This is a genomic window from Bradyrhizobium sp. LTSP857, assembly GCF_000938285.1.
Taxonomy (GTDB): Bacteria; Pseudomonadota; Alphaproteobacteria; order Rhizobiales; family Xanthobacteraceae; genus Bradyrhizobium.
On the sequence record NZ_JYMS01000049.1, the window covers coordinates 272,028 to 723,574 of the forward strand.

The window sequence follows — 451,547 nt, forward strand, 5'->3', positions numbered from 1 at the left end:
GGCATCTCGACCTTCGTGATCGACGGCTTTACCGGCCGCGGCCTGACGGTGGTGGGGCCGAACCAGGCCCTGCTCGGCCGGCTCAATCTGATCGTCGACATCTACCGCTCGCTGGACATTTTGGCGAAACATCCCCGCGTCGACCCTGATCACATCGTGCTGATGGGCTTTTCACGCGGCGGACAGGCGGCGCTCTATGCGAGCCTCGACCGCTTCAACAAGCTCTGGAACAAGTCCGGCGTCCAGTTCGCCGCTTACATCCCGTTCTATCCGGACTGCTCGACGACGTATCAGACCGACACCGAGGTCGCGGCGCGTCCGATCCGGATCTTCCACGGCACGCCTGACGACTACAATCCGGTGAAGAGTTGCAAGGCTTTCGTCGAGCGGCTCAAGGCGGCCGGGCGCGACGTGGTGCTGACCGAATATCCCGACAGCGCACACGGGTTCGACAGCGGCCTGCTCGGCGTTAACACCGTGACCGTCTCCACCGGAGCCCAGACCGCGCGCAACTGCCACATCCGCGAAAGTGACGGCGGTGTGTTGATGAATGCCGACACGCAGGCGCCCTTCACCTACAAGGATTCCTGCATCGAGCTCGACCCGCACGTTGGCGGCAATCCCGCGACCGCCGCCGAGTCGCGCAAGGCCGTGGTGGATTTCCTCCAGGCGCTGTTCAAGCTGGGTTGAGACTGCGTGACTTGCACCGATGCCGTAGGGTGGGCAAAGCGAAGCGTGCCCACCAAATTGCAGAGCCACGGTGTCGAGAGATGGTGGGCACGGCGCTGCGCGCCTTTGCCCACCCTACAGTATCGCAATTTGTCGCAGGCTCCTCGCAATGACGAGTCCTACGGCTCGCCGGGCTTGAACGGCTCCTGCTTATCCGGCGGAGTAGTCTCCTCGGCCATGGCGAGCAGCATCGCGACCATCACGTAATTGCCGGCGACCGCGCTGAGATCGACGATCTGCTGATCGTTGAACACCTTCTTCGCCCGCGCGTAGGTCTGGTCGGAGACCTTTTTCGTCGTGGTGAGCTCGGTGACGAAGTCGTAGACCACCGCCTCGTCCTCGGCCATGGCCGACGGCCGCTTGTTGGCCTTCAGCTCGGCGATGATGTCGGGCGACAGGCCCGCCTTCGCCGCCAGGGGCGCATGGGCGAACCACTCCACCTGCGAGCGCCACTGCCGGCCGATGATCAGAATCGCAAACTCGTTGAGCTTGGTCGGGACCGAGGTTTCCCAACGTAGATAGTAGAACAGGTCGAACAGGCGTTGGCCGAGCACGGGACTGCGGATCATCGGATTGTAGGGGCCGCCGATGCCGACGCTCGAGACCTTCATGATCTGCTCGCCGAGCGGCTTCTGCTTCTCGTTGAGCTGATCCATGGTGAGCTGCGGAAAGCGCGGCTCCTTGCTGGTGGCAGGTGCTGTAAACATCGTCGCGGCAAGCCAGCCGCCCGCGGCGGCAAGCGTGAGCGACGACAGCCAGAGCGGCGTTGACTTCATCGTTTCCTCCGACCCTTTTTCTTGCTTGGTCGGGACGATGCTAGTCGAGCAGCGCAATGGGCGCCAGCGTGGTGGGATCAGATCGCGCCGATATCGGCAAGGCAGGCTTGCGTCAGCGGCATGCGCTCGCCGACGAGGCGCGGCTCGCCGCAATCCATGTTGAGCGCGAACACGGTTTGCGCCTCGCCCTTCTCGGCCCAGCCGACCATCCAGCCGAGCGACGGCGCGCCGCGCTCGGCGCCAAGCAGTCCGGACTTGGCGCGAATGATGCTATCACCGACCTTGGTCACCGGCAGGATATCGGCCACGAGGTCCTGGCTGCGTTTGGAAATCGGCAGCGCGCGACGGCGCAGCCGGTCGACGAAATCGATCTGCTCGATCGGATCGATGCGCAGGGCGCCAGTGAGCCAGAACTGGTCGATGCCGCCGCCGATGTCGCGATTGCCGTAGTCGAACAGATCAACATACTTCTGCATGCGCTCTTGCCCGATCCGCCGCGCGATCTCCTGATAGACCGGCACCGCACTCACGAGAATCGCACTGCGCAGCGTGTGATCCTTGTTCCAGGCCTCAATGGGGCGCTTCACACCGTCCCAGGGAAACACGTCCTTGTCGGGATCGGCGACAACGCCGGTCTCCAGCGCAATCAGCGAGTTCGGGATCTTGAAGGTCGAGGCCGGCAGCTTGGCTTCGCCGGAGCGTTCCTTGTCGCTGGCGATGATCAAATAGTCGTCGACCTTGTAGCCGACGAAGGTGCCGGCTGTGCCGAGGTCAGTGAAGCGTTTTGCCAGGCTGTCGCGGATCTCGTTGCGCGGCGGCGCGACATGGGCGAGCGCGCGCGACGGCACAATAGCGGCTGCGGCAAGAAGCCCGAGGGTGGAACGGCGGGTGAGCAAGAGCGGTATCCGTTGATCGATGAGGGCGCCGCGACCATGCAGCCGCCATCGTGGTGAAACGATGACAGCACGCTATCGCCCTCGCCCCGACAGCCGCAGAATGAACACGAGCACTTCGGCGACAGCCTTGTAGAGATCCGGCGGGATTTCCTCGCCGAGTTCGACCTTGGAGAGCGCGCCGGCCAAAACCTCGTTCTCCTCGATCGGGATGTCGTGGGCCTTGGCGATCTCGACGATTTTTGCGCCGATCGTGCCCCTGCCCTTGGCGACCACGACGGGCGCGCCGCTGCCCTTCTCGTAGTGCAGCGCGATTGCGAGTTTGGATGCGTCGCTCATGTGGCGCGATCCAGGAAGTGCCCGGCGCGGGCCGGCGCCGGCTGTGGCGGCGTGCCGTCGCGGACCACGATGTCGCCGGGCTTGAGCTCGGCCTTCGTCATCGCCTGGCTGAGCTCGCCGATGCCGGCGCGGAGTTGCTGCGCGGTCGCCGGCCGCTCCGCCCACATCCGTACAAAGGTCTTGTCGCCGTTGAGCGTGATCAGCGCATGCACCGGGCCGGTCGGCTCGACATTGAGCGAGAAGCGCGCGCGCCAGGCGCGCTTGGCGGGATCGGCAGACTCATTGCCGCCGTCGCGCGAGATCTCGAACTGCGCCATCGCCGTGCCCTGCGGGGTCGCGAAGGGAATTTCGAAATTCCACTGCGGCACGCTTGGGTCGATGCGATGGCCGCTGGCGTCGACACGGTCGGGGAGCGAGGCGACCTGGAGCAGCGTCTGCCGCGCGATCGCGGCATCGGTGTCGTCGAGCAGGCGGTGCATGGTCGCAGCCAGCGGCGTATCCGGCGTGAGCGACGGCGAGGCAACAGATTGCGGCGATGGCAGCGCGCCGCGGATCGGCGGTGGCGTGGTGGCGCGCGCGGCCGCCTCGAAGATGTGGCCGTCCGGTACGGCCTTGTTGGAGCCCGGCACATTGCCGATCATGCGGGGCAGGTTTTGCGTGACCTCTTGCAGCAGGCTTGCGGCAAGACCAGCGGACATGGTCCGCGGGATCGCCGCCTGCGGGAGCCCGGCAGCCATGTCAGCCAACACGGCGGCCGCGAGATTGGCGCCGCGCGGCGTTTGCAGCGATTGGGCCATCTCTGCGTCAAGTGGCGGCGACATCACCTGCGCGGCCTCGCCTGCAATCTGAGCGGGCGAAGTTGCGACCTGCGGCGCGGCGACGGAGTTCGCGGCAAGCGCGGCGCCTTGCGTCGCCGCCTGCGGCACGCTGCTCTCGAGCGCACCGGAGGTCGCAGCCAGCGTCTGGCGCAGCACCAGCAGCGCCGCCTTCAAGTCCGGCACCGCGCCCGAGGATGGCGTCGTGCCCGCAGCGAGCGAGGCCTCGAGCAACAGCCCGGATTTCTGGAAGGCGGATTGGATATCGGCCCCGTCGAGGCCGGTGTTGAGCGGCGTCTGCTGCGCCAGCACGTCCAGCACCGCCTGCTTCAGTCCGGCCGGCAAATCGCTGCCGATGACGATTGAGGCCAGATTGGCAAACAACGGCGCCTGGCTGCCCTGCTTGGTCGCGGCCTCGGCCGAAGCCAAGGTGACGGCGACCTGCTCGGATGGTGTCAGAGGGTTGCGGGCCGTGGTCGCCGACGGCGCAAGCGACGGGCTATCGACCAGCGAGGCTGCGCCCGGCGTCAGCGTGATCTGATCCGCCGTTGCCCCGCCTGCGCCATCAACGATGGCGAGCCGGATGGTGCCGTCGTTCTGCGACACCGCGAGCTGAAGATTCTGCCCCGGTGTCAGCGCCACTTCCGACATCACGTCCATCGAGAGATTGGCGATCGCGATCCGCACCAGATTGTCGGCGAGCACGCTGATCACTTTTGCGTCGACGACGCTGCCGGCTTGAAGGGCAAGCTCGGGCGTCGCCGCATCAGCAACAGAGCTGGCAGCACTGACGGGAACGATCGAGCTTATCGGCGTCGGCATCTCGGGGGCCCAGGAAGCGCGGGCCACCCTAACCCCTGCGTCGTAAACCTCTCGTTAAGGACCTTTGGCCTCGGCTGGCTTCACGGCCGCCAGCACCGTCACGGCAGCCCCAAAGTCCCTCAGGCGCGCGGCGCGGCGGGCGGCCGCCTCCTCGTCCACGCCCCATTTGCCGGCATTCCAGTCCTCATCGACATAGGCTGCCGCCCAGACCTGGTCGGCATCGCGGGCGCCATGGCACAGCGCCAAGGCCAGCAGCGCCGAGCCGGTCAGGGTCGTGATCACGTGGAGGGCTGCGACGGACCAGGGATCATCCGGAAGTGCTGCGCGCGCGGCCTGAATGGCCTCGTCCGGCTGCGTCACATGCACGATGCCCTCGGACAGGATGAAATGCGCGCCCAAGGTCTCGGCGGCCCAGAACAGCACGGGGTCCCAATGCGCGGCCTCGCTAGCGACCAGTCCGTCGGGATAGCCGGCGCGATAAAACAGCATGTCGGACTGGAAGTATTTTGCAAGGTCATCCGTGACGAGATCGATGCGATCGATGACGCCCTCGACCACGCTGTTGGCAATCCGCGTCAGCGGCATGCTCAGGGGCTTGATCGTCTCCTCCTGCGCCGCCCACTCCGCGGCCACCGCATCGGCGAGCTTCCGCGACGGGATCACCACCTGGCGGCCGGAGGGCGTGCGAATCGGCTTGCCGTCGAGTGTGATGGCAAAACCGCCCTCGGCCTCTGCCACGCCCGCCTCCTTGTAGAAGCGCTTGCGCAGCGGCACGCGGGTCGCTTGGCGGACCGCCTCCTGCGGATCGAGCGGGGATCGCCCCGCCATCTCGTCGAACAATTCGCGCATCTTGAGTTTTAGGTCTCCGCCGCTGAATATTAGGCTTTTAAGCTAAGACCGGCAGCCGATAAAGCGAGCGGCAGGAATGAGGGAACTTGCGGGCATTGTGGCCCTGTTCGCCGGGCTTTGGCTGGCCGCGGCGGAGGCCGGCTTCCGGACCCCAGAATCGCTGGTGCGCAACGTCTATGCCTATTACGGTCAAGGCGCCCCCGAATTGTCCAAAGGCCTGCCGCGGGATGCCGCAACCGCCCGGCAGTTCTTCGACCCCTCCTTACGCAAGGTGTGGTCCGCGCCGCGGGCTGAGCCCTATGATTTCCTGGTCCAGAGCCCGACCTGGAAGCTCGGCCCGGTCTCGGTCGCAATCCTGCGCAAGCAATACGACAAGACCTATGTCGCGGCGAATTTCGACAATCACGGCCGGCGGGTGACGCTGAATTTCATTCTGGTCAACGGGCCCGAGGGATGGCTGATCACGGATGTCGAGAGCCCGCATGACAGCTTGCGGATGTTTCTGGAGCAGTTTCGGAATTGAGTGGTGTGTGAGTGGGGAGCGCAACCACGGGTGTCGTCCCGGCGAAGGCCGGGACCCATACTTCGCAGCAGAACTTTGGCGAAGGCCAGCAGTTGGAATTCGTTCGTCGGTACGAAGACCGCACGCCACAGATAGATTCCGCGGTATGGGTCCCGGCCTTCGCCGGGACGACGCCGGAGAAACACCGCGCTCCACAGCGCCCTTACTCCTCAGGCGCGTTCTCGATCGGATCAAATCTGCTCGCGTCCAACCCGAGCAGATTCCACGACTGCTGCATGTGCTGCGGCAGCGGCGCGGTGGCGTCGATCACGCCGCCGCGCGGATGCGGGATCACGATGCGGCGCGCCAGAAGATGCAGCCGGTTTTGCAGGCCGCCCGGCAATTGCCAATTCTCGATGTTGAAATATTTGGGATCGCCGACGATGGGATGGCCGATATGCTCCATGTGGGCACGAAGCTGGTGGGTACGGCCGGTGACCGGCTTCAGCGATACCCAGGTCAGCTTGTTGCCGGCAGTCTCGACCACCGCGTAGTAAGTGATCGCGTGGCTCGCGCCCTCGTCGCCATGCTGGGCGATGCGCATGATGGTGTCGTCCTCGCTTTCCTCTTTTGCGAGGAAGGTCGAGATGCGACCCTGCTTCGGCTTCGGCAGACCCGGCACCAGCGCCCAATAGGTTTTCCGCGCTGACCGGGAGCGGAAGGCACCGGTCAGATGCGAGGCGGCAAAGCGCGTCTTGGCGATGAGAAGACAGCCGGCCGTGTCCTTGTCGATCCGGTGCACAAGCCGCGGCTTCTGGCCCTTGGAGTCGCGCATCACCTCCAGCATCTGATCGATGTGCCGCGTCGTGCCGGAGCCGCCCTGCACCGCAAGCCCGAACGGCTTGTTCAGCACGAGAACGTCGTCGTCCTCGTAGATCGTCATCTCCTTCAGCGCGGCGAGCGTCTTTTGCGCGGCTTCCGACAGCGAGCCGGGCGCCGCCTTCGGTGCGTCGAGCTTCAACGGCGGAATGCGAACGCTCTGCCCCTCCTCCAGCCGGTCCTTGCTGTCGACGCGTTTGCCATCGACGCGCAGCTCGCCTTTGCGGACGACACGCTGGATGTGGGAGAACGACAGGCCGGGAAAGCGCGCTTCCAGGAAGCGATCGACCCGCATGTTGTTCTCGTCGGCCGTGACGGTGACGGTCTGCACCTTGGTCGGCAACAGCACCTCGACGGGCTCTGCCGCGGCCGGCGTCTCCAGCGCAGCCTTCTTTTCCAACGCAGCCTTGGGCGCGCGCCGCTCGGTGCGTTCGGCCGCAAAGCGCGGCGGTTTCCCGCCCGGCTTAGCCCCGGGCCGCGGCCCGGCCTTTTTCGCGCTGCGCGCCTTGAACGGACGTGAATCGTCACGCTCGTCACGCGAACGGGGCTTTGGGTTCATTCTCTTGATGCGGCGGCTCATGGCTGCCTGCCTAGCTCAAAAGCGGCCTCACGTCACGGCGAAATGGCGATTTTGGCTTTAGCCGCCCCGCTCCTTCCGCAGCTTGGCCCAGTAATCCAGCCGCTTCCGGATCTCCCGCTCGAAACCGCGCTCGGGCGGGTCGTAGAAGGTCTGACGTCCGAGGGCCTCCGGAAAGTAATCCTGGCCGGAGAAGGCGTCGGGCGTGTCGTGGTCGTATTCGTAAGCTGCGCCGTAGCCTTCCGACTTCATCAGCTTGGTCGGGGAATTGAGGATGTGTTTTGGCGGCAGCAGCGAGCCGGCCTGCTTGGCGGTCTGCATGGCCGCGCCGAAGGCGGTGTAGACCGCGTTCGATTTCGGCGCGGTCGCGAGATAAACCACGGCTTGCGCGATGGCGAGCTCGCCCTCGGGAGACCCGAGAAAATCGAAGGCATCCTTCGCCGCATTGGCGATGACGAGGGCCTGCGGATCGGCGAGCCCGATGTCCTCGACCGCCATGCGCACGACGCGGCGAGCCAGGAACAGCGGATCCTCGCCGGCATCGAGCATGCGCGCCAAATAATACAGCGCCGCATCGGGATCGGAGCCACGCACCGACTTATGCAGGGCCGAGATCAAATTGTAATGGCCGTCGGCGGACTTGTCGTAGATCGGCGCGCGGCGCTGCAAAATGTCCTGCAACTGCGCGGCGTCGAACATCTCGTCCTTGCGGGCAGCGCGCCAGACCTCTTCGACGAGCGTGAGCGAGGCGCGGCCATCGCCGTCGGCCATGCGCACGAGCACCGCGCGTGCCTCGGCATCCAGCGGCAGCTTGCGGCCCTCGACGTCCTCGGCATGCACGAACAGCTTTTCGATCGCAGCCGCGTCGAGCGAATGAAACACCAGCACGCGTGCGCGCGACAGAAGCGCCGCGTTGAGCTCGAAGGACGGGTTCTCGGTGGTGGCGCCGACCATCACCACCGTGCCGTCTTCCATCACAGGCAGAAACGAATCCTGCTGGGCGCGGTTGAAGCGATGCACCTCGTCGACGAACAAGAGCGTGCCCTTGCCCATCTCGCGGCGGGCACGCGCGGCCTCAAAGGCTTTCTTGAGGTCGGCGACGCCGGAGAACACCGCGGAGATCTGCTCGAAATGCAGGTCGGTCGCATCCGCCAGCAGCCGCGCCACCGTGGTCTTGCCGGTGCCGGGCGGGCCCCAGAACACCAGCGAGCCCAGCGTGCGCGTCGCCAGCATGCGCGTCAGCGCGCCGTCGGGGCCGAGGATGTGATCCTGGCCGACCACCTCCGACAGCGCACGCGGCCGCAGGCGATCCGGCAGCGGATGCGGGGCTTCGTGATCGAGCCCCGCCGCGGCAAAGAGAGTTGGCGTCTCCTGTGGTCGCTTCGGACTCATCCGCCCAGCGTGACGTTGATCTGCTGGCCGCCGCGCACCAGCGTGATGCGCCAGAGCCGCTGGCTTGCCCCCGCCGCCTTCTCGAGGTCGTCGGTCTTGCCGATCTTCTGATTGTTGACGGCGAGGATGATGTCGCCCTTCTGGAAGCCGACACTGGCCGCAGGCGAATCGCCGCCGAGCTCCGTGATGACGACACCTTCGGTGTCGGCATCGAGATGCAGCTCGTCGGCAACTGCCGGCGTGATGGTCGAGACCTTCGCGCCCTGGAACGGCGAGCGCGCGGTGATGACGAGCTCGTTGCGACCCGAATCCGGCGCGGTCTCCAGTGCCACCGTCAGCTTCGTCGGCTTGCCGGCGCGCTGCACGTCGATCTGCGCCGTGCCGCCGAGCGGCCGGGTGGCAAAGCGATAGTCGAAGGCGTTGGGATCATCCACGGCCTGGCCGTCGATGCCGGTGATGAGGTCGGAGGATTTCAGGCCGGCCTTCGCTGCCGGGCCGTTCGGCACGACGCTTGCGACCAGCGCACCGGTCGGCGAGCGCAGGCCGAGACTTTCGGCGATCTCGGGCGTCACCGCCTGCAATTTTGCACCGAGCCATGGCCGCTTCACCGCCTTGCCGCCGCCCTTGGCGGAGGCCACGACAACGCGCACCATGTTGGAAGGAATCGCGAAGCCGATGCCCTGCGAGCCACCTGAGCGCGAATAGATCGCGGTGTTGATGCCGGCGAGCCTGCCATTCATATCGACCAGCGCGCCGCCGGAATTGCCGGGATTGATCGCCGCGTCGGTCTGGATGAAGAACTGGTAGTCGGTGATGCCGACTTGCGTGCGCGCAAGCGCCGAGATGATGCCGTGGGTCACGGTCTGGCCGACGCCGAAGGGATTGCCGATCGCGAGCACGACGTCGCCGACCATCAGCTCATCCGAATTGGTGAAGTCGAGAGCCGGAAACTTCTCTTTGGTATCCTTCAGGCGCAGCACCGCGAGATCGCTGCGGGGATCCTTGAGCACGATCTCGGCCTCGAACTCGCGCTTGTCCGACAACGACACCTTCACCTGGTCGGCGCCTTCGATGACATGGACGTTGGTGACGACGAGCCCGGACGCATCGACGATCACGCCCGAACCGAGCGAGCGCTGCACCTGCTCCTGTTGCTGGCCCGGCACGCCGAAGAAGCGGCGGAAGATCGGGTCGTCCAGCAACGGATTGCGGTTCTGCACCACCTTGGCGGCATAGACGTTGACGACCGCCGGTTGTACCCGCTGCACGATCGGCGCATAGGACAGCCGCAGTTCGGCCGGTGACGACGGGACGCGACGGTCCTGCGCGGAGGCCGGATTGAGACTGGCCGAAAAAGCTATGCACGATGCCGTGACGACGGCGGTCAAGATCGCTCGAAACATTCCTACCTCTTGGAAAAGACGCCGGAATATAGGCGCGTTCGCCCCCCAATAGAAGGGCGCCTGGCGGCAATATTCAGCCCCCTTCCGGTGTGGCCGACACGCAAGCACTGCGTGCAAAATGACAATTGGACTGACGCCGCGGATTGGCATGACGCCCATCATCTTGCATGCTGGCCGGTGGCGGATTCGGCTGCGGCGAATTTGCATCAGGCGGAACCATTGCAGCCGTGGCGCGCCGTCGCGGGACAGTCATCGATCGTTCTTAGGCTCTCCCGTTGCGACTTGGGGAAGTTGGTCTAACCGATGGAGTGGTGACGTGAGCAGGACAAGAATTGCAGCCGCAGCGATTGGTCTCGCCGGCGCGCTGGCGGCCTCGCAGGCCCAGGCACAATCAGCAAGCAACAGCGAGCAGGAGATCGCGCTGCTGAAGCAGCAATTGAAGATGCTGGAGCAGAAGCTCGACAAGCTGCAAAGTCAGACCGCCGCGAACACGGCGGCCACGGCGAAGACCAAGGCCGAAGCGAAGGCCGAGGCCAAGGCCGAAGCGCGCTCGGAGGCGAAAGCGGTCGTCGCCAATGCCAATGCGGCGATCCCGCTCAAGGGACCGGCGCCCGCGTCCGGTGTCGTGGTGACGATGCCAAACAACCGGCCGACCATCTGCACGGCCGACGGAGCGAACTGCGTCGCGATCACGAGCCGCGTGCACTGGGACGTCGGCGGCTATGACTATCGTCCCAATACGGCAGGCACCGTGCCGCAGAAACTCGACAGCGGCGAGAACGTCCGTCGCGCACGCATCGGTGTCGTCGGCAAATTCCTCGAAGACTGGAATTTTGCGCTGGTCTACGACTTCGGCGGTTCGGCTGACGGCTTCGGCGGCACGGGCGCCGCCGGCGCTACCCCTGTCGGCTTCCTGCCCGGCGGCGGCACATCCGGCATCGAGAACGCGTATTTGAGCTACACGGGGCTGAAGCCTTTTGGCGGCAAGATGGCGATTGAAGCCGGCGTCATGGACATTGCCTGGACCCTCGATGAGGCCTCGAGCTCCAACGACATTCCCTTCATGGAACGCGCCTCTGTCGGCGTGATCGCGCAAAACATCGCCGCCGGCGATTTCCGGTCTGCCGTCGGCGCGCGCTGGTACAACGACGTGTTCTGGGCCGGCGCTTACGTGACTGGCCCGACCACGGGTGCCATTCACTCAGCGTCGAGCGCCTCACCTCCTGGCACCAGCGAGCAATACGGCGCGACCGCCCGCGTTGCAGGCCAGCTCGTCAGTGGCAAGGATTATTCGCTGCATCTCGGCGGCGACGCACAGTGGCTGATCCAGCCGCCGCGCAATCTGGTCGCCAACACGCAAACACTCACGCTCAGCGATCGTCCCGAGCTGCGAATTGACCCCACAACGCTGATCTCGACCGGTGCGATTGCCAACGTTTCGGGCGCGCAGGTCTATGGTGTGGAAGCCGCGGGGAACTATGGTCCGCTCTTTTTCCAGGGCGAATACTACTGGTTCAACATCGATCGCAGTGCGAATACCGCCGTGCCGCCGATCGGCGCCTCGAGCCTGAAATTCCAGGGCGGCTACGCAGAAGCGGCCTATGTCCTGACTGGTGAAACCCGCAGGTACAATGCAGCCAATGCCTCCTATGCCGGCATCAAGCCGGAGCATCCGTTCTCGATCGAAGGTGGTGGCTGGGGTGCCTGGGAAGTCGCGGGCCGTGTGAGCCAGATGGATCTCAACAATCAGCTGGCGACCGCCGCGGGCATCGCCGGCGGACGGCAGACCGTCTACACGCTGGCGCTCAACTGGTACGTCAACGGCAACGTTCGCTTCATGCTCGACTACCTGCATGGCAATATCTCCAAGCAGGCTTCGCCGGTCTCGACGGCGGATGTCGGCGCGAAGTTCGACGCGGTGGCGATGCGCACGCAGTTCGCGTTCTGATGCGATCACGTCCGGGAGCGGCACAGTCCGCTCCCGGATCTTCAAGCTGCGCGCTTCGCCTTCTTGACCGGCTCCGCCTCGGGCGCCGGCGCACAGGACAGCCGCTGCTGATGGCCCTCGCCCCAGACCTTGAGAATGTCGATCACCGGCCGCAAGCTCTCGCCGAGCTCGGACAGGCAATACTCGACCCGCGGCGGCACCTCGGCATAGACCTTGCGAATGATGAGCTTGTCCTCCTCCAGCGCGCGCAGCTGCTTGGTCAGCATGCGCTGGGTGATGCCGGGCATCCGGCGGCGCAGCTCGCCGAAACGCTGGGTGCCGCCTTGCAGATGGTAGAGGATCACGCCCTTCCATTTGCCGTCGATCAGGTCCAGCGTCGCCTCGACCGCGCAGCCCGGACGCCAGCTAAAATCTCGCCGTTTCATGCCTGTTTTCCCAATAGTATCCAAACAGAGACTATATCCCCAAATTTACAGTACTTGCAAAATGGGAGCTATCCCGACAGTTAACAGGCCGGGCGCACATAATGATCTGTGCGCCATCTGATGGAGACAAGCCATGAAGGCCGTCGGCTACAAAAAATCGCTTCCGATCGAGGATGCGGATTCACTGATCGATTTCGAGACCGCAAAACCCGAGCCAAAGGGGCGCGACATCCGCGTTGCCGTGAAGGCGATCTCGGCCAATCCGGTCGACTACAAGATGCGCAAGCGCGCCGCCCCGGCCGAGGGCGAAGTGAAGATCCTGGGCTATGACGCGGCCGGCGTGGTCGACGCGGTCGGCCCCGAGGTGACGCTGTTCAAGCCGGGCGACGAGGTGTTTTACGCGGGCTCGATCCAGCGCCCGGGCACCAACTCCGAATTCCATCTGGTCGACGAGCGCATCGTCGGCAACAAGCCGAAGTCGCTCTCGTTTGCGCAGGCCGCTGCTCTCCCCCTTACCTCCATCACTGCGTGGGAATTGCTGTTCGACCGGCTAGGCGCCGTGCCGGGCAAGAGCGTCGATCCGCGCACGCTGCTGATCACCGGCGGCGCCGGCGGCGTCGGCTCGATCCTGATTCAGCTTGCCCGCCGCCTCACCGGGCTGACGGTGCTCGCCACCGCGACGCGACCGGAATCGCAAAAATGGTGCTTCGATCTCGGCGCGCATGCGGTGATCGACCACGGCAAGCCGATCAAGGAGCAGATCGAGAAGCTCAAGCTGCCGCCGGTCGCGCTGGTGGCGAGCCTCACCTTCACCGAGCAGCACTACAAGGCGATCGCCGATGTCATGGCGCCGCAGGGTAGGTTCGGCCTGATCGACGATCCGCCGGAGTTCACCGTGAGCGCGTTCAAGGGCAAGGCGATCTCGGTGCACTGGGAATCGATGTTCACGCGTTCCTCGTTCCAGACGCCGGACATGATCGCGCAGCATCATTTGCTCAATGACGTTGCCGACCTCATCGACAAGGGTGTGCTGCGCACTACGCTCGACCAGACCTTTGGCACGATCAACGCGGCCAACCTCAAGCGCGCGCACGCGCTGCTCGAGAGCGGCAAGTCGCGCGGGAAGATCGTGCTGGAGGGGTGGTAGCAGCCACAACGCCGATGCGTAGGGTGGGCAAAGGCGCATCCGCGCCGTGCCCACCTGTCGCTATCTCAATATCCGCGACAAGGCCGACAACAGCCGGTCGATCTGTTCATCCGTGCCGACGGTGATCCGCAGATAATCCGAGATACGGGGAGCGGTGAAGTGCCGGACGATCACCGCCTGCTCCCGCAGCGCCGCCGCAAGCGCGGCGCCTTGATGCGCGGGATGGCGCGCGAAGACGAAGTTGGCCAAGGACGGCAGCACCTCGAAACCAGCTCCCTCAAGTCCGCTGGTCAGCCGCTCCCTGCCCTCGATCACGCGAGCGCGGCTCTCCTGAAAATAGGTTTCGTCCTCCAGTGAGGCGATGGCGCCGGCCTGGGCCGGTCGGCCCAGCGGATAGGAATTGAAGCTGTCCTTCACACGGGTCAGCGCTTCGATCAGATCGGCGTCACCGATGGCATAACCGATCCGCAGCCCGGCCAGGGCGCGGGACTTGGACATGGTCTGGACGACCAGCAGATTTCGATGGGAAGCAACCAGCGGGATCGCGGTCTCTGCGCCGAAATCAACATAGGCCTCGTCGATCACCACCGGCGCGTCCGGGTGGTCCTCCAATAGCGCAACGATCTCGCGGCGAGACAGCGCGATCCCCGTCGGCGCGTTCGGGTTCGGTACGATCAGGGCACCGGCCGGCCGACGATAATCAGCGACGCGGATTCGCATGGATTGATCGAGCGGCACAGCATCGTAGGCGATGCCGAACAGACGGCAGTAGACCGGATAGAAGCTGTAGGTGATGTCGGGAAAGAGCAACGGGGCATCGTGCTTCAGCAGAGCGGCGAAGGCATGCGCCAGCACTTCGTCAGAGCCGTTGCCGACAAACACCTGTTCAGGCTGCACCCGATGGTAGGCGGCCAGGGCCACCCGCAACGCGGTGGCTTGTGGGTCCGGATAAAGACGCAGCGTGTCGGCCGCTTCGCCCCGGATCGCTTCCAGGGCGCGCGGAGAAGGACCAAGCGGGTTTTCATTGGTGTTCAGCTTGACCAAATCCGCGATGCGGGGCTGTTCGCCCGGCACGTAGGGCTTCAGATCATGCGTCAAGCTGCTCCAGAAACGGCTCATTTTTCTGTCCGGATCCCTTTGATCTACGTCGGCGCTAAGCTGCCTCGACGAATGTCAGCTTTGCAGGGCGGGCAAAGGCGCATTTGCGCCACGCCCACCATCTTCTCAATACACGCAATCAAAGTGGTGGGCACGCTTCCGCCTTCGCTCTACGAGCTACGGCGGACAAGTCGCTTGGCCGACCCTACCATTCCTCGTGCTAGGCAATCGTATTGACGATGCCGCCCTCTGCCCTCAACGCCGCGCCGTTGGTCGCGGATGCTTCCTTGGACGCAACATAGATCACCATGTTGGCGATCTCCTCGACGCTGGCGAAGCGCTGGATCAGCGAGCTCGGGCGGTGTTGTTTGACGAAATTGGCCGCGGCTTCGTCCACTGACTGGCCGTTCTGCTTGGCGAGATCCTTCACGAAGGTCTCGACGCCCTCGGACATGGTCGGGCCCGGCAGCACGGAATTGACGGTGACGCCGGTGCCGCGGGTGAGCTGCGCCAAGCCACGCGCGACCGAGAGCTGGGCCGTCTTGCTCATGCCGTAGTGGATCATCTCGACGGGGATATTGAGTCCGGATTCCGAGGAGATGAAGACGATGCGGCCCCAATTGCGTTTCAGCATGCCGTTCAGATAGGCGCGCGAGAGCCGCACGCCGCTCATCACATTGACCTCGAAGAAGCGTGTCCAGTCTTCATCCGGGATGTCGAAAAAGTCCTTTGGCTCGAAGATGCCGGCATTGTTGATGAGGATGTCGACCTCGGGCAGCGCCGCGACAAGCGCCTTGCAACCCGCCGCAGTCGAGACGTCGGCGGCGATGCCGCGCACCTTGCCGCCCGCCGCTTCCAGCTTGCGCACGGCCGCATCGACCTTGTCCTGGCCGCGGCCGTTGATCACGACACTGGCGCCCGAGCCGGCAAGGCCCTTGGCGATGGCGTGGCCGATACCGGCGGTCGAGCCGGTCACGAGTGCGGTCTTTCCGGAAAGGTCGATGTTCATGCGATATCTCCATTGATGTCGGTGGAGATATCGTGCGGTACACAAGCCGCTTCAATCACCCCTCACCGACGCGTGAGCTTGCACGGCGCGCGAAGAGCGCGCGTTTGCCTACCCTACGGCGCTATTGGCGCGCCGGCAGCATCCGGACAAACGCGACGATGGCGTCGAGGTCCTGCGGCGTCATCGTCGCGTAGCCAGCATAGGCCATTGGCGGCTTGAGCTTGTGGCCATCGCGCGCGATGCCTTGCGTAATCGCACGTTTTATTTCGTCATCACTCCAGCCGCCCAGGCCGACCGCGGGATCCGCGGTGATGTTGGCGGAGACGGATTCGCCCCACGGCCCCTTGAACGTCCGGCCGCCCTTGCCGCTGGCGGCCGCGAAATCGTGCACCACGGACGGGCCCTCCGGCGTGTGACATTCGAGGCAATGGGCGATGGTCAGGAGATAGCGGCCGCGCGCGAGCTTGTCGGCCAATTCGGGCTCGCTCGCCTGCTTGCCGGCATAGGTCGGCGTTTCCGGCTTCAGCGCGATCTTGTATTCCGGCGCGGGCGTTTCGTGATGTATGGCCGGCACCGAGCGCAAGTAAGCGGTGAGCGCATCGAGATCGCGGACCGTGAGCACGGTGTAGAATTCGGTCGGCATGATCGGCGCGACCGCCGTCCCGTTCGGCTTGATGCCGCTGACCAAAAATCGCTTCAGCTCTGCATCGGTCCAATTGCCGATGCCGGTGTCCCTGTCCGGTGTGATGTTGGAGCCGGTGACCTTGAAGGCCGGCTCGTCAAAGGTCTGTCCGCCGGAAAGCGCGCGCGTGAGATCGAGGCCCTGAGGGCCCCGCGGGGTGTGGCAGTTGTGGCAGACCATTACGCTGTTGACGAGATAGGCGCCGCGCTCGACCAGCGTCTCGCCGAAGGCCGGCGTCATCGAGAGCGCCAGCGCAATCCCAAACACAATCCTCATCATAGCCCCCCGGCCAGAATCGCGTTCACCAAGACGATCATGCGCGGCATGAGATATCGCCGCTTCACACAAAAAAGCGGCGCCCAGGGGCGCCGCTTTCTCAAAACTCAGTACCGGTCGGCTTACGCCGCCTCGGCTTCCTTCGCCAGCACCGGACCGGAGTCCTTGCCCTTGGCATCGACGTCGCGGTCGACGAACTCGATCACGGCCATCGGCGCGTTGTCGCCGTAGCGGAAGCCAGCCTTGATGATGCGGGTGTAGCCGCCCTGACGATCCTTGTAGCGGGCCGCGATCGTGTCGAAGAGCTTCCTGACCTGATCCTTGTCGCGCATCTCGGAGATGGCCTGGCGGCGCAGGGCCAGTCCGCCCTTCTTGCCGAGGGTGACGAGCTTCTCCACGATCGGGCGCAATTCCTTCGCCTTCGGGAGCGTGGTGACGATCTGCTCATGCTTGATCAGCGCGGCGCACATGTTCGCAAACATCGCCTTGCGATGCTCGGCGGTGCGGTTGAGCTTCCGATGAACCTTGCCGTGACGCATATGTCTATTCCTTACGTAAAAAACTGCCGCGACGGTTCGTCGGACGTTTTGCTCAGGTGGGCTGCCTGCGTTCGCCCGCTAAAGCGCGATGAATTCGCGCTTTAGCCTGTCGTGAGTTCGGATCAGTAATGATCCTCGAAGCGCTTGGCGAGCTCGTCGATGTTTTCCGGCGGCCAGCCCGGCACTTCCATGCCGAGGTGCAGACCCATCTGAGCCAGCACTTCCTTGATCTCGTTCAGCGACTTGCGGCCGAAGTTCGGGGTACGGAGCATTTCCGCTTCCGACTTCTGCACGAGGTCGCCGATGTAGACGATGTTGTCGTTCTTCAGACAGTTGGCCGAACGCACCGACAGCTCGAGCTCGTCCACCTTCTTGAGGAAGGCAGGGTTGAAGGCGAGGTCCGGGATGATCTCCTGGGCGACTTCCTTGCGCGGCTCTTCGAAGTTGACGAACACGTTGAGCTGGTCCTGGAGGATACGCGCGGCATAGGCCACGGAATCATCCGGCGTCAGCGCGCCGTTGGTCTCGATCGTCATGGTCAGCTTGTCGTAGTCGAGGATCTGGCCCTCGCGGGTGTTCTCGACCTTGTAGGAGACCTTGCGGACCGGCGAGTACAGGCTGTCGACCGGAATCAGGCCGATCGGCGCGTCCTCGGGACGGTTGCGTTCGGCCGGCACATAGCCCTTGCCGGTCGCGACCGTGAACTCCATACGGATCTCGGCGCCCTCGTCGAGTGTGCAGATCTGGAGGTCCGGGTTGAGCACGACGACGTCGCCCACCGTCTGGATGTCACCGGCGGTGACGACGCCCGGGCCCTGCTTCTTCACGACCATGCGCTTGGGGCCTTCGCCCTGCATCTTGATCGCGATGTCCTTGATGTTGAGCACGATGTCGGTGACGTCCTCACGGACGCCAGCGATCGAGGAGAACTCGTGCAGCACGCCGTCGATGTGCACCGACTGCACCGCCGCGCCCTGGAGCGAGGAGAGCAGGATGCGGCGCAGCGCGTTGCCGAGGGTCTGACCGAAGCCGCGCTCGAGCGGCTCGGCGACGATGGTCGCAAAGCGGATCGGATCGCTGCCAGGCTGGACCTGGAGCTTGTTCGGCCGAATCAGTTCTTGCCAATTTTTCTGGATCGTCACTGTTTCACCCATACAGGCCAGTCAAACTGCTGTTGCAGACACTGGCGTTGGAGAAAGGCCGCGGATCATTCCCGCGGCTTTGCAAAAAGTCATCGCGGGCGACGATGCGCCCGCAACTTCGTATCAGACGCGCCGACGCTTGCGCGGACGGCAGCCGTTGTGCGGGATCGTGGTCACGTCGCGAATCGAGGTGACGGTGAAGCCCGCGGCCTGGAGCGCGCGCAGCGCCGATTCGCGGCCCGAACCGGGACCGGCGACTTCGACTTCCAGCGTGCGCATGCCATGTTCCTGCGCCTTCTTGGACACGTCTTCAGCTGCGACCTGCGCGGCATACGGGGTCGACTTGCGCGAGCCCTTGAAGCCCATCGTGCCGGCCGAGGACCAGGCAATCGTGTTGCCCTGCGCGTCGGTAATGGTGATGGTCGTGTTATTGAACGACGAGTTCACGTGCGCAACGCCGGAGGCGATGTTCTTGCGCTCACGACGACGAACGCGGGTGGCTTCCTTGCCCATAGAGTACCTTTCCTGAAGATCTCAAACGCCGCCGTAATGCCAGCGGCTACACCTGTGGAACGAAAGACGCGTGGCGAACGGGCTACCCCTGTTCGCCACACGCCGCGATCGGATTCGAAAAACTTACTTCTTCTTGCCGGCGATGGCCTTGGCCGGACCCTTGCGCGTGCGCGCATTGGTGTGGGTACGCTGACCGCGCACCGGCAGACCGCGACGATGACGCAGGCCGCGATAGCAGCCGAGGTCCATCAGACGCTTGATGTTGATACCGACCTCACGACGCAGATCGCCCTCGACGAGATAGTCGCGGTCGATGACTTCGCGGATCTGAAGCACTTCGGCATCGCTGAGCTGATTGACGCGACGATCCGCGGGGATCTTCACCTTCTCGATGATCTCGCCGGCGATCTTCTCGCCGATGCCATGGATGTACTGGAGCGCGATCAGCACGCGCTTGTTGGTGGGGATGTTCACGCCGGCAATACGGGCCAAGGCCTTCTCTCCTGTCGCCGATCCCTCGTCAGGAATCGCGCTTTAAGTGCTTGTTTTCTCGGGCAGGTGTTCACAAACGCGAACACGACGCCCACCCCCGGTCTTCCTGGGGCCCGGCATCGTCTGAAACTATCCGACTTGGATGCGGGGCTTATTAAGGGATTCAGGGGGCTTTCGTCAACCGCTGCTAGCGCTTAGCTCGCTTTTTCGTGACCTTTTTTGCGGCCTTTTTGGCACCCTTTTTGACAGCCCTCTTGGGGGCCGTTTTGGGCGCCTTCTTCACGGCCTTCTTGGCCGTCTTTTTGGCCGATTTAGCGGATTTTTCGGCCTTTTTGGCTGTTTTCGCCGGCTTTTTGGCCGCCTTGGCTTTCTTGGCCACCGTTTTGGCGGGGGCTGATTTTGCCGCGCTCCGGTTGTGGCTCTTGGGTTCGATCGCCCCCAGCGCCAGCAACAGGCGGTGGATAGCGCGGGTTACCTCGTCGATGGCCATCATGCCATCGATGGTCGAGAGCTTCCGCCGCTCGGAATAGTAGTGAATCAGGGGTTCCGTCAGGCTGCGGTAGCTGGCTAACCGCTTGGTCAGGACCTCCGGGGTGTCGTCGACCCGGACCTCCTCGCCGCGCTCCCGCATCTGGGCCACACGGGTCTCGACGCGACTCAAAAGCGCACTCTCGTTGACGCGAAGCTCGATCACCGCATCGAGCTTCATGTGCTTGTGCTTGAGCAGCTCGTCCAGCGCCTCGGCCTGCGGCACGGTGCGCGGGAAACCGTCGAGAATGAAACCGTGCCTTGCGTCCGGCTGATCGATCCGATCGGAGATGATTCCAACCACGACCTCGTCGGGCACGAGCCCGCCGCCGGCCATGATTTCCTTGGCCTTCAGCCCGACCGGCGTTCCGGCCGCGACGGCTGCGCGCAGCATCTCGCCGGTCGAGAGCTGGACGATGCCATAGCGCTGCAACAGCAGCTGCGCCTGGGTCCCCTTGCCCGACCCCGGCGGCCCCAGAAGTATAATTCTCATCGGCGTACGCCCCCCGGATTGGTGAGCGATATGTCGCGCACCTGTGTTTGAAGTTCGATAAACAGTGCAAACCATAATCGGCGCCGCACCGCTACCCATATCATAGGGGAGCGGATGCCCGGACGCCAAGAAGGCCTTTGAAATCAGTGATTGCGTCGCAGGGAGAGCAGCTCTGCCGATGCGACCGAACGGTCGGTCCTGCACCTCAAAGAAGCCGCGCACCTGCGCGCGCGGCGAATCGGCGATGTTAGTCCAAAGAGGACGCCGGGCCTTAGCGGCGACGGCCCCGCAGCTTCGACTTCCGGATCAGCCCTTCATACTGATGGGCGAGCAGATAGCCCTGCACCTGCGCCACCGTGTCCATGGTGACACTGACGACGATCAGCAGCGAGGTGCCGCCGAAGTAGAACGGCACCGAGGCGTAGGAGATCAGGATCTCCGGGATCAAGCAGACGATCGCCAGGTAAATCGCGCCGAGCACGGTGACGCGCGACAGCACGTAGTCGATATATTCCGCAGTGCGCTCGCCAGGACGGATGCCCGGGATGAAGCCGCCGTGCTTCTTCAGATTGTCCGCGGTCTCGGTCGGGTTGAACACGATCGCGGTATAGAAGAAGGCGAAGAACACGATCAGCGCCAGATAGAGGATCAGGAACAGCGGGCGGCCGTGGCCGAGCTGGGTAGTGATCCACTGGAACCATTCCGGCCCGCTGCCCGCATTGAAGTTCGCAACCGTGGTCGGCAGCAACAGCAGCGAGGACGCGAAGATCGGCGGGATCACGCCCGAGGTGTTGAGCTTGAGCGGCAGATGCGAGGACTGGCCCTCGAACATCTTGTTGCCGACCTGGCGCTTCGGATACTGGATCAGGAGCCGGCGCTGCGCGCGCTCCATGAACACGATGAAGGCGATCACGGCGACCGCCATCACGATCACGACCAAGATGAGGCCGGTCGACATCGCGCCCTGACGACCGAGTTCGAGCATGTTGGCGAGCGCCGCCGGCAGCTCGGCGACGATGCCGGAGAGAATGATCAGCGAGATGCCGTTGCCGATGCCGCGCGAGGTGATCTGCTCGCCCAGCCACATCAGGAACATGGTGCCGCCGGTCAGCGTGATCGCCGTGGAGATCCGGAAGAACATGCCGGGGTCGCTGACGACGTTGCCGGCGCCCTCGAGACCGACCGCGATGCCATAGGACTGGAACGCGGCCAGGATCACGGTGAGATAGCGGGTGTACTGGTTCAGCAGCTTGCGGCCGGACTCACCTTCCTTCTTCAGCGCCTCGAGCTGTGGCGAGACGGTGGTCAGGAGCTGGATGATGATCGAGGCCGAAATGTACGGCATGATGTTCAGCGCGAAGATAGCCATGCGGTGGATGCCACCGCCGGCGAACATGTTGAACATGCCGAGGATACCGCCCGCCTGGGAGCGGAACACCTGCTCCCAGATGTTGGGATCGATGCCGGGCAGCGGTATGTAGGTGCCGAGCCGGTAAACCAGCAGCGCGCCCAGGGTGAACCAGATGCGCTTCTTCAGCTCGTCGGCCTTGGCGAACGCGCCGAAATTGAGGTTGGCTGCCAGTTGTTCCGCTGCTGAGGCCATATTGGACTTTCTCCCGCCGCCGTTTACGCCGTCATGCCCGCAGCCGGGCAACTCGGCGGACGCCGGACATTATCTGGTGCTCGGCTTCGATAAGTCCATCGTCCCGCATGCGTAAAGGCCCGCGAGGCGCGGGCCAATGACGCAGTTGTTACGCCGCCTCGCCTTCTTCCTTGGCAGGGGCGAGGATCTTCACCGAGCCGCCGGCCTTCTCGACCGCCGCGATCGCGGTCTTCGTGGCGCCGTGCACTTCGATGTTGAGCTTGGCCTTGAGCTCGCCACGGCCGAGCAACCGCAGGCCGGCCTTGGCGCGGCGCAGCACGCCGGCCTTCACCAAAGCCTCGACATTCACGACGCTGCCGGCGTCGATCTTCTTGGCATCGACCGCTTCCTGGAGTCGGTCGAGATTGATCTCGCCGAACTCGACGCGGAAGATGTTGGTGAAGCCGCGCTTCGGCAGGCGCCGATGCAGCGGCATCTGGCCGCCTTCGAAACCCTTGATGCGCACGCCCGAACGCGCGGTCTGGCCCTTGCCACCGCGGCCAGCCTGCTTGCCCTTACCTGAACCGATGCCGCGGCCGACGCGCATACGCTTCTTGCGCGAGCCGGCGTTGTCGGCGATATCGCTGAGCTTCATCGCCCTGCTCCTTGTTTCTTGCGCATGATCTCGCCCGAAAACCGGTACCCGGTTTGCGGGATCACGCGCCTTGCTTACTTCTCGTCGACGACGCGGACGAGATGGTGAACTTTTTCGATCATGCCGCGGATCGCCGGAGTGTCCGGCAGTTCGCTGACACGGCCGATCTTGTTGAGCTTGAGCCCGATCAGCGTCGAACGCTGCGAGTGATGGCGGCGGATCGCGCTGCCGGTCTGCTCAAGCTTGATCGTCTTTGCGGCCTTGGCCATCATGGTCTACTCCGAAAAGCTTCCGTTATTCGGCAACCACCTCGGCATCGCCACCAATGCGACGGGCCTGGAGGGTGGATACCTTGATGTTGCGGCGGGCTGCGACCGAGCGCGGCGAATCTTGATGCTTCAGCGCGTCGAAGGTCGCGCGCACCATGTTGTACGGGTTCGACGAGCCGATCGACTTCGCCACCACGTCCTGGACGCCGAGCGTCTCGAACACGGCGCGCATCGGGCCGCCGGCGATGATGCCGGTACCGGCCGGAGCGGCACGCAGATAAACACGGCCCGCGCCATGACGGCCTGCGATGTCGTGATGCAGCGTGCGGCCCTCGCGCAACGACACGCGGGTCAGGTTGCGCTTGGCGGATTCGGTGGCCTTGCGGATCGCCTCAGGCACTTCGCGCGCCTTGCCGTGACCGAAGCCGGCGCGGCCCTTCTGGTCGCCGATCACGACCAGCGCAGCGAAACCGAAGCGCTTGCCGCCCTTGACGACCTTGGCCACGCGGTTGATGTGGACGAGCTTGTCGACGAACTCGCTGTCACGCTCTTCGCGCTGCTGGCGGTCACGTCCGCCGCGTTGATCGCGTCCACCACGTTGTTCGCGTTCTGCCATTTTTCCAATCCTTCAGAGGCTTACGCCTCAATCCTCAAATTCTGTTAGAAGCTCAGCCCACTCTCACGCGCCGCGTCGGCAAGAGCCTTGACGCGCCCGTGGTAGAGATAGCTGCCGCGATCGAACACGACTTCCTTGACGCCCTTCTCGGCGGCGCGCTCGGCCAGCAGCTTGCCGACCGCCTTCGCCGCATCGATGTCGGCTCCGGTCTTGCCGCCGTCGCGCATCGACTTCTCGAGCGACGAGGCAGAGGCCAACGTCTCGCCCTTCAGGTCGTCGATGACCTGGGCGTAGATGTGCTTGGACGACCGGAATACGGACAGACGCGGACGGCCGGCACCGGAGCGGCGCAGCTTCAGCCGCACACTCCGCTTGCGCCGGGCATTCGTAACCTTGGCTTTCGACATGACCGGCTCCGTTACTTCTTCTTGCCTTCCTTGCGGAAGATGAATTCGCCAACATACTTCACGCCCTTGCCCTTGTAGGGCTCCGGCGGACGATAGGAGCGAATCTCGGCGGCGACCTGGCCGACGCGCTGAATGTCGCTGCCCGTCACCGTGATTTCGGTCGGCTTCGGCACGGTGATCGTGATCCCTTCCGGGATCGCATAGACCACGTCGTGGCTGTAACCGAGCGCGAGCTGGAGGTTCTTGCCCTGCAGCGCGGCGCGGTAACCGACGCCGGTGATTTCGAGCTTCTTCTCGAAGCCCTTGGTAACGCCTTCGACCAGATTCGCGACCTGGGCGCGAGCGGTGCCGTACAGCGCCCGCGCGCGATTGGTCTCGACCCGCGGGTTCACCTTGACCTGGCCGCTATCAAGCTTCACCTCGACGTCGTCATGGACGACGAATTGAAGCTGGCCCTTCGGCCCCTTCATCTTGACGGTCTGCCCGTCGACGGTCGCGGTCACACCCGACGGCACCGCAACCGGCCTTTTGCCAACACGTGACATGGATCAAAAATCCTTCTCAGAACACCGTGAAGAGAACTTCGCCGCCCACGTTCGCTTCACGCGCACTGTGGTCAGCCATGATTCCCTTCGGCGTCGACAACACCGAAATGCCGAGTCCGTTATTGACCCGCGGCAGGTTCTTCACCGAGGCATAAACGCGACGCCCGGGCTTGGAGACACGCTCGATCTCGCGGATGACGGGCTCGCCGTCGAAATACTTCAGCTCGATCTCGATCTCGCTGCGGCCCGAGGAATGCTCGAGCGTGGCGTAACCGCGGATGTAGCCCTCGCTCTTCAGCACTTCGAGGACGTTTTCGCGCATCTTCGAACCAGGCGTGGAGACCTTGTTCTTGGCACGCATCTGCGCGTTGCGGATACGGGTGATCAGATCGCTGATTGGATCGTGCGTAGACATCTAAACGACCCTCCTTACCAGCTCGACTTCACGAGGCCCGGGACCATGCCCTTGGAGCCAAGGTCGCGCAGCGCGATGCGGGACAGCTTGTTCAAGCGGTAGACCGAACGCGGACGGCCCGACAGCTCGCAACGCAAGCGGATGCGGGTCGCCGACGAATTGCGCGGCATTTCCGCAAGCTTCAGGGTCGCGGCAAACCGCTCTTCCATCGGCAGCGTCTTGTCGGCGATGATCGCCTTCAACCGTTCGCGCTTCGGGGCGGCGTTCTTCGTCATCCGCTTGCGCCGGTTGTTCTTCTCGATTGAACTCTTCTTTGCCATGCTTGGCTCCTGGGTATCCGCGTTTGAGAGGCTTTAGGTCAGCGTCTCACTGCCGGAACGGGAAATTGAAAGCGGTCAACAAGGCCCTCGCCTCGTCGTCGGTCTTGGCCGTGGTGCAGACGGTGATGTCCATACCGCGGGCCTCGGTGACCTTGTCGAAGTCGATCTCGGGGAAAATGATATGTTCCTTGATGCCGAGCGAATAGTTGCCGCGGCCGTCGAAGCTCTTCGGGTTCAGGCCGCGGAAGTCGCGGACGCGCGGCAGCGCGACCGTCACCAGGCGATCGATGAATTCGTACATACGGGCCTTGCGCAGCGTGACCTTGCAGCCGATCGGCTGATTCTCACGCAGCTTGAAGGTCGCGATCGCGATACGCGAATAGGTCACGATCGCCTTCTGGCCGGCGATCAGGGTCAGTTCGGCGGCGGCGTTCTCGGCCTTCTTGCGGTCGTTGACGGAATCGCCAACGCCCATGTTCAGCACGATCTTGTCCAGACGCGGAACCTGCATGACGTTCTCATAACCGAACTTCTCGGTCATTTCCGTCCGGATCTTCGCGTCGTATTCCGCGCGCAGGCGCGGCGTGTAAGCGGCCTCAGCCATCGATCTCAGCTCCCGAACGCTTGGCGACGCGGACCTTCTTGCCGTCCGCCAAAATCTTGAATCCGACGCGCGTCGGCTTTCCGTCCTTGCCGAGATACGCGATGTTGGACAGTTGGACCGGCGCCTCTTTCGAGATGATGCCGCCCTCCTGGGCCTGCGTCTGCTTCTGGTGGCGCTTGACCATGTTGATGCCGCGCACGAGCGCCGTGCCGGCGTCCGGACGCACTTCGAACACTTCGCCGCTGCGACCCTTGTCGCGGCCGTTCAGCACGATGACCTTGTCACCCTTGCGGATCTTCGCTGCCATCACAGCACCTCCGGCGCGAGCGAGATGATCTTCATGTGGTTCTTGGCACGCAGCTCGCGCGGCACGGGCCCGAAGATACGGGTACCGACCGGCTCGGCCTGATTGTTGATCAGGACGGCGGCGTTGCGGTCGAAGCGGATGACCGAACCGTCAGCGCGGCGGATGTCCTTGCGGACACGCACCACGACGGCCTTCATCACGTCGCCCTTCTTCACCTTGCCACGCGGAATCGCTTCCTTGATCGAGACGACAATGATGTCGCCGATCGTGGCGTAGCGGCGCTTGGAGCCCCCGAGCACCTTGATACACATGACACGGCGTGCGCCAGAATTATCGGCCACGTCGAGGTTGGTCTGCATCTGAATCATTGATGCACCTCGTCCTCTTCTCTTTGCGCCAGCCTAGCCGGCGCTCAACATTTACCTGAAGTCAGTCGGCCAAAGCCAACAGATCAGGCGCTTTTCTTGTGTTCGCCCCGGATCACGATCCAGCGCTTCAACTTCGAAATCGGCTTCGATTCCTCGATCCACACCACATCGCCCGGCTTGTACTCGTTGCCTTCGTCGTGCGCGTGGTAGTTCTTCGAACGGCGGATCGTCTTCTTGTAGATCGGGTGCGTGAAGCGGCGATCGACGCGCACCACGACGGTCTTGGCTGTCTTGTCGCTGACGACCACGCCTTGCAAAGTACGTTTTGGCATCTTCGTAAGCCTCTTACTTCTTCTTCGCGCGCTGCTGCGCGGCGACAGTCTTGATCCGGGCGATGTCACGGCGAGCCTCGCGCAGGCGCGAGGTATTCTCGAGCTGCCCGGTGGCGCGCTGGAAGCGCAGGTTGAAGCGCTCCTTCTTCAAATTCAGGACGGCGTCATCCTGCTGGTCGGGGCTCAGCGCGCGGATGTCTTCGATCTTCATCTGGGCCATGGCCATTACTCCGCAATACGTTCGACGAAGCGCGTCTTGATCGGCAGCTTGGCGGCCGCCAGCGTCAGCGCTTCCTTCGCGGTCTGCACCGTGACGCCGTCGATCTCGAAAAGCACCCGACCCGGCTTGACGCGCGCGACCCACAGTTCCGGCGCACCCTTGCCGGAGCCCATTCGGACTTCGGCCGGCTTCTTCGACACCGGAACGTCGGGAAACACGCGGATCCAGACGCGGCCGGCGCGCTTCATGTGGCGCGTCAGAGCGCGGCGGGCGGCTTCGATCTGGCGCGCGGTGACGCGCTCAGGCTCGGTCGCCTTGAGGCCGAACTGGCCGAACGCCAACGTCGCGCCCGAAGTCGCCACGCCGTGGATACGGCCCTTATGCGCCTTCCGGAACTTCGTTTTCTTAGGTTGCATCATGGCTTCAAGCCCTCAAATTCTCTGTGCTGGCGTCAGGCCGCAGCGTTGTCACGGCGCTGTCGGCCGCCGCCACCACCGCCACCCGTCTCGCCTTCGGCCATTCTCTTGTCCTGGGCCATCGGATCGTGCTCGAGGATCTCACCCTTGAAGATCCAGACCTTGACGCCGCAGGTGCCGAAGGTCGTGAACGCGGTCGCGACGCCGTAGTCGATGTCGGCGCGCAGCGTGTGCAGCGGCACGCGACCTTCGCGGTACCACTCCATGCGCGCGATTTCCGCACCGCCCAGACGACCCGAGCAGTTGATGCGGATGCCTTCCGCGCCGAGACGCATCGCCGACTGCACGGCGCGCTTCATGGCGCGGCGGAACGCCACGCGGCGCTCGAGCTGCTGCGCGATCGACTCGGCCACCAGCGTCGAATCGAGCTCCGGCTTGCGGATCTCGACGATGTTGATGACGACGTCGGACGACGTGATGTCCGCGACCTTCTTGCGCAGCTTGTCGATGTCGGCGCCCTTCTTGCCGATTACCACGCCCGGACGGGCGGAGTGGATCGTGACGCGGCACTTCTTGTGCGGACGCTCAATGATGATGCGGGCGACGGCCGCCTGCTTGAGCTCCTTATGCAGGATCTCGCGGATCTTGACGTCCTCGTGCAAGAGCTTGCCGTATTCCTGCTTGCCGGCGAACCAGCGGGAATCCCAGGTCCGGTTGATGCCCAGACGCAGACCGATCGGATTGATCTTTTGACCCATCGTTTTCTCCTGCGTCCCTTAAGCCGCTGCTGCTTCGGCTTCGACCTGACGCACAATGATCGTCAGCTGCGAAAATGGTTTGTAGACACGGCCCGAGCGACCGCGGCCGCGCGCTGCAAAGCGCTTCATCACGAGGCCGTTGCCGACGAAAGCCTGGGTCACGACGAGATCGTCGACGTCCAGGTCGTGGTTGTTCTCGGCATTCGCGATCGCCGATTCCAGGCACTTCTTCACGTCGACCGCGATCCGCTTGCGCGAAAACTGCAGGTCGGCGAGTGCCGCAGACGCCTTCCGGCCGCGAATGAGCTGGGCGACCAGGTTGAGCTTCTGCGGGCTCACCCGCAGCATCCGGGCGACCGCCTTGGCCTCGTTCTCGGCGAGGCTCCGTTCGCGCTTAGGTTTGCTCATCGTTTAATCCTCAAGCCTTCTTGGCTTTCTTGTCACCGGAGTGGCCATGGAAGGTCCGGGTCGGCGAGAACTCGCCGAACTTGTGACCGACCATTTCCTCGTTGACCGCTACCGGAACGTGCTTCTGACCGTTGTAGACGCCAAAGGTCAGACCGACGAACTGCGGCAGGATGGTCGAGCGACGGCTCCAGATCTTGATGACGTCGTGACGGCCGGACGCGCGCGCGGCATCTGCCTTCTTGAGCAGAGAACCCTCGACGAACGGGCCTTTCCAGACTGAACGAACCATGTCCGGCGTTCCTTACTTCTTCCGCTTGTGGCGGCTTAGGAGAATGAATTTGTTGGTCGACTTGTTGCTGCGGGTCTTCTTGCCCTTGGTCGGCTTGCCCCACGGGGTGACCGGGTGGCGACCGCCCGAGGTACGACCTTCACCACCGCCGTGCGGATGGTCGATCGGGTTCATCGAAACGCCGCGGTTATGCGGCTTACGGCCCAGCCAACGGTTGCGGCCGGCCTTGCCGATCGATGTGTTCATGTGATCGGGGTTCGACACCGCGCCGATCGTGGCGCGGCAACGGCCGTGCACCAGGCGCTGCTCGCCCGAATTCAGGCGGATGATTACGTAGTCATGATCGCGACCGACGAGCTGGGCATAGGTGCCCGCGGAACGGGCGAACTGGCCGCCCTTCCCGATCTTGGTCTCGATGTTGTGGATGATCGTGCCGACGGGCATGTTGCCGAGCGGCATGACGTTACCCGGCTTCACGTCGACATAGTTGCCGGCGATGATGGTGTCACCCACGGCCAGGCGCTGCGGCGCCAGGATGTAGGCCTGCTCGCCGTCCTCGTATTTGATCAGCGCAATGAAGCCGCTACGGTTCGGATCGTACTCGAGCCGCTCGACGGTCGCGGGAACGTCGATCTTGTCGCGCTTGAAGTCGACGGTGCGCAGCGTCCTCTTGTGGCCGCCGCCGCGGAAACGCACGGTGATGCGGCCCGTGTTGTTGCGGCCGCCATTGGAGTGCTTGCCTTCGGTGAGCGCCTTGACCGGCTTGCCCTTGTAGAGCGCCGAACGATCGACCAAGACCAGCTGGCGCTGGCCCGGCGTCGTGGGATTGAATGTCTTCAGTGCCATCGTCGTACGACCTTACAGACCGGTGGTGACGTCGATCCGGTGGCCCTCTTCGAGGGTCACGATCGCGCGCTTGGTGTTCGACTGCGAGCCGAGATTGCCGCGGAAGATCTTGGTCTTGCCCTTGCGGATCAGCGTGTTGACGCTCTTGACCTTGACGTCAAACAGCTTCTCGATCGCTTCCTTGATCTGCGGCTTGGTCGCCTTCGCGGCCACCTTGAACAGGACCTTGTTGTGCTCGGACGCCAGCGTCGCCTTTTCGGTGACGACCGGGGCGACGATCACGTCGTAATGGCGGGGCTCGATGTTCTTCGTCATTTGAAGCGCGCCTCCAGCGCATCGATGGCGGCCTTGGTCAGAACCAGCTTCCGGCGGCGCAGGATGTCATAGACGTTGATGCCCTGGATCGGCAGCACGTCCATGTTCGGAATGTTGCGAGCCGCAGCGGCAAAGCCGTTGTTGAGCTCGGCACCGTCGATGATCAGCGCGTTGGTCAAGCCCAGACCAGAGAAGTGACCGATCAGCGCCTTGGTTTTGGCGGCTTCCAGCGCGGCCTTGTCGATCACCAGGAGATCGCCGTCCTTGGCCTTGGCCGACAGCGCATGCTTGAGAGCAAGCGCTCGGACCTTCTTCGGCAGGCCGGTTTCGTGCGAACGCACCACCGGACCGAAGGCACGACCGCCGCCGCGGAACTGCGGCACGCGGGCCGAGCCGTGACGAGCACCGCCGGTGCCCTTCTGCTTGTACATCTTCTTGCCGGTGCGCCAGATCTCGGCGCGGCCCTTGGCTTTGTGGGTGCCGGCCTGACGCTTGTTGAGCTGCCACTGCACGCAACGTGCAAGGATGTCCTGGCGCGGCTCAAGGCCGAAAATGGTGTCGGAAAGCTGGACCGAGCCGGCTTCCTTGCCCTCGAGGGTGGTGACCTTCAATTCCATCTCACGCACCCTCTTGCTGGACCGAGGCTTCCGCTTCGCCGCCCGCAACCTTGAACTTGCCGGGCTTCGGAGCTTCCTTCGGCAGCGGCTTCTTGACGGCGTCGCGCACGCGGATCCAACCACCCTTGGAGCCGGGAACGGCGCCTTCGACGAGGATCAGGCCGCGCTCGACATCGGTCTGGACGACGCGAAGATTGAGCGTGGTGATGCGATCGACACCCATGTGGCCGGGCATCTTCTTGTTCTTCCAGGTCTTGCCCGGGTCCTGACGGCCACCGGTCGAACCGATCGAGCGGTGCGAAACCGACACGCCGTGGGTGGCGCGCAGACCGCCGAAGTTCCAGCGCTTCATACCGCCGGCAAACCCCTTACCGACAGAGGTGCCGGTGACATCGACGAACTGGCCGACGACGAAGTGGTCGGCGAGGATCTCGGCGCCAACCGGGATCATGGCATCCGCGGAGACGCGGAATTCCTCGACCTGCCGCTTCGGCTCGACCTTGGCGACCGCGAACTGGCCGCGCTCTGCCTTGGGCAGATACACGGTCTTGCGGCTGCCCGACCCGAGCTGGAGCGCGACGTAGCCATTCTTCTCTTCAGTGCGGTGGGCTACGACCTGGCAATTGCCGAGCTTCAGCACGGTCACGGGGATATGTTCGCCGGCCTCTGTAAAGACCCGCGTCATCCCGACCTTTTGTGCGATCACTCCGGAGCGCATCGGCGTGCTTCCTGTTCTTTCTGTCCGCAAGTCGCGAACGTGATCCAAAAATCTTAGAGCTTGATCTCGACGTCGACACCGGCGGCCAGGTCGAGCTTCATCAAAGCATCGACGGTCTGCGGGGTCGGATCGACGATGTCGAGCAGGCGCTTGTGAGTGCGCATCTCGAACTGCTCGCGGCTCTTCTTGTCGACGTGCGGCGAACGGTTGACGGTGAACTTCTCGATGCGGGTCGGCAGCGGAATGGGTCCGCGAACCTGCGCACCGGTGCGCTTCGCCGTGTTCACGATCTCGCGGGTCGACGTATCGAGGATACGATGGTCGAACGCCTTGAGACGGATACGAATATTTTGGCCGTTCATTGCCGTGTCTTTCTTAGTGAGTGGCGAGTAGCGAACAGCGAATGGATTTCATCCACTCGCCACTCGCCATTCCCTATTTGCGTAGTTACTCGATGATCGAGGCGACGACGCCGGCGCCGACGGTACGGCCACCTTCGCGGATCGCGAAGCGGAGCTTCTCTTCCATCGCGATCGGCACGATCAGGTGCACTTCCATCGCGATGTTGTCGCCCGGCATCACCATCTCGGTACCTTCCGGCAGATGCACGACACCGGTCACGTCGGTGGTGCGGAAGTAGAACTGCGGACGGTAGTTGGTGAAGAACGGGGTGTGGCGACCGCCCTCTTCCTTGGTGAGGATGTAGGCCTCAGCCTTGAACTTGGTGTGCGGCTTGACCGAACCCGGCTTGCAGAGCACCTGGCCGCGCTCGACGTCCTCGCGCTTGGTACCGCGGAGCAGCGCACCGATGTTGTCGCCGGCCTGGCCCTGATCGAGCAGCTTGCGGAACATTTCGACGCCGGTGACCGTGGTCTTCTGGGTCGCACGCAGACCGACGATCTCGATTTCCTCGCCGACCTTGACGATGCCGCGCTCAACACGGCCGGTCACCACGGTGCCGCGGCCCGAGATCGAGAACACGTCTTCCACCGGCATCAGGAACGGCTGGTCGATCGGACGCTCCGGCTGCGGAATGTATTCGTCGACCTTCGCCATCAACTCGAGAATGGCGTCATGGCCGAGCGTCTTGTCCTTGTCTTCGAGGGCGGCCAGAGCCGACCCCTTGACGATCGGGATGGTGTCGCCGGGAAAATCGTACTTCGAAAGCAGCTCGCGAACTTCGAGCTCGACCAGCTCGAGCAGTTCCGGATCGTCGACCATGTCGCACTTGTTGAGGAACACGACGAGCGCGGGCACGCCGACCTGGCGGGCGAGCAGGATGTGCTCGCGGGTCTGCGGCATCGGGCCGTCAGCAGCCGACACGACCAGAATCGCGCCGTCCATCTGGGCAGCGCCGGTGATCATGTTCTTCACATAGTCAGCGTGGCCGGGGCAGTCGACGTGGGCGTAGTGGCGGTTCTTGGTCTCGTACTCGACGTGAGCGGTCGAGATGGTGATGCCGCGCGCCTTCTCTTCCGGCGCCTTGTCGATCTGGTCGTACGCCGTGAACGTCGCACCGCCGGTCTCGGCGAGGATCTTGGTGATCGCAGCCGTCAACGACGTCTTGCCATGGTCGACGTGACCGATGGTGCCGATGTTGCAGTGCGGTTTGTTACGTTCAAACTTTGCTTTGGCCATTTGACTCTCCGTTCAATCGTCAGCTCGAGACGACGATAATCAGGCAAACTTCTTTTGGACTTCTGCCGACACGTTCGCCGGCGCTTCTGCGTAGTGGTCGAATTGCATCGTGAAGGTTGCGCGACCCTGGCTCATCGAGCGCAGGTTATTCACGTAACCGAACATGTTCATGAGCGGCACCATCGCGTTGATGACGTTGGCGTTGCCGCGCATGTCTTGACCCTGGATCTGACCGCGCCGGGAATTCAGGTCGCCGATGACCGAGCCGGTGTAGTCTTCCGGGGTCACCACTTCGACCTTCATGATCGGCTCGAGCAGGACGGACTTGCCCTTCTGCAAGGCTTCGCGGAATGCCGCGCGCGATGCGATTTCGAAGGCGAGCGCCGACGAGTCGACGTCGTGATACTTGCCGTCGACGAGCTGAACCTTGACGTCGACCACGGGGAAGCCCGCGACGACACCAGAGCCCATCACGCTGTTGAGGCCCTTTTCGACGCCGGGGATATATTCCTTCGGCACCGCGCCGCCGACGATCTTCGACTCGAACTCGTAGCCCTTGCCGGGCTCGTTCGGCTCGACGACGATCGACACTTCGGCGAACTGACCGGTACCGCCGGTCTGCTTCTTGTGGGTGTACTTGACCTCGGCCCTCTTGGTCACGCGCTCACGGAACGCCACCTGCGGTGCGCCGATGTTCGCATCGACCTTGTAGGTGCGGCGGAGGATGTCGACCTTGATGTCGAGATGGAGTTCGCCCATGCCCTTGAGGATGGTCTGGCCGGACTCCTGGTCGGTCGACACGCGGAAGGACGGATCCTCCGCGGCGAGCTTCGCCAGCGCCACGCCCAGCTTTTCCTGGTCGGCTTTGGACTTCGGCTCGATCGCGATCTCGATGACCGGCTCGGGGAATTCCATCTTTTCGAGGATCACCGCCTTGTCGGGATCGCACAGCGTGTCACCGGTGCGCGCTTCCTTCAGGCCTGCCAGCGCGACGATGTCGCCGGCATAGGCTTCCTTGATGTCTTCGCGGTTGTTCGCATGCATCAGCAACATGCGGCCGATGCGCTCCTTGCGGTCGCGCGTCGAATTGATGACACCGGTACCCGACAGCAGCGTGCCGGAATAGATACGGCAGAAGGTGATGGTGCCGACGAACGGGTCGTCCATGATCTTGAACGCCAACAGAGCCAGCGGCTCCTTGTCGTCCGGCAGACGAACGACCTCGTTACCGTCTTCATCGACACCCTTGATTGCGGGCACGTCGACCGGCGAAGGCAGATAATCCACGACCGCGTCGAGCAAGGGCTGCACACCCTTGTTCTTGAACGCCGAGCCGCACAATACCGGGAAGAACGCGCCAGTCAGCACGGCCTTGCGGATCAAGCGCTTCAACGTCGCCTCATCGGGCTCGTTGCCGTCGAGGTAAGCGGCAAGAACTTCGTCGTCGAGCTCGACGGCGGCTTCCAACAGCTTCTCGCGATATTCCTTGGCCTTCTCGACCATGTCCTCGGGAATATCGATGTCGACGAACTTGGCGTCGAGCTTCTCTTCTTCCCAGACCACGCCCTTCATACGGACGAGATCGACCAGACCCTTGAAGTTGTTCTCGGAGCCGATCGGAAGCTGGATCGCGATCGGCTTTGCACCGAGGCGATCGATAATATCCTGCATGCACTTGTAGAAGTCGGCGCCGGTCTTATCCATCTTGTTGGCGAAGACGATGCGCGGAACCCTGTACTTGTCGCCCTGGCGCCAGACGGTCTCGGTCTGAGGCTCGACGCCCTGGTTGGAGTCGAGCACGCACACGGCGCCGTCGAGCACGCGCAAGCTGCGCTCGACCTCGATGGTGAAGTCGACGTGGCCGGGAGTGTCGATGATGTTGAGACGCTTGCCTTCCCAGAACGCGGTGGTCGCGGCCGACGTAATCGTAATGCCGCGCTCCTGCTCCTGCTCCATCCAGTCCATCGTCGCGGCACCTTCGTGCACTTCGCCGATCTTGTGGCTCTTGCCGGTGTAATAGAGGATGCGCTCGGTGGTCGTGGTCTTGCCGGCATCGATATGCGCCATGATACCGAAGTTGCGGTAATTCTCTATGGCATGAACGCGGGGCATGGAGTGTTCCTTAGATTCCGTGTGTCGCCGTTACCAGCGATAGTGCGAGAAGGCACGGTTGGCTTCCGCCATCCGGTGCACGTCTTCGCGCTTCTTGACGGCGTTACCCCGGCTGTTCGATGCGTCCAGAAGCTCGGCCGAAAGCCGCTCGGTCATCGTCTTCTCGTTGCGCTCGCGCGCAGCCGAAATCAGCCAGCGAATGCCCAGCGCCTGCCGGCGCACCGAGCGAACCTCGACCGGAACCTGATAGGTCGCGCCGCCGACGCGGCGGGAGCGCACTTCGATCGTCGGCATGACGTTCTCGAGTGCCTGCTCGAACACGCCGAGCGGGTTCTGCTTGGTCTTGGATTCGATGAGGCCGAGCGCACCGTAGACGATGCCTTCGGCAACCGACTTCTTGCCGGCATACATCACCGAGTTCATGAACTTGGTGATGATGATGTTCCCGAACTTGGGATCCGGCAGAACTTCGCGCTTTTCCGCTGAGTGACGACGAGACATGGACCTGGTTCCCGCTTACTTCGGACGCTTGGCGCCGTACTTCGAACGGCGCTGCTTACGGTTCTTGACGCCCTGGGTATCCAGAACGCCGCGGAGGATGTGGTAGCGCACGCCGGGCAAGTCCTTGACGCGACCGCCGCGGATCATGACCACCGAGTGCTCCTGGAGGTTATGGCCCTCGCCGGGGATGTAGCCGATCACCTCGAAGCCGTTGGTCAGGCGCACCTTGGCGACCTTACGAAGCGCCGAGTTCGGCTTCTTCGGGGTCGTGGTGTAGACGCGCGTGCAAACGCCGCGCTTCTGCGGCGACTGCTGCAGCGCCGGCACCTTCTTGCGCGACTTCTGCACTTCCCGCGGTTGTGCGATCAGCTGGTTGATCGTCGGCATTCTGGCCTTCACCCTTTTTCTGCCGCGGCCCGTGACCGGGTCCGCAAATTCTTCTCAAGCAACCCGCCCGACGGGGCCGCCACGCACGGAACATCCGCACAAAGCGAAATCGCGCCAACCGCTCATCACTGAGTGGAAAGCGCTTCGACGCCACAGAGGACCGCAGTCTTGGGCCGACCAGCAAATGCTGCGGCCCACGCACCGAGGTCATGCATCCGAGTTCGATCTCAAGAGAACGTGCTCAAGAGAACTAAAATCGCCTGGCATTGCCTAGCTATAATCGACAGCGTTTGAGCGGCATTCGTCGAGGTTGGTGCCTGCCGAGCGATCCCAAAGGGATCAGGCAGGTGCTCCGTACCGACGTTGGCGATGCTCACCGCCTGTCGTTAAGTGAGGGGGTTCTATAAGTGGGAATCGATCAAGTCAAGGCGAAACGACAGTCACGAAGCGCTGGTTGCGCCTGTCAAAATCGCCGCTTAGCCGCCCTCACCCCGCTTTCTGCATATGGGATCGAAGCGCCCGTTCTGCCACCCAAAGAATAATTATATCCGGGTAAAATATACTTTTATAACCAGTGCTAAGGCTTTTTTTCCTCTTCGTGCGTCAATCTGCCCCCTTCGGCAGAGACAGGCGTCATGCGGTACACCGACATTGCCATCATCGGCGGGGGACTTGCCGGCTCGACCGCCGCCGCAATGCTCGGCCGAACCGGCATTTCGACCGTGCTGATCGATCCGCATGCGACCTATCCGGCCGATTTTCGCGTCGAAAAACTCAGCGGTCACACCCAGGTCGAGCGATTCCTGCGGACCGGAATCGCCGACTCAGTGCTGCGCCGCGCGACTTTTGCCGGCGAAAACTGGATCGCGCGATTCGGTCATCTCCTCGACAAGGCGCCGAGCCGGCAGTTCAACATCCTCTACGATTCCCTGGTCAACGCGGTCCGCGACGAGATCCCCGAGAATGTCGAGCGCGTCTGGGCCAAGGCGGTGTCGATCGAAACGAGCCCGGAGCGGCAGAGAATCACGCTCGCCAACGACACGACGGTCTCGGCCCGCCTCATCGTGCTCGCCAACGGATTGAACGTCGGCCTGCGCCACCAGCTCGGCATCACACGCAAGGTCATCAGCGCCTGCCATTCGATCTCGATCGGGTTCGACATCGTGCCGGCCGGACGGACCTCGTTCGATTTTCCGGCACTGACCTATTTCTCGGAGCGGCCGAGCGACCGCATCCCCTACATCACGCTGTTTCCTATCGGCACGCGGATGCGTGCTAACCTCTTCGTCTACCGCGGCTTCGACGATCCCTGGCTGCGTGAGCTGCGCCGCGCACCTAGCGAGACGCTGGACGCCGCTCTGCCGCGGCTGAAGCGCATCACCGGCCCCTTCGACATCGCCAGCGAGATGAAGATCCGCCCGGTCGATCTCTATGTGAACGACGCCAGCCATCAGCCTGGCCTGGTGCTGGTGGGCGACGCCTTCTCGACCTCCTGCCCGGTCGCCGGCACCGGCTGCGACAAGGTGTTCACCGACGTCGAGCGGCTCTGCAACGTCTACGTCCCGCAGTGGCTGGCTTCCGACGGGATGGACGCGGACAAGCTCGCCGCCTTCTACGCCGATCCGGTCAAGCGGGCTTGCGATGAATGGTCGGCGGCAAAGGCGTTCGACTTCCGCTCCGTTTCGGTCGCGACGAGCCCGTACTGGACGGCGCAACGCTGGGCGCGCTTCTTCGCATGGTCGACCCAGGGACTATTGCGGCGGCTTGGCGGCGTGGTCCATCTGGAGCCGAACTTCCTCGGTCACTCCTCCTCGTCGTCCTCGTCCTCATCATCCGCGTCGAGATCGTCCTCGTCGTCATCATCGTCGCTGTCGTCGTCGGCGTGAGCCGTAGCGCCGTGGGGCTGGTGGATCTGATCGTTCCACAGCTGGCGATAGGTACCGTTCTTGGCGAGCAGTTCGGCGTGCGAGCCGCGCTCGATCGCCCTGCCCCCTGAAATCACGATGATCTCGTCCATCTCGACCACCGAGGTCAGGCGGTGGGTCGACCAGATCATGGTGCGGCCCTTGGCGACCTTCAGTAGCGTGCGGTTGATCGCGGCCTCCGTGGTCTGGTCCAGCGCCGAGGTCGCCTCATCCAGCAGCAGCACGGAGGGATTGCGGATGACCGCGCGCGCGATCGCGATGCGCTGGCGCTGGCCGCCCGACAAGGTATCGCCGCGCTCGCCGACCGGCGTGTCGTAGCGCTGCGGCAGGCTCATGATGTAGCGGTGGATCTCGGCCTTCTTGGCCGCCTCCGCCACCTCCTCGTCGGTCGCGCCCTCCTTGCCGAGGCGGATGTTCTCGCGGATCGACATGTTGAACAGCATGTTCTCCTGGAACACGACCGCCATGCTCCGGCGCAGCGAATCCAGCGTCACCTTGCGGACATCGACGCCGTCGATGGTGACGCGCCCCTCGTCCGGCACATAGAGCCGCAGGATCAGATTGAGCAGCGTGCTCTTGCCGGAGCCTGAGGGGCCGACGATGGCGATGCGCTTGCCGACGTTGAGCTTGAGGCTGAGATTGTCCAGCACCGGCGTCTGGCTGCCCTCGTACTGGAACGTCACATGGTCGAAGGTGATGTCATGGGTGATGCGCGGCAGATCGGGCGCGCCGGCGCGATCGGCGCCGCGTGTCGGTTCGTCCAGGAGTTCCTGGATGTGGCGGACCGCGGCGGCCGAGGAGATCGACACCGGGATGAAATGCATGACATGGGCGATGTTGTAGGACACCTCCCAGAACGCGCTCTCGAAGGTGACGAAGGTGCCGATGGTGATCTGGCCCTTGGTCGCCAGATAGGCGCCGATCGCGAGCACCACGAGGTGCAGCAGCAGCACCGAGATGGTGACCGTCCGCTCCACCATGGTCGACAGGAACGCCGCCGACGCCATCCTGTTGCGGGTCTCGTCGTTGCGGAAGCTGAAGAAGCCGAACATCCTGCGTTGCAGGCTGAACGCCTTGATCACGGCCTGTGCCGCCACGTTCTCCTGCACCATGCCGAGCAGCGCGGATTCATTGAGCTTCTGCTCGTAATTCGCCTGCACCGCCTTCGGCGTCAGCATGCGCGGGCCGATCAGCGTGATCGGAAACACCAAGAGCGCGACCACCGCAAGCTGCCAGTTGAGGAAGAACATCAGGATGATGCCGGCGATCAACTCCAGGAACGGCAACGCCGCACTGTTGGCGAAGGTCTTGACCGAGCCTTCGAAGGCAGCGAGGTCGACGGAAAAGCGCGACAGGATTTCGCCGCGCTTGGTACGGCCGAAATAGGCCGCCGGGAGGTCCTGGACGTGCTCGAACAGCCGTTTGCGGACATCGGCGATGATGCAGGCAGCTAACCGCGCGTCCCAGCGCTCGTACCAGACCGCCACGATCGAAGTGAAGATGCCGGCGACCGCGAGCACACCGAGGATCTTGTACAGCGCCTGGAAGTCTTCCTCGCCGAGCGCGTCGTCGATCAGGAATTTCAGGCTGAGCGGCATGATGACGTTGAACAGCGTCTCGACCATGACGCCGAACGCTACATACGCCAATGTCCGCTTGTAGTTGGAGAGATGGGGTTTGACGAAACCCCAGATGGTTGCGAGCGCGCCGGCGGCTTCGCGGGCGGTAAAGACGACGAGGTCCTCGTCCTCATCGTCGTCGTCGAGCTCAAGCTCGTCGTCCTCGTCTTCGTCGTCCTCGTCTTCTTCAAGCTCGGGCTTGTCTGCGGCCACGAGTTTGTCTTCCAGCTCCGTCGCCTCTTGCGCAGCGAGCTTCTGTTTGTCGGGAGAGAGAGGCCTGGACGCCATGAAACCAACCGATGCTGACGGCCGGCATGACCGCAGAGAAAGCAGAGAAATAGCGGACGGCCGCTATTGCACCGATTCTATGCGATCAGGACGAATTCGGCAAAGCAATTGGCGAGTTCATCCGATCCCAAGGGCTAGTCGTCGCCTTCGTCCTCGACCTTGTCGAAGAACGAATAGCGCAAGCTGTCGGCGTCGGCATACCATTGACCCGGGCCCTTGTTGGCGGCGAGCGTCGCCTCCCAGAGCGCGTCGGTGCAGTCCTTGCGGTGCATCGCAAGATCGAAGCCGTTGCCGAAGAACAGCTCGGACCATTCCCACCAGGTGCCGAGCTTCTTGACGCCGCGCAACAAATCGTAGCGATCGATCAGCGCAGGCGCCATGTCCGAAGTCACCGAGCCGAATACGACGCCGGTCCTGACCACGCGGTTCAGCTCCTTGATCGCACGGACCACCTGCTTCGGGGAAATATGGCAGAGGCTGGTCTCGAACACGAAGTCGAACGCGCCGTCCTTGAACGGCATGTCGGTGATCGAGCCGAGCTTGTTGTACTTCTTGAGCGCCTTCGGCGTCCTGGCGTGGACGGCGCGGTTGTTCTCGATGCCGTAGGCATCGATGCCGCGCTCGCGCAGCGCGCCAACCAGCTCGCCGCTCGCGGAGCCCGCGACCAGCAGCTTGGCACCCTTCGCCTTGCCCCAGACGATGCCGATCAGTTTTGTCAGATAGTCGGGATCCGTGAACTGCTGCCACGCTTCGCCGTAAGGGCCCTGGCCGCGATAGTTCTCGAAATAGTCGCGGTCGATCTTGTTCGACAGCGGCTTCGCATCCTGGCTGCGCGCGCGGCGCAGGCGCATCATCTCGGTCAGGATGATGTCGGTTGCCGCATCCGAAGAGTCGAGCAGACCGTTCAGCGTCGAGTCGAACAGATAGTCGCCGACCACCACGATGCCGGGATGCTCCTTCGGCTCGGGCCGGTGATTGGTCATGACGTCGCGCACGGGCAGACCACCCGGAATAGCGTTCACCGACGACAGCCAGCGGTGGATCTTGCCTTCCATAAAATGCGCGCGCGCATTGCCGAGCGAAGCCGGCAGCGATTTCAGCGCGGCCTCGATCAGCTCCTGGTCCGACAAATTGGCGAAGGCCAGCGCGTCGGAGCCGGGAATCAGCCAGTTCAGCACGCCGTGCTTGCCGACGTCGTGGCGCGCGCCCTCGTTGTAGACGCAGCAGCCGCCGAAGGCTTCCGACATGAACCAGGCGCCGGAAATCTTGTCGCCCCAGAACGGCGTATCGAACAGGACCGAGACGCGCAAATAATGCGCCGGCCGATCGAAATAGGAGACGTGCTTGACCATCGACTTGCGGAGCTGCTCGCCTTCCCAGCCCATGGTCGCAAGCCAGGAATGCGGCAGGCAGACCAGCACGAGATCGAAGTCGCGCGTCTCCGGTCCCTTGCCGTTCATCATCTTGAGCTGATAGCGCCCGGTCGACGCCTTGCCGACGGCGAGCACACGGTGATTGAGCTGGATGTCGGCATTGACTTCCAACTGAAGGCACTCGACGATCTGCTCGTTGCCGTTCTGGATGGAGTAGAGGCCGATATAGCCGTCGACATCCATCAAATAGTTCTTGAGCGCGTTGAGCCCGTTGGTGTTGTGGCTCTCGGTGGCGAGGTCGGAGCGCGCCATCACCTTGAAGAAACGCTTTGCGGTCTCGTCCTCGACTTCTTCATCGAGCACCTGCTCGGCGGTCTTGTAGGCCCAGGGATTCTCGTTGTCGTGTGCGCCGACGCCTTCGTAATATTCGATCGGCGACATCTTGTCGGCGCAACGCTTGCGGAACGCCTCGATTGCGGCCGCGGTCTTCGCACCGTATTTGCGGCGCATGCCGGCGACGTCGTTGAGGAGCTCGCCGCCGAACTGCACCTGCTCGGCGTCCATCGGAATGGTCTGCAAGCCAAAATGCTGGATCAGCTCGCGCAGCGGGTCGGGCCCGGTCATCGAGTAGTCGTAGATCTCGGCGACGCCGGCCTCGTACATCGCGGGCGCGGAATCGAATTTGCGCGTGACGATCTTGCCGCCGAGCCGGTCCGAGGCCTCATAGATGGTGATGCGGCAGAGGTCGCCAAGCTTACGCTTCAGGTACCAGGCGCTCATCAGCCCGCCGGGGCCGCCGCCAACGATTGCGAGATCAAGCATGTCAGTTCCGTGGTCTCCGGCCGTGCCCCCGTCACGGGACCACCGGTCTAAGCTCCCTTAGCAGAAGCTCTTTTCCGCCTGAAGGAAAGATGAACAAAGGTTGGTCCTGCACCGCAGCAAGCAAACAAAGCAGCAAAAAGGCCGGCTTGCGCCGGCCTTTTCATTGTCCTCGGTATTCTTACGGATGAACCGTCATTCCGCGGGCGGCAGCGCCATGGGCTCTACTTCCGGCGCCGGCGGCACGACAGCCGCCTGCTTCTCGCGCTCGTCGAGGATCATCTTGTCGCGCTTCACGGCGACTTCGCGGATCTTGGCCATAGAGGCGCCGGTGCCTGCCGGGATCAGCCGGCCGACAATGACGTTCTCCTTGAGACCCTCGAGCGGATCGACCTTGCCGTTGACCGCCGCTTCCGTGAGGACGCGGGTGGTCTCCTGGAACGAGGCCGCCGAGAAGAAGGAGCGGGTCTGGAGGCTCGCCTTGGTGATGCCGAGCAGAACCGGCGTCCCCGTGGCGATCTTCTTGCCCTCTTCCTTGGCCTTCTCGTTGATCTGGTCGAACTCGATCTTGTCGATCTGCTCGCCCGAGATCATGTCCGTGTCGCCCTGGTCGGTGACTTCCACCTTCTGGAGCATCTGACGGACAATCACCTCGATGTGCTTGTCGTTGATGAGCACGCCCTGGAGCCGGTAGACCTCCTGGATCTCGTTGACCAGATAGGCCGCGAGCTCCTCGATGCCCTTGACCGCCAGAATGTCGTGCGGTGCCGGGTTGCCTTCCACGATGAAGTCGCCCTTTTCGACGACGTCGCCGTCCTGAAGGTGGATGTGCTTGCCCTTCGGGATCAGGTACTCGCGTGCCTCGTCGGTCTTGTCCATCGGCTCGATCGAGATGCGACGCTTGTTCTTGTAGTCGCGCCCGAACCGGATGGTGCCCGCGATTTCGGCGATGATCGCCGCATCCTTCGGACGCCGTGCCTCGAACAATTCCGCCACCCGCGGCAGACCGCCGGTGATGTCGCGCGTCTTGGCGCTTTCGGTCGAGACACGGGCGAGGATGTCGCCCGCCTGGACCTTGGCTCCGACGTCGACCGACAGAATGCCGTCGACCGACAGCATGTAGCGGGCATCGCCGCCACGGGCGAGCTTAAGGACCTTGCCGTCCTTGCCCTTGACCACGATGGCCGGACGCAAGTCCGCGCCGCCGCGCTGCGAGCGCCAGTCGATGACCACGCGCTTGGCGATACCGGTGGCTTCGTCCAGCGTTTCCGTGATCGACTGCCCCTCGACCAGATCCTCGAAGCCGATGGTGCCTTCGACCTCGGTGAGAAGCGGACGGCTGTAGGGATCCCACTCCGCGATACGCTGGCCGCGCTTGACGGAGTCGCCCTCGTCGACATGCAGGCGCGAACCGTACTGGATACGGTGCGTCGCACGCTCGGTGCCTTCGGCATCGACGATCGCCACCACCATGTTGCGCACCATCGCGACCAGATGGCCTTCGCTGTTACGGGCGATGGCCTTGTTCCGGATCACGATCTTGCCGTCGAAATTGGATTCGACGAACGATTGCTCATTGAGCTGCGCCGCACCGCCGATGTGGAAGGTGCGCATGGTGAGCTGGGTGCCCGGCTCGCCGATCGACTGCGCCGCGATGACGCCGACCGCTTCGCCGTGGTTGACCGGCGTGCCGCGGGCGAGGTCGCGGCCGTAGCACTTGCCGCAGATGCCGTTGACGAGCTCGCAGGTCAGTGCCGAGCGGATCTTCACCTCCTGGACGCCACCCTGATGGATGGCATCGAGATGGCTTTCTTCCATCAAGACACCGCGCTTGATGATCACCTTGCCCGAGCTGTCACGCACGTCTTCGCAGGCCGTGCGTCCGAGGATGCGCGAGCCGAGCGAAGCGACCACGGTGCCGGCATCGATGATGGCGCGCATCTTGATGCCGAGCTTGGTGCCGCAATCGTCCTGCGTGATGATGCAGTCCTGCGCCACGTCGACCAGACGCCGCGTCAGGTAGCCGGAGTTCGCGGTCTTCAACGCGGTGTCCGCGAGGCCCTTACGGGCGCCGTGGGTCGAGTTGAAGTACTCGAGCACCGAGAGGCCTTCCTTGAAGTTCGAGATGATCGGCGTCTCGATGATCTCGCCCGACGGCTTGGCCATCAGGCCGCGCATGCCGGCGAGCTGGCGCATCTGCGCCGGCGAACCACGCGCACCGGAGTGCGCCATCATGTAGATCGAGTTGATGTCGGCATCCGCTCCGCTCGCCGTCTTCTTGGTCGAGGAGATCTCCTTCATCATCGCCTTGGCGATTTCCTCGGTCGCCTTCGACCAGGCGTCGACGACCTTGTTGTACTTCTCGCCATGGGTGATCAGACCGTCGTTGTACTGCTGCTCGAAATCCTTCGCCAGCGTACGGGTGGCATCGACGATCTTCCACTTGGAGTGCGGCACGACCATGTCGTCCTTGCCGAACGAGATGCCGGCCTTGAACGCGTTGTAGAAGCCGAGTGCCATGATGCGGTCGCAGAAGATCACCGTCTCCTTCTGACCGCAGTGGCGGTAGACTTGGTCGATCACGCCGGAGATTTCACGCTTGGTCATCAGCTTGTTGATGATCTCGTACGAAATCCGCGGGTTCTTCGGCAGCAGATTGCCGAGCATGACGCGACCCGCAGTGGTCTCGATCCAGCGCGTCGAGACCTTGCCGGTCTCATCCATGCCCTGCCACCGATACTTGATCTTGGTGTGGAGGTGGATGACCTTCGCGTGCAGGGCATGCTCGAGCTCGGCCATGTCGCCGAACCGCTTGCCTTCGCCGGGCAGGCCTTCCCGCATGACCGAGACGTAATAGAGACCGAGCACGATGTCCTGCGACGGCACGATGATCGGCTGACCGTTTGCCGGATGCAGGATGTTGTTGGTCGACATCATCAGGACGCGCGCTTCCAGCTGCGCTTCGAGCGACAGCGGAACGTGCACGGCCATCTGGTCGCCGTCGAAGTCGGCGTTGAACGCGGCGCAAACCAGCGGATGAAGCTGGATCGCCTTACCCTCGATCAGCACCGGCTCGAACGCCTGGATGCCCAGGCGATGCAGCGTCGGCGCGCGGTTCAAGAGCACCGGATGCTCGCGGATCACCTCGTCCAGGATGTCCCAGACCTCGGGCCGCTCCTTCTCGACGAGCTTCTTCGCCTGCTTGACGGTGGTGGACAGACCCTTGGCGTCAAGCCGCGAATAGATGAACGGCTTGAACAGCTCGAGCGCCATCTTCTTCGGCAGGCCGCACTGATGCAGGCGCAGCTCGGGACCGACCACGATCACCGAACGGCCCGAATAGTCGACGCGCTTGCCGAGCAGGTTCTGGCGGAAGCGGCCCTGCTTGCCCTTGAGCATGTCGGCGAGCGACTTCAGCGGACGCTTGTTGGCACCGGTGATGACGCGACCGCGGCGGCCGTTGTCGAACAACGCGTCGACGGCCTCCTGAAGCATGCGCTTCTCGTTGCGGATGATGATGTCCGGCGCGCGCAGCTCCATCAGCCGCTTCAAGCGGTTGTTGCGGTTGATGACGCGGCGGTAGAGGTCGTTGAGGTCCGAGGTCGCGAAGCGGCCGCCGTCCAGCGGCACCAGCGGACGCAGGTCCGGCGGGATCACCGGAACCACGGTCAGGATCATCCATTCCGGCTTGTTGCCGGAGTGGCGGAACGCTTCGACGATCTTCAGGCGCTTGGCGAGCTTCTTGTGCTTGATGTCGGAGTCGGTCTCCTGCATCTCCGCGCGCAAGGTCAGCTCGAGCTTCTCGAGGTCCATGCCCTTGAGCAGCTCGCGGATCGCTTCCGCGCCGATCATGGCAGTGAAGGAATCCTGGCCGTACTCGTCCTGCGCCTTCAGATACTCGTCTTCCGACAGCAGCTGACGGTCCTTCAGCGCGGTGAGGCCCGGCTCGAGAACGACGTAATATTCGAAGTAGAGGATCCGCTCGAGATCCTTCAGCGTCATGTCCAGCAGAAGGCCGATGCGCGAGGGCAGCGACTTCAGGAACCAGATGTGGGCAACGGGCGCCGCGAGCTCGATATGGCCCATGCGCTCGCGTCGGACGCGCGACAGCGTGACCTCGACCGAGCACTTCTCGCAGATGATGCCCTTGTACTTCATGCGCTTGTACTTGCCGCACAAGCACTCGTAATCCTTGATCGGCCCGAAGATGCGCGCGCAGAACAGGCCGTCGCGCTCGGGCTTGAAGGTACGGTAGTTGATGGTCTCCGGCTTCTTGATCTCGCCGTACGACCAGGACAGAATCTTCTCGGGGCTCGCGATCGAAATCCGGATCTGGTCGAAGACCTGAGCCGGCGTCGTCGGGTTAAAGAGATTCATAATTTCTTGGTTCATCGTCTTCTCCTCGCGTGCCGGTCGCCTCCGGCAGCAAATTCGAAAATCACTATGCGGGGCGCCCTTCCCTCAAGGCCTTGGGAGGGGCGCCGATGCCCGGCCGAGGCGGCCGGGCATGATAGATTGCGTTACTCGGCCGCTTCCGCAGTCCCCGGCCCGACCTTGGAATTGTGCAGGTCGACGTTGAGGCCGAGCGAGCGCATTTCCTTGACCAGCACGTTGAACGATTCCGGAATACCGGCCTCGAAGGTGTCGTCGCCACGCACGATCGCCTCGTACACCTTGGTACGGCCGGCGACGTCGTCCGACTTCACGGTCAGCATCTCCTGGAGCGTGTAGGCCGCGCCGTAAGCTTCGAGCGCCCACACTTCCATTTCACCGAAGCGCTGGCCGCCGAACTGCGCCTTACCACCCAGCGGCTGCTGGGTGACGAGCGAGTACGGACCGATCGAACGCGCGTGGATCTTGTCGTCGACGAGATGGTGCAGCTTGAGCATGTAGATGTAGCCCACGGTCACCTTGCGATCGAAGGCATCGCCGGTGCGGCCGTCATAGACGGTCGACTGGCCCGAAGCATCGAGACCTGCGAGCTTCAGCATCTCCTCGATGTCGGCTTCCTTGGCACCATCGAACACCGGCGTCGCGATCGGCACGCCGTGGCTCAGATTGCGGCCGAGCTCGATCAGTTCGCCGTCGTTGAGCGACTTGATCGTCTCGTCCTCGCCGTAGACCTTCTTCAAGGTTTCCTTCAGCGGCCTGATGTCCTGCTTCGCCAGATACGCATCGACCGTCTGGCCGATGCGCTTGCCGAGGCCGGCGCAAGCCCAGCCGAGATGCGTCTCGAGGATCTGTCCGACGTTCATGCGCGAGGGCACGCCGAGCGGATTGAGCACGATGTCGGCATGCGTACCGTCTTCCAGGAACGGCATGTCCTCGATCGGCACGATCTTCGACACCACGCCCTTGTTGCCGTGGCGGCCGGCCATCTTGTCGCCGGGCTGGATCTTGCGCTTCACCGCGACGAAGACCTTGACCATCTTCATCACGCCGGGCGGCAATTCGTCACCGCGCTGAAGCTTCTCGACCTTGTCGAGGAAGCGCTGCTCGAGCCCCTTCTTCGACTCGTCGTACTGCTTCCGCATGGCCTCGATCTCGGCCATCAGCTTGTCGTTCGGCGAAGCGAACAGCCACCACTGCGACTTCGGGTACTCCTCGAGCACCGCACGGGTGATCTTGGTGTCCTTCTTGAAGCCCTTCGGACCGGCAATGCCCTGCCGTCCCTCGAGAAGCTCGGCAAGACGGTTGTAGACGTTGCGGTCCAGGATCGCCTGCTCGTCGTCGCGGTCCTTGGCCAGACGCTCGATCTCTTCCCGTTCGATCGCCAGCGCACGCTCGTCCTTGTCGACGCCGTGCCGGTTGAACACGCGCACTTCGACGATGGTGCCCTGCACGCCCGGAGGAACGCGCAGCGAGGTGTCGCGAACGTCGGAAGCCTTCTCGCCGAAGATGGCGCGCAGAAGCTTCTCTTCCGGCGTCATCGGGCTTTCGCCCTTCGGCGTGATCTTGCCGACCAGGATGTCGCCGGCGCGGACTTCCGCGCCGATGTACACGATGCCGGCTTCGTCGAGGTTCTTCAGCGCTTCTTCCGAGACGTTCGGAATGTCGCGGGTGATTTCCTCAGGCCCGAGCTTGGTGTCGCGGGCCATCACCTCGAACTCCTCGATGTGGATCGAGGTGAAGACGTCTTCCTTCACGATCCGCTCGGAGAGCAGGATCGAGTCTTCGAAGTTGTAGCCGTTCCACGGCATGAACGCGACCAGCACGTTACGGCCGAGCGCGAGCTCGCCGAGATCGGTCGACGGACCGTCGGCGATGATGTCGCCCTTCTTGACGATATCACCGACCTTCACCAGCGGACGCTGGTTGATGCAGGTCGACTGGTTGGAGCGCTGGTACTTCATCAGCCGGTAGATATCGACGCCCGACTTGGTCGGATCGAGATCTTCGGTCGCACGGATGACGATGCGGGTCGCGTCGATCTGGTCGATCACGCCCGAACGGCGTGCCGCGATCGCAGCACCCGAGTCACGCGCAACCACGCCTTCCATGCCGGTGCCGACGAACGGCGCCTCGGCGCGAACCAGCGGCACCGCCTGGCGCTGCATGTTCGAGCCCATCAGCGCGCGGTTGGCGTCGTCGTTCTCGAGGAACGGGATCAGCGCGGCTGCGACCGAAACGAGCTGCTTCGGCGACACGTCCATGTAATCGACCTTGTCCGGCGTGACCGGCAAGACTTCGCCGGCGTGACGGCAGACCACGGTATCTTCGGTGAAGCGGCCCTTCGGGTCGAGCGGCACGTTGGCCTGCGCGACCGTGTAGCGGCCCTCTTCCATCGCCGAGAGGTACACGACCTCGTCGGTGACCCGGCCGTCCTTGACCTTGCGATAAGGCGTCTCGACGAAGCCGTATTTGTTCACGCGCGCGAAGGTCGCGAGCGAGTTGATCAGGCCGATGTTCGGACCTTCCGGCGTCTCGATCGGGCAGATGCGGCCGTAATGCGTCGGATGCACGTCGCGCACCTCGAAGCCGGCACGTTCGCGGGTCAGACCGCCCGGTCCAAGCGCCGAGAGACGGCGCTTGTGGGTGATCTCCGACAGCGGGTTGGTCTGGTCCATGAACTGCGAGAGCTGCGAGGAGCCGAAGAACTCGCGCACGGCGGCAGCCGCCGGCTTGGCGTTGATCAGGTCCTGCGGCATGACCGTGTCGATGTCGACCGAGGACATGCGCTCCTTGATGGCACGCTCCATGCGGAGAAGGCCGATGCGGTATTGGTTCTCCATGAGCTCGCCGACCGAACGCACACGGCGGTTGCCGAGATGGTCGATGTCGTCGATCTCGCCCTTGCCGTCGCGCAAATCCACCAGCGTCTTGATGACGGAGAGGATGTCTTCCTTGCGGAGCGTACGCTGGGTGTCGGGCGCATCGAGGTCGAGGCGCATGTTCATCTTGACGCGGCCGACCGCGGAGAGGTCGTAACGCTCGGCGTCGAAGAACAGCGACTGGAACATCGCCTGCGCCGAATCCAGCGTCGGCGGCTCGCCCGGACGCATCACGCGGTAGATGTCGAACAGCGCGTCCTCGCGCGTCATGTTCTTGTCGGCCGAGAGCGTGTTGCGGATGTAGGCGCCGACATTGACGTGGTCGATGTCGAGCAGCGGCAGCTCCTTGTAGCCCTGCTCGTTGAGGGCCTTCATGGACTTGTCGGTGATCTCTTCACCGGCTTCCGCGTGGATTTCGCCGGTCTTGGGATTGACGAGGTCCTCGGCGATGTAGTTGCCGACGAGTTCCGCATCCGAGAGGCGCAGCGCCTTGAGCCCCTTTTCCTGCATCTGACGCGCACCGCGCACGGTGAGCTTCTTGCCGGCCTCGAGCACGACCTTGCCGGTGTCGGCGTCGATCAAATCGTTGATGGTCGAGTAGCCGCGGAAACGATTGGCGTCGAACGGAACGCGCCAGCCTTCCTTGATCCGCTTGTATTGGATCTTCTTGTAGAAGGTGCTGAGGATCGCCTCGCCGTCGAGGCCGAGCGCGAACATCAGCGACGTCACCGGAAGCTTGCGGCGACGGTCGATACGCGCATAGACGATGTCCTTGGCGTCGAACTCGATGTCGAGCCAGGAGCCGCGATACGGGATCACGCGGGCGGCGAACAAGAGCTTGCCCGAGGAATGGGTCTTGCCCTTGTCGTGATCGAAGAACACGCCGGGCGAACGGTGCATCTGCGAGACGATGACGCGCTCGGTGCCGTTGACGATGAAGGTGCCGTTCATCGTCATGAGCGGAATGTCGCCCATGTAGACGTCCTGCTCCTTGATGTCCTTCACCGACTTCGCGCCGGTTTCCTCGTCGATATCGAACACGATGAGGCGCAGCGTCACCTTGAGGGGTGCCGCGAAGGTCATGCCGCGCTGGCGGCACTCGTCGACATCGTACTTCGGCGGCTCGAACTCGTAGCGGACGAATTCCAGCATCGAGGTGCCGGAGAAGTCCGAGATCGGGAACACCGAGCGGAACACCGCCTGCAAGCCCTCGTCCGACCGCCCGCCCTGGGGTTCGTCGACCATCAGGAACTGGTCATAGGACGCCTTCTGAACCTCGATGAGGTTCGGCATCTCGGCGACTTCCTTGATGTGTCCGAAGAACTTGCGAACGCGTTTGCGACCGGTGAATGTCTGCTGCGCCATCGTGGCCTCTCATTTCGTCGCCCGCTTTGGGCGCGCCGTCCGGAACGCAGCTGCCGCCGCTCCCCGGGTTGAATTTTTCGAACCCGTTTTGGGGACCAGAAGTCCAGTTTCAGGCCGTCATGTCCTGAATCTGTTCTTCAGACCTTCAAAACGCAAAACGACGCGCGGGGCGCATAGGCACGCCCGCCCGTCACAACGATCGTTTTCACGGACTGCAAAAGCCCGAAATAGCTTGCTCTCCCAACGGCTTACAGGGAAATCCCGCATCCCTGCCCACCGCGCTTTCGTGCTGTCGACCCGATATGGGGCGACAATAGTGGAGATTCGAGGGGTAAACCCTCAAATCCCCACACTTTTTCGTGTTCAGCCTGCGTCGGGACGTTCCGTCGCACGCCTTTTGCATCAGACCCGCCGCTCCAAGGCCGGAAACAGCCACCGAATTTGCGGGTCGGGATCCCGGGTCGCGCTGACGCTTGCCCGGGATCTCGCTCAAGTAAGCTGCGCTTACTTGAGCTCGACCTTCGCGCCAGCCTTCTCGAGCTGGGCCTTGAGCTTCTCGGCTTCGTCCTTGTTCACGCCTTCCTTGACAGGCTTCGGCGCGCCCTCGACGAGATCCTTTGCTTCCTTCAGGCCCAGGCCGGTGATGGCGCGGACTTCCTTGATGACTTCGATCTTCTTCTCGCCAGCGGCGGCGAGAACGACCGTGAACTCGGTCTTCTCTTCAGCCGGAGCGGCGGCAGCGGCGGCGGGACCGGCAACGGCCACTGCCGCAGCGGCGGACACGCCCCACTTTTCTTCGAGGAGCTTGGCGAGTTCGGCGGCTTCGAGCACGGTGAGGCTCGAGAGGTCGTCAACGATTTTCTGCAAGTCAGCCATTGTTCTGGTTCCTTAAACTAGTCTGGTTCGGGTTTGAGTTTTGCGAAGGGCGTCAGGCCGCTTCGCTCTTCGAGGCATAAGCCTGGATGACGCGCGCGAGCTTGCCCGCGGGCGCGTTTGCGAGCTGAGCGAGCTTGGTCGCCGGGGCCACGAGGAGGCCGACGATCTTGGCGCGCAGTTCGTCAAGCGACGGCAGCGAGGCAAGAGCCTTCACGCCGTCGACATTCAGGACGGTCGTTCCCATCGACCCGCCAATGATGACGAACTTTTCGTTCGTCTTGGCGAATTCGACGGCGACCTTTGGCGCCGCTACCGGATCGTTCGAAGTGGCGATCACGGTCGGTCCCTTCAGCATGGGACCGATGGCAACGACGTCAGTGCCCTCAAGAGCAATTTTGGCGAGACGGTTCTTCGAGACCTTCACCGAGGCACCAGCCTGCTTCATCTGCGTGCGCAGCTTCTGCATCTGGGCAACGGTCAGGCCGGAATATTGGGCGACGACCGCGACGCTCGTGGTCTTGAAGACCCCATTGAGCTGTTCGACCGCTTCCTTTTTTGCCGCTCGTTCCACAGCAAGCTCTTTCCGGTTGGCGGTCATCGCAAAAGCGGGACCGCCGGGTTGCACCCATCGTCCCGCCCAAACCTAACCTCAGGGTCAAAACCCATCGGACACGCCGGGCAAGACGACAATTCAAAGCCTGCCCTCCGGGAACCCGCTAAGGCCCACGGCGTGTCGAGGTCCGAACCAAACCCATTCCGCAACCACCTTAAGGTGGGAGGCGAAGTGAAATCCGGTCTTCACCCGTCTATGCAGGCCATGCGATTAAGCCGTTGAGAAATCGAAATTTCCCGCGGGCGCCTGCAGTCTTGGACAGGACAAGGCCAGCCGGCGAACCGTCTGACCTCTGCCCGCATCCCACCAACCGATGGTTTTCCTTCCTTTTCCGGCAAATCCTTACGGACGTCCTGAAAAGGAATGATCTCCTATCGTATTGGGTTTTCGGAATGCGTGCACGAACGCACCAGCCAAGGCCGGTCCGTCCGGAAGCGGTTCTTTAACCGCTCTCTGCCTGCTTGCCAAGAGCAAAATTCACACCAGTTCCAATCGATTGTCGGCGGGGCTTGATCCGGGCCGATAAGGATCGAATTCAGGCCGTTTCGACCGCATATGGCAGCCCTTGGCCGGCGAAAAATCCAGTCAGGTTCGCCAGTACGCAGTTCTGCATCGCCACGTGCGATTCGAGGGTGTGGCCGCCGATATGCGGGGCCAGCACCACATTGGGCAGCGCCGTCAGGGCGTCAGGGGCGTGCGGTTCCCTCTCGTAGACGTCGAGGCCGGCACCGGCGATGGTCTTGTCGGAGAGCGCTGTGACCAGCGCCTTCTCGTCGATCACCGAACCGCGGGAGATGTTGACGACATAGCCGTCCTCGCCGAGGCGCTTGAGGATATTGGCGTTGACGGCGTGCTGGGTCTCGGCGCCGGCGCGGACTGCGATCATCAGCACGCTGCACCAGTCGGCGAGCGCCTCCAGCGACGGGAAATATTGATACGGCAGATCGTACTTGCTGCGGCTGAAATAGCCGACTTCGCTCTCGAAGGCGGCACAGCGCGCCGCGATCTTGCGGCCGATCTCGCCCATGCCATAGACGCCGATGCGGCGGCCGGGCATCCCGGCCTGCGGGCGCATCATCGGCGACTGCTTTGCGCCAGCCCAATCACCGCTGCGGACATATTGGTCGGCAGCCAGGATCCGCCGCGTAGTCGCGAGCATCAGGGTCATCGCGATGTCGGCAACCGAAGCCGCATTGGCCCCGGGGCTGTGGCCGACCGCGATGTTGCGCGCGGCGGCCGCTTTCAGGTCGATGCCGTCATAGCCGGTGCCGTAGCAGACGATCGCGCCCAGCTTCGGAAACAGGTCCATCGCCTCCGCATCGAGCGGCGTGCCGCCCGCGGTGAGCATCGCGCGGATGCCGCCGAGTTCGTCCGCCGAAAACACCTCCCGCGGCGGCTTACCGCCGGTGTCGAGCAGGTCGAACCGCTCGGCGAAGCGCGCCATCATCGTCTTGGGAAAGCGCGAGTAAATCAGGACCTTGTCAGCCATTGTTCTTGTTTCCAGTGAACGCCGTCACAAACGACGAGGGGCGGAATCGGTTGACCGATTCCGCCCCTCGCCTCATGCAATTTCCGAACCTTAGCCGAGCAAACCTTAGCCGAGAATGGTGCCCGGCTCGACCTTCACGCCCGGGCCCATGGTCGAGGACACCGCAACGCGCTGGATGTAGGTGCCCTTGGAGCCGGCCGGCTTGGCCTTGGCGACCGCGTCCGTCAGCGCCTTGATGTTTTCGACCAGCTTCTCCTCGGAGAACGAGGCCTTGCCGACGCCGGCCTGCAAGATGCCGGCCTTCTCGACACGGAACTCGACCGAGCCGCCCTTGGCACCCTTCACCGCACCGGTGACGTCCATGGTCACGGTGCCGATCTTCGGGTTCGGCATCAGGCCGCGCGGGCCGAGCACCTTACCGAGACGGCCGACCAGCGGCATCATGTCGGGAGTGGCGATGCAGCGGTCGAACTCGATCGTACCGTTCTGCACCTTCTCGACCAGGTCTTCGGCGCCGACGACGTCGGCACCTGCAGCCTTGGCCTCATCGGCCTTGGCGCCGCGGGCGAACACGCCGACGCGGAGCGTACGGCCGGTGCCGTTCGGCAGGGTCACGACGCCACGGACCATCTGGTCGGCGTGACGCGGATCGACGCCGAGATTGATCGCGACCTCGATGGTCTCGTCGAACTTCGCTTTCGCGCGTTCCTTGACCATCTTGATGGCGTCCGCGAGCGGATAAAGCTTTTCGCGGTCAACACCTTCGCGGGCTTTGTTCAAACGCTTTCCGATTGCCATGACCGCTTACCCCGCCACTTCAAGACCCATCGAACGGGCAGAGCCCTCGACCATCTTCATGGCCGATTCGATGGTGTCGCAATTGAGATCCTTCATCTTCTTCTCGGCGATCTCGCGCACCTGCGCTTTGGTCACCGCGCCGGCCTTGTCTCGGCCCGGCGCTTTCGAGCCGGACTGGATCTTGGCGGCCTGCTTGAGGAAGAAGGACATCGGCGGCGTCTTCATCTCGAACGTGAACGAACGATCGGCGTAGATCGTGATCACGACGGGAATCGGGGTGTTCTTCTCTTCCTTCTGGGTCTGGGCGTTGAACGCCTTGCAGAACTCCATGATGTTGAGACCGCGCTGACCGAGCGCGGGACCGATCGGGGGCGAAGGATTCGCCGCTCCGGCCGGGACCTGAAGCTTCAGGTATCCGGTCACTTTCTTTGCCATGTATCACTCCTGTTGTGCCGGCCTAAGCCGGCGGTTTCAGGTTCGTGGTCTGGGTCGGATGCGGCTGGCAACCGCCCTCTCCCTCCCACGGCCTCTTGCTAGCGTGAGACCGAAGCCTCACGCCTACCCGATCAGACCTTCTCGACCTGACCGAATTCCAGTTCGACCGGCGTGGCGCGGCCGAAGATCGACACTGCGACCTTCACGCGCGAGCGCGCCTCGTCGATTTCCTCGACCACCCCCGAGAACGAGGCGAACGGGCCATCGGCCACGCGCACGTTCTCGCCAATCTCGAACGACACCGACGCCTTCGGCCGTTCCACGCCCTCCTGCACCTGGTGCAGGATACGCATGGCCTCGGATTCCGAGATCGGCATCGGCTTGTTTTCAGCGCCGAGGAAGCCGGTCACCTTCGGCGTGTTCTTGATGAGATGAAACGCCTCGTCGGTCAGTTTCATCTTCACCAGCACGTAGCCCGGGAAGAACTTGCGCTCGGCGTCGATCTTGCGGCCGCGGCGCACTTCCGTGACCTTTTCGGTCGGCACCAGCACCAGCTCGAACAGCTCCTCGAGCCCACGCTGCTTGGCCTGCTCGCGGATCGATTCGGCGACCTTCTTCTCGAAGTTCGAATAAGCGTGGACGATGTACCAGCGCTTGTCGGAAGATTGGGTTGCGGCGGCTGTTGCCATCAGTGAATGCCCAAAAGGAAGGTGATGAGGTAACGGATGACCTGGTCGGCGGCGAAGAAGAAGATCGACGCCACCGCAACCATGACGAACACCATGATGGTGGTGATCGTGGTCTCGCGGCGGGTCGGCCAGGTGACCTTGGCGGTCTCCGAGCGCACTTCCTGCAAGAATTTGAACGGGCTGACTGCCATCGTTTGAGACGCCATTAAGGATTTCAGGGATCCGAACAGCCGCCGTTGGCCCAGCCCTCTGTCTCGAAGGATGAGCCGGAAAACCGGGCTCGATTGTTCGGGGATTTCAAAGCCGCGCCGGAAATCCGCGTCTAACGGGCCGGCTGCGAGTGCGGCGTAGATACTGCGGATGCGGCCAAAGGTCAAGGTGTGAGCCGGCTGGCCGGCTCGTGGCCACGCCTACCGGACCTGATCCGGATCAAGGGCTTACCCCGCCCTGATGAACCGCGGCACGAGCTTCCGGGTGTTTCTGATCTCAGGCGTCGGGGGTTAGCTGGCAGGAGTGGCAGGGCTCGAACCTGCGACCCCCGGTTTTGGAGACCGGTGCTCTACCAATTGAGCTACACTCCTACGGACCCTGCGTCGCCTTAGGATCAGGGCCGCTTTGAAGCACAGGGGGGCGCCGGATTGCAAGGGTGAAGCGCGCTGGCTTCGCTTGTTTGTACTGCTGCTTCTGGGCCAGAGTTCATCCCCGAGAATAAAGAGCCCCCGGGAGTGAACATGACCGCCACAGCCGCCCCACACGCCGCGATCGCGCCGAAAACCCCATCCTTGCCCGAGGCCAAGCCGGAAACGCTGGGCCTGTCGCGGCCCCGGCTCCAGGCGATGTCGGATGCATTCAAGCGCGAGATCGACAAGGGAACCGTGCCCGGGGTTACCGTGCTGGTGGCCCGCCGCGGCCAGGTCGGCTGGTTCGAGGCGATCGGCAAGCAGAGCCCGGCCGGCTCCGCGCCGATGGCGCATGATTCGATCTTCCGCATCTTCTCGATGACCAAGCCGATCGTGTCCGTCGGCATCATGACGCTGGTCGAGGATGGCCACCTCCTCCTCAGCGACCCCGTCGCGAAATTCATTCCGGAATTCGCCGACCAAAAGGTTGGAATCGTCAGCGGCGGCAAGCTGGAACTCGTTCCCCCTAAGCGGCCGATGACGGTGCAGGACCTGCTCCGCCACACCTCCGGTCTCACTTATGAGCACCAGGGCGACGGCCCCGTGCACAAGATCTACCAGGACTCCCGCGTACGCAGCCGCAAGATCACCAATGCCGAGCACGCCGCGCTGGTGGCGAGCTTCCCCCTCGTCTGCCATCCCGGCGACGAGTTCAACTACAGCCGTTCCACCGACATTCTCGGCCGCATCATCGAGGTCGTCAGCGGCAAATCGCTCGGCGCATACCTCACCGAGCGTGTCCTCGCTCCGCTTCAGATGGCCGAGACCGGCTTCTCGACCTCTGAGGCTAATGCCGGCCGTCTTGCCGAGCCTTTCGCGGCCGATCCCTGGACCGGCGACAAGGTCGCGCTGTTCAGCATGCTGGAGCAGCCGGTGATGGAGTCCGGCGGCGGCGGTCTGGTGTCGACCACGATGGATTATGCCCGCTTCGCGCTGATGCTGCGCAATAGCGGCACGCTCGATGGCAACCGGATCATCGGCCGCAAGACGCTGGAGCTGATGGCGTCCGATCACCTCGGACCTCACGTCGTGACCAACGGCACGCTGCTATCGCCCGGCCACGGTTTTGGCCTCGGCTTCGCCGTGCGCCGCGAGGCCGGCATCGCGCCGTTCCCCGGCAGCGTCGGCCAGTACTTCTGGAGCGGCATTGCCGGGACGTTCTTCTGGATCGACCCGAAGGAGGATCTGTTCGTCGTGTTCATGAGCCAGGGTCCGGGCCAGCGCGACTACACGCGCACGCTGGTGCGGGATTTGGTCTACGCGGCGGTGGATTGAGCCGACGCTGCTTCTACATATTCGCTGTCATGCCCCGCAAAGCAGGCGGGGCATCCAGTACGCCGCAGCGCCTCGCTTCAATCACAAATGTCACGGAGTACTGGATCGCCCGCCTTCGCGGGCGATGACAGCTCGTGTGGCCTCAACTAATCGTCGCGCCGCCGTCGATCACCATGGTCTGGCCGGTCATGAAGTCGCCGGCCTTGGAACCCAGGAACACCGCGGCGCCCGCGATCTCGTCGGGGATGCCGATGCGCAGCAGCGGCGAGCGCGCGGTCGAGGCCTTCAAATTCTCCGGATTGTCCCACAGCGCTTTCGCAAAATCGGTCTTGATCAAACCGGGCGCGATGCAGTTCACGCGGATATTGTCCTTGCCGTATTCGCAAGCAAGGTTGCGCGCAAGCTGCATGTCGGCCGCCTTCGAGATCGCGTAGGCGCCGAGGATGGTCGAGCCTTTGAGACCGCCGATCGAGGAGACGATGATGATCGAGCCATCCTTGCGCTCGATCATCTGCGGCACCACCATCGAGATCAGCCAGTTGTTGGCGACGATATTGTTGTCCAGGATCTTTCGGAATTGATCGTCGGAGATGCCGGCGAGCGGACCGTAATAGGGGTTTGACGCCGCGTTGCAGACCAGCACGTCGATCTTGCCGAAGGCGCGGTTGCTCTCGTCGATGAGGTTTTGCAGATTTTCCTTCGACGAAATGTTCGCGGCAATCGCAACCGCGGTGCCCTTGCCGAACTTGTCGTTGATCCCCTTCGCCACCTGGTCGCAGACGTCAGCCTTGCGCGAGGAGATCACCACCTTGGCGCCGTGCTCGGCCATGCGCTCGGCGATCGCAAGCCCAATGCCGCGCGTCGAACCGGTGATGACGGCAACTTTGCCCTTCATGTCGAACAAGGTCATGTTTCTCTCCCAGTGTGATTTTGAGTTGGCCTGAAGCTTACGCCGCGGTCGAGCGCCCGGACAATGGCTCAGGCGAGCTTCTTGACTTCCGGTCCCGCCAGCTGATGCATCTCCGCGTGCGCATCGTCCGCAATCCAGGGCTGCTGGTTCACCATCGGCAGCCGCCAGACCGAACGCTCGGGACTTGCGAAATAATCCAGCCGCGTGATCGAGCAATTGTCGATGTCGAACGACAATGCCTTCTCCACCTGGCCGTCGAGCGCCAGCCCCAGCGCCGCCTTGATGGTGCCGCCATGGGCGACCGCGATCACGTCCCGACCGGCCGCATCATTGTTGACCCGCTCGATGATGCGGCGCGCGCGGTTGTAGAGATCCATGAAACTTTCGCCGCCGGGGGCGGGCTCGTTGATATCAGCGAACCAGCTCGACCCCACGGGGCGGCTCGCGATGAAGGCGGCGCGGTTCATGCCCTGCCAACTGCCGAGATTCTGTTCGGCGAGGTCGGCTTCCCATGTCATCGTCGCCGGCTTGGGGAAACCAGCCGCCCAGATCGCCTCCGCGGTCTGATGCGTGCGCATCAGATTGCTCGAATACCAGACGGCGTTTCGTGGCAGCACCTTGGCAACAGCATTGAACACGTAGGTGTCGCTGGTGTCGCAGGGGAGATCGGTCTGGCCGTAGATGTTGCCGCCGTCATTGCGCACCGGCGCGTGACGGACCCACCACCACCGTGTCGTGACCACCTTCGGCTTGTCTGCGGCTGCCATCGAAACCCTTCCATCCCGTGTGATGTCGCTGTACGTCAGTGACGAACGTGTCTCAAGACACTTTACCGTTTGAAATCTTGTTTGAAATTCCGTCGCGCGGCAAGCGTCGCGCGAGAAACACGAGGGAGAAACGCATGGGCCGCCTGCAAGGCAAATCCGTCATCATCACCGGCGCCGGCAGCGGCATCGGTCGCGCGGCTGCGCTGCTGTTCACCAGAGAAGGCGCAAAGCTGATCGCAGTCGATCGCACCGAGGCGGTGAAGGAGACCGTCGACGAGGTGAAGAAAGCCGGCGGTGTCGCCGAAGCCATGATCGCGGATGCCGGCTCCGAGAACGACGTCATCGCCGTCATCGACAAGGCGGTGAAGACGCACGGCCGGCTCGACGTGATCTGGGCCAATGCCGGCGTCTCCGGCGGGCTCGTTCCGCTCGCCGAGCAGACCGTGGAGCACTGGCAGGAAATTCTGCGCATCAATTTGATCGGACCGTTCGTCGCGGTGAAGCATGCGATGCCGCACATGGTGAAGCAGCAGTCCGGTGCGATCGTGCTGACGGCGTCGGTGGCGGGCCTCAAGGCCGGCGCGAGCGGGCATCCCTATGCGGCGAGCAAGGCCGGCGTAATCAGCCTGGTGCAGACCACCGCCTACTCGCTCACCGGCACCGGCGTGCGCATCAACGCAGTCTGCCCCGGCCTGATCGAAACCGGCATGACAAAACCGATCTTCGACCGCGCCAAGGAGCGCGGCACCGCCGACAAGATCGGCCAGCTCAATCCGCTGAAGCGTCCCGGTCAACCGCATGAGCTCGCGGCGATGGGACTGTTCCTGGCGAGCGACGAAGCGTCGTATGTCAATGGGCAGGCGTTCCCGGTGGATGGCGGGCTGACGGCATCGATGCCGTATGCGGGGAAGCCGGTTTGACGGCGCCCAAGTCAACCCGTCATCCTGAGGTGCGAGACTTGTGATGCGGATGCATCGCAAGTCGAGCCTCGAAGGATGTACGGCCGAGATGCAGCCGGGCCGTCGCCCTTCGAGGCTCGCCGAAGAGGCGAGCACCTCAGGGTGACGGGGATAGATTGGCGCTCGCGACAACATTGGTTATTCGATCTCAGAGCAACAGACACACCTTCGCATCCTCGCGGCTTGTTTCGCCCGAGCTTTGCTTCGTCGCATCCCTCATGAAAGAGGGCGCAGGGAAGACCGGGAGCCGGCTCGCTCCCATTGACCGCTATGCCATGAGTAGATTGCGCTACACTGCACAGCGGGAAACAGGGCAACCGGGACATCCCGGCCTTCCCTGCGCGATGGTTGGAACGGCTTATGTCGCGCTCTCCCCGGGGAGCGATGCACTATTGCCCCCGTCGCCTTGCGGATGACTGATGCGCGCGCCCGGTCGGGCAGTACACATCACCGCAAGACTTGGCGCACAGACTCCGGGCGCCAGGACCACACGATTTGGCCGTACGCGAGCTACACCGGTCGTGCGTGCGACGCCATCGCTCACGGCTCTCCGCCCTGCGATCACCTTCGCACCAGTGTGGCCCACGTCCACCGCCGCCCGGCCCGCGTTCGTGACGATCGCGATACGCCCCTCTTCCTTGGGCCGGAGTGAGGCGACACATAAGCCGCTTCCGAATTTCGGTAAAGTAGAATATTTTTGACGACTGGTATCGACCGATAGATGGCCTGTTTTGCCCGTCGGGCAACGCGATATCTTGTAGCCCGGATGGAGCGCAGCGTAATCCGGGGTTCGCGCCGGCGGATACAGCGGTCCCGGATTGCGCTGCGCTCCATCCGGGCTACAGGACCGCCATGAACGAGGCGCCCTAGGACAGCACCTCGCCGGTCCGGTCCTTCAGCGTCAGCACCGTCATCAGGCTGATCAGCGCCGCAGCCGTCAGGTAGAACGCCACTGCGATCGGCCGTCCGGTCCAGCTGATCAGCGCGGTGATGATCGCGGGCGCGAAGCCGCCAAAGATGGCGACGCCAAGGCTGTAGGTCAGCGAGATGCCGGTGGCGCGCACCTTGGTCGGGAACATCTCAGCGAGCACGGCGGAGGCCGGCGCCGTGTAGATCAGCATGAAGACCGCGACACCGATCTGACTCAAGACCAGCCGCTCCGGCGTCGGCGATGCGATCAGATAGGCGAACGCCGGATAGGCGACGATCGCGAGGCCCGCGGCGCCGACGAGCATCACGCGCTGGCGGCGGAAGCGATCGGCTAGCGCGCCGATCAGCGGGCAGAACAAGAGAACCGTGCCGACCGTCACGGGGCCGAGATAAGACTGCGACAGCGACATCTTCAACTCGCGCGCCGCAAAGGTCGGAAAATAGTTCGCGATATATTGCGCGACCGTCCACAGCATCACGACCAGCATGCCTGATAGCACCGTGCGCCAATGGTCGCGCAGGACGGTGCGGATCGGTGCTTCGCTCGCATGATCCGAAGCCTTGAACAGCGGCGCGTCCTCGAGCTCGCGGCGAATGTAGAGACCGACCGGCGCGATCAACAGGCCGACGACGAAGGCGAGACGCCAGCCCCATTCGGTGACCGCTGCGGCCGGCAGCGCCAGCGAGATGGTGAGCGCGACGAGTCCCGACAGCATGGTCGAGCCGCCCTGCGACATCTGCTGGAACGAGGCATAGAAGCCGCGGCGCGCAGGCGGCGCATGCTCGACCAGTGTCGACACCGCGCCGCCGATCTCGCCGCCCGCCGAAAAGCCCTGGATGATACGCGCGAGCAGGATGATGATCGGCGCGGCGATCCCGATGCGATCGTAACCGGGGCACAACGCGATGATGCCGGTGCCGAGCGCCATCAACAGGATCGTCAGGCTCAGCGCATCACGGCGGCCACGCCGGTCAGCGAAGCTGCCGAGCACGACCGCGCCAAAGGGACGCGCGACAAAGCCGATGCCGAAGGTGACGAAGCCCAGGAGCAGAGACACCACTTCGCTGTCGGCCGGAAAGAACGCTTTCGAGATCGGCACCGCGAACGCCGCATAGATCGTGAAGTCGTACCATTCGAGCATGTTGCCGACGGTCGCGGCCACGGCCGCACGGCCGACCGACTGGCGTTCATTCGTCATCCCACGTTCCGCAATTGCGCTCACCTTGTCCCCCGTTTCGCTTGCTTGGTTTGTCGTGAGGCAAAAAGCTTGCACGCAGGATCAGGCTATGCAAATATTTATTTCCATTTCAAATTTCTATGCGATTTATGAATAGAAAAACCAACACGGTGGATGTGGCTGACGGCGGCAAGCTTCGTCCCTCGCTGCGCGAGATCGAGGCGCTGCGGGCGATGATCGCGACGGGAAAGACAACGCAAGCTGCGCGCCAACTCGGCACGTCGCAGCCGTCGGTGTCGCGCGCGATTGCGAGCCTGGAGGCGCGGCTGGGACAACCGTTGTTCGCGCGCCGCAACGGCCGCCTCGCGCCGACGGCGGAAGCACTGGCGCTGGAGGCGCGCGCCGCAATCGTGTTCGACCTGCTCGATCAACTTGCTGCGCCCCGCAGTGATGGCGCGACCACGATCCGGGTCGCAGCGCCGCCGACGCTTGCCAATTTCTTCCTCGCGCCGCTCTTGGCACGCTTCATCGCGCGCGAGCCAGGCATGCGCGTTCACATCGAGATCGGCAAATCGACCGACTGCCTCGGCGCCGTTGCCGACGGCAGCGCCGATCTTGGTCTGGTCGACCAGGCCGCCACGCACGATGGCGTGCGGCTGGAGATTTTTCGGCAGGCGCGCCCGCACGTGTTGCTGCCGAAACGGCACCCTTTGGCTGCGCGCTCCGAGCTTGCGATCGGCGATCTCGCCGGTGAACGCATGATCGCGCTGAGCCGACGCTTTCCCTTGCGCAACAAGCTCGACGCCGCATTTGCCGCGGTCCGGGCCGAACCCTTGGTCGTCGCCGAAGCCTCGACCTCGACCTTCGTGGTCGAGATGGTCCGCGCCGGCCTCGGGATCGCAATCCTCAACCCCTTCCCGCTCGAGCTGCGTCCCGAGAAGTCCATGGTGTTCCGCCCGCTGGATCTCAAGATGACGCTCGAAACCGCCGTCGTCGTTCCCGCGCGCGGATCGCTGACGCCGGCCGCGCGTTCACTCGCCAACTTCATCCAGACCGAACAGCCGGAAAGCCCGTTCTCCAAACCCAACGAGTAGACTGACAATGCCCAACCCGATATTCCCAAGCACAAGACCTGACCGCATCCGCAACGCCCTTGCCGACCTCGTCGGCTTCGACACGATCAGCGATCGCACCAACCTGCCCCTGATTGCCCATATCGAGAGCTATCTCGCCTTCCTCGGCATCAAGGGCGAGCGCATCACCGACGAGACCGGCAAGAAGGCCTCGCTCTGGGTCACGATCGGGCCGGAGGATCGGCCGGGCTTCGTGCTCTCGGGGCACACCGACGTGGTGCCGGTCGTCGGCCAGGACTGGAGCCATGATCCGTTCAAGCTGGTCGAGCGTGACGGCAAGCTCTACGGCCGCGGCACCACCGACATGAAAGGATTTGTCGCGGTGTGCCTCGCGATGGTGCCGGAGATGCTGGAGGCCAAGCTCGCAACGCCGATCCATCTCGCGTTCTCCTATGACGAGGAGATGGGCTGCGTCGGCGTGCGGTCGATGCTTGGCGAGGTCGCCAAGAAGAAGGTCAAGCCGCTCGGCGCCTTCATCGGGGAGCCGACGCAGATGCAGGTCATCATCGGCCACAAGGGCAAGCACGGCGTGCGCGCGACCTTCCGCGGGCTCGCGCGCCACTCCTCGATCGCGCCTGACGGCGTCAATGCGATCGAATATGCCGCCGAGCTGATCACCGAGATCCGACGTCGCGCCGTAAAGCTCGCAAGCGACGGCGCACGCGACAATCTCTATGACGTACCACATACCACGCTGCTCACCAGCATCGTGCATGGCGGCGCCGCGCTCAACATCGTGCCGGATCACTGCGCGGTCGAGTTCGAGTGCCGCGGCATCGGTATCACCGAGTCCAGGCAGGTGACAGACGCGATCGTCGCCTGGGCAAAGGCAGAGATCGAGCCCGCCATGAAGGCGAAAAACCCCGCGTGCGGCATCGAATTCGAGGAGATCCTCGACTATCCCGCGCTCGACACGGGGCCCAATGATGCCATCATCACGCTGGCAAAACAGCTCGCGGGCCGCAACGACCACGCCAAGGTCGCGTTCGGCACGGAGGCCGGCCTGTTCGTCAGCATGGCCGATATCCCGTCAGTGGTGATCGGCCCCGGCTCGATCGCGCAGGCGCACACGCCGGATGAATTCGTGGAGATGTCGGAGCTGGAGAAGTGCGCAGGATTTGTGGAGAAGCTGATCGCGCATTGTGTGAAAGGGGCCTCTTAGTTCTCGTCATTGCGAGGAGCGAAGCGACGAAGCAATCCAGACTATAGCTGCGGACATAGCCTGGATTGCTTCGCTTCGCTAGCAATGACGGGAGTCTATGGAGACAGTGCGTAGCCCGCATGAGCGTAGCGATATGCGGGACCACCTTCCCCGGATGTCGCTTCGCTCATCCGGGCTACGACATTCCAAGCAAAAGGCGCGGCCATCAGCCGCGCCTTTGCATCTCCTAAACCGCGCCCGCCTTCTGTGCGTATTCCCATGAGGCTTTCGACAGCGGCACGGTGCGCTTGGCGGATTCGAGCGCCTTGGCGTTGGCGGCGGTGCCGTCGCGGATGCGGCCGGCAATTCCCTGCGTGATGCCGGCGAGGCGGAAGAGGTTGTACGAAAAATACCAGTTGAGATCCGGCACACTCATCTTGGTGACGTTGCAATAGATCTGCGCGGCCTCTTCGACGCTCGGGATATTCAGCGCCTTGAGATCGACGCCCTGCAATCCCGGCATGACCCATTGCATCAACAGATAGGTGAAGTCAGCCATGGGATCGCCGAGCGTCGACAGTTCCCAATCCAGCACGGCCTGCACGCGCGGTTCCGTCGCGTGGAAAATCATATTGTCGAGACGATAGTCGCCGTGGACGATGGAGACGCGCGCCTGCTCGGGCACGGTCTTCGGCAACCATTCGGCGACCTTCTCGAACTCCGGAATGGTCTGGGTCTCGGACGCCCGATACTGCTTGGTCCAGCGGTCGATCTGGCGCGCGAAATAATTGCCGGGCTTGCCGAAGTCACCAAGCCCGATCGCGGTCGGATCGAACATGTGGAGCTTGGCCAGCGTCTCGATCTTGCTGGTGAAGATCTTTCGGCGATCCTCCGGCGTCTGGCTCGGCAGCGACGGATCCCAGAACACGCGGCCCTCCTCCATCGACATGATGTAGAAGGCCGCACCGATGATGCTGTCGTCCTGGCACAGCGCATAGGCGTGCGCGACCGGAAAGCCCTGTTTTCCAAGGGCCGCGATCACACGATACTCGCGATCGACCGCATGCGCCGACGGCAGCAATTTGCCGAACGGCTTGCGCCGCATCACGTAGGAGCGCTTCGGCGTGTTGAGCCGATAGGTCGGGTTGGACTGGCCGCCCTTGAACTGGAGGACGACCAGCGGTCCCTCATAGCCGTCGACGTTGTCGCGCAGCCAGGCCTCGAGCCGCATCTCGTCGATACGATGACGCTCCTCGACCGGCTTGGTGCCCGAGAACTCTTCGTCTTTCCTGACGCCGTCAGCCACGATGACGCTCCCTCTTCAGTCCTGACCATTTCAGGTCGAGCATGATCCTAATCGGTAACCGCTGACGCACTTGCGTCAAGCGGTCATCGAAGCGGATCATGCCCTGTCGTTTCTTCAGATCGGGAGCGCCGACAGGCTCTCCCTCTTAATGACTGGGAGAGTTCTGATACTTCCGAACTTCAAGTCTGGCAATGGCGCGATTATGCACCTCGTCCGGACCGTCGGCGAGCCGCAGCGTGCGGATGCCGGCATAGTCCTTGGCAAGACCCGCCTCGTCGGACACGCCGGCGCCGCCAAAGGCCTGGATCGCCTCGTCGATGATCTTCAGCGCCATGTTGGGCGCGGCAACCTTGATCATGGCGATCTCGGCCTGCGCGGTCTTGTTGCCGACCTTGTCCATCATGTCGGCGGCCTTGAGGCACAGAAGACGCGTCATCTCGATGTTGGTGCGAGCATCGCCGATGCGCTGCTCCCACACCGAATGCTCGACGATCTTCTTGCCGAAGGCGGAGCGCGACATCAGCCGCTTCACCATCTTCTCAAGCGCCTCCTCGGCCTTGCCGATGGTGCGCATGCAGTGATGGATGCGGCCCGGACCGAGGCGGCCCTGCGCGATCTCGAAGCCGCGGCCTTCACCGAGCAGGATGTTTTCCTTCGGCACCCGCACGTTCTCGAGCAGCACCTGGGCGTGGCCGTGCGGCGCATCGTCGTAGCCGAACACGGGGAGCATCTTCTCGACCTTGATGCCGGGGGTATCGAGCGGAACCAGGATCTGCGACTGCTGCTGGTGCTTGGCCGCCTTGAAATCGGTCTTGCCCATCAGGATCGCGATCTTGCAGCGGGGATCGCCGACGCCGGACGACCACCATTTACGGCCATTGATGACGTAGTGATCGCCGTCGCGCGCGATGCTGGTCTCGATGTTGGTGGCGTCAGACGAGGCCACCGCCGGTTCCGTCATCAGGAAGGCGGAGCGGATTTCACCGTCCATCAGCGGGCGCAGCCATTTGCGCTTCTGCTCCTTGGAGCCGTAGCGCATGAACACTTCCATGTTGCCGGTGTCGGGCGCGGAACAGTTGAAGACTTCCGACGCCCAGGAGATGTGGCCCATCTGCTCCGACAGCAGCGCGTATTCCAGATTGGTCAATCCCGCGCCGCGGAATTCGTCGTCCTCATGCTCGTTCGGCGGCATGAACATGTTCCAGAGGCCTTCGGCCTTCGCCTTTTTCTTGAGGTCTTCCAGCACCGGAATCACCTTCCAGCGCTCACCGCTCTTGTCCTGCTCGTTGTAGATCGGCACCGCCGGACGCACGTGCTTGGTCATGAACGACTGCACGCGGTCGAGCCATTCCTTCTGCTTGGGGGACAGATCGAAATCCATGGGACGCTCCTCGGTCTCTCTTTGCGAACCTGTTTTGCGCCGGACTGTCCTCCCGCAATGCGCGGCCCGCAAGCGCCATTCCGGCTGCTTGCGAACGCGAGAGGGAACCCTCACCGCTGGGTGCGGCGCAATTCCATCATGCGGATTGACTTTTCCCGGCCTTCAAACGATAGTTTCATACAACTGTTTGAATTGCAACTCCCTCCCTGAGGGGTCCCATGGCCAGCGATCACACCCGGACATCCATTCTCGCTGCCGCCGAACGGCTTTATGCCGATCGCGGTTTCGGCGACGTGACGCTGCGCGACATCGTCGCGGCGGCCAATGTCAATCTGGCTGCGGTGAACTATCATTTCGGCTCGAAGGACGAGTTGATCGCAGAACTGTTCGTCACCCGCTCGATCGCGACCAACCGCGAGCGCCTGCACGAACTGAAAATGGCGGAAGAGCAAGGCGGCGGTCGCGCGCCAATCGAGGTGATCTTGCGCGCGCTGGTTGGACCGACCTTGCGCGGCTGCCTGGGACCTGAGAACCAGCGTTCCACCGCGGCGCGCTTCATGATCCGCGCCTCAATCGAATCCGTGCCGCCGATCCGCCGCATCAAGAACCGCGAGATCGATCATTTGCGGAAATTCGTAGGCGCCATGCGCCGCTCCCTGCCCGACCGCAGCGATGTCGAGATCTATTGGGGCCTCAACTTCGCGCTCGCGATGGCGCACCACACCATCCGCGAGAGCGAGCGACTGACGAAATTGTCGGAAGGCAAATGCGACCTCGACGACGTCGAGGACGTGGTTGCACGCGTCGTCAGCGTCGCGACGATGGCGCTGACGATGGGCAAGACCGAGACGAAAGCGCGCGCGCTGGCGAGAGACGCGCGCTAGTCCCTCACATCATCGCGATGCAGTCGATCTCGACGTCGAAGGGGCCGAACCATTCCGGCGTGCAGACGAAGATCCGCGCCGGCGGATCAACCGGGAAGTAGCGGGCATAGACCGCATTGAACGCGGCGAAATGTTTCACGGAGGTGCAGTAGACGTTGCACTTCATGACGTTGTCGAGCGAGGCGCCGGCCGTCTCCAGGCACAGCTTCATCTGCTCCATGATGATCTCGCTCTGCCGCTCGATCTGCATCCCCCCGATCGCGCCCGTCTCCGGATCGAACGGCGGCAGGCCAGCAACAAAGATCATGTTGCCGGCGCGCGTCACCGGCGAGGTCGGCGCCTTCACGCTGTCGAGAAAAGACGAGATCGGTTCGACGCGGAGTGCTTCGCGTTTCATGGGCGGCCACCTTCGGTTCGAGCGAGACTGGTACCTGACTACATTATTCTGCAGCCGGCATGTTTCGCTTCTGATCGAAGTGTGATCGCGGGGCTAAAGCGCGATGAGATCGCGCTTTAGCTTATTATTTTGAGCACGATCTTTTCGGAAAACCGCTGCACACTTTTCCGGATCATGCTCTACGCCCGCTGCGGCATCTCCTCGGCCTCTTCCTTGGCGAGCAGCAGCAGCATCTCGATGCCCATGTCGCCTTCCTGTGGCGAGCGGATGAATTTGATCTCTTCGGCGCTTTGCCGCAGCGCGGCAATGATGGCGACGGCCTGATTGGCCGTGGCCGCCTCGGTTGCCAGAATTGCCTTCTGGTTCTTCGCTTGAAACCCGATCGTATAGGACATGCACTTCCCTCCCGGACCCAGTGGAGAGATCGAATCTGAGTCGCGGGCGAAGCGGAAGCCTGTGTGTTTACGGACCGGGTTTATCTGGGGATTGCGCGCAAGCCTCACGCAAGTCCGAGCATCGACCTTGCTTCCGCCGCAGTCGCAATGCTCGCGCCTAAGCTCTTGAGGATGCCGGCGGCATGCGCGACCAGCTCGGCGTTGGTCTTGGCCAGCACGCCCTTGGACATATAGAGATTGTCCTCCATGCCGACGCGGACGTGGCCGCCGAGCAGCCAGGCCTGCGCGACCATCGGGAACTCGGCGCGCCCGATGCCGAAGCCGGACCAGATCGCACCCGGCGGCAACAGGCTGCGCGCATAGAACATCGTCTCCGGTGTGGCGGAGAAGCCGTACTTCACCCCTAACACCAGCGAGAACAGGCCCGGCCCCTTCAGCGTGCCGTCGGCGAACAGGTCGCGGGCCAGATGGCAGTCGCCGGAATCGAACAGCTCGATCTCCGGCAGCACGCCGGCCGCCGTCATCCGCTCGGCCATGATGCGGACGTTACGCGGGGTGTTGATCACGACCTCGCCGCCGGAATTCATGGTGTTGAGGTCGAGCGTGCAGATGTCGGGCTTGAGCAGCTCGATATGCTCGACGCGTTTTTCGGGTTGCAACAGCGTGGTGCCGGGACCGGCGATGCGGGGGTCGTCGTGCGAGGGAACAAAACGCCCACCCGGACCGGTGGTCAGGTTGATGACCAGGCTCTTGTTACGGGCGCGAATGAGCTCCACCACCTCGCGGTAGAGGTCGATCGACATCGAGGGCCGCCCCGTCGCGGGATCGCGTACATGGATGTGGGCGATGGCGGCGCCGGCTTCGGCCGCCTCCAGGGCGGACGTCGCGATCTGTTCGGGCGTTATGGGGAGATACGGCGACTGCTCCGGTTTTGTGAGGTTGCCGGTGATCGCGCAGGTGATGATGGTTTTACCGGTCATGAATCAGATGATACCCTGCTTCTTCAGCGTCTCGATCTTGCCGGCATCATAGCCGAGCTTGCCGCGGAGCACTTCCTGCGTGTGCTCGCCGAGCAGCGGCGGCGCGCGATAGGTCTCGATGGGGGTCTCCGAGAAGGTCAGCGCGTTGCGGATCAGCGACAGCTCCGGCTCGAACTTGTGCTCGGTCTTCACCCGCATGCCGCGCGACTGGACGTGCGGATCGCTGAACACCTGCTCGAAATTGTTGATCGGACCTGACGGCACGCCAGCCTCCTCCAGCCTGTCCAGCCAATAGGCCACCGGCTTTTTGAGGAACAGGCCGGCGAAGATCGCCATGATCTCCTTGCCGTGCACGACGCGGTCGTTGTTCTTGAGGAAGCGCTTGTCGTTGGCGAGCTCGGGCTCGCCAAGCACGGCGCAGGTGCGCTGGAACTGGCCGTCATTGCCGACCACCAGCATCAATTCGCCGTCGGTGCAGCGGAACACGCCGGCCGGCATGCCGCCATTGCCCCAGGTGCCGCGGCGCGGCGGTGTCTTGCCGTTGACGAGGTAGATCTGGAGCCAGTGACTGAGCGAAGCAATTACGGTGTCGAACAGGCAGACGTCGAGATGCTGCCCTACACCCCCATTGGCGTCGCGATTATAGAGCGCCGAGAGAATCCCGATCGAGCTATTCATGCCGGTCATGTAGTCGACGATGGAGGGACCGACCTTCATGGGGCCCTCGCCCGGCTCGCCGTCGATATGGCCGGTGACGCTCATCAGGCCGCCCATCGCCTGGAGGATGGCGTCATAGCCCGCGCGCGGCGCATACGGGCCGGTCTGGCCGAAGCCGGTCACCGAGCAATAGATGATGCGGGGGTTGATCGCCTTGATCGTCTCGTAGTCGAGGCCGTAACGCTTGAGATCGCCGACCTTATAGTTCTCCATGAAGACGTCGACGTCCTTGGCAAGCTCGCGGACGATCGCCTGTCCCTCGGGCTTGGCGATGTTGACCGTGACCGACTTCTTGTTGCGGTTGGCGCAGAGGTAGAAGGAATTGTTGTTGTTCGCCTTGCCCTCGGGATCGCTCAGATAAGGCGGGCCAAAGGCGCGCGCGTCGTCGCCGGTGCCGGGCCGCTCGATCTTGATCACCTCCGCGCCGAGGTCGCCCAGCATCTGGGCCGACAAGGGCCCGGCGAGCACGCGCGTGAGATCAAGAATCTTGATGCCTGAGAGCGGCAAGGCCGACATGTCGATTTCCTCCGGGGAACTGGATCTTGGCGCGGCGGCGAGACCGCGGGCCGCGCTCCCTGCGGATACACTATTTTGGCGCCTTGAGCACTGCACTGGCGGCATGCCGCCATCCCCCACCCTGGCGGTGGCGATAGCCACAGCGGCGAATTCCGCGCCGCGAATAACGCCTCAGATCGCTCCGGCCGCGGCGATTTGCGGGCGCCTCCGGCCGAGCAGGACCAGGATCAGCACCGCCGCGCAGGAGCAGACGAAGGTGAGGCCGAGCGCGCCGCGGCCGCCGAACTGGGTGAGCAGGCCGGCCAGGAGCGGCGGCGAGATGGCGGATGCCAGATTGAGCGGCAGCGCGATCATCGACATCGTCTTGGCGAACGCGGCCTGGTCGTAGAACACGAGCGGGATCGTCGCCCGCGCCACCGCCATCGCGCCGCTGCCGGCACCGTAGACCAGGATGAAGACCGCGACCGCCCAGGTCGCCCCCTCGCTCATCATCAGGAGCAGCATGGAAACGGGAAGCGCCGTGCCAGCGACGAGCCCGGTCGTGATCCCGTCCCATCGGCCGCCGCCGAGGAAATCGAGGCCGCGGGCGCTGACCTGGATCACGCCGAGCATCGAGCCGAACGCGATCGCCTGCGCCGGCGCCAGCCCCTCGGCCCGCAACAGCTCGATCAGAACGGCGCTCAGGCCGAAAGTGACGAAGGCATTGAGCGTGATCGCGCAGACGACGAGATTGAACGTGCTTCTCGGAATGGCCGGCGCAGCGGAAGGCTTCGCGGCCGCGCCGTCGTGCTCCTTCACCACATTCCGGCGCGGCGCGCCGAATGCGTAAAGCGGCAACGAGACCAGGATCAGCATGGCCGCGTAGACCAGGCAGGTGACGCGCCAGCCGAGATGGCTGCTGAGAAACGAGGTGGTCGGCCAGAAGATGCTGCTGGAGAGGCCCGTCACCAGCATCAGCGCGCCGATCGCGCTCTTGGCCTGCCGCCCTGCAACTTCGTTGAGCATGATATAGGCGCCGGTCGAGAGCGTGGCGCTGCCGCCCATGCCGAGAATGACCCAGGCCGCAAAATAGAGCATCGGCTCGCGCGCGAAATACAGAACGACGTAGCCCGGCACCGCAACAACCGTGCCCACCATCATCACTTTGCGTGCACCGTGCCGCGCAAAAGCCTTGGCGAGCCACGGCGCGCATAGCCCCATGGTGACATAAAGCGTCGATGTGCCCGCGAACACCATTGGCAGGCTCATGCCGAGATCGGCAGCAAGATCGCGGCCGACCACGGCCGGAAGGCCAATCGTACCCCATCCAATGAGTTGGGTGATTGCCAGCACCAACAGGACCCCGATGAGCCTGCTGTCAGATTTCAAAAACCGCATTCCAAACGTCGCCTGCCCGGCAGGCGCGGATCGCGCCAGCAGGCCTGTCTTAGCTGGAGACTGGGGAGTCGAGGAATGTTGGTTCCGAATGGCATGGGGGCGCCCTCCGCAGAGCGATCGCACCCATTCTTGACTTAGACTAGTTTCTAGTCCATTTTGTTAAAAACCTAGCGAGGACAATGAGATGCGGATCTCCGTGACCGCTGCCAAGGGCCAATTGACCGAGCTCGTACGCCGCGCTGAAGCCGGGGACGAGGTGATCCTGACACGGCATGGACACGCAGCGGTTCGTCTCGTTCCGATCAAGCTCCCGCCAGACCGAGCAACACGTCGATCGCTGCTCGAAGCGGCACGCAACAGCGGTGCGGCCAAGGCAACTCCAGGACCAGGCGCGGCGCGCAGTCAGGACTTTCTCTTTGGTGACGATGGCCTGCCCGAATGATCGCGGTCGACACCTCGGCGCTCATGGCGATCATTCTCGACGAACCGCAAGCCGATGCCTGCATTGCGGCGCTGGAGGCCGCCGACGAGATTCTGATTTCAGCTGGCACCGTTGCCGAAAGCTTGATCGTCGCAGCACGGCGTGGCGTCGGCGATGAGATGAAAAGTCTGATCAACGACCTCGGCTTGAACGTGATCCCGCTGACACAAGCATCCACCGAACGAATAGCGCAGGTCTATTCGCGTCGGGGCAAAGGCCTTCATCCTGCCGGCCTCAATCTCGGTGACTGCTTCGCCTACGACGTGGCCCGAGAACACGGCTGCGCGTTGCTCTATGTCGGCGACGACTTTGCGAAGACGGATATTGGAAGGGCGACCTAATTGGCCTTCTAGCGATACGGGCCGAGCTAGCCTCCGAGCGCGGTCTCCCCCGCTTCGCGGCCGGGCACGCTGACATGAACCTCATGTCCCTGGCGAAGCGCCAGTGAGGCGGCGGCCACCGCGGATTCGAATGCCGATTCCTTGGTGGCATATTTGCCGTTGACGTTGCCGTCATGCAGCACGCCCCACTCGTCCCGGAACGGCACGATCGCATATTGAGCAAGGCCCATCATCCAACTCCTATCTCTGCGTCACCTGCGGATGCGCCGCGCTCACCCGCCACACCATGTTGCCGCTATCATCGGCGATCAGCAGCGCGCCGGTCTTGTCGAGGGCAACGCCGACAGGACGGCCGCGGGCCTGGTTGTCGCTGTTGAGGAAGCCGGTGACGACGTCCTGCGCCGGCCCGCTCGGCTTTCCGTCGCTGAAGGGCACAAACACGACCTTGTAGCCGTTGAGTACCTGCCTGTTCCAACTGCCATGCTCGCCGACAAAGGCGCCGCTGCGATAAGCGCTCGGCAGGCTGCTGCCGGTGGCAAACGCCATTCCGAGCGGCGCAACATGCGAGCTCAGCGCATAATCCGGCACGATCGCCTTGGCGACGAGGTCGGGCCGCTGCGGCTTGACACGGGGATCGACGTGCTGGCCGTAATAGCTGTAGGGCCAGCCGTAGAAAGCGCCATCCTTCACCGATGTCATGTAGTCCGGCACGAGATCGGGGCCGAGCTCGTCGCGCTCATTCACCACCGTCCACAGCGCGCCGCTCTGCGGCTCGAAGCTCAAGCCGTTCGGATTGCGCAACCCGCTGGCAAAAATGCGCCAACGCCCGCTGGCACGATCGACTTCGAGGATGTCAGCGCGATTGTGCTCGGCCTCCATGCCATTCTCGGTGATGTTGCTGTTGGAGCCGACGCCGGCATAAAGCTTCGAACCATCGGGGCTCGCGACCAGGCTCTTGGTCCAGTGATGATCGATCGGCCCGCCCGGCAGCGGCGTCAGCACCGTGCCGGGCGCGGTGATCTTGGTATCGCCTTCCGTATAGGGATATCTGACGATCGCGTCGGTGTTGGCGACATAGAGATCGTTGCCGACCAGCGCGACGCCGAATGGCGAGTTGAGATGATCGAGGAAGACGCTCTGCGTATCCGGCACGCCGTCGCCGTTGCTGTCGCGCAACAGCGTGATGCGGTTGCTCGCGCCGGTATCGCCGCCCGAGGTCGCCCAGGATTCGACAAAACCCATCACGATCTCCTTGGGCCGCTTGATCGCGGCGGCCTTCGGCGCCTTGGCTTCCACCACCAGCACGTCGCCATTGGGCAGCACGTAGAGCGAGCGCGGATGCTGCAAGCCTGTCGCGAACGCTTTGGCCTGCAAGCCCTGCGCGACCGTCGGCGTCTCGTCCTTCTTCCAGCCGACGATACGCGCGATGTGCATCGGCGGCAGAAAATATTGCTGGATGTCGGGAAGTACCGGATTGGCGCCGATTTGCGCCTTGGGATCGCCGCTGCCGTCATTGCAACCGGCGAGACACAAGAGCGAGGAGCAGAGCAGCGCACGGGTAAATTGGGACCTCATCGCTCAACTCCCACACCGTGGCGGTACACCATCGCCCAGCCGAGCCAGCCGGTGACAGGCAGGATCAGCACGGTGAGCACCGAAAGAACGAGACCCAACGGCCACACCGAGGTCCAGGCATCGCGCGTGTGGATCAACGCGTTGAAGAACGCCAGGATCAACGCCACCGCGTTGCCGATCAGGTGCGGCCAGGCCGGCGCCTGCTCCCGCACAAGCCGATTACTGAGAAAATCAATCAGGCCCGCAATGGCGGCCAGCACGCCGAAGATGACGCCGACGACCAGAAGCCACGCAGAGAAATTCGCCCACATGATTTCGGCGGTGACGGTATAGACGATGTCAGTCAGCAAAGCGCCGGCGAAGCACGCGATCGGTATCGGCACCAGCATCGGATGAATCGGATGACCTTCGATTTGCGCGGTGGAGCGCACGCGCACAGCTTCTTGCACGGTTGGCCTCGTGTGACATGTCGCCCTGCCCGATCGGCCAACTCGTGCTTGCGATGAAGGTTCCTATGGAAGGGTTTCGGCCTGCTCGCGGGCCGCGCTCGCACTGCGAGCGATCACAGGATTATTGCGCAGGGACCTGCGCCGCGGCCTGATACGCCGCATATGCGCGCTTCAGGCCCTCATGAAGCGAGGTCTCCGAGCGCCAGCCGAGCTTTGCGAGACGGCTGACGTCGAGCAGCTTGCGCGGCGTGCCGTCGGGGCGCGAAGTGTCGAAACTGATTTCGCCGGTATAGCCGACGACTTCGGCGACCACGCGGGCGAACTCGGCGATGGTGATGTCCTCGCCGGTACCGATATTGATCAGCTCCGTGCTCGAATAGGTCTTCATCAGGTGCACGCAGGCATCCGCCATGTCGTCGACATAGAGGAACTCGCGCCGCGGCGTCCCGGTGCCCCACACGACGACGCTCTTGGCGCCCGCAACCTTCGCCTCGTGAAAGCGCCGGATCAGGGCGGCGACCACATGGCTCAGCTCGGGGTGATAATTGTCACCGGGGCCGTAGAGATTGGTCGGCATCACGCTGATGAAGTCGCTGCCGTACTGGCTGCGATAGGCTTCCGCCATCTTGATGCCGGCGATCTTGGCAATCGCATAGGGCTCGTTGGTCGGCTCCAGCGGGCCAGTCAGCACGGTGTCCTCGCGCAAAGGCTGGGCGGCTAGCTTCGGATAGATGCAGGAGGAGCCGAGGAACATCAGCTTCTCGGCACCGTTTTGATGCGCGGCATGGATCACATTGGCCGCGATCGCGATGTTGTCGTAAATGAACTCGGCGCGCAGCGTGGCGTTGGCGACGATGCCGCCGACTTTTGCAGCGGCAAGGAACACGACCTGCGGCCGCGTCCTCGAAAACCAGTCGAACACGGCGGCCTGGTTGCAGAGATCGACCTCGCGCCGGTCTACCGTGACGAGCTGGACGTGCTCGCGGGCGAGCCGGCGCACGAGTGCGCTGCCGACCATGCCGCGATGGCCGGCGACGTAGACGCTCTTGCCTGTCAGCTCAAACGGTGCGTTTGCCACCGGCTACATCCCGTTTTGCCTCAGCCAGATCGCTCGCCACCATCTCCGCGACGAGTTCCGCAAAACTCCGCTTCGGTGTCCAGCCGAGCACCTCGCGCGCTTTGCTGGCATCGCCGACAAGGAGATCGACCTCGGTGGGGCGGAAATAGGTCGGGTCGATCTTCACGACCGTCTTGCCGCTCTTGGTATCGATGCCGGTCTCGTCGACGCCTTGGCCCCGCCATTCGATGCGGCGGCCAATTTGCGCAAACGACAGCTCGACCATCTCCCGCACCGAGCGCGTCTCACCGGTGGCGAGCACGAAATCGTCGGGCTTATCCGCTTGCAGGATCTTGTGCATGCCTTCGACATAGTCTTTGGCATGGCCCCAGTCGCGCTTGGCCGAGAGATTGCCGAGATAGAGCGTCTGCTCGAGCCCAACCTCGATGCGGGCGACGCCGCGGGTGATCTTGCGGGTCACAAACGTCTCGCCGCGGATCGGGCTCTCATGGTTGAACAGGATGCCGTTGGACGCGAACATGCCGTAGGCTTCGCGGTAGTTCACCGTGATCCAGTAGCCGTAGAGTTTTGCCACGCCGTAAGGCGAACGCGGATAGAACGGCGTGGTCTCCTTCTGCGGGACCTCCTGCACCAGGCCATAGAGCTCGGAGGTCGAGGCCTGGTAGAACCGCGTCTCCTTCTCCATGCCGAGGATGCGGATCGCTTCCAGGAGCCGCAACACGCCGATGCCGTCGGCATTGGCAGTGTATTCCGGGCTTTCGAAGCTGACGGCGACGTGGCTTTGGGCCGCCAGGTTGTAGATCTCGGTCGGCCGGATCTGCTGCACCAGGCGGATCAGATTGGTCGAGTCCGTCATGTCGCCGTAATGCATCAGGAACGGCACGTTGCCGACATGCGGATCCTGGTAGAGATGGTCGACACGCGCGGTGTTGAACGAGGACGAGCGCCGCTTGATGCCGTGCACGACATAGCCGAGCGACAGCAGATATTCGGCGAGATAGGCGCCGTCCTGCCCCGTCACACCGGTGATGAGAGCGACCCGCTCAGCCATATCCGCAAATGCTCCAAATAGCGCCCGTGGGCGCACCCATTCGGTCGACCCACCGTCAAAACTCCCCCCTTCTTTGACATATCGGTCGCTGGGGTCAACCTCACAGGCGCGCCCGGGCAAGTTTCCCGGGACGCCACTCTCGAATTGGGCCGCAGCCCGCCAAAGCTGTGGTGCGCGTTACTGCGAACGGTCCGAGGTCCAGCCCTTGTAGTCGGCGACATTGTCCCGGGTTACGAGCTTCGACGGCAGCAGCTCGACGGTCGAGGCGGGCTTCTGGCCGTTGAGAATGCCGACACCGACCTGCACGGCGCGCCGCGCCATGAAGAACGGGTCCTGCGAAGCCGACGCCTGGACCTGCTGCGCCGCCGGATCCTTGAGCGCGGCCTCGATATCGGGCGCGCCATCGACCGCGGTGATGATGATGCCGCTGCGGTTTTGCTGGCGTGCTGCGAGGTCGGTGCCGATCGCCTGCGGATCGTTGATGGCGAAGATGGCGTCGATCTTGGTGAAGCGCGTCAGATAGCCCTGCGCGACGGTGAGGCCGCCTTCGCGCGAGCCCTTCGCGTCCTGGTCGCTGGACAGCACCTTGATGCCGGGATTTTTCGAGAGCACGTTCTTGCAGCCGACGACGCGGTCGATCACGGCGGAGACTTGCGGTCCGTTCTCGATGATGACGTCGCCCTTGCCGCCCAGCTTGTCGACGATGTACTGGCACGAGATCTCGCCCGCCTGAACGTTGTTCGTGGTCACGGTGGCATCGGCGCCATCGGCCGCGGTGTCGACCGCGACGACGACGATGCCTGCCGCCTGCGCCTTCTTGATCGCCGGCCCGATCGCCTTGGGATCGCCGGGGTTCAACAGAATCAGGTCGACGCCGGCGGCGATGAAATTGTCGATCTGGGTGACCTGCTTGCCCAGGTCGTATTCGAAGCCGACGGTGGTGATCTTCACATTGGGATTGGTCTTCCTGGCCTCGAACTCGGTGCCCTTCGACAGCGCGACGAAGAACGGGTTGCCCATCGAGCCCAGCGAGACGCCGATCGACTTGAGCTCCTTGGCAAAGGACGGCGCGATGGTCAGGGTGAGCGCCATCGCGGCGCCGCCGAGCGTGGTCATCTTCAACATTGGCTTCCTCCCTGGTCTGTCTTTGTCCCCGGCACGGCAGACCAGTTGCCGTAACGGAATCTCGCATCACGCACGCGGGTGCGCGCCGAGCCTTTTCAGGTTCTGGCGGAGCCTTGCAGCCGATACCGATCCAGCGCCACGGCGCCGATGATCACCAGACCCTTGATCACATATTGCCAGATGTCGGAGACGCCGGTGAGGATCAGGCCATTCGAGAGAACGGCGATGATCAGCGCGCCGACCAGCGTCCCCCAGATCGAGCCGATGCCGCCGACGAAAGAGGTGCCGCCGAGGATCACCGCGGTGATGGCATCGAGCTCGTAGCTTTGTCCGAGCTGCAAGCCGTTGGCTGCATAGAGCCGCGCCGCCTGCATGGCACCGCCAAGTCCGGCCAACAGTCCCGACACGCCATAGACGAAGATCAGCACGGCCCAGACCTTGATGCCAGCAAGCCGCGCCGCGCTCTCATTGCCGCCGACCGCATATATGTGCACGCCGAGCACGGTTCGGCGCAGCACCAGCCACGACACGAGGATGACGAGCAGAGCGATCACCGACAGCCACGGGATCGATGCGACGCCGGGAATGAGCGTCAGCGAGCCATTGCCGATGAAGGCGTAGGGAATGGACGGATTGAACACCGTTGTGTCGGCGCCGAGCAGCCGCGCCAGACCGCGCACGGCGGTGAGCGAGCCCAGCGTGACGATGAAGGGCGGCAGCCGCAACAGCGCGATCAGCGCGCCATTGACGATTCCGAAGCCGAGACCGGTGAGAACGGCGGCCGGCAGCCACAACGCCCCGAGCTCGGGCAGTTTCGACATCGTCAGGCCAGCCATCGCGGCCGCCGCTAGGATCGAGCCGACCGAGAGATCGATGCCGCCGGTGAGGATGACGAAGGTCATGCCCGCGGCGAGCACGGTGTTGACGGCGGCCTGCTGCAAGACGATGCCGAGATTCTGTCCGGTGAAGAAACGGCCGTCCGACATATAATGAAAGCCGGCGCAGAGCAGCAGCAACACCGGCAGCATGCCGGCCGCGCGGATCAGGAGCCTGATGCGCTGGCGCTTCGTCGCCTGGGCGGCGGCAAGGCCGTTTGCCGTGGCAACTTTCGCCTGCGTTGATCCGTTATCAGGCATCGAGATGCTCCATCCCCGTCGCAAAGGCCATGATGTCCTCCTGATTCAGCGGCGCCGTCTCGGTTCGCCTGACTTCGCCTGCAACGAGTCCCGACCGCATCACGATGACGCGGTCGCAGATGCCGATGATCTCGGGCAGGTCGGACGAGATGACGAGGATCGCGGTGCCGGCCTTCGCAAGATTGTCGATGATCGAATAGATCTCCGACTTGGCGCCGACGTCGACGCCGCGCGTCGGCTCGTCGAGGATCAAGACCTTTGGCACAATGGCGAGAAGCCGCGACAGGAGCACCTTCTGCTGGTTGCCGCCGGACAGGCCACCGGCCGGGACGCCGACATTGGCGGCGCGGATGCTCAGTCCCACGAAAGCCCTGTCGGCGCGTTCGCGCGCCTTGTCGCGATCCAGGAACCAGCCAAGCTTCGCATCGCGCCCGAGCACCGCGAGATTGATGTTGTCCAGACATGACATGTCGAGGAACAGGCCGAGCGCCTTTCTGTCCTCCGTCAGATAGGCGATGCCGGCCTCGAGTGCCTCGCCGGGGGTACGGATGTCGATCGGGCGGCCTTCAAGTTCGAGACAGCCCGAAATTCTCGGCGCCGCGCCGATGATGAGATGCGCAAGCTCGGTGCGGCCGGCGCCGATCAGGCCGGCAAGCCCTACCACTTCGCCCGCATGCACGGTGAGCGAGCAGCCCTTGACGCGCTGCCCGTCGGCCATGTCGATTGCGGTGAGCACGGGGTGCCCCTTCCCGGCCTCGGGATCGTGATCCTTCTTGTAGAAGGAGGAGACGTCGCGGCCGACCATCAGGCGGACGATGGTGTCGGCGCGGATATCCTGCTTGTCGAGCGAGCCGACCAGACGGCCGTCGCGCAGCACGGTGACGCGGTCACCGAGCGCATAGACCTCGTCCATGCGGTGCGAGATGTAGATGATGGCGAGCCCCTCGGCGCGGAGCTGACGGATCAGCGCAAACAGCCGCTCGCTCTCGCCGGCCGACAGCGCGGTGGTCGGCTCGTCCATGATCAGGATCTTTGAACGCACGTGCAGCGCACGCGCGATCTCGACGAGCTGGCGCTGCCCCATGGAGAGATGCGCCACCAACGTCGACGGCAAGAAGTCCGCGCCCAGCCGCTCCAGGATCGGGCCAACGCCGACCCGCATGGCGCCGCGCGCCAAAAATCCTGAACGAGAGACCTCGCGGCCGAGATAAATATTCTCCGCAACGCTCAGATTGGGAGCCAAAGACAGTTCCTGATAGATGATCGAGATGCCGGCGGCGCGGCCGCCGAGCGGGCCTTCGATGCGCACCGGCTTGCCCTCGATGCGGATCTCCCCGCCGGGGTCCGGCCTGTAGGCGCCAGACAAAATTTTCATCAGGGTTGATTTGCCGGCGCCGTTCTCACCCATCAGCGCATGGATTTCACCGGCATAGACGGTGAGATCGACGGTCCGCAGCGCCTTGATGCCGAAGAAGGATTTTGAGACCCCACGCATCTCGAGGATCGGATCGTTCATCGTGCCTCCCGGCGCACAACGCGTTTCCTACCCGCGTCTCGTTTCTTGCCAGCGCGGTTCGCGCATTAAACAAAAGGCCGCGGCGCACGGCAATACCGAACAGAGGGGAATGCGAAATCGAAGCGATGCTAGTGGCGCGGCCGATACAGCTCGCGCCACGCGGGAAGCCGCTCGGCATAGGCATCGACGAGCACGCGATCAGGTTCGAATGTCTCGATGCGTTGCGGCCGCGTGCAGACGGCGTCGATTGCCTCGCTCGTGACAGCAAGCCGCCCCAATCTCGCCGCACCGAACGCCGCACCGGTTTCGCCTTCGGCAAAGCGATGGATCGGAACATTGAGAACGTTGGCCAGCACCGACAGCCAGAACCGGGACCGTGAACCGCCGCCGATCACATCGGCTTCCGCGACCGCAATGCCGGCATCGGCGAGCGCATCGCGGCAATCCGCGAGCGCGAAGGCGACGCCCTCGAGCACGGCCTGCACGATCGCTCCGCGGTCAGTGCTATGGCTCAAACCATCGAGCATGCCGCGCACGACGGGGTCGTCGTGCGGCGTCCGCTCACCCGCAAGATAAGGCAGGAAGCTCACGGGAGACGGCGCCTGCGGGCGCGATCCCAGCGGCGCCAGCAATTCGGCCTCGGCAACTCCGAACAGGCGCGCAACCCAGGCGAGGCAAGAGGCCGCCGAGAGGATCGCGCCGGCTTGAATCCACATTGCAGGGATCGCGTGACAGAAGGTGTGGACGACGCGATCCGGGTTGGCGGCAATGTGGCTTGTCGGCGCCAGCAGGGCACCCGAGGTTCCCAGCGAAATAAACGCGGTTCCAGGCCTGATCGCGCCGATGCCGATGGCGCCCGCTGGATTGTCACCGGCGCCGCCCGCGATCATCGGCCGCCTGATCATGCCCCAGCGCTGCGCGAGTTCGCTGCGCAATGTGGCCGAGGGCGCGCAACCCTCGACCAGACGCGGCATGTGCGCGCGCGACAGGCCGGTCGCGGCCAGTGCCGCATCCGACCAGTCCCGGCGCGCTGCGTCGAGCCACAGCGATCCCGATGCGTCCGAGACATCCTCGATCGCTTCGCCCGTCAAGACCAGGCGCAGATACGCCTTCGGAAGCAGGACGCGTTTCGTGGCCGCAAAAATCTCAGGCTCGTGCGTCGCGATCCAGAGCAGCTTGGGCGCCGTGAATCCGGGCATCGCCTTGTTGCCCGTCGTCGCACGCAAGGCGGGCCAGCGTTGCTCCAGGACACGGCACTCCGCGGCGGACCGTCCGTCGTTCCAGAGGATGCAAGGCCGCAACGGCGTGTCGCTCGCGTCGAGCAGCGTGGCGCCATGCATCTGGCCCGACAGTCCGATGCCTTCGACCGCCGCCAACTCCCTGGCATGCGTCGCCTTCAAGGCGTCCAGCGTGGCAAACGTCGCATCGATCCACTGCGCGGGATCCTGCTCGAAATAGCCTGATAGCGGCGAGGCGATCGTCAACGCCCGGCTCTCGCTTGCAATCACGCGCTGGGCGCCATCGACGAGCACAGTCTTGACCGCCGAGGTGCCGAGATCGATGCCGAGATACATGACGGATGAAACTTCCAATGTTGTGCCACCACAACGGACGCAACGCGGATCGCGTTCAATCAACGAGCGCTCAATTCTGGATCAAGCACTAGCACAGGAAGCGAATGAAATGCCGAGCGCAGAGTTCAACGAATTTCGGGAAATAAGCAACTTTGCTGCGAGAAGAAATCTTGCTCCGACGGACAAGCAACCCAATCCTCACGCCCGTAGCTCGCCGGTCAGAATCACGAGGGCGACAAACCGCAGCTGACAGTAGAAGACAATTTCCGCAAAGAAAGCGCTTGCGCAAGCGCTTCGATGAAATTACCATTCGTGTGCCAGGCGGGGTTGCGAGTTTCAGCTCAAAAAGAAACCGCTGCGCCCTGGCTCACGCTTCCGCAGGTCATGCGGACACGAAATGGAGGAAGACGTTCACGCCTCGCACCGCTCGACCAGGGATCCGCCCGGGCCGAGAGACGGGATGGCGTGTCTAGGAGGACGAGAAAATCATGTCGTTCAATCAGCCCCTGAACCGCCGCATGCTTCTCGCGGCGACCTTTGCAGCGAGTGCCATCTCTGCGATTTGTGCCGCCTGCGCGCCAGCCTCGGCCGCCCCGATCGAACTTCGTTACTTCTATCGCGCGCCATGGCCATCGTCGGAAATCTACGCGAACTATCTGATCGATGAGTGGAACAAGAAGAATGGCGCGCGGGTCCACGTGACCGGCGCCAGCGTCGACGGCGAGACCTACAAGACCAAGCAGACGATCGAGATCGCCTCCAGCAATCCGCCCGATATCTTCTATTCCTGGGAAGGTGGTCGCGCCGCGGAGGTCATCAAGAACGGCTTTGCGGCGGACTTGACCCCCTACTACCAGAAGTACGGCTGGGAGAAGGTGCTGGTCCCGGCCGGTGTGTCACTCGCCACTTTCGGCGACAAGAAATACTTCGTTCCGACCGAGGTCGGCGCGTCGGTCGTGTGGTATCGCAAGGACCTCTACGAGAAGCTCGGTCTAAAGGTCCCGAAGACCTGGGACGAACTGATGGCCAACGCCGAAGCCGGCAAGAAGGCAGGCCTGTGGCCATTCATGCTGGCGAACCAGAAGAAGTGGCCATCACAGTTCATGTGGTCCGCAATCCTGGTCAACAAGTTCGGTCTCGACACCTATGACGGCCTGGTCAGCAACAAGATTCCATGGACTGATCCGCGCGCTGTCGAAACCACCCAGATCATGGCCGACCTCTCCAAGAAGGGCTATTTCGAGCCGTCGTTCAATTCGATCGACGTCGGCCCGGCGATGGTCCCGTGGAGCCAAGGCAAGGCTTTGCACTGGTACCAGGGTTCGTTCAATCTCGGCCGCTTCCGTGGCGAGAACGCGAAATGCTGCGTCGTCCCGATGGACTACTTTCCAATGCCGCCCTTCGACGGACACAAGCCGGTCATGTCGGTGTTTGCGGAAGACACGATCATGATCCACGCCAAGAGCCAGCATAAGGACGAGGCGGCGGAGTTCGTCGACTGGATGATCTCCAAGCAGGCCATGACGGAGAAACTCGTGATCGACAAGCCGTTCCCGTCTTCGACCGAAGCGGATCTGTCGGGCCTTAGCGAGATGGAGCAGCGGCTCGGCAAAGACATGGCCAATGCCGGCTCCTTCACCTTCATGCATGTCGACCATGCGACCCCGCCTGCGATCTCCGACAGGTTCCTCGATGCGGTTCAGGGCGTCCTCGCCGGTGCGGTCACGCCTGAGGAGGCGATGAAGACCACGGAACAGGAAGCCATCCGTACGCGGGGAAAAATCTGATCCTGCCTTTCTGATCCTCTCTTGGCGGCGAGCGTCCCTGGCCGGCACCGCCGCCTTGGACGCCGCGAGGAAACTCTCTCTCCTCGCGGCGTCCTCCTTCAAAGCACCATCGCCGACTTGCCACCATCTCTGATCGAGGTTGCCCCAACAATGTCCGAGCTCTTGCAAGGGAAGCAGCCGAGCCTGTTCGAATTCGCTCGCGCCCACGTGCTTGCGACGATCTTCGGCATCGTGATGCCGCTCGCGGTCTTCGCGGTCTTCGTCGGCTATCCGATCGTCTACACCGTCGTTCTCAGCCTTTATGAATGGAACGGCATGACGCCGACCAAGACATTCGTCGGCCTCGCAAACTACGAGTACATGCTGCAGGACCGCTACTTCTATACGGCCCTGTTCAACAATCTGAAGTGGCTCGCGGTGACGCTGGTGTTTCCCGTCTGCCTCGGCCTCGTCATCGCTTACAGTCTCCGCGCCCGCATCCTGCCGTTTCCGACGCTGGTTCGCACCGTGATGTTCTTCCCGGTCACCATGTCGTTGATATCGGTCGGCCTGATGTTCCTGCTCATCCTCAATCCGCTGTTCGGCGCCTTCGATACGCTGCTGCAGTCGATCGGCCTCGGCGGACTGGTCATGGAGTGGTTCGGCGACTACCGCGTCGCGCTCTATACGCTGACCGTGGTTTCCGGCTGGGCCTTCACGGGCATGCCGATGATCTTCTATTTTGCCGGTCTCGGCGATGTCCCAAAGGACACGTTCGACGCCGCCCGGATCGAGGGTGCCGGTCACCCGCGCATGCTGGTCCAGATCGCGCTACCCCAGCTTCGACCGGTCACTGCGGTCGTCGTCATGCTGACGATCTTCGAATCGCTCCGTGCCTTCGACCTCATTGCCGTGATGACCAAGGGCGCCCCGTTCGGCACCACCAACGTGCTGGGCTACCTCGTCTATCTCGAAAGCTTCTGGAACGGCCGGTTCGGCTACGGCGCAGCACTGTCGGTCGCCATTCTGGCCGTCTCGGTCGGCCTTGCTGCCGTCGTGACCCGCACCCTGATGAGGGGAGCCTTCGATGTCTGACGCCATCTTCAATTTCGCCGACAGCCGCCGGGCGCTGCTGGGCTTCACCGGACGCCTCATCGGCTTCACGCTGCTGGCGACGCTGATGCTGATCTGGCTCGGCCCGGTGCTGCTCGTCGTGCTGACCTCAGTCAAGTCGAACAATGACTTCCTCGCCGGTCCGTTCGCGCTGCCGTCCCACCTGACCTTCGAGCCCTATCTCAAGGTCTGGTTCGCACTCGGCTTCGGACCGCTGATGGCAAACTCGTTTCTCTATGCGACGGCCGGCTCCGCACTCGCCGTGATCCTGGCGCTCGTCCCTGCCTTCACCCTGTCGCGGCTTGACGTCCCCGGCAAGAAGCTGATCTTCGGCATCATCCTGACGGGCCTGATGCTACCGCAGCAGACCGTGATCATTCCGCTCTACGACACGCTGCGCTCGCTCAATCTTCTCGACACGCGTCTGGGCTTGATCGTGGTCCACGCAGCCTACGGCATGCCGGCGCAGATCCTGATCCTGCGCGGCTTCATGACAACGATCCCGCGCGACATCGAAAAGGCCGCTTATCTCGAAGGCGCGTCCGACTTCCAGGTGTTTTGGCGGATCATTCTGCCGCTTTCGGTGCCAGGAATCCTGGTCGGGTTTACCCTCAACTTCATCGCGATCTGGAAAGAGTTCGTGTTCGGCCTCGTCCTGCTCAATTCCGAGGCGAATTTCCCGGTTACCGTCGGCATGCTCAAGCTGAACTCCGACCGCTACATGTCGGTATTTAATCTGCCGGCGGCCGGCCTCGTGATTTCGCAGATCCCGATCGTGATCCTTTTCATACTGACTTATCGCAAGATCTCCGAGGGCAACTTCGCTGGCGCCACCAAAGGCTAGTCCCGCATTCCTCCGAAAGCCGAAGGCTGTTCATCGATGGCTCACGTATCGCTCGCAAACATCGTCAAGCGCTATGGCGCGCATGTCGTCGTGCCGAATCTCGATCTCGAGATCGCTGACGGAGAGTTCATCGTTCTGGTCGGGCCGTCCGGTTGCGGAAAGACGACGACTTTGCAGATGATCGCCGGTCTGGAGTCGATCTCCGACGGCACGCTTCGTATCGGCGGCCGCGACGTGACGCACCTGCCTGCCAAGGATCGCGACATCGCGATGGTGTTCCAGTCCTACGCGCTGTTTCCGCACATGACGGTCCGCGACAACGTCAATTTTGGGCTCCGCATCCGCCGCACACCGGCGCAAAAGATGGAACACATCGTTGCCGACGTTGCCGAACGGTTGCAGATCTCGGCCTACCTCGACCGCCTGCCGCGCGCGCTGTCCGGCGGTCAACGCCAGCGCGTCGCCCTGGCGCGCGCGCTGGTGCGCCGTCCGGGCGTGTTCCTGATGGACGAACCGCTCTCCAATCTCGACGCCAAGCTGCGCGTCGAGGCGCGATCCTTCCTGACCAAGATGCATCACGAGCTCGGCATCACCACCATCTACGTCACCCACGATCAGTCCGAAGCCATGACCATGGGCACGCGCATTGTCGTGATGAAGGATGGCATCATCCAGCAGGCTGCGCCGCCGCTCGATGTGTATCGCCGGCCGGCAAACAAATTCGTCGCGGGCTTCATTGGCTCGCCGTCGATGAACTTCCTGGAATTCGTGTTCGACGGCGCCGCGCTTGTTCGTCCGGACACCGCAATCCGTCTCGAGCTTCCTGAGGCCCAGCGATGCACGCTTCGAGCCGCGGGGCAGAACCGGATCACCCTCGGCGTCCGGCCGGAGCACCTCATACTCCAACCGCGCGACGCACCCGAGCCTGGAACAATTGCCTTTCGAATCGACGTGAGCCAACACCTCGGCAACGAGACACTTCTCGATCTCGCTGAGGGCAGCTTCCGCGCCATCGCCCGGGTTCATCCCGAAGAGGACGCGCATGCGGGAGAATCTCGTCGATTCCGGATCGATATGGACCGCGCTCACTTCTTTGACGTCAACACCGGAGTAAACTTGAGCCTGGTGTCACAACACAGTGGAATCACGTGAAATCGGATCAATGACCAGATCTCTTTGTCCGAGCACGATCTTTCCTGAAAGCCGCTGCGGGCTTTCTCGGATCATGTTCTCGCACCGCAAATATTAACGGGCCTCGTCCCTGGTTGGACGTTTCAAGGTTGTTTTAAAATGGCCACTATCGCCGATGTCGCCCGGATCGCCGGTGTCTCGCTTTCCACCGTCAGTCACGTCCTGAACGGGACACGCTTTGTTCGGCCGGAAACCGAAAAGGCGGTGCGCGATGCGATCGCGGCAACGGGCTACACACCCAATTCGCTCGCCCGCTCGCTCGCCCGCGCCTCGACCAATAGCGTTGGCATCGCCATCTCAACCGTATCGAACCCCTATTTCAGCGACATTATCCGGGCCGTCGAATCCGAATGCGCGGCACTCGACATGACGATCTTCCTTGCCGACACCCACGACATCCCGGAACGGGAACTGCAAGTCGTGCAGGCCCTGCATCAACACCGAGTCGACGGCATCATCCTCGCACCGTCGACGACGTCCAGCGAGCGCGCCGTCACCTATCTCCGGGAAAACAAGATACCGGCGGTGCTCGTCGACCGTCTCGTGTCTCAGGAATTCGATCAGGTCGGCGTATACAATGCGGAATCGGTCGAGCGGCTCGTCGACCATCTCGTCGGTTTGGGGCACCGGCGGATTGGAATGGTGCCGGGCCAACCGGGCTTCGCAACGACCCTCGAACGAATAGCCGGCTACCGTTCGGCGGTCATCCGGCACGGAATCGACGCCGACGATGATCTGATCGCGCCCGGCTCGATCGACATCGACTCGGCTGCGGACTCAACCGATGGTCTGATGCAGCTAGGGCAACCGCCGACGGCCATTCTCGCAGGCAATAACCTCGCGACCATCGGGGTGATGCGGGGCCTGCGTCGCGGCGGGTTCGCGGTGCCGCGCGACGTCGCGCTCGTCGGATTCGACGATTTCGATTGGGCCGACAGCTTCGAGCCGCGGCTGACGGTCATTGCGCAGCCCTGCCTTGATATCGGTAGGGTCGCGGCCAATTTGCTGCTCGAGCGCATCAAGGATCCGGACAAGCCGCCGACCACAACGCGGCTTCAGACCTCGCTCATTGTCAGGGACTCCTGCGGAGCTCACATGCGGCGTCCCTAAACCATTCACACCTTGTCGCGAAGACCCGTTCTAGATCACGAGGCAAAGTCCCGAAAACAGCAACAAGCCCAGGATGATCCGTTTGAAGGCGGCTTCGTTGATCCGCCCGAACAGGACGATCCCTACAGCCGTTCCGGCAGCCAAAGCGGGCAGCGAAATACCAAAGTCGATCAGGACCTTTAATGACAGGCTGTGGTGCGAAAGCATGAGCGCGAGGGCGAAAAGCTGCATGACCCCGATGTAGGGCTGAACCAGGCCGCGCTGCTGGGTTTTCGGGAGACCATGGATATCGCACCAGATCGCGGGAAGCGCGCCGGGCATCGCGGTCAAGCCGCCGACGAGCCCGCCGCCAAACCCCACCAGCGCGTTGCTGCTCCGGCTGTCCATCTGACGCAAATAGGCAGCCGTTGGCCGCAACAAGGCATAAGCCGCGTACAGCGATACGAGAATTCCAAACCCCAGCCTGAAGATCCCGATATCCACATTCTGGAGGAGATAGATCGCGATCGGAATGCCCAATAGTCCACCAGCGATGAAAACGAGGCTGGTCTTCCATTGCATGCTTTTGCGTAGCGCGAACAGATTGGCCGCTTGTACGGTGATACTGCAAGCCATCATCAATGGCACAGCTTCCATGGGCGGAAAAACGTGTAGCAGGATAGCACCGGCGACCGCCGAGAACGCAAAGCCGGAAAGGCCGGACACGAACGCGCCTGCAAAAACCGCCACGCTCAGCACCAAGTACACCGCTATGTCTGACATGGTATCGCTTCCTGGAGAATGGTGATGGTCCGCAATAGCCGGACAGCGCAGGGCCATCCGAACTCACTCAAGTGACAGCAGAGCCAATCCACCTAGTCGCCGTCGGTCGCCATCGTTGCTGTTTCGATGGGTCGGATACTCGGCGCGTGATGGAGCATGTATCCACCGACGATATGCAAAATGCCGAAGCCAGCCAGGACAGCGAATGTCCACGCCTTGAGAGGCGACGATGGTTGCCGGGCGCGGGAGCTATCGAAAATTGCCATATCAAATGGACCTTCTTGTATACGTTCGAAAATTCGACCGTCCTCACAAACAATTCGCAGACGCTCACCACTGGTATCGCGCAACACCTTTGCCAGCGTAAGAGCGCGTCACGTTGGAGAACTCACCCTCGAAGGTCGCCGCGGTGGACCAGCCATTGAGCCATTTCATCTCGGCCGCACCGGTCACAAGCGCCGAGTTGGATGCCTGCGCGGCGCCGTTGACGACGAAGCTTGCGCCGGGCAGCGTCTGGAAGGTTGCGCCGATGCTGCGGTCCGGATTGAAATCATGCGCCCCGGCGGCGCGGCCACGCAGGGTCAGCACGCCGTCTCGTAGCGCGAAGGATTTGTCGGCGCGCAGGCCGAGCTCGCTGCGGGTATCGGTGATGCTCTTCGAATTGTAGGCCAGCGCAAAGATGTTGCTGCCGGCGATGGCCGCCTCGGCGTAGGCCGGCAGATCGAAGGTCGTGAACTGGCCGGCGGCATAAGGCGTAAGGCCAAATCCGTGGCTGACGAAACGATAACCACCCTCGAGCCGGCCTGACCAGGCATTGGCCTTGAACTCGGCGCGCAGGCGGTCGGCGCCGGCGACCGTGACCGTGCGATCGGTGGTGATGTCCTGCCAGCCATATGCCAGCGCAGCGGTGAGATACGCCGCGCCAGCATTGTGACGCATGAACGCGCCGGCCTGGAACAGGTCCGAGCGACCGCCGCTGAGGTTATTTGCGACCGTGAAGTTGGTGCCGCCACCGGCGAGCGCAAAACCGACAAGCGTATCCGGCGAGACGCGATAGTCGGCGCCGACCGCCGTGCCGTAGATGCTGCTCGTGGTGTTGCTCGAGCCGAGAGCCGCATTGCCGTCGGTGGTCTGCGATCCGCCAAAGCCAGCCGCCCACACGCTCCAGCGCTGCTGGAAACCCGGCGCGACCGGCGGCGCCTTGGCATAGATCGCAGCCAATGCGTCGCTCGGCCGGCGCTTTCGCGCGTAGGCCAGCGCTTCCTCATCGGTGTAACCGGCAGCCGTGCCGCCAGCCGAGACCCTGTCGTCGCGTCCAGCGACGAACGGATCGGTCATCACGCCCATGAACTGGTTCATCGCATTGAACGTGGTCTGCTGCGATCCGGTGCCGGCTTCGCCGGAAAGCTGCGTCAGCCCTGCCGGCGTCAGCGCGCCGAACACGATCGGGATGCCGCCGGTGCTGTTGAAGAAGTTGACGATGGCATTGCCGACGTTCTGCTGGTTGGTGTTGAGACCCGTGCCCGGCAGTGGAACGACGCCGAACGCGAGATTGAGATACACGTCGGCGGCGGCGGCGTCGTAGCTGAGACTTGCCGTGAAGCCCGACGGCAGATCGGTGCTGACCAGCGACGAAAATGTGCCATGCACCCCGCCGCCCGCATTAACGATGGTGTATCGCTTCGCGACATAGGTGCCCGGCGCAAAGCTCGCAATCACCGTCGCGTCGCCAAGCGTCGCCGCACCCGTGACGTTGGTGCGGTCGGCACTGACAGGCGAAACTTGCACCATGTAGCTCGCAGCCGCGGTGAAGGTGAGGTTGCCTTGCACGGTGAGCAGGCCGATCGAATTGCCGGGCGCCAACACGCCGCCATTGATGGTGGTGTTGCCGACGGTGCCGTTGCCGCCGAGCGTTCCGCCGGCGTTCACGGTCACATCACTGACAATCGAACCGTTGACCGACAACAAGCCGCCATTCACGGTGGTGAGACCGGTATAGGTATTGATGCCGGTCACCGTGGTGGTGCCGCTATTCGCGGTCAGGTTCATGGCCCCGCCGATGCCGGCGATCGTGCCGCCGGTCGAGGTCACCGCGCCGGTCAACAAGCCACTCTCAAGCGTCCCGCCTGCCAGCGCCACGGCGTTGATGGTCTGCGCGGTGCCGCCGAGATTGACGATGCCGCCGGTGTTGATCGTCGTCGCACTGGCGGCGCTGAACGAATTGTCGAAGACGCTGAACAGGGTGGCGCCGTTATTGACCGTGGTGACGCCGGTATAGGTGTTGCCGGAAAAGAATACAGTGGTACCGCCATTTGCGGTCAGGTTCATGCTGCCGCCAACGCTGGCGATCGTGCCGCCGGTCGAGGTCACCGCACCGGTCAGCGCACCGTTGGTCAACAGGCCGCCCGCCAGCGCCATATTGTTGACGGTTTGTGCGAAGCCGCCGAGATCGACCGTGCCGCCGGCGTTGATCGTCGTCGCGCTGGCGGCGCTGAACCCGTCGGCGATACCGCCGAGCAAGATGGCGCCGTTGTTGACCGTGGTCGCACCGGTATAGCCGCTGCTGAAGCCGCCCACGGTGGTGGTGCCGCCGTTCGCGGTCAGGCTCATACTGCCGAACATGTTGATCAGCGTGCCGCCGGTCGAGGTGACCGCGCCTGTCAATATGCCCTCCTCCAGCGATCCGCCTGCCAGTGCTACCGTGTTGATGGTCTGAATGGAGCCGCTGAGAAGGAAAGTGCCACCGCTGTTGATCGTCACCGCGCTGGCCGCGCTGAACGCATTGTCGATGGGAGTGAACAGGAGGGCACCGTTGTTGACGGTGGTCGCGCCAGTATAGGTATTGGGGCCAGTCACGGTGGTGGTGCCGCCATTCGCGACCAGGCTCATGCCGCCGCCAAGACCGCCGATCCCGCCGCCAGTCGAGGTGACTGTGCCGGTCAGGGAACCGTTCCTCAGCGCGCCGCCCGCCAGCGCCAAATTGTTGATGGTCTGCGCAAAGCCGCCGAGGTCGACGGTGCCGCCATTGATCGTCATCGCGCTGGTGGCGCTGAACGCGCCGGCATTGCCGGCCAGCAGCGTCCCACCACTGACGACCGTCGTGCCGCTGAAGGCGTTCGTACCGGTCAGCGTCCAGGTGCTGCTGCCGGATTTCGCGAAAATGCCGAAGCCGCGATACTGGGCTGCCGCGCCCATCGTGGACACGTCAAACGTCGCATCCGTGCTGCCGCCGAGCCGGAGCGTATCGGCACTGCTGAACGCCACCACGTTGCCGGAGATGGTCGATCCCGCCTGCAGCACCAGCGTATTGGTGCCGCCAGTGAAGGCGATGGCAAGGCCGCCGCCGGAGCCGCCGGTGATCGTCCCGCTATTGACGACCGTGATGTTCGCGCCCGAGACTCCGGCTCCGCCGACACCACTGACGCCATTGGCACCATTGACGAGCCCCGTTCCGCCAGATCCGCCTGCGCCGGCCGCACCGCCGGTGATCGTGCCGGCGTTGGTCAGGGTGCCGCCATTGACCATCAGCACGCCCGTACCGCCGTTGCCGCCATCGCCGCCCTTGCCGGCAACGTCGTTGATGGAGAAGCCGGCGGCGCCGCCGGCACCGCCGTCGCCGCCCTGAACACTTGCCCCCGCATTATTGATGAAGTTCGCACCACCGGTGAGCGCCACGCCCATGCCGCCGGCGCCGCCGCTGCCGGCCGAACCCGAGGCAAACAAACTGTTGCCGGTATCGCCGCCGTCGCCGCCATTGCCTCCGGCAATGGTCGAGGCGTTCGAACTCGCGGCGAGTCCGGTAAACAGGACGCCGCCACCGCCTTCGCCGCCACCGCCACCGCCGCTACCGCTACCTGTAGCACTGCTCCCGCCGGTGCCGCCGACCGTTCCGGACACTGAAGTCCCGTTCGGCGCGGATGTTATGACCAGGCCGAAATTGCCGCCGCTGCCACCATCGCCGCCGGACGTCGAGCCGCTACCAGACTGGACGGTGCCGCCGGTGCCGCCGGCGCCGCCGGCACCCGTGCTGAGGCTGACGCCGCCGCCGCCACCACCGCCGCTGCCAAATACGGTTATGAGGTCCTCATCGCTCCCATGACCGCCGGTTGGAGCTGTCGCGGTGCCGCCGGCACCGCCGAAACCGCCGACCGCTGGAGCGCCGCCTTGGCCACCATCTGCAAACGCGGGCGTTATCGCGAGAAGGGCCGCGACGAATGTGCCGGTGAGGGTCAGCCCCGCCACCCCGGCGCGCACGATGGCCGTGCTCGCCAACGCTGCCTTGATTGAAAATGTGCGCTTTCTTTGCCTCAAGGCATAGTGGCACAAGCGGGGCGCGCGTATCAGCTCATTCATCGGGGCGAAAGATATCGCCGCGGTGAATCCCGAGCGATACGGCAGATGTCGTATTTCGTCGTCGGTAAGGAGGCCAAAAGGCCCGGCGCCGCCGCAGGGCGGTGGCACCATGAGATCAGCGCCGGGATACAATCTCAACCGTAGCCGGATTCCCAATCCTGAGGCAGCTGCACATCCTTTTAGCGGTCGCTCTTGATTGATTCCTCGCCGTCAACACAGGCTGCAACGATCGCTTCGTACAATTCCTCGCCAGTGATCGGCTTGTGCAGAATATGAAGTCCGCTAGCGGTGGCGTCCTTGATGCGCGACGGCGAGGTATCGCCGGTCACGATAACAGCAGGGACCGAACGGCCGATATGGGCGCAGAGAGCCTCGATTGCCTCCAGGCCGGTAGCGCCATCTCCGAGGCGGTAGTCGGCAATGATCAGATCGACCGGTGCATCGCCAGCCGTCATCGCCTCTGCATGGATCTGTTGCACCTCGGCGGCAGAGCGGCCGGCATAAACGCGATGCCCCTGGAGCGTCAGCAACTGAACCATGACATCGAGAACATCCCTCTCGTCTTCCACGACCATGATGCTGACGGCGATGCCCGCGGGTGATGGCTTGTTGTCGGGCAAGGGAAGTGCCACCGTACTGGCTTGCGGAACCGTCACGGAAAACATCGAGCCGCGCCCGGTGACGGAGATCAGCTTCAGAGGGTGTTGCAGCAATGCGGCGGTGCGGCGAACGATGGCAAGGCCGAGGCCAAGACCTTGCGTGCGGTCCCTCGCCGGGTTCTGCAACTGCACGAATTCCTCAAAGATCATGGCTTGCTGATCTGTGGGGATACCCGGGCCCGTATCCCATATCTGGATTTCCACCGCAGCACCGCGCCTGCGGCAGCCGAGCAGAACGCCGCCGGATTCCGTGTATCGAAAGGCGTTCGACAGTAGATTGCCCAACACCCGTTTCAGCATCATGGGATCGCTGTCCGCCTGGAGTCGGCTTTCAACAACACGCCAATCAAGGCTGCGATCCTTCGCCACCGAAGCGAACTCGTTGCTGAGCTGGTTGAAGAGTTGGGACAGATTCACCGTCTCCCTCGCGACTGTAACCACGCCGGCATCAAGTCGGGAGATGTCGAGCAGTCCATTCAGAAGGGCGCTGAGGTTGCCGACAATGGATTTTGCCTTGCCGGCCAGATCGCGTGCATCGACAGATTGGACAGCGCCGCGGTGACCCAGCACGGCGAGCGTGGAGATCAGCAGGCTCAAGGCATGGATCGGCTGGCGCAGGTCATGACTGGCGGCCGCAAGGAAGCGCGTTTTCGCACGATCGGCGGCTTGTGCGCGGTCGCGTTCTTGCTCCAGATGGCTGACCAGCTCGACATTTTCCAAACGCAACCTGATGGTCTCACGCAGCATCTGGTAGGTGGTGCGGCAGTAATAGAGATTGATCGCCACGAGCCCCGCCAGCAAGGCGAGATACGCGCCGGCGATATCACCTCCATTGGTGATCGATCGCACCGTGATCGGCAGCACCGTAGCGATGATCGAGCCGACGAGAGCAGGTGGAAAGGCCGAGAGCGACGGAACCGTGCCGCAGATCAGACCGGTCAAGACAATGACCGTGAATGAAAAAAGAACAGGCTCCTGAGGCAGGAATCCAACCCAGCCGAGCGCTCCCCATAGCAGGCCCGACACGCAGGAAAACGCCGCCGCAAGCCAGGCCCATCGCGACGCGGACGCAGGCTCTCTCTCTCGGCTGAAGAACCGGCGCGCCGCCAGGACGCGAATAGCAGTGAGTAGATACACCGCGCCGAGCCATCCGATCAACCAGCTCGCCGATACCGTGGTCCTCAGGACGTAAGCTGCCGCCAGCGAGATGAGAATGTTGGCGACCACTACGCCATAGGAATTGCGATACAACAGCTCGACGAGCGCCGCGCGTATCCTGTCTTCCTGCATCGAAACCTCTCCGCGCGCCGGTCGGAGCGGCGGCTTCGTTCGCGAGTTGCCGTTGCTAGCCCGATGGAAGGCCGAGACGAATTGCGTAGGCTGTCAATTCGGCCCCACTGTGCAGATCAAGCTTCCGCATGAGATTCTCGCGATGTTTCCGGGCGGTAAGCGGGCTAATGCCGAGGCGGTTGGCGATGTCGCGGCTGGTGGCGCCGTGAGGGATCATTCCCAGGATTTGCCGCTCACGCCTTGTGAGCGTGACCGGAGATATGATCGCGGCCGTGGGCTCCGGGGCTTCGTTCAGACCGTCATGCTGGTTCACCGCAAAGCGAACCTCCTCGGCCACATAGAGGTTGCCTTTTCTGATGGCATCGATTGCGGCGATGAGTTCGGCCGGATCGCCGCTCTTGGTCAGATAGCCGTTCGCGCCTGCTGAAAAGGCTGCCCGAACGGAACGTGGCTCAACATTGGCGGTGAGGACGAGAACGCGCAGCTCCGGCCATTCGGTTTTCAGGTTGGCGATGAACTGAAATCCGCTCACACCCGGCATGCCGAGATCGAGGATGAGAAAATCGGCGGCACCTTCGTTCAGCAGCCGGTGAACGGCTTCACCGTCCGCGGCTTCTCCACTGATTGTAAGCTGGTCCACCGTCGACAGAAGCTGTTTCAGACCTTCCCGAACGACGGCGTGATCGTCAGCAATGATCGCCTTCACCAGCCCACCCACCTGCATCGCTTCCGCCGAACGGTATTATGGTATCAATCAACTCCAATCAAGGATTTGGATCCACAAATCCATTTTCCTGTTTGGTCAAGCTGGTCATTTTGCAGTGATTGTCTGAATGCTCCGCAGCCGATGGCGTTCGCAGCCGAATAAGCGCCAACTATCCGAAATGCTCGATCAGCAATTCAGTGAGGACGCGGACTTTTCGCGCGGGGTGCTGTCCCGGCGGCCGGACAACAAACAATCCGGCTGTCGGGGCAGGATAGCGTGTCATCACAGGAATAAGGGCGCCTGAAGCGAGATGGTCCCCGACGAGGCAATGCGGAAGCCAGGCGATGCCGAGCCCCGCCACGGCGGCGACCGCGAGAGCAGTGCCGTTGTCCGCCTTGAACCGCCCCTGCGGATGAACGGAAATTGTTCTCTCGCCATCAACGAATTGCCAGGTTTCCGTACCCTGCATGAGCGCCTGATGCGTGAGGAGTTCGTCCGGCGTCTCGGGCGCTCCATGCTCCCTGATATAATCCGGGCTTGCGACGAGCGCACCATGGATTGGCCCGACGCGCCGCGCCATCAGGTTTGAATCGGTGAGATAGCCAACGCGTACCGCACAGTCGAAGCCGTCGCCGACAATATCCACGAAGCGATCATTGTAGCTCGCGTGCACGTGAAGCAGCGGGTGGCGCCGCGCCAGCTCCGCGAAGACCGGCGCCAACAGCGTCGGGCCGAAGGTCAGCGGCGCTGCGATCCGCAAGCGCCCACGCAGCTCGCCGGCAGGCAGGATCGTCTCCCGCGCGACATCGATCTCGGCGCAGACCCGGGCGGCGTGGTCACGGAACGTGACGCCCGCCTCGGTCAGCGCGGAGCCGCGGGTTGTCCGCGCAAGGAGCTGGACGCCCAGTTCAGCTTCCAGCCGGAGCAGCCGTCGGCTGACGATCGACTTCGCGACGCCGAGCCGGCGCGCGGCCGGCGATACGCCGCCCGCATCGGCCACTTCGACGAAGGTCCGCAGGTCTTCGATATCCATGATCGGCGTTCCGCTTTCGGCGACACAGCTGGGCAGATCGCGAGGCTACCGCATCGCAGCTCGGAACGACAACATCAACCCGGTCAGAGCGGACAACGCCGCGCGCATTCAACGCGCACGCCGCCTGCCCAAACGGAGACCTCAAATGCCGAGCCCTTCTGAACACGCGCGTCGCTCCGCCGCAGTCACTGGCGCCGGCGGCGGCCTCGGCCGCGATATCGCGCTCGGATTGGCCGCCAAAGGCTACGTTGTTTTCGGCACGGCCATGTCCGCCACGGAGGTCCAGGACCTAAAGGACGCTTCCGGCGGACGCGTCAGCCTGACCGTCTGCGACATGACCAGGGAGCAGGCTGTGAAAGCCTGGGTGGGCGGCGTGTCCGACGCGCTCGGCGATGCCGGGCTTGATCTCCTGATCAACAACGCGGGCATCCTGACCCCGGGTCCGATTGAGGTTCTGCCGCTTGACGCCATCCGTCGGGAATTCGACGTCAACGTGTTCGGGGCCCTGTCGGTCATGAACGCTTTCCTGCCGGCGCTGAGGAAGGCGCGCGGCCGCATCGTCCAGGTCAGCACCTGGACGGCGAGCGTTCCGCTTCCCTTCAACGGGCCGTCTGGCGCGTCGAAGGCGGCTATGGACGTGCTTGCAGCCGTTTACCGCGCCGAACTGAAATCCTTTGGAGTCGACGTCGTCGTGGCGGTTGCGGGCAACATGAGAACCGGCGGCCCCGCCAAAACGGCAGCGGCTCTCGCGCGTATCGCCGACACCATGACGGCCGAACAACGTGGACTGTACGGACAATCCTTCAACACGTTCGCAACCACGCTCAACAGCATGCAGAGCAGCGGGCTCGACTCCGTCTCGGCGGCCAGGCGTGTGATCGAGCTGGCCGAGCAGGTGCCCGCACCAAGTCGCGCGCCGGTCGGTACGGACGCCGATGAAATGCTCCGGGCCGCGCGCGAAAAATCCGACGCTGAACTGGATGCGCTCCGCCTCCAGATTGTCGGCCTCGGCTAGGGACGTCCGGCAAATTCACATTTCGCATGAGGAGTTACGCATGATCGAGCTGTTTGACCCCAACGACAGCCGCGCCGCTCGCAACAAGGCCAACATCCTTGGCTTCTATGATCTGGTGATCAACCAGAAGAAGTCGGAGGAGTTCGTCGCCAAATTCATCAGCCCGGCATACGTCCAGCACAACCCGCTCATTGCGGACGGTCCGGACGCGCTGGGGAAGTTCTTCGGCCAGATCACCCGGGAACGCGCCCAGGCGCGCGTCGTCGTCCACAAGATCATCGCGGTCGACGACTATGTGTGGGCTCACGTGAATTTTCTGAATCTGTTCAACGACGATCCGAATGATACGGGGATCGCCGGCGTCGACATCTACAGGATGGACGCCGACGGAAAAGCCGTTGAGCATTGGGACACCTTGCAGCTCGTCGGCGACCCGAAAAACTCGGCTCCATGGCTCGCGCCGAACGCGCCGCGCGCCAACCCCAACGGCATGTTCTGAACAGGGAATCTTCGAGCACGGAAAAATTCGGGCGCTTCACACCTTTCTCGACAGGCCTGCGAGCGATTGAACCGTGGCACCTGCTTTTGAACATTGCGCGCGCATCTTGAAGAACTTTGCTTGTGCACGCTTCTAATTCGCAGCTTTTGCGCGCGGATGTTACATCAACGCAACGGTTGACGGTTGCCAGTTGTAGTTGATTGGACCACAGTCCTCGGAAGTGAACGCCGTCTGTTGCGCTTGCGAGGGACGGGCCAGGTTCCATTCCGCGCCGGAGCAGCCATGCAGCGATCCAGGGCAGTCTTTATCACGGGTCTCATCTACACCTTGATCGGCCTCGTCCTCGCGAGCGGCGGCATTTGGCTCGCCGCCTTGGGTGGATCCATCTTCTACATCATCCTCGGTATCGGCATTCTCGCCACGGGCGCGTTGTTGCTGGCACAGCGCCGTTCAGCGCTCTGGCTGTTTGCGATCGTGCTGGTCGTCACGCTGGCGTGGGCCGTCTACGAGGTGCAATTCGATTGGTGGCCGCTCGCGGCGCGCGGCGACATCATCTTCCCCATGGCGCTCTGGCTTCTCACGCCGGTGATCGTTCGCGGGCTGGTGCGAAACGAGCCGGTGTCCTACCGAAGCGCGACGGCGCCACTCTGGGCCGGCGTCGCCGTGGCTTCGGTCGTCCTCGTCATCGGGCTTCTGTCCAGCTATCACAACATCAACGGCACGATCGCCGAGTCCGGCTCCGCGGTGCAGCAAAGCGAAGCCGACCCGCAACCCGATGCCGATTGGCGGGCGTATGGACGCACGCAATTCGGACAACGCTATTCGCCGCTGAAGCAGATCACGCCTGACAATGCCGGCAACCTCAAGGTCGCCTGGACCTTCCGCACCGGCGACATGCCGACACCAGAGGATTCCGGCGAGACGACCTTCGAGGTCACCCCGATCAAGGTGCGCGATACGCTCTATCTCTGCTCACAGCACCAGGTCCTGTTTGCGCTCGACGCCAAGAGCGGCAAGGAGCGCTGGCGGTACGATCCGAAGCTGACGTTCAACAAGACGTTCCAGCACATGACCTGCCGCGGAGTTTCCTACCACGAGGCCGCGGCGGGCGCCGTCGACAGCAGCGGCAGTCCCGCGCCCGCCGAATGCCCGCGGCGGATCTTCCTGCCTGTCAATGATGGGCGCATGATCGCACTCGATGCCGACAGCGGCAAGCTCTGCGATGGTTTCGGCGATCACGGCTCCCTCGACCTCCAGCAAGGGATGGGGATCAAGACGGTGGGCTTCTTCGAGCCGACGTCCCCGCCGGTCGTCAGTGACAAGATCCTGGTCGTCGCCGCCGCGGTGATCGACAATTATGCGGTCGAAGTACCCTCGGGCGTGATCCGCGGCTTCGACGTCTACACCGGCAAACTGGTTTGGGCCTGGGACTCCGGCGCGGCGAACGAGAACGAGCTGCCCTCGCCGACGCGTCATTACACCAACGGTTCGCCGAATTCATGGATTACGGCGTCGTTCGATCCGAAATTGAACCTCGTCTACATCCCCACCGGCAACAACGGACCTGACATCTGGGGCGGCAATCGCAATGCGCTCGTCGAGCGCTATTCCAGCTCCATCGTTGCGCTCGACATCAATACCGGCAAGCGCGCCTGGTCGTACCAGACCGTGCATCATGACCTCTGGGACATGGACGTTCCCTCGCAGCCGAGCCTGGTCGATGTGACGACGGCCAAGGGCGTCGTTCCCGCGATCATCCAGCCGACCAAGGTGGGTAATCTGTTCGTGCTCGACCGCAGGACCGGCGAGTTGATCGTGCCGGCGCCAGAGCGTCCGGTCCCGCAGGGGCCCGCGCCCGGCGACCGCACCGCGCCGACGCAGCCGTTTTCCGAACTGACATTCCGCCCGGAGGCGAAACTCACCGGCGCGGACATGTGGGGCGGCACGATCTTCGACCAGCTCCTGTGCCGGATCATGTTCCACCGATTGCGTTACGAGGGCACGTTCACGCCGCCGTCGTTGCAGGGCACGCTGGTCTTCCCGGGCAACCTCGGCATATTCGAATGGGGCGGCATCGCGGTCGATCCTGTGAGACAGATCGCGATCGCCAACCCGATGTGGTTGCCCTTCGTGTCGAGGCTAATTCCGCGCGGGCCCCAGAATCCGCCGGCGCCGACAGCCGAGAAGCCGGTCGGCAGCGAGGTCGGGACGCAGCCGATGTATGGCACGCCGTTCGGCGTCGAGATCCAGAGCTTCCTCTCACCTCTCTCCGTGCCGTGCTACCGGCCGCCCTGGGGCTCGATGGCCGCGATCGATCTGAAGACGATGAAGGTCGTCTGGCAGCATCCCAACGGCACGATCAGGGACACCACACCGCTGCCCCTTCCCTTCAAGATGGGCGTTCCGATGCTGGGTGGGCCGATCACGACCGCCGGCGGGGTCGCCTTCTACACCGGGACCTATGAGTACACGATCCGGGCTTACGACGTGCGTAATGGCAAGGTGGTTTGGGAAGATCGCCTGCCGGCCGGCGCCCAATCGACGCCCATGAGTTACGAGGTCGACGGCAAGCAATATGTCGTCACCGCGGCCGGAGGTCATGGCTCGTTCGGCACCAAGCGCGGTGATTACATCATCGCCTATTCATTGAAGGATTGAATCCGGGAGCATCGCCATGATTGCGTCATCCGGTGACCGAGCGAAGCATCCAACGGCGCTCTGCCTTTGGCTGGGTTTCGCGGCGATGTCAGCCTGTGCGGGCAGCCACGCAGCATATGCCGCCGACCTGGTGATTCCCGGCGGTGCGGCCAACCCGGCTGTGGCACCGGTGCCCTGGCTGTTCGGCGACTGGAACGGCGCGAGAACCCGGCTGTTGGATGCGGGCATCGATTTCCAGTTCGGCTACACCAGCGAGATCGCCGGCAATGCAACGGGCGGCGACCGGCGCCAGGCAGCGTACACCGATCAATGGACCTTTGGCACGACGTTCGATCTGACCAAGCTGGGTGTCGTGCCCGGCGGCACGATTCAGGTCACATGGACGGACCGCAACGGCAGCAATTTGAGCGATGACGCGCGGCTCGGCACACTCCAGCAGGTGCAGGAGGTGTTCGGGCGCGGCCAGACGCTGCGGCTCACGCAATTCTGGTACGATCAGAAGTTCATCGACGGCGCGGTCGACTGGAAGATCGGGCGGATCACCTTCGGCGAGGATTTTGCAGCGTTCTCGTGCGATTTCCAGAACCTGACCTTCTGCGGCGCGCAGCCCGGCAACCTCGTCGGCAATTACATCTACAATTGGCCGGTCAGCCAATGGGCCACGAGACTGAAGTTCAACTTGCAGGGCTTCGGCTATTTTCAGTTCGGTGTGTTCGACGCCAATCCCAATTACCTGAAGGTACAGCAATCAGCTCTTCCGGTGTTCTATTCGGGATCCACGGGCCTTCTCATTCCGGCGGAGCTCGGATGGTTGCCGAAGTTCGGCAACCTCCAAGGCAGCTACAAGTTCGGCGGCTGGTATGACACATCGACCGCCCCCGATGTGGTCACCGACATCAACGGCAACCCGGCGATCCTCTCGGGACAGCCGCTGCTCCAGAGCCGCGGGCGTTACGGCATCTACGTCAATTTCCTTCAGCAGGTGATACGCCCGTCGCAAGTCAATTCCGCGGGGACGCTAAGCCTGTTCTTGAACGCGACGATGGCCGACCGCCGGACGTCGACCACCGATTATCAAATCGCAGGCGGTCTGACCTACACCGGCCCATTCCAGTCCCGGCCCGAGGATGACATCGGATTCGCGGTCGGCACGACCCACGTCAACAGCCGCGTCGCCTGGTCGGAAGAGCTGCAAAATCTGGCTGGCCTCGGTCCAGTCGCGGTCCAGAGCAACGAATACAGCCTGGAGTTCTACTACACCTACCGGCCGCTCGCCGGCCTCCAGGTACGGCCGAACATCCAATACGTGATCAATCCCGGCGGCACCACCACCAATCCCAACGCATTGGTGTTCGGGTTGAAGACGGTTGCGAATTTCTGACGCTTCAGACGAAGGCGCTCAGTCCGGTAATGGACTTGCCGACGATCAGCGTGTTCATCTCCCTGGTTCCTTCGTAGGAATAGATCGCTTCGGCGTCGGCCACGAATCTCCCGATGTGGTTCTCCAGCAGGATGCCGTTGCCGCCGAGCAGCTCGCGTGCGTAGCCGACGGTCTCGCGGCACTTGACGGTGCAGAACGCCTTGGCCAGCGACGCATGCTCGTCCTGCATCACGCCTTCGTCCTGAAGCTGGGCGAGCCGCAGCATCATTGCCTGGGTCGCAGTGACGTTGCCGAGCATGCGCACCAGCAGGTCCTGCACGAGCTGGAAGCCGCCGATCGGCTTGCCGAATTGCTTCCGCTGCGTCGCGTAACGCAGCGCGTGCTCGTAGGCTCCCATCTGGCAGCCCACGGCGAACCACGCCACTCCGGTGCGGGTCATCCGCAGCACCTTGGCGGTGTCCTTGAACGTGTTGGCATTCTGGAGGCGATCGGCCTCCGGCACGCGGCAGTCCGTCAAGGTGATCAGCCCATTCTGCACGACGCGGAGCGCCATCTTGGTCTTGATCTTCTCGACCGCGAATCCGGGATTGTCCTTCTCGACGACGAAACCCTTGACCTGGTTCGTGTCCTCCTCGCGCGCCCAGATCACATTGATGTCGGCGAAGGTGGCGTTGCCGATCCACTTCTTCTGGCCATTGAGGATCCAGACATCGCCCTCGCGCCGGCAAATCGTCGTCATCCCTCCCGATGTTGCGGAGCCGACGAGCGGCTCGGTCAGGCCGAACGAGCCGATCTTCTCGAAACGCATCATGGACGGCAGCCAGCGCTGCTTCTGCGTCTCGTCGCCGCACAGATAGATCGAGCCTGCCGACAGCCCGGTATGCACGCCCCAGAACGTCGCAACCGACGCATCGACGCGCGCGAGCTCCATCGAGACAAGGCCGTTCAGCAGCCAGCTGCCGCCGGCGGCGCCGTATCCCTGATAGCCCACCCCTCCGATACCGACGTCCGCCATCTTCGGGATGATCTCGAAGGGAAATGCATCGCGGCTCCAATAATCCTCGATCACCGGTGCGATCACGCCTTCCGTAAACTCGCGAACGCGTTTGAGCAACGCCCGCTCGCTGTCGTTCAGTACGGCAGCGATCCGGTAGAAATCACCTTCGACCGGCGGCGGCGCATAGTCCGGCCTTCCAGCCCGTGTCGCCTGCGGATTCGCCATGGTGTCCTCCCTCCGCTCTCGTCGTCACTTGCCCGGCAGCGATATCAGACCGATTTGTTCGGACCAACGCTGGCGCGAATCTCCTCGAGGCTTTCCTTGACGCGATCGTGGATGATCTTCACCGCGTCCGTGGTCGACTGTCTCGCGGTCGATGCGCTCTCCTGCGCGCCCTGCACCGTGATCTCGAACACCTTCCTCGCGAATTCCGTCTGCAACGCGATGTTCTCGTAAACCTTGCCGAGCGGCTTGTATTCGCGCGCGAGCCTCTCCGCCTCCTGCAATCCCGCTTCCAGCACCTCGCGCTGCTTCTGCGCCACCGACTGTGCGCCTTGCGCCGCCACCTTCGCACTTTCACTGAGGGCGTCGATGTTCCTCTTCTGGGTCTGGAGCAACTCGTCGACGTTCAGCTTCGGCAGGCCGAGATCGCTGCCGAACTTCCTCAGCATGTCGATGTATGAGGTCGCGTCCGTCATGATATCCTCCCTTGTGGTTATGCTTAGGATTGGCGGCGTCCACCCTCGGACGTCGGAACGAGATTCTTGACGTAACTGGCCGTCCGCGACAGCAGGGATGACGGCTCGGCCTGCCTGCTCTCATCGGCCAGGAATGCCTCGATCAGAGCTGCCGTTTCCGCAGGCCGCGTCACCAGGAACAGGTGCCCATCATCGATCATGTGGAGCTCGGCGTTCGGGATCAGGCCTGCGAGGATGTGACCATTGATCGGACGCACAAGAGGATCGTCGCTGCCCATCAGCACGAGCGTCGGCTGCGGCAGCGACCACAGCCATGGCAGGCTGGTCCAGCCGGCCATGGCGAGAAGCTGATACAGATAACCCAGATTGCGCGTGCCATGCATCGCGGCCGCATGCCGGCCGATCAATGACGGGTCGTCGCGAAACGCGCCACCGTAGATGTCCGCCGCAATCCTGTTCATGTAGTCCTTGTCAGTGTAGCGGCGTGGCGTCGCCATCTTCCACAACACCGAGGGGCTTGCCGGCACCATGGTAAAACCGGGCGCCGTCGCGGCGAGCACGAGCCGCCGGCACAGTGTTGGGTACTGATGGGCGAATTGCTGCGCGATTCCGCCGCCCCAGGACACACCGGCGACGTCGACCTCCGCATAGCCCAGCTCCGCAACGAGCCCCGCCGCGAGCCGCGCCAGCGTCGACGGGCGATATGGCAACAGCGGCCTTGGCGAACCGCCGACACCGGGCACGTCAAAGATGACTGTGGTCGTGCTCGTAAGCGCTTCGAGGAACGGCCGCGCTAATTCCCAATTGGCGCCGATCCCGTTGAACAGCAACAGTGGCGGCCCGTGGCCGCTTCCATGCCTGACCGCGACCTGAAGCAGTTGACCGTCGATCGTGATCTGCCGGACCTCGATCGTCCCCGGCGTCGCGACGACAACCGGGTCGGTCCTTTTTCCGCTGGTGAGATTATCATTCAAAGACGTAGGTCCCCGGAGCCGCGCCAAGGGTTGGGTGACGCACACTGCCTGGCGAAGCAGGCGCCGCCACCTCCTCGCCCGAGCGGACATGCAGCCAGTCGCGCCAGTCGAGCCACCAACTTCCCTTCCGCTTCTCGGCCGAAGCCTGGAACGCGTCGGGGGTACCGGCGCCGACCGGCCCGATCATGAAGGACGCCTTTGGATTGGTGGGCGGATTGAGCAGGCTTTGCAGATGTCCGCTGTTCGACAGCACGAAGGTGGTGCCCTCGCCCATGATCTGAGCCGTCTTGTACACCCCCTTCCACGGCGTGATGTGGTCGGTGACGCCGGCGACGATATAGCTGTCGGCCTTCACCTTGCTCATGTCGACGGTCTTGTCGTTGAGCGTGAGCTTTCCCGCGTTCACGAACGGGTTGGTGAAATACAGGTCGAGATAGTCGCCATGCAGCGCCGCCGGCAGCCGCGTCGTATCGGCATTCCAGTAGAGGATGTCGAAGGCCGGCGGCTGGTTGCCGAGCAGATAATTGTTCACCCAATAGTTCCAGATCAGATCGTTGGGCCGCATCCAGGCGAACATCCGCGCCAGGTCGTGGCCGTCGACGAAGCCGCGCAGCCGTGACATCTCCTTGGCTGCGCGCATGGTTTCCGGCGTCACCAGGCAGCCGAAGGCGCCCTCCTCGGCCGAGTTCGGGTCGAGCAGGCAAACCGCCAGCACCAGGTTCTTGATCTTCTTCTCGGCCGCGCTGCCCAGCGTCGCAAAATAGGCCGTCGACGTGATGCCGCCGGAGCAGGACCCCATCATGGTGATGTCTTCACTGCCGGAGATCTCGCGCGCCGCATCGACGGCCTCGTCGACCGCCGCGACATAGGTGTCCAGGCCCCAGTCGCGATGCGCCTCCGTCGGATTACGCCAACTGATGGCGAAGGTCTGGATCCCGCTCTCGAGCAGGAAGCGGATCATGCTCTTGTCCGGGGAGAGATCGAGCGCGTAGTACTTGTTGATCTGCGGCGGGGTCACAAGCAGCGGTCGCTTCCGGACGGTCGCCGTCATCGGCGTGTACTGGATCAGCTCGAGCAGTTCGTTGCGCAGCACGACCGCACCAGGCGTGACCGCAAGATTCTCGCCGACCTTGAACGCGCTCGTGTCGACCATCGACGGCATGCCGCGATTATGGGTCAGATCGTCGACGTAGTTCCTCAATCCGTGCCAGAGACTTTGTCCACCGCTGTCGACGAACTTGCGGACTGCGGCCGGATTGGTGAGCATCGCGTTGGTCGGCGCGACGGCATCGATCAGGATCTCGGTGACCAGGTGCGCGCGCGCCTTGTCGATAGCGCCGAGGCTGGTCTTGTCGACAAGGCCATTGACGGCCTCGCCCCACGCCAGATAGGCCTTGAGCAGGCCGCTGTGCAGCGAGCTCTCCTTCCATGTCGGGTCCGCAAACCGCTTGTCGCCGGCCTTCGGCGCACGCTCGGACTTGCCGGAAACGATGGAGCTGAGCTCACCGACGAAGGCGAGCCACTGTTCCGTTGCGACTTTCGGCTCGTTGATGACCGCCTTGAACAGGATGCCGGCGCTGTCGAGCAGATCCTGGCCCTGGATGGCGACGAGGGGATTAAGCGCCAGCGTATTCCTGGATGCCTCCTCGGAGATTTCTACGCGCGACGATGTCGGGCCGGGATTTTCCGTGCTCATGATCGTCTCGCTTCCGTCGCAGGAATCAGCAGGGCCAACGTCTCGGCGATCAGGGCAGGCTTCTCGGATCCCTCCACTTCCAGCGTGTTCTGGGTCTTCATGACCACCTGCCCGCGCTCCTTCGGCTCGACACCGGCAAGAACGACACGCAGCCTGACCCGCGCGCCCGCCGGCACCGGCGCGAGAAAACGCACCTTGTCGATGCCGTAGTTCAGGCCGGCTGCCGCGTCGACGGGGATGACGCCGACCTGCATCGACAGCGGCGCCACCATTGCCAGCGCCAGATAGCCGTGTGCGACCGGACTGCGGAAGGGACTCTCACGGCGCGCCCGTTCGACGTCGACATGAATCCACTGATGGTCGCCGGTGCAGGAGGCGAACGCATCGATGCGCGCTTGATCGATCACGGCCCATTCGGACAGGCCAAGCTCCGTTCCAACTCGCTCGCTCAAACCGGCAAGGGTGAGGTTGCTCACATTTTCCTCCTTCGATATTTCATCGCCAACCGCGATCGAACGGCTACACGTCGCCGTAGAGCTTGCGCAGCTCCTTCTTGTTGATCTTGCCAACGCTGGTCTTGGGGATGCTGTCGATGAAGAGGATCTTCCCGGGGATTCCGTATCGCGAGATGACGCCCTTGTCGGCGAACACCTTGAGATGATCTTTCACGATCGTGTCGGTGACATCATTCGTCTCCGCCGGTTTCTTGACGACGAGCGCAAGCGGTCGCTCGCCCCAGCGGTCATCCTTGACGCCGATGACGGCCGCTTCCCCCACGCCCGGGCATTGCGTGATCAGGTCTTCGATCTGCAACGAGGACACCCACTCACCACCGGTCTTGATGACGTCCTTGAGGCGATCGGTGATATGGACGTAGCCGCCCGGGCTCACCACCGCGATGTCGTTGGTGTGCAGGTAGCCGCCGGCCCACAGCTCCTCCGAGCCCTCGGGATTGTTGTAGTAGCCCTGCGTCAGCCAGGGCGAGCGCAGCACGATCTCTCCGGACGACTTGCCGTCATGGGGGACATCGTTCATGTCCTCATCGACGATGCGCAGGTCGACCAGCGGAGCCGCCATGCCCGCCTTGGTCCGGAACTCCACCTCCTGGTCGTGATCCCCGCTCAGGTCCCGCGACATGACATGGGCCACCGCGGCGATCGGGCCAGTCTCCGACATGCCGTAGCCGGCAAAGATGTCGATGCCTGCGGCGAGCGCCTGCTTTGCCAGCGCCTTCGGCAACGCCGAGCCGCCGATCACCATCTTCAGGCCAGCGAGGTCTGTCTTCGCCGCCGCGGCGGCGTTCAGCAGCATTTGCAGGATCGTCGGGACGCCATGGGTGAACGTGACCCCCTCGCTCTTGATCAGCTTGACGAGCATCGCCGGGTCGTAGCGTCCGGGGTAAACCTGCTTGACGCCGGCCAACGTTGCAGCCCAGGGAAAGCCCCAGGCGTGCACATGGAACATGGGCGTGATCGGCATATAGACGTCGTCGCGCGAGAACCGGCCCTGCTGGCTCGCGATTCCGAAGAATGCCAGCTCGCCTAGCGAATGCAGCACCAACTGCCGGTGACTGTAATAGACCCCCTTGGGCAAGCCGGTCGTTCCGGTGGTGTAGAAGGTCGTCGCCTGCGTATCTTCGTCGAAATCCGGGAAATCATAGGTGGCCGACGCTTCAGCGAGCAGGCTCTCGTACTCGCCCTCAAACGGCAGGCTTCCGGTCTCGGGACGAGGACGATCCGACATCACGACGAGTGTCTTGACCTTCGTGAGCTGCGGCTTGATGCCTTCCAGCAAGCCGACGAACTCGTCGTTGACGAGCAGAGTGGATGCCCCGGCGTGATTGATCGTATAGGCGACCTGGTCGGGCGAGAGCCGCACGTTGACCGTCTGCAACACCGCACCCATCATCGGGATCGCAAAGAAGGCCTCAAGAAACCTGTTACTGTCCCAGTCGAGGACGCCGACCGTGTCGCCGGGCTCGACACCGAGCCTCTTCAGCGCGGAAGCGAGACGGGCGATGCGCTCTCCGAGCTGGCGATAGGTGAAACGCGTTCGATCGCGATAGACGATCTCCTGCTCGGGCGATTGCAACAGCGGGGTATGCCACAACTGCTTGAGGATCAGAGGATATCGATAGGCGGATTTGGCGGTCTGGATCAGCCTTCCCACCATGGCGGCCTCCCTCGAAACGTTGCCTCTCCCCCGGCTCCTCGCGACGTCCGCAATTATGACCTGCGGATCGCCTCGGCCGGTCGTCTCTCACACGACGATTTCATCACCCGACGTGGACACCGACCGTCGCTCGACGCGTGGTATTTGTGAAGGTCCGAAACGGACATCAACGGGGTCCAGAACGGACAGGTTAAGACCACTCCGGCATTCGTTCTTGAATAAAGCTGCTCATTTCGCGATTTGCGGCGACGCCGCATCCAGCTGACGCGTCGCGAATCCGGCCTTGCTTCTGATGATCCAAAAAGCTGCTATCGTTGCCGAGGCCACGGCCTGGAGGGTGAACGGAAGCGCGCGCATCTCGGATGCCCGTTACAAAGGCGGATCTGATTGCAAAACATTCGGCAGCATCATTCTTCTCCGTCGCCACCACCGCACTCGGGCGGAGCAAAGGGATCGCCGATCGTTGGCTTAAGCGAACGCATCTACGAGACGACCAAGCTTGCCGCGCTGTTCGACATGATGTTGAGCCAGGGCCACCCGGCCAGCGAGATATTGAAGAACGTCAATCTGCCGGCGAAGGAGGTGTATTCCTCGAAAGCCCGGATCTCGCTCAAGCAATTGCTGACAGCCTGCAAAAATGCCGTCCGGCTCTCGAGGGATCCGCACCTCGCCTATCGGATCGGCGCATCCATTCATATCTCGACCTACGGGATGTACGGTTTTGCCATCCTGTGCTGTCCCGACTTTCGCCGGACGATGCAGTTCGCGATGCGATACCACATGCTTGCCGCGCCCTTGGCTGCGATCAGCTTCAGCGAGGAGAACGGATCCGCCATCTGGTCCATCGAACCCCATCTGCACGCCACGACGGACCTCGCGCTGTACCGCTTCATTACCGAGATGCAGATCGGAATACACATCTCGCTGATGCGCGATGTCATGGGTCCCGCGTTCACTCCGGACGAGATCTGCCTCGCCTACCCGAATGTTGGAGACGGCGGCTTTCCGAAAGACGAACTGCGATGTCGCATTGGCTTCGCGAAGACTGTGAACAAGATCGTTTTCCGCTCTGCATGGCTGGAGCAGCAGGCAAGTCTCGGCAACAAGACCACCTATCCGTCGATCGTCGCGCTATGCGACGGCCTGCTCGACGATTTGACGTTGCGAATCGGCATCGCCGGAAAGATTCGCGAACTTCTGCTGGCAGATATTGCCAACCCGCCAACTTCCTCGGCGGCGGCGAGGCTTCTCGGCATGAACGACCGCTCCCTGCGTCGCAAGCTTCGCCAGCAAGGTCTTTCCTATCGCGGCCTGCTGGACGAGCTCCGCACCCAGATTGCGGTGAAGTATCTCCGAACGACCAGGCTTTCAAACGATGACATCGCCTTGGCGCTCGGGTTCAGCGATGCCGCCAATTTCCGTCGCGCGTTCCATCGCTGGACGAACAAGGCGCCAAGCGACATCAGGGCAGAATAGGCACCCGGCGATCCCTCAGATCTCAGCCTGCCACTGCGACGACAGGCTTGGCTTTCGATGCTTTGTCAGCGTTCTTCGACCAGGATCGGTAGTATGCCAGCGCGGTCATCATCAGGATGCCGGCAATGCTGACCACAATCTGCATCCAGATGGCGCCGGAGAAATCGACCAACACGACATGTGCGGCGAACGAAAGGAATATTCCGGCGCAAAACACTTCAAGCGATTGCTGACCGCATTTGATTGCTGGCCGAAAGATCGCCCATTCCAGCCCAGGCCAATCGCGTGGCAGCAGACGAACGACAAAGAACGCGAACACCACGAAGTGCAGCAAGCGATAAGGCGCGAGGTTGGTCTTATCGTTCGGATTGAAGGCGCTGTAGATCTCCGGCGGGATCAGTGACCGCAGTTCGTCGAACCGGGCGGCCATTGTCATCACCAGAGCGAACAGAAGGTAGGCGGTGCCGAGCACCAACGCGGTACGCGACCGGATGAACGGCATTGCCTGCGCCGATCCACCGAGCGCAAACCAGGCCCCGAACGTGAACAGAAATTGCCATGCGAATGGATTGAAGTACCAGAGGCCAGTTGGATAGGCCGAAAGATTCCAGCCGAAGCGCCTAGCTGCCAAATAGAGCACCCCCGAAGCGGCCAGGGTCATGTTGGGCCTGCGCAGCATCAGCCAGAGCATCGGCGGGAAGACGCCCATCAGCACGATGTAAAGCGGCAGCACATCCATGTTCACCGGCTTGAAGCGCAGTATCAGCCCCTCGAACAGGTACTGCGCAGGATTTGCCAGGAAGCCCCGAATGTTGAAGTCATCGGTGAAACCGGAGTTACCGGACCTCTGTGCGACATATCCGATTTCAGCGAGATAGAGCACGAAAAGGAAAACGTGGGCGACGTAGATCTGCCAGACCCGCTTCAGAAGCCTCGTCGCGCCGATGATAAACCCGCGTTCGAGCATCATCCGTGCAAAGACAAAGGAGACCGTGTAGCCGGAGATAAAGATGAAGAGATCCGCCGCATCGCTGAAGCCGTAGTTCCGCGTCGTCAGCCAGTTCACGATGTTGTTGGGGATATGATCGAGGAAGATTCCCCAATTTGCCACACCTCGGAACAGGTCCAACCGGAAATCCCGGCCCTTCGTCGGGAGCGTCGCGAGAATCTTCATCGTCAATGCACCGAAGCTTTGCCCATCTCTTCCGCCGACGATTTGCCCGCGCAACGTCTCGGTTTACGGCGTCTGGAGCCTGCCCCGGCATTTCGACGTGATCGCCCGAGCATAACTGCCCATGCCTGCTCGTATTGTACAAACGTGCGCATGTTGGATGGAAGTTCAGCAGAAGAACGACGAGAGCGCCGCCGACAACGGCAAAATACCTTGCCATGGGCAAGGCCGATGGCTCCGGGAATTTTGGCAATCTCGATCGACCCATGACGGCAATGCTTGGCCACTCTCGTGCAGTGTGGCGTGCCACACTGCCGCTGAGGGACAGCGACCTCGACTAGAGGAAATTCTCCTTCACCATCTCCCAGACGTCTCCACCACGGCCGTGCAGGACGGCACGCGCGGAATAAAGCGCCATCCCGATTGCAGGTTCGACCTGCATGAATGGCGGCATGACGAGCTGCATCGGGTTGACATGCACGTGCAGAAGTGCGGGCCCCGGTTGCGCCAGCCAGTCCTTGACCGCGGTCTCGAGCTGGTCCGCGTGCGAAACGGTCTGGCCCCACAGACCCAGCGTACGCGCAACGCCGGCGAAATTCGGGTTCTTCAGCTTCGTAAAAGTATCGAGCATGCCCTCCGCCTTCTGCTCGATCTCCACAAAGCCAAGCTTGCCGTTGTCATAGACGGCAATCTTGATGGGCAACTCCTGTTGGACGACCGTCATCAGGTCGCCGAACAGCATCGAGATCCCGCCGTCGCCTGCCATGCACACGACTTGCCGGCCGGGTTCCGCCTTCTGGAGCCCAATCGACGACGGCATGCCGTTGGCCATCGTTCCATGGAGCAGACTGGCGAAAATGCGACGCTGACCGTTTGCCTCGATATGGCGATAGGCCCAGGCGGCCGGGGTGCCGTCGTCGGCCGTGAACAACGCATCCTTTGCCGCATGGCGGTTGATCACCTGCGTCAGATAGCTTCCGGGAATAGTGCCATCGTGACCCGCAGCCACCTTGGCCTGCTCCGCTTCCCGATACTTCGCGTAGCGCTTCACATACGCGCTTCGGAACGAGGCGTCGGTGCGCTCATTGAGCTTCGGTAGCAACGCCTCCAGCGTCGCCTTCACATCGCCGACAACGCCCTTCGTGATCGGATGACGTCGACCCAGATGGGTCGGGTCGATATCGACCTGCACGATCTTTGCTTTGTCCGGATAAAATTGCCGCCAGGCAAAGTCTGCGCCCAGCATCAACAGCGCGTCGCAGTCCAGCAGGGCGTGGTAGCCGGCCTCGTTGCCGAGCATCCCGGTCATTCCAATGTTGTAGGGATTGTCAAATTCGAGGAAGTCTTTTGCCCGCGACGTATGCGCGATCGGCGCCTTCAGCCTGTTGGCGACCGCGAGAATCTCCTGATGCGCCCCCTGGCAACCCGAACCACCGTACAGGACGACGTTTTCGCTGCTGTTGAGGATGTCTGCGATCTCATCAAGATCCGCATCGTTCGGCCGGGTGACGGGCCTGGCGACGTGCACGGCATAAGGGATGTTGTCATCCACAACCGAGGCAGAGATATCCGCCGGCACGATCAGAACGGCAACACCACGTTTCGCCAGAGCCGTTTGGCAGGCGATCACGGTCTTCCGGCGCGCCTGTTCCGGGGTATGGATCATGTCGCAGAAGACGCTGCAATCTCTGTAGACCTGCTTGAAGTCGACCTCCTGGATGAAGTCGAAGCCCAATTCGTCGCGAATGATCTGACTTGCGATCAGGATGACGGGCGCACGGTTGCGATTGGCCTCGAAAATTCCGTTAATGAAATGCAGGCTTCCGGGGCCACAGCTGCCGGCGACCGCCGTCAGGCGATCTGCGACCTGCGCCTCCGCCTGCGCGGCGAACGCTCCCGCCTCCTCGTGCCTCATCGATATCCACTCGATCTCGCTTTTCTCGAGCGAGCGGGCGATCAGATTGAGAGTGTCGCCGACGATGCCATAACAATGTTTGACGCCCGCACTTTGCAGGGTTTCGACAATGATATCCGCGACCAGCTTGCCCATGACATTCAACCCTGGCTGTGACCTTTTCTGCCCACAGCGTGCACCCAACTGCACTGTCGGGGCTTGGATCTGAATGCGAGGACTTGAACCCGCCTGCGCAGACAGCGCACGGCTGCGGGATGGCGCACCTTTCAGCCGACGCCGTCGGTTCCGGATTGGAGTTGGCCGAGCATGTGCAGGGCACGGCCGCGAGCAGGAAATGAAATTCCCGCCGGCATTCGATCAAGGCTCGCGCTGAGATATTCGTAAGCTTCCGGCACGCGATCCTGTTTCAGCAACAGCCCGGCCAGGTCCGTCGCAGCTGTCAATTCGAACAGGGTGGCTGACTGCCGTTTCGCCCAGTCGATTGCCGACAGCAGGCTCTCTTCGGCCTCGACATGATCCTCCGCAGATCGGGACGCCAGGATGAGCCCTTTCATCCTGAACAGGGCCGGCATGTGCAACAATTTGCCGGCGCGCAGCTGTTGCGCGATTGCATGCATCGCGAGGGTCAGCGCTTCGTCATGCTCACCGAGGTCCAGGAGAGCCGCGGCCAGATCGCAGGTGAAATCCATATTCAGCATCTCGTGACGCTGGACGTGAAGCTCTTCCAGGGCTCGCCTCAGCAACTGAATCGCTTCGATACGATTGCCTTGAAGGAGCAACAACTGACCCTTCAGGCCTGTCGCTATGGCGCGATACGGCATCAGGGAATGCGCGGCGGAGAGTTCACTCAGTTCACTTATGTATTGGTCCGATTGCCTCAGGTCGGCCATGGCCAGAAACACTGGAAGGACCAAAGCCACGGATCGGCAAAAGGTGGCGGGGTTGGCTGACCTCTTGCCTTCCTCTCTGGCGCGCCTTGCATAGTCCAGCGATTGGTCGAGCAAGCCCCTGTACAGGAGACAACGTGCCATACCGACGAGCAGGAAGCTCGTATAATGAAAAAGATAAAGTTCCGTTCGAGAACGTGGTCCGGACGCCAGATGCCGGAGGCCCGATTCGCAATGCAGTTGTGCGGCGAGGTGATTTCCCGACAGATGTTCGGAGGCCGCCAGCATTGCTTCCGCCAGCGCCATGTCGTCGTGATCCCCCGTCCTCAACGCCAGTTTCTTGCTCCGGACGGCGATGTCGGTCGCACCCCGAATGTCCATGGTCCAGTGCGAATACGTGAACAGTCCGCTCAAAATCCTCAGCTCGTAGCGGAGATCTCCCTGCCCGATCGCAATCTCCAGCGCCTTCACAAAGGCGGTCCTGACGCGTTGATCGTTACCTTCCGTGTGCATCATGGCCAGCGGTATCGATGCAGAAATTTCCATCGCGCGGCGGGAGTCTCGATGCGGATTTCCCAGGCTTGCCATCGCGCGTTCCGCCCATGCCTGGCATTCGATCAGCAGTGACAGCTCCAAAAACACCTGCGTGGAAGCGGCGGCCAGTCGCGTTGCTGTCTCGGCATCGCCGTTCGGCCCAAAGCTCCATTCGAGCGCCGCACGGACGTTGCTCAATTGGTCAGAATAGGCCGCACCTCTTTCAGCGCCTGGCAGGTCTGATAGAGCCTCCCTCAGCGATTCGAGGTGTCCTGCCAGGTATTCTGCATGACGGTGGAAGACAATATCGACTTCGGCGTGCTCCTCCAGTTTTGCGAGTGCGTACGCCCGGGTCGTGTTCGGCAGCCGATATTGTGCCTGCGCGGTATCGATCCGGGTTGCTATCAACGACTTCTCGACCAGGCCCGCGACCGCGTCGAAGATTTCCTCGGCTCCCATGCTTGGTTCGCCAGCGACAGACCGCGTGCCGTCCAGGCTGAAATGGCCGACGAAAGGAGCGATGCGTCGAAAGACAATCCTCTCTGCGTCCGACAGCAGATCGTAGCTCCAATCCAACGTCGCCTTGAGCGTTCGATGTCTGGCAATTGTCGTCCGATGGCTTAGTTTCAGCAATTCCAGCCGGGACACCAGGAGGTCGACCGTGCTCTTGAGGCCAAGGGCGGCGACCTGCCCCGCTGCCAATTCGATTGCCAACGGAATCCCATCCAGCTTTCGACACATTTCCGCGACGAATGGCACCTCCTTGTCGGTGAGAAGGACGCTACCTGCTCTCGCGGCCACACGCCGTACGAACAGCTGCACCGCCGGATATCGCAGCACCGCATTTGCAGTTTGCTCCGAGCCTTCTGGTGGAAAATCAAGTGGGAGAACCCGGCAGCAATGCTCACCCTCGACCTTCAATAATTCCCGGCTCGTGGTCAGAATGTGGATCTCTTCCGTTTGCTGGTAGAGTTGCTCGGCAAGCGAGGCGACCGCCTCGATCACATGCTCGCAGCTATCGAGTATGATAAGAAGTTTCCGCGACCGGATGAGGTCGACCAGCTCCAGGCCGGGATCTTTCGATTTGAGTGCAAGTCCCAGGGAAGTCGCGACCGCCGCAGCAACATGGTGCGGATCGGTGAGGCTTTCCAGATCGACAAAATAGATCTCGCTGCCAAACCTCTCGGCGACGGCGCGGCCGACGGCCAAGGCAATGGTCGTCTTGCCGATGCCACCGGGGCCGAGCAGCGTTACGAACCGGTCATTTCGAAGCTTGTCGCTGACCTCCGTGACGACCGTCTCGCGTCCGATCATCATGATCGGTCGCACCGGAAGCCTGCCTTGGTGCCAGGACCTGGCGTTCCCGCTTTCCGCGTCACCTCCGGGCGGGACCACCGCACCGACGAACGAGTAGCCACGTCCCTTGATGTTTGCGATGTAGCGGCTGCCGAACTGGCCGTCACCAAGCGCCTTGCGGATGGCGGCCACGTGAACCCGGATGCTCCCGCCCTCGACCGTCACGTCCGGCCAGACGTGATCGATCAACTCCTGCATTGCGACCACCTGCCCCGGACGCTCGACAAGGTAGATCAGGATGTCGAGGGCCTTGCTGCCGAGAGACAGCGCCACGCCATCGCGCCGAAGTACCCTCTCCCCACTCGAAAGTTCAAAGGGACCAAACAGCAGATTTCCACGAAGCTGATTGTCAGCCATAGCTCTTGGCACGGGCTTGGGGTGTTTTTCCTGGATGTTCAATGATTCGCGCGAAACCCAAGCGTGCGTTCTTGATGGACATTGGCTTGCTTTCGGCTCCACGCGCGGACCTGAAGGGATCAGCACGCGGCGACCGGCATGCGAGCTGCATACAACCGACGATGTCCGGCGCTTCCCTCTCGCTAACAGAGATCGTACACTTCCATCATTGTTTGCATCCCCCGAATGGGGGGAGGACCGACGTTGATAGGGGGAGCCGTTGATCCAGCCGCACTCCAGCCATTTGACAGATGGAACGGGCATCCTGCTCGGGGGAGGACAGCTGCCATTCCTCGCAACCAAGATCTTGCCGGCACGATTCGGCGGCCTGGTCGCACGTCCCCGGCTGCTCGCCATCATGTCCGAATTCCCGGCCAAACGACTTGCCGTCATCAAGGCGCCGGCGGGCTTCGGCAAAAGCTCACTGGCATCCACTTGGGTCGAGACGCTCGAGCAAGACGGTAATGCCGTTGCGTGGCTGACAGTCGATTCGGACGATGACGAGGCCACACGGTTTCTGTTCTACGTCTCGCAAGCCCTGCACCAGGCCTGTCCGGACGTCGGCGCCGGCGCGATTGGGCTGATCCTCGAGAACAATTTGATCGACCCGACAGCGATCCTGTCGAGCCTGATCAACGATCTGGCGGAGATCGAGGATGACGTTTATCTGTTTCTCGAGGACTATCACTGGATCAGCGCCTCTCGCATCCATCAGACCGTCGCGTATTTTCTCAAGCACGCACCATCCCACTGCCATGTGGTGCTGACGACGCGGATCGAGCCTCCCCTGCCGCTCGCAACCTTGCGCGCCCAGAACCAGCTGATCGAGATCGATGCCGAAGCCCTGCGGTTCGATATGCAGGAGACAAAGGCGTTTCTGGACAGCACCAAACCCGGGGCTCTGGAATTCCCCGACGTCCAACTCTTGCAGCGCAAGACCGAAGGGTGGCCCGCCGCGCTGCGAATTATCTCATCCATGCCTTCGCAGTCCGGATCCGGGCTGAAGGAGTATGTTCACAATCTCTCGGGTTCGCAGCGTCCAATTGCCGCCTACCTGACCGAGATGCTGGATGGGCTTCCGGTCGAATTGGTCGACTTCATGCTGCGAACAGCCATTCTGGATCGGCTCTCTGGTCCTCTCTGCGAGGCCGTAACAGGTTTGAGCGCGAGCCGCACGATCCTGGCATCGCTTGCCCAGCGCCAAATGCTGCTCACGCCGCTCGACAGCGATGGTGTCTGGTTTCGCTATCACCCGCTGCTTGCTGAATATCTGAGACAGCGGCTGGAGGCGGACCGCGGCATCGAAGTTCCTGAACTGCACGGGCGTGCGGCCCTTTGGTACGCGTCCCACGAATTGTGGACCGAGGCAGTCCAGCACGCGATTGCAGCCGGCGCTTCCGATCGTGCAATCGGCTGGATCAACAATTGCGCGATGGCCTTGATCAAGAGAGGCGATCTCTTCACGTTGCTGGAATGGCAGCGCCAGTTTCCCGACGAACTCATGCGAGGCCAGTGCGAGGTCCGATTGGCGATCGCCTGGGGATTGGCGCTCGCGCTTCGTTTTGATGAGGCCCTGAAGCTCGCAGCCGACATAGAAGGCGATATCGCTGCAACGCCTCTGCCGGACGGCAATTTGCTGTGCGAATGCCAGGCGATCCGCTCAGTTGCCATCGCGCTGAAGGATGACAGCGAAAGCGCGCTACCTCTGGCACAGGATTGCGTGAACCGCTCATCCGATCCCTGGACCGCGAACGTTGCCTCAAACGTCGTGCGCTTCAGCCATATGAAGGCGGGCAACCTCAAGCAATTCCATGCGACGCCATGGATTCCCTATTCGGTCGAGGAGGATCGCAGGAACGTATTCGCCTCGGTGTATCGACACTGCCTGACCGGGCTTACAGAGGAACGGCAGATACGTCTGGCAGCGGCAGATCAGCACTACCGCGAGGGCTTTCGGATCGCCGAGCAGGATGTCGGGCCGAATTCGGTTGCGGCAGCCTTGCCCGCAAGCCTGATCGCGCGAATGAAGTACGAGCAAGGCCAGCTCGACGAGGCGGAGGCCTGGGTCATCGATCGCGTCCCGCTGATCAACTCGGGGACGATGCTCGACTGCGTGTGGAGCACTTATTTCGTGATCTCCCGGGTCGCCGCTGCGCGGATGAACTTCGAGCGGGCCCGCACTCTGTTGGAGCGCGCTGAAAATCTCGGCGTCGCGCGGGATTGGGGAAGGCTCACGGCCGGAGTGATCGCAGAACAGGCACGGCTCTACCTGAACGACGGCCGGCTGGATGAAGCCGCCGCATGCGTCGATCGCCTGGAAAGCCTTGCGCGGAAATTCCCCGCACCGAAGCCTAGCGCCTGGTCGGAGATTGGATGGTACCACAGATTGACCCGCGCTCATCTGCTGGGCCAGCAAGCTCGCCCGGATGAGGCCATATCAATCCTGCAACAATTGCAGCACGAAGCAGAAGCAATGGAGCACCGCCAGTTCCTGATCTGCATTGCGATCCGCCAGTCGGCAGTTCAGCTCGGTGCGGGCAAGGCCGCGGAGGCTGTGAGCCGCTTCCGCCGCGTGCTTGCCGCATGTTCGGCGGCCGGTCTTTATCAGACCGTCCTGGATGAGGGGCCAGTCGTTTCCGAGCTTCTCCGGGCGACCCGCGAGGGCGGACACGTCAACGCGGATCTGATCTCCTACGTCGACCGGCTCACGGCCGGCCTACAGCGAGCACGACAACATCGTTCGACGCCGGGCTCGAGTGCGCGGATTCTCAGCGCATTGAGCCGGCGCGAGACTGACATTCTCACGCTGATCGCGGATGGATTATCCAACAAGGAAATCGCCCGAAACCTCGATATCGGTCCTGAAACCGTGAAGTCGCACCTCAAGAGCGTTTTCACCAAGCTCGGCGTGGAGAAGCGCGCACAGGCCGTATCACGCGCACAGACCCTGGGCATCGTCACCACGCAGTGAAGCTTCGCCGCGTCATCCGGTTTGTCGCGTACGAACGCTCGTCTGCTTGAGGATCTGCCTCGCCGACAGGAGATCTGGCGTTCCAAAACCCTCCGTGAAACGGCCGTAAATGGGTCCGATGAGATCATGGGCTCGTTGGACTTGCCCCCGATCAATCCAGAGCCGCGCAAGCTCCAATCCTGCCCGCAGCTCGAACGAACGCGCAGATTGCTGCGCTGCCAGGGTCATCGCCTCCTCGAAACATTCCACAGCCAGATCACACTGCTGGGATTCCCCGCACACAAGGGCCACGCCTTTCGCCAGGAACAGCGCCGGAAGGTGAAGAGGCCTCTTCGATCCGAGCTGCGTGGCGATCGAATCGTCGATGAGAGCCATCGCCTCCGCTTGCTCGTTCCGTTTTGCGAGACCGACTGCCAATTCGGAGACAAAATCCGTAACAAGCATCTCGTATCGCAGGATCCGCAGCTTTTCCAAGCTGTCCCGCAGATGACACATGCCATCCTCCGTCCGGCCGACACGGACCAGATAGCGCCCTCTAAGTCCCATGGCGACAGCGCGAAATGGCTCCAACGAATACTTCTCGGCGGTGAGCTCGAGCGCAGAGAGGTTCCGTTCGACCCGTCCCAAGTTGCCGATCCAGAAATAGAGAGGCATCGTCAAAATCAGGGCTCGACACAGCGCGATCGGATGGTCCGATCTCTCTGCCTCCTCGATGGCTCTTTTGGCATGACTGGCGGCCCTATCCAGATTGCCGGCGAACCAGTGCGATCGGGTCAGGTTGAATAGTGACGTCGTGCGCAGATCAAACAGATATTGAGTTGCGTTGAACCGTCGCGAAGCCGGCGCCCCACGCAGCGCCCGTTCGAGGTATTTTGGCGCGCGGACGTGGTCTGCAAGCATGTAATACGCAGCTCCGAGCATCGAATCCGCAAGCGCCGCATCTTCCGGACTTCCGGTCTTGTTCGCGACTGACTCCGCACGCAGCGCAACTTCAAGACTGCCGGTCGCATCGATCGTACGATGCAGATACATCGACAGCCCGCTGAGAAGACGTAGTTGCTGGTAGGCATCCTCGCGCCGCTCCGCGAACGTCAACGCCGTATTGAAGGCATCGCGAACCCTTTCACTGTTGCCGGCGGTGAACATCAGCGACAAGGCGAGCGAAGCGTGGATTTCCATCTGATCCCGCGGGTCGTCGTCCGCAGCAATCCGATCGATCGCTTTCTCCATCCAATCCCGGCACTCGATGAAAAGCGACTTGGCCAGAAGCAATTGCGAGGCGGCGGCCGCCATTCGTGTGGCCGCGCCATCGTTTCCATCGGGACCAAAGCTCCATTCGAGCGCAGCACGGATATCTCCAAGATTGTGCTGTGTCGCGTCTGCCAGGGATTGTCCGGGCTCTAGGTCGAAGAGATTCCCGCGGCTGTCTTGCAACGATCGGCTCAAATGGCTCGCGTGGCGCGCCGCCATGGAATGATGTTCACCGCTCTCAGCCAATTTCTCCCAGGCATAGGAGCGCGTGGTGTCGAGCAATCGGTAAAGCATCCGCCGGTAGCTGGGCCACGCCACGATCAGCGATTTGTTGACAAGGTTTTCGACCGCCCCCTCGATCTCGGACCGGTCGATTCCTTCCTGCTCTGCAACCGCACACGCCGCTTCCAATGAAAAGTGCCCGATGAAGATCGCGACACGCCGCAGCACAATTCGTTCGACTTCTGACAGGTGATCGTGGCTCCAGTCCAGCGTTGCCTTGAGCGTCTGATGCCGCGGATTCGCCGTTCGGCGGCCGAACTTCAGAAGATCGAGGCGCGAACCCAACCTTGCCACAGTATTCCCGACGCCGAAGACGGCGGCTCTTCCGGCGGCGAGCTCGATGGCGAGCGCAATGCCGTCGAGCTTCCGGCAAATCTCGGCAACCAGGGGAGCTTCGTCGTCACTCAGCGAAAAGCTGCCGCGGCGGGCACTGACGCGCTCGGCGAACAACCGTGCTGCCGGATAGGCAAGCACCTCAGACGCGGTTGGCCGCGGCTGCTCTGGCGGGCAGTCCAGTGGACAAAGACGAAGTACGCTTTCGCCGGGAACGCGCAAGGTTTCCCTGCTGGTCGCCAGTATGTGGATTTCCGGGGCATTCCGGAAGATATAGTTGACGATCTCCGCGGCTCTCTCGATGACATGCTCGCAACTATCGAGAATGACAAGCGCCCTGCGCGCGCGCAAAAAATTGAGCAACGCCTCCTTTGGATCGACCAGCTGCGGGGCGAGCCCGACCGCGGACGCGACCGCGCCGACGACCTGTTCATTGTCGCTTGCCGTTGAAAGATCGACGAAGAATACCGCCCCGGAGAAATCGGCCAGCGCCCCGTGCCCGACTGACAGAGCAACCGTCGTCTTGCCTATGCCCCCGGCACCCAAAATTGTAATCAGACGCTGTTCCGTCTGGAGCAGACGCTGAATCTCAGCGACGACCTTGCTGCGGCCAACCATACGGCCCAGTGCCGGCGGCAGGTTGGACAATCCCGAAGATGCGCTACCCCTGTCGCGGTCGGCTGGAAGTCGCGTGACCGGCGCAATGAAGCTATAGCCGCGGCCCTGGACATTCGCGATGTACTTGTCACCGAACTGACCATCACCCAGTGCCTTGCGCAGCGCCGATAGATGGACGCGAAGACTCCCTTCCTCGACCGTTACGTCGGGCCATGCCTTGGCGATCAGTTCGGACTTGGGGACAACCTCGCCAGCGTTTTCGAGCAGGCCGATCAGGATGTCGTAGGCTCTGCCACCAAGTGGAAGGATCTGGTTCGCCTTGCTGAGAGAGCGCTCGGCGACATTCAGCTCGAATGGGCCAAACCGAAGCCGGATTGCACTCGATGAGCCAATTGGTTGGACCGACATGAATCATTCCGCCAAGACCGTCGACGATCTGGTTGCTGCACCATTCGCCGTCAGTCTCGTGCAAACGCACCCCACCCAATTAAGTGTTAGCCGAAACCTCCATCAGCAACAAGCCTCACGGCATCGAGCTGGCGGCGCCATCGTGCGAATGTGAAACGGCCAATACCTGCTTGGCCAGCCGTAGATCGCAGGTCTCAAAATCCTCGCGAAACTTCGCGCAAGTGGCTTGCAAGATCCGCCACGCGGCCTCCTTTCGCCCGGCCGACTTTTCGGCAATGGCGAGGCTGGTCGCGGCCCTAAGCGCCCACGACAGGCTCGCTTGCCTATTTGCAAGCTCGAACGCCCGCTGAAAGTATTGCCTGCCAACCGCCAATCCTTCGCCGCTGCTCAGAGCCAGTTCGCCCCTGATGCGGTGCAGCTCCGGGCCATACCATCAGCTTTCGTCGAGATCGATCTTCGCACGCTCGAACACGTCAAGCCCTTCCCTCGGCCGGCCCACGAGAGCCATGCACATCGCAAACTCCGCCTGCAAGAACCAATCGAAAATTCCGTAGCGTGCTGCGGACAGCTTCTCGAGACCCGCATAGAGCATTGCGGAGGCTGCACTGATTTGCGCTCCTCGCCTGATTTCGTAGATCGCCTGCATGCCGAGACCAAGGCCCTGGTAGTTGTGCAGAGCGTATTTCCCGGCACGGCTGCCGAGTTCGTCCACGAGTGCCTCGGCTTCGCCGTCATCCGGATTTGTGAAATATGCGATGAGGCCCGCAAAGGTCAGCGCACCGCAAAGGTTCACGGTCCGATTGGATTGGCGCGCCTCGGCGACGGCCATCTGATTGAACCTGCGGGCTTGATCCGGAGAGCCACGCAACCACGCCAGGGTCGCAAGACCGGCCAAATTGTCGACCTTGCGATCATAGCCAAACCGCTTGATCAGCAATTGTCGCGCAGCCTCGTCATCACGATGCAGCGACAATTCCAGCAGGCCCTGAGCCTCCGTAATCCGCCCGGCGTGGTAGTAGGTTATACCCCGCATATAATTGGCCGTTGCGATGGCGCCGATACGACCCGTTCCTTCCGAAACCTCGCCGCCGCGGTCCGCCAGCCTGATCGCTTCCGCATAGTTGGGAACGCGCAACTCGTGAGCCCACAGCACAAGCACGGCATCCATCTGATAGTCGATATCGTTGAGACCCTCGGCGAGAAGCAGCGCCTTGGCCCACGTCGCATATGATTTTTCCGTCATGCCACCCGTGAACATCACGCAACTGGCGAGGGCTGACTGAAGGACCATCTCCTGCCGTGTGCCCGAATTCATGTCGTCGAGATGGCTTATGGCCTTTCTCATCCATTCCACGCATTCGGTGAGCAGCGCCATGCCCATCCAGGCGCTGGCCGATGCCGCAGCGAGCTCAACGCCGATTTTCGCATCGCCCGTGGCAGAAAACGCCCAATTCAGGGCAGTTCTGAGATTATCGACCTCGATCCCGAGCGCCCTGGACCAGCCCGATATGTCCATCGCGGCGCCCTGCCTGAACAGGTCGGTAAAATAGAGGGCGTGCCGACGGCGAAAAAAGTCCTGCTCATCGCTCCTGGCCAGTCGCTGCAAGGCAAACGCGCGCGTGGGGTCGAGCAAGCGCAGCCGGCCGTCCTGTCCCTGAACCGCAATCATCGACTTTGAACGAAGCTCCCAGACGCAATCCGATACGCTTGCTTCATCCACCGTCTCATCGGCGACAATGGCGACCGCCGCCTCGAACGTAAATCCGCCGGAGAATACGCTGAGCCGATTCAATATGCGCTTTTCGGCTTCCCCGAGCAGGTCGTAGCTCCACTCCAACGTGGCGTTCAACGTCTGGTGCCTCGACGGGGCGGTTCTGCGCCCCACCCATGACAGGTTCAGTCGTTCGTCGAGCAGGCTTGCCGTCTTGCCAAGGCCAAATATATCGACCCTGCTGGCTGCGAGCTCGACCGCCAAGGGAATACCATCAAGCCGACGGCAGATTCCCGCGGCAATCGGCGCATCCGCATCCGTCAGCTCGAAGTCGCTTCGCACGGCCCGCACGCGGTCGGCCAACAACTGAACCGACGGGTATTGCAAGGCGATCCGCGCTGACAGATCGCTATCTTCCGGAGGGCATTCAAGCCCATCGAGTTCGTAGACATGCTCGCCCTCAACGCGCATGGCCTCCCGGCTGGTCGCGAGCAAATGCAATGTCGGGACACGGCGAATCAGTTCTTCTGCAACGGCCGACGCTCCATCGATCAGATGCTCGCAACAGTCGAGAATGACGAGCGTTGGCCTTTCCTGCAAACGATCGATCAGGGCAGGTACGACATTGTCTGTTTGCACCGACATGCCGAGTGACGTGGCGATGGCTGGCGCGACGAGTGAAGCGTCGCCGAGCGCACTCAGGTCGATGAAAAGAACCTGACCGTCGAAAGCTGCGCCCATTTCATGGGCAACTGCGACCGCCACCGTGGTCTTGCCGACGCCGCCAGGCCCGATGATCGTGACAAACTTCTGCCCGGCCAGCTTCACCAGGATCTCAGCCACGGCGTCTCCGCGCCCAAGCATTCGCATCAAGCGCGCAGGCACTCGGGGCCTCGGAGGCGCCTTGGGATTCTCCGACCCCTGCGAGGCACGCGAGGTGACTGGTACGACGAAGCTGTACCCCCGGCCGGGTATGTTCGCGATATATCGCCTGCCGGGGTCGCTCTGATCAAGAGCCTTCCGGAGCGCTGAAATATGAACGCGCAGGCTGACCTGTTCGGCTCCTCTCGCGGGCCAAACGCGTTCGATCAGGGTTCTCCTGCCGACGACCTTGTTTGCCTGCTCCACCAGGACGATGAGGAGATCCATGGCGCGCGCGCCGAGCGGCACGACTTTCGCGTCGTTTGTCAGAAGCCGGTTTGCGATCGACAGTTCGAAGGGGCCGAAGCTGAGGACAGCCCCCTGCTGACCGCTCATGGAATATGCTCGTCCATGTCGCCTCTCGGGGTGAGCTCGCAGGGGATTCCGAGCTCGCGTCGCCAGTTGGCCGGGCTTTGACCAAAGGCGTGCCTGAAGAGCCGGCATAGGTGTGCTTGATCGGAGAAGCCCACACTCAAGGCTATCTCGCTCAGTGACGCCGCGCTGGTCATCATCAGGTGGCAGGCTCGCTCCAGTCGCCTTCTCACCACGTAAGCATGCGGCGACTCCCCGATAGCCAGTTTGAACTTTCGGGAAAAGTGCGCCGGGCTTCGACGTGCGACCGTACTGAGATCCCGAATGTGAATGGTGCGGTGCAGATTGCTGTCGATATAAGCTCGCACGCGCAGAATCTGCCAGGCCGCCAGACCACCCCTTGTGGCGCCGTTGGCGCCCGAGCAGCGCTCGATCTCCGCTTGCAGGATGTGGGATGCGGTCGCCAGCGACACTCTGGCCGCATCTCGATCACGTTCCAGCTCCCGCCTTGCCGTTTCAAGCAGCGTGGCCAGGCTGTTCGCAACCAGGTTGAACTGTTGGTCGGATGCCAAGGACGATTCTGGTGCGGTAGCCGGAAGTCCTGCCATTATCATTCCCTCGACGATCAGTCCGACAGCCCGGCGAGAGAGTGCAGCAAGGGGAGCGTCTTGGCTTGTTAAGTAGTGTTCTGAACAGTTAAATGCGGGCAAATGCTCCGTTGCTGGGCAAACATTCGAAAATCGGGAAAAGTCTTTTATTTCCAAATAGATCGCTTACGAGCCAGGGTCTTCCAGGACCTTCAGATCGCTGATCGAGTAGGAAAGCGAGTAGCGGAATCCCGACTCGATCCGCCTCGGCGCGAGCGCATGGAGTTCTTCGCCATTCGTTTCCGGAAAATTGAGCTCGCCCGTCCCGATCCATGCGCCGGCGACGGTGAGATTGTCGGTGACCGACATCGCAAGCTCGTCGACCGCAGGCTTGTCCTGGCATCCGGGCACCAGTCTCGGAAAGTATCGCAGCAAGACCGTGGGGCGGGTGAGCAGCGACAATCCGTCTTCGACCGGCTTGCGCAAGGTGACGCAGGCCTCCGCAAGACGCTGGCCATGAGCCGAAAGGCTGGCGCCAAATCGGCTGCCGGGCGCGATGGGCGCCGCGGCAAGCCCTGAGGCCACAAAGGAGCGTGTCTGAAAGATGCTGCCCATCTTCTTCGGAAATCCCTGCGTCCAACCGCGCGCCAGCGCGGCGTCGTTGTCGACATAGATGTACGGACACCACATGACCGGCACGTCGCGATACATCGCGTCGACCAGGACAAACGCCTCGCGATATTGATAACGAGCCGGCTCAAGATATTCGTCGTCCTGGGCGGTGAATTGCCAATCCAGGAACATCATCACCGCGTGACCGTTCGACTCCGGATCCGGGGAAAGACCGCTCGGCAATGTGGCAGCTGTCGCCTCGGGGTCGGTCCAGAACTCAATACCGACAGCATCGCCAGCGTAGTGCCAGGGTGGCGGCGGCGTTAGAGCGGCCTGGCCGAATGGCGACTTCGGAACTGTAAAGCCCTTGAGCATTCCCGTGTCCTAAGTGCATCGCTTTCGGCACAGAGGCTAGCGGAACCTGCCTCGCTGGATTTGATTGAAATGCGTCGATTTGTTGATTCCTGCCGCAATCCGGAACACACCTGTCGACATCGGTCGATTGCTAGGCGGTCAGGTCTGCCAAAACCTCAATATCGGTGACGGAATAGGAAAACGAGAACCGGTATCCGCGCCCTACTTTGAGCGGCCCGAGCATTTCCAGCTCCTCGCCATAGGCTTCCGGAAAATTGAGCTCGCCCTCTCCGATCCAGACGTTCGTGATCAGGGGGTGGGCCGAAACGCATCGAACGAGCTCATCCACCGCGGGCTTGTCGTGCAGGCCCGCGGAGAGCCGCGGAAAATACCGCCGTCCGACAATCCGCCGATCGAGCAAGCCGCCAAGATGCTCGGCCCTCTCGCGCAAGGTAACGCCGGCCTGCACCAGCAAACGGCCGTGAGCGGACATGCAGGCAGAAAATCTCCCATCATGCACCAGCGGCGCCGAAGCCAGGCTCGCAGCGGCAAAAGTCCGCGTCTGGTGCACAGTGCCGAGCTTTCTCGGATATCCCTGAATCCAGCCTCTCATTAGTGCGGCGTCGTTGTCGACATAACAGTACGGACACCACGCTATTGGTGTCCCCTTCCAAATCGCGTCGAGGAGAACGCTGAATCCGCGACACTGATATCTGGCCGGGTCCAGATGCTCATCGTTCTGCGCAGTGAACTGATAGTCCGTGAAAACTGCAACCGAATGGCCGCGACATTGCTCATCAAGCTCCACACCCGCCGGAAGGATATGGGCCGATATATCGGGATCATTCCAGAATTCCACCGCAAGCACGTCACCCGCGAAGTGCCAGGGTGGCGACGGGACCAATGCCGCAATACCCTTGGGCGACCGAGGAGCGGTGAATCCTTTCAGCATCTCTCGTTCCCACCGCCAGCAGTCCGTATCAGGCACATCATTCCGACCTAGAACATTAGCGCTGGTATCAACCTCAACGCTTGGAAAAACGAGTAATGACGTGGTGGTTTCTGCGTACCCGGCGTTGGCACAAACCGGTTCAACCGAACTACCTCTGCATCCCTGCGACGCCCTTCAATGCTGCATCCTCATGCTCATCGGCGCGCCCGACGGCATCATCATGTTGGTGTTCATATCTGCCACGATCCACATCGTGCCAGCGATCACGACGACTACGATGAGAACGCCAAAGGCGAGCGCCAGCACGTTGTTGGTGCTTTCCGGCCCGCTGCTGATGTGCAGGAAAAACACCAGGTGAATGCCCATTTGGGCAATGGCGAGGACAGCGAGCCCGAGGAATACGCCACCCGGCCAGAGCAGTGACGTGTTTGCGGTCCAGAACGATGTGGCAGTGAGAAGAAGCGCCACAAACAGGCCGATCGTGTAGACGAGAAACTCGGATGGAGCCGATGCGTCCATCTCGCGGCTCGGCCTGTCTCCGGGTGCACGTTCGTGTCGGGCTTCGGTCATGAACTCACTCCCATCAGATAGACCACCGTGAATACCCCGACCCAAACGATGTCGAGTGCGTGCCAGAACAAAGAGAAGCAGAGCAGGCGATGCTGCACCCTCGCGGCGAATCCGAATACCGCCACCTGCACCATCATCACGACCAGCCAGATCAGTCCGAGCGCGACGTGCAGCCCGTGGCATCCGACAAGTGTGAAGAATGCGGACAGAAACGCGCTCCGCTGCGGCGCAGCACCGATGGCGATCATGCCCAGGAACTCGCGGATCTCAAGACTAAGAAACGTGGCTCCGAGTGCGAAGGTGATCAAAGCTCCTAAATAGGTCCTGAGGTAACGGCGCGAATTGACGGCCAAGGACATCATTCCGCAGGTGTAGCTCGAAACGAGAAGGCAAACAGTTTCGATCGCGACCGTCTTCTGATTGAATAGCTGGGCGCCGGTCGGCCCGCCGGCCGTCGAACGCACGAGGACCGCGTAGCTCGCGAACAGCGCGGCAAACATGATGATGTCACTGAGCAGGAAGATCCAGAAGCCATAGGCGACCACGATCCTCTTTGGAGCAGGTCCCGCCTCGCTCGCACTTGGCAGTGCGTCTTGCGGAATCTGATCAATTGCGACGGCGATATTCATGCTGCAACTCCTGCCTGGTGGGCCCGTACGAACCGGGCGATCTCCTCGGCTGGCACCTCGATTTCGTTGTGCCGGCGGAATGAGAAGGCAAGCAACGTCATGAATGCGCCGAACACTCCGACACCGGCCAGCCACCAAATGTGCCAGATCATTGCAAAGCCGATGACGACTGCGAAGAAGGCGGTAACAAAGCCCGTGGCGCTATTCTTCGGCATTTCGACGGGCTCGTATTTGCGCGTCGGCGTCGGCTCGCCCTTTGTCGCTTGCGCCCGGTCTTTGCTGCTCCAGAACGCGTCCAGTCCGGCGACCTTGGGTTGGAACGCAAAGTTCCATGCCGGCGGCGGCGACGCTGTCGCCCATTCGAGCGTGCGGCCGTTCCACGGATCACCGGTCACGTCGCGCAGCTCCTCGCGATTGCGGATCGACACAACGAGTTGCACGATCTGGCAAACGACGCCGACCAGGATGATAGCGGTGCCGAATGCGGCTGCTATCAGCCACGGCTGCCAGGACAAATTGTCGTAGTGTTGCATGCGCCGGGTCATGCCCATCAGACCCAGCACGTAGAGCGGCATGAAGGCGACATAGAAGCCGACGAGCCAGCACCAGAACGAGGCTTTGCCCCAGCGTTCGTCGAGCTTGAACCCGAATGCCTTGGGGAACCAATAATTGTACCCCGCCATCACGCCGAATACGACGCCGCCAATGGCGACGTTGTGGAAGTGCGCGACCAGGAACACGCTGTTGTGCAGCTGGAAGTCGGCCGGGGGCACCGCCATGAGCACGCCGGTCATACCGCCGATGACGAAAGTCACGATGAAGCCAATCGACCACAGCACCGGCACCGAGAACCGAACCCGGCCGCCGTACATCGTGAACAGCCAGTTGAAGACTTTCGCGCCCGTCGGCAACGCGATGATCATGCTCATGACGCCGAAGAAGCCGTTGACGTTTGCACTGGCACCCATTGTGAAAAAGTGGTGCAGCCAGACAAGGAAGGAGAGGACGCAGATGGCCATCGTCGCGGCTACCATCGAGCGATAGCCGAACAACGGCTTGCCGGAGAAGGTCGCCATCACTTCCGAGAATACGCCGAACGCGGGCAGGATCAGGATGTAGACTTCGGGGTGCCCCCATACCCAGAACAGGTTGGAGTACAGCATCTGATTACCCTGGCCTTCGAGCGAGAAGAAGTGAAAGCCGAGATAGCGATCGAGCGCCAGCATCGCGAGCGTCGCGGTCAGGACCGGAAAGGCCGCGACAATGAGCAGGTTAGCGGCAAGCGCGGTCCAGCAGAAGACGGGCATCCGCATATAGCTCATCCCCGGCGCCCGCAGTTTGAGGATTGTTGTGACGAAGTTGATACCCGCCAGCAAGGTGCCGATACCGGAGATTTGCAACGACCAAAGATAGTAGTCGACGCCGACGCCGGGCGAATATTGCATTTCGCTCAGGGGAGGATAACCCCACCAGGTGGCTTTTGAGAACTCGCCGACGGCCAGCGAAATGTTGACCAACAACGCGCCCGAGGCCGTCAGCCAGAAGCTGACGGAGTTGAGCGTAGGGAATGCGACATCGCGAACACCAAGTTGCAAGGGCACCGCGAAGTTCATGAGCCCTACCACGAACGGCATTGCCATGAACAAAATCATGATCGTGCCGTGTGCCGAGAAAATCTGATTGAAATGCTCGGGCGGCAGATAACCTTGGGCACCGCCGGCTGCGATCGCCTGCTGCGTGCGAATCATGATCGCATCGCTGAAGCCGCGCAACATCATGATGAGCGCCAGTATGCAATACATGGCACCTATCCGCTTGTGGTCGACCGAGGTGAGCCATTCGCGCCACAGATAGAGCCAGGCTCCCTTCGCCGTGACGAATCCGAGGACAACCACCACGACCAGGACCATGAAGCCCGTTGCACCCATGATGATCGGCTCATGGAGGGGAATCGCGCTCCAATCGAGCTTGCCAAGGAGATTCATCGCTCTGCCCTCTGCGACGTTGAACAAATTGATAGAGAGGATTCTTGGGCACCCATGGCAGCGCTTACGATGCTGCTGAACAGCTCGGGGGCGACGCCACGATAGGTGAACGGCGCGACCGCCTTGCTCGGCTTGACCAGGTCAGCGTAAGTCTGCTTATCGAGCACCGAACCGGTTTCGCGGGTCTGGCGAACCCATTGCGCAAATCCGTCGTCTGTCACTGCATCGACCGTGAAGTGCATGTCTGGAAAGCCGTCACCGCTGAACATGGCGGATATCCCTGGATAGGTTCCGACATGGTCCGCCTGCAGGTGGAGGCGCGTCGCCATTCCTGACATGGTGTAGATCTGGCTCCCGAGCTGAGGCACGAAGAAGCTGTTCATGACGCTCGATGAGGTCAGCTCGAAGCTGATCGGCGTACCAACCGGCACGACCAGCTTGTTGACGCTCGCGATCCCCTGCTCTGGATAGATGAACAGCCATTTCCAGTCGAGTGAGACGACCTGAACGTTGACAGGCTTGACCGTTGAGTTAATCGGCCTGCCCGGATCAAGGTCGTGTGCGCCGATCCATGCGACGCCGCCGACCAGGAGCACCGTCATCCCGGGGATGGACCAGACCAGCAACTCAAGACGTCCGGAATATGTGAAATCTGGCCGATAGCGCGCACGCTCATTGGATGCTCGAAACCAGAAAGCAAAGCCAAGTGTCGCAAGGATCACCGGGATCACGATCGCCAGCATGATGCCAAGTGCGTTGAACAAAATTTGCCGCTCGGCCAGCGCAATCGGCCCTTTGGGATCGAGCACGCCTTCGCAGCCGCCGAGGGTCGCGGCACCGATCATGACGATTGCAAGTAAACCATAGCGCATGTCAGGCCTCGCTGAAGTTGACGGCGCCATTCTGCGACGCGCGCATGAATGACAATTGTTCACCTCGATGGTCGGTCAGGAGAGCCGCGAACAGCACGAACAAATAGGCGATGGAGAATACAAACAGTCGTTGGGCGGCGCGGCGATCGGTCTCGACACTTCGGTTCAGGCGGGCCGCGAGCAGAAGGAAGATCGCCCCGCCGATGGCGGCGATCACGCTATACATCGTGCCTGCAAACCCTATCGCCCAGGGCAGCTCCGAGGCGAGAGCCAGAAGGCCGCTGTAGATCAGGATCTGACGCGTTGTTGCGGCGCGTCCTGCGACAACCGGCAGCATCGGCACGCCTGCACGCGCGTAGTCGTCGGTGCGATTGAGCGCCAGCGCCCAGAAATGCGGCGGCGTCCAAAGAAAGATAATGAGGAACAGTGCAAGCGGCTCGAACCCGATTGCTCCGGTCGCCGCGGCCCATCCGATCATTGGTGGAAGCGCGCCTGCGGCGCCGCCGATGACGATGTTCTGTGGCGTCGTTCGCTTCAGCCAAGCCGTGTACACGACGGTATAAAAAAGGATCGTGCCGGCCAACAACGCGGCTGCTGTCAAGTTCGTCGCCAACGCGAGACCCGCCACCGCGAGCACGCCCAGAACGAGACCAAAGACAAGCGCTGCGAACCGGGAGACATTTCCCCTTGGAATTGGCCGCATCGCGGTGCGGGTCATGACGGCATCGATATCGGCGTCGTACCACATGTTGAGGACGCCGGCGGCCCTGCCCCGACGGCGATGGCAAAGACCGCGGCAAGCGTGGCCGTCACATCAGGTCGAACCGGAGCGATGCTCATTCCGACGAGCGCGGTGAAGACGGCAAGACTCATGACGCGTGGCTTTGTCAGCGCGACGAAGTCGGACACGCTCCATTCACCGGCCAGCGAGCAAGCGGAGTGCGATAATGGTAGGGAGCGGTATCGCCTTTCCCGAAGCGAGCCAGCAATGGATTTGACGTTCATTTCGCTGCTCCGGATTCTCTCAACAGAGTTGCCTCGCATGTTCTGCTCGAACGACTGTCAATGCGTGCAGGCAATATGCATTCGCGCCCTCGGCGGCGATTGAACGCGGCTGCTCGATTGGGGCCAATCATGCTCAAAATTGCCTGCGGGTGAATTCCAGCCTGACAACACACGTTGCGATCGCACGATTCAGGACAATTTGAGCACGTTTCAACAAGCGCCCTGCGCCGGCTTTTTTCTAATGCAGATCATCGTTCGGATACCCGCAACGCGGCTTGGAGGACCTATCGATGAAGACGTCGTCGCTCTCGATGATCGCAACCGCCTGTTTCATGGCCGCGGCACCGGCCGCGCAGGCGCGATCCGCCTATGATGGTTCCTGGGATCTCGTCTTCGTGACGCAAAGGGGCGCGTGCGATCCCAGCTACAACTTCACCGTCAATATTTCCGACGGCATCGTGACCCACCCCAATCTGGTGAAATTCAGAGGCTATGTTGCGAGATCCGGTTCGGTTCGAGCGTCAGTGACGGTTCACGAGAAATTCGCGTCCGGCACGGGCAGGCTTACGGCGACCACGGGCGGCGGCAGATGGAGCGGTCACACGGGAAGTGAGCGATGCTCTGGCTACTGGACCGCACAGCGCAATTGACCGTTCTTAAAACATGATGAGGCACGGCCGTTCAATGCGCCGCAGCGCCATCCAAGAATGGCCCACAGCTCCGCTGTATCTATCCTGACGGGTCGGCTGGCCCTCAAGAGTCGGTACACCCCATGACGACAGTTCTCACCAAATCGTTCCCGCAGGAAAGGCAGTCGTCGACACAGGCGGCGCCGGGCAAAAAACATGTCTTGATTGTCGGCGGTGGCTTTGCCGGGATTGCGGCGGCGCGGGCGCTGAAGCGGGCCGACGTCGACATCACGCTGGTCGACCGGCGCAATCATCATATCTTTCAGCCGCTGCTTTACCAGGTCGCCACCGCTGTCCTGGCCCCATCCGAGATAGCGGCGCCGATCCGGCAGCTTGAGGCGAAACAGAAAAACCTCAGTGTCTTGCTGGCGGAGGTCAAGGCCATCAACATGGGAGCTCGCACGCTCGATGCCGTTTGCCCGAAGGCTGGCAGTCGAAAGCTCGCGTACGATTTCCTGGTCATCGCAACCGGAATGCGTCCGAGTTATTTCGGTCACGACGAGTTCGCGCAGTTCGCACCGGGCCTCAAGAGCCTCAGCGACGCCGAAACGATCCGGACCAGGATCCTGAGTGCGTTCGAATTGGCGGAAGCGACCGATGACGAGAAGGAACGCACTCGCCAAATGACTTTCGTTTTGGTGGGCGCCGGCCCGACCGGCGTCGAGCTTGCCGCCTCGATCGCTCAACTGGTCTCGGTGACCCTGCGCAACAATTTCCGCAAGATAGATCCGGCCAAGAGCCGAATTGTTCTGGTGGATGGCGGCACTCGTATTCTGCCGACCTTCGCAGAGCCGCTGTCGCAAAAGGCGGCCAAGAGGCTTGCGAAACTCGGCGTTGAGGTGTCGACGGGCGTCAAGGTCGAGAAGGTCGACGACCAGGGCGTGATTGCGGCCGGCGTCCGCATTCCCAGCGCCACCGTGCTTTGGACGGCAGGCGTCAGCGCCTCGCCCGTCGTGAAACTGCTCGGGACGCAGACAGACCGCGCCGGGCGTGCGTTCGTCGGCGCCTTTCTGGACATACCCGAGGCGCCCAACGTCTTTGTAGCGGGAGATGCCGCCTCGATGACCCAGGATGGCCACCCCGTTCCCGGAGTGGCGCAGGCAGCCATTCAGCAGGGACGATTTGTCGGGCATGTCATCGCCAACCGTGTCCGGGGGCACGAGGACGGTCGCCCGTTTCGGTACCGCAACAAGGGCAACATGGCGGTGGTCGGCAAGAACTTCGCCATCCTCGAGTCCGGCCGTTTGCGCAGCAGCGGCTTTGTGACCTGGCTGATATGGGCCGCGCTGCACGTGCTGGCGCTGCCGCAACTTCAGAACAGGTTTCGAGTCCAGACGCAGTGGCTCTGGTCGTATCTGTCGGGGCAACGGAGCTCACGGCTGATTTCCGAAGGGCCGCGGTCGCCCGCGTCATAGCCGTGCTTGGGACCGGTCGTCATCATTTCCGGCAATTGGTTGAGGACTGTATCTGTGGACGCCTCCATCATCTCCGCGCTCGCCGCCCTCACCGGGGCGGCCGTCGGCGGCTTGACGAGCGGAATTGCGAATTGGCGGAGCCAACGAAGCCAGGTCCGCGCCCAGTGGATTCTCCACGAGGAGACCAACCGGCAGACTCTTTACAGGGAATTCATCGAAGACGCCGCCAAATGTTACATTGATGCGCTCCAGCACGACAAGGCCGACATTCCGAACCTGGTCAGCCTTTATGCCAAATTGAGCGCAATGCGGGCGGTATCTTCAAATCTGGTGGTTCGGCAAGCCGAAGACGTCGCCCGAAAAATCCTGGATACCTATCTGGAGCCGGACAAAAGCTTCGTCCAACTGCGCGAAATGGCCATCGATGGCACGATCGATCTGTTGCTTGGCTTCAGCCACGCGTGTCGTGACGAATTCGAGCAGATGCGACCAGTCCATTTTTGACAGTCCATTTTTGAGCGTCACGCTGCGACTTCAGCGCGCTCCTGCCGCAAGGCGATCGGATCGTCTCCGCTTTTCCATGGTCATGCAGTCGCTTGGGACTTGATGTTTCGCGTGAAGTCGGGCTTGCGCTTCTCCACGAACGCCGTGAACGCCTCTCTTGCGTCGTCTGAGCGGACCTGCGCGCTGAACTCTTCGTTCTCGGCCTTCATCGCGGCCTTGATCTGCTCGCGAAATGGCTGCTTCATAAGCCTCTTGCTGGCCTGGAGTGCTGCGGCCGGCTTCGCTGCCAATTTCCGAGCCGTGTCAGTTGCTTTCGCCCGGAGATCGTTATCGGGGACGACTTCGGTCGCCAGACCCAACTCGACCGCGCGCTTGGCATCAAACGGAGTTCCCAACAAGATCAGCTCGGCGGCGCGGATGTGACCGATCCGCGCCGGCACGGAGCAGCTCGATCCGAACTCCGGCACGACGGCCAGATTGATGAAGGGCATCTGGAATTTTGTGCTCTCGCCCGCGTAGATGAAATCGCAATGCGTCAGCATGGTGGTGCCGCCGCCGATGGCGGCGCCGTGGACTGCGGCAATCAACGGCTTGTCGAAGTTGATCAGCGCGTCCATCAGCCGGGCCTGTGGCGATTCTCCCGGCCCCGGCGGATTCTTCAGAAAATCCTCGATATCGTTGCCGGCGCAGAACGAATCTCCCGCGCCATGCCAGAGGACGACACGTGTGCTCTCGTCATTCGCCGCCGCGTTGAATATCTCTGCGAGAGCCACGTACATGGCCAACGTCATCGCGTTCCGCTTTGTCGGACGGTTCAACTGGATGCGCAGGATGCCTCCGGCACTTTCGGTCACGATCTCATCCATTGTCGAACTCCTGGTCCCTTTGGAGAGTTTCACTGCACGCGCAGGATCGCGGCGGCCTGCGCCGCCCCGACCGCGTCGTTGCGCTAGGCCGCGTGTTCCTTTGTCTTCGGAATGGTACCGCTCGCACGCAAGCCATCGATTTCGGCCCCGCTAAATCCCAGCTGCCGAAGGACCTCGTCGTTGTGTTCTCCGATCTTCGGCGCGCGTTTTGCGGGCACCTTGACGACACCATGCACCTGAAGCGGGCTGGAGATCGTGGACGTCAGCTTGCCGCCGGCACCCTCGAGCGGAACGATGATGTCGTTTGCCCGGAGCTGTGGGTCGTTGATCACCTCCTGCGGCCCGCGCACCGCTCCGAACGTCACGTGGACACCGCTGAACACCTCGTACCAATGTGACATCGGCTCGGAACAGAAGGTCTGATCCAGAATTGCCGTGAGCTCGGTCATGTTCGCCATCAGCTTGGCCGGGTCGGAGAAACGCGGATCGGTCAAAAGATCGGGCCGGCCGATCGCTTTCGCCACAGCCTCCACTTTGTCCTGAGTGATGATGAGGACGAACCAGGTATCATCCTTGGCGCGATACACGTTCATGGCCGCATTTGCGGGGTGCATACGATCATGCAGCCCGAAGAATTTCGCATCGCAAAGTGCTGCCTGGATCGAGACGCTGGCGGACCACACGCCCTCGGCGAGCAGCGAGGTCGTGACATGCGCGCCCTCCCCCGTGCGCTCGCGACGATACAGGGCGGTGACGATCGCTGAATAGAGCCCGACCGCGGTCGCGTTGTCGCCGCTGCCCGCCACCGGCCAGGTCGGCGGCGCACCCGCATCGCGCGTCATCGACAGCAACCCACTGCGGGCCCAATACGACGTGATGTCGAAGCCGGGGAGATTTGCATCCGGTCCCTTGTCGCCGAAGCCGGTGAGGTCCGCGTAGATCAGCCGCGGGTTCCACCCCACCACATCTTCATATTCGAGCTTCAATTTCTTGCGTGCCGGATGCGGCGTATTGACGATGAGAACGTCGGCCCATTTGACGAGCTTCTCGAGAACCTGATGCGCGTCTGGAGATTTCAGATCAAGCGCCATGCCACGCTTGTTGCGATTGGCCAGATGCCAGGGATAAGCATCGTCAGCGACCGGCTGCGGCGGGAGATGGTTCGCATGTCGCCACAGCTCGCCGCTCGGCGGCTCGACCTTGATCACGTCGGCGCCGAAATCGGACAAGATCACGGCGGCGCTGGGGCCAGCGATGAAGCTCGCGAGGTCCACCACCTTCAGTCCGGAGAAAATGTTGTCGTTTGCCATGGGTGTCCTTTCCAGATCCCTCGTAGAGGGCGGCCTTGCTTCAGCGTCCGCGAAACTGCGGCGTACGTTTCTCGAGGAAGGCGGCAGTGCCTTCCTTCTTGTCTTCGGTGGCGGCGCAGATACCGAAGTAGGAGGCTTCCAGCGCAAGGCCTTCGCCTTGGCTCGTCTCCATCCCCTTGTTGGCGGCTTCCAGTGAGAACTTCACGGCGATCGGCGCGTTGGCCGCGATCTGCTTCAGGATCGCCTCGGCTCGCTCAATCAGGCTAGCCGCAGCAACGACCTCGTTGACGAGGCCGATGCGATAGGCTTCCTGGGCAGAAATCGTCTCGCCCGTAAGGATCAGCTGCAACGCCCGGCCCTTTCCCACCAGGCGCGGCAGGCGCTGCGTTCCGCCACCGCCGGGCAACAGGCCCAGCTTGACCTCGGGTTGACCGAATTTGGCGTGCTCCACGGCGATTCTGATGGTGCAGGCCATCGCGGTCTCGCAGCCGCCGCCGAGCGCGAAGCCGTTGATCGCCGCGATCACCGGCTTGCCGAGATTTTCGACGAGGTCCAGCACCCCCTGCCCGAACCGGCTGGATTCCTCGGCGTCGTAGGCGTCGACATGCGCGAGTTCACTGATATCGGCGCCGGCGATGAACGCCTTGTCGCCCGCGCCGGTGAGGATCACACCGCGCACGGACGCGTCCGCCTTTGCGTCCTCGAATGCGGCGTGCAGATCGGTCCAGGTCGGCGTATTGAGCGCGTTGAGCACCTTGGGCCGATTGACCGTGACGTAGGCGATCGCCCCCTTCTTCTCGTACTGGACGTTCGCAAGGGCCAGCGCCGCTCTGGGGGCGGAGCTTGGTGCCGTTGCAGGCGAAGGAGTGAACGGTGCAGTTCCTGAAACCATAGTCATGTCTCCTGGATAGGCAGCCGGCGCTGGAGCGCCGGCGCCGCTAAGAGGTCAGAGGAAAGCGCCGTGGCCGGTGATGGCCTTGCCCACGATCAGATTCTGCATCTGATAGGTGCCTTCGTAGGAGTACAACGCCTCAGCATCGGCGAAGAAACGCGCGACGTTGTAGTCGGCGACGATGCCGTTGCCACCCAGCACCTCGCGGCCCCATGACACCGTCTCGCGTGATTTCGAGGTGCAGAACGCCTTCGCCAGCGCCGCGTGATGGTCGCCAAGCTTGCCTTCGTCATCGAGCTGCGCGAGGCGGAGCATCAGGCACTGACACGCGGTCAGATTGCCAAGCATCTTCGCGAGCAGATCCTGAATTAGCTGGAACGAAGCAATTGGCTTGCCGAATTGCTGGCGCTCCTGGGCATATTTAAGCGTTGCTTCGTACGCGCCCATCTGGATGCCGGTCGACGCCCAGCCCACCATGTACCGCGTCATCCGCAGCACACGGGCGGTATCGCGGAACGAATTGCCGCTCTGGAGGCGGTTCGCTTCGGGCACCCGCACGTCCTTCAGCGTGATCTGGCCATTCTGGACCACCTTGAGTGCAATCTTGTGCTCGATCTTCTCGACGCTGAAACCGGGCGTCGACTTGTTCTCGACGATGAATCCCTTGACCTGATTGTCGGCAAGGTCGCGCGCCCAGATGATGGAGATGTCGCACCATGGCGCATTGCCGATCCACCGCTTCTGTCCATTGATAATCCAGGTATCGCCTTCCCGCTTGGCGGTCGTTGTCAGACCGCCGCTCGTTCCGGAACCGACCAGCGGCTCGGTGAGGCCGAAACAGCCGATCTTTTCCCAGCGCGCCATCGCCGGCAGCCATTTCTGCTTCTGCTCCTCGGAGCCATCGAGATAGATCGAGCCCATGGCGAGGCCGCTATGCACGCCGAAGAACGTGCAGAACGATGCGTCGGTGCGTGCGAGCTCCATGGCGACGAAGCCGAACAGCTTCTGGCTGCCGCCCGCGCAGCCGTAACCTTCGAAGCCGAGCCCCCCGAGGCCGAGCTCCTTGAACGACGGCAGCAGCTCGAACGGAAACGCGTCATCGGACCAGTACTTGTTGATGACCGGCTGGACCTTGGTCTCCATGTAGGTCCGCACCTTCTTGACCAACGCTCTCTCGTCAGCAGTGAGAAGGTCGACCAGCTGATAGAAGTCGCCGTTGGGTGCGGGCGCCGGCTTCGGCGCGGCAGTCTTGCCTGCTGGGGTTGCGGTGGGCATTTGCGATCTCTCCTCGCTACGGCTCGGAAGCCGGAAAAGTGAAGGACGGTTTGAACCAGTGATTGATCTCGTCGGCGCCGCCGACTACGTCAGCTCAGCTTGGCAGCTTTCTTGCGTAGCTCGATCAAGCCGAGCAGAACTTCGTCGCGCTCCGCCTCCAACTCCTCGATGGTGCGTGATCCGGCCTCGGCATGTACGCTGTCGATGAGCTTTTTTTGCACGTCCGGCGTCAGCACCGGCGAGCCGAGGGTCTTCCACCAGGCCGTCATCGGGCCGGTGAACTGCTGGAAGAAGTGCTCGATGCCGCCCGGACCGCCGCCGAGGTGGTTCAGCATCAGGCTGCCCATGACGCCCCAGCGCAGGCCCGGCCCCCAGCTCAGGGCGGTGTCGACGTCGGCGGCGCTCACGACACCCTCGGCGACAAGATAATAGACCTCGCGGCTCAGCGCCGCCTGGAGACGGTTGGCGACATGGCCCGGCATTTCCTTGTTGAGGCGCACCGTCCGTTGCCCGATCGACGTGTAGAATTCTGCGGCGCGCCGGATCGTGGCTTCCGAGGTCTTTGCCCCGCCGACGATCTCCGTCAGCGGAATCAAGTGGGGCGGATTGAACGGATGGGCGATGACGCAGCGCTCGGGATGGGACGCGGCCCCCTTCTGGATCTCGCTCATGGTGAGTCCCGACGAGCTCGATGCGATGATCACGTCGGGCGGCAACAGCTCGTCGAGCTGGCCATAGAGCTTCTGCTTGAATTCGATCCGCTCGGGCCCGTTTTCCTGGACGAGGTCGGCGCCGGCGAGTGCCTGCGCGATGTCGGGCGTGAACTTGAGATTCGACTGCGACGCTCCGGGCGAGAGGCCCAGTCGCTCGAGCGCAGGCCAGGCTGTCTCGACGAACTTCCTCAGCGCGGCTTCTGCGTTCGGCGCGATATCGGTCGCGACGACCTGAAGTCCCTTGGCGAGAAACAGCGAGCTCCAGCTCGCGCCGATCACGCCGGTGCCGATGATGGCGATGCGGCGAATGGGCTTGGTGTCGGTCATGTCATTTCTCCGATGCGTCTGTTAGATCTCGGCGTAGGCGATGCCGGTGAGATTGCCCTGGGCGAAGAGGAAATTTCGTTCGCCGGATCCATCGAGCCGTGCGGAGTAGATCGAGCCGGCAAAATCCGTCACGAACATGCGATCGTTCGGGACGTCGAGCGCGATACCGATCCCCTCCATGAGGTGAGTCACTACGATCTCGGACTCGGCGGGCTTGTTGTCGATCGAAGCCCGGTTGACCGTGTTGCCGCGCGGGGGGTCGCCTCGGTCGGTCCAGTAAAGAATCCGATTCTTGTGATCGATCTCCAGATCGATCGGCTCCGGCAGACCGTCATAGAAGATCTCGATGTCGGATCTGGTGGCTGCGGTCTGGCCGGCGGGTATTTCGACATTGGCGCGAAAGATGCGGCCGAGCCCGGCATTGTCGGGGCCCTTTTGCGTCCAGTAGATGCGTCCGAATTTCTGGTCGATCGCCAGCCCGACGCACCATCGCGTCTGGTCCTTGCTGTCGGCATCGCCGTGCCCCGACTCGATCAGCGTCTCCAGCCGCGATCCGTCGAGGTTACAGCGCATGAGGCGCATGCCTTCGCGATCGCACCAGTAGAGCTTGCTCCCCTTCTTATCGAGGATGATCTGTTTCGGTGTGTGGGTGTGTCCCTGTGGCACGATTGTCTTGCGGTTCTTGCCGTCGATGTCGGCGCGCTCGATGGACCCGTCGTCCAGGCTCGGGATGCCCATGTTGGTCCAATAGATGTGGCCAGCTTCGACATCCACAACGATGCCGTCCGGAAGGTGGCAGCCGGTCACAATGGTCGTGCGTTCGGCGCCATCCGTGTTCATGGCGTGAATGCAGCCCGCATTCAGTTCGAGGACGAACAGACGAGGAACTTTGAGATTTGATTTCGTGACGGCTTCTGGCATGTCGCACCTGTATCCTGGCCCGACCGCGAACCGGGTCAGGTGACGCGACTATGACGAGATCGCCGCCATTCATCTTGGACAGGAATGTCACCGCTGGAATGGGTCTGCTGCTTGATTCCTTGCGCCCCCTCCGTGGGCATCGGGACAACGAGCGATGCGAGAGCAGCAGCTTTCAACAAGTCGGGCAGCAAACCTTCAAGCGCGGGCGATGGACAGGCCACATCGTCGGTGTCGCGGCTCGAAAAAATCAGCACATCGCGATTGGACAGGGCCTGGCAACCAAATATAGTCAATGACTATCCGGCCAAGAGAAAGGGAGTCAGGCATGGACGTGCCGAGCTCTGACAAGGACATTCAAAGCACGCCCGACGCACCGGGTGACGGACAGGCGAAAGTCGTGCGCAACTCGACACGGACGCCTTCCATTATCGTCGGTGTCGTTGCGGCTGTCGTCGTCGGGCTTTCCGTCTTCTATCTGTTGCGGCCGGAACCGCTGCTCGTCCAGGGCGAGGTCGATGCAACGCGGCTCGATATCGCGGCGCGCGTGGATGGACGGGTCGGCAAGATTCCTGTCGAACGCGGTCAGAACGTCGCCGCGGGCGCGGTGCTCGTCCAGATCGACAATCCCGAAACGCTGGCCAAGCACGAGCAGATGAAGGCGGCCAAGGCCGTTGCGGACGCGCAGCTCGCCAACGTGCTGGTCGGAACGCGCGCGGAGGTCATCGCCGCACGCAAGGCGGAAATGGAGCGGGCACAGGCGGCTTTGGTCCTGGCGCAAAAGACATTTGACCGCACGCATACCCTGACTGATCAAGGCAACGCGCCGCAGGCCCGCCTCGACCAGGCGACGGACGCGCTGCACGAAAGCGAGCGCGCGGTCGATCAGGCCAAATCGGCCTATGAGCAGGCGGTCAACGGCTACACCAAGGAAGAGCATGCCATTGCCGGGACCAACGTCGAAAAGGCCAGTGCCGACATCCAGAGCGTCCAATCGATCATCGATCAGCTCGTGGTCTATGCGCCTGTCGCCTCGCAGGTCTACCAGCGCAACGTGGAGCCTGGCGAATACGTATCGCCGGGCGTCCCACTCGTCACCTTGATCAATCTGGCCGACCTCTGGGTTCATTTCGATCTTCGCGAGGATCTCGTCAAAGGCCTGAAGGTCGGCGATCGCTTCGATGTCCGCATTCCGGCACTCGGCGACCGCTCCGTCACGGTCGAGGTCAAGCTCATCGCAACCAAGGGCGAATATGCGAGCTGGCGGGCCACGCGTGCCTCCGGCGATTTCGATCTGCGGACGTTCTCGATCCGCGCTTATCCGGTGCAGCCGGTGCCCGAGCTGCGACCGGGAATGAGCGCCTATCTCGATTGGCGGTCACGGCAATGAAGCCGGCAAAGCCCGGATTTTGGCTGGTCGTACGGCGCGAGTGCCGCTGGCTGCTTCATGATCGTGTGGCGCTGCTCCTGATCTTCGGGGTGCCGCTGTTTGCGTTCGTGGTGCTCACCACGGTCTTCAGCCATCCGGTCATCCGCGGGCTCGGCGTGACTGTTGTCGACGAGGACAAATCGGACGCCTCGCGTGCGCTGGTGGAATACGTCGCGGCATCGCCGAGCCTCAGAATCGTCGACCGCTCCGGGACGTTGTCCACGGCGGTGCAGGACATACGCTCGGGCAAGGCGATCTCGGCCATTCACATTCCGCCGGACTTCGAGCGCGACCTGAAGGCGCAACGCCGCCCGCAGGTCGTCGGCTTCTATAATCAGCAGTTTTTGACGGCGGCCGGCATCGTGTCCTCAGGTCTAAGCGACGGGCTTTCTGCCGCGGCGGCCGTGGCCGCCCCTGCGAGGCGCGCTCCGGCTGCAGCCGCATCGATCGGAACGTTCTCCACGGAGACCATCGCGCTGGTCAATCCGCAGAAAAACTATGCGCAGTTCCTGCTGCGCGCGCTGCTGCCGACTATCATCCATGTGGTGATCACGCTCGCCGCGGGCTATTCGGTCGGCTCCGAGTTCCGCCGTCGCGACGCGCGGGCCTGGCTCGCAAGCGCCGGAGGCGATCCGGTCACAGCGCTTGTGGGCAAGCTCGCGCCGCTGTTTTGCATCTTCCTCCTGATCATGCTGGCCGAGCCGCTGGTCCTGGAGGGTGTGCTGGAGGTTCCCTTCAAGGGAGACCTGCCGTTGATGGTCGCCGCCGGCTCCCTCCTGATCATCGCCTATCTATCGCTGGGCGCCCTGTTCCAGCTTCTGGTTCGCGACCTCGCGACCGGACTCGGGCTTGCCGGCCTCGTTGCATCCCCCGCCTTCGGCTATGCGGGCGTCGGCTTTCCCACGATCGGCATGAACACGTTTGCGCAAGCCTGGGGCGCGATCCTGCCGCTCCGCTGGTACATGGCCGTTTTGCTCGGACAAGCTGCGCGCGGGCTGCCAGTCTCGGACTCCGCCATTCCCTTCGCCGCGCTCGCGGGACTGGCCCTGCTGTTTGCAGCTCTCGCTTTGCTGCGCATGGCGAGCCTCACGCGCAAGGGCTGGTTCGAGTCGGTGCGGCCCGACGATCAGCCAGTGGCCGGGCCGGCACCGCACGGCATCGGCGGCGCCTTCACCGCAGAGTGGCGGCGCGTGCTCGGAACGCGGAGCGCTTTCAGCGTGCTGTTCCTGGCGCCGCTGGTTTACGGCATCTACTATCCGCAACCCTACCTGAACCAGATCCTTCGCAAGCTGCCCATCGCGGTCGTCGACAATGATCTCAGCGATCTCAGCCGCCGGGTCGTCGAGACGCTGGATGCGAGCGGCGCATTGAGCGTTGTGGTTCGCGCGCGCACGCTCGCGGACGCGCGCGACGCCGTCAATCGCGGGCACGCCTTTGCCGCCGTCGAGATCCCGGCCGGCACCGAGCGCGACGTGCTCAAGGGTATTACCGCACACATCCCGGTCTACGCCGACGCTGCCTACCTGTTCATGTTCAGGTCGACCGCAAGCGGCGTGGCCACCGCCGTCGGAGCCCTGACGTCGGAGCTCGTGTCGCGCGGCGGACGCTCGGACGGGAGCCTGGTCAAGGCGAAGCTCGCGAGCTCGAGCCCCGCCGACGTTCTGCTGCAACCGATCTTCAACCCGGTCGGCGGCTATGCGAGCTATGTCGTTCCGGCGGCGTTCGTGCTGATCCTCCAGCAAACTCTGTTGATCGGCGCGGCGATGCTGACCGGCTCTGCGCTGGCGGGCGGCGGCGGCGCGTTCGCCGGGGTGCTCGGCCGCGGCGTCGCGCATCTGACCATCTACCTGCCGGCGGTCGCGCTGTATCTCATCGTGCTGCCGCGGATCTACGGCTTCTCGACGCTCGGCCATCTGCCGCAGATCTTTGCGCTCGCGACCATCTTCCTGCTGGCGACGAGTTTTATGGGACAGGCCGTCGGGGCCTGGTTCACGCGACCGGAGAACGCGACCATCCTTCTGCTGGCGACCAGCCTGCCACAGTTCTTCATGGCCGGCTTTGCATGGCCGCGTGAAGCGATCCCCGACGTGGCCCTTGCGTTCGGTCGGATATTCCCCGCCGATTCCGCAATCGACGGCCTCGTCCGCGTCAATCAGCTCGGCGCCGGCATCTGGGAGGTTGCGCATGACTGGCTCGGCCTCTGGTGTCTGGCGCTGGTCTATTTCGCGCTCGCGGTGATCTCGGCATTTGTCGTCAAGAGAGGACAGCGACATGCACAAGGCTAGGTTTGCCGCCATAGTGGCGGTCCCGCTCGTGCTCATTGCCGGAGCCCTGACCTATTCTGCGCGTCGTTCCGCTTCGCCGCCCGCAATCGTCGGTGTCGTACGCACGACCGAAGTCAGGGTGGAGCCGGAGGTGGCCGGCCAACTCCAGTCGATCGCGGTCGAAAAAGGCGCCCACGTGCACGCGGGCGATATTCTGGCACGGCTCTCCGCGGTGGAGTTGACGGCACAGGCCGACCAGGCGCGGGCGGCGCTCGCATCCGTGACCGCCAACCGCAACAATGTCTATGCCGGCGTTCGCCGCGAGCAGGTCGACTCGCTGAAAGCCGCCATCGCCAAGGCCACCTCCCGCCTCGACTATGTGCAGGCCCAGCTCACCAGAACCAGCACGCTGGCGCGCCAGAGCTTTGAATCGCAGCAGTCGCTCGACCAGGCCGAAAACGACGTCGCAAGCGCACGTGCCGACGTCGCGGAGGCCCAGGCGAACTACGATGCGGCCGTGGCGGGACCGACCCGGGAGGAGCGCGCGATCGCCGACGCGCAGGTGCAGGCCGCGGCCGCCGCGGTCGCCGTGCTCGAGCGCCGCCTCGACAAGATGGTGTTGCGCGCGCCGGCCGACGGCGTGGTCAGCGTCATCGCCGCCGAGATCGGCGAAAACGTTCGCGCGGGTCAGCCGATCCTGATGGTCGAGGCGGCGGGCGGGCAATGGCTCTCGTTCAATGTGCGCGAGGACCATCTCAGGGGTCTCGCGATCGGAGAAACGGCGAACGTGATGCGGAACGGCAGCGACAGCACGAACAGGGCCGTCATCACCGAGTTGCGGCCGCTGGGAGTCTTTGCCACCTGGCAGGCCGAGCGGGTCATCGGCGATCATGACCGCAACACACTTCGTCTGCGCCTCGACCCAAAGGGAGACCTGGCAGGGGTTGAACCTGGCATGACCGTTTGGATCGAGAACTAACGAAAGCCGGCATTTGCAACGCGGTGTTCGCAACCAGAATTATGTCTTCCGCTACTACAGACCCGACCTGCCTGTATTCAGCGCTTGCGCGCTTCGCCGCCCGAAACATTTCGCCCGCCCGGATTCGTTCCGAAGACCGTTTCGTCCACCAGGCGCCAATACGCTTCCACAACCTTCGCGTCCTCGGCAGATCGTCCGCTTGTCGCCTGCATTTCAGGGCCAAAGCCCGATAGCGTCGTGGTGAGACTGACCATCATATAGTGGAAAAGAACGGGATCGACCGCGGGAAGGAGCCCCTGCTTCTGGGCTGCAACGATCTGCGGAATCAATCGCCCGAGAAGCGGCGCGAGCACCGTTTCCGCTACCCACTTCAGCCGTGGGTTGTTCGAAAGCGATTCCTGGCGCATGAACCGATGAAACTCGGGAAATGCGACCGTGTAGCGAAAGAGGGTGGCGTATTCCTCGCGCAATCGGGCAAGCGGCGGCAGATCGGAGTTTTCCGGCGCCGAACTATCCCACCCTGCCCTGATTTGCGCGAAGGCATGCTCGGCCGCGGCCCGCCAGAGGATATCCTTGCTGCGATAGTGGTAGGTGATGAGCGGATGTTGCAGGCCGAGACGATCTGCAATCGCGCGAATGCTCGCTCCTTCAAATCCGCGTGCCGCAAATTCGGCAATGGCGGCGTCCAGAATCGAGGTTCGCGTCTCGAGCGAGCGTTGTTGTTCGGCCCTCTTGCGCGGGCGTTCTCGCCGGACAGCCTGCTTTGCCATTTTGCCTTCGATTCACATAGTTCCCAACCGAACGACACGCAAAGCATTGATCCGCTCTTTGTCAACCCGGCCGAGCCGGCCGCGCAATCGATTCCCTGTCAGCTTTGGTCGCGGGCCAATTCCTGCACCATCGCTTCACGCATCGCGAACTTCTGGACCTTGCCGGTCACAGTGGACGGAAAGCTCTCGACGAACCGGATATGGCGGGGGATCTTGTAGTGCGAGATGCGATCCTGGCAAAACTTGCGGACAGCCTCCTCGTCGAGGGTGACGCCGGCCTTTGCAATGATCCACGCACAGATCTCTTCGCCGTATTTCGTGTCCGGAACGCCGAACACCTGGACGTCCTGGATATCCGGGTGCTGATATAGATATTCCTCAACTTCACGCGGATAGATGTTCTCGCCGCCGCGGATGACCATGTCCTTGATCCTTCCGACGATGCGGCAATATCCGTCTTCATCGATCGTCGCCAGGTCGCCCGTATGCATCCAGCCGGCCGAATCGATGGCATCTTTCGTCCGTGCCTCATCGTTCCAGTAACCCAGCATGACTGAGTAGCCTCTCGTGCAAAGCTCCCCGACTTCACCGCGCGGAACGACCTGGCCCTGTCGATTCACGATCTTGACTTCGAGATGCGGCTGTATCCTGCCGACCGTGGAGACGCGCAGCTCGAGCGGATCCTCGCGGCTGCTCTGGAAGCTGACGGGACTGGTTTCGGTCATGCCATAGGCGATCGTGATTTCGCTCATATGCATGGTCGAAGCAACTTCCTTCATGACCTCGATAGGACACGGAGCTCCCGCCATGATGCCCCGCCGAAGCGAGCTCAAATCGAACCGTGCGAATTCAGGGTGATTGAGTTGGGCGATGAACATCGTGGGTACGCCGTAGAGCACGTCGCAACGTTCTGCCTCGACTGCCTCCAGCGTCCTCAATGGATCAAAGGACTCGGATGGATAGACCATCGTTGCCGCATGGGTCACGCAACCGAGGTTGCCCATCACCATGCCAAAACAATGATACAACGGCACCGGAATGCACACGCGCGAACCGGACTCGATCCCGGTCGCTTCTCCCACGAAGAAGGCATTGTTGATCAAATTGTGGTGCGAAAGCGTGGCGCCTTTCGGCAGGCCCGTGGTGCCGCTGGTGAACTGGATATTGACGGCATCGTCCATCTGAACATTCGACGATACCGCGTCGAGCCGACCGTTACCGACCTGCTTGCCTCTCTCCGAGACCCAGTCGAACGCGAGGCAACCATCGTGTTTACCCGCGATGGAAATAACGTAGCGCAGCTCCGGCAGCCGTGTACTCATCAGTTCACCGCTTCCGTCCTTCAATTCCGGGACCAGCTCGCGAATCATCGCGATATAGTCGCTTGTCTTGAATCGGGTCGCGGTTATCAGTGCGCGACATCCCACCGCGCGCAGGGCGTGTTCCAGTTCGCCCAGGCGATAGGCAGGATTGATGTTGACCAGGATCAGGCCGGCCTTCGCCGTCGCAAACTGCGCGACGGTCCATTCGGCGCAGTTTGGGGCCCAAATGCCGACCCGGTCCCCCGGCTCGAGGCCAAGCGCCAGGAGCCCGGACGCGAATGCGTCAGAGCGCGCCTTGAGCTCCGAATAGGTCCAGCGGATTTTCTGGTGCGCGACGACCAGCGCCTCCCGCGACCCGTCAATCGCAGCCACCTCGTCCAGAAGCGCGCCGATCGTCTTCCCGATCAACGGCGCACCGCTGTTGCCATGCACATAACTTTCCCGCTGCACGACCACCTCCAACCAACCTCTGTCCAGATTATCAGGCCTGCATGCACTGTGCTACGGGCCGTCGATTTTACTTCCCTTCGAATATCAGCGCCGGAGGTTCGATGTCCTTGTCGAACGCTGCGGCCGTATTTGCAAATCCGCGCTGCGCATCCGCACCGCCGTAGAGCTCCATGGCCACGTCGAGCATCATGAGGTCGGCGGCAGCTACCCCTCCGCTCGACCACGCCTTGAGCAGGGTTCGCGTCGCGGCATACGATCGGGTTGGCCCGGTCGCAAGCTGCCGCGTCAACTCAGTCGCGGTCGCTGAAAGTTGGTCTTCAGGCACCACGTGCGTCGCGATTCCGAGCGTTCCTGCTTCATGACCCGATATCGGCTCGCCGAGCATCGCAAATCGCGATGCACGGGCCCGGCCGGCGCGCTCCGCGATTCGCTGAAGGGCGCCGGCGATCGGGAGCATCGCTGTCGTGACTTCCACGCAGCGGAAGATCGCATTATCGGCCGCAACGAGAAAATCGCACGCCAAGGCAAGCTCAAAGCCGCCTCCGAAGGCTACTCCCTGCACGATTGCGACGGTCGGAACCTTCAGCATTTCAATCGCGCGATAAGAAACGTTTACGTCCGCGACGAACGTTCTGAACCAGTTGACGTCCTTCCCCGGCCATTCGCGCACCTCGCCGCCGAAGCTGAAGTGCGGCCCCTCCGAACGGATCACGAGCACGCGAATGTCGCTTTGACTCGCTTCAAGCACCGCCGCTCGCAGGTTTTCCGCGAAGCGTAAGTCGAGGCGATTGAAGGGCGGATTGGCCAGGACAATATGTCCGATGGCGCCGTTTCGTTCAAATCGGATCGTCTTCATGGTCGCGATTCCTCCTATGTGCCAGGCGTCAGGCCGAATGCCCATCGGCGGGTTCAGGAACGATCGGCAGCAGCAGATGAGAAGGCCGCTCCGCGTCCCGGTAGACTTTGTGGGTGACGGTCTTGCTGCTGCAAATGTGGTACGGAATGTACTCGACGTTGGTCATGGCTCCGGTGCCGGTCGGGACATCCATGGACGTGATGTCGAGGCAGATGCGGTGACCTGCCTTGAACTGGTTTGCGGTCGCGAGGATCTGTATCTTGTACTCGACCACCTCTCCCGGCGTCACCGGCGCGATCGCATCCTGCGTGAGCTTGTGGAACGGCTCCCATGGCTTTGAACGCTTCTCATCGAGGGCCCGGTGGGACGCCTTCAGCCAGCCGCGCGTGAGCTCGCGCTCAGGCAGTGTTGAGGGAACATCGCGCTCGCCCTCGCGTGCGGTCCGAACCGAGACGTCCGGGCCAACGTCCTTGAGCGCGATGATCCAGTTGGTGTCGTCCTGATCGATCGATGCGTACAGCGTCAACGTGATCGGGCCTGCGACGGTGACGTCATGCGGCAAGGGATCCGTCATGTAGCGCAGGCGCTCGACCTTTGTGGTCCGCGTCACCGGCATTTGGGTGAAGACGTCAGGCTCGCGTGCCGCCGCGCCAAGTTGCGAGGCAGGTCGCGGCGGCTCGGTCGACAGGGTCTCCCAGTGGGACAGATAGTACTTCGTCCATTGGGTCTCCGGCAGCGGCCAATCCGTTCCGGTTCGCCACCCGTTGGCTCCCATAAGCCAGTAGCGCACCGGCGGCTCGTCCATGATGCCGGTATCCAGACCCTTCAGCCAGTGATCGTACCAGCGGATGATCTCGTCGTGATATTGATGGAATGGCCGCTCGAGGTGGGCGGGGCCGGTGAAGAGCAGTTTCTTTGGCGCGTCGACGTTCTGGAAATAGTGCTGCGCACCGAGCCAATGGAGCTTGTAGGTGTAGGCATAGGCGCCCGAGCCCGTGTAGAACGGTATCTTGATTTTCTTGAAAAGCTGTTCCGAACGCTCGACCGTTCCGTCCATCTCCCAGGGATGCGTCATCATGAGATACATGATGAAGGTGCGCTGTCCCTTCTGGGTCAGGATGTTGAAGAGGTTGATATATTGTTTGTAGTCCGGGTTCTGCATGGCCCGGCGCCAGAGGTCTTCTTCCGCGGCGGGAAGTTCCGCGGGCCGGTCGCGCGACTCATGCACCGTGCTGAAGACGTCGAGCAAATAAGGAAAAGCGTGCAGGACGCCACCGGGATTGAAGTCGCGGAATCCGAACATGCCGCCATACGCGCTACAAGCATCGTAGGGAAAGATCGCTTTCAGCGCCGGATGTCCCTGCGCGGCGGCGCGCCATTGTTCGCCGGCATAGCCGGAGATGCCGACCATTCCGACTTTGCCGTTTGACCAGGGCTGCTGCGTGATCCATTCGATCAGATCGTAATGGTCCGTGTCCTCGTGGCCGTAGTGCCCTTCCGATTTGGCCGAGCCTCTCGGCTGCGCGATCACATGAACATAGCCGTTGGCGATGAAACGCCGCGTATCGCCCGCCTCGATCGGACCGAACCAGAGCGGCGCGTGAGCCGGCTGGGGCGGCAATATATCCGCGATGTCGGGGCCCTGAATGTCCTTGTTGTGCAGCGCCGACGCGTACAGCACCGGGTACCGGCCTGCCGCATCGGGGCGATAGACATCGACAGCAAGCCGCACGCCGTCGCGCATGGCGACAATAATGTCCCGTTCCTCGATCATCGTTTCATCCCGGTCTTTTTGCGACGCTTTCGGTCGGCGTCTGACGACATCGGGAAGGTGAGAAGCGCAACCCACCCAACTGAACGGACCATGCCATTTTACTTTACGATCGTAAAGTATAAATTTCTGCCGTTCTGAACCGCTCGTAGGACAGCCTGTCCTACTGGTAGGACAATTGGCGCTGGCGGGGTCTTCGAACCGTGGGGGTGGTTAGGCGCGTGCGGCTTTCACGCGCTCGGGCGCCATTGGCAGCTCACATACGCGACGTCCGGTCGCGCGCGAAAAGCGTTGGCTAGAGCTGCTGACGGATTCTGAGTGTCTTGCAGGGCAGCCAGCAGGCGGGATTTGCGCAGCGAGCTCCATCGGCCTGGAGTGCCCGCTAACTCTAGGCCAATCGACCGTACCCGTGGCTTGGCACGACAGCTTCGACGGTCAGATCTTGACCAGGTTGATGGCGGCAAGCGACCCGAATGGCAGCGAGGCCAGAGGTCCGCCGACATCGAGCACGCCGAGGTCGACCGGAAAACAGCCCGTCTGTTCGATGATCTTGCGAACCTCAGCCTTCGCGTCGGTGTCATCGCCCGAATAGAACAGCGTGCGCTGTCCGCCTAATTCGGGCGGCTTTGACAGGACGTTGGCATCGAGATGGTTGAATGCCTTGACCACGCGCGCGCCAGGAACGAATCCGCGGAATACCTCGCTGGAATGCCTGCCGCCGAGTTCGATCGCCTTGATACCATAGGCAGCCAGCGGGTTGTTCGGGTCCTTCGCGTCGGGGGAGTCCGGCTCGAGGAATGCGACGGGATTGGTGCCATCGATGACGATACGTCCGTTCCAGGCGGGCAGACTGCCCAGCGCTTTTTCGAGATCAACCCAACGTAGAGCCACCAGCACGATATCGGCGCTCGCGGCTTCCCTCGCCGTGCCAGCCTTGATCGAAGGGCCAAGCTCCCCGACGAGCGCCGCTAACGATTCCGGACCTCGGCTATTTGCGATCGTCGCTGAAATCCGACTCCTTGCCAGCAGTCGGGCCACGTTGGACCCGATGGCGCCCGCTCCGATAATGCCAATGCTCATTGTGTCTTTTCCTGTTGATGGGGCCGAGTTGCCATGGAACGGCAGCGCCCCAATGCTGCCCATCCCGTTACGTTCTGCATGGAAGCGGAACGATATATCTGTGTGTCGTTGACATGATGACATTTAGCTTCAAAAAAGGGGTTCACCACACCAGCGGTATGCTGAACTTTCCGAGACGCGCAACCTCGGCTGCAACAGCGGCGATCGTGACCTTTGCCAATTCGTTCTCAAGCGCCTTGCGCGCCCGCGTCAATGTCGGTTGCATCGCTTCCAGGATGTTGCCCCCGACTGCACAGCTCTCGCAAGGCGGAGTCCGGTGTAGCGAGAACAGCTCGACATCCTCGACGGCCTCGTAAACGTCCAGCAGTCGGATTTTGGCCGCAGGTCGCGCCAGGAGCGACCCGCCGCCCGTGCCGAGCTGGGACCGGGTCAGGCCCGCATCGCTCAGGCGCGACAGCAGCCCCCGGATCACGACCGGGCTGGTGTTGACGGAATAGGCCAGATCCTCCGACCGCATCGGCTTGCCGTCGCTCACCGCGAGGGCGGTAAGCGTGTGAACTGCGACGGCGAAACGCGTGCTCGTTGGCATGGGGTATCCAAAAGTGTGTCACCGTCATTATTACATATGTTCGAACCTGTCAATGCACCCCTCGTGAAGTTCGCCGCTCCCCTGCGGAAATCCCAGAAGGGAATACGCCGGATCGGAATCCGCGTGATGTTCGAACACACCTTCGAAATCGGCTCCAATCGCGACGTTCTGTAGTGGATCGCCTAGCAGATTGCCCACCATACGTACGCCGCCGACCTGCGGAATCTCGACAAGTATGGCGAGGCGAGACAATCAGCCGTTGGTTGCCTTCAGCATCGATGCGGGATAACGCTCGCCGGAGACCACGTCGGGCGGGAACGTAGCGTCGATTTCGTCCATCTCAGCTCGGCTGAGAGCCACTTCCACTGCTCCCGCATTGTCCTCTAGATACTTGCGCCGGCGCGTTCCAGGTACGGGCACGACGTGCGGCCCTTTCGCGAGAACCCAAGCCAGTGCCAGTTGGGATGGCGTGACACCTTTCTTCGTTGCGAGCTCTTTGACTTTGTCGACCAATCTCAGATTCGCTTCGAAGTTCGCACCCTGAAAACGCGGATAGTGGCGTCGGCGATCTCCTGGATCAAAGTCATCAGGACTGCGGATCTCGCCAGTGAGGAACCCTCTCCCGAGCGGGCTGAATGGCACAAAGGCTGCGCCTATGCGCTCACAGACCGCCATGAGCTCCCTTTCGGGATCACGCGTCCAGAGGGAGTACTCGCTTTCTACTGCCGTAATGGGATGAACGCGATGCCCTCGTTCAAGCGTAGCAGGGGCGACCTCGGATAGTCCGATGTACCGGACTTTTCCCTGTTTGATCAGATCGGCCAAGACACCAACGGAATCTTCGATGGGCACCGTTGGATCCACACGGTGCAGATAATAGAGATCGATGTAATCGGTCCGGAGCCGTCGCAGACTGGCTTCGACTGCCGAGCGGGCATATGCCGGGCTGCCATTGATCGTTGGCTCTCCGCTGCCTCGAACCACTCCAAACTTGGTGGCAAGGAAAACTCTGTCGCGTCGCCCCGTCAGCGCTTCACCCAGCAGCTCCTCGTTGTGATGTGGACCATAGCTGTCAGCCGTATCGACCAAATTTATGCCCAATTCGATCGCGCGATGGAGTGTTGCGATCGCTTCGCCTCTATCTTCCTTTTGTCCATAGACCGGACTCATGCTCATACAGCCCAGCCCGATGGCTGAAACGGCGGGTCCACTCGGACCGAGATTGCGGGTTTTCATGTACTTCCTCCGATTGAAACGCGAGGCTGGATCGGATCGATCGACCGCTCTGCAGGCATTCTTGATGCTGATGGCTTAAACGCCCTCGACTGCCCACAGATCGAGGTCTGCAGCACCGAGCCGAAGGTCCTTGATTGAAGCGTATTCCGGAGACTCCCAGAATGCGTGTATCGCCTCGATGGAGGGAAACTCATGGATGGTCACGCTGCGACCGTCATGTTGCCCCTCCAACACCTCGACTTTGCCGCGACGTACGATGTATCGCCCTTCGAACTTAGCTATCAGCGGAACGACAGCCGCTCTGTACGCCTGCATACGTTCGGGATCCTTCACGGTACCCTGGGAAATCAAATACGCAGACATATTGGCCTCCTGTGTCACGGCGTCATCGCCAGCGCATCGAGACGTCGATCTGCCGCATCGAGGCCCCGTCCCGCGGCCTCGCGAGCGCTGTTGAGTCAAGGATGCTGCTGAGCCGATAACGGCGCCAACAGCCCGAGACGCGATGAGAGGAACTTCCAGCGCGCCACCTTCTAACTACTGACTGATCGATCAGTCAATACAAAAGTTGACGTCGCTGTTCGTGCGGCGGATTTGAAAGTCGAATGAGGATCGTCAGAGATAGTTCGCGCTGCTACCGCCGAGCCTTGTCTAGCGCCGAGCCTTGGCTATCGCTTTGATTCCGGCAGCAGCGTACGTCACGAGGATCTCATATTGCTTGCGACCACTCGCCTTATGTGAACCAAGGCGGACAGCGCGATCGACGGAAGCATGGGCCTGCATGCGGCCTCCGATTGCGAACAGATAGCTCCAAATCGCTTCATCCATCGAAAGTTCAGGATAGACTTTGCGGATTGCCTCGATGAAAAGTTCGGCCGAGGGGTCGTAGTGGCGTTTTACTATTTCGATCGATCGTTTATTGCTCGACAGCGTTACGTCGCCGACCATATGAACGTAATTCCGCAACTCGAACTCTTTGAGCTCCAGGAGTTCTTCAAGCGAGATGAAAAGTATTTCGAGCACCTCTTCAAGGTGCACCTTGCCAGCGCGCCTGAAAAGCGCGTCCAGGCGAGCCTGACGCTTGTCCCGAATTTGAGTTGCGCGCCGCTCGAAAACCGCCTCGTAAAGAAGATCCTTGGTCTTGTAATGATAGTGGAGCAGTGACTGCGCTACTCCCGCAAGCTGGGCGATCCGACTCATGCTCCCGCCGTCGAAGCCATGAGAGCCGAACGTTTGTTCGGCAGCGTCCAAAATCGCGTCTCGCCCCGAAGCGACCGCGGGAATTTTGAGGCTCTTTTTAGCTGTTCCCATGCAATCACATACACTTGCCGCTTGGGGCCTCGCAAGAGCTGACTGATCGAACAGTATGTATCAAGAATGCGCGCTGCTCTTTGCTGCCACGATGCGCCTGATCAACTTCCCCGACGAGACGCTGCCCACTTCTTCGTCCAGCAATGTCCGCGTCGTCTCCAACGCACGAAGCACGCGCTCCGGATCAAAAGCGGCGTAAAGGCGCCCGCGCTCGTCCCGCCTGTCGGCCCCCGCGGTCACTCGCCAGCTTAGATAGAGCACGCCGCCCGGGACAAGGATGGCCAGAAGCCTCGCGACCGCTGGCGCAATGGCTTCGGGCTCGAGATGCATGATGACGGTCTCGCAGAGAACGTTGGTGAAGCTTGCCTCCGGAATCCCATCAAGAGCCGGAAGGACTGCCCGTTTGAACTCGATCTGCGGATGGCGGCTTCGCGCTTCGGCCAGAAGTCCTTCAGACGCATCGAAGCCCACGGTCGGATAGCCTCGAGCTCCGAGCCAGGCGGCGTCACGACCGCTGCCGCAACCGACATCCGCAGTAGGACCGGGGATGAAAAACCGATCCACCACGTTGTGCATATCGATCGGTGCCGGCTGGGCGGCCCAATCGTCCGCGAAAGCCTTGGCATCCCGATTATAGGCGCTCAGCGTCGTGTCGTCCATTTTGGCGGTCTCCTTCGTCGCCGACCGTCGAACCTCACCTCGACTCGCCACCGGCGTTTGCCGGCACATCAAGCAACCTTCGCAGTAGATCAGTACACAGCAGCAGGTCCTCCTCGCTCCAGGATTCTACCCTCGTCCGGAACGCAGCGCCCTTGGCCTGCGTCGCGAGTTCCATCCGCCGACGGCCATCGGCGGTCAACGACAGGACGATGCTTCTACGATCGGAGGGGTCGGTCAACGTCGCAACCAACCCCAAGCGCACCAACTCGCGAGTGAGGCGGCTTGCCGCGCTGCGGTCCATGCCCATTGCCTCCGCTACGGCACTCGGCTTGGCCGGGCCGTACGACTTGAGCCAGAGCGCGATATGGAACGCGGCCGGTTGCAGCCCGGTGGAAAATGTTTCCGACGCCTGTGCCGTCAGAGCACGGGACTGGCTTACCAGCGCGTTCAATACGGCACCCAGCCCCCGAATGCGCGCTTCTCGCCTGCCTCCATCCCGCGGTGCTTTGCTCGAATGCGAAATCATGATTCCACGCCTGCCTATGGTTTCTCTAACCATTACCAGATTAGTTGACAAATAGCCACTATCTTGCATAGTAGATATATATCCACTAAAATAGGAACGCCCATGTCGCCGCCTCGTCTCACCGTCGTGCTGACCGGCGGAACCAGCGGCATCGGCCAACGCACCGCGGTTGCGCTTGCGCAGAAAGGCGCAGATCTTGTTCTCACTGCCCGCAGCAAAACCAGGGCCGACTCCACAATAGAGATCATCGAACGCGCCGCCCCCGGAACAAAGGTCGATATACACTACGGTGATTTCCGCGATCTGGCCTCGGTTGCCGCACTCGGACGCGAGATCGCCTCACGCCACAGCCGGATCGATGTGCTGATCAACAATGCCGGGATTCATGCGTTCAAATCCCGCGTCACCAAGGACGGCTATCCGGAGATGGTCGCGGTCAATTATCTGGGGCCCTGGCTTTTCACGAATATCCTGCTTGAGACAGTTGTCAGGTCAGCGCCCTCACGCATCGTGACAGTCGCATCGCAAGCCTCCCGGCAAGGCGCCGGCTTTGACCCACTCGCCGCCATCGTCGACAAACGCCAGTTCTCCGCTCGAGGCTCCTCGGTGATCTACGGTCAGACTAAGTTGTTGAATATCATGTTCTCGATGGAACTGGCGCGCAGGCTGACGGGGACCGGAGTGGCGGTAAACTGCCTCTGTCCCGGATTCAACGTGACGGGTCTCGGGCGCGAACTTTGGTTCGCAGCACCGCTCGAACGCTTGTTGACTTGGCTGAAGGTCGGCAATCCCGAACGCGGCGCGGGCATCATCGTCAGCCTCGCCAGCGATCCCGCCTTCGCCGGTGTGACGGGCGGCTACTTTTCCGTCAGTGACGCGTCACGGCTCGCCCCTGTGGCGCCAGGCGACGATCCCCAGGCGCTGCAAGCACTTTGGCAGGCAACAGCGGAACGAGTTGCAGCGTTCTACCGGGACGAGGTCGTCTAGAGACGCTCCCTTCATTCCAATGAATGAGATGCCCGGATAGAGCGCAAAACGTCGATTCAACGAACGGCGCGATAGTCGGCACGCTGATGGCGGGTCTCAGCGGCAACACGAAAGGCTAATGGGCAGCAACCACACGCGCGTTCAGTACCTCTTCTCCAAACCAAGACGTTCGGTTTTGATGAGCTCGCGCCCCAGTCGGTCCAGAGCAGTGCGGGGAATACGACAGCGTACCAAAAGACACGCGAAGCAGGCGATCGGAAAGCGTGCATCAGAACATGCAACGCAGCCCACTTGTCAGAATGAAATCCGACCCTCTCGCTAAGTCTATGAAAAGGCTGGAGCGGGTGAAGGGAATCGAACCCTCGTATTCAGCTTGGAAGGCTGCTGCTCTACCATTGAGCTACACCCGCGTTACCGGCTCCTAACACGGCCGGGCGGCGGTCTCAACTGCCCAGGATGCGGCTTTTGGGCGGCTTTCCGGCCTTGCTAACAGGCCAGGTTCCGACCGGCCGGCCTCCCCTTAACAGCGGCGGCCTTTCCGCCTATATTGAACTCTTCCGAAACCAACGAAAGGAGGTGATCCAGTGTCTTTTACCAAGCGCTGTCACCTCGCTGGGATCGCCCGCTAAGCTTTGAAAAAGGCTTGGCATCGGGGCGCTCTCAGCCCTGGACCAGCGAGCAAGAAATCGGGCGCGACGGGGCTCTCCCCGCCGCGCCTTTTTTGTTGGCGACCGTCTTTGGCGGTCAGGCTGGCGACTCGCTTGGGAGCATCTCGCGGATCTTCTGCGACAGGTCCGCCTTCCTGTAGGGCTTCCTGAGCAGCGCCACGCCGGGATCGAGATGTCCCTCGTGGACGATGGTGTTGTCGGTGTAGCCGGAGGTGTAGAGCACCCTCACCCCCGGCCGGCGCAACCGGACGGCTTCGGCCAATTCCCGCCCGTTCATGCCCCCGGGCATGATGATGTCGGTGAACAGGAGATCAAAGCTGGCACCCTGGTCGACCAGCGCGAGAGCGGCGGCGCCGTCGCTGGCGGTGAGCGTGCGATAGCCGAGGCTGCCGAGCTGGGCGATGACATAGCCCTGCACCAGCGGATCATCCTCGACCACGAAAATCCTCTCGTGCCCGCGGGCCGCCACGGGCGCCTGCACCGGCGCGGTCCTGGCCAGCGCCTCGCCCGCCGATCGCGGCAGGAACAGCCAAATGGCGACACCCCGCCCCGAGCTGCCGGTCGCAGCCTCGAGCAATTCGACGGTTGAGATTCTTCCTCAGCACGATGCGCGCAGCTACACGAGCGCCATCGCGATCTCGTGCCGAAGGTTGGAGAGGTGATCGAGCAGATGGCGAGCGGCGAGTTGGCAACGCTGCGCGAGGCCCTCGTCAAGCAGGTCTTGAGCGCGCCGTAACGCGGCCTGATCAGATCGCGCGAAGCCGCTCGCGTAGCGCTACCGCAGCGATCAGCACGCCGATGCACCAGGCCATGACGGCCCGGTGAGGCTCGCCGCCCAGCAGCACGGTGAAGATGCTCGTGAGCAGGCACGGGGCGATCGCGTTGCTGTTCCGGCTCGCCAGCGAGAGCAGGAACGGAAGTGCGGCGATCACGATTTGCAGGACGCTCATGGGCGCGCGCCGTTTCGCTAGGCGAGGCTCAGAAGCCGAAGACGCTGAGCGCAGACGGGCGTTTTCCACGGCGGCTCTCGACGATGCGCTCCCCGCCGTTCTCGACGGAGCTGCCGTAATAGCGGTGATGGCCCGCCTGGTCGTGCAAATCGGCAGGCTCAGACTTCCCGGCCCGCCGTGCGTCGCAGATGATCTTGATGGTCTGACCCGACATTGCCGCCTCCGATTGCCTTTTGCGTATTCTTCGTGGCCATCAGTCGCCGCGGCTTTGGGCGGCGTTCACCCCGCAGGGCGGCAATCGGGTTTCAGGATGGTTTCGTCGCAATCTTGACGACGCAATATTATAGTGTCCGGGACTGTCGGGTCCGGCCGCGGTGATACGTCCTTCGGACCGCGAGCTCCAAAACCAACGAGGTGACGATGCTTTACGCCATCCTGGCCTACCACGTGGAAGACGAGATTTTGTCTTGGGCGCCGGAGGAAGACACCGCGGTCGTGGCCCGAGTCCTGGAGGTTCAGGCGCCCTTGAGGGCAAGCGGGCACCTTGGGCCAGCCGCCCGTCTGGATGAGACCCGAACGGCCCGCACCTTGCGCGGTCCCGGCGCGGGTATCGTGCTGGACGGCCCGTTTGCCGAGACCAAGGAGCAGCTTCTCGGCTTCCACCTCGTCAACTACGACACTGATGATGAGGCGATCGCGGCGGCGCGGTTGCTGCGCCAGGTCAATCCGAGCGCAGTCTACGAAATCCGCCCGGTCAAGCTTTACGTGCCGGCCGATGGGTTCGGCGCGACACCTGGGAAGGGATGATCGAGGCTACGCGTCCGATGACGGCCGGTTGGCCAGCCGCTGGATCAGCAGCCCGCCGAACGCGACGAACCAGACATAGGCCGCGTATTGCGGCGCGACCGACGCCACGATGGTGCCTGGGATGAACACGAGGAGCGGAAACAGCGAAGCCATGATCTCATGGCCCCAGCCGCGCAAGATGGTCCACCACAGCCAGGCATTGAGCCCGGCGATCGCGGTCAGATGCAGGCCGTAGATCACGGCGACCGCGTTGCTCATGGGATAGTTGGTGTAAAGGCCGTTGGTCACCGGCAACAGCACGATCGACAGCAGAAAGAACAGATTGAGGATCACCGCCCCGCGGCTGCCCACGCCCTGGCGCGCGAGCCGGCGGTGATGGCTGATCCAGAACACGCCGGCGATGATGAAGCTCAGCGCGAAGCCGGCCAGCTTGCCAGAATAAACGTGGGCGAGATCGCTCCAGCTGGGTGCGCTGGTGAAGACCGCAGCCTTGGGCAAGTCGTAGGCCAATAGCGTCATGGCGACGCCGAAGATGGTGTTACTGAGCGACTCCAGCCGCCGCATCTCAAACTGTTCGGGCTGGAGCTCGGTCATGCCGGGACGATGCTCTTCGATCCAGGGAGGACCCAAGCGAACGACCACCATCGGATCATCGCTTTTTCACACACAGACACGCAATCGGGTCCTTGCATATTATGGATTGTATTGTAGCATTCACGCGACTTAATATTGCAATTTCGTTTTGATCATAACACCGATTGCAGCGGGTATTTCCAGTGGCGTCAGATGCCGCCAGGATCAACCTCTTTCTTTTGCCCGAGAAGCAAGGCGGGGCGCTTCCGGTCGCCGCCAACGACTACTCACTCGCTTACGGGCCGGACATCCTGGACGAAGATCTCAAGGGGTTGATCGACAAACGCGACCAACTCGAAAAGAGTCTGACCGACGATGCCGACCGTCCGACCGTCGCGGAGCTCAAGGCATTCGGCGTCGTCCTCGGCAAGACGCTGTTTTCAGGCTCGGTCAACGAACTCTTCTATGCGGCGAGCCGGCGCCACATCCAGATCACGCTCTGCACATCCGACACGCGCCTCAAACAAGTCCCGTGGGAATACATCGTATGGCCTGACGTCAACGAGGGGCCTCACGCCAGACGGACGTTCGCACGAAGCGTTCCAGTGTCCAACGGCGAGGAACGCAAGGCGAAGTCGATCAGCAATTCCCTGATCGCCGTGCTCGTCATCGGTGCGGACGTCCTCGGACGCGAACGAATTCCCTGGAACGAAACCAAGGAAAACCTCGAGCGCATCATCGGCGCGAGAATGCAGGGACTGAGCACGGCACGGATCACCATGGAACTCGTCGAAGGGGCCACTCGGAAAACCGTCCGCGACGCACTCGAGCAGAAGCCCTACGACATCGTTCACTTCATCGGCCACGGCCGGCCAGACGGCATCTTCCTGCGCGGTGAAGGTCAGCAACGCGGCGTGGTGCTTCCGACAGACGCGTTCTCGAAAATGATCTCTGACGCCGAACCCGCCCTGGTGATCCTGAGCGCCTGCGATACCGCGCTGATCAAGGACGTGCAGCCGCTCGGAACCATCGCCGAGACCCTGGTGCGCTCCGGAGTTCCGGCGGTTGTCGCCAACCAGCTGCCCATTTCGGTCAGTTCGATCGCCGACTTCACCGGCGCGCTGTACCGCTCGCTCCTGACCGACGGCAACATCGACGTCGCGGTCAACAAGGGGCGGATCGCACTGGTCAAGGAAATGGAAGGGCTGAGATCCGCCCCTATCGAGTGGGGAATCCCAGTCCTGTACCGGCGGCCTGGTTGCAGCCAGCTATTCACCCCATGAAGGGGACACGATGTTCAAGAAACAGAAGCCACGCGTTTTGTTCGGGCCGCGTCGCTCTCGTCGCGCACCCCGGCCAGCAGGACACCGAAAGCCGGCAAGAATCTTGCCGGCAAGACATCTGCGGGCAAGACATCTGCGGGCAAGACAACTTCCAGCAAGACAACCGCGGCAAAGTCGACGGCCACGCCCCGGTTGAAAAGTGATCGAGCCACGAAGACCCGCGACGTGGCGATCTGGGACATCGACGTTCATTCGGGCTTCGTCAATCGCGTCCTCGACGCGATCAATCAGAAGCAGAAGCTTTTCAAATTCACTCGGATCGAAGCGACCGTGCCGATGGGATTGACGATGTCTGGTCAGCGCACGCGTGAAATCGTGCGGAAGCTTTACGGATCCGATCTGGATGATCCGACGATCGAACGAAGCGTGTGGGCTCAGGATATCTACCGCGCTGCCCGACCTATTTTGAAAGCGATCGAGACCGATCTGCTGGTTTGCCTGGTGGCGCCTTCCCTCATGGATCAGGTGGGACCTCCACGGTTTAAGGAAGAGGGCTTTGCATGGGAAATCCTGGCACTTTCGAACAAGCGTGTCGCGCTGATTTCCGCTTTCAACCTGCGAAACTATGCGAAGAAAGCTAGCCGCTCCTTCGAAGCGTGTCTTGCTGCCCTGATCTTCTCGCAAGTCCTCGTCGAGTGCTTCGGTCTCGAAGAGCATGATCCCGGGCATGGCTGCATCATGGACCTCGTCACCAAGCCCGACGACCTGATCCAATTGCTTCGCAGAATGGAAATCTGTCAGGACAGTATCGCCAGCCTACCCTCACACGCGCGCGAAGGTGCGGCCAAGATCGTCGAGACGATCCGGGAGTATACGCCATGACCAAGGTGCTGCTGTTCGTTCCGGGATTGCTCGGCTCGGAACTTCTGGATGACGAGGGAATGGTCTGGCCGGGCTCGTTGTACAATGGAATCGTGGGGTTCGACGAGGCGCGGTTTCAGCGCCTGCTCAATCCGAAGCTCACCCTCGGCGAGGTTATCGGAAAGGTCGGATACGTCGTCGATATCTATGCGCAATGGCTCAAGGCGTTCTCGCGGCTGCGTAACAAGAAGAACCGCCAGGCGATGTTTTCCGATGCGGACAAGACCCTTTACACCGCGCCTTACGATTGGCGGATCGATCTGACGAAATCCGCAGAGGAGCGATTGGCTCCCAAGATCAGGGAGATTGACGCGGATTGGAACGGCAAGGCGGAGATTCACATCGTCGCCCACAGCATGGGTGGGCTAGTCACCAGGTACTATCTGCAAAGCGGGAAGTTTGCGAACGAGCCGGGCTTTGCCGCCATTCGTTCGCTGACGACATTCGGCACCCCCCATAACGGCGCGCCCGTTGCACTGGCCGGCGCATTGGGGCTGCACGCGGCAGATTTTCTCAGCGCCGAGCAATCGAAACGATTGGCCAATGACTCCCGCTACGCTGCCCTCTACCAGACCTTTCCGCTTCAGCACGAACCCATCATCTGGAAGCGGGAGGATGAAGGCGGCCTGGAGCCGATCTCGCTCAGCGATCGGGCGTTTGCCGTCAATCAACTCAAACTGGATGCTGCAACCCTCGATCTCGCCCAGGCCTTTCGCGAGGCCATCGACATCGTGAAGATGCCGATTCCTGCGCATGTCCGCACCTTTTTGATGATCGGAACGCGGTTCAGCACGATCACACACTTCGTCTGGAACGGTGGGATCGTCGACAAGATCGAGACCGATTCAGCCGGCGATGGCACGGTGTCGCTGCAAGGCGCTTTCCTGCCGGGACATCAAATTCAGTTCACGGACAAGTCTCATGTCGGTCTGATCACGGCCTACGAGGCAAGGCTTGCCTTCCAGGAACTGTTCGACGCCGATGGCCTGCTGGCAGCGGAAGACGAGCGCTTCGACATCACCGTCCAGGACGTGGTTGTCGCGATCCAAGCGCCCTTTGAGGCGCTGATCCAATCAAGTTCCCCCGCGACGTCGTTACAGGGAGAACTCTCCTGGGAACGCGCTGTCCAGCAGCCGGGCAAGGCGGAACTCGACGAAAGTGATTTCAAGCCAGCCGCTCCCCCGGCTCCCAAGCCGATCCGCTACACGGGACCGCCAATGGGAGGGACGGTTCTGCGCCTCACGGCACCGGCGACAACTGGGATCTATCGTCTCGTCCTTACGATTGCCGGGCAGTCCGACTCCAGGAGCATGCCGTTCATGGTGCGACCTAGCTGAATTGCGGCAGCCACGTATGCCTTGCGGATGGCCGCCGGATTGTCGACTCTCTCGGTTTCACCGGGGCGATTCGTGGCAACATATCTGGACACGCTCAATGCGGAGCAGCGCCGCGCTGTGGAGCATGGCGTGGCCGATGGCTTGACCGTGGGCGGCCCCCTGCTCGTCATTGCGGGTGCAGGCTCCGGCAAGACCAACACGCTGGCCCACCGTGTCGCGCATCTGATCGTTGCAGGCAGCGATCCGCGCCGCATCTTGCTGATGACGTTTTCCCGCCGCGCGGCGGCCGAGATGGCCGGTCGCGTGGAACGCATTGCGCGAAAGGTGCTCGGCGAGAACAATGCCGCGATCATGCGCGATGCGCTGAGCTGGGCCGGCACCTTCCACGGCATCGGCGCGCGGCTGTTGCGCGAATATGCCGAGCGGATCGGCGTCGATCCCGCCTTCACCATCCACGACCGCGAGGATTCCGCCGACCTGATGAATCTGGTGCGGCACGAGCGCGGCCTGTCGAAGACCGAGAGCCGCTTTCCGGCCAAGGGCACGTGTCTCGCGATCTACTCGCGCTGCGTCAATGCCGAGATGGAGATCGAGAAGGTGCTCGGCCAGCATTATCCCTGGTGCGCCGGCTGGGCGGCCGAGCTGAAAGGCCTGTTCGCGGCTTACGTCGAGGCCAAGCAGGCCCAGCACGTGCTCGATTACGACGACCTGCTGCTCTACTGGTCGCAGATGATGAGCGATGCGCTGATCGCCGAAGAAATCGGCGGCCGCTTCGATCACGTTCTGGTCGACGAGTACCAGGACACCAACCGCCTGCAATCCTCCGTCCTGCTGGCGCTGAAGCCGGACGGCCGCGGCCTCACCGTCGTCGGCGACGACGCGCAGTCGATCTATTCGTTCCGCGCCGCCACCGTGCGCAACATCCTCGACTTCCCGCAGAGCTTCTCGCCCCGTGCGGACATGATCACGCTCGACCGCAATTACCGATCGACGCAACCGGTGCTGGCGGCTGCCAACGGCGTCATTGGGCTGGCCCGCGAGCGCTTTACCAAGAATCTCTGGACCGACCGTACCTCCGCGCAAAAACCGCAGCTCGTGACCGTGCATGACGAGGCCAACCAGGCGCGCTACATCGTTGAGCAGGTGCTGGCCAACCGCGAGCAAGGCGCGCTGTTGAAGCATCAGGCTGTGCTGTTCCGGACGGCCTCGCATTCAGGCCCGCTGGAGATCGAGCTGACCCGCCGCAATATCCCCTTCGTGAAATTCGGTGGGCTGAAATTCCTCGACGCAGCTCACGTCAAGGACGTCCTGGCGCTGCTGCGCTTCGCCGAAAACCCGCGCGACCGCGTCGCAGGTTTTCGCATCCTGCATCTCTTGCCCGGCATCGGCCCCGCAACCGCGCAGCGTGTGCTCGACCAGATGGCGGAGAGCACCGATCCCCTGCGCGCGCTCGGCGAGCTTCCGGTGCCGCCGCGCACCGGTGCCGATTGGATCGACTTCGTCCGCACGGTCGAAAATCTGCGCTATTCGGAGTGGCCGGCCGATCTCGAACGCGTGCGGCTCTGGTACGCGCCGCATCTTGATCGCATTCACGAGGATTCCGAGACGCGACGCGCCGATCTGATGCAGCTCGAGCAGATCGCGAGCGGCTACGCTTCGCGCGAGAAATTTTTGACCGAGCTCACGCTCGATCCACCGGATGCGACCAGCGACAAATCCGGACCTCCCTTGCGCGACGAGGACTATTTGATCCTCTCCACCATCCACTCGGCCAAGGGGCAAGAGTGGAAGTCAGTGTTCGTGCTCAACGTCGTCGATGGCTGCATGCCGTCCGACCTCGGCGCCGGCACCAGTGCCGAGCTCGAGGAGGAGCGCCGCCTGCTCTATGTCGCGATGACGCGCGCCAAGGACGACCTCCATCTCGTCGTGCCGCAGCGCTTCTTCACCCACGGCCAAGCCACCAAGGGCGACCGTCACGTCTACGCCTCGCGCACCCGCTTCATCCCGGAGCAGCTGGTCTATCTGTTCGAGCGCACGGCATGGCCGAAGGCCGCCGCCGGCGCGGCCCGCACCGGAGCGCAAGGCCCGAAAGTCGATATCGGCGCGCGGATGCGCGGGATGTGGCGGTAGACCGAAAGGCCCGAGCTCAGAAATTGTAGTTCAGCCCGGCCCGAACCAGATCGATCGTGGTACTGGAATGGGCATTGAGAAAGCTCGGCGCGAACGGCGTGCCGGCATTGAGGCTGCCGACCACGGGATAGCTGGTGCTACCGAGATCGACGTGGAGATACTCGACCTTCAAGCTAATGTTCTGCGTAAAGCGTTTTTCACCGCCGATGCCGGCCGCCCAGCCGGTCGCGATACGCGACGAGCTGCCGGCGAAGCACGATGCAAATCCATAGAACGGACCGCACGCGAAGGCGTAGCCGAAATTGCCGATCGAATTCGACACGCCCGGCGGCAGTGACACGCTGGCCGATTCACCCACGCGGCCATACGCGAAGCCGCCGGTGGCAAAGAGCAGGAGATCCGGCGAGGCCAAAAACCCGATGCGTCCGCGAACCGTGCCGAACCAGTCGATGTTTCGGCTGACATCGAATGTCGCGGGCTGCGTCCCGAACAACGTGGTTGGCACCGACGCGCTGGATTTCAGGCTCGCTGCGGCGATATCGGCCTCGACGCCGACCACACCGCGGCCGGCGAACTGCCAGTCATAGCCGACCTGCCCGCCGCCGAGCCCGCCATCGGCGTTGAGAGAGGCCGAGACGGGCGAAACGACTGGCCGCCCGAACAATAGGCTTTGCGTGAGCGTATCTCCGGGAAGTGCGGTAACGCCGCCCCGTGCCCAGCCATAGCCTCCATTGAGCCCGACATGGAATCCCGTCCAGTTGATCTCGCCAGCCTCCGCAGAAACGCATCCGCCGAGAACCAATAGCACCGCCGCAAGGGCCTTCTTCATACCGCGTCCTGTCGATGTCGCATCAGCCCGCGAGCAGGCGCGCGCGGCCAATCCGGGGATTCGAGGGCAATCCTAGAAGATGCCGCACGGAGGTCTCGGCGCTCCGTGCAGCCGGCACTGCAATTCCCGCAACAGCGCGGAAATGTTGCCCCTGTTGCGGACGCGTCACACGGACCGGAGCGCCGCGCCTTGTCTGCGCGGCGTCAGTTCGAACCGGGTTCGCGAGGCGCGCGACAAAGCTTCGGATTCCAGCGGGGATGATCCGTTTGACGACCGAACGCGCGACGCGTTTCCTGTTCAGCACCGACGATCTGCCACCCGACGACAGGCTTGCGATCTGGCTCGATGATTTCGGAAGCCACAACATGCGGCTCGAGATCGAATCCCGCGCACATGAATTGCTCAGGGATGGCAACAGCGGTTTGGCGTTCAGTTGGTTCAGGCAATCCGGCTATCGCATTCTTGGCGAAGATGGAGCAACGCCGCCGGACGCAGGCGACGGCATCCTGCTGCTGTACGCCGCAACGGGCTCGTTCGCGATCGAGGGCTGCACCCGGCTCACCAATATCCGGCTGGATGGCGCGCTGGTTCGCAGCAAGATTCCTAATATCGACGCGCTGCTGCTGCGACAATTGCCTTCGGACGGCGTCGCGCTTCGCCTGCTCCAGGCCTATGTCGATGCACTTCTCGCAACCGGCATTCCAGCCGACCCCCTGCTCGCTCACGGCATCAATCACCATATCGTCGATCTGATCGCGGCCTCCTTGCGACCGGGCGACGACAATTCCGAGCGCGCCGAGGCAGGCGGGATTTCGGCGGCGCGCCTTGCCGCCGCGAAGGCCGACATCCGCGCCCGTCTCGCCGATCCAACATTGTCGGCAAAACACGTCGCACAGCGGCTGGGCCTGTCGGAACGATCGATCTACCTGCTGTTCGAGCGCAACGGCCTGAGCTTCGCCGCCTTTGTCACGGAAGAGCGGCTCCAGCGCGCCGTGACCATGCTTGTGAACCCCGGCGACAGGCAGCTTCGCATCGGCGACATCGCCTTTGCCGCGGGATTCGGCGACCTCTCGACATTCAACCGAAGCTTCCGTCGCCGCTATGGGCGAACGCCGTCCAGCCTGCGCCGCCTTCGGTCCGGTCCACACGAGCCAGGTTGAAAACGGAAACCGAGCATTTCCGTGCGTGCCCTTGTGACACAGCAACCATCACTTAAGTCTCCCGCATTCTCCCACAGAGACCTGATCGATGACCGCACCGCTCGAATTCGGACTGGATACCTTTGGCGACGTCACCAAAGACGCGACCGGCGCGCTGCTCCCGCACGCGCAGGTGATCCGCAACGTCGTCGACGAGGCCGTGCTGGCCGATGAGCTGGGTCTCGACTTCATTGGCCTCGGCGAACACCACCGCGCCGATTTCGCGATCTCATCGCCTGAAACAGTACTGGCCGCGATCGCAGCGCGCACCAAGCGCATCCATCTCGGCTCGGCCGTGACAGTGCTAAGCTCCGACGATCCGATCCGCGTGTTCCAGCGCTTTGCCACGCTCGATGCGCTGTCAAACGGCCGCGCCGAGGTGATCCTCGGCCGCGGCTCCTTCACCGAGTCCTTTCCGTTGTTCGGCTTCGATTTGCGGGCGTACGAGGCGCTGTTCGAGGAGAAGCTCGACCTGTTCACCGCACTCTTGTCGCAGAAGCCGGTGACCTGGGAAGGCAAGCTGCGTCCGCCGTTGAAAGACCAGCTCGTCTATCCCCCTGTCGAGAACGGCCAGCTCAAGACCTGGATCGGCGTCGGCGGCAGCCCGCAATCGGTGGTGCGCGCCGCGCATTACGACCTGCCCTTGATGCTTGCGATCATCGGCGGCGATCCCACGCGCTTTGCGCCTTACGTCGATCTCTATCACCGCGCCTTCAAGGAATTCGGCCGGCCCGCAAAGCCTATCGGTGTGCACTCGCCCGGCTACGTCGCCGAGACCGACGAACAGGCGCGCGAAGAACTGTGGCCCGACTACAAGGCCATGCGCGACCGCATCGGCAAGGAACGCGGCTGGCCGCCGATGGGCCGCGACGAATTCGTCAGCGAAGCCGAGCACGGTTCACTCTATGTCGGCTCACCGGAGACGGTGGCGCGCAAGATCGCCGCGACAGCAAAGGCGCTAGGGATTGCGCGGTTTCAGTTGAAGTATTCGGCGGGACCGTTGCCGCACGAGAAGCTGATGCGCAGCATCGAGCTTTATGGGCGCAAGGTGGTGCCGATGGTGCGGGAGATGATGGGGTAGCGCGCTGAGACAGCCCGCCTACGCCCTGCGGGCTACGGCGCGGCAGCCTTCGCTAGCTTCGCGCCACGACCAGCTGTGTCGGCTTNNNGAGCCGTAGCTCGCGAAGCGAGCGAAGGCTGGTGGGGGAGGCAGGACTCGAACCTGCGAAGCCATAAGGCGGCTGATTTACAGTCAGCTCCCTTTGCCACTCGGGACACTCCCCCGCTCGACGGCAGCACAATCGGGCCGGACCTTGCCGGCGGACCGAAGACGGCCATGGAACGTGAAGGCCGCGACAGCCCGGATGGGGGCGCGACCGGGCGCGGTTATCGGCGAAGCCGTGGGGTAAAGTCAACCGAGGCGAACAGCTAAAATGGCCCTCGAAGGCACCCAAATTGCCATATTCCGGGACCCGTGACACAAGCGAGCCCATGAAGGATCGAAAATTCATCCCCAGGGGACCCCGCGGCGGGGCTAAGCCCTTCAAGAAACCGGGAAAATCGGCGGGCCGGCCGGCCTGGCGCGACCGCGATTCGCAGGTTGACGGGCCCGTCATCCTCTATGGCTGGCACACCGTCACCATGGCGCTCGCCAACCCGCAGCGGCAGATCCGCAAGCTGACGCTGACCGAGAATGCCGCCCGGCGCCTGGCGGACGAAAATATCGAGACCCGTATCGCGCCGGAGATCGTCCGGCCGCAGGAGATCGACCGGCTGCTGTCGCCCGACGCTGTGCACCAGGGCCTGCTCGCGGAAGCCGATCCTCTGCCCTCGCCTGACATCGAGACGTTGGCGCAGGAAGGCATGGTGCTGGTGCTCGATCAGATCACCGATCCGCACAATGTCGGGGCGATCCTGCGCTCGGCCGCGGCGTTTGCGGTGAAGGCGATCGTCACCACTGCGCGCCATAGCCCGGAAGCGACCGGCGTGCTGGCGAAGGCCGCCTCCGGCGCGCTTGAGCTCGTGCCGATGATCACCGTGCAAAACCTCGCACGCGCGCTGAACGAGCTGAACGACAGCGGCTTCCAGACCGTTGGTCTGGACAGTGAAGGCAGCGAGGACCTCAGTGACGTCGTGCTGCGCGAACCGCTCGCGCTGGTGCTGGGCGCGGAAGGCAAGGGCCTGCGGCAATTGACGCGCGACACATGCAGCGTCGTGGCGCGGCTCGACATGCCCGGCGAGATCAAGAGCCTCAACGTGTCGAACGCCGCCGTGCTCTCGCTCTATGTCGGCGCGAGTCGTCTCGGGCTGATGAAGCGGTAGAGCGTTTTCGAGCGGAGTCGATACCGTTCCGATTTCATCGGAGCGGGCTCCAGCAAAACAAAACACCCGTCCGCATCAGGCGGACGGGTGTCTCGTTAGTTCAGCCGATCAAGCGATCAGTAGTAGCGGCGCAGCACGCGGTGGCCACCATAGTACGGCATGTGGCGGGGAGCGTAGCCATAGCGCGGACCGTAGCCGTAATGCGGGCGCGGCAAATAGCTGTAGCGCGGGCCGTAGCCATAGCGATGCGGACGATAGTACGACCGACGATAGGGATAGGCAGCCGGCTCTTCGACCGCAGCAGCGGCGCGATAGCCGTAACCGTAGCCGCGGCCATAACCGTACTCGGCGGGCGCAACGACCGCGTCCTCACGATAGGTCGGGTGCGGCGCGAAGGCGCCTGGGCCGGTGTAGGTCGGGCCCTGGTTGACGTAATAATACTGCGAGGTCGGCTCGGCGAGGCGCTCATAGCCATAGCCAACGCCATAGCCGCCGCAGCCGGTGTTGCAGCCGGAATAGACCGGTGCAACCGGCTGGCACGGGTTGAAGCCGCAGGCCATGGCGGGCGCGGCCCCTGCAATCATCACGGCAGCTGCCGCGACCAGTCCTGAAATCATCTGACGCATTACTCTCTCCTGTTGATTTCCGTTTCGTTGGATTTTGACGTTTTTTAACCGGGTGGCTTGGCGAGCCCCTCGGCACGTGGTCGCCGCCGATGGTGCTGCGGATCGGCATTGATTTGGGGTGCAAGGATCACCGGCGGCGGATTGACGGGAACGTCCATCTGCGGCGGCAGCGGCGCGGATCGCGCGCTCCAGCTCTCGTGATAGCTCTCTGCGGGCTTCGGCAGCTTGCGGTTCGCGGGCGGCTCGATCTCGAGGCGGCCGTAACCCGGCTGCAGCCCCGAGCTCGGATAATAGTGCCCGACATCGGTGGGCTGCCGCTCCGCAACGTAGCTCCCGCCATAGATCGTGGGCTGCACCTGGACGTTCTTGCCCAGGCCCCAGACACCTTCGACGACCGTGTAGGATGCGTCGATATTGTTGATGATGATGGGAACGCCGGGGCGGCCGGGAACGACGATATCGAAGCCGCCGCCGGCAAAAGCCGTCGCGGGCAGTCCGATCAGAAAGGCTGCAAGCGCCAAAGCGCGCATGGAAGGATCCCGGTTGTCCAGAACACAACCTATCCGATTGCGACGGACAGAGGGTTAAGGCCTCCTCTCCAAATGCCGGTAAGCCTAACGCACATGGGGCGATAGCAGCTCAAATGCCGCGAGGTGCACTAGCGAAGCGTTAACGAGACGCAAACCCATCGCACGGCCGCAGCGCACGCGGTTGCGCGGCACAGACTGCACATCCTGAACGCGCTCACGTCGATGTGACCCCGCATGCGAGAAACCGCGGAACGACGACCGAATGTCGCACTTAGCACAGGTCTCAACAACATGGAGGAAATGCCATGACGAGCCTGAAGCTTCTCGGCTTGGCCGCAATCGTTGCGTCCACGCTTGCCACACCTGCCTTCGCGCAAACCATGACCGACAATTCTGGCCACTGCACGGGACTCTTCCAGGATCCCAATTGCCAGAATCTCGGCGCCGCCAATCCCACCACCGACCGTGGCTATCGCCGCCGGCACATGGCCCATCGGCAAGTGAACCAGGATGATGGAACACAATCCGGATTCTGGCCGCTCGACACAGCTGGCGCGGTTGCCGGCGCTGCTGTCGGCACCGCGGCAACGGTCGCAGCCGCACCGTTCCAGGGCTGGGGCAATTCCTACGCGAGCTATGATCGCAGCGGCCCCGGCTGGTACGGCAACTGGGACGCCTATGCCGCCCGCAACGGCATCGTGTGCAGGCCCGGCACCTGGTTCAAGGGCGAAGACGGCCGGCAGCACCTCTGCCAGTAGGCCCGCAGTCAGGTAAAATGGTTCAGGCGGTCCAACGGGCCGCCTGATTCATGCCTGAGAAACGGCCTGCCAGGTTCTGGCACTTTCTAAACAAGTCTGGTATTGCGACGCGCGGGCGCAGACAGCTCCGGCGCACGGCCGGCCCTGCCCCTTTCCAGCGTCGCCGGCTTAGCTCAGCGGTAGAGCAGCGGTTTTGTAAACCGAAGGTCGGGGGTTCAATCCCCTCAGCCGGCACCAGCGCTCGACGCGCCGCGCTCAATCTGAAGTCTTGCGCGCGCTGCCGTGTTGAAGATGCTCGACGCCAGCGCCGCTGACCTCGACCCAGGCATGTTTCGACTGTTCGAAAACCGACTTGATCGGAGCCGGGAAATCCGGGTCCGCGATAGCGCCGACGGCAACGCCGATCATCGCGGGCAGATTGTCCGCCTTCCAATAGACTGTCGAGCCACAGTCGGGACAAAAATAAAAGCGGACCTTGCCGCCGCTCTCGGCGGCACGAACGTATTCCTTCGGCGTCCCTAAGATCGAGACGACATCAGCCGGGTAGAAGGCACCGACGCCGAACGGCGCGCCGGTCCGGCGCTGGCACGCGATGCAGTGACAGGCCGCAACCCGGTTGGTTGGCCCCGGAAGCGAAAGCGCAATGGCGCCGCAGTTGCATCTGGCAGATATCATTGGCGTCTCCCACCCGTATCTCTCAAGCGTGGTGCCGCTACCGCGGCAAAAGTAGAAACACGCAAACGCAAAAGCATTCCCTACCTCGCATCATACTCAACTCGTCATTCAGGGGCGCGCGAAGCGCGAGCTATGATGCGCAATTGCGCATCATAGCTGATGCCCAGAATCCTAATCCATTCCCGTCACCCTGAGGTGCGCGCTCCGCGGCGCGACAACGCCGCAGAGCAAGCCTCGAAGGGCGACGGCCCGGCTGCATCGGGGCCGTGCATCCTTCGAGGCTCGCAGCGCGGTGCTTACGCACTGCGCCGCTCTCACCTCAAGATGACGGGGCTAGCGTTGTCGTCATTGCGAGCGCAGCGAAGCAATCCAGACTGTCGCCGCGGAAAGATTCTGGATTGCTTCGCTGCGCTCGCAATGACGGCACTGAGCAGTTTCGCGCAAATGTCCCCCATTGGACTCGCGTCAAGATTCCGTCGCAAGCGCGCTATACAGGCAAGGCATTGCGTCCGAAATCTCTCTCCAGCGAGTTTGCCGATGATCACCCGACGAACGGCGTTGACCGGCCTCGCCGCGCTGCTGTCACCCGTCATCGCACGCAGCGCACCAGGCGAGCAGTTCAACGTCGCCTCCGGCCATGACAGCCTGCCTGTGTCGCGTTATGCGGCGGCTGCGCCCGGAAAGCGCCCTGCCGTGATCGTGCTGCACGGCTCCCGCGGTATCGAGCTCAGGGCCCGAGCCTATGAGCGATATGCCGATGCGCTGTCCACGAGGGGCATCGACGCCTATTTTCTCCGCTACATGACGCCGGTCGATACGGCGACGCTGGCGGCGAAGTCCAGCACGCGCGAGAGCCGCGAAGCCTACGAGACGACGCGGTACGACGGTTGGGCCGATACAGTCTCCGCTACCGTGACGGCTCTCCTCGACCGGTCCGACAGTTCGGGGCGCGTCGGCCTGCTCGGCTTCTCGCTGGGCGGTTACATCGCTGCCGACGCCGCCGCGCGCGACACGCGTATCGCAGCGCTCGCGGTGCTCTATGGTGGCATGCCGGAAGCCATGGCTGCCAAGGTGAAGCACCTGCCCCCGCTGATCGCGTTGCATGGCGAGGCCGACAGGAACGTGCCGATCGCAGAAGGCCGCCAACTGGTGAAGCTCGGCAAGTCGGTCGGCGCCGAGACCGAATTCGTACCCTATCCGGGCAAAGCCCACGGCTTTGATTTCTCCGACACCCGCCCGACGACATCAGATGCGATCGATCGCGTCACGAAATTCTTCCAGGCGAAGCTCGCCACCTGACCGCGCCAGCTCATGGGGACGGGGACTGACCACAGATTGGATCGGAGTCCAACATGAGGTAGAGTGTACCTCGCATGGAGCCCCATACCAGCCGCGAGAGCGCGAAGATCATCGCCGGTACCGTCGCAGCCGTTGTCGCGACGGTCTTCCTTTTCGCGGTCGCGATGGCTCTCTTGCTGCCGCAATAGGATCTGCGGCTCCCCGGCGGCGCAAGGCCGCCGGAGCTTGTGCGTCGCCCGGCTCAGGCCGCGCGCACCGTCCGGAGGAATTTTCCGACTTCGTCTTTGAGCCGGTTGCTGTCGGTCGCCAGCATCTTTGCGGTCGAGAGCACCTGCGAGGACGCCGAGCCGGTCTCGGCTGCGCCACGCTGCACGTCGGTGATGTTGGTGGAGACCTGCTGGGTGCCATGGGCCGCCTGCTGCACGTTGCGGGCGATCTCCTGGGTCGCAGCACCCTGCTCCTCGACGGCGGCTGCGATGGTCGAGGATACCTCGGACAACCGCTCGATGGTCGCCGAGATGTCGCGGATCGCGTTGACGGATTCCTGCGTCGCGGTCTGGATGCCGGAAATCTGCTGGCTGATCTCGCCGGTCGCTTTCGCGGTCTGCTCGGCCAGCGTCTTCACTTCAGAAGCGACGACCGCGAAGCCGCGGCCGGCTTCGCCTGCCCGCGCAGCCTCAATGGTCGCGTTCAGCGCCAAAAGATTGGTCTGGCCTGCAATGGTGTTGATCAGCTCGACGACGTCGCCGATCCGCGTCGCCGCGACCGAGAGCTCGCTGACCCGTTCGGTGGTGGTGCGGGCCTGGTTGACGGCTTCGCTCGCCATACGCGCGGATTCCTGCACCTGTCGGCTGATCTCGTTGACCGAGGAAGACAGCTCCTCCGTGGCCGTGGCGACCGACTGGACATTGCCGGTGGCCTCGCCCGAAGCGGTGACGACGACCGAGGTCAGCTCCTGCGCGCGCTGCGCGGTGGTCGCCAGTGTCGAGGACGATGCCTCGAGCTCGGTGGATGCGGATCCGACCGTTTCGATGATCTCGCCCACCGCCCGCTCAAAGCCGTCGGCCAGGTTGACCATGTCGCGGCGCCGCTGCTCGGCGGCCTGCCGCTCGATGTCGGCCTGCGCCGCCTTGAGCCGCTCGACCTCGAGCGCGTTGGTCTTGAAGACTTCGACCGTCTTGGCCATGTCGCCGATCTCGTCGCGGCGGTCCTTTTCGGGCACCTCGGTCTTGAGATCATTGCGGGCGAGGCCTTCCATCGCGAGCTTGAGCCGGGCGATCGGCTGCGACATCGCCTTCAGGCCGATGAACAGCGCGATCGCGATGCCGAGCACGAGGCCACCGGCGCTGACGCTCATCACGGTCCAGGTCGCGGATTTGGCGTCGCTATTGATGGCCTCCTTGCGCTTGGCAACCACCTGCGCCGTCTCGGTCGTGAACTTGGCGATGCGCTCCAGCGCCGCGTCGATCAGCGGATCGCACTCCTTGTGCGCACGATCTGCGGCCTTGGCGTTCTCTTCCGTGCTGTTTGCGGCAGCTCCAGCCTGGAGCACCGGTTCGCAGCCATTAAACACGGCCTTCAACTGGTCACCGATGCTCTTGAGCTCACTTGCACGCGACGGGTCGTCCTGCACGGCCGCATCAAGATACTGGCTAATTTCATTGCGGTTCTGGTTCGCGATCTTCAGACGATTGGCGTTGCCCGCTTCGGTCGTCTCGGTGAACACCGCATAGAGCGCCGCGTGATAGGTCTCGGCGCGACGCTGGGCACGCGTCAGGTTGAGCAATGCCGATTGCGCGGCGGCGAGTTCGCCAAACCCGTCGACGGTCGCGGAGAGTTCACGCGTGCCGAAGGCGGCGACGGCGACCATCGCGCATCCCATCACGGCTACAATCAGCGCAACCTTCAACACGATCTTCAAATTGTTCAAAAAGCTCATCCCTGCCTTCCAATGATTTTCGGCCTACGCGACCGAAGCGGCCCCAGCCGCGCCATTGGAACCGGCGGACGTTAAAATTTAATACTAAATGACAGGGGTAAACTTACTAAAAAATAACTTTCCGGTGCTCGTCCGTAAGCTTCGCGTAAGCTTGGGGTCCGTCTTAAGGGGTATCTGGTGCCGCCCGGCCGGCCCGGAACCATTCGTCACGTCCGGGGAAACCTGCTCAAATGGGGGAAATCTCCTGGCCCTCCTCGGGCCGGGCATGGACGCGCACGAGATCCTCGACGAACGCCAACACCTCCGCCCGTCTGTCGGGCGGCAGTGACAGAAAGGCGCGTACGAGCCGCAAGCCCTGCGCTTCGTCCGACGGGTCGTCCCTGGATTCCATCCGGCCAGTGTCGGGCGCTCGGGAAAAATATGCAATCCCTTGCAGGTCGCCTGCTTGATTCGGCGCTCCCACTTTGGTGGAATAGCTCTAACAAAGGTGGACCATGAAGTGGATCAGGGAACGCGACGCGCTGATTGCGCAGACACTGGCCTTCGTCCAATCGGTAACCGGCAAGACGGATGACCTCCATCCGCCGGCGCCCCCCGCGGCTGCGTTCGCAGTGACCACGGAGATCGTCACCGTGCGGGCCCTCGCGGTCGAAGCCGAGCCGCCACCGGCTCGCCCACCGCCCGCCCCTGTCCCCCCGCCGCTGTCGACGGGCGATTTTCGCAGCGAGATGCAGGCCCGCATCGCGAGCTTCAAGAAGCATCAGGAGCGCTTCGAGCGCGAGCGGGAGGAATATTGTGCGGCGACGCTGACCAGGCTTCGCGCCGCCATCCGCGATCCTTCCACCCGCCCGCCGGCGGACAAGTGAGGGCAGACTTAGCCTCTCACAGCCAGGACCACACCAGCCAGAGATTGGCCGCACAGGCACCCACCAGTGCCAGCGTCAGGGGCAGCAGCATGTGCCCGCAGGAGGTTTTCAGGTCGGTCGTCATGGCCAGAAACATCCGCTGATTCCGGCTGGGGAGTCCCAAGGATTCTTTTTTTGGGGATTCAGGACTCGTTTACGACTCAGGGCCCGCCACCTCGATCACGGCTCCGTGATCTAATCCCCGTGTCGGAACCCCTCCCCGCGGCAGGTCGTTAATGCGGTTTCCGGGAGCGGGAAGCATGCCCTACGCCCTGTTCTGCAACGACGCCCAGATCAGCAAGGCCTATCCGAGCGAGGCCGACGTCTGGAAGCTCGCGCAACGGAGCGGCCTGGTCGTGGACGTCGGCACCAACGAAGAGCGGCCGGGGCCGCGCCGGGTGCTCGACAACGACTATGAGATCAAGTCCTGCCGGGCAGCCCAAGGCGAGGACCCCGCCAAGAACAAGGCGGATGCCGAGCGGGAGTCCCGGATGGAGCTTCAATTGAGTTCGTGAGGCCCGACCGCAGGCAGCATTGCCTTAGGGCGTCGCGGTCGCCAACGAGGCCTGCTCACCGGCAAGGGCCACACAGGCCTTCCGGCGGTGCAGCCCGCGGATCGCACCGGTCACCTTCAGGACCTTGCCGGACGGACAAGACGCGTCCTTGACGAAAGCCACCTCATAAGGTGCCAGCATCAGAGGCTCGGATTTGAGGATTGTTTGGGCAGAGCACGGCAGGGCGACGAAGCACGAGAACACCACCACCGACGCCAAGATACGCATGTTCGTTGTCCCACCAGCCCGGCAATTCGATAATAACGCGTTCCGGAGCACGAGTTCCGTAAGTCGCAAAAATTATTTTTGCTTTACCCGAGCCCCGTGACACGCGTGAGAAGGCGCGCGCCCGAACGTTTGCTTGCAAATGACGCGCCAGATGGTTCACGCAATGCCAACAAGGGGCTGGGCCAACAAGGGGCTGGCAAACGAAAGGCCGGCGGGAAGCCGGCCTTTGTCAGATCTTGGTCGCTGCCCGCGGTCAGTAGCGCGAGGCTGCCGGACCGCCCCAGCCGAAGCGGTAGTTCACACCGACCTTGACGGTATGCTCATCCTCCCGGCCACGGACGCCGACAACGTCGGCCGGACCGGAGGTGATCGTCGTGCTGCCGAAATTGTAATACTGGTATTCGGCCTTGGCCGACCAGTTCGGCGCGAACATGTATTCGAGACCGGCACCGACGGTGTAGCCGTCCTTGCTGTTGCCGGTCGTGGTGAAGGCTTGCGGCACGCCGGCGATGTTGACGCCGAGGCCGCCGTTCCGCCAGGCGTAACCACCCTTGGCGTAGACCAGCGCCGGGCCCCAAGTGTAGCCGATGCGGCCGGTCACCGACCCGAGCTGGTCGGTATTCGACGTCACCTGCGTCCCCAGCGGGAACGTGGCACCGTTATTGTTGGTCGGCAGCCAGGAATACTGGGCCTCGACACCCACCACCCAATTGGGCGCGAACTGGTAGTCGAAGCCGCCCTGCACACCACCCAGGAAGCGGGCGTCGCTCGACTGGAAGCTGCTGTCGCCAGCGAAGGCGCCACCGACATGGCCGCCGATGTAGAAACCGGTCCAGTTGTAGATCAGCTGCGGTGGCGTATAGGCCGGAGCCTTGGTGTAGGTGCGCGGCTGCATGTCGGCTGCTGCCGCCGGTGCGGCCAGCGCAAGCAGAGCGGTTGCGCCCAGCAAAATCGTCTTCATGATCATCCCCGTTCTTTCAAATTCGACACTCTGGAAACAACGTGGCGTGAATTAGGTTGCTTCGCGGCGATGCCGGAACGTTGATCGTTCGTAACTGTGACGGGGTGGCAACAACGGCATTTTGTTCCGTCACGTGCGCTTGCACGACCGATTTTGTCGTCCGCGCAAGGCCAGCCGTAACGATTTGTCGCAAGGTAAAACCACCCCGTTCAAAGCTCGCCAAAATGTGATCCAGCGGCTCCGGCGGCTCTTGTCCTAGCACCGCCCGATGAAGGTGGGCTTTGCGCTATCGCGTCATCTTTTCCAGTTCCGGAAAGGGTGTGTAAACCGCGCCGGCGCAGAACTCGTTGGTGCGCTCAGTGACACGGTCGCCCCGCCCGTTGACGAAGACCGCGGCCCGCTCGCGCATGGTCTTGTAGCTGCCGTCAGGCTCGCGGGGCGTGAAGTGCAGGCAGCTGACATAGAATTGCCGGCCGCCGATCTCGCGCAGCACCGGCTCGGCGATGCTGGCATCGCGCACGCCGACCGGATTGTTCAGATAGGCGCGCATCAAGGCCAGCGTGTCGCTGCGGAAATTGTCGGGGAACGGCTGCGGGCCTCCGGCCTGGGTCCCCTCCATCAGGGATGGACGGTCGCCATCGCTGCCGAAACATCCCGCAAGCAACAGCGGCAGTACAAGGATCGCCGCACGTTTCGCCAATCGCCCCAAGGGTCACGCTCGCCGCTCAATCAGACCCGGAGACGTTTAGCCCCAAGGTTGCGATGATGCATCTCTAGAGGTGTTTTGCCCGACGAGTCAAACAGATTCGTAAAATCCGTAGAGCAACCGATCGTCAAACCATTGATATATCTATCACCGGCTACTGTGCATGGGGTTGTTTTCAAGATTCTTGCTTGTGGTCGTGTATCGAAGGGAATTCGCCTGCAGGCACCGGCCCGCCGCCAGCACCTCGAGCTTTCGCACAAGGCATGACGAACGAGCCGGACCTGAACTCCGCGCGAGGCGGCGGGGCAATGCTATGGATGCCGCCTCACGGGATCAGTCGTTAGCTGCGCTTCTCGGTCGTCACCGGCTTGGTGACGTCGGGCTGCGCCTTGAGCGACTTCCTGGCCGACAGATGCTTGTGGTGGTGGCGATGCGTCCGCACGGTCTTGTGCTCGTCGGGCGTGATCGCGGCATTGGCGTTCATGGCCTTTGCCTTGGCATCCGCCTTGACGCCGGCGGTCTTCGCGTCGGCCTTGACGGTAGCATCGGGTTTCGCCGCGGTGTTCGACGCCTTGGTCTGGGTCTGGTCCGCCTTGATCACCGGCGCGGTCGTCGTGGTGGTCTTGCCGGCCTCGGCTGCGAAGGCCGGGGCTGCGATCACGGAAGCTGCGAGCAAGGCTGCGGAAATGGTCTTCAACATGGTTGTCTCCTCTTTGAAGGATCTTGAGGCGGCGCCCACTCGCCAACCCTTCGATCGTAGGTGGAGCCTAGGGGGAGCGCGCTGAACCCAGTCTGAAGCCGATTGCAGGCTTCCGTTCATCTGGATGACAAGTTTGTCATCTCGCAGGCGGACGGCGGCCGGGAATGTTTTTGCATGCGGGGTGTTCCGGTCTTCAGGCAATCGTGTAGGATCGCCACGTTCCATTCGGGAGAACTTGAGATGCGCAAACTTTCCATGCTTCTGGTACCGGGACTTGTCTCGATGGCGCTGGCGGCCGGACCGGTGCTGACGAGCGCCTATGCCGCCGGTAGCGATGATCCGTCGCCGCCGAAGTCGGATACCTCGACCAAGAAAGAGAAGAAGAAGAAGAGCTCTTCCATCAGCGATCCCAAATTCCTCGCGGCCTATCGCACCGCCTACACCACGATCTACGACAGCCACGACTATACGAGCGCGATCGGCCAGTTGAAGTCGCTCAAGCGTGACGACGTCGCCGACGTCGCCAATTTGATCGGCTACTCCTATCGCAAGATCGGCGACTACCAGTCGTCGAAGGTCTATTACGAGCTGGCGCTGAAGGACGATCCGAACCACGTCCGCACCTGGCAGTATTACGGCCTCTGGCAGCTCGAGCAGGGCAACCGCGAACAGGCGCAGTATCATCTGAACAAGATCGCCTCGCTCGCCGGCACCGACAGCTCCGAATATCGCTCGCTCGCCGCAGCGCTCGACAAGCCGACCGGCGCGACGCTCGTCTACTGAGACCCGCCTATTTGAACCGAGCGAACGGGCACACCCTCGGGGTTGTGCCCGTTCCGCTTTCTCGGCTAGCCTCTTGCACCTCTCTCCCCGCAATTGGTGCGCAATGGACAATTGGCTGCGATCCGCGATCGACTACATCGGCTCCTGGATCGAATTCCAACAGACGACATTCCAACAGCCGGGCGTCCTCGTCGCGTTCGTCCATCGCGGCGAAGTCGTCGCCGAACATGCGTTCGGCCTCGCCAATCTCGACACCGGCGAGAAGCTCACCCCGCGCCATCGCTTCCGCATCGCCTCGCATTCGAAGAGCTTTACCTCCGCCGGCATCATGAAGCTGCGCGAGCAGCGCAAGATCCGGCTCGACGACACGATCGGCCAATATGTCAGTGGCCTGCATCCGCACGTTGCCGAGACGACGATTGCGCAGGTGCTCTCCCACAGCGCTGGCCTGACGCGCGACGGCGCCGATTCCGGCCAGTTCATCGACAGCCGTCCCTATCTTGACGAGAAGGAGCTGCGCGCGGAGTTGAAGCTACCCACCGCAATCGAGCCCGGTACACGCTTCAAATATTCCAATCACGGTTTTGGCCTGATCGGCCTCGTCATCGAGGCGGTGACGAAGGAGCCCTACCCTGTCTGGATCAAGCGCGAGATCATCGAACCAGCGGGCTTGCGTGAGACCGAGCCGAACGCCCCGATCGCCAAGGGAACACCGTTTGCACGCGGTCATACCCGAAAGCTGCCGCTGGGCGAGCGATGCGTGATCCCCGGCGACAATCCCGCCCACGCGATGGCATCCGCCGCGGGCTTCGTCGCCACGGCGGCCGACACGGCCCGCTTCTTCGCGCAGCTCGCACCCAACGCCAGGAAGAGCGTGCTGTCCGTCGCAAGCCGCCGCGAGATGACGCGGCATCATTGGCGCGTCCCGCAAAGTTTCGAGGCCTATTACGGCCTCGGCGTCAACGCCGGCAAGACCGACGGCTGGGATTGGTTCGGCCATGGCGGCGGCTTCCAGGGCTACATCTCCCGGACCTGCTCCATCCCGGGCTGCGAGCTCGCGATCAGCATCCTCAGCAATTCCATCGATGGCGCGGCGCCATTCTGGATGGACGGCGCGATGCAGATTCTGCGTGTTTTCCAGACGCGCGGCGCCCCAGACAGGCGCGTCCGCGACTGGACCGGCCGCTGGTGGACGATCTGGGGCGCGACAGACTTCGTGCCGGTGGGCAATCGCGTGCTGATCGCCAATCCGCAGTTCAACAATCCCTTTATGGATGCCGCCGAGATCGAGGTGACCGGCCGCGACACCGGCAATCTCGCATGGGCCGCCGGCTACTCCAGCCATGGCGAGCCGGTGCGCCGCGTCCGCGACAAGCGCGGCAAGGTCAGCGACATCTGGATCGCCGGCGCCAACGTCAAGCCTGCGAGCGTCGTCGCGCGCGAGATTGCGCGCAGATACAAGCCGCGGAAACGGCGGCCTACTCCCGAATGAGCGCCTCGACTTCGCCGCGCAACGCCTGTCGCGAGCCGTCGCGGGAATAGAACATGTGGCCGCCGGGATAGACGACGAATTTGATCCGCTGCGTCGCGAAGGCCGGCAATTGGTCGAGCGCCCGCTTCGATCCGAAATAGGGCGTGGCGAGATCGAACAGGCCGTGCGCGACCAGCACGTTCAGCTTCGCATCGGTTGCGAGGATCTGGCGCAACTCCGACACCGATTGCGGCGGGTTGATGCCGCCTCCGAAATCCCAATTGCGCTCGACGGCGCCGTTCAAAACCTCGTAGGAGCCGTCCGGCCGCCAGTTGAGCTTGTGTGTGAGAACATCGACCGCGGCACTCGTCAGCGGCGCCTGAAGCGCGTCGCCTGAGGGATCGCCGAACCGTGAGCTGCTCGAATCCGGATAGGGATCGAAGCCGCGCACGGAGGCGTCGTAGCGTCCCGTCACCATGCCGTTCTTGCGATCGAATTCACGGCGGAATTCGCCGACATCGAACCGGCCGGCGAGCCTGCGGCTCACCGCTTGATCGAGGCCGGTCAGCTCCGCGACCTTGTCGGCAAGACGATTGGTGGCCTCCTTGTCCGCCTCGCCCTTGACGAGATCGGCCAAAAATTCTCCGCGTGCGTAAGCCTCCACATCGGCGAGAGCGGCGCGCGTGACCGGCCCCTTGGTCGATTCCTTGGCTTCGCGCGCCACCGCCACATAGCTTGGTAGCGTCGCGACATATTGCAGGAGGCTCGTGCCCGTGAACTCGCGGAAATCCAGCAGCGGCGACACCAGGATCAATCCCCTGACACCGACGCCATGCTGGAGCTGCAACTGGCGCACCACCTTCGGGCCGCGAATGCCGCCATAGCTCTCGCCCGCGACGTATTTCGGCGAGACCAGCCGGTTGTGCTTCTCGAGCCAGCGACGGATGACGAGCGCAATCGAATTGACGTCGCCCTCGACCGAATAGAACCGCTTTCGCGCGTCGTCTCCACTCGCGATGAAACGGCTGTAGCCGGTGCCGACGGGATCGATGAAGACGAGATCGGTGAAGTCGAGCCAAGTCTCGGCGTTCGGCTTCACCTCGGGCGAGGCCGACGGCGAAAGCCCCTCGCCGTCGAGCGGCAGCCGCCATGGTCCGGCATTGCCGAACTGGAGCCACGCCGAGGATGCGCCGGGTCCGCCATTGAACAGGAAGGTGACCGGACGCGTGGCACGGTCGGCGCCGTCGAGCTCATAGGACGTGGTCGCTATATCGGCCAGCGGTTCGCCCTTGTCGTCGAACACGCGGATCGAACCGGCGGTCGCGGCGAAGTTGAGCGTTCGGCCCGGCAGATCGAGCGTCTGCTTCGTGGTTGAGTCCGGAGGCAAACGATGCTGCTCGGCGGCCAACGGTGAAGTCTGGGTTGCATTTTGCTGCGCGTTGCCGCCGCGCACGCCTTTCTGTCCCGAAGGCGCCGCGGCCTCATTGCGCGGCGGCACTGGATCATCCGCGCGCGCCAAACCCGCGAGCGCGAATGTAGACACCGCCAGCACCAGCCCCGCGCGGCGCAGCATCGGCAAACCCATGTCCATGACCCAATCTCCCTGCCCTGCCGCGCTCGCACGTCGTCCGGTCGCTGGCGAGCGATCACCGAAATTCTAGCTTCCAATTGCGACGGTTTGGGGGATCGGAGGCCGGAGGCTGGCTTTCCGGCCCGATCGGCCCGGCTTTTGCCCTGAACCGAGACTGGCGACCGTCCGACCGGGCGCCCATTTGCTTTAAGAAGCGGTCATCCTCGACAATGCAGGCCCAGGTCGTATAGACGACCTCGGCGGACCTTTCTCGAGCCAGCAGCACCTGCCTGGAAGCCATGACCAAGCCATTGCGGTACGACCGGATCGCCTTCGTCGCCAGCTCGAGCAGCGAAGCGCAGGCCGCCTTCGGCCAGCTCACCAGGGACTACGGCAATTGCGACCCGAACGAGGCCGACATCGTTGTCGCACTCGGCGGCGACGGGCTCATGCTCCAGACACTGCACCAGCAGATGCACTCGGGAAAGCCGATCTACGGCATGCATCGCGGCACGGTCGGCTTCCTGATGAACGAGTACTCGACGGTCGATCTGCGTGCCCGCCTGGAAGCTGCGCATGAATCCGAGATCAACCCGCTGCTGATGCGCGCGACCGACGTCAACGACCGCGTCCATCTTCACCACGCCATCAACGAGGTCGCGCTGTTCCGGCAGACCTACCAGGCGGCGCGACTTCGGATCCTGATCGACGAGCGCGAGCGCATGCCCGAGCTGATCGCCGACGGCATCATGGTGGCGACGCCGGCCGGATCGACCGCCTACAATCTGTCCGCCCAGGGGCCGATCCTGCCGATCAACGCCGCATTGCTGGCACTGACACCGATCAGTGCCTTCCGCCCCCGCCGCTGGCGCGGCGCGCTGCTGCCCAACACGGCTTACGTCGTGATCGAAGCGCTGGAAGGCGACAAGCGCCCCGTAGCGGCGGTCGCCGACCACGACGAGGTGCGCGATGTCCGCCGCGTCGAGGTGCTCACCGACAAAACCATCTCGATGCGGATGCTGTTCGATCCAGGCCACAGCCTGGAAGAACGCATCCTGCGCGAGCAGTTCGGCTCCTGAGCCGCCTGCCCGGCAGCTTGGCGGACGCCTGATCGCAACGCTTCGTTAACCCTCGGCACGATATGGTTAATGAAAGTTGACCCTTTGGCCTGGGCGTCATGTTCCGCATCGACTTCAACAAACTCCGTTTCCTCATCTGCGACGACAATCCGCATATGCGCCGCATCCTGCGGACGCTGTTGCATTCGTTCGGCGCGCGCGAAGTCTATGAGGCCGAGGACGGCGCCACTGCGCTGGAAATGTACAGCCATTACGTGCCCGACATTGTCATCACCGACTGGGCGATGCCGATCTTCGACGGGCTCGAGCTCGCGCAGATGATCCGGCAGCCGGAATCCAAGGGCAACCCCTACGCGCCGATCATCATGCTGACCGGCCATTCCGAGAAGCGCCGCGTCACAGTCGCGCGCGATGCCGGTGTCACCGAATTCCTGGCCAAACCGATCTCGGCCAAGGGGCTCTATCAGCGCATCCTCAACGTGGTTGCCAGTCCCCGGCCCTTCATCAAGACCAAGGCCTATTTCGGCCCGGACCGTCGCCGCAACACCAATTCCGCCTATATGGGCCCCGAGCGCCGTGTCGGCGAAAAGCACGAGGTGCTCCAGCAGCCCTCGCTGCTCGACAAGGCCCGGTCCTCCATCTAGCGCAACGTCTTCAGCGACGAGGCAGGCATCATGGCGAAGAACAGCGCAAGAGACATAGAGGTCAAGGCCTTCGCCACGCATCAAGTGATCACGCAGCCCAATCCGCTGCGGAAAGTCCTGCGCCGGGTCGAGGAAAAGGACATGGACGATCCGGTCGGCCGCGCCGAGCAGGCGCTGGCAGGCTTGTCCAGCGAGTTCAAGGACTGGATGACGACCGAGATCAACCGGCTGTCGGCCGCCTACGTTGCCATCCGCAACGAGGGCTTCACCAAGGACAGGCGCGACGAGCTGTTCCTCGCCGCGCACGACATCAAGGGCGACGCCGCAACGTTCGGCTTTCCGGCGGCCGCGGGAATCGCCGAGAGCCTGTGCCGTGTCATCGAGCACGCACCCGATCTCGAGAGGGTTCCGGCCGAGCTGTTCACGCACCACATCAACGCCATCCTGGCTATCGTGCATGACAACACACGGCTCGACAGCCTCACTGTCTCCGCCGAGCTCAACCGTCGCCTGCGCAAGGTTGCCGACGAATATCTCGCCCACGTCAACCGCGACCGCCCCGAGCATCTCGAGGCGATCCTGGCGCCGAGCATCGTGCCGGCGGAGTAGCGCGAGCTATTTTCTGAAATCGGGTGGGCAAAGCGAAGCGTGCCCACCAATCAACTCTGATTGTACGGATGCATGGTGGGCACGGCGCAAGAGCGCCTTTGCCCACCCCTGTACCTTCGTTACGCCGCGATCAGATCGTCATAGACCGGCGCGATCGCCTCGTCTGCGACCAGCTCGTCGCAGAACAGCCTCGCCTCTTCGCGCGCGGACTCGGTGGCAAAGCGGCGCAACAGGACCATCAGCGGCTCGGTGGCGCCGCGATCGGTCTCGCAATGGGTGAGCACGCGCTCGACCATGCGCCGGCGCAGCCGGGCCGCACTGTCGTCGGTATCGACAAAACCTTGCTCGTGGCAGGCATCGAGCGCGACCTGGAACGCTGCGAACGTTGCCTCGGGAAGCCCGGCGCGGCGCAGCAGCGCGTGCAGGCTGTTGCCGCCGCGGTCGTGCAGCAGCGCGGAGACGCGCGCCAGCGGCAGATCGGCCAATTCGGCGAGTGCGGCGTCGAACAGTTCGAGATTGCTCGACAGCAGTGCGCGCAGGATCAGGCCCGCGGTGAGCTGGCCCGTGATACGGAGATGCCGCACCAGACCCTGCATGTCATCGCCGCGCGAGCGCGCCGCGATGTTCATGGTGGAGCGGTCGCGCGCCTCGGTCGTCATGCGGTCGGCGCGGTCGGCGCTCAGCCAGTTCCGCGCCACGACGAACTGCGCCAACGTCTCGGAGAGCTTTGCCACCAGCGCGGCGCGCGTTGCGGCCGGCAGATCCTCCAGCACCAGCATCGCCTCGCGGATCGCGGCGAGATGGCCGTGACGCTCGACAATGCGGTCCCAGGAAAACGGTGCGAGCTCGGCGTGGGGATTTTCGATCAGCTCCAGCGCGGCCGCCGCGCAGCCGACCTCGGCAATGGCGGCGCAGACCGATACCGGCAGCGCGACGCGCCGGGCGACGGCGCACTGAACCACGTCATTGCCGGTCGCGACGATATCGACGAGGTCCGCATCGATCAGGAGCGGTGAATGTTCGAGCACGGAAAGAGCCACGGACGGCTGGTCTGCCGACAGCGCTCGCACGATCGCCGCGGGCGCATCGGTGCTGCGTGCAAAAGCCTCTGCCATCGCCTGCCGCACCAGAGGCGACGGATCGTCGAGCAGCATCAGCAGCGCGCCTTCGGCGGCGACGCGGTCGTCATGGGAAAGGTCTGAGATCAGCCAGGCCCGGGCCAATGCCCGTGTTGCCTCGGCCCGCTCACCGGCGGACGCTGTCCTGATCCAATTGATGAACTGCCGAACAATCATGGTGCTTCCGGCTTACGCAACGAAGACGAAGCGGTGACGGCTTGTCACCTGCAACACAAAATAAACCACGACGCTTAACAAAGCGTTCACCATAACTGGCTGGTTTTATTGACGTTTTGTTAAGGGAATAAAGCCGCCTGACTCACATGCCCGGACGCAGCGCAGCAGCGCTGCGCGTCCGGGACACGAGAGTTCGAAATTTAGCTGCTGAACGTGCCGCTGCGATCGCTGAAGAGATCGAGCGGCTGCGGCGGCCGCACATCGGGCGTTGTCGATGCGGCCGAGGTCGCTGACGCGACCGAGGTCAGCGAGGCGTTGCTGCCCCACAATTTCTGCACCGTCGTCGAGACCGGCTGCGTGGCGTCGGCGGGCTGATAGATCGAGCGAAACACCGGCGTGCTCGGTGCATTGTCGGCTACCGTCGTCGACGATGTCGCACTGACCGGCGTCACCGAGCGCGTATCGGGGAAGGTCTGGAGATAGGCGGCGCTATTGATCATGGGCGCGGTGGGCTGCACGCCGTTTGCGCTCGCGACCTGCGTGGTCGAGGGCGTATCACCGTACATCGCCATCGCGCTGCGCGTCGATTTCGCGTTCGAGGCGCTGGCGTAGCGTGCGTTCAACACCGAATAGACCTCGGAGACGCTGCGCGCGCGGCCGTCCTTGGCGTAGAAGATCGAGCGGTTCGCGGACGCCGCATTCGGAAACAGCCGCGCGCCGACCGCTTGCGGATTGTCCTCGGCATTGGCGATCAGTTTCGCGGCACCACCGACGCCCATGAAATGCGCCATGTAGAGCTCGCTGTCGCTCGGCCTGCGGCCGAGCAGACCGGTGAGCTTGAAGCTGTTGGACTGCGTCAGCGCGGCCGCCATGCTCGAGGCGGCTTCCGGATCGTCACGCAGCTTCATGATCGACCGCTTCATCATGGGATCATCGACGGTGTAGGTGCCGGACGACGTCTTGCTGATGGCGTCGGAATAGCTGCCATAGCCGAGCTGGGTGCCCGCCTCCTTCACCGTGCCGAGCCAGGTCTGGTCGATGAACTGGTAGAGCCCGTGGGCGGACGAGGTGCTGGCACCGGCGGTGGCATCAAAGTCCGATTCCATCTTGGCGGTGGTCAGCATGTATTCGAAGCTGACGCCGGTCCGGCTCGAGGCCTGCTTGATGGCGCCCGCGACGCGCGGCGAGCCGTCGGTCGCGGCAGTCTGCGGGGCACTGGAATTGTCGACCGACATAATGGAGTGCCCGCCCCGCGCGGCGTTAAACGGCGCCGGCAATTCGGACGCCCTGTCGTCCCACCGTGGGACAGGCATGGTTAATGCGGGGTTAATTCGGCTGTCCCGGTCATTCCGGGGCGCGCGAAAACTACTTCCTCTACTTCTTATAGACGTCGCCGGGATCGAACAGCCGCTCGGCATCGATGAAGACGAGCTTGGCGCCGCCGTCCTCGGCCTCGACCTTGCGATAGAAGCAGGAGCGGCGGCCGGTATGGCAGGCCGCGCCGATCTGCTCGACGCGGAGCCAGACCGCGTCCTGGTCGCAATCGGTGCGGATCTCGACCACGCGCTGGGTCTGACCCGAAGTCTCACCTTTTCGCCACAAGGCATTGCGCGAACGGCTGAAGTACCAGGCTTCGCCGGTCGCAATGGTCTTACGGAGCGCTTCGTCGTTCATGTGTGCGACCATGAGCACGTCACCGGTGGCGACGTCGGTGGCCACGCAGGTCACGAGGCCGTTCGCGTCGAAGCGCGGCTGGAAGGAAAGACCTTCCTCGATCTCATGGGAGTGAGCGGACACGACGACCTCGCTAGAGCATGATCCGGAAAAGTGTGCAGCGGTTTTCCCTCGCGACAAACGCAAAATGCGTTTGCGCGGAGATCATGCTCAAACAATAGATCTTTGCGAGGTCAGCGAAGACCTCGCACCAGAGACAGGAAGCGGGCCTGCTCCGCCGGATTGTCGCGGAACATGCCGGTGAAGCGGCTGGTGAACGTGGAGGCGCCATGCTTGGCGACACCGCGTACCGACATGCAGGTATGCTCGGCCTCGATCAGGACAGCAACGCCGCGGGGCTTCAGGATCTCGTCGATGGCGGCGGCGATCTGCGCCGTCAAATGCTCCTGGGTCTGGAGCCGGCGGGCGAAGATGTCGGTCAGGCGCGCAAGCTTGGACAGACCGACGACGCGCTCCACCGGCGTATAGGCGATGTGCGCCTTGCCGTAGAACGGCATCATGTGATGCTCGCACTGCGAGGTGAACTCGATGTCGCGCACCAGCACGAAATCGTCATAGCCGGCGGTCTCGCCAAAGGTGCGGTCGAGCACCTCGGCCGGGCACTGGTGGTAGCCCTGATAGAGCTCGTCGAAGGCCTCGACCACGCGGCGCGGCGTGTCGAGCAGGCCCTCGCGCTCGGTGTTCTCGCCGATATAGGCGAGCAGCGTCTTCACCGCCGCTTCCGCCTCGGCGCGCGCGGGGCGCGGCTGGTCGGCGCGGACGGCGGCTGCGAGGAATTCGGCAGGATCAAGCTCGGCCGGGCGGCTCTCGGGTTGCCTGTCGGAGGGCTTGCTGGGGCGGATGGATTTGATTGCAGCGTCCATGTCTACTCCGTTCGACGGCCTTGTGGCCGGAGTGTCACCGGCAGACGGGGCGGCATGCCGCCGGACGCCTGAAGAGAACAGTTTTGGCGAAAAGGGTCTTCGGCTAGAACGCCGGTCGCGCGGTTCTGAATCAGCACCGGCAGACCGTCGGACTGTTTTTCCGCCAGTTCCGACCCTATATAAGGCCGTGGACGGCGCCCGCCAAGGCCGATCCAGCCCGGAAGTGTTGGACTCCATCACATGCTGAACGACATCTACAACAAGCGGATCATCGAACTGGCCGGCAATATTCCGCGCCTCGGGCGGCTATCCGACCCGCATGCCAGTGCCACCGCCCACTCCAAATTGTGCGGCTCGACCGTCAAGATCGACCTCAAGATGGATGGCGACACCGTCACCGACTTCGCCCATGACGTGAAGGCCTGCGCGCTGGGGCAGGCCTCTTCATCCATTATGGCAAGTCACGTCGTCGGCTCGACTGCGAGCGAACTCCGTGAGTTACGCGAAACCGTTCGCAAGATGCTGAAGGAGAATGGCGCGCCTCCCGAGGGCAAATGGGACGAGATAAAATTCCTCGAGCCGGTCCGAGATTACAAGGCGCGCCACGCCTCGACGCTTTTGACCTTCGATGCCGTGGTCGACGCGATCGGGCAGATCGAGGCGAAGGCCAAGCAGCCGGTCACTGCGCAGGGCTGAAGCTTTTACTTCTGCGACGCAGCCGCCGCACCCGTCGGCACCAGGGCTTCGGCCGTCTTGGTCGACTTGGCAGGCTGCGGCTGCTCCGGTTCCTCGCCGAACCTTGCCTGCGTCTTCGGCGCAAGCTCCGCCATCGCGGGCGCAGAGACGTCCACATGCGGCAGCACGTCAGCCACGAGATCGGTCGTCACCAGATTGGTAAGCTTCAGCTCGCCAGCGTCCAGCTCGTGCAGATCTTCCCAGGGCGGCACGTTGAGCGCGAGCGACAGGAGATCGCCGGCTCCGCCCATATCAAATGTGTATTTGGCAAGCCGGCCGATGTCGCGTTCCACGATCATCAGGTCCTGGGCGCTGTAGCTCGCGGCCCTCGCATCGTCGGCGCGGTCGCCCATCCAGATCTGGTGGACGCGAACATGGGCCGCCTCCGGCACGTAGCGCTTCTTGCCGGCGAGCAGCAGGAACACACACATGGATTCGCAATAGGCTTCCGAGGCGACCGCCGGACGGGCACTCTGCCCATCGCGGTTCTGCTGCGTGATGCCGACCGTGGTCAAAAGGCCGAGATTGCGGAAGCGCCGGCCGAGCGTGATCGCGTCGTTGACGGAACCTCCGCTGGAGTCGAGCACCACGGTGGCGCCGCCAAGCTGGCGCCCGCGGGCGAAGTCGTCGAAATCCTTGGGCGTATCAGCGGTGATGATGCCGACCGCGCTGACCCAGCCGCGACAGTTGGGATCGCAGGCGACCCAGCCAAACTTCATCGGCAGCTTGCGCTCTTCGAGGGAGCCGCCGGCACGGGCCGACGACCCGAAGGTCGCCACGGCACCCGCCAACATGACGCCGCAAGCGGCGGTTCCCACCAGCAACCAGCCGCGTAGATTGAGCGACTTCAGAAGTTTCAAACTGGTCCCTTCCCAAGCCCCAAGAGCGTTCAGGCAAGCCCCGTTTCGACGTTCCAATGAGTCTCACATGGACGTCACAAAAATGGTATCCGGGGGAATACAGATCGTCCATAGGTACTTGCTGCACTGCTCCCAGAAAGCAGGCAAAGTATGGCGTGCGCACAACAGCTCGCTGTTCCCTGCGTTGGAACTGCGCATCAAGGCGCACAGGATGTCGGCACAGCGCACATGAAGCACTCAACTTGCGAGCACTGTTCCGGCCCCGTGACTGAGACGCTGCGGCTGCCGCGCAGATTCGGCCGCGCGCTGATCTGGTTGTACCGACACACGCTGTCGCCGCTGGTTGGCTATAATTGCCGGCACCTGCCGACCTGCTCCGTCTATGGCGACGAGTCGATCGAGCGCTTTGGACTCTGGGCTGGCGGCTGGATGACGCTCGCGCGCGTGTTGCGCTGCAACCCCTTCGGAACGTCCGGCATCGACAATGTGCCCCTCACCACGCCGCCGGCCGCGCGCTGGTATCTGCCGTGGCGCTACGGCCGCTGGCGCGGCGTCAACGCGTCGTAGGCAAATAGCTGCGGTAAGTATGCTGCGGTGCTTTGCGCATCGCTGCTCTGAGCGGAACCGGAACTTTTCCATGTCGTTGTTGTGATGCTCCCCGGGGAGGAAACAACAATGCGCTGGAAAATCAGCCCTCATTTTCACTTCAGGCTTGGTCCGCATCCCAAGTTTAATCCAAGGGATCACGATCCCCGAACCATCGACATGATCGCGATCGTGGTCCTGCTCACGCTCGTCCTCGGCTCTGGCTGGTATCTGGCGACAAGCTTCGCCACGCAGCCGAGTACGACAGCGTTCATTGTGCCGAGCCAGAGCGTGCACTGGTAGTTCAGAGGTCCAGCACCAAGCGCTCCGCGTCTGACCCGGCGACGCAAACCATGAGATAGCGTTCGCGCTCATACGGCGACAGAATGCGGTCGCGGTGGATGGGCTTGCCCTCGATCCATCCGACCTTGCAGGCGCCGCAGATGCCGCCGCAGCATGAGGTCGCGATGTCGACGCCCCCTTCCTGCAATGCGGCAATCATGGTCTGGCCGGCGCGAACCTGGATTTCGGTCCCCGTGCGCGCCAGCGATACCGTGAATGGCTTGGCGTCGGGATCGATGACCGGCGCCGGGGCGACAAAGCGCTCAATGTGAACATGGGCCGCGGGCCACGCTGCGGTCACACGCTCGAAATCGTCGATCATGCTTTCTGGGCCGCAGCAAGCGACCAGTGTTTCCGGTCCGGCGCCGCCGACCAGCTCCGCGAGATCCGGACGCCCAGTCCGGGACGTACGATGCACGACGACGCGGCCCTCATCGATCAGCGACGCGAGCTGCGCGGCCAGCGGCATCTCCGCGCGCACGATCAGATGCAGCGTGAAGTCGGCGCCACCCGTTCTCGCGAGGTGCCGCGCCATCGACAGGAACGGCGTCACGCCGATGCCGCCTGCGACGAACACGTAGCGCGTGATCGAAGTCTCCGACTTCAGCCCACCGCGCGGCAGCGAGACGCCGATGACATCGCCAATCCCGATCTCGTCGTGCAGTGCGCGCGAGCCGCCGCGTCCGTCCGCCTCGCGCTTGACCGCGATGACATAGCGCGTGTTGTCGGCGGGCTCGTTGCACAGCGAATAGGTGCGGACGAGCCCGTTCGGCAGATGCAGATCGATATGCGCGCCGGGTTTGAACGGCGGCAGCTCCCATTGGTCGAGATCGGCCAGCGTGAACAGTTTTATGCCTGCACAGCCCTGCTCGATCCCGGCAACGACCGTCTTGATCGTCGTGATCGGACGCGCCTTCATGCCGCGTTCCGCACGGTGTCGCCGACCCTGACCATACCGCCTTGCAGGATCTTGCAGTTGAGGCCCGAGCGATTGATCAGGGGATCGAAGATCGCCTTGCCGGTAATCTCCTCGATATGCCGACACGGTATCGACAAGCGGGTTGCCTCCAGCAGGGTCTCCCCCAACCAGAAGCGGCGGCCGACCAGATGGTTCAACGGCACGCCCTCGACGGTCACGTTACGCCGATGCTCTTCGGGACCGAGCTCGATGCCGGCGTCGCGCTTGAGCGCGATCAGTGTCTCGAGCTCGAACAAGGTGACCTGCCGGCCCTCTTCGGGCTTGTGCGAATAAAAACCCTCTTCATTGCCGATCAGGTAGCGATCGCCTTCGATCCCCCTGCCGGCGATGAGGGTGATCGATTCCATCGCGCGCATCGGCAGGAACGCACGCGGGGTGAGATGAAGGAAGCGCACTACGCCGGTCCAGGCGAGGCGTGCTGCGCTCTGCGCCGAACCGGCGCTGATGGTGTCGAGCATGACAGAATCCTTGTGAGACGATCCTTGCGAGAAGCTATGGCGCGCCGCAAGCAGCGGCGAGCCGGGGGATCAGGTCAGTTCCTTGTTCGCCATTTCCGGCGCGAACGTGGTCGCGATCGCCGTGACGGCGGCGCAGGCGATCAGCAGCAGCGACACCGGCCAGGTGGCGCCTCCGCTCCAGGCCATCAGCGAGGCCGCGATCAGCGGTGTCAATCCGCCGCTGATCGCCGCGCCGACCTGGAATCCGAGCGAAGCCCCGCTATAACGCAAGCGTGCGGAAAACAGCTCGGAGTACCAGGGCGCACCGATGCCGAACATCACCATCTGGCCGAAGGTGATCGCGACCACGATGGTGCAGATGACGATGGTGGGATCGCGGGTGTTCAGCAGCCAGAACAGCGGGAAGGCAAACAGCGCCGAGAACACGCAACTTGCATAGAACATCCTCTTGCGGCCGACGATGTCGGACAGCCAGCCGAACAAGGGGATGGCGAACAGCGCGACCAGCGATGCCGCGAACGCGCCGTTCAACACCACCGTACGCGACAGTCCGAGATTGGCCGTGGCGTACGACATCACGAACACGCCGCCGATGCTGGCATAGGCGATCTCGGAGATCTTCAGCCCGACCGCGGTGAAGAACGGCTTGCGGTGGTGCTTGAAGATCTCGACGATCGGAAGGCTTGCCACTTCTTTCTTTGCCTGAACCTGACGGAAAGCCGCGGTCTCTTCCATGTTGAGGCGGATGTAGAGGCCAACACCGACCAGGACGATCGAGATCAGGAACGGACTCCGCCAACCATAGGTCATGAAGTCGCTTTCCGGCAGGCTCGCCACCAGCGCAAACATGCCGATCGCCGCGAGATTGCCGATGGGATTGCCGACTTGCACCATGCTGCCGAGCAAGCCGCGGCGGTGCGTCGGACAGTTCTCGACCACCATCAGCACCGCGCCGCCCCATTCACCACCGAGGCCGATGCCCTGGAGAAAGCGTAAGGCGATCAGCAGCACCGGCGCGGCGATGCCGATTTGCTGGTAGGTGGGAAGCAGACCAATCAGGAAGGTGCCAATGCCCATCACCATGATCGTGATCGCAAGCATCGCCTTGCGGCCGACCCGGTCGCCGTAGTGACCGAAGATCGCAGCGCCAAGCGGGCGCGCCAGAAATCCGACCGCGTAAGTACCGAAGGCCGCGATCGTAGCAAGCGTGGGGTTGCCGGCGGCGAAGAACACCTTGTTGAAGACCAGCGCGGTCGCCGTGCCGTAAATCAGGAAGTCGTACCATTCGACCGCGGTGCCGATCACGCTCGACCACACGATCCGTCGCAAGCTCGCCGCCTCGTCCGGCGCTACGTTCAGGGCTATGTCGTCTGCTACGGTCATCGATCTCTCCAAAAGGTACCGGCGCCAGGGAAAAGCAGTTGGTTCTGGCCGTGGAGCCCATCGGCAGCCACGACGCGAAAAATCGACCATGTTTACTGACAGAAATCAATGACGCGGAAGCCGGCAAATGCTGCGCGGATCGGCACAATGCCTCTATTGCCCTATTTTTTAGCTACATTTCCTGGGATACCAACGAATCTGCTCACAATATCTGCGGGTCTGCTTGAAATTTCCGCGCATAAGTTTTCTGTTGGGATACACTTGGTGCGGGCTGAGCGAGCCCCCGCGGAGCGCCGGGCTGGCGGTTGAGGCATATCTATTGCAAAAGGTGGAGCAACAACTCGGTCGTTACCTGGAGACACATGCGTGCTTGACGTCAGCAAGGCGGCAGCCGTCGGGGCAAATATCCGCCAGGCGCGGATCGCCAAGGGCCTGACGCTGGATCAGCTCGCCAGGCAGAGCGATCTCACGCGCGGCTACATCTCGCTGGTCGAGCGCAATCTGAAGATCCCTTCGCTCGCAGCCCTGCTCCGGATGGCCGCGGCGCTTGAGGTCAATGTCGCGAACTTCTTCGACCCGAACGCCGAGCCCGCACCGCGCTACACGCTGTTCCGCCGCGAGAACGGCAATGTGCCGCTGTTCCAGGACACGTTTGGTGTGGTCCCGCTCGTCACCGGCCGCACCCGCAAGATGATGGAGCCGTTCCTGCTGAGCCCGCCGCACAAATCGGCAACGCGCGCGTCGCATGCGGGCGAGGAGCTGCTGTTCGTCATCAACGGCAAGATCGCGATCAAGCTCGACGGCGAAGAGCTGGTCCTCGGCAAGGGCGACTGTCTGTATTTTTCAGGTGAGACACCACACGAGGTCAGGAGCCTCGGCCGGCAGAAGGCGGAGGTTCTTGTCGTCGTTGCGCAGAGCCCGGCGGCCTGACGCAGGCCTCAGCAGCAGGCTAGCGGAACCAGAAGAAGCGTCCGGGGGGCGGCGGAACCGGCTCGGGCGGACGCGGCCGCTTCGGGCGTGGCGGCTTCGGCGGCGGCTCGGCGGACGAGGTGGTCTCCGCGGCAGGCGCAGTCTCGCTCCCCGGTGTCTTCACCGACAGCAGCAAATTCGACTCATGCATCCGCCAGCGATAGCCGACGCCAAAATCGATCGGCTGCGCGCGCGTGAACAATTCGGCGTAGCGCTCCTGATAGCGGCCGGGGAATTCACTGATCGGTCCGAGATAGCGGCCGAACGGGAAGAACCGCCATTGCCGCGAATTGTAATTGGCAAGCGGAATGCCGGAATCGTCCTGGATGATGGTGGAGCTGTTGGCGAGCAGCCAGTCGCGAGCAACCGTGAAGTTGCCGGCGTGCAGCAGATAGGACGCACTCTTGATCAAACTGTTGCCAGGCCCGAGTGTCTCGCAGAACTTCAGGAATCCGGCCGCGCGCGCGCCGGAATTGGAGAGATCGGTCGAGAAATAATACAGCGTGCGCGCCTCACCGTCGCTGCCGGCAAAGGTGATGCGGACGCCACGCGTCGCGTTCGGCCCGGGATTGTCGTTGCCGGTATGCACCCCTCCCTTGTCGTCGAGTGCGATCATCTCGACGTTGCGGATGGTCTTGCCTGAGCGCGCGAGGAAGACATAGAGGATCGGCAAGGTGCCGTTGACCTGGTTGGTGTGCAGGTCGACCTTCATCTGCTTGGTGATGAAGAAGGAGAAGCTCAGGATCGAGCCGAGCGAGCGCTCGACATTGTAGAGCGCCCCACCGACCGACCCGCGCGGCAGCTTCGACAGGTCAGGGACCGCACCGACCGGCTCCAGCGCGCCGAGCACATAGGTGCTGGCCTTGGAATAGAACGCGTTGGCGTAGAGGAAATCCGGGCCGCTGAACAGGTAGAACATGGTCGGCCGGGGCGCGGCCAGATTGACGTCGGACCAACTCCGGATCTTCGACAATTGCCGCTGCTCGAGCTGGGCGAAGGCGCCGTCGAAGAATTTTGCGTGATGCGGCCAGGACGGGTCCTTGGTGAGCGCCACCAGCGGCGAGTCCGCCGAAGGCTGCATGCCGGCAAGAAAGCGCGCAGTGTCGTCGAAGGTGACCTCGGCAGCACGCGCCGACGAGATGGCCGCAGCCAGCAGGGCGAGAGCGACGGCCGCAATTCTCATGGGTCGAAACATGTCTATTCGCGATGTGATGAAGTGGCAGCGGCGACCGGCCGCCTGCGGAAAACAGCATAAATCAACAGGCCAGCAAGCATAACCAGCATCCCAGCGAGCGACTGCACCGGCCGCTCGGTCAAAAGGTAGTACATCATGAAGGCGGTCACGAGCAGGAAAACGAGAGGCGTGAACGGGTATCCCCAGGCGCGATAGGGCCGCGGCAGGTCGGGATCGGTAATACGCAGCTTGATGACGCCGGCCACCGTGAAGAACGAGCAGAACAAGAGCGCAAACTGGATGAAGTCGAGCACCGCCTCGAAGCTGCGCGTGAACAGCAGCAAGTTCGAGACCGCGAGCTGAAACAGGATGGCATAGGCCGGCGCACCGCTCGTCGACTTGCGCGAGAACACACGAAGCGCCGGAATGTCCTCCCCCATCGTCATCATCACGCGCGGGCCGATCCACATCATCGCGCTGATCGAGGAGATCAGGCCGACGCAGATCATCGCGCCGACGATCCGCCCGCCGATCCCGCCGAAGATGGCGCTGCCGGCAACGCTCGCGACATCAAGCTGACCGGCGAGCGCGCTGATTGGCGTGGAGTACAAAAACACCGCATTCAGTGCGACGTACAGCACCAGCACGATCAGCGTGCCCCCGAGCAACGCCCGCGGCAGGCTCTGCTGCGGCGTCTTCATCTCGCCGATGATGTAGGTCGCGGCGTTCCACCCCGAGAACGAGTACATCACGAAGACGAGCCCGATCGCGAAGGGCGCGCTGACGATGTGGGCCAGATCGCTCGCTTGCGGCGCAAAGGAGATCGGTTGCGGCACACCGACAACAAAGCCGGCGACCAGGAAGGCCACGATCAGCACGACCTTCAGGATGGTCGAGATCAGCTGGAAGGTCGAGGAGTGCCTGACGCCGGTCAATTGCACGAGCGAGACCAGCCATACCACGCCGATCGCGAGCGGGATCGGCGGCACACCAGGGACGACGGACTTGGCGTATTCGCCGAACGCCATGGCGGCGAGCGCGACCGGTGCTGCGAAGCCGACCGTCGCCGAGACCCAGCCGGCGAGAAAGCCGAAGGCGGGATGATAGGCGCGGCCGAGAAAATTGTACTCGCCGCTCGAGCGCGGAAACATCGCGCCGAGCTCGCTGTAGGAGAATACGCCGCACAGCGCGACGATGCCGCCGATGGTCCACAGCGAGAGGATCGAAAAGCCGGAGGGGATGTCCTTGACCTGGAAGCCGAGGCTGGTGAAGACACCGACGCCGATCATGTCGGCAACGACGATGGCGGTTGCGACCAGACCGGAAACCCCGGAGCCGCCTCCGGTCAGCCGGCCGGTCCAGGCCGCCGTTCCCGCATCTGATGCCGTCATCGGGGTCCTTAACCTCAGGCGTCGCGCCTCGTGGGAAGCATCGTGCAGATTGGTCCAGTCAATTCAAGCAGGGTTAACAAGGGCTAAATGAGGCGGCCAAAATAGGTATTTAAACACCTTCTATGCACGCTTTTGGGCGATAACCCCGTAGTCGACTGCCGAAAACCACGCTCCTCCCCCACAATCGCGACACGATTGCGTGGTCTTTTTTGATCGTTCCGGATGTGGGGAAGTTTGTCCGGACACTTAACGTCGCCTAAACGCCAGTCGGCTCAATTGGCTTAAACATAGCCGCTGGACTCGGGGTCATGGGTGGATGGTCGGGGTCGTTCCGAAAGTGAAAGCAGACATTCGTGCTGACTGGACGACCAAGGCGTCCGGCGCGCGCGGTCGTGCGCTCCGGATCGTCCTGATCTCAGCCTTGGTGCCGCTGTCGCTGACGCTGGTTCAATGCGGCAAGGCGCCCAATCCGGCGGCGCTCGCGGCGAACTCGCAGGCCAATGTCCAAGTCGTCAATCAGACCGTCGCCAAGACCAATCCGCAAGTTGCAAGCAGCGACACATTCGAAGATCGCTTCCCCGCCCCGCAGTTCAGGGAACGCTTCCCCTCGGCGAGCGAGAGTCTCCTGCAACGGCAGATGTCGGACTTCTCGCCCAAGCGCGCCGTACAGCAGCAGCCGGAACAGGCGCCCTACAGGGTGGCCTCGCTCACGCCGCAGGTCCCCTATCAGCGTCCACCGCGCGAAGACCTGACGACCCTCGTCAGCATGAAATCGTCCGCGTTCCCCTATTTCGGCAACAATCCGGCCTCCGACACGCCCTTCCTCAACATCTCCAAGGGCGACCGCCGCGGCCACCGCAGCTATTCCGGTCGCGTGTTGTGGCAGGACGAGACCTACAACGACAGCCGCGTGCTGGTGCACGTCCCTGAGCATTTCGACGTGCGCAAGCCGGGTGTGATCGTGGTGTTCTTCCACGGCAATGGCGCGACGCTGGAGCGTGACGTGCGCGACCGGCAACTGGTGCCGCAGCAGATCACTGATTCCGGCGCCAACGCCATCCTGCTCGCCCCGCAGATGGCGGTCGACGCTGCCGATTCCAGCGCCGGCAAGTTCTGGCAGCCTGGCGGTCTCAAGCGCTTCATGGAGGAATCGGCCAGCCACCTCGCCCGCATGACCGGCGATCCCAACAGCGCACGCGCCTTCGCCAACATGCCGATCGTGATCGTCGGCTATAGCGGCGGCTTCCTGCCGACGGCATGGAGCCTCGAGGTCGGCGGCATCAGCGACCGCGTCCGTGGCGTTGTCCTGCTTGATGCGGTCTACGGCGAAATGGACAAGTTCGCATCCTGGATCGAGAGCCACCGCTCCGGCTTCTTCGTCAGCTCCTACACCCACTACACCGCACGGCGCGATCGCGAGCTGATGAGCATGCTGCGGCAGAAGGGCATCGGCGTTTCCGAGGACATGGACGGCCCCTTGCGCCCCGGCAGCGTGGTGTTCGTCGAAACCGGCGACGGCATCACCCATCGCGACTACGTCAACCGCGCGTGGACGCAATATCCGCTCAAGGACGTGCTGGTGAAGATGTCGGCGACGCCGGCGCTGGCGCTGACGCGTGTTGCGGCCACCACGGGCTCCTCCGCATCAGGCCGATAGCCTGGATATTGCGCGGGCCGGGATTTGGCCGCGCTTGCCCGCAATTCTTTCAGGCTTTGATCAAAATGTGATGTTGATGGCCCGCATCCCCGGGAGCCAACGGATTGCTTCCGCTGGCCACGATCATAATTTGCCGGCCAAGTAGCAGTTGGAATTTTGCGGGAACAGGTAGTGCGTCAGGGACTATATAAGGTCGACTTCCACACGGTTCATGGAACCGGCTGCGGCGTCGTCTATGTGACGGATGGCAAGATGCGCGGCGGCAATTCGGCCTTCGCCTTCATCGGCTCTTACACGGGCGAAGGCGACAGCATCAAGGTCAAGATCTCGACCGAGCGCTACAATGACGACCCGTCATTCAAGGCGCTGTTCGGGCTCGACCGGATCACGCTGACGCTCAGCGGTCGCGAAGACGGCGATATGGCCGAATTCGAAGGCACCGCGCTGCAAGTGCCGGGCGTTGCCTTCAGGGCCGTGCTGAGCCGGCTCAGCGATTAGCCGTCCAGCTCCCAGGCCTCAGCTTTTCGGCAGCTTCGGAATGCTCTCGGCAAAGCCGTTGAAGCAGGCCAGTCGCTCGTCCTCCTCCTTGAAGAAGCGGCAATCGGCGTAACCCTTGGCCTTCGCCGGCTTCGGCTTCGGCGTTGGCGGAATAATGGCATCGTAGCAGTTGAGCCGGTCCTTGGTGCCATCGTCGGTCTCGAGGCAGGCCTGGAGCCGCGCCGCGATCGATTGCGGCTTGCCCTTCGGCGCTGCGGCCGGCTTGGCCGCTGCCTCTTTGGTCCCCGCCTTCGTCCCCTTGGGCTTGACCTGCACCAGCGGCTTGTCCCCCACCATCGGTGGCTTGTCGGTTTGCGCAAACGCGGAGGCTGAATAGAGCACCGCGGCAACCGCCAGAATCATCCTCATTTCAGTCAACTCTCTTTGGTCCCCATAACTGGCCTTCTAGCGCTCTCCCCCTCGGTTTGCCAAGCGCCTTGCGACCAGGAAACGCTGGCCTCAGGCCGGAGCAGCAGCAGCAGCCGGCCGCGGCCGGGTCAGGACTACCAACATCAGCGCCAGGACGACGAAGCCGACCGCCACGAAGCCGATCGTGTGCAGGAGCTCTCCGGCAAACAACATCCCGCCGACCGCGGAGCCGATGGCCTGGCCGATATAGAGGACCGACGTATTGAGTGCGACGGTGGCCGATGCCAGCGGTGGCGCTGCCGCGACCAGCCGCACCTGCTGCATCGAATTGGTCGAGGCAAAGCCCAATCCCCAGATCGCGACCGCAATCGCCATCCACACAATAGTGCCGGCACTCAGCGCCCACCCCGTGATGCCCACAAGCACCAGGCATGTGAACAGCAGTGAGGTCCGATAGGGTCCCCAGGTGTCCACGATGCGGGTCGCGATCGCGACACCAAGAAAGCCGCTGACGCCGTAGAGAGCGAACACCATGCCGATCGCATCCGGGCTCGCTTCGGTCAGCTTCTTGAGCAGCGGGCCCATGAAGGTGAACACCGCGAACTGTCCGGACATTTGCAGCATCGTGATCGCCAGCAGCAGCAGGATCGTCCTGCTGCGGCCGACCTCGCGCCAGGTCTTCAGGTCGACGGGCGTCCCCTTCAAGCCGGCAGGCAGGCGCACCAGCAGCAACAGGAAGCTGATGCAGCCGAGCACACCGATCCCGCCATAGGCGGCGCGCCAACCATAGCGGCTGGCGATGAAAGTGATCAGCGGGAGGCCGACGGCGGCGGCGAGCGACCAGCCGAGGAAAATATAAGCGATCGTGCTGCCCCGCCGTTCGGCCGGCACCAGCAGCGCTGCCGTGCCGGCAGCTTGCGGCGTATAGAGCGCGCCGACGGCGAGCATCACCAGACGGATGACGAGAAGGGTCGTGTAGTCGGGTGCGAAGGCCGAGGCGAGATTGCCGGCTGCAAGCACTGCGAGTGTGGTCGTAAGCAACGTCCGCCGCTCGATGCGGCTGGTCAGCCAGGCCGTCAGCGGCGAGCCGATGCACAGCGTGATCGCACCAAACGTGATCAGGAGCCCCGCCGCGTGGATGCTGATCCCAAGCCCCGCCGACAATTCCGGCAGCATGCCCGCCGGCGCCAGCACCGAGCTGCCGGTGACGATATTACCAAGCATCAGGGCGGTTGGCGCGAAACGGCCGGCGCGGAGATTTTCCATGCAAATGCATGTAGACCAGAGCCATGGCCAATTAAAGGGCCTCCTCGAAATAGTTGATGCAGGCACCACCTTTACGCGCCCATTTTCTTGGAAATGCCGGATTGCACAGGCCGAATCGCCTGATATATCGCTCGTTCCCGCTTACCTGCGCTCGTTCGCAGGAGTGAGCCTCAGGAGAAAAGCAATGACCGATGACCGCAAGTCCGAATCCGGCTTCCAATACAGCCTCAGCAATTTGAGACCCGTGACCCCGCCGGAAAAAATCACCCTCGCCTTCCCCGACGGCGCTCGACGCGAATACGCCAAGAGCACGACCGGCATGGAGATCGCCAAGGGCATCTCGCCATCGCTGGCCAAGCGCACGGTTGCGATGGCGCTCGACGGCGAACTCGCCGACCTCAACGATCCGATCGAGGCCGATGCGAAGATCGAGCTCGTGAACCGCGACGATCCCCGCGCGCTCGAGCTGATCCGCCACGACTGCGCGCATGTGCTCGCCGAAGCCGTGCAATCGCTGTGGCCGGGCACCCAGGTCACCATCGGCCCCGTGATCGAGAACGGCTTCTATTACGACTTCTTCCGCAACGAGCCGTTCACGCCGGAAGACTTCGCCGCGATCGAGAAGAAGATGCGCGAACTCATCGCGCGCGACAAACCCTTTACGAAAGAGGTTTGGGATCGCGAAAAGACCAAGCAGGTGTTCCGCGACAAGGGCGAGGCCTTCAAGGTCGAGCTGGTCGACGCCATTCCCGGCAACGAGCCGATCAATATCTATTACCAGGGCGACTGGTTCGATCTCTGCCGCGGCCCGCACATGACCTCGACCGGCAAGGTCGGCAACGCCTTCAAATTGATGAAGGTGGCCGGCGCCTATTGGCGCGGCGACTCGAACAACCCGATGCTGACCCGCATCTACGGCACGGCGTTTGCGAAGCAGGAAGACCTCGACGCTTACCTCAAGCAGATCGAGGAAGCCGAAAAGCGCGACCATCGCAAGCTCGGCCGCGAGCTCGACCTCTTCCACTTCCAGGAGGAAGGTCCGGGCGTCGTGTTCTGGCACGCCAAGGGCTGGACGATCTTCCAGCAGCTGATCGCCTATATGCGGCGACGCCTGACCGGTGATTACAGCGAGGTCAACGCGCCGCAGATCCTCGACAAGTCGTTGTGGGAGACCTCCGGCCATTGGGGCTGGTATCGCGAAAACATGTTCGCGGCGCAGTCGGCCGGCGACGAGGCCGAGGACAAGCGCTGGTTCGCACTGAAGCCGATGAACTGTCCGGGGCACGTCCAGATCTTCAAGCACGGCCTGAAGAGCTATCGCGACCTGCCGTTGCGGCTTGCAGAGTTCGGCGTGGTGCATCGCTACGAGCCGTCCGGCGCCATGCACGGCTTGATGCGCGTGCGCGGCTTCACCCAGGACGATGCGCATGTCTTCTGCACCGAGGATCAGCTCGCCGACGAGTGCCTGAAGATCAACGACCTCATCCTGTCGACTTATGCCGATTTCGGCTTCACCGGGGATCTCACCGTCAAGCTCTCGACCCGGCCGGACAAGCGCGTCGGCACCGACGAGATGTGGGATCATGCCGAGCGCGTGATGGCCACGGTGCTGCGCGAGATCCAGTCGCAGAACAATCACATCAAGACCGAGATCAATCCGGGCGAAGGCGCCTTTTACGGGCCGAAGTTCGAGTATGTGCTGCGCGACGCCATCGGCCGCGACTGGCAATGCGGCACCACGCAGGTCGACTTCAACCTGCCGGAGCGGTTCGGTGCGTTCTACATCGACCATGACGGCGGCAAGAAACCGCCGGTGATGGTGCACCGGGCGATCTGCGGCTCGATGGAGCGCTACATCGGCATCCTGATCGAGCACTATGCCGGCAACTTCCCGCTCTGGCTCTCGCCGGTGCAGGCGGTGGTCACCACCATCACCTCGGAAGGCGACGAATACGCCAAGCAGGTCCTGGAGCAGGCGCGGCGCGCAGGGCTTCGGGTCGAGATCGACCTGCGCAATGAGAAGATCAACTACAAGGTCCGCGAGCACTCGCTGGCCAAGATCCCCGCGTTGCTCGTGGTCGGCAAGAAGGAAGCCGAGAGCCACTCGGTCTCGGTCCGCCGGCTCGGCAGCGACGGCCAGAAGGTGATGCCGACGGCCGAGGCGATCGCCGCGCTGGTCGATGAGGCGACCCCGCCGGATGTCCGGCGGATGCGCGACACGGCCTGATTCCTGAAATCGATCTAAACTCGCTTTCGGTTGCGGGCGTGCGTTCCTATGTGGGGACTGCACGCCCGATGACCAGCCGAAGAGGAAACCGCAGTGCCTGACGCCCTTGAACTCTTGAAGACCCGCCGCTCGGTCAAGCCGCGCGAAATGACTGGCCCCGGCCCCTCGCCGGCCGAGCTCGAGACCATCTTGACCATCGGCGCGCGGGTGCCCGACCACGGCAAGCTGGCGCCCTGGCGCTTCATCATTTTCGAGGGCGATGCAAGGACGCGCGCCGGCGAGGTGATCGCAAAGGTCTTTGCCCGGAAAAATCCCGGCGCCCCTAGCGCCGATATCGAGACCGAGCGCAAGCGCCTCACCGATGCGCCGCTGGTGATCGGCATAGTCAGCTTCACCAAGCCGCATCCGAAGGTACCGGCATGGGAGCAAGAATTGTCCGCGGGCGCCAGCGTCATGAACATCGTCACGGCTGCGACCGCGCTCGGCTACGGCGCCTGCTGGCTGACCGGCTGGTTCTCCTTCGATCGCGACGTGCTGGACGGGCTTGGCCTCAAGGCGGACGAAAAGCTCGCCGGCCTCGTCCACATCGGCACGCCGATCAAGCCGAGCGAAGACCGCCCGCGACCGGTCCTTTCCGACATCGTGACGCGTTTTTAATCGAAGTCTTGTTGACGCCTCGAACATCTTGCGGCTTTGATCCCGTCGAGGGAGGAAGCCCGGATGAAACGCCGTGAATTTCTGGTCGGGGCCGCGATGCTGGCCGGCACCATGGCGCGAAGCCGTGCTGCCGACATCCCCGCCCCTGCGCCGGACAAGCTGCAACGCATCACCGCGTTCTTCGAGAACGAGGTCACGGCCGGCAGATTGCCGGGGGTCATCGTGCTGATCCAGCAGCACGGCAAGCCGGTCTATTTCAAGATGTTCGGCGTGCGCGACGTCCGAACCCGGCTCTCCATGACGCCGGACACGATCTTCGCGATCCATTCCATGACCAAGCCGGTCACCAGCGTCGCGGCGATGATGCTGATCGATGAGGGCAAGCTTGCGCTTACCGACCCCGTGTCGAAATACATTCCGTCGTTCGCCGGCACGAAGGTGGGACTGGAGGTCACCAAGCCCGATGGTTCGCTGACGCTCGAGCTGGTGCCGCCGATCCATCCCGTGACCATCAGGGATCTGATGCGGCACACCTCCGGCATCAGCTACGACTATATCGGCGGTAAATGGGTCGAGCTCGCCTACAAGGAAGCCGACATCTTCGCGGAACAGTTCGACAACAAGGTATTCGCCGAGCGCGTCGCCAAGCTGCCGCTGGCGCGCCAGCCCGGAACGCTGTGGCGCTACGGTCATTCCACCGACGTGCTTGGCAGCGTCATTGAGATCATCACCGGACAGACGCTGTACGACGCGCTGAAGCAACGCATTTTCGATCCGCTCGGCATGACCAGCACCAAGTTCGTGCTGACGACATCCGATGAACTCGAGCGGATGGCGCGACCGCTGCCGAGCGACCAGATCCTGCTCGATGCCGAGCGCGAGCGCCTTGCCCATCCGGAATGGCAGTCCGGCGGCGGCGGGCTGCTCTCGACCATCACCGACTATCAACGCTTTTCGCAAATGCTGCTCAACGGTGGCGAGTTCGACGGTAAACGCTACCTCAGTCCGGCTGCCTTCAAGGACATGACGACCGATCAGATCGGGCCGGGCTCGGGCGTCGCGCGCGACTATTTCTATTTCCCGGGCGACGGCTTCGGCTATGGCTACGGCCTCGCGGTGCGCACCGACCCCGGCAACGCAAAGCCGCCGCCGCCGGGATCGCTCGGCGAGCTGAAATGGGATTCCGGGAGCGGCACCTATTTCGGCATCGATCCCAAGCTCGACATGGTCTACATCCTGATGCAGCAGACCCAGAACGAGCGTGGCCGTATCACGCCGGCGTTCAAGGAATTGGTCTACGACACCTTTCCACCCGAGCTACGCCGCCCGTGAGGCGCGCTGGCCGAAATCGGCGAGCAGCTTTGCGATCTCGGCAGCGGGCCGCGCCGCACTGAACAGAAAACCCTGCACTTCGTTGCAGCCTTCGGCGCGCAGCCAGTCGAGCTGATCCTCGGTCTCGACGCCTTCCGCAGTCGTCGTAATGTTGAGGCTGCGGCCGAGGCCGGAGATCGCGCGCACGATCGCGACGCAATCGGGTCGCTGCGCGAGATCCTTGACGAATGAGCGGTCGATCTTGATCTTATCGAAGGGGAAGCTGCGCAAATAGCTCAGGCTGGAATAGCCGGTGCCGAAATCATCCATGGAGATGCCGACACCAAGCTCGCGCAACTGATGCAATATTGCGAGATTGGCGTCGGTTTCGGCCAGGAAGATCGACTCGGTGATCTCGAGTTCGAGCCGCTTCGGCGACAGGCCGGATTGCGCGAGCGCCGAGATCACGACCTGAACCAGATTGCGGCTGCGGAATTGCACTGGCGATAGATTCACCGCGACCTTGATGTCCGTGGGCCATTTCACCGCTTCGGCGCAGGCTTCGCGCAACACCCACCCGCCGAGCGGTGAGATCAGGCCGATGTCTTCGGCAACCGGAATGAATTCCGCCGGCGAGATCATGCCCTTGTCGGGGTGACGCCAGCGTAATAGCGACTCGAAGCCGGAAATGCGGTCGGATGCGATCGACACCAGCGGCTGGTAGTGCAGCTCGAACTCGCCATTGGCGAAGGCCCGGCGCAGATCAAGCTCCATGTCGCGGCGCTTCTGCGCCTGGAGGTCCATCTCGCGCTCGAAGAAATGGTGCACGCCGCCGCCGTCGGACTTCGCCCGGTACAGCGCCATATCGGCGTTGCGCATCAACTCTTCGGACGTCACGCCATCGCCCGGCGACAGCGCGATGCCAATGCTGGCGCCGATCACCATCTCCTGGCCATCGAGCTCATAGGGCGCCTTCAGCAGGTCGATCAGCAAGGTCGCGCAGGCGCTGGCCTCGTTCGGCGAAACATCGGCGGCGAGAATCACAGCGAATTCGTCACCGCCAAGACGCGCCGCGAGATTGACGCCACGGACTGCGGTGGTCAGGCGTTCAGCAACCTGCTTCAGCAGGCGGTCGCCCGCCGGATGCCCGAAGGAATCATTGATGTTCTTGAACAGGTCGAGATCGATATAGAGCACGCCGACCCGTTTTCCCGCGCCCTGGTCGAGCGCCTGCTTCAATCGCTCCTGGAAATATTCGCGGTTCGGCAGATCGGTGAGTCCATCATGATGCGCCATGTGGGCGATCCGCGCCTCGGCCTTGCGCCGCTCGGTGATGTCGACCACCGCGACCAGATAGCCGTCACGATCGTCGAAGGCGACGCGGCGGCCGAAGGTCAGCACCTCGATCTCGCTGCCGTCGGCGCATAGATGACGCCAGTTGCGCGAGGAATGATAGGTGTCGCCGATGCGCTCCAGCGCCTCGGCGTGGCTGTCCCACTCGTCCTGCGGCCAGATCTCCGGCAGTGTCATGCGCAAGAACACGTCGCGGCTATAGCCGTAGTGCTGGACCGCGGCGTCGTTGACGCTGAGGAACTCCTTGGTGTCAGCGTCGAACACCCACATCGGCATCGGGTTGTTGTCGAACAGCAGGCGGAACGAGGCGTCGCGCCGCTTCAAGGCGGTGACGTCCGAGATCGTCAGCGACACCAAATCGGCGAAGGCGGTGGCGCTCAGCCGGAGATAACGGCCATCGTGCTCGATCTCGAGCTGTTCGCCGCGGCCGCCGGAGACGGCTTTGAGCAGAAACTTGATGATGTCGGGCGAGGCCAAGAGCGTGCTGCTTTCGCCGATCCGTCGCCACAGCAAGCTTCCGCTCGCGACCCTCAGCAGCGCTCCGGCGCTCTTGTTGTGATGCACGACCTGAAGATCGAACGGTTTTCCGCTCGCGTCGCGCAACGTCGCGAGCGAAATGACCGCGTCATCGGTCGACGAAAAAATCGCGTCGAGCAGATTATATTGCGCGCCGCGCTCGTTGATATAGGCGCCGACCAGCGTGGCGCCCCAGCGCGACGCAGTCGGCAGCGCCAGCACATCGTAGGTCCTGACCATGCCGTCGCGGACGCAATGCGCGCTCGCCTGGTGTGGCTGGCCGTTCTTGAGCGCACTCGTCACCGCTTCCGACAGCGCCGTGGCACAATCCGGCGACAGCTCCGCGACCGGAATGTCCCAGCGCTCCTCTCCGAGCCATTTCTGCACGTAACGTCCGCTGCGCGACAGTTCGAGCGCGCCGTCACCCTTGAGCAGCGCAATGTGATCGGCGAGCCGTCCGAGGCTGCCGAGCATCACGTCCTCGTATCGCGGCAACCGTTCACCCGGCTTCAAAGCGGCACGCCATTTGCGCTGAAGCACCGGGATGTCGTCGAACATTTCGGTGGCCGGTTTTCCCGGCATCTTCTTCGCGGCACTCATGGCAGTTCCCCAACGCACTTTCCCGCCGCATCCAAAGCACCCCCGCTTAATGCCTTGTAAAAAGCGTGCGGCCGCGGGTTCCGTTCGGCGATTATGACAGTTTTAAGTCGGGTGTTGGTTAGTGGGCGTTAGAGACTGTGACGGTTTTGTTGTGTGTGGTGGGTCCGGGGCACGAGATCGCCGTTTTGGCGCACACCTGCTTCAACTCCGTCATTGCGAGCGCAGCGAAGCAATCCAGAATCCCACCGCGGAAAGACTCTGGATTGCTTCGCTGCGCTCGCAATGACGGAGTGTGGGTGACGGCATCGCTCTCTCAATTCGCATTTCAAATCGCAGACGTACTTCCGCATCCTCGCGGCGCATTTCGCCCGAGCTTTGCTTCGTCGCCTTGCCCCCATGAAAGAGGGCGCAGGGAAGACCGGGAGCCGGTTGGCTCCCATTGACCGCTATGCCATGAGTAGATTGCGCTACACTGCACAGCGGGTAACAGGGCAACCGGGACATCCCGGCCTTCCCTGCGCAATGGTTGGAACGGCTTATGTCGTGCTCTCCCCGGGGAGCGATGCACTATTGCCCCCGTCGCCTTGCGGATGACTGATGTGCGTGCCCGGTCGGGCCGCCCACATCACCGCAAGACTTGGCGCACAGACCCCGGGCGCCAGGACCACACGATTTGGCCGTACGTGAGCACCACCGGTCGTGCGTGCGACGCCATCGCTCACGGCTCTCCGCCCTGCGATCACCTTCGCACCAGTGTGGCCCACGTCCACCGCCATCCGGCCCGCGTGTCGTGACGATCGCGATACGCCCCTCTTCCTTGGGCCGGAGTGCGCGCAATATCCGCCAATTCCGAATTTCGGTAAAGTGGAATATTTTCGCAGGCCGGCATTGACCTGGCGCTGGGCTGTTTTGCCCGTCGGCAACGCAAGGGATTGTCGGCGGATCACCCCGCCAACCTTTCAATCACGAGATCAAGCAGCGCACGCAGGCGGGCCAAACGTCTGAGATCCCGATGATAGCCGACATACGTGTCGCGGCCAGGCGGCGTCGCACCGATGTCGAGCGCGACCAGGCGGCGATCGCGGTCGCCGAGCGGGCGCGGCAGCACGACCAAGCCGCCGCCGGCGGCGCAGAGCTCGGCCTGCGCCTGCCTGTTGTTGCTGCGCGAGGCGACTTCCGCATTCGGCAGCGTACGCTTCAGCCAGACGGCGTCCGGCATGTCGGCGAATTCGGCGTTCATCGTCACGACGCGGACACCGCTTCCGTCGCCGGCGCGCGGCGGCTTGCTGCCTTTCTTGCCGTAGAGCGCATAGGGAATGTGGAGCAGTTTTCTGGAAATCACCTCGGGCTCGTTAAACGGCTTGATCCGAAAGACCAGATCGGCTTCGCGACGCGGCAGACTGTAGAGCCGCGCATCGGTCAGGAGTTCGACGGTCACCTTGGGATGGCGTTTGCCGAACGCGGCAATCACTGGCGACAGCATCAGCGTTCCGAACCAATCCGACGACGACAGGCGCAAGGGGCCGTCGAGCTGCGTCTCCGCGCCGGTCACGTGCCGTTGCAGCGCAATCGTCTCTTCCTCGATCCGCTCGGCGTGGCGCAGGATGGCGGTGCCCTCGTCGGTCAGCACAAAGCCGTCGGCGGTGCGCTGGAACAGCGTCTGCCCCAGCGATTGTTCGAGCGCGCGCAGCCGTCGTCCCATGGTCGGCTGGGTCTGGCCGATCTTTCGGGCGGCAGCGCCGAGTGTGCCTTCACGCGCAATCGCCAGAAAGATGCGCAGATCGCTCCAGTCCATCGAAATCCCCGCGAAGAACTTTCCATACAAAAATGCACGACAATCGTACATCCTTGTTGCTTCCCATGCAAAAATTCATGGGCATATTGGTGGCCGACAACGGAGCAAGACGATCATGACCAGGCAGTCGACCATGCGCGCGGCCATTCTCGAGACCCACAACGCCCCGCTGCGTATTTCAACGATCTCCACGCCCGAGATCGGTCCACGCGAGGTGCGGGTGCGAGTGCGCGCGAGCGGGGTCAATCCGCTCGACACCAAGATCCACGCAGGCTCCGCGGCGCATGCGCGCCATCCGCTGCCCGCCATCCCCGGGATTGACCTCGCCGGCGTGGTCGAACAGACAGGGCGCGAGGTGACGCGGTTCAAGCCGGGCGACGAGGTCTATGGCATGACCGGCGGCGTCGGTGGCGTACAGGGATCACTGGCCGAATTCGCCGCCGTCGATGCCGACCTGCTGGCGTTGAAGCCCGCCAATCTCAGCCTGCGCGAGGCAGCCGCGCTGCCCCTCATCTTCATCACGGCATGGGAAGGCCTGATCGACCGCGCGGGATTGAAGGCCAGCCAGAAGGTGTTGATCCACGGGGGCGCCGGCGGCGTCGGCCATGTCGCGATCCAGATCGCGCACGCACGCGGCGCAAATGTGTTCGCCACCGGCTCGACAGCACAGCGCGCGGCCATCGAAGGCTTTGGCGCTGTTTTCGTCGACCGCGACATTGCCGTTGAGGCCTATGTTGCAGAGCACACGGGCGGCCGTGGCTTCGACATCGTCTATGACACCGCCGGCGGCAAGGTGCTCGATGCTTCATTCGAAGCGGTACGCCGTTTCGGACACGTGGTGAGCGCGCTCGGCTGGGGCACGCACGCGCTTGCGCCACTGTCGTTCCGTGCCGCCAGCTATTCAGGCGTCTTCACGCTGTTGCCGCTGCTGACCGGCGAAGGCCGCGCGCATCACGGAGAGATCATGGCGGAAGCCACGCGCCTAGCCGAGGCCGGCAAGCTCGTGCCGCTGCTCGATCCCAGGCACTTCACGCTGGAGAATATTGGCGAGACCTATGCGCTGATCCATGATCACGCGGCCAAGGGCAAGCTGGTCGTCGATATCTAAGCTCGCACTCGTAGCCCGGATGGAGCGAAGCGTAATCCGGGATTGACGCAAGCGGCACGAAGGTCCCGGATTGCGCTGCGCTCCATCCGGGCTACGGAAGCCGTGCTGATCGACGCCGCTAATCCTCGCTGGATGCCGCGGACCGGTTGCGCAGATGGGCCTGCGACAACAGGAAGAATAATGCGCGCTCGCCAAAGTATTTGGCCGACGGCCGGGTGCGCTCGAAACCATCGGCAAATACCTTGCCGGACTGGTCGCACACCTGCCATCGCCAGCCAAAGCGCTTACGCCTGGTGAGGATCACTTCGAACATGCCGACGGGCTTGGTCCCCTGCTCCTTGCCGGTCTCGCAGGCCTGCAAGCCCGCGCCGGCATCCCCCATTGGACGGATGCCCGACATATAACGCAGCAGGAGGTAAAGAGAATTAAATTGATTATCGGAAATACGTATCTTGCACAGGCTGTGACCAAGTCGCGACGCTGCTGGAATAAGCCACTGCTGCCGGTGTATCGCGAGACCTCTCGGAGCGGCGTGGTAGCGCTTACACAAGGCGCGAACGTCCGGTAAGCGAACACTCACCGGACGCTGATGCGCGATGTTAACGGCCGACTCGCGCCTAGAGATGCGCAGGATAGCGGTCGCCCTGCACTGCGACCTTGGCCAGCACCTCTGCAATGGCCGCAAGATCCGCTTTCGATAGCGTCACACTGGCCGCGCCGAGATTCTCCTCGAGCCGGTGCAGCTTGGTGGTGCCGGGAATCGGCACGATCCAAGGCTTTTGCGCGAGCAGCCAGGCCAGCGCGATCTGCGCCGCCTTCACCTTCTTCGCCGTGGCGATCTCGCCGAGCAGATCGACCAGCGCCTGATTGGCTTTTCGTGCACTCGATGAGAAGCGCAGTACGATGTTCCGGAAATCACTGCTGTCGAGCGTCGTGCTCTCGTGGATCGCACCGGTCAGGCGGCCGCGCCATGAAGGTGCGCGTCGACGGCCAGCTCGTGCTCAACACCGGCCTGTTGCGGATGAATGCGGTGCTGGCCGGTCTTGGCCTGGCTTACATCCCGGAGGACCTCGTGAAGCGCGAGATCGCCGACGGCCGGCTGATCCGCGTGCTCGGAAGTGAGGATCAGCGCGCGACGACTTCGACTTCGCCGTCGACGCCGTTGACGACGTTGAAGCCGCGCTCGAAGACCTTGCCCTCGTTCTTGGCGATGGCGCGGTATTCGCCTTCGGCGAGCACGACGCGCGGGAAGGCGCCGATCGATTCCTTGATGACGTCGCCGCCCGGTGTCAGCACCGACCAGGCGGTGTTGGCGAGCGCCTCGCCGCCCTTGTCGCTGACGAGCTTGAGCGTGATCACGGCAGCACGGTGGGTGACGATGACGTCGGTGAGCTTGCCGGCCTGGACACGGATGTCCGAACGCACCACCGAGTTCGCCAGGCTAGCCGGATCGCCATAGTTGGAGATGATGTAGTAGGTGCCTTCCGGCAGCAGCACGACGTCGCCGGCCGCGACGTTGGGCACCAGCGAGGCGCGCTCGCCGGATTCGAACTGGCTGCCCTTGTAGATCGCGAACGAGATCTGGTTCAGCGGAATGCGGCTGGTGCCGACGCGGCCCTCGATGCGCAGGCCGCCCGCCGGCAGCACGAAGGATTCGCGGTCGGTCTCAGCCTTCAGGCTGACGGTGCGCACCGCACTGACGAGGCCGAAGGCGACGTGCACGACGTAATTGCCGGGCGGCAACACGATGTTGGGCGTGGCGTTGCGGTCCTCGCGGATCAGCTTGAAGGTGCCGTTCTCGTCGGGCCGGTCGGCAAACACCCGCCAGACCAGGCCGCTGGTGATCGGAGGGGTGTCCTTGCCGTATTTGGCGGTCAGCGACAGCACGGCCTGTCCGGGCGCGGCCGCGCTGAGCGGCGGGGCCGACGGCACGGTCGAGACCGCGGGCGGAATGATGGGGGACGCCGGCTGGGTCAGGGCCGGCGGCAGGCTCGGAGGGGCTGCGCCCGGGCCGGACGGCGGCGCCAGGCTGACGGCTCCGCCGGGGTCAGGCACCGAGGCCGGCGGCACCGGCGGGGGACGATCGGAGAAAAGCTGGGCCTGGGCGACACCAAGACCGAAAATAGCCTCGCCGAGAACCAGGCACGCAGCAAGGATTGCCGGCAGCAGCAATGCGCTGCGCCGCCATCCGATGATGCCGTCACCCCCGAGAGTCATGCCCTCTGCTTTTCACCGAAAACGCGGCAAATTCAAGCCTCTGAAATCCCATGAAATACGGCGTGATGGAACCCGGATGACGCCTGCGTGATTAGTCCCGCGCCACCCGGCCCTCGCCACACTCCCGCCCCCTGCTTCCCGAACGGTATAAACCATGCTTCGCGCTCGTTCTGGCGAAGCGGACGTGCGGTGCCTAGTCTGGTGATAAGGCTGGCCCCGGGGTAGGAGAGTTTCGGTGCTGGATATGTTGAGAGGTCGGAGCGTGAATGGCTCCAACGGCGAGAAAGTCGGGCTCGGCAGCATTCGCCGGCCGGTGATCGGCCTCGCACTCGGCGGCGGCGCGGCGCGCGGCTTTGCCCATATCGGGATCCTGAGAACCCTGATTGCCAACGGCATCGTACCCGACGTCGTGGTCGGCACCTCGATCGGGGCCGTGGTCGGCGGCGCCTATGCAGCGGGCCAGCTCGATGCGCTCGAAGAGTGGGGGCGCAGCCTGCAAGGGATGCGCAACATCCTCGGTTATCTCGACATCCGCCTCACCGGCTCCGGTCTGCTCGGCGGCGAGAAGCTCGCAACCCGGCTTGAGGAGGCGGTCGGCCAGACCCTGATCGAGGACCTTCCGATCAAGTTCGCCACCGTCGCGACCGAGGTCCGCACCGGCCACGAGATCTGGCTGACGCGCGGCCGCGTGGTCGATGCGATGCGCGCTTCCTATGCGCTGCCCGGCATCTTCTCGCCGGTGCTGATCGGCGATCGCTGGCTGGTCGACGGTGCGCTGGTGAACCCCGTGCCGGTCTCGGCCGCGCGGGCGCTCGGCGCCGAAATCGTCATCGCCGCAAATCTTTCCAGCGACATCTTCACCCATTCCACGACGATCTATTCGCACGGCGCGATGCCCACGCCGGTCGCGGCCGTGCCCGAGGAGACCACAGCCAAGCGGCGCTTTCCGCGCTTGTTCTCGGCGGAGAAGACCATGAAGCGCGAGTTCTTCGGCAGCGCTGGTCGGCCCGGCATCTCCTCGGTGATGGTCGATGCCTTCAACATCATGCAGGACCGCATCACCCGCGCCCGCCTCGCCGGCGATCCGCCGGACCTGTTGATCTCGCCGCGGGTCGGCCATTTCGGCTGGTTCGACTTCCACCGCGGCGAGGATCTGATCGCACACGGAGTGCGCGCTGCCGAGCGCGCGCTGGAGTCGATCCAGGAGGCGATCGAGGTGCTCGCGCCGGCGCCCGCAGGCAGCCCGCCCAAAGTGGACGAGTAAAAAGTCCGCTCAGGCCGTCTTGATGTAGTCGCGCAGGGCTTCCTGCTCGGACTCGTATTCCTGGACGCGGCGCTTGACGATGTCGCCGATCGAGATCAGGCCGACCACCTTGCCGTTGTCGGTCACAGGCAGATGGCGGAACTTGCCGGTGGTCATCATCTCCATCAGCTCGGCGACCGTGTCGGTCTCCTTGCAGGTCACGACCTTGCGGGTCATGACGCCAGAGACCGGCTCCTCCAGCGCGCCGGCGCCGCGCTCGCCGATCACGCGCACGATGTCGCGCTCGGACAGGATGCCTTCGAGCCGGCTCTGATTCATCACCAGCACCGCGCCGATCTTCTTCTCACCGAGCAGCTTGACTGCGACCGCCAGCTTCGCGTCGGGCTCGACGCTCATGATCTGGTGGCCCTTGGTATTGAGAATTGAACGTACCGTCATTGTCGCCTCCCTGAATCGGATCCGTCCGCGTTTCGCGGTCCGGACTTGTTCGTGAGTCTTCAACTAACAGTTTCGGCGCCGGTTTCACGCTCAGGCGCTTTGCGAAGCAAAGCCGCTACCGGCCTGTCGCTTCGGAACATTCTTGTTCTTCGCAAGGATGATGAATGAAATCGGGCCGCGCCGCAAGCGCCGCCTCAAATACCGTCTGAAACGTCCTGTGATGACGCATCTGCAGCATCGCTTCGCACACGCGGTACGGGATCGAACAGCGCGAACAGCAACAGCCCTGCGAAGAAGCCGCCGATATGCGCCTCCCAGGCCACGCCCGCGCTTTCGCTGTCGACGCCGATCGCACCGACGCCGAAGATGATGTTCAGCGCGAACCACACCACGAGGAAGCCGACGATCCGCTTGTCGCGCAACGCCCGCAGCAGCGGCAGCGCCGGAACCCTGGCGGCGGTATCGGCATCCGAACGGCTGAACGACAGGAAGCTGCCGCGCACGAAGGCAAACCGGATCGCCGCCGCCATCGCGCCCGACACCGAGGCCGAGGCGCCGATCATCGGCACCACCGCATGCTCATGGGTGACGAGATGGGCGAGCGCGCCAGCCGCGGCCGTCACCGCCAGGAACAGGAAGAACCGCACCGCGCCGAACCGCCGCGCCAGCGCGCTGCCGAACGGCAGCAGCCACAGCACGTTGAAGGCGAGATGGGTGAGATTGGCGTGCAGCAGCGAATAGGTGACGAAGGTCCAGACCTTGGCACCAGCGCCGCCGGGGATCTGCAAATTGGCCAGCGAGGAATCGTAGCGCTTCGGGATGAAGCCGAAGACGTCGATGGTCCAGTTCTCCAGTTCCGGCGGCAGCAGCACCCGCAGATGGATCAGCGCGAGCAGTACGACATAGGCCGTCAGCGCCAGCGGTAGCGTCAGGATCGGCTCGCGCGGAGCCGTCTCGATGACGGCCGGTTCGTCCGATGGAGGTTGTGGCGGGGAATCCAAGAGCTTCGCTTTCAGGCGCGATCGGAGCAACAGCTTGGAGATAGTCGCCTTTACCCACCCGGTGCAAGAGCACAAAAGGAAAAGGCAGGGCCCTGGGAAAGCCCTGCCTGTCCATGTCGGCCTTTCCGGCATAACAGAGGAATAAGGAGTATCCCCACGCCTCCCCGCGGCCAGTGACCAAACTGTTTGACGCCCGTGTACAGGCTTCGCCGAGAACCTGGATGAAAGCGGCGAGGCTTGCGACCGCGATCACCATAGCAGGCGTCGAGCGAGCGCAAAGCGCATAGTTAATTTAACGTTAACGACGCAAAGGTGCTGGTCCCAGGGGCGAAAACGCCCCCGCGGCATAGACGCTGCAAATCCCCTCCTGCACAACAACACAGGGATCTCAGGTGCACTGAAGCGGGACAGCTCTGTCCCACATAGTGCGGCCCCGGGGTAAACGTTCAGTCATGAAACATCCGTCGAGCCGCGCGTTCTTCGCGTATTGGGACAAGAAGCGCGGCGCTGCGCGGGCACCTGACAGGTCCGATATCGATCCGGCCGCCGTTCGTGAGCTGCTTGGCGACATCTTCGTCCTGTCCTGTGAGCCCAAGCTCGGCTTTCCGTTCCGCGTCGCCGGCACCCGCGTCTGCGCGCTTGCCGGCTGCGATCTCAAGGACCAAAGCTTCGCGGCACTGTTCGCTGACGCCAGCCGCCGCGAGATCGAGGAAATCGCCACCATCGTCGCCGACGAGACGCTCGGCGCCATCGCCGGCATCACCGCCACGCGCGAGGACGGCAGCAAGGCGCATCTCGAACTGCTGCTGCTGCCCTTCAACGCCCGCCCGCACACGCCTGTCAGCGTCACCGGTGTGCTCGCGCCGTTCGACGATGAATGCGGCGCGCTTGGCCCGTTCACCGTCACCTCCTGGCGCTATCTGCACCAGCCGGAGAAATTGTTGCCACGCGCCATCCGCAAATTGCAGATCGCACGCGGGCTGATGGTGTATGAGGGGCTGCGGTAGTTTTCGTTTCGACGTGGGCGAGCGCCGCGATCTCGATGCAGCCTCTCACGCGGACGAAACAGTCATGCCCGACATCATCAATTTCGGTACGCTTCAGCTCCGCTTCCTGCACAGCAAAGATGACACCGGCGGCAGCGTCGACATCTTCGAAATGACGCTACAGCCGAATGCGCGGATGCCGATCCCGCACTATCACGACCGCTGGGACGAAACGATCTACGGGCTGTCCGGCGTCTCGTCCTGGACGATCGACGGCAAGCAGAGCGATCTTGGCCCCGGACAATCGGCCTTCATCAAGCGCGGCATCGTGCACGGCTTCACCAACCGTTCGACGGGGCCGGCGACATGCCTGTGCATCCTCAGCCCCGGAGTGCTGGGCCCGCAATATTTCACGGAGATGGCCGCGCTCCTGTCGGCCGGCGCGCCACCCGATCCCGCCAAGATGAAAGAGACGATGCTGCGTCACGGACTGGTGCCGGCGCCGGCTGCGTGAACCAAGCTCGCCGCGCCGCCTTTATTGTCCCGCCAAGAGCCGCGTACCGGCGGCGGTGAGCTCGAGCTCGCCGAGCCGTCTGATCGCGTAGCCGAGATCCACGAGACGCTCCCAGTGCAATTGGGGGATCTCGCTTTGGCGCTCAGTCGAGCCGACCTTGCGCAAGGAGTCGAGTTCGTCGCTGCTGAGCGGGGGATGACTGGCCATTATGCGATCTCGTCGGTCCAGACCTTGAAGCTGACCAGCTCGTTCGGGCCAAAGGTCTGCGTGATCGGAACGTCGCAGGCATCGCGCCCCTGTGCGATCAGGATGCGCCCCTGCCGCGGCTCGTTGTTGCGTGGATCGAAGGTGTGCCAGCGTCCGCCGATAAAGGCCTCGAACCAGCCGGCGAAATCGCCCGCCGCCCACGGCTGCGGCGTGCCGACGTCGCTCAGATACCCGGTGCAATAGCGCGCGGGAATGTTCATGCAGCGGCAGAATGCAATGGCAAGATGGGCATAGTCGCGGCAAACGCCTTTGCCTTCCTGATACGCCTCCCACGCCGTCTTGGTGGCGCGCGCATGCTCGTAGCCGAAGGCGATGTGGCGATGAACGAAATCGCAGATCGCCTGCACCCGCGCCCAACCCAGAGGCGTCTTTTCGAACAGCTTCCAGGCGATCTCCGAAAGTCGGTCGGTCTCGCAGTAGCGGCTGCCGAGCAGATAGACCAACGTATCAGCAGGCAGCTCTTCGATCCTGTGCTGAACGGCTGAGGCAAACACGGGGTCCGGCAGACCGCTGTCGCGAACGACGCCGTCGGCGGCAAGGCGCATCCGACCGGCCGGCGCGACCATGCGGCTGCACCAATTGCCGAACACGTCCCGATAGGGTGTGATCTCGACCGCAGGCGCGGTGGTCAGGAAGTCCGGCACGATGACATCCGATGCGCGGCTGAAATGCGTCCCCAGCACCATGATCATCGGCGTTGGCTGCGGAAAATCGTAGAGCATTTCGAATCCGACACGGAACTTCATCGAAACGCCTTTCCGGCTGCTGCCCGCTCGAAATGGCTACGAAACCATCGAATACAAGGCAGTCAGCCGGAATTCTCGCGTTCCGCGCGTTTATCGCGCCTCGCACGGCCGATCACACGCGCCGTCCTCGCCCTTCAGGCAACGACGAGCCGCGTTCAATCATGGCATCGCAAGATGCCAGGCGCCGTTGAGAAAACCGTCGCCAGTGACGTCGCCGGGCTTCGTGTCCTTGGCGAAGGTGTAGAGCGGCTTGCCCTTGTAGGCCCACTGCTTCGAGCCATCGTCGCGCGCGATGACGGTGTAGCCGTCACCAGCGGCGTCGCTGGCCTCGGCCTTCAGCCCCGGCCAGTTTGTCGCACACGGACCGTTGCAAGCCGACTTGCCGTCCATATCCTTGTCAAAGGTATAGAGCGACATGCCCTTGGCGTCGGTGAGCACGTTGCCCTTGTCGGTCTTGCCGGTCTTGGTCGGAGGTGCTGCGAACACGGCCGGGATGATCGCGAGCGATGCGGCGAGCGTGAGCGCGAAGCGGATCGAGGATGTCGTCATGGTCTCTCCTGTCATGCAATTGGTTTGCAAAATTGGCCTGCATGGGTAGGACGCCGCACGGCGCGTCGTATTCCTCGAAACGCCGCAAAGAAATTTTTCGCTGCGCGCATCATCGCAACGGAATAAATTGCGGTGATTGATACGGAACAATCCAGATGAGCAAACCGCATTGGCGCCCTGCGCGCGCCTCCGACCTGCCGGCGATCAGTGCGCTCGCGGCGCGGATTCATCCCGGTCTGCCTGAAAGCCCCGAAGTGTTCGCAGAGAAGATGCGGCTTTACCCGGATGGCTGCCGCGTGCTCGCCGCGGAGAATGAGACCGTCGGCTACGGCCTCTCGCATCCCTGGATGCAGCATCAGATTCCGCCGCTCGACGGCTTCCTTGAAAAATTGCCTCACGATGCGGACTGCCTCTATGTGCACGACGTCGCCGTGCTTCCCGACTTCCGCGGCGGCGTGACGCGCGCTTATGTCGCGGCGATCGAAGGGCTGGCGCGATCATCGGGCATCGCGGCGCTCGCGCTGGTCTCGGTCTACGGCACGCGCGTACTGTGGGAGCGTCTCGGCTTCCGGCCCGTCACACCGGATGCGGCGCTGCGCGCCAAGCTCACGTCCTATGGCGCAAGCGCGACCTACATGCTGCGCGAACTCGCCAAATAGCCACCCTTCCCGTCACGCGGGCGTGAGGCCAAGAGCCTCGAACCGGTTTCGATCAGCCCTCGTCCAAGGACTGTGCGAGCCGTTCCGGTCTCGCCGAATTGAGGCTGGAGAATTTCCATGAAACTCACATTGCCGAAAGTTGCATTGATTGCATTCGTTGCGACGACCGCGTTCACCGCAACCAGTGCCAACGCGGTGCAGTTGCGGGGCTATGGCTGCGACGTCGCGTTCTTTGAGGGCTGCACCGGCTTCGTCGATCTACAACCACCGGGCGGAGCGCGCGTCGTTCGTATCGACCGCGACACTTCGCCGATCTACATGAAGCAGAGCGACCCTCGCTACAACTCCGCCATGCGTGACGCCGGCGGTGGTGGCGGCGGAGATGGAGGAGGCGGTGGTGGTGGCCGGTAGATTTACCCGAGTTTACCCGGCATGATGCCGCCGGCAGCGCGATGAATCTGCCCGGCGGCGCTTTGGACCACTAATTCAGGGGCTTGAGATAGTTCTGCAAAACATGCTCCCCGATCTTGCGCCCCATCTCCACGCCGACTTCGCCGGATGCGCGGTAGTGCACACCGTCGTAGATTCGCGCGTTGATGATTTCCGCCGTGTAGTCGGACAACCGGTCGAACTTGCGTGTCACGCCAGGCGCGGTCGGGCTGGTCATGATGATGGTGATCGGCATCGCATCACCGAAAGCACTCTTCAATACAGCTGCCGCTGATGATTGCGCGATGCAGTGCGCGCATGGATACTCGGGATGCATGGGCGTCGTGATAAATGGCATCCACGCCGCGTCCAGCTCGGTCGCAGCGTTGCCGTCGGTATCGGCGTTGCGAATGGCCGTGAGCGGCCGCCAGAAATTGTAAGTGTACTTGGCGTCAAAGATGGCGATGAACGCATCAGCTGTCGCAAGATAAGCGAGCGCGTACAAACGCGCATTATCCAGGATCCCGAGTTTCTTTGCCGCCGCAATTTGTTCGACCATTTGGTTGAAGGAGCCAGCTCCAGTCTGCTCCCAGAACTTCGCAATGTCGGTTTGTTCGTCCGTGCGCCCGGAGCCAATCTTCGCACCCATCGTCTTGACTTCGTTAAGATCCTTTGCCCATTCGGCACTGGCAAGCGCGTAGGGAGCATCAGGCCGGAACTGATGTCCCGACTTCATCGCGAAAGGCTTCACCAAGCCCCAATTCCAGCTGGCCGTCAGCACAGTCGGCACATACGCCCCGGCTGCTCCGTGAGGACGATAGGTATCGGGGACGGCGCTGCCATCGGTCTTCCGCTCCTCCAGCATGGCGGCCGCAATCTCTTCACCGAGCCGCACGCCCTGCGCCTTGTCCGGCCCCTCCGGCACGAGCGCTATGGACTCTTTCAGCGCCGCGTCGGCGTCCTTTGCTTGTGCAGCGTAGAGGCGCACAACCAAATAGTGCGCAGCGACGGATGCAGCGACCTCGCGGGACGTGGTTTTGGGCACATTCGATTGCATGCGATAGGGCGTGTATCGCGGCTCTATGGAATTCAGCGCATCGAACATCGCAAGATGTACCATGGCGAGGTTTCTTGCCTGCTGCGCAGGTGTCTGTCCCACCGGAGTTTGCCGCGCAGCCGTCCCAGCGTTCAACGCGATTGTATTCCATTCGGTCACGGTGTCTGCATGTGCCGGCGATAACAGGCCCACGACAAGAAGCGTCGCCGGCACACTGATTTTGAAGAACAACATGGCGGAACTCCCATCGAACATCGGAGACGACCGACGCGACAATGCTCCCTCGGTCGAAGGTGGCGTCGCGAGAAGCTTCATTTCCAAGAACGTCTTGCCAAGAACCTAATCGGGATCTTGCAAACGGGCGGGAGCACGCGGCTCTCTCAGCCGGCAAAGCCAAAGGCTACCTATCGCCGATCAAAAATCGTATCACGCGCCGCTTGCAGCACCTAGGTAATTCGCCGCGGCGGCACATGATGCACGAGTTTGTCTGGAGCCGGCGAGCAGCGGCGCAGCCAGCGCAGACAAACCAACCCGTTGGCTCACCCTGGCGTCAGCCTCACCGAGCCGCCGGTCCTCTTGCGGCGCCGATCAGCCGCGATTTTTCTTCTTTGCCTTCTTGCCGGATGAGGCTTTCGCAGACCACTCGGTTGCCTGAGCGGGCTTGTCCCGATGCTTGTGGTTCTTTGCGAAAGCCGGCAGGACGCCGAATTTCGCGCCGCTCTTGCCGTGAGGCTTGCCGTGCTGCTTCGGTCCTGTCGCGGCGCGCGAATGATCGCTTCGATGCGCACCGTCATCGCTGCGACGGACGCCATCATCCGTCTCGCGGGCCTCGCGCCGAGGCGCGTGCGGCCGCTTCTCCGAAGCCACCTGCCCCTGCGGCGCATCCGCCATCGGCTCGAGCCGGATATTGTCTTCCTTGTCCGGACGCTTGATCTTGGCAGCGAAGGATTCCGCAACCCGCTCGGAAATTTCGAACTCGGTCGTGGTATCCATGACCCGGATGGAGCCGATGTCGCCCTTGTCGATGCCGCCACGACGGCAAATCATCGGCAACAGCCAGCGCGCTTCCGCATTCTTTTTTCGTCCGATGTTGGCCCGGAACCAGACGCTGCCATCCGCCATGCCGTGTCTCGACGACGATTTTCCCGATTTGGGTCGAGGCCTTTCAGGGCGATCATCGCCGCGCGAGGCGCGGGCATCGTCGCGCGGGGCGCGAACATCGTTGCGGCCACGATCGTCACGCGGCCGGCCGCTTCGCTCACCGGGATCGATGATGTCTTCGGGCGACGGCAGTCGCGCGCGATAAAGCCGTGCGAGCGCTGCGGCGATATCCTCGGCCGATCGCTCAGCCAGCAATGCCTGCGCCAGAACCAGATCGTCGGCGGTCGTCTCCTCGGAGAACAGCGCATCCTTCAGCATGCGCTCGTGATCGAGCTTACGAATCTCATCCGCCTGCGGCGCCGTCTCCCAGACGGCATCGATGCCGGACAGATTGAGCAGTACCTCCGCGCGCCGCCGTCGTACCGGCGGCACCAGCAGGACGCTGACGCCCTTCCGGCCCGCGCGGCCGGTGCGGCCCGAGCGATGCTGCATGACTTCCGCGTCATTCGGCAGGTCGGCGTGAATGACGAGATCGAGGCTCGGCAGATCGATTCCGCGCGCTGCCACGTCGGTCGCCACGCAGACGCGAGACCGCCCGTCCCGTAGCGACTGGAGCGCCTGGGTGCGCTCGTTCTGGGTCAATTCGCCGGAGAGCGCGACCACGGAAAAACCGCGCTCCAGCAACGCTGACTGCAAATGCCTGACGGCATCGCGCGTGTTGCAAAACACCAGCGCGCTCGGCGACTCGAAGAACCGCAGGACATTGACGACTGCATGCTCGACGTCACCGGGAGCGACCCGGATGGCACGGTACTCGATGTCGGCGTGACCGCCCTCGTCGCCCGCGACCTCGATGCGGAACGCCTGTTGCTGATACTGCTTGGCCAGCGCCACGATGCCGCGCGGAAATGTCGCCGAGAACATTAGCGTCCGGCGCGTGTCCGGCGTGGTCTTGAGGATGAATTCCATGTCCTCGCGAAAGCCGAGATTGAGCATCTCATCGGCCTCGTCGAGGACGACGACCTTCAATTCCGAGATATCGAGACGGTTGCGGCGCAAATGATCGCACAATCGGCCGGGCGTTCCGACAACGATGTGAGCGCCCGCGGCAAGCTCGCGCTGCTCGCGGCGCGGGTCCATGCCGCCGACGCAGGAGACGACGCGTCCGTTCGCATGCTCATACAACCAGGCGAGTTCGCGATGAACCTGCAAGGCGAGCTCGCGGGTCGGTGCGACGATCAGGGCGAGCGGTGCGCCTGCTCTTTCAAATCGCTCCGCGTCGCCGAGCAGATCCTTGGCCATGGCCAGCCCGTAGGCGAGGGTCTTGCCCGAGCCGGTCTGGGCCGAAACCAGGAGGTCGCGGTCAGCGGCTTCGTCCGCGAGCACGGCGAGCTGAACGGGGGTCGGACGGTCGTAGTTGCGCTCGGCCAAAGCTCGGGCGAGCGGCGGACTCATGGTCGGAAAAGACACGGGATAAACCTTGGTTGGTCCAGGCGCGGAACGTCGAGCCGCGCGACCTGAAACTGCATGCGCGGCAAATGGTCCAGCCGCACGCGTGGTGATTTGATTTGGTGCTCTTTACGCCAATAGCGGGCAAATCACCATGCCTATGACGCATGGCTCTGGCGATACCGAGAATAAGCTTACTGGCCGGCCTGACCCACTACATCCAGCGTTTTCGAGCCGTTTTGCTGGATATAGCGAGATTTTGCACCAAAGCAGGTCGGAGGGCCGCGTCGCCGGGCAAGATTGCCCGATTGGCTGGCTACAAGTCTTGTCGCATCCGCAATTTGATCCCAGATCGAGCGTCACGAGAGAGCAAGATATGGGTGAACCATGGCCGACGGGATATCGCTTACCGACAAACTCGCGACCTTTGGTGATTTCTGGTCTCCGCGGACGATCACGACCTTCAACGATTGCGACGTGATGGTGGTGAAGGTGAAAGGAGAGTTCACCTGGCACAGCCACGAGGACACCGACGATTTCTTTCTCGTCCTGAAAGGCAATTTGGACATCGAATTGCGGGATCGCACGGTGACGCTCGGTCCCGGCGAACTCTACGTCGTGCCCAGAGGAGTCGAGCATCGCCCCGTGACGCGTGAGGAGGTCCATCTTCTGCTCATCGAGCCGACCGGCACGCCGAACACCGGCGACACGGCAACCGCCGCAGCGCGCAAGCTCGCATAGAGGAGAGTTTGCCTAGTCTAATCCCTGGAAGTCACCAGCCTGCTGAAGCCACCGGCGAGTCTTGCTATTGCCCGCGCAACGTAGTCTCTCGCCGCGTGGCTCAGGGCGCGGACGGTGCGCCAGGCTTCGGTTGCTTGGAGCCATGCCCTCACCTCTGTGAACTTCCCGTAGACACAGACGAACGCCGGAATCCTCATCAGCTTGTCACGCGTGAGATGAAACAGGCGCTCGACGAGTACGAGCTTGAGCAGCTCACCGATGATGAAAGCCGCCGCGCCGCTCAGGACCTGACCGGTTGCGGCGAGGTAGGCTGCCAAGGGCTTGATCGGCTCCAGAATGATCACAGGCACGGAAAACAAAGCGAGCGAGGGATAAGGCGGCAGCGATCTGATCCAGGCCCGCAACCGCTTGAACTCGAGATGCCGTCCAAGCCAGCGCGATATTGGCCTCGCCAAGGCCATGAAGACCGCATCCAACAGGAAGTAGATCGCGGCCAAGATATAAGTGACGGGTTTCAGGATTCGCTTCACGGTAAACTCTCCCGTGAACTGAAAGCCGGAACTGGGGCCTAAGTTTCACCGCAGCGTGAATAAGTCAGGGATTCCCGATGGAACTTTTTGGGCATCTCAGATCTCCGCGTAGACCTCAAGCAGATTGCCGTCCGGATCGCGGAAGAACAGCGTCCGATGCCCGAAGGACTGGTTCGTCGGCGGCGACAGCAGCGCCACGCCCTGGCGCACGAGTTCGTCGGCGCATTGATCCACCTCGGCCGCGGACACCTTGAAGGCCAGTTGCAGCGAAGCGCTGCCGGCAGGCGTCGGCGCATCGGCCGCAGTCCGGCTTGGTCGTGCCAGCGTCAGTGTATTGTTGCCCAAGCCGTATTCGATCCAGTTCGGCGAAAGCTCGCGCAGCAGCGGAAAGCCGAGGACAACTCCATAGAAGCGGCGCATCGCGGCCATGTCGCGGGCGAAAATAACTGTGTAGTCGATCGCGCGAATGGCTCGAAACGGCGAGCCGTCGCGCGGGTTTGGTTTGCGTGTTCGTTCGTCCATTGACTGGTCCTCGCGTTCCGGCCTCTATGGGCAGCGATACCAAGGCTAGGCGCATTAGTATGCAGCCGCGTTCGGATCGATGCGAGATTGACAGTCAGATTATCGGTACCCGACCCGACGGATTGATCGCCGCAGTCGGCAGCGTGCGCATCGCCGACCTTTATGCCGAGCCATGAGGGCGCTCACCCGGACGGGTGATGACGCGGAGCCCGCGGCGGGTTCAATGGAATCACCGAGGCCTGCCATGTGGTCGGTGGACGTGGTCGGTGGACTTGGCCGGGTATGTCACGGACTTCGGAAGGCGGATCATGAGGAAGCTTGCTGCGGCGCTGGCGATTTTATGCACGTGTTTCGCCGCGGCTCGCGCGGAAGAACCGACGCCTGCGTGGGCGTATCCGATCAATCCGCCGGATTTCAAACCATCTCCTGACGACGATCAGCCCCGGCAAGTTCCGGGCAGCTCTCTCACCTATCGCACGGCTCAAACACGCGACTTGTTCTTTTCGCCTGACTGGCACCCCGACGATCATCCCGAGATGCCTGAAGTCGTGGTGCGTGGGCGAAAGCCCGATGTCTTCGCCTGCGGTTTCTGCCACCGCGCGGACGGAGCCGGCGGCCCCGAAAACGCAGGCCTTGCCGGGCTTCCGGCGGCCTACATCATTCAGCAAATGGCTGACTTCAAGAATGGGGCGCGAAAGACGGCCGGTCCTGACCGCGTTCCCATGCGATTGATGGTCAAGGCCGCCATAGCTGCTTCGGACGAAGAGATCCGCGCCGCCGCGGCCTATTTCTCCGCCTTGACGCCGAAATCCTTCATCAGGATCGTCGAAACAGACACCGTGCCGGAAACCCGCGTCACCGCGTGGTTTCTGGCCGATGCAAACTCCGGAAAGAAAGAACCTGTCGGCAACCGGATCATCGAAGTCCCGGAGGACCTGGTGCAGTTCGAGAACCGCGACGCGCGGGCCCGCTTCATCGCCTATGCACCGATCGGCAGCATTAAAAAAGGTGAAGCGCTAGCCACGCAAGGCGTCGGGGCCGCCGCCGCTCCGTGTGCAACTTGCCACGGCGCCGGGCTGAACGGAATGAATGACGTTCCCAGGCTCGCCGGCCGGTCGCCCAGCTACATTGTTCGGCAGCTCCACGATTTCAAGCACGGCGCACGAAGTGGGAGCGGCAGCGAACTGATGAAACCGGTGGCCGAGGCGCTCACACTTGACGACATGATAAATCTTGCCGTCTATGCGGCGTCGCTGCCGGCGGAGGCGGCCTCGCCGAGATAGTATTTTTCGGTCACTCCACCAATTCCGGCCACGGCACGATGGTCGACTTCACCGTCTTCATGGCCACCGCATCCTGCACCGCCTGCGCGACGCCCTCTTCCGTGAAGGGATAGATCGTCTGCATCTTCAGCCACGGATATTTGTCGCGGGTGCGGTAGAGCATGTCGACGCCGAGCGGCAAATCGTTGGCGGTAAAGCCCCAGGAGCCGAGCACATTGAGGTCCTTGGTGCAGATGCGGTGCCATGAGGTCTCGATTGAGCCGGCGTCGGTGAACTGGCCCATCTCGACATAGGTGCCGCCATCACGCAACATCTCGATGCCTTCGGGGCCGGCGGTCGGATGGCCCGAGCAATCCATCACGAGATCAGCACCAAAACCGCCGACGATCTCACGCACGCGCGCGATGCGATCTTGCGGTGTCTTGAGCTCCTCGATGTTCACCGTCGCCTCGGCGCCGAATTCGCGCGCGAGTCTCAGCCGCGGCTCCTCCGGCGCGCCAACGCAGATCACCCGCCCTGCGCCCATCTCCAGCGCGGCGGCGACCGCGAGAATGCCGATCGGGCCCGAGCCCTGGATCACCACGGTGCCGCCCCAGCTGAAACCGCCGGCGCGGCTCGCGCGGTTGAAGGCGCGGATGCAGGACGTCAGCGGCTCCGACAGCGCGCCCAGCCGCAGCGACATGTCGTCGGGCAATTTGTAGATCTTGGTGCCCGGCAGTATGTCGAGATCGACATAGACATATTCGGCCCAGCCGCCCCACATGTGAGGTGGTTTGTCGAAGCCGAGATAGCGGCCGTAATAGACCGGCGTCAGGCACTTGTTGGCGGTCTGCGGATAATGGATGCAGTAATAGCAGCGGCCGCACGGCATCAGCGGCGGGATCATCACTTTTGAGCCGACCTCGAGCTGCTTGCTCATGAAGTCCTCGGTGAATTCCTCGCCGCATTCGACGATGATTCCGCCGAGCTCGTGGCCGAGCGTGAACGGCCAGGGCAGCGGCTTCGGCCAATGTCCCTTGAGGATGTGCAAATCGGTGCCGCAGACGCCGCACGCGCCGATCTTGATCAGCGCAGCCTTCCGGCCGACCTTCGGCCACGGCACGGTGCGGATGACGGGCTCGCTGCCCGGCCCTGCATGGGTGCAGACGCGGATGTGGTCCATGGCTGTTTCCTCGATGCCCGTCTGTTGTGATTGATTGGTGCGGGCTGAGGCGAAGCGTATGTGAGATGTGTGACTGTGCCAAGCCGCGGTCCTTGTAGTCCGCATGAAGCGAAGCGTAATGCGGGGGCGGCGTTCCCGGATTTCGCTGCGCTCCATCCGGGCTACAGCGCCTGTCACAAGCTCAACCGTCATCCTGAGGTGCGCACCTTGCGATGCATTTGCATCGCAAGGGGAAGCCTCGAAGGATGGCCACAGGCGCTTGCGGCTCATCCTTCGAGGCGCACAAGAGCGCGCACCTCCAGCGACAACCGCTTCGCGGTTGCGCGGGGATGACGGTGGTGAGTGTGGCAGCAGCGCATGGCAGATGTCCAAGCGCACCCAAGTGTCTTGAGCCCTCACCGGCGACCGTGTAGGGACGGCTCAAGTCCCACCCAGGTGATCGATTGAACCCCCTCCCCCAAAATCCCGTGGTCGCGTCCGGCTCGTTCGCGGCCATGAAGTCGGTGCCGTACCGCCTCCAGTTCATCGCCTATGTGCTGGCGATGATGGCCGACAATATCGAGCACGTGATCAGCTATTGGGTGGTGTTCCAGAAATTCCATTCGCCGGCGCTGGCAGGCTTTGCCGTGCTGTCGCACTGGCTGCCGTTCCTCTTGTTCTCCGTCGCCGTCGGCGGGCTCGCCGACCGGTTCGACCCGCGCCGCATCATCCAGTGCGGAATGCTGCTGTTCATCGTGGCCTCCAGCGGCTGGGGCTTCTTCTTCATCACCGACACGATCCAGATGTGGCACGCGATGCTGCTGCTGGTGATCCATGGCTGTGCCGGGGTGCTGTGGCAGACGCCGAACCAGCTGCTGCTCTACGACCTCGTCGGCCCCGCCGATCTTCCGAGCGCGGTACGCCTGAATGCGATGGCGCGCTATCTCGGCATTCTGGTTGGCCCTGCGGTGGGTGGCGTCATCATGCTGACGCTCGGCACTTCGCACGGCATCATCTTCAACACGCTGTTTTATCTGCCGATGCTGCTGTGGTTGTTCTGGGCTCCGGTGCGCGACAGAAGCGTCGCTGTGCGGCGCTTCGCAGTCCGCGGCTTTGCCGACATCGTCGACACCATGCGCGCCATCGGCACGCAGCCGGTGCTGACGGCGATGACTTGGCTCGCCGGCCTCACCTCCTTCATGGTCGGCAACGCCTACCACGCGCAGATGCCGGGCTTTGCCGGCGATCTCGGCCACGGCGATCCCGGCGTGTCCTACAGCGTGCTGCTTGCCGCCGACGCGGCCGGCGCGCTGCTTGCGGGCATCGCGCTGGAATCCTGGGGGCGCCTCAAGGGCACGCCGCGCACCGCGATCCTACTGGCGATGCTGTGGAGCGTGGCGCTGCTTGGCTTCGCCGCGGTGCGGATCTATCCGGTTGCAATCGTGCTGCTGTTTTTCGCAGGCTTCTTCGAGTTGTCGTTCAACACCATGGCGCAGGCGCTGGTGCAGTTGAACGCGCCGCCCGACATCCGCGGCCGTGTCGTCGGCCTCTACAACATGGCCGGGCTCGGGATGCGGGCCTTCAGCGGCATCACCGTCGGCCTCTTTGGCGCGGCGATCGGCACTCACTGGTCGCTGGGACTGTCGGCCGCCGTGCTGCTCGCACTGCTGTTTCTCCTCAATCAGCGCGCGGCAAAGAAGGCGTAGCCCCTCGCGAAGCTGCCCGTTGACAGCAACGTCTCGCCACCGCAGGTTTGTCACGACGGCTGGGGAGATGAAGCGTTGCGCAATCGCTGGGGCATTCTTGCGATCCTGTTCTTTGTGCGCCTCACCATTGCGTTCCAGTTCCAGAGCGTGGCCGCGGTCGCGCCGCTGCTCGAGAAGACGTTCGGCGTTGGGCTCGCCGATATCGGCATCCTGATCGGGCTCTATTTCACCCCTGGCGTGGTGCTGGCGCTGCCGGGCGGCGCGATCGGACGAAGGTTTGGCGACAAGCCAACGACGATCGCGGCGCTGCTGTTGATGACAACGGGCAGCCTCGTGATGGCGTTGGCTGAAGCCTGGGGTTGGCAGATGGCGGGCCGGCTCGCCTCCGGCGCCGGCGGCGTGTTGCTGACGGTGCAGCTCACCAAGATGGGCACCGACTGGTTTGCCGGCAAGGAAATCGCCACCGCCATGGCGATCTTCGTCAATTCCTGGCCGGCCGGCGTCGCGATCTCGCTGCTGGTACTGCCGGCCATCGGTATCGCGCATGGTGCCGGTGCCGTCTTCCTGGCGGCCGGCGCGCTGACCGCAGCCGGGATCGTGCTGATCGCGTTCTATCAGCCGCCGCCGACGACAGGCGCGACAGCGGCCACCTCGGCGCGGCTCGATCCGCTGGCGCTGCTGGCGGTGATCGTCGCCGGCGCGATCTGGGGCCTCTTTAATGTCGGCTTCGCCATGATCTTCTCATTCGGCCCCTCGCTGCTGGTCGAGCGAGGCTGGAGCATTGCGGCGGCAGGCTCTGCGATCAGCCTCGTGCTGTGGCTGTCGGTGATCTCGGTCCCGGCCGGCGGTTTTATCGCCGATCGGACCGGGCGGCCGATGACGCTGGCGGTCACGGCGTGTCTCGTGGTTGCTGTGCTGCTGGCCTGGCTGCCCCGGTCCGACGCGGTGATCACGATCATCGTCCTGATCGGCCTGATCAGCGGCCATCCGGCCGGACCGATCGTGAGCCTGCCGGCCCGCGTCCTCGCGCCCGAGACCAGGGCGATCGGGATGGGCGTGTTCTACACTCTCTTCTATGCCGCGATGATGCTGGGACCGGCGGTGGCAGGAAGGCTCGCCAAATCGGCCGGGACTGCCGCGGTCGCGCTCGACCTCGGCGCGCTGGCCGTGCTCGCCTGCCCGCCGCTGATGTGGCTTTTTGAACGGATTGTGTCTGTCCGTGATCGCCGCGCCAAATCATAACGCGGCATTAACCCTATGCACCTTAGGGTCGTCTCGGACTCCGCCAGGCGGGGGGTCGGGTTGTGAAAATGGCGTTGGCGAACAAAAAATTTCTTCCGGCCGCCGAGGAACGTCGGCGTTTCCAGCGGGTGAAAGTTCACCTGCTCGGCCGCTACATGCTGCCGGACCGCCGTGAATTCCCCTGCCAGGTGATCAACATGTCGCCCGGCGGGCTTGCGCTGCTGGCGCCGGGTATCGGCAATGTCGGCGACCGCGTGGTCGCCTATCTCGACCATATCGGCCGGGTCGAGGGCAAGATCACCCGCATCATCGACAACGGCTTCGCCATGACGGTCGGGGCGACGCCCCGCAAGCGGGACAAGCTCGCGGCACAGCTGACCTGGCTCGCCAACCGCGACATTCTCAACCTGCCGGAGGACCGCCGCCACGACCGTATCGTGCCGCGCAACCCGATCGCGGTGCTGACGTGTGAGGACGGCACCAAGATGACCTGCCGCATCATCGACCTCTCGCTGTCCGGCGCGGCGATTGCCGCAGAGAACCGGCCGCCGCTGAAATCAACGGTTTTGCTCGGCCGGGTCCAGGGTCGCGTGGTCCGAAATCTCGAAGACGGCTTCGCGCTCGAGTTCCTGCACTCGCAGCCGATCGAGACTCTCGAAGAGAGCGTTACCGCGCGGTAAAGCGCGACGACGCCAAAACACCGTTTTTTTAGCCTCAAGGCGGCCTCCGCGATGCGGACGCCGCCTTTTTCGTGCGTCGTCACGGGCCTCACGCGGGTTAACGCGCGGCCTGTTCGCATGCGAAACAGCAGTTCCGCCAGTGTTCCCGCGTTAATCCTTACAATTTGAATCAATTGCAGTCATATCAAATTTTATTCGAATAATATTCAAGTATAGATCGAATTCGCCGCTCGTTTTACTTGTATTCGTCTCGACTTGACTTGACGGACTTAGCGGCAACGCAAAAGCTCCATGCGCAATGTGGTCCCAACAAGAAACGGGGGCCGCAATGTTGGACTTCAGGGGACAGGGGAAGGGTTTGGCGCTTGCCGCCATGCTCTTCGGGATCGGCGCGACAGCGCAGGCCGGCGAAAGCCGACTGCTCTACGCGAGCCTCGGCGACACCACGCGTGCGCCGATCGGCTGGGTCGAGTTCTGTTCGGAGAATACCGCTCAGTGTCAGGGCGGGCCGACGCAGCCGCGCGACATCGTGATGTCGCAGACCGCGTGGCGCGACCTGACCAAGGTCAATCGCTGGGTCAACGAGACCATCAAGCCTTTGACCGACCAGGAGCACTGGGGCGTGATCGAGAAGTGGTCGCTGCCGACCGATGGTTACGGCGACTGTGAAGACTACGTGTTGTTGAAGCGCAAGATGCTGATCGATGCCGGATGGCCGCGCGAGGCCCTGCTGATCACCGTCGTGCGCGACAAGAAGGGCGAAGGACACGCGGTGCTGACGGTGAAGACCGACAAGGGCGAGTACGTTCTCGACAATCAGAACGAGAACGTCATTGCCTGGACGGAAACCGGCTACCGCTTCGTCAAGCGCCAGTCGCAGAGCGATCCCAATGTCTGGGTCTCGCTCGGAGATACCAAGCCGGCGGTCTCCACCGCCAGCGCAAGAGATCAGTAGTTCGATCCGTAGGAACGAGACAACGAGTTACGCGACCCGGTCACATCCCCACCCCTCCCCGTCCCAGACCGGTTCGCGCGCGGCCAGCCATCCCCCAATGGCTGGCCGCAACTTTTTTTGAGGCATGATCGACGCCTGCCTTCGTCAGCGCGCTAGGATATTCTTGTAGACCTTGCCGCTCTTCATGATCACCACAAAATTCTTCGCGGGATCTTCGACGAGGGCGATGTTGTCGAGCGGATTGCCGTCGACCAGCAAGAGATCGGCGAGCGCGCCCTCCTCGACCGCGCCGAGCTTGCCGGGATAGGGATTGCGCAGGCCCGACAGGCTCAGGAGTTCGGCATTGGTCGACGTCGCCATGGCCAGCGCTTCGGCCGGCGTGTACCAGCGCGTCAGCGCGGCCAGCATTGAGCCTTGCTTCTCCGCCAGCGCCTGCGAGAACAGGACATCGGTGCCGAACGCAGTCTTGAGGTGATACTTCTTGGCCAGCGCATAGACACGATCGGTGCCGGCGACCACCTGCCGCAGCTTGTCCTGCTCCGCCGGCCCGAGCCCGGCACCCATCGACATATCCAGGAACGGCTGCGTGCTCAGCCAGATCCCCTTCTCCGCCATCAGCTTTGCGCTCGCCTCGTCCATGAGATGGCCATGCTCGATACATCTTACGCCGGCGGCGATCGAGCGCTGGATCGCGACCGGCGTATAGGCGTGCGTGGCAACATAAGTGCCCCAATTGTCGGCGGCCTCGACGGCGGCGCGCAGCTCGGGCTCGGTGAAGGTCGAGACGTCCAATGGACTGAACGGCGAGGCCACGCCGCCGCCCGCGGTGAGCTTCACCTGGGAAGCACCCTGCATCAGCTGCTCGCGGGCGCGCACGCGCACCTCGTCGGGACTGTCGGCAACCATGCTGCCGCCGATCCGCTCCATCCGGCTGAGCATGCCGCCGATGGTTCGCGGCAGGTCGGAGAGTTGGCGGAAGTCGCCGTGACCACTGGTGATGGTGATGATGGCGCCGGACGGATAGATGCGCGGACCGACGACGAGGTCCTCGTCGATGGCCTGCTTGAGGCCGAAACTCGGCCCACCCATGTCGCGTATGGTGGTAAAGCCGCGCATCAGCGTCGCGGTCGCTTCGCTGGCGGCGAGCAGATTGTTGTAGCCGATATCGCCTGCCATTGCGGCCATCGGCGTCGGGCGCACCAGCATCGCATGCCAATGCGCGTCGATCAGCCCCGGCATCAGCACGCGGCCGCCGCCGTCGATCACTTGGCCGGCGGCCGCGATATCCGCGGTCGAGATCTTCTCGATCTTCCCATTCCTGACGAGGACATTCGACGCGGCCGAGAGCGCGCCGTTCTTTCCGTCGAAGATTTTGACGTTGCGGAACAGGATGGCAGAGTCCTGTTGGGCCGGCGCAGGCAGCGCGCTGCAGAGAAGCACTGCAAGCAGCACTGCGAGTCCGGCCCGCACCTTCAATCCCAACATATTCAGTCTCCGCGCCAATACGCTGTTACGTGGCTGCGGCCACAGGCCGCCAAGCAAAGGTCAGCCACCCGATGCCGTGCGACAACAGGTCGATGCCGAGCAGCATTCCCAACACCCAGAGCCCGGTCGTCGGAAAGCCCGTGAGGATGATGAGACCCGCAAGCACGCCGAACAGGCCTGACGCGAGCATAATCCCGCCGCCCTGCTGCCAGCGGCCGATGCCGATCAGCATGCGGACGACACCGGAGACGAGGAGCGCGAGGCCGAGCACGTAGGTGAGCAGCAGCGCGCCGGTCAGCGGCTGGCTGACGAGAATGATGCCGAAGGCGATATAGAGAATTCCGAGCACCACCTGCCAGACGAAGCCGCCCCAGCCCTTGGTCCAGAACGCGTGGAAGATCTCGAAGGCGCCAGCGGCGATCGCCATCCAGCCGATGAACAGCGCGCTGACCACGGTGAAGAACGCAACGTCGCCCAGCACCATCAGTCCCGTGAACACCATAAAGAGACCCAACAGCACACAGACCCAGCGGGGTGGTTGCGGCAGGCCGGTTGCGCCCATCGGCGCGCTATGGTCGTAAGTCGTCATGACATCCTCCCTCGGTTAATGCCAACGCCAGCCGCAATGGCGACGGCCCCCGTGCAAGCGCCGGATAGAGCTGCGAATTTTCTCCATCGCGATTTGATCTGAATCGTCGCTGCGCGTCGTCCGCAAGCGCCTGCACCACTTCGGAGCCTGGCAAATGGCCGGTCAAAACATACGCCGGCTTCCGCTCATCGACGACCGAACGCGACGCCATTGCACCACTCCACAGGACGGCTTCGCCTGGTGTCGGCTCCGTTCCAGAACTCAATGCGCGAGGGTAAGTTGATGCCGACGCCCGACGCGAGTCAATTTGCAACCACAGGGCGCTTCTGCAATTCAGCCATACGACTGAATGAGAGATACATGGGCACGTGTCGTCGGAACGAAATTTCCTGAAAGATGCGTCAGTGCGGCTGTCTCACTTGCATCGAACTCTCATCAAAAGACGGACATCGCGTTCGACCCCCGATCAACGCAAGATTGCCGCTCTCATTGAAAACAGGCCGCGATATCGCGGTTCGCTTACGCGCCCAGCACGTCCGCCAGCCGCAGCTCGTCGGCGGCGGGATCCTTCAAGAACAGCTCGGCCTCGATCTCGCGAAGATGCGACAGCATCTGCGCGCGTGCGACGGCCTTGTCACGCTTGCGGATCGCAGTGACGATCTCGGCGTGATGATCGGTGCCGCAGGCCGGCGTGTCATGACGGCGATAGAGCAGGATGATCAGCGAGGAGCGCGCGATCAGCTCTTTCAGGAAGCCGAGATAGATGCTGTGGCCGGACATCTCGGCAATCAGCCGGTGAAATTCGCCGGAGAGCCTGACCGAGGCACGCGCGTCGCCGCGCAGCTCCGCCTCGCGCTCTTCAGCGAGATGCCCCTGGAGGCGATTGATCCAGGCCGGCGAGACCGCTGCACAGGCGTGGTCGACGATGGTGGGCTCGATCAGCCGCCGCGCCTCGAACACTTCGCGGGCATCCGCAGGTGTGGGACGCGCCACGAAGGCACCGCGGTTCTTCTCGATGTTGACGATACCCTCATGCGCAAGCTGTTGCAGCGCGGTGCGGACCAGGGTGCGGCTGGCGCCATAGATCTCGCCGATCTCGTCTTCGCCAAGTTTCGTGCCCGGCAGCAGGCGATGCTCGAGGATCGCCGCGGTCACGCCTTCCCTGATCCGGCTGACGCGATCGCTCACGTCTGGCGCATCGGACTTTTGGCGGGTTTTGGCGGCCATCAGTTCAAGGGTTGGGTTTGAGGGCTCGATCGGCGAAGTTCGGCCTTGAATGTTAGTCGACGAGCTGTATCCAATTACAGGCGAAACTTTATACAATCTTCGCCCATTTTGTGTGCACATTTCTGCCCGCCCGGCGCGCCGCGTGGTTGCGCCGAATTCGATCTAACGGCCTGACTCCGCTGCACAGTTTTGGAATTCGGCAATCCCGGGGCTGTTGGCACGGACCTCGCAGAGAAAGCCGAAGCATCGCCCTCCTTTCGGACAAGCCATGGCCACTCCCGCCGCCCTCGAACTGGTCGCCGTCACCAAGCGCTACGACACGACGCTCGCCGTCGACAACGTCAACCTGAAGATCCCGGCCGGCACCTATTGCTGCCTGCTCGGCCCATCCGGCTGCGGCAAAACCTCGACTTTGCGCATGGTTGCGGGCCACGAGGCGGTCAGCGAGGGCGACATCATTCTGGGGCCGCAGAACGTCACCGACCTCGAGCCCGCCAAGCGCGGCACGGCAATGATGTTCCAGTCCTATGCGCTGTTTCCGCACCTGACCGTGCTCGACAACGTCGCATTTGCCCTGAAAATGCGCGGCATCGACCGCGCGACTCGGCACAAGCGCGCCGGTGAGTTGCTTGAGCTGGTGGCCATGAGCCAATATGCGGCGCGGCTCCCGGCGCAGCTCTCTGGCGGCCAGCAGCAGCGCGTCGCGCTCGCCCGTGCGCTGATCACCGAGCCGCAGATCCTGCTGCTCGACGAGCCGCTGTCCGCGCTCGATCCGTTCCTGCGGGTGAGGATGCGGGGCGAACTGAAGCGGCTCCAGCGCGAGCTCGGCATCAGCTTCATCCAGGTCACCCATGGCCAGGAAGAAGCGATGGCGCTCGCCGACCACATCGTGGTGATGAATCACGGCAAGATCGAGCAGCAGGGCTCCGCCCGCGATATCTTCCACCATCCCCGCACCGAATTCGTGGCCCGCTTCATCGGCGGCCACAACGTCCTCAGCGACGCTGGCAAACTCATCGCCGTGCGCGCCGATCAGCTCGGCATCGTGCCGTTCACTGACGGCGTGTTCGGCGCGCCGGCGCTGCTGACCCAGACCGAGTACCAGGGCTCCTATGTCGCCGTCTCGCTTACGCTGGACGACGGCACCGCCCTGTTCTCACACGTTTCCGAGGCCGCCTTCGACGTTCACCCGTTCCGTCCGGGCGATCGCGTGCTGGCCACCTGGGATCCCGCCAAGGCGCAACGCCTGCAATAACGATTTCACTTAGAAAATGCGCAACAGAGGAGTGACTGATATGACCGAGACGACCAGAAAGACAGGTGTCAGCCGCCGCACGCTATTGAAGAGCACCGCAGGGCTCGCCGGCCTTGCCGCCGGCTCCGGCGCCATCACCGGCTTTCCCTATGTGATGTCGGCCGAGCCGAAAGTGCTGCGCTATCTCGGCACCGCCGTGAACGAGGGCGACGACATCTCGAAGCAGTGCCTCAAGGACACCGGCATCAAGATCGAATACATCACCGCGACCACCGACGACGTCACCAAGCGCGTGATGACCCAGCCGAATTCCTTCGACGTGCTGGACACCGAATATTTCTCGCTGAAGAAGCTGGTGCCATCGGGCAACATCCTTGCCCTCGACTCCAAGAAGATCAAGGAATTCGACAACATCACGCCGGTCTTCACCAAGGGCGAGACGCCCGGCGGCAAGAAGATCGGCAATCAGGGCACCGCGCCCTGGAAGGTGCTCTATCTCGAAGGCAAGGACTCCAAGACCTTCTCCAAGACGGCGACCGAGTTCGTCACGCTGATCCCGACCGTCTACAACGCCGACACGCTCGGCATCCGTCCCGACATCATCAAGCGCCCGATCAGCTCCTGGGCCGAGTTGCTCAACCCCGAGTTCAAGGGCAAGGCCTCGATCCTCAACATCCCCTCGATCGGCATCATGGACGCCGCGATGGTCGTCGAAGCCACCGGCAAGTACAAATATGCCGACAAGGGCAACATGACCAAGGAAGAGATCGATCTCACCATGAAGGTGATGACCGAGGCGAAGAAGGCCGGCCAGTTCCGCGCGTTCTGGAAGGACTTCAACGAGAGCGTCAATCTGATGGCCTCGGGAGAGACCGTCATCCAGTCGATGTGGTCGCCGGCGGTGACGAAAGTGCGCTCGATGGGGATTGCCTGCACCTTCCAGCCGCTGAAGGAAGGCTATCGGTCCTGGGCCTCGGGATTCTGCGTCTCCAAGGGCGTGTCGGGTGCGAAGCTCGATTGGGCTTATGAGTTCGTCAACTGGTTCCTGTCCGGCTATGCCGGCGCCTATCTCAACCGCCAGGGTTACTACTCGGCTGTGCTCTCGACCGCGAAGGCGAACATGGAGCCCTACGAGTGGGCCTACTGGATGGAAGGCAAGCCGGCCGAGAAGGACATCAAGGCGCCCGACGGCTCGCTGCTGGAGAAGGCCGGCGCGGTGCGTGACGGCGGCTCCTACGAGGACCGCATGGGCGGCGTTGCGTGCTGGAATGCCGTGATGGACGAGAACGACTACATGGTCCGCAAGTGGAACGAGTTCATCGCTGCGTGATGGATACGTCGGAAGACATCCTGCAACAGTCATCCCCGGACCTGGTCCGGGGACCCGACACGACGCGCGCCGCGAAAGCGGCGCGCCTGTCGCCATCCTTCATCTCCTGGCTCCAGGCCGGGCCGATGATGCTGGTGTTTCTCGCCTTCTTCCTGATCCCGCTGGTGTTCGTCGTCATCGTCTCGTTCTGGGACTATAACGAATATCAGTTGCTGCCGGCCTTCTCGGGCCGCGGCTACACCGACACGTTCGAAGGCTGCATCGCGCAGCTGCCTGATCTCTGTACGATCGGGCGAACCTATGTGAAGACGCTGAAGCTCTGCGTGATGGTGTGGGCGATCACGCTTTTCATCGGCTTCTGGGTCGCCTACTTCCTCGCCTTCCACGTCAAGTCCAAGACCTGGCAGATGGGGTTGTCGCTGCTCTGCACGATCCCGTTCTGGACCTCCAACGTGATCCGCATGATCGCCTGGATCCCGCTGCTCGGCCGCAACGGCCTGGTGAACTCCGGCCTGGTCAAGAGCGGGCTGATCAACCAGCCGCTGGAATGGCTGCTGTTCTCCGAATTCTCCGTGGTCCTGGCGCTGGTGCACCTTTTCACGTTCTTCATGGTGGTGCCGATCTTCAATTCGATGGTGCGCATCGACAAGTCGCTGATCGAGGCGGCCTACGACGCCGGCGCAACCGGCTTCCAGACGCTCGTCAACGTCATCATTCCCCTGGCCAAACCCGGCATCGTGATCGGCTCGATCTTCGTCATCACCATCGTGATGGGCGACTTCATCACTATCGGCGTGATGGGTGGCCAGCAGATCGCCTCTGCCGGCAAGATCATCGAGACACGGGTGAACGCGCTGCAATTCCCGGCCGCGGCCGCGAATGCCGTGATCCTGCTTATCATCACCTTCCTGATCATCACCATGATGTCCCGCATCGTCGACATCAAGAAGGAGCTGTAGGCGATGACGGAAGGACGCCCGCGCAGCTTCTATGTTCTCGCGATCTTCTTCGCGGCTTATGTGCTGTTTCTCTACGGACCGATGATCGCGATCTACGTGCTGTCGTTCCAGGGACCACAGGGCGGCCTCACCTTCCCGATGAATGGCGTGTCGACCTTCTGGCTCCAAAAGTTATTCCAGGGCACCGGCATCGTCGATCTCGGCGCGGCCTTCCGCCGCTCGCTGCTGCTTGGCATCATCGTGATGGCTGTCACCGTCGTGCTGTCGGTCGCCGCCGGCATGGCCTTCCGCAGGAAGTTCAAGGCGCAGAGCATTTTGTTCTACTCGGCGATCGCGAGCCTCATCGTGCCCTCGATCATCACCTCGCTCGGGATCTCGCTTGAATTCCGCATCATCGACGATCTGATCAAGGCGCATTGGAACGAGAACTTCGAGACCTCGATGGGTCTGCTCACCTCCGGCCTCGGCGCGCATCTGACCTGGACGCTGCCGTTCGGCCTGCTCATCATGTTCGCGATCTTCAACCGCTTTGATCCGAGGCTCGAGGAAGCCGCGCGCGATCTCGGTGCGACGCCGTGGCAGGCCTTCCGCCATGTCGTGCTGCCGATCATCTTGCCTTCGGTGATCGGCATTGGACTGTTCGGCTTCACGCTGTCCTGGGACGAGCTCGCGCGCTCCAGCCAGGCGATCGGGGCGGTGAATACATTGCCGCTCGATCTCCAGGGCCTCACCACCACGGTGACGAACCCGGACATCTATGCGCTCGGCACCATCATCTCCGCAGTCTCCTTCGCGGTGATCACGCTTGCACTCGGCACCATCCACATGCTCAACAAGCGGCAGGCGGCCAAGGGCTCGGACGCCGGCAAAGGGCTTGTCTGACAAGGGGCCTGTCTGATCGCGATGCGACTTCACGTCGTCAATCCCAACACTACGGCGTCGATGACGGCGAAGATCGCCGCTGCGGCGCGCGCGATCGCGCTGCCCGACACCGTGATCGATGCGCGCCAGCCAACGATGGGCCCGGTCTCGATCGAGGGCTTTTACGACGAGGCCTTCGCCGTCCCCGGCATGCTCGGCTGCATCCGCGACGCCGACCGCGACGGCGCGGACGCCCACATCATCGCCTGCTTCGACGACACCGGTCTCGATGCTGCGCGCGCGGCCGCAAAGGCGCCGGTGATCGGCATTGGCGAGGCCGGCTTCCACATCGCGAGCCTGATCGCGGCGCGCTTCGCGGTGGTGACGACGCTCGGTGTCTCGATCGTGCCGATCGAACATAATCTGAGAAAGTACGGCCTCGCCGAGCGCTGCGCCCGCGTCCGCGCCGCCGAGGTCCCCGTGCTTGCGCTCGAGGAGCGCAACGCCGAGGCGCTCGCGAAAATCTCCACCGAGATCACGGCCGCGATCCGTGATGATCGCGCCGAGGCCATCGTGCTCGGCTGCGCCGGCATGGCGGATCTCGCGGCGGAGCTGGCCGACAAGCATGGCCTGCCCGTGGTCGATGGCGTGGCTGCAGCGGTGACGCTTGCCGAGGGGCTGGTCCGACTCGGGCTGATGACGTCACGGCTCGGCCCATATGCCGCGCCGCGTTCAAAAACCTATTCCGGCCCATTTTCGCCGTTTCAGCCCTGATTCCGTCCCCCGGCTTGGGGCGTTCAGAGGGCCAAAGGCCGGCCGATTACTGTTTTTTCGCCCGCAGCCTCTTTTTTGTCCCAATTGTTGCTGAAGGGTAACACTTTCGGGACGTCCCGGCCGCCTTGTTCTGCGTTCTCTGCGTTTCTTGGGCTGCCGGTCTTCGCCACTCACCAAGTTTCAATTTGGGTTTTGTCAGCGATGATCGATCTCGCCGAGGACGCACCGTCCAATCCCCTCCTTCGTCTTGGCGCCCAGCCGATCGCGCTGACCGCCGCGGCCCTTCTGCTCCTGATCGCCGGCGTCACCTCTATCGCGATCTGGCGCGCCTATACCGGCGCCGCACCAGAGACCGACCGGGTGGTCGCGTCACGGCAACTCCAGGCCCGCACGGCGCAGGCTTCCGAGCAACTCGTCGAAAAGACCAAGGGAATAGAGGCGACCCAGCAGGAATCGATCGACCAGCTCCAGGTCGTGCAGGACCAGCTTTTGACGATGAAGCGGCTGCTCGCGTCCCAACAGGCCGACACCAAGCGCCTGTCGGAGCAGGTCGCGACCCTGAACGAATCCATCGACGGGCTGCGGCAGTCCTTTGCCAGCGTCCGGGCCACCGAGGCCGATACGCCGTCGGTTACCCGGAGGAAACCGGCGCGCCACCATGCCAGCGTGCGTAAACGCGGCAAATCGCGCGGCTGATCGGCGGCGGCGCCTCCGCCTTTTATTTTCGCCACTTGTGAACTGGATCACACTCGTCCGTATGATTCCGCGCGATGCTCGCCGGTACCGGATGGCGTGAGCCGATTTCAATGTCCGGGGCTGGCAAGGTCGTTGACGGTATATTGCGTCAACGGCCTTGTTTTTTAATGGGTCCAGCTGGGCTTCAAAGCTACTCGCAGACCCCTTTACTCACAGACCTGAGCACGGCGGATGCGCCAGCCCCATTGGGTCATGACGCGCTTCCGCACGAGGTAGCACTGGGAGCCATAGCCGCCATCGTCATAGCCGGCGCCGTAGTAATAGGGGTCGCCATAGTAGGGGTAGCCGTAACCATAATAGCCCGCGCCCGCGATGCCGGCGCCGATCGCGATGCCAGGCCAGAAGCCGCCGCCGTGCCAGCCATGGCCCCAACCGCCACCGCCGCCCCAATGGCCGCCGCCCATATGGCCGCCTCCGCCGAAACCGCCCCGCGCCTGCGCCGCCTGGGGCGCTGCGAGAACGACTGCCGCGACGGCCAGTGCGGCCATGATCGTCTTGCGTAACATCACTCAACCCTCCGTGCGGACACGCTCCACACTTCACTACCGGATCAACCTAATGTCGTTGAGGCCTTCATGACAGGCGTGCTGGCTCACTTCCGCGAGAGCGTCAGCAGCCGCGGCAAATGCTCTTCATCTTCTTGTCGAGCAGGTGGTTTTCGGCATTGACGGTGGCATCGGCGTCGGGGTTCGTGCCCGAGCCGGCGCCGGTGGTGACACCGGGCGCGGTATTCGCCCCGGACGATTGGGCGGTGCCCAGGCTGTTGGTACCAGGCGCTGGCGCCGGCGCATTGGCAACGCCGCCGGTTGATCCGGTCGAGCCGGTCGAGCCGCCAGTCGTCTGCGCGAATGAAATGGCCGGCGTCGCGGCGAGAGCGAAGACCACGGTCAAGGTCTTGATCGAGGCAGTTGCGGACGATTTGGTCATCGGAAATTCTCCTTGCCCCATCAACGGCTGCGGCAAAGACAGGTTCCGGAACAAATCCCGTCACATCAGCTTGAAACAAGGAGGTAGCCACGATCATGCGCAAACTGATCGCGTTCGACGAGGATACGTTCGACAAGTTGAAGCAACTGGGGCGCGACCGGATGGCAACGTTTCAAGAGCTCGCGGATGAAGCCTTCGCCGACCTCCTGAAGAAGCACGGCATTCCCATCGACCTCAGAGACGCCTTGCGTAAGAGCGCGAGAGTCGACGGCGTGGCGGACAAAGCAGCGGCGCGCCCCAAAACCCGAAAGGCGAAATCACGATGACCGACCGCGATCCCTTTGCAGAGGGCGAACGCGCCGCGCGCGAAAACATTCCGGCAGAGGGCAATCCGTATCAGGATGGCAGCGCCGAGCACGCGCTGTGGGCGGCCGGTCATGAGAAGGTCGCGGGTACAATCGAAGCTCGCGAGTCCGAGGGGAGCTGAGCTCACCCGATCCGCTTCAGGCCTTTCTTGAAGCGCGGGCCGTTGGCGACATAGAACCTCGCCGCACTTCCCATCTTCTGCACCTGGGCGTCGTCAAGCGCGCGGATCACGCGCGCGGGCGAGCCGATGATCAGGGAGCGTTCGGGAAACTCCTTGCCCTCGGTGATGACGGAACCGGCGCCGACGATGCTGTTACGGCCGATCTTCGCGCCGTTCATCACGATCGAGCCCATGCCGACGAGTGCGCCTTCCTCGATGGTGCAGCCGTGCAGGATGACGTTGTGGCCGACCGTGCAGTTCTTCCCGATCACGAGCGGAAAGCCGAGATCGGTATGGCAGGTCGAGCCGTCCTGGACGTTGGCGCCCTCGCCGATCTCGATCCACTCATTGTCGCCACGCAGCACCGCGCCGAACCAGACGCTGGCGCCCGGCTTCAGGCGCACGCGGCCGATGACTGTGGCTGTCTCCGCGATGAAATAATTGCCGTCAGCGGGAAGGTCGGGCGCCTGCCCGTCGAGCTCGTAGATCGCCATGGAGGTCTCCTGTCAGGTGGACCCAGCCATAGCGAAACGGAGCAGAAGAGGCAAAGGGCCGCCTCACCTGGCAGCCCTGCAATGAGCGTCAGGCCAGGACGCCGGCCGCGCGCAGCGTCATCATGAAGAAGGTGCCGCTCATCATGCTCCAGAAGCCGGCGATGACGGTCGCCATCAGCACGAATTCGAAGCGTCGGCTCTCCACCCGCATCCCGCGCAGCGTGTTGCGCATGATGATGAAGGGCGCCGCGAACACCAGGAACGGCACCGCCGCAAATGTCTTCGGGGCCACGCCCTCCTGCAACAGCCCGAAACCGGCAGGCCGTTGCGACATCGCCTGGTATCCATTTGCGAGCGCGCCCGCGAGCGCGAAGCCGATGCAGATCGCGAACAAAGTATTGAGAGCTTCAGGTGTCATTGGAACAGTCCGCCCTTACGCAACGCCGGTATCTTGCTGTGACAAAAAGTGCCGGTTAACGCTACATTATCCTTAAGCGAAGGTTAACGGCGCCACCCGGCCCGCGCAGGGCCCTCTCCCGTTCCCGGTAGCCGGGAACCTTCCGCCAAATCGCCGCCGCATGGCATATTCGCCGTTGATTCGTCGGCCATCGGCCGACTCCGGGCTCATTTGCGCAACGTCATGACGGTGTTTTCAGCAGCCTCCTCCCCTCGCTCCTCCAGGACGCGCACCCGTGCGCACCTGGTCCCGTTCGTGCTCGTCGGCGTGTTCGCGGCAGGCGCAATCGCGCTGGTCGCCTATCTGCTGTGGCCGACCTGGAGCACGGGCGGCGCCAACGCCCCGGACAAGCTGCCGGTAAGCGTCGGCGGCACGCTGTTCAATCTGCCGACATCGGCGATCCGGATGAAGATCCAGCGGCACTCCGGACCGCAGGAGCGCATCGACGTCGATTTCCTTTATCCCTCGCTGGAGCCGCCGGGCACCCCGAAGCACGTCAGCGCCGACAGCGTCGACGCAGCGATGCAGCCGATCGACCGCATCTTCCTGTCGATCGCGGCGCATCACGATGCGCTCTCGCCCGAACAGCGAACAGCCACGATCTATCCGCGCTATCTCGACCAGGCTGCGACGACGCCGGAAGACGGTCTGACGATGCGGATGTTCCGCACTGACACGCCCTATGGCAACGAGGATCTGTATTCCGGGACGAGCCCCGCGCTCGCCGCGCGGTGCACGCGCGATGCGGCGACGCCCGGCATGTGCCTGTCCGAGCGCCGCGTCGACGGCGCCGACCTGACCTTCCGCTTTCCGCGGAGCTGGCTATCGCAGTGGCGCGACGTCGCGGAGGCGATGGACAAGCTGACGGTGCAGTTGCGCGGGCCAAGGGGGTGACGCGCAGCCCCTACGCCCCGTCGCGAGATCAGCTTGCCGGGACGGGCTGAAGCCTCCGAATAAAAAATGTCGAAAACAACCCCATGCACAGTAGCCAAGCATCGGCATCATCGATGCTTTCGTATTTTTCGAAAACCGGTTGCCCCGTCGGGCAAAACAGGGGCAAGATGGCATCATTGCAAGATCCCGTCAGCTGCCTCCCCCACCTCATAATCGTCGACGTTCAGGCGGCCGCGCCTGCGCGGGCCGGCAAAGCGCCGCGCTCGGCAAGTATCCGTGCGAACCGGTCGACATCCTCGGCGATGTTGAAAAGGCCGAAAGAAACGCGGATGCCGTCGCGCTCCGGAGACACGCGCACCTGCCGGCTGGCCAGATAATCGGCCCACTCGTCCGCCGGCAAATCCAGCACGTAGATGTGCGGCGAGCGATCGGCGCGGTCGCGCGGCCCCACGAGACGGATACCGAGATCATCCATGCGCTCGATCAGGTGGTCGCCGAGATCATAGAGGTGAGCTTCGATGGCGGATACACCGACGCTTTCGATGAGCGTCAGCGAAGCATCCAGCGCATGGATATCGGGCAGATTAAGGTTGCCGATCTCAAACCGCCCGGCGTCCGCCTTTGGCGTCATGTTGTCTGCGCGCGCAATGTAGTCGCCGGGCGGATGAGCGAGGCTGGACATGGCAAGATACGCCGGCTGGAGCTCGTCGAGCCCCTGCCGGCAATAGAGGATGCCGAGGCCCTGCGGCACCAGCAGCCCCTTGTGGCAGCCCGCCCCAATCAGACTTGCTCCGCTCGTCGCAGTATCAAGCGGAACGACACCGATCGACTGCATCGCGTCGATGACGAAATAGAGCCCGTTCTGCGCGCAGAACGCACCGATGCCGTCGATGTCGAAACGGTGCCCCGCGTGAAAGGTCACGTGCGAGAGCGAGATTGCACGCGTGCGGGCATCGATGTGGGGCGCGAACATCTCGGCGCGCGCTGTCTCACCCGTCATCGGCACAAAGCGCACCTCGACTCCCTTGCGTCGCAGATTAAGAAAGGCATAGGCGTTGTTGGGATGGTCCCCTTCGACCAGGAGCACATTGTCGCCCGCCGCCAGCGGCAATGCGTTGGCGGCAATGTTCATGCCCTCGGACGTGTTCTTGGTGAAGGCGATCTCGGCCGGCGCGGCATTGAGGAGCTTCGCGACCCGGGCACGAACCTGCTCGACCCGGTCGAGCCAGACCGGCTTCGGGCCCGCCATTTCACTGCCTTCCCGATAAAACCCGAGCAACGCCTCGCGAACGCTGGTGGCGAGCGGCGTCTGGTGAGCGGAATCGAGATAGAGCAAGCGCTCGGTCACGGGAAACTGGCTGCGGACCGCAGCAACGTCGTAGTGGCGACTCATGGTGAACGGCTCCGCGTGCGGGATCAATCGACGAAGGACGGAATGGGGTGGGCGTCGGCCAGATCTTTCAGCCTGCGCAGCCGCGCGCGATCGACGGAGGCGCTTGGGCCGGCTCGTAAGATCTCCGCAACTTCACGACCGAGTGTCCTCGCCTCGGCGATATCGAAGCCGCGGATCGTCAGCGCAACGCTGCCGAACCGGAACGCGGTACGTGGTTCGCCGGCTTGCCCCGGCGCACGCATGGCGTTGCCGATAACACCATACCCACCGAGCCCCGCGACCAATTCCGGCTGCGTCCAACTCTCGCCGGTGTAAGCCATGATCATGTGCGAGTCCGTGCCTCCGGTGTAGAGCTCGATGCCGCCCTCCTCCAGGCCCGCACCGAAAGCCTTTGCATTCGCGACGACGTCGCGCATGAGCTGCGCAAAGGCCGGGCGGGTAATCATCTCCATCTGCACGGCCCGCGCCGCGATCATGTTCGAGGCTGCCGGCCCTTGCAGGCCGGGATAGATGGCGGCGTCGATGGCGGCGCCGAAGCGCTCTTTGGCGAAAACAAACGCGCCATTGCGTGGTCCGCACAATGTCTTCTGCGTCGAGGTCGTGGAAACGTCGGAGAACGGAACGGGGTTGGCATGGAGGCCGGCCGCGATCAGCCCTGCAACATGTGCAATGTCGGAGAAAAGGAGCGCGCCGACCTCGTCGGCGATATTCTTCAATCCGGCGAAGTCGATCTCGCGCGGGTACGAAGACGGGCCGGCAAGCAAGACATGCGGTCTCATCTTGCGCGCGAGGTCGCGGGTCTGGTCCAGATCGACGGCGCCAGCGCGGGTTACACCGAAGGAGACGACCTCGCGGTTCGCGCCGGTGATATGGCGCATGGCGCCGTGACTAACATGGCCACCGGCGAGCTCGTCGAAGGTGAGCAACCGGGCGCTTTCGGCAGGCAGGATCGCGCGCAGGACGGCGACGTTGGCGATGGTCGAAGACAGCGCCTGCACGTTGACGTATTCGGCGCGGAAGATCGCCTTCGCCCGATCGATGGCGAGGTTCTCGATCGCGTCGAGTTCTTCGGAATTGGCGACGCTGCGACGGCCAGGCAGACCCATCGGCGCACGGTTGACGAGGTGGGTTCCTTCGATCTGTCGCAGGCCGAGCGGTGCATAGGAGGCCGAAGCGATCATGTTGAGGGACTGCGTCTCCCTTTTGCGGTCCTGGTCGATCAGCGCGACGACGTCCGCTCCGAGCTGCCGGGAGTCGGCCTCAAAGAAGTTGTCCCGGCTGCGGTGAGTTGAATGGGCCGGAATAGAGCCCGCTGAAAGTGACATCGGTCATCCTCTTCTATGTGGTCGGAAATGCGCTCGTTCCGCGAGCACGAAGGACGGTTTCGTCAGTGCCGAAGCACGCGTGACAGGAAGGTTCGGGTTCGTTCGTGCGTCGGCCGGTCGAAGATCTCCGCCGGCGTGCCTATTTCCAGGATGCGTCCGTGATCGATGTACACGACGCGATCGGCCACCTCGCGGGCGAAACCCATCTCGTGGGTCACGATCATCATGGTCATGCCCTCGCGAGCGAGTCCGCGCATGACGTCAAGCACCTCGCCGACCATTTCGGGGTCGAGGGCCGAGGTCGGCTCGTCGAACAGCATGATATGCGGCGCCATCGCCAGCGACCGAGCAATTGCGACACGTTGTTGTTGACCGCCAGAAAGCTGATCCGGAAACTTGTGGGCGTGGTCGCGCAGTCCGACCCTCTCGAGCAGGCGCAACGCATTCGCCTTCGCTTCGTCGGGCGTGTGGCCGCGAACACGGATCGGCGCAATTGCGACGTTGTCGAGCGCGCTCATATGCGGAAAGAGATTGAACTGCTGAAACACCATGCCGACGCCCTTGCGGATCCTGGCCAATTCCCTCTCGCCGCCGATCTCACGATCAGCCTCCGTCGGCATGTCGAATCCGTCGACGGTCAGGCGCCCGCTCTGGTACATCTCCAGACCGTTGACACAGCGGATCAAGGTCGATTTCCCGGAGCCGCTGGCACCGATGATGACGACGACCTCGCCGCGCCCGACGTCGAGATCGACATCCTTCAGGACATGGAACGCCCCAAAGAACTTGTTGAGGCGAGCGATTCCGACGATGACATCGCGCGAAATCGTGGCCGCTGGAACCTGAATGGCGTTCATCGCGATCCCCTTGCGAGATGGGTTTCGAGTCGGCGCGAGGCGTAGGTGATCGCCCCGCCGATGGCGAGATAGACGGCGAAAAGGAAGACGTAGATCTCGTAGGTCCGGCCGCTGTTCTGCGGATCGGCGAGAATCATCTGGCCGGCGCGCAGGAAGTCGGTCAGGCCGATAATGAAGACCAGCGTCGCGCCGTTGAAGATGTCGAGGATCTGTCCGACCAGCGAAGGAACGACAACCCGCAGCGCCTGCGGCAGGACGATGTCGACATTGAGCGTCCAGCCGCTCATGGCGAGCGAACGCGCCGCCTCGATCTGCCCCTTGGGCACGGCCTGAAGTCCGCTGCGGACATACTCCGCGACATAGGCCGCAAAGAAGAGCGCAAAGCCGGCCATCCCGCGCAGCAGCCCCGGGACGGACGTATCCGGCGCCAGCAGCGGCACGATGATCCAGATCCAGTAGACGACGAGGATCAACGGCACCGACCGCATCGTCTCGATATAGGCGGTCGAAATCAGGCGCAGGCTGGTGATGCGGCTCTGCCGGCCGAGCGCGAGCAAGATTCCGAAGGGCAAGGTCAGGATCGAGACCGCGATCGTCAGGACGACGCTGAGCAGCAGACCGCCCCAGACGTCGAAGCCCGGCGGCGAGAGCACGACGAAGATTGCGACCACGCCCGCGAGAAGTCCGGACAGGACGAGGCGCTGGTCCAGAGCCGAACGATGGACACCGCACCATGCAGCAACGCCGAGCGCAGCACTGCCGGCAGCAAGCATGCCCGAATGCGCGTCGATCGCGACCGCGACCATGACACCGGTCAGCGTCACGGCCAATGCGACGACCGTCAGCGCGGCTCGCCCCGGGCGAACCGAAAGGCCGAGGCCCGCGCCGAACATCGCGCAGAGCGTTGCGACGGAGAACCATGCCCGCCACAACTGATCGGCGGGATATATGCCGGTCATCAGCACCTTGAAGCTGCCGCCAACGACTTGCCAATGCGCCTGGACCAGCACCCAGTACACAAAGGCATAGACCGCCCAGGCCAGCAGCGGGATGACGACAAGCGACAGCGCGGCATCGAACGGCTTGGCGAAGAGATTGCGGTGGACCCACCGCAGCGCGACCGTGGTCATCGCATCCTCCGTCCATTGACGCGCGCGTTGACGCCATTCACGCAGCCGCTGATGATCCAGCTCAGCGCGAGATAGGTCAGCATCACGATCACGACGCCTTCGAGATTCCGCCCGGTCTGGTTCGAGACAGTACCGTAGACGTTGAACAGGTCGGGAAAGCCGATGGCGATCCCGAGCGAGGTATCCTTGGTCAAGCTGATGTAGCGGTTGGCGAGCGACGGCAGGACGATCCGAAATACCTGAGGAAGGATGATGTCGCGCAGCGTGTGGGAACGCGACAATCCAAGCGAGGCAGACGCCTCCCATTGTCCCTTTGGCAAGGACTCGATCGCGCCGCGGACGATCTCGGCGACATAGGCGGAGCTGTTGACGACGATCGCAAGGAGGAGCGCCGTCATTTCCGGTGAGATGGCAAAGCCTCCGCGCGCGCCGAACCGGGTCGCGACTGGAAGGTCAAGGCCAAGGGGAAAACCGATGAAGGCGGCTGCAATCAGGGCCGAGATCGCCGCCGCCAGGAGGATCAACCGAAGTCGCAGTCCGCGCAGAACCACGCAGGCGGCAACGAAAGCGAAGGCCGCGGCGAGCAATCCCCACGACGCAACGCCTGCGCGCTCGGAAATCGCAAGGCCAGGAAAGAATACACCCGAACGACTGGCGAGAAGGCCGCCGAACCAATTCGAAGCGGCGTTGGCCGGAGGAAACCGCAGCACCACCGCGAAGTACCAGAACACGATCTGGATCAGCAGCGGTGTGTTGCGTATCGCTTCGACCAGCCCAAAGCAGAGGTTGCGCACCAGCCAGTTCGTCGAGAGCCGGCCGACGCCGACCAGCGTACCGAACAATGTGCAGAGGACGATCGCCGAGAGGGCGACCTTGAGCGAATTCCAAAGGCCCGCCAGCAGCGCCTGCAGATTGGTTTGCGTGGGAGAGAAAAGCTCCAAAACCAGCCAATTGCCCTCACGTGAGGGCACGAAGCCTTCACTGAGACTGAAATTCGCGACGTTGCCGAGATAGCCGAACGAGAACTGGATGCCCTTGCGGGCGAGCGCCTCACGGACCGCAAGGCCAAGCCAGATAACGAGCCCAGCCACCACGATGACGATCGCAGCCTGCAATAGCCATTTGGACGCGATCAGCAGGCCGCGACGCGCCGGCGGGATGCTGTGATATTCGACAATCTGCGTGGTCACGACGCCCTCCCGAGATCGAGGCGAGCCTGTCGGCTCGCCCATGACCATGTGGCTCAGTTCCACGGAGGCGAGTACTCGGCACCGCCCTTGGTCCACATCGCGTTGGGCGTGCCGGCACGATCGATGAAATAGGGTGTCTTCGGTCCAAGGTTCCGGTCGTAGATCTCGCCGTAATTTCCGACCGACTTGATCATGCTGGCGACGAAATCGTCGGCGACGCCGAAATCCTTGCCGAAGCCGTCCTTCACGCCGAGGAATTTCTGCACGAAAGCGGTCTCGTCCTTCTGCCTGTCGGCCAGATTGGCCGTCGTGATGTCCCATTCTTCCGCCTGGAACAGCGCGAACGTTGCCCAGCGCAGGAGATTGCGCCATCTGGAATCGTTGGCGATGACGAAACCGGCGAACGGCGACTTATTCAGCGTCTCGGGCAGGATCGTGAAGTCGTCCGGCTTGGGCGAGTTGCCACGCCAGGCTGCAAGCGCAGATTTGTCCGTCGACATCGCGTTACAGCGATCGCCCTGAAGCGCGCCAAACAGCTTCTCGAGATTCTCGAAAGTGAGCACCTTGGTGGTCTTGAAACCGCGCACGCGGACGAAGCTGGCGAGCGTGGCTTCGGTGCCGGAGCCCTGCGTCGTGCAGATCGTCGCGCCGTCCAGCTCCGCAACGGATTTCACGCCGGATGCCGACTTCACCATCATGCCGGTGCCGTCGTAGAAACTGATCGGCAGGAAATCGATACCGATGGCGGATTCGCGCACCGGCTTGATGGTCGTGTGCGCAAAGACGACATCGGCCTGTCCGGTCTGCAAGGCGTTAAAGCGACTCTTGTCGGTGACGATGACGAAGTTGACCTTGCTGGCATCGCCGAGAACGGCAGCGGCCATCGCGCGGCAGAAATCGGCATCTAATCCTTCGATCTTGCCGGTCTTGGTGTTGAGGTAGCCGAAGCCAGGGGCCGTGTTGTCGGTGCCGCAGTTCAGGATGCCGCGCTGCTTGACGTTGTCGAGGACGGAGGCGGATGCACCGCTCGCCCACAGCGATGCTGCGACAAGCGCAGCGACCAGGAATTTGGAACGAGCCATCTGAGAACCCCTCTTTGCCTGTTGTCGTCCAACGCGTGTCAGCCGGGACTTGGGATGTGCTCCTCTTGTGAACACCCGAACTGCTCTGGGGAATGAGGCTACAGCCGCAAAACAATTCTGGTCTACTTAATTAATTTCGCGATATACATTAGATAATATGCATGATTGTGTTCTGGGCACTTGTTGGAGCTAACGAATGGATTTCGCCCGACTCCGCACGCTTCGTGAGCTTTCGCTGCGAAAAACAATGGCAGCAGTAGCCGAAGCCTTGCTGATCTCTCCATCAGCCGTTTCGCAGCAGATCGCGCAGCTTGAGGACGAAACGGGGACTGAATTGGTGGAACGCAGAGGCCGCGGTGTACGGCTCACGCCGGCGGGACAGCGACTCGCCGACCACGCGGGGCGGGTCATCGGCATCCTGGAGGAAGCAAAGACCGATCTCGCGGAGCTCAAGAAGACCGTCGCTGGCGAGCTGCGCGTCGCGGCATTTCCTTCTGTCGCCGCATCTCTCATCCCGCCGACGATCCGGGCGATGTCGGCTCGCTTCCCCGATCTGGCGACAATATTCGAGGAGCTGGAGCCTGACGACAGCTTGGCCGCCCTGCGAGCCTGGCAGACGGACGTCGCGATTGTCGACGACCTGACCACTTCGGCCGGCCTCTCGGAGACGCAGGTCGAGATGCTGCATCTTCTCGACGACCACCTCCATGTTCTGCTGCCGCGCGACCATCCGCTGGCCGAGCGACCTCATCTCACTTTGCCGGAGTTGGCAACAGAGCGATGGGTCCTCGATACGACGTCGGCCACCTATTCCGACGTGATCGTCGGCGCGTGTCGCGATGCCGGATTCGATCCCATCATCAATGCCCGCTGCCACAGTTTTGAGGTGGTCCGGGCGATGGTCGAGGCGAGCTGCTCGGTTTCGATTAACCCCGGGCTACGCGGGCGCGACCATATCGGCACCTTACGTCTCAAGGAGATCCGGCCGATCATCACACGGCGGATATTCGTAGCCTTTCGCACCGGTGAAAGACGCAATCCGGCGATCGCTGAATTCGTCAACGAGCTTCGAGCCGTGGTGACGTCGATGACGGGTTCGCGGAGCTGACGCGCAGCTCGCTTGCGCGGTATTGACCGGCTGATAGGCTCGTCACCGGCATATCAAGCGCGGTGATCGACGTGACCGATGCGGCAGCAAACCCGCCACCTGGCGCCCAACTCCTGGGACGCGAATGGATCGGCTTTGACGAGAGCGGGCATGCCCTGATCCGCTTCCAGGCTCAGCCCGCGTTCACCAACAGGCACGGGACGATCCAGGGCGGATTCCTTGCCGCGATGCTGGACTCCGCCACCGGGATTTGCGCTCTCGCGGACCTGTCGCCTGACCTGACCGTGGTTACAAGGAGCCTCGACACGCGCTTCCTGAAACCTGCGGCGGTTGGAGAAATCCAGGCACGGGCGCGGGTGACCGAACGGACGGAGCGCGACATGGTCGTGCAAGCCGAACTGATCGATGCGGAGGGCATCACGGTCGCCGACGCAACGGCGCGGCTGCGCATTCTTGCAAAGAAATAGAGCGATGGGGTCGCGCTCGCGGCCCCATCGAGCGGCACGATCGCCGAACTACTCCTGATCGACGAGATCGTCTTCGAGGATCGCCATCTGGAACTGGAACGAGCGATCATCGTCCTCGTCGTCGACGAAGAGCACGCCGATGAACTCCTCGCCGATATAGACCTCGGCGGAATCATCCTTCTTCGGCCGCGGCACGACGCGGATCTTGGGATTGCCGAATACGCGCTTCAGATACGCGTCGAGCTTCCTTACTTCCTTGACGTCCACGGCAAGTCTCCAATCGAAATCTGGGTTGGCGGGGTTTTAGGACGAGACGCGACGAACCGCCAGCATGAATTGCCAAAGAATTTGGGGACGAAACGGGCCGGAAAATCCAGCCCTCCTCGCAATCTAAAGTCCCATGGCGTTGATCATCTGATCCATGGTGCGCGACGGCTCGGCGCAGCCGGCCTCGCCGACGATCTTGGCGGGCACGCCTGCGACGGTGACGTTATGCGGTACCGGCTTCACCACGACCGAGCCGGCGGCGATGCGCGCGCAATGGCCGATCTCGATGTTGCCGAGGATTTTTGCACCGGCACCGATCAGGACGCCGTGGCGGATCTTGGGATGACGGTCCTCGTTCTCCTTGCCGGTGCCGCCGAGCGTGACGCCATGCAGGATCGAGACGTCGTCCTCGATCACCGCCGTCTCGCCGCAGACGAAGCCGGTGGCGTGGTCGAGGAAGATACCGCGGCCGATCCGCGCGGCGGGATTGATGTCGGTCTGGAACACCGCAGAGGCGCGGCTCTGGAGATAATACGCAAAATCCTTGCGGCCCTTCAGATAGAGCCAGTGCGCGAGCCGATGAGTCTGGATCGCGTGAAAGCCCTTGAAGTAGAGCAAGGGATCGATGAAGCGCGAGGTCGCCGGATCGCGGTCGTAGACGGCGACGAGATCGGCGCGGAAGGCATTGCCGAGATCGGGATCATCGCGCAGCGCCTCGTCAAAGGTCTGGCGTACGAGATCGCCCGATAGCGCGGCATGATCGAGCCGGTCGGCGACACGATGGATCACCGAATCTTCCAGGCGGCTGTGATGCAGCACCGTCGAATAGATGAAGGTCGCAAGCTCCGGCTCGCGATGGACGATGTCCTCCGCTTCGCCCCGGATCCGGTCCCAGATCGGATCGAGCGATGCGAGCTTTCCTCCCGGATTGACCTGATGCACTGCCATGGGATCTGCTCTTTCGAATTGGCTCGTTTGGCTGACTCTATAACACAGTCTAGGCGACAAAGTCCCGACGGGCTTGCCTGAGAGTGAACAGCGTGTTGCCCCGCGAAAGCACGCCAACGCTTTGAAACACAACAGCTTCTTCTGACGCCCCCAAGCGGCAAGGTCGGCTCAAAATGGTCAGGGTTTTGCCAAATTCAAGCCGGGCGGCGTCAAACTATTGGTGAATTTCGTCTCAACGGTTATTGCGGGCATGGTCGTGAGCGACGACGGAGCAGATTTGAGCATCACCACCGATCAATTGCGCGCGCGCGGCGCGGGCTCGTTCTGGCTGCGGCTCGCCGCGGTGGCCCTCCCCCTCCTGATGATCGCGCCGGCGTTCTGGAACGGCTATCCCCTGCTCCAATGGGATACCGGCGGCTATCTGGCGCGCTGGTACGAGGGCTATCTCGTGCCAAGCCGCTCCACCGTGTTCGGCCTCTATCTGCACTATGGCGAAAGCTACGGCTTTTGGATCAACCTCGCGATCCAGTCACTCGCAACGCTGTGGCTGTTGCAGCTCACTTTGCGCGTGCTCGGGCTGATGCAGACGTTCCGCTTCGTGGCGATCAGTCTCTTGCTGATCCTGTCGACGGCGCTGCCCTGGCTCGCCAGCATGCTGCTCACCGACATCTTTGCGGGACTGTCGGTGCTGTCGCTGTTTCTCCTGGTCGTCGGCGGAAGCCGGATCTCGGCGATCGAAAAGGTCGCGCTGTTCGTCTTCACTGCCTTTGCCGCGGCAACCCACAGCGCCACGCTCGGCGTGCTGCTCGGGCTCTGCGCCGTCGGCTGGATGATGCGGCCGTTTCTCAGGACCCGCCTGCCGCTCGCCGGATTGACGCAGGCAAGCCTGACCATCGTTGTTGGCGGCCTGATGCTGGTATCGGCGAACCATGCGCTGTCGGGCAAATGGGCATGGACACCCGGCGGCTACGGCGTCGCCTTCGGCCGTATGATGCAGGACGGCATCGTCGCGCGTTATCTTGGCGATCACTGCCCAAGCGAGAACTTCAAGCTGTGTCCCTATCGCAACCAATTGCCGGCGACCGCCGACGAGTTCCTGTGGGGCACGAGCATGTTCAACACGCTCGGCCGGTTCGAGGGCATGAATGACGAGATGAGCTACATCGTCGTGCATTCGCTCGCGGACTATCCGGCCTGGCAGGCCGGCGCGGCCTTGAGGGCGATGGGGCAGCAATTGCTGCATGTCGCGACCGGCGAAGGCACCAGCGGCTGGATTCCGCACACCTACGGCATCATCGAGCAGTACATCCCGGAGCAGGTGGCACCGATGCGCGCGGCGCGCCAGCAGCAATGGGGTGTTGATTTCGAGTACGTCAACTTGCTGCACGTTCCCGTCGCGCTCGTCTCGATGCTGGCGCTGGTCGCGCTGCTCGCGCATTCGCTGGCGAACCGCAGGCTGGACGACCTGACGCTGCTGGCGGCGACCGTCACGCTGGCGCTGCTCGGCAACGCCTTCATCTGCGCCGTCATCTCCGGTCCACACGACCGCTACGGCGCGCGGATGGTGTGGGTTGCGACCTTCGTGGTGCTGATGGCGCTCGTGCGTGCGTTCGGCGACGACGGGTCTAAAGCGCGATGAGATCGCGCTTTAGGTTGTTGTTTAAGCATGATCTCTTCGGAAAACCGCTGCGCACTTTTCCGGATCATGCTTTCGGGACGACACCTCAGCCCCGGCGTGACAGGAAATCGAGCACGCCGGTCTTGTAGACCTTGTCGCCGACCGCGCGCATGTGGTCGCGGCCCGGGATGTCGAGCACTTCCGAGCCGGGGATGATCGCGCCGAGCGCGCTGGCCGAGCCTGCAACGTCATCGGTGCTGCCGACCGCGATCAGCACGGGCACGTCGATGCGCGCGGCTTCGTCCTTCGTCATCAGTTCGCGCGTGCCGCGCAGGCAGGCGGCGAGCGCCTTGCGGTCGGAGCGGGTCTGATCGGCGAACGCACGGAAGGTACGCCCCACGGGATCGGTGACATCGTCGAGCGAGGGTGCCTCCAGCGCCTTCGCCACATTCTCGCCGGGCCCGGTGCCCTCGATCAGGCCGCCGATGCCGATGCCGCCGAGGATCGCCGAGCGCAGGCGCTGCGGCTCGTTGAGCCCGAGCCAGGCGGTCATCCGCCCGCCCATCGAATAGCCCATGATATCGGCCTGCGGGATCGCGAGATGATCCATCAGCGCGAGCACGTCGCCGGCCATGGTGGGAATCGAATATTGCGCGGGCTCATACAGCTTTGCGCTCTCGCCATGGCCGCGATTGTCCAGCGCAATCACGCGGCGGCCGTTCTTGCGCAGCTCCGAGACCCAGGTCGGATAGACCCAGTTCACATTCTTGCTGGAGGCAAAGCCGTGCACCAGGATGATCGGATCGCCCTCGCCTTCATCGAGATAGGCAATTTCAACGGCGCCGTTGTGAAAGCTCGGCATCAGATATTCCGCAGTGTTGAGGGGAAGGGTAATCTTAGGCCGGGATGGCTGGGCTTGCCAGAGCGGCTTCAGCGGCGATCTGCGCGCGACGGAGCCGGCGCGCACGTTTGCGATCGCACCAAGCCTGGGTGAGACGTTCCGTCATCGCCTTGATCGAGGACAGGAGACCGAACAGCGTCAACGCCGCGCCGAACAGCCAGAGCGCGAGATCGAACGCGCCGCCGACGAGCAGCAGCGCACCGCGGCCCAGAAGCTTCATGATCGCACGGGTCTTGCTACCCTGCGCTTCCGCAAGCCGCGCCGCACGCGCGACATCCTTCGGGCCCTCGGCGATGCGCAAGCTGTCCATGGCGCCGCGCGTGCCGGTCTTCTCGGCGACGCGCGTGACGTCCTTGCCGAGACGGACCAGCGCACCGGCCTTCTCGACGCGGAACGCAGCCTTGATCGCGCTCACGGTCTCGCCCGGGCGTAACACAGAGCCCGAGGCAACCGCGTTCTGGAGCATTGGCGTGTCGACCACCTCGCGGGCGGACCTACCGGCCCATGCGGCAAGCCTCTCGCCGAGCCGCCCGACCTTGCGCGCATCCTTCACCAGCGTCAGCCCGGCGCGCACCGGCGCGGCACCGCCAACGGACACATAGGTCGCGGCTGTCACGGCGAGACCCGCGGCCGCAAGCCCCAGCACCAGGCGATCGGTGTCCTCGCCCATGGCGAGATGCTTACCCTCGCGCACGACGTCCCTGACGTCACCGATCACGAAGAGATCGCCGGCCACCGTCCCGGACAGGCTCGCAACATCATCGGCGTTGCCGGTGACGAGCCCGGTGGCGAAGCGCTTTGCGAAGTGCGAGCTGGAGCCCTCCTCCCTGACCGCATCGCCGACGCGGTTCAGGAGGTCGTCGGGAAGCGCGATGTTGCGGTCGCGCGCGAGCGCAACAAAACTGCCGGCGAGATCGGCGTCGCCTGCGCTAAGCGCTGCCTCGATGTTGTCCTGAACCAGATGGTCGTTCTGCCGCAGCACTGCATCGAGCTTGAGCTCGGAGAGCGCGGCCGGGTCGTCCTGGGCGGCGAAGATCGCGCCGGCCTCGCGAGCCTGCGGCGCTACCTGCGCGAGCATGAAGCTGCATGCCGCTATCCCCGTCAACGCTGTGCTGATTCGCAGCCACTTCATGCCAAGAGCCTGGACGGTCCCAAGATCATTCCTAAGATCAGTTGCGCCTGATAATTCGTCTTTTGCCGCAATTGCGCGCGTCCTCAGACATAGTATGCCAAAATTGCGACACAACGTCCCCGACGAAAGAAGGGCTTCTCTCAGGCCGCAAGATTGTGTCGAATTTGCATGAGCAAATGAGCATGGGGCAATTGCGAACCTTTCGGTTCCGCTGGACTAGCAATCATCTGCACCCACCAGTATGGTCCGCGGCGCCTTAAAGATGCCGCGTCAGTATTTGATTGTGTCTGCCGCCATTGCCACTCCAGGATGAGTTACGATGTCCGACCATGTCGTCCCGCACTTCCATAACGATGCCGGTGTTCCCGTCATCGAGATCGGCTCGCAAGAGTTCATGTGCGTGGGCGCCAACCCTCCGTTCGACCATCCGCACGTCTTCCTCGACCTCGGCAACGACAACGAGATCATCTGCCCGTACTGCTCGACGCTGTACCGCTTCGCTGCCGACCTGAAGGCCGGCGAAGCCCGTCCGCCGGAATGCGTGCTGAAGGACAAGGTGGCCTGACCGGCAATATCGGTCAGGGGTGGCGCTCTCCCGAACAATCGTCATAGCCGGTGCCGGAATCGGAGGGTTGACGGCGGCGCTCGCGCTGGCGGCCCGCGGCTTTCGCATCGTCGTGCTGGAAAAGGCCGAGCGGCTCGAGGACATCGGTGCCGGCCTGCAACTCTCCCCCAATGCCAGCCGCGTGCTGGTCGAGCTCGGCCTGACCGAACGGCTCAAGCTGCGCGCCGTCGTCCCGGAAGCGGTCTCGATCATGAGCGCGCGCGCCGGCGGCGAATTGCTGCGCATGCCGCTCGGTGCGGCAGCCGCCAACCGCGCCGGCGCCCCCTATTGGGTGGTGCATCGTGCCGACCTGCAAGCCGCGCTCGCCGGCGCGGTCGCCGATCATCCCGATGTCGAGTTGAAACTCGGCGCGACTTTTGAAGATGTCGCGCCCCACGCCAAGGGGCTGACGGTCGTCCATCGCAGCGGCACCATCCGCCGCAGCGATCTGGCGAGTGCGCTGATCGGCGCCGACGGCATCTGGTCGACGGTGCGCCAGCATCTGTTTCCCGAGGTGCAGCCGCGCTTCTCCGGGCTGATCGCCTGGCGCGGCACGCTCGATGCCACGCAACTGCCGAAGGACTACACCGCGCGGCGGGTGCAGCTCTGGATGGGCCAAAACGCCCATCTCGTTGCCTACCCGATCGCGGGCGGACGCCAGATCAACGTCGTGGCGGTGCTGCCGGGCACCTGGAACAGACCGGGCTGGAGCACGCCGGGCGATCCCTTCGAGGTGATGGACGCCTTCGCCGCGCCGCGCTGGCCGCCGACGGCGCGGATGATGCTGGCGACCGTGGACTCCTGGCGCAAATGGGCGCTGTTCGGCGTGCCCGAGGGCTGCCCCTGGAGCAAAGGCCCGGTCGCGCTGCTCGGCGACGCCGTGCACGCGATGCTGCCGTTCGCGGCGCAGGGGGCCGGCATGGCGATCGAGGATGCCGCCGTGCTCGCACAGCATTTGAACGTCGAGACCGCCGAGAGCACGACCGACATCACCGCGGCGCTGAAACAATATGGCCGGGCGCGTCAGGCCCGTGTCAGGCGGGTGCAGCGGACCGCGCGGCAGCAGGGCCGCATCTATCATCTCGGCGGCCCGCTCGCGCTCGCGCGCGATCTTGCGATCCGCGCGCTCGGGCCGGAACGCATGCTGGCACGGCAGGACTGGATCTACGGCTGGCGTCCCTGAGGCAGGCCGCTCAGCGAGCGGCGCTACCGGGTTTCGGGGCTGGCTTGATGTCCGGCCGCTGCGGAGCTGAGGCCGCCGGCGCCGCACCCGGCGGCGTATCCCGGCACTTGTTGCGGCGCCAGGCGTCTTCGGCCAACTGCGCCTGCCCACGCACCGAAACGTAGTCGTTGCGGTAGGCGAGCTCGGACACGACAGCGCCGCCGGCCCCGGTTTCCGCCTTGTCCATCAGCTTCTGCAAATCCGCGGTGCGGTTGGCGAGCCCCTTGCGCTCACTCTCGAGCTGCTTGCAGTCATACAATTCGTACTTGGCCGGATCGGCAAAGGCTGGAGCGACCGTCTCGCTCATGCCGGCGCAGCCGGACAGCGCGAAGCCCGCCGCGAGCAGGGCGGCAGCCGCGCAGCACGCGCGCTGAGAAGAGGAAAACGAAGCAGTCATGCCGGATGAATAGTCCCCGTGGATTGAGAATGCCTAAAGCAGGGCCAGATGTCCGGATTGAGGCTTTGCCTTGTGCGCCCGGCTCGCTTAAGGAAGAACCGCCTGTCCGGCCCACGAAGCGCCAATTCCAGACCGCCGGACAGGACTTAAGTGTTTGATCTCGTTGGATCAAGCGGGCATGGCGGAATTGGTAGACGCAAGGGACTTAAAATCCCTCGGTGCGCAAGCGCTGTGCCGGTTCGACCCCGGCTGCCCGCACCATCAGAGCTGACGGCGAGAACTGTGCACGCAGCATGATCCAGAAGCAGACGAGTGCGACCGCGATCTGGACAAAGCTGCCCTCGATCATCATCCCCGTGAGCGAGACGAGCGTCGGGACGCCGACGCCGATGGTCAACACTGCAGCAAGGGCCGCGGCCGGAAGATCGACGATGAGGACGGCGGCGTAGACTGCCAGTTCGAAGAAGGCATATTCCTTGAGGCGCGGCGAGCAGAGATAAAGTCCGTACATCGCAAGCACCGTGACGCGCATCGCTGCCTGCGGATGGTCGATCAGCCAGCGATCAAGGCGCGCCGGCAACGATCCCGCATTGTTGCGGATCGCGCGCAGCAGCGACCAGCCGAGCGGCGCGAGCACGAGCACGACCGCCGTCAACGCGTAGATCGCGAACACGAGCGGCTTGCTGTCGACGAGTCCAACACGATCCACGATGCTTTGCGCGAGCAGCAGCAGCGACGGATTGGTTTCCTCGATCTGCACAGAATGCTGATCGGGGATCCCTCCCCTGATCGCGAGCAACCAGCTGGAGAACAGATCTGGATAGAAGACGACCGAAACCAGGATCGGAAGCGCGAAGCTGAGGCTCGCCACCATGATCAGGACGAGTTTGCGCCGGCGCGGCAGCGGCAGGAAATAAAGCGCGGCCAGCACCGGGCAGAACACCAGCTTGAACGACATCACAAGACCGAGCAGCGCCGCACCCGCAACACGAGGCACATCATGTCGATCGCGCTGCGCAGGCTCCGCGGGGCGAAGCAGAAGCGCAAGTGCGGCGGCGGTCAGGAAGCCGCCCAGGATCGCAAAATTCCCCGAGGCCAAAACCCATTCGAAGCCGACGAACGCGCCAAGCGCGCAGAGCACTCTGAGCCCGACGTCACGCAAACTGCGTAGCCGGCCAAGACCGGGCAAGAGCAGACCGCAGAGCACGGCGAGGACAAGAAAGACGCCTCTGTGATGACCGACGAGAAAGCCGCCAGCGCACAGAGGACGGAAGCCATCCAGCGTCGCCGGCAGATAGGGATAGGAAAGTTTGGTGCCCTTCAGATTCTTGACGAAGTAGGGATCGAGCCCATCGACATGCGCATCGACTGCCGCGCAATTGACGCGAACATCCCAGCCATAATTCACATCCAGCGCGGAATCGTTGGCGAGATTGGCGAACACCAACAGCGCCACCAGCGCGATCAGGCAGGCAAGCCAGACGTTCCGCCTCCCAGCCATGTCGGCCGACGGCCCCAACCATCGTGCTGTACCGGTGACGTCCGACACTTCTGATACCCTGCCCGCGTCTCAAGTTTCCTCGGCGCCCGACCCGGCGTCCAATCAGGCCACAGTGGACAGGATCAGTTGCGGATTCATCTCCCCGATGGACCGCGCCCGCCGGGCGACGATCTTATGGTGAACAGCTGGTTTCCCGCCCATGCCAGACCCGCCGCGTCAGAGCTCTGCATACGCTGTCTTTCCCCGGCTCGCCTGCCAGCCATCCCAAAACATGGGTTGTGCGATGCAGCATGGGCATTAGATAAAGCTTCTGAATTTCAGAGGTGAGCTTCTTGTCCGACGTCAATGCCGACGATTGGGTGTCCTCGGGACACCGCCCGATGGGTTTTCCCGAATTCGTCATCGTAATTGCATCCATCATGGCGCTGAATCCGCTTGCGATGGACATGATGCTGCCGGCGCTGCCCAATATCGGGGCGGCCTTCAACATTCCGAACGCCAACCATCTCCAGCTCGTGCTGTCGACCTTCCTGATCGGCTTCGGCGCAGGCCAGTTCGTCATGGGTCCGTTGTCAGACCGGTTCGGGCGACGGCCGGTGCTGCTCGGCGGCATGGCGGTCTATGCGGTGGCGAGCGTGCTGGCAGTTGCCGCACCTTCGTTCGAGACGCTGCTGCTTGCGCGCGCGCTTCAGGGACTTGGCACCTCGGCGACGCGCGTGATCGCGACCTCGATCGTGCGCGACTGCTATGCCGGCCGCCGCATGGCGAGCGTGATGTCGCTCGCGATGATGGTGTTCATCGCAGTGCCCGTGATCGCGCCGTCGTTCGGACAGGCTGTACTGTTGGTCACGCAATGGCGCGGCATCTTCGTCGTGCTGATGCTCTACGGCCTGCTCGCGCTGGCATGGAGCGTGTGGCGGTTGCCGGAGACACTGCCTGAGACAGAGCGCAGGTCGCTTGCACCTGCAGACGTGCTCGCAGCCTTCCGCCAGACCGTCACCAATCGCCAGACCATCGGCTACGCAACGGCCGCCGGCAGCGTCATGGGCGCGCTGTTCGCCTACGTGTTCTCTGCGCAGCAGGTCTTCACCGGCATCTATCACCTCGGCCACTATTTCCCGCTCGCCTTTGCCGCGATCGCGGCCGGCACCGCCATTGCCGGCTTCCTCAACGCCAGATTTGTCGGGACCCTCGGCATGCGCGTGATCTCGCACGGCGCGCTGACGCTTTATACGGCTGTGGCAGGCGTGATGCTGCTGACCGAAAGCCTCGGCATACTCCCACTTGCCTTGTTCATGGTGCTGTCGGCCCTGATGATGTTCTCGTTCGGCATGATGGTCGCCAATTTCACCGCGCTCGCGATGGAGCCGCAAGGCCACATCGCCGGCACCGCCTCCTCGCTCTACGGCTCGATCACGACCCTGATCGGCATCGCGGTCGGCACGGCCATCGGCCAGAGCTTTGACGGCACACTGATGCCGTTCTCGGTCGGCTTCTTCCTGTCGACGCTTGCAGCGCTGGCGATCGTGCTGGTGGTGGAGAAAGGTCGGCTGTTCAAGCCGCACCATCGCCCTATCGCCTGAGGAACTTCGCGGGCCTTTCGATGTTGTCATGCAGCAATTCGAAAGGCCGCCTCAATGGAACCGAAACGCAACGAAACCGACCACGCGTCGGAACTGACTGAGGCGCAGCGATCGGCCACTGCCGTAAAGCAGCCCGCATTTAAACCTCCCTTCGCAAGCGAAGGACTCGAGGGGCTGCGCGACAGCCACTGCTGAGAGACGCGCGTTATTCCGGACTACGTTTGCTGGCGCTGAAATCCTGCGCGGCACTTTCGGGCGCTGCATCACCGTTCGCACGTGGCGGCACCATCAGCACGACCACATCCCGCGTCAGGCCGGGCTTGCCCCACAGCGATGCCTGCACGGTGAATTCGCGCCTGACAAAGTTCCCGGCGCGCGAAGACACCTCCTCCATCCAGCGACCACAATTATCCTGGCCACGGAAGCACAGCGCAGCCCAGCCGCGATCGAGCGTCGTCTTGCGCGGCAGTCCCCACTCGTATTGATACGCGAGGGGCCGCGCATAATACGGGTGATCGGGGCTGTAAAAGGCCATGGAGAAAGCCAGCGAATCGTCGCCGCTGATCGCGCTGAGCGGCTCGCCGGTCAATTCGCGCCATTGCCGGGTGACCTCGTTCGCGGCTTGCGCGTAAAAATTCCGTCCCTCTTCATAACCGTTGATGTTGCGGTAGATGGCGTGGATCGGCGCTGCGACCAGAACGGCCGCGAGCGCGACGCCGGCGACAATGATCGTGGCATTGACGGTGTAGAAGCGCTCGATCGGGTAGCGCGTGCCGCAGACGATGAGAACGACGAACAGGAATAGTCCCTGCAAGGCCCATAGCGACGGCAGATCCGTGCCCATTGCGAGCGATGTCAGGACCGGCAGGGCGATCGTGCCGATGGCGACATAGAAGAGAAGTCGCAGGCCGGGGCTCATCGCGGCGAAGTCGGCCGAAAACTGTTTTAGTCGCGTCCCTGCGATCAATACCCAGATGACGGCCGACACGCTCATGGCCGCAGCAAGTCCCAGCAGAAAGTTCTTCACTTCCCCGAGCGAGCTGATGGCGTTGCCGTTGGCGTGGTTCAGCGCATAGGTGAAGGTCGACGCGCCCGTGGTGGCGAGCCAGTAGAGATGCGGCGACAGCACCGCAAGCCCGGCGACGATCGAGATCCAGGGCGAAGCGGACGTGAAATAGGCGCGTCGCGCCGGATGCGCCAGCGCAGCAAATGCAAAACTCGCGATCAGAAAGACCGAATAATACTTGCCGACCATTGCGAGCGCCGTGGCGCATCCCGCGGCAGCCGCCCAGAACGCGCTGCGGGCCTCGAACGCGCGCAGGAAGCACCAGGTGGCGAGCGGCCAGATCACGAGCAGCACGGCGTTGGCGTTGAAGCGCTGGGCGTGGAATTGATAGGCCGGCGTCAGCATCAAAAGCAGCAGCACCAGGATGCGCTTGTGCCCGGTCACGAACTGCCGCGCGACCAGGTCGACGAAGAACAGCGCAAGTCCCGCATTCGCCATCGCCATCAATTGCAGCGACCAGTCGCTGAGCGGAAAGACTGAGGTCCAGGCCGCGGCAACCCAGCCCATCAACGGCGGATGCTTGTGATAGCCCCAGGCGAAATGCCGCCCCAGCGTCCAGGACTCGAGCGTATCGGGGTGCAGCCCGCCGCCGGCATAGGCGATGGCGAGATACAGCGTCCAGACCGCGACGAAGCAGACCAGGAGCAGTGGAACGCCCCAGCCCGCCTCGACGCCATCAAGCCAGCGCAGCAACGGCAGGCGCCATCGCGCCGGCGCGCGATCTGACCGCTCGGCCATCGCCTGGAATGCAAAATCGATCAGCACGTGATTCAAATCGAGGGAGGGAAAGTAATGAGCGAAGACAAATCATCTAGTTCAGATCGGAAACAAATAGCAATAATTGGAGACTGGAAGAGTTAAAAGCTCGCTGGCCTTGCGGAACAAGGCTGGCAAAAGACAACGGCGCCGCTGATGACAGCGGCGCCGGGTGATGATTGGACGAAAGGTGCGGGACGCGCCCTCCCTTACTCCGACTTGTCGATATTCCAGAACACCGGGGTCGCCGGGCCATCGAGCACGCCGGTCAGCGACTTCCGCCACGCGCTCGGCGCCTGATACTGGCCAAGCGGGACATAGAGCACCTGGTCGTAGGTCTCCTTCTGGATCTCGGTCGCGATCTTCTTCTGATCATCGAGCGAGGCCGCACGAACGAAGGCGTCCTTGAGCTGCTCGACCTTGGCGTCTTCCGCCCAGCCGAACCAGCCGCCCTTCTTGCCCTGCCCGCCGACGGCGATGTTGGAGATCGGGTTGACCACGTCGGCGCTGACCCAATTTGTGATGAACATGTTCCAGCCGCCCTCCTTCGGAGGCTTCTGGCTGGCGCGACGACTCACCACCGTCTGCCAGTCGGTCGCCTGCAAGTCGACCTTGAAGCCGGCTTCGCGCAGCTGCTGGGCCACCACGATCGGTTGAGCCTTCAGCGTCAGCACGTCGCCCGGCGCCATGAGCACGACCGGTGTCCCGTCGTAACCGGACTCGGCGAGCGCCTTCTTGGCCGCAGCAACGTCGCCGCCCTTCGCGAGGGTCTCACCGCCGACCTCTGTCGCGAACGGCGTGTCGCAGATGAAGACCGCGGCGCAAGTCTTGTAGTATTTGGGATTGCCGATCAGCGCGTCGAGCACGTCCTTCTGGTTGACCGCCATGAGTGCTGCGCGGCGGACCTTGACGTTATCGAATGGCGGATGGAGGAAGTTCATCCGCGCGCCCGTCTGGAATCCGAACTTGTTCAGGGTCTCGAGTTTGAGCTCCTTGTCGGCTTCGATGGTGGGCAACATTTCGAAGGCAGGATTTTCCATGAAATCGATGTCACCCGACTGCAGCGCGTTCAACGCCGTCTGCGCGTCCGGCATCGTAATCCATTCGACGCGATCGACCTTCACCACCTTGCCGCCGGAGGTCCAGCTCGCCGGCTCCTTGCGCGGCACGTAGTCGGTGTTCTTGACGTAGATCGACTTCACCCCGGGCTGGAATTCACTCTGCACGAATTTGAAGGGGCCGGAGCCGATCTGCTCGGGGATCTGCTTGTCCGCCGGCGTCTCGGCGAGACGCTTCGGCATCATGAAAGCGACCCGCGACGACGGCTTGCCGATCGATTCCAGCACGAGCGCGTAGGGCTCCTTCAGCTTCAGCGTGATGGTCTTCGGGTCGGTCGCCTCGATGCTCGCAGTGAACAGCATCATCTGCTGCCCCATGCTATCGACAGCGGCCCAGCGCTTCAGGGAGGCAACGCAATCTTCCGCGGTGACCGGCGTGCCGTCATGCCACTTCAGACCATCGCGTAGCGTGAAGGTATAGGTCAGCTTGTCGTCGGAGACCTTCCAATCCGCCATCTGCGGCTGGATCTTGAAGTTCGCATCCGTCGCAATCAACGTGTCGTAGACCATGTAGCCGTGATCACGCGCGATATAGGCGCTGGTGAAGATCGGATCGAGGATACGCAGATCCGAATGCATCACGGCGGTGATGGTCTTGCCTGCGGCAAGAACCGGCGAGGCCAGTGCCGAAAGCGCCACGAGTGGAATCGCAAGTGAGGAGGCGAAAGCCCGACGCATGAATTGGAACATTGAAGCTCTCCTGGCGAGCGGCGCCGCTGATGACAGCGACGCCGCGTGATGGCCGGAACAGAAGGCGCGCTAACGCGCCTTCCCTTACTTGGACTTGGCCTTACTCGGACTTGTCGATGTTCCAGAACACCGGGGTCGCCGGGCCGTCGAGCACGCCCGACAGCGACTTACGCCATGCGCTCGGCGCCAGATACTGGCCGAGCGGCACATAGATCACCTGGTCGTAGGCTTCCTTCTGGATCTCGGTCGCGATCTTCTTCTGATCGTCGAGCGAGGCGGCGCGGACGAAGTCGTCCTTGAGCTTCTCGATCTTGGCGTCTTCCGCCCAGCCGAACCAGCCGCCCTTCTTGCCCTGACCACCGATCGAGAGATTGGAGATCGGGTTGGAGACGTCGGCGCTGACCCAGTTGGTGAAGAACATGTTCCAACCGCCCTCCTTCGGGGGCTTCTGGCTGGCGCGACGGCTCACCACCGTCTGCCAGTCGGTCGCCTGCGCGTCGACCTTGAAGCCGGCCTCGCGGAGCAGCTGCACCGCGACCGTCGGCTGCGCCTTCAACGTCACGACGTCGCCGGGCACCATGACCACGACGGGCGTACCGTCATAGCCGGACTCGGCGAGCGCCTTCTTGGCTTCCGCCATGCCGTTGCCCTTCACCAGCGTCTCCGAGCCGACGTCGGACGCAAACGGCGTGTCGCAGATGAAGAAGGCACCACAGATCTTGTAGTATTTGGGATTGCCGACGAGCGCGTCGAGCACGTCCTTCTGGTTCATCGCCAGAAACGCAGCGCGGCGGATCTTCGGATTGTCGAAGGGCGGATAGAGGAAGTTCATGCGCCCGAGCGTCTGATAGCCGAACTTGTTGAGCGTCTCGACCTTGAGATCGGCATTGCCTTCAAGCACCGGCAGCAGATCCCACGGCGGCACTTCCATGAAGTCGATGTCGCCCGATTGCAGCGCGTTCACCGCGGTCTGCGCGTCCGGCATGGTGATCCACTCGACGCGGTCGACCTTCACGACCTTGCCGCCGGCGGTCCAGCTCGCCGGCTCCTTGCGCGGCACGTAGTCGGTGTTCTTGACGTAGACCGCCTTCACGCCGGGCTGGAATTCGCCCTGCACGAACTTGAAGGGGCCGGAGCCGATCTGCTCGGGGATCTGCTTGTCCGGCGGCGTTTCGGCCAGGCGCTTCGGCATCATGAAAGCGACGCGCGAAGAGGGTTTGCCGATCGAGTCCAGCACGAGGCCGTAGGGTTCCTTCAGCTTCAGCGTGATGGTCTTGGCGTCGGTCGCCTCGATGCTGGCCGTGAAGGTCATCATCTGCTGGCCCATGCCGTCGACGGCGGCCCAGCGCTTCAGCGAGGCGACGCAGTCTTCGGCCGTCACCGGTGTGCCGTCGTGCCACTTGAGCCCGTCGCGCAGCGTGAAGGTGTAGGTGAGCTTGTCGTCGGAGACCTTCCAGTCGGCCATCTGCGGCTGGATCTTGAAATTCGCGTCCGTCGTGATCAACGTGTCGTAAACCATGTAGCCATGGTCACGCGTGATGTAGGCGGTCGTGAAGATCGGATCGATGATGCGAAGATCGGAATGCATCACCGCGGTGATGGTCTTGCCGGCCGCAAGCACTGGCGAGGCCAGCGCGGTCGAAAGCGCGACGACCGACAGCGCAAGTTTGGAGGCGAACGCGCGACGCCCCCGGCGCATAATGTGGAACATATAAAGTTTCTCCTGACGTGAAACTGTTCAAAGGCAGGTTATTGGTTGAGCATTCGGTTCGTTCTTTGGGCGAACTAACCTCATGCAATGCCTTTATCTTTTCGAGACTTGCAGACAGCGTTGAGCCCGTCAATCGGCTTTCGTTGCAGCCCATGGCGGCGTGCACATGGGCTCCACAGCGACCGGTTTGGCTCTACAACGCTGTTCGCGCTGCTTGCCGATGCAATGCGCGTTCCACCTTCGAAGCTTGAGAGACTTCCCGATGAATCCAGCCAATCTTCCCTTTGATTCCGAGGCCATGCTCCAGGGTCTGCGCAACTGGGTGGAATGCGAAAGCCCGACCTGGGACGCAGGCGCGGTCAACCGCATGCTCGATATCGCAGCGCGGGACATGGCCATCATGGGTGCGACGATCGAGCGCATTGGAGGCCGGCAAGGCTTTGGCGGCGTCATCCGCGCGCGCTTTCCCCATCCGAAGCAGGGCGAGCCGGGCATCCTGATCGCCGGGCATATGGATACCGTCCACCCGGTCGGCACCATCGAGAAGCTGACATGGCGCCGCGAGGGCGGCAAATGCTACGGCCCCGGCATCTACGACATGAAGGGCGGCAACTATCTCTCGCTGGAAGCGATCCGGCAGTTGGCGCGCGCCTCCTTCACAACGCCGCTGCCGATTACCGTGCTGTTCACGCCGGACGAGGAAGTCGGCACGCCCTCGACACGCGACATCATCGAGGCGGAGGCCGCGCGCAACAAATACGTGCTGGTGCCCGAGCCCGGCCGCGCCGACAACGGCGTCACCACCGGACGTTATGCGATCGCGCGCTTCAATCTCGAGGCGACCGGACGTCCGAGCCACGCCGGCGCGACGCTGTCGGCGGGTCGCTCCGCCATCCGGGAGATGGCGCGGCAGATTCTCGCGATCGACGCGATGACCACGGACGACTGCACCTTCTCGGTCGGCGTCGTGCATGGCGGCCAATGGGTCAATTGCGTTGCCACGACCGCCACCGGCGAAGCGCTTTCCATGGCCAAGCGTCAGGCCGATCTCGATCGCGGCGTCGAGCGAATGCTGGCGCTGTCGGGCTCAGCCAATGACGTCTCCTTTAAGGTCACGCGCGGCGTCACCCGCCCGGTGTGGGAGCCGGATGCCGGCACCATGGCGCTCTATGAAAAGGCGCGCGGCATCGCCGAATCGCTTGGCGCGAAGCTGCCGCATGCGAGCTCCGGCGGCGGCTCCGACGGCAACTTTACCGGCGCGATGGGCATCCCAACGCTCGACGGCCTCGGCGTGCGCGGCGGCAACGGCCACATGCTGGAGGAATTCATCGAGGTCGACAGCCTGGTCGAGCGCGGCCGCCTGATGGCCGGGCTGCTGGCGACCCTGGAATAATTGAATCAATTTCGCACTGCACAATGCGTTGGCAGTCGCGGTCGAAATTTAGCCTTGTCCAAAAATGAGGCGTATCGTACTTGTCGCTGGTCCACGCGACGATGCGGGAGAGATCACAACGAAGGCCTCTAGCTTTCGTTGTGGCGCCGACGGAGCAACCGCCCCGGAAACTCTCAGGCAAAAGGACTGTATCGTCAGGACGATCTGGAGAGAGACGGCGCGGCCAGCGTGGTCGTGACGTCCACCGAAGGGGATAGTCCGCATAGACCTCGTGAGGGTCCGCCCTTGTCAGGTCCGCGCCGGATCAAGCTCTCAGGTAACCGTGACAGATGGGGCGCCGCCAACGGCCTTGTGGCCGGCGGTTAGCCGACTCTAACTCACGGGAGCCCCGAACCTGCCATGACCCATATTGCCATTATCGGCGCCGGTATCACCGGCGTAACGACTGCCTATGCCCTGCTTGAACGCGGCTTTGAGGTGACGGTGCTCGACAAGCACCGCTACGCCGCGATGGAGACCTCGTTCGCCAATGGCGGACAGCTCTCCGCCAGCAATGCCGAAGTCTGGAACAGCACCGCGACGATCCTGAAAGGCCTGCGCTGGATGTTCCGGCGCGACGCGCCGCTGTTGATGAACCCGCGGCCGAACTGGCACAAATATTCCTGGATGGGCGAGTTCGTCGCCAACATCGGCAACTACCGCGCCAACACCATCGAGACCACGCGACTCGCGATCGAAGCCCGCAAGCATCTGTTCGAGATTGCGACGCGCGAAGGCATTGACTTCGATCTCGAACGCCGCGGCATCCTCCACATCTATCACGACAAGAAGGGTTTTGAATCCGGCCTGCGTGTCAATGCGCTGTTGCAGGAGGGCGGCCTCGATCGGCGCCCGGTAACGCCGGAGGAGATCCGCACGATCGAGCCGACGCTGCGCAAGCAGTATTACGGCGGCTTCTACACGCCGTCGGATGCGACCGGCGATATCCACAAGTTCACCCGCGGACTGGCAGACGCCTGCAAGCGCCGCGGCGCAACCTTCATCCACGACGCCAACATCGATTCGATCGCCCGCGCTGGCAGTGGCTTCGTCGTCGGCTGGGCTGACCTTGCCGCAAGTGATGCTGTCGCATCCGCGCGCGGCATGCTGAAGGTCGATGGCGTCGTGGTTTGCGCCGGCGTTGCCAGCCGTCACTTCGCCGCCCTCCTCGAGGAGCGCGTCAACGTCTATCCGGTGAAGGGCTACTCGATCACCGTGCAGCTCGACACCACCGAGAGCCGCGACGCGACGCCGACCGTCAGCCTGCTCGACGAGGCCGCGAAGATCGTCACCAGCCGGCTCGGCGAAGATCGTTTTCGTGTCGCCGGCACGGCCGAGTTCAACGACTTCAACCGCGACATCCGCGCCGACCGCGTGCAGCCGTTGGTCGATTGGGTGCGCAGCAACTTCCCCGCCGTCGAAACGTCGCGGGTTATTCCGTGGGCCGGGTTGCGCCCGATGATGCCGAACATGATGCCGGTGGTGCGCGCAGGGCGGATGCCGGGCGTGTTCTTCAACACCGGCCACGGCCATCTCGGCTGGACCCTGTCGGCCGCGACCGCGCAGATGATTGCCGGGACCATCGACGGCTGGCGCGGGCTCAATGCACCGCCGATCGCTCCCTCGCGTCAAGGTGAACTTGCGGTTGAGCGCAAGCTGCGTCGTGCATCCTGAGTGGTCGCAAACCCATGCGGGGCGGCCCCTTGCGACCGCCCTGCCCTTGGCACACAATTTGCCCCGAAAAGCCGGCAACTCCCGCCGGCATTTCCAGCCCGAATGACAGGCGCGCATGATAGACACGATAGAAGCAACGGGCGCCTCAAGCCCCCACAAGTTCCGCAGCCGGAGATAGGTGCATGCTAGGTTATCTCATTCGCCGCGTTCTGGCCGCGGTGCCCGTGATGGGCGTGGTGGCGCTGTTCGTCTTCCTGCTGCTGCGGTTGACGCCGGGCGACCCCGCCGCGATTCTCGCCGGCGACAACGCCACGCCCGAGCGGCTCGAGCGCATCCGCACTTCGCTCGGCCTCAACGAGCCCTTGATCGTGCAGTTCGTCACCTGGGTCGGCAAGCTGCTGCACGGCGATCTCGGAACCTCGCTGATCTCCAATTTGCCGGTCATGAAGATGATCGGCCAGCGCGTCGAGCCGTCGATCTCGATCGCGCTGTCGACCATCATCCTCGCCGTCATCGTCGCCGTTCCCTTGGGCGTGATCGCGGCCTGGAAGCACGGCACCTGGATCGACCGCTTCGTGATGGGGCTCTCGGTGCTCGGCTTCTCGGTGCCGGTGTTCGTGATCGGCTACGTTCTGATCGAGGTCTTTGCGATCGACCTGCGCTGGGTGCCGGTGCAGGGCTTCCGCAGCATCTCGACCGGCTTCGGGCCGTTCTTCGAGCGCATCATTCTGCCGACCTGCGCCCTCTCCTTCATCTATGTCGCGCTGATCGCCCGCATGACACGGGCGGCGATGCTCGACGTGCTCGGCGAGGATTACGTGCGCACCGCGCGCGCCAAAGGCATCAACGAGGTCGCGGTGATGATGCGACACGCGCTGCGCAACGCTGCCGTGCCTGTGATCACCGTGATCGGCACCGGCTTTGCGCTGCTGATTTCGGGCGTCGTCGTCACCGAGAGCGTGTTCAACATCCCCGGCATCGGCCGCCTCACGGTGGACGCGGTGCTGGCGCGCGACTACCCGGTGATCCAGGCAATGATTTTGCTGACGTCGCTGATCTACGTCGTCGTCAATCTTCTCATCGACGTCGCCTACACCCTGCTCGATCCCCGGATCCGGTACTGAGGCAAGGACAAGGACAACATGTCAGTCGATACCCTTCCCCAGTCGTCCATTCCGATCACGTCGCCGCTGCGGCCGCGCTTCGGATTCCTCACCTCGACGCCGATCATCGCCACGGCAACCGTCTTGCTCGCGCTGATCGTGCTGATCTCGATCCTGGCGCCGCTGATCGCGCCGTATGACCCGATCCAGCTCGCACCGTCGCTGCGGCTCAAGCCCTCCTCGACGCAGTTCCTGCTCGGCACCGACGCCTACGGCCGTGACCTCCTCTCGCGCGTCATCTACGGCGGCCGCATCTCGCTTCTGATCGGCATCGGCTGTGCGATCCTGTCGATCGTCATTGGGCTCGCGATCGGCCTCGTCTCCGGCTTCTTCAAGCTGGTCGATTCCGTCTTGATGCGCGTCATGGACGGCCTGATGGCAATGCCGAGCATCCTGCTCGCGATCGCCGTGGTGTCGCTCTCCGGCGCCAGCATCTGGACCGTGATGATCGCGATCACCATCCCCGAAATCCCGCGTGTGGCGCGCCTGGTGCGCTCGGTCGTGCTGTCGGCACGTGAGGAGCCTTATGTCGAGGCCGCGATCTCGGTGGGCTCGTCGCTGCCGAAGATCATGTGGCGGCATTTGATGCCGAACACGATCGCGCCGCTGATCGTCCAGGGCACCTATGTCTGTGCGTCTGCGATCCTCACCGAGGCCATCCTGTCGTTCCTCGGCGCCGGCATCTCGCCGGAGACGCCGACCTGGGGCAACATCATGGCCGAGGGCCGCCAGTATTTTCAGCTCAAGCCGACGCTGATCTTCTGGCCGGGCCTGCTGCTCTCGATCGCCATCCTCAGCATCAATTTGATCGGTGACGCCGCGCGCGACGCACTCGATCCGCGCATGAAGCAGCGGGAAGGCAAGTGATGACCAACCCAGTCCTCGACATCAACAACCTCGTCGTCTCCATCGGCAAGAAGCCGAAGGGCGCGAGCATCATCGACGGCATCTCGATTCAGGTGCACACAGGCGAGACGCTGTGCCTTGTCGGCGAAAGCGGCTCGGGCAAGTCGGTGACCTCGCTGACCACGATGGGCCTGCTGCCGAAAGGCACGCTGGTTCCGACCGGCGGCAGCGTCAAGCTGGTCGGTGAAGAGATTCTCACCGCAACCGACCGCCGCCTGCGCCAGCTGCGCGCGACGCAGATGGCGATGATCTTCCAGGAGCCGATGACTGCGCTCAATCCGGTGGTGCCGGTCGGCCGCCAGATCGACGAGGTCCTGCGTGCCCATACCAGTCTCGACGCGAAAGCGCGGAAGCAGCGCATCCTCGACATGATGGAGCAGGTGCGCCTGCCCCAGGTCGAGCGCATCTTCGCCTCCTACCCGCACCGCCTGTCCGGCGGCCAGCGCCAGCGCATCATGATCGCGATGGCGCTGGTGCTCGAACCGAAGCTGCTGATCGCCGACGAGCCGACCACCGCGCTCGACGTCACCACGCAGAAGCAGATCCTGACACTGATCCGCGATCTCCAGCGCGATCACGGCACCGCCGTGCTGTTCATCACCCACGACATGGGCGTGGTGGCCGAGATCGCCGACCGTGTCGCGGTGATGCGGCAGGGCCGCCTCGTCGAGACCGGCACGCTCGATGCCATCCTGCGCAATCCGACCATGGAGTACACCCGCAATTTGCTCTCTGCGGTGCCGAGCCTGGTGCCGCGCGCTCCGCGCGAGGAGTCCAGGGAGCCGGTGGTGCTGGAAGCCAACGAGCTCAGCAAGGTCTATAAGGAGCGCGCCTTCTTCGGCAAAGGACGCGAGGTCGTTGCCGCCGACAAGGTGACGCTGACGCTGCGCAAGGGCCGCACGCTCGGCATCGTCGGGGAAAGCGGTTCGGGGAAGTCGACGGTGGCGCGCTGCATCGTCCGCCTGATCGATCCGACCTCCGGCGGCGTGCGCCTGGCCGGCCGCGAGATCTCCGACATCTCGCGTCGCCTGCTCCAGCCGCACCGGCAAAAGATCCAGATCGTGTTCCAGGATCCCTACCGCTCGCTCAACCCGCGCGTCACTGTCGGCGAGAGCATCGCGGAAGGCCCGATCAATTACGGCACCTCGCACACCGATGCGATGAAGCGGGCGCGCGAATTGCTCGAACTCGTCGGCCTCCCGGCCGACGCCGTGTCACGCTATCCGCACCAGTTCTCCGGCGGCCAGCGCCAGCGCATCGCCATTGCCCGTGCGCTCGCGCTCGATCCGGACGTGCTGGTCGCGGACGAGGCGGTCTCCGCGCTCGACGTCTCCGTGCAGGCGCAAGTGCTGGAACTGCTCGACGAGATCCAGAAGCGGCTCGGCATCGCTATCCTGTTCATCACCCACGATCTGCGCGTCGCCGCCCAGATCTGCGACGAAGTCGTGGTGATGCAGCACGGCCGCGTCGTCGAACAGGGCCCCGCCGCAGAGGTGCTGACGCATCCGAAGGAGGCCTATACAAGGGCCTTGCTCGAGGCAGCGCCCGGCCGCGGCTGGGATTTTGCGAACTTCCGGCCGGTGTCGGAGGGCGTGGCGGCCACTCTGTAGCAACACTCTCCGGTGTCGTCCCGGCGAAGGCCGGGACCTATACCGCGGAATCTATCCAATTGCGTACGGTGCTCGTCCCAAACTTCTAGTCTTCGCCAAACTTCTCCCTGGGGTTATGGGTCCCGGCCTTCGCCGGGACGACATCGAGAGTGGGGTTGGCGGAGTGTCTCACTCGCATCCACCGCATCGGCAGCATTCCCAAAACGGCCTGACGCCATGCGCGGCGCGATGGGTTCGCAAGCTTGCTCTCTCCGCAAGGCCAAGGCTAACGTCGAAGGCTAACGTCGCGCACTTTCGATCGCTGGACTGAATTGATGACACGTATCGCCGTCGGCGGCTTCCTGCACGAGACCAACACCTTCGCTCCGACGAAGGCGACGTTTGCCGACTTCCGGCATGGCGGTGGCTGGCCGGCGATGACTGAAGGCGCCGACGTGTTGAAGGTGATGCGCCGCATCAATGTCGGGCTCGCCGGTTTCGTCGACAGCGCCGAAGCCAATGGTTGGGAACTCATTCCGACGATCGCCTGCGGCGCAAGCCCGTCGGCGCATGTCACCAAGGATGCCTTCGAGCGCATCGTCAAGGTCATGGTCGACGGCATCAGAGCCGCCGGCCCGATCGATGCGGTCTATCTCGACCTGCACGGCGCCATGGTGACCGAGCATCTCGACGACGGCGAAGGCGAGATTCTGGCGCGCGTGCGCCGCGTCATCGGCAAGGATGTTCCGCTGGTCACGAGTCTCGACCTGCACGCCAATGTCACGCCCGAAATGATGGAACATGCGGACGCGCTGATTGCGTACCGCACCTATCCCCATGTCGACATGGCCGAGACCGGCCGCGCCTCCGCGCGCCATCTTGCGCTGCTGCTGAAGACCAAGCAGCGTTTCGCAAAAGCGTTCCGGCAATTGCCGTTCCTGATCCCAATCAGCTGGCAGTGCACCAACGACCAGCCGACCAAGGGCATCTACGAAAAGCTCGCCGCGCTGGAGAACGACGCGGTTCCGACTCTCTCTTTCGCGCCGGGCTTCCCCGCAGCCGACTTTCGCGATTGCGGCCCGAGCGTGTTCGTCTATGGCAAGACTCAAGCCGACGCTGATCGCGCCGCGGATGCGATCGTCAAACTGATCGAAAGCCATGAGAACGATTTCGACGGCAAGATCTGGTCACCCGACGACGGCGTGCGCCACGCGATGGAACTTTCGAAAGGCGCGAACAAGCCCATCATCATCGCCGACACCCAGGACAATCCCGGCGCCGGCGGCGATTCCGACACCACAGGCATGCTGCGCGCGCTGGTGCGCAACAAGGCGAGCGCTGCGACCGGCGCGATCTACGATCCGGCATCCGCGAAAGCCGCGCATGCGGCCGGCGTCGGCGCCACCGTGACGCTGTCGCTCGGCGGCAAGTCCGGCATTCCCGGCGACGAGCCCTATACCGAGACCTTTATCGTCGAGAAACTTTCCGACGGCCGCTTCATCGCGCCCGGCCCCTATTATGGCGGCCGCGAGATGGAGATGGGCCCCTCCGCGGCCTTGCGCATCGGCGACGTCCGCGTCGTCGTCTCCTCACACAAGGCGCAACTGGCCGACCAGGCGATGTACCGCTATGTCGGCATCGAACCGACCGAGCAGAAGATTCTGGTCAACAAGAGCTCGGTGCACTTCCGCGCCGATTTCGAGCCGATCGCAGAGAAGCTGATGATCTGCGCCGCGCCCGGCGCGATGCCGGCGGACACCGCCACACTGCCCTGGACGCGGCTGCGTCCGGGCATCCGCATCAAGCCGAACGGCCCCGTTTTCACGCCCCCATCACGCTAACTGGACAGGACACATGCCCACCATTGACCGCATCGACGGCTATGCTGACGAACTCACCGCCATCCGCCGCGACCTTCACGCCCATCCCGAGATCGGCTTCGAGGAGGTCCGCACCTCCGGCATCGTCGCCGACAAGCTGAAGGGCTGGGGCATCGAGGTGCATCGCGGCCTCGGCGGCACAGGTGTGATCGGTGTCATCAAGGGCAAGGGCTCTAGCGGCAAGCGCATCGGCCTTCGCGCCGACATGGACGCGCTGCCGATGGAAGAGAACACCAATCTGAAATGGAGTTCGAAAATTCCCGGCCGCTTCCACGGCTGCGGCCATGACGGCCACACCACCATGCTGCTTGGCACTGCGCGCTACCTCGCCGAGACGAAGAACTTCGACGGCACCGTGCACCTGATCTTCCAGCCGGCCGAGGAAGGCCTCGGCGGCGCCCGCGCCATGATCAAGGACGGCCTGTTCGAGAAGTTCCCCTGCGACGAGCTCTACGGCCTGCACAACGCGCCCGACCTCAATCTCGGCGAGATCGCAATCCTGCCGGGACCGGCAATGGCCAGCGCCGACTTCTTCGACCTCCGCATCACCGGCTATGGCGCGCATGGCGCGATGCCCGAGCGCTCCAAGGACGCGGTGATCATCGCGACCACGCTCGCACAGGCGATCCAGACCATCGTCAGCCGCAACGTTGAGCCGCTCCAGGCCGCCGTGGTGTCCATCACCCAGATCCATGCCGGCTCCGCCTACAACGTCATTCCCGGCGAAGCGCATCTTTGCGGCACCATCCGCACCTTCTCGAAAGAAGTCCGCACCCTGATCAGCGAACGCATCCGCACGATCTGCGCCGGCATCGCGAGCGCCTATCAATGCGTGATCGACGTCGACATCCGCGACACCTTCAACGTGCTGGTCAACCAGGTCGAGCAGTCCAAGGTGGTCGAAGAGGTCGCGCGCACAATCGTCAACCCCGCCAACGTGATCACCCGCACCACGCCGAAGATGGGCAGCGAAGATTTCGCCGACATGCTGGAAACCATTCCCGGCGCCTATTTCTGGGTCGGCCATGACGGCTCGGTGCCCGTGCACAATCCCGGCTATGTGCTCGACGACAAGATCCTGCCGATCGGCGCCAGCATGTTCGCCCGCATCATCGAGACGCGCATGCCGGTGGGTGCCCATGCATAAAAAGGGCGTCGAAGAGGCGGTCACCTCGCTGCACGATCTTTCCGCGGTCGACCTGATCGCGGGCTATCGCGCCAAACAGTTCTCGCCGAGCGAGGTGCTGGAGGACGTGCTCGAGCACGTCGCCGCGTGGGAGCCGCATCTCAAGGCACTCTATGCGTTCGATCCCGACGGCGCGCGCGAGGTGGCAGCGGCCTCGACCGCGCGCTGGTCCGGGGGCGAACCGTCCGGCCCGCTCGACGGCGTGCCGGTGACGGTGAAGGACAACATCGCGACCAAGGGCGTGCCGGTGCCGTTGGGCGCTGCCAGCGTCAAGCTGGTGCCGGCCGAGAAGGATGCGCCGCCCGCCGCGCGTCTGCGTGAGGCCGGCGCGATCATCTTCGCAAAAACCACCATGCCCGATTACGGCATGCTGTCCTCAGGACTCTCCAGCTTCCACGCGCTCGCGCGCAATCCCTGGGACCTCTCCAAGAATCCCGGCGGCTCCAGCGCGGGTGCCGGCGCTGCGGCGGCGGCCGGCTACGGTCCGCTGCATCTCGGCACCGACATCGGCGGCTCGGTGCGGCTGCCCGCGGGCTGGTGCGGCCTCGTCGGATTGAAGCCGAGCTTCGGCCGCGTGCCGATCGATCCCGCCTATGTCGGACGCGTTGCCGGCCCCATGACCCGCACGGTCGACGATTGCGCGCTGATGATGAGCGTGATCGCAAAGCCCGACCGGCGCGACGGCACGAGCCTGCCGACCGACACCATCAACTGGAAGATCCTGGACAAATCGCCGCGGAAATTGCGCATCGGGCTGATGCTCGATTGCGGCGTCGGCCCACCGCCGGAGAAGCCGGTGCGCGAGGTCGCGGTGAAGGCCGCGAAAGCGTTCGAATCCGCCGGCGCCGTCGTCACCGAGGTCGACGGCATTTTGACCCGCGAGATGCTCGATGGCCTCGACAATTTCTGGCGCGCGCGGATGTGGGATGATCTGTCGAAATTGACACCCGCCGAGCAGGCCAAGGTGCTGCCCTATATCTTCAAATGGGGCGCGTCCGGCGCAAAGCTGTCGGGCGTCGACGTCATCAGGGGCTTCAACCAGACCATGGCGATCCGGGCAGCGGCGGCAAAGCTGTTCTGCGAGCTCGACTATGTGATCTCGCCCACCGCGCCGAACGTGAATTATCCGGCGGAGTTCGCCTCGCCGCTGAACGATCCGATGAAGCCGTTCGAGCACATCGGCTATACCGTACCGTGGAATATGTCAGAGAACCCCGCGGTCTCCATCAATGGCGGCTTCGATGCCAAGGGTTTCCCGATCGGCGTGCAGATCGTCGGCCGCCGCTTCGACGATATCGGCGTGCTCGGCATGGCCAAGGCCTTCGAGGGCCTGCGGGGTGCGCAGAAGCCCTGGCCCAAGCCGCCGGCCAAGTAGCATTCCGTCATGGCCGGGGCGTAGCCGTCCGAAGGACGGCGTCGCTTCCGCTAGCCTATGCCCGGCCATCCACGTTCTAACTCGCCGCCACATGCCCAGTCCGCGCAAGACGGACGCCGGCGACCATGCATGACGTCTCTTCGAGACAGAATTCAAGACAGGGAAGGAAACCACCATGGCGTATGAGACGATCAAATACGAGGTCGCCGAGCAGATCCTCACCATCACGCTGAACCGGCCCGACAAGCTCAACGCCTTCAACGCGCAGATGCAAGGAGAGCTGATCGCCGCGTTCGACGCCGCCGACAAGGACGACAACGTCCGCGCCATCATCGTCACCGGCGCCGGCCGCGGCTTTTGTGCGGGCGCGGATCTCTCCTCCGGCGCGGATACGTTCGATCGCGACGCGCGGCGTGGCCCGGTGAAGCGGTTCGCCGACGGCAAGGTCGACTACAGCGATCCGCAGGTGCGCGACGGCGGTGGCCAGGTGACCTTGCGCATCTTCAAATGCCTGAAGCCGGTGATCGCCGCAGTCAACGGCCCGGCCGTCGGCATCGGCGTCACCATGCAGCTCGCGATGGACATCCGCATCGCCTCAGACGCCGCGCGCTTCGGCTTCGTATTCTCCCAGCGCGGTATCGTGCCGGAGGCGGCCTCGAGCTGGTTCCTGCCGCGCATCGTCGGCATCTCGCAGGCGCTGGAATGGTGCTATTCGGGCCGTGTCTTCCCGGCGCAGGAGGCGCTCGCGGGCCGTCTCGTCAGCAAGGTCGTGCCGCCGGATGATCTTTTGCCGACCGCCCGCGCGCTCGCCAAGGAATTTGCCGCCAAGACTGCGCCGGTGTCGGTGGCGCTGATCCGCCAGATGATGTGGCGCATGATGGGCGCGGACGACCCGATGGAAGCCCATAAGGTCGACAGCCGCGGCATCTACGCCCGCGGCCGGTCTGAGGACGTGAAAGAAGGCGTGGTGTCGTTCCTGGAGAAGCGTCCGGCGCAGTTCAAGAACAAGGTGTCGAGCGATATGCCGGATTATTTTCCGTGGTGGAGCGAGCGGGAGTATAAGTGACGCTCTTGTAGGGTGGGCAAAGCGCAGCGTGCCCACCATTCTTGGTTCGGTTGCTGATGGATGGTGGGCACGGCGCAAGAGCGCCTTTGCCCACCCTACGACCGGCTACTCCATCACCAACGCCACACGCCCGATCGCCTTGCGGTCGAGCAGCAGCCGCATCGCCTTCGCATAGTCCTCCAGCGGCAGGCGGTGCGAGATGTTGGGGCGCAGCTTCCCCTCCTCCGCCCATTTCAGCAGCGCCTTCAGCCGCACCTCACCAAGCGCGGGATTTTTCCGTACCGCTTCGCCGGCGCGCACGCCGAGCACGCTGGCGCCCTTGATCAGCAGCAGATTGGTCTTCGCCGAACCGATGCCGCCGGTAAAGCCGATCACCAGCAGCCGCGCGCCCCAGGCGATGCAGCGCATCGAGTTCTCAAACACCTCGCCGCCGACGGGATCGAACACCACGTCAGCACCACGGCCATCGGTGATGCGCTTGACGGCATCGCGAAACGGCTCGCGGTCGTAGCGCACGAGATGATCGGCGCCGCGCGCCTTGGCAATCGCGAGCTTCTCGTCGCTGGAGGCCGTCGCAATCACGGTCGCGCCCAGCATCTTGCCGATCTCGACGGCGGCCAAGCCCACGCCGCCGCCGGCGCCGTGCACCAGCAGCACCTCGCCGGGCTCGACCCTGCCGCGATCGATCAACGCATGATAGGCGGTGCCGTGGCCGGCGAGATAGGTTGCGGCCTCCGCATAGTCGAAGGTCGAGGGCAATGGCGTGAGCTGCGACGGCGTCACGACGACTTCATCGGTAAATGCGCCGTGGCGCATTTTCACGATAACCTTGTCGCCGACCGCAACACCCCTCACCTCCGCGCCAACCTCGGTCACATCGCCCGCGGCCTCCATGCCGGGCGTGAACGGCAGCTCCGGCTTGAGCTGATATTCACCCGCCGCCATCAACACGTCAGGAAAGTTCAGCCCGGCGGCACGGATCGCGACGCGCACCTCACCCGGCTTGAGCGGCCGGGAGGGAAACTCCTCCAGCCGCAAGGTCTCGGGCGCGCCGAGAGCACGGCAGACGACAGCCCGCACCATCAGGCGGCACTCGCCTTGCGGCGCAGCAACGCCTCGCGGATCAGCGGCAGGCGGTCGTTGCCAAAGTACATGTCGGTCTTGTCGACGAAGATGGTCGGCGAACCGAAACCGCCGCGCGCCATGACCTGCTCGGTGTTGGCCTTGAGCTGGTCCTTGATGTCCTGCGCCGAAATGCCTGCGAAGAACTTTGGCTCATCGATGCCAACCGTCTTGCAGATCTCGGACAACACCGCGTCCTGCGAGATGTCCTTGTCCTCGCCCCAATAGGTCTCGAACAATGCGGTCGCGAACGGCACCATGTCCTTGCCAAGCCAGATGCAGCCCCGCATCGCCTTGACGCTGTTCACCGGGAACACCGTCGGTGGCATCTTGATCGCGAGGTTCGCCGAGCGCGCCCAATCCTGAAGGTCCTTCTTCATGTAGCGCGCCTTCAGCGGCACCGGTGTCTCACGCTGGGCGTAGACGCTGGGGTTGACCGTGTTGAAGATGCCGCCGACCAGAATCGGCCGCCAACTAATCTCGACGCCGAGCTCCTTGGCGAGCGGCTGGATGTTGTGGAAGGCGAGATAGGTCCAGGGGCTGGAGCAGTCGAAGAAGAATTCGATCATGGCGTTTCCTTATTACGTTTAGCTTCTCTTTCCTCCGTCATTGCGAGCGCAGCGAAGCAATCCAGAATCTTTCCGCGGAGGCAATCTGGATTGCTTCGCTGCGCTCGCAATGACGGGCGTGGCGGCAGCTTACTTCTTTCCCAACAATTCCTTCGCACGCTGGCCGAACATGATCTTGCGTGAATCCTCGTCGAACGGTTCCTTGACGAACTTGCCGATCGCAAGCCCCGCCTGCACCTGCGGCCGTGCGCGCACCTCGGCGTACCAGCGTTTCACGTTCGGATAGTCGTCGAGCGTAAAACCCTGCGCCTTGTGGGTCATGGTCCAGGGGAAGCAGGCGATGTCGGCGATGGAATAGTCGCCCGCGACATAGGCGCCGGTCGCGGCCAACTGCCGGTCCAGCACGCCATAAAGTCGCGCCGCCTCGTCGTGGTAACGCGCAATCGCGTAGGGAATCTTCTCCGCGGCGTAGAGCGCGAAATGGCCGTGCTGGCCGAGCATCGGCCCCAGCCCCGCCATCTGCCACATCACCCATTGGATGGTGGTGGAGCGGCCGCGCAGATCCGCGGCCAAGAAGCGGCCGGTCTTCTCCGCCAGATAGATCAGGATCGCGCCGGTCTCGAACGCAGAGAACGGTTCGCCACCATCGGCGGGTGCGTGATCGATAATCGCTGGAATGCGGTTGTTCGGCGAGATCGCGAGAAACTCGGGGTGAAATTGTTCGCCGGCGCGGATGTTGACGGGGATCACCCTGTAAGGGAGCCCGAGTTCCTCCAGCATGATCGAGATTTTCCAGCCGTTCGGCGTTGGCGCATAATAGAGGTCGATCATGACCTTTCCTTTGGCCTTCCCTGTCGCTATCGCCGGTTAAAATGACGACTTTCGTTGTTCTGTACCTCGACGTTAAGACATGGCAGGAAGGGGCGCAACATAACCCGCCGGAAGGGCCGCCATGCTGTTTCCAACCACGATCGCCGGCTCCTTGCCGAAGCCGGAATGGCTCGCCGAGCCCAACATGCTCTGGGCGCCCTGGAAGTCGCAAGGCGACGAGCTTCTCCGCGCCAAGCGCGATGCGACCATGCTTGCCGTAAAGGTCCAGGAGGATGCCGGCATCGATATCGTCACCGAGGGCGAGCAGGCCCGGCAGCACTTCGTGCACGGTTTTCTGGAGAAGATCGAAGGCATCGACTTCGCCCACAAGGTCGAGATGGGCATCCGCAAGGATCGCTACAAGGCGATGGTGCCGCAGGTGGTCGCGCCGCTCCGGCTCAAAGGCCGCGTCCACGCCGACGAGGCGCGCGTGGCGCGGACGCATACGAAGAAGCAGCTGAAATTCACCCTGCCCGGCCCGATGACCATCATCGACACCATCGCGGATCGCTACTATGGCGACCGCGTCAAGATGGCCTTTGCCTTCGCCGAGCTGCTGAACGAGGAGGCCAAGGCGTTGCAGGCCGACGGTGTCGATCTCGTGCAGTTCGACGAGCCCGCCTTCAACGTCTACATGGACGAGGTCAACGACTGGGGCATCAAGGCGCTGGAGCGCGCCGCGCAGGGCCTCACCTGCGCCACCGCCGTGCACATCTGCTACGGCTACGGCATCAAGGCCAACACCGACTGGAAGGAAACGCTCGGCGCGCAATGGCGGCAGTATGAGCAGATTTTTCCGGCGATCGATGCGAGTCCGATCCAGCAGGTCGCGATCGAATGCCGCAACTCGAAGGTCCCGCTCGACCTGCTCGCGCTGCTGAAAAACAAGATCGTGCAGGCCGGCGTGATCAATGTCGCCAGCGACACGGTCGAGACCGCCGAGGACGTCGTCCAGGTGATCGATGCCGTGTCGAAATTCGTGCCCAAGAGCAACATCATCGCCACCACCAATTGCGGCATGGCGCCGATGCGGCGGGAGATCGCGGAAGCCAAGCTGATGGCGCTTGGCGCCGGCGCTGCGCTGGCGCGTGAGAAGCTGGGCTAATGGCGGCGATCCGTCTGGCACTGATCATCGCTGCACTTCTGGTGGTCGTACAGGCTGCGCGCGCGGAGGACCGCTCCGTGCTGCTGAACTGCAAGGCGATGGTCGAGCATGCGTCGAAGGATACGAATACCGCGAGCGAGGCCGAGCTGACCCGCTGCCGTCAGGTGATCCGCGAATGGGCGCTGCGCGATGCGCGGACGACGGTGGATCAAGACGGTAAGCCGCTCCGCTAGCCGCAAGCCGTCGGATGCAGCACAGGTTGATATCCGGCGATCATCGCGCGCAGCGTGGAAGGCGGCGTCAGCAGCATCGGGCGATCGAGGGCGTGCGCATGCGGCGCGTAGCCCGCGGCTGACCACAACAGCGCCTTGCCCTGTGCGACCAGGAAGCAGTCATTGCCCTGCTGCACCATCGCGCCGTCAGGCAATTCTGCGAGCGGCATCGGCAGCGCATACAGCCGCTTCTTGCCGCGATCAAGGCGCTCGCGATGCAGCACCGCGTCCATCGCCTTCGCGCTGATGTCGCTTCCACCATTCCCCGCTTCCCACGCGGAGCAAAAGCGCTTGGCATCGTCGCGGCGACAGAAGAAGCAGGGCCGGTGGCCCGCGGCGAAGGCCGTAGCTTCGTCGAGGAAAAACAACTCGGTCCAGCTCCGCCGCGCCATCACCGACCGCCGCCAGCCGCGGAATTCACAGAGACAGGTGAGCCAGGCCGGAGAAGACCAGCGCTTCTTCAACAGCGTCTTGGTCGCGGGATCATGGATGATGCCGCGATTGCCGGTGAACATCCCGCGATGTGGCGTCGAGATGATCTCGCCGGTTGGCGTGACGCGGTTTTGCAGCGGCATGGCTGCCTCCACCCGTCATTGCCCGCGGGGCGAAGCAATCCAGAAATGCATCCGCGGAAGCAGTCTGGATTGCTTCGTCGCTTCGCTCCTCGCAATGACGGCGATACTCACGCCGCGCCGTCGCGGAGTGGCGGGTGGTAGGACAGCGCGGTGTCCCAGGGGAAGAAGATCCAGGTGTCCTGCGAGACCTCGGTGATGAAGGTATCAACCAGCGGACGGCCCTTCGGCTTGGCGTAGACGGTGGCGAAATGCGCATCGGGCAGCATCTCGCGCACCAGCTTGCCGGTCTTGCCGGTGTCGACGAGGTCGTCGACGATTAGGAGCCCCTTGCCGGTACCGCCCCCGAGCTTCATCGCCTGATCCGAGATGCCCTTGAGGACCTGGAGATCGCCCTGCTTGGTGTGATCGTAGCTGGCGATACAGACCGTATCGATCACGCGGACCCCAAGCTCGCGCGCCACGATCGCCGCTGGCACCAGCCCGCCGCGGGTGATCGCGATCACCGCGTGGAACGGGCCGACCTCATTGAGCCGCCAGGTCAATGCCCGGCAATCCCGGTGGAACTGGTCCCATGAGACCGGGAAGGCCTTGCCCGCGCGCTCCTGCGCGCTCAGTTCTGGTGTTTCACCAGCCATTATCGTCTCCCGCCATTCGTCTGCCGGCAGCTTCCTGCTACCGGGTGATGTTCAATCCTGCCAGCATTTCCTTCACCGCCGCCATCGCGGCCGCGAGCTTGTCCGCGTCGCGCGAGCGCACCACCAGATTGGTGTTCGGCTTCGAGTCCTCGTCCATGAAGGGATAGCTGCCGATGATGGTGTCGGGGTGGTCGGCGGCAATCGTCCGCAGCGGACTGCCGATGTCGCCCTCCCGCGCATTGGCGCGGACCGATTCGGACAGCATGCGAACGCCGGATTTCAGCTTGGGCGAGACGATGTCCATCATCGCCTGCATGATCGACGGCACGCCCGCCATCACGATGACATTGCCGATCTTGAAGCCGGGGGCCAAAATGGTCGCGCTCTGGATCAGCTCGGCGCCGTCGGGGATGCGGGCCATCCGCAGGCGGGCCTCGTTGAGATCCTGCTCGCTCCAGCGCTCGCGGAAACGGGCAACCACCTCCGGGTGGTGGTCGATGCCGACCCCGAACGCCTTGGCCACGCTGTCAGCGGTAATGTCGTCATGAGTCGGGCCGATGCCGCCGGTGGTGAAGACGTAATTGTAACGATGCCGCAGTTCGTTCAAGGCGGCGATGATGTCGTCCTCGTCGTCGGAGACGACCCGGACTTCCTTCAGGTCGATGCCGATATTGGTCAGGTATTCGGCGATGAAGCCGATATTCTTGTCCTTGGTCCGGCCGGACAGGATTTCATCCCCGATGACCAGAATGCCCGCCGTGACGATCTCGCTCATAACTTACGTCCCTCACCTTTCCCGCCGAATTTGCCGGGGTAACGCGTTGAAGTCACGCGGTTTTGCTGCCGAAATAAGCAGTCCTCAGCCATTTTTTCAGGCAAGCCCTCGGCCCATCCCCGGCAAATATCTCAAGTCCATGCTTATCGCGCTGGCCCGCCCCTTGCTACCACCTAGGAAAGTCATGCACTCTCGCCGCATGGCCAGGGAAACAAGTCGGGATCTATGGCAGTCGCGTTTGATGAAATGAACATTCCGGGTGGGGACCTTCGCCCCGCCTATCAGGAGCTGGCGCGCTGGCTCAAGGAGACGCCTCCCGAGGCGCTCGAATATCGCCGCCAGGAAGCCGAGCTCCTGTTCCGCCGGATCGGCATCACCTTTGCCGTCTATGGCGATTCCGAATCCACCGAGCGCCTGATCCCCTTCGACGTGATCCCGCGGATCATGTCGGGCAAGGAGTGGGCGCTGCTGGAGAAGGGGCTGAAGCAGCGCGTGCGCGCACTCAACATGTTCCTGCGCGACATCTATCACGGCCGAGATATCCTCCGCGCCGAGATCGTACCCGACGACCTGATCTTCCAGAACCCGGTGTTCCGGCCCGAGATGAACGGCCAGCAGGTGCCGCACGACATCTACGTGCACATCGCCGGCATTGATATCATCAGGGTCGATGCCAACGACTTCATCGTGCTGGAGGACAATGCGCGCACGCCGTCGGGCGTGTCCTACATGCTGGAAAACCGCGAGATCATGATGCGGCTGTTTCCGGATCTGTTCGCCCGCCACAGGGTGGCGCCGGTCGAGCGCTATCCGGACGAGCTGCTCTCCGCGCTGCGCTCGGTGGCGCCGCAAGGTGCCTCCGGCGAGCCGACGGTCGCGCTGCTGACCCCCGGCGTCTACAACTCGGCCTATTACGAGCACTCCTTCCTCGCCGACAAGCTTGGCATCGAACTGGTCGAGGGCCGCGACCTCATCGTCAAGAACAACGAAGTGTTCATGCGCACGACGGAAGGGGTGAAGCGGGTCGATGTGATCTACCGCCGCGTCGACGACGATTACCTCGATCCCCTCACCTTCCGGCCCGACTCGGCGCTCGGCGTGCCCGGGCTGATGTCGGCCTATGCGGCCGGCAACATCACGCTGGCCAACGCCGTCGGCACCGGCATCGCCGACGACAAGGCGATCTACTCCTACATGCCGGAGATCGTGAAATTCTACCTCGGCGAGGAGCCGATCCTGAAGAACGTTCAGACCTGGCGCTGCCGCGAGCCGAAGGATCTGGCTTACGTACTGGACAATCTCGGCGACCTCGTCGTGAAGGAAGTGCACGGCTCCGGCGGCTACGGCATGCTGATCGGTCCCGCCGCGACCAAAGCGACGATCGAAGCCTTCCGCGAGAAGCTCAAGCGCGAGCCGGAAGGCTTTATCGCGCAGCCCACGCTGGCACTCTCGACCTGCCCGACCTGCACCGCAAGTGGCCTCGCGCCGCGCCATGTCGACCTGCGGCCCTTCGTGCTCACGGGCAGCAAGAGCACCACGATCGTGCCCGGTGGGCTGACACGTGTTGCTCTCAAGGAAGGCTCCCTGGTGGTGAATTCGAGCCAGGGCGGCGGCACCAAAGACACCTGGATTTTGGACGAGTAGAGAGATGCTGTCGCGTACCGCCGAAAACCTCTACTGGCTCGCCCGCTACGTCGAACGGGCCGAATATCTCGCGCGCACCATCGACGCAACGCTACGCGTCACCGCGCTTCCGGCTGCCTATATCGGCAAGACCAATGAATGGGATTCGGCGCTGCTCACCGCCGGTGTCGCCGCGAGCTTCTATCAGCAATATGAAGAAGCCAACGAGCATAACGTCGTCGACTACCTCTCCTTCTCGGCGAACAATCCGTCCTCGATCAGGAACTGCATCGAGGCGGCGCGGCTGAACTCACGCTCGGTGCGCACCGCGCTGACCAGCGAGATGTGGGACACCATCAACTCGGCCTGGATCGAATTGCAGGAAGTCTGGAACAAGGGCACCTCGACGCGCGAGGATCTCGCAAAGTTCCTGCGCTTCGTGCAGGAGACCTCGCTGCGTTTCGACGGTTCGGCCTACCGGACCATGCTGCGCAACGACGCCTACTGGTTCTCGCGCCTCGGCCTGCATCTGGAGCGTGCCGACAACACCGCGCGCATTCTCGACGTGAAGTACCACGTGCTGCTGCCCGAGGAGGAGCATGTCGGCGGCCCGCTCGACTTCTATCAGTGGAGCTCGATCCTGCGCTCGGTCTCGGCGCTGACGGCCTATCACTGGGTCTACCGCGAGACGCTGAAGCCGTGGCTGGTCGCGGATCTGCTCATTCTCAACGGGACGCTGCCGCGCTCGCTGGCGAGCTGCTACGACAATCTAACGCGCAATCTCGACCAGATCGGCGTCGCCTATGGCCGCCAGGGCCCGGCCCAGCGCCACGCCCGCGGCATCCGCAACCGGCTCGAACACTCGAATATGAACGACATTTTCCAGCATGGCGTCCATGAATTCATTCAGGAATTCATCGCAGACAATTCCAGGCTGGGCGAAATCATCACAAAGCAGTATTTGATCTGATACTGCCGTCATTCCCGGGCGCCCGCAGGGCGAACCCGGAATGACGTCGCCAGAACAACGGTTCACCATGCGCCTGCGAATCCAGCACATCACGACCTATCGCTACGAGCCGCAGGCCACCAGCGTGATCCAGATCCTGCGCATGACGCCGTGCAGCCATGACGGACAATATGTGGCGGAATGGCAGATCGACGTCTCGACCGACACCAAGCTCGACACCCATGAGGACGCCTTCGGCAACGTCACCCACGTGCTGTCCTGTGGACCCGTCGGCGACATCAAGATCACCGCCGAGGGCCTGATCGAGACCCATGACACCGGCGGCGTGCTGCGCGGTGCCGACGAGCGCTTTCCGGCCGGCATGTTCCTGCGCACGACCGAATTGACCGAGGTCAATCCCGCGATGGCGGCGGTCACACGCCAGTTGCGCAGCGAGGCCGAGAGCGACACGCTCGGCTTCCTGCACACGCTGATGACGCAGATCAGCGAGCACATGACCTTCGACGAGGACCCGACCAACAGCGGCACGTCGGCTGCCGAAGCGTTCACGCTCAAGCGCGGCGTCTGCCAGGACTACGCGCATATCTTCATCGCCTGCGCCCGCACCGGCGGCGTGCCGGCGCGCTTCGTCTCCGGCCATTTTTTGCGCTCCGACGGCACGGTGCATCAGGACGCCGGCCATGCCTGGGCGGAGGCTTACGTCGACGGTCTCGGCTGGGTCGGCTTCGATCCCGCCAACAGCATTTGCACCACCGATGCCCACGTCCGCGTCGCGATCGGGCTCGATTATCTCGGCGCAGCCCCCGTGCGCGGCACTCGCTATGGCGGTGGCGCGGAAACGCTGTCGGTCGCGGTCAAGGTCGAGCAGGCCGGCCGTGGCGGCCAATCGCAGTCGCAATCTCAGCGGCAGAGCTAGGCGCACAGCCCCATCTCGCCAAGCGGCGTGGCCGACCGACCGCCTGAGCCGTGCTACATTCGCAGGATCAGATCAGACCCTGCGAGGCACCCCATGGCGACCGTAAAGCTGCTTTCGGACGATGAGCTCTCCAGCGAGGCGCGCGCCGTCTTCGACGACATCCGCAAAACGCGGCAGTCGGATTTCGTCAACAATTTCTGGCGCGCACTGGCGCATGATCCGAAGACGCTGCGGCGGACCTGGGAGAGCATCAAGGAGGTGATGGCGCCAGGCGCGCTCGATCCCAAGATCAAGGAAATGCTCTATGTCGCGGTTTCGGTGGCGCATGGCTGCAATTACTGCATCCATTCGCACACCGCCGCCGCACGGGCCAAGGGCATGACCGAGGCCGAATATGGCGAGATGCTCGCCATCGTCGGCATGGCCGCGGAGACGAACCGGCTGGTCACGGCGCTGGGCGTCCCCGTCGATGCGGCGTTTCTCGTCGATGGCCCTGAATAAGATAGGCTTTTGCTCCTCAGTGCACGGCGCCCGCAGGGAACAGGGGGTTTCATGCGCCCCCGAAATTGGCTACTAGTTTGGCGCCGATAAAAGCGCTCGCGTTCGGGGACTGGAAATGACCTATTGTTGCGGAATCCTGGTTCGGGACGGGCTCGTCATGATCGCCGACACCCGCACCAATGCCGGCCTCGACAACGTCTCGACCTTCCGCAAGCTGCACATCTTCAACAAGCCCGGCGACCGCATCATGGCGATCGCCAGCGCCGGCAACCTCGCCATCAGCCAGTCCGTGCTGTCCACCCTCACCGAGGGTCTGGAAGATCCGACCACTGGCGACATCGAGACGCTGATGAACGCGCCGACCATGTTCCAGGCGGCCCAGCGCATCGGCCGGGCGATCCGGGCGGTGCACGCCACCGAAGGCCCGGCGCTGAAATCCGAGGACGTCTCGTTCGACGTCTCCTTCCTGTTCGGCGGCCAGATCAAGGGCGCCCGCATGCGCCTGTTCATGGTCTACACGGCAGGCAATTTCATCGAGTGCACCACCGACACGCCGTACCTTCAGATCGGCGAGCACAAATACGGCAAGCCGGTGCTCGACCGCGCCATGCATTACGACGTCGAACTCTACGAGGCGCTGAAGACCGGCCTGATCTCGATGGATTCGACCATGCGCTCCAATCTCGGCGTCGGCCTGCCGATCGACGTGCTGGTGGTGCGGGCCGATGCCTGCGATGCCGATCTCAACCATCGCATCGAGGCGGGCGAGCCCTACTTCCACGATTTGCGCTCGCGCTGGTCGGCGGCCTTACGCGCCGCGCATCAGAACATTCCGCGGCCGCCCTACAAGAACGAAAAAGAACCCAAAACCTGACAGCTTAAGAGAAAAGGCAGGAAACGATGAGTGAAGCAAAGAAGATCGCAGTGGTGACGGGCGCCGGCACCGGAGTCGGACGCGCCGCCGCACTGGCGCTGATGAACACCGGCTTCACCGTGGTGCTCGCAGGCCGCCGGCTCGACATGCTCGAGGAGACCGCCAAGCTCGGTCCGGCCGGTAAGAGCCTGTGTGTCACGGCTGACATGACCAAGCCGGACTCGATTGCAGCATTGTTCGCCAAGGTGGCGCAGACCTACGGCCGGCTTGATGTGCTCTTCAACAATGCCGGCATGGGTGCCCCGCCAGTGAACTTCGAGGACCTCAGCCTCGAGCAATGGCAGGCGGTGGTGAACACCAACCTCACCGGCCCGTTCCTGTGCACCCAGCACGCCTTCCGCATCATGAAGGACCAGACCCCGCGCGGCGGCCGCATCATCAACAACGGTTCGATCTCCGCGCATGCGCCGCGGCCGTTCTCGGCCGCCTACACCTCGACCAAGCACGCCATCACGGGCCTGACCAAGGCGAGCAATCTTGACGGCCGCATGTACGACATCGCAGTCGGCCAGGTCGATATCGGAAATGCCGCAACGCCGATGACCGACCGCATGGTCGCGGGCCCCGGTGTGATGCAGCCCGACGGCACCATGAAGCAGGAGCCGCGCATGGACGCCAAGGCGGTCGGCGATGCCGTCGCCTACATGGCCGGCCTGCCGCTCGATGCCAACGTGCTGACCATGACGGTGATGGCGAGCAAGATGCCGTTCGTCGGACGGGGCTGAACTAAAAACTGAAAAACAACCCCATGCACAGTAGGCGTCAAGAGGCGCTTACTGCTGCTCGGCCGCCGGGGTGACGCGAGGTAAGTCCACGAGCTGCTTCAACAATCGTCGTTGCGAGCGCAGCGAAGCAATCCAGGGTCTTTCCGCGGTGGAATTCTGGATTGCTTCGCTGCGCTCGCAATGACGGGAGAGAGAGCGAGCTCCCTACTCCAGGGTTTCCACCTGCCGCAGGCTTGGAAACAGCTTCATCCAGAGCAGCGCCACCGCGACGGTGCAGACGCCGCCGAGCACGGCGGCCGGCATCGCGCCGAACAGCGCGGCGGCCACGCCGCTTTCGAACTGGCCGAGCTGGTTCGAGGCATTGATGAAGAGGAAGTTGACTGCGCCGACGCGGCCGCGCATCTCGTCGGGCGTGGAAAGCTGCACCAGCGAGAAGCGGATCACGACGCTGATCGTATCGGCCGCGCCCAAAATGGCGAGCGACAGCACCGACAGCCACATCCAGGACGACAGCGCGAACACGATTGTGGCGATGCCGAACACGATCACCGCCTGAAACATGCGCATACCGACATGCCGCGTGATGGCGTGACGCGCCAACACCATGGTCATCGCCAGCGCGCCGACAGCAGGCGCTGCACGCAAGATCCCGAGCCCCATCGGGCCGGTCTGGAGGATGTCGCGGGCATAGATCGGCAACAACGCAGTGACGCCGCCGAACAGCACGGCGAACAGGTCGAGCGAAATGGTGCCGAGGATCGCGGGATTGCTCCGGATGAAGCGGACGCCGGCAAAAATATTGTCCGAGCCCGTCCCCTCCTTGGCGACCGCCTGCGGACGCGGCTGGATGAAGCCGGTCAGGATCATGCCAAAGATCCAGAACACCAGCATCACGGCATAGGCAAGATGCGGCGCGATCGCATACGCGAAGCCGCCGAGCGCAGGGCCCGTGATGGTCGCGACCTGCCCCGCACCGCTCGCGACCGCCGTCGCGCGCTGGAGCGATCCCTGCGGCGCGATCAGCGGCAAGAGCGCCGCGGTGGTCGGGCTTTCGAAGGCGCCGGCAATGCCGAGCACGAAGGTCGCGACAAAGATCTGCACTTCGCTGACCGCGCCGAGATAGGTGATGACGGCGAGATAGAGCGCGGTCGCGGCCTCCACGAGCTGGCAGAGCTGAACCACGCGCTTGCGCTCAAAACGGTCGGCGGCGTGGCCGGCGACGAACACCAGGAGTGCTGTGGGCAGGAACTGCACGAGGCCGACCATGCCGAGATCGAAGGCCGAGCCGGTGAGGTCGTAGATCTGCCAGCCGATCGCGACCGCCGCGATCTGGCTGGAAAAGCGCGACAGACTGCGCGAGAGCAGGAAGAACAGGAAGGCACGGTGGGAGAGGAGCGCGCGGGCGCTGACCGGCTGATTCGCTGCTATCGGCTGCTCCGTCATCGCCTCTTCGGTCACGCTTGGACTATCCGCCCCCTTGATGTCGATGCGCCCCGCGTGGCTGACGCAGAGGTGCTTGTCAACAGCGGGACACCTCTCGCAGTCTTCCGGCATTGCGTTTGCATCGCACGCGCGGCCATAATCATTGAGGGTTTGGGGACATCATGCTGCGGCTGCAATCGGCACTCGGCGTTTTCGCATTGCTGCTGATCGCGTGGGCGTTGGCAGAGAATCGCCGCGCGGTCTCGCTGCGCCAGGCGGCGATCGGCCTTGCCATGACCTTCGTCACCGCGATCGTTCTCCTGAAGGTGCCCGTCGTCGCGCACGCCTTCGGCGCCATCAACGACGCAGTCGGTGCGATCTCCGCGGCCTCGCGCGCCGGCTCCTCCTTCGTGTTCGGTTATATCGGCGGCGGTGCCCTGCCCTTCGACCTGAAAGTGCCGGGAGCCGATTTTATCCTGGCGTTCCAGGCGCTGCCGATCGTGCTGGTCATGAGCGTGCTGACGACGCTGCTGTTCTATTGGCGTGTGCTGCCGCCGATCGTGCGTGGCATGGCGTGGCTGCTCGAACGCACGCTTGGCGTCGGCGGCGCGGTCGGGCTCTCGACCGCCGCCAACATCTTCCTCGGCATGGTCGAGGCGCCGCTGTTCGTCCGGCCTTACCTCGCGCAGATGTCCCGAAGCGAATTGTTTCTGGTGATGACCGGCGGCATGGCCGGCATCGCCGGCACCGTGCTGGTGCTCTACGCGACGTTGCTGGCCCCGCTGATTCCCGACGCGGCCGCGCACTTCGTCATCGCGTCGGTGCTGGGTGCGCCGGCGGCGATCCTCGTCAGCCTGATCATGGTACCGGAAACCAGCGATAAGCGAACCGGCGGCGCGCTGGAGGATCCGGAGATGGAGGTCTCCAGCACGATGGATGCGATCGTGAAGGGCACCGGCGCAGGCCTCGAGCTGCTGCTCAACATCGTCGCCATGTTGCTGGTGCTGGTGGCGCTGGTCTATCTCGTCAACGCGATCCTCGGGCTTCTACCTGATATCGGCGGCGCAGCGATCTCGCTGCAACGGCTGCTCGGGCTGGTGATGGCGCCGGTGTGCTGGCTGATGGGATTGCCCTGGGATCAGGCGGTGACGGCCGGCAGCCTGATGGGCACGAAAACCGTGCTCAACGAACTGATCGCCTATGTCGACTTCTCAAAGCTGCCGCCGGGTACGCTCGATCCGCGCTCGCGCCTGATCATGCTCTACGCGATGTGCGGCTTCGCCAATTTCGCCAGCCTCGGCATCATGATCGGCGGCCTCGGCGTGATGGCGCCGGATCGGCGCGACGAGATCAACGCGCTCGGACTGAAGTCAATCGTGTCGGGCACTCTGACGACGTGTTTGATGGGCGCGATCGTGGGGGTCATTACGTGACTCCCGTCGTGATGTCGTAGCCTGGATGGAGCGCAGCGCAATCCAGGAAAGTATCTCCGTCGCAGACAGTCGCCCCGGATTTCGCTTCGCTCCATCCGGGCTACGAGCTGCCATCCCGCTCAGCCGCACAACTTCGTCTTGTCCAACATACGACGGACCTCACCCAGCTTGGCGCGGCACACCTCGGCCGCCATGGCCTTCGCCTCGCTGGACCGTCCTCGCGCGAGCAGCAACTGCGCCAGCAAGGCCTGCGCCACGGATCGCACCGACCCGCCCGCCACATCCGAGGTGGCGAGCGACATCGCGGTTTGCACTTCCGTCTCGGCAGGACCGAGGCTGTTCTGTTCAATGAAGTAGATCGCGCGGAACAGGTGGGCCCGCGGGTCTTTCGGGTAGCGGTTGACGAAATCAGTAGAACGGCTGGCCATCTCGCGCGTGCTCGCCGGCATTTCCGACGCGCGCATATACTGCCCGGCATCAGCGATGTAGGACCGATAATGAGCAGCGGCGAAGCCGGCGCAGATCAGTGATCCGGCGAATCCTCCGAGCAACACCATGCCAGCGCTTCGCGGCAGGCTGTCATAGGACCAGAAGGCGAGCCACGGCGTGATGGCAAGCGCGGCGCCGGCCAGCGCACCGCCTCCATGCGCATAATAGTTGACATTGCCGGAGGCTCCAAAGGCAAGCGGCAGCAGCGCTGGAACACCGAAGAAGAGCGACGTCTTCAGTCTCGATATCGTTTGATCGGCGTCCGCCTCTGGCTCGAAGCTCGCGACGAACAGCGCGGCGATCAGCCCGGTAATGGCGCCGGACGTGCCGACGCCCACCGAGCCGGGGCCATTGCCCAGGAGCGAGCCAGCCTCGCCGGCCAGCGCACTGGCAACGAAGATCAGCGAGAACCAGCCACGACCGATCAGGGGCTCCAGCCTGACGCCGACGATGAACAGCGCAACGCAGTTGCCGATGAGGTGCCCCTGGCTGCCATGCAGAAGCGGCGCAAGGCCAATCCGCCACCACTCGTTTCGTCCGACAACAAGGTCGTAGCCGGACGCACCCTGAGCGATCAGCGAGCGGACATCGAGTGAGCCGTCCCGCGCAATGTCGATGGCCAGACTGCGTTGCAGCGCGAAGATCAGGACCAGACCGAAAATCAGGGCAATGGTGAGGAAAGGGATATCGGCCAGAAGCTTGTTCTCGCCAAAAAGCGTCTCCTCACTGGACAAGGGCCGAGGTGCGATCGGCGCGGCGACGGGTTGAAATGATGCCCTTGGGGTTGGCGCTACGACGCCGCGTCGGCCAAAAGTATTGGTCGCCATGAAAACATGTCCCGCATTCTCACAGCTTCGAGTTGACGCGAGGAATATTTTCGACTGGTTAGCGACCGCCCTGCGGGACGGCTGAAACCATCCGAGTGGTAACTGCCCGGTTTTGCGGATCGGGCGCTTTCTAACGATCGCCTCACCGTCGGGGGCTGAGTTAGCAACGAACTCGTAGCCCGGATGGAGCGCAGCGCAATCCGGGAAAGTGCACCGTCACGCACGGTTTCCCGGATTTCGCTTCGCTCCATCCGGGGCTACAAGGACCCGATTCACATCAGCGGGTGCTCTAAACCAAAGCTGAGGCCGCGGTCCGAAATGCCAGGACCGCGCGATCGATATCCGCGTCGTCGATATGGCGATGGGTCACACAACGCAGGCGATGCCTGCCCCAAGGCCTCGCCCTCAGGCCCGCCTTCTCCAGAGCCCCCGACCACGCGGCGCTGTCGCGCCCGGAGAGAGAGACATCGACCTGCACGATATTCGTCTGCGGAATTGTCGCGCTGACCTTTGGATGCAACGCGTTCAGCGCATCACTCAGGGCTCGCGCACGTCGGTGGTCCTCGCCCAGACGCGCACCCATGACCTGAACCGCTTCCAGGCCGGCTGCGGCCAGGATGCCGATCTGGCGCTGCGTGCCTCCCAGCATGCGGCGGAATCTGCGGCTGCTGTCGATCACGGCGCGCGGCCCCGCAAGCACGGCACCGGCCGGCGCACTCAGGCCCTTCGATAGACACAGGGAGACCGTGTCGCAATGCTTAGCAACCTGATCCGGCGCCACGTCAAGGGCGACCGCGGCGTTGAACAGCCGCGCTCCGTCGAGATGCACCGGGACGCCGCGGGCCGAGGCCATGGCGTGCACCGCCTGCATATGCTCCAGCGGCAGCACGGCGCCGCTCGCATTGTTGTGCGAGGTTTCCATCGCGACAAGGGCGGTCCTGAGCTTAAGCCCCTCGCCCTGTAGCGCGTCCTCCAGCAAATTCAGGTCCATCGCGCCAGCGGTGCCGGCAACGGCGAAGTAAAACTGCCCCGTGAACGTCGCCGCCCCTCGTTCAGAGGTGTACATATGAGCACTGGATTCCAACACGATCTGTTCGCTGCGCTGCGACTGCGCCAGCGTCGCCAACAGATTGGCCATGGTGCAGCTCGGCACAAACAAACCGGCTTCCTTGCCCAACGCCGCAGCCGCAACGACCTCCAACTCCCGCGCCGTGGGGTCACCGTCCAGCCCGTCATCGCCGAGCGGCGCCGATGCCATGCGGGCATACATCGCTTCGGTCGGCTTGGTGACCGTATCGCTGCGCAGGTCGATAGGTGGCAACCCAGCGCCCGCCGGACTCGTGTCGTGTTGTGCCATTGCGAGAACCTCTAGAGCGCTTGATAGAACGCTTGGCGCGTCATTCGTAGACTGCCGGGTCGCCGGAATCGGTCGGGTTGGCCAGCGCCCGCTTGAGGGCGGCGCTCATTGGAAATTTCAGGTTGAGGCCATGCGGTGGGATGGGTGAATTAAAGTATTTGTCGTAGAGCGCCGCAATCTGTCCGTTCTTGATCAGGTCGATCACGGCCTCGTCGACCATCTTCTTGAAAGCAGGATCATCCTTGGGTTGGACGATGCCATAGGGCGCCGCCTCGAGGCTCTTGCTACCGATCTGGAAATCATCCGGCGTCCTGGACGAGGCGACCGTGGCATAGGCGAGACCGTCATCATTGGCGGTGCCGGCCACCCGGCCCGTCGACACCATCAAGAAGGTCTCGGCGGTGTCCTTGGCCGGCACCACCGTGATGCCAAGATTGTTCTTGGCGTTGATCAGCGTAATCACCTTGAAAGTCTGGCCGCCGGCTTGGGCGGCGATGGCCTTGCCGCGAAACGAAGCCGGGTCGTTGACATCGACCCCGCCATCCTTGCGCGCGACGAGGACGACCTGCGCAACGAAGGTGGTGGGAGCAAAGGCGACGAGTTTATGCCGCTCGATATTATTGGTCGTGTTGCCGCATTCGAGATCGATCGTACCGTTGGCGAGCAGCTGAATACGTGTCGCCGAGGTGATGGGATTATAGCGAATCTCGAGCTTGGGAAGCTTGAGCGCCGTCTTGATCGCCTGCACCACCCGTTCACAGATTTCCACGGTGTAGCCGATCGGCTTCTGGTTGCCGTCGAGATAGGCGAAGGGCACCGAGGTCTCGGGATACCCCAATGTGATCGCGCCGCTCTCACGGATCTTGTCCAGCCTGCTCGCACCCTGGGCCATGGCCTCGCTGGAAAGAAGAACGATAGCGACGGTCGCCGCGGCGAGTGCCTTGATCGTTGTCGCTTTCATGTCGTCCCCTTTTTTTCCCGAATGTCCGTGACGCCGCCCACGGTGGGCAGGCAACGACACGGCGGCTCCGTGCGAACGGCTTCATGCTCTGGACTATCGTCCAAAAGCCCGATCTGATGAAATTCCAGTTTCACACTCCCCTATACGGATTTGATATGGCCACCAGACGCATGGGCTTGAAGCATGTGGAGGCTTTTCGGGCCGTCTTCGTGACGGGATCGATGACGCAAGCGGCTCAGCGCATGCATACCTCGCAGCCCCAGATCAGCCGCCTGATCGGACAGTTAGAAGCGATCACGCAATTCCCGCTGTTCGACCGCAGCGGCGGCCGCCTCCGTCCGACCGTGGACGGATCGCGCTTCTTCCAGGAGGTCGATAAGACTTTCATCGGCTTGGCCGGACTGGAGGCCAGCGCAGCCAGCATCCGCTCGTTCGGTATGGGTCGGCTAAGCGTTGCGGCGATGCCGCGCTTGGCCGGCGGCCTGCTGACGCGCATCGCGGCGCGTTTCAAAATGGATTATCCGCATGTGATGATCTCGATCCGGTCCGGCACGGCGAGCGCGGTGCACGACTGGGTCAGCTCCGGGCTTTGCGACACCGGGTTGGCCATGCTCTACGGCGAGGTTGCGGGGGTGCATGTCGAACCGGTGCTCAAGACCCGTTGCGTCGCAATCATGCCGAAGGCGCATCGTCTTGCGCAGAAGAAGACGCTGCGCCCGGCCGATTTCGCGGATGAGGCCTTCATCTCCTTCGCTACGGGCAGTCCGCTCTACGATCGCATCGATACGATCTTCGCGCAGGCGGACGTCACGCGCCGCATTGTTGCCGAGACCGATCTGGGCGCATCGGTCTGTGCCCTGGTCGCGGCGGGTCTCGGCATCAGCATCATCAACCCGATTGCCGCGCATGACGAAAGCTCTGGCGCGGCCCTGATCACGCGCCCCTTCAACCCGGCGGTCCCGGTTACGATCGCACTGCTCTATCCGCCTTATGCCGCGCGCGGCCGGTTGATCGATGCCTTCAGCGAATATGCTCGCAAGATCATGAGCGAGGAATTGGGTTATCTTGAGCGGTAGTCGGCCGTTAGTTGCCGTAGCCCGGATGGAGCGCAGCGCAATCCGGGTCAACCTTCTCCGCGGAGAGACTTTCCCGGATTTCGCTTCGCTCCATCCGGGCTACAAGTGGCCCGTCAATGACGAACGAGAGAGCGTCTACGCCTTCAGCTCCACCGTCTTGAACTCCGCCGGCAAAATCACCTCCAGCAGTTCGACGTCATCGGAATAATCCAAAATCATGTGCTTGATCTTCGGCGGCTGGGTCCAGGCGCTGCCTTCTTTCATCAAGGTCTCGCCCTCTCCGTCCATGTAGGTTTTCACCCAGCCCTTGAGCACGTAGACCATCTGGAAATCGACGGCGTGGAAGTGCAGCTTTGAGACTTCGGCCGGATTGCAGGGACCTTGCAAACGGATCACGTGCGCTTGCGCGAGGCCGTGGCTGGCAGCGGCGATGCCGAGATCGCGGTACTTTGCGTAGGCACGCAGACCGTCGGCCTTGAAGTCTTCCTCGCGATGATGGCTGATCGCGATGCGCTGCTTGGGCCGTGCGGATTTCTTCGGCGCGGTCTTGGCGGGCGCGGAGCGCGCCTTCGACTTCACGGCCTTGCGTGCAGATGATCTCGCTGCGGGCTTGGTGCCGCTCCGCTTCTTCACTGCGGCCTGCGCTGCGTTGCGCGATTTCGTTATCTTGGCCATGGACGGCCTCCCCTATTGTTATGGCGGAGAGGCTAACACGAAATGAGATATCGTAGGGTGGGCAAAGCGAAAGCGTGCCCACCACTGCCAGATGCGATCGCGGAGAGGTGGTGGGCACGGCGCGCAAGTGCGCGCCTTTGCCCACCCTACGAGTCCGCCGCTCGCCTCAATGCAGCCGAAACACACCGTCGACCGCGCGCAATTCCGCCGGCTTGATCAGCTTGGAATGCGCGACGGTCACCGAGTGAAGCGGACCATCGAGCTTCTGCTGCCAGAAGGCCAAGAAATCCTTCAGCGCCGGAAATTTCGGAAACATGTCGTAGTTCTGCCAGACGTAGGTCTGAAGCAACGATGGATGATCCGGCATCCGGTAGAGAATTTGTGCCGTCGTCAGCCCATAACCCAACAGCTGTTTCCGGAAATCGTCGGAAACGGCGCCTGCCCGCAAGCCCATGCCAACCTCCTTTGCAGGAGCGCATATTCAGGGGGTGGCTTCCCGGTACGCTGTTTACGAGCCACCCGGTGGAGATGCGCTCACATGAGAGAAATGTGACGCAAACTGACAATCCATCTCAAGCCCAAAAGTTTAACAAGTTGTTGAAATACAATGCGTTAGCAGCAGAGGCGGCTCCGTGCTAATACGGCCTCAAGGCCGGTTAACGATGGTAAAGAATTCTGGCACACAGCGCTTCTGAGTGCTTATTTTTCTGCTAGAAGCCCTTGCTCCCGCAAAAATCCTGGCTTATCTGAGCTTCACCCGCATTGGCACTCGCGGGCATCGATTGCTAACACCCTGAAAACATCAATCTGAGCAAAAGCTTAGGAGGACTGCATGAAATTCCGTCCGCTTCACGACCGCGTCGTGGTCAAGCGCATCGACGCAGAAGAGAAGACCGCTGGCGGCATCATCATTCCCGACACCGTCAAGGAAAAGCCCTCGCAGGGCGAAATCGTCGCTGTCGGCCCCGGTGGCCGCGACGAAGCCGGCAAGCTGATCCCGATCGATCTGAAGGTTGGCGACCGCGTGCTGTTCGGCAAGTGGTCCGGCACCGAGGTCAAGATCGACAATGAAGATCTGCTGATCATGAAGGAAAGCGATGTCATGGGCGTCCTCGACGTCCCCGCTTCCAAGAAGAAGGCGGCCTAAGAGCCCCCTCTCCCACCCAGCTAAACCCCTCAAGGAAAAATCCAGATGGCAGCTAAAGAAGTCAAATTCGGCGTCGATGCACGCGACAAGATGCTGCGTGGCGTCGACATCCTCGCCAACGCTGTGAAGGTCACGCTCGGTCCGAAGGGCCGCAACGTCGTCCTCGACAAGTCGTTCGGCGCTCCCCGCATCACCAAGGACGGCGTCACCGTCGCCAAGGAGATCGAGCTCGACGACAAGTTCGAGAACATGGGCGCGCAGATGGTGCGCGAAGTCGCCTCCAAGTCGGCTGACGCGGCCGGCGACGGCACCACCACCGCAACCGTGCTCGCGGCTGCGATCGTTCGTGAAGGCGCCAAGTCGGTTGCCGCCGGCATGAACCCGATGGATCTGAAGCGTGGTATCGACCTGGCTGTGGAAGCCGTGGTCGCCGACCTCGTCAAGAACTCCAAGAAGGTGACCTCGAACGAGGAAATCGCCCAGGTCGGCACCATCTCCGCCAACGGCGATGCCGAAATCGGCAAGTTCCTCTCCGACGCCATGAAGAAGGTCGGCAACGAGGGCGTCATCACGGTTGAAGAAGCCAAGTCGCTCGAGACCGAACTCGACGTCGTCGAGGGCATGCAGTTCGACCGCGGCTACATCTCGCCCTACTTCGTCACCAACGCCGACAAGATGCGCGTTGAGATGGACGACGCTTACATCCTCATCAACGAGAAGAAGCTCTCCTCGCTGAACGAGCTGCTGCCGCTGCTCGAGGCCGTGGTGCAGACCGGCAAGCCGCTGGTGATCGTGGCTGAGGACGTCGAAGGCGAAGCGCTGGCGACCCTCGTCGTGAACCGCCTCCGTGGCGGCCTGAAGGTTGCGGCCGTCAAGGCTCCGGGCTTCGGCGATCGCCGCAAGGCCATGCTCCAGGACATCGCAGTTCTGACCGGCGGCCAGGCGATCTCGGAAGATCTCGGCATCAAGCTCGAGAACGTCACGCTCAACATGCTCGGTCGCGCCAAGAAGGTGATGATCGACAAGGAGAACACCACGATCGTCAACGGCGCCGGCAAGAAGGCCGACATCGAAGCGCGCGTGGCGCAGATCAAGGCGCAGATCGAGGAAACCACCTCGGACTACGACCGTGAGAAGCTCCAGGAGCGTCTTGCCAAGCTCGCAGGCGGCGTCGCGGTGATCCGCGTCGGCGGCGCGACCGAGGTCGAGGTGAAGGAGCGCAAGGATCGCGTTGATGACGCGATGCATGCGACCCGCGCGGCTGTCGAGGAAGGCATCGTCCCGGGCGGCGGCGTCGCCCTGCTCCGTGCCTCCGAGCAGCTCAAGGGCCTGCGCACCAAGAACGACGACCAGAAGACCGGCGTCGAGATCGTGCGCAAGGCGCTGTCGGCTCCCGCTCGCCAGATCGCGATCAACGCCGGTGAAGACGGTTCAGTGATCGTCGGCAAGGTGCTGGAGAACAAGTCGTACGCTTTCGGCTTCGACTCCCAGACCGGTGAATACGGCGACCTCGTCAAGAAGGGCATCATCGACCCGACCAAGGTGGTCCGTACCGCGATCCAGAACGCTGCCTCGGTTGCGGCGCTGCTGATCACCACGGAAGCCATGGTCGCCGAGCTGCCCAAGAAGGGCGGCGCCGGCCCCGCAATGCCTCCGGGCGGCGGCATGGGCGGCATGGACTTCTGATCCAGCCGTTCAGGCACAGTCGAGAAATGCGAAACCCCGGCAGCGATGCCGGGGTTTTGTTTTGGGGCAAACTCTTCGCCCTTGTCATTCCGGGGCGCGTCCCTCTTGGGCGCGAGCCCGGAATGACGAAGCCGCTCACCTCACCTTCCCGATGCGTCCGCCGCGCGGCTCGCCGTTGGGCGCAATCGACCAGAATATCCAGACCGCCCGGCCGACGAGATTGTCCATCGGCACAAATCCCATCGCACTCATCGCGCGGCTGTCGGTCGAATTATCGCGGTTGTCGCCGAGCACAAACAGATGGCCCGGCGGAACCGTATAGACGGGCGTGTTGTCGTAGAAGCCGTTGTCGAAACAATCGTAGGTCTGGTAACTCGCGCCGTTCGGCAGCGTCTCGCGCCAGCGCCCGTTCTTCGTGCCTGGATCGAGCCCGCAAGAGGCCCCGCCGAACCCGCTCGCGAGAGCAACGCGTGTCACCGGCTTGTCGTTCAGCATGAGCTGACCCTGCCGCATCTGGATGCGGTCGCCGGGCAATCCGACGATGCGCTTGACGTAATCGACCGAGGTGTCCTTCGGGTTGCGAAATACAGCGACATCGCCGCGCTCGGGGGTTGATGCGAGGACGCGACCCGAGATCGGCGAATAAGGAAACGAATAGCGGCCGTAGCCGTAGGCATATTTTGCGGCGAGCACATAGTCGCCGACGACCAGCGTCGGGACCATCGAGCCTGACGGGATGTTGAACGGCTGGAAAAGGAAGACGCGAAACAGGATCAGCGGCGACCACAATGCCGGGACCAGCAGGATCAGGATGACGATCGCCTTCCATTCCCTGGATCGGGCTTTCGGCCGGATGGTGTCCTGAAGAGTGGTCATCGTTTGTCCTGCCGGAGATCGTAGCGATCGCAAGATTACGCAACCTGCGGAGGTGCGCAATCCCCGCTTGATGGATTTGGTCGTGCGGCTCGCGGGCTGCGTTCAACTGCGCTGAACCGCGTAACCGCCCCAAGCGATCAGTCGCGTGACAAATCCCTGAAGCAATGGCGTATCCATTCGATCGCGAGGCGCGTCGCCGGGTCGCGCTTCAGATGATTCTGCACCAGGAGCCAGACGTCGCGGCGCTTGGTGAGAAGTGTCGCGCGCAAACTGCGGTCGGAGAGCAAGTCCGCGCAGCTAAGTTCTGGCAGCACGCCGACCGCCTGATGCGACTGGATCATGGTCCTGACAATGCGGACATTGTCGGTGACGCAGCGCGCGTTCTTCACGCGCCGGGTGCGTAGGAACTGCGCTTCGGGAATGGCGTCGAGCTCGTCCGGAAAGACGCAAGCGATCGGCGCGTCATTTGGACTGTCGACCGGCTCGAAGAAATACAGCCGCAGATCGGCGAGTTTGGAGATGGTGAAATCGCCCTTCTCCGGCTTGCGCAGCCGGATGGCGAGATCGGCCTGCCAGCGCGAGAACTTGACGTTGCCGCTGGCGGTCAGGAATTGCAGGGTCAGGCCGGGGTGATCGCGCAGGAAGGCGCTGGCGTGCGGCGCCAGCAGCTCTTCGGCCACCGTATTGGTCGAGGCGATGCGCAGGCGGCCGACCGGGCCCGGCTGGCTCTCACCGATGCGATCGATCGCCGCGACATGTGCGGCCATCGCGCCGACATGCTCGAGCACCGCCTCGCAATGGCGCGTCGGCCGGCGCAAGCCATCGATCGCGTCGAACAGGGGCACGCCGAGATCGCGCTGGATCCGCGCAAGCCGGCGGCCGACGGTGGTCTCGTCGATGCGCAGCCGCGCGCTGGCGCCGGCATAGGTGCCCTCGTCCCTCACCGCGGCAATGATGCGCAGATCGTCCCAGTTCATGGCGGCGAACCTAGCAGGCGCCGCCCTATCCTGCAAATTTGCAGCCATATGCTGCAATAGTCCTGCACAATGGCAGGCCGCCGCCGCGCTAGTCTGGCGCCATCCGATCGTCTCGAAAGGCCTGACATGACCGCTCCAAAGACCCTGCTCGAACTTTCCGGCGCCGACCTCAATCCGCCAAACCTCGCTGACACCTGCCTCGTGCTGATCGACATCCAGAACGAATATCGCGCCGGTCCGCTGGCGCTGCCGGACGCCGAGCCCGCGATTGCCGCGGCCGCGTGCCTGCTGGCGCGCGCACGACAGAGCGGTGCGGCGATCTTCCACGTCGCACACAAGGGCCGTGCCGGCAGCCTGTTCGACCGCGAGGCCGAGCGTGGCGCGATCGTCGACAGCCTGGCGCCGCTCACGGACGAAGCCGTGATCGAGAAGGCGCTGCCGAACGCCTTTGCCAGCACCGACCTGCAAGCGCGGTTAGCTGTGACCGGACGCACCAACATCGTGATGGCGGGCTTCATGACCCATATGTGCGTCAGCTCGACCGCGCGCGCCGCGCTCGACCTTGGCCTGCGCACCACCGTCGCAGCCGATGCCTGCGCCACGCGCGATCTGCCCGACAGACGCGGCGGGACGCTCAACGCAAAAACCATTCACGAGGTCGCGCTGGCCGAGCTGTCTGACCGCTTCGCGCTCATCGTGCGCAGTGACGCGCTCGTCTGATCCGGGAGGTCGCATGCTGCAACTCTATTTCTCGCCGATGGCCTGCTCGCTTGCGAGCCGCATCACGCTGATGGAGGCCGGCTTGGATGCGCGCTACCACCTCGTGCATCTCCTGACCAAGAAGCGCATCGAGGATGATGCCGACTTCCGCATCATTTCAGCGAAGGGCGCAGTGCCGGTTCTGATCCTGGAGAATGGCGAGCGGCTGACGGAGAGTGCCGCGGTGCTGCAATATATCGCCGACCTGAAACCGGAGACCGGCCTCGCGCCGCCGCCCGGCCATGTCGATCGTTACCGGCTCCAGGAGTGGCTGAGCTTCGTCGGCACCGAGATCCACAAAGCGTTCCTGTTTCCGACCTTCTGGTACAAGGACGACGGCTCGCTCGCCAAGCCCCGTGCAAGGATAGCGCAGACATTGTCTGTGCCGGCCACGCACCTTGCGGATCGCAAATTCCTCGTTGGTGACTGCTTCACCGTCGCGGATGCCCACCTCACCTGGGCCTTGCTGCTGCTGCGCCCCGCAGGCGTCGACATCGCGCAATGGCCATCCTTGTCGGCCTATCTCGAGCGCATGCAGGCGCGGCCCACCGTGAAGGAAGCGATTGCGACGGAGATAGCGCTCCGCAAGACCGTGGCGGCCACCCCGGCGTGACAGGATGTCACGGTCGCCGAATTTGACGGTTCCACAGCGAGGGCATTGATGTCGGCGCGGCATGCGCTAGTCTGAGGGATATTTTTCGATATTTCCTTGGAAGGCATTCATGCGTGCTCTTTCCGGAATTTGCACTGCAAGATTTTCTCTGGCCCTCCTCGCCTGCTGGCTGTGCCTCGGTCCCGCATCGGCGGAAACGCGGGTCGCGCTGGTCATCGGCAACGGCGCCTATGCCAGCACAGCGCAGCTTCCCAACCCGCCGCACGATGCCGAAGACGTCGCGGGCTCGCTCAGGCGCAGCGGTTTCGAGGTCTACCAGGGTGTCGACCTGCGCCAGGCCGACATGCAGGACCTGACCATCCGCTTCGCGCGCGCCGCGAGCAGAGCTGATGTCGCCATGTTCTACTACAGCGGCCACGCGATGCAGTACAACGGCGTGAACTACCTGATGCCGATCGACGCCGTGCTGACCGACGAAGCGGATCTGAAGCGCTTCGTGCGGGTCGACGACATCGTGAACGACCTGCAACAGGCCAAGAACCTGCGCATCCTCGTGCTCGACTCCTGCCGCGACAATCCGCTGGCGGAAAACCTCAAGCGTTCTGCCGGCACGACGCGCGCCGCCTCAATCGGGCGCGGGCTGTCGAAAGTCGAAGCACCGCGCGGCACGATCGTGTCTTTCTCGACGCAATCCGGGCAGACCGCAGCCGATGGCAGCGGCCGCAACAGCCCCTATACGAGCGCGTTCCTGAAGCACATCGAGGAGCCGCAGGAGATCGGTGACGTCTTTCGCGACATCAGCAGCGACGTCTATGACAGCAGCGGCAAGACCCAGCTTCCGGAGCTGTCACTCTCGATCATCGGCAAGTTTTATCTGAACGGGCCGGTGTCGGTCACGGTGGCGCCAGCGCCTCAGGCCGCACCGCGAGCGGATCCTTGCGCGGCCGCCGAGGCCCATTGGAAGGCTGCGGACGGCATCGGCACGCTCGGTGCCTACGAAGACCATCTCGCCAGATTCCCGAATTGCATCTTCGCCAATCTCGCCAAGGCGCGGATCGAGGGCCTGAAGCAGAAGGTGACCTTGGCGCCTGCGGCCGCCCCCCGAGCCGGTGGAAGCAAGGATTTCGACGGCAACTGGGACGTGACGTTGAATTGCCAGACCAGCGGCAAGGCGCAGGGCTTTACCCGAGCCCTGGCTGGCACCGTTGCGAACGGCGTGCTTCACGCCGAGGCTCAGGGCCCGGGCGGCAACGTCAACCGGCTGGAAATCGACGGCCAGATCCCGCCGGACGGCAAGACCACCTTGAGCGCGCGCGGGACGACAGGGGCGAGCACCTATACGCTCAACAACATGCCGCCAGGCTCTCCCTACGCCTTTACGGTCGATGCGCAGTTCGATCGTAGCCGCGGCAGCGGCAAGCGCAACGAGGCGCGTCCGTGCAACCTGGTTTTCGTCAAACGCTGATCGAGCAGGAACCGGCGAGGCGCGTTGCGCCTCACTCGACCCGCGCGACCACCGCGAGCCTGCGGATGCCCTTGTTGCGATAGGCGTCGAGGAACGCGTAGTAGTCCTTGAACGACACGCAGCCGTTGGAATCGCCGTTCGGCCCGAGCATGAAGGTGTGGGCGAGCAGGCCGTCGCGGCCGTAGATCGCATTCTCGCCGCCGATCGGCGTCAGCCGCAGCGCGGGCACGCCGTGAAACAGCGCTTCGCGCGGCTTCAAATCGTAGATGTGCGGTGGCGTCACACCGCGCATGCGGACGCGCGAGGAACGGGGATCGTCGAGATTAGAGCCGAGGCCGGAATGTGCCTCGAGCTTGGTGCCGTCGGGCAGATACACCGTCTTCGCGGTGATGTCGTAGACCGCGGTCGAGCGGTCATACGGCGCCGAACCGCCCAGCATCGGGTTCTGCTCCTTCGGCGCGATGGAAGCGGTCACGCTGGCATCGGCGGAGGCATAGGCCAGCAAGCCGCCGGAGGGCTCACGCTTGCCCCAGAGCTTCTCGACCATCGATTGCCGCGGCCCGGTGATCGACATCACCGCAGCCTTGGCGCGATCGGCGAACGATTTGGTGGGCTTCGCTTCAGGCGCCGGCACGATCTCGGCCGGATCGGCCGAGGCCAGCTGCACCGGCGCGTCAGTGCCGCGCTTGGCCTTCGCGGCATCCGCGATCTTTTCAGCAACCTTGGACGGGCTCAGCGGCTTCAGCGCGTCCGCGACCTTCGCCATGACGGTCGGTTTGGCCGTCTCGGCAATTTTCGTTGCGGGAACCTGAGCTGCGACGCTCGCCGCATTCGAATCCACCCCTTGCGTCGCGGCGGCAGCAAAGCGTTCGTTGAACATTTCGCGCGAGATCGGCGTAACCACCTGCACCCGGTCGGGCAGCAGCGCAAAGGCTTCCTTGATGGCATCACCCGCCTCGCGCAGCGCAACCTTGGGCGCGCGCTTGATCACGGGCTCGTCGTAGCCAATGCTGCCGACAGTCGGATAGACGCTGGCGGCGAGGATGTTGGTGTAGACGGTCCAGCCGGCGCCAAGCACGGCGCAGCCGATCACAGCGGCGCCAAGCACGTTTTGGGTGGTCATTTTCCGGGAAGGCTTCCGATAAAAATTCAGACTCGGATTTTTGGACTTCCGTGCCGCGTTACTTTGCGCAGCGATACTCGTACTCATTCGCCTTGCGTCCAGGACGGTGTCACTAGGTCCCCCTTCGAAGTGCCGCTGGTCACGTTCCCAAGACAGCATCTCGCAGAGGGTCGGAGCGGCATTAAGGCTGCTTTTAGTTAAATGCGGATTAAGTTCTGGCAGATCTGGGGCAACTCGTTAACGCTGTCCCATTTAGAGAAAAAAGCCCGCAGAAATACGGACTTAGCCGTAGCTGTTAACCATGTTTCTCGGCCGGTTTGGCGCGATCCCAGTACGCATCCAACTGCGTCCTTTCCATGATCTTCAACACCACCGAACCGTAGCAACGAAGCATTGCGCGAGGCTGGCGTGCGCCGCCTTCCACGCGACGCTTGCCGGCCCAGGCTCGCGCGAAAATGCCGCCTGACCGAAAGTTGATCGCCGCCAAATCTGGAAATGTTGGCCGCGACAAAATAGCTCAGAGGCCACGGCACTTCTCAACAGCCTCCGCGCGTGATACGGTACCGTATCAAGATCGCCTTGAAATGTGCCGAGCGCTTGGAATGGAGGCTGGCATGACAAAGGTTGCACGCGCCGGATTTTTTGTCCTGGCGTGCTCGTTTCCATTGGTGGGATCAGCTCTCGCGCAGCCTGCGACCAATGCGGGCTGTATGTCGTCGGCATCGGCCGCCGGCACGCAGACCTGGCGCTGCGACAACGGCATCACCATCGTTGCTGAAAATGGCGCCAGATTTGAACTTAAGGACGCCAACCGCGACGGACATATTGACTCGATCGAGCTGAGCAGCAAAGCCCTGCTGGTCGAGGTGCCCAAGAAGCCCGGCGGCAATCCCTTCAAGGTGCTGACGCCGCAGGCGATCGCCGCGGTGCGCGGCACGAAATGGGCGGTCGATGTCGCTGACGCCAAGACCTCGGACGCCAAGACTTCGGACGCCAAGACCTCGGTCTTCGTTGCCAACGGCCGCGTCGGGGTGAGCCGCAGGGCGCGAGGCCGCGCCGTGGTGCTCGGCCCCGGCGAAGGCGTCGACGTCGACGCGACCGGTCCGCTGACCGTCAAGCAATGGGGCCAGCCGCGTGTCGATGCGCTGATGGCAAGACTGGGTCAATAAGGCTTGGTCAACGAGGCCTGGTCAGCCAGGCCCCAACAACAAAGCAGATTGCAGTACGACTTGATGAATAGACGCGTTCAGATCCTGGTGGCCCTCGTCCTCACCGCGCTGTGGGGCGCCGGCGTTTATGCCGCTCACGCCAACGGCCATCTGCGTTTTCTCGATCGGCTCGAGGCAACACTGACGGATCTGCGCACGCTCGCCCGCGGCGTGCAGCGGCCGCCCGATCTCGTCACCATCGTCGCGATCGACGACACCGTGGTGAAGCGCGGCGGCAGCTATCCGCTGCCGCGCGCCGATCTTGCGCGCGTCGTCGACACCATCGTGCAGTTCAAGCCGAAGGTCATCGCGATCGACCTGCTGCTGGTCGACCGCAGCGCCGCGATCGGCGACGCCACGCTGGCGCATACGCTGGCCACCGGTCCCATGGTCCTCGCTGCCGCTGCGATCTTCCCGACCGAGACCGTGGCGCCGAGCAGTGATGGGCCGCTCGCGGCCCTGCCGGAGGCGGAGCGCTTCCTGCTGCCGTTACCGGCGTTCGCCGATCACGCCGATGTCGGAATCGTCAACGTCGCGACCGGACAATCGGGCTCTCCCCTCTCCATCCCGATGCTGTTCCGGACCAGCGACAAGGTCGAGCTGTCATTTCCGCTGCGAGTCGCGAGCCGCGCGCTCGACAAGCCGCTGACGATCGCGCCCGACCATCTCATGCTCGGCGATCGCGCGGTGCCGACCGACACCGACTTTGCGCTGCCGATCACCTATTACGGCCCGCGCCGTACCATCCGCACTGTCAGCGCGCAGAGCATTTTTGACGGCACGCTCGATCGCGCCGCGATCGAGAACCGGATCGTCGTGATCGGCGCCGCGGTCGCCGGTGGCGGCGACTTCTTCCCGACGCCGTTCGATACCCTGATGCCCGGCGTCGAGGTGGTCTCGACCGCGATCACGCATCTCGTTGCCGGCGACAGCATCGTGCGAGACCGCAAGGTTCACATCGCCGACGCGCTCGCGGCGATCCTGCTGCCGATGCTGCTGGTGGGCCTGCTCGCCTGGCGGCGCAGCGCGCCCGGCCTCATCGCGGCAGCCACGGTGATGATCGCCTGGGCCGGGCTCAATGTGTTCGCGTTCACCCATGGCGTCTGGCTCAACGCCGCGACCACGCTCGCGGCTGCCATGCCGCCGGTTGCGATCTTTGCCGGCGTGCAATTGTGGGCGGGCGGACGCCGCACGCAATATCTCGCCGCCAAGAGCCGGTCGCTGGCACAATTCCAGGCACCCGCGGTGCAGGAGTGGCTGGCACGCGATCCCAATTTCCTGGCGAAGCCCGTCCGGCAAAATGCGGCCGTCGTCTTCATCGATCTCTCCGACTTCACCGCACTGAGTGAACGGATCGATCCGGACGAACTCCAGGACATTCTGAAGGCGTTCCACGTGCTGCTCGACAAGACCGCGGTCGATTGCGGCGGCATGATCACCAGTTTTCTCGGCGACGGCGCCATGATACTGTTCGGCCTGCCCAGCGCGATGCCCGATGACGCGGCGCGCGCGCTGAAATGTTCGATCGACCTGCATCGCGGCGTCGAAGCCTGGATCGCCTCGCTGCCGCCTGCGATCGGCGGTCAGCTCGGCTTCAAGATCGGCGCGCATTTCGGCCCGATCGTCGCCTCCCGTCTCGGCGAGAGCCACCAGCACATCACGGCAAACGGCGACACCGTCAACGTCGCGAGCCGGCTGATGGAGGTTGCGGCCCAGAACGGCGCGCGGCTCGCGATGAGCGATACGCTGCTAGATACAGCCGACTTCCTCGGTGATCCCGACAGCACGCTGAGAGGGCCGCTGCGCACACAAATTCGCGGCCGCTCCGGCACGGTCGCCGTCTGGTTCTGGCGCGATGAGAGCAAGCCGAGCCAGACCGCGGCCAAGACCGAGATGATGGACTGAATAGCCACCGCTGCCCACCCAACACTCCACCGTCGTCCCGGCGAAGGCCGGGACCCATACCGCGTGATCTATCGATAGGTGCAGGTGTGCGTACCGCGGGTAAGAACGGATAACGACCAGCCTTCGCCAAACTTCTCCCTGGGGTTATGGGTCCCGGCCTTCGCCGGGACGACGATGAGGAGGCGGCGGAGCCTCTTCGCAGCCTGCTACCGCGCTTCCGGCGGCGGCGAGCGGTCCAGCACGTCGCCCTTGGCGCCCTCCAGCAGATCGACACTATAGGTCTCGACGAGCAGCGGCCCGCGCTTGCGCTGCAACTCCGCAACGCGCGTCACTTGCGCAAAGAGGTCCTTGAGGAAGGGCTGGCCGTCGGGACGCAGCTCGTCGACATAGAGCAGCTTGCCCGCCAGCAGCTTTGGATCGGGCTCGCCCATGTTGACCCAGCGGATGCGCTGGTTCTGCTGCACCACGCAGGTGCCGTGCGGCAGATAGAAGGCAAGCCAGCCGGTGGTGCCGTAGTCCGGCGCGAGCACGCAGGTCGCGCCAGTGCGGACGCGCGCCGCTTCGATCCCCGCGGCAAGCTCACGCCAGCCGACGCCGACGCTGCGCACAGTCGCATCACGGCGATAGCCTGACAGCCAACCGGTGTTGGCCTGAAGGATCAGAGCTGCAAACATCACGATGCCAGTGGGTGCGGCCCAGCGCAGGCAGAAATCCACCAGGCGGCGCGCACGCGGCTTCCACTGCACGAGGTTGGCAGCCGCGGCCGCGGCGACGACAAAGGGCGGATAGACCGGTGCGAACCAGTTGGCCTCGACGCGCGCATGCAGCGAATGCCAGACGAAATAGGCGACGATGGTCCAGAACAGCGTCTCGATCAGCACGCGCGAGGCCAGCGCGCCGGCCCTGCGCCAGGTCAGCGCATGCAGTCCCATCGCGCCGAGGATGAAGACGAGCGGCGTCGCGAACGCGATCTGGGTTGGGATCAGCTCGGCAATGAAGACCGGGCGGAAATCCTCGATTTTGGCGCGCCCAAGCTGCTTTGCGAACGAGACCCATTGATGATCCGCATTCCAGAGGATCACCGGCGAGAACAGCGCGAGCGCAACGATGCCGCCGAGATAGGGCCAGGGTGAGAGAAACCAGCGTCGCAGTTTAGGTACCGCCGCGAGCCAGATCAGGATCGCAGGGCCAAAGAACATCGCGGTATATTTTGACAGCAGCGCCGCGCCGACGGCCGCACCGACCGCGAGCCACCAGACGCCGCGGCCGGTCTCCAGCACTTTTGCAAGAAAGAACAGCACGAAGCTGGAGGCGACCAGCAGCGGCGCATCCGGCGTCACGATCAGCGTGCCGACAGACGCCATCATCGTGACATTGAGCAGGATGGCACTGGTCGCAGCCACCCGCGCGCCACCGAACAGGATCGCGGCGGAGCGATAGATCGCGTAGCTCATCGGCAATGCGAGCAGGATCGAGACGAGGCGGACGCCGAGCTCGGTATCGCCAGCGATCATGGTGCCGGCGCGGATGACATAGGCGACCATCGGCGGGTGGTCGTAATAGCCGCCGGCGAGGCTCTTCGACCACATCCAATAATAGGCTTCGTCGAAGGTGATCGGCGTGAAGGCGGCCGCGACCAGCCGCAAGCCGACCAGCGCAAGGATCACTAGCGCCGTATTACGGACGATCCGCGCGTCAGCCCCGCCCATTACCGGTTTCCTTGACCCGTTCCCTGGCGCGCTATTTCTTGCGCCAGACGAACAGTCCGGACATCGCGTAGTTCCACACCACGCCCATCAGCGCGCCGGCCGCACCAGCAAGCCACCAGATCGGCTCCTGGTCGTAGACCGAGAAGGCGACGCCGACATTGGCAAGCAGGCCGACGCTGCACACGACGTAGAACATGATCAGGCCGCTCAGAAGCGCAAAGCCCTTCAGTCGCTGATCGCGATAGGTGAGGAAATTGTTGAGGATGAAGTTGCTGGTCATGGCGACGATGGCGCCGGCGGCCTGCGCCTCCGCGAACGGCACCTTGATCAGCTCGAGCCCGATGAACAGCGTGGTGAGGTGCACCACCAGGCCGATGCCGCCGACCATCGCGAACAGGATGAAGCGCAGCGAGACGATGTCATTGCTCAGCTTCGCCAGCACCAGGCCGATAAAGTCCAGCGCGACCATGGAGTCGAGCTTACTCTCGCCGTGCTGGCGCTCACCGAACGTGTAGGGAATCTCGACCGCGCGCAAGCTACCATGCGCGGTCGCAACGAGGTCGAGCAGGATCTTGAAGCCGTGCACCGACAATTTCGGCGCCAATTCCTCGAAACGGTCGCGACGAACCATGAAGAAGCCGCTCATGGGATCGGCGATCTCGACCCGCAACATCTTCTTCGCGACTTCCGTGGCGAGTGCGCTGGCGCCGGCGCGCTGCTTGTTGAAGCCTTCGCTCTTGTAGCCCTCGATGTAGCGGCTGCCGACCACGAGGTCGGCCTGCCCGCTTGCGAGCAGCGACAGCATTTTCGGCAGCTGCGTCTCGTCATGCTGGAGATCGGCGTCGATCACGGCCGCATAAGGCGAGCTCGAAGCCAGAATGCCCTCGATGCAGGCGCCTGACAGGCCGCGGCGGCCGATGCGGCGGACGCAGCGCACGCGGCTGTCGCGCTGGGCCAGCGCGCGCACGACGTCCCAGGTGCCGTCGGGTGAATTGTCGTCGACGAACACGACCTCCCAGGCGATGCCGGCAAGCGACGCCTCCAGGCGCCGGTACAGCACCGTGACGTTGTCGCGCTCGTTGAAGGTCGGGACGACGACCGAAAGCTCCGGCGATCGCGAGTTCGCTTGCGGAGGGGTTTCGGGGCCCGGTCTGATCGCTGCATTCATGACGGCAGCGTATATCCGCCGCGTCCTGCGATGCCAAGCTCCTGCGATGCCAGCCGGGGTTCTCGGGGGAATGGCCCAAAAGGGGCCCTAAAATGCCAACGACCCCGGAACGGCGGACCGCGCGTACATCCGGCGCAGGCCAAGCTATTCCAAGGTCGTCTCAACAACGGAGATTGTTACTCAACGTTGCCGTTAGAAACTAAATAGGAACGACCAGACCGCTTCGCAAGGGGCCGAAAGTACCTTTTTCCGGCCGCTATTGGTTGGGCACTTCCTTAATCACAGGGCCTCGCGGTGCCGGCGCAGCAGGGGCCGCAGGCGCCATGGCGGCCGGCTCGGCCTTCGCAGGCTTGACGGGCTTGCCGTATTGGCCGATCGGCCCGAACACGACGGCGACCGCAAGCACGATCGCCGCGACGATCGCGCCAAAAATGCCACCCACCGACTCAGACGACATGCGAACCCGCCCCTGTTCCAGACGAGCCCAGTCTACCATGGATGAACGCGGAGCCGGAAGGGCCCCGGACCGCAACGGTAAATGGGGCTATTTCTGCGGCGGCCTGTGCTTGACGAAGGCGGTCACGATATCCTTCTGCGCCGACTCCACCGCCCTGTTCGCGGTCGCGAGATGGGCGCCGGAATCGATGGTTGGATATTGCGTGGTGAGATAGTCGAGCAGCGCGACCCGGTAATATTGCCGCTCCGACGGACAGGCACCGGCGACCGAGCGGCCAAAATCCTGTTCGGACAGGCCCTGATTGCTGTCGCGCGAATATTCCCGCGCCAGGCAATGCCAGTAATCGTCGCGGCCCTGCATGGCGAGCTTCTGCGCGCCCTTCGCATCGTCGTCGTCAGCCATGGTGGCAGACGTCATGGCAGCAGATGTCATCATCACGAGCGCCGCTCCCATCATCAGTCTCCGCATCTTGTTCTCCTTTTTGCGCAGATTCCGTCGAGAGCTTAGACGGGACAGGGCAACTGGCCAATCACTTCTGGTTTGATTAGGATGACGGCCCTCCCCTCCTCGTCGATGTGAGATCCTCCCGTGGCCAAAGCAAAAACCGCGACCAAAAAATCCGGCAACATCTTCATCGGCGTCGGCGGCTGGACCTTCGAGCCCTGGCGCGGCGTGTTCTATCCCGAAAAGCTGACGCAGGCGAAGGAGCTGTCCTACGCGGCCTCGAAGCTGACCTCGATCGAGATCAACGGCACCTATTACGGCTCGCAGAAACCGGAGAGCTTTCGCAAATGGGCCGGCGAAGTCCCGGAGGGTTTTGTGTTCTCGGTCAAGGGGCCGCGCTTCGCCACCAACCGACGCGTGCTGGCGGAGGCCGGAGATTCCATCAAGCGGTTTTATGATTCCGGCGTGCTGGAACTCGGCGACCATCTCGGCCCCGTGCTCTGGCAATTCGCACCGACGAAAAAATTCGACAGCGCCGATTTCGGCAAGTTCCTGGAGCTGTTGCCGCGCAAGCTCGACGGGCGCGCGCTACGCCATGTGGTGGAGGTGCGTCACGACAGTTTCTGCACGCCGGACTTCGTCACCCTGATCCGCGAATTCGAGACGCCGGTGGTGTTTGCCGAGCACGGCAAATATCCGGCGATCGCCGACGTCGCCGGCGATTTCGTCTATGCCCGGCTTCAGAAGGGCAATGACGAGATCAAGACCTGCTATCCGCCGAAAGAGCTCGATGCCTGGAGCAAGCGGTTTCAAGCCTGGGCCGAGGGAAGCGAACCCGATGACCTGCCGAAGGTCGACAAGACCAAGCCCAAGAAAGAGCCGCGCGACGTGTTCGCCTATGTCATCCACGAGGGCAAGGTGCGCGCGCCGGCCGGCGCCATGGAACTGATCGCGCGGGTAGCGTGAGGATGATCCATGGCAAAGGCGAGGAAGCTCTTCACCATCGGCTATGAGCAGACGCCGCCCAAGGCCGTGCTCGACGAATTGGAGCAGGCCGGCGTCAAGCTGCTGGTCGACGTGCGTGCAGTGACGTCGTCGCGGCGGCCGGGCTTTTCCAAGAAGCAGCTCGCCGCAGGCCTCGACGAGCGCGGCATCGCCTATGTTCATCTCGCCGCGCTCGGCACGCCGAAGGAGGGCCGGCTCGCCGCGCGCAGCGGGCAGTTCGACGTGCTGGAAAAGATCTATTCAAAGCACCTGAAGACGCCGCAGGCCCGGGAAGAGATGGACGAGCTCTCGGCGCTGGTGAAGAAGGCGGGGCCGGTCTGCCTGCTCTGCTACGAACGCGACCATACGCATTGTCATCGCCAGATGATCGCGGAGGTGATCGAAGAGCGGGATGGGGTGGCGGTGAGGAATTTGGCGGGGCGGCAGGCGTAGCTACACTGTCGGCGTCAGCCGTAGCCGTCATCCTGAGGTGCCGTAGCGAAGCGGAGGCCTCGAAGGACGACGGCGTGCCACGGAGGCCGCACCTCGGCCGTGCATCCTTCGCGGCTCGCAAGGGCTCGCACCTCAGGATGACGGAGAGGGCGCCTACCCCTCCCCCGCCAGACGGAACGTCCCCTCCATCATCTGCACACAGCTGCCGCCGACATGCGCCGAGACGATCTTGCCGTCCTGCTTGCGCACGCGCGTGAGGAGTAGACTCGGCCGGCCCATGTCAAAACCCTGGCCGACCGTGAGCTTCAACTCGCCGTCGCGTGTGGGATCGAGATCGGCGAACAGCGCGGCGGCCGCGACCGTGGCGCTGCCGGTGGCGGGGTCCTCGGCGAGACCACCGGCGCCGCGCATGAACATGCGCGCCTGCCGCTCGCAGGGCGCCTCCGTCGCGGGCACGTCGCGCGTGTAGAACCACACCGAGCGGGCGTCATCGCGCGGCAATACCCTGCCGAACGCAGCCGCGTCGGGCCTCGCCCGCTTGAGCGCATCGCGCGAGTGCACCTCCGCCACCAGGAACGGCGTTCCGACGCCGACGACCTGCGGCGCGTGGCGATCGACCTTGATGTCATCGGCAGTCAAGGAGATGCAGGCCGCAACGTCAGCGGCGGAAACCTCCGCCATTCGCGAGAGCGGCTGCGGCGCGGTGAGCTCGGTGCTGATCACCCTTCCTTGCTCCCGCACGATATCGACCGGGACCAACCCGGCTATCTCCTCGAACAGCAATCGCGGCTTCGGCTCCTTCGCGATTGAGGCCAGCACGAAGGCGGTGCCGACATTGGGATGGCCTGCAAAGGGCATCTCCCTCACCGGCGTGAAGATGCGCACCTCGGCGTCATTGGCCTTGTCGCGCGGCGGCAGCACGAAGGTCGTCTCCGAGTAATTGAACTCGGTCGCGATCGCCTGCATCTCTCGCGTCGAGAGGCCACCGGCATCCAGCACCACGGCGAGCTGGTTGCCGCCGAAGGCGCGGTCGGTGAACACGTCGACGGTGATGTAGCGGCGCTGCATGTGCGGTCCTCACGCAAGTGGCGGCCGCAACCGGCCGCGTCACCGGCAGTCTACAAGCCGGCGACATCGCCCGTCATGCCCCAAAATTCGGAGCAATCGGAGCATTCACGACGCGTGTCAGAAACGGAAGAGCTGATACGGCGATGCCAGCACTTGTGCGCGCTCGCTTGGATCGGCGATCAGCACATCGAGGAATTGCCGGTTCTTCTCGTAAGTCTGTGCCGCCTCGAACTGCGTGTGCGGCCAGTCGCTGCCCCACAGCAGACGATCGAGGCCGTAAGCGTTGCGCAACAGCGGATAGGCCTCTTTCGCAAAATTCTCGCCGGCCGCGCCGTTGCGATACGGCGCGGAAATCTTCACCCAGATTTTTTTCGTCGCGCCAAGCTTCAACACCGATCGAAAGCCGGGATCGGCGACCCCGAGCTTTGGATCGGGCAGCGCGTAGTGATCGAACACGACGGTAACGCCATGATCGATAAGCTGCGGCGCGAGCACTGCGAGATCGGATGCGTTGCGCTGGATCTCGACCTGCCAGCCCATAGCTTTCACCTGCGCAAGCAGCGCCTTCCATTCGGCAGCGGTGAGATCTGGCAAGGGCTGGCCGACGAGGTTGAGGCGGATGCCGACAACACCGGCACGATCGAGCGCATGCAGCTCATCCGCGGAGACAGCGAGATCGACGACGGCGATGCCGCGCAGGCGGCCGCTGGTCTGCTTCAGGCACTCGACCAGATAGGAATTATCGGTGCCGAGAAAGCTCGGCTGCACCAGCACGCCGTTGCTCATGCCATTATGGTCGAGCTGCTCGAGATAGAGCGACAGCGGTGCGTCGTAGTCGGGTGCATAACGCCGGCCCGGCGCGAGTTTCAAGCCACGATGAAAGACATGGGCGTGGGTATCGATCGTCGGCAAGGTCGTCTCACTCATGGCTCTGGTTGCGGTTGCCGTCGCGAGGGACGCCAGGCCCACACTGAATTGACGGCGCGTCAGGCCGCGCTGGACAGATGTCATGGTGGTTGCTCCCCATTCCCGTCAGACGCGCGCTGCCGCAGCCTGCTCGAACACCTTGCCGCGGGTTTCGGGCAGGAGCAGCACCGCGATCAGCACCAGCGAATAGGCGAAGGCCGCGTCGATCCCAATCGCCGGTCCGAGCCCGATGTGATCGCTGAGAAAGCCGACCAGGAAGGGAAACGCGGCGGAGACAACGCGGCCAAAATTGTAGCAGAAGCCGACGCCGGTGCCACGGACGCCGGCCGGATAGAGCTCGCTGAACAGCGCGGCCATGCTGGCAGGAATACCGGCGGAGAAAAAACCGAGGGGGAAGCCGAGCACAAGCATCTGCGCATCGGTCAGCGGCGCGAAGATATAGACCAGGACGGTGGCGATACAGGCGCTCGCGAACAAGGCGACGTTGGCGCGGCGACCGATGCGGTCGCTGATGATGCCGCTCGCGACACAGCCGCAGAAGAAGGCCAAGATGATGACGGCGAGATAGCCGCTCGAACCCAGCACCGACAGATGCCGCACTTCGCGCAAGTAAGTCGGCAGGAACGTGGTCAGTGCGGCGTAACCGCCATGTGCGCCGATGCCGAAGAGACCGCCGACCAGGGTCGAGCGCAGCACGTCGCGATGGAAGATGCCGGAGAGCGTGGCGAAGAGCGGCGCCTTGGCGTCGGCAGCCACGGCGCGCGGCGGCTCTTTCAAGCCGCGGCGGATGTAGATGATGAGGAGCGCCGGCAACAGCCCGATTGCAAACAGGATGCGCCAGGCGATATCCGCCGGCGCATAAGTAAAGACCAGCGCGGACAGCAGCACCGCCGCGCCCCAGCCGACGGCCCAGGCGCTCTGCACCGAGCCAAGCGCCTTGCCGCGATGCTCAGCGCGGATGATCTCCGCCATCAGCACCGCGCCCACGGCCCATTCGGCGCCGAAGCCGAGGCCCTGGATCGCCTTGAGCACGAGGAGCTGGGTGTAACTCATTGCGAATGCGCTGGCGAAAGTCGCGAGCGCAAAGGTCAGAACCGTGATCTGGAGCGCCTTGACGCGACCGAAGCGATCGCCGAGCGCGCCGCCGAGCCAGCCGCCGAACGCGCCGAAGAACAGCGTGACCGAGCCGAGCAGACCCGCGTCGGCCTTGCTGATGCCGAAGGCCGCGATCAGCGCGGGAATGGCGAGGCCGAACATCTGGACGTCGAGCGCATCCAGCGCCCAGCCGCCAAAGCTTGCCCAGAACGTCCGCTTCTCAAGCGGCGAACATTCGCTGTACCAGTTTGACATCGTTTCCCCCTGAATTCGTTATTGGTTGATCTTGTTGAAGTCCGCCGTTACCGGATCTCGGCGTGGTAGCGGAACCGGTCGGCCGGCCCGCGCGACCGTCGCCATTCGATTGGCCTTCGCTCCAGATCGAGCGCGAGGCGCTCGATCACGATCAGCGGTGCGTTCGCCTCGAGCCGCAGCAGGCGTGCCTGCATCTCGTTGGCCATCTCGACCGTCAAGACTTCATCGGCCGAGACCACGACCTCGCCGCAGCGCTCTTCGTAGAGCGGATAAAGCAGGTCGCCGAACTCGGCGGTGTCGATCTCGAGGATTTTTGCGAAGCGCGATTGCTGGAGCCAGATCTCTTCGGCCAGCAGCGGCACATCGTCGATCAGCCGCAGGCGCGACAGGCTGATCACGGGCTCGCCGACAGGAATACGCAAGGCGGAGGCGACGGCGGAGGTCGCCGCGACGCTCCTGCGCCGGATGATGCGGCTCTTCGGGACGCGGCGCTCGCCGCTCTCGGACTGGAAGCGGAAGAAGCGGAACAGCGAGGAGTTGAAGCGGGCCCGGCGCACGAAAGTGCCGCGGCCCTGCTGGCGCTCCAGCACGGCATCGGCGACGAGCTGGTCGATCGCCTTGCGCACGGTGCCGATGGCGACGCCGTAATGCGCGCCGAGTTCGGCTTCGGACGGGATCGGTTCGCCCGGCCGCCACTCATTGCGGTTGATCCGCGCGGCGAGGTCGTCGCGCAGGCGCTGGTAGCGTGGCAGGCGGTCGTCGCGCCAGACTGAATTCATATAGTCATATAGATGACTAGATGAAAATGGAGTCAAGCACTACCTAGATACCTCCAACGGTAAGGCTGTCGCGGACGTCCAAGCCGGGCTGGTGGACTTCACCAGCCCGGCTTCGTCTGCGTGATCGGTTAGTACGAGTACGCCGTGTTCGGCAGGCAGGGCGGCTGCTTGTAGGGCGCAGAAGCATACGCGCCCTCGGCCGGAGCCCTGACGCAGTAGTCGGCCGTCGCCTCGGTTGCAGCGCGCGGTGCGGCGACGTGGCGCGCTGATGCGGCCTGGGTTTGGTAGACAGCGGCGGCGATCACGGCAGCCGCAACAAGGGTCAATCTGGTCATTGGCTTTCTCCGGGTGACAAAGGCAAGCCGAGATTTTTCGGCTTCCACAGTGCGAGAGCCGAAAGCTAGCAGAGATATTTCATCACGCGCCTTCACCGAAGCGCGACCTACATCAACGAAGCGCGACTCGCATTTGAAGGTGCGTTACCCCAACTGAAACACCGCCATCGGCTGCTCATAGCCGCGCACCGTGACCTCGCCGAGCGCCACGGCATCGCCGCCGTCGTCGCCCAGCGCCTCGCGGACGGAAGCGGAGATCAAGAACTGCGAGCCGAATTCCTTGTTCAGCGCCTCCAGCCGCGAGGCAAAATTCACGGTGTCGCCGATCACGGTGTATTCCTTGCGCCGGGGCGAGCCGATATTGCCGGCGACGACCTCGCCGAAATGGATGCCGATGCCGATGCGTAGCGGCCAGCTCGTCTGCGCATTGATGCGGTCCATCGCGGTCAGCATCTCGCGACCGGCGGCGACCGCGCGATGCGCGGCGTCGGAGGCCTCCAGCGGCGCACCAAACAGCGCGAGAAAACCGTCACCGAGAAACTTGTTCACGATGCCACCCTGGCGGTCGAGAATGTCGACCAGCACGGCAAAGGCGCCGTCGAGCCGGTCGACCACCTCCTGCGGCGTGCGCGACTGCGCGCCGGCGGTGAAGCCACGGAAATCGACGAACATCACGGCGACGCGGCGGAGGTCTCCGGCAGCACTCGTCCCCTCCGCCATCAACCGCTCCACCACCTGCGGCGAAACGTGCTGGCCGAACAGGTTCGTCACCCGGTCGCGCGCGGTGGCGGCTGCAATGCTCGCGGCAAATTGTCGCCGCAACTGCGCGCCGACGGAGCCCGCGAGCACGCCGCAGATCAGGATGATGGTGCTGCGCACGGCGTGAAAGTAGATCAGGGGTTCGCCGGCGTCGCTCACCGAATTGTAATACAGCGCGACGACCAGGAGTTCGGTTGCGGCCACAAATCCCGTGAAGGTGGACAACCAGAAATCCAGCCGGAGGGTCGAGAGAATGACGAAGATGAAATAGACCATTGGCAGCACGAAGCCCAGCGCCTGGCTCGCGCCCATGCTGCGAATCTGGAGGATCAGGATGATCGTCGGCAGCGACGTTTCGATGAGGGCGCCGATATAGCGCCTGATCACCGGCAGATCGCGATCGAGCTTGAGGTTTCGCCTGATCTGGCTGTGGACCCAAACCTCGAAGAGGATGAAGCTCGCCAAGATGGCGTATTCGCGGACGAGCCCTTCCGTCCCATGCCAGACCCGGTTCACGATGGTCGGATCGATCAGGTAGGTTGCGCTGAGGAACAAGATTATGACGCAGCCGGTCGTGATCAGCGCCCTCACCCGCAACAGCTCGGTGCGCAGCACTTCCCGCGTCAGCTCGCGCTCGAACTCCTCCGACAGAATGGCGCGCCCGCCGATCTTCCCGCTTGCAAAACCGACCATTCCACCCCCTCGATTCCGGGGCAGTCTGCCTCAATCCAGCGTGCGGCGAAAGCGCGTCACGGCGATGGTCATGGCGACCAGCATCAGGGCTGCCAGCGCCAGCGTGTCGAAGCGCAGATTCTGCATGGTGGCGCCCTTCAGCATGATGGCGCGGACGATGCGGATGTAGTGCGTCAGCGGCAGGCCTTCGCCGACATATTGCGCCCAGGCCGGCATGCCCGCGAACGGAAACATGAAGCCGGACAGCAGGATGCTCGGCAGGAAGAACATCATCGACATCTGCATAGCCTGGAGCTGGTTCTGCACCACCGTCGAGATGGTGTAACCGATCGCCAGATTGGCGGTGATGAACAGCGTCGAGAGCAGCGCCAAGAGGAACAGATTGCCGAGCACGGGCACACCGAACAGGAACACGCCGATGCTGATGATCAGGAAGGCCTGGACGAAGCCGACCAGCACGTAAGGGATGATCTTGCCGAACATCACCTCGACCGGCTTGATCGGCATCGACAACAGGCTCTCCATGGTGCCGCGCTCGACTTCGCGCGTCACCGAGAGCGCGGTGAAGATCAGCATGGTCATGGTGAGAATGGTACCGACCAGGCCCGGCACGATGTTGAGGCTCGACACCGCCGCCGGATTGTAGCGGGCATGCGCGCGAATCTCGAACGGCATCGCCGGGGGATCGCCGATATAGAGATCGTGCTGGAGCGCGGTCTGCACGATCATGCCGAGCGAGCCGAGCGCGGCGCTCGCCGCAACCGGATCGGTGGCATCGGCGGCGACCAGCAGCGCCGGCCTGTCGCCGCGTCGCACCGCGCGTTCGAAGCCGCGCGGGATCTCGACGCCGAACAGCACCTTGCCGGATTTCAGAAGATTGTCGAAATCGTCGACGTCGTGCACCTCGTAGATGAAGCGAAAATAGGCGGTGTTCTCCAGCGCCTTCAGGATCGAGCGGGCGAGATCAGAGTCCTCCTGGAGCAGCACCGCGCTCGGCAGATTGTGCGGCGTGGTGTTGATGGCATAGCCGAACAGCAGGAGCTGCATCACCGGCAACATCACGATCATCGCGAACGAGACGCGGTCGCGCTTGAGCTGGATGAACTCCTTGATCAGCATTGCATAGGAGCGCCGCCAGAAGCCGAAGCGCTCGCGGATTTCGTGTGCTGGCGCGGGACGATCGACGGCGCTCATTGGAAATTGTCCTTGGAGCGGCCCATCAGCTCGATGAAGACGTCTTCCAGCGAAGGCGCCGACTTCTGCCAATGCAGGCTGGTTTTCTCGCGCCATGGCGCAATGCTCGACTCCAATGCGGCAACGTCGCGCCCCGAGACGTGCAGCGAGGTGCCGAACGGCGCCACCATGTCGATTCCGGGCTTGCCTGTGAGCTGGGCCGTCAGGCTGTTCAGGTCTTCGCCCGTCACCGTGTAGGTGGTCAGCGCGGATTTCGCGATCACCTCGTCGACGGTGCCGTGCGCCAAGAGATGGCCATAGGCAATGTACGCAATCTCGTGACAGCGCTCGGCCTCGTCCATGTAGTGGGTGGACACCAGCACGGTGAGACCGTCGGCCGCGAGCGCGTGGATCTCGTTCCAGAAATCGCGCCGCGCCTTGGGATCGACGCCCGCCGTCGGCTCGTCCAGCAGCAGCAATTGCGGATTGGGCAGCGTGCAGGCCCCTAAAGCCAGCCGCTGCTTCCAGCCGCCGGACAGCTCGCCCGCAAGCTGCTCCTCGCGGCCCGAAAGCCCGATCCGCTTGATCATGTCACGCGCGGCGCCGCGCGCGTCGCGCAAGCCGTAGAGCCGCCCGACGAATTCGAGGTTCTCGCGCACCGAGAGATCCTGATACAAGCTGAAGCGCTGGGTCATGTAGCCGACCTGGCGCTTGATCTTTTCGGCATCGCGCAAGATGTCGTAGCCGAGGCAGGTGCCCTCGCCGCTGTCGGGCGTGAGCAGGCCGCAGAGGATGCGGATGGTGGTGGTCTTGCCCGAGCCGTTCGGCCCGAGGAAGCCGTAGATCGAGCCGCGCTTCACCTGCATCGACAGATCGTGCACGACCTCGCGGCCGCCGAACGATTTGCTCAGGCCTTTGACGTCGATCGCGATGCCGTTGCCGCCGCTCATCGCTTGTCCGCCATCGGAGTTTTGGGATTGAGATAGACGTTGATGGGCTGGCCGACGCGCAAAGTATCCGGACGCGACGGCCGCGCCTGGATCAGATAGACGAGCTTGTTGCGCTCATCGAGGCTGTAGATCACCGGCGGGGTATATTCGGCATTGGTCGCGATGAAATAGATCTTTGCGGTGAGATCGGCGGCGCAATTGTCGCAGGCGATCCGCACCTCGTCGCCGATCGCAAGTTTCGGCAACTCCGTCTCCGGCACGAAGAAGCGCAGCTTCATGTTGCCGGGCGGCATGACCGAAAGCACCGGCCGCTGCGCCGCCACCATCTCGCCCTCGCGGAAATAGATCTGCTGGATGGTGCCGGCGACCGGCGCAAAACCCTTGCGCCGCGCCAGACGCGTCTGCGAGGTCACCACGCGGGCTTGTGCGACCCGTAAATCCGAGACCGCGGAATCGAGCGTCGCCTGCGTACCGGAACCGGTCTTTCGTAGGGAATCCGCGCGGTCAAACACCTGTTGCGCATTGGCTAGCGTCGCCTTGTTCTGATTGAGATCGGCGAGCTGGAGATCGTCGTCGACGTCATAAAGGGCGTCACCAACCTTCACGGCGTCGCCCTCGCGGATGTCGAGCTTCGTCACCCGGCCGGCCTCGTCGGGACTGACGAAGATCATGTCGGCCTCGACCCAGCCCTGGAAGCCGGGATCGCGCTTCTCGTTGCAGCCGGCAAGGCCGGTTGCGAGCATGGCGGCCAATGCGAATGAAAAAAATGCGTGCGACGACTTCATGTCGTCCTCCGTTCGCCAAAAATCAGATCGAGATGGACGCGCAGCATGTCCTGCGCGTCGAGCGGCGCGTGCCGCGCAAACAGGCTCTGCCAGATCACCGCGATCATCGCCGGCGCGATCAGGATCTGCGGATAGCGCGCGAGGTTCTTCTCGCGGATTTCGCCGCGGGCAATGCCGAGCTCGATCAGCGCGCGCATGCCGGCCATCCCACGCGAGACGACCTCGCGGTAGTAGAAGTCTGCGACGGACGGAAAGCGCGGCCCCTCCGCCACGATCAGGCGCACCAGATCGCCGCGCCTTGTGCCGATCACCTCTTTCAGGAAGTTGGTCGCAAAGGCTTCGATCAGATCGCGCACCGAGCCCGTCAGCGGCGGCAATGCATTGAGCCGCGCCACCACCGGCACGATCACGGTGCGCACCAGCTCTTCGAACATCGATTCCTTGTCCTTGAAGTGCAGGTAGATCGTGCCCTTGGCGACACCTGCGCGCTTCGCAATGTCGTCGAGCCGCGTCGCGGCAAAGCCGCGGGAGATGAACTCCTCCATCGCCGCTTCCACGATCGCTGCACGCCGCTCCGCCGCGCGCGTGGCACGGTTGGACGCAGGCGCGGCCTCTTCGCCAGCTTCGGGCGCGTGGCTCTTTGCTTGGGACGCGGCGGTTTTGGTAGGTTTCTTTGTCATTTCAAATTTATGACTGACTAGTCAGTCATAGTCAATTGAGAATCGAGCCCCGTACGCCAGGATAAATGATTAGCGTTGACTAATGTATCAGTATTTGCTAATTGATCGACATGATCGAAGCCGCCCCAAATCCCGTCACCGCCGTGATGCGCGCCCTCGCCGATCCGACCCGCCGTGCCGTGTTCGAGCGCGTGTTCGAGAACAAGGAGATCAGCGTCGCCGAGCTGACGCGCGGCAGTGGCGTGACGCAGGGCGCGATCTCGCAGCACCTGAAATCGTTGAAACAGGCCGGCCTCGTCGCCGAGCGTGCCGAGGGCCGCAACGTCTATTACCGCGCCGCGCCGCAAGGTCTCGAGCCACTGGTGACCTGGATGGATCATTACGGCGTCTTCTGGCGCGAGCGCTTCCAGAATCTTCGAGACCTCTTGAAGGAGATCGACCCGTGAGTGCAGCCGAGCTGAAAGCCGAGACCAAAGACATCGTGTTGGACGAGGTCTTCCCTCACGCGCCCGAGACGATCTGGAAGACGCTGACCAGCGCCCAGCTGATCGCGCGCTGGCTGATGAAGCCAACCGGCTTCGAAGCCGTCGTCGGCAACACTTTCACGTTCCAGACCACGCCGGGCGGCAACTGGGACGGTGTCATCCATTGCCGCGTCCTGGAGGTCGTGGCTTTCAGGCGCCTCGTCTACGCCTGGAAGGGCGGCGATGCGCGCAACACCGGCTACGGCGCCCCGCTCGACACGACAGTGACGTGGTCCCTCACCCCGGTCGAAGCCGGCACGCGGATTCAATTGGTTCATGCGGGCTTCGTGCTGCCCAGGAACGAGAGTGCCTACACGGTCATGAGCGGCGGCTGGAAGAAGGTCGTCCGGCAGCTCGACGAAATCAGCGGCGAAGAGAGTTAAGGAGTGACCACGATGAGCAAGCCCTATACCGGCGGCTGCGCCTGCGGCGCGATCCGCTATTCGATTGCCAGTGAGCCTCTGTTCAGCAATCACTGCCAGTGCCGGGACTGCCAGCGCGAAAGCGGCAGCGGCCACGGCTCCTACGCCACGTTCGCGCGCGACGGCGTCACGGTGACCGGCGAGGCCAGGCGCTGGGACATGGTCGGCGACAGCGGCAATGTGAAGACGCGCGCGTTCTGCGCCGTGTGCGGCCTGCCGGTCTACATGACATTTGCCGCGATGCCCGGCATCTTCACCATTCGCGCCGCGAGCCTCGACGAGCCCGCCCGCTACAAGCCGCAAGTGGTCACTTACGCCGCGCGCGGGCATGACTGGGATCATCTCGATCCGGGACTGACGAAGTTCGAGACCATGCCGCCGATGTGAGTGGTGCTCTCCCGCTTGCGAGAGAGGTGAAACAACAGCACCTACGTTCAACTATGAAACTTCAATCCATCAACGATCTTGTCGATCACCTTGCGCTCGGCGCGCATCGCGATGCCGACGAGATTGAGCTCTGTGCGCGCCACCGCCTTCACCACCTCGCGATTGGCCGCGTCATGCGTGGTCTTGAACATGTCCTCGGTATAGACCGCCGGCGTGACATTGCGCGCGAGTGCCCGATCGAGCGCGCGCGACAAGGCCGGACCATCGGCGCCGTAGATCAGGATCGGCTGGCCGATCAGCGCAAGATATTTCGTGCCTGAGGCGTCCTCATAGGCTTCGCCGATGCATTCCGGAAAGGCAGCGGCGACGCCGCCGGTCAGGAACGACGCGACATTGAGCTTCTGCCAAGCCTGGAGATCGTTGCGAATAACAACGGCAATCTTCGTATCGAACAGCATGAATTCTCCCGCACACATCCAAGCGTCGGGAAAGAAACGACAATTCCTCGCACGCCGGCTGCGGACACGAATGTAACCCGAATTGTCCTATCGATCACAGTTGGGAAATTTCAATCGAGATGCGTCCGGCTGCGCTTCTCCTCAGGAGTCGAGTGGGCTATATATCGCGGCCCTGTCATCGAACTGTCATAAATTGAGTATGTCGGAAACTGGCGCGATCAAGCGAGCCATCGAACCCGTGCAGCGGCTTGCGAGGGCCAACGGCCATCTGGTTCCGGAGAACGGGAAGAAAATCAAGAACTCCGCCGACTCTGGCACAGCGTCTGGTTCCGAGTTCCCTGACAACACGCTCTCATCGCACGAAACTTCGCAGGCCGACCTCTTCGCCGATGACGCGCGTGCCGAGGCGACGACGTCGGAAACCTCTCTGTCCCGCGATGCTGCGCCACGCGCCACCGAGATCGAGCTCAAGCTGCTTGTGGATGCCGATCGCCTCGCCGATTTCAGGGACGCGCCCGTCATCGTTGCGAACGCGCGCAACAAGGGTTCGCGAAAACACCTCAAGGCCGTCTACTACGACACGCCCAAACGCGCGCTTCAACGCAACGGATTGAGTTTTCGGGTCCGCCAGAGCGGCGCGCGTTTTACGCAGACGATGAAGGCCGAATTCGGCAACGATCCATTGCGACGCGGCGAATGGGAGGCGAGCGTGCCCTCCATTGCTCCCGACATCGCGCTGGCGCTCCCTTTCATTCCCGAAAAGCTGCGCGCCGATCTCGAACGACACCCGCTCGAAGCCGTCTTCACCACCGACATTCGCCGGCATCAGCGCATCGTCGACCTGCCGTCCGGCACAGTCGAGATCGCTTTCGACCAGGGTCAGCTGAAATCCGGCGATCGATCGATGCCGGTCAGCGAAATCGAGCTGGAGCTCAAGGCTGGCAGCCCATCCGCGATCTATGAGCTGGCGCTGCGGCTCGCGGAGCATGGACCGGCCAGGCCTTCCATTCGCAGCAAATCCGCGCGCGGATTTGACCTCGCAGCCGAGACCTCGCCAGCCGCGAAAAAGCCGCGCAAGCTTCGCCTTGATCCATCCGCATCGCTTGACGAGGCATTTGCCACGATCCTGCGCGCCTGTCTGCATCATCTGCTCCAGTCGCTTCCCGCCGCCGAGGACGGGCGCGATCCCGAGGGCATTCACCAGCTTCGTGTGGCACTGCGCCGCCTCCGATCCGCGCTGGACCTGATGCGATCGGTGGTGTCGTTGAGCAAGCTCGACCTGCTGCGGACGGAAGCCAAATGGCTGGCACAAAATCTCTCCCCCGCGCGTGACTGGGACGTCTTCCAACAGGAGACATTGCGCGTCGTTGCACAAGGCTGCCCCGCGATTGCGGGCTTCGACGCGCTGGAGGAAGCCGTCGAGCAGCGCCGGGCGGCCAGCTACGACAAGGCGCGCATGGTACTGGCCGATCGCCGCGCGTCATGTTTCCTGATCGGGCTTGGCGGCTGGATCGAAACCCGCGGCTGGCGCAGCGACGTCGCTCCGGAACATCTGGGGCAACTGGCCGAGCCTGCCATGAACTTTGCACAACGCATTCTCTCGGCTCAGCATACGAAAGTGCTCAAGCGCGGCCGTCGATTCAAATCGCGCACCCCGGAAGAGCTGCACCGGCTGCGGCTCGCCGCGAAGAAACTGCGCTACGTCGCCGACTTCCTGTTGCCGCTTTACGGACAGCGAAAATCGGCCGAGCGCTTTTCCAAAGGGCTGGCCGACCTGCAACAACAGCTAGGACTCTACAACGACATGGCGACGACGGCTTCGCTGCTCGCAGATGTCGGCACCAAGTCCTCGGACAGCAGCACCGCGGCCGCCGCGATCGCCGGCTGGCAGGCCCACGCGATGGTCGGCGTCGAGCCGCGCCTGAAGCAGGCATGGTCGGATTTCGTCAAGACGAAGGTCCCCTGGTCGGCCGAGGCGCAGGCCTGATCGACCGGGTCAGCGACTTCCAAGGGCGGCTGTCAGCCTTTGGCGTCGCAGGCCCAGGCGCGGATCACGCATTCCTTGCCGCCAAATTTGTAGCATTCGCGCGTGGCGGCATTGAGCGTGGCCGAGATCTTCGGCTTGACGGCATAGCCGTAGGCGCCGCAGGGGTTGGCCATATCGACCGACATCGCCGCACAGGCGCGCTTCATCGTCACAGTCGTGCACTCGCCCTTGCACTGCTTCTGCGCCGCGGTGCGGGCCTCGTGCTCGGCGCTATAATCAAAGGCCTGGCCATAGGCGCCGCACTTACCGACCGCAAACGCGCCGGCAGCCTGGGCTTCGGTGATGTGGCGGGCGCCGGCGACACAAACCGACAGCGCAAAGAAAAACATCGCGCAACGGCGCGCGACGACGTTCGAAACCATGGAAAACCCCTCCCCCCAAGGCAGGTGGAGGCGACTCTAAGCGCGCGACCGTTTCCAGATGGTGAACGGGGAGTTGAAATCGGCTTTGTGGGGCGGATCAGCGAAGCGTAATCCACCAACTGTTTCACCGCGGAAACAGTGGGGTGGGCAAAGCGTAGCGTGCCCACCAATTTAGCGATGACGTTATGGAGAGATGGTGGGCACGGCGTTATGCGCCTTTGCCCACCCTACGCACCGTCATCCTCGCCGTGCCGCTTCCAGCGCCTGCGGCGTGTCGATGTCGAGGAAGGCGCCCTCGCCGTCGACGGCCACTTCGGCGACTGCCTCGGTGTGCCTGGCGATCAGGTGACGCGCGCCGACATCGCCGTCGAGCGTCATCAATTCCTTGAAGAAGCGGCGCGACCACAGCACGGGATTGCCGCGGCGGCCGTCGCTGACGGGAACGACGATGAGATTGCCGCGGTCCGGCGCAAAGCCGTCGATGAGACGGTCGATCAGGCCGGCATCGATCAGCGGCATGTCACCGAGACAGACCACGGCGCCGTCATAGCCTTCCGGCACGGCCGCGATGCCGGCCTTGACCGAGCTCGCGATGCCGCCGGCGAAATCCGGATTGCGGACGAACCTCACCTTCAGGCCCTTCAGCGCCTGCTCGACCAGCTCAGTCTGATGTCCGGTAACGACGATCACCTCGGATGCTTTCGAGGCCAGCGCCTGCTCGGTCGCGATCCGCACCAGCTTCTTGCCGTCGAGCTCGGCCAACATCTTGTTCGGGCCGCCCATCCGGGTCGAGCGGCCCGCCGCGAGCACGATGGCCGCGATGTTACTGTTGCCCTCGGTCTCGGGCTTGGCGCGCGGCTGCGGCCGCGTCACGATCTCCATCAGGAGGCCGCCGACGCCCATGCCCATCAGCTCGGAGCGCGTCACCTTGATGCCGGCCAAAAGCCGCATCAGCACCCAGTCAAACCCGTTCTCGACCGGCGAGCGTGCGCAACCTGGCGCGCCCAGCACCGGCACGCCGCCGACGCGGGAAATCAGAAGCAGATTGCCGGGATCGACGGGCATGCCGAAATGCTCGATCTCGCCGCCGACCTCGGTGACCGCGGCCGGGATCACGTCACGGCGGTCGGCGATCGCGGAGGCCCCGAACACGATGACGAGCTCCGCGCCGAGCGCGAGCAGCTCCTTGATCGCTGCCGACAGTGCCGGTTCGTCGTGCTGAACCCGCCGCTCGGCGATGATCTTGGCGCCGGCCGGCGCGAGCCGATCAGCGGTCACGCGCAGCGTCTTGTCGACCACCTTGGAGGACAGTCCCGGCAGCAGCGTCGAGACGATGCCGACGCGCTTGATGATGTAGGGCGCGATCTTCAGGACGTCCTTGCCGGCCGCCTCCACCGCGGCATCGCGCAAGCTTCCTTCAACGCCGAACGGAATGATCTTGACGGTGCCGACCATCTCGCCCTCGACCACCGGCTTGAAGGCGGAGAGCGTCGCAAAGGTGATGGCTTCGTCGATATTATTGATGCGGTCGACCGCCCCGCGGTCGATCACCAGCAGACCCGGGCGTGCGGCAAACAGATTGGCGCGGCCGGTGAAGGCGCGCTCGACATGGATGCCCTCGCCGCCGATCGCAAGCGCGATACTGGCGGCCGCGACGTCCTCGGAGACATCGCCCTCTTCCATCCGCACCACGACAACGTCCTTGATGCCGGCGCGCGTCAGCGCCTCGATCTCGGCGGGGCCGATCGTCGTGCCTTTCTTCAGCACCAGCGGTCCCTGGCGCAGGGTGTGGACGGTCACCCCGCCGATCGCGTCCTTGGGGCTCGCCGGACCGAACTTCATGCCGCTTCTTCTTTTTCCTTAGGAGGTAGCCGAAGCACCGCCGTGATCTCGGCCATGATCGACACCGCAATCTCGGACGGTGAAACCGCGCCGATCGCAAGTCCAATGGGGGCGCGGATGCGCGCAACGTCGCTGTCCTTGGCGCCCTGCGCCCGCAGCCGGTCGCCGCGCTTGGCATGCGTCTTCCGCGAGCCAAGCGCGCCGATATAGAAGCAGTTGCGCTCGAAGGCGTGCAGCAGCGCGGGATCGTCGATCTTCGGATCGTGCGTCACCGCGACGAAGGCCGTGTAGGCATCGACATTGAGCGGCGGCAGCGCGGTGTCGGGCCATTCAGCGACAAGCGGAATGTCGGGGAAGCGCTCCGGGCTCGCAAAGGCGGTGCGCGGATCAACCACCGTGACGTCATAACCAAGCGAGCGCGCCAGCGGCGCCAAGGCCTGGCTGATATGGACCGCGCCGATGATGACGAGCTTTGCAGTCGGCGCGTAGACGTTGAGGAACAGTTTCTTGCCGCCAGCTTCGACATTGCCGCTCTTGCCCATGCGAAGCTGCTTTTCAAGCTCGGCACCCAGCGGGTCTTTGGCAAAATCCTTCGCCTTCACCAGGCGCTGCTCGCCGCTCTCGGTGTCGGTCACCAGGATCGCCGGCCGGCGCGCGGCGCGCTCGGCGTTGAGTTCGTGCAGGATCGCGAGCTTCACGGATAACCGACTTTCTCGACGAAGACGCGGATGGTGCCGCCGCAGGACAGCCCGACATTCCAGGCGGTCTCGTCGGCGACGCCGAACTCCAGCATCCTCGGCTTGCCACTCTGGATCACGTCCATGGCTTCGGTGACCACGGCGCCCTCGACGCAGCCGCCGGAGACCGACCCCAGAAAGGTTCCTTCATCGTTGATGACCAGGCTGGAGCCTGCCGGGCGCGGCGCCGAGCCCCAGGTCTCCACCACGGTCGCCAGCGCGACGCCACGGCCGGCCTTCTGCCAGTCCTCTGCCGCCTTCAGAATGTCCTCGTCACGATCGAGCATGGTTGGCCTCTCAGGCTGCGGAGCGGATCAGGCTGCGGTGATGCGGCGGAAGCGGCCGGGAAAGCGCGGCGATCAGCTCCTGGATCGAACTCAAATTATGCACGGGGCGGAATTCGTCAACGTGCGGGAGCATCATTTTGATGCCCTGCGCCTTGGCTTCGAAGCCGCTGAACCGCAAGAGCGGGTTCAGCCAGATCAGCCGCCGGCAGGACCGGTGCAGCCGGTCCATCTCGAAGGCGAGCTTGGAATCGGCCTCCCGCTCCAGCCCGTCGGAGATCAGCAGCACGATGGCGCCCTGGCTCAGCACGCGCCGCGCCCACAATTTGTTGAAGTTGTGCAGCGAGCCCGAGATCCGGGTACCGCCGGCCCAGTCCTCCACCGCAGCCGAGCAGCTCGCCAGCGCCTCGTCGGGATCGCGCTGGCGCAGCGCGCGGGTGACGTTGGTGAGCCGGGTACCGAACAAGAACACCGAGACGCGCTTTCGGGCGTCGCCGATGGCATGCAGGAAGTGGAGAAACAGGCGGGTGTACTCGCTCATCGAGCCCGAGATATCGAGCAGCGCCACGATCGGCGCCGGCTTCTCGATGCGCCCGAGACGGTGGATGTTGATGATGTCGCCGCCGGTGTGGAGCGAGGCGCGCAACGTGCGGCGCAGGTCGAGCCGCAGGCCGCGCGGATCTGGCCGATGCCGGCGCGTCAGAAGCTCGGCCTGCGGCAGCCGCATCCGCTCGATGGCGCGCAGTGCTTCGGTGATCTCCGCCGCGCTCATCTGCGCAAAATCCTTCTTCTGAAGGATCTCCTTGTCGGACACCGACAGGCGCAGATCCTGCTCCTGGTGCTGCGGCGTCTCCGTCATCCGCGGCTGCGACATCGCCTCCTGCACCCGGCGCGCGGCCGCCGGCGGCTTCTTCTTGGCGCCATCCGGCAGCGGCACCGAATCCAGCATGTGCTTCCACTCCTCGGAAGCGCGGAAGAACAGGTTGAAGGCCTGCTTGAAGATCAGCGCATGCTCGTGGCGCTTGACGAAGATCGCCTCCAGCGTGGTGAAGACGTCAGCGCGGCTGCCGATGTCGATCACCTGAAGCGCGTTCATGGCATCGATGACCGCGCCCGGCCCGACCGGCATGCCGGCCGCACGCAAGGCGCGGGCAAAGCCGACGATGTTGTCGGCGAACTGCTCGGTTTGCTCTGGCGCCAGATGGTTGATGGCCATGGTCTCGTATCCATCCCCTCGTCATTCCCAGGCGCGCCTAGCGCAAACTCGGAATGACGGCTAATCGCTCGTCGCTTCCTTCAGCACCTTCTGCAAGGTGTCGCCCTGCATCCGCGTGATGTCGTCCTGGTACTTGAGCAGCGCGCCCAGCGTGTCGCCGACCACCTGCGGGGTCAGCGAGCGGGCATCGAGCTCCGACAGCGCGGTGGCCCAGTCGATGGTCTCGGCGACGCCCGGCGATTTGTAGAAATCCTGGTTGCGCAGCGCCTGGACGAAGCGCACGACCTGCTGCGACAGTTTTGCGGAGATGCCGGGCACGCGCGACTTGACGATCGCGAGCTCGCGATCGGCGGCGGGATAATCCACCCAGTGATAGAGACAGCGCCGCTTCAGCGCGTCGTGGATCTCGCGGGTGCGGTTCGAGGTAATGATGACGATCGGCGGATGCGGCGCCTTCACGGTGCCGAATTCGGGGATCGTCACCTGGAAGTCGCTGAGGATTTCCAGCAAGTAAGCCTCGAACGCTTCGTCGGCGCGGTCGAGCTCGTCGATCAGCAGCACCGGCGGGCCGGCGACGTCAGGCTCCAGCGCCTGGAGCAGCGGTCGCTTGATCATATAACGGTCGGCGAAGATGTCGGATGACAGCTGATCGCGATCGGTGTCGCCGGCGGCTTCCGCCATCCGGATCGCGATCATCTGCGCGGCGCTATTCCACTCGTAGACAGCCGAGGAGACGTCGAGGCCTTCATAGCACTGAAGGCGGATCAGCTTCCGCCCCAACGCCGCCGACAGCACCTTTGCGATCTCGGTCTTGCCGACGCCCGCCTCGCCCTCGAGGAACAGCGGCCGGCCCATGCGCAGCGAGAGATACGTCACCGTCGCCAGCGACCGCTCGGCGAGATAGCCGCGCGATGTCAAAAGTTCGAGCATCGCGTCGACCGATGCCGGCAACGCACCGGAAGTATTGGCCGCTGAAGTCATGAAAGAGCCAGTCTCGCTACGCCCTCACGAGGGACAAGTATTGGGCCAATGCGCGAGGCCCATTTATTCCTTGGCATTGGCGGCGTCGACGGCGCGCCGCGTCAGCACCCCGATGAGATGCGCGCGATATTCGGCGCTGCCGTGGATGTCGCTGTTCAGCCCCTCCGCCGGCACGTCGATGCCTTCCAGCACCTTCGACGAGAAGCGCTTCTTCAGCGCCTCCTCGAACGCCTCGATCCGGAACACGCCATCGGAGCCTGCACCGGTGACAGTGACACGCACGTCCGAGGGACGGCGCGCCACGAACACGCCGACCAGCGCATAGCGCGAGGCCTGGTTGCGGAATTTGATGTAGGCCGCCTTCTTCGGCAGCGGGAACATCACCTTGGTGATGATCTCGTCGGCCTCCAGCGCCGTCGTGAACAGGCCCTGGAAATACTCTTCCGCCTTGAGCCGGCGCTTGTTGGTGACGATGGTCGCGCCGAGCGCGAGCACGGCGGCGGGATAATCCGCGGTCGGGTCGTTGTTCGCGAGCGAGCCGCCGATGGTGCCCTTGTGGCGCACGGCGGGGTCGCCGATCTGGCTCGCCAGATTGGCCAGCGCCGGGATCGCCTCACCGACGATGGCGGAGGTCGCGACCTCGGCGTGCTTGGCGGTGGCACCGATCACGAGCGAGCGGCCCTTCATCTCGATCGTATTGAGCCCCTCGATGTGGGAGAGGTCGACGAGATGCGGGGGGCTGGCGAGGCGCTGCTTCATGACGGGAATCAGCGTGTGGCCGCCGGCGATCAGCTTGGCGTCCTCGTTCTTCACCAGGAGGTTGGCCGCCTGCCGCACAGTCCCGGGGCGATGGTATTTGAATTCGTACATGTGGGTGTCCTGATCGCGGAATGCGCGCGCGGTTTACGCGAGATCGGAGTTCGCCATCGCCTTCGCGCCGGCGGCGATCGAGGCGACGATGTTCTGGTAGCCGGTGCAGCGGCAGAGATTGCCTTCCAGCTCCTCGCGAATGGTGTGGTCGTCGAGCTCGTTGCCCTTGCGATGCACAAGGTCGATCGCGGTCATGATCATGCCCGGTGTGCAGAAGCCGCATTGCAGACCATGGTGCTCGCGGAAGGCCTCCTGCATCGGATGCAGCGGCGCGCCGTCGGCCGCCAGTCCCTCGATGGTCTTGACCTCATGGCCATCGGCCATCACCGCAAGCGTGGTGCAGGATTTCACGGCCTTGCCGTCGAGATGCACGACGCAGGCGCCGCACTGCGAGGTGTCGCAGCCGACATGGGTGCCGGTGAGCTGCAGATTCTCGCGCAGGAACTGCACCAGAAGCGTGCGCGGGTCGATATTGCCGGTAACAGGATTGCCGTTCACGATAAGGGAGATTTTTGCCATAAGCACTCTCTTCAGCGCCCCGACGGGTCCCGTCGAAGCGGTTTTTATAGTTATTCCAACCCATCATATGGGCCATTGTCCCCTTGGGCAACATCGCCCGGGACGCAAGCCGCCATGCCGAAAGGCAAGGGCCGCTAGCCCTGTACCGCCTTGGCGAAATTCGCAAAAAATTCGTCGGCCAGCTTCTTGGCGGTGCCGTTGATCAGGCGTTGTCCAAGCTGCGCCAACTTGCCGCCTATCTGCGCCTCGACGTCATAGACGAGCAGTGTGCCGCCGTCCTTATCGGACAGCTTCACGACCGCGCCGCCCTTGGCAAAGCCGGCCACCCCGCCCTCGCCTTCGCCGGAGATCTTGTAGCCGTTCGGCGGGTCGAGATCGCTCAGCGCGACCTTGCCCTTGAAGCGCGCCGAGACCGGGCCGACCTTCATTTTCGCCACCGCGCGAAAACCGCCGTCGTCGGTCCTCTCGAGCTCCTCGCAGCCGGGGATGCAGGCCTTCAGCACCGCGGGGTCATTGAGCTTCTCCCACACGGCCTCGCGCGGCGCCGCAAGCTGGACTTCGCCGTTCATTGTCATGGCCATGGGGTGCCTCCCGGGATCGCAATAAGATAACGTTGCTCAAGTAACGCACGGAGGCCGCAAAGGAAAGGGCGGCGCCCGGCCACGTGCAATGCATATTCGCAACCGCAAAAAGCCTGCCGCGGGCGGTTTGGGATTGGCACGGCCGGGCCATGGTGGTTAGGTCCCGCACACCATGAGCACAGCCCTCTCCCCCCTGCTCGCGCCGATGCTGTCGAGCGCAGCCATGCGCACCGTCTGCGACGACCGTTCCACCCTCCAGAATATGCTCGATTTCGAGGCAGCTTTGGCACGGGCCGAAGCCGCCACGGGCGTGATCCCTAAGGCCGCGGTGGGGCCGATCGAGGCAGCCTGCAAGGCCGATTCCTTTGACATGACCGCACTCGCGGAGGCCGCGACGCGATCGGGCAATCTGGCGATTCCGCTGGTCAAGATGCTCACCGCCAATGTCGCGAAGGCCGACGGCGAGGCCGCCCGCTACGTGCATTGGGGAGCGACCAGCCAGGACGTCATCGACACCGCCACCATGCTGACGCTGCGCGCCGGCGTCGAAGCGCTGGATGCCGATCTCAGCCGCGCCATCAGGGGTTTTGCCGCACTGGCGCGGGCCCATCGCAATACCGCGATGGTGGCACGGACCTGGCTCCAGCACGCGCTGCCGATGCCGTTCGGGCTGAAGGCCGCCGAATATGCTTCAAGCCTTGCGCGTGCGCGCTGCCGCTTGCGACGGCTACGCCGCGAGGGCCTCGCGCTGCAATTCGGCGGCGCCGCCGGCACGCTCGCAGCGCTCGGCAATAACGGGCTCGCGGTGTCCGAGCGGCTGGCGCAGGAGCTGAACCTGCCACTGCCCGAAGCGCCCTGGCACACCCATCGCGACCGGATCGCGGAGGCTGCCGCGTGCTTGGCGATTCTCGCCGGAAGCTGCGGCAAGATCGCACGCGACGTCTCGCTGATGATGCAGACCGACGTCGCCGAAGCCTTCGAGCCCGCGGGCGAAGGCCGCGGCGGCTCCTCGACCATGCCGCACAAGCGCAACCCGGTCGCGGCCGCCAGCGCACTGGGTTGCGCGACCATGGCGCCGCAGCTCGCCGCGACGATCTTTGCCGCCCAAGTGCAGGACCACGAACGCAGCGCCGGTCCCTGGCATGCGGAATGGCCGACGCTGCCGCAACTGATGCTGGTGACCTCGGGCGCGCTCGCGGCGATCGTCGATATCGCCGAGGGCCTCGACGTCGATGCCGCGCGCATGCGCAGCAATCTCGACGCGACGCACGGCCTGATCATGGCCGAAGCCGTCACCTTTGCGCTGGCCGAGAAGATCGGCAAGAGCGACGCGCATCATCTGATCGAGGCCGCGAGCAAGCGCGCGGTCGCCGAGAAGAAGCATCTGCGCGAGGTGCTGTCGGCCGATCCGCAGGTCACCGCGCATCTCGCACTGGAAAAAATTGCGGCATTGTTCGAGCCGATGGCCTATCAAGGGGCTTCCCAAGCCTTGATCGACCGCCTGCTCGACAGCCTCGAGCGCGAATAGAACAGCCCTGAGCGGAACTAAAACGGAGACGCCATCCATGCCCATGATCGATGCCGACGGTTGCCTGCTCAACGTCTCCGTCGAGGGCCGCGACGGCGGGCCGACCTTGATGCTCTCCAATTCGCTCGGCTGCACGCTTCAGATGTGGGAGCCGCAGATGAAGGCGCTGACGCAGGTGTTCCGCGTCATCCGCTACGACCGCCGCGGCCACGGCAAGTCCAGCGTCGCGCCCGCTCCCTACACGATGGAGCGATTCGGCCGCGACGTGCTCGCGATCCTCGACGATCTCAACATCGAGAAGGTGCATTGGTGCGGCCTGTCGATGGGCGGCATGGTCGGACAATGGCTGGGCGCCAACGCGCCGGAGCGGTTCGGCAAGCTGATCCTCGCCAATACCTCCTGCTACTATGCCGAGCCGACCAAATGGCTGGAACGCATCGACGCCGTGAAGAAGGGCGGCATCGCCGCGGTCGCGGATGCCGTGATCGCAGGCTGGCTGACCGCCGATTTCCGCGAGCGCGAGCCCGATGTCACCGCCAGGATGAAGTCGATGCTGCTCGCCACCCCCGTCGAGGGCTATCTCGCCTGCTGCGAGGCGCTGTCGACGCTCGACCAGCGTGAGCTGCTGCCGAAGATCAAGAGCCCGACGCTGGTGATCGCCGGCCGCCACGACATGGCGACGCCGATCTCGGCNGCGGGCGAACTGATCCGTTCAAATATCCCCGGCGCGAGCATGACCATCATCGACGCCGCCCATATTTCCAATGTCGAGCAGCCACACGCGTTCACCGACGCGGTGGTGGGCTTCTTGACGCAGCGCTAACCACAGCCGTCATTGCGAGCGCAGCGAAGCAATCCAGAAATCCCTCCGCGGACACACTCTGGATTGCTTCGTCGCTCCGCTCCTCGCAATGACGGAGAGGAGGACAGAATGGACGACCAGAAGCGCCGCGATGCCGGCATGAATGTGCGCCGAAAAGTGCTGGGCAATGCCTGGGTCGACAAGTCGATCGCCAACCGCAACGCCTTCAACACCGACTTCCAGGACATGATCACGCGCTACGCCTGGGGCGAGATCTGGACGCGGCCGCATTTCGACGAGCGCACGCGGCGGGTGCTGGTGATCGGCACCATGGTCGCGCTTGGGCAATGGGACGAATTCCGCCTGCATGTGCGCGCGGCGCTCGCGGAAGGCGGCTTCACCCCCGACGACATCAAGGAAATCTTGTTGCAGCAGGCGATTTATTGCGGCGTCCCCGCGGCGAACCATGCCGTGAAGGAAGCCTCAGCTATTGTGCAGGAGCTCGGCCTGCTCAAGGGCTAGCGGCGCTGGCACCTCGGCGGTCTGCGGCGCCATCGCCGGCCGTTCGATCACCAGCACGATGGCCGCACCGAGCAGAAGCAGGAGCTCGGTGGCGTGCAGCCGGAGCGCGGCCATCTCGCCGACCTTCGAGGCCATCATCATGCTCGCAAACGAGATCAGGCTGCCGATCGCCAGCGCAATGCCGAGCGCCTCGTCGCTGCCGCCGCTCTTGCGGGTGCGGGGAATGGCGAGAAGCGCGAGATAGATCGCGAAGAACGCCACCACGGTCAACCGTCCGAGTGCCAGGAGCCAGGCGGCGCGCACCGTGCCGATGCCGGACATCTGGAGCTGGTCGCTGAGGAACAGCGCCACCGCGACGCTCGGCCGCTCGTAGAGGCCGTGCACCGGCGATACCATGATGTTGAAGGCGACCAGGGTCCAGGCCGGAATGAAATAGGCCGCCAGCAATGCGCCGTTGACCGAGCCGATCCGCCAATTCCTGAACATGCCGCTTCCCGCTTCGCTGACCCGCGGCCCTCGACGGGCGGCGGATTTGCCGCGAGCTAACTCGCATCGGACTGTGGCGGCAATTTAAACCGTTTGTTTACCTTAACCGCCCCGTCGCGCAGCGCGGCCGACGAAAAGGGCCCCGCCTTTCGGCGGGGCCTTCATCACTACCCTTCGTTCTTGGACTCCCAATTTCTTGGGCTCCCAAATCTACTTGTTGTCCTGATCGTGCTGCCCGCGCTGGCCGCCCTGCTGCTGACCGGGCTTGTCGCCCTGGCGCTGCGGATCCTGTTGCTGCTGGCCGGGCTTGTGACCGCCACCCTGCTGCTGGCCGGGGCGCTGACCGGGGTTCTGGTTCTGCTGGCCCGGATTCTGGTCTTGCTGCTTCGTCATTGGGGGAAACTCCCTTGTTAGACGTCAGAGGCGAGATAACGGCTCGTGTCCGCTTTGGTTGCCTGCGGAACCCAATTCCTCGCAAATGCGGGAACCGGAACGCGAAATGACCTCTGTACAAACCTTTATGCCAAGACATGGCCAGTTGCAGCCGCCAGTTCCCTCCTGTTACAAAACGGAGAATGCTCAAGGGCTGCCGGGGCCCAAGAACTCTCTCTCAAGAGCTCCCTTTGAGCCGCGTCAGGTTTGGGTAACGGCAGCCTATGGATTATTTCACCCAGCAGCTCATCAACGGCCTCGTGCTCGGCTCGATCTACGGCCTGATCGCGATCGGCTACACGATGGTTTACGGCATCGTCGGCATGATCAACTTCGCCCATGGCGACGTCTTCATGATCGGCGGCTTCATCTCCCTGATTACCTTCCTGATCCTGGTCTCGTTCGGCCTGACCGCGATCCCGCTGATCCTGATCGTGGTGCTGCTGGTCTCGATGGCGATCACCGCGCTTTATGGCTGGACCATCGAGCGCATCGCTTACCGGCCGCTGCGCCACTCCTTCCGCCTCGCCCCGATGCTGTCGGCGATCGGCATGTCGTTCGTGCTGGTCAACTTCTCGCAGGTGGCACAGGGCGCCCGTGTCAAGCCGATCCCGCCGCTCATCACCGGCGGCTATACGCTGCATGAGAGCGCGGACGGCTTCGTGATCCAGCTCTCCAACATCCAGATCATGGTGGTCCTCACCACCATCGTGCTGCTCGCGATCTTCACCTGGCTGGTCTCGCGCACGCGGCTCGGACGCGACATGCGCGCCTGCGAGCAGGACCAGACCATGGCGGCGCTGCTCGGCGTCGACGTCGATCGCACCATCTCGATGACCTTCGTGATCGGTGCCGCGCTCGCCGCGGTCGCAGGCCTGATGTACCTGCTCTATTACGGCCTGGTCGATTTCTTCATGGGCTTCGTCGCCGGCATCAAGGCGTTCACCGCCGCCGTGCTCGGCGGCATCGGCTCGCTGCCCGGCGCCATGCTCGGCGGCCTCGCAATCGGCCTGATCGAGACGTTCTGGTCGGCCTATTTTTCGGTCGAGTACAAGGACGTCGCGGCGTTCTCGATCCTGATCGTCGTGCTGATCTTCATGCCGACCGGCCTGCTCGGCCGTCCCGAAGTCGAAAAAGTCTGACGGACCGCCGCGTGACACCCATCCCGCACGAGACCAAGCACGCAAGTCGCACCGCCGGCATCCCCGCCCTTCTGAAGACCGCCTTGTTCAACGCGCTGATCGCGCTGGTGCTGTTCTCGCTGATGGTCGGCATCCGCACCGAGGCAGGCTCCGACGGCCAGCTCACCTATTGGACGCGCTTCGGCGAGCTTGCCTCCCTCGTCGCCGCGGTGTTCGGCGGCTCGATCGTGATCGAGCTGCTGCGGCAATGGATCGGTCCCAGCGGTGCCGAGAAACTGGTGCCGCCGGCGGTGCAGAACGGGATGTCGTTCGTCGGCCGCTACGTCGCACCGGTACTCCTGGGCTTTACGCTGCTGATGCCGGTCATCTTCTATGACCAGCGCTACATCCTCGACCTCGGGATCCTCGTGCTCACCTATGTGATGCTGGGTTGGGGGCTGAACGTCGTGGTCGGGCTCGCCGGCCTGCTCGATCTCGGCTACGTCGCGTTCTACGCGGTGGGCGCCTATTCCTACGCGCTGCTTGCGACTAATTTTGGCTGGTCGTTCTGGGTCTGCCTACCGCTCGCCGGCATCCTTGCCGCGTTCTGGGGCGTGCTGCTCGGCTTCCCCGTGCTGCGCCTGCGCGGCGACTATCTCGCCATCGTGACACTCGCCTTCGGCGAGATCATCCGCCTCGTCATCATCAACTGGCAGGATTTGACCGGTGGCCCCAACGGTGTCTCCGGCATTCCGCGTCCCTCCTTCTTCGGCATCCCGCTCGACAACAGCGACGACGGGCTCGCCGCCAAGCTCGGCATCGAGTACTCGCCGACCCATCGTATCGTATTCCTGTTCTACGTGATCCTGGCGCTCGCGCTACTCACCAACTGGGTCACGATCCGCCTGCGGCGCTTGCCGATCGGCCGCGCCTGGGAGGCGCTCCGCGAGGACGAAGTCGCCTGCCGCGCGCTCGGCATCAACACCACGACCACCAAGCTCACCGCGTTCGCGACCGGAGCGATGTTCGGCGGCTTCGCCGGCGCGTTCTTCGCGACCCGCCAGGGCTTCATCAGCCCGGAATCCTTCACCTTCCAGGAATCGGCGCTGGTGCTCGCCATCGTCGTGCTCGGCGGCATGGGCTCGCAGCTCGGCGTGGCGCTGGCCGCACTCGCCATGATCGGCGGCTTCGAACTGTTCCGCAGCCTCGAGACCTACCGCATGCTGGTGTTCGGCATCGCCATGGTTCTGATCATGATCTGGCGGCCGCGCGGCCTGATCGGCCATCGCGCGCCGACCGTGTACCTGACCAAGGCGCAGGCGATCTCTTCCGACCTCGTCAAGGAAGGGCACGGATGAGCGGCGAGACAATTCTCAGCGTCGACCGGCTCACCATGCGTTTCGGCGGCATCGTCGCCGTGCAGGACCTGTCGTTTGCGGCCGAACGGAACAAGATCACTGCATTGATCGGGCCGAACGGCGCCGGCAAGACCACCGTGTTCAACTGCATCACCGGCTTCTACAAGCCGAGCGGCGGCGCCATCCGCCTCACCCATGACGACGGCAAGACAATCGCGCTGGAGCGGCTCAACGATTTCCGCATTGCCAAGCAGGCCAAGGTCGCCCGCACCTTCCAGAACATCCGCTTGTTTCCGGGCATGACCGCGCTGGAAAACCTGATGGTGGCGCAGCACAACACGCTGATGCGCGCCTCCGGCTTCACCTTCCTCGGCCTGATCGGTGCGCCCACCTACCGCGACGCCGAAAAGCACGCGATCGATCTCGCCACCGACTGGCTCAAGCGGATCAACCTGCTCGACCGCGCCGACGACGCCGCCGGCAATCTCGCCTATGGCGACCAGCGCCGGCTCGAGATCGCGCGCGCGATGTGCACCGAGCCCGCGCTTTTGTGCCTCGACGAACCCGCCGCCGGCCTCAATGCGCGCGAGAGCGCGGCGCTCAGCGAGCTGCTGCTCTCGATCCGGAACGAGCTGGGCACCTCGATCCTCCTGATCGAGCACGACATGTCCGTGGTGATGGAGATCTCCGACCACATCGTGGTGATGGACCATGGCGTGAAGATCTCGGAAGGATCGCCCCGTGCTGTCCGCGACGATCCCAAGGTGATCGCCGCCTATCTCGGCACCGACGAGGAAGAGGCCGTGGCCGTGATGGAGAGCGGGTCGTGACGTCGGCTGCGCCCCTGCTCGCGATCCGCGGCCTGCGTGCGGCCTATGGCAAGATCGAGGCGCTGAAGGGCGTCGACGTCGAAATCAATTCCGGCGAGATCGTGGCGTTGATCGGCGCCAACGGCGCCGGCAAGTCGACTTTGATGATGACGATCTTCGGCAAGCCGCGCGCCCGCGCCGGCCAGATCCTGTACGAAGGCCGCGACATCACCGACGTTCCCACCCACGAGATCGCGCATTTGCGCATTGCGCAATCGCCGGAAGGCCGCCGTATCTTCCCGCGCATGAGCGTGGCGGAAAACCTCCAGATGGGCGCGGACGCGACCGAATGCACGGACGCCGAGCGCGACGCGACGCTTGAACGCGTGTTCTCGCTGTTTCCGCGGCTGAAGGAACGCTACGTCCAGCGCGGCGGCACGCTGTCCGGCGGCGAGCAGCAGATGCTGGCAATCGGCCGCGCCCTGATGAGCCGCCCTCGCCTGCTCCTGCTTGACGAGCCTTCGCTCGGGCTCGCGCCGCTGATCGCCCGCCAGATCTTCGACGCGATCCGCACCCTGAACCGGCAGGACGGCCTGACCGTGCTGATCGTCGAGCAGAATGCCAACCACGCGCTCAGGCTCGCCCATCGCGGCTATGTCATGGTCAACGGCCTGATCACGCTGGCCGGAACCGGCGCCGAGTTGCTGCAACGCCCCGAGATTCGCGCCGCCTATCTGGAAGGCGGCCGGCACGGCTAGCGAAACGCAGTGCGTCGCCGTGCCTGCTCATCCCTATTTCGCGGCGCAGCGGCTCTTCGCAACAGGCTTGCTCGTATCGTCGACCGCGCAGAACGGAATCGACCAAACGAAATCCGCGGAAAACGCCGCAGGAATCTGCCCGGCCGCAACGACCGGTAACGCAGCCGGCCCCCAGGGGCCCCCGATCTGCGTCGTCCAGTACCACTCGCCGTGGACGGGACCGAGCGGAGCACCGGTCGTGTTGTCGAATCCGGCGATCGTGGTCGCCGAACCGTCGGCGCCGAAGGCTGCGCGGGAGTGGCATGTCATGCATGACGACTGAAAGTCGAAGGTCTCTTCCGTGATCGAATTGCCGAGCCTGATGGCCATGCCGGTTGCATCAGTGAAATCGGTCTGGGATCCCTTCAGGCAGTAGAGCTGGAATGCCGGGTCGAGCTGCGCCTCCTTGAACAGGCTCGCGAGCGCCGGTGTGTGCGTGCACACCGGATAGGGCTTCGGATTGTTCGCCGGATTTTGGTAGCTCGGATCACTGGGATCCGGGATCGTCGTATCGGGAGCGACAGAGGCGTGTGTCGAGCCGAAACTATCATGGCACCCGATATATTCGCAGCGGCCGGGATTGTTCCGATGCTCGAAGGTCGCCCACGTCCAGTTCGGCACCATCTTCGAGATGAGGTGCATGGAAACGAGGGCGTACTGCTTACCTGCCGCGGTGTTCACGTGGTAGAACTTGCCCGCATCAGCCGGACTGCCCGTATATCCGGGAATCCCGCTCTTGGTCGGATCCTGTGGGTCCAGCACGGGAAACCAGTTCGCTTTGACCTCGATTGCATCGGCAGGGAAGGACAGGAGCTTGCGGTCCCGCGTGAAGGTTTCGAACGCCTTTTGTAGACCCGAGATCTTGTGGAGATCATGCGAGACGATGAAGTCGAAGTCGATCTTGTTGCGGCGGGTCTCCTCGAGGTTATCGCCCTCTTTCAGCGGTCGTGGCGGCGGCAGAACGAAGGGTTGAAAGGCTCGTCCCTGCTTCCCGAGCTGGAACACGCGATCGGACTCGCGAATCTGCAACAGAATGTTCGGCCTCAGAACCTTCGGTGTGGGCGTGGTCGGCCATTGCGGGTTCATGTTGAATGTCTCGCCGTCGCTGGCCCAGGTCTCGAACAGCGCATTGTTGTTCCCCGCTGTTGCGCTCCCGGAGCTCACGTAGAGGAACAGGCACCACGAGACGCGGTCCGGGTCCGAAATCGCCGGGTTGAACGATTTGAAGATGTCTTCCTGCGTCGACGGCTTTGCACGAGGGGTAGCGACACATTCGTTCAGACGCTGCAAGGCTTGGTCCGGTCCCTGCTGAGCGAGGGAGCGCGGCGCCGTTGCGATCAGGATGCCAAAAATTACGAGTGGGAGGATGCCTTTCATGGAATTCTCCAATCAAAAAGAGTGCACGTCGATCAACGTCTTGTGATTGTATGAAATGAAAAATATCTCTTGTAGTTGATCATATTTCACGTGCTGCTGCAATCGCCGTCATTGGCCCGGAACGGGCTGGCAGCGCGCCGCGAAACCACGCGACGATGATGAGGTCAACTGAGGCCCGCTGGACTTCGCGCGTTGACGAATCCGACGCGCGTTCTGGGAAGCGGCACGCCCGGCAAGACAGGCCGTTTTGCCTGATGCGGCCCGAAGTGCTGCCGAATGTGGCGAGATATCTCCGTCAATGCCCGTATTTTGCCGGTGACTTCTCGCCAAATTCATTCAACAATGGCGCCGGTTTGGACCGGGCATGCCCCGGCAACTTCCATAGGCGACCACCCGCGAGGTATCTCATGAAATCACTGAAGCTCATCGGTCTGGCATTCGGCGCGTCGATCGCGCTGTCGAGCGCGGCGTTCGCGCAGGATGTCACCATCGCAGTCGCAGGCCCGATGACCGGCGGCGAATCCGCCTTCGGCCGCCAGTTGAAGAACGGCGCCGAGATGGCCCTAGCTGACATCAACGCCGCCGGCGGCGTCAACGGCAAGAAGCTCGCACTCGACATCGAGGACGATGCCTGCGACCCGAAGCAGGCGCGCTCGGTCGCCGAGAAGATCGCCAGCGCGAAGATGCCGTTCGTGGTTGGGCATTATTGCTCGTCGTCGTCGATCCCGGCCTCCGAGGCCTATGCCGACGGCAACGTGCTTCAGATCACGCCGGCCTCGACCAACCCGCTCTTCACCGAGCGCAAGCTCTGGAACGTGGCGCGCGTCTGCGGCCGCGACGATCAGCAGGGCCTGATCGCGGCGCAGTACATTGCCAAGAACTTCAAGGGCAAGAACATCGCGATCCTCAACGACAAGACCACCTACGGCAAAGGTCTTGCCGATGAAACCAAGAAGGCGCTCAACAAGGCCGGCGTCACCGAGAAGATGTACGAGTCCTACAACAAGGGCGACAAGGACTTCAACGCGATCGTCTCGCGCCTGAAGCGCGACAATATCGATCTGGTCTATGTCGGCGGCTACCATCAGGAAAGCGGCCTGATCCTGCGTCAGATGCGCGACCAGGGCCTCAAGACGATCCTGATGGCCGGCGACGCGCTCGCCGACAAGGAATACGCCTCCATCACCGGCCCCGCCGGCGAAGGCACCCTGTTCACCTTCGGTCCCGATCCGCGCAACAAGCCGAGCGCGAAGAAGATCGTCGACGCCTTCAAGGCCAAGAACATCGACCCCGAAGGCTACACGCTCTACACCTACGCGGCGATGCAGGTCTGGTCGCAGGCGGCGAAGAAGGCTGGCACCACCGACGCCAAGAAGGTCATGGAGGCGATGAAGGCCGGCAAATGGGACACCGTGATCGGCCCGATCGAGTACGACGCCAAGGGCGACATCAAGCAGCTCGATTACGTCGTCTACAAGTGGGACGCCAAGGGCGGCTATACTGAGATCAAAGGCAACGGCACCTGAGACAGGTAGCCTGACCTTTTCGCCAGATTGTCACCAACGCCCCGGTTCACCGGGGCGTTTTCTTTTGCAGCACGCTCACACGGCTGCGGAAAGTTCCCCGCCTGCCGCTGCCTGCGCCTTCTGGAGTGCTTGCAGCAGATCGTTCGGTCGAAACGGCTTTTGCAGGCAGATGACATCTGCAAGACCGGGCGCTTCGCCTATGAAATCGAGCGCCGTCATCCCTGAGACCGCCACGATCGGGAACCCAGGCGCTCGCTCGCGAATAGTCGCCATGACGTCGACGCCGCTGGTATCGGCCAGGAAAATGTCCACAATCGCAGCGTCGAAGGTCGCTTCACCAAAGGCCTTCAACCCGGCCGCACCACTCTCGGCCTCGACAACGTCATAATGGTTGACCCGGAGGACGATCGCGACCATGGCGCGGACGTCCTTCTGGTCGTCGACAATTAGGACACGGGGCATGGGAACAACTCCCGGATTCGTATCATTAATTGGTTCAATTCAATGGCGGCGTGCGGCAAGGCAGTATGGGTCCGTCCAGTAAAGCCAACCTTACCGATTCCCTATTCCGCGTCCCTGTCCAAGTTAAGTAAGCTGTAACCTTCGGTTGAGTCGCGGGCCCGTCCCCCCAGGACGCGCGCCCGGAGCCGGCTATCATGGCGACCAAGGCAGCCGGCCAACGAAGTCACGTGGACTACCCTTATGCCGACCCAGCGAGAGGTCAACGTGCACGCAAAGAACGACCGAAGCACATTCCTTTCGACCTTGCCCGCCACGCAGAACGATCGCACTGCAGCATTGGCGATCGTCGGTATCTCCGCGATCCTGTTCGCGCTGGCTGTCCCATTTGCGGGTACGCCGCTGCCGCCGGTGCCGGCCTTCGTGTCCAGCTACCAGTCGGCGCTCGCCGTCAGCGACATCATCACGGCCGTTCTGCTCCTGTCGCAATTCTCTGTCCTGCGCAGCCGTGCGCTGCTGCTGCTGTCGACCGGATATTTGTTCACGGCGGCGGCCGCGGTGACCCACGCCCTCACCTTCCCGGGGCTGTTCGCGCCGACCGGACTGCTGGGCGCCAGCACGCAGACCACGGTCTGGCTCTACATGATCTGGCACGGCGGGTTCCCGCTATTCGTGCTGGCCTATGGGTGGCTGAAGGACGGCAACGGCAGCAACAGGATCGAGGGACCGACGGAGCGTTCGATCGCGCTCGCCGTCCTTGGCGTGATCGCGGCGATGATCGCCATCACCTGGATGGTCACTGCGCAGCACGATCTGCTGCCGGTCCTGCTGAGGGACGGCCGCTACACCACCACCATGATCGGCGTGGTGTCGTTCATCTGGTCCTTGAGCTTCGCAGCGCTGATCACGCTGTGGTTCCGCAAGCCGCACACGGTGATCGACGTCTGGCTCATGGTCACGATGTGCGCCTGGCTGTTCGACATCGCGCTGTCGGCAATCGTCAATGTCGCCCGCTACGATCTCGGCTTCTACGCCGGCCGCCTCTACGGCCTCTGCGCCGCGAGTTTCGTGCTCGCTGTGCTCTTGATCGAGAACGTCCGCCTCCAGGCGAACACGGTGGGCCTCGTCGGCCGGCTGCGCGAACAGTCGGCCTCCGACCGCGATTACTACGGCAAGCGCCTCGCGCTCTACGGCGCCGTCGTCGAATCCTCCAACGATGCCATCATCACAAAATCGCTCGACGGCGTGATCACGGGCTGGAACAGGGCTGCCGAGCAGCTGTTCGGCTATTCGGCCGCCGAGGCCGTCGGCCAGCCGATCGACCTCATCGTGCCCGAGGACCGCAAGGCCGAGGTCAGAGGCATCCTTAACCGCATCAGCGGCAACGAGTCGATCGCCCAGCACGAGACGGTCCGCATCCGAAAGGACGGCCGTCAGCTCGACGTCGTCATCAACGTTTCTCCGCTGCGATCGGACAGCGGTGAAATTATTGGCGCCTCCAAGATCGCCCATGACATCACCGAAGAGAAGCAATCGCGGGAGAAGCTGCGCCGCGAGACCGAGGAGCGCCAACGCATCTTCGAGACCTCGCAGGACCTGATCCTCGTCACCGACGGTTTTGGCAATTTCATCCAGGTCAGCCCGAGTGTGACCGACATCCTCGGCTACAGTCCGCAGGATATGATCGGGCACAGCGCAACCGACTTCATCCATCCCGACGATCTCGAGAACACGCGCAGCGAGATGCGCGCCGCGCGGCGCGGCCAGATCAAGCGCAGCTTCGAGGCGCGCTACTATCACTACGATGGTCACGAGGTCACGCTGAACTGGATGGGGACCTGGTCCGAGCCGGTAAAGCGCCACTTCTTCATTGGCCGCGACCTGACCGACAAGCAGGCCGCCGAGGCCCAGCTCCGGCAAGTCCAGAAGATGGACGCCATCGGCCAGCTCACCGGCGGCGTCGCCCACGACTTCAACAACGTGCTGACCGTCATCACCGGCACGATCGGCATTTTGGCGGACGCGGTGGCCGACCGGCCCGAGCTCGCTGCCATCACCAGGCTGATCGACGACGCTGCCGATCGCGGCGCGCAACTGACCAAGCATCTGCTCGCCTTCGCCCGCAAGCAGCCGCTTCAGCCGCGCGAGATCGACGTCAATGCGCTGGCGGTCGAGGCCGCCAAGCTGTTGCATCCCACCCTGGGCGAGCAGATCACCATCACGCCGCAGCTCACCGAGGATGCCTGGCCGGCGCTGGTCGATCCGAACCAGCTCACCTCCGCGATCCTCAATCTTGCGCTCAACGCGCGAGACGCCATGCCCGACGGCGGCACGCTGGTGCTGGAGACGCGCAACATTTTTCTCGACGACGGCTACGCCAGCATGAACGTCGACGTCACGCCCGGCAACTACGTGATGATCGCGGTCAGCGACACCGGCACGGGCATTCCGCCGGCCCTGATCGAGCGGGTGTTCGATCCTTTCTTCACCACCAAGGAGGTCGGCAAGGGCACCGGCCTCGGACTCAGCATGGTGTTCGGCTTCGTCAAGCAGTCCGGCGGCCACATCAAGATCTACAGCGAGGAAGGCCACGGCACGAGCGTGAAGATCTACCTGCCGCGCTCCACGGGCGTGCAGGAGACCGAGTACGAGGCGCTCCAGAACGTGCCGATCACCGGCGGCGACGAGAAGATCCTGATCGTCGAGGACGACGCACTGGTGCGGCAGTATGTTGTGACCCAGGTCAAGAGCCTCGGCTATACCGCGCTCGAAGCGGCCAACGCAGCCGAAGCCCTCATCATCATCGACGCAGACAAGGGCATCGACCTGCTCTTCACCGACGTCATCATGCCGGGCAACATGAACGGCCGCCAGCTTGCCGACGAGGCGGCCCGGCGGCGCCCCGACCTGAAAACGCTGTTCACCTCGGGCTATACCGAAAACGCCATCGTCCATCACGGCCGGCTCGATTCCGGCGTACTGCTGCTGGCAAAACCCTACCGCAAGTCCGAACTCGCCAAGATGCTCAGGACGGCGCTTGCGAGTTGAGCCTGCGGTATCGGTGCGCTATCGCTAAGGCAGCAGCGCATGGAGTGCCGTCCTTGAAAAACCTTCTCACCGATATCGCCGGCGTTCGCGTCGGCCATGCCGAGGATGCGAAAGTCGCCTCCGGCACGACCGCGATCATCTTCGATGCCCCGGCGGTGGCAGCGATCGACGTCCGCGGCGGCGGCCCCGGCACGCGCGAGGCCGCGTTGCTCGACCTCGCCAGTACGCTCGAGCGGGTCGACGCGATCGCGCTGTCCGGTGGCTCCGCCTTCGGCATCGATGCGGGCGGCGGCGTCCAGGCCTGGCTCGCCGAACAGGGCCGCGGCTTCCGCGTCCGCGAGGCGCTGATCCCGATCGTGCCGGGCGCGATCCTGTTCGATCTGCTCAACGGCGGCGACAAGGCGTGGGGCCGTTTTTCGCCCTATCGCGATCTCGGCTACGCCGCGGCGGTCTCCGCCGGGACGGAGTTTGCGCTCGGCAGCGTCGGCGCCGGCCTCGGTGCCACCACCGCGACCTTCAAGGGCGGGCTCGGTTCAGCCTCGGCGTCGACGACCGACGGCGTCAAGGTCGCGGCGATCGTCGCCGTCAATGCTGTCGGCAGCGTCACCGTCGGCGACGGGCCGTGGTTTTGGGCGGCGCCGTTCGAGGTCGCCGGCGAGTTCGGTGGCCGCGGCCTGCCAGATGCGTTCACGGACGACATGCTCAAGATGCGCATCAAGGGCGGGCCCGCCGCAAGCGAGCGCGAAAACACCACGATTGGCGTCGTCGTCACCGACGCGGTGCTGACCAAGCCCCAAGCCAAGCGCCTCGCGATGATCGCCCATACCGGCTTTGCCCGCGCGATCTATCCGGTGCACGCCCCGACCGATGGTGATGTGCTGTTTGCCGCCGCGACGTGCGCGAAACCGATTGAGCCGGTCGCTGGCCTCACCGAGCTCGGCATGGTCGCCGCCAACGTGGTCGCCCGCGCGATCGCGCGCGGCGTCCACAGCGCGACCGCGCTGCCGTTCGCCGGCGCGCTGCCGGCGTGGAAGGATCGGTTCGGCTAGCGCCTCAGAAGGCGCGTCAGACGCTCATCGACATCGAAGAGGCCGCGGATCCAGACGAAGCCTGCCCCTGTCGTTGCATCAACTGCGCGAACAGATCGTAGGGCGAGGTGCCGGTGGCTGACGCGCCCGGCACCGTCGTCGTCATCTTGAAGCCGTCGGCATAGGTGACGGTGGTGGTGCTCGAGCCGTCGGAGCCGGTCGTCGTGGTTGAGGTCGACCCGCCGCTCGACGATGACGACGACGAATCCGAGTCGCTCCCGGACGCATCGCTCGAGTCGCCCGAGCCGCTCGCAGCCTGCGCGTGGTGGTGGCCACCATGATGGCCGCTGCCTTTCAAGGCCTTCGACATCTCGTCCAGGCTGACGCTGCCGTCCGAATTGCTATCCAGCTTCGAGAACACGTCATCGGCCTGCGCCGTGTTGGTGCCGCCGGCGCCCAGCGCGCTCTCGAATTCCGACTTGCTGATCTGGCCATCGCCGTTCGCGTCGAGCTGCGAGAACAGATCCTTCAGCGCATCATCCCGGCTCGTCGATGTCGAGGACGTCGCGCTCGAGGATGATGTGGAGCTGGTCGAGCTGCTCGTGGCGCTCGTGCTGGCTGTCGACTGGCTTTGTGCCGCGATCAGCGCGCTCATCGTCTCCGGCGAGATCTGCGCGCAATTGCCGGAATTGACCGACGAGGTCGCGCCAGTGCTCGTGCTGTTGCTGCTGGTGTCGATCGCGAATGGATTGGTCGTGCCTTGCGACGATCCCGTCTGCTGCGTCGCAGACGATTTCGAACTCATCAGTGACGAAATGGCGTCAAGCGCACTCGAAGCGGCGCCAAGGGCAAACAACATTGCACAACTCCAACCGATGCGGCACGCCGCAGCCAATGTTCTGGCGGTGAGGTCAGCAAGCTGCGTGCCAGCGCGAAAAGCTCAATGAAATCCGCACCCACCGTGCTTTGAAGGACCCGGGAACATCGGCAATTCATGCCGCAGACGGCAGAATTTTCCGCCCACAGGAAGCACGCCGCCCCTGCATTGCCCGGCGCGGAGGCCCATGTTAGGCGAGGCCCATTCGTCTTTCGGCCGCCACGGGAAACCGCGCCATGACCCAAGCCTTCGCCCCCCGCCCCCTGGCAATTGCACCCTCGATCCTGGCCTCCGATTTCACCAGGCTCGGCGAAGAGGTGCGCGCGGTGGATGCCGCCGGTGCCGACTGGATCCATCTCGACGTGATGGACGGGCACTTCGTTCCTAACATCTCCTACGGCCCCGACATCATCAAGGCGATGCGCCCGCACACCAAAAAGATCTTTGACGCGCATCTGATGATCTCGCCCTGCGATCCCTATCTCGAGGCCTTCGCGAAGGCCGGCTGCGACCACATCACCGTGCATGCGGAAGCGGGCCCTCATCTGCACCGCTCGCTGCAAGCGATCCGCGCGCTCGGCAAGAAAGCCGGTGTCTCGCTCAATCCGGGCACGCCGATCAGCGCGATCGAATACGTGCTCGACCTGGTCGACCTCGTGCTGGTGATGTCGGTCAATCCAGGCTTCGGCGGCCAGGCCTTCATCCGCTCCGCGATCGGCAAGATCAGCGACATCCGCGCGATGGTCGCCGGTCGGCCGATCGACATCGAGGTCGATGGCGGCGTCGGCCCTGACGTTGCGGGCGCGCTTGCCGCGGCCGGCGCCAACGCCTTCGTTGCCGGCACCTCCGTGTTCAGAGGCGGCACGCAAGAGGCGTACAAGACCAACATCGCCGCGATCCGCAACGCGGCGCTCGGGGCACGCGGCGAAGCAATCTGAAGCACATGCGCCCGCAAATCTGCGGTTCTTACGGGCATTTGCGACGCGCAATGCCTAAAATTGCAACCTAAATCCGTACTCCTCCGGACTTCCCTGATTCGTGCAAATCACCGCTAGTGATTCCTGCCTGCTTTTGACGGGAGCACATCATGACGACGACCCTGGTTTGGACTGGCGTGGCGTTGTGGATTGGTTTTTGTGCATTTGTTGTGTTTGGCCCATCGGAGGGACCGGTGAAGGTCACGGCGCGTTCCACCCGCATCATCGGTCGCGACCGCTATCGGGCCTGACGCCATGCAGATCGCGATCGTGAAGCGTCAGCCGAGGCGCAGGTGTCGTATCCCGCGCCGTCCGCATCCGAACCTCGACTATTTCTTCGGCCGGCTCGAACGCACCGAAGGCGAGATGGGCGACGACGCCGGGCCCGAGACGGCGGACCTGGATCACCCGTTCCGGTCACCGCGCCGGCATTGAAATCTTTTCTGGACCAGGACCGATGAAACCGCATTGCCCGAACTGCCTGAAGGAAATGACCAAGGCATCCGCCTCGCGTAACCTCTTCAACTGCGAACCCTGCCGCGAGATCATCCAATATTTCGGCGGCCATGCCGATCACGGCGAGTCCGGTCCGCGGTTCACCTGGCCGATCCGCCGCAAGCGCGTCGTCCACACCGCCCACGCGGCGTGATCTTTCCTAGCCCCACACCACGCCGGCGTCTGGTTTCGCCGTAGCCATCCGCGGCGGCCGCACCACCGTGACGGTGCAGGTCGCTTCCGAGGCCACCTTGGCCGAGACGCTGCCGAGCAGCGTGCGCCTGAACGAGCCCTGCCGCGCGCCGACGATGACATGGTCGACCTGGTTGACCTCCGCGAACTCCAACAGCGCGGCGGCGGGATCGACAGATTCCAGCACATGAACCGACAGCCGGCTCTCGTCCAATTTGAGTGGCGTGGCCCAATGCCGGAGCGCGACCAGGCGGTCGATATGCTTGTTGGAGCCCTGCTCGTCCAGGGTCCGGTCGATGGCGATGCGGTTGAGCTTCAGCACATTGACACAGGCGAGCCGCGCTGACGGCAGGGTTGCAAGGATGCGCTCCGTCGTCATGCGCAGCGCCTCGTTCAGCTCCGGCGCGCCTTCCACGGTATCGAGCGCGACTGCAAGAATGGGACTCGAGGCGATCTGCTCGGCGACATCCGCCTTTGCGCGCGGCTGCATGACGCCCTGGTTGAAGCGGCGCCGCAACGCAACGGTGCACGGGTCGCGCTTCATCCGCTCCGAGCGCGCAGTCAGCCTGACCTGGTCCGGATGGGCGAGATCGAAGGCGAGCTGCGCCGCGGTCGGATAACGCCACTCCGGCTCGATCTCCAGGCACCGCAGCACTACTTCCTGAAGCCAGGGCGGATAGTCCGCGCGCAATTTGCGCGGCGGATGAGGATCGCGCCACAGCCTCCGCCGCATCGCTCGCAACGTCTCGCCCTCGCCGAACGGACGTTCGCCGGTGGTGAAGAAATAGAGCAGCACACCGAGTGAAAACAGATCGCTGCGCGGATCGTCGCGCACTCCTAACAGCCGTTCCGGCGCCATGTAGGGCGCGGTGCCGTAAGGCAGGCGGAACTCGGCCTGCAACAGGTCGGGCAGATGGTTGTGGTGCGACAGGCCGTAATCGATCAGCACCGCCTCGCCGCTCTCGCGGAACATGATGCTGCTCGGCTTGATGTCGTGATGGATCACGTTCTGCCGGTGCAAATCGGCGAGCGCGGCCGCGATCTTCGACACCAGCAGCCGCGCCTCCTCGTAAGGCAGCGGCAGGTCGGGCAGCCGCTTGTAGAGCGTGGTCCCGGCAATGCGCTCGATCACGGCATAGGCCTGATGGGCGAAATCGCCGGTGCCGAAACACGCCGGGACGTGGGGACCCACGAGCCGCGGCAGGATCATCATCTCCATTTCGAACGAGACGATGGCCGCGGGGTCCTCGCCCTCCGACGCGCGTGGAATCTTCATCAGCAGCGGCACGTCGATGCCGGGATGGGTGACGGTCCACAGCGTCGCCATGCCGCCGGCATGAACGCATTCGCCGATGGTGTAGCCGTCGATCTCCGCGCCGGGCTTGACCAGGGGTTTGGGCATCGGCCTCTAGCGCCCCTGCAACAGCCGGTCGGCGAGCCAGGACGGCAGGCCGTTCTCGCGGATCCTGTTCGCCGCGCTCGCGACGTCATAGGGCACGCGGCAATAGGTGATGTCGCACGAGACCGTGTCGAACAGCACGAAGGCAGCAGCCGGATCGCCGTCGCGGGGCTGGCCGACCGAGCCGAGCACGGCGAGCCATTGCCGCCCACGCAGGAGCTGCACCGAGACGTCGGTCTTGGGCACAAAACTCGTCATCTTCGCCGTCACCGACATCGAATAGAGCGCGGGCCGGTGGATGTGGCCGCAGAAGGTGACGTGGGACGGCGTCGAGATCAGGCTCTTGGCCGCATCCGCCGTCGAGCGGATATAGTGCCAGCGCTGCGGGCTCGAGGCCTCCGAATGCACGAACAACCGGCCGTTGTCCTCCACGCGCATCGGCAGCTCGGCCAGGAAGCGCCGCTGCGCCACGTCGAGGCGCCCGCGGGTCCATTCGATCGCGATCTGCGCCTCGACATTCATGGTCTCGGTCGTCGTGCTGACGGCTTCGTCATGATTGCCGCGTACAGCGACGGCACCATGGGCGACCAGTTCCATCGCGGTATCCACGACCCATTCCGGATCGGCGCCATAGCCAACGAAATCGCCGAGCAGGATGAACCGCTCCGCGCCCTTCGCGCGGGCCACCTTCAGACACGCCTCGAACGCCTGCCGGTTGCCGTGGATATCCGAGAAAACCGCGAGAAGCACGCACCCTCCACCCTCAAATTCTTATTGGAAGCCGATAAGGCCAAATTGAGGGAGGTCAACAAGATGCGCCAGCGCGAGACGGTTTACCAGCGCACCGCTGATGTGATGGTGAAGAGCCTATTGCTCGTCCTTGGGCGGCATCCGGGGCGGCGGCAGCGGCGTGAACACGGCGCCTTGGGCGCCGGCCGGCGGCGCATTGAACTCGCCGGTCGAGGAGTCGCCGCCGCTGGTCTCGAGAATGACCTTGGGCGTCACATATTCCCGGACCATGTCGATCAGGCTCCCCTCGCCGCCGCCAAAGTCCGCGGCGCGCCCGCCTTGCGGATGCCCGGCCGCGATCTCGTTCTGCGCCGCGTGGGTCTTGTCGGCCAGCGTGTCATTATAGGGCACGCGAAACGCCCGGGGGATGCCGCTCGGGCGATGGTCCTCGTCCAGTTCCTCGACCCACAGATAGATCGAGCCGGGATCGCCCTCCAGCGAATGCGGCTCGACGATGCGGGCCTGGAGCAGCTTGAAGGAGGTCGGCAGCCTGTCGGTGCTGGCCCAGCCAAGCAGCCCGCGCATTTCCGTGAAGCTGACGACATAGAAGGCGCTGGTCACGACCACCGCGACCGCTTTCAGCGACCAGTGCAGGCGCGCATAGACCAGCACGACCAGCAGCAGTGCACCGATCACGGCGTAGGCGACCGATAGCGTAAGTATGATCGTCGGCAGGCTAGTCACGGCGCACCCTCGCAGCGTTCTTGCTCACACCGGTGCTCGGGTCGAGATCGGCGCCGTTGCGCCAGCCGCTGCGGAACGTCTCCAGCAGCGATTTCGGCCGCTGGTCCACATTGACCACCTTGCCTTCGGAATCGAGCCGAAACCGCACCGCGGTCTTCTCGTCGCCGGTGTGGTCGAGCGTGAATTTGTTGTCGAAGACCACCTGCGCGGTCGGATTCAGTTTCTGCACCTTCACATTGGCCGTCACCGGCTCGCCGGTCGTGGCGACGAAATGCGAGACGTTGACGGTGTATTCGCCGGCGACGATGCCGCGCACCGTTACGATCTCCTCGCGGATGGGCGAGGCGATCTTCTTGCCGTTGACCATGATGAAGTCGTTGGCCCCGCCCCGGTCGTCGCGATCGAGCGTGAGGAAGCCGGCCTCGCGATGGCGATACCAGGCGATGTTGCCGGCGGGATCCTGCACGAACAGGTCGAGATCGTCGGGATGATTGTCCGGCCAGTCCAGCGTGATCATGAACTCGGCCTTGGAGTCGATCTTGCCCTCCTTGGCATCCGGCGAGACCGCAAGCAGCGCGAGAAAGAACAGGAAGGCGACCACCTGGAGCGCCTTGAACAGCATCACGCCCAGCGGATCGAACGGCTCCTCGCGCGGATAGAGGCCGAAATCATCCATCATGTCGGCGTTCCCGGACGCCTGCGTTCCAGAGCCGGCGTGACGTAGGTCTCGGTGAGGACCACGGCATCCGAAAACACCCGCTGGGTCGCGGTATCGAGCATGTAGTACTGAATGCGGACCAGGATGGAGCCGACGAGGCCGGCCAGCGTGGTGTACATCGCGACCGCCATGCCGTCGCTCATCAATCCCATCGAGGAGCGCATGGCGACCTTGTCGGCGGCATCGAGCCCGGCGATCGGCGCCAGCATGATGATGAAACCGATGATGGTGCCGAGCAGGCCGAGCTTCATCAGTGTGTCCGAGACGAAGGCGCCGAAGCCGTTGGAGCCGCGCAGGCGGTCGGCGAGCGTCCGCAGCAGCAGCGTCTGGTCGACCGGCCGGTAGTCCTGCGCGGCCGCCTTGGTCACAAGGCTGTCGATGTGGTCCCGCACCAACCCGCGCGGCAGCGAGGTCGCGCTGGCGTCGAGCGCCTTGCTGCCCTCGGGCGCCGACAGCACCGCGCGGCAGCGCCGTGCCGCCGCGCCCTCGCGCGCAATCGCTCGCGTGCGCAGAAAACAGTGACCGCAGGTGACGACGTAGAGCAGCGCGATCACGCTGGAGATATAGGTCCGGTCCGAGGTCAACATCAGATGGATCAGGCCGAAGCGCCACAACAGGAAGACGGCGAAGATCGATAGCCCGGTGAAGATCATCCAGAACAAGAGCGCGCTGCGCTCGGATGGGTCGGCTGGTTGGCGCACGGTCGGACCAATCGTCATCGAACTCATGCTGCACCGCTCCTGGCCAGCAACGATTGGCCTGTAAGGATTTCTGGCCGATTAGATCAGAGCCGTCGCGCCCAGTCCAAAGAGCCATGCCCAATCCGGCTTGGGAAATTTGCCCGAGCAGCGATCCTGCCGTTCCCTGCGATTGGCAAGGCGCGACGGCATTGTTAGTCTGACCTTACCAAACGTTGAGGGTGATCGCATGCGCCTCGTGCTTCAGCTCGTCGCCCGTCTGCTTCTCATCGTCGCGCTCTGTCTGGGAGCCGCGACCGTATGGGCCACATTCGACGCCTATCGCAGCATCGACCGGGCCACTGCGGCCTCCGCGCAGCGGGTCGCGCAAGCGCTTCAGGCGCTGTACTGGCACGAGCTCTTGCTGCGCAGCAACAGAGCGCGCGAGCATCTTCTGCCGGTTCCGGACTGGCGCACCCTCGATATGATGAAACTGATCTCCCCCGGAGTCTGCGTCGAGTTCCAGCCAGCCATCGCATTCGAAAAGCCGCTCTGCGGCCAGAGCGAGGGGCTGGGCAAGACGCCGCCGCGCTGGTTTGCGTCGATCGTGCCGACCTTCCTCGGCAGCCATGCCGAGGTGGTGCGTCCCGTCAGTCCCCGCGCCGCAACGGCCGGCACCGTCGTCGCGACGCCGGATGCGGCGGCCACCATCTCGCTCGCCTGGGAGTACATCCTCAACGTGATCGACGTCGCGCTGCTGATGGCGGCGGCGATTGCGCTGCTCGCATCACTCGCGATCGCCCACACGCTGGCGCCGGCACGCGCCATTGTCATCGCCTTGCAGCGCATGGCGCGCGGCCAGTATCGCACGAAACTGCCGCGCTTCCGCTCCATGGAGCTTGCAATGATCGGCGGCGCCGTCGAAAAGCTCGGCGGCCGGCTGGAGGAAGCCACCGAACAGCGCGCGGCGCTGACACGGCGCCTGATCGAGATCCGCGACGACGAACGCCGTGCGCTCGCCCGCGAGCTGCACGATGAGTTCGGGCAAAATCTCTCCGCCATCCTCGCCTTCGCCAACACCATCGAGACGGCGAGCGCGAAGGAGAAAAAGGACAACGGCATCGCGCAGGACGCGCGCATGATCTCGCAGGCCACGCATCAGCTGATGGCGTCGCTGCGCGATGCGCTGAAGCGTCTGCGCAATCCCCTGCCCGAAGAGCTCGGGCTGGAGGCGAGCCTCGTCAATCTCGTCGACAGCTGGCGTTCGCAAAGCGCGACGCAGCCGACGATCCAGCTCGACCTCAGGGGCGATCTCACCGACATCAGCGGCCCGGTCGCGACGACTGCCTATCGCGTCGCCCAGGAATGCCTGACCAACGCGCTGCGCCATGGCGCCGCACGCGAGATCTCCTTGCACGTCGAACGCTGTGTGGGCGAGGATGATACGTTGCTGATCCGTGTCGAGGACGATGGCGGCGGTGATGCGGCACGCGTGGCGCAGTCGGCCGGTTTTGGGCTCACCGGCATCCGCGAGCGCGTGACAGCCGCCGGCGGCTCACTGTCGATCCTGCCCGCCAATCGCGGACTCAGCGTTGCCGCCACCATCCCGCTCGCCGCGTGAGGCCGATATGAGCGAGGTCGCGGCAACAGGTATCTTCGTGCTGCTGGTCGATGACCATCCGATCGTCCGCCAGGGCTACCGGCGCGTGCTGGAGAGCCAGGGCGATCTCCATGTCGTGGCGGAAGCCGACAATGCCGCGGATGCCTATGGCGCCTTCAAGACCCACGACCCCGACGTCATCGTGATGGACATCTCGATGCCCGGCGCCAGCGGGCTGGAGGCGATCCGCAACATCCGCGCCCGCAGTCCGCGGGCACGCATTCTCGTCTTCACCATGCACAATGAGGCCGTGCTGGTGAAAGCCGCCTTCAATGCCGGCGCCTCTGGCTTCGTCACCAAGAGCAGCGAGCCCTCCGCCGTCGTCAACGCCATCCGCACTGTGGCCCGGGGCGAGCGCGCCATGAGCGACGACATCGCGCATGTGCTGGCCGAGGACAGCCTGTCGCCAACCGGATCCGTGCTGGATCAATTGGGCGAGCGCGAGATCGAGATCCTGCGTCAATTCGCCGGCGGCGCCACCACCGAGCAGATCGCGACGCATCTCAATCTCAGCGTCAAGACGGTCCAGAACTATCACTATCTGATCAAGACCAAGACCGGCGCACGCACGGACGCGCAACTCGTGCGGCTGGCAGCGAGTTGTGGGCTGACGAGGATTTAGGGGTATCCGATCGAGCGAAGAGGTGGCCGAGTCGTCATGCCCGGGCTTGTCCCGGGCATCCACGACCTTCGCTGCGACAGGTGGATGGCCGGGACAAGCCCGGCCACGACGGAGAGAGGAAGCTCTAAGCCTTCAACCCGCGCAGCAGCAGCGCAAGCGTCGCGTCGACGCGCGCGGGCAGATCGGCGTCTTTCCACTCGTCGGCATGGGCCGGATGGTGGAAGCGGACGGTGGCATCGAAGATCGCGCGTGCGGTGGTCTTGACGTCGCTCACATCGAATACGCCCTGCTTCACGCCGTCGGTCAGGATCGCCCCGATCTGGTCGATCATGGTGTCCTTGTGACACCTGACGGCCGCGCAGGCTTCGCGCGCCAGCGTCAGATAGGTCTCGAACATTTCGGGGTCGTCAAGCACGCGCGAACGCTTGGCGGCGAACAGCGTGCGCAGCCAGCGGTCGAGCCGCACCGGCGCTGGGCCCTGCTCCTCAGCGATCTGGCGCAGCGGTCCGTCGATGCGGTCGAGCCAGCGTTTGGCAACCGCCTCGCGCAGCGAGGCCTTGCTCGGGAAATGGCGATAGACGCTGCCGTGGCTCACATCGAGCGCACGGGCAACATCGACCACGGTGGCCTTGGCGAGTCCGTAGCGCCGCAACACGTCCTCGGTGACTTCGAGGATCCGCTCCGGCGTCAAGATAACGGCTTCGTTCATGCCAGCACCATGTTCCCTTTAAGGGCTCAGTTACCCGGCGATGGAGCTGCTTCCGAAGCGCCCGTGCCGGCCGTTTCGGAAAGCTCTCGCCTTAATGAGGCAGTTTTGCAGCCTGCGCCGCGATCTGGCGCGCAACCAGCAGATTGAGCCAATGCCCAATCGTACCAGTGAGATGGATGATTTCGGTCGTCATTGTCGTAGGTCTCCAAACACAGGCGGTTCCCGTTGTTCAATTTCGACCCTCGATCCCCATTTGTTTGGGACGTCGGGCCTCCGGGTCTGCCGCCAGACGCCCAATCGGAGCGTCCGACAACGGATATACACGTCTCGCTGACAGATTTCAATATCTGTCAGTCAATGATCTGTGATTGATAGTTAATTCTGAGATCCGGCTCGCCCTTGGCCTCACCGGACGGTCTGGTCGATAGCCCCTGGTCATCCCCCGTTCCCTCGGCCGGACCGTTTGTTTCGCTCTCCCCGCTCTGCTAAATCGCAGCGTAAACAGCATTTTGGCCGGAGCCGCGCCCCTTCTTGCTTGCCTTGGGGCGCGCCCTACCCGCCGCTTTGGAGCCGTCAGATGATCCCCCGCTATACCCGCCCGGAAATGGCCTCGATCTGGGAGCCGCAGACCCGGTTCAAGATCTGGTTCGAGATCGAGGCGCATGCGGCGGATGCCCTGGCTGAGCTCGGGACGATCCCGAAACAGGCCGCCAAGACGGTCTGGGACAAGGCCCGCAACGCCACCTTCGACGTCGCCCGCATCGACGAGATCGAGCGCGAGACCAAGCACGACGTCATCGCCTTCCTGACCCACCTCGCCGAGATCGTCGGCCCCGAGGCGCGCTTCGTGCACCAGGGCATGACCTCCTCCGACGTGCTCGACACCTGCCTCAACGTCCAGCTCACCCGCGCCGCCGATTTGCTGCTCGCCGATCTCGACAAGGTGCTGGCCGCGCTGAAGAAGCGCGCCTTCGAGCACAAGATGACGCCGACGATCGGCCGCAGCCACGGCATCCATGCCGAGCCGGTGACGTTCGGTCTCAAGCTCGCTTATGCCTATGCCGAGTTCTCGCGCGCGAAGGAGCGCTTGATTGCCGCGCGGAAAGAGGTCGCGACCTGCGCCATCTCGGGCGCCGTCGGCACCTTTGCGCAGATCGATCCGCGCGTCGAAGAGCATGTCGCCAAGGCCATGGGGCTCGTGCCTGAGCCAATCTCGACCCAAGTGATCCCGCGTGACCGCCACGCGATGTATTTTTCGACGCTTGGCGTGATTGCCTCTTCGGTCGAGCGTTTCGCGGTGGAGATCCGCCACATGCAGCGCACCGAAGTTCTGGAAGCCGAAGAGTTCTTCTCCGAAGGGCAGAAGGGTTCGTCGGCGATGCCACACAAGCGCAACCCGGTGCTGTCGGAAAACCTCACCGGCCTGTCCCGCATGGTGCGCGCCTATGTCACCCCGGCTTTGGAAAACGTCGTGCTCTGGCACGAGCGCGACATCTCGCACTCCTCCGCCGAGCGCATGATGGGCCCCGATGCGACCGTGACGCTCGACTTCGCGTTGGTGCGTCTGGCCGGCCTGATCGACAAGCTGCTGGTGTACCCTGCCAACATGCAGAAGAATCTCGACCGCCTCGGCGGGCTCATCCATTCGCAGCGCGTGATGCTGGCGCTGACGCAGAAGGGCGCGAGCCGCGAGGACGCCTACAAGCTGGTGCAGCGCAACGCCATGCCGGTCTGGCGCGGCGAAGGCGACTTCCTCCAGCTGCTGAAGAAGGACACTGAAGTGAAGAAATATCTCACCGATGCCGAGATCGAGGAGCAGTTCGACCTTGGCTACCACCTCAAGCACGTCGACACGATCTTCAAGCGCGTGTTCGGTGAGAGCTGACGCGCTTCCGTAGCCCGGGTGAGCGCAGCGATACCCGGGAATCCATTCACAGAAATCCCGGATGTCGCTTCGCTCATCCGGGCTACAACAGAACAACGGAATTCCCCCATGCCCATCGTCAACCGCATCGCAGCTCTCTCCGACGAAATGGCCGCCTGGCGCCATGACTTCCATGAGAACCCGGAGCTGCTCTACGAGGTCCATCGCACCGCCGGCATCGTGGCCGACAAGTTGCGCGAGTTCGGCTGCGACGAGGTGGTGACGGGCATCGGCCGCACCGGCGTGGTCGGCGTGATCCGCGGCCGCAAATCGGCGTCCGGCAAGACAATCGGCCTGCGCGCCGACATGGACGCGCTGCCGATCATGGAGACAGCCGACGTGCCCTATGCCTCCAAGATTCCCGGCAAGATGCACGCCTGCGGCCATGACGGCCACACGGCGATGCTGCTCGGCGCAGCCAAGTACCTCGCCGAGACGCGCAACTTCGACGGCACGGCGATCGTGATCTTCCAGCCCGCCGAAGAAGGCGGTGGTGGTGGCAAGGCCATGGTCGAGGACGGGATGATGACGCGCTGGAACATCGACCAGGTCTACGGCATGCACAACATGCCGGGCCTGCCCGAGGGCCATTTCGCGACCACGCCGGGGCCGCTGCTCGCCTCCTCCGACACCATCCGCATCACGGTCCACGGCAAGGGCGGCCATGCCGGCGCCACCCCGCACCAGGCGATCGACAGCGTCCTGATCGGCTCGCAGATCGTCAACGCGCTGCAATCGATCGTCGCGCGCAACGTCGACCCGTTGAAGTCCGCCGTCATCTCTATCACGCAATTCCACGCCGGCACTGCCTTCAACATCATCCCCGAGACCGCCGAGCTCAGCGGCACCGTGCGTACGCTCGACCCTGAAGTGCGCGATCTCGTCGAACGCCGCATTGGCGAAGTCGCCGACAACGTTGCCCGCGCCTATGGCGGCTCGGCGGAGACGAAATACACGCGTACATATCCGGTGACGATGAACCATCCGCGCGAAGCCGGCGTCGCCGCCGACGTTGCCCGCGACATCGTCGGTGCCGAACGCGTCAACGACCGCATCATCCCGATGATGGGCGCGGAGGATTTCTCGTTCATGCTGGAAGCGCGCCCCGGCGCGATGATCCTGGTCGGCATGGGCGACAGCCCCGCGTGTCACCACCCGGCCTACGTCTTCAACGACAACATCCTCGGCCACGGCGCCTCGTTCTGGGTGCGCCTGATCGAGACGGCGATGCCAGCGGGGTAGAGGTCCGTAGGGTGGGCAAAGCGAAGCGTGCCCACCATTTCACGCGGCGTTGCGGACAGAATGGTGGGGCACGGCGCGCGAAGGGCGCGCCTTTGCCCACCCTACGCAGCTCCTCATCCCTGATATTGCAGCACGTGCATGCCGGCGTTCCAGTCGGAGACGAACATCAGTCCGTCCGGCCGGACATAGGCGTCACAGGTCTTGGCTGCGAGCGCGACGTTCGGGCGGGGGTCGACCAGCTTTTTCGGTGTCGGCGGCACCCAATAGGCGATCTCCTTTGGTGCGAAGGCGTCCTTGATATCGAACACCCTGACGCCGGCATTGTTGTAGGTCGCGAAAATCGTCTCCTCGCTCTGGAACGACCCCGGGCGGTTCTCGTGCAGATTATGCGGCCCGAAGGTGCCGTTCGTGCAGAAGTCGCGATCACGCGGGGTCGGCAGGGTCGCGATCGGCACCGGGTTTTGCGGCGCGCGCACGTCGAGAACGAAGGTGTGGAACAGGCCCTTGGCGCATTGATCCGCATTCGCTTCATCCGCGACGATCGCGAGCTGTCGCTTGGGCAGCGGCAGCGGCGTATGCGTACCGCCGGCGAAGGGCGGCGACCAGTTGATGTGGGACAGGAGCTTTGGATTGGCGGGATCGCTGATGTCATGGATGGTGAAGCCGCCATCGCGCCAGGCGGCATAGCCGCGATCACCCGCCGTGATCATGTGATGGAGCGCAAAGCGCTTGCCCTTCGGCGTCGCCGGCTCGCCGGCCGCGCGGTTCATGCCCGGCAGCCACCATTTCGCGACAATCTCCGGCTTCGTGATGCTCTTGAGATCGACCACGCAAAGGATGTGGTCGGTGAATCCGTCGAAATGCGCCGACACATAGGCGTAGCGACCGCCCGGCCACCACAGCCGGTTGATGCCGAAGCCGGGCATTTCGAGGAACGCGATCTCGCGCATCTCGTTCGGTTTCGAGATGTCGTGGATCGAGAGGCCGGAGCGGAATTTCTTGGCCTTGGTGATGCTGTCGACCAGCGCGTTCTCGAAATAGCCGCGCATGCTGTCGTAGGACTGCATCGCGACGATATTGGCGCCATTCGCAACCAGCAGCAGGTCCTCTGCCGCCTGCAAATGGTGGGTGCGGGTATATTGTCCTGCGGTGAAGAAATTGACCGGCTTCAGCGCACGCGGATCGGACGCATCCAGGATCGTCACGCCATCGCTGAACATGTGTCCGACATAGATGTGGTCCCGATTGAACATCACCTGCACGCTGTCGGGCCGTCCGCCGATGTCGCTGTAGGAGATGTGCTTGATGCCTTTGCCGATGCCTTCGGGTGGAATGTCCGCCTCTGAGGCGCGTGCCGGCGTCGACCACCCAGGCAGCGCGGCGGACCCGAGCACGGCCGACAATTGTTGAAGGTGGCGGCGGCGAGAGAGTTGATGCATCGGTTACCCCCAATTTTTTTGGGGATGATGCTCGCTTGCGGCAAGGCATGCAAGCCTTGCGGCGTCCGCCCTCGTCTACGTCTGGACCACCTCGTGCCGCATCAAGACTAGTTGCACACTTCGTAGGAGCCACCGGCGGCGGCATTCGAAGGGACCCTTCCGGCGATAATCCCGTTCACGAGCCGACATCCTTTCTGTACCGGGCGACAGCCTGCCGAACTGCAAAATATCTGTCCGCTTGCCTCGGGCTTGGACGGCGAAGATTCGGTCGCCTTTCGCTCTGTATCGCGCCTCCTCGAATCCTCGCGCGTCGCAACCGGCTTCTTTTCCGGAATCTTCTCGCACTCGTTGTCATCGCCGACGCGATAACCGGCGCGGCAGGCGATCTTTACGCATTGATCGCCGTCGGCCTTGAAGCCGAAGTTGCACACCAGCGGGCAGACGCGTCCCGGCTTTGCTTTCAATGCATCGAGCGCGTCGACGCTCGCGAGCTTCACGTCGAACTGGGTGCCGGCATATTTATTGAACAGCGTCAGCGAGCGCTGCGATGTGGCGCTCCAGTCGCCGTCCGCAGCGGCCGAAAGACAGCCGACGCGGCGCAATTCGCTCTGCACGGATTTGGCAAGGTCAATCGCCGATAAGGCGGATGCCGGCGCGGGCGAGAGGGCAGCCACTTTCTGGCTCTCGGCCTCGGGCAACTGCCGGTCGGCTGTCTGCTTCGCGGTTTGCTCGGCGGACGCCTTCTCCGCGGCCTGCCTGGCGGCAAGCTCGGCTTTGGCTTTTTCCGCCGCCTGCTTCTCGGCCAGCACTTTTGCTGCTGCGGCCTCGGCCACCTTGCGCTGCTGCTCGGCCGCCTCAGTCCTCGCCTGCTCGATCTGCTTTTGCTTCTCCGCCGCGGTCCGTGCCTCTTCGGCGACCTTGGCCGCCGCGGCCGCCTTGTCCTGCTCGGCCTTCTGGGCACGTTCGGCAACCAGCCTTGTCCTCTCCTGCTCGGCCGCCTTCGCTTTTTGTTCAGCCGACGCGCGCGTCTCCTCGGCGGCGATCTTGTTCAGCTGGCCCTTGGCCAGATTGGCGTAGAAGCCCTCGGGATATTGCGCGAGAAACGCTTCCCAGGCATCGCGCGTCGCGAGTTGGAGCGCGAGCTCATAATCCCTGCGAATGGCATCCTGTGGGTTGGCCTGCGGACCCGTCGCGGCTGGCTTGGCCGCAACCAGCGGAACATCATCGCCGCCTAGCGAGCCGTAGACATAGGGCTCCTGCTTGTAACCTGTGCTCTTGAGCACGTCGTCGCGCACGAAACCGAAGGCCTTGCGTAAATCAAGTCCCGGCTTCGGCAGGTGCTCGACCAGTGCGATGGCGAACGGGCTGTTTTTGGAATCGCCGTCGGATGCGGTCGAACCCGCCTTTGCCGCGAAGGCAATCATGGTGTTGGGGCTGGTCGGCTCGACCTTGGCCAACCCGCGTCCGATTGCGCGCGAAGCCAGCGTACGCTTCATCGTTTTCGCGAACGGGTTGTCGCGGCAGGCGTCCAGTATGATCAGGCGCAGCTGCTTGGCCGGTTCGACTGCGAACAGTGCACGTTCGACCGGAATGGTCTCGTCGAGAACATCGCCATCGGTTTCCAGCGTCGCATCGGTTGGAATGAGATAGTTGTTTCCGTCGAGCTCGATGCCGTGGCCGGCGTAATAGATCACCGCCATATCCGCATCGCGCGTCCTGCCGGCAAACTCGCGCAACATGCGCCGCATCTCAGTGGCGTTGAGATCCAGCCTGACGTCCACGGAATCGAAGCCAGCCTTCTTGAACATGCCCCCGACCAGAGTGGCATCGTTCACGGGATTGCCGAGCTTGGGGGCGCTTTTGTAGGCGGAATTGCCGATCACGAGCGCGACCCGCCGCTCGGCATGCGCCGGTCCGCAGGCGAGGCCCAACGCCAATATCAACAATCCAAATAGCCGAACAGGAATCACTTGCAGTCCCCCCGGATGCAATTCCACGAGACTATTCGGAGCTTCAGCGAATACCAATTCTTCCCATGTGACGCCTGTCACATAAAGCCTCTTATGGGCCCATATTGACCGTGCGGCTAAGCGTCACGCCGTCGAGCTGAGACCAACGCCTGTTCCCATTCGAGTCCCTAGACCTGCACTACCTCGTGCCGCATCACGAACGGTGCCAGCAGCGTATGCACCTCGCCGGCAACCAATTCGCGCTGGCCGGCCGAGAGCCCCGCAAGCGTCACGGTCGCGATCGAGCCGTGGCTACCATGGGCGCCGACCTTGACCTTGCAGTCGATGCCGCGCGCGGTGAGCGGGGTCAGCACCTTGGTGAACACCCGCTGCGCCGCGTCCCAGCGCAGCTGCGGCTTGAACACCTTGCCGACGCCGGTGACCGGCATCGGATCGATCGGGATGACCTGCACCGGAACAGCGGCACGCTCCGGCGTGCGCTCGCGCACCCACGTCTCAAGCTCGCCCGGCTCGACTTTTGCGCCCGGCTTCAACTGCACGTACCCAACCGGCAGCTCACCCGCATAGGCGTCGGGCTGGCCGACCACCGCGGCAAAGCCGACGGCGGGATGACGGAACATGATCTCTTCGATCGGCGCCGGATCGATATTGTGGCCGCCGCGGATCACGAGATCCTTGGCGCGGCCGGTGATCCAGAGATAACCGTCGGCATCGAGCCGGCCGAGATCGCCGGAATTGACCCAGACCTCATCGACGAAAGCGCCCTGATTGTGCGCATCGTTGAGATAGCCACCGAATACACCCGGCCCGGCCATGATGACGACGCCAATCTCGTCCGCCGCGCAGTCACGGATCAGGCGGCCGTCGGCATCGAGCTGCACGATGCGCACGCGTGCGTAAGGCATCGGCAGGCCGACCGAGCCAAGCCGGATCGGCCGCGACGGATAGGCCAGCGTGTGCACGCTCGAGGTCTCGGTCATGCCGTAGACCTCGACCACCGGCAGCTTGAGCTTGTCCTGGATCGCCGAGCCAACGGCGACCGGGATCGCCGAGCCACCACCCGCTGCATATTTCAGGCTGGAGATGTCGGCATTGCCGGGCGGCACCGCCAGCGTTGCGGCGAGCACCGTCGGCACGCTCGACAAGGCTTCGGGCTTGAAACGCTCGACCAGTCCCCAGATGTTCTTCACCGAATTCGGATTGCGCCAGCCGCTCGGCGACAGCACGACCAGCGAGCCGCCGGCCGACAGCGTCAGCAGCACCTGCGTCAGCGATCCCCCGACGTGAAACAACGGCATGCCGAACAGCATGTTGGCGCCCGGCTTCGACCTCAGCAGCAAATTGAGCGCCCAGGCCTGGTAGACCTGATTGGCGTGGGTGTGCCGCACCAGCTTTGGCGTGCCGGTGGTGCCGCCGGTGTGGAAATAGGCCGCGATGTCGCTGCCCAGAATCTTGCGCCCGCTGATCAGCCGATCGGATGGCTGCTGCTTGATCAGATCGTTGAAGGCATAGATGCCGTTCGCCGGATCGCCGCCGCCAAACACTTGCACGATCGCCTTGAGATGCTTCAGCTGCGGCCTGATCTGCTCGACCTTCTGCCAGATGTCGGTGCCCGGCATCGGTCCGAGCGCCACCAGAATCGTCGTGTTCGCGGCTTGCAGAATCTCCACGATCTGGTGCGGCTCCAGCAGCGGATTGACGGGATTGGCGATGCCGGCGGCTTCCGCGCCGAACAGCGTCACGAAGGCATCGGGCACCAGCGGCAACATAAACGAGATGACGTCGCCCTTTTCCGCGCCGAGCGCGTGAAACATGTTGGCAGCCTGCGTCACGCGCGCGATGAAGTCGCGATAGGTGACCACGAGTGGCGTATCGGCCGGATCGGCATTTTGCAGAAACTGGATCGCCGCCCCGTCGGGGTTGCGGGCAGCACCGAGCTTGATGGCGTCATACGTGCTCTCGGCCGCGACGCGATCGGCGTAAGGGACCTGCTCGAAGGCCCGCACCTCCGCGTCCGTCGCCAGGTCCGGATAGTCGTTGCCGATGAAGCGATCGAGCGCGTGGATGCCCGCCATGGAATTCCGTCCTCCCTCAGATGTATTTCCCCGCCCGCTGTCTTTTGACATTTTGGCTCGGCGAGGCCTCGACCGATTAGCCGGTCGAGCGGGACCACAATGATGGATGATTTGGCGTTCGTCTATTGCCGGATGCAACCGGCCGCTGGCGGCAAGGCGCTATCGGCACGACCGGCTTATGGGCGATCTGGCGTCCACCCTATCGCGTTGAAGGCGGCCGGTGCGGACATCACTTCCGGCTCAACAGTCGGCTTTCGCAGTATTGCATCCGCACGGTTCGAATCTGAAACCTCAATCGGGACGCCGGCCTTGCCGACGGCAAGCATCCCGGTCAGCTCCGGCGGCGCGGACATCACGTACCGGTCTGCCGCTTCGATCAGGCGGAGCAGCTCGTCGCGAATGAAGGCAGCTGACCATTCGGGCGGCAGACCCCTCACGGCGGCAAACTCGTCCGCCGGAATCGACAATGCATGCCGGCGGATTTCGTCGATGGTTCGACGCGGGGAAAAATTGGGCGGCTTGCCGGCTGCGGCAAGCACGAGTGGTCCGAGCGGACAATAGTCGCGGCCGATTGCGACGAGATCGGCGATATCGCGCGCTTTCGAGCGACCTGCCGCGGCAAGCACCTTGTTGATGGCAGTATCCGCCTGATGAAGACGGGCTCCCCATTCCTCGTCGCTGACGCGTGTAACGCGATCCAGCATCTTCCTGCCCATCGCAAAAGCTCTCGCGTCGCCGCGATCGATCATGGCGCGAGCGGCCACGGCGGCACGCGACCGCAGATCGGGAAGCCGATCGAGATCGACATTGTCGAGAATGCGTGGTCCGTAGAGACGAAGGGCGTTGTCGAGCAGCGATTGCAGATCCTTGGTCTGCCGGTGCTCTGCGCGCATCCGCGAGGCAAGCGCCAATACCTCGTCGCGCGCGGCCGGCGGAATCAGAACCTCGACGCGCACGAGGTCCGCGGCACCGCCCTGGCTTCGATATTTCCTGACACGCTTGTTCGCAGGGATCATTGGCTCGCCTCGCTCCGCGAGACATCAAACTATCACGTGTATCAAATACATATCCCGGTTACGGATATAAGATATTGATATGATTATTCTTCGCAAAACATCTTCCGGGCACGATGAACCTCTCTGCATCATACGCGGACCAAGGACTGGCAACGGGTTCGCGGAACGGCGCCGCGTCACCACACGCGAGGACACCATGACCAGGGCGCTGAGGAATCGAACCGGACGGCTCGCTGTCATGCTTTCCATCGCCATCGCGATCGCCCTGCCGCGCGCCGCGCTCGCCGATGACCAGTTCGACAAGATGCGCGCCAAGATCGTGGCCTTCGTCGGCGACAAGATGGAAAAGCTGGGCGGGTCACGCATCATCTACAAGGTGGACAGCTCTGACCTGCGCGAGAGCGTCGCCACGGATCTGCGCGACGACGTCTACAAGAACTTGCACGACGGCCATATCGCCTTCTCCAATCTTGCGATCCGCGACGGCGGCGTCGATGTAAAGATCGCGGACGCCAAAGGCCGCGATCAGCTCGCGCGCAAGCTCGCCTCAGCCGCGGACGGACTGCCCTCGCATGCGATCGCCGTGACTGACGGAAGCGACGGAGCGGCCAGGCTCGCACCGACCGATGCCGCATCCGCCACACGGCTGAATGAACTCGTCGAAGATTCCATCGCCATGATCGAGCAGCGCCTCAAGGATTCCGGCGTCAAGCTTGTCAGCATCGTCCCTGACGGGGCCGACCGCATCCGCATCTTCCTGCCTGGCGTGACCGATCCGGAACGCATCACCGCGATCTTCGCCCGGAAGGTCAAGGTCAGCTTCCGCCTGGTCGATGCCTCGATGTCACCGGAGCAGGCGCAATCCGGCACGCCGCCCGAAGGCTCGGAAGTCCTGCTCGGCTTCAAGGACAAGCGGCCCTATCTGGTCGCCAAGGACAGTGTACTCGACGGCGCGGACATCAACTATGCGGCGCCCGGCTTTGCGGCCGGCACCAAGGACCCGGTCGCCTCGTTCCGCTTCAACGGACGTGGCACGCGGCGCCTCGCCCATGTCACGGAAGAGAACGTCGGCAGATCCTTCGCCATCGTGCTCGACGACAAGGTGATCTCCGCCCCCGTGATCCGCGAGCCCATCACCGGCGGCTCGGTCCAGATCTCCGGTAATTTCACCCTCGAGGAGGCCAACAGCGTCGCCATGCTGCTCCGCGCCGGCGCGCTGCCCGGGCACCTCACCCTCGTCGAGCAGCAGGTCATCCAGCCCACCGCCAAGCCCTGAGGCGGAGATCGCTCCGCGCTCCGCCGCGCCCAGGTCCGTCCAAGACGCCCGCGAAGACGCCCGAGCCGCGCCCGGCGCCCCCGAATCACGGGCGCGCCTAGGCCATATGCGCAACCAACGGGCAATTGCCGAAACCACCGATCAGGCTAAAATTTGCCTCTTGCGACAAGACGGCCGGAGGTTTCATTCAAGCGGTCGTCATTCGATTTCGGCTATACCTACCAAGAATACCGACCAGGACTGAAAGCCTTACGCAGGGACCATACCATGCCGTCCGGCAGCGCAGACATTTCGTCGATCCTCGACCGCATTCTCGACGCGGCAACGGATAACCTCAGGATCGCGAAGATCCTGGTCCAGATGGGTCTCGATCCAAACAACGTCACCTACGACGCGATCTTCAATCGGTTGCTGGAGATCTTTGTCCACAACATTACGCTAGCCAATATGTTCGCCACGGTCGGGGCCGGCTTCTTCGTCGCCACCCTCTTGATGCGGACGATGGTGCCGCTGCGCGTCGCCAACATGATCGGCTGCGCCTTCTTCGCCATTTTCGGTGCGCTCTCCGCCAATGTCTCGACGTTCGTCCTGTACCTGCTGCTGCTTCCGATCAACGCCGTACGCCTGCGGCAGATGCTCAAGCTGGTCAAGAAGGCGCGACATGCGGCAGAAGGCGACATGTCGATCGAATGGCTCAAGCCGTTCATGACCGAGCGCAAATATCGCCACGGCGATACGCTCTTCAAGCTGGGCGATTCAGCCAACGAAATGCTCCTGACGGTCACCGGCAAGTTCCTGGTCAAGGAGATCAACGTCGAGATCGGGCCCGGCGCGCTGATGGGAGAGCTCGGCTTCCTGACGCCGGACAATCGGCGCACCGGAACGATCGAATGCATCGAGGACGGACAGGTGCTGACGATCACCTATGACCGGTTGCTCGAGATCTACTTTCAGGATCCGCAGTTCGGCTATTATTTCCTGGTGCTGACCAGCCAGCGCCTCCTGCAAAACATCGATCGCTTGCAGAAGCAGGTAACCGCGGCGCGGTCAGCGACCACGAACAGGACTGCGTGATCCGGCTCCGCGGACCTGGTTCTGCCGCTCAGCTCAAGAGCAGCGCCATGCCCGGATCGCCCTTCTCCATCGCACGCCGATAGGCTGGCCGCGCGCCGATCCGGCCGAGATATTTGACCACGTTCGGGCAGCGCGCGAGATCATAGGGCTGGAAGTAGCGCATCGTGGTGAGCGAGAAGCCCATCATGATGTCGGCGGTGGTGAAGGTGCTGCCCGCCAGATATTCGGCATCGCGCACGCGCGCATCGACCAGATCGAAGATGCGGTCGATGCGCACCCTGGTCGCAAGCAGCATCGGATTGTCCTCGGCGAGCTTGAGTCGGTTCAGAATCATCAACCGGCCCATGCCGGCTTGCAGCGTGCCGTTGGCGAAGTGAAACCAGTACAGGAATTGCACGAAATCGGGATCGTCGGCGCGGAGCACGAGGCGACCGTTGCCGTATTTGGCCAGGATGTAGTCAACGATGGCCCCGGATTCCGCGAGCACGAGGTCGCCGTCGGTGATGACGGGCGCAGCCCCGATCGGGTGCAGCGCCTTGTAGTCCGGCGGCGCCAGCATGGTCACGGGATCGCGCGTATAGTGCTTCAGCTCATAGGGGATCTCGAGCTCCTCGCAGAGCCAGACGATGCGTTCGGATTGCGATTTGCCGAGATGGTGCACGGTGAACATGAGACCTCCTGCGGGCAGAACTCCGCCCGTCCCAGCATAGCGCGGCGAAGCATCCGCTTGAAGATTGGTCGATGAGGAAAGAAGCGCAGGAGGTCCGCGCGGCCCGTCGTCAGGCGACCAGGCTGCGCAGCGCCCCGATCATCTTGTCCGGCGCATAGGGCTTGTTGAAGAACCGGCTCCGTTCCGGAAGTTCGGCGTGCTCGAGCAGCATGTGCCCGGAGACGACGACCAGCTGGATCGGGGGCCAGCGATTCCGCACGATTGCGGCCAGACGCAGGCCATCCATCGAGCCGGGCATGTCGACATCGGTCAGCACGATCCGGATATCGTCGCGGCCTTCCAGCATGACGATCGCCTCATCGGCGTTCTGCGCGAAGACCGGCGCCAGTCCTGCATCCTCGACCAGGTCGCCGGCAATCATCATCTGGAGCGGATCGTCCTCGACGACCAGCACCACCGGCTTTTTCAACTGCTGAACAGAACCCACGCTCAAGCCTGCAACGATGCGAGAGGAAAGCGCATCTCAGCCTTGAGGCCTTGGGGCGCCCAATCATAATCAAGCTTGCCGCTGAGGCCGGAGACCGTCGCGGAGACCAGACGCGCCCCATACCCTTGCGAGGCAGGCGGCGAGGCCAACGGGCCACCGCTCTCTTGCCAAACGAGATGCACGTCCTGATCCGCGATGGTCCAGGTCACCCTCACCGTTCCGCCCTCAGAGCTCAATGCACCATATTTAGCGGCATTGGTCGCCAGTTCATGGAACACGAGCGCGATATTGTTGGTTGCGCGCTCGCCGACCGGCAATGCCGGCCCGCGAACGATGGAGCGCATATGCTCGTGCGGACGCAAAATCCGCACAATCAGCTCTTCGAGCCCCACGCCGTCAGGTGCGCCCGCACCGAACTGCCGTCGCACCAGCGCGTTCGCATCGGCGAGCGCGAGCACGCGGCCGGTCAGCTTGTCGGCCAGCTCCGCCTGCGAGCTCGAGGTCCGATTGCTCATGCGGATCATGCTGGCCGTGAGCGCGAACAGGTTCTTGACGCGATGGCTCATTTCTCGCGTCAGCACTTCCTGCGCGTGGAGCGACTGATTCAGCCGTTCCTCGGTCTGGATCATGCGCAAGGCCACGCCCGCAAACGCGGCCAATTCCGTCGTGGCCTGGACGTGGCCGAGATCGAAGTACCCCGGCTCCTTCGCAACCAGCCATAGCGTGCCTATGGCACCACTGCCCTTGACCCGCAGAGGCACGAGCAGCACCTCCGGCACGGTGATGTTCGCGTCCGCGATCCACGCATAGACACGTTCCGGGCGGTCCATCAGGATCGGCCCGTCGAAATCAAGACAGACGCCGCAGGGGCTGTCGTTACGCGGCGTGGTCGCGCCTTCGAAGGCGGCGAGAACGCCCGCAAGGCCGAACCAGCGGAACAGCTCCTTGTCCTGTTCGAGGATGCTGATGCCGGCGGATTCTGCGCCGGAGATTTCCATGGCGAGCTTCACAAGCTGCGGCAGTATCTGCGTCGGCTGGTCCGACATGCGGTCGGCGATATCTTGGATCGCGAGCTTCTCGCGCAGGTGATTGCGCGGCGTGGTTGTCCGGCGGCCGAGCTCAGCCGTGATGAACACGCCGGCAAGGGATTGAGGCAGTTCTTCGCGCAGTCCCACTTGGGCCCCACTCAACAACACGGAAATCTCGTCTCGCAAGCTACCCGCGCCCGCCACCAGCCTCGGATTGTGCGTTCGGCGAGGTGGCGCCCTACTCCGGCACCGCTCTCGCGCCGGGCGTCGGAATGACGGCCACACGTGAGTGAACCGTTCTAATGCGGGAAGCTCGGGGAAGTTCCGCGCACTCCGTCATTGCGCGCGCAGCCCCCTACCCCGCCTCGTCCGTCACCATGCGCGCCACGACGCGGTCGCGGCGGATGAAGTGGTGCCAGAGGGCGGCAATCACGTGAACCCCGATCAGCGCCAGCAGCACATAGGCAAAGAAGATGTGGCGGTCCTCATAGGCGTCCGCCGCCGCCTTGTCCGGAGAGGTGAATTGCGGCACGTGAAACAGGCCGAAGAAATCCGAGTAATTGGGCGAGCGCGCACCGGAATGCGCCCAACCCAGCGTCGCGACCAGGATGACGACGAGATAGAGCGCGCCATGGCTGACATGGGCGGCGATCTTCTGCCAACGCGAGGTCTCGGCCGGCAGTGCCGGCGTCGGGTTGATGGCGCGCCAGACCAGACGCAGCACGGTGAGCAGCAGGATCATGTAACCGATATCGGCATGGATCGAGCGATAGAAGAACTTGTCGGGACGCGCCGGGATGTGATTCATCCACCAGCCGAAGCCGATCATGCCGATGATCGCCAGCGCCAAAACCCAGTGCAGCCCCCGGGCGACGCTGCCCCAGCCGGCCTTCGTGTTTCTGATCATGTCGGCTCCCCGAAAATTTGCGGATGTCCCAAAACCGCAGCGCAGCATGGCTGCTGATAGCGGGAACACGCGGCAGTCGTGAAATGGAATCGTTCCAAATCGGCCTCCCGGGCCGGCCGCCGCAAAACGGCCCAAAAAACCCAATGGTAACCATGCAGAGATAGGGTGAGGACGTGACTTATTCCCCGACGATCCTGGTGTTCGATTCCGGCCTTGGCGGGCTCACCGTGCTGCGTGAGGTCGTGGCCGCGCGCCCGGACGCGCATTACGTGTACGTCGCTGACGACGCCTTCTTCCCGTATGGCCACCATAGCGAGGACGAGATCATCGCCCGCGTGGTGCCGCTGATGGGCGAGCTGATCGGCACGCACGATCCCGATCTCATCGTCATCGCCTGCAACACCGCCTCCACCCTGGTGATGTCGCATTTGCGCGCCGCCTATTCCGTGCCCTTCGTTGGCACGGTGCCGGCAATCAAGCCGGCCTGCGCGCAGTCGAGGACCCGCCGCGTCTCGGTGCTCGGCACCAAGGGCACGGTGAAGCGCGAATACACCAAGGCGCTGATCCGTGATTTTGCGCAAGGCTGCGAGGTCACGCTGGTCGGCTCGCCCGAGCTCGCTTCGCTGGCCGAAGCCGCACTCAGCGGCCACGCAATCGCCGACGGCGACATCCTCGCCGAGCTCACCCCCTGCTTCGTCGGCGATGCCAACGACGCGGGCGCACGCACCGACACGGTGGTGCTCGCCTGCACGCATTACCCGCTGCTGCTCGATCGACTGGAAAAGCTCGCACCCTGGCCAGTCGACTGGATCGATCCGGCGCCCGCGATCGCCCGCCGCGTTTCGGACCTGCTCGGCCCGCACACGGGCGGCATCGTGCAATCAGGCGCCGAGATGATCTTCACCTCGAACCGCGCGCACACTCTCGCGGCAGCACTGACGCCGTTCTTCGGCGGCCGCGCGCTGGCCTGACTTTGCGGCTCAACGGCGCACTGCTAGGTTGCGCCGTCGTCATCTCCGCGCAGGTCATCCCATGTCGGTCCCGACTACGCCGCTGAACCGTCTCCGCCAATTGTGGCGCGAGGGCCGCCCCGCCTTCGGTGCGATCGCGACGATCCCGAGCGTGCAGACCGTGCAGATCATGGCGCGCTCGCTCGACTGGATCATCGTCGATCTCGAACACGGGCCGATCGGGCTCACCGAAGCGCATGCGATGATCGCCGCCACGACCGGCACGCCCTGCACGCCGCTGGTGCGGATCGCGGCGAACGAGCCATGGCTTGCCAAGGCGCCGATGGACATCGGCGCCTTCGGTATCAACTTTCCGATGATCACCAATCGCGCCGACGCCGAGAAGGCGGTGCGCAGCGTACGTTACCCGCCGCGCGGCGATCGGCTCTGGGGGCCGTTCCACGCGCCGTTCCGCTGGGGCCAGTCGATGCCCGACTACATGGCCGCGGCCGATGACGAGATGATCTGCATGATCACCATCGAGCATGTCGACGCCGTCAACCGCATCGACGAGATCATGGCGACGCCCGGCATCGACGTCGCGGTGATCGGTCCCGGCGATCTCGCCACCTCCATCAACAAGCGCGGCCAGATGGACGATCCGGAATTGCTGGAGCTGATCGCGCGGGCTGAAGCCGGCATCCTCAAGAGCGGCGTGCCGATCGGCGGCGTGGCGCGCACTGCAGATCAAGCCAACGCCCTGGTCGACCGCGGCTACCGCGCGATCGCGCTCGGCTTCGACTGGTCGCTGTTCCAGCGCGGCATCATGGCGGCGTTCGAGGGGATCAAGCGCTAAGCGGTGTTAGTGATCGAGGCGAAGCCGGAGATTTACGGAGATAAGTCATTGAAAATAATATCAATTTATGTTTTCTACAGCACCAAGCTGGCCTCGCCGGCGCCTTGATACGGCGAACCGACCGGGCGCAGGCGGGTTGGTTCGTGCTAGAGCAGGCGGCGAGCGGGAGCCCCCCTCGCCGCTCTAATTTCAGTCCTCGGGAACCGGAGAACGATGCGCGGTCAACCAAAGAACATTTCGCAACCGCGTCGCCTGATTATCGACCTCATGCGCGCCTCGATGGGTGTGCCCTTCGTGTCGCTGTCCCGCCCGCTCAATATCCGCCCGCTGCTCGAGGCCCGTGCCGGGGCAGCCGCACCAGCCGGCTGGGCCGCGATGTTCGTCAAAGCCTTCGCGCTGGTTGCCAGGGATGAGCCGGTCCTGCGCACCGTCTACGCCAAATGGCCATGGCCAACGCTCTACGAGCTCCCCAAGAGCGTAGCACTGGTCGCGATCGCCCGGGTCGAGGACGGCGAGGAATGCGTGCTGCCGCAGCGAATCGCAGCCCCGGAGGCCATGTCGCTGGCCGAAGTCGATGCCGAGATCCGGCACGCCAAGACGGCACCGATCGCTGATGTCCCGATGTTCCGCAAGATCATGCGGGCGACCCGCCTGCCCCAGCCGCTGCGATGGCTATCCTGGGCGGTGGGGCTGAATTTCGGCCGGCAGCGGGGCAACTGGTTTGGCAGCTTTGCGGTGAGCTCCGTGGCCGCCTATGGCGGCGGCGAGCTGCACCCCATCACTCCCGGCCCCTTTATCGTCAGCTACGGGGTGGTGGAACCTGACCAGACCATCCATGTCGTGATCCGCTGGGATCACAGGGTGACCGACGCTGCCCCGATCGCCCGGGTCCTGACCCGGCTGGAACAGGTGCTGAACACTGAAATCGCTGCCGAATTGCGCGCGGCCGGGCCGAAGCCGATTCGGGCGGTCGGGACCTGATTTCGGGGCCAGTCGCATTGACAGGACAGCCCAAACTCTCCTAAAAGCCCCCTGCTCGCGGGCCGATTTCGGCCCGCGAAGCGTTTCGCGACCCGTGGTCCTGCCTCCTATGCTTTGGGGATCGGACCTGTCGGTGCCGGACCTAGGTCTGTCACACAGGAGGGCGCGTTTCCTCAAACCATGAAATCAAAGAGGACGCGATGACTAAGCGCAGTGAAGCCAAGTACAAACTCGACCGCCGTATGGGCCAGAATATCTGGGGCCGCCCGAAGAGCCCCGTCAATCGCCGCGAATACGGCCCCGGCCAGCACGGCCAGCGCCGCAAGGGCAAGCTCTCCGACTTCGGCGTGCAGCTCCGCGCCAAGCAGAAGCTGAAGGGCTACTACGCCAACATCAGCGAGCGTCAGTTCCACAGCATCTATGTCGAGGCGAGCCGCCTCAAGGGCGACACCGGCGAGAACCTGATCGGCCTGCTCGAGCGTCGTCTCGACGCGGTCGTGTACCGCGCCAAGTTCGTCTCCACGATCTTCGCCGCCCGCCAGTTCATCAACCACGGCCACATCAAGGTGAACGGCCGCAAGGTCAACATCTCGAGCTACCTGCTCAAGGTCGGCGACGTGATCGAGGTCAAGGAAGCTTCCAAGCAACTTGCCCACGTCCTCGAAGCCAGCCAGCTCCCCGAGCGCGACACGCCCGACTATCTCGAAGTCGACCACGCCAAGATGACCGCAAAATACGTGCGCATCCCCGCCCTCTCCGACGTGCCGTTCCCGGTGCAGATGGAGCCCCATCTGGTCGTCGAATTCTATTCGCGCTGATCATTCGGTAAATCTATCGCTCAAAGGCCCCGGTTTCCGGGGCCTTTTTGTTGTGGTAACGTACTGTCGATGTCCCAGACGACCGACCAACTCGCTAACATCGCTCCCTCAGCAACGCCAACAGAGGCCGAGCTTGAGGCATGGGCCAAGCTGCCCCGCGACGAGCAGGTTCGCCGATATCAGGAGCTGTTCGCCCAGCCCGACTGCAACAACTTCACCTCGGACACGCCCGACGACATCCTCGCCGCCGCCCGGCAACGCGTCGCCCAACGCCGCCATGGCTGAGTATCGGTTATCGGAGCGTACCCGGGCCGATCTGATCGACATTTACGACTTCACCGAGAGCCGCTTCGGCAAGTATCAGGCTGAGGCTTATTATGCCGGTCTGATCCGCTCCTTCGGACTTCTCGCCGACTTCCCCCTTGTCGGCCAGCAAGTAGATGAACTAGCGGTCGGCTATCGACGTTTTCGCTTCCAATCCCATCTGATCTTCTACACCGTGCAACTCGACCACGTCGAAATCCGTGCCATTATTCATGGCGCGCAAGACATCAGACCGCAATTGTTCGACTAGATAACGCGAGATTAGGCATGCTCTACACCCCTCCCCCGATCGATCCCAAGGCGCCGCCGGTGCGCATCAATCTGCTCTCGGACACGCAGACCAAGCCGACGCCTGCAATGCGCGAGGCGATGGCGCGGGCCGAAGTCGGCGACGAGCAGGTCGGTGACGATCCGACCGTGAACGCGCTCTGCGAGCGCGTCGCCGAGCTGCTCGGCAAGGAAGCTGCGGTCTACATGCCGTCAGGCACGATGTGCAACGTCACCGCGACCCTGGTACATTGCCGCCCCGGCGACGAGATTTTGGCGCATGAGAGCGCGCACATCATCGCCCGCGAAGGCGGCGCACATGCGGCGATCGGCGGCTTCCAGGTCACGCAGCTGAAGGGCCCCGACGGCCAGTTCACGCCGGAGACCTTCCGCAAGGCGCTGCATCCGCGCACGCGCTACCAGCCGCCGCAGACGGTCGTCAGCGTCGAGCAGACCGCCAATATCGGCGGCGGCACCATCTGGAAGAAGGCCGCACTCGACGAGATCGTCGCGATCGCCAAGCAACATGGCCTCATCACCCACATGGACGGCGCCCGCCTCTTGAACGCCACGGTGGCGAGCGGAATCTCCCCGCGCGACATGACTGCGGGCTGGGATTCGGCCTGGATCGACTTCTCGAAGGGCCTGGGTGCGCCGATCGGCGGCGTGCTCGCCGGCTCACGCGCCTTCATCGACGCGGTCTGGCAGTGGAAGCAGCGCCTCGGCGGCTCGATGCGGCAGGCCGGCGTCTGTGCGGCTGCCTGCGTCTACGCGCTCGACCATCATGTTGACCGACTCGCCGACGACCACGCCAATGCGCGCGCGCTCGCTCGCGGGCTGTCACAGATATCAGGCGTCGAGGTGCAGGAGCCCGAGACCAATCTCGTGTTCTTCAAGCCCGATGGCGCCGGCATCGCGGGCGACAAGATGGTCGCCGCACTGCGCCAGCGCGGTGTGACGCTTGCGATGATGGACGGCCGCATCCGCGCCTGCACCCATCTCGACGTCAATGCGGCGATGATCGAGGAAGCCATTGGCTACGTGCGCGAGATCGTGCGCGGGGCGTAGGTCCCGTAGCCCGGATGGAGCGCAGCGAAATCCGGGGACACATCGGCAGCGGTCCCGGATTGCGCTTCGCTCCATCCGGGCTACGCACGTCGCAAATGGCTTGAGATCAGCGCCCCATCGCCTGATAGATCAGCGTCTTCAGCGCCAGTTGAATCCGACCGCGCTGCGACGGGGTCTGCACCATGAAGACCCCGAACAGATCGTCCTCGGGATCAATGAAGAAGAAGGTGCCGCCGACGCCGTCCCAACGATATTCGCCGAGCGGCCAGGAGGTACCCTCCGGCACCGAGGTGCGCACGGCGAAGCCGAGGCCGAAGCCCGAGCTGCCGCCTGGATAATAGTTCTGGTCGCGCGCGATCTTTGTCTCGGGACCGACATGATCCGACGCCATCAGCGCGATCGTCTCGGGCTTGAGGTAGCGCCGGCCTTCATAGCTGCCGCCATTCAGCAGCATCTGTGCGAAACGGGCGTAGTCGCCGATCGTGCCGACGAGACCGCCACCGCCCGATTCCCATTTCAGCGGCAGCCTGGGGTCGCGAACCTGCGTCGTCGGACTGATGTTGCGGTCATCCGGCATCGGCTCGGCAATGCGCGGGAATTTCGTGGGATCGGCGACGTAGAACGCGGTCTCGGTCATGCCGAGCGGATCGAGCAGCCGCTCCTTCTCGAACTGGAGCAGCGTTTTTCCGGAAATCACCTCGACGACGCGGCCCAGTATGTCGGTGGAGTAGCCATAGTCCCACATCGTGCCGGGCTGCTCGACGAACGGCAGCGTGGCGATCTTCGCAGCGAATTCGGCGTTGGTGAGATTACTGTGGAAGAGGTTGGCGTCGGCGTAGAGCTCACGCACCTTGCCGCCGCCATAATAGCCGTAAGGCAGCCCGGAGGTGTGCCGCATCAGATCCTTGATCGTGACCGGACGGTTGAGCGGCTCCAGCGCCAGCGCGATCTTGCCGTCCTCGGCCTTCTTCTCGACGCCTACCTTCATGTCGGCAAAGGCCGGAATATATTTCGAGACGGGATCGTCGAGCGAGAGCTTGCCCTCCTCGACCAGCATCATCGCCATGACTGACGTGATCGGCTTCGACATCGAATAGAGCCGGAAGATCGTGTCCGCGCTCATCGAAATCTCGGTCGCGACGTCGCGGACGCCGAAATTCTCGTAATAGACCAGCTTGCCGTGCTGCTGGAGCAGCATAATCGCACCCGGAAACTTGCCGGTCGCGATCTCGTTCCTGATGTAGTCGGAGACTTTTGCCAGCCCTTCGGGCGAGAGCGTATGCGCGCCCCGTCCCTCGGAGCCTGCTTGCGCACCGACTACGCCGAACAGAAGCACGAGCGCCGCGATCAGCGCGCGGCGCCCGCGCATGTCAATTCTCCATGGATTCATAGACCAGTTGCTTCAATGTCCGCTGCACGCGCTGGCGCTCGGTCGGGGTCTGCTCGAGCAGGACGAAGAACATGTCCTGCTTGGGATCGATCACGAAATAGCAGCCGGACGCGCCGTCCCATTTCAGTTCACCGAGATCGCCGGGCGGCGGCGGCTTGGCATTGCCGGGATCGGTGCGGACCGCAAGTCCGAGCCCAAAGCCGAAACCGTCACCGGGGAAGTAGAAATAATCGCGATCGACGCCGGACCCAGGCCCGATGTGATCCTTGGTCATCAACTTGAAGGTCTCGGGCTTCAGATAGGTCTTGCCATCGAACGATCCGCCATTGAGCAGCATCTGTACGAAGCGCGTATAGTCGCCCATGGTCGAGACCATGCCGCCGCTGGCGGACTCCCATTTCTTGACCTTGGTCGGATCGTTCTCGCGGCCGACCCGGAAGTCGCTGTCGGTTGGCAACGGCTGCGCCATCAGCTTCTGCTTTTCGGGATCGGTGACCAGGAAGCGGGTGTCGTTCATTCCCAAGGGATCAAGAAGCGTCTCGCGCTCGATCGTCAGCAGGGACTTGCCGGTCGCGACCTCCATCACTCGCGCCAGGATGTCGGTGGAATGGCCGTATTGCCAGAGCCCGCCCGGCTGATTGTGCAGCGGCAGTTTTGCGATCCGCTCGGCGAATTCGGCGAGATCGAAATCGCCGGCGTAGATGTTGGCGTCGCGATAGGCCTTGCGGACCAGGCTGTCGCCATAGAAGCCGTAGGTGACGCCGGAGGTGTGCGTCATCAAATCGTGCACCGTCATCGGCCGGCTCAGTGGCACGAGTTCGAGCGACTTGGTGCCGTCATCGGCTTTCTTCTCGACGCCGACCTTCATATTGGCAAAGGACGGAATGTACTTTGAGACGGGATCGTCGAGTTTGATCTTGCCTTCTTCCAGGAGCTGCATCGAGACCACGGCGGTGATCGCCTTGGTCATCGAAAACAGACGGAAGATGGTCTTGTCCGTAAGCGGCGCCTTGCTCACCACATCCTGTACGCCGAACGATTCCTTATAGACCGGCTTGCCGTGCTGTTGGATCAACACCATCGCGCCGGGGATCTTGCCGGTCGCGACCTCGTTCTTGAAGAACTCACTGACCTTGGCGAGCTTGTCCTGGTTGAAATGCGCGCCGGCTGGAATTTCGTAGGTGCCCTCCGCCCGCACCAGCGATATCGCGCCGAGCGATACCAGTGCGCCGCAGACAAGCGAGCGAAGTCCAAAATGCAAATTCATATCCCCTCCCCGGAACATGGGCCGGCGGAGTGTACTGACCGCGTCAGTCGGCACAAGGGCTGCCGTGCCGCGCCAAAACGTCCGTGTGAAGAGCGGCGCTCGTCTCCGAGAAGCAGCAAAATATGATTTGGGCGACCGAGGGCGCAGTCGGCAGGGTCTCGATCGTTGTGCGGATCGCGATCTTCGCGGCCCGGTCGGCAGGAAAGCGGAAAATGCCGGTCGAAATTGCGGGGAATGCCACCGAAGTCAGCTCATGCTTCCGGCATAACTCCATCGAACTGCGATAGCAGGAGGCGAGCAGATCGTCTTCGCCCAGCGTGCCGCCGTTCCAGACTGGTCCGACTGTGTGGATCACATGGGCGGCCTTGAGCCGGTAGCCTTTGGTGATCTTGGCGTCGCCCGTCTTGCAGCCGTGGAGCATGCGGCATTCGGCGACGAGCTCGGGCCCGGACGCCCGATGGATTGCACCATCCACGCCGCCCCCGCCAAGGAGCGACGAGTTGGCAGCGTTGACGATGGCGTCAACGCTCAGCGTGGTGATATCAGCGACAATGACCTCGAGCTCGGCGCCGCCGATCCGGCGCGTCAGCGTGGTCAAGCGTCAGGCCGCGACAGCGACGCCCTTCTCGGACAAGAGCTGCTGCAATTCGCCAGCCTGGAACATCTCGCGAATGATGTCGCAACCGCCGACGAACTCGCCCTTCACATAGAGCTGCGGGATGGTCGGCCAGTTCGAATAGTCTTTGATGCCGTTGCGCAGTTCTGCGGATTCGAGGACGTTGAGGCCCTTATAGCCGACGCCGATGTGGTCGAGGATCTGGACGACCTGGCCGGAGAAACCGCACTGCGGAAATTGCGGCGTACCCTTCATGAACAGAACCACGTCGTTCGACTTCACTTCGTTGGCGATGAATTCCGCGATGCTCATATCCGTTTCCTTCTGGGGCGGAGCCCTCAACAATCACTCCGGGCCGGCTCAGCCGATCTAACCCGATACTTGGCTATATATGTAGCCCAAACCGTTGTGCATCCAAAGTAAAATGGCGGCGACCGGCCCTGAGCCGCCGGCCTGGGCAGCCCTGCCTCTATTGCATGATGGCACGAATATCATCGCCGGGGAGGACTTTCATACCGTAACGGAGCCCCTATCTAGGACGAACCTTGGTTTTGGAACCGGGCAACGCAAACAACGTTCTCTTGTTCTGTCTGGAGAAAAACGTGACGAAACAAGCCTCAGCTACGGCCGCCGCCCCGCTTTCGTCACCGTCCTCCGCCTCAGGCAACCTCGCCCAGCGGCTGGAAGACGCCTTTCTCGCCGTCCGCAACGAGACCGAGCGCCGAGCCGCTCCCCTCTCGCCCGAGGACCAGCAGATCCAGTCGATGCCGGATGCGAGCCCGGCGAAATGGCACCGCGCCCACACCACCTGGTTCTGGGAGCAGTTTTTGCTCGGCGAGCACGCCCCGGGCTACCGGCTATTCCACCCCGATTTCGCGTTCCTGTTCAATTCCTACTACGTCAGCGCCGGCCCCCGTCATGCCAGGAATCACCGCGGTGACATCACGCGGCCGAGTGCCGACGAGGTCGGCGCCTATCGTCGCTATGTCGATGCGGCGGTCGTGAAGTTCTTTCGCGAGGCCGGTGAGGACAGGCTCCGAGCCATCGCGCCGCTGGTCGAGGTCGGGCTTAATCACGAGCAGCAGCATCAGGAATTGATGTTCACCGACATCCTGCACGCGTTTGCGCAGAACCCGGTCTATCCGGCCTACAATCCGGACTGGCGCTTCCCGGCCGCGACGCGAACGGCCGAGGACTGGCTGACGCTGAACGAAGGCATCCACACCGTCGGCCATGTCGACGACAGCTTTCATTTCGACAACGAGAAGCCCGCGCACCGCGCCCTCGTCGGCCCGGTGAAGATCGCACGCAATCTCGTCACCAATGACGAATGGCTCGCCTTCATGCGCGATCGCGGCTACGCGACCGCAACGCTGTGGCTGATGGACGGCTTTGCTGCCGCCAGCAAAGAGGACTGGCAGGCCCCGGGCCATTGGCGCGAGATCGACGGCCAATGGCACGTGATGACGCTGGCCGGCATCAAGCCGATCGATCCCGACGCGCCGGTCTGCCACATCAGCTATTACGAGGCCGACGCTTTCGCACGCTGGGCGGGAAAGCATCTGCCGACCGAGATGGAGTGGGAGGTCGCCGCGCGCGCCGGCCAGCTCAACGACGCCTTCGGCATCGTCTGGCAGTGGACCCGCAGCTCATACGCGCCCTACCCCGGCTATCGCGCCATCGAAGGCGCGCTTGGCGAGTACAACGGCAAGTTCATGGTCAACCAGCTGGTGCTGCGCGGCTCCTCGCTCGCAACGCCCGCTGGTCACAGCCGTGTCACATACCGCAACTTCTTCTATCCGCACCACCGCTGGCAGTTCACGGGATTGCGGCTCGCCGACTACGCGTAAAATTCTATCCGACGACAAATGCGCGCCGGACAGCGCGTTCAGGAGAGTATCATGAATGTGCACGCCAGCGCTTTGGCCGAAGCCCATCTTCCCGACGAGCAGACCACCGCCTTCGCCCGCGAGGCCATCGAGGACCTGTCGCAGCAGCCGAAAAAGCTGTCGCCGAAATATTTCTACGACGCCACCGGATCGGAATTGTTCGAGGCGATCACGCGCCTGCCGGAATATTATCCGACGCGCACCGAGCTTGCGATCCTGAAGGAACGCGGCAGCGAGATCGCAAAAATCATTCCGGAGCACGCGGCGCTGGTCGAGTTCGGCGCCGGCGCGACGACGAAGGTCCGCCTGCTGCTCAATCAGTGCAAGTTCGCAGCCTATGTGCCCGTCGACATCTCCGGCGATTTCCTGAAGGCGCAGGCGAACGGCCTCAAGCGGGACTTTCCGTCGCTCGGCATCTATCCGGTGGCGGCCGACTTCACCACGCCGTTCGAGCTCCCCAAGGCGGTCGCATCGATGCCCAAGGTCGGGTTCTTCCCCGGCTCGACCATCGGCAATTTCGAGCCGGAGCAGGCCCAGGCCTTCCTCAAGAGCGCTCGCGAGATTCTCGGCCGAGGCGCGCAGATGATCATCGGCGCCGACCTCGAAAAGGAGGAGCGCGTGCTGCACGACGCCTATAATGATGCCGCCGGCGTCACCGCCCGCTTCAACCTCAATGTCCTCGTGCGGATCAACCGCGAGCTCGGCGGCAATTTCGACCTCTCCGCCTTCACCCATCGCGCGATCTACAATCGCGAGCGGCACCGCATCGAGATGCATCTGATCAGCAAGAAAAGCCAGACCGCGCGGCTGCTCGGCACGAGCTTCTCGTTCCGGGCCGGCGAGAGCATTCACACCGAGAACAGTTACAAATACAGCCTCGAGCGCTTCGCCGCGCTGGCGCAGGGCGCCGGCTGGCGGGTGCGCGAGAGCTGGACGGATTCGGCCAAGATGTTCTCGGTGCACGCGCTGGAGGCTGCGGAGTAAACTTGCGCCCCTAAAGCGCGATGAGATTAGGATGAATCGTCATCGCGCTTTAGCTTGTTGTTTGAGCATGATCTTATCGGAAAACCGCTTCGCACTTTTCCGGATCATGCTTTAGGGCCGCTCGGCCCTGATGGTCATGGTTGAGGGCTTGCGCGCCTGACCGGCCGGCAGACCGCCGGTCGTCGTGATTAGAATAGCGTTGCCGTCGATCCGGACGTCGCCATTCCAGCGGTCGCCAAGGGCGACGCTGCGGATTGTGGTAACGTTCAATCGCTCGTAGCGCTTGCCTTCGCTGTCGAAGGCGCGCACCGGTTCGGCCGTGAGAACATGCAGCGAATAGAACACGCCTGACCCGCCACCGCTGTAACTCGTGGTGACGACAAGCAGCTTGTTCGCGGTCATCCCGATGTAGCGATAAGCCTCCTCCTCGGTGAGAGCCTTGTCAGCCGGGCTCGCCCTGCTCTGCGCGATCCAGGTGCTGTTGCGCCTGATCGGATCGGCATAGAGATTGCTGCCGGTCGCCGCCTTGACATCGATCGTGACGATGATGCTGCCGGAATCGGCAAGATCACCGTCGCCCATATCGCGGAAAATGTTCGGCGGGACCGGCTCCCCGCCGACCGTAAAATTCTGCCGGAGCTCGTCGATCGGGCTCAGGCCTGCGGCGCTTGCAATCGGCGCGGTCAATATTGCGCAGCATGCCAGCAACAGAGCGAGACGGAGTTTCACAAAGGCCTGCCATGGCGAGGAGGGTTTGCGATTAGACGCCTCCCCGCAGCCGGCGGTTCAATGCTCTCCGGCCTCTTCCGGCTTCGACCCCAGCGACACCGACTCCCACACTGCGACGACGATCATGATCACGCTCGTCGCGACCGACAGCCAGAGCGGCAACAGATCGGCGGCGAACCACCACAGCACCAGCAGCAGAATGATGCCGATGCCGTGGGAGAGCTGGAGAAACCCGCGGATCGCGTGCTTGAACAGGACGGTGCCGACCAGGAACACCAGCGGGCCACCGACGGTGCTGATGATCGTTCGCAGATCCGAGTGGCCGGTCGGATGCTTCAGCACCAGTTCGTCCGAGACGGCGGTCAGAATGATGCCGGCGACGATCGGCATGTGCAGATAGGTATAGGCGAGCCGCGCCAGCCGGCCGGATTCGGCGGTCTTCGAGATCCGCTCGGAGCCGGCCTCCGCGCCCTTGTGGAAATAGATCCACCACATCGAGATGCTGCCGACGAACGCCGAGACGAAGGCAAGGATGTTGTCGGATGTCCAGTCCAGCTCTGCAAAAGTCGCACCGTTGACGACGACGGCCTCACCGAGCGCGATGATGATGAATCCGGCGCAGCGTTCGGCCATGTGGCCGCCCTCGACGGCCCAGGCCTCGACTGACGAGAACCCCAGCTTCGGCACCCAGAAGCGAACGGCGGGCGAGACATATTCGATTGTCAGCGCGACGATCCAGAACCACAGCCTCTCCTCCCCATGGGCCAGGCCGCCGAGGATCCAGAAGATCGCCGAGCAGGAGAGCCAAACCAGGATGCGGATCGCGTTGTGCCTGACCGCGGTGCGATGGCGCGGGGTTGCAAACAGCCAGAAGGCGGTACGTCCGACCTGCATAGTCGCGTAGGCGACGGCAAACCAGAGGCCGCGACCGTCGAAGGCGGTCGGAATCGTCGTCGACAGCACCAAGCCACCCAGCATCATCAGGAAGATCAGGATGCGGACGGGCGTCAGATCGGGGTTGAGCCAGTTGGTGACCCAGGCGGTGTAGACCCACACCCACCACACCGCGAGAAACAGCAGCGTGACCTCGACCGCGCCGAGCGGCGTGAAGTGGTGCAGCAGGGTGTGCGAGACTTGGGTGACGGCGAAGACGAAGACGAGGTCGAAGAACAGCTCGGCATTGGTGACGCGGCTGGGCTGGTTCGGCACGATCACGCGAAACATCGCACCGCGCGAATTGTCCGCAGCCATGACCGTCCCCCCGTCGCGCGATCAGATCAGATGCAGTAGATCAAGTACCTGGCACCCCGGTTTGCAGCGCCAGCGCATGCAGCACGCCGCCCATCTGGCCTTGCAGCGACTGATAGACGATCTGGTGCTGCTGGACGCGGGACTTGCCGCGGAAGGATTCCGAGATCACGGTCGCGGCATAGTGGTCGCCATCGCCGGCGAGGTCACGGATCGTCACCTCGGCATCGGGGATCGCTGCCTTGATCATCGCCTCGATATCGTGGGCGTCCATTGGCATTCGGGTCTCGCTCCTTCTGGTGTCGTTTGGCGTCGATTCGCTGCCGGGGTCCGGATCTGAAAGCCAAACTTGCCGGCGGGGCCAAACTTAGCGTGAACGGTCTTCTAGGTCACGCACCCACCGACTATATTCCCGCTTCCAGCAGGATAAAGGCACGACAAAGTGCCGCGCACGGCAGATCGATCGAAAAGGCGTGAAATCATGAAGCTTCCAGGGCCCGACCACCCCATCACCATCACCCAAAACCCCCGGCGCGTCCGCGTGACCGCGGGCGATATCGTGATCGCGGAGAGCGCCAAGGCGCTGACGCTGAAGGAAGCCAAATATCCGGCGGTGCAGTATGTGCCGCGGGAGGATGCCAATATGGCGCTGCTGGAGCGCACCGAGCGCACCACCCATTGCCCCTACAAGGGCGACGCCAGCTATTACAGCATCAAGGCCGACGGCAAGACGCTCGACAACGCGATCTGGACCTACGAGACGCCCTACCCCGCGATGACGGAGATCTCCGGCCACCTCGCCTTCTATCCCGACAAGGTGAAAATCGAGGAAGTGGGGTAGTCGCCTCGCCCACCTACACCGTCATGGCGGGGCCATAGCCGCCGAAAGACGGCGTCGCTTCCGCTCGCCCATGTCCCGGCCATCCACGTTCTGGTGCTTCGGATACGGAAGATCGTGGATGCCCGGGACAAGCCCGGGCATGACGAAGGAGTGTGCGGATGCGGCGTCGCTACGCCCTGAAGAGTGTGAGCCCGAGCACCAGCAGCACCAGGAAGATCACGACGAAGACGTAGAACAGGAAGCGGGCGATATCGGCGGAGGCGGCCGAGATGCCGGTGAAACCGAGCACGCCCGCCACGATCGAGATCAGCAGGAAAATCAGCGCCCATTTCAGGATCGTCATCGCCAGCTCCAGCGGCGCCGCCATGCGCGGCCCATCGTGAACGCTAACTTCGCGGCGCGGAACTGGTTCCTGAGAGTGCCGGCTCGGCGCGATAAATGGCCGAAACTGCACTTGCTGAATCGGGTTCCCGGTTGCAGAGTCCGGTTGGGACAGGAGCGCAACCGGGGCGGCCATGATTACGATGTCACATTCGGCGACGGTCGGCGCCGATGTTCACGCCGCGCCAAAGGCCAAGGCGCGCAATTTGTCGCTCGACCGCGCCCGCACCTTCCTGACGCTGGTGGTGCTGCTGCATCACGCCGTCATTCCCTATACCTATTTCGGGCACACCGACCCGACCTCCTGGATCGGCTTCGACATCGTCGTGCTCGCCACCGACAGCTTCTTCATGGCGATGTTCTTCTTCCTGTCGGGGCTGTTCACCTGGCCGGGCATCGCGCGCAAGGCGCCGTCGGTCTTCCTGCGCGACCGCCTGCTGCGGCTGGGGCTGCCGTTTGCGATCGCGGCCCTCACGGTCATCCCGCTCGCCTATTACGCGATCGCACTGCGCCAAAACCCCGAGCTAACCTTCACAGCGTTCTGGTGGAAGACGGTGACGGTTGGACCGTGGCCAAGCGGCCCGGTCTGGTTCGTGTGGGTGCTGCTCGCATTCGACCTCACCGCGAGCCTGCTCTACCGGGTCTCCGTGCACCTGGTCGATCCGATCAACCGCGTTTCACTTCGCGGATTTGAACGGCCGGTCGTGTTCTGGCTGACACTCGTCGTTATCACAACAATCGTCTACGTGCCGGCGCTGCTCTATTTCGGCGGCAACAGATGGTTCGAGTTCGGACCGTTCTCGGTGCAGGCGAGCCGCATCCTGCTCTACTTCGCCTATTTCTTCATTGGCGTGAGCGTGGGCGCGGCGAATTTCGATCACGGCATCCTCGGCGCCGACGGCCAACTGCCGAAGAGCCGCTGGCTCTGGGTGGTCGCGACGCTGATCCCGTACTGCCTGATGTGGGGCATGATCTACATCAAGCGCGAGATCCTCGGGAATCCCGACGTACAGCCGCACTGGTATCAGGCGATCTACGGCACGCTGTTCGTGCTGTTCTCGGCCGCGATCCTGCTCGCGATCCTCGCCTTCTTCCTGCATTCAAAGGCGCCGGGCCCGAACCTGCTCGACCGCATGCAGGCGGATGCCTACGGCATGTTCCTGGTGCACTACCCGATCGCCCTGTGGCTGCAATACGCGCTGTTCGACTACGAGTGGCCTGCGATCATGAAGGCCGCGATCGGCTTCGTGCTCACGGTGCTGCTGAGCTGGGGCGTGACGGCGGCGTTACGGAAGATTCCAGGCGCCTCGCACGTGTTGTAGACGTGATCGTAGCCCGGATGGAGCGCAGCGAAATCCGGGGTCTTGCCACAAGCAAAGTGGTCCCGGATTGCGCTTCGAGGCCGGGCAAGTATTCGATCAGCTCTCAATCGAGTGGAAATTCATTCTCGGCCGCGCTGGTTCGCATGACTAAAATTCTGCGGCGGTTGCGGCGCGCCAGCGCAATGCGAACAATATTCTACCCATAGACGGCTGTCGCGAATACTTGCCCAACCTCTTCGCTCCATCCGGGCTACGGGTCTGAGATTGTGGCGGCGTCTTACGCCGCCATCCCGCCCATATACTCCGGCAGCCAGCGCTCGAACGAGGCCCGCAGCGTGTCGATCGCGACCGGCGCCTCGCCCGCGATCGCAATCGCATCACCACCGGTGGTGCCGATCCGCACGCAGGGCACCTCACAGCCGCGCATCTTGGCGAGCACGCGGCCGGCCTCGGCCTCCGGCACGGTGACGAGATAGCGCGCCTGGTCCTCACCGAACCAATAGGCTTGCGAGACGAGCGAGCTAGGTGCCGCAAGCAGTTTCGCGCCGATGCCGCTCGCCATCGCCATCTCGGCGAGTGCGACCAGCAGGCCGCCATCCGAGAGATCATGCGCGGCGGTCGCGGTGCCCGCATGGATCATCCCACGCAAACAGTCGCCGTTACGCTTCTCGGCGGCAAGATCGACCGGCGGCGGTGCGCCCTCCTCGCGACCGCAGATGTCGCGCAGATAGACCGACTGGCCGAGCCAGCCATGGGTCTCGCCGATCAGGAGGATCGCCTCCCCCTCAGCCTTGAAGGCGAGCGAAGCGGATTTGGTGAAGTCGTCGAGCAGGCCGACACCGCCGATCGAGGGCGTCGGCAGGATCGCGCGGCCATTGGTCTCGTTGTAGAGCGAGACGTTGCCGGAGACGACCGGGAAGTCGAGCGCGCGGCAGGCGTCCGCAATGCCCTTCAGGCAGCCGACGAACTGGCCCATGATCTCGGGCCGCTCCGGATTGCCGAAATTGAGATTGTCGGTGATCGCGAGCGGCTTGCCGCCGACAGCGGTGATGTTGCGCCAGGCTTCCGCCACGGCCTGCATGCCGCCCTGATAGGGATCGGCCTCGCAATAGCGCGGCGTGACGTCGACGGTCAGCGCCAGCCCCTTCGGTCCGTCCTGCACGCGCACCACGGCGGCATCGCCGCCCGGGCGCTGCATGGTGTTGCCGAGGATGACGTGGTCGTACTGCTCCCAGACCCAGCGCTTGCTGCACATATCGGGCGTGCCGATCAGCTTCTCCAGCGCGGCACCGACGCCCATCGGTGCAGGCACCTCGCGCGCGTGCACGACCGGCAGCGCCGCCGAGGGGACATGCGGCCGGTCATAGAGCGGCGCCTCGTCGCCGAGCTCCTTGATCGGCAGATCGGCCATGACGTCGCCGCCATGCTTGACCACGAAGCGCTTGCTCGGCGTGGTGTAGCCGACCACGGCGAAGTCGAGCCCCCACTTCTTGAAAATCGCCTCGGCTTCCTTTTCCTTCTCGGGCTTGAGCACCATGAGCATGCGCTCCTGGCTCTCCGAGAGCATCATTTCGTAGGCACTCATGCCGGTCTCGCGCGTCGGCACCGCATCAAGATTGAGGTCGACGCCGAGGTCGCCCTTGGCGCCCATCTCCACCGCCGAACAGGTCAGCCCCGCCGCGCCCATGTCCTGGATCGCGATCACGCAATCGGCTTCCATGATCTCGAGGCAGGCCTCGAGCAGCAGCTTCTCGGCGAAGGGATCACCGACCTGCACGGTCGGACGCTTCTCCTCGGACTTGTCGTCGAACTCGGCCGAGGCCATCGAGGCGCCGTGAATGCCGTCGCGCCCCGTCTTGGAGCCGAGATAGACGATCGGCATGTTCACGCCGGAAGCCGCAGCGTAGAAAATCTTGTCGGTATCGGCGAGGCCGACCGCCATCGCATTGACGAGGATGTTGCCGTCATAGCGGGTGTGGAAGCGCACCTGGCCGCCGACCGTGGGCACGCCGAAGGAATTGCCGTAGCCGCCAACGCCTGCGACCACGCCGGAGACGAGATGCCGGGTCTTGGCATGCTCGGGCGCGCCAAAACTCAGCGCATTGAGGCAGGCGATCGGGCGCGCGCCCATGGTGAAGACGTCGCGCAGAATGCCGCCGACGCCGGTGGTCGCGCCCTGATACGGCTCGATATAGCTCGGGTGGTTGTGGCTCTCCATCTTGAAGACCACGGCCTGGCCGTCGCCGATGTCGATCACGCCGGCGTTCTCGCCTGGTCCCTGGATCACCCAGGGCGCCTTGGTTGGCAGCCCCTTCAAATGGAGGCGCGAGGATTTGTACGAGCAGTGCTCGTTCCACATCGCCGAGAAGATGCCGAGCTCGGTGAAGGTCGGCTCCCGCCCGATCAGCTTCAGGATGCGCTCGTACTCGTCGGGCTTGAGCCCGTGGGCGGCAACCAGTTCGGGGGTGATCTTGGGTTCGTTCTTCATGGATTCGGGGCTTTCGGCGGCGGTTGGCCGTTCTTAGGAACATCGGGGGCTTCCGAAAAGCCCTTTATGGCGCATTTTCCCGCTGTCCCACGTTTTGCGGCCGGGGGGCGCAGGAACAGGAATTGCACGGCGCGGACGGATCGGATTTAAGGACTGAAGACCCGCAATTGAAGGCCCATTTCCTTGCATGAATTGACCAAAACGGTCCCTTCCGCCCGCCCGGAGCTGCATGTTGCGACCGAGGGGGAATTCGCGGGCTGGCAGACCTGGATCCGTGACAGCTTTGAGAACCATATCGGCCCCTTCTGGCACCGGATGGACGCGGACGGCCGCGTCCGCTGCGCCTTCCGGGTCGAGAAGAAACACCTCAACGGGTCCCAGAACGTCCATGGCGGCTGCTTCATGGCCTTCGCCGATTATTGTCTGTTCGCGATCGGCCGCAACGCGCTGAACAGCAAGGGCGTGACCGTCAATTTCGCCTGCGAATTCCTCGATGCCGGGCATGAGGGCGAGCTGATCGAGTGCACCGGCGAGGTCACCCGCGCCGGCGGTTCGCTGATCTTCCTGCGGGGCGAGATGACGGCCGGCGAGCGCCGGCTGTTCACCTTCTCCGGCACGATCAAACGGGTGAAGCGGAAGGTGCCGGCGGCGGGTGCCGTTGCCACCTGATTTGACTGGAACGCGCTCCTTGCGAAATCTGCTGCGGCGCAATCAAGGAGGCACGATCCCGAGCCCGCTGTGAGACCAGGATTCGGTTGACCGATGCGGCAACGCCAAGCGAGGTTCGTTGCATCAGCTCGACCGTGAGGAAACCTGATCAATGATTCATCCGGCTCGCATCTCGATTGGTGTTCTGATGATCGCCTTGTCTATCGGCGATGAAGCGACGGCGCGGGTGGCCCGTATTGTCGTCGATCAGACGATCGCGCTTCCCGACGGGCGCAATGAGAGTCTCTCGGGTCGCGCTTACGGAGAACTCGATCCCAAAGACCCCCTCAACGCCGTCATCACCGACATCCAATACGCACCGCTGAATGCACGCGGTCGGGTCGAATACGTATCTCGTTTCACTTTGACCAAGCCGAAGGACATGCGCAACGCGAGCGGTGTGCTCTGGTACGACGTCGTCAATCGCGGTCGTCCGGTCGCCATGAACAACAGCCCGAGTTCAATTGGGCCATCTGCCACCAAGCCGCAGGATTTTGGCCACGTGGCGCTGATCAGCGGTTGGCAGGGCGATATTGAGCAGACGACAGACAATTGGACCGTCCAGGTTCCTGTCGCGCGCAATGCGGACGGATCTTCGATCACGGGGGTCGTTTTGGCACGTATCGCCAACGTGCCCAAGGGCGTGAACACCCGTCCGCTGGGGATGCTCGCGACGTTGATCCCTTACGATGCCGCTTCACTCGATACGGCAAAAGCTCACTTGATGACGAGAAGCTCAGAAACACGCACTGGCGAAACTAGCGCCTCAGACAGCATCCCTGGCAGCGATTGGGCCTTCGCCGACTGCACGAAAGTTCCTTTTCCGGGCGAGCCTAATCCGCGTTCGCTGTGTCTCAAAAATGGATTCGATCCGAACCTGCTTTATCAACTCGTCTACGAGGCAAAAGACCCCAAGGTATTGGGTGTTGGCTTTGCCGCCATGCGGGATGTTGCTTCGTTCTTCCGCTTTGAAGCCGCCGACGATGAGGGGACGCCAAACCCGATTGCGGGAAGAATCCATCACACGGTCGTGCAAGGGATTTCGCAGTCGGGGAACGCGTTGAAAACGTTCATCCTGCTCGGCTTCAACCAGGACGAACAGAAAACGCCGCGTATTCGACGGCGCCAACCCCCACATTGCCGGGAGGCTGACGTCCGCCAACGTGCGCTTTGGATTGCCGAGCGGCTCTGGCACCCTTTACGAGCCCGGCGGAGAAGGCGTGCTGTGGTGGACCTCCTACACGGACTCCAAGCGGGGGCGCCATGAGGCGAGCCTGCTGGACCGCTGTACAGCGACTGCAACGTGCCCGAAGATTTTCGACACGTTTGGCGCAAGCGAATACAATGCCCGATTGATGACGGTCGCTGAAACAGGGACCGATGGGAATGCCGACCTCCCTCTCCCCGCAAACGTAAGACGCTACTATTTCCCAGGCACCACGCACGGCGGAGGGCCAGGCGGCTTTGATCTGCCGACCCGGCCAGCGGCCGGTTGCGTTCTTGCTCAGAACCCCAATCCCGAAGATGAAACGATGAACGCGCTGCAAATCGCGTTGGTTGATTGGGTCGTGAAGGGAACGGAGCCGCCGCCAAGCGTCTATCCAACATTGGCTCGTGGCGATCTCGTTCCCAATACGATGGAAGCCATGCACTTTCCGTCGATCCCCGGCGTGCCATCGCCCACCGGTATGGCGGTTGGGCTATTCGACTACGACTTCGGAAAGAGTCTGGACTACCAAAATTTTTCAGGCGTCATCACGCAACAACCGCCGACCATCAGGCAAATCATCCCCGCTCTGATGCCTCGCGTTAATCAGGACGGGAACGAAATGGCCGGCGTGGCCTCGGTCCTGCATCAGGTACCGCTCGGGACCTATACCGGATGGAATGCGACGGCGACCGGATTCTTCAAGGGCCAGCCTTGTGGCGGCGGATTGACCGGGGGTTACATCCCATTCGCCAAGCTGAAAAGCGACCGAGAGGCCGCCGGCGATCCGAGGCCGTCGTTGGAGGAGCGATACGGCACCCAGGCGGGGTATGCCTGCGCCGTGAAAACTGTCGCCAAACAGCAAGTCGCGCGCAGGTTTCTGAGATCGGAAGACGCCGACCGCCTGGTCGCGGCGGCGGCTGCCGTTGACAATTTTTCCGGCCTATCGCCGACTCCAGAAAGGATTAGCGTGGGCGAGGCGCTCTGCAAGAACTAGAGCATGATCCAGAAAAGTGTGCAGCGGTTTTCCGAAAAGATCATGCTCAAACAACAACCTAAAGCGCGATGACGATTCATCCCAATCTCATCGCGCTTTAGACTGAGCCGAATGCGCCGGCAGATACGGCTTCTTTCGCCAGATCACGCCGAGATCTGCTTCTCGGCGATCGACAGCCACTCGGCCTGCGCCTCGCGCAGATATTTTGGCGCGCGCCGCATCTGGATCAACAGCTCGTTGAAGACCAGGCGCGCCTCGGCAGTGCGGCCGACCATTTGCAGCAGCATGCCGTAGCGCACCCGCGCTTCGGCGCCCGGGAAGTAGTCGGCGACGGCGTGAAATTCCTCGAGCGCCTCATCGAGGCGGCCGACCTCGGCGAGCGCGCGGGCGTAGAGCAGATGCGCATCCGCTGAGTCGAAATCCGGCCATTGCTTCTGGAGATCGTCGAGCGTGGCGAGCGCGTCGGCCGGGCGCTTGGCGGAAAACTCGGCCTGCGCCTTGCCCAGTGCATAGAGGGGATCGTGGCCCATCGGCAGTGTCAAAATGTGGTCATAGTGCTGCTCGGCTTCACTGAAGCGGCCGATCTTCGCGCACTCTTCCGCCAGCGCCGCGCGATTGGCGATGGTGTCCGTGCCGGCCAGCCGATCGGACAGCTCACGATAGCGCTTCTCGGGATCGAGCCGGCTGGCGACGCGCTGGCGCGCCTGCCGCGCGCCGGGGCTCGAAAACCATTCTGGAATGAGCTCGACCGCGATATAGGCGAACGCGCCAATCAGCGGCACCATCAGAATGATAAAGGCCCAGGGCTGAAGGCGTCCGGTTCGCGAGGCGTGGTAGATCAGCGAAATATCGAGCAGCAGAACGATCAAAGCGACGGGCATGTGACATCCGAAAGCACAACGACAGCGCAAGATTCCTGATATCGCAACTGGCGCGACGGAACAACTTTGAGTTGCTCCTCTCCGCAAAAAAGCGACCTCGAACGCACGCGCCTTGATGGCGACGTGGATTCAGTCGCGCCGATCGCTGTGGAGGTTCATGAGACGGAGAATCGACGCGGCAATTATTTGGCGTCGTCCGCAAGCAATTTCCGGTATTTCTCGACGTCGCGCGTCACGAGTTGCTGGAGCAACTCGGGCGTGTGCTCATTGTCGTCGGGTGCGACGGTCGAGAGTTCGGCAAAACGCTTCTTCACCGCGTCGGTTTCCACCGCGGTGCGCGCGGCGGCATTCAGCCTGGCGATGATGGCCGGCGGTGTGTTCTTGGGGGCGAACAGGCCGTTCCAGCCCTGCGCCTCGAATTCGGGCAGGCCCGCTTCCGCAGATGTCGGCAGATCAGGCAACGTGGCAAGCCGCACGGTCGAGCCGACCACGAGCCCCCTCACCAGCTTCTCGTTGATCGACTGCGAGACGGAGGCCGCCGCATCGCAGACACCGTCGATCTGGCTGCCGATCGCGTCCGTCAGCGCGGGCGATGCGCCGCGATAGCCGACCAGCGTGGCGTCGATCCCGGCCGCCGTCACGAAGCTCTTGCAAATGAGGTAGTTCGACGAGCCGACGCCGGCATGGCCGAGATTGATCTTGCCGGGGTTCGCCTTGGCGTAGGCGACGAACTCCTTCAAATCCTTCGCTGGGAAATCCTTGCGCAGCGCAATGATGCCGAAGGTCTTCGCCACCATCGCGATCGGCACAAAGGAATCCGGCGTGAACGGCAGTTTTGGATAGATGGTATAGGTCGCGGCATTGGTGCCGGCATTGCCGATCGCGATGGTGTAGCCATCCGGCTCGGCGCGGGAGGCGCGCGCCAGCGCGGTCGAGCCGCCGGCGCCGGCGACGTTCTCGATCACGATGGTCTGGCCGAGCGCGACGCCCATCTGCTCGGCGACGGTGCGCGCGATCACGTCCGACGTGCCGCCGGCCGCGAACGGCACGATCATGGTGATCGGACGCTTGGGAAAATCCTGCGCGAACGCAGCAGTTGCAAACGCAACGACAGCAATGGCGGCCGACAGCCGCTTCAACACGAATGAAATCACGCGGCCTTGTCCAGATGCTGAACGAGGCCTGCGAACAGGCCGCGGCCGTCGGTGCAGCCCATGATGTCTTCGACGTGGTTTTCAGGATGCGGCATCATGCCCAGCACGTTGCCCTTGTCGTTGACGAGGCCGGCGATGGAATGCGCCGCGCCGTTGATGTTGTGGCTCTCGTCGACCACGCCATCGGTGGAGCAGTAGCGATAGAGCACCCGGCCCTCGCCTTCGAGCCGCTTGATGGTCTCTTCATCCGCCTCGTAATTGCCCTCGCCATGCGCGACCGGCACGCGGATCACCTGACCGGCGTTGTAGCCGCGGGTGAACGGGGTGTCGGAGCGCTCGACGCGCAGATGGACGTCCTTGCAGATGAACTTCAGCCGCGCGTTGCGCATCAAGACGCCCGGCAGCAGGCCGGATTCGCAGAGGATCTGAAAACCGTTGCAGACGCCAAGCACGAGGCCGCCCTTGGCCGCATAATCGCGCACCGCATCCATCACCGGCGCCCGCGCCGCAATCGCGCCACAGCGAAGATAATCGCCATAGGAGAAGCCGCCCGGCACGACCACGAGATCGGTGCCGGCCGGCAGCGAGGTCTCGGCGTGCCACACCATCGTCGGCTCATGGCCCGAGATCAGCCTCAGCGCGCGCGCCATGTCGCGCTCGCGGTTGATTCCGGGAAAGACGAGGATGGCGGCTTTCATGGTTCAGGTTCCAACGCGTGCTGGGAATCGGGTTGGCCAGCGGGGGGCCAAATCGTGAAGAGACATAGCCATTTGACGGGAATTTTACCAGTGCTAGCCTCGCCGGGCGGCCTTGTACACAGGCCATAGCCACGGCACGTCTGCCCAACGATTTTGCCCGGGATTGATGCCATGAATGTCCCGTCGCTGCCCACATCCCAATCCGAACCGGTGTCCGCCGAGGGCGTCGTCGCCGCCGGCGCCTATGTCGACGGCCGGCGCGTCGCCAACATCGCCATCAGCGAGGCCTCCAGCTGGCGGGCAAAGCCCGGCCATGTGGTCTGGATTGGACTGCACGAGCCCGACATGGCGCTGCTCGGCGCGGTGCAGAAGCAGTTCGACCTGCACGAGCTCGCCATCGAGGACGCCAACAACGCCCATCAGCGGCCCAAGATCGAGCAATATGGCGAGGCCCTGTTCATCGTTGCGCGCACGGCGCAATTGATCGAGGGCCGGATCGCCTTCGGCGAGACTCACATCTTCATCGGCGATGGCTATCTCGTGACGGTCCGTCACGGCGCCTCGACCTCCTACACGGCAGTGCGCGAGCGCTGCGAGAGCTGCCCGCGCGCGCTCGCCCGCGGCGAGGACTACATCCTCTATGCGATCCTCGATTTCATCGTCGACAACTACTCTCCCGTGCTCGAGAGCATTCACGAGGAGGTCGAGGAGATCGAGGACTACGTGCTCTCGAACGCGATCACCAAGGCGCAGATCGAGCGGCTGTACATGCTGCGCCGCGACTTGCTGCGGCTGCGAAACGCCATCGGGCCCCTGGTCGAAGTCTGCCGCCGGCTGGAGCATGACGAGCTGTCAATGGTGCGCCCGGCCATGCAGACCCTGTTCCGCGACGTCACCGATCACGTCCGCAACATCCAGGAGCGCATCGATTCCATGCGCGAGGTGCTGGCCTTCGCCTTCGAAGCGAGCCTGCTGGTCGGCCAGGCCCAGGAGACCGCGGTCTCCAAGAAGCTCGCCTCGTGGCTTGCGATCCTCGCCGTCCCGACCGCAGTCGCCGGCATCTACGGGATGAACTTCAAGTACATCCCGGAGCTCCAGCTGGAATACGGCTACTTCATCGTGATGGGAATGATGGCGCTCACCTGCATCGGATTGTACTGGCGCTTCCGCCGCGTCGGATGGCTGTAGACCGGCTTCAGTGCCGTGTCGCGCTCGCGATTGCTTTCCAGGAGGACGAGAACGGCGGATTCATCTGAGCCACCTCTTTAGCCCTAGCTCACCGGTCGCTCGCTCGATCTCGAACCGCGGTAGCATTTCGAGCACTCTTGCCTTCAGGACGGACGCAGGGGTATCGGCCTGATAGATGTGCAGCAAGAATCCAACACGGTCCTCCGCCGCGACGATCAGAACAGTGCTGTCCTTCCCTTCACTAATACAAACCGCCCGACCATCCAGGCCACCTATCGAAACATCGAATACCGGACAGGAGGCGTTGGGTATTGGCGGCGGGCTACCACCGGGCCAGGGCATGTTCTGCAGGACCTGAAAAATGGCCCACTCATCCTTGGAACTACTCAACCATCCAGCCGGATCTACGAAGAACCCTCCGACTTTCGGCTCGTTCGCACACATCGGCTCAACGGTACATGAAAACCCAAAACGCCCGTGCATATCCGAGCCGGCCTCCCGCTTGATGCCAGAGACGCCCAGCTTTGTTTCCGAAAGACTCAGATTGAACGAATAAAGCTGCTTCCCGCATTCCTGGAGAAGACCCGCACCGGAAGCTATTACGGGACTGCAGGTCGAATCCTGGGCCAAGGCTTTCGAAAATGAGGCAACCGAGATCAAACAAGCGATGACGGCAATCGCTCGCCTCATCCCAAGAGTTCGACCCGATAGTTCTCGATCACGGTATTCGCCAGCAGCTTGTCGGCGGCGTCCTTCAACGCCGCCTCCGCCTTGGCCTTGTCCGCGCCGGCGAGCTCGATGTCAAACACCTTGCCCTGACGGACGCTGGCGACGCCGTCGACGCCAAGCGACTTCAGCGCGCCTTCGATGGCCTTTCCTTGCGGATCGAGGATACCCGTCTTCAAGGTAACGGTGACACGTGCCTTCACGTCGAAATCCCCTTAGCTCTTCACCAGCACCGGGCCGGAGCCCGCCGGACGCTCGTTCTCCATGAGGATGCCGAGGCGCTTTGCCACTTCGGTGTAGGCCTCGAGCAGGCCACCGAGGTCGCGGCGGAAACGATCCTTGTCGAGCTTCTCGTTCGACTTGATGTCCCACAGACGGCAGGAGTCCGGCGAGATCTCATCGGCGACGATGATCCGCATCATCTCGTTCTCGAACAGGCGCCCGCATTCCATCTTGAAGTCGACGAGACGGATGCCGATGCCGAGGAAGAGGCCGGTGAGGAAGTCGTTGACACGGATGGCGAGCGCCATGATGTCGTCGATCTCCTGCGGCGTCGCCCAGCCGAACGCGGTGATGTGCTCTTCCGACACCATGGGGTCGTTGAGCTGGTCGTTCTTGTAGTAGAATTCGATGATCGAGCGCGGCAGCTGCGTGCCTTCCTCGATGCCGAGGCGCTGCGACAGCGAGCCGGCGGCAACGTTCCGCACCACCACTTCCAGCGGCACGATCTCGACTTCGCGAATCAACTGCTCGCGCATGTTGAGGCGGCGGATGAAGTGGGTCGGCACCCCGATGTCGTTGAGGTGCTGAAACAGGTACTCCGAGATCCGGTTGTTGAGGACACCCTTGCCCTCGATCACCTGATGCTTTTTCGCATTGAACGCGGTGGCGTCATCCTTGAAGTGCTGGATCAGGGTGCCGGGCTCCGGGCCTTCGTAAAGAACCTTTGCCTTGCCTTCATAAATGCGACGCCGACGGCTCATGGGGATGTACCGTGTTTTGTTGAAATCCATGTATTTGGTGTGCTCCGGTTACTAGGATTACGACCCACAGCGGAGCTGCCGTGAACAGCCTGGAACCCGCGGAAACAGAACAGGAACCAAGCTTTAGGCAACCTATCCGATTGGCTGTCCCAGCACAATCGATCCGGCTCATCCGATGCCAACTTATACCACCTTGCCTGCGGCTTAACGGCTCGTTGTTTTGCCGATTCGTGCCCCCTATCTAGGCATGCACCGGGGTCGCCGCAACGCAGGCTCCGCTCCGTTCAGCAGGGGATTGGGACAGGCATGACCACGTTCGACAAGCGCGAGGAAGGCTTTGAGAAGAAGTTCGCCCTCGACGAGGAGCAGAAATTCAAGGCGGAAGCCCGCCGCAACCGGCTGCTCGGCCTGTGGGCGGCCGAAAAGCTCGGTATCACCGGCGACGCCGCCGCGGCCTACGCCAAAGAGGTCGTTGCGGCCGACTTCGAGGAGGCCGGCGATGGCGACGTCCTGCGCAAGGTCACGGCCGATTTCGCCGCCAAGAGCGTCGCGGTCACCGAGCAGGCGATTCGCGCCAAAATGAGCGAGCTGATTGCGGTGGCGGCGGCTGAAGTGAAGGCGGGGAAATAATGGGGAGTGGCGAATAGCGAATCGGGCCTATTCGCCATTCGCCCCAATCAGCCCTCCTTGAAGCCATACTCCGGCACGTTGCCGCTGGCGCCGTAATATTTGTACGGCAGGAACTTGCCAGACATCGTGATCTTGACGCGGTCGCCCTTCGGGTTCGGCAGGCGCTCCATCACCATGTCGAAGTCAATCGCCGACATGATGCCGTCGCCGTACTCTTCCTCGATCAACGCCTTCCACGCCGGGCCGTTAACCATGACCAGCTCGTAGAAGCGATAGATCAGGGGATCGGTCGGCGGCATCGGCATGCCGCGCATCGGCGTTTCGTTCAGCATGGTGGTCTCGGACTTCGACAGGCCGAACAGTTCAGCGGCGTTGGCGGCCTGCGGCTTCGTCAATTTCATCTGGCCGAGGATGGCGCCCACAATGAGCACCTCCGAGTAGCCGCCGATCTGCTCGCAGATGTGCTTCCAGCTCCAGCCCTTCTCGCGCTTGATGTCGAGCAGCTTTTCCGTGAGGTCTTCGCGTTTCATGTCAGGCTCTCCCTTTTTTAAGCAGTCAGTCCGGGATTGGTCCCGGGTATCCGTGTCTGTCGTTGCTCTTCGCCGCTGGATGCGATCGTCAGCCCGGGCTTGCCGATGTGCACGACTGGCACGTTGCGCGGATCGTGATCGGGCTTCTCGGCGGTGAATGTCTTGCTGCGCGTCACCAGGAAGTCGATGATGTGGTTGCGCAGCGCGTAGTAGAGCGGATGGCGGTGCAGATCGGTGCGGCCGCGATCCCTGGGCAGCGGGTTTTCGACGACTTCAGCCAGCACCGCGCCCGGGCCGTTGGTCATCAGAAAAATCTTGTCGGCAAGATAGATCGCCTCGTCCACGTCATGGGTGATCATGAACGCGGTCTGCCCGGTCTCCAGACAGATCCGCCGCACCTCGTCCTGAAGCGTGCCGCGCGTCAGCGCGTCCAGCGCCGAGAACGGCTCGTCCATCAGCATCATTTTCGGCGTGATCGAGAGTGCCCGCGCGATGCCGACGCGCTGCTTCATGCCGCCGGACAGCTCGGACGGTCGCTTGTGTTCGGAGCCGGTCAGGCCGACAAGATCAATGAAAGTCTGCGCATGCGCCTTGACCTTGGCGCGATCCCATTTGCGCCATTTCGAGCTGACGGCATAGCCGACATTGCCGAGCACGGTGCGCCAGGGCAACAGCGCGTGGCTCTGGAAGATCACGGCGCGATCGAGGCTGGTGCCTGAAATCGCCTGCCCGTCGACGATGACCGCGCCCTCGCTCGGCGCGTCGAGACCGGCGAGGATGTTGAGCACCGTGGTCTTGCCGCAGCCGGAATGACCGATCACGCAGCAGAACTCGCCGCGCGCCATCGACAGCCACAGATTCTCGAACACGGTGGTCGTGGCACCGCTCGCGCCCGGATAGCGCTTGGCGATGCCTTCGATGGAGATGAATTTGTTGGTCACGACATCTACTCCGGAAACGTGACCATGCGCGTGAAGCGCGCGAGGATCTGGTCGAGCAGCATGCCGACGATCCCGATCAGCAGGATCGCGATGATGACATTGGTGATCGAGAGATTGTTCCACTCGTTCCAGACGAAATAGCCGATGCCGGTGCCGCCGACGAGCATCTCGGCCGCGACGATCACCAGCCAAGCGATGCCGATGGAGATGCGCATGCCGGTCAGGATCGTCGGCGCGGCCGCAGGCAGGATCACGGTGAAGGCACGCCTGAGCGTGCCGACCTCCAGCGTGCGCGCCACGTTGATCCACTCCTTGCGCACGCTCGCCACCCCAAAGACGGTATTGAGCAGCATCGGCCAGATCGAGCAGATGAAGATCACGAAGATCGCGGAGATCGAGGAATCCTTGATGGTGTAGAGCGCAAGCGGCATCCACGCGAGCGGCGAGATCGGTTTCAGCACCTGGATGAAGGGATCGAGCGCCTTGCTGAGTAACGGCGACATGCCGATGAGAAAGCCCAGCGGAATGGCGACGAGCACGGCGAGCAAATAGCCGAGGCCGACACGCGCAATGGAATAGCCGAGCTGAATGCCGAGCCCCTTGTCGTTCGGCCCGTTGTCGTAGAACGGCCGCTTGAGGTGCTCCCACAGCTTTGCGCCGACATCGAGCGGCCCCGGCATGGCTGATTTGCCCTGCGTCGCGGTCAGGCCCATCAGCTTGGCGTATTCCGGACTCATGGCAGCGACCGGCGCGGTCGAGCGCGTGGCGAGATGCCAGATGCCGAGGAATGCGGCGAGCAGCGCGATCGAGACGAGGCCTGCGCGGAGACGGAGGGAGGATGTCATTGCGCAAGACCTCTCCACACGTCGTCCCGGCGAAGGCCGGGACCCATAACCCCAGGGAGACGTTTGGCGAAGACTCGTTGTTCGGTACCGCTGCCTTCCGCAATCGATAGATCACGCGGTATGGGTCCCGGCCCCCGTGCGCAACGCGCACTAGGCCGGGACGACAGCGGAGAGGCAGCACGGCCCCTCACGATGCCTTCCTGATCTTGAAGCTCGCCACGTAATCCTCCGGCTTCGCCGGATCGAAATTCTTGCCCATCACCGCAAACGACTTGTAGCTGCTCGCCGGTGGCGACAGGCCCATCTCGGTCATCAGCTTCCTGGTGTCCGTCGCGAGATACACCTGCTCGGCGACCGCCTTGTAGTCGACATCGCCCTTGATCTGACCCCAGCGCTTCATCTGCGTCAGCATCCACACCGCAAACGACTGCCAGGGGAACGGATCGAAATCGACACGCTTGGCGTCGGTCTTCACGCCGCCGAGACCGTCGGCATAAGTGCCGGTCAAGACCTGCTCCAGCACCGTGACCGGCGCGTTGATGTAATTGGCCGGCGCGATGGCTTCCGCAATCTGTTTGCGGTTCTCCGCCTTCGACGCGTAGGCCGTCGCATCGACGATGGCCCGCGTCAGCGCGGCAAAGCTGTTCGGCGCGGTCGTGATGAATTCGCGGCTCGCAGCAAAGCTACAGCAGGGATGACCGTCCCATATCTCCTTTGACAGCAAATGCATGAAGCCGACACCATCATAGATCGCGCGCTGGCAGATGTTGTCGGGCGCGAGGAAGCCGTCGATGTTGTCGGCGCGCAAATTCGCGACCATTTCCGGCGGCGGCACCGAGCGCAGCTGCACGTCGGTGTCGGGATCGATCCCGTGCTCGGCGAGATAATAACGCAGCAGATAATTGTGCATGGAGTAGTCGAACGGGATCGCGAATTTCAGGCCCTTCCAGTCCTTCGGATCGCGCTTGTCCTTGTGCTTCATGGCGAGCACGATGCCCTGCCCGTTGATGTTCTCGATCGCGGGGACCGAGAACGGAATCGCATTCGCACCAAGCCCGAGCGAGATCGCGATCGGCATCGGCGCCAGCATGTGGGCGGCGTCGTATTCCTTGTTGATGGTCTTGTCGCGGATCACCGCCCAGCCGGCGGTCTTGACCACTTCGACGTTGAGGCCGTGCTTGGCGTAGAACCCGAGCGGCGCCGCCATGATGATCGGCGTGGCGCAAGTGATCGGGATGAAGCCGACCTTGAGATCCTTCTTCTCGGGTGCGCCGGTCTCGGCGAACACTTCGGTTGCCGTTTTGATCGGAAAGAACTGCGACAGCGCGGCAAGTGCAGTCGACGCACCGACCGATCTGAGGAACGCGCGCCGCGCCGCGTCCTGCGGAAACATCGCGCGCATCACGGCAGACGCCACCACGCCCTCGTAACGCTTCTCCTCGCTCTCGACCGGCTCGCAACGCAGCGCTGAGGCGGCCTGCTCATGCTCCGCCGCTGAGCGATGCTCGCCACAGACACAACCGGCACGAAGGTTTCGGTCGGGATCAAACGGATTGTCGAATGTGGACATCGGACCTCCTGCGCGCCATTGCGGGGGTGAATTACGCAAGGAGCATGCCACCCCCTCAAGCACTGCCAGTGCCTTGATGACGCAGGGATTTCGGTCGCACTTGGTCACTACGAAAACTCGTGTTATACGAAAAATCGTAATCAAATTACGAGATCACGTAATGGCAACGACGCCAATGCTTAGCCCCGACGAGGTGGCCCAGGCCATCGACCCGCGGACCGCGGCCTTCGAATCGTCGGTCGAGGCAACGCTGCTGGTGGACCCCTATGGCGACCAGATCATCGACGCCAATCCGGCCGCCTGCACCCTGCTCGGCTACGACCGCGCTTTGTTGCGGCAGACCAGGGCCAGCACCCTTCACACCGGCCAGCTCCCGGCGCTGACCGTCTTCACCCAGGCCGTGCTGCACAAGGGCGCCTACTGGACCACGACGCTGACGCCGCGTCATGCCACCGGGCAGGATCTCAGGCTCGAATATGCCGGCTGCCTCGTACGTCACGACAATCGCGTGCTGGTGCTGCTGACCCTGACCGATCTCGAAGCGCGCCACCGGCGCAATGTGGATGCCGCCGCCGAAGACCACATGCGCGGCGGGATTTCGACCTGGCAGCGGGTCGAACGTGTCTTTCAGGACATCGAGCGCGAGAACCAGTTGATCCTGCGCGCCGCCGGCGAAGGCATCTACGGCGTGAACGCCGAGGGCAAGACCACCTTCGTGAACCCCGCGGCCGAGCGGATGCTGGGCTGGACCGCCGAGGAGCTCGTCGGCAAGGAAATTCACCCGATCGTGCACCATACCCATCACGACGGCAGCCACTATCCCGACCATGATTGCCCGATCTATGCGGCGTTCCGCGACGGCGCGGTGCATCAGGTCGACGGCGAAGTGTTTTGGCGCAAGGACGGCTCGCCGGCCTGGGTCGAGTACACTTCGACGCCGATCCGCGACCGCGGCGTGGTGGTCGGCGCCGTCGTGGTGTTTCGCGACGTCAGCCAGCGGCGCGAGGCCGACGAGAAGCTGCACGCCGCCCTCGCCGAGGTCGACCGCCTGCGCGAGCGGCTCGAGCTCGAAAACGCCTATCTCCAGGAAGAAATCCGCATCGAGACCAATCCCCGCGGCATCATCGGCCAGAGCCAGGCGATCCAGAAGACGCTGCGCCAGGTCAAGCTGGTGGCGCCGGCCACCGCGGCCGTGATGATCACCGGCGAATCCGGCACCGGCAAGGAGCTGATCGCACGCGCCATCCATGAAGCCTCCGGCCGCAGCGACCGGCCGCTGATCCGCGTCAACTGTGCCGCGATCCCGCGCGAGCTGTTCGAGAGCGAGTTCTTCGGCCATGTCCGCGGCGCCTTCACGGGTGCGACGCGTGACCGCATCGGCCGGTTCGAGCTCGCCGATGGCGGCACGCTGTTTCTCGATGAGGTCGGCGAAATCCCGCTCGAATTGCAGGGCAAGCTGCTGCGCGTCCTCCAGGAAGGTGATTTCGAGCGGGTCGGCCAGGAACGCACGCGCGCGGTCGACGTCCGCGTCATCGCTGCGACCAATCGCGATTTGAAGCAGGAAGTGCAGCGCGGGCGTTTTCGCGAGGACCTCTATTTCCGCCTCAACGTGTTCCCGATCGAGACGGTGCCGCTGCGCGAACGGCGGGAGGACATTCCGCTGCTGGCCCAGCACTTCCTGACCCGCGAGAGCAAGGCGCTGAAGTCGAACCTGCGCCTGTCGGAGGGCGATGCGCGGCGGCTCACCCGCTACGACTGGCCTGGCAATGTCCGCGAATTGCAGAACGTGATCGAGCGCGCCGCGATCCTGTCGCAGAACGGCCGCTTGCGGATCGACCTGCCCGATCCCTCCGGAGCGCAAGCTCCGACCGGCGCGGCACGTCAGAAGGCCGATGCGCGGCCTTCGGTCATGACCTCGTCGGAGATGCGCGACCACGAGCGGACGAACATTCTCGCTGCACTCGAAGCGTGCGCAGGAAAAGTCTTCGGCCCCGGCGGCGCGGCGGAAATGCTTGATATCAAGCCGACCACGTTGGCTTCGCGGATCAAGGCGCTGGGCATCGCGCCTCGTCCGCGTGCGTTCGGCTCATGACGATTGAGGTCTGATCCGAATGCACCGGATCAGACCCCGCGTAGCAATCTCACGCCGCCTTGGTCGTAACCTCCGACGCAATCGGCAGGCCCTGCTCGATCGGCAGCGACGGATCGCGCGACCATTCGTTCCAGGAACCGAAATACATCCGCACGTCCTTCACGCCCGCGTTCTTCAGCGCCAGGAAGGTGTTCGAGGCGCGCGCCCCCTTGAAGCAGTAGAGATAGACCGGCGTGGTCGTCGAGATGCCGACGGTGGCGCATTCCGCCAAAATCTCGTCCTTGGACTTGAAGCGCGGGCCTTCGGCGGTCGGCTTCATCATGCGGTACCATTCCAGCCAGACGGCGCCGGGGATGCGGCCCTTGCGGGGGCAGAAATCCTTGCCGTAGGGCGACGAGCTGTCACCGATCCACTCGTCGACATCGCGCACGTCGAGGATGGCGATGCCGGGCTTGCCGACGGCGCCAAGCATGGTCTTCGCATCGATCAGGATCTCGCCGGCCTCAGGCACGATCGAGAACGAGGCTTTTGCGGGCGCCGGAACGTCCTTCGTCACGGGGAAGCCTGCGGCCGACCACGCGTCGAAGCCGCCATGCAGCACCTTCACCTTGGGATAACCGAGCATGGTGAGAAGGTAGTAGCCGCGGCAGGATTGGCCGAAGCCGGAATTCATCGACTGTTCGTAGATCACAGCCGTCTCCTTGCCGGAAAGACCGGCGCCGCCGAAGGCGTCAGCGAATTTCGTCTTGAGCTCGGCCATGCCTTCTGGCGTGGAGGTCGCCAGAAAGGTGAAAATCTCATGCACGTTGACGGCATTGGGCAGATGCCCGGCGGCGTAGGCGTCGGGGTTGCGGGTGTCGACGATGACACACGGTTCGGTTTTCAAGAGATCGGCAAGTTCGACGGCAGTAATCAGGACGTCAGTCATGGCAGCCTCTCCGTTGAGGTTGGGGGTCTTCGGGGGTGGGCACGTAAAAAATCAGGCGTCGGCGAGCATCTTGCGCAACTGCTTGGTTGCGGGCGTAACGATCGCGACGAAATAGGCCTCGCGCAGACGCCGCTGCACGCGGTGACTTTTGAGATAGCCGCGCGCGCCACAATGCAGCATCGCCGCATGCGCCGCCGCGACGCTGGCTTCACCCGCGCGAAGCCTGAGCGCGATCACCTTGCGCCAGTAGGTCTCCTCTTCGTTGTAGGGATCGCGCGCCAGCGCCATGGTTTCCGCCTCGAGTTCGGCGGCGAGATCGCGGAAATGCACGGGCTGTTGCGGCAGATAGCGGTTGATGTGACCGAGGGAGCCGTCGACCTCGTCCATGATGTTGATGCAGTCCCGGATCAGGCCGAGCGCCATGCCGGCCTGGAGCAGGATGAATCCGGCACGGATTCTCTTGACGAAGGGTGCCGCGGGGTCGGCGAGGATCAGCTCATCCGGCACGAAGACGTCGCGGAACTGCACGCCGTAGGTGCCGGTGCCGTCCATGGCGAGGAACGGCTTGCACGGCGTCAGCGTGATCGCGGGATCGGCGCAGTCGGCCAGGAACATCACGGTGCCGGGCTCGCCGCTTGCGATGCCCGGTTCGTCCTCGCGCTCGAAGATGGTGCCGAAGTAGTGGTCGGGGCCGAGATTGGAGACCCAGGGCAGTGCGCCGCGGACGACGTAGCCGCCATCGACCTTGCGTCCCTTCAGCTTGAGCTTCTCGATGCCGAAAAAGCTCTTCATCGGGTTCGAAAGCCCGGTACCACCGAGCACTCGGCCGGTCGAGAAGGCATCGCCGAAGCGTTTGGCGAGCTTCATATTGGTCGAGTTGGCGGCGTACCAGACCAGCGTGTTCTGGCACCACGCCATGAAGGCGGTGGCGCCGCAGATCTCACCGATCGCCGCCATCGCCTGGATGGCGCAACGCAAATCGGCTGGCCCTTCGTGCGGCATGTGACTGCCCCAGGCGCCGACCGTGCCGAATGCACGCAATATTTCGGCCGGATAGACCGAGCCGGCATCGATGCCGGCGGCGAGCGGCGCCAGCTGCTCGCGCGATATCCGCGCCACCTCATCCGCAATGGACGGTGCGGGCTGATCTAAAGCTTCGACCCGCGATAATGCCAGTGAACCCATGATCGTCTCCCGCACCTTTTCCATTGCCGCTGGCAGCTCAGATGCCGACCTCGAGATTGACCGGGCGGGTGAAGGTGTTGGCGACCGGCGACCATTGCTTCACATGGGCGACCAGCGCGTTGATCTCGTCCTGCGAGACGCCCTCGCACTCCATGTCGACCTTGACGCGCACGTCAGTGAAACCGACCGGCTTGTCCGAGGTGTCGCCGGTGCCCCAGACCGCGGTGATGTTGAGGTCGCCTTCGAGCTCGAGCTCGAGCTTGTTGACGATCCAGCCGCGATGCACGGCGTTGGCATGTAGGCCGACCGCGAGGCAGGAGCCGAGCGCGGCGAGCGAGGCTTCCGACGGATTGGGCGCGGTGTCGTCACCCAGAAGGCCCGGCGGCTCGTCGACGATGTAGGGCGGCAGATTGCGGATGTAGTTTGCGTGACGGAACTTGCCCTCCGCGACCGTCTTGCATTTCAAGGTCTTGATGACCTTCGGATTGGCCTTGCCGTTGGCGATCAGTTGCTCGAGCCCATTCTTGTCGATGGGCGCGAGGCAACCCGTCAGCACTGTTTTTTGAACGACGGCAGTCATCAGTTTTCTCCCTGGCAGCCGAGGAAATCGGCAGTGTACCGAACGGTCTGTTTCCTTGCATGGAGCGTGCCAGAGGCGGCCAAAATCAAAATGCGAAGCATTGGAGCCGCTTAGCGATGGCTGCCTGCGGATTGGTCAGCCGCCTCCTGCTCAAAGGCGGAGCAGATGTGCTTTCTCCTGCGAATCTTTTCAGCGCGGAACAGATGCGGCTTGCTGATGCGGCGCGGCTGCGGGTAAGTTTGGACTCATGGCCAAGCCCTCATCGAACAAGACGTCATCGAAGACGAAATCCAGTTCGCCGCACGCCGGCGCCGGCGAAGACGAGTCCGCGCGCGGGCGCCTGCTCAACGCGGCGACGCATCTGTTCTGCAAGAACGGCATCAACGCCACCGGCATCGATGCGATCATCGAGGAAGCCGGCACCGCGAAGACCACGCTCTACAAGCTGTTCGGCTCCAAGACCAACCTCGTCAACGCGGTGCTGGAGAGCGAAGGCAAGCAGTGGCGCGAATGGTTCATCGGCGCCATGGAAGCAGGCGGCGGCGACGCGCAGACCAAACTCACGCGCATCTTCCCCGCGCTGAAGAGCTGGTTCGCCGAAGAGCGCTTCTACGGCTGCCCCTTCATCAATGCAGTCGGCGAGCACGACAAGGACGCCAAGCAATTCCGCAACATCGCGATGAAGCACAAGAAGATCGTGCTCGGCCACATCGAGAAGCTCGCCGGCGAGCTGGGTTCGGCGGAGCCCCTGGTGCTCGCGCATCAGCTCGGGTTGTTGATCGACGGCGCGATCGTGGCCGCGATGGTGTCGCGCGATCCGGGTGTGGCCGATACGGCCGCGCTCACGGCGGGACCCTTGCTCAGGCAGTCAAAGGCGAAGAAGAAGCGCGCGGCGGACCAGCTCGAAGCGGTGTGATCGCTCCGTCCTCACGGCGTAGCCCGCATGAGCGCAGCGACATGCGGGACTTTTCCCCGGATATCGCTGCGCTCATCCGGGCTACGAAGATCTCGTAGGGTGGGCAAAGGCGCAAAGCGCCGTGCCCACCATTCATTTCTACCTCAGTTGATCGATCGAAGATTGGTGGGCACGCTTCGCTTTGCCCACCCTACGAGGTGCGCCCCGCCTTCCGATCTCGCTGCAATGCGCCAGTGAATCGCTCGATCGCCTCGAGCACCGGTCGCTGATCGCCTGCAAAGAACCAATGATCATTGCCATCGAACTCGACAAATTGAGCACCAGTGATCCGGCTCGCGACATCGCGGCCGGCCGCGATACGCACGGCCTGGTCGTCCCGCCGGTGCAGCACCAGCGTCGGCACGGTTATTTGCGGCAGAAGGTGTCGCACGTCGGCGTCGCGAAACGCCTCGAGCACGGCCCAAACGCCGCCCGGACTGGAGGCCGCGCGCAGCACCCCGGCCCACCAAGCCCTTGCCTGGGGATCACCGGCAAGGCTCGGCGCGAAAGTTTCGATCCCGGCGGGGCTACCCCATTGCGCGATGAGTTGCTGGCGCCAAGCGTCATACTGGCTTGCGCGCAACGCGTGCGGATAGTCCGGTGCCCAACAGCCCTTTGCCAACGCGCCGAACAGAATGAGGCCGGTCGTGAGTCGGGGTTCATCGACCGCAAACCGGATGCAGGCCGGTCCGCATTCAGATGCGCCAAACAGCACGACGCGACGTGCGCCCGCTGCCCGCAGCACGGTGCGAATATCCTCTGCGGTGACATCAATACCCGGCGCTGATCCAACCCGGTCGGACAGCCCGATACCGCGACGATCGAACATGATGAGTCGCCCGAGCCTCATCAATGAAGTCAGGAATGCCCGGTTCGCGGGATTCTCCCAGGCGCGTTCCACATGCGACACGAAGCCGGGCATGACCAGGATATCGAGCGGGCCGCTTCCATAGGTCTGATAAGCCAAGTGCACACCGGCGCCTTGGACGTAGCGCGTTGTCGGAAGGGCGGCGAGCAATGAAGCCGCACCGGGGTCCATGAGGGCCTCGGTCTCAGCTTCCGGCGCGACCCCAAGCTCGTCGCGCAACCGTTGTGTCAGTGCTGCGAGGTGCCGTTCTGCCGCGCTTCGGTCGCCGGCCAGCAGCAGGCTGCGGATCAGATGTCGGCCATACACCTCGCTCAACGGATCGAGTTCGACCAGACGTCCCGCATGCGCGGTCGCTGCAAAGTGGTCGCCGGCGGTAGTCTTGTCCTGCACGAGACGCTCCAGCGCGTGCATGAGCCGTCCCCGCAGCGCTTCCCGGCGAAAGAACGCCCAATCGTCGAATTCGCGACAGTCGGCGAGAGCGAAGCCGGCGAGGAAGTCGCCGCTATAAATCGAGCAGGCTTCCTCAAAGTCGCCGCGGTCGCAGGCGCTTTCGAACAGATGCGTATCGACGCTGAGCTCGACCTCCGGAGACCATCGCAGGCTGGTGCGGTCGGTCTCGAAAACCGGCTGACCCAGCGCCAGCTCGACGCGATGAAGCAGACGCCGCAATCGCGCGAGGCCGGTCTCGCGGTCAGTCTCGGGCCACAGCAACGTGGCAATGACGTCCCGCGCGACGGCGCCTTTGGCCTCGGCGAGATAGATCAGCAGCGCAAGACCCTTGCGCAGGTTCAGCTTGATCGGGCGGTCGTCGGCGACAATCTCCGGGAATCCCATCGTCCGGAGCGAGAAGGCGGCCATGACATTGTCCCTCCCTGTCGGCATCCCCAGAGGACGCGCAGGGGACGGTCCAGCGATAACAGTCAGGCCCGATCGAGCCCGATCGCCAGCGAGCGGTTCAGGTTGTTGTATGCGGCGCCGTCACCGCCGGCACCATAAGGGAAAATAGCCATGTTCGCACGTGTGTCGCTACGCATTTCCTGCTGCCGCGAAATGGGAACACCACAATGAGAGCGGTTCTATGCAGTTCGTTCACCGGGCCGGGCGACCTGCGCATCGGCGAGATCGATGAACCGAAGCCCGCCGTCGACGAGATTCTCGTCGACATCCATGCAGCCTCCGTCAGTTTCATGGATCAGTTGCTGGTCTCTGGCCTCTACCAGATGCGCCCACAGACGCCCTTCGTGCCCGGCACGGAAGCGGCTGGAATCGTCGTCGCGGTTGGCGACAAGGTCACGAAATTTCGTCCCGGCGATCGCGTGGCGTGCAGCAGCTGGACCGGCGGCTACGCCGAACGGATGATCGCCAAGGAATCGAAGAGCGTGCGGCTGCCGGACGGCGTTGCGTTCGAGACCGCGGCGACGGTCCTGCACAATTATGGCACGGCCTATTATGCGCTGGTCGAGCGGGCACGGGCGCAACGCGGCGAAACCGTTTTTGTCACCGGCGCTGCCGGCGGGGTCGGACTCGCCGCCGTCGACCTCGGCCGCCATCTGGGCTTGCGCGTCGTCGCCGGTGTCGGCTCTGATGACAAGGCTGCCGTGGTGCGCGATTATGGGAGCTGCGATGTCATCAACTATCGGACCGAAGATCTGCGCGCGCGGATCAAGTCGATCACCGGCGGGGATGGCATCGATGTCGGCTTTGACAATATCGGCGGCGCGATTTTCGAGCAGATGGCCCGGCTGATGAAGTGGGGCGGCCGGCTGATGCCGATCGGCTTTACCAGCGGCGAGATACCGTCGGTCCCGATGAACCTGCCGTTGCTGAAGAACTATTCCATCGTCGGCGTCTTTGCCGGAGCTTGGGCGGAGAAATTCCCCGAAGAGGCCGCGCAGGTGAATGACATGCTGATGCAATTGCTGGCCGAAGGGAAGATCCGCCCGCACATCGATCGCGTCCTGCCATTGGAGCAGGTCGGGGACGCCATGCGCGCGGTGGCCGATCGGACGGTTCAGGGAAGAATTGTCCTCAAGATAAAGTAAAGTCCACCGGTGACGGCGAGAAAGGAACGGACCCATGACACCGATCATCATCGACAAGCGCTATTGCGGTCCCCCGAACTCCGGCAACGGCGGCTATGTCTGCGGCCGGCTGGCCATGCACATTCCCGGCGGCGCGGAGGTGACGCTGCGCGCACCGCCGCCCCTGGAGAAGCCGCTCGATACGATCGCGACCGCCGACGGCACATGGGAGCTTCGCGATGGCGCTACGGTTGTCGCAACCGGGCGACCGGCAAGTGTTGAACTTGCGCGCCTGGAGAAAGCCAGCTTCGAAGAAGCCTGCGCCGCCGAATTGCTGACGCCGGTCAAGCCGCACGAGCATCCCCTGCCGACATGTTTCGTGTGCGGTCCCGCAAGGGCGAAAGGAGACGGCCTGCGCATCTTCGCCGGACCGCTCGGGCGTCATGCGCAGAAGCCGGCTCTTGCAGCGAGCTGGACACCGGATCCAAATCTGGCCGCGGAGGATGGCCTGGTCGCCCCCGAATTCCTCTGGTCGGCGCTCGATTGCCCCACCGGCTATGCCTGCAACTATAATCAGGCGAGCGACAGCTTCGACCAGGCGCCGCTCCTGCTGGGACGAATGTCGGCACGGATCGAAGCACGGCCGCGCCCCGGCGAACGCTGCGTCATCACAGCTTGGCCAACCGGCCGCGACGGCCGTAAACGAACGGCCGAAGCTGCGGCGCATAATGAAGCCGGGATGTTGCTGGCCGTCGCCCGAACGACATGGATTGCGGTCGATCGCGACGTGCAGCTAGGTCGCGGGTGATTAACTGGATCTCGTAGGGTGGGCAAAGGCGCGAAGCGCCGTGCCCACCATTTCTACCTCAGTTGATCGATCGAAGAATGGTGGGCACGCTCCGCTTTGCCCACCCTACGAGACTTACGCGCTCTGCTCGATCATCTCCTGCAGCCGCACCAGCTCCGCCTCCAGATCCCGCTCGACATCCGCAGCGCGCATCTCGATCACCCGATAATCCCGCGCCTCCAGCCACGTCCGCCGCGCCGCACGATCGGCCGCGATGGTCTCGCCCTCGCCCGGATTGACCAGCTCGATCGCGATCCGATGCGGGAACGAGACGAAATCCGGGATGTGCCGGCCGACCGGGGTCTGACGTTTGAACCCTCCGGCGAAGCGGCGGTCGCGGGTCAGCGCCTGCCAAAGCAGGCGCTCGGCGTCGGTCGGGTTGCGGCGGAGCAGGCGCGCGAGCCCGCGCACCGTAGAGCCGCTGTCGGGCGCGCCGGCCTGGCCGTGCTCGGCCAGCAGCGCGCGCAGCCGCGTGGCCTGTTCGCCGTCGAGCACGCCGCCCTTGGCCGGGCCTTTGCGTCCCTCGGCGATCGCCATCACCACCCCGTGCAGGGTGTGCATGTCCTGCTTGGTCGGGTCCATGCGGGTAAAGATGTTGCGCAAATTCACCAGCATGGTGTCGCGCTTCTCGGCCGGCCGCAGGAATTCGACCTTGTCGAGCTCGCGGATCAAATTGTCGAAGAAGGCCTGGATCTGGTGTTGCGAAGCGCGCTCGGACCGCTCCGGCATGGCGTGCGGCAGCTCGCCGGAGGTCGCCCGCTTGAACCATTCATAGCCGACCAGCAACACGGCCTGGGCGAGGTTGAGCGAGGCAAAGCCCGGATTGACCGGGAAGGTGATGATGCGGTTGGAGAGCCCGACCTCCTCGTTGGTCAGGCCCCAGCGCTCCCGGCCGAACAGGATGCCGGCCTTGCCGCCGGTCGCGACGTGACCTGATATCTCGGCGGCGGCGGCTTCCGGCCCCACCACCGGCTTGGCCTGGTCATGGGGACGGGCGGTGGTGGCGAACAGCAGGTCGAGGTCGGCGACCGCCTGCTCGACCGTGTCGAACAATTCGACCCCTTCCAGAATGTGATCGGCGCCGGCCGCGGCACGCTGGGCGGCGATGTTGGGCCAGCCGTCGCGGGGATTGACGATCCGCAAGGCGTGAAGCGCAAAATTACCCATGGCGCGCGCGGCCATGCCGATGTTCTCGCCAAGCTGCGGCTCGACCAGGATCACGATGGGACCGTCGAGGGCGAGGCCCGCCTTGCTCTTGTCAGTCCCCGACATCTCGTTTCGCTTTCACGCTGCCTCTCCAAGGCCTTGGAGAGACGCTCTCAGGAATTGATTCAAAGCGGGCCCCGGGGGCCGCTCCTCGCTCGCCTGTCGTTTGCCTGTCCTGACGAAATTCTCAAGGGAAATAACGGGTTGGATTCGACTTTTGAATCTCGCCTGTAACTTCAGGGCTGCCCCTGCGGCAGGGCGGCTCCCCGCCCCCCATCTGTGGAAGCTGGATGAGCTAAAAGTGCATAATCCCTTGGCTTTCGCCCGCCGCGTCCCGGTGCTAGGAGGGGGCGGATATTCCCGTGGCGCGCCAAAAGCGCCGTTCCCAAGAGGCTTCCCCGATCATGGCAAAAATCAAGGTGTCCAACCCTGTCGTCGAACTCGACGGCGACGAGATGACCCGGATCATCTGGCAGTACATCAAGGACAAGCTGATCACCCCGTTCCTTGACGTCGAGCTGCTCTATTTCGACCTGGGGATGGAATACCGCGACCAGACCAACGATCAGGTGACCATCGACGCCGCCGAAGCCATCAAGAAGGTCGGCGTCGGCGTCAAGTGCGCCACCATCACCCCGGACGAGGCCCGGGTGAAGGAGTTCAACCTCAAGCAGATGTGGAAGTCGCCGAACGGCACCATCCGCAACATCCTCGGCGGCGTGATCTTCCGCGAGCCGATCATCTGCAAGAACGTACCGCGCCTGGTTCCCGGCTGGAGCAAGCCGATCATCATCGGCCGCCACGCCTATGGCGACCAGTACCGCGCCACCGACATCAAGTTCCCGGGCAAGGGCACGCTGTCGATGAAGTTCGTCGGCGAGGACGGCACCGTGATCGAGAGGGAGGTGTTCAAGACCCCGGGCGCCGGCGTCGCCATGCAGATGTACAATCTCGACGATTCCATCATCGACTTCGCCCGCGCCTCGCTCAACTACGGCCTGCTGCGCAACTACCCGGTCTATCTCTCGACCAAGAACACGATTCTCAAGGTCTATGACGGCCGCTTCAAGGACATCTTCCAGGACATCTACGACCGCGAATTCAAGAAGGAATTCGAGGCCAAGGGCCTGACCTACGAGCACCGCCTGATCGACGACATGGTGGCCTCGGCGCTGAAATGGTCCGGCGGCTATGTCTGGGCCTGCAAGAACTACGACGGCGACGTGCAGTCCGACACGGTCGCGCAGGGCTACGGCTCGCTCGGCCTGATGACCTCGGTCCTCCTCACCCCCGACGGCAAGACGGTGGAAGCCGAAGCCGCTCACGGCACCGTGACCCGCCACTACCGCGAGCACCAGAAGGGCAAGGAGACCTCGACCAACTCGATCGCGTCGATCTTCGCCTGGACCCGCGGCCTGTCGCACCGCGCCAAGCTCGACAACAATGCGGAGCTCGCCAAGTTCGCGAACACGCTGGAGAAGGTCTGCGTCGACACCGTCGAGGAAGGCCACATGACCAAGGACCTCGCGCTGCTGGTCGGCGCCGACCAGCGCTGGCTGTCGACCACCGGCTTCCTCGACAAGGTCGCCGAGAACCTCACGAAAGCGTTGGCGTAAGCCTGCGCATTATTTTCGCCTGACCGGGGTTAGACATCATGATGGGCCGCGCCCAAGCGCGGCCCATTCGTTTTGATATCATTGCGTGGAGACCGCCCATGTCCATCATCAAGTTCGCCGTCCCCTGCCTGCTGCTCGCAGCCATGATTGGACCAGCCGGGGCCGCGGAGCCGCTGCCCGCCGCCATCGCCGCCCCCGGCGAGACCGTCGTGCTCAGCGTCCATGCCGAGGGCGCGCAGGTCTATGACTGCAAGGCCGGCACCGACGGCAAGCTCGCCTGGGCTTTTCGCGAACCGATCGCCACGCTGCTTGCCGAGGGCAAGACGGTCGGCCGGCACTATGCCGGGCCGAACTGGGAGCTTGCTGACAGCAGCGCCGTGGTTGGCAAGGCCATCGGCAATGCGCCGGGCGCAACGGCCGCCGATATCCCCTGGCTCAAGCTGGAGGTCGCCTCCCGCCGCGGCAGCGGCGTGCTGACGCCGGTCACCACCGTCCAGCGCATCAACACCCATGGCGGCAAGCTCGACGGCGCATGCGACAAGGCCGGCGAGTTCAAAAGCGCGCCCTACTCGGCCGACTACATTTTCCTGAAGAAGGGCTGACCGCTCAGCGGTCGGTGCCCTCGCGCTCGGCTTGCGTCAGCTCTGCCGCCGCCAGATCGCCGGTCTCTGCCAACCGGGCTTTCGCGGTCTGGTGGACGTGGGCGGCCAGCGTCGGCATGCGCGCGATCAGGGCGTGAAAGTCCTGGGCGTCGAGCAGCAGCAGACGGGTCTTGCGCGTCGCGGTGACGGTGCCGCTGCGTTTGGTTTTGTGCAGCAGCGCGATCTCGCCGAAAAAGGTGCCGTCGGCGAGCCGCACCTGCTGGCTCGGCAGCGCGATCTCGACCTCGCCGGCGGTGATGAAATACATCGACGAGGCGGCATCGCCGCGCCGGACTAGGACCTCGCCCTGCTCGATGGTGCGGGCCCGGAGCAGCCGCATGATGTCGGCGATCTCCGCTGCCGAAAGATGCGAGAACAGCGGCACCCGCGCCAGCATGCCCCAGGTCACGACGAAGTCGCGCCGCTTCAACTCCTCGGCAAAGGCGGTGGAGATGATCGCGACCGGCAGCGCGATCATGGCGAAGCCGCTGATGATCGCAAAGACCGAGACGAATTTTCCGAGCGCAGTCACCGGCACGACGTCGCCATAGCCGACGGTGCCGAGCGTCACGATCGCCCACCACATCGCGTCCGGAATGGTGCCAAGCTTGCTGGGCTGCACGTCGCGCTCGATCGCATAGAGCAGTGAGGCGAAGGTCAGCACCACGCCGGTCAGGATGACGACGCAGCCGATCAGCGCGCGCCGCTCGGCATGGACGGCTGCGAGCAGCGAACGCATCGCGGGCGAATAGCGGATCAGCTTGAAGAACGGCAGCACGCCGAGCGCGGCGAGCGTCGCGTGGCGGCCGGTGGCCAGCACGATCGCTGCCGGAAGGAACGCCAGGAGATCGATGATGCCGAGCGCGGAGAAGGCATAGGAGAGCCGGTCGGCGAGCGCGGACGCCTTGCGCGGCGTGTGGCCCGCCACCGTCCACAGACGCGCGGCATATTCCAGCGCGAAGATGACGATGGAAACAATCGTGATGGCCGAGAACAGCACGTCGAATCGCGCATCCAGCTCCGGCACCGAAGCCAGGATCATCGCAGCAACGTCGAGCACGATGACGCTGATAATCACCTGGATGAAGCGCGATCCCACTGAGTACGCCAGCGGATCGTGCTCCAGCAATTCGTACAGGCGATCCCTTAAGTTGGGATCGCGCAAGCCACGTCCTCGCGGAGCGGGGCCCACGACGGTCTACGCGCCTGCCATCGCTTTTTCGATCGCGGTCAACGCCTCGGACGCCTTGGCCCCATCCGGGCCGCCAGCCTGAGCCATGTCGGGCCGGCCGCCGCCGCCCTTGCCGCCGAGCGCTTCGGAGGCGACGCGCACCAGGTTGACAGCATTGAATCGCGAGACGAGGTCGGCGGTCACACCAACCACGACACCGGCCTTGCCGTCCTCGGTGACGCCAATGATGGCGACCACGCCGGAGCCGATCTGCTTCTTGCCGTCGTCCGCAAGGCTCTTGAGATCCTTCATCTCGATGCCCTCGACCGCGCGCGCCATCAGCTTGACGTCGCCGATCTCGCGCACGCCCGCGGCTGCGCCATCGCCAGCAGACGCGCCGCCGCCCATCGCCAGCTTCTTGCGGGCGTCGGACAGCTCGCGCTCGAGCTTCTTGCGCTCGTCCATCAGCGCAGCGATGCGCGCCGGGACGTCGTCGATCGAGGTGCGCAGCTCGTTCGCCGCAGTCTTCGCCAGTGCCATGGTGTCGTTGGCATGCTTGCGCGCGTAATTGCCGGTCAGTGCCTCGATACGGCGCACGCCGGAGGCGACCGCACTCTCGCCGGTCAGCGTGATCAGGCCGATATCGCCGGTGCGCCTGACATGCGTGCCGCCGCAGAGCTCGACCGACCAGCCGAGCGCGTTGACGCCGCGCTCGCGCGCGGTACGGCCCATCGAGACGACGCGAACCTCGTCGCCATATTTCTCGCCGAACAGGGCGCGCGCTCCCGCTTCGCGGGCCTCATCGACGCCCATGACGCGGGTCGTGACTTCTTCGTTCTCCAGCACCACGTCGTTGGCGATGTCCTCGACGCGGGCAAGCTCCTCCGCGGTGATCGGCTTCGGATGTACGAAGTCGAAACGCAGGCGATCCGGCGCGACCATCGAGCCGCGCTGGGCGATGTGATCGCCGAGTACCTGGCGCAGCGCTTCATGAATGAGATGCGTCGCGGAGTGATGGGCGCGGATCGAGGAGCGACGTCGATGATCGACTTCGAGCGCGAGCGCGGTGCCGAGCTTCAGCTCGCCGCTCTCCAATGTGCCGACGTGAACGAAGAGATCGCCGAGCTTCTTCTGCGTGTCGGTAACGCGGAACTTGATGCCGCCCTCGCCTGTCAGTACGCCGGTATCGCCGACCTGGCCGCCGGACTCCGCATAGAACGGCGTCTGGTTCAGCAGCAGCGCGCCGCTCTCCCCGGCCTTGAGGCTGTCGATTTCCTTGCCGTCCTTCACTAGCGCCGAGACCACGCCTTCGGCGCTCTCGGTCTCGTAGCCCAAAAATTCAGTGGCCCCGAGCTTTTCGCGCAGCGGAAACCAGATCGCCTCGGAAGCCGCCTCGCCAGAGCCAGCCCAGGACGCGCGCGCCTTGGTCTTCTGACGTTCCATGGCGTCGGTGAAGGAGGCCTGATCGACGCTGATGCCGCGCGACTTCAGCGCGTCCTGCGTCAGATCGAGCGGGAAGCCGTAAGTATCATACAGCGTGAAGGCGACGTCGCCGTCGAACATGTCGCCCTTCTTCAAGGAGGCCGACCTCTCGTCGAGGATCGCAAGGCCGCGCGTCAGCGTCTTGCGGAAGCGGGTCTCTTCCAGCCGCACCGTTTCCTCGATCAGATTTTCCGCGCGCATCAGCTCGGGATAGGCTTGGCCCATCTCGCGCACCAGCGCCCACACGAGGCGATGCATCAGCGGGTCTTTCGCACCTAACAGCTGCGCATGGCGCATCGCGCGGCGCATGATCCGGCGCAGCACATAGCCGCGGCCTTCGTTCGAGGGCAGCACGCCGTCGGAGACGAGGAAGGCCGAGGAGCGCAGATGGTCGGCGATGACGCGGAACGAGGCGACGGTCTGCTCGTTCGGCCCGGTGCCCAGCGCCGACGCGGTCGCATCGATCAAATGGCGGAACAGATCGGTCTCGAACACGCTGTCGACGCCCTGCATGATGCTGGCCATGCGCTCGAGGCCCATGCCGGTGTCGATCGAGGGACGCGGCAGATCCACGCGCTCCTCTTTCGTCACCTGCTCGTACTGCATGAACACGAGATTCCAGAATTCGAGGAAGCGGTCGCCGTCCTCTTCCGGCGAGCCCGGAGGTCCGCCCCAGATGTGCTCGCCGCGATCGATGAAGATCTCCGAGCACGGGCCGCACGGACCGGTGTCGCCCATCGCCCAGAAATTGTCCGAGGTCGGGATGCGGATGATGCGGTCGTCGGAGAAGCCGGCGATCTTCTTCCAGAGGGAGGCCGCCTCGTCGTCGGTGTGGTAGACGGTGACGAGCAGCTTGTCCTTCTTGAGCCCGTATTCCTTCGTGATCAGCGTCCAGGCCAGCTCGATCGCGCGCTCCTTGAAATAGTCGCCGAACGAGAAGTTGCCGAGCATCTCGAAGAAGGTGAGATGGCGCGCGGTGTAGCCGACATTGTCGAGGTCGTTGTGCTTGCCGCCGGCGCGCACGCATTTCTGCGAGGTGGTGGCGCGCTGATAGGGCCGCTTCTCGACGCCGGTGAAGACGTTCTTGAACTGCACCATGCCGGCATTGGTGAACATCAAGGTCGGGTCGTTGCGCGGCACCAATGGCGAGGACGACACGATCTCGTGGCCGTTCTCGGCAAAGAAGTTCAGAAAGGTCGACCTGATCTCGTTGACGCCGCTCATGTTCATCCAATCGGGTGTGCTTGGGCCCGCTATACGCCATCCAAACCGCAAGTTTGGGCTGATATCTGCGGACAGAAGCGCTTTTAGACAAGGCCAGCTTCGCTGTCCAGAAACTGTGCAGAGAGATCAGAGGGTTGCCGCAGGCGCGCAATCCCGTTGAAAGCCGCTAGCTGCGCGTTGACAGGCTTGGCCGGGCTGTGGTCTTTACCCATCTGTATCGTACGGCCACGTCGGGAGAGACCGGCACTGGTGCCGGCGCCGAAGGAGCAACCGCCCCGGAAACTCTCAGGCAAAAGGACCGCGTGGCTTTGACAGCATCTGGAAAGAGGCGCCGACGGGCATAGCCCGGACAGCGTCCGCCGACGGGATAATACTCTCAGGCACAGCGACAGATGGGGCTTCGGGTGGTGTCCGCGGGGAATTGTCCTCGGGAACCGCCGAGGGCCCTGTGATGCTTTCGCGCGACGACCAAGATTCCCTCAAGACGACGCCCCTTCACGGGCTGCATGTGTCCCTCGGCGGCAAGATGGTGCCGTTCGCGGGCTATGACATGCCCGTGCAATATCCCGCCGGTGTGCTGAAGGAGCACCTCCATACCCGCAGCCAAGCCGGCTTGTTCGACGTCTCCCATATGGGCCAGATCGCGCTCAGGCCAAAGTCAGGCAAGGTCGAGGATGCCGCCCGCGCGCTGGAGCGGCTGGTGCCTCAGGACATCGTCGCGGTTGCGCCGGGGCGACAGCGCTACGCCCAGTTCACCAATGCGGACGGCGGAATTCTGGACGATCTGATGGTCGCCAATTTCGGCGATCATCTGTTCCTGGTGGTCAACGCCGCCTGCAAGGAAGAGGACGAGGCGCATCTGCGCGCGAATCTCCCCGACGACTGCATCATCGATTCGCTGACCGAGCGCGCGCTGATCGCGCTTCAGGGCCCGAGGGCGGACTCGGTGCTGGCGAAATTGTGTGCAGAGGCGCCCGCCATGAAGTTCATGGACGCCGGCCCGCACAAGGTCGCAGGCATCGACTGCTTCGTTTCGCGCTCCGGCTACACCGGCGAGGACGGGTTCGAGATCTCGGTTCCCGCCGGCGATGCCGAGCGCCTCGCCAAAACGCTGCTGGACAATCCTGACGTCATGCCGATCGGGCTCGGCGCCCGCGACAGCCTGCGACTGGAAGGCGGGCTCTGCCTCTACGGCCATGACATCGACACCGCCACCACACCGGTCGAGGCCGCGCTGGAATGGTCGGTGCAGAAGAGCCGCCGCACGGGCGGTGCACGCGCCGGCGGTTTTCCCGGCGCGGAAAAGATTCTGGCGCATTTCGACCAGGGCGCAAGCCGCCGCCGCGTCGGCCTGCGCACCGAGGGCCGCGCGCCGGTGCGCGAGGGCGCGCTGCTGTTTGCAGATAGCGCCGGCGGCGAGCCGATCGGAAAGGTCACATCGGGCGGCTTCGGCCCAAGCCTGAATGCGCCGGTCGCGATGGGCTACGTGCCCACGCAACTCAGCGCACTCGGCACAAATCTCTTCGCCGAGGTGCGCGGCCAGCGTCTGCCGCTCACGGTCGCCGCCATGCCTTTCGTGAAAAATACCTACAAACGCTGAGGACTTAAGAAAATGACCACGACGCTGTACACCTCCGACCACGAATGGCTGGCCATCGACGGCGATGTCGCCACCGTCGGGATCACCGACTACGCGCAGTCGCAGCTCGGCGACGTCGTGTTCGTCGAACTGCCCAAGGTCGGCCGCACATTGAAGAAGGCCGAAGCCGCCGCCGTCGTGGAATCGGTGAAGGCTGCCTCCGACGTCTACGCACCGATCTCCGGCGAAGTGCTCGATGTCAACGACGCACTCGGCAGTGAGCCGGCGCTGGTCAATTCGGATGCGCAAGGCAAGGCCTGGTTCTTCAAGATCAAGATTGCCGACAAGAGCGAGCTCGGCGGCCTCATGGATGAAGCCGCTTACAAGGCACACACGGCGTGAGGATTATGAGCCGAGCCGCCACCCCGTACTCACTGTCATCGCCCGCGAAGGCGGGCGATCCAGTACGCCGCGGCCCTTCGGTTCAATCACGAACGCCTGCGAATACTGGATGCCCCGCCTTCGCGGGGCATGACGGCGACGACGACATCTAAAGCGAGGACCCATGATGACCGCGCACCGCAAATCCAACGGCGACACCACCACTTTCGTTCGCCGCCATATCGGCCCCTCCGCGCGTGACGTGACCGCGATGCTGGAAACCGTTGGCGCCAAGAGCGTCGACGCGCTGATGGCGGAGACGCTGCCGGCCTCGATCCGGCAGGCCGCGCCGCTCGATCTCGGCAAGCCCTTGAGCGAGACCGAGGCGATCGCGCATATGGCCGAGCTGGCGCGCGACAATCAGGTCTTCACCTCGCTGATCGGCCAAGGCTATTCCGGCACGATTTTGCCCGCGGTGATCCAGCGCAACATTTTGGAGAGCCCGGCCTGGTACACGGCCTATACGCCCTATCAGCCCGAGATCAGCCAGGGCCGGCTGGAGGCGCTGCTCAACTTCCAGACCATGATCTGCGACCTCTCCGGGCTCGATGTCGCCAATGCCTCGCTGCTTGATGAGGCGACTGCTGCGGCCGAAGCCATGGCGCTCGCCGAACGGCACTCGAAGGTCGACGCAAAGGCCTTCTTCGTCGACAAGGACGTGCATCCGCAGACGCTGGCGGTGATGCGTACCCGCGCGGAACCCCTGGGCTGGACGCTGATCGTCGGCGATCCCCTCACCGATCTCGACAAGGCCGACGTGCTGGGTGCGCTGCTGCAATATCCCGGCAGTTCGGGCGCCGTGCGCGACCTCAGGCCTGCGATCACAGCACTGAAGGCCAAGGGCGCACTCGCGATCATGGCCGCCGATCTCCTGGCACTGACACTGCTCGCCTCACCCGGCGAGCTCGGGGCCGACATCGCGATCGGCTCGGCGCAGCGTTTTGGCGTGCCGATGGGCTATGGCGGGCCGCACGCGGCCTACATGGCGGTGCGCGATGCGCTCAAGCGCTCGCTGCCCGGCCGCATCGTCGGCCTCTCCGTGGATTCGCGCGGCGCGCCTGCCTATCGCCTCGCGCTCCAGACCCGCGAGCAGCACATCCGCCGCGAGAAGGCGACCTCCAACATCTGCACCGCGCAGGTGCTGCTCGCCGTGATCGCCTCGATGTATGCGGTCTATCACGGCCCCGAAGGGCTGGCGCAGATCGCGCGGACCGTGCATCGCCGCGCCGCCGTGCTCGTAGCCGGCCTGCGCAAGCTCGACTTCGCGCCGCAAGCCGAAAGCTTCTTCGACACGGTGACGGTCGATGCCGGCGCGAAGCGTGCGGAGATCGTCGCGCGCGCCGTCGCTGAAAAGATCAATCTCGGTGTCGGCGACAGCACCTTGCGCATCGCGCTCGACGAGACCACGACGCCCGCAACCGTCGAGGCGGTCTGGCGCGCGTTTGGCGGCAAGCTCACTTACGCCGAGTTAGATGCGACCACGCGCGAGGCACTGCCGGAGGCCTTGAAGCGCGCGACCGCTTTCCTCACCCATCCGGTGTTCCACGCGCATCGCTCGGAGACCGAGATACTGCGCTACATGCGCAAGCTCAGCGATCGCGACCTCGCGCTCGACCGCGCCATGATTCCGCTCGGCTCCTGCACCATGAAGCTGAACGCGACCACCGAGATGATGCCGCTGACCTGGCCGGAATTCGGCTCCCTGCACCCGTTCGCCCCGCGCGAGCAGGCGAAGGGCTATCACGCGCTGTTCGCGCGTTTGGAGAAATGGCTGTGCGACATCACCGGCTATGACGCGATCTCGCTCCAGCCGAATTCGGGCGCGCAGGGCGAATATGCCGGCTTGCTCGCAATCCGCGGCTATCATGCCGCGCGCGGAGAGGCGCATCGCAAGATCTGCCTGATCCCCTCCTCCGCCCACGGCACCAACCCGGCCTCGGCCGCGATGGTCGGCATGGACGTTGTGGTGGTCGCCTGCGAAAAGAACGGCGACGTCGACGTCAATGATCTCCGCGCCAAGGCCGAGAAGCATTCGGCCAATCTCGCCGCGGTCATGATCACCTATCCCTCGACGCATGGCGTCTTCGAGGAGCATATCCGCGAGATCTGCGACATCGTCCATGGCCATGGTGGCCAGGTCTATCTCGACGGCGCCAACCTCAACGCGCAGGTCGGCCTGTCCAGGCCCGGCGATTACGGCGCTGACGTCAGCCATCTCAATCTGCACAAGACCTTCTGCATCCCGCATGGCGGCGGCGGCCCCGGCATGGGCCCGATCGGCGTCAAGGCGCATCTCGCGCCGTTCCTCCCCGGTCATCCTGCGACGCAGGCTGACGCAGCGGTCGGCCCGGTCTCGGCCGCGCCGTTCGGCTCGGCGTCGATCCTGACCATCTCATACATCTACATCCTGATGATGGGCGGCGAAGGTCTGAAGCGCGCCACCGAGATCGCGATCCTCAACGCCAACTACATCGCAGCCAGGCTCGATGCGCACTTCCCGGTGCTCTACAAGAACGAGAAAGGCCGCGTCGCGCATGAATGCATCGTCGACCCGCGTCCGCTGAAGACAACAAGCGGCGTCACCGTCGACGACATCGCAAAGCGCCTGATCGACTACGGCTTCCACGCGCCCACCATGAGCTTTCCGGTGCCGGGCACGCTGATGATCGAGCCGACCGAATCGGAATCCAAAGCGGAGCTGGATCGGTTCTGCGATGCCATGATCGCAATCCGGAAAGAAATCGCCGAGGTCGAGGCCGGCCGCTTTGAGATCGCTGCCTCGCCCTTGCGGCACGCTCCGCATACGGTGCACGACATCGCGGACGATAACTGGACCCGCGCCTACACCCGCGCCGAAGGCTGCTTCCCCGCGGGCAGCTCGCGCACCGACAAATACTGGTGCCCGGTCGGCCGCGTCGACAACGTCTATGGCGACCGCAACCTGGTGTGCTCCTGCCCGCCGGTGAGCGATTACGCGGAAGCCGCGGAGTAAGACGCGACGGAGGTTTCGTAGGGTGGGCAAAGCGGAGCGTGCCCACCACCTTTCGCCACGTTGGAATTTGGTGGGCACGGCGCTTGCGCGCCTTTGCCCACCCTACGGCAGTGAACGCGCCTCTAAGGCGCAACCAACAATCTGTTCTCGCGATCCCACCGCCAGAGCCGGTCATTGGTCAGCTCAGTACCGCCCCACCAGCGCTTGATTGGGTTGTGGCGCCACATGTCGGCTTCGCGCGCCAGAAGTGAACGCCCGAGTTCAGTCAGCGTAACCTTCCACTCGCTCCTGCCGAAGTAGCGGTCCTCGTTGTCGAACGCCGGATCGCCCAACAAGACCGGCGGGACCGAATATTCCCCCAGTTCGATCAAAGCATCTTGCGCGTCGGATCCGTCGAACACATCGCGAAGCCACCTCGCCTCGCAGACGATCCTCGGGTCAGTGTGCCCCTCGTTCACAAAGTCGAGGAGATCCATTTCGCTGGCACCGAGTCCCGTCCCCCTGTCCGGAAGCTCTTCAAGCACCGCAATCAGTGCCGATCGAAGTCTCGGCAGAATCATGAGATCCGTCATCAGCAGATCGAAACAGGATTCTGGCGTTTCAGCCTGATAAGCTCGCCAGGCGCGGCTTGCCGTCACCAGATGGTTGTCGGTCACCTTGAAGGAGGCAGCTTCCATTTTGCGACAGACTCCGGCGCATAGTTTGCAACAATGTCGTCCGTGTGCACCAGGCTCAGCTTCGTCGTGATCTCCTTGTAGGGGCGCAGCAGGTCCAGCAGCCAGACGAGCACAAGCTGATCGTTGGGCCGGGGATCGACCCATATTTCAATTGAGTCGAACTTTGCACACAGCTCAAGGAAACCGATATCGCGCGTGCCGAAACCGTTGAGCGAGCCGCGACAAACGTCGTCGAGCCAATGATCACCAGGATTGCAATGCTTCTCCGAACGCCGCTCCAACCCTTTCAAAAGTCGTTCTTCGGAAGGCAATTTCCTCCAGACGAAACGTAGATAGAATCCGAGCGCGAGATTCGCGACACCGGACTGCCGAAGCACGTCTTCCGCAAGATCGTTCGTGGCTAAAATCAAATGTGACACGATTGCCTCTCACGATATCGGCAAGGCCGGCCTGACGGATGGCACCTGCGGTGGACGAGTCGGTCGTCGCGGTCAGCCGGGGTCATGTTCGCGGTCTCACGGCTTTGTCAAGACAGGGCCGTAGCGCCACAGCCGATCATTGGTCAGCCGCGTGCCGCCCCACCAGCGATCGATCGGATTATAGCGGCTGAAATCTTCCTCCCCGGCCAGCACTGCTTTTCCGAACTCCGTCAACGACAGCCGGCTGCGGAGATAGACCGCGTGCCGAGCTCTATGGTTGCCATGGTCGATGGTGCGTAATTCGTCGCCCAACCCGGCTACATCCGGCTTGGGACCAAGCGCGAGGCCTTCGAGCAAATATCCCAGTTCGATCTCACCGAACACATAAGTGCCCCGTTGCGAGCGCAAATGGAACAACGCGTTCGTGTTCGCATACCCTCTCGCAAGCATCTCCAGAAATCGCAACTCGGTCATACCAAGTCCTGTCAACGGAGACGGCAGTTCTGCCAGAAGCTCGAGCAAGGCAGGCCGTAGCCTCAGCAAGGGACTCAGATCACGGTGAAGGAGATAAATGCAGGCCTCGGGGGTCGGCGCGCGGTAGGCCGACCAAGCCGACCTAGCAGTCTCGAACCCATCCGCAGTGACGTCCACAAGGGGAATAGAGCGGTCGAACTCGGCGAAATCACAATCAGGATAAAAAAATAGATCGGAGTCCAGCAATCGTAGCCCAAGCTTCTGCGCCAGTTCAGGACAACTGCCAAGGTGATCGAGCAACCAGACGAGTTGCAGTTGATCTCGGGGAGTTGCTCCGAACCAGAGTTCGATCTCGTCATACGGCTCGCAAAACTCGGCCAGCGACAATGAGCGCCCCTTGGCGCCCGGTGGCCAGCGGACCCAATCCGACCAGTGACCGGCTGGATCAATATCCTTGGTATAGGCTGCAAAATAAGCTGAAAGCTTTTCCGCCCGAGGGAGCGGCCCCCACGCAAATTGAAAATGGAACGGTATGACGATCTCGGTCAAACCCGATCGAGCAAGCTCACTCCCACCGCCCCAGCCAGTCAAGATTAGACGCTTCATCGCGCCACCTGGTCACTACAACGCAAAACGAAACGGGCACTGAAGACGTCGGCAACTCAACGTCCTCAGCGCCCGCTCCTCGCGAAAAACTCTTCGCGTTAAGGTCTACTCTTCCGCCGGCTCTTCGCCATCGGCGTCGCGCTCGGGGCTGCCGGCGAGAATCTGCTCGGCGATCAGGCCGGAGTTCTGGCGGATCGCGGTCTCGATCTTGGCGGTCATGTCGGGATTGGCCTTCAGGAACGCTTTCGAGTTCTCGCGACCCTGACCGAGGCGCTGGCTGTCGTAGGAGAACCAGGCGCCTGACTTCTCGACGATGCCGGCCTTGACACCGAGATCGAGGATCTCGCCCATCTTGGAGACGCCCTCGCCGTACATGATGTCGAACTCGACCTGCTTGAACGGCGGCGCCAGCTTGTTCTTCACCACCTTCACGCGCGTGGTGTTGCCGACCACCTCGTCGCGCTCCTTGATCGCGCCGATGCGGCGGATGTCGAGACGGATCGAGGCGTAGAATTTCAGCGCATTGCCGCCGGTGGTGGTTTCCGGCGAGCCGTACATCACACCGATCTTCATCCGGATCTGGTTGATGAAGATGACCATGGTGTTCGACTTGTTGATCGAGGCCGTGAGCTTGCGCAGCGCCTGGCTCATCAGGCGGGCCTGGAGGCCCGGCAGCGCATCGCCCATCTCGCCCTCGAGCTCGGCTTTCGGCACCAGCGCCGCAACCGAATCGATCACCAGAACGTCCACCGCGCCGGAGCGCACCAGCGTGTCGCAGATTTCCAGCGCCTGCTCGCCGGTGTCCGGCTGCGAGATCAGAAGCTCATCGATATTGACGCCCAGCTTGCGCGCATAGACTGGGTCGAGCGCGTGCTCGGCATCGATGAAGGCGCAGATGCCGCCCTTCTTCTGCCCTTCCGCCACCGTGTGCAGCGCCAGCGTGGTCTTGCCCGAGGATTCCGGCCCGTAGATTTCCACGACGCGCCCCCTCGGCAGGCCGCCGATTCCAAGCGCAATATCAAGCCCCAGCGAGCCCGAAGAGATCGACTCGACATCCATCGAGCGGTCGTTCTTGCCGAGCTTCATCACCGAGCCCTTGCCGAACTGGCGCTCGATCTGGGAGAGCGCGGCGGCCAAGGCCTTAGTCTTGTCCATGGAGGATCCTTCGACGATACGCAGGGCAGTGGTGGACATCGGGTCGTGCTCCTTATGGCGAGGATTCGGCTGAGGGACAAACGATTGGCGGGGCGGCTCGTCGATAAAAGCAATGTACCCTATTTGTTCCAAGTTCGCAATATGTTCTTTTGCGGATTTTGGCGCTGGCCTGTTTTAACCCCTAGTGGCCTAAGTTGAATTTCGTAGTGGCCTGATTTCGTTCGCGGACAGCCAAAGTCTGTTCATGTAACGAATAGATTAGATGGGACAGACTAGGCCGCCTTAGTTGGCGGCCCTAGAGATGCCCCGTAGTTCTCCGGATAAGAACGATTTATAGGATTATATAGAACCGTATTTGTTCTCAGACCGTGTATTTATAACCGGAACACGTATTAGTATAGCCGCCTCAGTTGGCGGCCTCTTTCCCATCTAGCAACTCGTCTATGCCGAGCCGCGCTGACTTTTTTGCATCAGCTTCGGTCGGGCCACTTAAGCCGCCAAATTTCGAGCCAACCCCGATCTTGGGATAAGCAATCCATTCCCATTTCTCGCTGGTGAGTGCGTGAACGTCGTATTCCACATCGCGATGAGCGAACTTCATTAAAGTCCCTTTCCGTCGTCTTCATCGGGTTTGTACTCGAAAGGAAGTTCAAGCTGGTCGTGGAAGCGCGGCCGGTGCGCATCAAGCGTCTTGATGAACGTCGGATAGTCCGGGCTTACGGTCATATAGGCAACCGTTGCGCCCAAATGCTCCCGGAGCTTGGGATATCCAATATTGCGAGTGAGTGCCTGCGCCAACGTAGCTTTACGCCGACCGCTTGCATCCTTCGGGATCACGCGCTTTAGTTCTGTTAGCACTCCCGGCGCAATTCGCTTCCAAACGATATCGTTTGTGAGCGTCCCGAAATACTGCGGGCGTTTGACGGAGTCAGAATCATATTTGAGCCCACGCAATCGGAAAAGTTGCGCGTAAAACTCATCAGGAAATGTTTTAACCCACGGTTGCAATTCCTTAGTCACAAAAGCCTCAAGGATACGCGCAAGTGAATTTCGTGTGCGCGCGTACTGAAAACCCGTCGCCTCATCAACCAGCGCGATAATGCCCACGCGCGCGAATCCGCGAACTAAAATCTCGCACCGCTCAGCAATGTGCATCTGCTGCGCTTGCAGTTTGCCAGCACTACGCGCGTTTAGAACGACATCGCATATATCGGCTAGAATTGTTGCTGGGTATCCGTGCGCCAGTCCGCCCGGTGAGCGGAACTTTATTGGGTTCTGGACCAGCGCGAGCAACTCATTGGAAACAAACGGGGAAAGAATTTTTCCCTGTAGAAAAGACGTTAGTCGATCAGCACCATCGCGAACTGACCCACCGCCGTATTGGATACCAAGGCCGCCAACGACAACGCCTCTCTGGGAAAGAACTCGCGTTTCGTCATCGAGCACGTAGCAAGGGATTTCGATCTCGCCGATTCTAAGGGGATGGTCATCGTCCCCATGCGCGACACTCTTGATGTCGTTACCCCACCTTGCAGCCGCAGCTTTGGTGGCCAATGCCCTCCGCTCTTTCGCGGTCGTTCCCTCCATCCGAGCGACGCCGCCCCGAGCCTTCCCAGAAACCTCTTTCATGCTGGCATCTCCATTACTATGCCAGCATGATAGTATTTTTCACGGGACTTTGCAATGCGCCTTGAAAAATGCCAGCAACGGTGCATTATGCTGGCATGGTTGCTCAAGCACACACAAGCAAACGCCCCACCGGCCTTTCGGTTGGCGGGGCGTTTTTGTGTGCGGAAGCGTGGCAGAGTGGCCTATTGCACCGAGCTTACCCCTCGGCGGACCTTTGGGCGTCCAAACCCCTCGCAGGGTCCCGTCAGTTCGAATCTGACCGCTTCCACCATCAAACCAGTGGGGCCGTCGCCGTTGGCGCGGAAACGACCACCGATCACCGCCCCGGGGATGAGCCCGACGCGACAACCGTTCTGAGCAATATACGCCTTGGCGGGCGCCTATTCCAGAGTCGGGTGCAGGCCTGCTTCCGACCGCCGTGGCCTAGTTTGATTTGGGGAGTGGCCTGATTTGGAGTGAGCAATTTTGCTCAGACCTCGCGATGCGGATATGCAATTTTTGCTGGTACCGGGGTTTTGCATCATCCCCCTCGGGGCTGGAAAGCCGCCGCCCGCGACACAGATTAAGCGGGTGGCGTTTTTTCCATGAAGTAAGGCCGCCTCAGTTGGCGGCCTCTTCCGTTTCGGGTGGCTTATAATCGTCCGGGAACGGCAGCATAAAGTTGCCTCCCATTGTGGAAATTCCTTATCCAGCCGGTCCATGAATACGCGCCAGTTCGGCGAGTATTTCACGAACATTAAGACGGCGCGGCCCGTACCCGATTTTTGGTGCTGGTCTGCTTCCGACCGCCGTGGCCGAATTTTTGGGGCGGCCCAATTCGAAATGTTCACTTTGGAACAGAAAGCGGGCCGCCTGCATATTAGGATCGCAAGAACTCAAACCCAGCGGTTAGGACCCGGAAGACGAGGTTGTGTCATGGAGCGCCGTCGTTTCAAGCAAATCCATTCCCTCGAAGAACGTCTCGCCCAGGAAGCTGCACGGTTAAGAGAGCGGGCCAGAAAGCTGCCTCCCGGCTCTGAGCGCGAAGCCCTCCTCCGCAAAGCCCGCCAAGCCGAGACAGGCTCGCACATGAGCGAGTGGCTGAGATCGCCGGGCTTACAGGCGCCGGACTAAGGCAACAAAATTCGCTTCGGTTCATGCCCAGTGCCGGAATCCGCATTTCCGGCACCCGCCTAAGCTTGCATTTAATGCTACAATGTGTAACGCTTATATTTGTAGCGCTACATGGCGTCTCGTTTGAACAACCATAGGAGGAGTGATGAAGTCGATTGTCACGGTCGCTCTCGCACTATTCATCTTCGCTGGCTCGGTTGCGGCGCAAGCGCAGACATCGTGTGCCCCGAAATTCGGCCCAAAAATCACGAAGAGGTGGCAGTTGCACGACGGCTGCCACAGCAGGTACGCGCAGATGCTGGGAAAACCTTGCCACTAGGGCACTCGGCTCAGACATGACGAGAGGCCGCCTCGCTTGGCGACCTCTTTCATTGGTGCTGTCCGAATTCAAGTCCAGTGTCACAAGTTGGATTTGGCAGTGTCCTGATGTCCCGGGACCGGGCTGGTCCGATGGTCCTGTGCAACGGGATCGGGCCAGTTTGAGCCGAGCGGCTGGAGGACGATCCACGTCTCCGCAAGCTTCCCGTCCTCGAGCCGATACGACTGCATGCCGGCTTGCGTGACAGGTAGGTTGCTGTTCGGGTCGCGCCACCTGAACGTGAAGCGAAACCACGCGCGGTCGCCGACGAACATGTGATCGTAGACCGCCACGCGAACGCCGGGGCGCGCCTCTTTCATTTTGGCACGTTCCGCCGCGTAGCTTTCTGCGGTGACTGTCCGATCGCCGGTCGCCTCATGCCTGATGTAGGTCGGCCCAACACAAGTCGGGACCAGATCGTGTCGGTCTTCGTGCCAGACCAACTCCCATCGGTCGAACAAATCGCTGGTCACAGATTCTTTTGACATCGGGTCAATTCCTTCAAGAGGGCCGCCTCAGCTCGCGATCTCATCGTACTGCACCAGCCCCAATTCCACTGAAGACGATGCACATCAAGGACGCGCGAGCGAAACGCCATCATCATTCCGCAATCCTGCGGCACCGAAACTTTTCCGCGGTGTCCGGCTTTCTATCGGATGGCACCGCCACAGTGGGGATTTCGGTCATGACGGAAAATGCGCACCACGATGCGATCAGGCGCAATCACCTGCTGGAGGCGGCGCATGAGGAGATGGTGAAGTTCGAACGCAAGGAAAACGAGTTCCGCAAGAAGGACCGCGAAGAGCGCGCCGCCGAGCTCCGGCTTCCCCTGAACGCGATCAAGGTGCACTAGGCTCGCCAGGACCGGAGCCCAATGCCTGTTCCCCTCGAGAAGGGGCCCGGCCTCGCGCGTCCGCATGTAAAGCTCCCGGAGGCTGATTCTGCGCGATTCAGGTATCTAAATACCACGCTTAAGTCATTGACCAAGCAGCGAATTCGCCCAGCGATCTACTGTGCATGGGGTTGTTTTCGCGTTTTTGGTTGGGCCGCCTGTCCACCCGCGCCTACATCACCGCCAGCAGCACGATGCCGATGACCAACACCACAAAGCCAGCCGCCGTCGCGGCGGCAAATGACCGCTCTACCTTGTCCATGATGCCACCCCGCTATCGGCGCGCCACGTTTCCCCCATGGCTTCGCCGTGCGCGCCAAGTCTCGCCAACGGATGTGTCTGAAGTTGTGCGATCGGATGTCTGAATTGGGACGTGAGAGCGTCTCTAAACGCTTTGCCGCGAGCTTGCACAAGCTTGCGTAAGGCGCCTGTAAGCAGACTCGTCTAGCGTCGCCTTGCCCGGTGGACCAACACCGGGCCTCCATACCAGTCGATGACCCCGCTCTGCCCCGAGCGGGGTTTTCTGTGTCTGGCGCCCGAATCGCGATGCGACCGATCAGCTCGCCTCAGATCCATCGCGGTCCGTCAGGCTGTCGTAAGCTGAGCGGGCTAAGGTCATTCGGCTATGGTGTTGCAGCCCAGCACCTCAGCCTCCAATAACCTTCTACCCCGCCCGGCTCTCCCCTGGCGGGGTTTTTTCTTGCCGCGGCGCGCTCAGGCGCTGCCCTCCTCGCGCGTCAGCCGCAGCGAGAACGCGCGGATCGCGGGCGCCGCCAGCAGCACGATGGGCAGCATCGCGGCCCAGGCAATCAGCCACGACACCATCCAGTGCTGCACGAACAGCAACGCCGACGCCGCCGGAAAGCTCGCGATCCCCGCCGCGATCAGCGAGGTCAGGCCGGACTGAATGACGCCGAAGACGAAATGACTGTAGCGACGGGGAATGCCGAACATGGTGCACTCATGTTGCCTGCCGTCGTCGGACAAAGCAAAGCACATGCCGCAGCTAACCGCTCGCGTGACATCAGTGTCGTGAATTCGCCAGCGGCTCATGTCGGCGCGCCTCAGTGCGATCGGCCCGGCACGACAGGCCTTCGAAACGCCAGAAGGTGACGACGCTGGCGTTGCCGCACTGCTCGCAGACGAGCTTTTCGTCACCGAGCATGAAGCGTCCACGCTTGAACGCAAGGGAGGAAGCAGGCCGCCGGCAATGCGGACAGACCAGAGAGAAATTTCGTGCGCCCCAGCGCAGAACGAGATGTCTCAGCCAGTTCACGTCTTCCTCTTTGCGCCCGTCTCAGCGGCCTCCGAGCATCACCAGAGCATAGTCGCCGCGCACGCAAAAGTGGAAAACTGTGGGACGCGCGCATTCGCTTCGAATGGCCGCGGTGCCGACATCGCGCGCGAAACTGGTTCCACAAAGTGCAGGCATCGCGCCGGAGTTTCTTCGCCGCAGACGAGCGATTGGAACCGCGCTGGTGATGCTCTCCCGCTGCAACCAGCGCGTATTTGAATGATCCGTGGTTCTCCGGCCATGAACAGAGTTCCTGACCTAATGGCTAGCAGCGTCTCACAGCGGCGACGGCGGTTCCACGGGTTGCGACGGCGTCCGGTCTTTCGGAATCTGATTTCGCTTGTTTCGACCCGTGCGCGCTTCCAGGATTTCGGTGAACTGTCCACGACTTAACGGCAAATTTTACGTGGCGGCGGAATATTGTGACTCCCAACATGTTAGCCGTCATGGAAAGTGAAACGTGGAGGTGACCATGAATCACCGGGGCGTGGAGTTCACGGTTGCAAAGACAGCGATCCCGGGCGTCTGGCAGTGGCAGTTCCGGATCGGCGACCAGACCAAGGCGGGTCGGACCGAAACGAAGATCGAACTTCTCGCGATCCGTCGTGTGCAACTGCGTATCGATCGGGAGCTGAAGGCCATCGCGCGCAAGACGGCCTGAGCAAGACGGCGTGCATCGGCTGACCGACATCGGCGGACCCGGATTGGCTTTGTGCGCCGCAATAGGCCCTGTCGCGCGTAGCCACGTCGGGGCGCTCTGCGACGGCGTATTCCGTAGAGGACCGGAATTGATCTGCCCGCGGTTTGGGATTGCACTGGGCGTCCTCATGGCCTCGGGGCGCGGCCATCACGCGATCGGTGCCAGCCATGCCGCTCTATTTCTTTCGAATCCGGAACGGCCGCTATTCCGGCTGCGCCGACCATGCGACGGAGTTTGCCGATCGCTCTTCGGCCTGGAAGGAGATGACCAACGTCTGCGCCGACATGGCCGCGGGCATCTCCCGCAAGCTCCAGGAAAACTCGGAATGGCACATGGAGCTGCTCGACGAAGCCAAGGAACCCGTGTTCCGGATCCGCATCGTCGCCGAATCCCTCGACTAGGCCCGGCCGGCGCTAGTCGGCGCTAGGCAGCCGCCGCATGGTGAATTCGATGTCGCCGCCCGGCAATTCACGCCAGTTCTCGACTTCGCTCATATAGCCGGCCTTGGGGTAGCGGGCGAAGAAGGCCTGCGCTCTTGCCCGCGCCGCGGCGCGCGGCAAGGTGAAGCTCTCGCGCAGATAGCCGTCGCCGGCCTTGTCGCCCGGCTTTACGGACGCCTTGTGCCGGCGCGCCATCCGCTCGGCGAGATCCCGCGGACGATCCGCCATATCCTGCCTCCTCAACGCAACCCTCGTTGCGAATGTAGGACGCAGGCCGGGCGAAGTGGAGTCCCGGCCGGAGACGTCGCCGACCTCCGATCCGGACCACGGTCAGTTGGCGGCGGCGGTGCCGGCCTTTGTCTTCTTTGGCGCGCTGGTTGCGGCGGACGCCTTCGGCGCGACCGCCTGCTTCGGAGGATCGGAGCGCATGCCGCCCCAGGGATCGTTGGACGCCTTGGCGTCCGGAATCTTCTTCAGCGTTTCCTTGTAGGCCTTCTCACGCTCGGCATCCGCGGCCTTTTCCTCCGGGGTCTTGCCCGGGCCTTCCTGCAGTAAATTGAGATTGGGCATTTGCGCATAGGCCGGGCCCGCCAGCACAGCCAGCAGCACCGCCGCCATACGGAAAAGCTTCATCATTCACTCCTTGATCATCGATAGAGGGGCGGATCACCCGCGCCTTGTTATCCCAGTTACAGCCTCGAGCACCGCTGCCGGCCCGCTAGAGCCGGTCCGATTTGCACGATTTCGGCGAATGCAGCCAGTCGTCCCAAATCGGGCCGCACCGGGTGCACCCGTTCAGCGCGAGGCCGAGCGCGGCCAGGCAAAACACAAGGACACATCGACGCAACATCGTCCACCCGCTCCCAAGGGTGGCATCATATCGGGCGAAGTCAGGCATTTTCAAGCCGACGGGATCGACGCAGACCGGGTGACTTTGCCGCGCCAAAGCGGGCAGAATGGCTGAAACATCCGGCAACAGACGAGGAAACGGCCATTATGCCATCACAGCCAGAAGCCGAGTTCGGCATCGCCGACGCCAGACGCATCCTCGGCGAGGTCTTTGCGCCCTGGGTCCAGGATCTCAACCTCTCCGTCGAAAGTATCGATCACGTGCCGCCGCCGGATGCACCGGACTGGCAGCCGGGCGCGCTCTTGCGCATGGCGTTTTCGGAACGGCTGTGCCGGCACGGCGGCGTGATGTGCGGCCAGGCGCTGATGGCGCTCGCGGACACCGCGATGGTGATCGCGAATTTGGCCGCCAATCGCGGCTATCGCCCGATGACCACGGTGGACCAGACCACGCATTTCATGCGCGCGGTCTCGTCCTCGGATGTGCTGGCGGATGCGCGCGTGGTGCGGCTCGGACGCACCATGAGCTTTGGCCGCGTCACCCTGCTTTCCGCCACCGACAACAAGCAGGTGGCGATGGTGTCGAGCGCGTTCGCGATGCTGCCGGGATGATCCTAAAAGCCGAGAGCCGCAGTGCACGCCAGGCGCACCGCGGCTCTGGATGGCGATCACGCAGACGACTGAAGCGGCACCCGCCTCGGGCGTTGCGTTTCAAACCTTACTTGCCGAGCACTTCGTCGGCCGCGGTGACGATGCTGACGTTCGGATTGGCTCCGCAATAGGTGCCGAACTTCTTGGCGTTCTCGACGAACACGTCGGTGTCGATGATCGCATTGTCTTCGTCACCCTTGTACCAGCCATCCATCCAGGTCAGCACCATCTTGATGGTGTCGTCGCCGCTCTCGACGAACTGCTTGCAGCTCATGGTCGCGAGATCGATCTTGGTGGCGTGGGCGGGCATTGACGACAGCGCGAGGGCTGCGGCGAACAGAAGAGAAAGCGTGGTCTTCATCAGTATCTCCATCGGCGCGGGACGCCATAAAGGTAAAAGGCTTTTGGGGAAAGTCGGCGGAGGGACACTCCGCTTCAGTTTCGTAAACGAAGTCTGAAGCGCTGTGCAAGTAGCGCCAGTATTGAGTTTAGTTCAACGTAATTTCTATGCACTACTTCACAATCATCATTATGGATTAACGCGAATGATCGAGAAGCGTGCAGCGCAGCGTTACCGTGTTTTCAAGGGTGGCGCGATCACCTTTGACGACAGCGGAATCGCGTGCACGGTTCGCAACATGTCGGCAAGCGGCGCCGCGATCGATCTCGAAAACCCTGCCATATTGCCGCAATCGTTCACGCTGTCGATTTCACGCGACAATTTCATACGAGATTGTCGTGCGGTATGGCGCAACGACAAGCGCATCGGCCTCGCTTTCGTACAGTAGTGCATATGATGTGAATGGCCGTTCGTATCGCATGCACGATGCAACGTTACGCTCGTCTGATACGACGCCGGCGCCGCCAGCGAAGCACCGCGATCACGAGCGCGACGATCGCGAGCACGATCACTGAGGACGCCGCAAAGAATCGCCCGCCGGGGCGATCGATCGTGCGCGACCACCATGACGGCGCCTCGCCGGACCGCGCCAGGCGAAACGCAACCAGGCTGTCGCCGATCGACGTGCCGGCTTCGGAATGGCCGCCGGCTCCGATCGCGACATATTGCTCGCCCTTCCAGAGATAGGTCATGGGATTGGCGACGCCGGGCACCGGCAGCCGCCCCTGCCACAGCTCTTTTCCACTGCGCGCATCGAACGCACGCAAATAGGCATCCATCGCGCCGGTAAAGACGAGGCCGCCTTCCGTAACCGCAACGCCGCTGAGAAGCGGCGTACCCCACGGCAAGGGCATCCCGAGCGGCGCCAGATCCTCGGTGGTGCCGACGGTGGCGCGCCAGAGCGTTTTGCCGGCCTTGAGGTCGACGGCGACCATCTCGCCCCATGGCGGCTTGACGCAGATCATCCCGAGCCGCGACGTCACGACCGAGCGCGACATGGCGAACGGCGCGCCCTGCTGCTGGCCGAAATCATGCCCCGGCGGCGGGTTGAAGCCGGCCGCATCCGCGCGCGGGATCAGCTTGATGAGATGCGCGGCGCGACTGGTGTTGGCATAGAGGATCTGGTGGACGGGATCGAAGGCCGCGCTGCCCCAGTTCACGCCACCGCCCGTGAACGGAAACTCAAGCGTTCCTTGTGTCGAGGGCGGCGTGAACAGCCCTTCGTTACGCGCCTCCGCGAATTGCCGTTCGCATGCTGAGTTACTCAGACCCGGCAGCATCGTCAGCGCGTCCTCGGTCGATATTTTTTGCGACGTCAGCGCAGGCACATGCGTCGGGAACGGCTGCGTCGGCGAAAGTTGTTCACCCTCGGCGCCGCCTTGCGGCACCGCACGCTCCTCGACCGGCCACACAGGCTTGCCGGTGTCGCGATCGAGCACGAAGACAAACCCATGCTTGGTCGGCTGGATCACAACGTCGCGCTGACCTTCGCCGGTGTCGAGGCGCGTGAGCGTCGGCTGCGCCGGCAGATCGTAATCCCAGACATCGTGGTGCACGGTCTGGAACGCCCATGCGAGCTCGCCGGTTTCGATACGCAGCGCCACGACGGAATTGGCGTGCTCATTATTGCCCGGGCGCTTGCCGCCCCAGAAATCCGGCGACGGCGAGGAGGTCGGCAGGAACACCAGTCCGCGTGCTTCATCGACCGACATCGGCGCCCAGACATTGGCGTGGCCGGCCTCGATGCCGTCGCGCTTGAGCGGCTCGAAGGTCCAGCGCGGCTCACCGCTGCGCGCATCGAACGCGCGCACCATGCCGCTCGGCGCATCGACGCGGCGGTTGTCGCCGATCGAGGAGCCGACCACGACGACACCGCGGCCGACCGCTGGTGGCGAGGTGATCTGGAATTCGCCGGGCCATTCCAGCTTCATGCCGATGTCGAGCTTGATCTCACCGTTCTTGCCGAAATCGCCGCAGGGAATTCCCGTCCTCGCATCGAGTGCGATCAGGCGGACATCGTTGGTGCCCATGAAGATGCGCGAGCGACAGGCGGCATCGGGAGGCGCCTTGTCATCGATCCAGTAAGTGACGCCGCGGCAGACATAGCGATTGGCGGGCCGCTGATTGATGGCGATCTTCGGATCGTAGCGCCATCTTTGCGCACCCGTGCCCGGGTCGATTGCGATCACCTCGTTGAAGGGCGAGCAGAAGACCAGGCTGTCCTCGACGTACAGCGGTGTCGCCTCGAACTTGGTTCGCCGCATGACCGCAGGCGGCCGCGTCGCGAGATCTCCGATGTGAAATTCGAAGGCGCGGACGAGATTGCCGACATTGTCAGGCGTGATCTGCTGCAACGGCGAGAAGCGCGAGCCGCCGGGATCGCTGCCCCAACTCTCCCAGGCGAAGCACGGTCGCGCCGCCAGCAGCAGGAGCGCAAGAAGGCCGACCAGGTATCGCAGGCGGGTCAGCAATCCCCGCCCGCTTTACTTCGACTTCTTCGCGGGGTCGCTCGGGCGAGCGCCGCTCCACGGATCATACTTCTCCTTGGGCTCGGGAATGCGCTCGAGCGCGGCCTTGTAGGCCTTTTCGTCGACCTTAGGCTTGTTGTCCGTCTTTGGCCCCTCGTTGCCCCCACGCCGGCCGCCGCCGCCCATCTGGGCCTGCGCCGAGGCCGCCGTCAGCGCCAACACCGCGGCCGCTATGACCAAAATCCTCATTGCCTGCAATCCCCTCTCGTCTGGGGTACAAACTAGCCTGCAATCCCATAATAGCAAATCCTGCGGGTTCCACCGCTTCAGCAAATGTTGATCGGTCGGGACTTCGCCGGGTCGCATTCGCGCCTATCTGTTGGCCCGCAGGGGACCTTCACGAATGTTGCGGATTGTTGCTCATGTGGCGTTGATCGCCGGCGCACTCGCGCTCGGTGCTTGCGGCTTTGCCGACAGCCGCGCGCCCGTGCCTGAATTCATGCGCCTCAAGGAGGCCGAGCAGGCGCCGCCTGAACCGCCCCCGGACGTCAAGCGCGTGGTGCGCGAGCAGATCGATGTGGTCTTCATCAACACCTCCTATCCGCGCGAGGTGCATGTCGCCCCGCCCCATCACGAGGTGCGCGGACTGGGCTGGACGGCCTGCGTCCGCGCGCAACTGACCTCCGCCACCGGCTCGGCGCTCGGCCTCCAGACCTACATCGTGACGATTGCCAGCGGAAAAGTCGTCGACCGGCGACGCGCGGAGATCGACGACATCTGCGGGTCCGAGGTTTATGAGCCGATCTAGGCTCAGCTGGCGCTGACGCGAGATCGAGTTTCGGGAAAAACCTGTAAATCGGCCGGAACGATCACCGCCTCCCTTTCTTGTTACCACCGAGGGCAGTTTCGGAGGAGGACATGATGAGGACATTCACGATTGCGCTGCTGGCGGGCGTCGGCGCGCTGGCCGCGTCCGGCGGCGCGAAGGCCGCCGATGTTTACACGACCAGCGAATACACCAGTCCCGATCTCATTCAGGAGGTCCGGCTGGTCTGCGATGACGCCGGCAATTGCTATCGCACCCGTGGTGGCGCGCGCGTGATCGTTCGCGACTCCTATGACGCCATGCCGCGCGACCGTTATTACGAGCGCCGCAGCCATCGCGACTGGGACGATGGTCCGCGCGGCGGAGTCGGCATTCGCGCGCCCGGCGTCAGTGTGGGCGTCGGGGTCGGCGGCGACCGCTGGTAATCGATCAAGTCATGCAGGACGGGACCGGACGAAACAGCTCGTCCGGTCCTGTCTATTCTTGGCGTCTCATTCAGGTTTCGCGCGGATCGGCCGGCGTGACGACGCGCTCGACGACGGCAGTTGCGCGATGCCGAGCAAAGCTTCGCAGGCCTCAAGCAAACTGATGTTGCAGTTGCCTCGTGGACGACTCGATCCGAACGGTGTCGTTCTGCGCGAGTTCCTCGGTCAATACTGTGAATCGCACCAGCCGGGCGGGGCCGAAGGTCGTGGAAATCGCGACGTCGGCGGCATCCCTCCCCCGTGCGATGACGATACGTCCAATGCGAGGATGATTGTGGCGCGCGTCGAATGTGTGCCAGCGTCCACCGAGATAGACTTCGAACCAGGCACTGAAATCCATCGGCGCAGGATCGAGCGGCACGCCGATATCGCCGAGATAGCCGGTGCAATAGCGGGCCGGAATGTTCATGCAGCGGCACAGTGTCACCGCCAGATGCGCGAAGTCGCGGCAGACTCCGATCTGTTCCGCGTTGCCTTCAGATGCTATGCGGTCGCTTCGCGCAAACTGATAGCCAAACTGGATGCGATTGTGGACATAGTCGCAAATCGCCTGGACCCTCTGCCAGCCTCCGTTGACGCTGCCAAACAAAGCCCAAGCGAGCTCCGTTAGTTTC

General features: G+C 63.3%; 445 protein-coding genes, 6 tRNA genes, 6 pseudogenes and 3 riboswitches (2 of these 460 cut by a window edge). Of the genes and pseudogenes, 177 read left to right on the plus strand and 280 right to left on the minus strand.

Annotated features, from left to right (window positions below; all coding sequences use genetic code 11):
* A protein-coding gene (locus tag UP06_RS34665) for a dienelactone hydrolase family protein (RefSeq protein ID WP_045008182.1) crosses the window boundary here: on the plus strand, positions 1-690 show its 3' portion. It extends 303 nt beyond the left edge of the window; 690 of the gene's 993 nt are visible here — the last part of the coding sequence; its start codon lies off the left edge, out of view; its stop codon occupies positions 688-690.
* Positions 691-848: 158 nt separating this feature from the next.
* On the opposite strand, the gene UP06_RS34670 is transcribed toward UP06_RS34665, so the two are convergent.
* The 5 genes from UP06_RS34670 to UP06_RS34690 all read right to left on the minus strand — a co-directional run bounded on the left by UP06_RS34670 (position 849) and on the right by UP06_RS34690 (position 5,223).
* Positions 849-1,505 carry a carboxymuconolactone decarboxylase family protein gene (locus UP06_RS34670; protein WP_045008183.1) on the minus strand — a complete coding sequence of 219 codons (657 nt, stop codon included), beginning with the start codon at positions 1,503-1,505 and terminating at the stop codon, positions 849-851.
* Positions 1,506-1,582: 77 nt separating this feature from the next.
* Positions 1,583-2,401, minus strand: a complete 819-nt coding sequence (locus tag UP06_RS34675; RefSeq protein WP_045008184.1) for a penicillin-binding transpeptidase domain-containing protein — start codon at positions 2,399-2,401, stop codon at positions 1,583-1,585.
* Positions 2,402-2,473: 72 nt separating this feature from the next.
* On the minus strand, positions 2,474-2,737 hold the full coding sequence (locus UP06_RS34680) for an EscU/YscU/HrcU family type III secretion system export apparatus switch protein (RefSeq protein ID WP_045008185.1): 264 nt from the start codon (positions 2,735-2,737) through the stop codon (positions 2,474-2,476).
* The gene (gene fliK, locus UP06_RS34685; RefSeq protein ID WP_045008186.1) at positions 2,734-4,374 is read right to left on the minus strand and encodes a flagellar hook-length control protein FliK; all 1,641 of its coding nucleotides are present in this window, start codon (positions 4,372-4,374) and stop codon (positions 2,734-2,736) included. The genes UP06_RS34680 and fliK overlap by 4 nt, the downstream gene beginning before the upstream one ends.
* Positions 4,375-4,428: 54 nt before the next feature.
* Positions 4,429-5,223 carry an ATP12 family chaperone protein gene (locus UP06_RS34690; protein ID WP_045008187.1) on the minus strand — a complete coding sequence of 265 codons (795 nt, stop codon included), beginning with the start codon at positions 5,221-5,223 and terminating at the stop codon, positions 4,429-4,431.
* A gap of 76 nt (positions 5,224-5,299) precedes the next feature.
* Here UP06_RS34690 and UP06_RS34695 point away from each other — a divergent pair, with 76 nt between their 5' ends.
* Positions 5,300-5,746, plus strand: coding sequence for a hypothetical protein (locus UP06_RS34695; RefSeq protein ID WP_045008188.1), 447 nt, complete (start codon positions 5,300-5,302; stop codon positions 5,744-5,746).
* Between the two features lie 202 nt (positions 5,747-5,948).
* Here UP06_RS34695 and UP06_RS34700 read toward each other — a convergent pair whose 3' ends face one another.
* The 3 genes from UP06_RS34700 to UP06_RS34710 are packed head-to-tail and all read right to left on the minus strand — an operon-like array spanning position 5,949 to position 9,976.
* Positions 5,949-7,184, minus strand: coding sequence for an RluA family pseudouridine synthase (locus UP06_RS34700; RefSeq protein ID WP_045008189.1), 1,236 nt, complete (start codon positions 7,182-7,184; stop codon positions 5,949-5,951).
* A gap of 57 nt (positions 7,185-7,241) precedes the next feature.
* Positions 7,242-8,573, minus strand: a complete 1,332-nt coding sequence (locus UP06_RS34705; RefSeq protein ID WP_045008190.1) for a replication-associated recombination protein A — start codon at positions 8,571-8,573, stop codon at positions 7,242-7,244.
* On the minus strand, positions 8,570-9,976 hold the full coding sequence (locus UP06_RS34710) for a DegQ family serine endoprotease (RefSeq protein ID WP_045008191.1): 1,407 nt from the start codon (positions 9,974-9,976) through the stop codon (positions 8,570-8,572). Before UP06_RS34710 ends, UP06_RS34705 begins: the two co-directional genes overlap by 4 nt.
* Before the next feature lie 316 nt (positions 9,977-10,292).
* On the opposite strand from UP06_RS34710, the gene UP06_RS34715 reads away from it, so the two are divergent.
* Complete coding sequence (locus tag UP06_RS34715; RefSeq protein ID WP_045008192.1) at positions 10,293-11,924, plus strand: OprO/OprP family phosphate-selective porin; 1,632 nt, start codon at positions 10,293-10,295, stop codon at positions 11,922-11,924.
* 41 nt (positions 11,925-11,965) lie between these two features.
* Here the strand turns inward: UP06_RS34715 and UP06_RS34720 are convergent, their stop codons facing one another.
* Positions 11,966-12,349, minus strand: a complete 384-nt coding sequence (locus tag UP06_RS34720) for a winged helix-turn-helix transcriptional regulator (protein WP_045008193.1) — start codon at positions 12,347-12,349, stop codon at positions 11,966-11,968.
* 133 nt (positions 12,350-12,482) lie between these two features.
* Between UP06_RS34720 and UP06_RS34725 the strand changes: the two genes are divergently transcribed.
* Positions 12,483-13,496: a zinc-binding alcohol dehydrogenase family protein gene (locus tag UP06_RS34725; RefSeq protein WP_045008194.1), complete on the plus strand. Its 1,014-nt coding sequence runs from the start codon at positions 12,483-12,485 to the stop codon at positions 13,494-13,496.
* A gap of 60 nt (positions 13,497-13,556) precedes the next feature.
* Here the strand turns inward: UP06_RS34725 and hisC are convergent, their stop codons facing one another.
* From hisC to rpsL, 34 genes are all read right to left on the minus strand, one after another.
* The gene (gene hisC / locus UP06_RS34730) at positions 13,557-14,615 is read right to left on the minus strand and encodes a histidinol-phosphate transaminase (protein ID WP_045008195.1); all 1,059 of its coding nucleotides are present in this window, start codon (positions 14,613-14,615) and stop codon (positions 13,557-13,559) included.
* A 199-nt stretch (positions 14,616-14,814) separates the two neighbouring features.
* Positions 14,815-15,603, minus strand: coding sequence for an SDR family NAD(P)-dependent oxidoreductase (locus UP06_RS34735; RefSeq protein WP_045008196.1), 789 nt, complete (start codon positions 15,601-15,603; stop codon positions 14,815-14,817).
* Positions 15,604-15,724: 121 nt separating this feature from the next.
* Positions 15,725-16,564 (minus strand): c-type cytochrome, encoded by an 840-nt coding sequence (locus UP06_RS34740; RefSeq protein WP_245305623.1) that lies wholly within the window; start codon positions 16,562-16,564, stop codon positions 15,725-15,727.
* Between the two features lie 119 nt (positions 16,565-16,683).
* Positions 16,684-17,100, minus strand: a complete 417-nt coding sequence (gene rplQ, locus UP06_RS34745; protein WP_045008197.1) for a 50S ribosomal protein L17 — start codon at positions 17,098-17,100, stop codon at positions 16,684-16,686.
* Positions 17,101-17,222: 122 nt separating this feature from the next.
* Complete coding sequence (locus tag UP06_RS34750) at positions 17,223-18,254, minus strand: DNA-directed RNA polymerase subunit alpha (RefSeq protein WP_045008198.1); 1,032 nt, start codon at positions 18,252-18,254, stop codon at positions 17,223-17,225.
* 111 nt (positions 18,255-18,365) lie between these two features.
* Positions 18,366-18,755, minus strand: coding sequence for a 30S ribosomal protein S11 (gene rpsK, locus UP06_RS34755; RefSeq protein WP_007603045.1), 390 nt, complete (start codon positions 18,753-18,755; stop codon positions 18,366-18,368).
* A gap of 123 nt (positions 18,756-18,878) precedes the next feature.
* A complete protein-coding gene (gene rpsM / locus UP06_RS34760) occupies positions 18,879-19,247 on the minus strand; it encodes a 30S ribosomal protein S13 (RefSeq protein ID WP_045008199.1) in 369 nt (122 codons plus the stop codon).
* Between the two features lie 187 nt (positions 19,248-19,434).
* Complete coding sequence (locus tag UP06_RS34765) at positions 19,435-20,268, minus strand: adenylate kinase (protein ID WP_045008200.1); 834 nt, start codon at positions 20,266-20,268, stop codon at positions 19,435-19,437.
* Positions 20,269-20,539: 271 nt separating this feature from the next.
* Positions 20,540-21,871: a preprotein translocase subunit SecY gene (gene secY / locus UP06_RS34770; protein ID WP_045008201.1), complete on the minus strand. Its 1,332-nt coding sequence runs from the start codon at positions 21,869-21,871 to the stop codon at positions 20,540-20,542.
* A gap of 148 nt (positions 21,872-22,019) precedes the next feature.
* A complete protein-coding gene (gene rplO, locus UP06_RS34775) occupies positions 22,020-22,505 on the minus strand; it encodes a 50S ribosomal protein L15 (RefSeq protein ID WP_045008202.1) in 486 nt (161 codons plus the stop codon).
* A gap of 74 nt (positions 22,506-22,579) precedes the next feature.
* Positions 22,580-22,774 (minus strand): 50S ribosomal protein L30, encoded by a 195-nt coding sequence (gene rpmD, locus UP06_RS34780; RefSeq protein ID WP_045008781.1) that lies wholly within the window; start codon positions 22,772-22,774, stop codon positions 22,580-22,582.
* Positions 22,775-22,799: 25 nt separating this feature from the next.
* Positions 22,800-23,390 (minus strand): 30S ribosomal protein S5, encoded by a 591-nt coding sequence (rpsE, locus tag UP06_RS34785; protein WP_045008203.1) that lies wholly within the window; start codon positions 23,388-23,390, stop codon positions 22,800-22,802.
* 44 nt (positions 23,391-23,434) lie between these two features.
* Positions 23,435-23,797 (minus strand): 50S ribosomal protein L18, encoded by a 363-nt coding sequence (gene rplR / locus UP06_RS34790; protein WP_027535305.1) that lies wholly within the window; start codon positions 23,795-23,797, stop codon positions 23,435-23,437.
* 11 nt (positions 23,798-23,808) lie between these two features.
* Positions 23,809-24,342 (minus strand): 50S ribosomal protein L6, encoded by a 534-nt coding sequence (rplF, locus tag UP06_RS34795; protein ID WP_045008204.1) that lies wholly within the window; start codon positions 24,340-24,342, stop codon positions 23,809-23,811.
* A gap of 16 nt (positions 24,343-24,358) precedes the next feature.
* On the minus strand, positions 24,359-24,757 hold the full coding sequence (gene rpsH, locus UP06_RS34800; RefSeq protein WP_045008205.1) for a 30S ribosomal protein S8: 399 nt from the start codon (positions 24,755-24,757) through the stop codon (positions 24,359-24,361).
* A gap of 14 nt (positions 24,758-24,771) precedes the next feature.
* Positions 24,772-25,077, minus strand: coding sequence for a 30S ribosomal protein S14 (rpsN, locus tag UP06_RS34805; protein ID WP_045008206.1), 306 nt, complete (start codon positions 25,075-25,077; stop codon positions 24,772-24,774).
* Positions 25,078-25,123: 46 nt separating this feature from the next.
* Entirely contained in the window at positions 25,124-25,681 is a 558-nt protein-coding gene (gene rplE / locus UP06_RS34810; RefSeq protein WP_045008207.1) for a 50S ribosomal protein L5, read from the minus strand.
* The gene (rplX, locus tag UP06_RS34815) at positions 25,674-25,988 is read right to left on the minus strand and encodes a 50S ribosomal protein L24 (protein ID WP_045008208.1); all 315 of its coding nucleotides are present in this window, start codon (positions 25,986-25,988) and stop codon (positions 25,674-25,676) included. The genes rplE and rplX overlap by 8 nt, the downstream gene beginning before the upstream one ends.
* Complete coding sequence (rplN, locus tag UP06_RS34820) at positions 25,988-26,356, minus strand: 50S ribosomal protein L14 (RefSeq protein ID WP_008549246.1); 369 nt, start codon at positions 26,354-26,356, stop codon at positions 25,988-25,990. Before rplN ends, rplX begins: the two co-directional genes overlap by 1 nt.
* 83 nt (positions 26,357-26,439) lie before the next feature.
* Complete coding sequence (rpsQ, locus tag UP06_RS34825; RefSeq protein ID WP_045008209.1) at positions 26,440-26,688, minus strand: 30S ribosomal protein S17; 249 nt, start codon at positions 26,686-26,688, stop codon at positions 26,440-26,442.
* Positions 26,689-26,701: 13 nt separating this feature from the next.
* Positions 26,702-26,908 (minus strand): 50S ribosomal protein L29, encoded by a 207-nt coding sequence (gene rpmC / locus UP06_RS34830; RefSeq protein ID WP_045008782.1) that lies wholly within the window; start codon positions 26,906-26,908, stop codon positions 26,702-26,704.
* A 5-nt stretch (positions 26,909-26,913) separates the two neighbouring features.
* Complete coding sequence (gene rplP / locus UP06_RS34835; protein WP_045008210.1) at positions 26,914-27,327, minus strand: 50S ribosomal protein L16; 414 nt, start codon at positions 27,325-27,327, stop codon at positions 26,914-26,916.
* A 32-nt stretch (positions 27,328-27,359) separates the two neighbouring features.
* Positions 27,360-28,082 carry a 30S ribosomal protein S3 gene (rpsC, locus tag UP06_RS34840; protein ID WP_045008211.1) on the minus strand — a complete coding sequence of 241 codons (723 nt, stop codon included), beginning with the start codon at positions 28,080-28,082 and terminating at the stop codon, positions 27,360-27,362.
* Positions 28,083-28,100: 18 nt separating this feature from the next.
* Positions 28,101-28,490, minus strand: a complete 390-nt coding sequence (gene rplV / locus UP06_RS34845; RefSeq protein WP_045008212.1) for a 50S ribosomal protein L22 — start codon at positions 28,488-28,490, stop codon at positions 28,101-28,103.
* 10 nt (positions 28,491-28,500) lie between these two features.
* A complete protein-coding gene (gene rpsS / locus UP06_RS34850) occupies positions 28,501-28,779 on the minus strand; it encodes a 30S ribosomal protein S19 (protein WP_008136357.1) in 279 nt (92 codons plus the stop codon).
* A 12-nt stretch (positions 28,780-28,791) separates the two neighbouring features.
* Entirely contained in the window at positions 28,792-29,625 is an 834-nt protein-coding gene (gene rplB, locus UP06_RS34855; RefSeq protein WP_045008213.1) for a 50S ribosomal protein L2, read from the minus strand.
* 12 nt (positions 29,626-29,637) lie between these two features.
* On the minus strand, positions 29,638-29,940 hold the full coding sequence (locus UP06_RS34860) for a 50S ribosomal protein L23 (protein WP_045008214.1): 303 nt from the start codon (positions 29,938-29,940) through the stop codon (positions 29,638-29,640).
* On the minus strand, positions 29,937-30,557 hold the full coding sequence (gene rplD / locus UP06_RS34865) for a 50S ribosomal protein L4 (RefSeq protein ID WP_045008215.1): 621 nt from the start codon (positions 30,555-30,557) through the stop codon (positions 29,937-29,939). Before rplD ends, UP06_RS34860 begins: the two co-directional genes overlap by 4 nt.
* A 1-nt stretch (position 30,558) precedes the next feature.
* Positions 30,559-31,275 carry a 50S ribosomal protein L3 gene (gene rplC / locus UP06_RS34870; RefSeq protein ID WP_045008216.1) on the minus strand — a complete coding sequence of 239 codons (717 nt, stop codon included), beginning with the start codon at positions 31,273-31,275 and terminating at the stop codon, positions 30,559-30,561.
* A gap of 53 nt (positions 31,276-31,328) precedes the next feature.
* Positions 31,329-31,637: a 30S ribosomal protein S10 gene (gene rpsJ / locus UP06_RS34875; protein ID WP_002712302.1), complete on the minus strand. Its 309-nt coding sequence runs from the start codon at positions 31,635-31,637 to the stop codon at positions 31,329-31,331.
* Positions 31,638-31,722: 85 nt separating this feature from the next.
* Positions 31,723-32,913 (minus strand): elongation factor Tu, encoded by a 1,191-nt coding sequence (gene tuf, locus UP06_RS34880; RefSeq protein WP_045008217.1) that lies wholly within the window; start codon positions 32,911-32,913, stop codon positions 31,723-31,725.
* Positions 32,914-32,952: 39 nt separating this feature from the next.
* A complete protein-coding gene (fusA, locus tag UP06_RS34885) occupies positions 32,953-35,025 on the minus strand; it encodes an elongation factor G (RefSeq protein ID WP_045008218.1) in 2,073 nt (690 codons plus the stop codon).
* A gap of 30 nt (positions 35,026-35,055) precedes the next feature.
* Entirely contained in the window at positions 35,056-35,526 is a 471-nt protein-coding gene (gene rpsG / locus UP06_RS34890) for a 30S ribosomal protein S7 (RefSeq protein ID WP_045008219.1), read from the minus strand.
* Positions 35,527-35,541: 15 nt separating this feature from the next.
* Positions 35,542-35,913 (minus strand): 30S ribosomal protein S12, encoded by a 372-nt coding sequence (rpsL, locus tag UP06_RS34895; protein WP_007603006.1) that lies wholly within the window; start codon positions 35,911-35,913, stop codon positions 35,542-35,544.
* 635 nt (positions 35,914-36,548) lie between these two features.
* Between rpsL and UP06_RS34900 the strand changes: the two genes are divergently transcribed.
* Positions 36,549-37,799 (plus strand): FAD-dependent oxidoreductase, encoded by a 1,251-nt coding sequence (locus UP06_RS34900; protein ID WP_045008220.1) that lies wholly within the window; start codon positions 36,549-36,551, stop codon positions 37,797-37,799.
* Here UP06_RS34900 and UP06_RS34905 read toward each other — a convergent pair.
* From UP06_RS34905 to UP06_RS34960, 12 genes are all read right to left on the minus strand, one after another.
* Positions 37,715-39,745, minus strand: a complete 2,031-nt coding sequence (locus UP06_RS34905) for an ABC transporter ATP-binding protein (protein ID WP_045008221.1) — start codon at positions 39,743-39,745, stop codon at positions 37,715-37,717. The two genes, UP06_RS34900 and UP06_RS34905, sit on opposite strands and share 85 nt — an antisense overlap.
* Positions 39,746-39,879: 134 nt before the next feature.
* Positions 39,880-41,940, minus strand: coding sequence for an FAD-dependent oxidoreductase (locus UP06_RS34910; RefSeq protein ID WP_045008222.1), 2,061 nt, complete (start codon positions 41,938-41,940; stop codon positions 39,880-39,882).
* Positions 41,941-42,132: 192 nt separating this feature from the next.
* On the minus strand, positions 42,133-46,329 hold the full coding sequence (rpoC, locus tag UP06_RS34915; RefSeq protein ID WP_045008223.1) for a DNA-directed RNA polymerase subunit beta': 4,197 nt from the start codon (positions 46,327-46,329) through the stop codon (positions 42,133-42,135).
* Between the two features lie 128 nt (positions 46,330-46,457).
* A complete protein-coding gene (rpoB, locus tag UP06_RS34920; protein ID WP_045008224.1) occupies positions 46,458-50,573 on the minus strand; it encodes a DNA-directed RNA polymerase subunit beta in 4,116 nt (1,371 codons plus the stop codon).
* A 504-nt stretch (positions 50,574-51,077) separates the two neighbouring features.
* Positions 51,078-51,449, minus strand: coding sequence for a 50S ribosomal protein L7/L12 (gene rplL, locus UP06_RS34925; protein ID WP_045008225.1), 372 nt, complete (start codon positions 51,447-51,449; stop codon positions 51,078-51,080).
* A 52-nt stretch (positions 51,450-51,501) separates the two neighbouring features.
* Positions 51,502-52,020 (minus strand): 50S ribosomal protein L10, encoded by a 519-nt coding sequence (gene rplJ / locus UP06_RS34930; protein WP_045008783.1) that lies wholly within the window; start codon positions 52,018-52,020, stop codon positions 51,502-51,504.
* 577 nt (positions 52,021-52,597) lie between these two features.
* Complete coding sequence (locus tag UP06_RS34935) at positions 52,598-53,551, minus strand: 2-hydroxyacid dehydrogenase (RefSeq protein ID WP_045008226.1); 954 nt, start codon at positions 53,549-53,551, stop codon at positions 52,598-52,600.
* A 105-nt stretch (positions 53,552-53,656) separates the two neighbouring features.
* A complete protein-coding gene (gene rplA / locus UP06_RS34940; RefSeq protein ID WP_045008227.1) occupies positions 53,657-54,349 on the minus strand; it encodes a 50S ribosomal protein L1 in 693 nt (230 codons plus the stop codon).
* A gap of 6 nt (positions 54,350-54,355) precedes the next feature.
* Positions 54,356-54,784: a 50S ribosomal protein L11 gene (gene rplK, locus UP06_RS34945; protein WP_045008228.1), complete on the minus strand. Its 429-nt coding sequence runs from the start codon at positions 54,782-54,784 to the stop codon at positions 54,356-54,358.
* A gap of 131 nt (positions 54,785-54,915) precedes the next feature.
* A complete protein-coding gene (nusG, locus tag UP06_RS34950; protein ID WP_015685389.1) occupies positions 54,916-55,473 on the minus strand; it encodes a transcription termination/antitermination protein NusG in 558 nt (185 codons plus the stop codon).
* Positions 55,473-55,664, minus strand: a complete 192-nt coding sequence (secE, locus tag UP06_RS34955; protein WP_045008229.1) for a preprotein translocase subunit SecE — start codon at positions 55,662-55,664, stop codon at positions 55,473-55,475. Before secE ends, nusG begins: the two co-directional genes overlap by 1 nt.
* A 314-nt stretch (positions 55,665-55,978) precedes the next feature.
* Positions 55,979-56,054 (minus strand) — tRNA-Trp (locus tag UP06_RS34960).
* A 150-nt stretch (positions 56,055-56,204) separates the two neighbouring features.
* Here UP06_RS34960 and UP06_RS34965 point away from each other — a divergent pair.
* Positions 56,205-57,428 carry a serine hydrolase domain-containing protein gene (locus UP06_RS34965; protein WP_045008230.1) on the plus strand — a complete coding sequence of 408 codons (1,224 nt, stop codon included), beginning with the start codon at positions 56,205-56,207 and terminating at the stop codon, positions 57,426-57,428.
* Between the two features lie 142 nt (positions 57,429-57,570).
* On the opposite strand, the gene UP06_RS34970 is transcribed toward UP06_RS34965, so the two are convergent.
* Positions 57,571-58,338: an SDR family NAD(P)-dependent oxidoreductase gene (locus UP06_RS34970; protein WP_045008231.1), complete on the minus strand. Its 768-nt coding sequence runs from the start codon at positions 58,336-58,338 to the stop codon at positions 57,571-57,573.
* 68 nt (positions 58,339-58,406) lie between these two features.
* Positions 58,407-59,105 carry a histidine phosphatase family protein gene (locus tag UP06_RS34975; RefSeq protein WP_045008232.1) on the minus strand — a complete coding sequence of 233 codons (699 nt, stop codon included), beginning with the start codon at positions 59,103-59,105 and terminating at the stop codon, positions 58,407-58,409.
* Between the two features lie 134 nt (positions 59,106-59,239).
* On the opposite strand from UP06_RS34975, the gene UP06_RS34980 reads away from it, so the two are divergent.
* Positions 59,240-60,025, plus strand: a complete 786-nt coding sequence (locus UP06_RS34980; RefSeq protein ID WP_045008233.1) for an SDR family NAD(P)-dependent oxidoreductase — start codon at positions 59,240-59,242, stop codon at positions 60,023-60,025.
* Positions 60,026-60,930: 905 nt separating this feature from the next.
* Here UP06_RS34980 and UP06_RS34985 read toward each other — a convergent pair.
* Positions 60,931-62,193, minus strand: coding sequence for an MFS transporter (locus UP06_RS34985; protein WP_045008234.1), 1,263 nt, complete (start codon positions 62,191-62,193; stop codon positions 60,931-60,933).
* A gap of 128 nt (positions 62,194-62,321) precedes the next feature.
* Here UP06_RS34985 and UP06_RS34990 point away from each other — a divergent pair, with 128 nt between their 5' ends.
* Both UP06_RS34990 and argE read left to right on the plus strand, forming a co-directional pair.
* Positions 62,322-63,266: a LysR family transcriptional regulator gene (locus UP06_RS34990; protein ID WP_050032534.1), complete on the plus strand. Its 945-nt coding sequence runs from the start codon at positions 62,322-62,324 to the stop codon at positions 63,264-63,266.
* A 7-nt stretch (positions 63,267-63,273) separates the two neighbouring features.
* On the plus strand, positions 63,274-64,467 hold the full coding sequence (argE, locus tag UP06_RS34995) for an acetylornithine deacetylase (RefSeq protein WP_045008235.1): 1,194 nt from the start codon (positions 63,274-63,276) through the stop codon (positions 64,465-64,467).
* A gap of 226 nt (positions 64,468-64,693) precedes the next feature.
* Here the strand turns inward: argE and UP06_RS35000 are convergent, their stop codons facing one another.
* Positions 64,694-65,752, minus strand: a complete 1,059-nt coding sequence (locus tag UP06_RS35000) for a phosphotransferase family protein (RefSeq protein WP_045008236.1) — start codon at positions 65,750-65,752, stop codon at positions 64,694-64,696.
* 145 nt (positions 65,753-65,897) lie between these two features.
* A complete protein-coding gene (locus UP06_RS35005; RefSeq protein ID WP_045008237.1) occupies positions 65,898-67,133 on the minus strand; it encodes an acyl-CoA dehydrogenase family protein in 1,236 nt (411 codons plus the stop codon).
* Positions 67,134-67,351: 218 nt separating this feature from the next.
* Between UP06_RS35005 and UP06_RS35010 the strand changes: the two genes are divergently transcribed.
* Positions 67,352-68,017, plus strand: coding sequence for a TetR/AcrR family transcriptional regulator (locus UP06_RS35010; RefSeq protein ID WP_045008238.1), 666 nt, complete (start codon positions 67,352-67,354; stop codon positions 68,015-68,017).
* 4 nt (positions 68,018-68,021) lie between these two features.
* On the opposite strand, the gene UP06_RS35015 is transcribed toward UP06_RS35010, so the two are convergent.
* The 5 genes from UP06_RS35015 to UP06_RS35035 all read right to left on the minus strand — a co-directional run bounded on the left by UP06_RS35015 (position 68,022) and on the right by UP06_RS35035 (position 72,399).
* Positions 68,022-68,414 (minus strand): RidA family protein, encoded by a 393-nt coding sequence (locus UP06_RS35015; RefSeq protein WP_045008239.1) that lies wholly within the window; start codon positions 68,412-68,414, stop codon positions 68,022-68,024.
* A 179-nt stretch (positions 68,415-68,593) separates the two neighbouring features.
* A complete protein-coding gene (locus UP06_RS35020) occupies positions 68,594-68,809 on the minus strand; it encodes a hypothetical protein (protein ID WP_045008240.1) in 216 nt (71 codons plus the stop codon).
* Positions 68,810-68,913: 104 nt separating this feature from the next.
* Positions 68,914-69,789, minus strand: coding sequence for a beta-keto acid cleavage family enzyme (locus UP06_RS35025; RefSeq protein ID WP_045008241.1), 876 nt, complete (start codon positions 69,787-69,789; stop codon positions 68,914-68,916).
* Between the two features lie 3 nt (positions 69,790-69,792).
* Complete coding sequence (locus UP06_RS35030) at positions 69,793-71,022, minus strand: CaiB/BaiF CoA transferase family protein (protein ID WP_045008242.1); 1,230 nt, start codon at positions 71,020-71,022, stop codon at positions 69,793-69,795.
* A 171-nt stretch (positions 71,023-71,193) separates the two neighbouring features.
* On the minus strand, positions 71,194-72,399 hold the full coding sequence (locus UP06_RS35035; protein WP_045008243.1) for an MFS transporter: 1,206 nt from the start codon (positions 72,397-72,399) through the stop codon (positions 71,194-71,196).
* Positions 72,400-72,583: 184 nt separating this feature from the next.
* Between UP06_RS35035 and UP06_RS35040 the strand changes: the two genes are divergently transcribed.
* Positions 72,584-72,841 (plus strand): type II toxin-antitoxin system Phd/YefM family antitoxin, encoded by a 258-nt coding sequence (locus UP06_RS35040; protein WP_045008244.1) that lies wholly within the window; start codon positions 72,584-72,586, stop codon positions 72,839-72,841.
* Positions 72,838-73,221: a type II toxin-antitoxin system VapC family toxin gene (locus UP06_RS35045; RefSeq protein ID WP_045008245.1), complete on the plus strand. Its 384-nt coding sequence runs from the start codon at positions 72,838-72,840 to the stop codon at positions 73,219-73,221. Before UP06_RS35040 ends, UP06_RS35045 begins: the two co-directional genes overlap by 4 nt.
* Before the next feature lie 26 nt (positions 73,222-73,247).
* Here UP06_RS35045 and UP06_RS35050 read toward each other — a convergent pair whose 3' ends face one another.
* From UP06_RS35050 to xylB, 9 genes are all read right to left on the minus strand, one after another.
* Positions 73,248-73,451 carry a hypothetical protein gene (locus UP06_RS35050; RefSeq protein ID WP_045008785.1) on the minus strand — a complete coding sequence of 68 codons (204 nt, stop codon included), beginning with the start codon at positions 73,449-73,451 and terminating at the stop codon, positions 73,248-73,250.
* Between the two features lie 10 nt (positions 73,452-73,461).
* A complete protein-coding gene (locus UP06_RS35055) occupies positions 73,462-74,796 on the minus strand; it encodes a PQQ-dependent sugar dehydrogenase (protein ID WP_045008246.1) in 1,335 nt (444 codons plus the stop codon).
* Positions 74,793-75,245, minus strand: coding sequence for a DUF2231 domain-containing protein (locus tag UP06_RS35060; RefSeq protein WP_045008247.1), 453 nt, complete (start codon positions 75,243-75,245; stop codon positions 74,793-74,795). The genes UP06_RS35055 and UP06_RS35060 overlap by 4 nt, the downstream gene beginning before the upstream one ends.
* 121 nt (positions 75,246-75,366) lie before the next feature.
* Positions 75,367-76,323: a GDP-L-fucose synthase gene (gene fcl / locus UP06_RS35065; protein WP_045008248.1), complete on the minus strand. Its 957-nt coding sequence runs from the start codon at positions 76,321-76,323 to the stop codon at positions 75,367-75,369.
* Positions 76,304-77,374 (minus strand): GDP-mannose 4,6-dehydratase, encoded by a 1,071-nt coding sequence (gmd, locus tag UP06_RS35070; RefSeq protein ID WP_045008249.1) that lies wholly within the window; start codon positions 77,372-77,374, stop codon positions 76,304-76,306. The genes fcl and gmd overlap by 20 nt, the downstream gene beginning before the upstream one ends.
* Before the next feature lie 177 nt (positions 77,375-77,551).
* Positions 77,552-78,499, minus strand: coding sequence for an ABC transporter substrate-binding protein (locus tag UP06_RS35075; protein ID WP_045008250.1), 948 nt, complete (start codon positions 78,497-78,499; stop codon positions 77,552-77,554).
* Positions 78,500-78,594: 95 nt separating this feature from the next.
* The gene (locus tag UP06_RS35080; protein WP_045008251.1) at positions 78,595-79,635 is read right to left on the minus strand and encodes an ABC transporter permease subunit; all 1,041 of its coding nucleotides are present in this window, start codon (positions 79,633-79,635) and stop codon (positions 78,595-78,597) included.
* Entirely contained in the window at positions 79,628-81,151 is a 1,524-nt protein-coding gene (locus tag UP06_RS35085) for a sugar ABC transporter ATP-binding protein (RefSeq protein WP_045008252.1), read from the minus strand. Before UP06_RS35085 ends, UP06_RS35080 begins: the two co-directional genes overlap by 8 nt.
* 128 nt (positions 81,152-81,279) lie before the next feature.
* Positions 81,280-82,725: a xylulokinase gene (xylB, locus tag UP06_RS35090; RefSeq protein ID WP_045008253.1), complete on the minus strand. Its 1,446-nt coding sequence runs from the start codon at positions 82,723-82,725 to the stop codon at positions 81,280-81,282.
* Positions 82,726-83,213: 488 nt separating this feature from the next.
* Here xylB and UP06_RS35095 point away from each other — a divergent pair, with 488 nt between their 5' ends.
* The 5 genes from UP06_RS35095 to UP06_RS35115 all read left to right on the plus strand — a co-directional run bounded on the left by UP06_RS35095 (position 83,214) and on the right by UP06_RS35115 (position 88,749).
* A complete protein-coding gene (locus UP06_RS35095; protein WP_045008254.1) occupies positions 83,214-84,512 on the plus strand; it encodes an ABC transporter substrate-binding protein in 1,299 nt (432 codons plus the stop codon).
* Positions 84,513-84,662: 150 nt separating this feature from the next.
* The gene (locus UP06_RS35100; RefSeq protein WP_045008255.1) at positions 84,663-85,586 is read left to right on the plus strand and encodes a carbohydrate ABC transporter permease; all 924 of its coding nucleotides are present in this window, start codon (positions 84,663-84,665) and stop codon (positions 85,584-85,586) included.
* The gene (locus tag UP06_RS35105) at positions 85,579-86,448 is read left to right on the plus strand and encodes a carbohydrate ABC transporter permease (protein ID WP_045008256.1); all 870 of its coding nucleotides are present in this window, start codon (positions 85,579-85,581) and stop codon (positions 86,446-86,448) included. Before UP06_RS35100 ends, UP06_RS35105 begins: the two co-directional genes overlap by 8 nt.
* 36 nt (positions 86,449-86,484) lie before the next feature.
* Positions 86,485-87,600 carry an ABC transporter ATP-binding protein gene (locus UP06_RS35110; RefSeq protein ID WP_045008257.1) on the plus strand — a complete coding sequence of 372 codons (1,116 nt, stop codon included), beginning with the start codon at positions 86,485-86,487 and terminating at the stop codon, positions 87,598-87,600.
* A gap of 138 nt (positions 87,601-87,738) precedes the next feature.
* On the plus strand, positions 87,739-88,749 hold the full coding sequence (locus UP06_RS35115) for a LacI family DNA-binding transcriptional regulator (RefSeq protein ID WP_045008258.1): 1,011 nt from the start codon (positions 87,739-87,741) through the stop codon (positions 88,747-88,749).
* Positions 88,750-88,779: 30 nt separating this feature from the next.
* Here UP06_RS35115 and UP06_RS35120 read toward each other — a convergent pair whose 3' ends face one another.
* From UP06_RS35120 to UP06_RS35140, 5 genes are all read right to left on the minus strand, one after another.
* Complete coding sequence (locus tag UP06_RS35120) at positions 88,780-89,511, minus strand: sulfite exporter TauE/SafE family protein (protein ID WP_045008259.1); 732 nt, start codon at positions 89,509-89,511, stop codon at positions 88,780-88,782.
* A 330-nt stretch (positions 89,512-89,841) separates the two neighbouring features.
* Positions 89,842-93,864: an autotransporter domain-containing protein gene (locus UP06_RS35125; protein ID WP_082081878.1), complete on the minus strand. Its 4,023-nt coding sequence runs from the start codon at positions 93,862-93,864 to the stop codon at positions 89,842-89,844.
* Positions 93,865-94,043: 179 nt separating this feature from the next.
* Positions 94,044-95,813 (minus strand): ATP-binding protein, encoded by a 1,770-nt coding sequence (locus UP06_RS35130; RefSeq protein ID WP_045008260.1) that lies wholly within the window; start codon positions 95,811-95,813, stop codon positions 94,044-94,046.
* A gap of 55 nt (positions 95,814-95,868) precedes the next feature.
* The gene (locus tag UP06_RS35135) at positions 95,869-96,519 is read right to left on the minus strand and encodes a response regulator (RefSeq protein ID WP_245305624.1); all 651 of its coding nucleotides are present in this window, start codon (positions 96,517-96,519) and stop codon (positions 95,869-95,871) included.
* 169 nt (positions 96,520-96,688) lie between these two features.
* Positions 96,689-97,552 (minus strand): LysR family transcriptional regulator, encoded by an 864-nt coding sequence (locus UP06_RS35140; protein WP_045008262.1) that lies wholly within the window; start codon positions 97,550-97,552, stop codon positions 96,689-96,691.
* Here UP06_RS35140 and UP06_RS35145 point away from each other — a divergent pair.
* The 4 genes from UP06_RS35145 (at position 97,551) to UP06_RS35160 (ending at position 103,105) form a co-directional block, all read left to right on the plus strand.
* Complete coding sequence (locus tag UP06_RS35145) at positions 97,551-98,567, plus strand: SDR family NAD(P)-dependent oxidoreductase (RefSeq protein WP_245305625.1); 1,017 nt, start codon at positions 97,551-97,553, stop codon at positions 98,565-98,567. The genes UP06_RS35140 and UP06_RS35145 overlap by 2 nt on opposite strands.
* Before the next feature lie 40 nt (positions 98,568-98,607).
* The gene (locus UP06_RS35150) at positions 98,608-99,066 is read left to right on the plus strand and encodes a nuclear transport factor 2 family protein (protein WP_045008263.1); all 459 of its coding nucleotides are present in this window, start codon (positions 98,608-98,610) and stop codon (positions 99,064-99,066) included.
* A gap of 282 nt (positions 99,067-99,348) precedes the next feature.
* Positions 99,349-101,724, plus strand: coding sequence for a glucose/quinate/shikimate family membrane-bound PQQ-dependent dehydrogenase (locus tag UP06_RS35155; RefSeq protein WP_045008264.1), 2,376 nt, complete (start codon positions 99,349-99,351; stop codon positions 101,722-101,724).
* A 16-nt stretch (positions 101,725-101,740) separates the two neighbouring features.
* On the plus strand, positions 101,741-103,105 hold the full coding sequence (locus tag UP06_RS35160; RefSeq protein WP_050032539.1) for a carbohydrate porin: 1,365 nt from the start codon (positions 101,741-101,743) through the stop codon (positions 103,103-103,105).
* Positions 103,106-103,109: 4 nt separating this feature from the next.
* Here the strand turns inward: UP06_RS35160 and UP06_RS35165 are convergent, their stop codons facing one another.
* From UP06_RS35165 to UP06_RS35190, 6 genes are read right to left on the minus strand one after another with little or no spacing between them, the layout of a single operon-like run.
* Positions 103,110-104,327 carry an acyl-CoA dehydrogenase family protein gene (locus UP06_RS35165; RefSeq protein ID WP_045008265.1) on the minus strand — a complete coding sequence of 406 codons (1,218 nt, stop codon included), beginning with the start codon at positions 104,325-104,327 and terminating at the stop codon, positions 103,110-103,112.
* Positions 104,328-104,371: 44 nt separating this feature from the next.
* The gene (locus UP06_RS35170; RefSeq protein WP_045008266.1) at positions 104,372-104,800 is read right to left on the minus strand and encodes a phasin family protein; all 429 of its coding nucleotides are present in this window, start codon (positions 104,798-104,800) and stop codon (positions 104,372-104,374) included.
* A 23-nt stretch (positions 104,801-104,823) separates the two neighbouring features.
* Entirely contained in the window at positions 104,824-105,774 is a 951-nt protein-coding gene (gene phaZ / locus UP06_RS35175) for a poly(3-hydroxyalkanoate) depolymerase (protein WP_245305626.1), read from the minus strand.
* Entirely contained in the window at positions 105,767-107,470 is a 1,704-nt protein-coding gene (locus UP06_RS35180) for an alpha/beta fold hydrolase (protein ID WP_045008267.1), read from the minus strand. Before UP06_RS35180 ends, phaZ begins: the two co-directional genes overlap by 8 nt.
* Complete coding sequence (locus tag UP06_RS35185; RefSeq protein WP_082081832.1) at positions 107,467-107,946, minus strand: MaoC family dehydratase; 480 nt, start codon at positions 107,944-107,946, stop codon at positions 107,467-107,469. Before UP06_RS35185 ends, UP06_RS35180 begins: the two co-directional genes overlap by 4 nt.
* A 43-nt stretch (positions 107,947-107,989) precedes the next feature.
* On the minus strand, positions 107,990-109,642 hold the full coding sequence (locus tag UP06_RS35190; protein WP_045008268.1) for a fatty acid--CoA ligase: 1,653 nt from the start codon (positions 109,640-109,642) through the stop codon (positions 107,990-107,992).
* Between the two features lie 387 nt (positions 109,643-110,029).
* Between UP06_RS35190 and UP06_RS35195 the strand changes: the two genes are divergently transcribed.
* The gene (locus UP06_RS35195; protein WP_045008269.1) at positions 110,030-111,118 is read left to right on the plus strand and encodes an AraC family transcriptional regulator; all 1,089 of its coding nucleotides are present in this window, start codon (positions 110,030-110,032) and stop codon (positions 111,116-111,118) included.
* A gap of 22 nt (positions 111,119-111,140) precedes the next feature.
* Here the strand turns inward: UP06_RS35195 and UP06_RS35200 are convergent, their stop codons facing one another.
* The 4 genes from UP06_RS35200 to UP06_RS41775 form a co-directional block, all read right to left on the minus strand.
* The gene (locus UP06_RS35200; protein ID WP_045008270.1) at positions 111,141-112,292 is read right to left on the minus strand and encodes an OpgC domain-containing protein; all 1,152 of its coding nucleotides are present in this window, start codon (positions 112,290-112,292) and stop codon (positions 111,141-111,143) included.
* A gap of 334 nt (positions 112,293-112,626) precedes the next feature.
* A complete protein-coding gene (locus tag UP06_RS35205; protein ID WP_045008271.1) occupies positions 112,627-114,339 on the minus strand; it encodes a thiamine pyrophosphate-dependent enzyme in 1,713 nt (570 codons plus the stop codon).
* Positions 114,340-114,470: 131 nt separating this feature from the next.
* The gene (locus UP06_RS35210) at positions 114,471-117,338 is read right to left on the minus strand and encodes an ATP-binding protein (protein ID WP_050032541.1); all 2,868 of its coding nucleotides are present in this window, start codon (positions 117,336-117,338) and stop codon (positions 114,471-114,473) included.
* Positions 117,339-117,798: 460 nt separating this feature from the next.
* Positions 117,799-118,116 carry a hypothetical protein gene (locus UP06_RS41775; protein WP_197087454.1) on the minus strand — a complete coding sequence of 106 codons (318 nt, stop codon included), beginning with the start codon at positions 118,114-118,116 and terminating at the stop codon, positions 117,799-117,801.
* An 18-nt stretch (positions 118,117-118,134) separates the two neighbouring features.
* Between UP06_RS41775 and UP06_RS35215 the strand changes: the two genes are divergently transcribed.
* Entirely contained in the window at positions 118,135-120,348 is a 2,214-nt protein-coding gene (locus tag UP06_RS35215) for a winged helix-turn-helix domain-containing protein (RefSeq protein ID WP_197087455.1), read from the plus strand.
* 12 nt (positions 120,349-120,360) lie between these two features.
* On the opposite strand, the gene UP06_RS35220 is transcribed toward UP06_RS35215, so the two are convergent.
* The 10 genes and pseudogenes from UP06_RS35220 to UP06_RS35270 all read right to left on the minus strand — a co-directional run bounded on the left by UP06_RS35220 (position 120,361) and on the right by UP06_RS35270 (position 133,750).
* Entirely contained in the window at positions 120,361-123,240 is a 2,880-nt protein-coding gene (locus UP06_RS35220) for an ATP-binding protein (RefSeq protein WP_045008272.1), read from the minus strand.
* Positions 123,241-123,673: 433 nt separating this feature from the next.
* Positions 123,674-126,208, minus strand: coding sequence for an ATP-binding protein (locus tag UP06_RS35230; protein WP_045008274.1), 2,535 nt, complete (start codon positions 126,206-126,208; stop codon positions 123,674-123,676).
* Positions 126,205-126,792 carry a helix-turn-helix domain-containing protein gene (locus UP06_RS35235; RefSeq protein ID WP_063778880.1) on the minus strand — a complete coding sequence of 196 codons (588 nt, stop codon included), beginning with the start codon at positions 126,790-126,792 and terminating at the stop codon, positions 126,205-126,207. The genes UP06_RS35230 and UP06_RS35235 overlap by 4 nt, the downstream gene beginning before the upstream one ends.
* 165 nt (positions 126,793-126,957) lie before the next feature.
* Positions 126,958-127,758 (minus strand): acetoacetate decarboxylase family protein, encoded by an 801-nt coding sequence (locus UP06_RS35240; RefSeq protein WP_045008276.1) that lies wholly within the window; start codon positions 127,756-127,758, stop codon positions 126,958-126,960.
* A gap of 130 nt (positions 127,759-127,888) precedes the next feature.
* Entirely contained in the window at positions 127,889-128,689 is an 801-nt protein-coding gene (locus UP06_RS35245; protein WP_045008277.1) for an acetoacetate decarboxylase family protein, read from the minus strand.
* 174 nt (positions 128,690-128,863) lie between these two features.
* Positions 128,864-129,259, minus strand: coding sequence for a cytochrome o ubiquinol oxidase subunit IV (gene cyoD / locus UP06_RS35250; RefSeq protein WP_045008278.1), 396 nt, complete (start codon positions 129,257-129,259; stop codon positions 128,864-128,866).
* Positions 129,256-129,888 carry a cytochrome o ubiquinol oxidase subunit III gene (cyoC, locus tag UP06_RS35255; protein WP_045008279.1) on the minus strand — a complete coding sequence of 211 codons (633 nt, stop codon included), beginning with the start codon at positions 129,886-129,888 and terminating at the stop codon, positions 129,256-129,258. Before cyoC ends, cyoD begins: the two co-directional genes overlap by 4 nt.
* Positions 129,885-131,873 carry a cytochrome o ubiquinol oxidase subunit I gene (gene cyoB, locus UP06_RS35260; protein WP_045008280.1) on the minus strand — a complete coding sequence of 663 codons (1,989 nt, stop codon included), beginning with the start codon at positions 131,871-131,873 and terminating at the stop codon, positions 129,885-129,887. The genes cyoC and cyoB overlap by 4 nt, the downstream gene beginning before the upstream one ends.
* Entirely contained in the window at positions 131,870-132,745 is an 876-nt protein-coding gene (gene cyoA, locus UP06_RS35265) for a ubiquinol oxidase subunit II (protein ID WP_082081836.1), read from the minus strand. The genes cyoB and cyoA overlap by 4 nt, the downstream gene beginning before the upstream one ends.
* A 1-nt stretch (position 132,746) precedes the next feature.
* A pseudogene (locus UP06_RS35270) lies at positions 132,747-133,750 on the minus strand (heme o synthase).
* Between the two features lie 290 nt (positions 133,751-134,040).
* On the opposite strand from UP06_RS35270, the gene UP06_RS35275 reads away from it, so the two are divergent.
* The 3 genes from UP06_RS35275 to UP06_RS35285 all read left to right on the plus strand — a co-directional run bounded on the left by UP06_RS35275 (position 134,041) and on the right by UP06_RS35285 (position 136,358).
* Positions 134,041-134,400, plus strand: a complete 360-nt coding sequence (locus UP06_RS35275; RefSeq protein ID WP_045008281.1) for a hypothetical protein — start codon at positions 134,041-134,043, stop codon at positions 134,398-134,400.
* Positions 134,401-134,522: 122 nt separating this feature from the next.
* Positions 134,523-135,854 (plus strand): NAD(P)/FAD-dependent oxidoreductase, encoded by a 1,332-nt coding sequence (locus UP06_RS35280; protein ID WP_082081840.1) that lies wholly within the window; start codon positions 134,523-134,525, stop codon positions 135,852-135,854.
* A gap of 54 nt (positions 135,855-135,908) precedes the next feature.
* Positions 135,909-136,358, plus strand: coding sequence for a hypothetical protein (locus UP06_RS35285; protein ID WP_045008282.1), 450 nt, complete (start codon positions 135,909-135,911; stop codon positions 136,356-136,358).
* Between the two features lie 80 nt (positions 136,359-136,438).
* Here the strand turns inward: UP06_RS35285 and UP06_RS35290 are convergent, their stop codons facing one another.
* From UP06_RS35290 to UP06_RS35315, 6 genes are all read right to left on the minus strand, one after another.
* Positions 136,439-137,224, minus strand: a complete 786-nt coding sequence (locus tag UP06_RS35290) for an enoyl-CoA hydratase (RefSeq protein WP_045008283.1) — start codon at positions 137,222-137,224, stop codon at positions 136,439-136,441.
* Positions 137,225-137,307: 83 nt separating this feature from the next.
* The gene (locus UP06_RS35295) at positions 137,308-138,681 is read right to left on the minus strand and encodes a CaiB/BaiF CoA transferase family protein (RefSeq protein ID WP_245305627.1); all 1,374 of its coding nucleotides are present in this window, start codon (positions 138,679-138,681) and stop codon (positions 137,308-137,310) included.
* A complete protein-coding gene (locus UP06_RS35300; protein ID WP_082081841.1) occupies positions 138,575-139,426 on the minus strand; it encodes an enoyl-CoA hydratase-related protein in 852 nt (283 codons plus the stop codon). The genes UP06_RS35295 and UP06_RS35300 overlap by 107 nt, the downstream gene beginning before the upstream one ends.
* Before the next feature lie 54 nt (positions 139,427-139,480).
* Entirely contained in the window at positions 139,481-140,701 is a 1,221-nt protein-coding gene (locus tag UP06_RS35305; RefSeq protein ID WP_045008285.1) for an acyl-CoA dehydrogenase family protein, read from the minus strand.
* Positions 140,702-140,790: 89 nt separating this feature from the next.
* Positions 140,791-141,741 carry a 3-hydroxyacyl-CoA dehydrogenase NAD-binding domain-containing protein gene (locus UP06_RS35310; protein ID WP_045008286.1) on the minus strand — a complete coding sequence of 317 codons (951 nt, stop codon included), beginning with the start codon at positions 141,739-141,741 and terminating at the stop codon, positions 140,791-140,793.
* Positions 141,742-141,762: 21 nt separating this feature from the next.
* Positions 141,763-142,662, minus strand: a complete 900-nt coding sequence (locus UP06_RS35315; RefSeq protein ID WP_045008287.1) for a DUF5050 domain-containing protein — start codon at positions 142,660-142,662, stop codon at positions 141,763-141,765.
* 325 nt (positions 142,663-142,987) lie between these two features.
* On the opposite strand from UP06_RS35315, the gene UP06_RS35320 reads away from it, so the two are divergent.
* The 3 genes from UP06_RS35320 to UP06_RS35330 are packed head-to-tail and all read left to right on the plus strand — an operon-like array spanning position 142,988 to position 147,331.
* Complete coding sequence (locus UP06_RS35320; protein ID WP_050032546.1) at positions 142,988-144,049, plus strand: HlyD family secretion protein; 1,062 nt, start codon at positions 142,988-142,990, stop codon at positions 144,047-144,049.
* Positions 144,046-146,373 carry an ABC transporter permease gene (locus UP06_RS35325; protein WP_045008288.1) on the plus strand — a complete coding sequence of 776 codons (2,328 nt, stop codon included), beginning with the start codon at positions 144,046-144,048 and terminating at the stop codon, positions 146,371-146,373. The genes UP06_RS35320 and UP06_RS35325 overlap by 4 nt, the downstream gene beginning before the upstream one ends.
* 13 nt (positions 146,374-146,386) lie before the next feature.
* Positions 146,387-147,331, plus strand: coding sequence for an HlyD family secretion protein (locus UP06_RS35330; RefSeq protein WP_245305628.1), 945 nt, complete (start codon positions 146,387-146,389; stop codon positions 147,329-147,331).
* Between the two features lie 77 nt (positions 147,332-147,408).
* On the opposite strand, the gene UP06_RS35335 is transcribed toward UP06_RS35330, so the two are convergent.
* From UP06_RS35335 to UP06_RS35385, 11 genes are all read right to left on the minus strand, one after another.
* The gene (locus UP06_RS35335) at positions 147,409-148,101 is read right to left on the minus strand and encodes a TetR/AcrR family transcriptional regulator (protein WP_045008290.1); all 693 of its coding nucleotides are present in this window, start codon (positions 148,099-148,101) and stop codon (positions 147,409-147,411) included.
* 98 nt (positions 148,102-148,199) lie between these two features.
* The gene (locus UP06_RS35340; RefSeq protein ID WP_197087471.1) at positions 148,200-149,879 is read right to left on the minus strand and encodes an AMP-binding protein; all 1,680 of its coding nucleotides are present in this window, start codon (positions 149,877-149,879) and stop codon (positions 148,200-148,202) included.
* Between the two features lie 61 nt (positions 149,880-149,940).
* Entirely contained in the window at positions 149,941-150,729 is a 789-nt protein-coding gene (locus UP06_RS35345; RefSeq protein ID WP_045008291.1) for an enoyl-CoA hydratase/isomerase family protein, read from the minus strand.
* A gap of 28 nt (positions 150,730-150,757) precedes the next feature.
* Positions 150,758-152,503 carry a CocE/NonD family hydrolase gene (locus UP06_RS35350; RefSeq protein WP_045008292.1) on the minus strand — a complete coding sequence of 582 codons (1,746 nt, stop codon included), beginning with the start codon at positions 152,501-152,503 and terminating at the stop codon, positions 150,758-150,760.
* A gap of 432 nt (positions 152,504-152,935) precedes the next feature.
* Entirely contained in the window at positions 152,936-153,580 is a 645-nt protein-coding gene (locus UP06_RS35355) for an NADPH-dependent F420 reductase (RefSeq protein ID WP_045008293.1), read from the minus strand.
* 142 nt (positions 153,581-153,722) lie between these two features.
* Positions 153,723-154,169, minus strand: coding sequence for an Rrf2 family transcriptional regulator (locus UP06_RS35360; RefSeq protein ID WP_045008294.1), 447 nt, complete (start codon positions 154,167-154,169; stop codon positions 153,723-153,725).
* A 252-nt stretch (positions 154,170-154,421) separates the two neighbouring features.
* Positions 154,422-155,405, minus strand: a complete 984-nt coding sequence (locus UP06_RS35365) for an aldo/keto reductase (RefSeq protein WP_045008295.1) — start codon at positions 155,403-155,405, stop codon at positions 154,422-154,424.
* A 75-nt stretch (positions 155,406-155,480) separates the two neighbouring features.
* On the minus strand, positions 155,481-155,768 hold the full coding sequence (locus UP06_RS35370; RefSeq protein ID WP_045008798.1) for a DUF1330 domain-containing protein: 288 nt from the start codon (positions 155,766-155,768) through the stop codon (positions 155,481-155,483).
* A 288-nt stretch (positions 155,769-156,056) separates the two neighbouring features.
* The gene (locus UP06_RS35375; protein ID WP_050032550.1) at positions 156,057-156,716 is read right to left on the minus strand and encodes a TetR/AcrR family transcriptional regulator; all 660 of its coding nucleotides are present in this window, start codon (positions 156,714-156,716) and stop codon (positions 156,057-156,059) included.
* Between the two features lie 60 nt (positions 156,717-156,776).
* On the minus strand, positions 156,777-157,376 hold the full coding sequence (locus tag UP06_RS35380) for a class I SAM-dependent methyltransferase (RefSeq protein ID WP_045008296.1): 600 nt from the start codon (positions 157,374-157,376) through the stop codon (positions 156,777-156,779).
* Positions 157,377-157,410: 34 nt separating this feature from the next.
* A complete protein-coding gene (locus tag UP06_RS35385) occupies positions 157,411-157,902 on the minus strand; it encodes a MarR family winged helix-turn-helix transcriptional regulator (protein ID WP_045008297.1) in 492 nt (163 codons plus the stop codon).
* A 102-nt stretch (positions 157,903-158,004) separates the two neighbouring features.
* Here UP06_RS35385 and UP06_RS35390 point away from each other — a divergent pair, with 102 nt between their 5' ends.
* The gene (locus tag UP06_RS35390; protein WP_045008298.1) at positions 158,005-158,889 is read left to right on the plus strand and encodes an SDR family NAD(P)-dependent oxidoreductase; all 885 of its coding nucleotides are present in this window, start codon (positions 158,005-158,007) and stop codon (positions 158,887-158,889) included.
* Positions 158,890-159,225: 336 nt separating this feature from the next.
* On the opposite strand, the gene UP06_RS35395 is transcribed toward UP06_RS35390, so the two are convergent.
* A tRNA-Gly gene (locus tag UP06_RS35395) sits at positions 159,226-159,299 on the minus strand.
* Between the two features lie 334 nt (positions 159,300-159,633).
* Positions 159,634-160,110: pseudogene (locus UP06_RS35400) on the minus strand (response regulator); the annotation flags it as partial.
* A 63-nt stretch (positions 160,111-160,173) separates the two neighbouring features.
* Here UP06_RS35400 and UP06_RS41260 point away from each other — a divergent pair.
* Positions 160,174-160,293, plus strand: a pseudogene (locus tag UP06_RS41260) (substrate-binding periplasmic protein); the annotation flags it as partial.
* A gap of 10 nt (positions 160,294-160,303) precedes the next feature.
* Here the strand turns inward: UP06_RS41260 and UP06_RS35405 are convergent.
* Positions 160,304-160,507: a hypothetical protein gene (locus UP06_RS35405; RefSeq protein ID WP_045008300.1), complete on the minus strand. Its 204-nt coding sequence runs from the start codon at positions 160,505-160,507 to the stop codon at positions 160,304-160,306.
* Positions 160,508-160,535: 28 nt separating this feature from the next.
* Complete coding sequence (locus tag UP06_RS35410) at positions 160,536-160,721, minus strand: hypothetical protein (protein WP_045008301.1); 186 nt, start codon at positions 160,719-160,721, stop codon at positions 160,536-160,538.
* Between the two features lie 206 nt (positions 160,722-160,927).
* On the opposite strand from UP06_RS35410, the gene UP06_RS35415 reads away from it, so the two are divergent.
* The gene (locus tag UP06_RS35415) at positions 160,928-161,314 is read left to right on the plus strand and encodes a YciI family protein (protein WP_045008302.1); all 387 of its coding nucleotides are present in this window, start codon (positions 160,928-160,930) and stop codon (positions 161,312-161,314) included.
* Positions 161,315-161,320: 6 nt separating this feature from the next.
* Here UP06_RS35415 and UP06_RS35420 read toward each other — a convergent pair whose 3' ends face one another.
* Positions 161,321-161,908: a TMEM175 family protein gene (locus tag UP06_RS35420; protein WP_045008800.1), complete on the minus strand. Its 588-nt coding sequence runs from the start codon at positions 161,906-161,908 to the stop codon at positions 161,321-161,323.
* Between the two features lie 311 nt (positions 161,909-162,219).
* Here UP06_RS35420 and UP06_RS35425 point away from each other — a divergent pair, with 311 nt between their 5' ends.
* Positions 162,220-163,170: a CHAT domain-containing protein gene (locus UP06_RS35425; RefSeq protein WP_197087456.1), complete on the plus strand. Its 951-nt coding sequence runs from the start codon at positions 162,220-162,222 to the stop codon at positions 163,168-163,170.
* A 14-nt stretch (positions 163,171-163,184) separates the two neighbouring features.
* On the opposite strand, the gene UP06_RS41265 is transcribed toward UP06_RS35425, so the two are convergent.
* On the minus strand, positions 163,185-163,412 hold the full coding sequence (locus UP06_RS41265; protein ID WP_156163431.1) for a hypothetical protein: 228 nt from the start codon (positions 163,410-163,412) through the stop codon (positions 163,185-163,187).
* Between UP06_RS41265 and UP06_RS35430 the strand changes: the two genes are divergently transcribed.
* From UP06_RS35430 to UP06_RS35440, 3 genes are all read left to right on the plus strand, one after another.
* Positions 163,396-164,052, plus strand: coding sequence for a hypothetical protein (locus tag UP06_RS35430; RefSeq protein ID WP_156163432.1), 657 nt, complete (start codon positions 163,396-163,398; stop codon positions 164,050-164,052). The genes UP06_RS41265 and UP06_RS35430 overlap by 17 nt on opposite strands.
* Positions 164,049-165,428 (plus strand): esterase/lipase family protein, encoded by a 1,380-nt coding sequence (locus UP06_RS35435; protein WP_045008305.1) that lies wholly within the window; start codon positions 164,049-164,051, stop codon positions 165,426-165,428. Before UP06_RS35430 ends, UP06_RS35435 begins: the two co-directional genes overlap by 4 nt.
* 72 nt (positions 165,429-165,500) lie before the next feature.
* Positions 165,501-167,558 carry an ATP-dependent helicase gene (locus UP06_RS35440; RefSeq protein WP_045008306.1) on the plus strand — a complete coding sequence of 686 codons (2,058 nt, stop codon included), beginning with the start codon at positions 165,501-165,503 and terminating at the stop codon, positions 167,556-167,558.
* Between the two features lie 16 nt (positions 167,559-167,574).
* On the opposite strand, the gene UP06_RS35445 is transcribed toward UP06_RS35440, so the two are convergent.
* A complete protein-coding gene (locus UP06_RS35445; RefSeq protein WP_050032552.1) occupies positions 167,575-168,387 on the minus strand; it encodes an outer membrane protein in 813 nt (270 codons plus the stop codon).
* A gap of 257 nt (positions 168,388-168,644) precedes the next feature.
* On the opposite strand from UP06_RS35445, the gene UP06_RS39380 reads away from it, so the two are divergent.
* Both UP06_RS39380 and UP06_RS35455 read left to right on the plus strand, forming a co-directional pair.
* On the plus strand, positions 168,645-169,547 hold the full coding sequence (locus UP06_RS39380) for an AraC family transcriptional regulator (RefSeq protein WP_050032554.1): 903 nt from the start codon (positions 168,645-168,647) through the stop codon (positions 169,545-169,547).
* Positions 169,548-169,635: 88 nt separating this feature from the next.
* The gene (locus UP06_RS35455) at positions 169,636-170,667 is read left to right on the plus strand and encodes an LLM class flavin-dependent oxidoreductase (protein WP_045008307.1); all 1,032 of its coding nucleotides are present in this window, start codon (positions 169,636-169,638) and stop codon (positions 170,665-170,667) included.
* 117 nt (positions 170,668-170,784) lie between these two features.
* Here UP06_RS35455 and UP06_RS35460 read toward each other — a convergent pair.
* A tRNA-Tyr gene (locus tag UP06_RS35460) sits at positions 170,785-170,870 on the minus strand.
* A 207-nt stretch (positions 170,871-171,077) separates the two neighbouring features.
* Between UP06_RS35460 and rlmB the strand changes: the two genes are divergently transcribed.
* A complete protein-coding gene (rlmB, locus tag UP06_RS35465; protein WP_045008308.1) occupies positions 171,078-171,908 on the plus strand; it encodes a 23S rRNA (guanosine(2251)-2'-O)-methyltransferase RlmB in 831 nt (276 codons plus the stop codon).
* A gap of 116 nt (positions 171,909-172,024) precedes the next feature.
* Here the strand turns inward: rlmB and UP06_RS35470 are convergent, their stop codons facing one another.
* Together UP06_RS35470 and UP06_RS35475 are read right to left on the minus strand one after the other, a co-directional pair.
* On the minus strand, positions 172,025-172,534 hold the full coding sequence (locus tag UP06_RS35470) for a hypothetical protein (protein ID WP_045008309.1): 510 nt from the start codon (positions 172,532-172,534) through the stop codon (positions 172,025-172,027).
* Between the two features lie 44 nt (positions 172,535-172,578).
* Positions 172,579-173,064 carry a hypothetical protein gene (locus UP06_RS35475; RefSeq protein ID WP_045008310.1) on the minus strand — a complete coding sequence of 162 codons (486 nt, stop codon included), beginning with the start codon at positions 173,062-173,064 and terminating at the stop codon, positions 172,579-172,581.
* Between the two features lie 305 nt (positions 173,065-173,369).
* Here UP06_RS35475 and UP06_RS35480 point away from each other — a divergent pair, with 305 nt between their 5' ends.
* Complete coding sequence (locus UP06_RS35480) at positions 173,370-173,822, plus strand: hypothetical protein (protein ID WP_045008311.1); 453 nt, start codon at positions 173,370-173,372, stop codon at positions 173,820-173,822.
* A gap of 162 nt (positions 173,823-173,984) precedes the next feature.
* Positions 173,985-174,059: transfer RNA gene (locus UP06_RS35485), tRNA-Thr, on the plus strand.
* 18 nt (positions 174,060-174,077) lie between these two features.
* Here the strand turns inward: UP06_RS35485 and UP06_RS35490 are convergent.
* A complete protein-coding gene (locus UP06_RS35490; RefSeq protein WP_045008312.1) occupies positions 174,078-174,497 on the minus strand; it encodes a GFA family protein in 420 nt (139 codons plus the stop codon).
* Between the two features lie 537 nt (positions 174,498-175,034).
* Here UP06_RS35490 and UP06_RS35495 point away from each other — a divergent pair.
* The gene (locus UP06_RS35495; protein ID WP_045008313.1) at positions 175,035-175,796 is read left to right on the plus strand and encodes a dienelactone hydrolase family protein; all 762 of its coding nucleotides are present in this window, start codon (positions 175,035-175,037) and stop codon (positions 175,794-175,796) included.
* A gap of 241 nt (positions 175,797-176,037) precedes the next feature.
* On the opposite strand, the gene UP06_RS35500 is transcribed toward UP06_RS35495, so the two are convergent.
* Complete coding sequence (locus UP06_RS35500; RefSeq protein WP_045008314.1) at positions 176,038-177,735, minus strand: methyl-accepting chemotaxis protein; 1,698 nt, start codon at positions 177,733-177,735, stop codon at positions 176,038-176,040.
* Between the two features lie 494 nt (positions 177,736-178,229).
* On the opposite strand from UP06_RS35500, the gene UP06_RS35505 reads away from it, so the two are divergent.
* Positions 178,230-178,601: a hypothetical protein gene (locus UP06_RS35505; RefSeq protein ID WP_045008315.1), complete on the plus strand. Its 372-nt coding sequence runs from the start codon at positions 178,230-178,232 to the stop codon at positions 178,599-178,601.
* 299 nt (positions 178,602-178,900) lie between these two features.
* On the plus strand, positions 178,901-179,155 hold the full coding sequence (locus UP06_RS35510; protein ID WP_045008316.1) for a hypothetical protein: 255 nt from the start codon (positions 178,901-178,903) through the stop codon (positions 179,153-179,155).
* A gap of 24 nt (positions 179,156-179,179) precedes the next feature.
* Here the strand turns inward: UP06_RS35510 and UP06_RS35515 are convergent, their stop codons facing one another.
* The 4 genes from UP06_RS35515 to UP06_RS35530 form a co-directional block, all read right to left on the minus strand.
* Positions 179,180-179,422, minus strand: coding sequence for a DUF6719 family protein (locus tag UP06_RS35515; protein ID WP_045008317.1), 243 nt, complete (start codon positions 179,420-179,422; stop codon positions 179,180-179,182).
* Positions 179,423-179,675: 253 nt separating this feature from the next.
* Entirely contained in the window at positions 179,676-180,383 is a 708-nt protein-coding gene (locus UP06_RS35520; RefSeq protein ID WP_045008803.1) for an outer membrane protein, read from the minus strand.
* A 286-nt stretch (positions 180,384-180,669) separates the two neighbouring features.
* On the minus strand, positions 180,670-181,092 hold the full coding sequence (locus UP06_RS35525; protein ID WP_197087458.1) for a hypothetical protein: 423 nt from the start codon (positions 181,090-181,092) through the stop codon (positions 180,670-180,672).
* A gap of 337 nt (positions 181,093-181,429) precedes the next feature.
* On the minus strand, positions 181,430-181,789 hold the full coding sequence (locus UP06_RS35530; protein ID WP_045008318.1) for a His-rich protein BRANT: 360 nt from the start codon (positions 181,787-181,789) through the stop codon (positions 181,430-181,432).
* Positions 181,790-182,029: 240 nt separating this feature from the next.
* On the opposite strand from UP06_RS35530, the gene UP06_RS35535 reads away from it, so the two are divergent.
* Both UP06_RS35535 and UP06_RS35540 read left to right on the plus strand, forming a co-directional pair.
* Positions 182,030-182,572: a tetratricopeptide repeat protein gene (locus tag UP06_RS35535; RefSeq protein WP_045008319.1), complete on the plus strand. Its 543-nt coding sequence runs from the start codon at positions 182,030-182,032 to the stop codon at positions 182,570-182,572.
* Positions 182,573-182,675: 103 nt separating this feature from the next.
* On the plus strand, positions 182,676-184,064 hold the full coding sequence (locus tag UP06_RS35540) for a serine hydrolase domain-containing protein (RefSeq protein ID WP_045008320.1): 1,389 nt from the start codon (positions 182,676-182,678) through the stop codon (positions 184,062-184,064).
* On the opposite strand, the gene UP06_RS35545 is transcribed toward UP06_RS35540, so the two are convergent.
* A complete protein-coding gene (locus tag UP06_RS35545) occupies positions 184,051-185,634 on the minus strand; it encodes a S10 family peptidase (RefSeq protein WP_045008321.1) in 1,584 nt (527 codons plus the stop codon). The genes UP06_RS35540 and UP06_RS35545 overlap by 14 nt on opposite strands.
* A 278-nt stretch (positions 185,635-185,912) precedes the next feature.
* Between UP06_RS35545 and UP06_RS35555 the strand changes: the two genes are divergently transcribed.
* The 3 genes from UP06_RS35555 (at position 185,913) to UP06_RS35565 (ending at position 187,945) form a co-directional block, all read left to right on the plus strand.
* Positions 185,913-186,692, plus strand: a complete 780-nt coding sequence (locus UP06_RS35555) for an NAD kinase (RefSeq protein WP_045008323.1) — start codon at positions 185,913-185,915, stop codon at positions 186,690-186,692.
* A gap of 98 nt (positions 186,693-186,790) precedes the next feature.
* On the plus strand, positions 186,791-187,336 hold the full coding sequence (locus UP06_RS35560; RefSeq protein WP_045008324.1) for a response regulator: 546 nt from the start codon (positions 186,791-186,793) through the stop codon (positions 187,334-187,336).
* Positions 187,337-187,366: 30 nt separating this feature from the next.
* On the plus strand, positions 187,367-187,945 hold the full coding sequence (locus UP06_RS35565) for an Hpt domain-containing protein (RefSeq protein WP_045008325.1): 579 nt from the start codon (positions 187,367-187,369) through the stop codon (positions 187,943-187,945).
* A gap of 119 nt (positions 187,946-188,064) precedes the next feature.
* On the opposite strand, the gene UP06_RS35570 is transcribed toward UP06_RS35565, so the two are convergent.
* The 4 genes from UP06_RS35570 to folE all read right to left on the minus strand — a co-directional run bounded on the left by UP06_RS35570 (position 188,065) and on the right by folE (position 191,837).
* Positions 188,065-189,240, minus strand: coding sequence for a DUF2336 domain-containing protein (locus UP06_RS35570; protein WP_045008326.1), 1,176 nt, complete (start codon positions 189,238-189,240; stop codon positions 188,065-188,067).
* A 200-nt stretch (positions 189,241-189,440) separates the two neighbouring features.
* Complete coding sequence (locus tag UP06_RS35575; protein WP_245305629.1) at positions 189,441-190,475, minus strand: lytic transglycosylase domain-containing protein; 1,035 nt, start codon at positions 190,473-190,475, stop codon at positions 189,441-189,443.
* Between the two features lie 139 nt (positions 190,476-190,614).
* Complete coding sequence (hisI, locus tag UP06_RS35580) at positions 190,615-191,037, minus strand: phosphoribosyl-AMP cyclohydrolase (protein ID WP_045008328.1); 423 nt, start codon at positions 191,035-191,037, stop codon at positions 190,615-190,617.
* 110 nt (positions 191,038-191,147) lie between these two features.
* Positions 191,148-191,837 carry a GTP cyclohydrolase I FolE gene (folE, locus tag UP06_RS35585; RefSeq protein ID WP_045008329.1) on the minus strand — a complete coding sequence of 230 codons (690 nt, stop codon included), beginning with the start codon at positions 191,835-191,837 and terminating at the stop codon, positions 191,148-191,150.
* A gap of 240 nt (positions 191,838-192,077) precedes the next feature.
* Between folE and UP06_RS35590 the strand changes: the two genes are divergently transcribed.
* Positions 192,078-192,533, plus strand: coding sequence for an iron-sulfur cluster assembly scaffold protein (locus tag UP06_RS35590; protein WP_045008330.1), 456 nt, complete (start codon positions 192,078-192,080; stop codon positions 192,531-192,533).
* Between the two features lie 5 nt (positions 192,534-192,538).
* Here UP06_RS35590 and UP06_RS35595 read toward each other — a convergent pair whose 3' ends face one another.
* Positions 192,539-193,432 (minus strand): COG3904 family protein, encoded by an 894-nt coding sequence (locus UP06_RS35595; protein WP_045008331.1) that lies wholly within the window; start codon positions 193,430-193,432, stop codon positions 192,539-192,541.
* A 228-nt stretch (positions 193,433-193,660) separates the two neighbouring features.
* On the opposite strand from UP06_RS35595, the gene yidD reads away from it, so the two are divergent.
* Positions 193,661-193,999 carry a membrane protein insertion efficiency factor YidD gene (gene yidD, locus UP06_RS35600; RefSeq protein ID WP_045008332.1) on the plus strand — a complete coding sequence of 113 codons (339 nt, stop codon included), beginning with the start codon at positions 193,661-193,663 and terminating at the stop codon, positions 193,997-193,999.
* Positions 194,000-194,107: 108 nt separating this feature from the next.
* Positions 194,108-194,320, plus strand: coding sequence for a hypothetical protein (locus UP06_RS35605; RefSeq protein ID WP_045008805.1), 213 nt, complete (start codon positions 194,108-194,110; stop codon positions 194,318-194,320).
* A gap of 1 nt (position 194,321) precedes the next feature.
* Here the strand turns inward: UP06_RS35605 and UP06_RS35610 are convergent, their stop codons facing one another.
* The 3 genes from UP06_RS35610 to UP06_RS35620 form a co-directional block, all read right to left on the minus strand.
* A complete protein-coding gene (locus UP06_RS35610; RefSeq protein ID WP_045008333.1) occupies positions 194,322-195,278 on the minus strand; it encodes a PDR/VanB family oxidoreductase in 957 nt (318 codons plus the stop codon).
* Positions 195,275-195,796, minus strand: coding sequence for an MOSC domain-containing protein (locus UP06_RS35615; protein WP_045008334.1), 522 nt, complete (start codon positions 195,794-195,796; stop codon positions 195,275-195,277). The genes UP06_RS35610 and UP06_RS35615 overlap by 4 nt, the downstream gene beginning before the upstream one ends.
* A 69-nt stretch (positions 195,797-195,865) precedes the next feature.
* Positions 195,866-197,179 (minus strand): MFS transporter, encoded by a 1,314-nt coding sequence (locus UP06_RS35620; protein WP_045008335.1) that lies wholly within the window; start codon positions 197,177-197,179, stop codon positions 195,866-195,868.
* A gap of 366 nt (positions 197,180-197,545) precedes the next feature.
* On the opposite strand from UP06_RS35620, the gene UP06_RS35625 reads away from it, so the two are divergent.
* Positions 197,546-198,109, plus strand: coding sequence for a helix-turn-helix domain-containing protein (locus UP06_RS35625; RefSeq protein ID WP_045008336.1), 564 nt, complete (start codon positions 197,546-197,548; stop codon positions 198,107-198,109).
* Positions 198,110-198,128: 19 nt separating this feature from the next.
* On the opposite strand, the gene UP06_RS35630 is transcribed toward UP06_RS35625, so the two are convergent.
* Both UP06_RS35630 and UP06_RS35635 read right to left on the minus strand, forming a co-directional pair.
* Positions 198,129-199,343 carry a hypothetical protein gene (locus tag UP06_RS35630; RefSeq protein ID WP_156163436.1) on the minus strand — a complete coding sequence of 405 codons (1,215 nt, stop codon included), beginning with the start codon at positions 199,341-199,343 and terminating at the stop codon, positions 198,129-198,131.
* 2 nt (positions 199,344-199,345) lie between these two features.
* Positions 199,346-200,713 carry an APC family permease gene (locus tag UP06_RS35635; protein WP_045008338.1) on the minus strand — a complete coding sequence of 456 codons (1,368 nt, stop codon included), beginning with the start codon at positions 200,711-200,713 and terminating at the stop codon, positions 199,346-199,348.
* A 316-nt stretch (positions 200,714-201,029) separates the two neighbouring features.
* On the opposite strand from UP06_RS35635, the gene UP06_RS35640 reads away from it, so the two are divergent.
* Both UP06_RS35640 and UP06_RS35645 read left to right on the plus strand, forming a co-directional pair.
* A complete protein-coding gene (locus UP06_RS35640) occupies positions 201,030-202,370 on the plus strand; it encodes an alpha/beta hydrolase (RefSeq protein WP_045008339.1) in 1,341 nt (446 codons plus the stop codon).
* Positions 202,371-202,541: 171 nt separating this feature from the next.
* Positions 202,542-202,868, plus strand: a complete 327-nt coding sequence (locus UP06_RS35645) for a GrlR family regulatory protein (RefSeq protein WP_045008340.1) — start codon at positions 202,542-202,544, stop codon at positions 202,866-202,868.
* A gap of 18 nt (positions 202,869-202,886) precedes the next feature.
* Here the strand turns inward: UP06_RS35645 and UP06_RS35650 are convergent, their stop codons facing one another.
* Complete coding sequence (locus tag UP06_RS35650; protein WP_045008341.1) at positions 202,887-203,276, minus strand: hypothetical protein; 390 nt, start codon at positions 203,274-203,276, stop codon at positions 202,887-202,889.
* Between the two features lie 90 nt (positions 203,277-203,366).
* Positions 203,367-204,542 carry an MFS transporter gene (locus UP06_RS35655; RefSeq protein ID WP_045008342.1) on the minus strand — a complete coding sequence of 392 codons (1,176 nt, stop codon included), beginning with the start codon at positions 204,540-204,542 and terminating at the stop codon, positions 203,367-203,369.
* A 184-nt stretch (positions 204,543-204,726) separates the two neighbouring features.
* Here UP06_RS35655 and thrS point away from each other — a divergent pair, with 184 nt between their 5' ends.
* The 3 genes from thrS to UP06_RS35670 all read left to right on the plus strand — a co-directional run bounded on the left by thrS (position 204,727) and on the right by UP06_RS35670 (position 208,758).
* On the plus strand, positions 204,727-206,769 hold the full coding sequence (gene thrS / locus UP06_RS35660; RefSeq protein ID WP_045008343.1) for a threonine--tRNA ligase: 2,043 nt from the start codon (positions 204,727-204,729) through the stop codon (positions 206,767-206,769).
* Positions 206,770-206,862: 93 nt separating this feature from the next.
* Positions 206,863-207,426: a nitroreductase family protein gene (locus tag UP06_RS35665; protein ID WP_045008344.1), complete on the plus strand. Its 564-nt coding sequence runs from the start codon at positions 206,863-206,865 to the stop codon at positions 207,424-207,426.
* Between the two features lie 63 nt (positions 207,427-207,489).
* On the plus strand, positions 207,490-208,758 hold the full coding sequence (locus tag UP06_RS35670; RefSeq protein WP_045008345.1) for a serine hydrolase domain-containing protein: 1,269 nt from the start codon (positions 207,490-207,492) through the stop codon (positions 208,756-208,758).
* Here UP06_RS35670 and UP06_RS35675 read toward each other — a convergent pair.
* Positions 208,744-211,206, minus strand: coding sequence for a putative bifunctional diguanylate cyclase/phosphodiesterase (locus tag UP06_RS35675; protein WP_045008346.1), 2,463 nt, complete (start codon positions 211,204-211,206; stop codon positions 208,744-208,746). The genes UP06_RS35670 and UP06_RS35675 overlap by 15 nt on opposite strands.
* 943 nt (positions 211,207-212,149) lie before the next feature.
* Positions 212,150-213,001 carry a LysR family transcriptional regulator gene (locus UP06_RS35680; RefSeq protein ID WP_045008347.1) on the minus strand — a complete coding sequence of 284 codons (852 nt, stop codon included), beginning with the start codon at positions 212,999-213,001 and terminating at the stop codon, positions 212,150-212,152.
* A gap of 115 nt (positions 213,002-213,116) precedes the next feature.
* Here UP06_RS35680 and UP06_RS35685 point away from each other — a divergent pair, with 115 nt between their 5' ends.
* A complete protein-coding gene (locus tag UP06_RS35685) occupies positions 213,117-214,109 on the plus strand; it encodes a zinc-dependent alcohol dehydrogenase family protein (protein WP_197087459.1) in 993 nt (330 codons plus the stop codon).
* Positions 214,110-214,227: 118 nt separating this feature from the next.
* Here UP06_RS35685 and UP06_RS42335 read toward each other — a convergent pair whose 3' ends face one another.
* Both UP06_RS42335 and UP06_RS35695 read right to left on the minus strand, forming a co-directional pair.
* Positions 214,228-214,659 carry a hypothetical protein gene (locus tag UP06_RS42335; protein ID WP_245305630.1) on the minus strand — a complete coding sequence of 144 codons (432 nt, stop codon included), beginning with the start codon at positions 214,657-214,659 and terminating at the stop codon, positions 214,228-214,230.
* A 67-nt stretch (positions 214,660-214,726) separates the two neighbouring features.
* Positions 214,727-215,089 (minus strand): annotated as a pseudogene (locus tag UP06_RS35695) (aldo/keto reductase); the annotation flags it as partial.
* Between UP06_RS35695 and UP06_RS40430 the strand changes: the two are divergent.
* Positions 215,071-215,223: pseudogene (locus UP06_RS40430) on the plus strand (LysR substrate-binding domain-containing protein); the annotation flags it as partial. The pseudogenes UP06_RS35695 and UP06_RS40430 overlap by 19 nt on opposite strands.
* 11 nt (positions 215,224-215,234) lie before the next feature.
* Here the strand turns inward: UP06_RS40430 and UP06_RS35700 are convergent.
* On the minus strand, positions 215,235-216,326 hold the full coding sequence (locus UP06_RS35700; RefSeq protein WP_045008348.1) for an RgsD C-terminal domain-containing protein: 1,092 nt from the start codon (positions 216,324-216,326) through the stop codon (positions 215,235-215,237).
* 235 nt (positions 216,327-216,561) lie between these two features.
* Between UP06_RS35700 and UP06_RS35705 the strand changes: the two genes are divergently transcribed.
* Positions 216,562-217,590: a patatin-like phospholipase family protein gene (locus UP06_RS35705; RefSeq protein WP_045008349.1), complete on the plus strand. Its 1,029-nt coding sequence runs from the start codon at positions 216,562-216,564 to the stop codon at positions 217,588-217,590.
* Positions 217,591-217,599: 9 nt separating this feature from the next.
* Here the strand turns inward: UP06_RS35705 and UP06_RS35710 are convergent, their stop codons facing one another.
* Positions 217,600-218,028, minus strand: coding sequence for a CBS domain-containing protein (locus UP06_RS35710; protein ID WP_045008350.1), 429 nt, complete (start codon positions 218,026-218,028; stop codon positions 217,600-217,602).
* A gap of 194 nt (positions 218,029-218,222) precedes the next feature.
* Entirely contained in the window at positions 218,223-219,029 is an 807-nt protein-coding gene (locus UP06_RS35715) for a rhomboid family intramembrane serine protease (protein ID WP_045008809.1), read from the minus strand.
* A 452-nt stretch (positions 219,030-219,481) separates the two neighbouring features.
* Here UP06_RS35715 and UP06_RS35720 point away from each other — a divergent pair, with 452 nt between their 5' ends.
* Positions 219,482-220,036: a PAS domain-containing protein gene (locus tag UP06_RS35720; RefSeq protein ID WP_045008351.1), complete on the plus strand. Its 555-nt coding sequence runs from the start codon at positions 219,482-219,484 to the stop codon at positions 220,034-220,036.
* A 64-nt stretch (positions 220,037-220,100) separates the two neighbouring features.
* A complete protein-coding gene (locus UP06_RS35725) occupies positions 220,101-220,529 on the plus strand; it encodes a cupin domain-containing protein (protein WP_045008810.1) in 429 nt (142 codons plus the stop codon).
* Between the two features lie 21 nt (positions 220,530-220,550).
* On the opposite strand, the gene UP06_RS35730 is transcribed toward UP06_RS35725, so the two are convergent.
* The 3 genes from UP06_RS35730 to UP06_RS35740 form a co-directional block, all read right to left on the minus strand.
* On the minus strand, positions 220,551-220,736 hold the full coding sequence (locus tag UP06_RS35730; RefSeq protein ID WP_045008352.1) for a hypothetical protein: 186 nt from the start codon (positions 220,734-220,736) through the stop codon (positions 220,551-220,553).
* Positions 220,736-221,542 (minus strand): transglutaminase-like domain-containing protein, encoded by an 807-nt coding sequence (locus tag UP06_RS35735; RefSeq protein WP_045008353.1) that lies wholly within the window; start codon positions 221,540-221,542, stop codon positions 220,736-220,738. Before UP06_RS35735 ends, UP06_RS35730 begins: the two co-directional genes overlap by 1 nt.
* Before the next feature lie 159 nt (positions 221,543-221,701).
* Positions 221,702-222,091: a COG4315 family predicted lipoprotein gene (locus UP06_RS35740; RefSeq protein ID WP_045008354.1), complete on the minus strand. Its 390-nt coding sequence runs from the start codon at positions 222,089-222,091 to the stop codon at positions 221,702-221,704.
* 155 nt (positions 222,092-222,246) lie between these two features.
* On the opposite strand from UP06_RS35740, the gene UP06_RS35745 reads away from it, so the two are divergent.
* Together UP06_RS35745 and UP06_RS35750 are read left to right on the plus strand one after the other, a co-directional pair.
* Entirely contained in the window at positions 222,247-222,750 is a 504-nt protein-coding gene (locus tag UP06_RS35745; RefSeq protein ID WP_045008355.1) for a GNAT family N-acetyltransferase, read from the plus strand.
* A gap of 117 nt (positions 222,751-222,867) precedes the next feature.
* Entirely contained in the window at positions 222,868-223,161 is a 294-nt protein-coding gene (locus UP06_RS35750; protein WP_045008356.1) for a hypothetical protein, read from the plus strand.
* 70 nt (positions 223,162-223,231) lie between these two features.
* Here the strand turns inward: UP06_RS35750 and UP06_RS35755 are convergent, their stop codons facing one another.
* On the minus strand, positions 223,232-224,470 hold the full coding sequence (locus UP06_RS35755) for a vanadium-dependent haloperoxidase (protein ID WP_045008811.1): 1,239 nt from the start codon (positions 224,468-224,470) through the stop codon (positions 223,232-223,234).
* Positions 224,471-224,824: 354 nt separating this feature from the next.
* Positions 224,825-226,792, minus strand: coding sequence for a DEAD/DEAH box helicase (locus UP06_RS35760; protein WP_045008357.1), 1,968 nt, complete (start codon positions 226,790-226,792; stop codon positions 224,825-224,827).
* Between the two features lie 381 nt (positions 226,793-227,173).
* On the opposite strand from UP06_RS35760, the gene UP06_RS35765 reads away from it, so the two are divergent.
* On the plus strand, positions 227,174-227,527 hold the full coding sequence (locus tag UP06_RS35765) for a cupin domain-containing protein (protein WP_045008358.1): 354 nt from the start codon (positions 227,174-227,176) through the stop codon (positions 227,525-227,527).
* A gap of 17 nt (positions 227,528-227,544) precedes the next feature.
* On the opposite strand, the gene UP06_RS35770 is transcribed toward UP06_RS35765, so the two are convergent.
* The gene (locus UP06_RS35770) at positions 227,545-228,057 is read right to left on the minus strand and encodes a hypothetical protein (RefSeq protein ID WP_045008359.1); all 513 of its coding nucleotides are present in this window, start codon (positions 228,055-228,057) and stop codon (positions 227,545-227,547) included.
* Between the two features lie 96 nt (positions 228,058-228,153).
* A complete protein-coding gene (locus UP06_RS35775; RefSeq protein WP_045008360.1) occupies positions 228,154-228,579 on the minus strand; it encodes a VOC family protein in 426 nt (141 codons plus the stop codon).
* A 308-nt stretch (positions 228,580-228,887) separates the two neighbouring features.
* Between UP06_RS35775 and UP06_RS35780 the strand changes: the two genes are divergently transcribed.
* Positions 228,888-229,862: a c-type cytochrome gene (locus tag UP06_RS35780; RefSeq protein WP_045008361.1), complete on the plus strand. Its 975-nt coding sequence runs from the start codon at positions 228,888-228,890 to the stop codon at positions 229,860-229,862.
* A gap of 10 nt (positions 229,863-229,872) precedes the next feature.
* On the opposite strand, the gene UP06_RS35785 is transcribed toward UP06_RS35780, so the two are convergent.
* Positions 229,873-231,024, minus strand: a complete 1,152-nt coding sequence (locus UP06_RS35785; RefSeq protein WP_045008362.1) for a zinc-binding dehydrogenase — start codon at positions 231,022-231,024, stop codon at positions 229,873-229,875.
* Between the two features lie 443 nt (positions 231,025-231,467).
* Here UP06_RS35785 and UP06_RS35790 point away from each other — a divergent pair, with 443 nt between their 5' ends.
* The 4 genes from UP06_RS35790 (at position 231,468) to UP06_RS35805 (ending at position 235,586) form a co-directional block, all read left to right on the plus strand.
* Positions 231,468-232,709 (plus strand): MFS transporter, encoded by a 1,242-nt coding sequence (locus UP06_RS35790; protein ID WP_283806050.1) that lies wholly within the window; start codon positions 231,468-231,470, stop codon positions 232,707-232,709.
* A gap of 75 nt (positions 232,710-232,784) precedes the next feature.
* Positions 232,785-233,951, plus strand: a complete 1,167-nt coding sequence (locus UP06_RS35795; protein WP_045008363.1) for an MFS transporter — start codon at positions 232,785-232,787, stop codon at positions 233,949-233,951.
* A gap of 68 nt (positions 233,952-234,019) precedes the next feature.
* Positions 234,020-234,631 carry a PilZ domain-containing protein gene (locus UP06_RS35800; protein ID WP_045008364.1) on the plus strand — a complete coding sequence of 204 codons (612 nt, stop codon included), beginning with the start codon at positions 234,020-234,022 and terminating at the stop codon, positions 234,629-234,631.
* Between the two features lie 328 nt (positions 234,632-234,959).
* Positions 234,960-235,586: a transglutaminase-like cysteine peptidase gene (locus UP06_RS35805; RefSeq protein ID WP_045008365.1), complete on the plus strand. Its 627-nt coding sequence runs from the start codon at positions 234,960-234,962 to the stop codon at positions 235,584-235,586.
* A gap of 144 nt (positions 235,587-235,730) precedes the next feature.
* On the opposite strand, the gene UP06_RS35810 is transcribed toward UP06_RS35805, so the two are convergent.
* From UP06_RS35810 to UP06_RS35820, 3 genes are all read right to left on the minus strand, one after another.
* Positions 235,731-237,071, minus strand: a complete 1,341-nt coding sequence (locus UP06_RS35810; RefSeq protein ID WP_045008366.1) for a metal-dependent hydrolase family protein — start codon at positions 237,069-237,071, stop codon at positions 235,731-235,733.
* Positions 237,072-237,096: 25 nt separating this feature from the next.
* Complete coding sequence (locus UP06_RS35815; RefSeq protein ID WP_045008367.1) at positions 237,097-237,660, minus strand: HdeD family acid-resistance protein; 564 nt, start codon at positions 237,658-237,660, stop codon at positions 237,097-237,099.
* A 519-nt stretch (positions 237,661-238,179) separates the two neighbouring features.
* On the minus strand, positions 238,180-238,887 hold the full coding sequence (locus UP06_RS35820; RefSeq protein ID WP_045008368.1) for a GntR family transcriptional regulator: 708 nt from the start codon (positions 238,885-238,887) through the stop codon (positions 238,180-238,182).
* Positions 238,888-239,155: 268 nt separating this feature from the next.
* Here UP06_RS35820 and UP06_RS35825 point away from each other — a divergent pair, with 268 nt between their 5' ends.
* The 6 genes from UP06_RS35825 (at position 239,156) to UP06_RS35850 (ending at position 244,762) form a co-directional block, all read left to right on the plus strand.
* On the plus strand, positions 239,156-240,142 hold the full coding sequence (locus UP06_RS35825) for an ABC transporter ATP-binding protein (protein WP_045008369.1): 987 nt from the start codon (positions 239,156-239,158) through the stop codon (positions 240,140-240,142).
* A gap of 40 nt (positions 240,143-240,182) precedes the next feature.
* Entirely contained in the window at positions 240,183-241,472 is a 1,290-nt protein-coding gene (locus UP06_RS35830) for an ABC transporter substrate-binding protein (RefSeq protein ID WP_045008370.1), read from the plus strand.
* On the plus strand, positions 241,472-242,431 hold the full coding sequence (locus tag UP06_RS35835) for an ABC transporter permease (protein WP_045008371.1): 960 nt from the start codon (positions 241,472-241,474) through the stop codon (positions 242,429-242,431). Before UP06_RS35830 ends, UP06_RS35835 begins: the two co-directional genes overlap by 1 nt.
* A 3-nt stretch (positions 242,432-242,434) precedes the next feature.
* Positions 242,435-243,313 carry an ABC transporter permease gene (locus UP06_RS35840; protein WP_045008372.1) on the plus strand — a complete coding sequence of 293 codons (879 nt, stop codon included), beginning with the start codon at positions 242,435-242,437 and terminating at the stop codon, positions 243,311-243,313.
* 21 nt (positions 243,314-243,334) lie between these two features.
* On the plus strand, positions 243,335-244,066 hold the full coding sequence (locus UP06_RS35845; RefSeq protein ID WP_045008373.1) for an aspartate/glutamate racemase family protein: 732 nt from the start codon (positions 243,335-243,337) through the stop codon (positions 244,064-244,066).
* A 201-nt stretch (positions 244,067-244,267) separates the two neighbouring features.
* Positions 244,268-244,762 carry a hypothetical protein gene (locus UP06_RS35850; protein WP_045008374.1) on the plus strand — a complete coding sequence of 165 codons (495 nt, stop codon included), beginning with the start codon at positions 244,268-244,270 and terminating at the stop codon, positions 244,760-244,762.
* Positions 244,763-244,968: 206 nt separating this feature from the next.
* Here UP06_RS35850 and UP06_RS35855 read toward each other — a convergent pair whose 3' ends face one another.
* Both UP06_RS35855 and UP06_RS35860 read right to left on the minus strand, forming a co-directional pair.
* Complete coding sequence (locus tag UP06_RS35855; protein WP_045008375.1) at positions 244,969-245,328, minus strand: hypothetical protein; 360 nt, start codon at positions 245,326-245,328, stop codon at positions 244,969-244,971.
* 103 nt (positions 245,329-245,431) lie between these two features.
* On the minus strand, positions 245,432-245,749 hold the full coding sequence (locus UP06_RS35860; RefSeq protein ID WP_050032560.1) for a hypothetical protein: 318 nt from the start codon (positions 245,747-245,749) through the stop codon (positions 245,432-245,434).
* Between the two features lie 95 nt (positions 245,750-245,844).
* Between UP06_RS35860 and UP06_RS35865 the strand changes: the two genes are divergently transcribed.
* Together UP06_RS35865 and UP06_RS41785 are read left to right on the plus strand one after the other, a co-directional pair.
* Complete coding sequence (locus UP06_RS35865) at positions 245,845-246,075, plus strand: hypothetical protein (protein ID WP_045008376.1); 231 nt, start codon at positions 245,845-245,847, stop codon at positions 246,073-246,075.
* Positions 246,072-246,236 carry a hypothetical protein gene (locus tag UP06_RS41785; protein ID WP_197087460.1) on the plus strand — a complete coding sequence of 55 codons (165 nt, stop codon included), beginning with the start codon at positions 246,072-246,074 and terminating at the stop codon, positions 246,234-246,236. The genes UP06_RS35865 and UP06_RS41785 overlap by 4 nt, the downstream gene beginning before the upstream one ends.
* A 2-nt stretch (positions 246,237-246,238) precedes the next feature.
* On the opposite strand, the gene UP06_RS35870 is transcribed toward UP06_RS41785, so the two are convergent.
* On the minus strand, positions 246,239-246,769 hold the full coding sequence (locus tag UP06_RS35870) for a gamma carbonic anhydrase family protein (protein WP_045008377.1): 531 nt from the start codon (positions 246,767-246,769) through the stop codon (positions 246,239-246,241).
* An 88-nt stretch (positions 246,770-246,857) separates the two neighbouring features.
* Positions 246,858-247,187, minus strand: coding sequence for a DUF6949 family protein (locus UP06_RS35875; RefSeq protein WP_045008378.1), 330 nt, complete (start codon positions 247,185-247,187; stop codon positions 246,858-246,860).
* A 222-nt stretch (positions 247,188-247,409) separates the two neighbouring features.
* Between UP06_RS35875 and UP06_RS35880 the strand changes: the two genes are divergently transcribed.
* The gene (locus tag UP06_RS35880) at positions 247,410-248,120 is read left to right on the plus strand and encodes a hypothetical protein (RefSeq protein ID WP_045008814.1); all 711 of its coding nucleotides are present in this window, start codon (positions 247,410-247,412) and stop codon (positions 248,118-248,120) included.
* A 223-nt stretch (positions 248,121-248,343) separates the two neighbouring features.
* Here the strand turns inward: UP06_RS35880 and UP06_RS35885 are convergent, their stop codons facing one another.
* The 6 genes from UP06_RS35885 to UP06_RS35910 all read right to left on the minus strand — a co-directional run bounded on the left by UP06_RS35885 (position 248,344) and on the right by UP06_RS35910 (position 255,097).
* Positions 248,344-249,513 (minus strand): aminotransferase class V-fold PLP-dependent enzyme, encoded by a 1,170-nt coding sequence (locus UP06_RS35885; RefSeq protein ID WP_050032635.1) that lies wholly within the window; start codon positions 249,511-249,513, stop codon positions 248,344-248,346.
* A gap of 23 nt (positions 249,514-249,536) precedes the next feature.
* A complete protein-coding gene (gene glyA / locus UP06_RS35890; protein WP_050032562.1) occupies positions 249,537-250,838 on the minus strand; it encodes a serine hydroxymethyltransferase in 1,302 nt (433 codons plus the stop codon).
* Positions 250,839-250,900: 62 nt separating this feature from the next.
* Positions 250,901-251,695, minus strand: coding sequence for an amino acid ABC transporter ATP-binding protein (locus tag UP06_RS35895; RefSeq protein WP_045008380.1), 795 nt, complete (start codon positions 251,693-251,695; stop codon positions 250,901-250,903).
* Positions 251,692-252,825: an amino acid ABC transporter permease gene (locus UP06_RS35900; RefSeq protein ID WP_045008381.1), complete on the minus strand. Its 1,134-nt coding sequence runs from the start codon at positions 252,823-252,825 to the stop codon at positions 251,692-251,694. Before UP06_RS35900 ends, UP06_RS35895 begins: the two co-directional genes overlap by 4 nt.
* Entirely contained in the window at positions 252,822-254,015 is a 1,194-nt protein-coding gene (locus UP06_RS35905) for an ABC transporter permease subunit (protein WP_050032563.1), read from the minus strand. The genes UP06_RS35900 and UP06_RS35905 overlap by 4 nt, the downstream gene beginning before the upstream one ends.
* A 53-nt stretch (positions 254,016-254,068) precedes the next feature.
* Entirely contained in the window at positions 254,069-255,097 is a 1,029-nt protein-coding gene (locus tag UP06_RS35910) for a transporter substrate-binding domain-containing protein (RefSeq protein WP_045008382.1), read from the minus strand.
* A 196-nt stretch (positions 255,098-255,293) separates the two neighbouring features.
* Here UP06_RS35910 and UP06_RS35915 point away from each other — a divergent pair, with 196 nt between their 5' ends.
* Both UP06_RS35915 and UP06_RS35920 read left to right on the plus strand, forming a co-directional pair.
* Complete coding sequence (locus UP06_RS35915) at positions 255,294-256,205, plus strand: LysR family transcriptional regulator (RefSeq protein WP_045008383.1); 912 nt, start codon at positions 255,294-255,296, stop codon at positions 256,203-256,205.
* Positions 256,206-256,267: 62 nt separating this feature from the next.
* Positions 256,268-256,672, plus strand: a complete 405-nt coding sequence (locus UP06_RS35920) for a PaaI family thioesterase (RefSeq protein ID WP_045008384.1) — start codon at positions 256,268-256,270, stop codon at positions 256,670-256,672.
* 48 nt (positions 256,673-256,720) lie between these two features.
* Here UP06_RS35920 and UP06_RS35925 read toward each other — a convergent pair whose 3' ends face one another.
* Together UP06_RS35925 and cysE are read right to left on the minus strand one after the other, a co-directional pair.
* Positions 256,721-256,939 (minus strand): DUF3126 family protein, encoded by a 219-nt coding sequence (locus UP06_RS35925; protein WP_007602550.1) that lies wholly within the window; start codon positions 256,937-256,939, stop codon positions 256,721-256,723.
* Positions 256,940-257,062: 123 nt separating this feature from the next.
* On the minus strand, positions 257,063-257,887 hold the full coding sequence (gene cysE, locus UP06_RS35930) for a serine O-acetyltransferase (protein WP_045008385.1): 825 nt from the start codon (positions 257,885-257,887) through the stop codon (positions 257,063-257,065).
* A gap of 277 nt (positions 257,888-258,164) precedes the next feature.
* Here cysE and UP06_RS35935 point away from each other — a divergent pair, with 277 nt between their 5' ends.
* Complete coding sequence (locus tag UP06_RS35935) at positions 258,165-259,526, plus strand: hypothetical protein (RefSeq protein WP_045008817.1); 1,362 nt, start codon at positions 258,165-258,167, stop codon at positions 259,524-259,526.
* An 85-nt stretch (positions 259,527-259,611) separates the two neighbouring features.
* On the opposite strand, the gene UP06_RS35940 is transcribed toward UP06_RS35935, so the two are convergent.
* The gene (locus UP06_RS35940) at positions 259,612-260,367 is read right to left on the minus strand and encodes an alpha/beta fold hydrolase (RefSeq protein WP_045008386.1); all 756 of its coding nucleotides are present in this window, start codon (positions 260,365-260,367) and stop codon (positions 259,612-259,614) included.
* Positions 260,368-260,401: 34 nt separating this feature from the next.
* Positions 260,402-261,538: a hypothetical protein gene (locus UP06_RS35945; protein WP_045008387.1), complete on the minus strand. Its 1,137-nt coding sequence runs from the start codon at positions 261,536-261,538 to the stop codon at positions 260,402-260,404.
* A gap of 319 nt (positions 261,539-261,857) precedes the next feature.
* Between UP06_RS35945 and UP06_RS35950 the strand changes: the two genes are divergently transcribed.
* Both UP06_RS35950 and UP06_RS35955 read left to right on the plus strand, forming a co-directional pair.
* Entirely contained in the window at positions 261,858-262,103 is a 246-nt protein-coding gene (locus UP06_RS35950) for a zinc-finger domain-containing protein (protein WP_007602543.1), read from the plus strand.
* Positions 262,104-262,122: 19 nt separating this feature from the next.
* Positions 262,123-263,325, plus strand: coding sequence for an FAD-dependent monooxygenase (locus UP06_RS35955; RefSeq protein ID WP_045008388.1), 1,203 nt, complete (start codon positions 262,123-262,125; stop codon positions 263,323-263,325).
* Positions 263,326-263,335: 10 nt separating this feature from the next.
* Here UP06_RS35955 and UP06_RS35960 read toward each other — a convergent pair whose 3' ends face one another.
* Entirely contained in the window at positions 263,336-263,761 is a 426-nt protein-coding gene (locus UP06_RS35960; protein WP_045008389.1) for a hypothetical protein, read from the minus strand.
* A gap of 172 nt (positions 263,762-263,933) precedes the next feature.
* On the opposite strand from UP06_RS35960, the gene UP06_RS35965 reads away from it, so the two are divergent.
* From UP06_RS35965 to UP06_RS35980, 5 genes are all read left to right on the plus strand, one after another.
* Positions 263,934-264,022 (plus strand) — tRNA-Leu (locus tag UP06_RS35965).
* A complete protein-coding gene (locus tag UP06_RS41790) occupies positions 263,980-264,210 on the plus strand; it encodes a hypothetical protein (protein ID WP_197087461.1) in 231 nt (76 codons plus the stop codon). Before UP06_RS35965 ends, UP06_RS41790 begins: the two co-directional genes overlap by 43 nt.
* A 95-nt stretch (positions 264,211-264,305) precedes the next feature.
* Positions 264,306-264,932 carry a hypothetical protein gene (locus tag UP06_RS41795; RefSeq protein ID WP_045008390.1) on the plus strand — a complete coding sequence of 209 codons (627 nt, stop codon included), beginning with the start codon at positions 264,306-264,308 and terminating at the stop codon, positions 264,930-264,932.
* A 63-nt stretch (positions 264,933-264,995) separates the two neighbouring features.
* On the plus strand, positions 264,996-265,316 hold the full coding sequence (locus tag UP06_RS41800; protein WP_045008391.1) for a hypothetical protein: 321 nt from the start codon (positions 264,996-264,998) through the stop codon (positions 265,314-265,316).
* Between the two features lie 278 nt (positions 265,317-265,594).
* Positions 265,595-266,845, plus strand: a complete 1,251-nt coding sequence (locus UP06_RS35980) for a multidrug effflux MFS transporter (protein ID WP_045008818.1) — start codon at positions 265,595-265,597, stop codon at positions 266,843-266,845.
* A 205-nt stretch (positions 266,846-267,050) separates the two neighbouring features.
* Here UP06_RS35980 and UP06_RS35985 read toward each other — a convergent pair whose 3' ends face one another.
* From UP06_RS35985 to UP06_RS35995, 3 genes are all read right to left on the minus strand, one after another.
* A complete protein-coding gene (locus UP06_RS35985) occupies positions 267,051-268,649 on the minus strand; it encodes a glycosyltransferase family 39 protein (protein ID WP_045008819.1) in 1,599 nt (532 codons plus the stop codon).
* Between the two features lie 227 nt (positions 268,650-268,876).
* The gene (locus UP06_RS35990) at positions 268,877-270,475 is read right to left on the minus strand and encodes an ABC transporter substrate-binding protein (RefSeq protein WP_045008392.1); all 1,599 of its coding nucleotides are present in this window, start codon (positions 270,473-270,475) and stop codon (positions 268,877-268,879) included.
* Between the two features lie 100 nt (positions 270,476-270,575).
* On the minus strand, positions 270,576-272,186 hold the full coding sequence (locus UP06_RS35995) for an ABC transporter substrate-binding protein (protein WP_045008393.1): 1,611 nt from the start codon (positions 272,184-272,186) through the stop codon (positions 270,576-270,578).
* Positions 272,187-272,448: 262 nt separating this feature from the next.
* On the opposite strand from UP06_RS35995, the gene UP06_RS36000 reads away from it, so the two are divergent.
* From UP06_RS36000 to UP06_RS36040, 9 genes are all read left to right on the plus strand, one after another.
* Positions 272,449-273,579 (plus strand): M20/M25/M40 family metallo-hydrolase, encoded by a 1,131-nt coding sequence (locus UP06_RS36000; RefSeq protein WP_045008394.1) that lies wholly within the window; start codon positions 272,449-272,451, stop codon positions 273,577-273,579.
* A 94-nt stretch (positions 273,580-273,673) separates the two neighbouring features.
* A riboswitch (glycine riboswitch) is annotated at positions 273,674-273,778 on the plus strand.
* Between the two features lie 3 nt (positions 273,779-273,781).
* Positions 273,782-273,910, plus strand: a riboswitch (glycine riboswitch).
* A 68-nt stretch (positions 273,911-273,978) separates the two neighbouring features.
* Positions 273,979-275,292: a D-amino acid dehydrogenase gene (locus tag UP06_RS36005; RefSeq protein ID WP_045008395.1), complete on the plus strand. Its 1,314-nt coding sequence runs from the start codon at positions 273,979-273,981 to the stop codon at positions 275,290-275,292.
* A gap of 182 nt (positions 275,293-275,474) precedes the next feature.
* Positions 275,475-276,416, plus strand: a complete 942-nt coding sequence (locus UP06_RS36010; RefSeq protein WP_045008396.1) for an ABC transporter permease — start codon at positions 275,475-275,477, stop codon at positions 276,414-276,416.
* Positions 276,417-276,434: 18 nt separating this feature from the next.
* A complete protein-coding gene (locus UP06_RS36015; RefSeq protein WP_045008397.1) occupies positions 276,435-277,322 on the plus strand; it encodes an ABC transporter permease in 888 nt (295 codons plus the stop codon).
* The gene (locus UP06_RS36020) at positions 277,322-278,971 is read left to right on the plus strand and encodes an ABC transporter ATP-binding protein (protein WP_045008398.1); all 1,650 of its coding nucleotides are present in this window, start codon (positions 277,322-277,324) and stop codon (positions 278,969-278,971) included. The genes UP06_RS36015 and UP06_RS36020 overlap by 1 nt, the downstream gene beginning before the upstream one ends.
* A gap of 314 nt (positions 278,972-279,285) precedes the next feature.
* Entirely contained in the window at positions 279,286-280,791 is a 1,506-nt protein-coding gene (locus UP06_RS36025; RefSeq protein WP_045008399.1) for a M81 family metallopeptidase, read from the plus strand.
* A gap of 13 nt (positions 280,792-280,804) precedes the next feature.
* Positions 280,805-281,977, plus strand: a complete 1,173-nt coding sequence (locus UP06_RS36030; RefSeq protein WP_045008400.1) for a M20 aminoacylase family protein — start codon at positions 280,805-280,807, stop codon at positions 281,975-281,977.
* Entirely contained in the window at positions 281,970-283,391 is a 1,422-nt protein-coding gene (locus UP06_RS36035) for an amidase (protein WP_045008401.1), read from the plus strand. The genes UP06_RS36030 and UP06_RS36035 overlap by 8 nt, the downstream gene beginning before the upstream one ends.
* 175 nt (positions 283,392-283,566) lie before the next feature.
* Positions 283,567-284,457, plus strand: coding sequence for a crotonase/enoyl-CoA hydratase family protein (locus UP06_RS36040; RefSeq protein ID WP_045008402.1), 891 nt, complete (start codon positions 283,567-283,569; stop codon positions 284,455-284,457).
* A 105-nt stretch (positions 284,458-284,562) separates the two neighbouring features.
* On the opposite strand, the gene UP06_RS36045 is transcribed toward UP06_RS36040, so the two are convergent.
* The 3 genes from UP06_RS36045 to UP06_RS36055 all read right to left on the minus strand — a co-directional run bounded on the left by UP06_RS36045 (position 284,563) and on the right by UP06_RS36055 (position 286,979).
* The gene (locus UP06_RS36045) at positions 284,563-285,540 is read right to left on the minus strand and encodes an NADPH:quinone oxidoreductase family protein (RefSeq protein ID WP_045008403.1); all 978 of its coding nucleotides are present in this window, start codon (positions 285,538-285,540) and stop codon (positions 284,563-284,565) included.
* A complete protein-coding gene (locus tag UP06_RS36050) occupies positions 285,540-286,148 on the minus strand; it encodes a 2-hydroxychromene-2-carboxylate isomerase (RefSeq protein WP_045008404.1) in 609 nt (202 codons plus the stop codon). The genes UP06_RS36045 and UP06_RS36050 overlap by 1 nt, the downstream gene beginning before the upstream one ends.
* Positions 286,149-286,277: 129 nt before the next feature.
* On the minus strand, positions 286,278-286,979 hold the full coding sequence (locus UP06_RS36055) for a glutathione S-transferase N-terminal domain-containing protein (RefSeq protein WP_045008405.1): 702 nt from the start codon (positions 286,977-286,979) through the stop codon (positions 286,278-286,280).
* Positions 286,980-287,100: 121 nt separating this feature from the next.
* Here UP06_RS36055 and UP06_RS36060 point away from each other — a divergent pair, with 121 nt between their 5' ends.
* Positions 287,101-288,123 carry a methionine synthase gene (locus UP06_RS36060; protein WP_045008406.1) on the plus strand — a complete coding sequence of 341 codons (1,023 nt, stop codon included), beginning with the start codon at positions 287,101-287,103 and terminating at the stop codon, positions 288,121-288,123.
* Entirely contained in the window at positions 288,123-288,356 is a 234-nt protein-coding gene (locus UP06_RS36065; protein ID WP_045008407.1) for a hypothetical protein, read from the plus strand. Before UP06_RS36060 ends, UP06_RS36065 begins: the two co-directional genes overlap by 1 nt.
* Here the strand turns inward: UP06_RS36065 and UP06_RS36070 are convergent.
* The 3 genes from UP06_RS36070 to UP06_RS36080 form a co-directional block, all read right to left on the minus strand.
* Positions 288,353-288,970, minus strand: a complete 618-nt coding sequence (locus UP06_RS36070) for a hypothetical protein (RefSeq protein WP_045008408.1) — start codon at positions 288,968-288,970, stop codon at positions 288,353-288,355. The two genes, UP06_RS36065 and UP06_RS36070, sit on opposite strands and share 4 nt — an antisense overlap.
* 107 nt (positions 288,971-289,077) lie before the next feature.
* Positions 289,078-289,605, minus strand: a complete 528-nt coding sequence (gene gpt, locus UP06_RS36075) for a xanthine phosphoribosyltransferase (RefSeq protein ID WP_045008409.1) — start codon at positions 289,603-289,605, stop codon at positions 289,078-289,080.
* Between the two features lie 37 nt (positions 289,606-289,642).
* A complete protein-coding gene (locus UP06_RS36080; protein ID WP_045008410.1) occupies positions 289,643-290,380 on the minus strand; it encodes a competence/damage-inducible protein A in 738 nt (245 codons plus the stop codon).
* A 225-nt stretch (positions 290,381-290,605) separates the two neighbouring features.
* On the opposite strand from UP06_RS36080, the gene UP06_RS36085 reads away from it, so the two are divergent.
* The 6 genes from UP06_RS36085 to UP06_RS36110 all read left to right on the plus strand — a co-directional run bounded on the left by UP06_RS36085 (position 290,606) and on the right by UP06_RS36110 (position 296,049).
* Positions 290,606-292,024, plus strand: a complete 1,419-nt coding sequence (locus UP06_RS36085; protein ID WP_045008411.1) for a circularly permuted type 2 ATP-grasp protein — start codon at positions 290,606-290,608, stop codon at positions 292,022-292,024.
* A 4-nt stretch (positions 292,025-292,028) separates the two neighbouring features.
* Positions 292,029-292,973 carry an alpha-E domain-containing protein gene (locus UP06_RS36090; protein WP_045008412.1) on the plus strand — a complete coding sequence of 315 codons (945 nt, stop codon included), beginning with the start codon at positions 292,029-292,031 and terminating at the stop codon, positions 292,971-292,973.
* Positions 292,974-293,040: 67 nt separating this feature from the next.
* Positions 293,041-293,889 carry a transglutaminase family protein gene (locus UP06_RS36095; protein WP_045008413.1) on the plus strand — a complete coding sequence of 283 codons (849 nt, stop codon included), beginning with the start codon at positions 293,041-293,043 and terminating at the stop codon, positions 293,887-293,889.
* A 93-nt stretch (positions 293,890-293,982) separates the two neighbouring features.
* A complete protein-coding gene (locus UP06_RS36100) occupies positions 293,983-294,390 on the plus strand; it encodes a carboxymuconolactone decarboxylase family protein (RefSeq protein ID WP_045008414.1) in 408 nt (135 codons plus the stop codon).
* 115 nt (positions 294,391-294,505) lie between these two features.
* Entirely contained in the window at positions 294,506-295,264 is a 759-nt protein-coding gene (locus tag UP06_RS36105; protein WP_045008415.1) for a proteasome-type protease, read from the plus strand.
* 26 nt (positions 295,265-295,290) lie between these two features.
* Positions 295,291-296,049: an SDR family oxidoreductase gene (locus UP06_RS36110; RefSeq protein WP_045008416.1), complete on the plus strand. Its 759-nt coding sequence runs from the start codon at positions 295,291-295,293 to the stop codon at positions 296,047-296,049.
* 204 nt (positions 296,050-296,253) lie between these two features.
* Here the strand turns inward: UP06_RS36110 and UP06_RS36115 are convergent, their stop codons facing one another.
* Complete coding sequence (locus UP06_RS36115; protein ID WP_045008820.1) at positions 296,254-297,492, minus strand: MFS transporter; 1,239 nt, start codon at positions 297,490-297,492, stop codon at positions 296,254-296,256.
* Positions 297,493-297,653: 161 nt separating this feature from the next.
* Between UP06_RS36115 and UP06_RS36120 the strand changes: the two genes are divergently transcribed.
* Positions 297,654-298,904, plus strand: coding sequence for a NupC/NupG family nucleoside CNT transporter (locus UP06_RS36120; RefSeq protein ID WP_045008417.1), 1,251 nt, complete (start codon positions 297,654-297,656; stop codon positions 298,902-298,904).
* Positions 298,905-299,023: 119 nt separating this feature from the next.
* Here UP06_RS36120 and UP06_RS36125 read toward each other — a convergent pair whose 3' ends face one another.
* The 3 genes from UP06_RS36125 to UP06_RS36135 all read right to left on the minus strand — a co-directional run bounded on the left by UP06_RS36125 (position 299,024) and on the right by UP06_RS36135 (position 302,538).
* Positions 299,024-300,220, minus strand: a complete 1,197-nt coding sequence (locus UP06_RS36125; protein ID WP_082081845.1) for a rhomboid family intramembrane serine protease — start codon at positions 300,218-300,220, stop codon at positions 299,024-299,026.
* A gap of 289 nt (positions 300,221-300,509) precedes the next feature.
* Positions 300,510-301,577 (minus strand): threonine aldolase family protein, encoded by a 1,068-nt coding sequence (locus UP06_RS36130; protein ID WP_045008418.1) that lies wholly within the window; start codon positions 301,575-301,577, stop codon positions 300,510-300,512.
* A 40-nt stretch (positions 301,578-301,617) separates the two neighbouring features.
* Positions 301,618-302,538: an amino acid ABC transporter substrate-binding protein gene (locus UP06_RS36135; protein ID WP_045008419.1), complete on the minus strand. Its 921-nt coding sequence runs from the start codon at positions 302,536-302,538 to the stop codon at positions 301,618-301,620.
* Positions 302,539-302,693: 155 nt separating this feature from the next.
* Here UP06_RS36135 and UP06_RS36140 point away from each other — a divergent pair, with 155 nt between their 5' ends.
* On the plus strand, positions 302,694-303,614 hold the full coding sequence (locus UP06_RS36140) for a LysR substrate-binding domain-containing protein (RefSeq protein ID WP_082081846.1): 921 nt from the start codon (positions 302,694-302,696) through the stop codon (positions 303,612-303,614).
* Between the two features lie 135 nt (positions 303,615-303,749).
* On the opposite strand, the gene UP06_RS36145 is transcribed toward UP06_RS36140, so the two are convergent.
* The gene (locus tag UP06_RS36145) at positions 303,750-304,289 is read right to left on the minus strand and encodes a cupin domain-containing protein (RefSeq protein ID WP_045008420.1); all 540 of its coding nucleotides are present in this window, start codon (positions 304,287-304,289) and stop codon (positions 303,750-303,752) included.
* A 166-nt stretch (positions 304,290-304,455) separates the two neighbouring features.
* Positions 304,456-304,743 (minus strand): usg protein, encoded by a 288-nt coding sequence (locus UP06_RS36150; RefSeq protein WP_045008421.1) that lies wholly within the window; start codon positions 304,741-304,743, stop codon positions 304,456-304,458.
* 378 nt (positions 304,744-305,121) lie between these two features.
* Between UP06_RS36150 and UP06_RS36155 the strand changes: the two genes are divergently transcribed.
* Complete coding sequence (locus UP06_RS36155) at positions 305,122-305,436, plus strand: co-chaperone GroES (RefSeq protein WP_045008422.1); 315 nt, start codon at positions 305,122-305,124, stop codon at positions 305,434-305,436.
* Positions 305,437-305,481: 45 nt separating this feature from the next.
* Positions 305,482-307,122: a chaperonin GroEL gene (groL, locus tag UP06_RS36160; RefSeq protein ID WP_045008423.1), complete on the plus strand. Its 1,641-nt coding sequence runs from the start codon at positions 305,482-305,484 to the stop codon at positions 307,120-307,122.
* Between the two features lie 135 nt (positions 307,123-307,257).
* Here groL and lepB read toward each other — a convergent pair whose 3' ends face one another.
* Positions 307,258-307,998, minus strand: coding sequence for a signal peptidase I (lepB, locus tag UP06_RS36165; protein WP_045008424.1), 741 nt, complete (start codon positions 307,996-307,998; stop codon positions 307,258-307,260).
* A gap of 137 nt (positions 307,999-308,135) precedes the next feature.
* Positions 308,136-308,975 carry a LysR family transcriptional regulator gene (locus tag UP06_RS36170; RefSeq protein ID WP_045008425.1) on the minus strand — a complete coding sequence of 280 codons (840 nt, stop codon included), beginning with the start codon at positions 308,973-308,975 and terminating at the stop codon, positions 308,136-308,138.
* Between the two features lie 126 nt (positions 308,976-309,101).
* Here UP06_RS36170 and UP06_RS36175 point away from each other — a divergent pair, with 126 nt between their 5' ends.
* From UP06_RS36175 to UP06_RS36185, 3 genes are all read left to right on the plus strand, one after another.
* Positions 309,102-309,695, plus strand: coding sequence for a cysteine hydrolase family protein (locus UP06_RS36175; RefSeq protein WP_045008426.1), 594 nt, complete (start codon positions 309,102-309,104; stop codon positions 309,693-309,695).
* Positions 309,696-309,708: 13 nt separating this feature from the next.
* Positions 309,709-310,347 carry a glutathione binding-like protein gene (locus UP06_RS36180; protein WP_045008427.1) on the plus strand — a complete coding sequence of 213 codons (639 nt, stop codon included), beginning with the start codon at positions 309,709-309,711 and terminating at the stop codon, positions 310,345-310,347.
* A 109-nt stretch (positions 310,348-310,456) separates the two neighbouring features.
* Positions 310,457-311,812 carry a caspase family protein gene (locus UP06_RS36185; protein ID WP_045008428.1) on the plus strand — a complete coding sequence of 452 codons (1,356 nt, stop codon included), beginning with the start codon at positions 310,457-310,459 and terminating at the stop codon, positions 311,810-311,812.
* 31 nt (positions 311,813-311,843) lie between these two features.
* On the opposite strand, the gene UP06_RS36190 is transcribed toward UP06_RS36185, so the two are convergent.
* Positions 311,844-312,935, minus strand: a complete 1,092-nt coding sequence (locus UP06_RS36190) for a DUF2778 domain-containing protein (RefSeq protein ID WP_045008429.1) — start codon at positions 312,933-312,935, stop codon at positions 311,844-311,846.
* A 614-nt stretch (positions 312,936-313,549) separates the two neighbouring features.
* Between UP06_RS36190 and UP06_RS36200 the strand changes: the two genes are divergently transcribed.
* Positions 313,550-314,104, plus strand: coding sequence for a FecR domain-containing protein (locus UP06_RS36200; RefSeq protein ID WP_045008823.1), 555 nt, complete (start codon positions 313,550-313,552; stop codon positions 314,102-314,104).
* Between the two features lie 63 nt (positions 314,105-314,167).
* Positions 314,168-316,048 (plus strand): CHASE2 domain-containing protein, encoded by a 1,881-nt coding sequence (locus tag UP06_RS36205; protein WP_045008431.1) that lies wholly within the window; start codon positions 314,168-314,170, stop codon positions 316,046-316,048.
* A gap of 206 nt (positions 316,049-316,254) precedes the next feature.
* On the opposite strand, the gene UP06_RS36210 is transcribed toward UP06_RS36205, so the two are convergent.
* From UP06_RS36210 to UP06_RS36225, 4 genes are all read right to left on the minus strand, one after another.
* The gene (locus tag UP06_RS36210) at positions 316,255-317,757 is read right to left on the minus strand and encodes a glycosyltransferase family 39 protein (protein WP_045008432.1); all 1,503 of its coding nucleotides are present in this window, start codon (positions 317,755-317,757) and stop codon (positions 316,255-316,257) included.
* Between the two features lie 31 nt (positions 317,758-317,788).
* Complete coding sequence (locus tag UP06_RS36215; protein WP_045008433.1) at positions 317,789-318,925, minus strand: glycosyltransferase family 2 protein; 1,137 nt, start codon at positions 318,923-318,925, stop codon at positions 317,789-317,791.
* Positions 318,926-319,181: 256 nt separating this feature from the next.
* Entirely contained in the window at positions 319,182-319,382 is a 201-nt protein-coding gene (locus UP06_RS36220; RefSeq protein ID WP_045008434.1) for a hypothetical protein, read from the minus strand.
* An 87-nt stretch (positions 319,383-319,469) separates the two neighbouring features.
* Entirely contained in the window at positions 319,470-319,850 is a 381-nt protein-coding gene (locus tag UP06_RS36225; RefSeq protein ID WP_045008435.1) for a hypothetical protein, read from the minus strand.
* A gap of 120 nt (positions 319,851-319,970) precedes the next feature.
* On the opposite strand from UP06_RS36225, the gene UP06_RS36230 reads away from it, so the two are divergent.
* Both UP06_RS36230 and UP06_RS36235 read left to right on the plus strand, forming a co-directional pair.
* Complete coding sequence (locus tag UP06_RS36230; protein WP_045008436.1) at positions 319,971-320,792, plus strand: DUF72 domain-containing protein; 822 nt, start codon at positions 319,971-319,973, stop codon at positions 320,790-320,792.
* 9 nt (positions 320,793-320,801) lie between these two features.
* Positions 320,802-321,263: a DUF488 domain-containing protein gene (locus UP06_RS36235; protein WP_045008437.1), complete on the plus strand. Its 462-nt coding sequence runs from the start codon at positions 320,802-320,804 to the stop codon at positions 321,261-321,263.
* Between the two features lie 153 nt (positions 321,264-321,416).
* Here UP06_RS36235 and UP06_RS36240 read toward each other — a convergent pair whose 3' ends face one another.
* The 10 genes from UP06_RS36240 to UP06_RS36285 form a co-directional block, all read right to left on the minus strand.
* Entirely contained in the window at positions 321,417-322,331 is a 915-nt protein-coding gene (locus UP06_RS36240) for a PhzF family phenazine biosynthesis protein (protein ID WP_045008438.1), read from the minus strand.
* A 117-nt stretch (positions 322,332-322,448) separates the two neighbouring features.
* Positions 322,449-323,342 carry an amidohydrolase family protein gene (locus tag UP06_RS36245; RefSeq protein WP_045008439.1) on the minus strand — a complete coding sequence of 298 codons (894 nt, stop codon included), beginning with the start codon at positions 323,340-323,342 and terminating at the stop codon, positions 322,449-322,451.
* Between the two features lie 21 nt (positions 323,343-323,363).
* Positions 323,364-324,608 carry an MFS transporter gene (locus UP06_RS36250; RefSeq protein ID WP_045008440.1) on the minus strand — a complete coding sequence of 415 codons (1,245 nt, stop codon included), beginning with the start codon at positions 324,606-324,608 and terminating at the stop codon, positions 323,364-323,366.
* A 47-nt stretch (positions 324,609-324,655) separates the two neighbouring features.
* Positions 324,656-325,387, minus strand: coding sequence for a GntR family transcriptional regulator (locus tag UP06_RS36255; RefSeq protein WP_045008441.1), 732 nt, complete (start codon positions 325,385-325,387; stop codon positions 324,656-324,658).
* A 128-nt stretch (positions 325,388-325,515) separates the two neighbouring features.
* Positions 325,516-325,722 carry a hypothetical protein gene (locus tag UP06_RS36260; RefSeq protein ID WP_045008442.1) on the minus strand — a complete coding sequence of 69 codons (207 nt, stop codon included), beginning with the start codon at positions 325,720-325,722 and terminating at the stop codon, positions 325,516-325,518.
* Between the two features lie 144 nt (positions 325,723-325,866).
* Positions 325,867-327,174, minus strand: a complete 1,308-nt coding sequence (locus UP06_RS36265; protein ID WP_045008443.1) for an adenylate/guanylate cyclase domain-containing protein — start codon at positions 327,172-327,174, stop codon at positions 325,867-325,869.
* 30 nt (positions 327,175-327,204) lie between these two features.
* Positions 327,205-328,368: an ABC transporter permease gene (locus UP06_RS36270; RefSeq protein WP_045008444.1), complete on the minus strand. Its 1,164-nt coding sequence runs from the start codon at positions 328,366-328,368 to the stop codon at positions 327,205-327,207.
* Positions 328,365-329,297: an ABC transporter ATP-binding protein gene (locus UP06_RS36275; protein WP_045008445.1), complete on the minus strand. Its 933-nt coding sequence runs from the start codon at positions 329,295-329,297 to the stop codon at positions 328,365-328,367. Before UP06_RS36275 ends, UP06_RS36270 begins: the two co-directional genes overlap by 4 nt.
* On the minus strand, positions 329,294-330,082 hold the full coding sequence (locus UP06_RS36280; protein WP_045008446.1) for an HlyD family secretion protein: 789 nt from the start codon (positions 330,080-330,082) through the stop codon (positions 329,294-329,296). Before UP06_RS36280 ends, UP06_RS36275 begins: the two co-directional genes overlap by 4 nt.
* Positions 330,079-330,762 carry a TetR/AcrR family transcriptional regulator gene (locus UP06_RS36285; protein WP_156163444.1) on the minus strand — a complete coding sequence of 228 codons (684 nt, stop codon included), beginning with the start codon at positions 330,760-330,762 and terminating at the stop codon, positions 330,079-330,081. The genes UP06_RS36280 and UP06_RS36285 overlap by 4 nt, the downstream gene beginning before the upstream one ends.
* 110 nt (positions 330,763-330,872) lie before the next feature.
* Here UP06_RS36285 and UP06_RS36290 point away from each other — a divergent pair, with 110 nt between their 5' ends.
* From UP06_RS36290 to UP06_RS36300, 3 genes are read left to right on the plus strand one after another with little or no spacing between them, the layout of a single operon-like run.
* Positions 330,873-331,208, plus strand: coding sequence for an ArsR/SmtB family transcription factor (locus UP06_RS36290; protein WP_045008825.1), 336 nt, complete (start codon positions 330,873-330,875; stop codon positions 331,206-331,208).
* Entirely contained in the window at positions 331,205-331,669 is a 465-nt protein-coding gene (locus tag UP06_RS36295) for an SRPBCC family protein (protein ID WP_045008447.1), read from the plus strand. Before UP06_RS36290 ends, UP06_RS36295 begins: the two co-directional genes overlap by 4 nt.
* A 12-nt stretch (positions 331,670-331,681) precedes the next feature.
* Positions 331,682-332,095, plus strand: a complete 414-nt coding sequence (locus UP06_RS36300) for a GFA family protein (protein ID WP_045008448.1) — start codon at positions 331,682-331,684, stop codon at positions 332,093-332,095.
* Between the two features lie 47 nt (positions 332,096-332,142).
* On the opposite strand, the gene UP06_RS36305 is transcribed toward UP06_RS36300, so the two are convergent.
* Positions 332,143-332,553, minus strand: a complete 411-nt coding sequence (locus UP06_RS36305) for a DUF2000 family protein (protein WP_045008449.1) — start codon at positions 332,551-332,553, stop codon at positions 332,143-332,145.
* 199 nt (positions 332,554-332,752) lie between these two features.
* Here UP06_RS36305 and UP06_RS36310 point away from each other — a divergent pair, with 199 nt between their 5' ends.
* A complete protein-coding gene (locus UP06_RS36310) occupies positions 332,753-334,540 on the plus strand; it encodes a CYTH and CHAD domain-containing protein (RefSeq protein WP_082081852.1) in 1,788 nt (595 codons plus the stop codon).
* A gap of 32 nt (positions 334,541-334,572) precedes the next feature.
* On the opposite strand, the gene UP06_RS36315 is transcribed toward UP06_RS36310, so the two are convergent.
* From UP06_RS36315 to UP06_RS36355, 9 genes are all read right to left on the minus strand, one after another.
* Positions 334,573-334,962 carry a DUF4189 domain-containing protein gene (locus tag UP06_RS36315; RefSeq protein ID WP_045008450.1) on the minus strand — a complete coding sequence of 130 codons (390 nt, stop codon included), beginning with the start codon at positions 334,960-334,962 and terminating at the stop codon, positions 334,573-334,575.
* Between the two features lie 237 nt (positions 334,963-335,199).
* Positions 335,200-336,804 (minus strand): NTP transferase domain-containing protein, encoded by a 1,605-nt coding sequence (locus UP06_RS36320; protein WP_045008451.1) that lies wholly within the window; start codon positions 336,802-336,804, stop codon positions 335,200-335,202.
* Positions 336,801-337,502: an XdhC family protein gene (locus tag UP06_RS36325; RefSeq protein ID WP_045008452.1), complete on the minus strand. Its 702-nt coding sequence runs from the start codon at positions 337,500-337,502 to the stop codon at positions 336,801-336,803. Before UP06_RS36325 ends, UP06_RS36320 begins: the two co-directional genes overlap by 4 nt.
* On the minus strand, positions 337,499-337,828 hold the full coding sequence (locus UP06_RS36330; RefSeq protein WP_045008453.1) for an XdhC family protein: 330 nt from the start codon (positions 337,826-337,828) through the stop codon (positions 337,499-337,501). Before UP06_RS36330 ends, UP06_RS36325 begins: the two co-directional genes overlap by 4 nt.
* A 10-nt stretch (positions 337,829-337,838) precedes the next feature.
* Positions 337,839-339,041: a vWA domain-containing protein gene (locus UP06_RS36335; protein ID WP_045008454.1), complete on the minus strand. Its 1,203-nt coding sequence runs from the start codon at positions 339,039-339,041 to the stop codon at positions 337,839-337,841.
* Between the two features lie 60 nt (positions 339,042-339,101).
* Complete coding sequence (locus UP06_RS36340; RefSeq protein ID WP_045008455.1) at positions 339,102-340,022, minus strand: AAA family ATPase; 921 nt, start codon at positions 340,020-340,022, stop codon at positions 339,102-339,104.
* Positions 340,023-340,085: 63 nt separating this feature from the next.
* Entirely contained in the window at positions 340,086-340,892 is an 807-nt protein-coding gene (locus UP06_RS36345) for an FAD binding domain-containing protein (RefSeq protein WP_045008456.1), read from the minus strand.
* Positions 340,893-340,925: 33 nt separating this feature from the next.
* On the minus strand, positions 340,926-341,411 hold the full coding sequence (locus tag UP06_RS36350; protein WP_045008457.1) for a (2Fe-2S)-binding protein: 486 nt from the start codon (positions 341,409-341,411) through the stop codon (positions 340,926-340,928).
* Between the two features lie 134 nt (positions 341,412-341,545).
* Entirely contained in the window at positions 341,546-341,992 is a 447-nt protein-coding gene (locus UP06_RS36355) for an SRPBCC family protein (protein ID WP_045008458.1), read from the minus strand.
* Between the two features lie 172 nt (positions 341,993-342,164).
* On the opposite strand from UP06_RS36355, the gene UP06_RS36360 reads away from it, so the two are divergent.
* The 4 genes and pseudogenes from UP06_RS36360 (at position 342,165) to UP06_RS36370 (ending at position 344,844) form a co-directional block, all read left to right on the plus strand.
* Positions 342,165-343,520: a 3-carboxy-cis,cis-muconate cycloisomerase gene (locus UP06_RS36360; RefSeq protein WP_045008459.1), complete on the plus strand. Its 1,356-nt coding sequence runs from the start codon at positions 342,165-342,167 to the stop codon at positions 343,518-343,520.
* A 37-nt stretch (positions 343,521-343,557) separates the two neighbouring features.
* Positions 343,558-344,213, plus strand: a 656-nt coding sequence (locus UP06_RS36365; RefSeq protein WP_245305632.1) for an alpha/beta fold hydrolase, incomplete at its 3' end; no start/stop codon positions are given.
* A gap of 1 nt (position 344,214) precedes the next feature.
* Positions 344,215-344,343: pseudogene (locus tag UP06_RS42340) on the plus strand (3-oxoadipate enol-lactonase); the annotation flags it as partial.
* 108 nt (positions 344,344-344,451) lie between these two features.
* Positions 344,452-344,844, plus strand: coding sequence for a carboxymuconolactone decarboxylase family protein (locus UP06_RS36370; RefSeq protein WP_045008461.1), 393 nt, complete (start codon positions 344,452-344,454; stop codon positions 344,842-344,844).
* On the opposite strand, the gene UP06_RS36375 is transcribed toward UP06_RS36370, so the two are convergent.
* Together UP06_RS36375 and UP06_RS40440 are read right to left on the minus strand one after the other, a co-directional pair.
* Complete coding sequence (locus UP06_RS36375; protein WP_045008462.1) at positions 344,806-345,330, minus strand: hypothetical protein; 525 nt, start codon at positions 345,328-345,330, stop codon at positions 344,806-344,808. The two genes, UP06_RS36370 and UP06_RS36375, sit on opposite strands and share 39 nt — an antisense overlap.
* 210 nt (positions 345,331-345,540) lie before the next feature.
* Positions 345,541-345,723: a hypothetical protein gene (locus UP06_RS40440; RefSeq protein WP_082078679.1), complete on the minus strand. Its 183-nt coding sequence runs from the start codon at positions 345,721-345,723 to the stop codon at positions 345,541-345,543.
* A 263-nt stretch (positions 345,724-345,986) separates the two neighbouring features.
* Here UP06_RS40440 and UP06_RS36385 point away from each other — a divergent pair, with 263 nt between their 5' ends.
* Genes UP06_RS36385 through UP06_RS36400 form a run of 4 tightly spaced genes read left to right on the plus strand, consistent with a single transcriptional unit; the run spans position 345,987 to position 349,808 of the window.
* A complete protein-coding gene (locus UP06_RS36385) occupies positions 345,987-346,904 on the plus strand; it encodes an ABC transporter permease subunit (RefSeq protein WP_045008464.1) in 918 nt (305 codons plus the stop codon).
* An 11-nt stretch (positions 346,905-346,915) separates the two neighbouring features.
* The gene (gene livM / locus UP06_RS36390; RefSeq protein WP_045008465.1) at positions 346,916-348,241 is read left to right on the plus strand and encodes a high-affinity branched-chain amino acid ABC transporter permease LivM; all 1,326 of its coding nucleotides are present in this window, start codon (positions 346,916-346,918) and stop codon (positions 348,239-348,241) included.
* Complete coding sequence (locus UP06_RS36395; protein ID WP_045008466.1) at positions 348,238-349,071, plus strand: ABC transporter ATP-binding protein; 834 nt, start codon at positions 348,238-348,240, stop codon at positions 349,069-349,071. The genes livM and UP06_RS36395 overlap by 4 nt, the downstream gene beginning before the upstream one ends.
* On the plus strand, positions 349,068-349,808 hold the full coding sequence (locus UP06_RS36400) for an ABC transporter ATP-binding protein (protein WP_045008467.1): 741 nt from the start codon (positions 349,068-349,070) through the stop codon (positions 349,806-349,808). Before UP06_RS36395 ends, UP06_RS36400 begins: the two co-directional genes overlap by 4 nt.
* A gap of 33 nt (positions 349,809-349,841) precedes the next feature.
* On the opposite strand, the gene UP06_RS39390 is transcribed toward UP06_RS36400, so the two are convergent.
* On the minus strand, positions 349,842-351,224 hold the full coding sequence (locus tag UP06_RS39390; RefSeq protein ID WP_050032574.1) for a hypothetical protein: 1,383 nt from the start codon (positions 351,222-351,224) through the stop codon (positions 349,842-349,844).
* Positions 351,225-351,631: 407 nt separating this feature from the next.
* Between UP06_RS39390 and UP06_RS36410 the strand changes: the two genes are divergently transcribed.
* Entirely contained in the window at positions 351,632-352,750 is a 1,119-nt protein-coding gene (locus UP06_RS36410; RefSeq protein ID WP_045008468.1) for a branched-chain amino acid ABC transporter substrate-binding protein, read from the plus strand.
* Positions 352,751-352,825: 75 nt separating this feature from the next.
* Here UP06_RS36410 and UP06_RS36415 read toward each other — a convergent pair whose 3' ends face one another.
* Positions 352,826-353,212 carry a response regulator gene (locus UP06_RS36415; RefSeq protein WP_045008469.1) on the minus strand — a complete coding sequence of 129 codons (387 nt, stop codon included), beginning with the start codon at positions 353,210-353,212 and terminating at the stop codon, positions 352,826-352,828.
* Between the two features lie 240 nt (positions 353,213-353,452).
* On the opposite strand from UP06_RS36415, the gene UP06_RS36420 reads away from it, so the two are divergent.
* Together UP06_RS36420 and UP06_RS36425 are read left to right on the plus strand one after the other, a co-directional pair.
* Positions 353,453-356,257 carry a PAS domain S-box protein gene (locus UP06_RS36420; RefSeq protein ID WP_045008470.1) on the plus strand — a complete coding sequence of 935 codons (2,805 nt, stop codon included), beginning with the start codon at positions 353,453-353,455 and terminating at the stop codon, positions 356,255-356,257.
* A gap of 53 nt (positions 356,258-356,310) precedes the next feature.
* Positions 356,311-357,306 carry a P1 family peptidase gene (locus UP06_RS36425; RefSeq protein ID WP_045008471.1) on the plus strand — a complete coding sequence of 332 codons (996 nt, stop codon included), beginning with the start codon at positions 356,311-356,313 and terminating at the stop codon, positions 357,304-357,306.
* Between the two features lie 16 nt (positions 357,307-357,322).
* On the opposite strand, the gene UP06_RS36430 is transcribed toward UP06_RS36425, so the two are convergent.
* A complete protein-coding gene (locus UP06_RS36430) occupies positions 357,323-358,144 on the minus strand; it encodes an EF-hand domain-containing protein (protein WP_045008472.1) in 822 nt (273 codons plus the stop codon).
* Between the two features lie 254 nt (positions 358,145-358,398).
* Here UP06_RS36430 and rpe point away from each other — a divergent pair, with 254 nt between their 5' ends.
* From rpe to UP06_RS36445, 4 genes are all read left to right on the plus strand, one after another.
* The gene (rpe, locus tag UP06_RS36435; RefSeq protein WP_045008473.1) at positions 358,399-359,100 is read left to right on the plus strand and encodes a ribulose-phosphate 3-epimerase; all 702 of its coding nucleotides are present in this window, start codon (positions 358,399-358,401) and stop codon (positions 359,098-359,100) included.
* Between the two features lie 149 nt (positions 359,101-359,249).
* Positions 359,250-359,390: a hypothetical protein gene (locus UP06_RS41805; RefSeq protein ID WP_197087462.1), complete on the plus strand. Its 141-nt coding sequence runs from the start codon at positions 359,250-359,252 to the stop codon at positions 359,388-359,390.
* Between the two features lie 4 nt (positions 359,391-359,394).
* Positions 359,395-359,574: a hypothetical protein gene (locus UP06_RS36440; RefSeq protein WP_045008474.1), complete on the plus strand. Its 180-nt coding sequence runs from the start codon at positions 359,395-359,397 to the stop codon at positions 359,572-359,574.
* A 22-nt stretch (positions 359,575-359,596) separates the two neighbouring features.
* Positions 359,597-359,788, plus strand: coding sequence for a hypothetical protein (locus UP06_RS36445; protein WP_045008475.1), 192 nt, complete (start codon positions 359,597-359,599; stop codon positions 359,786-359,788).
* A gap of 6 nt (positions 359,789-359,794) precedes the next feature.
* On the opposite strand, the gene UP06_RS36450 is transcribed toward UP06_RS36445, so the two are convergent.
* The 5 genes from UP06_RS36450 to UP06_RS36470 all read right to left on the minus strand — a co-directional run bounded on the left by UP06_RS36450 (position 359,795) and on the right by UP06_RS36470 (position 364,144).
* A complete protein-coding gene (locus UP06_RS36450) occupies positions 359,795-361,228 on the minus strand; it encodes a serine/threonine protein kinase (RefSeq protein ID WP_045008476.1) in 1,434 nt (477 codons plus the stop codon).
* Between the two features lie 6 nt (positions 361,229-361,234).
* On the minus strand, positions 361,235-361,975 hold the full coding sequence (locus UP06_RS36455; RefSeq protein WP_045008477.1) for a metallophosphoesterase family protein: 741 nt from the start codon (positions 361,973-361,975) through the stop codon (positions 361,235-361,237).
* Between the two features lie 117 nt (positions 361,976-362,092).
* Positions 362,093-362,698, minus strand: a complete 606-nt coding sequence (locus UP06_RS36460; protein WP_045008478.1) for a hypothetical protein — start codon at positions 362,696-362,698, stop codon at positions 362,093-362,095.
* Positions 362,691-363,377: a DUF2135 domain-containing protein gene (locus UP06_RS36465; protein ID WP_045008479.1), complete on the minus strand. Its 687-nt coding sequence runs from the start codon at positions 363,375-363,377 to the stop codon at positions 362,691-362,693. Before UP06_RS36465 ends, UP06_RS36460 begins: the two co-directional genes overlap by 8 nt.
* On the minus strand, positions 363,374-364,144 hold the full coding sequence (locus tag UP06_RS36470) for a MotA/TolQ/ExbB proton channel family protein (protein ID WP_045008480.1): 771 nt from the start codon (positions 364,142-364,144) through the stop codon (positions 363,374-363,376). Before UP06_RS36470 ends, UP06_RS36465 begins: the two co-directional genes overlap by 4 nt.
* A 199-nt stretch (positions 364,145-364,343) precedes the next feature.
* Here UP06_RS36470 and UP06_RS36475 point away from each other — a divergent pair, with 199 nt between their 5' ends.
* Together UP06_RS36475 and UP06_RS36480 are read left to right on the plus strand one after the other, a co-directional pair.
* The gene (locus UP06_RS36475; RefSeq protein WP_045008481.1) at positions 364,344-365,714 is read left to right on the plus strand and encodes a sensor histidine kinase; all 1,371 of its coding nucleotides are present in this window, start codon (positions 364,344-364,346) and stop codon (positions 365,712-365,714) included.
* A 7-nt stretch (positions 365,715-365,721) separates the two neighbouring features.
* Positions 365,722-366,375 (plus strand): response regulator, encoded by a 654-nt coding sequence (locus tag UP06_RS36480; RefSeq protein ID WP_045008482.1) that lies wholly within the window; start codon positions 365,722-365,724, stop codon positions 366,373-366,375.
* A 124-nt stretch (positions 366,376-366,499) separates the two neighbouring features.
* Here UP06_RS36480 and UP06_RS36485 read toward each other — a convergent pair whose 3' ends face one another.
* Positions 366,500-367,084 (minus strand): TetR/AcrR family transcriptional regulator, encoded by a 585-nt coding sequence (locus UP06_RS36485; protein WP_045008483.1) that lies wholly within the window; start codon positions 367,082-367,084, stop codon positions 366,500-366,502.
* Between the two features lie 577 nt (positions 367,085-367,661).
* Here UP06_RS36485 and purB point away from each other — a divergent pair.
* Positions 367,662-368,969, plus strand: a complete 1,308-nt coding sequence (gene purB / locus UP06_RS36490) for an adenylosuccinate lyase (RefSeq protein WP_045008484.1) — start codon at positions 367,662-367,664, stop codon at positions 368,967-368,969.
* 108 nt (positions 368,970-369,077) lie between these two features.
* Positions 369,078-370,250, plus strand: coding sequence for a M20 aminoacylase family protein (locus UP06_RS36495; protein WP_045008485.1), 1,173 nt, complete (start codon positions 369,078-369,080; stop codon positions 370,248-370,250).
* A 113-nt stretch (positions 370,251-370,363) separates the two neighbouring features.
* Here the strand turns inward: UP06_RS36495 and UP06_RS36500 are convergent, their stop codons facing one another.
* From UP06_RS36500 to UP06_RS41810, 4 genes are all read right to left on the minus strand, one after another.
* Entirely contained in the window at positions 370,364-371,689 is a 1,326-nt protein-coding gene (locus UP06_RS36500; RefSeq protein WP_045008486.1) for an LVIVD repeat-containing protein, read from the minus strand.
* A gap of 107 nt (positions 371,690-371,796) precedes the next feature.
* The gene (locus UP06_RS36505; protein WP_502691638.1) at positions 371,797-373,632 is read right to left on the minus strand and encodes a caspase family protein; all 1,836 of its coding nucleotides are present in this window, start codon (positions 373,630-373,632) and stop codon (positions 371,797-371,799) included.
* A 194-nt stretch (positions 373,633-373,826) separates the two neighbouring features.
* Entirely contained in the window at positions 373,827-375,734 is a 1,908-nt protein-coding gene (locus tag UP06_RS36510) for an acyl-CoA synthetase (protein WP_045008488.1), read from the minus strand.
* 176 nt (positions 375,735-375,910) lie between these two features.
* On the minus strand, positions 375,911-376,750 hold the full coding sequence (locus UP06_RS41810) for a hypothetical protein (RefSeq protein WP_063775650.1): 840 nt from the start codon (positions 376,748-376,750) through the stop codon (positions 375,911-375,913).
* A gap of 196 nt (positions 376,751-376,946) precedes the next feature.
* Between UP06_RS41810 and UP06_RS36525 the strand changes: the two genes are divergently transcribed.
* Positions 376,947-378,026: a SecDF P1 head subdomain-containing protein gene (locus UP06_RS36525; RefSeq protein ID WP_045008489.1), complete on the plus strand. Its 1,080-nt coding sequence runs from the start codon at positions 376,947-376,949 to the stop codon at positions 378,024-378,026.
* Positions 378,027-378,293: 267 nt separating this feature from the next.
* Positions 378,294-379,100: a Crp/Fnr family transcriptional regulator gene (locus tag UP06_RS36530; protein ID WP_045008490.1), complete on the plus strand. Its 807-nt coding sequence runs from the start codon at positions 378,294-378,296 to the stop codon at positions 379,098-379,100.
* A gap of 28 nt (positions 379,101-379,128) precedes the next feature.
* Here the strand turns inward: UP06_RS36530 and UP06_RS36535 are convergent, their stop codons facing one another.
* The 4 genes from UP06_RS36535 to UP06_RS36550 all read right to left on the minus strand — a co-directional run bounded on the left by UP06_RS36535 (position 379,129) and on the right by UP06_RS36550 (position 382,192).
* Entirely contained in the window at positions 379,129-379,770 is a 642-nt protein-coding gene (locus UP06_RS36535) for a glutathione S-transferase family protein (RefSeq protein ID WP_045008491.1), read from the minus strand.
* Between the two features lie 109 nt (positions 379,771-379,879).
* Positions 379,880-380,257, minus strand: coding sequence for a response regulator (locus tag UP06_RS36540; RefSeq protein ID WP_283806052.1), 378 nt, complete (start codon positions 380,255-380,257; stop codon positions 379,880-379,882).
* A 2-nt stretch (positions 380,258-380,259) separates the two neighbouring features.
* Complete coding sequence (locus tag UP06_RS36545) at positions 380,260-381,453, minus strand: sensor histidine kinase (RefSeq protein ID WP_050032577.1); 1,194 nt, start codon at positions 381,451-381,453, stop codon at positions 380,260-380,262.
* A 187-nt stretch (positions 381,454-381,640) separates the two neighbouring features.
* The gene (locus UP06_RS36550) at positions 381,641-382,192 is read right to left on the minus strand and encodes a cytochrome b (RefSeq protein ID WP_045008492.1); all 552 of its coding nucleotides are present in this window, start codon (positions 382,190-382,192) and stop codon (positions 381,641-381,643) included.
* A gap of 173 nt (positions 382,193-382,365) precedes the next feature.
* Between UP06_RS36550 and murI the strand changes: the two genes are divergently transcribed.
* From murI to UP06_RS36585, 7 genes are all read left to right on the plus strand, one after another.
* Positions 382,366-383,163 carry a glutamate racemase gene (gene murI, locus UP06_RS36555; RefSeq protein ID WP_045008493.1) on the plus strand — a complete coding sequence of 266 codons (798 nt, stop codon included), beginning with the start codon at positions 382,366-382,368 and terminating at the stop codon, positions 383,161-383,163.
* Between the two features lie 61 nt (positions 383,164-383,224).
* Positions 383,225-383,998: an HpcH/HpaI aldolase family protein gene (locus tag UP06_RS36560; protein ID WP_045008494.1), complete on the plus strand. Its 774-nt coding sequence runs from the start codon at positions 383,225-383,227 to the stop codon at positions 383,996-383,998.
* Positions 383,999-384,211: 213 nt separating this feature from the next.
* Entirely contained in the window at positions 384,212-384,979 is a 768-nt protein-coding gene (locus UP06_RS36565; protein ID WP_045008495.1) for an acyltransferase, read from the plus strand.
* A gap of 200 nt (positions 384,980-385,179) precedes the next feature.
* On the plus strand, positions 385,180-385,797 hold the full coding sequence (gene rpsD, locus UP06_RS36570) for a 30S ribosomal protein S4 (protein WP_045008496.1): 618 nt from the start codon (positions 385,180-385,182) through the stop codon (positions 385,795-385,797).
* 69 nt (positions 385,798-385,866) lie between these two features.
* Entirely contained in the window at positions 385,867-386,082 is a 216-nt protein-coding gene (locus UP06_RS36575) for a hypothetical protein (RefSeq protein ID WP_045008497.1), read from the plus strand.
* Entirely contained in the window at positions 386,075-386,371 is a 297-nt protein-coding gene (locus UP06_RS36580) for a type II toxin-antitoxin system RelE/ParE family toxin (protein ID WP_045008498.1), read from the plus strand. Before UP06_RS36575 ends, UP06_RS36580 begins: the two co-directional genes overlap by 8 nt.
* A gap of 17 nt (positions 386,372-386,388) precedes the next feature.
* Positions 386,389-387,456: a threonine aldolase family protein gene (locus UP06_RS36585; RefSeq protein WP_045008499.1), complete on the plus strand. Its 1,068-nt coding sequence runs from the start codon at positions 386,389-386,391 to the stop codon at positions 387,454-387,456.
* 106 nt (positions 387,457-387,562) lie between these two features.
* On the opposite strand, the gene UP06_RS36590 is transcribed toward UP06_RS36585, so the two are convergent.
* From UP06_RS36590 to grxD, 4 genes are read right to left on the minus strand one after another with little or no spacing between them, the layout of a single operon-like run.
* Positions 387,563-388,825 (minus strand): serine hydrolase domain-containing protein, encoded by a 1,263-nt coding sequence (locus UP06_RS36590; protein ID WP_045008500.1) that lies wholly within the window; start codon positions 388,823-388,825, stop codon positions 387,563-387,565.
* 1 nt (position 388,826) lies between these two features.
* A complete protein-coding gene (locus UP06_RS36595; RefSeq protein WP_045008501.1) occupies positions 388,827-390,113 on the minus strand; it encodes a serine hydrolase domain-containing protein in 1,287 nt (428 codons plus the stop codon).
* A gap of 43 nt (positions 390,114-390,156) precedes the next feature.
* On the minus strand, positions 390,157-390,711 hold the full coding sequence (locus UP06_RS36600; protein ID WP_045008502.1) for an O-acetyl-ADP-ribose deacetylase: 555 nt from the start codon (positions 390,709-390,711) through the stop codon (positions 390,157-390,159).
* Between the two features lie 3 nt (positions 390,712-390,714).
* Positions 390,715-391,041 carry a Grx4 family monothiol glutaredoxin gene (gene grxD / locus UP06_RS36605; protein ID WP_045008503.1) on the minus strand — a complete coding sequence of 109 codons (327 nt, stop codon included), beginning with the start codon at positions 391,039-391,041 and terminating at the stop codon, positions 390,715-390,717.
* A gap of 239 nt (positions 391,042-391,280) precedes the next feature.
* On the opposite strand from grxD, the gene egtB reads away from it, so the two are divergent.
* Complete coding sequence (egtB, locus tag UP06_RS36610; protein WP_045008504.1) at positions 391,281-392,579, plus strand: ergothioneine biosynthesis protein EgtB; 1,299 nt, start codon at positions 391,281-391,283, stop codon at positions 392,577-392,579.
* Between the two features lie 51 nt (positions 392,580-392,630).
* On the plus strand, positions 392,631-393,602 hold the full coding sequence (gene egtD, locus UP06_RS36615; RefSeq protein ID WP_045008832.1) for an L-histidine N(alpha)-methyltransferase: 972 nt from the start codon (positions 392,631-392,633) through the stop codon (positions 393,600-393,602).
* Between the two features lie 111 nt (positions 393,603-393,713).
* Here egtD and UP06_RS36620 read toward each other — a convergent pair whose 3' ends face one another.
* The 3 genes from UP06_RS36620 to UP06_RS36630 are packed head-to-tail and all read right to left on the minus strand — an operon-like array spanning position 393,714 to position 395,859.
* Positions 393,714-394,331: a hypothetical protein gene (locus tag UP06_RS36620; protein WP_156163449.1), complete on the minus strand. Its 618-nt coding sequence runs from the start codon at positions 394,329-394,331 to the stop codon at positions 393,714-393,716.
* Between the two features lie 57 nt (positions 394,332-394,388).
* Positions 394,389-395,582 carry a low temperature requirement protein A gene (locus UP06_RS36625; protein WP_045008506.1) on the minus strand — a complete coding sequence of 398 codons (1,194 nt, stop codon included), beginning with the start codon at positions 395,580-395,582 and terminating at the stop codon, positions 394,389-394,391.
* Between the two features lie 40 nt (positions 395,583-395,622).
* Positions 395,623-395,859: a BolA/IbaG family iron-sulfur metabolism protein gene (locus tag UP06_RS36630; RefSeq protein ID WP_008139419.1), complete on the minus strand. Its 237-nt coding sequence runs from the start codon at positions 395,857-395,859 to the stop codon at positions 395,623-395,625.
* 201 nt (positions 395,860-396,060) lie between these two features.
* Between UP06_RS36630 and UP06_RS36635 the strand changes: the two genes are divergently transcribed.
* A complete protein-coding gene (locus tag UP06_RS36635) occupies positions 396,061-396,420 on the plus strand; it encodes a DUF427 domain-containing protein (RefSeq protein WP_045008507.1) in 360 nt (119 codons plus the stop codon).
* Between the two features lie 169 nt (positions 396,421-396,589).
* Here the strand turns inward: UP06_RS36635 and UP06_RS36640 are convergent, their stop codons facing one another.
* Positions 396,590-396,763 carry a DUF1328 domain-containing protein gene (locus UP06_RS36640; protein WP_045008833.1) on the minus strand — a complete coding sequence of 58 codons (174 nt, stop codon included), beginning with the start codon at positions 396,761-396,763 and terminating at the stop codon, positions 396,590-396,592.
* 172 nt (positions 396,764-396,935) lie between these two features.
* Between UP06_RS36640 and UP06_RS36645 the strand changes: the two genes are divergently transcribed.
* Entirely contained in the window at positions 396,936-398,123 is a 1,188-nt protein-coding gene (locus UP06_RS36645; protein WP_045008508.1) for an acyltransferase family protein, read from the plus strand.
* 277 nt (positions 398,124-398,400) lie between these two features.
* Here UP06_RS36645 and purL read toward each other — a convergent pair whose 3' ends face one another.
* The gene (gene purL, locus UP06_RS36650) at positions 398,401-400,611 is read right to left on the minus strand and encodes a phosphoribosylformylglycinamidine synthase subunit PurL (RefSeq protein ID WP_045008509.1); all 2,211 of its coding nucleotides are present in this window, start codon (positions 400,609-400,611) and stop codon (positions 398,401-398,403) included.
* A gap of 183 nt (positions 400,612-400,794) precedes the next feature.
* Between purL and UP06_RS36655 the strand changes: the two genes are divergently transcribed.
* The 3 genes from UP06_RS36655 to UP06_RS42615 all read left to right on the plus strand — a co-directional run bounded on the left by UP06_RS36655 (position 400,795) and on the right by UP06_RS42615 (position 403,523).
* On the plus strand, positions 400,795-401,280 hold the full coding sequence (locus UP06_RS36655) for a PaaI family thioesterase (protein WP_045008510.1): 486 nt from the start codon (positions 400,795-400,797) through the stop codon (positions 401,278-401,280).
* A 151-nt stretch (positions 401,281-401,431) separates the two neighbouring features.
* On the plus strand, positions 401,432-402,586 hold the full coding sequence (locus UP06_RS42610) for an alpha/beta hydrolase domain-containing protein (RefSeq protein WP_050032584.1): 1,155 nt from the start codon (positions 401,432-401,434) through the stop codon (positions 402,584-402,586).
* Positions 402,468-403,523, plus strand: a complete 1,056-nt coding sequence (locus UP06_RS42615) for an alpha/beta hydrolase domain-containing protein (RefSeq protein WP_502691642.1) — start codon at positions 402,468-402,470, stop codon at positions 403,521-403,523. The genes UP06_RS42610 and UP06_RS42615 overlap by 119 nt, the downstream gene beginning before the upstream one ends.
* Positions 403,524-403,666: 143 nt before the next feature.
* Here UP06_RS42615 and UP06_RS36665 read toward each other — a convergent pair whose 3' ends face one another.
* The 3 genes from UP06_RS36665 to purQ all read right to left on the minus strand — a co-directional run bounded on the left by UP06_RS36665 (position 403,667) and on the right by purQ (position 406,256).
* Positions 403,667-404,404 carry a tetratricopeptide repeat protein gene (locus UP06_RS36665; RefSeq protein WP_045008511.1) on the minus strand — a complete coding sequence of 246 codons (738 nt, stop codon included), beginning with the start codon at positions 404,402-404,404 and terminating at the stop codon, positions 403,667-403,669.
* Between the two features lie 182 nt (positions 404,405-404,586).
* Positions 404,587-405,558 carry a tripartite tricarboxylate transporter substrate binding protein BugD gene (locus tag UP06_RS36670; RefSeq protein WP_045008512.1) on the minus strand — a complete coding sequence of 324 codons (972 nt, stop codon included), beginning with the start codon at positions 405,556-405,558 and terminating at the stop codon, positions 404,587-404,589.
* Entirely contained in the window at positions 405,555-406,256 is a 702-nt protein-coding gene (purQ, locus tag UP06_RS36675; RefSeq protein ID WP_045008513.1) for a phosphoribosylformylglycinamidine synthase subunit PurQ, read from the minus strand. The genes UP06_RS36670 and purQ overlap by 4 nt, the downstream gene beginning before the upstream one ends.
* A 171-nt stretch (positions 406,257-406,427) precedes the next feature.
* Between purQ and corA the strand changes: the two genes are divergently transcribed.
* A complete protein-coding gene (gene corA / locus UP06_RS36680) occupies positions 406,428-407,444 on the plus strand; it encodes a magnesium/cobalt transporter CorA (protein ID WP_045008514.1) in 1,017 nt (338 codons plus the stop codon).
* A 60-nt stretch (positions 407,445-407,504) separates the two neighbouring features.
* On the opposite strand, the gene UP06_RS36685 is transcribed toward corA, so the two are convergent.
* From UP06_RS36685 to purC, 3 genes are read right to left on the minus strand one after another with little or no spacing between them, the layout of a single operon-like run.
* The gene (locus UP06_RS36685; RefSeq protein WP_045008515.1) at positions 407,505-408,134 is read right to left on the minus strand and encodes a hypothetical protein; all 630 of its coding nucleotides are present in this window, start codon (positions 408,132-408,134) and stop codon (positions 407,505-407,507) included.
* Positions 408,131-408,373, minus strand: a complete 243-nt coding sequence (gene purS / locus UP06_RS36690) for a phosphoribosylformylglycinamidine synthase subunit PurS (RefSeq protein WP_008135030.1) — start codon at positions 408,371-408,373, stop codon at positions 408,131-408,133. The genes UP06_RS36685 and purS overlap by 4 nt, the downstream gene beginning before the upstream one ends.
* Before the next feature lie 12 nt (positions 408,374-408,385).
* Positions 408,386-409,153: a phosphoribosylaminoimidazolesuccinocarboxamide synthase gene (gene purC, locus UP06_RS36695; protein WP_008974302.1), complete on the minus strand. Its 768-nt coding sequence runs from the start codon at positions 409,151-409,153 to the stop codon at positions 408,386-408,388.
* A 306-nt stretch (positions 409,154-409,459) separates the two neighbouring features.
* On the opposite strand from purC, the gene UP06_RS36700 reads away from it, so the two are divergent.
* Entirely contained in the window at positions 409,460-409,783 is a 324-nt protein-coding gene (locus tag UP06_RS36700) for a DUF1476 domain-containing protein (protein WP_045008516.1), read from the plus strand.
* Between the two features lie 47 nt (positions 409,784-409,830).
* On the opposite strand, the gene cynS is transcribed toward UP06_RS36700, so the two are convergent.
* The 4 genes from cynS to UP06_RS36720 form a co-directional block, all read right to left on the minus strand.
* Positions 409,831-410,313 (minus strand): cyanase, encoded by a 483-nt coding sequence (cynS, locus tag UP06_RS36705; RefSeq protein ID WP_045008517.1) that lies wholly within the window; start codon positions 410,311-410,313, stop codon positions 409,831-409,833.
* Positions 410,314-410,330: 17 nt separating this feature from the next.
* On the minus strand, positions 410,331-411,254 hold the full coding sequence (locus tag UP06_RS36710) for an ABC transporter ATP-binding protein (protein WP_045008518.1): 924 nt from the start codon (positions 411,252-411,254) through the stop codon (positions 410,331-410,333).
* 5 nt (positions 411,255-411,259) lie between these two features.
* Positions 411,260-412,099, minus strand: coding sequence for a nitrate ABC transporter permease (gene ntrB, locus UP06_RS36715; protein WP_045008519.1), 840 nt, complete (start codon positions 412,097-412,099; stop codon positions 411,260-411,262).
* A gap of 187 nt (positions 412,100-412,286) precedes the next feature.
* Complete coding sequence (locus UP06_RS36720; RefSeq protein WP_045008520.1) at positions 412,287-413,669, minus strand: CmpA/NrtA family ABC transporter substrate-binding protein; 1,383 nt, start codon at positions 413,667-413,669, stop codon at positions 412,287-412,289.
* A gap of 160 nt (positions 413,670-413,829) precedes the next feature.
* Here UP06_RS36720 and UP06_RS36725 point away from each other — a divergent pair, with 160 nt between their 5' ends.
* Positions 413,830-415,761, plus strand: a complete 1,932-nt coding sequence (locus UP06_RS36725) for a sigma 54-interacting transcriptional regulator (protein WP_045008521.1) — start codon at positions 413,830-413,832, stop codon at positions 415,759-415,761.
* Positions 415,762-415,810: 49 nt separating this feature from the next.
* On the opposite strand, the gene UP06_RS36730 is transcribed toward UP06_RS36725, so the two are convergent.
* Genes UP06_RS36730 through UP06_RS36740 form a run of 3 tightly spaced genes read right to left on the minus strand, consistent with a single transcriptional unit; the run spans position 415,811 to position 418,454 of the window.
* Positions 415,811-416,689 (minus strand): sulfurtransferase, encoded by an 879-nt coding sequence (locus UP06_RS36730; RefSeq protein WP_045008522.1) that lies wholly within the window; start codon positions 416,687-416,689, stop codon positions 415,811-415,813.
* Positions 416,690-416,740: 51 nt separating this feature from the next.
* Positions 416,741-417,874 (minus strand): acyl-CoA dehydrogenase family protein, encoded by a 1,134-nt coding sequence (locus tag UP06_RS36735; RefSeq protein ID WP_045008834.1) that lies wholly within the window; start codon positions 417,872-417,874, stop codon positions 416,741-416,743.
* Positions 417,875-417,911: 37 nt separating this feature from the next.
* On the minus strand, positions 417,912-418,454 hold the full coding sequence (locus UP06_RS36740) for an OsmC family protein (protein WP_045008523.1): 543 nt from the start codon (positions 418,452-418,454) through the stop codon (positions 417,912-417,914).
* Positions 418,455-418,701: 247 nt separating this feature from the next.
* On the opposite strand from UP06_RS36740, the gene UP06_RS36745 reads away from it, so the two are divergent.
* The gene (locus tag UP06_RS36745) at positions 418,702-419,370 is read left to right on the plus strand and encodes a TetR/AcrR family transcriptional regulator (RefSeq protein ID WP_045008524.1); all 669 of its coding nucleotides are present in this window, start codon (positions 418,702-418,704) and stop codon (positions 419,368-419,370) included.
* Between the two features lie 190 nt (positions 419,371-419,560).
* Here the strand turns inward: UP06_RS36745 and UP06_RS36750 are convergent, their stop codons facing one another.
* Positions 419,561-421,135: a bifunctional AfsR/SARP family transcriptional regulator/alpha/beta hydrolase gene (locus UP06_RS36750; RefSeq protein WP_045008525.1), complete on the minus strand. Its 1,575-nt coding sequence runs from the start codon at positions 421,133-421,135 to the stop codon at positions 419,561-419,563.
* Between the two features lie 206 nt (positions 421,136-421,341).
* Between UP06_RS36750 and UP06_RS36755 the strand changes: the two genes are divergently transcribed.
* Together UP06_RS36755 and UP06_RS36760 are read left to right on the plus strand one after the other, a co-directional pair.
* Positions 421,342-422,319 carry an NADPH:quinone oxidoreductase family protein gene (locus tag UP06_RS36755; protein WP_045008526.1) on the plus strand — a complete coding sequence of 326 codons (978 nt, stop codon included), beginning with the start codon at positions 421,342-421,344 and terminating at the stop codon, positions 422,317-422,319.
* 34 nt (positions 422,320-422,353) lie between these two features.
* Positions 422,354-423,106, plus strand: a complete 753-nt coding sequence (locus UP06_RS36760) for a hotdog family protein (protein ID WP_045008527.1) — start codon at positions 422,354-422,356, stop codon at positions 423,104-423,106.
* Between the two features lie 114 nt (positions 423,107-423,220).
* Here the strand turns inward: UP06_RS36760 and UP06_RS36765 are convergent, their stop codons facing one another.
* Positions 423,221-424,417, minus strand: a complete 1,197-nt coding sequence (locus UP06_RS36765; protein ID WP_045008528.1) for a TrmJ/YjtD family RNA methyltransferase — start codon at positions 424,415-424,417, stop codon at positions 423,221-423,223.
* A gap of 338 nt (positions 424,418-424,755) precedes the next feature.
* Here UP06_RS36765 and UP06_RS36770 point away from each other — a divergent pair, with 338 nt between their 5' ends.
* Entirely contained in the window at positions 424,756-425,967 is a 1,212-nt protein-coding gene (locus UP06_RS36770) for an NADP-dependent isocitrate dehydrogenase (protein ID WP_045008529.1), read from the plus strand.
* A 98-nt stretch (positions 425,968-426,065) separates the two neighbouring features.
* Positions 426,066-426,569 carry a DUF3455 domain-containing protein gene (locus UP06_RS36775; protein ID WP_045008530.1) on the plus strand — a complete coding sequence of 168 codons (504 nt, stop codon included), beginning with the start codon at positions 426,066-426,068 and terminating at the stop codon, positions 426,567-426,569.
* A 4-nt stretch (positions 426,570-426,573) separates the two neighbouring features.
* On the opposite strand, the gene UP06_RS36780 is transcribed toward UP06_RS36775, so the two are convergent.
* Entirely contained in the window at positions 426,574-427,800 is a 1,227-nt protein-coding gene (locus tag UP06_RS36780) for a cyclic nucleotide-gated ion channel (RefSeq protein ID WP_045008531.1), read from the minus strand.
* A 6-nt stretch (positions 427,801-427,806) separates the two neighbouring features.
* Positions 427,807-430,485 (minus strand): alanine--tRNA ligase, encoded by a 2,679-nt coding sequence (alaS, locus tag UP06_RS36785; RefSeq protein ID WP_045008835.1) that lies wholly within the window; start codon positions 430,483-430,485, stop codon positions 427,807-427,809.
* A 221-nt stretch (positions 430,486-430,706) separates the two neighbouring features.
* Positions 430,707-430,795, plus strand: a riboswitch (glycine riboswitch).
* 141 nt (positions 430,796-430,936) lie between these two features.
* Here alaS and gcvT point away from each other — a divergent pair.
* The 3 genes from gcvT (at position 430,937) to gcvP (ending at position 435,497) form a co-directional block, all read left to right on the plus strand.
* The gene (gene gcvT, locus UP06_RS36790) at positions 430,937-432,085 is read left to right on the plus strand and encodes a glycine cleavage system aminomethyltransferase GcvT (RefSeq protein WP_045008532.1); all 1,149 of its coding nucleotides are present in this window, start codon (positions 430,937-430,939) and stop codon (positions 432,083-432,085) included.
* A 12-nt stretch (positions 432,086-432,097) separates the two neighbouring features.
* On the plus strand, positions 432,098-432,466 hold the full coding sequence (gcvH, locus tag UP06_RS36795) for a glycine cleavage system protein GcvH (RefSeq protein ID WP_045008533.1): 369 nt from the start codon (positions 432,098-432,100) through the stop codon (positions 432,464-432,466).
* A gap of 166 nt (positions 432,467-432,632) precedes the next feature.
* Complete coding sequence (gene gcvP, locus UP06_RS36800) at positions 432,633-435,497, plus strand: aminomethyl-transferring glycine dehydrogenase (RefSeq protein ID WP_045008836.1); 2,865 nt, start codon at positions 432,633-432,635, stop codon at positions 435,495-435,497.
* Between the two features lie 122 nt (positions 435,498-435,619).
* Here the strand turns inward: gcvP and UP06_RS36805 are convergent, their stop codons facing one another.
* From UP06_RS36805 to UP06_RS36825, 6 genes are all read right to left on the minus strand, one after another.
* Positions 435,620-436,174: a hypothetical protein gene (locus UP06_RS36805; protein ID WP_245305633.1), complete on the minus strand. Its 555-nt coding sequence runs from the start codon at positions 436,172-436,174 to the stop codon at positions 435,620-435,622.
* On the minus strand, positions 436,150-436,593 hold the full coding sequence (locus tag UP06_RS42350; protein ID WP_245305634.1) for a hypothetical protein: 444 nt from the start codon (positions 436,591-436,593) through the stop codon (positions 436,150-436,152). The genes UP06_RS36805 and UP06_RS42350 overlap by 25 nt, the downstream gene beginning before the upstream one ends.
* A 96-nt stretch (positions 436,594-436,689) precedes the next feature.
* Complete coding sequence (locus tag UP06_RS36810) at positions 436,690-437,616, minus strand: hypothetical protein (protein ID WP_245305635.1); 927 nt, start codon at positions 437,614-437,616, stop codon at positions 436,690-436,692.
* A 162-nt stretch (positions 437,617-437,778) separates the two neighbouring features.
* Positions 437,779-438,867, minus strand: coding sequence for a recombinase RecA (gene recA, locus UP06_RS36815; protein ID WP_045008535.1), 1,089 nt, complete (start codon positions 438,865-438,867; stop codon positions 437,779-437,781).
* Positions 438,868-439,234: 367 nt separating this feature from the next.
* A complete protein-coding gene (locus UP06_RS36820; protein ID WP_045008536.1) occupies positions 439,235-439,429 on the minus strand; it encodes a hypothetical protein in 195 nt (64 codons plus the stop codon).
* Positions 439,429-440,457, minus strand: coding sequence for a P63C domain-containing protein (locus UP06_RS36825; RefSeq protein ID WP_045008537.1), 1,029 nt, complete (start codon positions 440,455-440,457; stop codon positions 439,429-439,431). The genes UP06_RS36820 and UP06_RS36825 overlap by 1 nt, the downstream gene beginning before the upstream one ends.
* A 163-nt stretch (positions 440,458-440,620) precedes the next feature.
* Between UP06_RS36825 and UP06_RS41275 the strand changes: the two genes are divergently transcribed.
* Both UP06_RS41275 and UP06_RS42355 read left to right on the plus strand, forming a co-directional pair.
* Positions 440,621-440,728 (plus strand) — tRNA-Val (locus UP06_RS41275).
* A gap of 644 nt (positions 440,729-441,372) precedes the next feature.
* Complete coding sequence (locus UP06_RS42355) at positions 441,373-441,570, plus strand: hypothetical protein (protein WP_045008837.1); 198 nt, start codon at positions 441,373-441,375, stop codon at positions 441,568-441,570.
* Between the two features lie 399 nt (positions 441,571-441,969).
* Here the strand turns inward: UP06_RS42355 and UP06_RS36835 are convergent, their stop codons facing one another.
* A complete protein-coding gene (locus UP06_RS36835) occupies positions 441,970-442,416 on the minus strand; it encodes an ester cyclase (RefSeq protein WP_045008538.1) in 447 nt (148 codons plus the stop codon).
* A 197-nt stretch (positions 442,417-442,613) separates the two neighbouring features.
* Here UP06_RS36835 and UP06_RS41280 point away from each other — a divergent pair, with 197 nt between their 5' ends.
* On the plus strand, positions 442,614-442,781 hold the full coding sequence (locus UP06_RS41280; protein ID WP_197087463.1) for a hypothetical protein: 168 nt from the start codon (positions 442,614-442,616) through the stop codon (positions 442,779-442,781).
* Positions 442,782-443,534: 753 nt separating this feature from the next.
* Here the strand turns inward: UP06_RS41280 and UP06_RS36845 are convergent.
* Both UP06_RS36845 and UP06_RS41815 read right to left on the minus strand, forming a co-directional pair.
* Positions 443,535-443,774, minus strand: coding sequence for a DUF2798 domain-containing protein (locus tag UP06_RS36845; RefSeq protein WP_045008540.1), 240 nt, complete (start codon positions 443,772-443,774; stop codon positions 443,535-443,537).
* Between the two features lie 70 nt (positions 443,775-443,844).
* The gene (locus UP06_RS41815; protein ID WP_197087464.1) at positions 443,845-444,096 is read right to left on the minus strand and encodes a hypothetical protein; all 252 of its coding nucleotides are present in this window, start codon (positions 444,094-444,096) and stop codon (positions 443,845-443,847) included.
* Between the two features lie 490 nt (positions 444,097-444,586).
* On the opposite strand from UP06_RS41815, the gene UP06_RS36850 reads away from it, so the two are divergent.
* Positions 444,587-444,775 carry a hypothetical protein gene (locus UP06_RS36850; protein WP_045008838.1) on the plus strand — a complete coding sequence of 63 codons (189 nt, stop codon included), beginning with the start codon at positions 444,587-444,589 and terminating at the stop codon, positions 444,773-444,775.
* A gap of 206 nt (positions 444,776-444,981) precedes the next feature.
* On the plus strand, positions 444,982-445,215 hold the full coding sequence (locus tag UP06_RS36855; protein WP_045008541.1) for a DUF6894 family protein: 234 nt from the start codon (positions 444,982-444,984) through the stop codon (positions 445,213-445,215).
* Between the two features lie 12 nt (positions 445,216-445,227).
* Here the strand turns inward: UP06_RS36855 and UP06_RS36860 are convergent, their stop codons facing one another.
* Together UP06_RS36860 and UP06_RS36865 are read right to left on the minus strand one after the other, a co-directional pair.
* Complete coding sequence (locus UP06_RS36860) at positions 445,228-445,482, minus strand: hypothetical protein (RefSeq protein ID WP_045008542.1); 255 nt, start codon at positions 445,480-445,482, stop codon at positions 445,228-445,230.
* A gap of 102 nt (positions 445,483-445,584) precedes the next feature.
* Positions 445,585-445,887 carry a hypothetical protein gene (locus UP06_RS36865; RefSeq protein ID WP_082078689.1) on the minus strand — a complete coding sequence of 101 codons (303 nt, stop codon included), beginning with the start codon at positions 445,885-445,887 and terminating at the stop codon, positions 445,585-445,587.
* A gap of 363 nt (positions 445,888-446,250) precedes the next feature.
* On the opposite strand from UP06_RS36865, the gene UP06_RS36870 reads away from it, so the two are divergent.
* Positions 446,251-446,715, plus strand: coding sequence for a PaaI family thioesterase (locus tag UP06_RS36870; protein ID WP_045008544.1), 465 nt, complete (start codon positions 446,251-446,253; stop codon positions 446,713-446,715).
* Between the two features lie 106 nt (positions 446,716-446,821).
* Here UP06_RS36870 and UP06_RS36875 read toward each other — a convergent pair whose 3' ends face one another.
* The gene (locus UP06_RS36875; RefSeq protein ID WP_045008839.1) at positions 446,822-447,115 is read right to left on the minus strand and encodes an HdeA/HdeB family chaperone; all 294 of its coding nucleotides are present in this window, start codon (positions 447,113-447,115) and stop codon (positions 446,822-446,824) included.
* Between the two features lie 184 nt (positions 447,116-447,299).
* On the opposite strand from UP06_RS36875, the gene UP06_RS36880 reads away from it, so the two are divergent.
* On the plus strand, positions 447,300-447,542 hold the full coding sequence (locus tag UP06_RS36880) for a PilZ domain-containing protein (protein ID WP_045008545.1): 243 nt from the start codon (positions 447,300-447,302) through the stop codon (positions 447,540-447,542).
* 46 nt (positions 447,543-447,588) lie between these two features.
* Here the strand turns inward: UP06_RS36880 and UP06_RS36885 are convergent, their stop codons facing one another.
* Both UP06_RS36885 and UP06_RS36890 read right to left on the minus strand, forming a co-directional pair.
* A complete protein-coding gene (locus UP06_RS36885) occupies positions 447,589-449,625 on the minus strand; it encodes a pyrroloquinoline quinone-dependent dehydrogenase (protein ID WP_245305636.1) in 2,037 nt (678 codons plus the stop codon).
* A gap of 12 nt (positions 449,626-449,637) precedes the next feature.
* The gene (locus UP06_RS36890; RefSeq protein WP_045008546.1) at positions 449,638-449,871 is read right to left on the minus strand and encodes a hypothetical protein; all 234 of its coding nucleotides are present in this window, start codon (positions 449,869-449,871) and stop codon (positions 449,638-449,640) included.
* Between the two features lie 154 nt (positions 449,872-450,025).
* Here UP06_RS36890 and UP06_RS36895 point away from each other — a divergent pair, with 154 nt between their 5' ends.
* The gene (locus tag UP06_RS36895; protein WP_045008547.1) at positions 450,026-450,430 is read left to right on the plus strand and encodes a hypothetical protein; all 405 of its coding nucleotides are present in this window, start codon (positions 450,026-450,028) and stop codon (positions 450,428-450,430) included.
* Positions 450,431-450,540: 110 nt separating this feature from the next.
* Complete coding sequence (locus UP06_RS36900) at positions 450,541-450,873, plus strand: hypothetical protein (RefSeq protein ID WP_045008548.1); 333 nt, start codon at positions 450,541-450,543, stop codon at positions 450,871-450,873.
* 151 nt (positions 450,874-451,024) lie between these two features.
* Here the strand turns inward: UP06_RS36900 and UP06_RS36905 are convergent, their stop codons facing one another.
* Positions 451,025-451,547, minus strand: the 3' portion of a protein-coding gene (locus tag UP06_RS36905) for a transglutaminase domain-containing protein (protein WP_045008549.1). The gene runs 341 nt beyond the window's last position; only the last 523 of its 864 coding nucleotides appear in the window; the start codon falls outside the window, past its right edge — the gene reads right to left on this strand; its stop codon occupies positions 451,025-451,027.

Excerpts from the sequence above, each read along its gene's own strand:
- UP06_RS36290 (WP_045008825.1), top strand. The coding sequence starts at position 330,873 with ATGATCGAAGCCGCCCCAAATCCCGTCACCGCCGTGATGCGCGCCCTC.
- UP06_RS35570 (WP_045008326.1), bottom strand. The coding sequence starts at position 189,240 with ATGATTGTTCGGCAGTTCATCAATTGGATCAGGACAGCGTCCGCCGGT.
- UP06_RS36415 (WP_045008469.1), bottom strand. The coding sequence starts at position 353,212 with ATGCCCCGTGTCCTAATTGTCGACGACCAGAAGGACGTCCGCGCCATG.
- UP06_RS36760 (WP_045008527.1), top strand. The coding sequence starts at position 422,354 with ATGACACCGATCATCATCGACAAGCGCTATTGCGGTCCCCCGAACTCC.
- UP06_RS36685 (WP_045008515.1), bottom strand. The coding sequence starts at position 408,134 with ATGAGGCGAGCGATTGCCGTCATCGCTTGTTTGATCTCGGTTGCCTCA.
- UP06_RS36805 (WP_245305633.1), bottom strand. The coding sequence starts at position 436,174 with ATGGAAGCTGCCTCCTTCAAGGTGACCGACAACCATCTGGTGACGGCA.
- UP06_RS36375 (WP_045008462.1), bottom strand. The coding sequence starts at position 345,330 with ATGTTCAGGAATTGGCGGATCGGCTCGGTCAACGGCGCATTGCTGGCG.
- UP06_RS36755 (WP_045008526.1), top strand. The coding sequence starts at position 421,342 with ATGAGAGCGGTTCTATGCAGTTCGTTCACCGGGCCGGGCGACCTGCGC.
- UP06_RS35870 (WP_045008377.1), bottom strand. The coding sequence starts at position 246,769 with ATGGCGATCTACGAGCTCGACGGGCAGGCGCCCGACCTTCCCGCTGAC.
- UP06_RS36850 (WP_045008838.1), top strand. The coding sequence starts at position 444,587 with ATGAATCACCGGGGCGTGGAGTTCACGGTTGCAAAGACAGCGATCCCG.
- UP06_RS36450 (WP_045008476.1), bottom strand. The coding sequence starts at position 361,228 with ATGCCCAAACCCCTGGTCAAGCCCGGCGCGGAGATCGACGGCTACACC.
- UP06_RS35950 (WP_007602543.1), top strand. The coding sequence starts at position 261,858 with ATGTCCGACCATGTCGTCCCGCACTTCCATAACGATGCCGGTGTTCCC.
- UP06_RS36700 (WP_045008516.1), top strand. The coding sequence starts at position 409,460 with ATGACCACGTTCGACAAGCGCGAGGAAGGCTTTGAGAAGAAGTTCGCC.
- UP06_RS35680 (WP_045008347.1), bottom strand. The coding sequence starts at position 213,001 with ATGGACTGGAGCGATCTGCGCATCTTTCTGGCGATTGCGCGTGAAGGC.
- UP06_RS35170 (WP_045008266.1), bottom strand. The coding sequence starts at position 104,800 with ATGACGGACGCGACCTCATACATCGACATGCTGAGGAAGTTCGGCAGC.
- UP06_RS35885 (WP_050032635.1), bottom strand. The coding sequence starts at position 249,513 with ATGAGTCGCCACTACGACGTTGCTGCGGTCCGCAGCCAGTTTCCCGTG.
- UP06_RS36135 (WP_045008419.1), bottom strand. The coding sequence starts at position 302,538 with ATGAAAGCGACAACGATCAAGGCACTCGCCGCGGCGACCGTCGCTATC.
- UP06_RS35845 (WP_045008373.1), top strand. The coding sequence starts at position 243,335 with ATGCGACTTCACGTCGTCAATCCCAACACTACGGCGTCGATGACGGCG.
- UP06_RS35220 (WP_045008272.1), bottom strand. The coding sequence starts at position 123,240 with ATGTCGGTCCAACCAATTGGCTCATCGAGTGCAATCCGGCTTCGGTTT.
- UP06_RS35555 (WP_045008323.1), top strand. The coding sequence starts at position 185,913 with ATGACCAAGCCATTGCGGTACGACCGGATCGCCTTCGTCGCCAGCTCG.
- UP06_RS35275 (WP_045008281.1), top strand. The coding sequence starts at position 134,041 with ATGAAGACGTCGTCGCTCTCGATGATCGCAACCGCCTGTTTCATGGCC.
- UP06_RS35865 (WP_045008376.1), top strand. The coding sequence starts at position 245,845 with ATGCGCAAACTGATCGCGTTCGACGAGGATACGTTCGACAAGTTGAAG.
- rpsJ (WP_002712302.1), bottom strand. The coding sequence starts at position 31,637 with ATGAACGGCCAAAATATTCGTATCCGTCTCAAGGCGTTCGACCATCGT.
- UP06_RS35030 (WP_045008242.1), bottom strand. The coding sequence starts at position 71,022 with ATGTCGGCCTTGCCGCTCTCAGGCATCAAGATTCTTGATCTCACGCGC.
- UP06_RS35820 (WP_045008368.1), bottom strand. The coding sequence starts at position 238,887 with ATGGCCGCCAAAACCCGCCAAAAGTCCGATGCGCCAGACGTGAGCGAT.
- UP06_RS39380 (WP_050032554.1), top strand. The coding sequence starts at position 168,645 with ATGATCCGTTTGACGACCGAACGCGCGACGCGTTTCCTGTTCAGCACC.
- UP06_RS36315 (WP_045008450.1), bottom strand. The coding sequence starts at position 334,962 with ATGGTTTCGAACGTCGTCGCGCGCCGTTGCGCGATGTTTTTCTTTGCG.
- UP06_RS36355 (WP_045008458.1), bottom strand. The coding sequence starts at position 341,992 with ATGGCCATGACAATGAACGGCGAAGTCCAGCTTGCGGCGCCGCGCGAG.
- groL (WP_045008423.1), top strand. The coding sequence starts at position 305,482 with ATGGCAGCTAAAGAAGTCAAATTCGGCGTCGATGCACGCGACAAGATG.
- UP06_RS35700 (WP_045008348.1), bottom strand. The coding sequence starts at position 216,326 with ATGACTCTCGGGGGTGACGGCATCATCGGATGGCGGCGCAGCGCATTG.
- thrS (WP_045008343.1), top strand. The coding sequence starts at position 204,727 with ATGACCGATGACCGCAAGTCCGAATCCGGCTTCCAATACAGCCTCAGC.
- UP06_RS35810 (WP_045008366.1), bottom strand. The coding sequence starts at position 237,071 with ATGTTGGGATTGAAGGTGCGGGCCGGACTCGCAGTGCTGCTTGCAGTG.
- UP06_RS35610 (WP_045008333.1), bottom strand. The coding sequence starts at position 195,278 with ATGAAGGCGCGTCCGATCACGACGATCAAGACGGTCGTTGCCGGGATC.
- UP06_RS35765 (WP_045008358.1), top strand. The coding sequence starts at position 227,174 with ATGGCCGACGGGATATCGCTTACCGACAAACTCGCGACCTTTGGTGAT.
- UP06_RS35115 (WP_045008258.1), top strand. The coding sequence starts at position 87,739 with ATGGCCACTATCGCCGATGTCGCCCGGATCGCCGGTGTCTCGCTTTCC.
- UP06_RS35380 (WP_045008296.1), bottom strand. The coding sequence starts at position 157,376 with ATGGACGACACGACGCTGAGCGCCTATAATCGGGATGCCAAGGCTTTC.
- UP06_RS36720 (WP_045008520.1), bottom strand. The coding sequence starts at position 413,669 with ATGTCCACATTCGACAATCCGTTTGATCCCGACCGAAACCTTCGTGCC.
- UP06_RS36350 (WP_045008457.1), bottom strand. The coding sequence starts at position 341,411 with ATGGCAAAAATCTCCCTTATCGTGAACGGCAATCCTGTTACCGGCAAT.
- UP06_RS35540 (WP_045008320.1), top strand. The coding sequence starts at position 182,676 with ATGGACAATTGGCTGCGATCCGCGATCGACTACATCGGCTCCTGGATC.
- secE (WP_045008229.1), bottom strand. The coding sequence starts at position 55,664 with ATGGCAGTCAGCCCGTTCAAATTCTTGCAGGAAGTGCGCTCGGAGACC.
- UP06_RS35495 (WP_045008313.1), top strand. The coding sequence starts at position 175,035 with ATGATCACCCGACGAACGGCGTTGACCGGCCTCGCCGCGCTGCTGTCA.
- UP06_RS35565 (WP_045008325.1), top strand. The coding sequence starts at position 187,367 with ATGGCGAAGAACAGCGCAAGAGACATAGAGGTCAAGGCCTTCGCCACG.
- UP06_RS36040 (WP_045008402.1), top strand. The coding sequence starts at position 283,567 with ATGGCGTATGAGACGATCAAATACGAGGTCGCCGAGCAGATCCTCACC.
- purQ (WP_045008513.1), bottom strand. The coding sequence starts at position 406,256 with ATGAAAGCCGCCATCCTCGTCTTTCCCGGAATCAACCGCGAGCGCGAC.
- UP06_RS36020 (WP_045008398.1), top strand. The coding sequence starts at position 277,322 with ATGACCAACCCAGTCCTCGACATCAACAACCTCGTCGTCTCCATCGGC.
- UP06_RS36480 (WP_045008482.1), top strand. The coding sequence starts at position 365,722 with ATGAGCGAGGTCGCGGCAACAGGTATCTTCGTGCTGCTGGTCGATGAC.
- UP06_RS34765 (WP_045008200.1), bottom strand. The coding sequence starts at position 20,268 with ATGAGAATTATACTTCTGGGGCCGCCGGGGTCGGGCAAGGGGACCCAG.
- UP06_RS35345 (WP_045008291.1), bottom strand. The coding sequence starts at position 150,729 with ATGAAGACGATCCGATTTGAACGAAACGGCGCCATCGGACATATTGTC.
- UP06_RS35835 (WP_045008371.1), top strand. The coding sequence starts at position 241,472 with ATGGATACGTCGGAAGACATCCTGCAACAGTCATCCCCGGACCTGGTC.
- UP06_RS36045 (WP_045008403.1), bottom strand. The coding sequence starts at position 285,540 with ATGGTGCGGGCTGTCGTCTGCCGTGCTCTCGGCGCGCCCGAGACCTTG.
- UP06_RS36090 (WP_045008412.1), top strand. The coding sequence starts at position 292,029 with ATGCTGTCGCGTACCGCCGAAAACCTCTACTGGCTCGCCCGCTACGTC.
- UP06_RS35325 (WP_045008288.1), top strand. The coding sequence starts at position 144,046 with ATGAAGCCGGCAAAGCCCGGATTTTGGCTGGTCGTACGGCGCGAGTGC.
- UP06_RS36855 (WP_045008541.1), top strand. The coding sequence starts at position 444,982 with ATGCCGCTCTATTTCTTTCGAATCCGGAACGGCCGCTATTCCGGCTGC.
- UP06_RS35750 (WP_045008356.1), top strand. The coding sequence starts at position 222,868 with ATGAAACTCACATTGCCGAAAGTTGCATTGATTGCATTCGTTGCGACG.
- UP06_RS36335 (WP_045008454.1), bottom strand. The coding sequence starts at position 339,041 with ATGGCCATCAACCATCTGGCGCCAGAGCAAACCGAGCAGTTCGCCGAC.
- UP06_RS36305 (WP_045008449.1), bottom strand. The coding sequence starts at position 332,553 with ATGCTGTTCGATACGAAGATTGCCGTTGTTATTCGCAACGATCTCCAG.
- UP06_RS36635 (WP_045008507.1), top strand. The coding sequence starts at position 396,061 with ATGAAGCTTCCAGGGCCCGACCACCCCATCACCATCACCCAAAACCCC.
- UP06_RS36625 (WP_045008506.1), bottom strand. The coding sequence starts at position 395,582 with ATGGCTGCGGACAATTCGCGCGGTGCGATGTTTCGCGTGATCGTGCCG.
- UP06_RS35355 (WP_045008293.1), bottom strand. The coding sequence starts at position 153,580 with ATGAGCATTGGCATTATCGGAGCGGGCGCCATCGGGTCCAACGTGGCC.
- UP06_RS35805 (WP_045008365.1), top strand. The coding sequence starts at position 234,960 with ATGTTGGACTTCAGGGGACAGGGGAAGGGTTTGGCGCTTGCCGCCATG.
- UP06_RS35895 (WP_045008380.1), bottom strand. The coding sequence starts at position 251,695 with ATGAACGCCATTCAGGTTCCAGCGGCCACGATTTCGCGCGATGTCATC.
- UP06_RS36030 (WP_045008400.1), top strand. The coding sequence starts at position 280,805 with ATGCCCACCATTGACCGCATCGACGGCTATGCTGACGAACTCACCGCC.
- corA (WP_045008514.1), top strand. The coding sequence starts at position 406,428 with ATGAATGTCCCGTCGCTGCCCACATCCCAATCCGAACCGGTGTCCGCC.
- UP06_RS36170 (WP_045008425.1), bottom strand. The coding sequence starts at position 308,975 with ATGAACTGGGACGATCTGCGCATCATTGCCGCGGTGAGGGACGAGGGC.
- UP06_RS36330 (WP_045008453.1), bottom strand. The coding sequence starts at position 337,828 with ATGCTCGATCGTGACGAGGACATTCTGAAGGCGGCAGAGGACTGGCAG.
- UP06_RS35145 (WP_245305625.1), top strand. The coding sequence starts at position 97,551 with ATGATCGGCGTTCCGCTTTCGGCGACACAGCTGGGCAGATCGCGAGGC.
- UP06_RS34975 (WP_045008232.1), bottom strand. The coding sequence starts at position 59,105 with ATGGCAGCCGCAGACAAGCCGAAGGTGGTCACGACACGGTGGTGGTGG.
- UP06_RS36725 (WP_045008521.1), top strand. The coding sequence starts at position 413,830 with ATGGCAACGACGCCAATGCTTAGCCCCGACGAGGTGGCCCAGGCCATC.
- UP06_RS36895 (WP_045008547.1), top strand. The coding sequence starts at position 450,026 with ATGTTGCGGATTGTTGCTCATGTGGCGTTGATCGCCGGCGCACTCGCG.
- UP06_RS36025 (WP_045008399.1), top strand. The coding sequence starts at position 279,286 with ATGACACGTATCGCCGTCGGCGGCTTCCTGCACGAGACCAACACCTTC.
- cynS (WP_045008517.1), bottom strand. The coding sequence starts at position 410,313 with ATGAAACGCGAAGACCTCACGGAAAAGCTGCTCGACATCAAGCGCGAG.
- UP06_RS36640 (WP_045008833.1), bottom strand. The coding sequence starts at position 396,763 with ATGACGATCCTGAAATGGGCGCTGATTTTCCTGCTGATCTCGATCGTG.
- UP06_RS36535 (WP_045008491.1), bottom strand. The coding sequence starts at position 379,770 with ATGTTCACCGTGCACCATCTCGGCAAATCGCAATCCGAACGCATCGTC.
- rplX (WP_045008208.1), bottom strand. The coding sequence starts at position 25,988 with ATGGCAGCGAAGATCCGCAAGGGTGACAAGGTCATCGTGCTGAACGGC.
- UP06_RS35945 (WP_045008387.1), bottom strand. The coding sequence starts at position 261,538 with ATGAAGTGGCTGCGAATCAGCACAGCGTTGACGGGGATAGCGGCATGC.
- UP06_RS36860 (WP_045008542.1), bottom strand. The coding sequence starts at position 445,482 with ATGGCGGATCGTCCGCGGGATCTCGCCGAGCGGATGGCGCGCCGGCAC.
- UP06_RS34910 (WP_045008222.1), bottom strand. The coding sequence starts at position 41,940 with ATGCTTGATCTCGCAATCGTTGGCGGCGGCCCCGGCGGGCTGATGAGC.
- UP06_RS36420 (WP_045008470.1), top strand. The coding sequence starts at position 353,453 with ATGCCGACCCAGCGAGAGGTCAACGTGCACGCAAAGAACGACCGAAGC.
- UP06_RS35840 (WP_045008372.1), top strand. The coding sequence starts at position 242,435 with ATGACGGAAGGACGCCCGCGCAGCTTCTATGTTCTCGCGATCTTCTTC.
- UP06_RS35830 (WP_045008370.1), top strand. The coding sequence starts at position 240,183 with ATGACCGAGACGACCAGAAAGACAGGTGTCAGCCGCCGCACGCTATTG.
- UP06_RS36410 (WP_045008468.1), top strand. The coding sequence starts at position 351,632 with ATGAAATCACTGAAGCTCATCGGTCTGGCATTCGGCGCGTCGATCGCG.
- UP06_RS35775 (WP_045008360.1), bottom strand. The coding sequence starts at position 228,579 with ATGGACGAACGAACACGCAAACCAAACCCGCGCGACGGCTCGCCGTTT.
- fusA (WP_045008218.1), bottom strand. The coding sequence starts at position 35,025 with ATGCCCCGCGTTCATGCCATAGAGAATTACCGCAACTTCGGTATCATG.
- rpoB (WP_045008224.1), bottom strand. The coding sequence starts at position 50,573 with ATGGCGCAGCAGACATTCACCGGTCGCAAACGCGTTCGCAAGTTCTTC.
- UP06_RS36245 (WP_045008439.1), bottom strand. The coding sequence starts at position 323,342 with ATGACATCTGTCCAGCGCGGCCTGACGCGCCGTCAATTCAGTGTGGGC.
- UP06_RS35780 (WP_045008361.1), top strand. The coding sequence starts at position 228,888 with ATGAGGAAGCTTGCTGCGGCGCTGGCGATTTTATGCACGTGTTTCGCC.
- UP06_RS35240 (WP_045008276.1), bottom strand. The coding sequence starts at position 127,758 with ATGCTCAAGGGCTTTACAGTTCCGAAGTCGCCATTCGGCCAGGCCGCT.
- UP06_RS36575 (WP_045008497.1), top strand. The coding sequence starts at position 385,867 with ATGTCCCAGACGACCGACCAACTCGCTAACATCGCTCCCTCAGCAACG.
- purC (WP_008974302.1), bottom strand. The coding sequence starts at position 409,153 with ATGAGCCGTCGGCGTCGCATTTATGAAGGCAAGGCAAAGGTTCTTTAC.
- UP06_RS35480 (WP_045008311.1), top strand. The coding sequence starts at position 173,370 with ATGACGAGCCTGAAGCTTCTCGGCTTGGCCGCAATCGTTGCGTCCACG.
- rpsN (WP_045008206.1), bottom strand. The coding sequence starts at position 25,077 with ATGGCAAAGAAGAGTTCAATCGAGAAGAACAACCGGCGCAAGCGGATG.
- rplA (WP_045008227.1), bottom strand. The coding sequence starts at position 54,349 with ATGGCAATCGGAAAGCGTTTGAACAAAGCCCGCGAAGGTGTTGACCGC.
- UP06_RS35800 (WP_045008364.1), top strand. The coding sequence starts at position 234,020 with ATGGCGTTGGCGAACAAAAAATTTCTTCCGGCCGCCGAGGAACGTCGG.
- UP06_RS34680 (WP_045008185.1), bottom strand. The coding sequence starts at position 2,737 with ATGAGCGACGCATCCAAACTCGCAATCGCGCTGCACTACGAGAAGGGC.
- UP06_RS36665 (WP_045008511.1), bottom strand. The coding sequence starts at position 404,404 with ATGCCCGTCGCTTTGATCGTTCTGCTGCTCGATATTTCGCTGATCTAC.
- UP06_RS34935 (WP_045008226.1), bottom strand. The coding sequence starts at position 53,551 with ATGGCTGACAAGGTCCTGATTTACTCGCGCTTTCCCAAGACGATGATG.
- UP06_RS36285 (WP_156163444.1), bottom strand. The coding sequence starts at position 330,762 with ATGACAAAGAAACCTACCAAAACCGCCGCGTCCCAAGCAAAGAGCCAC.
- UP06_RS41265 (WP_156163431.1), bottom strand. The coding sequence starts at position 163,412 with ATGTCCCAGATCGCCACGTCGCGGGTCTTCGTGGCTCGATCACTTTTC.
- UP06_RS35410 (WP_045008301.1), bottom strand. The coding sequence starts at position 160,721 with ATGTCGGGTCAGACCATCAAGATCATCTGCGACGCACGGCGGGCCGGG.
- UP06_RS41810 (WP_063775650.1), bottom strand. The coding sequence starts at position 376,750 with ATGATCCCTGCGAACAAGCGTGTCAGGAAATATCGAAGCCAGGGCGGT.
- UP06_RS36465 (WP_045008479.1), bottom strand. The coding sequence starts at position 363,377 with ATGATGGATGATTTCGGCCTCTATCCGCGCGAGGAGCCGTTCGATCCG.
- UP06_RS35305 (WP_045008285.1), bottom strand. The coding sequence starts at position 140,701 with ATGCCCACCGCAACCCCAGCAGGCAAGACTGCCGCGCCGAAGCCGGCG.
- rplE (WP_045008207.1), bottom strand. The coding sequence starts at position 25,681 with ATGGCTGAGGCCGCTTACACGCCGCGCCTGCGCGCGGAATACGACGCG.
- UP06_RS35300 (WP_082081841.1), bottom strand. The coding sequence starts at position 139,426 with ATGGTTTCAGGAACTGCACCGTTCACTCCTTCGCCTGCAACGGCACCA.
- UP06_RS34740 (WP_245305623.1), bottom strand. The coding sequence starts at position 16,564 with ATGATGAGGATTGTGTTTGGGATTGCGCTGGCGCTCTCGATGACGCCG.
- UP06_RS34720 (WP_045008193.1), bottom strand. The coding sequence starts at position 12,349 with ATGAAACGGCGAGATTTTAGCTGGCGTCCGGGCTGCGCGGTCGAGGCG.
- UP06_RS35370 (WP_045008798.1), bottom strand. The coding sequence starts at position 155,768 with ATGTCTGCGTATTTGATTTCCCAGGGTACCGTGAAGGATCCCGAACGT.
- rplC (WP_045008216.1), bottom strand. The coding sequence starts at position 31,275 with ATGCGCTCCGGAGTGATCGCACAAAAGGTCGGGATGACGCGGGTCTTT.
- UP06_RS35505 (WP_045008315.1), top strand. The coding sequence starts at position 178,230 with ATGAAGTGGATCAGGGAACGCGACGCGCTGATTGCGCAGACACTGGCC.
- cyoD (WP_045008278.1), bottom strand. The coding sequence starts at position 129,259 with ATGACCGAAGCCCGACACGAACGTGCACCCGGAGACAGGCCGAGCCGC.
- UP06_RS35785 (WP_045008362.1), bottom strand. The coding sequence starts at position 231,024 with ATGGACCACATCCGCGTCTGCACCCATGCAGGGCCGGGCAGCGAGCCC.
- UP06_RS36875 (WP_045008839.1), bottom strand. The coding sequence starts at position 447,115 with ATGAAGACCACGCTTTCTCTTCTGTTCGCCGCAGCCCTCGCGCTGTCG.
- UP06_RS35675 (WP_045008346.1), bottom strand. The coding sequence starts at position 211,206 with ATGAGTGCCGCGAAGAAGATGCCGGGAAAACCGGCCACCGAAATGTTC.
- UP06_RS35385 (WP_045008297.1), bottom strand. The coding sequence starts at position 157,902 with ATGATTTCGCATTCGAGCAAAGCACCGCGGGATGGAGGCAGGCGAGAA.
- UP06_RS35910 (WP_045008382.1), bottom strand. The coding sequence starts at position 255,097 with ATGGCTCGTTCCAAATTCCTGGTCGCTGCGCTTGTCGCAGCATCGCTG.
- rplO (WP_045008202.1), bottom strand. The coding sequence starts at position 22,505 with ATGAAGCTCAGCGATATCGCCGACAACGCCGGCTCGCGCAAGAAGCGT.
- UP06_RS36255 (WP_045008441.1), bottom strand. The coding sequence starts at position 325,387 with ATGAATTCAGTCTGGCGCGACGACCGCCTGCCACGCTACCAGCGCCTG.
- UP06_RS35875 (WP_045008378.1), bottom strand. The coding sequence starts at position 247,187 with ATGACACCTGAAGCTCTCAATACTTTGTTCGCGATCTGCATCGGCTTC.
- UP06_RS36105 (WP_045008415.1), top strand. The coding sequence starts at position 294,506 with ATGACCTATTGTTGCGGAATCCTGGTTCGGGACGGGCTCGTCATGATC.
- UP06_RS35560 (WP_045008324.1), top strand. The coding sequence starts at position 186,791 with ATGTTCCGCATCGACTTCAACAAACTCCGTTTCCTCATCTGCGACGAC.
- folE (WP_045008329.1), bottom strand. The coding sequence starts at position 191,837 with ATGGACGCTGCAATCAAATCCATCCGCCCCAGCAAGCCCTCCGACAGG.
- UP06_RS35035 (WP_045008243.1), bottom strand. The coding sequence starts at position 72,399 with ATGCGGTTTTTGAAATCTGACAGCAGGCTCATCGGGGTCCTGTTGGTG.
- glyA (WP_050032562.1), bottom strand. The coding sequence starts at position 250,838 with ATGTCACTTTCAGCGGGCTCTATTCCGGCCCATTCAACTCACCGCAGC.
- UP06_RS35500 (WP_045008314.1), bottom strand. The coding sequence starts at position 177,735 with ATGAGCTTTTTGAACAATTTGAAGATCGTGTTGAAGGTTGCGCTGATT.
- UP06_RS35725 (WP_045008810.1), top strand. The coding sequence starts at position 220,101 with ATGCCCGACATCATCAATTTCGGTACGCTTCAGCTCCGCTTCCTGCAC.
- UP06_RS35010 (WP_045008238.1), top strand. The coding sequence starts at position 67,352 with ATGGCCAGCGATCACACCCGGACATCCATTCTCGCTGCCGCCGAACGG.
- UP06_RS35315 (WP_045008287.1), bottom strand. The coding sequence starts at position 142,662 with ATGCCAGAAGCCGTCACGAAATCAAATCTCAAAGTTCCTCGTCTGTTC.
- UP06_RS35040 (WP_045008244.1), top strand. The coding sequence starts at position 72,584 with ATGCGGATCTCCGTGACCGCTGCCAAGGGCCAATTGACCGAGCTCGTA.
- UP06_RS35520 (WP_045008803.1), bottom strand. The coding sequence starts at position 180,383 with ATGAAGACGATTTTGCTGGGCGCAACCGCTCTGCTTGCGCTGGCCGCA.
- UP06_RS35990 (WP_045008392.1), bottom strand. The coding sequence starts at position 270,475 with ATGTTCCAATTCATGCGTCGGGCTTTCGCCTCCTCACTTGCGATTCCA.
- UP06_RS35080 (WP_045008251.1), bottom strand. The coding sequence starts at position 79,635 with ATGCCTGATAACGGATCAACGCAGGCGAAAGTTGCCACGGCAAACGGC.
- UP06_RS36300 (WP_045008448.1), top strand. The coding sequence starts at position 331,682 with ATGAGCAAGCCCTATACCGGCGGCTGCGCCTGCGGCGCGATCCGCTAT.
- UP06_RS36060 (WP_045008406.1), top strand. The coding sequence starts at position 287,101 with ATGCTGTTTCCAACCACGATCGCCGGCTCCTTGCCGAAGCCGGAATGG.
- UP06_RS35130 (WP_045008260.1), bottom strand. The coding sequence starts at position 95,813 with ATGCAGGAAGACAGGATACGCGCGGCGCTCGTCGAGCTGTTGTATCGC.
- UP06_RS35390 (WP_045008298.1), top strand. The coding sequence starts at position 158,005 with ATGTCGCCGCCTCGTCTCACCGTCGTGCTGACCGGCGGAACCAGCGGC.
- gcvH (WP_045008533.1), top strand. The coding sequence starts at position 432,098 with ATGACCACGACGCTGTACACCTCCGACCACGAATGGCTGGCCATCGAC.
- UP06_RS36000 (WP_045008394.1), top strand. The coding sequence starts at position 272,449 with ATGAATCCAGCCAATCTTCCCTTTGATTCCGAGGCCATGCTCCAGGGT.
- UP06_RS36100 (WP_045008414.1), top strand. The coding sequence starts at position 293,983 with ATGGCGACCGTAAAGCTGCTTTCGGACGATGAGCTCTCCAGCGAGGCG.
- rpsH (WP_045008205.1), bottom strand. The coding sequence starts at position 24,757 with ATGTCTACGCACGATCCAATCAGCGATCTGATCACCCGTATCCGCAAC.
- UP06_RS36595 (WP_045008501.1), bottom strand. The coding sequence starts at position 390,113 with ATGAATTTGCATTTTGGACTTCGCTCGCTTGTCTGCGGCGCACTGGTA.
- UP06_RS36010 (WP_045008396.1), top strand. The coding sequence starts at position 275,475 with ATGCTAGGTTATCTCATTCGCCGCGTTCTGGCCGCGGTGCCCGTGATG.
- UP06_RS36180 (WP_045008427.1), top strand. The coding sequence starts at position 309,709 with ATGCTGCAACTCTATTTCTCGCCGATGGCCTGCTCGCTTGCGAGCCGC.
- UP06_RS34670 (WP_045008183.1), bottom strand. The coding sequence starts at position 1,505 with ATGAAGTCAACGCCGCTCTGGCTGTCGTCGCTCACGCTTGCCGCCGCG.
- cysE (WP_045008385.1), bottom strand. The coding sequence starts at position 257,887 with ATGGCAGTGCATCAGGTCAATCCGGGAGGAAAGCTCGCATCGCTCGAT.
- UP06_RS36580 (WP_045008498.1), top strand. The coding sequence starts at position 386,075 with ATGGCTGAGTATCGGTTATCGGAGCGTACCCGGGCCGATCTGATCGAC.
- UP06_RS35685 (WP_197087459.1), top strand. The coding sequence starts at position 213,117 with ATGACCAGGCAGTCGACCATGCGCGCGGCCATTCTCGAGACCCACAAC.
- UP06_RS42355 (WP_045008837.1), top strand. The coding sequence starts at position 441,373 with ATGGAGCGCCGTCGTTTCAAGCAAATCCATTCCCTCGAAGAACGTCTC.
- UP06_RS36470 (WP_045008480.1), bottom strand. The coding sequence starts at position 364,144 with ATGAGTTCGATGACGATTGGTCCGACCGTGCGCCAACCAGCCGACCCA.
- UP06_RS34700 (WP_045008189.1), bottom strand. The coding sequence starts at position 7,184 with ATGAGCCGCCGCATCAAGAGAATGAACCCAAAGCCCCGTTCGCGTGAC.
- UP06_RS35235 (WP_063778880.1), bottom strand. The coding sequence starts at position 126,792 with ATGGCAGGACTTCCGGCTACCGCACCAGAATCGTCCTTGGCATCCGAC.
- UP06_RS36485 (WP_045008483.1), bottom strand. The coding sequence starts at position 367,084 with ATGAACGAAGCCGTTATCTTGACGCCGGAGCGGATCCTCGAAGTCACC.
- UP06_RS36560 (WP_045008494.1), top strand. The coding sequence starts at position 383,225 with ATGTCGGTCCCGACTACGCCGCTGAACCGTCTCCGCCAATTGTGGCGC.
- UP06_RS35710 (WP_045008350.1), bottom strand. The coding sequence starts at position 218,028 with ATGACGGTACGTTCAATTCTCAATACCAAGGGCCACCAGATCATGAGC.
- UP06_RS36735 (WP_045008834.1), bottom strand. The coding sequence starts at position 417,874 with ATGGGTTCACTGGCATTATCGCGGGTCGAAGCTTTAGATCAGCCCGCA.
- UP06_RS36900 (WP_045008548.1), top strand. The coding sequence starts at position 450,541 with ATGATGAGGACATTCACGATTGCGCTGCTGGCGGGCGTCGGCGCGCTG.
- rpoC (WP_045008223.1), bottom strand. The coding sequence starts at position 46,329 with ATGAACCAAGAAATTATGAATCTCTTTAACCCGACGACGCCGGCTCAG.
- UP06_RS35490 (WP_045008312.1), bottom strand. The coding sequence starts at position 174,497 with ATGATATCTGCCAGATGCAACTGCGGCGCCATTGCGCTTTCGCTTCCG.
- UP06_RS36250 (WP_045008440.1), bottom strand. The coding sequence starts at position 324,608 with ATGTCAAACTGGTACAGCGAATGTTCGCCGCTTGAGAAGCGGACGTTC.
- UP06_RS35420 (WP_045008800.1), bottom strand. The coding sequence starts at position 161,908 with ATGACCGAGCTCCAGCCCGAACAGTTTGAGATGCGGCGGCTGGAGTCG.
- UP06_RS35655 (WP_045008342.1), bottom strand. The coding sequence starts at position 204,542 with ATGGAAAATCTCCGCGCCGGCCGTTTCGCGCCAACCGCCCTGATGCTT.
- UP06_RS35005 (WP_045008237.1), bottom strand. The coding sequence starts at position 67,133 with ATGGATTTCGATCTGTCCCCCAAGCAGAAGGAATGGCTCGACCGCGTG.
- cyoC (WP_045008279.1), bottom strand. The coding sequence starts at position 129,888 with ATGAATATCGCCGTCGCAATTGATCAGATTCCGCAAGACGCACTGCCA.
- hisC (WP_045008195.1), bottom strand. The coding sequence starts at position 14,615 with ATGAGCCGTTTCTGGAGCAGCTTGACGCATGATCTGAAGCCCTACGTG.
- UP06_RS36055 (WP_045008405.1), bottom strand. The coding sequence starts at position 286,979 with ATGATCGACCTCTATTATGCGCCAACGCCGAACGGCTGGAAAATCTCG.
- UP06_RS35310 (WP_045008286.1), bottom strand. The coding sequence starts at position 141,741 with ATGACCGACACCAAGCCCATTCGCCGCATCGCCATCATCGGCACCGGC.
- gpt (WP_045008409.1), bottom strand. The coding sequence starts at position 289,605 with ATGGCTGGTGAAACACCAGAACTGAGCGCGCAGGAGCGCGCGGGCAAG.
- UP06_RS36200 (WP_045008823.1), top strand. The coding sequence starts at position 313,550 with ATGACAAAGGTTGCACGCGCCGGATTTTTTGTCCTGGCGTGCTCGTTT.
- UP06_RS34965 (WP_045008230.1), top strand. The coding sequence starts at position 56,205 with ATGACCGCCACAGCCGCCCCACACGCCGCGATCGCGCCGAAAACCCCA.
- UP06_RS36845 (WP_045008540.1), bottom strand. The coding sequence starts at position 443,774 with ATGTTCGGCATTCCCCGTCGCTACAGTCATTTCGTCTTCGGCGTCATT.
- rplR (WP_027535305.1), bottom strand. The coding sequence starts at position 23,797 with ATGTCGAAAGCCAAGGTTACGAATGCCCGGCGCAAGCGGAGTGTGCGG.
- UP06_RS36475 (WP_045008481.1), top strand. The coding sequence starts at position 364,344 with ATGCGCCTCGTGCTTCAGCTCGTCGCCCGTCTGCTTCTCATCGTCGCG.
- UP06_RS34750 (WP_045008198.1), bottom strand. The coding sequence starts at position 18,254 with ATGGGTGAAACAGTGACGATCCAGAAAAATTGGCAAGAACTGATTCGG.
- rpe (WP_045008473.1), top strand. The coding sequence starts at position 358,399 with ATGACCCAAGCCTTCGCCCCCCGCCCCCTGGCAATTGCACCCTCGATC.
- rpsE (WP_045008203.1), bottom strand. The coding sequence starts at position 23,390 with ATGGCAGAACGCGAACAACGTGGTGGACGCGATCAACGCGGCGGACGT.
- UP06_RS35615 (WP_045008334.1), bottom strand. The coding sequence starts at position 195,796 with ATGCTCGACACCATCAGCGCCGGTTCGGCGCAGAGCGCAGCACGCCTC.
- UP06_RS36155 (WP_045008422.1), top strand. The coding sequence starts at position 305,122 with ATGAAATTCCGTCCGCTTCACGACCGCGTCGTGGTCAAGCGCATCGAC.
- purL (WP_045008509.1), bottom strand. The coding sequence starts at position 400,611 with ATGAAGAACGAACCCAAGATCACCCCCGAACTGGTTGCCGCCCACGGG.
- UP06_RS36080 (WP_045008410.1), bottom strand. The coding sequence starts at position 290,380 with ATGAGCGAGATCGTCACGGCGGGCATTCTGGTCATCGGGGATGAAATC.
- UP06_RS35880 (WP_045008814.1), top strand. The coding sequence starts at position 247,410 with ATGACGGTGTTTTCAGCAGCCTCCTCCCCTCGCTCCTCCAGGACGCGC.
- UP06_RS36095 (WP_045008413.1), top strand. The coding sequence starts at position 293,041 with ATGCGCCTGCGAATCCAGCACATCACGACCTATCGCTACGAGCCGCAG.
- UP06_RS36770 (WP_045008529.1), top strand. The coding sequence starts at position 424,756 with ATGGCAAAAATCAAGGTGTCCAACCCTGTCGTCGAACTCGACGGCGAC.
- UP06_RS35025 (WP_045008241.1), bottom strand. The coding sequence starts at position 69,789 with ATGACCGGTAAAACCATCATCACCTGCGCGATCACCGGCAACCTCACA.
- UP06_RS35015 (WP_045008239.1), bottom strand. The coding sequence starts at position 68,414 with ATGAAACGCGAAGCACTCCGCGTCGAACCGATCTCGTCTTTTCTCGAC.
- rlmB (WP_045008308.1), top strand. The coding sequence starts at position 171,078 with ATGAAGGATCGAAAATTCATCCCCAGGGGACCCCGCGGCGGGGCTAAG.
- UP06_RS36340 (WP_045008455.1), bottom strand. The coding sequence starts at position 340,022 with ATGACTTCAGCGGCCAATACTTCCGGTGCGTTGCCGGCATCGGTCGAC.
- UP06_RS36565 (WP_045008495.1), top strand. The coding sequence starts at position 384,212 with ATGCGCGGTCAACCAAAGAACATTTCGCAACCGCGTCGCCTGATTATC.
- UP06_RS35760 (WP_045008357.1), bottom strand. The coding sequence starts at position 226,792 with ATGAGTCCGCCGCTCGCCCGAGCTTTGGCCGAGCGCAACTACGACCGT.
- UP06_RS36750 (WP_045008525.1), bottom strand. The coding sequence starts at position 421,135 with ATGGCCGCCTTCTCGCTCCGGACGATGGGATTCCCGGAGATTGTCGCC.
- UP06_RS35630 (WP_156163436.1), bottom strand. The coding sequence starts at position 199,343 with ATGTTTCGACCCATGAGAATTGCGGCCGTCGCTCTCGCCCTGCTGGCT.
- rplB (WP_045008213.1), bottom strand. The coding sequence starts at position 29,625 with ATGGCACTGAAGACATTCAATCCCACGACGCCGGGCCAGCGCCAGCTG.
- UP06_RS35335 (WP_045008290.1), bottom strand. The coding sequence starts at position 148,101 with ATGGCAAAGCAGGCTGTCCGGCGAGAACGCCCGCGCAAGAGGGCCGAA.
- UP06_RS36585 (WP_045008499.1), top strand. The coding sequence starts at position 386,389 with ATGCTCTACACCCCTCCCCCGATCGATCCCAAGGCGCCGCCGGTGCGC.
- ntrB (WP_045008519.1), bottom strand. The coding sequence starts at position 412,099 with ATGACATCCTCCCTCCGTCTCCGCGCAGGCCTCGTCTCGATCGCGCTG.
- UP06_RS35205 (WP_045008271.1), bottom strand. The coding sequence starts at position 114,339 with ATGGGCAAGCTGGTCGCGGATATCATTGTCGAAACCCTGCAAAGTGCG.
- UP06_RS36185 (WP_045008428.1), top strand. The coding sequence starts at position 310,457 with ATGCGTGCTCTTTCCGGAATTTGCACTGCAAGATTTTCTCTGGCCCTC.
- UP06_RS36310 (WP_082081852.1), top strand. The coding sequence starts at position 332,753 with ATGTCGGAAACTGGCGCGATCAAGCGAGCCATCGAACCCGTGCAGCGG.
- UP06_RS36890 (WP_045008546.1), bottom strand. The coding sequence starts at position 449,871 with ATGAGGATTTTGGTCATAGCGGCCGCGGTGTTGGCGCTGACGGCGGCC.
- UP06_RS36730 (WP_045008522.1), bottom strand. The coding sequence starts at position 416,689 with ATGACTGACGTCCTGATTACTGCCGTCGAACTTGCCGATCTCTTGAAA.
- UP06_RS36385 (WP_045008464.1), top strand. The coding sequence starts at position 345,987 with ATGGATTATTTCACCCAGCAGCTCATCAACGGCCTCGTGCTCGGCTCG.
- UP06_RS35280 (WP_082081840.1), top strand. The coding sequence starts at position 134,523 with ATGACGACAGTTCTCACCAAATCGTTCCCGCAGGAAAGGCAGTCGTCG.
- UP06_RS36495 (WP_045008485.1), top strand. The coding sequence starts at position 369,078 with ATGCCCATCGTCAACCGCATCGCAGCTCTCTCCGACGAAATGGCCGCC.
- UP06_RS35100 (WP_045008255.1), top strand. The coding sequence starts at position 84,663 with ATGTCCGAGCTCTTGCAAGGGAAGCAGCCGAGCCTGTTCGAATTCGCT.
- UP06_RS35020 (WP_045008240.1), bottom strand. The coding sequence starts at position 68,809 with ATGTCCTATACGATCGGGTTTCAAGCGAAGAACCAGAAGGCAATTCTG.
- UP06_RS35855 (WP_045008375.1), bottom strand. The coding sequence starts at position 245,328 with ATGTTACGCAAGACGATCATGGCCGCACTGGCCGTCGCGGCAGTCGTT.
- UP06_RS35510 (WP_045008316.1), top strand. The coding sequence starts at position 178,901 with ATGCCCTACGCCCTGTTCTGCAACGACGCCCAGATCAGCAAGGCCTAT.
- UP06_RS35150 (WP_045008263.1), top strand. The coding sequence starts at position 98,608 with ATGATCGAGCTGTTTGACCCCAACGACAGCCGCGCCGCTCGCAACAAG.
- UP06_RS35475 (WP_045008310.1), bottom strand. The coding sequence starts at position 173,064 with ATGCGCGCTTTGGCGCTTGCAGCCTTTCTGATCGGACTGCCCGCGACG.
- UP06_RS35900 (WP_045008381.1), bottom strand. The coding sequence starts at position 252,825 with ATGACCACGGTCGCGCTGCGGTGGGTCCACCGCAATCTCTTCGCCAAG.
- UP06_RS36775 (WP_045008530.1), top strand. The coding sequence starts at position 426,066 with ATGTCCATCATCAAGTTCGCCGTCCCCTGCCTGCTGCTCGCAGCCATG.
- UP06_RS36275 (WP_045008445.1), bottom strand. The coding sequence starts at position 329,297 with ATGAGCGGCGGCAACGGCATCGCGATCGACGTCAAAGGCCTGAGCAAA.
- rpmD (WP_045008781.1), bottom strand. The coding sequence starts at position 22,774 with ATGGCCAAGGCCGCAAAGACGATCAAGCTTGAGCAGACCGGCAGCGCG.
- gcvP (WP_045008836.1), top strand. The coding sequence starts at position 432,633 with ATGACCGCGCACCGCAAATCCAACGGCGACACCACCACTTTCGTTCGC.
- fliK (WP_045008186.1), bottom strand. The coding sequence starts at position 4,374 with ATGCCGACGCCGATAAGCTCGATCGTTCCCGTCAGTGCTGCCAGCTCT.
- rpsK (WP_007603045.1), bottom strand. The coding sequence starts at position 18,755 with ATGGGCAAGGAAGCCACCCGCGTTCGTCGTCGTGAGCGCAAGAACATC.
- UP06_RS36220 (WP_045008434.1), bottom strand. The coding sequence starts at position 319,382 with ATGTCGTCTGAGTCGGTGGGTGGCATTTTTGGCGCGATCGTCGCGGCG.
- UP06_RS36430 (WP_045008472.1), bottom strand. The coding sequence starts at position 358,144 with ATGTTGTTTGCCCTTGGCGCCGCTTCGAGTGCGCTTGACGCCATTTCG.
- UP06_RS35180 (WP_045008267.1), bottom strand. The coding sequence starts at position 107,470 with ATGAGCACGGAAAATCCCGGCCCGACATCGTCGCGCGTAGAAATCTCC.
- UP06_RS36210 (WP_045008432.1), bottom strand. The coding sequence starts at position 317,757 with ATGGGCGGGGCTGACGCGCGGATCGTCCGTAATACGGCGCTAGTGATC.
- UP06_RS36150 (WP_045008421.1), bottom strand. The coding sequence starts at position 304,743 with ATGGGCTTGCGGGCAGGCGCCGTTTCCGACGATTTCCGGAAACAGCTG.
- rplK (WP_045008228.1), bottom strand. The coding sequence starts at position 54,784 with ATGGCAAAGAAAGTGACCGGATACCTGAAGCTTCAGGTCCCGGCCGGA.
- secY (WP_045008201.1), bottom strand. The coding sequence starts at position 21,871 with ATGGCCTCAGCAGCGGAACAACTGGCAGCCAACCTCAATTTCGGCGCG.
- UP06_RS41800 (WP_045008391.1), top strand. The coding sequence starts at position 264,996 with ATGACCGACGAGAAAGCCGCCAGCGCACAGAGGACGGAAGCCATCCAG.
- UP06_RS35455 (WP_045008307.1), top strand. The coding sequence starts at position 169,636 with ATGACCGCACCGCTCGAATTCGGACTGGATACCTTTGGCGACGTCACC.
- UP06_RS41785 (WP_197087460.1), top strand. The coding sequence starts at position 246,072 with ATGACCGACCGCGATCCCTTTGCAGAGGGCGAACGCGCCGCGCGCGAA.
- rpmC (WP_045008782.1), bottom strand. The coding sequence starts at position 26,908 with ATGGCCCAGATGAAGATCGAAGACATCCGCGCGCTGAGCCCCGACCAG.
- UP06_RS35245 (WP_045008277.1), bottom strand. The coding sequence starts at position 128,689 with ATGCTGAAAGGATTCACCGCTCCTCGGTCGCCCAAGGGTATTGCGGCA.
- UP06_RS34695 (WP_045008188.1), top strand. The coding sequence starts at position 5,300 with ATGAGGGAACTTGCGGGCATTGTGGCCCTGTTCGCCGGGCTTTGGCTG.
- UP06_RS36050 (WP_045008404.1), bottom strand. The coding sequence starts at position 286,148 with ATGATCGAATTCTTCTTCGACTGCTCCAGCCCCTGGACCTATCTCGCC.
- UP06_RS41280 (WP_197087463.1), top strand. The coding sequence starts at position 442,614 with ATGACGGAAAATGCGCACCACGATGCGATCAGGCGCAATCACCTGCTG.
- UP06_RS35545 (WP_045008321.1), bottom strand. The coding sequence starts at position 185,634 with ATGGACATGGGTTTGCCGATGCTGCGCCGCGCGGGGCTGGTGCTGGCG.
- UP06_RS35190 (WP_045008268.1), bottom strand. The coding sequence starts at position 109,642 with ATGGTGGGAAGGCTGATCCAGACCGCCAAATCCGCCTATCGATATCCT.
- UP06_RS36320 (WP_045008451.1), bottom strand. The coding sequence starts at position 336,804 with ATGAAGTTCGGTCCGGCGAGCCCCAAGGACGCGATCGGCGGGGTGACC.
- UP06_RS34725 (WP_045008194.1), top strand. The coding sequence starts at position 12,483 with ATGAAGGCCGTCGGCTACAAAAAATCGCTTCCGATCGAGGATGCGGAT.
- UP06_RS34970 (WP_045008231.1), bottom strand. The coding sequence starts at position 58,338 with ATGACCTTGTTCGACATGAAGGGCAAAGTTGCCGTCATCACCGGTTCG.
- UP06_RS36140 (WP_082081846.1), top strand. The coding sequence starts at position 302,694 with ATGGCCACCAGACGCATGGGCTTGAAGCATGTGGAGGCTTTTCGGGCC.
- UP06_RS36835 (WP_045008538.1), bottom strand. The coding sequence starts at position 442,416 with ATGTCAAAAGAATCTGTGACCAGCGATTTGTTCGACCGATGGGAGTTG.
- UP06_RS36880 (WP_045008545.1), top strand. The coding sequence starts at position 447,300 with ATGATCGAGAAGCGTGCAGCGCAGCGTTACCGTGTTTTCAAGGGTGGC.
- UP06_RS35445 (WP_050032552.1), bottom strand. The coding sequence starts at position 168,387 with ATGAAGAAGGCCCTTGCGGCGGTGCTATTGGTTCTCGGCGGATGCGTT.
- UP06_RS35735 (WP_045008353.1), bottom strand. The coding sequence starts at position 221,542 with ATGAAGTTCCGTGTCGGATTCGAAATGCTCTACGATTTTCCGCAGCCA.
- UP06_RS34860 (WP_045008214.1), bottom strand. The coding sequence starts at position 29,940 with ATGACGAAGAACATCGAGCCCCGCCATTACGACGTGATCGTCGCCCCG.
- grxD (WP_045008503.1), bottom strand. The coding sequence starts at position 391,041 with ATGAGCATCGCGGAATTCATCGCCAACGAAGTGAAGTCGAACGACGTG.
- UP06_RS39390 (WP_050032574.1), bottom strand. The coding sequence starts at position 351,224 with ATGAAAGGCATCCTCCCACTCGTAATTTTTGGCATCCTGATCGCAACG.
- UP06_RS35350 (WP_045008292.1), bottom strand. The coding sequence starts at position 152,503 with ATGATCGAGGAACGGGACATTATTGTCGCCATGCGCGACGGCGTGCGG.
- UP06_RS36085 (WP_045008411.1), top strand. The coding sequence starts at position 290,606 with ATGGCAGTCGCGTTTGATGAAATGAACATTCCGGGTGGGGACCTTCGC.
- UP06_RS35635 (WP_045008338.1), bottom strand. The coding sequence starts at position 200,713 with ATGACGGCATCAGATGCGGGAACGGCGGCCTGGACCGGCCGGCTGACC.
- rpsD (WP_045008496.1), top strand. The coding sequence starts at position 385,180 with ATGACTAAGCGCAGTGAAGCCAAGTACAAACTCGACCGCCGTATGGGC.
- recA (WP_045008535.1), bottom strand. The coding sequence starts at position 438,867 with ATGTCCACCACTGCCCTGCGTATCGTCGAAGGATCCTCCATGGACAAG.
- UP06_RS36630 (WP_008139419.1), bottom strand. The coding sequence starts at position 395,859 with ATGCCAATGGACGCCCACGATATCGAGGCGATGATCAAGGCAGCGATC.
- UP06_RS36190 (WP_045008429.1), bottom strand. The coding sequence starts at position 312,935 with ATGACCACCCAAAACGTGCTTGGCGCCGCTGTGATCGGCTGCGCCGTG.
- UP06_RS36280 (WP_045008446.1), bottom strand. The coding sequence starts at position 330,082 with ATGAAGTCGTCGCACGCATTTTTTTCATTCGCATTGGCCGCCATGCTC.
- UP06_RS35230 (WP_045008274.1), bottom strand. The coding sequence starts at position 126,208 with ATGAGCGGTCAGCAGGGGGCTGTCCTCAGCTTCGGCCCCTTCGAACTG.
- rplN (WP_008549246.1), bottom strand. The coding sequence starts at position 26,356 with ATGATTCAGATGCAGACCAACCTCGACGTGGCCGATAATTCTGGCGCA.
- UP06_RS36440 (WP_045008474.1), top strand. The coding sequence starts at position 359,395 with ATGCAGATCGCGATCGTGAAGCGTCAGCCGAGGCGCAGGTGTCGTATC.
- UP06_RS35860 (WP_050032560.1), bottom strand. The coding sequence starts at position 245,749 with ATGACCAAATCGTCCGCAACTGCCTCGATCAAGACCTTGACCGTGGTC.
- UP06_RS36125 (WP_082081845.1), bottom strand. The coding sequence starts at position 300,220 with ATGGCGACCAATACTTTTGGCCGACGCGGCGTCGTAGCGCCAACCCCA.
- UP06_RS35530 (WP_045008318.1), bottom strand. The coding sequence starts at position 181,789 with ATGTTGAAGACCATTTCCGCAGCCTTGCTCGCAGCTTCCGTGATCGCA.
- UP06_RS35045 (WP_045008245.1), top strand. The coding sequence starts at position 72,838 with ATGATCGCGGTCGACACCTCGGCGCTCATGGCGATCATTCTCGACGAA.
- UP06_RS35670 (WP_045008345.1), top strand. The coding sequence starts at position 207,490 with ATGAAACGCCGTGAATTTCTGGTCGGGGCCGCGATGCTGGCCGGCACC.
- rplF (WP_045008204.1), bottom strand. The coding sequence starts at position 24,342 with ATGTCACGTGTTGGCAAAAGGCCGGTTGCGGTGCCGTCGGGTGTGACC.
- UP06_RS36235 (WP_045008437.1), top strand. The coding sequence starts at position 320,802 with ATGGCAAAGGCGAGGAAGCTCTTCACCATCGGCTATGAGCAGACGCCG.
- UP06_RS34735 (WP_045008196.1), bottom strand. The coding sequence starts at position 15,603 with ATGAACATCGACCTTTCCGGAAAGACCGCACTCGTGACCGGCTCGACC.
- UP06_RS35755 (WP_045008811.1), bottom strand. The coding sequence starts at position 224,470 with ATGTTGTTCTTCAAAATCAGTGTGCCGGCGACGCTTCTTGTCGTGGGC.
- argE (WP_045008235.1), top strand. The coding sequence starts at position 63,274 with ATGCCCAACCCGATATTCCCAAGCACAAGACCTGACCGCATCCGCAAC.
- UP06_RS36035 (WP_045008401.1), top strand. The coding sequence starts at position 281,970 with ATGCATAAAAAGGGCGTCGAAGAGGCGGTCACCTCGCTGCACGATCTT.
- UP06_RS36745 (WP_045008524.1), top strand. The coding sequence starts at position 418,702 with ATGGCCAAGCCCTCATCGAACAAGACGTCATCGAAGACGAAATCCAGT.
- UP06_RS36270 (WP_045008444.1), bottom strand. The coding sequence starts at position 328,368 with ATGAGCGCCGTCGATCGTCCCGCGCCAGCACACGAAATCCGCGAGCGC.
- UP06_RS36260 (WP_045008442.1), bottom strand. The coding sequence starts at position 325,722 with ATGACCAGATTGACCCTTGTTGCGGCTGCCGTGATCGCCGCCGCTGTC.
- UP06_RS35745 (WP_045008355.1), top strand. The coding sequence starts at position 222,247 with ATGAGCAAACCGCATTGGCGCCCTGCGCGCGCCTCCGACCTGCCGGCG.
- rpsG (WP_045008219.1), bottom strand. The coding sequence starts at position 35,526 with ATGTCTCGTCGTCACTCAGCGGAAAAGCGCGAAGTTCTGCCGGATCCC.
- UP06_RS41795 (WP_045008390.1), top strand. The coding sequence starts at position 264,306 with ATGGTCGATCAGCCAGCGATCAAGGCGCGCCGGCAACGATCCCGCATT.
- UP06_RS42610 (WP_050032584.1), top strand. The coding sequence starts at position 401,432 with ATGATTCATCCGGCTCGCATCTCGATTGGTGTTCTGATGATCGCCTTG.
- UP06_RS35050 (WP_045008785.1), bottom strand. The coding sequence starts at position 73,451 with ATGGGCCTTGCTCAATATGCGATCGTGCCGTTCCGGGACGAGTGGGGC.
- UP06_RS36765 (WP_045008528.1), bottom strand. The coding sequence starts at position 424,417 with ATGTCGGGGACTGACAAGAGCAAGGCGGGCCTCGCCCTCGACGGTCCC.
- UP06_RS35320 (WP_050032546.1), top strand. The coding sequence starts at position 142,988 with ATGGACGTGCCGAGCTCTGACAAGGACATTCAAAGCACGCCCGACGCA.
- UP06_RS35360 (WP_045008294.1), bottom strand. The coding sequence starts at position 154,169 with ATGCCAACGAGCACGCGTTTCGCCGTCGCAGTTCACACGCTTACCGCC.
- UP06_RS36225 (WP_045008435.1), bottom strand. The coding sequence starts at position 319,850 with ATGCGGAGACTGATGATGGGAGCGGCGCTCGTGATGATGACATCTGCT.
- UP06_RS35850 (WP_045008374.1), top strand. The coding sequence starts at position 244,268 with ATGATCGATCTCGCCGAGGACGCACCGTCCAATCCCCTCCTTCGTCTT.
- UP06_RS35055 (WP_045008246.1), bottom strand. The coding sequence starts at position 74,796 with ATGAGGTCCCAATTTACCCGTGCGCTGCTCTGCTCCTCGCTCTTGTGT.
- UP06_RS36110 (WP_045008416.1), top strand. The coding sequence starts at position 295,291 with ATGAGTGAAGCAAAGAAGATCGCAGTGGTGACGGGCGCCGGCACCGGA.
- UP06_RS35375 (WP_050032550.1), bottom strand. The coding sequence starts at position 156,716 with ATGGGAACAGCTAAAAAGAGCCTCAAAATTCCCGCGGTCGCTTCGGGG.
- rplD (WP_045008215.1), bottom strand. The coding sequence starts at position 30,557 with ATGGAATTGAAGGTCACCACCCTCGAGGGCAAGGAAGCCGGCTCGGTC.
- UP06_RS36500 (WP_045008486.1), bottom strand. The coding sequence starts at position 371,689 with ATGCATCAACTCTCTCGCCGCCGCCACCTTCAACAATTGTCGGCCGTG.
- UP06_RS36395 (WP_045008466.1), top strand. The coding sequence starts at position 348,238 with ATGAGCGGCGAGACAATTCTCAGCGTCGACCGGCTCACCATGCGTTTC.
- nusG (WP_015685389.1), bottom strand. The coding sequence starts at position 55,473 with ATGGCAACAGCCGCCGCAACCCAATCTTCCGACAAGCGCTGGTACATC.
- UP06_RS35815 (WP_045008367.1), bottom strand. The coding sequence starts at position 237,660 with ATGACGACTTACGACCATAGCGCGCCGATGGGCGCAACCGGCCTGCCG.
- rpsC (WP_045008211.1), bottom strand. The coding sequence starts at position 28,082 with ATGGGTCAAAAGATCAATCCGATCGGTCTGCGTCTGGGCATCAACCGG.
- UP06_RS36645 (WP_045008508.1), top strand. The coding sequence starts at position 396,936 with ATGATTACGATGTCACATTCGGCGACGGTCGGCGCCGATGTTCACGCC.
- UP06_RS36005 (WP_045008395.1), top strand. The coding sequence starts at position 273,979 with ATGACCCATATTGCCATTATCGGCGCCGGTATCACCGGCGTAACGACT.
- UP06_RS35650 (WP_045008341.1), bottom strand. The coding sequence starts at position 203,276 with ATGAGGATGATTCTGGCGGTTGCCGCGGTGCTCTATTCAGCCTCCGCG.
- UP06_RS36525 (WP_045008489.1), top strand. The coding sequence starts at position 376,947 with ATGACCAGGGCGCTGAGGAATCGAACCGGACGGCTCGCTGTCATGCTT.
- purB (WP_045008484.1), top strand. The coding sequence starts at position 367,662 with ATGATCCCCCGCTATACCCGCCCGGAAATGGCCTCGATCTGGGAGCCG.
- UP06_RS36740 (WP_045008523.1), bottom strand. The coding sequence starts at position 418,454 with ATGACTGCCGTCGTTCAAAAAACAGTGCTGACGGGTTGCCTCGCGCCC.
- UP06_RS35995 (WP_045008393.1), bottom strand. The coding sequence starts at position 272,186 with ATGTTCCACATTATGCGCCGGGGGCGTCGCGCGTTCGCCTCCAAACTT.
- rpsL (WP_007603006.1), bottom strand. The coding sequence starts at position 35,913 with ATGCCGACGATCAACCAGCTGATCGCACAACCGCGGGAAGTGCAGAAG.
- UP06_RS36510 (WP_045008488.1), bottom strand. The coding sequence starts at position 375,734 with ATGGCGGGCATCCACGCGCTCGATCGCTTCATCGGCAACGACTATCCG.
- UP06_RS35720 (WP_045008351.1), top strand. The coding sequence starts at position 219,482 with ATGAAACATCCGTCGAGCCGCGCGTTCTTCGCGTATTGGGACAAGAAG.
- UP06_RS34900 (WP_045008220.1), top strand. The coding sequence starts at position 36,549 with ATGCGGTACACCGACATTGCCATCATCGGCGGGGGACTTGCCGGCTCG.
- UP06_RS36015 (WP_045008397.1), top strand. The coding sequence starts at position 276,435 with ATGTCAGTCGATACCCTTCCCCAGTCGTCCATTCCGATCACGTCGCCG.
- UP06_RS36870 (WP_045008544.1), top strand. The coding sequence starts at position 446,251 with ATGCCATCACAGCCAGAAGCCGAGTTCGGCATCGCCGACGCCAGACGC.
- UP06_RS35165 (WP_045008265.1), bottom strand. The coding sequence starts at position 104,327 with ATGGCGAATCCGCAGGCGACACGGGCTGGAAGGCCGGACTATGCGCCG.
- UP06_RS35075 (WP_045008250.1), bottom strand. The coding sequence starts at position 78,499 with ATGTTGAAGATGACCACGCTCGGCGGCGCCGCGATGGCGCTCACCCTG.
- UP06_RS36070 (WP_045008408.1), bottom strand. The coding sequence starts at position 288,970 with ATGCCGCTGCAAAACCGCGTCACGCCAACCGGCGAGATCATCTCGACG.
- cyoA (WP_082081836.1), bottom strand. The coding sequence starts at position 132,745 with ATGCGCTATGGTTTACTTGCAATCGTCATGATCGGTGCCGCGACCCTC.
- yidD (WP_045008332.1), top strand. The coding sequence starts at position 193,661 with ATGAAGCACTCAACTTGCGAGCACTGTTCCGGCCCCGTGACTGAGACG.
- gmd (WP_045008249.1), bottom strand. The coding sequence starts at position 77,374 with ATGGCTGAGCGGGTCGCTCTCATCACCGGTGTGACGGGGCAGGACGGC.
- UP06_RS35120 (WP_045008259.1), bottom strand. The coding sequence starts at position 89,511 with ATGTCAGACATAGCGGTGTACTTGGTGCTGAGCGTGGCGGTTTTTGCA.
- UP06_RS35825 (WP_045008369.1), top strand. The coding sequence starts at position 239,156 with ATGGCCACTCCCGCCGCCCTCGAACTGGTCGCCGTCACCAAGCGCTAC.
- UP06_RS36360 (WP_045008459.1), top strand. The coding sequence starts at position 342,165 with ATGAGCACAGCCCTCTCCCCCCTGCTCGCGCCGATGCTGTCGAGCGCA.
- UP06_RS36370 (WP_045008461.1), top strand. The coding sequence starts at position 344,452 with ATGGACGACCAGAAGCGCCGCGATGCCGGCATGAATGTGCGCCGAAAA.
- UP06_RS35160 (WP_050032539.1), top strand. The coding sequence starts at position 101,741 with ATGATTGCGTCATCCGGTGACCGAGCGAAGCATCCAACGGCGCTCTGC.
- UP06_RS35985 (WP_045008819.1), bottom strand. The coding sequence starts at position 268,649 with ATGGCCGAGCGGTCAGATCGCGCGCCGGCGCGATGGCGCCTGCCGTTG.
- UP06_RS35140 (WP_045008262.1), bottom strand. The coding sequence starts at position 97,552 with ATGGATATCGAAGACCTGCGGACCTTCGTCGAAGTGGCCGATGCGGGC.
- UP06_RS35915 (WP_045008383.1), top strand. The coding sequence starts at position 255,294 with ATGGATTTCGCCCGACTCCGCACGCTTCGTGAGCTTTCGCTGCGAAAA.
- UP06_RS35290 (WP_045008283.1), bottom strand. The coding sequence starts at position 137,224 with ATGGATGAGATCGTGACCGAAAGTGCCGGAGGCATCCTGCGCATCCAG.
- UP06_RS35365 (WP_045008295.1), bottom strand. The coding sequence starts at position 155,405 with ATGAAAACCCGCAATCTCGGTCCGAGTGGACCCGCCGTTTCAGCCATC.
- UP06_RS35960 (WP_045008389.1), bottom strand. The coding sequence starts at position 263,761 with ATGACTGCTTCGTTTTCCTCTTCTCAGCGCGCGTGCTGCGCGGCTGCC.
- UP06_RS35110 (WP_045008257.1), top strand. The coding sequence starts at position 86,485 with ATGGCTCACGTATCGCTCGCAAACATCGTCAAGCGCTATGGCGCGCAT.
- UP06_RS35740 (WP_045008354.1), bottom strand. The coding sequence starts at position 222,091 with ATGACGACATCCTCGATCCGCTTCGCGCTCACGCTCGCCGCATCGCTC.
- UP06_RS34705 (WP_045008190.1), bottom strand. The coding sequence starts at position 8,573 with ATGAGTCCGAAGCGACCACAGGAGACGCCAACTCTCTTTGCCGCGGCG.
- UP06_RS34990 (WP_050032534.1), top strand. The coding sequence starts at position 62,322 with ATGAATAGAAAAACCAACACGGTGGATGTGGCTGACGGCGGCAAGCTT.
- alaS (WP_045008835.1), bottom strand. The coding sequence starts at position 430,485 with ATGAGCGGCGTCAACGAGATCAGGTCGACCTTTCTGAACTTCTTTGCC.
- UP06_RS35940 (WP_045008386.1), bottom strand. The coding sequence starts at position 260,367 with ATGCCGAGCTTTCACAACGGCGCCGTTGAAATTGCCTATCTCGATGAA.
- UP06_RS35515 (WP_045008317.1), bottom strand. The coding sequence starts at position 179,422 with ATGCGTATCTTGGCGTCGGTGGTGGTGTTCTCGTGCTTCGTCGCCCTG.
- UP06_RS34985 (WP_045008234.1), bottom strand. The coding sequence starts at position 62,193 with ATGACGAATGAACGCCAGTCGGTCGGCCGTGCGGCCGTGGCCGCGACC.
- UP06_RS35470 (WP_045008309.1), bottom strand. The coding sequence starts at position 172,534 with ATGCGTCAGATGATTTCAGGACTGGTCGCGGCAGCTGCCGTGATGATT.
- UP06_RS36175 (WP_045008426.1), top strand. The coding sequence starts at position 309,102 with ATGACCGCTCCAAAGACCCTGCTCGAACTTTCCGGCGCCGACCTCAAT.
- UP06_RS35085 (WP_045008252.1), bottom strand. The coding sequence starts at position 81,151 with ATGAACGATCCGATCCTCGAGATGCGTGGGGTCTCAAAATCCTTCTTC.
- UP06_RS35125 (WP_082081878.1), bottom strand. The coding sequence starts at position 93,864 with ATGAATGAGCTGATACGCGCGCCCCGCTTGTGCCACTATGCCTTGAGG.
- UP06_RS36530 (WP_045008490.1), top strand. The coding sequence starts at position 378,294 with ATGCCGTCCGGCAGCGCAGACATTTCGTCGATCCTCGACCGCATTCTC.
- UP06_RS35405 (WP_045008300.1), bottom strand. The coding sequence starts at position 160,507 with ATGAGCGTCCTGCAAATCGTGATCGCCGCACTTCCGTTCCTGCTCTCG.
- UP06_RS41805 (WP_197087462.1), top strand. The coding sequence starts at position 359,250 with ATGACGACGACCCTGGTTTGGACTGGCGTGGCGTTGTGGATTGGTTTT.
- lepB (WP_045008424.1), bottom strand. The coding sequence starts at position 307,998 with ATGACCACTCTTCAGGACACCATCCGGCCGAAAGCCCGATCCAGGGAA.
- rplQ (WP_045008197.1), bottom strand. The coding sequence starts at position 17,100 with ATGCGTCACGGCAAGGTTCATCGGAAGCTCAACCGCACCGCCGAGCAT.
- UP06_RS35575 (WP_245305629.1), bottom strand. The coding sequence starts at position 190,475 with ATGTCGGTCGACAATTCCAGTGCCCCGCAGACTGCCGCGACCGACGGC.
- UP06_RS36240 (WP_045008438.1), bottom strand. The coding sequence starts at position 322,331 with ATGCAGCGCCGCTACATCACCGTCGACGTGTTCACCGACCGCGCCTTC.
- UP06_RS36345 (WP_045008456.1), bottom strand. The coding sequence starts at position 340,892 with ATGTACGAATTCAAATACCATCGCCCCGGGACTGTGCGGCAGGCGGCC.
- UP06_RS36825 (WP_045008537.1), bottom strand. The coding sequence starts at position 440,457 with ATGAAAGAGGTTTCTGGGAAGGCTCGGGGCGGCGTCGCTCGGATGGAG.
- rplP (WP_045008210.1), bottom strand. The coding sequence starts at position 27,327 with ATGATGCAACCTAAGAAAACGAAGTTCCGGAAGGCGCATAAGGGCCGT.
- UP06_RS34980 (WP_045008233.1), top strand. The coding sequence starts at position 59,240 with ATGGGCCGCCTGCAAGGCAAATCCGTCATCATCACCGGCGCCGGCAGC.
- tuf (WP_045008217.1), bottom strand. The coding sequence starts at position 32,913 with ATGGCCAAAGCAAAGTTTGAACGTAACAAACCGCACTGCAACATCGGC.
- rplV (WP_045008212.1), bottom strand. The coding sequence starts at position 28,490 with ATGAGCAAACCTAAGCGCGAACGGAGCCTCGCCGAGAACGAGGCCAAG.
- UP06_RS35640 (WP_045008339.1), top strand. The coding sequence starts at position 201,030 with ATGGTCGGGGTCGTTCCGAAAGTGAAAGCAGACATTCGTGCTGACTGG.
- UP06_RS35435 (WP_045008305.1), top strand. The coding sequence starts at position 164,049 with ATGACCAAGGTGCTGCTGTTCGTTCCGGGATTGCTCGGCTCGGAACTT.
- UP06_RS35590 (WP_045008330.1), top strand. The coding sequence starts at position 192,078 with ATGCTGAACGACATCTACAACAAGCGGATCATCGAACTGGCCGGCAAT.
- UP06_RS35155 (WP_045008264.1), top strand. The coding sequence starts at position 99,349 with ATGCAGCGATCCAGGGCAGTCTTTATCACGGGTCTCATCTACACCTTG.
- UP06_RS35105 (WP_045008256.1), top strand. The coding sequence starts at position 85,579 with ATGTCTGACGCCATCTTCAATTTCGCCGACAGCCGCCGGGCGCTGCTG.
- UP06_RS40440 (WP_082078679.1), bottom strand. The coding sequence starts at position 345,723 with ATGACGAAGCAGCAAGACCAGAATCCGGGCCAGCAGAACCAGAACCCC.
- egtD (WP_045008832.1), top strand. The coding sequence starts at position 392,631 with ATGAATGTGCACGCCAGCGCTTTGGCCGAAGCCCATCTTCCCGACGAG.
- UP06_RS35605 (WP_045008805.1), top strand. The coding sequence starts at position 194,108 with ATGCGCTGGAAAATCAGCCCTCATTTTCACTTCAGGCTTGGTCCGCAT.
- UP06_RS34905 (WP_045008221.1), bottom strand. The coding sequence starts at position 39,745 with ATGGCGTCCAGGCCTCTCTCTCCCGACAAACAGAAGCTCGCTGCGCAA.
- xylB (WP_045008253.1), bottom strand. The coding sequence starts at position 82,725 with ATGTATCTCGGCATCGATCTCGGCACCTCGGCGGTCAAGACTGTGCTC.
- UP06_RS36865 (WP_082078689.1), bottom strand. The coding sequence starts at position 445,887 with ATGAAGCTTTTCCGTATGGCGGCGGTGCTGCTGGCTGTGCTGGCGGGC.
- UP06_RS35095 (WP_045008254.1), top strand. The coding sequence starts at position 83,214 with ATGTCGTTCAATCAGCCCCTGAACCGCCGCATGCTTCTCGCGGCGACC.
- UP06_RS34690 (WP_045008187.1), bottom strand. The coding sequence starts at position 5,223 with ATGCGCGAATTGTTCGACGAGATGGCGGGGCGATCCCCGCTCGATCCG.
- UP06_RS36065 (WP_045008407.1), top strand. The coding sequence starts at position 288,123 with ATGGCGGCGATCCGTCTGGCACTGATCATCGCTGCACTTCTGGTGGTC.
- gcvT (WP_045008532.1), top strand. The coding sequence starts at position 430,937 with ATGCTTTCGCGCGACGACCAAGATTCCCTCAAGACGACGCCCCTTCAC.
- UP06_RS36115 (WP_045008820.1), bottom strand. The coding sequence starts at position 297,492 with ATGACGGAGCAGCCGATAGCAGCGAATCAGCCGGTCAGCGCCCGCGCG.
- rplL (WP_045008225.1), bottom strand. The coding sequence starts at position 51,449 with ATGGCTGACTTGCAGAAAATCGTTGACGACCTCTCGAGCCTCACCGTG.
- UP06_RS36265 (WP_045008443.1), bottom strand. The coding sequence starts at position 327,174 with ATGGTCGGTTTTGCAAGCGGGAAGATCGGCGGGCGCGCCATTCTGTCG.
- UP06_RS36590 (WP_045008500.1), bottom strand. The coding sequence starts at position 388,825 with ATGCGCGGGCGCCGCGCGCTGATCGCGGCGCTCGTGCTTCTGTTCGGC.
- UP06_RS35200 (WP_045008270.1), bottom strand. The coding sequence starts at position 112,292 with ATGAAGATTCTCGCGACGCTCCCGACGAAGGGCCGGGATTTCCGGTTG.
- UP06_RS36120 (WP_045008417.1), top strand. The coding sequence starts at position 297,654 with ATGCTGCGGCTGCAATCGGCACTCGGCGTTTTCGCATTGCTGCTGATC.
- UP06_RS35535 (WP_045008319.1), top strand. The coding sequence starts at position 182,030 with ATGCGCAAACTTTCCATGCTTCTGGTACCGGGACTTGTCTCGATGGCG.
- UP06_RS36445 (WP_045008475.1), top strand. The coding sequence starts at position 359,597 with ATGAAACCGCATTGCCCGAACTGCCTGAAGGAAATGACCAAGGCATCC.
- cyoB (WP_045008280.1), bottom strand. The coding sequence starts at position 131,873 with ATGAATCTCCTTGGCAAGCTCGATTGGAGCGCGATTCCCCTCCATGAG.
- rpsS (WP_008136357.1), bottom strand. The coding sequence starts at position 28,779 with ATGGTTCGTTCAGTCTGGAAAGGCCCGTTCGTCGAGGGTTCTCTGCTC.
- UP06_RS35415 (WP_045008302.1), top strand. The coding sequence starts at position 160,928 with ATGCTTTACGCCATCCTGGCCTACCACGTGGAAGACGAGATTTTGTCT.
- UP06_RS36550 (WP_045008492.1), bottom strand. The coding sequence starts at position 382,192 with ATGATCAGAAACACGAAGGCCGGCTGGGGCAGCGTCGCCCGGGGGCTG.
- UP06_RS36215 (WP_045008433.1), bottom strand. The coding sequence starts at position 318,925 with ATGAATGCAGCGATCAGACCGGGCCCCGAAACCCCTCCGCAAGCGAAC.
- UP06_RS36145 (WP_045008420.1), bottom strand. The coding sequence starts at position 304,289 with ATGGCCAAGATAACGAAATCGCGCAACGCAGCGCAGGCCGCAGTGAAG.
- rpsQ (WP_045008209.1), bottom strand. The coding sequence starts at position 26,688 with ATGCCAAAACGTACTTTGCAAGGCGTGGTCGTCAGCGACAAGACAGCC.
- UP06_RS34710 (WP_045008191.1), bottom strand. The coding sequence starts at position 9,976 with ATGTTTCGAGCGATCTTGACCGCCGTCGTCACGGCATCGTGCATAGCT.
- UP06_RS35210 (WP_050032541.1), bottom strand. The coding sequence starts at position 117,338 with ATGGCTGACAATCAGCTTCGTGGAAATCTGCTGTTTGGTCCCTTTGAA.
- UP06_RS35620 (WP_045008335.1), bottom strand. The coding sequence starts at position 197,179 with ATGACCGTAGCAGACGACATAGCCCTGAACGTAGCGCCGGACGAGGCG.
- UP06_RS36820 (WP_045008536.1), bottom strand. The coding sequence starts at position 439,429 with ATGAAGTTCGCTCATCGCGATGTGGAATACGACGTTCACGCACTCACC.
- UP06_RS36130 (WP_045008418.1), bottom strand. The coding sequence starts at position 301,577 with ATGGCACAACACGACACGAGTCCGGCGGGCGCTGGGTTGCCACCTATC.
- UP06_RS35730 (WP_045008352.1), bottom strand. The coding sequence starts at position 220,736 with ATGGCCAGTCATCCCCCGCTCAGCAGCGACGAACTCGACTCCTTGCGC.
- UP06_RS36205 (WP_045008431.1), top strand. The coding sequence starts at position 314,168 with ATGAATAGACGCGTTCAGATCCTGGTGGCCCTCGTCCTCACCGCGCTG.